Origin of the sequence: Niabella hirudinis (assembly GCF_051201075.1) — a bacterium.
In the GTDB taxonomy this organism is placed as follows: Bacteria; Bacteroidota; Bacteroidia; order Chitinophagales; family Chitinophagaceae; genus Niabella; species Niabella hirudinis.
Window position 1 is genome coordinate 288,357 of the sequence record NZ_JBPEHJ010000002.1, and the last position, 447,540, is coordinate 735,896.

Here is a 447,540-nt window from a genome sequence, read left to right on the forward strand (position 1 = left end):
ACCAGGAAAATAAACCAATGATAGCGAACCCCGCAGCATACAGTAAAATATAAAACACGGTGGGCTTGGTAAAGGGCTTAAAACTCCCTCTTATTTTTGAAACGATCAGCCCCATGATCACAGACATGCTGATAAAGCTGATCCCCAGGTAGGGCAGCGCCGATTTTAAAGATGGCGAAAACCAGTTTTCCATTTATTTCTGTTGTTCCTTAATTAAAAAACCGTTTACATAACCGATGAATACCCCAGGATTACTTCGCTGCCGGCATCAAAAGACATGCCCTCTGTTTGATGCTCAACGAGGATCTCTATCTCTATATCCGCTTCCACCGGTGCAAAATAATCATTGAAGGTCCGGATGAGGATGTCCTTATCCTTATTATTAATAAAATCACTCACTTTGCCGTTTTGCAACGGGCCGATCTTATATTGCAGCACGGGGTAATCTTCCATAAACTCCGATCCGCAAACCATATAATCACCCAGGGGCTGTGCTCCCAAACCTGCGCCACTGCCCAATCCCCCGGCATCATCTACCCGGATCACCCCGGCTTCTTTCCGGACGATCTGTACCGGCTCATTCAAAAGCGCCTTCAGACAGGATTCCATCACAGGCAGGTCACCGCTGATCTGGTGTGCATAGGGCAATAACAGCAAAAATGAAGCCGCTTCATGCTGCTTAAGCGATGAAGGCAGATCCCAAAAATCAAGAAAATATTTTGTCAGTATCTTACTTTTCAAAACATCCAGCAAATTAACCTCTTCCCGCTCCAGCATCAACTGCTGGTAAAAAAACTCGTTCTCAAAAGGCTGAAAGAATTTGCGGGTTTCATTTTCCCTGGCAAGGTTTTTCTTGTACCGGTCAATCATCTCGGCCACACCGGCACGCTCGCGAAATTCGCTGGTTTCGGGCTGATGAAACAAAGCTTCAGGCAGCATATCATAAAAGCCGGGCCGCGACAATCCTATTTCCACAAAAGTCCGGTACCAGTTATCTTCTATTACAGCTGTGTGATAAATATCCTTTACAAAGTCCCTGTAAAAGTATCCGTTGTTATGTGTTACATAGCCTTGCAGAGGGAAACCGTTATCCAGTGCATGATTCAACAGCACTTCCGCTTTTACATCGGCATCGCGCTCCTGCATCCATTTGGACAAATAATATATTTTTTCTTCTTTTTTCATTTGTCAGATACCGCCTTAATGAATACACGATAAGGAATAAATGCCATGGAACGTTCGGCCAACTCCAGCGCCAGTTCTTTTTCCCACTGCACGACTTCTCCTTTTTCCTGGGCCTCTATGAATGCCTTGCGTTTTATGGTAATCGTGACATCAATCGTTTTCATAAAGCCCTTGGTCGTCTCTGCAGAAATCATAAACCCTTTGTCTACATTTACCGCCTCCACCGCCGCTCCCAGGAATAGCCGGCAATACAACGCCATATCATTGCGGCTCATAATGCGATCCTTGGACAGGAGCGCATATTTATATGCCACCACGGCATCTGCCTGGTTTAACCGGTTCCTGCCGCTTTGCGTATTGGTGAGCAAAAACACGGAGGAGTGATTGACCGACCCGGTCTTGTAAGGTTGCATGCGGGTACCCGGCCGCAGGCCGTTGGCCGCATAGCCATTGGTGCTCCAGTACTGGATGTATAAAAACCTGGAGCTGGTTTGCCTGGGATTGCGCACCATCAGGTACGGTGTATATGCAGACTGGTTGGAAGTTGTATCTCCTACCAGCTGTTCAATTTTTGCGATGGATTGTTGCAGGCTTTTGATCTCCTGCGAAATGAGGTCTTTGCCCAGTTTTGAAAAAGCGGCGCTTTCATCCCTGAGCAACTGCACCAGGTTTTCCACCACAACAGTGGCATCGCGTTCATCAAAACGGCCGGCGCCTCCGTTGCGCAAAAGGACATTAATCTTCTGATGCTCTTCTTCGGTGTTCTGACGGATGTGCAAAAAACGGCCGCTTTCATCGGTGATCTCCGCCAGATCGTAAAACTGATCGGCATCTGTAAGCAGGGGAATTACATTGATCATTTCCTGGATGCGGTAGGTGATCTCATGCAGCCTCCGGTTCACCACAGGAAAACAGTTGGCAAATACGCTTACATCTTCCAGCATGGAGCTGGTAATATTTTCGGGGAAGATGATCCGGATCCAGCAGAGCGGTTCACGCACCGCCTGGAGTGTTTTGCCGGCAAATACTTCGTTCAATTCGGCCGGGATCCCTTTTTCCGCGACAGTGTACTGCTGCATTGCGGGATCTTTAATACTGATAAAGGCTTCTTCATACAGTTCGTTCACCAATTTAATATAGCGGGATGTGGCACTGGCCTCCTGCCGGATCAGCTGCGCGGCATACCAGTCGGGGTTGGTGTTGGCGGCTACATTATAACCCCGCTGCGTATGAATGGGGTGTTGCCCGTTCACCGCCCAGCCGGCACTTTTCAGCTGGTTGTAAAATACGTTTTTATTAACCTCGCTCCGGTATTGGAAATAAAACTGCGTATGGTTCAGATCCAGCTGCTGCTGATCCAGGGCAATCCAGAGCGTAGACGCCGGCAGCCATTGCTGCTCTTCAGCCAGCCCGATCAGCTCCTTGGTAACTCCTCCGGGGTACCGGTAGAGTTTATTTCCGGTAGCAGCGTACCGCACACGCGACTTATTAATGATAAAATTATCGGTGGGTGTAAAAAAGATATCGGTGCTTTTGGGAGCCTCTTCACTGCTGTTCGGGGTACTCCGGGTAATGAAGAATTGTTCTTTCACAGACAGGGTGGCACGCTCCTCAATACTGTTGGCGTTCAGAATAGCGGAGGCCAGCCTGGGGCCGGTTAATACATCCGGCGCCAGCAGTTGCACAATCCGGTCCATTACCCGGTTGCGCGAGTGATAGATCTCATTGGAGAGCCGCTCCAGTTCCGCAGCGTTCACCGATAAGAGCAATCCTACCAGCGGATCAAAATTTGATGCCTCCTCCGTTTCGGGATAGCCCCAGATTTTCGCTGCATTTTGCAGCATCCTGTTTCGGATATGTTCCCTGCTTTCGTTCATCTGTTCGGTTTAATTATATGCCAGCGGGCTGATGAAGAATCCGTCCCGGTAGGTTATCGGTTCATTGGTTGCCGTAATGACCGCTGTAATGGTAAACGCTAACTTTCTTTTCATACCCGGATCCCTGACGCCGAAAGGTGTTTCTTCCTGCTGCACCTGCATTTCGATCCGGACCTTCTCGATCCTCTTTTCGAACCGGGCAATGGTGGTACCCAGCGAAAGCAATATTTTTTCCTTCTGCTTGTTCCGGTACGATACGTTGTCAAAATCCTCCTCCCACAACCTGTTCCCAAACTGTTCATCACTCAGCAGCTCGCCAAAGGCAGTTGTCAGCATCAGGTGCAAATGATGCGCAATAGACTCCTTGAGTGCGCATTTTTTCATTTCCTTTTTGCCCACAATCTTCCCCAGTTCCAGGGGTAATTGATAATACTGGTGTAACATGCCCGACATCAGATGGATGGTAGTGACTTGTGATTTAGATATTGCGATTTGCCAGGCTCAAAAGATATTTTCTTGATAGGTAAACACGCGGCAGAGCTTCCTCTTCCTGAAGCAAATATGATTTTTTTTTTTATACTTTCCCAGTTTTGTCCAAGGTTTTTAAAAAATCACCGGTTCCGGTAATCCCTTCAGTCAAACTGAAACAAATAAGTTCTATTCATTATAAGACTGTAGCTCATCCGCTCTTATCCAACCGGAAAGCTTATAATCTGGGTTCGCTATGCTTTGAAACACAGCATAGTAGAAGCTCCTGTATTTTTTAGACACCTGGATCTTATTCCCCTTTGTGAGGTATTCATTGGTGCGCACCTGGTTCTGCGGATCTTTGTAAAAGTAAGCCCTGTCTGCAGCTACAATAAATTCTCCGGTAATGTCGTTTACCGTACCCTCCGGAACTGCGGCTACCTTCTCTTTTGACGAACCGGCAGCGATCCAAATCACCGAAGCGGCGATCACCAGCAGGCAAAGGGCCATCAGCGGCGTCCGGTAACTTTTTTTTACAGGATCTTGCGGCGCCATTAGTTTACAGGCCTTCTCCGCTTTAAGATAATCCTGTTTTGCTACAATATAAGCAGGCAGTTCTTCCCGGATCAGGACCAGGGCGGAGGCATGGGTATCTTCTTCGGGGTTTTCGGGGGCAGGATCTGCTGCGGACGCCTCTCCCTGTGTTGCTGCCTCCGCGGGTTCCCCCGCAGCAGTTTCGGCTGTTGCCGGCTCCCGAAAACTTCTTTTTGCCGCCTGCCGGTGCTCGTCATAAACCTGGTCATATTCCGCGCGCAGCTGCGGGTTGCTCAACACTTCAAAAGCTTCAATAATTTTTTTTGACCAATCCTCAAAATATACATCCCCTACATTTTTATCGGGATGAAATTTCAGGATCAGTTTCCGGTATGCCGTCTTGATCTGTTCGTCTGTTGCCGAGCGCGGCACACCCAGCATTTCATAAAAATTTTTTAATGTTCCTGCCATATCAGTTGTCTTTCCAGCCCTGTACTTTGTTATCAGAAATCTGCACTTCCATATTGTTTTTCCCCGTTCCACTGTTTTCATGAGGATAGATCCAGATGGCCTCCGGTTCGCCATCGCCCGCCTGTTCCATTATTGCCGCAGGATGCCCCCAGGCCATTAATAACAGTTCAGCAGGCATGCCCACCGTTATTTCCCCTTCCCGGATCTCCATGATATACTTTTTACCGATCTGTTTACCGATGATATCAAAAAGACGATGCTCGAGCCCCTCATATACGGTCCGGACCTGAGCCAGATTTACACGGGCCTGTTCTGTTGCAGCTTTTTGATCTGCGGCTTTATGCGGCCGGTTCAGTAAAAGAAAAACAAGTGTTCCTGCGGCAAGGGCGATCAGGATGATAGGCAAAAGGAGCATAGGGCTTGCAGATGATTACAGATTAACATTGTGTTGATTCAAAGATAAAGGCAATGGGCGAAAAAAAAATTTTTATTTTGTCAAAATATTTAGTATTTTGCACTAAAATAATTAGCCATGTCAATTGCCAATAAAAATCTGAAGTACCTGAGAAAGCTCAGGGGGTTGACGCAGGATGAGTTTGCCGGCAAACTCAACATCAAACGATCCCTGCTGGGCGCTTATGAAGAGGGACGGGCAGAGCCCAGGCTGGAAGTATTGGAGGTAGTCTGTGATCTTTTCAAATTAACACTGGATGATCTTTTACGAAAGGATCTGAGTGAACACACCGATAATTACCTGGCCCGGCGGCGCGCCCTGAAGATGTCCGATACTTCGGCCCGGATTCCATTTGTGCCTGTAAAAGCCGCAGCAGGTTACCTGAATGGCTATGCCGACCATGAGTTTATTGATGAGCTGAACACTTTTACCCTTCCAATGGTATCGGGTGGTAATTACCGGGCTTTTGAAATTGCCGGGGATTCGATGCTACCTACGCCAAGCGGTTCCATCATTGTAGGTGAAAAAGTAGAAGCGCTGGATCATGTAAGGAACAACACCGCCTGCATCGTAGTATCCAAAAACGATGGCATCGTTTATAAACGCATCCAGCGGAATGGAAAAACCAGGAACAAACTGATGCTGTTAAGCGATAACCCAACCTTCCAGCCTTACTCCATAAGCTCTGAAGATGTATTGGAAATGTGGGAGGCCCAGTTTATCATTTCTAAAACCAATACCATGCAAAGCTGGAATGTGGGTCAGCTGGTCAATATTGTTGCCGACCTGCAGCAGGAGGTTGCCGGTATGAAAAAGAAGATGAACTAAAAACCGCTAAAACTCTAATACTCATCCCGCCGCAGTTTTTTGCGGCCAGACTTAAGCTCGCCTTTTCGTTTTTTGTTGTCAATCCGCCGGGCTACCGCGGCCTTTGATATTTTTGTAGCAATACGTGCTTTCTTTTTGCGAAGCGCAACCGTAATCAGCTCATTGATCTTTTGAACGGCAGCTGCTTTGTTCTCCAGTTGTGTCCGGTGCTCCTGTGATTTTACCTGAAGGTAACCCTCCGACTGAATCCGGTTGGCCAGCTTAGCCAACACCATCTCCTTCTGGTCTTCAGAAAGCAGCACAGAACTTTGAACATGAAACGATGCGATCACCGCCGTTTCCACCTTATTTACATTTTGTCCGCCTTTTCCCCCACTCCTGGTTGCCTGGAATAACAGCTCTTTTGAAACGTCCATTTTCTTTATCTTATCGCTGATAAAACTACTGTATAATTATAAATTAGCCCGGATTCATCTTTTGTATTCCTATTTTTGAAGGAAGAACCAGGAATATGAAAGTTGTGATTCAAAGAGTATTGGAAGCACGCGTACGCATTGATGGCACTATTTTTTCAGCAATTGAAAAGGGATTGCTGGTGCTGCTGGGTATTGAGGATGCAGATACTGCCGATGACATTAGCTGGCTGAGTTCAAAAATTACCCAACTGAGGATCTTTGATGATGAAGAAGGGGTAATGAACCAGTCTGTAAAAGATGTGAAGGGTGCGCTACTGCTGGTAAGCCAGTTTACCCTGCACGCATCCACAAAAAAGGGCAATCGCCCATCCTATATCAGGGCCAGCAAGCCCGATATAGCCATCCCCCTTTACGAAAAAATGATCCGGCAACTGGAAAGCGATCTTGGAACAACCATTAAAACCGGTGTTTTTGGAGCCGACATGAAGGTGCAGCTTATTAACGATGGGCCGGTTACCATTATCATTGACTCAAAAAATAAAGAATAGGATCAATATGACAATAGATGAAGCACAACGCACCGTGGATCACTGGATCCAAACCGTAGGTGTCCGCTATTTCAGCGAGCTTACCAATATGGCCATTCTTACAGAAGAACTGGGAGAACTTTCGCGCCATATAGCCCGGATCTACGGCGACCAGTCGTACCGGAAAGCAGCGGACGAAAAAAATGCCCGGGAACTGATGACCGATGAAATGGCTGATGTATTATGGGTACTGATCTGCCTGGCCAACCAGACCGGCACCGATCTGACAAAAGCGCTGGAAAAAAATTTTGAAAAAAAGAATATCAGAGATGCCGACAGACATTTGAACAACAAAAAATTGTAGCGAATGGCGTTAAAATCGACCTGGACCATTATCAGGCAAACCCTTGAAGAAACCTTTACCAACCGTGTTTTTAAATTAAGCGCGGCCCTGGCTTATTACACAATCTTTTCTCTTCCAGGGCTGCTGATCGTAATCATCTGGATCGGCGATAGTTTTTTTGCCGATGCCTTGTTAAGCCATAGTGCCCATGCCGATGTAAAGAACAGCCTGCACATCCAGATCGAAGGTTTTATCGGGAAACCCTATGCAGACCAGATATGGCAAACCATTGATAACGCCGCACGCTTCCCGAACAAAACCTTTGCAAAAGTAATCGGGATCCTTACCCTGGTATTTGGAGCTACGGGGGTCTTCGCAGAAATTCAGGACTCCATTAATATGATCTGGCGTTTAAAAGCCCGCCCAAAAAAAGGAAAGGGATGGTTAAAATTATTATTAGACCGTTTGATGTCCTTTTCTGTTGTGGTAACGCTGGGCTTTCTTCTACTGGTATCCCTGATGATTAACGGGCTGATGGAGCTGCTTACCAGCCAGCTTACACGCATTATCCCCGATTCACAGCGGGTAGTGGCTTATATCTCCAACCTGGCCATCACGTTTTTGATCACCTCTGTTCTATTCGGTATGATCTTTAAAGTATTGCCGGATGCAAAAATAAAATGGCGGGCGGTAAGAGCCGGCGCTTTTGTAACCACGCTTCTTTTCATGGCGGGTAAGTTTCTGATCAGTTACTATCTGGGGCATAATAAAATGACATCAGCATACGGTGCGGCCGGCTCTGTAATTGTTATTCTGCTGTGGGTATACTACTCTGCTATTATACTTTATATTGGCGCGGTATTTACCCGGGTTTATGCCATCCACAACGGCATGAACATCTACCCCAGTCAATATGCCGTTTGGGTAGAGCACGTGGAGGTTGAAAATAAAGACTCCATCCAAAACCTGCACCAGGATCCTGTTGTAGCAAAATCAGCAGAAGAGCACCGGCTGGAGAACGTCTACACCGGTGAACATACGCACCGGAAAGAAGAATAGTTGAGGTTTGAGATTTGAGCCCAAAATCCCGAAGACCGTCAAATGAGAACGCGTGGAAATTTGAAAATGAAGATCCGGCAGCTGCCCATGCTCCTCCCCCGGATCAGGATCCTTTTTCTATTTCCTGAAACGGGAGAAGTTGATTTGAACAACTATCGCATTCAGCCTTTAAACCAACCGCACAACCATTAAAACTCATTGTACAACCGGTCACCAGGTATGAAAACATTTTAATCGAACTTGAAACATCAAAACCTGGAACTTCTCTTAATACCGGCCGTAGCGGCCCTGAAACAAGCCCACATTAACACCGGCGCGTATTACCGGTAATATCCGTACCCGTTCGTCAGCGGTATTGGGATATACAACATCCACATAAGGACTATTGCGATTCTTCAATACATCTGCCAAAATAGACAGGTAGAAAAAGGTAGTGCCTCCCTTAATTCTTCCAGTAGAGTAGCCTCCTCCCAGCAAAAGAGAGGGGGCATTGGCTGAAAACGAGCCTGGGGCATACATATTGCTCTCCGGTTTGGGAGTATACTTTTGGTTCGTAAAGTTCTGTTCAAACTGCGCCTGCAAAAATAAAAAAGGAATCGGATAGGCCCGGACAAATGCACCTGGCCCCCAAACGTGTTGGCGGTACTTATCATTGGGTTCATAGTAATCTCTTGTGCCATTGAATACATAGTTCAGCACCACGCCCCCGTCAAAATAATCGTTAATTTTATATCCCAGTACCGGGCTTACCCCCAGCACGCTCCCACCGGAATAAAAAGAAGCCGTTACACCACCTCCTGTAAAAAGATTTTCTTTCTTAAATCCCTTTTCTTCGGGCTGATCTTCATTGGCATTCCGCACTTTAACCGGTTCGTCCTGCGCCCGGGAGGCGATGATTAGCAGGAGCGCCGAGGCGATGCAAAATATTTTTTTCATCTGTCTGTTTTTTTGATTTTTATTGGTCAGATGGAATTCGACATAAAAATTATCATCGTTTTGGGTATCAATTACTCAATAATTTTTATGGTTTATTTCATGCGTTTTTTTTAATGTTTTTTGGCGCGGGTAGCCCATTATGCCTGCGCATCAAAGATTTTTCCGGCGTTTAAAATATTATTGGGATCAAATGCTTTTTTAATGTCGCGCATCAGCTGGATCTGGCGTTCTTCAAATACAATATCCATATAGGATTTCTGAATCAGTCCGATACCATGTTCGCCGCTGATGGTTCCGCCCAGGCTTTTTACCAGTTGAAATAGTTCCCGCAATGCCGCATTCATTTCCGGATCATTAAAACTGTTTTTATTGCCTTCTTTTTTTATGCGTACATGCAGGTTGCCATCACCGGCGTGTCCATAGCAAACCGCATGAAAATGATGCTTCTGTCCCAGTTCCTTTACACCTTTGATCAGCTTTGGAAGCTCCGCGCGTGGCACCACCGTATCTTCCTCAATGGTGTACCCCGATGATTTAACGGCTTCAGCAGTCCTCCGGCGCAGTTTCCACAACTCATCTTTTTGCTGGGCATCATCTGCAAAGAAAAGCTCACCAGCCTCATATTGCTCCAGCAACACGGCAATCTGTTCCATTTCCTGCATCAAGACATCCTGGTTATTTCCGTCTACTTCTACAATAAGGTGGGCAGCTATTTCGTCATTCACCGGCACGGCATAGCTGTCTACCATCCGGCTTACAATCTTCAGGGCGTCTATCTCCACCAATTCCAGTGCGCTGGGGTTAAATCCGGCCCTGAAAATAGCACTTACAGCTTCACTTGCTTTTTCAAGAGAGGCAAAAGGAGCCAGCATCAGTAGGTCATACTTAGGCAGGGGGATCAGTTTCAACACAATTTTTGTAACCACCGCCAGTGTTCCCTCACTGCCCACCAGCAATTGTGTGAAGTTGTAACCGGTCACGTTTTTCAACACATTAGCACCGGTCCATATTATTTCCCCGGTGGGCAGCACGGCCTCCAGGTTGAGCACATAATCTTTTACCACTCCATATTTCACAGCTTTGGGGCCGCCGCTGTTCTCTGCAATATTGCCACCAATAAAACAGGTTCCGCGACTACTGGGGTCCGGGGGGTAAAACAGCCCTTTTTCTTTTACCGCATTTTGCAGCACTTCCGTGATCACTCCCGGTTCTGTGGTTACCTGCAGGTTCCGTTCATCAATGTCCAGGATCCTGTTCAAACGCTCTGTTGAAAGTACCACGCCTCCTAAATGAGCCAGGGCGCCACCACTCAACCCTGTGCCGCCACCCCGCGGGGTAACAGGGATCAGGTCCCGGTTGCAGATCTTAAACAATTCCGAAACTTCTGCTGTGCTTCCGGGCTTTACCACTACTTCCGGCACAAAATGAAGGGTTTCGGTTTCATCATGCGCATAAAATTCCAGTGATTCTGTATCTACAATTACGTGGGCGGCTCCAACGATCTGCTTAAACGCCTCAATATGCTCCGCCGTGATCTTTTTGTCTGCCATTATTCTTTTTTACAAACAGTCTATAAATTTAGGAGGCGTAAAATTCGGGGAAATTTGGGAAAGGAAAAAATGATATAGCGCTCAACTGTTAGTGACGGATTACACTAACGATTGATAGCTTTAAGAAATCTTGCTCCACGCCGTTTTTCCTTTCTGTGAACGCAGAAATGCTCTTAGGACCTCATGTTCTGGCAATGAGAGGTCGGGATCTTCCTTCAAAAGCTGCTCACACTGTTGTTTTGCGGCTTCCACCATTGCCCGGTCGTTGACGATGTCCACCAATTTAAAGCTCAGGGCACCGCTTTGCCGGGTGCCTTCGATTTCTCCCGGTCCCCGCAGCTCCAGGTCTTTTTCGGCAATAACAAAGCCGTTGCTGGTTGCGGTCATGATCTTCATCCGTTCCCGGGCCTCATTTCCCAGTTTTTTACCGGTAAGCAGAATACAGTAGCTTTTTTCAGCGCCTCTGCCAACCCGGCCCCGCAGCTGGTGCAACTGCGATAACCCGAATTTTTCTGAGCTTTCGATCAGCATTACCGAAGCATTGGGCACATTCACCCCCACCTCAATCACGGTGGTTGACACCATGATCTGGGTGTTGTGCGTTACAAACCTTCGCATATTTTCGTCTTTCTGATGGGCCGGCATTTTTCCATGCACCATACTGATCCAGTACTGCGGTTCGGGAAAATAGGTCTTTATCTCGTCATAACCCTGCATCAGGTTTTCGTAATCCAGTTTTTCGCTTTCTTCAATCAGGGGAAAAATGATGTAGATCTGCCGACCCAGGGCGATCTCTGCCTTCAGAAAATCCATTACCACGCTGCGGTCATTTTCATACCGGTGCACTGTCTGTATCGGCTTCCGCCCGGGCGGCAATTCATCAATGACGCTGTAATCCAGGTCGCCATAGGCCGTCATGGCCAGCGTACGGGGAATGGGAGTAGCGGTCATCACCAGCACATGTGGCGGAATGGGTGCCTTATCCCAGAGCCTTGCCCGCTGGGCCACGCCAAAGCGGTGCTGTTCATCGATAATCACCAGGCCCAGGTTATGAAATTGCACCGGATCTTCGATCACGGCGTGGGTGCCCACAAGGATATGAATTTCCCCGGCTGCAAGCCGCTCCAATAGCAGCCGGCGTTCTTTTGCCCTGGTGGTACCGGTTAAAATGGCTACCTCCACTGGCAGGGGTTCCAGTAATTCGCTGATGCCCTGAAAATGCTGACGCGCCAGGATCTCTGTAGGGGCCATCAGCACTGCCTGGTACCCATTGTCCACCGCCAGCAGCATGTTGAGCAGGGCCACGATGGTTTTACCACTGCCTACATCACCCTGCAGCAGGCGGTTCATTTGTTTACCCCGGCCGGTATCGATGCGGATCTCCTTTAGCACCCGCTTTTGCGCATTTGTTAGCTCAAAAGGCAGACACTCTTTATAAAACCGATTAAACAGGTCGCCCACTTTTTCAAATAGCACTCCCTTTGAAAACCGGTGTCGTTCCCATCGCAGTAAATTCATCCGGAGCTGGGCAAAGAAGATCTCCTCAAATTTCAGCCGGCGCACCGCTGCTTCATACAAGGCTGTAGTCTGAGGGAAATGGATGTTCCGGAACGCCTCAAACCGGGGCATCAGCCGCAGGGCCTCCCGCATTTTCAAAGGCAGGTTTTCCGGAAGGTCCCGCTCCGTAAGATGTACGATAAGTGCCGCTGTCAGTTTCCCGATCTGCCGTCCACCCAGGTTTTTTGCCTTGAGCTTTTCGGTGGAGGGATATACAGGCTCCAGGTAATCTTTTCCCTTTAGCTTTTCCGGATCCCAGGTTTCCATTTCCGGATGCACGATCTGCGGCTTCCCCATAAAAAAGGAAACTTTTCCGTACACCAGGTAGGGCTGGCCGGGCTGAATCACCTTTTGGATGAGACTGATACTTTGAAACCATACCAGTTCCAAAACCCCGGTTTTATCCCTTATCTGGGCTGTAAGACGCCTCCCCCGCCGTTCGCCGATCAACTCAAAGGGTGACAGGATACCTGCTACCTGTACATATTCTTCCCCGGGAGTAATGCTATCAATGGGTGTCACTTTGGTTTTATCCACATGGCGGAACGGATAATGCTGCAACAGGTCGCCGAAGGTGAAAATACCCAGCTCCTTTTGCAGCAGCTCTGCCCGTTGTGGCCCTACTCCTTTGAGATAACCGATCGGGTTGGACAATATGTTGTGATTACCTGAAATAAGACTGCTTTTGACAAAAATAAAAAATATTAAATTCGCTACCAGACCCGATAAGAAAAACAATCATGAACACATTAGATATCTATATTGAAAAGGGAAGAAAAGAAGGCATTGAAAAAGGCAAAGAGCAGGTAGTAAACAACCTGCTGGCAACAGGGAAGTTTTCTGTTTCTGAAATTGCTGCCTTTACCGGAGTTTCCGAAGCCTTTGTAAAAAAGCAATTGCTACCTTCCAAATAGAACGCCTTCAACCACTGCGGTTACCAACGCTTTATTACCGGAGGAATTTTCCGATCAATGGCAGTCGCTGAAATTCTTTTTTTTCAACCCTGAGTATAAACAGGGTGTACAGAAGCAGTAATACAGTAGCCGATCCATAATTAAACCAGGAGCCGGAAATTTTGCTTACCATCCCCCGGTGTATAAAAGACAAAATCACCGCTATAATGATATAGGCACATAGTTTTTTCCATGCATAGGGAACCCTGTATTCTTTCTGTCCCCATATATAGGAAACCACCATCATGGTACCATAAGCCAGGAAGGTGGCCCAGGCACAAGCTATATAACTGTAACGCGGAATAAATACATAGTTGATCACCAGTGTAACCAGGGCCCCGATAAGAGTAATATAAGCCCCGGCAATGGTTTTGTTTCCCAGCTTATACCATATACTGAGATTATAATAAATTCCCACGAACATATTGGCCAATAGCAGGATGGGCACCACTTTTAATCCTACCCACATTTTGGGATTGCGGATAAAATGTTTCCAGATATCAAGATAAAGCATCACCGCAAGGAACATGAGGCAAAGCGTGATCACAAAAAATTTCATCACTCTTGCATAGATCCGGGTAGCATTTTCAGATGAAGATTGTTTAAAGAAAAAGGGTTCCGCCCCCATCCTGAATCCCTGTACCGCCAGTGTGATCAGGATCGACAATTTATAGCAGGCCGAATAAATTCCCACCTGGGCTTTGGCCGCCTGCTCGGTGGCTGCCGGCGCCCACCAACCCAGCATAATACGGTCAAAAGTTTCATTGACCATACCGGCAAACCCAGCCAGGATCAGCGGCATTCCATAAAGCAGCATTTTCCTCCACAACTCTTTACTGATATGCAGCTTAAACCCAAGAAATTCTTTTGAGAGCAATAATAAAGTAATAATGCTTTGTAAAAGATTGGCCACAAAGACATACCCAACAGCCCAATCTTTATTGTAGAAGGTTTTGAGCCAGTGGTGCGGATCTTTTTCCAGAATACCAGGCACAACACCCAGCAATACATAAACCGAAATAAAGTTTACCAGGATGCCCAATATCTTAATGGAAGCAAACTTTTTAGGCCGGCCATCTAATCTCAGTTTAGAAAAGGGGATCGTACTCAATGCATCGAAGCCGATGATCAGCGCCGAAATGGTAATATACTCCGGATGGTGCTCTACCTTAAGAAGCGATGCAATCGGGTATCGAAAGAGAATGAGTACAACCGAGAAAAAAACCGTAGTAAGAATGAGTGACAGACTGGAGGTATTGTATACATCCTTTCGATTATCCTGTTGCGCAAAACGGAAGAAGGCCGTCTCCATACCATAGGTAAATATGATATTCATAAACGGGATGAAGGAGTACACCATACTCATTTCTCCATAGTCTGCTATGGTTAGCAAACCGGTAAGCAATGGAGTGAGCAGGTAATTGATCAATTTTGCTACTATAGAACTACCTCCGTACCAAAGTGTTTGTCCTGCCAGTTGTTTAATGCCGCTCAATGGATCTTTGTATTAGTCAACAAATGTACTGCTCTTCTGCTATACTTCGTCCACGATAAATTTGTGCCCCATTAGTGAGTGGGGGAAGCTTTTTATAGCCAATTGATCAGTACCATCCTTAATATAAATGGTAGTATCTCCCGTTTTTCCCGAAAGATGAGGTCGGCTATTTCCTAATCGATGTATTTTCCTATAACAGGCAGCCTCCGGAATTCTTTCCGCTCTACTTTCAGGATAAAAACAGTAAACAGGGTTAACAATACGGTTGCCGTTCCCAGGTTAAACCAGTGATTATCCCACAGGCAAACCATGCCCCTGTGCGCTGCGTATAACACGATTACAATAATAAGATATGCCAGTAGCTTTTTGCGTGCATAAGGCACCGGGTAATATTTTTGCCCCAGCATATAACTGATGATCATCATTGACAAATAACAGGCAAATGTGGCAATGGCAGCACCCAGGTAATGATATTTTGGAATAAGCCATACATTCAAAACAATGGTTATAACAGCCCCGATAATAGTGATGCCTGCTCCTGTCATATTCCTGTTTGTTAATTTGTACCAGATACTGAGGTTATAATAAATTCCGAGAAAGATATTCCCTAACGCCAGTACGGGTACTACATTCAGCCCCTGTGCCCAGCTTTCGCGGTGAATAGCCTTAAAGAACCAGCTCACCACATCAATGTAAAGGCTGATCGTCAAAAACATAAAACAACAGGCGACTACAAAAAATTTCATGATCCTGGCATAGGTCCTTTGCGCATTTTCGCCTTTTGACTGGTTAAAGAAAAACGGCTCAGCGGCCATGCGGAATGCCTGGATCATAATAGTGATCATGACCGCCAGCCGGAAGATATTACCAAAAATACCCAGCTCATGTTTTGCCTGTGCCGGCGGCAGATCTACCACATGCTGGTAAATGAGGCGGCTCATCATATCATTTACCATGCCGCCCATCCCCACAATGATCAGTGGCAATGCATACTTCATTACCTCCCGCCACAACTTTTTATCAAAATGGAAGCGGATCCGGAGAAATTCTTTTTGCAGCACCAGAAACGTAACAATACTGCCCGCCAGGTTTCCGATGAGGTAATACCCAATGCCGATTTTTTTATTATAAATGGCATTCAGTACACTGTGTGGATGACTATGGAGGTATTGGGGAATGACTGCCAGGAAAAGAATGACGATCACCATCATGGTAAACACTCCCGAAATACAGGCAAATGCATAACGTCGCGGCCTGTTTTCCTGTCGCAGTTTTGCAAAAGCAAGCGTAGCAATGGCATCAAAGAAAATAATGGCCGCCATGTAGTTGACAAACCAGGGGCTTTCCTCCAGGCTTGCCCACACCACTATTTTATGCTTAAAGGTAAACAGGAGTCCCGTAAATAAAACCGTGGAGACCAGCAGCGAAATGGAGAGGGTATTGTACAGCTTCTTTCGATCCACCGTCTGTGAGAACCGGAAATAAGCCGTCTCCAGCCCATAGGTGAACAACACGTTTAAAAAAGGAATGATGGCGTAGATCTGGGTCAGGTCTGCAGTGGAGGCCGGCTGGGCAAAAATTAAAGGGAGTGCCAGATTCATGAGGTAGCCCAGGAATCTTTTCACTATAGTAGGAACACCATACCATAACGTTTGCCCTGCCAGTTGTTTAATGCCGCTCAATGGATCTTCGTATTCGTTAATAAATATGTTGTTCTGCTGCTTAAAGGTATTACCGGGTAAAATTTGGGGTTGGAATGACATCTTTTTACCTTCGCAGCACATCATTCTATAAAAATACAAATTAACATGAAAAAGTTTTCGTTGATTTTGGCTTTGCTTACCCTGACCGGCGCTGCTTCTTTTGCACAAAAAGCTTATGAAGGAAGGATCCGTTATAAAAAAATAGAACAACCTGCGCTTGCAGTGGAATACAGCTACCCCCTGAATGTGGTGGAAAATGCATTAAAGGCCAAAATGGCGGATCTTCGTCTGAAATACAGTGCCAGTAAGGGTTTTATTTCCTATAACAATAGCGTAATCCCTTCAGTCACTCCCTCCGTCCTGGACTATACCTTTAAAACTGTACAATCCGGAACAACCGGAAAAGAGAAAACCATTCTTTATATGATTATGGAGGGCGGCAACAATATTGCCGGCGATGCGGTGGTACTGGCAGCCAACGGCAAGTCCTTCCTGGAAAGCCTGGCACCAATGGTAAAGAAAAGCAATACCGTTTTTCAAATAAAAAAACAGGAAGACCTTCTAATTACGGAAGAAGAAAAACTAAAATCGCTGAAAGATGCATACGAAAAGCTTGACGAAAAAATGAAACTGAACCTGGAAGAACAACGGAAACAATCCCGGATCATTGCTTCTCAGAAAAGCATCCTGGATGATCTTAAAGGGAATTAGCCAGGGTTACCGTACTCTTTTAAATGCGCCGTTGGAATACTCCAGAAAGTACAGCTTTTTGTTTTCGTAATAATCAATCTTGCTGGTCTTGCTTACCGGCTGAATGTCATAATCATAAAACATCCGGTACTCCTTGCTGGCCAGGGCCGCGGCAAGATCATTACCATATTGATTTAACAGACGGCCAAAATGATAGGTAAGATCGTAGGCACGGAAAACCAGGTCCGAAGGCCGGGCATACATCTTTGAATTGTAGTAACTGATAATATTCCGGCTGGTTATATCCAGTTTGGAGCTGTAAAACGGCGTACTATAGACCAGGTCCAGCCCCTTATACTTCGAAAAATTCAGATTATCCCAGGTGGGCATTCCCATTACGGTGATCTGCGGATAGGTTTTACTGAGCCTGGAAAGCTGGTCGAGCAATTTATCGGCAAAGCTATTATCCAGTGACCCGATTACAAACAATGAAGACCGGTCTTTGAAAAGATTGGCTGCTATCTGCGCCGCGGACAACGAGTCCTTTACCTCTGTAAACTTAATATGCATGGCCGTACTCCGGTCCACTTTGTTCAACGTTTCAAAAACAGACCGGAGATAGGTTTCCGAGCTTCCCTTGCGGGTAAGATAAATGACCTGTTGACCGGGATAATTCTTTTTCAGGTAAGCATAGATCTGCTCGCCCTGCGTGGGTAGTGTGGAATTGACGACTACAAAATACGGGTTGTTCCGCACATTGCCGTCATTAGGCACAATGGCATTAATGAGCACCATTTTTCTGGAAGCTGCCAGTTTCGACAGGCGGTCCAGCTCATTGATCGCACAATTGGCGATGATCCACTCCACACCATCGGAGGCGGCTTTATTAAACTGGCTTTCAAGCGTCATTTTTGCCGACTTCGAGTCATAGATATAAATGTCCAGGGGGATGTTCAGCTTAGTAAGCGAGTCGATTGCCATTGCCGCGCCATGATAAAATTCCAGGCCGGGAATGGAGGCCTTTGGAAAAGACTTGTCGCTATAGTTATATGAGCCATCTGCACCAAAAGCATCGTCCAGGTATAACGGTGTAAAAATGGCCATTTTATGGCGCCCGCCGGCGGTTACCTGTGCCATTGCAACGATATCACAAACCGCCAGGAGTACAAATAATGCTATTTTCTTCATAGTTACAAGAATATTAAATCAGTAATCCCGGATCGCTTTCTGTAAAGAATTCCTAATCCGCAAAACCGGTATATCCTTAGCAAATATTATTCCCATTCGATGGTGGCCGGCGGTTTACTGCTAATATCGTAAACCACCCGGTTGATTCCCCTTACATTATTGCAGATTTCGTTGGAAACGTTTGCCAGGAAATCATAAGGGAGATGCGCCCAATCTGCCGTCATACCATCTACGCTGGTTACTGCCCGCAGGGCTACGGTGTACTCGTAGGTACGCTCATCGCCCATTACGCCAACGCTCTTTACCGGTAACAAGATTGTTCCGGCCTGCCAAACCGTTGCATAGAGGCCATTTTCTTTCAATGCATTGATGTAGATCGCATCTGCTTCCTGCAGCAATGTAACTTTCTCCTCCGTTACCTCACCCAGTATCCGGATAGCCAGCCCGGGTCCGGGGAAGGGGTGCCGGTCGATCAGCGCTGCCGGTATACCCATTTCCCGGCCTACCTTCCTTACCTCATCTTTAAAAAGAAAACGCAGGGGTTCTACCAGCGAAAGGTGCATTTTTTCCGGAAGTCCACCCACATTATGATGCGATTTGATGGTTACCGATGGACCATGTACCGAAACACTCTCAATTACATCCGGATAAATGGTACCCTGACCCAGGAAATCGATATCGGTCAGCTGGTTGGCCTCATCCTGAAATACTTCTATAAAAAGGCGGCCAATGATCTTCCGTTTTGTTTCGGGATCGGGATTATTCTTTAATTCTTTATAAAAAAGGGCCTTCGCATCTACTCCTTTTATATTCAGACCCAAATGTTTATAGGTTTCCAGCACCTGTTCAAATTCATTTTTCCGGAGTACGCCATTATCTACAAAAATGCCATACAGCCGGTCGCCAATAGCCTTATGAATGAGCGTGGCCGCCACGGTGCTGTCAACCCCACCACTCAGCGCCATGATCACCTTACGATCCCCGATCTGCTCCCGCAGGGCGTTTACCGTATCGGTTACAAAATGAGCAGGCGTCCAATCCTGGCTGCAGCCACAGATATCTGTAAGAAAATTCTTTAATATTTTTTTGCCTTCAACGCTGTGGTATACTTCGGGGTGAAACTGCAATCCGTAAAGCGGATATTGTTCTCCTGAATATTTAAATGCAGCTACCGGGATACTTTCGGTAGTGGCCAGTACCTCAAAATCGGCCGGAAGCTCCAGGATACTGTCGCCATGGCTCATCCATACCTGGCTTTTGGGCTCTACGGCCTTCAACAACGGCTCGCTGGCCTGCCGGGCTTGCATTTGCGCCCGTCCATACTCCCGTTTACTGCTCTTCTCCACCCGGCCGCCAAAGAGCTTGGTCGAAAGCTGCGCACCATAGCAAATACCCAGAACCGGCACCTGGCCCAGGAGGCTTTTTACGCTGATAACCGGCGCATTTTCATCATTTACCGAAAAGGGCGATCCGGAAAGGATAATTCCTTTTAAATTGCCATCAAATTCGAATGATTTGGAATAAGGGATTATTTCACAATAAACATTGGCTTCCCGTACGCTGCGCGCGATCAATTGGGTATACTGGGAACCAAAATCGAGTATTAAGATTTTTTCGGTCATGATGCGCGAAGGTAGTAAAATTGCAAATCACATAGGTGGTGAATCCGGAGAACCTTTGGTTAATTTGCCGGCACTTTTGTTTAATCATTTATTTTTATAACATGAAGCAGGATCCGGCCGCTTTTGTTTCGGGAGACATCAATCATCAACAACTTAAAAACCATACAGATGAAAAAAATATTTTTTATAGCATTGGCGGCCATTATACTTGTGGGATCCTGTAATATTATTGATCAACAACGTGTTAAAGGAAACGGAAAGATCGTGAGCAAGACCTATAACCTGAAGGATTTCAGCAGTATTGATATTGGTAATGCCTCAGCCGTTTTTCTGAAGCAGGATTCCGTCTTCGGCGTCAAGATTGAAACCGATGAAAACCTTTTCCAATATATTATTGCGGCTGTTGAGGAGGGCGAACTGGATATTGACGAAAAAAACGATTATGACCTGAGGCCCAGCAGCGACATAAAGATCTATATTTCTATGCCGGTAGTAAAAAAGGTCGCCATTTCCGGGGCATCCACGTTAAAAGGCGATAACAAGATTACACAGGATGAATCCTTTGCCCTGGATATCAGCGGCGCCTCCAACGGTACACTCCAGGTAAAAGCACCCACTGTACAAATGGATATAAGCGGCGCCTCTACCCTGAATATTTCCGGAGAAACCCGCGACATCCGGGGCGAAGCCAGTGGCGCCAGCACCATCCGCGGGTATGAACTGAAGGCGGAAACAACCAATATCGAAGCAAGCGGCGCCAGTACCGCCAATGTCTTTGCCAGTGTGCAGCTTACTGCCAATGCCAGCGGCGCCTCCAGTATTAAATACATGGGTAATCCCAAAGTGAGTTCTTCCGCCAATGGGGCGGGCAGTGTAAGCAAGGCGGACTAAAAACTGTTTAATGTTCCAGGTTGGATCCATCTCCCTGCTCAATATGGGCATTCCCATTTGCTCACATTTCCACATTGACGATTTTTCATATTAATGTGGAAATATGCTAATTTGAAAATGGAATTTTCGTTTGTTAACGGTGTCATCGTACCTTAGAAGGTTCATCAGACATCAGACATCAGACTATGAACAACCATTATTTCCGGCTGTAATTCGGAGCCTCTTTGGTTACATCCACATCATGCGGATGACTTTCATTCATACCCGCGTTGGTGATCTTTACAAATTGCGCGTTCTGAAGGTCTTTGATACTCCTGGCACCACAATAGCCCATACCTGCACGCAATCCGCCGGTATACTGATAGATCACTTCTTTTAAAGTTCCCTTATAAGCCACCCGGCCTTCAATACCCTCCGGTACAAATTTCTTTACATCATCCTCCGGATCCTGGAAGTAGCGATCGCTGCTACCTTTGGCCATGGCACCCAGCGAGCCCATTCCCCGGTATGCTTTAAACTTACGCCCCTCAAAAATGATGGTCTCGCCCGGGCTTTCTTCCGTACCTGCAAAAATGCTGCCCATCATGGCACAATCTGCACCTGCTGCCAGCGCCTTTACCAGGTCACCCGTATACCGGATACCGCCATCTGCAATGATCGGAATTCCTTTCTTTTTCAGCCCGGAAGCCGCTTCCATAATAGCCGTCAGCTGCGGCATACCCGCACCTGCCACAATACGCGTAGTGCAGATAGATCCCGGTCCGATACCTACTTTTACTGCATCGGCTCCTGCTTCTGCCATTGCCAGGGCGCCCGCAGCAGTGCCTATATTCCCCGCAATAATATTCAGTTTCTTAAAATTCTTCTTTACGTTTTTCAATGCGGTCAGCACTCCTTTTGTGTGTCCGTGCGCACTGTCCAGTACCACCACATCCACTCCTACCTGCTGCAGGGCATCGATCCGCTCTGCCACATCACCCGTAATGCCAACACCGGCACCCACCAGTAAGCGTCCAAAGGAATCTTTAATAGCGTTGGGAAACGAGGTTACCTGTAAGATATCACGGTAGGTGATCAGGCCGATCAGCTTACCCTGGCGATCTACTACCGGCAGTTTTTCTACCTTATGCTGGCGCAGAATGGTTTTTGCTTTTTTAAGATCGGTTCCTTCCGGGGCTGTGATCAGGTTGGTGCTGGTCATTACCTCGCTCACCTTACGGCTGGGGTTATCTTCAAAACGCAGATCGCGGTTGGTTAAAATTCCTTTCAGCTTTTTATTTTTATCAATCACGGGGATACCGCCTATTTTATTTTCAGCCATCAACTGCAGCGCATCGCCGATGGTGGCATCTTCCAGCAGGGTGATGGGGTCCAGGATCAGGCCACTCTCACTCCGCTTTACCTTGCGCACCTGCTCCGCCTGTTTTTCGATACTCATGTTCTTATGCAGGATGCCCAAACCTCCCTCGCGGGCAATAGCCGTAGCCAGGGCCGCCTCAGTAACCGTATCCATGGCTGCGGACAAAATAGGGACGTTTAAAGAAATATCTTTGGTGAGCTTGGTACGGATGTCCACCTCACGCGGTAATACCTGACTAAATGCGGGTACCAGTAATACATCATCAAATGTTAAGCCTTCAACGGCGATTTTGGGATTATTTGCAGAAGCTGCAGAAGATTTTCTTGTTGCCATGTGCAAAGGTAAGGAAAAATGGAAATATGATGTACGGTTTCATTATCGGATCATCGTAATTTTGCAATTTCATGACGCAAGAAGCCGCTGTAAGGCATACCGGTTGTCCATCTATTTGCCGGCTCCCTGCCCCTCCCGGGGGCCAATGTATCTTTATGTGCAATCGTTTGCGTAATTGCGATAGGTTGAAAACAGGTCAAACGCATAAACAGCGCTCTCGTTCCTCTTTTTAGCCCTACTTTTGCAAACAAATTTTAATTCAGTACGGAATCATGCTTAAAATCAATCATACGAAGAAGCCCGCGCCTACCGTCCTTTTTATTTTTGGCGGAAGCGGAGATCTGAATCAACGTAAACTGACCCCGGCCTTATATAATCTCTGGATGGACGGACTGATGCCTGAAAAATTCTCCATCATTGGTACCGGACGTACCGATTATTCCAATGAAAAGTTCAGGAATCACCTGCTGGAAGGTATCAATGAATTCTCAAGGAGGAAAAGCGATGGCAACGGAAGCTGGGAAAAATTTTCGCAGCAGGTATCTTATCTGCGGATGGATGTGGACCAGCCGAAAGACTATGCTGCCATGGCAAAGATCATCAGCGATTGCGAAGCCGAATGGGGCGTGGAAGCCCATGTGCTCTTTTACCTTGCAGTAGCCCCGCAACTGGTACCGGAAATTACCACCAACTTAAATAAGCTGGAAAAAGCAAAGGATAAAAACAAGGCACGCATTGTTATTGAAAAGCCTTTTGGTCATGACCTGAAAAGTGCGAAAGAACTGAACTGCCTGCTGACCGAAATGTTTGATGAAAGCCAGATCTACCGGATCGATCACTATCTGGGAAAAGAAACGGTACAAAACATCCTGGCATTGCGTTTTGCCAATGCCTTGTTTGAACCCATCTGGAACCGGAACTATATTGACCATGTGCAGATCACGGCGGCCGAAACCGTGGGTGTAGAAGACCGCGGTGGTTACTATGAGCGTTCCGGCGCCCTGCGCGATATGGTGCAGAACCATATCCTGCAGCTGATATGCATGGTGGCGATGGAAGCACCGGTATCCTTTGAAGCAGATGAGATCCGCAATAAGAAATCGGATGTATTGAACGCCATCCGGAAGATCAAAAAAGAGGAAGTACAGCAATACGCCGTGCGGGGTCAATATTCCCAGGGATGGGTGCAGGGAAAACAGGAAAAAGCTTACCGCGAGGAAAAAGGCGTTGCCCCCAACTCTTCTGTAGAAACATTTGCGGCCGTAAAATTTTATATCGATAACTGGCGCTGGCAGGACGTTCCTTTTTATGTGCGTACTGGAAAATTCCTGAAAGAAAAAACCACGCTCATTACTATACAGTTCAAAGAAGCGCCCAAATATGCGTTTCCACCGGAGGCTTCAGAAACCTGGCGCTCCAACCGGCTCACCATCAGCATTCAGCCGGAGATGGACATCCGCCTGCGGTTCCAGGCCAAACGCCCGGGCCAAACCATGTCGCTCAACCCCGTAAACATGGTGTTCAGCTACAGCGACAATTATGACGCCCCCCAGCCGGAAGCTTATGAAACCTTATTGCTGGATGCAATGATGGGCAACCCCACCCAGTTTATGCGGGGCGACCAGGTAGAAATTGCCTGGGAGGTAATAGCACCCATCCAGGAAACCTGGGAAAACCGTCCGCCGGTCGATTTTCCCAACTATGCACCAGGCACCTGGGGACCGGAAGATGCCGAAGCTCTGATCGCCCGCGAAGGCCGCAACTGGATCACGCTTCCTCCAAAAAGAAAAGAAGGATAAAACAATCCCATGCACTGCATAAACAGGCCCCGGAAATCGTTTCCGGGGCCTGTTCCGTAATATCCCGACCGGGGTTGCTACTGCATTTAACTTTTCCTTTTCAAAGATTCGTTGCAGGTTTGTGGTATACTGAGCAACGGATTTTGTCCCCCGATTTATCCGGACGAGGTACAATACCGGAATGACGTAACAAAGGACCTGACAATTACGAATTACAATAATGAAAACATTTATACTGACTGTTATTGCCACCCTAACCCTTACCAGCGCCTTTGCAGTCCGGGTAAAAGGCCTTATTACCGATGAAAACGGGGCACCGCTTCCCTATGCTACTATCACCATCAAAGGCTCCTCAAACGGAACCACGGCCAATAGTAAAGGCATTTATACCATTGATATAAACCCCGGCACTTATAGCTTCATATTTGAATACGTAGGGTATATGGCACTTGAAAAAACGGTTACTGTTACCGGTAAAGACCAGGCATTGGATATCAAGCTCTATACAAATGATCATCTTATGAAAGAAGTAGTGATCCAAAGCAAGGGGGAGGATCCTGCCTACAGAATCATCCGCGAAGCCATCAAAAAGAAATCCTATTACGAACACCAGAATGATTCCCTGTCGGTAACCATTTATCTCAAAGGGATCATCCGTACCCTGAATATTCCCAAAAAGGTACTGGGACAAAAAGTAGACCGCGATGCCAATGACGGGCTGGACACGGCAGGCAAGGGTGTGCTGATGCTTTCGGAATCCACGGTACAACTGGACGAAGTAAGACCCCGTCAATCAAAAATAACCGTGCTATCCAGCTATGAACGGGGAAGTAATATGGGGTTGAATTTTTCAAAGGTCACTTCCTTTTATACCAACAATGTAGCAGTTTTTGATATTGGCAGCAACTCACGCGGATATATTTCTCCCATTGCAGACGGTGCCCTGAATTTTTACCGCTACCAGCTGCTGAATAGTTATACAAGGGACGGCATTACGGTAAAGACCATCCGCGTTACACCCAAAAGAAAGCAGGAACCCCTGTTCGCCGGCACTATTGAGATAGCCGACTCCTCCTGGCGCATTTACAGCCTGGACCTGATGCTTACCAAAGATTACCAGCTTGAGCTCATTGACACCCTCCGTATTAAACAACTGCACGGACCGGTTACACCCGGTGTATGGAAAACAAAAAACCAGATCATGTCTATTTCCTTTAACCAGTTTGGTTTCCGGGGCATTGGCAGCTTTGTAAATGTATACAGCAACTACAACCTGCACCCCGGCTATACCGCCGGTTATTTCAACAATATCGTCATGAAATATGATACCGGTTATTATAAAAGGGATTCCAATTTCTGGAAGGAAGCCCGGCCCGTTACACTGGAAGAAGACGAAAAAAAATACTACGCATTCCGCGACAGTATCAATGCCCTCAACAGGAGCCGTCCCCCCTCCTATTATGATTCATTAAGACGCCATCAGAAGATCAAACTGTCGAATATCCTGTGGAGTAACCAGCAATACCGCTGGTATTCAAAAAGCCATACGCTTACCTATAACCTGAGAGGTCTGCTAAAGGGACTGGAGTACAATACCGTGGAGGGCGTAGCATTGAAGACGAACCAGACATTTAACTATATGCCGGTAAAAGGCAAATACGGATACGACCTGCTATGGAATATGCGCTATGGTTTCGAAAATCATCATTTCAATAGTTATGGTACATTTACCATACGGCCCCGGACACTGCCTTACCGCAAACGCTATCTAAGTTTATCGGGTGGTAAAAGAGTTTCACAATTTAACCCGGACGAGCCGATTGATGCCCTTACCAATACGTTTTATACGCTGTTCTTCAAAAGCAATTTTATGAAATTGTATGAGAACCGGTTCGGCAGCATCCGTTACAACAACCGCTTTGAAAACGGGCTCGCCATTAATGCAGGAGTATTATATGAAGACCGCATTCCGCTGCAAAACACCGCTGACTATTCCTTTTTCAGCCGGAACAAATCCTTTACCTCCAATCATCCGGAAGCACTGGCGCAGATCCCCTTTAACCCCCACCAGGCGCTTATTGGAAGCCTTACCCTTAGCTGGCAGCCCGGGCAAAAATATGTCCAGTACCCCAACTATAAAGCATCTATTGGTTCGGACAAACCGGTATTTTCCCTTAATTATACTGCCGGCATTCCAAAGCTCCTGGGCAGTGACGTTAACTATCACAAATGGGCGGTGGATATGACACATGATAAGAATTTCCGGCTCGCCGGTTTGTTTAAATACCGCCTGGGGGCCGGTGGTTTTATCAGCGCCAAAGAGTATTCCATTCCGGATATGAAGCATTTCAACGGCAACCAGACTTTTTACAACATCAAATACCTCAACAGCTTTCAGCTGGCGCCCTATTATGCATACAGCAATACCGCCCGTTTTTACGCCAAGGGAAATATTGAGCACCATTTTAATGGTTTGCTGACTAATAAGATCCCACTGTTCAACCAGCTCAAATGGAATCTTGTTGCAGGCAGCAATGCATTTTATGTAAACAATAACCAATACTATACAGAGATTTTTGCAGGTATTGAGAACATCTTCAAACTATTCCGGGTGGATGTGATCGCCGGTTATCAGCCATTGCTGAAAACAACTTATGGGGTGCGGGTTGGGCTGGGCGGATTGCTGGGAAGCGCGTTCCGATTTGAAAAATAAAGAGGACTGCCCGATAATTTGTGCCCTTGCTTCCGGGGAGTTCAAACGGTTTGTTACAGCAGTTGATACCTTTTCCCCGGCAGGGCCTGAATCACCTGCTGCATTTCGAGGTTCAGTACCGCCACGGCCACGCGGCTGCTGCTGAGCCCGGAGCGCAGGTGAATTTCATCGATATCTGCCGGTCCCCTGCCCTGCAGCAATTCCACCACAATCTTTTCTTCGGATGATAATTCAATAAAAAGCTCCCTCGGTTTCTTTTTTACAGTCTGCTTTGGAGGCGCCCAGCCCATGGCATCCAGCAGTTGCTTCCCGTCTGTAATAAGCTGCGCCCGATTGGTCCGGATCAGGTGATTGCAGCCGTTGCTCTTCTTATCTATTGTTCTGCCCGGAAACGCAAATACATCTTTATAATACCCGTTGGCCAGTTCGGCGGTGATCATGCTGCCCCCCTTAACCTCGGTTTCAACAACCAGGGTGGCATCGCTCATACCGGCCACGATCCGGTTGCGACTGGGAAAATGATGGCGATCCGGCTGGGTACCGGTCACAAATTCCGTCAGCAGCCCGCCCTGGCTGATCATTTCTTTTGCCATTGCAAAATGATCAGCCGGGTAAATTTTATCCAATCCATGCGCCAGCACACCCACAGTAAGCAACCCGGTTTTTAGCGAACGCTTATGCACCAGCGAATCGATTCCATAGGCCAGGCCGCTCACCACCAGCGCACCGCTGCCCTGCAGATCATCAAGCAGCTTTTCGCAAACCAATCTTCCATATTCCGTATGCGACCGCGAGCCTACAACGGCAATAATCCGCGACTGGTTCAGATCAGCATTGCCCTTATAATACAAAAGCACCGGAGCGTCATAACAATTCAGCAGGCGTTGAGGATAACCGGCATCGGTAAGAAAAAGCGGTATCACACGATGCTCCTCGATAAATGCCATTTCCGCCTCCGCCCGTGCAAAATCCTTAAACCGCCGGATACTGTCTGCACGCAGCTTTCCGACCCCGTCAATCCGTTCCAGGAGCGTTTTCTTTTCTGTAAAAATTTCTTCGGGCGATAAATGCTGTAACAGCAGCCGCGCTATAACCGGGCCAATATGCGGCACCAATGTCAGCGCTATGCGATACATGAGCGGGTGTTCCATGAGGTCATCTTTGTGTTAAAGATACAAAGATTTTTGTATTACTTCTACTGCCATTGAAACACTGAGGCTCTGAATTTTTATCTGAACAGGGAAGATCTTCAATACCAATGGGGTCAAACATCCAGTGTTTCTCAGTGCCTCAGCGGCCATGGTCTACAGCTTCCAGGTGCACCTTTGGCCGGTATACTTCCATCAATGTTTCCGTATGGGCCGGCTGCTCAAATCCATATTGCCGGTAAAGACCATGAGCATCCAGGGTGTTCAGCATCAGCCGCCGCAGGTGCTTTGTCCAGGGTTGCTCCATTAATGCCAACAGCAGCGCTTTTGAAATGCCTTTACCACGATAAGGAGGCAGTACAAAAAAATCGGCCAGCCAGCCAAAAGTGGTATAATCTGTGATCACTCTTCCAAAAGCAACCTGACCATCGTCAATAAACGCGCCGATACAGAATGAGTGCTTTACAGAATTTGCTACCAATTCAAAACCAATCCCCCTGGCCCAGTAAGATTCGTTACTCAAAAAATGATGGATCATCACTACATCCATCTGTGCGCTTCCCGTGCGGATAATCAATTCATTCATTTTAATTATTTTTTGCAAAAGAAGCTAAAATACAAAAACGGACACTGTTTAATTTTGCCTTACAAATCAAAGCGCGGAAGTGCGCCTGCCATAGACCAGGTGTGCCGCCAGCGCCAGCAGGGTAAAGACAAACCCAACTGCCACTGCGCCGTTCCACTGCGCATGCTTCCAAGCTTGCGCGGCCAGCCAGGTACCGGCAGAACCGCCTATAAAGTAGTTAAACATATAAACCGTATTCAGCCGGTTATTGGCCCCAAGGTTCAGGGCAAAAAAGGAAGACTGATTCATAATGTGCATCGACTGTAGCCCCAGGTCCAGCAGGATCACCCCGATGATCAGCCCGGCATAGGTATAGCCTCCAAAATAAAACAGGCACCAGCTCAGGCCCAGCATTGTAATGGCCGACAATACAATATTGAAGGGCGCGATCTTTTTAGCCACTCGCCCCACCAGGGCAGCGGCCAATGCCCCTACTGCCCCAATGATACCAAAGGAACCCGCAACCGCTGCACCGGCGTGAAAGGGCGCATCTTCCAGGTGAAAGACCAGCGTGGTCCAGAATACGCTGAACCCTGCAAAACCCATCGCACCCCTGAAGGCCGCCAAACGCAGCACCGGCTGGGTTTTGGTAAGATGCAGCAACGATCGCATCAGCGACCCATAGCTTCCCTTAAAGGAGGGATGCACTTCGGGTAATTTCCATGCGATCAACCCGGCCAATAATACCATACATCCGGTAGCAATATAATACATCACCTTCCAGCCCCAGATATCCCCTACAAAGCCACTCACTACCCGCGACAATAAGATGCCCAGCAACAGCCCGCTCATCACCATCCCGATAGCGGCACTTTGTTTTTCTTTTGTAGCCAGCTCAGCCGCCATGGGTACAAACAACTGGGGAAGTACAGAAGTAAAGCCCACCATAAAGCTGGCCAGGAACAGCCATCCAACCGTAGGAGCCACCGTGGTGCCCACCAATGAAAGAATGATCAGTCCAAAATCGACCAGGATCAGCCGCTTCCGCCGCACCATATCTCCCAGGGGCACTATCAGCAATAACCCCAGTGCAAAACCCACCTGGGTCAGCATGGCAATATTACTGATCCGGCCCCCACTTACACCAAAGTCACGGGCCATCAGCCCCAGCAGGGGCTGGTTGTAATAGTTATTACCAACCACCACTCCTGTGGCAATCGTCATCAGCCAAAGGGTACCGCGGTTGAGCGGCGGCCGCGCCGGAGCCTTATGCTGTTCTTGTGGTATCTTTTTAATTACCGGCGTTCTTACAGGCGCCGTCATCGTTTCTGACCGGATCATACGCTTCTTTATCAGGAGGTAAATGTGCAGCACAGGCATGCTTGTTGCATTGCGCCCGTATGCGCTTGTTGAAAATTATACTTCGTCATTGCTCAATATATGCCGGGATCCCGGCATAAAGAGAGAAGCCCCGGAGGGCCTCATCCTTTATTGAACAGTATATAAAAACATGGTTAAGGAGCTACCACTTATTTTTTTGTGTTCCGCTGCGTTGCTGCGTTTTCAAGCACGACAGCAATTTCTGCATACCCTCTCGACCGGGCATGCTGCAGCGCCGTAACCCCATCATTATCGGGTATGGTAACATTACACCCGGCGTTTACCAGCGTTTGTACCACTTCCACATATTTTTTGCTGCCATTGCCCAGCACCACAGCCTCCATCAGGGCTGTCCAGCCCAGCCGGTTTATATGGTCAATGGGGTAACCTTTGGTATTGGAAAGGATCTTCACTACCACCAGGTGTCCCCGCTCGCAGGCGGGTATCAGGGCACTTCCATTATACCGATTAAACACATCAAACCGGGCTCCATGCTCCAGGAACAAGGATACCAGCTCTGCAAACCCTGATGCACCGGCATATAAAAAAGGGCTATCTTTTATCTGGTCCTGCTGGTTTACATCGGCGCCGTTGGCTACCAGTAATTTTGCCATCTCCAGGTTATTGGCCTGCGTTGCAATCAGCAGCAGCGACCGCTTGCTTTTATCTGCCGTATTAACATTGGCCCCGCTTTTCAGTGCTGCGCTCACCACAGCCAATTGATTCTTTTCTACAGCTTCTATAATATTAACAGGCGGGGCATTCATATCAGGACTGTTTGTTTTTGCCTGGCAGGAGTTCAGGAAAAAAACAGCGCATACCAGGAGTAAATAATGCATAAAATTCAGGATTTAGAAAATACAATAGTTCCCCTGTGGATCAGCGATCGTACCGGGGATATACGCGACACCGCTTCGGCGGAACAGCTGGCATCCATCAACACCAGGTCTGCTTTATCGCCGGCCTTGGGCCATTGCCGGTTGCCTTTATCATCCAGCGGCAGTACATTGTGTGTGGCCAGTTTCAGGATCCGCGACAGATCAAACTCCGTCCGGTATCCATAGAGCTGCGCTGCAAGATTGGTCTTTTGTAAAACACTTCCGGACCCAAATGTGTTCCAGTGGTCAATAATACAGTCATTACCCGCGCGTACATCAACCCCGTATTTATACAGGGTAGGAATGGGCATAACAGTACCACCAAACGGAATGGTAGACATCACTCCCATTCTGGCATTGCCCATCTTTTCTGCAACTTCTTCCAGCTTTTTCCGGTCGATATGTGCCAGCGCAAAACAGTGGCTGATAAATGTTTTCCCCTTCAACGCCGGATTCTCATTTACTTTATCGATCAGGTATTCGATCGTTTTTAAACCGGATTCACCGCTCTCATGCAGGTGTATATCGATCCCCTTCTGATGATCCAGCGCCAGCTGCACCACAAAGTCCATACTCTTTTCTATACTGCCGTCAATGGAAGCAGGATCCAGCCCCCCGATATAGTCCACCCCCATCTGGGCCGCATCTTTCATCAACCCGGTGGAGTCCGTATAGTAAAGACCATGTTGCGGAAATGCCACCAGCTCGGCCTCAAAAGAATCCTTTTTATTTTCCAGCGCTTTTTGCAGGTGCTTTAAAGAATCCAGTTTTGAAGTGGGCTCAATATTTACATGACTTCTTGCAATGTTGCTGCCGTTCGACTGAAGCAACTCGATCAGCTTTTCTGCTTTGTAGGTTGAGTTTTTGAGCAGCTCAGGAATGATCTGTTGTTCCAGGGCAATCATACCCTTTACGCCCCCCTGCCGTTTACCGGTTGCCACCCATTTATCGCCATAATAGGTCTTATCCAGATGAATGTGCATTTCCTTAAATGCCGGCAACGCCAGCAGGCCCTTGGCATCCACGCCCTTTGCAGAAGGGTTGTTTGGCAGTACGGCCCCGATCTTCCCATCACGGATCTCGATGGTAAACAACTCCGTTTTTGTTGCCACAACATCTCCTTCCTTGTCGTACTCAAAACCCGTTTCCAGCCGCACATTCTTTAAGGTTAATGTTTTACCGGGCACGGGTGCCGTACGGTTGTCTGCCGCAGCTGCCGGGCCCGCTGTAGCCAGCAAACCGCTGCCTGCCGCTAAAAGAACAGAAGAATTTTTGATGAAATCTTTCCGGGAAATGGATCTGGGAAGCATATATCTTAATTTTTTACAAAGTTAGTATACACCCCCTGCCGGCCGATGGAGGATTTATGCTATAACTTGTAAAATTTATAACTGGCCCCTGAACTCCCTCGGAGAAAGCCCCGTTTTATCCTTAAAAAAATTGGAAAAATAAGAGAGATCACTAAATCCCAGTTCATACGCAATTTCTTTGACCGACTTCTCAGAAACCTGCATCAGCCGTTTTGCTTCCAGTATAACACGGCTTTGGATAAGGAAGGTCGCCGGCACATGAAAATGCCGTTTACAAAGGATATTCAGGTAATTGGGTGTTATATGAAGCTGCTCCGCATAAAACGTTACCAACTTCTGTTCCCTGAAATGCAGATCTATCAATGCATGATACCGGAACAGCACCGGTTTGGTGCGGTATACTTCCAGGTCTGCGAACTTCTGCTCCGCTTCCCGGCTTGCCAGCTGCGCTATCAGCCGGGCACGGAGATGGACCGTTTCCCAGTGAACGGGTTGCTGCTTCAGCTCCTCTTCTACTGAGCGAAACTCATACAACAGCTTTTGAAATACCTTCTCCGGCAGCTCAATAACCGGATGGTGCTGGTACAGCACAAATGAAAAGCGCAAGGAGTCTGCAAAGGTTTCAAATACCCGCCTGCTGATCATCAATTGATAACCCGCCGTGGCCTTTCCCAGCTTCCAGCTATGTACCTGGTCCGGAAACAACAGGTGTAGCTGGTGGTTTCCAACCCTATAGTCAACAAAATCGATGGAATGCGTTCCGTTTCCTTTTTCAAATAAAAGAAACAAAAAGAAATCATGCTTATGTGGCTTCTCAATAGACCGCTCGCCATGCAGCTCGTGGTACAGCAAACTATCCTCCGACTGTTGCTTGTCGTTAAAAGCACTGATACCGAAGATCGGGAAAGGGTCTTTTGTACTCACGGCAGAAAGTTACAACATTTCGGGAAGGGCGGGCTCACACCGGTCACCGTTCTTTTCGCTTGCCCGCAAATTTCCGGTAGGCCGTTTCAAGCAATTCCATAAACGCCGGCAGTGCCGGTTGCTGGTTGCCCGGATCAAAAGCCAGCACGGTTTCTGTAGTTACAGACAATTGCGGCAGGGTTACAAAATCCAGTCCGGAAAAACGGAACAGCCGGCGGGCCGATTGCGGAACCAGGGCCACCCCAATGCCGCTGGCCACCAACTCCAGGATGGACGGCATATTGTTACATTCATGGATCACCTGGGGCTCAAACCCCAGCTGATGACAACAATGAATAAACTGCTGATGATAATCCGGGGCATACTCCTTGTTAAAAGATACAAACGACTGAACTGCCAGCCGGGTAAGCGGAATCTTCTCCTTCGCCGGCTTTGCCAGACAAAAAGTTTCAGTAAGCAGCCGCCGCCGCTCCAGCTGCGGCGATAAGACCGGTGCCCGCACAATACCCAGGTCAAGCGTTCCGTTTTCCAGCGCCGCCAGCTGCCGCCGGGTGGCCGCCTCATAAAGATTTACCCGCAGGAAAGGGTACTGCTCCTTTACTGTTTTTAATACTGCAGCAAGCGCGCTACGAGGCGTGGAGCTGATATAGCCCAGCCGGAAAGTGCCCGCCACCGAATCATGAATCTGCTTGGTTTTTATTTTGGCCTTTTCCAGTTGCTGCAAGAGTGCCAAACTTTCCGACAGGAAATAGCGCCCGGCTTCGGTAAGGTATACCCGTTTATTATTCCGTTCAAAAAGCAAAACGCCCAGTTCCGTTTCCAGCTCCCTGATCTGCCGGCTTAGCGGGGGCTGCGAAATAAACAGTTTTTCCGCAGCTCTTCCAAAATGCAGTTCCTGCGCCAGGGTTCTGAAATAATTAAGATGCCGGATTTCCATGATACTTACAAAGTATTGATCAATGATAAAAATAGTATTTTTTAAGTATGGATAGGTAGTTTACTTTTGGATCACAAAAGAAACTATGGAACAAAAATCAACCTTAAAAGAAATTGAGGAACGCTTCGACAAAGATGTGCAGCGTTTTTCGAACCTGGAAACCGGGCAGCAAACCACCCTGGATGCGTCCTTTAATATGGAATTGATCACTGATGGCATTGCTGCAACGGCGCCGGGACTGAAAAAAATACTGGACATCGGCTGCGGTGCCGGTAATTACCCGGTTAAACTCTTATCAAAAACAACTACCAATCCCGATGTCACCCTGGTAGATCTCAGCAAGCCCATGCTGGACAAGGCCGCCGAACGCGTACAGCCACTCACAACCGGAAAGGTGACCACTATCAGAGGTGACTTCCGTACCGCAGCCCTTGAAGAAAATAGCTATTGTGTCATTATTGCTACGGCAGTGCTTCATCATTTGCGGAACGATGCCGACTGGGAGGCTGCATTCGCAAAATTCTTCAGCCTTTTAAAACCGGGAGGCAGCATCTGGATCTTTGACCTGGTAGCCCAGGATCACCCCGCCATACAACAGCTACTTTTTAACCAGCACTACGGACGTTACCTCACGAACCTGAAGGATGAAGCCTACAGGGACCAGGTATTTGCGTATATTGAAAAAGAAGATAGCCCCAGGAGCGTTCTTTACCAGGCCAATCTGCTACATAAAGTGGGCTTTAAAACGGTGGAGCTCCTGCATAAGAATCTTTGCTTTGCTTCATTTGCAGCTTTTAAATAGCGGCTATTGCGGATAGCGGACAACAAGCCATTCAATACTTTTCAGGCAGCCAGGGTAGACATCCGGAACAAAATGTTATCTGCCGGAACAGTTGGCCATCTTAAAAATCTTATCGAAATTTGCCGGGCAGGAAAGATCATCCTGTTTTTTGCAGATGCTTCGTAATGATGCTGTAACATAACACCGGGAGTACTGCAGAAATCGATTCATAAACAAAAGAATAATGGCAGGCCTGATCAATCATCTGAATGCGATACGCAATTTCTTCGATACCGGGGCAACCCGTTCCGCTGATTTCCGGAAAAAGCAATTGCAGCTGTTAAAGGAAAGCATCCGGAAACATGAAGAAGCATTGAGCAATGCCTTATTCACCGACCTGCACAAAAGCAAAGAGGAGGTCTGGATCACCGAAACGGGCATGGTCCTATCGGAGATCAACGCCTGTATAAAATCACTGGATGAGTGGATGGCACCACAGCCGGTACCGACCAATTTTGTGAATATCCCCGGCAAAAGCTACCTGCTGCCCGAGCCCCTGGGTGTGGTGCTCATCATTGCACCCTGGAATTACCCGTTCCAGCTATTGTTTATGCCCCTGGTGGGCGCCATTGCCGCCGGAAACTGCGTGGTACTAAAGCCCAGCGAACTGACACCGGCCACCGAAAAAATAATGGGGCAGATAATCGCCGAAACCTTTGCCCCTAACTACGTCTTATACGCACCAGGCGAAGGCGCTGCATTGATCCCGGAGCTAATGGACACTTTCCGATACGATCATGTCTTTTACACCGGCAGTACAGCCGTAGGAAAGATCATCTATCAAAAGGCTGCAGCGCAGCTTGCCCCGGTTACGCTTGAGCTGGGCGGAAAAAGCCCCTGCATCGTAACGGCAAATGCAGCCCTAACAGTTGCTGCCAAACGAATCACCAGTATTAAGTTTTCCAATGCAGGACAAATGTGCATTACCCCCGATTACCTGCTGGTGCACCACTCCGTTAAGGAAGCCCTGGTGCGGCAACTGAAAGCCACCCTGCTGAAGTTTTACGGAGAGCATCCCATAACAAGCTATGACTACGGACGTATTGTTAATAATAAACATTTTAACCGCCTGCGCAACTTAATGGAAGGGCAAACGATTCTTCACGGGGGCGAACACAATGAAGAAGAGCTGTTTATTGCGCCCACGCTCATCGATACGCCCTCCACAGAAGCTCCCATTATGAAAGAAGAGATATTTGGCCCTTTGCTTCCCATAATAGGTTATGAAAATGATGCAGAAGCCCTGGCGTGGATCCGGCAAAACGAGAATCCCCTGGCCCTTTATGTTTTTACCAGTAATAAAAGAGAGGCCAATCAGTGGCTGCAGCAGGTACCCTTTGGCGGAGGTTGTGTAAATACCACTGCCATGCACTACCTCAACAAAAATCTGCCTTTCGGCGGAAGGGGAAACAGCGGAATCGGGCGATATCATGGCCGGTTTTCCTTTGAAACGTTCAGCCATACAAAGGGCGTTTTAAAAGCCCGAACCTGGCCCGATATACCGCTTGCCTACCCTACGCTAAAAGGCAAATTAAAAACATTGAAAAGGCTGTTGGGTTAACCCTGTCGGCTTTGAAACTTAGCCTAACTCTTCGACAACTTCCGCTTCGGGCGCATTCTTCTTCACAGATGCGATCCCGTTTTCGCGGGCCGCTTCTGATTCATACAATTCGCTCTTACCAATGACCTGCCCGTTGCCTGCCTTTAAATTAAAAAAAGGCTTTTCGTTAGAAGATGTTTTCCGGTCGTAATTGCTATCATCCGGGGCGTTTTTCTTTACGGATTCAATACCATTATCACAGGCTGCTCTTGTGGTATAGCCTTCACTGGTAAGAATTACCTGGCCATTGCCAGCTTTCAGGTTAAATTGGAATTCGCCATTGGTTCTTTTGGAAACTACAAATTTTCCCATTGTTGATTTTCTTTTAAAGGTAACAAAATAGATTACAGGATTAAAATTAAGAAACCCTGTTCAGAAACGTACCATTACAGATCTACAATAAACCGGGTTATAACCCCAGCACTGCTTTTAATTTTCCATATCCGTTGCGGCTTACATTAATCTTTGTTCCGTTCTTTAAAATTGCCACATGCCCGTCTTTTTCATAAGGATCAATACGTGTAATTTCCTGTATGTTTACAATAAAGGACCGGTGGCTTCTTACAAACAGGTCCTGCGGCAAAAAATTCTCAAAAAAACTCATTGTTTTATTTTTCAAAAAATAGCCCTCCCTGGTAAACACTTTTACAAAATCATCGGCCGCCTCAAGATAGAGCACTTCCTGCACCGGGATGATTTTGATTTTACTTCCGTTCTTTACCACGATCCGGTTATTGGAGTTGGGCAGCTGTACATCGTTCAGCAGTTCCTGAGTATTTGTTGCATTGGGTTGATGCCGGGACAAAAATTTATTCACTGCTTTATCAAAACGTTCCTGATCAAAAGGCTTCAGCAAATAATCTACAGCATGGGCTTCAAATGCCTTGATGGCATATTCATCAAAAGCGGTCGCAAAAATCACCGAGGGAGGTTCCTCAATCAGTTCCAGCATTTCAAAACCGCTGATCTTGGGCATCTGGATATCCAGGAAGATCAGGTCGGGTTTATGTTCCTGGATCGCCTTCATTCCTTCAAATCCGTCTCCGCATTCAGCCACCAGCTCCAGTTGCGGAAATTTTTGAAGATACTCCTTCACCATGCTTCTTGCCAGAAACTCGTCATCGATAATTATTACTTTATTCATGCCCGTTGCGGTATTTTAACGATTGTATAATAAATATTGTCTTTTGTTTCTGTTGATAAGAGATCATTTCTTCCATACAAAAGATACAGTCTTCTTTTTATAGAGCTTAAGCCGAAGCCGGTGCCTGTTTTTGGCATAGAGGTATCCGGATCAAAAGGATTCGTTACCCTGATACACAATTCGTTCTGCTCGCGGGTACTCTCAATGGTGATCAGCGTTTCGCCAATAGTATCATAAAGTCCGAATTTGATCGCGTTTTCCACAACGGGCTGTAGCAACAACGTAGGTAACAACAGTTCCTTTGTTTCTTCAGCAATTGCAATGGAGGTCATCAACCGGTTGCCAAAACGCACTTTTTCAATTTCCAAATATAAGTTCAAATAATTGATCTCTTCGGTTAAGGAAATCATTTGGGATTCTTCTTTTTTAAGGGTACCCCTCAAAAAATCGGATAACTGTTGCACCATTTTACGCGCCTGCTGAGGGTTTAACCCGATGAGGGCGTTGATTGAGTTCAGGCTGTTAAACAAAAAATGAGGCTGCAGTTGCTGACGCAGTTTAAACAATTCTGCTTCGCGGGAGAGGCGGTCTGCATCCATGCGCCGCTGCTCTACTCTTTGCCGTTCCACCCAGTTGTACCATAAAATAGCAGCGATCGTCAAAATGGTCAGCACCAGGAAGGCCACCACCGCCCGGATCACCAGCGACCGGTTCAGAAACGAAAGGTAGGCTTCGGAGTCATCCAGGAATATTTTAAGAAAGGTATTTGAGATAAACAACCAGAGGCCGGTCATGATCAGGCAGGAAGCAATAACACTACTGTACTGATAACTGGATGGCAGGTAATATTTCGTGATATTGAGCATCAGCAACCCGGCCAGCAGCAACAGGAAATTGCTCACCAGGCTGTCTGTGATCACGATATAAAGCGGCAATTCAAAATAATTTCGTAAAAAAAAAGCCTGCACGTTCACCAGCACCACCCAGCCGATGATCAGGGAAATAAGAAATCTTTTTGCTGTTAACGGAGATGCAGACACTTGGAGGTTTCAGGTTTGAGTCCCAACAATCCCGATGGTTATCAGGATCGGGATGAGATTTGAGATTTAGATTTTAGTTCCGATAGTTATCGGAATGAGATGCCAGAACGAAGTATTTAGTCAAAACAGCTACCGCCCTATCCCGCTTCCTATTCACCAGCAACTTTTCACTACCCACTTTTCACCATTTTCTTTTCACTATTTTCTTTTCACTATTGCCCATTCACTTAAAAGCTCTTAATATCAATGCCCCCTAAAATTACAGTACCTTTCAATACCAGCGTTTTTGAAGTATCCACATTTCCCAAAGATACCCTCTTATCCTTCACTTCGCCCAATATAGCCACCGCTTCAGAAACCACATTCCAATGCGAGGGGATCAGCAGCGTAGCCCCGCCAAAAATAGCCGTCACCTCCAAAACGGCGGTCCCGCTGATATCCGCCTGCAACAGATCGATCTCGCTGCCGCCAAACACGTTCACCATATCCCCGCCGCGAAAATTCTTCGACAGTACTTTTTTCTTGGTACCGCCAAAAATAGAAGTGGCGTCAATCTTATCTTCATTGCTGATATTGCCTCGGTAGGTCTTCTTTCCGCCAGGTTCGCCTGTATTGGGATCCTGGGTAACAAATTCATAAGATTTTTTCGGGCGCAGGATAAAAAACAAGCCTGCCCCAATGAGGGCAATGGGAAAAATGAACTTACGCAGCCTGTTAAAAAGGAAAAACTCATTTACCAGGAGCAGCGATCCGATCATTATCAGGATCAGCCAGGCCGGCCCCCGAAAGTTGGTGCGAAAACCAATAAATACTCCCAGTACGATCAGGAACATTTGCCAGGAAAGCATAAAATCGGGAAAAACAAAGCCCATCCTCTTAAGCAGGTATACCAGCCCTATCAACACTAAAAACAACCCCACCCATATATGCCCCTGCGCGTTTCGTTCTTTAAAATACGGGGGCTGGGTACCGCCGGTCTTTTGATCGGTATTGCCGGCTTTCTCTGATTTATTATAGAATTCGGTATTGTACGGATTATTTTCACTCATCACTCACTATTTTTTGTAAAAATACCCCCCTAAGATAGGCCTTACAACAGATTTTTCGCCTGTAAACGCCAGGAATCGGTAAATAGACGGATTGTTGCGGCGAATGACGGCCCTATTTTCCCGGATATCCGGTTCGCCGGTCAAAATCACTTAACAGCAGCTACAAACTCAAATTTTTGTCCGTCAAACAGCCCTTTGTCACTTAGTTTCAGGGCAGGGATCACCAGCAGCGCCATAAAGGACAGCGTCATAAAAGGTGCATTCAGCGTGGCGCCCATCTCCTTTACCATCTGGTCTACAGCCGTGTAGGCAGCTGCTACCTGGTATCCGTCGGCATTGCTCATCAAACCAGCCACCGGCAGCGGCACAATCGCTTCCCGCTCCCCATCAACCGCTGCAACCCCGCCTTTTTCAGCAATCACAAGATTGACGGCCCTGCACAGGCTTTCATCATCTACCCCTACTGCAATAATATTATGACTGTCGTGCGCAACCGATGATGCCATAGCGCCGCGCTTTAAACCAAAATTCCTGACAAATGACACCGCTGGTACTGCTTTCCGGTAGCGGTTCACCACAGCTATTTTTAACAGATCCCGGTCAGGGTCACTCACAAAACAATCCTCCTTCAAAAGCGGAGCCAAAAGCAAGCGATTGGTTATCAACTGACCATCCAGGGCTTCGATAACCGGTACTTCCCCTCCTCCCCTGGCAGGCACCCTGAAATCGGATGACAGGACCGGCGGGCATTCAAAATGATTAATAACCGGTGCCCTGGAAGTGTTAATAAGGCTTTTACCGTTAAGAGCCACCAGCATTCCATTAATATAGGTCCTAACCGGCTTGAAATGCTGCAGGTCTTCCACCAATACCAGATCCGCGGGATCGCCCTCTCTCAGCAACCCTACATCCAGTTTATAATGCAATACCGGGTTGATACAGGCAGCCTGGAGTATATGAAACAGATCAATACCCTTTGCCACTGCCCGGGCGCAGAGTTCATTGATATGGCCGGATTCCAGGCTGTCGGGGTGTTTATCGTCGCTGCAGAACATGATCGCATCGGGATGGGTTTCTAAAAGACCGATCAATGCATCAAAATTACGGGCAGCGCTTCCTTCACGGATGAGTATCTTCATTCCCGCGTTTAGTTTATCCAGCGCTTCCTCTTCTGTAAAACATTCATGATCCGTACCCGGGAGGCCGGCTACAGGATCCGCAATCGCATCTGCATACTGCTGTGCCGCTGCGCCCCGCAAACCGGGCGCGTGCCCGTCAACCGGTTTCCCTGCCCGGTGGGCGGCTCTTATTTTTTCCATTACCTCCGTATCTCCGGCCAGTACACCCGGAAAATTCATCATTTCACTCAGGTACCGGATCTCGGGGTATTGCAGCAACCTGCTCACCTCCTGCACTCCCAGCCGGGCGCCAGCCGTTTCAAAGCCGGTGGCCGGTACGCAGCTGGGCGCCCCGAAATTAAATTTGAACGGCACCGTGTTCCCATTGTCGATCATATACTGCACACCCTCCATGCCGCAGACATTGGCGATCTCATGCGGATCGCTTACCGTGGCCACCGTACCGTGTACTACCGCCAGCCTGGCAAACTCGGATGGCACCAGCATACTGCTTTCTATATGCACATGGCTATCTATAAATCCCGGTACGATATAGGGTTCACCGACTACTTCATGATCCTCAAGGATCACTGTTTTTTTTATGCGCCCTTCATCCAGCTCTATCATCGCAAAGCAGATTCTCCGTTGGGCGATCATTACCAGATTTCCTTTTAGCTGCTTCATCCCTCTATAATGTTTCAGTAAATGTAAAAAATTGTTCCAGAATAAAATAATGGTTCCCGGTATCGTATAAGACCGGCAGCACAACTAATTTTGTATTAAATTATCTTCACATGGCAGGAGACGGACAGATCTTTCAGACGGAAAGCAAGGCAAGATGGACAACGTTCAAATGGCTGAGCCGGTTGTTGGTCTTCCTGGCCATTGCCATTATTCCATTGGGCATTTTTTCCATAAGCCGGGTAGATAATCTTTTACTGCCGGGCCTGGCCCCTACTGACACCAACCGGGCAATTCATCCGGTAATTCCCAAAAGTCTGAGTAAAAAAGAGCAAAAAAAATACAAGGGTATGCAGGCCTTTATCAATGCCCGTGCGCAGAACAACGCTTTTATCGCGCTCGAAAAGAAAAGGCCCTCCAACGCTAATATAAGAGCGGCCTTCTTTGTAGACTGGGATCCCCAGTCACTCTCCTCTCTCAAATCCAATATCGACAAACTGAACATGGTACTTCCCGAATGGTTTCTGATTGACCCGGAAGCAGATACCCTCCGGCTCAATATTGATGATGAAGCCCTGCAGGTAATGCGAAAAGCAAAAGTTTCCATTATACCAATGCTGAGCAACGTCCAGGGAGGAGATTTTGACGGCAACCTGCTGCACCGGGTGCTCAGCAATCCCCAAAAAAGAGACCGGCTTTTGCAAGATGTACTCCGGGCTATCGAAAAATATAAACTAAACGGCATCAACCTTGATTTTGAAGAGCTGAAACAAGCAACCCTGCCCTATATGCAGCAGTTCCAGGAGGCCCTGTACCAAAAACTCCACAGCAAGGGGTTGCTGGTTACGCAGGATATCCTTCCCAATGACGACAACTACAATATTGCCGAAGTTGCCCGGCTCAACGACTATATCTTCCTGATGGCATACGATCAGTATTACAATACCAGTATACCCGGGCCCATAAGCGAGCAGCGATGGATCGAAAAAGTGCTGGACGATGCAGCCAAGGGGGTTCCATCAGAGAAGATCATCTTATGCATGGCCACCTATGGATACGACTGGCCGGAGAACAGGGCGGCCCAAACGGTCACCTATGCCCAGGCCATATCCCTGGCTAAGGAGTACAACACGGAGATCATTTTTGACAACAACACCTACAATTGTCATTTTACTTATACCGATTACAATAAGGTAAAACACCAGGTATGGTTTAACGATGCGGCCAGTAACTTTAATACGATGCGGTTTGCAGATGACTATGGGGTAAGCGGCGTAGCCATCTGGCGGCTGGGCGCGGAAGATCAGCGGCTGTGGACCTTTTATAAACGGAACCTGACCACTGATGCCATGAAAGCCCAGGCGCGATTATTCCAGCGTCTTGAGAACATCCCTGTTTCCTTTGAAAAACCGGACTATGTAGGCGAAGGTGAAGTGCTGGATGTGATCTCAGAGCCTCAGAACGGCCGTATGAAAATTACGGCAGATACGATCAATGACTTTCTCATACAGGAAGAAAAATACATAGAGCTGCCCACCAAATATGTGATCCGCAGGTTTGGACAGGTGGATCCTGGAAAACAGGTGCTGCTCACTTTTGATGATGGCCCCGACCCTGAATACACGCCTCAAATCATAAAAATATTAAAACAGGAAAAGGTGCCGGCCGCCTTCTTTGTAGTGGGAATCAACATTCAAAATCACCTGCCCGCATTTGAGCAGGTTTACAAAGCAGGTTTTGAGATCGGCAACCATACGTTTACGCACCCCAATATTGCCAGCGTAAGCAACAGGAGGGCACAAACGGAAATTGATGCCACCCGCCTGCTCATTGAAGCAGTTACCGGCCGCAGCACCATCATGTTCCGCCCCCCTTTCAATGCTGATGCCGAACCTACATTACAGGTAGAACTGCAACCCGTAGCCCTGAGCAAAAAACTAAAATACTATGCAGTTGGCGAAAGCATTGATCCCGAGGACTGGGATGTTGACAGTTCACACGTAAATGCAGACAGTATCTACAACCGCATTGTGCGTCAATACGAGGCTATGCCGTATAAAGACCGGGGGATTATTTTACTGCACGATGCGGGAGGGAACCGCCAGGGTACGGTTGACGCGCTACCCCGCATTATAAAATACTTTAAGGACCGCAACATCCAGTTCATTACCGTAGCTCAATTACTTCACCTTACCAGGGACCAGGTAATGCCGCCCGTAAAAAACCAGATCCTCCGGGCCGACAGCTTTGCCACCAAACTGATCTTTTGGGTATCGCAGTTCCTCACTACCGCATTCTGGCTGGCTATTTTCCTGGGGCTGGGGCGTGTAACCTTTACGGGCATACTGGCCATTCTCAATTACAAACGCCAGAAAAAACAACAGATCCCATCCTCCATGTCATTTAAAGAACAGGTAAGCATCATTGTACCCGCGTATAATGAAGAGCTCAATTCTGTCCGCACCGTAGAGAGCCTCCTTAAGCAGGACTATCCACACCTTGAGGTCATCTTTGTCGACGATGGCTCCAAAGACCAAACCTTTAAAAATATCAGCGAAGCCTTTGCCGGTCATCCCAGAGTAGCCATACTTACCAAGCCCAACGGGGGCAAGGCTTCGGCACTCAACTATGGCATTGCCCAATCCAATGCAGACTACCTCGTATGTATTGATGCGGATACACAATTAAAAAAAGATGCTGTAAGTCAGCTTATGCGTTATTTCATTGACGAATCGGTAGGTGCCGTAGCGGGCAATGTGCAGGTAGGCAATATCAACAATGTGCTAACCCGCTGGCAATCGATCGAATACATTACCGCGCAGAATTTTGACCGACGGGCCTTTGACTATATCAACGGTATTACGGTGGTTCCCGGAGCCATCGGAGCTTTCCGCAAAAAAGCCATCACTGATGCCGGGGGGTTTACAACCGATTCCCTGGCAGAGGATTGCGATCTCACCATCCGCATTCTTCGCAAAGGTTATGTTATCCGCAATTGTAACGATGCCATTGCTATTACCGAAGCACCGGAAACCATACGGCAATTCCTGAAACAACGGTTCCGCTGGAGTTACGGGGTCATGCAAAGCTTCTGGAAAAACAAGGATGCCTGCTTTAAGGTGCGCTATAAAGGATTGGGTATGGTCTCGCTTCCCAATATACTTTTATTCCAGATCATCCTCCCTGTAATCGCGCCGATCGCTGACCTGCTGTTTTTCTTTTCCATCTACTACAACCGGCCAACGGAACAGCATACCAGCTGGGCCGATCTTAACCGGATCCTTCTTTATTATGGAATATTCCTGGTTGTAGACGTGCTCGTAGCCTTCTTTGCTTTCAGCATCGAAAAGAAAAAAAATTACTGGCAGCTTTTATGGCTCATTCCCCAGCGTTTTGTTTACCGGCAAATCATGTATATAGTGCTGTTCCGATCACTCCGCCGGGCCATAAAAGGAGAAGGCCAGGGTTGGGGCAATCTAAAACGTACCGGCAATGTTGTGTTAAAGGACCATTAACTTTTAGTTTGCCGTTGTTTCATCCAGGCCAAACAAAGCAGGGTATAGGGTTAGCATATAATAAGATGCTCGCAGCATACACAACAGCGACTCATAATCAAAAAGAAGATTTTTGCGGGGTATATTAAAAGACTCACCACTGCCCAGCGCACAATCCAGAACATACCAAAGGTAAATACGGGCCTTGTTCTCCGGATATTTCAAGCTAAACGCGGGAATGCAGGGGATGGCATCTTTCTTCTCTGCCAGGTACTTATAAGTTACGCTCCTGGAGACCCCCGTCATTTTTTTCTTTTTCATCTTACTCCATTCACCCAGAACACAATGAAGGGCATCCATCAGCAAATGAAAGTGGGCCGCAAACCGTAATAAATACCGCCTGTCATTTTCCTCGCTAAAAGCACTGTATTCCGAACAAACGGTACAATACACCCATTCGCCCCAGGTGGCCTGCAGATCTTCAAGCGCCGAACTATCCAATACACGCGTCAGGCAGTAAAAGGGATCTGATTTAACCAGGTGCAGAAAATGATAACTGGGTTTGAAATCATCCTCATTAAAATCTCCGGTAACAGATGGGGCATAGCCAAATCTTGGAATATCAATTGGCTCGGGCTCGCAAACGATAAGCGAAATCTCGTTATTTTTGTTGTTCATAAGTTGGTTATTTTTATTATTAGCACCCCAAAGATACAAACACCTTTATGGAAAACAAATATAAATGAACAAAAATTCAACTTTTTTTGAACGGTTAGAGATCTTTTGTAAAAAAGAAGGGTTCAATTCGATCAACGATTTTGCCATTAACGGGCTGAAATACAAATCATCACAAAAGCTCAACCGGCTAAGGAATGGCGCAGGAAGGCCTTCGCTGGAAATCATTGAAGACATTAAAAGCAGGTTTGAAAATATTGATCTGAACTGGCTAATTGCCAACCAAAGGGAAAAACAAGTGCCGGGAGTTGACAATATGCCGGAAAATTCCGAATCCTGTAAGGAATGCAAATGGCGGGATAAAATCATTGCTTCCCAGGAGCAAACAATCATGGCGCTACATGAAAAAGCAAACGCTTTACAATTGGCTATGGAGATCCTGGGCAGGAAAACTGCCGAAAAATAATCCTGATCCGCATCATCAAATGCAATCCGCCCCGCTTTAGATAGCCTGTATTAGCGATTGTTTTCCCTCTGCATATTCATTAAATTTATAACAGCTTAAATTCTAATTATATGCCTAAATATTTAATCGAACGGGAAATCCCGGGAGCAGGAAGTCTTTCTCCTGACCAGCTGCAAAATATTTCTCAAACCTCTTGTAATGTATTACGGGAGCTGGGGCCGGAGATTCAGTGGGTACAAAGCTATGTAACTGGCAATAAAATCTATTGCGTATATATTGCTCCAAATGAAGAGCGGGTCAGAGAGCATGCAGAGCTGGGTGGCTTCCCCGCCAATGCTATTAATGAGATCGCCACAATCATTGATCCCATTACTGCGGAGTAGCCCGCTGATCGGGAAATAACAATAGGAGCAATAAAACCTGCCTCAATCTATCATCAGGTCCGGACGGCGTTCCTTTGTACGCTGGAGCGCCTGTTCATAGCGCCATTCTTCAATTTTTGCATGATTGCCGCTCATAAGTACATCCGGCACAAGCATTCCCTCAAAATCTACCGGACGGGTGTACACAGGAGGCGCCAGCAGGTTGTCCTGGAACGAGTCAGTAAGAGCCGATGTTTCATCGCTCAGCACTCCCGGTAGCAGACGTCCGATAGAATCCACCAGAACGGCGGCGGCCAGCTCCCCTCCACTTAGTACGTAGTCACCAATAGAAATTTCAATGGTCACATATTTTTGCCGGATACGTTCGTCAATGCCTTTATAATGACCGCAGATGATCAGCAGGTTTTCTTTTAAAGAAAGCGTATTGGCCATACGCTGGTTCAGTGTTTTTCCATCCGGTGTCACATAGATGATCGCATCAAATTTCCGGTTGGCAGAAAGCTCCGTTATAGCAGCTGCCAGCGGCTCGCACATCATTACCATACCCGCTCCTCCGCCGTACTGGTAATCATCTATCTGGCCGTATTCATTTACCGCCCATTTACGCAGCGGATGCACCGCAACCTGTAACAAACCTTTATCCCGCGCACGTTTCATGATACTATGTTCAAAAGGGCTGGTCAGTAATTCGGGTAAAACAGAAATAATATCGATATGCATAAACGAGATTTGAGAGATGAGAATCGAAACAGCTAGATAGCCATACATAATGTCCAAAGTCCAAAACATTTTTCAGCTGGAACATCATGCAGTATTAAACCACTGCAAACGACCCTCAACTATGATAAACCTTAAATTCAAACAAAAGAGCTAATAATAGCTACCAGCCTTTAACAGCTGCAAATTACCGATTAAAAATCCAAAAAACTTCAATCTTCTTTCAACGCATTCAGCACCTGCTTCAGCTGCTTTACATAACGACCATAAAACCGATCGATCCAAATAACGGTAAACGAAACAATCAGGATGGTTACCACTACTACCAGCAACAGAGCGAAGTAAGGATTTTCAAATACAACCGGGTGCTTATTTCGGGTCTTTAGTTCCGAATAGAGCAGCAATCCTCCCGTAAAGTAAGCAAAGGGCATGATCAGGAACGAAAAGGATTTATACCGCTCCATATTCAGCCTCAGATTATAATACAATTCCAATAGACTATCCTTCGTGCTGGCGCCATATTGCTGCACCTCGTTGTAGAACTGATAAAAATGGTACATGTAGTAGGCAGTTGCCATTACCAGCAGGGCATAGGCCATATAGTAAATGGGAAATAGCGAAGGAAGCAGCTTCAATTGAAAAGGGAAAACCCCGATCAGGGCAATCGCTATAAGCTGCGCCACTAATTCTTTTTTCATATTCTTTTTCAACTGGTTCAGCGGGTGCTGTGCGGCTTTCAATTGTTCAACCGATGCAGGAAACTTTACATCATCTGCTCCGTCCTCATTCCATTGCGTTTTTAGTTCGTCAAAATTCATAACCCTGGTTTTTTATAATGGTTTGTAATTTTTCTTTAGTCCGGGCTAGCCGTACCCTGGCATTTCCTTCACTGATCCCCAGTTGTTGCCCGATCTCCTTATGGGATAAACCTTCCATAAAGTAAAAGATAACCGCTTTTTCTACCTGGTTCAGCTCCTGCGCCGCCTTGTAGAAGGCATTCAGCTGCGTTTCCTTATGCGAAGGTGGCCCTTCATCAGCACCATCGGGAATACCGGTATATGTCATCCGTTTTTTATAGGTCTGGTCCTTCCTCAAAAAAGTGATCGCTGTGTTAATGGCCACCCGGTACATCCAGGTAGAGAACCGGCTCTCTCCTTTAAAACCCGGATACGACTTCCAAAGCTGTATAATGATCTCCTGGTGCAGGTCTTGACGGTCCTCCGGCTGGTCTATATACATACGGGCCACCTTGTGCAGTATGCCTGCATGCTGTTGAATGCTGGCCAGGAAAAAAGCTTCTGATTGCGACACGTCTTTGTTCTGGTTTATTGATGGTAAAATAGGAAAATGGTTTACTGGATTAGTCACCGATAAAGCCCATTCGTTACACCGTTTTGAAAAATTATTTTTAAACCGGAATCAAATGGTTCATTACCCCCGTTCCAATACCGATTTTACCTGGTATCCCTGCTTGCGAAGCAACGTCAGCACGCGCCTGCCGCTCCCCAAAGGTGGCCCGCGCCAATGGCAAATACCGTGCAATCCCTTTGCATGATCTCCGGCAATGGCTTCGGTTTGCTGCTTTTTTTATTAGGCCATTATACTCACACATAAAATATTGGCTGCTGCTAAAAAGGGGTGTTATTTTCATCCTATCACCACTTTTATACCGTAGGTAAGCAAAGAGGGCAATTCGTTATAGTTTTTTCAGATTTTCTTTAATAACCTCATTTAATAAAAATACAGGCCTTCAAATGCGAACAGCCCACGGCAGAATGCCGGCACACTATCCGTCATCTCCTTCCATAAAATCATCCAGGTCCCTGCGCTCCTTTTTGGTGGGGCGCCCAATCTTGCTGAGTCTTTTTCCGCTAAAAAAGGAGGCCGCCTGTATCTTAGCCTTCTCCAACTCTTCAGGTGGGGTAAGATCGGTATAAAATTTTATAGCCTCCTCATATTTAACCCGGGTATGCAGCAAACCGGTAACGCGGATTACCCATTTACGGCCTTCGGTACGTACATCATAAACATCACCCAGATGCACGTTCTTCCCCGGTTTTGCCGGTTCCTCCTGGTATTTCACTTTGTTATCATTACAGGCGTCCGTAGCCAGTCTTCTTGTTTTAAAAAGCCGGATGGACCAGAGGTATTTATCTAAACGTAGTTTTTCTTTTTCCATTTTTTAAAGCCACGAATGCACGAATGACTTAAACTGATTCGTGCATTCGTGGCCATTTAGCTTATTTCCCGAAATACTGATGAAAATAAGGGATGGTTTCTATGCCCTTGTAGTAGTTTTCGATATTGTATTTTTCGTTGGGACTGTGCAGGCCATCATTATCCAGTCCAAAGCCCATGAAGATGATCTTGATGCCCAGTTCGTTTTCCAGTACAGAGCAAATAGGAATGCTGCCGCCGCCTTTTACCGGGATGGGTGTTTTACCAAAAGTGGTTTCCAGCGCTTTGGAAGCAGCCTGGTAGCCCTTACTGTCGATGGGGGTGCCGTAAGGTTCCCCGCCATGATGTTCAAAGGCAGTTATATCCACGCAGGAAGGAGCGATCTTCTTGAAATGATTCAACAATAATTCAGTGATCCTGGCACTGGACTGGTTGGGCACCAGTCTTGCGGAAATCTTTGCCGTGGCTTTTGCGGGCAATACCGTTTTGGCGCCTTCCCCGGTGTAACCACCCCAGATCCCGTTCAACTCCAGCGTTGGGCGGATACCGGTACGCTCATAGGTAGAAAACCCCTGCTCGCCATACAACTCTTTAATACCGATCTCGGCTTTATATTCCTGCTCATTAAAAGGTGCTTTATTGATCAGCTCCCGCTCACCGGCCGATACTTCCAGCACATCATCATAAAAACCGGGGATAGTAATATGATTGTTTTCATCATGACAGCTGGCGATCATTTTCGACAGGATCACGATCGGGTTGGCTACGGCACCGCCGTAAGTGCCACTGTGCAGGTCTCTGGCAGCAGCTGTTACTTCCACTTCAATATAACTCAGTCCGCGTACACCTGTATCCAGTGAGGGATTTTCCATGCTCAGCAGCGAGCTGTCGCTGATCAGGATTACATCAGCTTTCAATAGTTCTTTATGCGCCGCTACAAAGGCACCCAGGTTAGGAGATCCTACTTCTTCTTCGCCTTCAATGATGAATTTGATATTGGTGGTCATGGTATCGGTTTTTACCAGGGTCTCCAGTGCCTTTACGTGCATATAAAACTGCCCTTTATCATCGGCACTGCCGCGTGCAAATACTTTACCATCCTTGATCGTCGGCTCAAAAGGAGGCGTATTCCACAACTCCAATGGTTCCACCGGCTGTACATCATAGTGCCCGTACACCAGCACGGTAGGCTTTGCGGGGTCAATGATCTTTTCGCCATACACCGCCGGGTGGCCACCTGTTTCCATTACTTCCGCCTTATCACAGCCGGATGCCAGCAGGGCCGCCTTTACCGACTCTGCACATCGCTTCATATCCTCTTTGTTCTCACTTTTGGCACTGATGGAGGGAATGCGTAAAAGATCCATCATCTCATTGAGAAAACGCTCTTTATGCTCCTCCTGGTATTTTTTCCATACTTCAGACATAGTACAATTTTTTATCCTGCGAAGGTACGGAATTGAGCGGTTTGCTTTAAAAACAGGGCCAGATCGGGTGCAGGCCCGGATCCGCCCCTCAGGGGAGCAACGGGATATTCGGCGAGCAAACCTTTTCAAACCCGGCGAAGCTTGTCCTGCAAGTATGCAATGAATATGATTATGTCGTCTGGAAAAACAGGAAGCAGCGCTGTACCCTGGGAGCCGCATCAGTGGTCTTTCCGCTTAGCCTTCCGGTACTCAATAATGGGTGGGTAAGGACCGTATTTATGCTGAGCTGCGGAAAAAGTATCGGCAAATGGCCCCCTGTCATAGTCAATGTCCTTTTCTTCATAATTTGGGTATTGAAACTCATTAACATCCGGACGCTGATGAATAGCGTCATTATTAATAAATGCAGCAATATCCAGGGCTTGTGTATGTGTAAGTACAGGCTTTAAATGAGTAGCCGAATCAAAGGGCATATTGGCTACCAGCCACTGTGCCATCTTAATAATACGGTGCATACTTGATCCAGGCTGATACGATTGATTTCCCCACAGGGGCGGGTAAGTATAGGTAACATTATCAGGCGTCATTACCCCTTCTCCGTTCTGGCCATGACATCTTGCACAATGGGATTCGTACAGAAGGGCTCCCGCAGCCGATGAAGCCGCGGTATCCGGCAAATCGATCTGCAGCGGTTTCACTCCGGGTGTACTCTTTGTTACCCCCGAGGAATCGCTGATCCACTTCAGGTAAGCCATAAATCCGATCATTTCCTTTCCGTCCAGGGGCAGGGGCCTTCCCAGATGCGGATGCATAATACAATTATTGATGCGTTCGGCAAGCGACAGCACTTTTCCCTCCCGGGGCCTGTATTCCGGGTAGCTCTGAAAACTGGTCTGCAGGTTAAAAGAGTAGGGCTTCGTTCCTCCATCCTGATGACAATTGGAGCAGTTCATTTTATTATTTGTATAGTGGCCATTTACGCCCTCCGGGCCGATCAGGTAGGCGGTGCGCATCATCAGGTCTCTGCCATACCGAACCGCTTCACCGTATTTCCCCGATGGTATCCGCGATGTATCGAGATGAAACAGGTTAGCCGTGCTTTCCACAATGGGTTGTTGGTCCGTTTTTTTTGTTTTGTTCTCATTACAGGAAATAATATGGATACCTGCAGCCACTAACAGGCAGCTACTCAATAACAAATAAAATTTCTTCATACTTACTTTTTTTTGAATATTACAACGGAAGGCGGTCTATAAATTCCGCACGGTAGGGAACAAAGCCCGTTCTTATTCTCCATAAAATTTTCCCGGAAGGCCCCAGCAGCGATACTGAACTGGCCTGGGCGCTGCACACCAAAACACTGGAGTCATCTACCCAATAGGCGCTCCCCATTCTTTCGCTATAAAGGTACCCGGGCAGTTCGATCGATTCGTTCAGATAGGCCTTGTGGCCAGGCTCATCCAATTGGTACACTAAAACCCTCGACCGTTGGCGGTGGGTTCCGTTCTCAAACAATGTTAGCCGGTTCCCCGGAGCCTTATATGCAGCATGGGCCTCATGGAACATACCTCCCCGGGGAAAGGCATAGTCTCCTCCACGTCCTAATGTCCATATCCGCTTACCGGTTTTGGCATCAATTTTCCATATCTGGCCCGACAGGTAGAACGACAGCAGATAATTCCCATCGGTATCAACGCTCAAACTATTGGCATGAAGCCAGTCGGCCTTGTCCTTCAGGATTTGCGGATCGGTCAACGGATCTAGTACGTCAAATACGGTCCAATGCCAAATCTTGTTGCCTTTATCATCCAGTATCAGTATCCCATCGCCTGTTACCGTATCGGCTTTGGTGCCGCCCGCGCGGCTCAGATCAAACACCTTCTTTTCAAGGGTGAGCGTAACCATCTGGCCCAGGTCGTTATAAAATATTTCATGATGGATCGTCTTATCAAAACCTTTTTCTCCTTTCTTTAAATGAAATACTGTATCCCCTGCCAGGGAGATCTCCAAAATCTCATTACCATAGCTGGTGGGATAAGAAAGCGGGGCCGCAATGGATAAAACAGTGGCTTTTTTTGTAAAATGCGCCACTTTAAACCCTGCATCTTTTATGGTATGATACCATACAATTTTCCCTTTTGCATCAACTATGTACATCTGTCCGGGAAGGTCGCGCCGGGCAATCAGCGTGTAGCCATTCAAAAAACGCCCTGGCAATGTATCCTGCATCTCAGAGGGCATTACCATTTCCTGGGTCGCCATTGGTATTTGTTTTGTCACAAAGGTTCTTACAGCGCTGATGCTGTTTTCAGCTTTTCCGCTTCGGGCTACAACCTCGTATTGATAGGCAGTAGCAGGCTTTAGCAACAATAAAGAGAGGGTGTGTTCTTTTTTTCCGGGAGAAACCTTCGTAACAAAAATTTTTCCGGGGGCAGCGCTCTCCCAATACCGTACAAAGATGTCGGCTTTCTGATCGCAGACAATATGGATCTTTTGCATCAGTACATTAACTGCAGAAGCGCCTTCGTTTACTGCTATCAGTTTAACCCCGCCATCCGGTCCGCAACCGGAAAGCAACAAAAAGAAAAAAGACACTACAGGCGTTGCCTGTAGTATCTTAAAAACACGATATATCATTATTTCCATAAGGGGTTTTGAGTCATCTTCTTATTGGTTTGCAGTTCTCCTGCCGGTATCGGAAAAATATAGTTCCGCGCTTGTATTTTATCCGCTCCTTGTTTCAGATTGGCAGCCATATACGTTTTCAGCGCATCGGCTGCAGGGTACCATCTCTTCAAATCGTTCCACCGGTTTTGTTCAAAATACAGTTCCAGCAATTTCTGATGCTGGAGCTCTGCCATGAGGCCGCTATTACCCGGAAAATCGGCTACTGTTTTGGAAAGCAGCCCGGCCCTTACCCTTATCCGGTTAATATCTGCCATTGCCTGCTCCGGGTGATTGTTCATAAGGGCGGCTTCCGCATGAAGCAGCAACACTTCGGCAAAGCGCATTACCTCAACATTCGCTGTAGACGGCGTTGCTGCCCAATAGTTGTCGGCACTGGCTTCCGGCCGTAACGCATTCGTGAATTTTTTATTCAGGAACTTACCTTCCGGAAAATTCTTATACAGGGGCTCAAACCGGTCAATACTGGTCCAGGCAGCCGTCCACAAAGCATCAAATGTCATGTTATTATACCAGGTTTTATCAACTTCTCCAAAATCAGAATACTTCCACATAAATGTAGCATACATCCGCTTGTCAAACTTGGTATCGGCACCGTTGGGCCGGGGCTCTTTTTTAAATTCTTTCACCGCAAACTGGGAAGGAATGTATTTAAACCATCCGCCGCTCCCATTGCTTCCGGTAAGCTGCGGACGGTAATTATACATAGCGTTTCCACCGCTTTCCTCATTCCAGGGACTGTACTGGCTATTAATCGGTCCATAAACCCATTCCAGAACGGACTCTCTGTTAAACTCATTTTTATCCGTGAAGTTATCTTCAAAATTATCAATAAGGTCGTAGCCGGAACCCGGCGCAACTAATTTAGCCAAAGTGGTTTCCGCATTTGCATAGTCTTTAATGTACAGGAATGTTTTTCCAAGAAAGGCAATAGCAGCTCCCTGTGTGGCCCGGCCTTTATCACCAGTAGGCCTTGTGGGTGGCAGATCAGCTGAGGATTCGGAAAAATCCTTTATTACCTGCTGGTAAACCGCGGCCACCGGCGCGCTCTCTATATTTGCATCATCAGAAGATACAGCCACGGTTAGCTTAAGCGGCACATCACCAAAATTGGACGCCAGTATAAAATAAGCGAGTCCCCTAAGAAATTTTGCTTCTGCTACATAGCTTTTGGTAAGTGCTGCATCCAGGTTGGCCTTGTCTGTATTTTCAATTACCAGGTTTGCACGGTATATGCAGCTATACAGCTTGGCAAATATGTCCTGCGTATCTCCGTTCGTTGCATCGTTGGTAAAATAGGCCATTTGCATTGTTGAGGGCTCCCCCCCGGGGATAGTAAGCACATCATCGCCAAGGGCATTGACATCCTGGTACCCTCTGAAGGCTCCCCAGTAACCGCTCAGTGGCAACCGCATAGGACTGTAAACCGAGGCAATAGCCGCCTTTACATCCGCTTCCGTTTTCCAAAACTTGGTTTCTGTAAGCTGGTTAGGGTTCGTTGTTTCTAAAAAGCTTTGTTTACATCCTATCGCAACGGCCACAGCAATCACCATTGCAATAAAAGATAGCTTGAAGATCTTATTCATTATTTGCGATTTAATGTTGTTAATGATTAAAAAGACACGGTAATACCTCCCATAATTGCCCTCTGGATCGGGAAGCCGCCCCAGTCATTACCCCTGCTCAGCGGATCACCGCCATTACCAAGATCGGGGTTAAAGCCACTGTATTTTGTAATGGTCAGCAGGTTTTCTCCCGAAACAAATATCCTGGCATGATCCATCCCCAGCCTGCTTTTAACAAGCATTGCAGGAAGCTGATAGCCCAGCTCCAAACGTTTTAAACGAATGTAGCTGCCATTCTCCAGCCATCTGTCACTATTATTTCGAGCATTCCGGTTGGGGTCTGATAAAACAAACCGGGGAAAATTGGAACTGCTGTTGGAGGAGCTCCAGGCATTCAAAGCATCACTGGAGAAATTGGTATACTCATTCATCTTCTCCATCCAGTACCGGGGACCGTTATATATTTTGTTGCCAAATACGCCCTGGAATAAAATATTGATGTCAAAACTTTTCCAGGAACCGTTTGCTGTAAAACCGGTTTCAAAAGTGGGTATAGGCGACCCCACATATTGCTGGTCATTGTTATCAATGATGCCATCGTGATTGTAGTCCTCAAATTTCAGATCACCGGGCGCCGCATTGGGCTGTATCATTTGTCCGCCCGGGCCCTTATAGGCATCGATTTCCTGCTGTGTTTTAAATGTGCCTAAATTTTTGATCAGGAAAAAACTGCCCAAAGGATAGTTCACAATACCTCTTTGCAGATCTCCAAACTGCTGGTTGCCGCTGCCAATGGTCACTGCCACCATCTTATTTTTCATTGCGGCCATGTTCCAGCCTATGTTGTAAGACCAGTCCTTTTTCTTATCGCCGTAATTGATGCTTAACTCAACGCCGCTATTATCGATATTACCGGCATTCTGGGGTGGTCTTGCATTGATCCCCGTACTGAAAGGGATGGGTACGCTTAACAATACCCCCTGCGATTGTTTCTTAAACCAGTCAAAAACAATATTCAGTTTATTATTAAACAGGTTGGCATCAAAACCGATATTGGTGGTTTTTGATTTTTCCCAGGTAAGATTTTTGGGTGATTGCGCTCCATTGGGTATACTGCCGATCACCATACCGCCATCGGTAAGAAAGTTGTAATTGGTACCAATGAGCGCCTGGGTTGAATACAGGCCGATACGGTCGTTTCCAAGCGTACCGATACCACCACGGATCTTAAAATAATCAATAACACTTGTAAGTCCGGAGGCTTTAAAGAATGCTTCATTGCTTATATCCCATGCAGCCGAAGCACCATAGAACGTTCCCTTATTATATGCAGGATCAAATATGGAGGAAGCATCCTGGCGTAGTGAGCCATAAACAGAGTAGCGGTTATCATAAGAATAAGTAAGTCGGCCAAATGTTGAATTCCGGGTACTGCTATTTGTAGAGCCATTGGGCTTATCCCAGGAAGTGGCCGCAGATACGCCATAAAAACCTACGGACGGATAGTAGTAACTAATCCCGAATCCGTTTGAGGTATCTTTTTGAGCAGAATAGCCTGCCATTGCGGAAAAATTATGCACTCCGATTGTTTTCTCATAGCTCAAAATATTTTCTACCAGCCATTGGCTGTTCAATCCTGTGCCACTGCTGGCTTGCGGCTTCGCAATGGTGGTTGTACCATCAACATAAGGATTTAAATAGTTGTTTGAAAAGCTGCGATTGGTGCTGTACCCCACATTCATCCGGTATTTGAGTTGGTCTATCAACCTAACCTCAGCAAAAGCATCTAAGATAATATTGGCATTATTGCCGTAATTACGGTTTGCATCGATCTCTGCCACAATATTGCCCAAATTCTTCAAAGCCGCAGGACGCATACCCCATCCACCATTTGGATTGGAAGGGTCGTACACCGGTACGGTGGGCGAAGCAACCAGTGAAGTAATGATGGTACTGTGGGGCTGGCCTCCAAGTCCGCCAATATAATTCCTTCCACCCGTTTTATTGTAGATAAAGGTTTCACCCACTTTTACCCGGCCCTTTTCGTACAAAGATTTTACCCGAAAATTAGCATTTTCGTAATCGGAACGGATAATAGCGCCATTTTGTTTGAGATAGCTGCCAGACAAGCTGTAGGTGAAGGTTTCTGATCCTCCCGTCACATCAATATTGGCTTTATAGTTGGGGGCTGCACGGAAAATTTCATCCTGCCAGTTGGTATTTACACCATTGCCAGATGGATAAGCCCCGCCATTGTCGTTGAACATTTTAACAAGCTGGTCGCTGTTTAATACGGATATTCTCTTAGGAATGCTGTTGGAACCATACACCCCGTTAAAGGTTATTTTGGGAGGGGCATTTTTTCTTCCTGATTTGGTGGTTACGATGATAACACCACCGGCGGCCCTCGATCCGTAAATATTTGCAGCAGATGCATCTTTTAAGATGTCGATGCTCTTGATATCTGCAGGATTCAGTCCGTCAAGACTACCAAAAGGAATACCATCTATTACTACCAGCGGGCTATTATTACCCAGCGTTCCGGAGCCTCTTATGGTAATGGACAGGCCTGATCCGGGAGCCCCGCCACTCGATTCTACCGATACACCCGGTATGCGCCCCTGTATGGCTGATGTTACATTATTAGACGCATCGGCGCTTAGTTCATTCATCTTTACGGAGGCCACGGCGCCGGATACTTCTTTTCTTTTTTGCGTACCATAGCCAATCACCACCACTTCTTCCCCTTTGATCTCAGCTAATTTCAAACTGATCCTGAGCGTTCCGGATTTTGACACCCTTACTTCCGTTGTTTCGTAGCCAATATAAGAGATCTCCAGCACACCGCCGGTATTGGGCACCTGCAATTTAAAATCCCCATCTGCATCGGTCATCGTGCCATCTTCCGTACCCTTTAACTTTACAGAGGCGCCATTCAAAGGTTTCCCATTCTCACCCGTTACCGTGCCTCTTATATCAATGGAGGCCGCCGCTACGTCTTCCATAACGGGAGCCGGTATTGAACGAGGTTTTACAACCACGGTTTTTTCTACGATGGAATACGTGAGCGGCTGATCCTGGAAACAACTGTTCAGCACCTGCACCAACGGTGCATTTGCCACTCGTATATCCACTTTTTTTGCCCGCCTGATCAGTTTACCTTCATACCAGAAATCATACCCGGTCTGTTTCTTGATCTCCTTAAACAGTTTTTCCAAAGAGATATTCCTCCCGGATATCGACACCGTTTGCGAAAACCCCTTAGCCCCCACCTGCAGACAGGCAGTGAGCAGAATAATTGCTGTCAATTTCATAATCAACATCGCCTGTCTCGCCGGCAGGCAGGTTTTGGTAAATCCCCTCAGGGACGTAACAAAGAGTGTTCCTAAATACATAACTTTGCTTTGTTTGGGTTAAAAATGGCAATTCTCCAAAATTGTATTCACAGGGTTAACCCTTACTTCATACCGTTCCGGCCTCGACCCCGGAGCGGTTTCTGTTAGTGGCCAACCGTTGTTTCTTTATATGTTCATTTAACAAGTCTTCAAAAAGTCAGGGCATAACCGTTAGTGTCTGCCCACGTATTTCAAAACGAATATTGCTCTGTTCCAGTATTTTCAGCACACTGGAAAGGGGCTTATTCTTTGAAATATCTGCCGTAAAATACCGTTCAGGTATATCACCTTCATATTTTACATCCACATCATACCATCGCGCCAGCTGGTGCATGATAGTTTTGAGATCTGTATCCCTGAATACAAAATGCCCCTCCTTCCAGGCCACAACCCCGGCAACATCAACATTAGAAGCCACATTCATCTTGCCGGCACTATTAACCTGCGCCTGCTGCCCCGGCCTGATCACTATACTGCCGGCCGCCTGCTTTACCTTTACGCTCCCTTCCAGCAACGTTGTATTTACCAGCGGTTCATCGCCGTATGCGTTAACGTTAAAATGTGTACCCAGCACTTCTACTTCCATACCTTTTTTTCCGGACGCGGGAAGCAACGAAACCTTAAACGGATGCGCCGGATCCCTGGCTACCTCAAAATACACTTCCCCGGTTATAGCAACGCCCCGTTCATTGCCGGCAAAAGATGCCGGATAACGGATAGAGGATAATGCATTAAGCCACACTTTACTTCCATCCGGTAAAACCAGCTTGTATTGGCCGCCCCGGGGTGTACTCATTGTATTATACAGAAGCTCATTCTCTTTACCTCCAGCCTTTTTATAAACAATCTGCCCATTAGTCAGTTTGATCACTTCCACGCTTCCCTGCTGGGCCAGCTTCCCGTTTGCAGTGCTATCCAATACGATCTGCGAACCATCCGCCAAGGTCAACACGGCACGGTCGCCGCCCGGCTGTATATCCTTTTGCTGTTGTTGTACGGGCGCTGCCTTTGCAAGCTCCGGCTTAGCGGCTTCACGCCGGTTCAGCCACAGGTATAAAGCAATACCCAGGATGCCGATGAAGACAGCAGCGGCACGCCACCAATGCCATTTCATACCAGAAGGAACGGGCCGTATCGCGTTCCATACCCGCTCCCAATCAACAGCGGTATCCGGCGCCTTTCCGTCCGTTTCGCTACGCAGGTCTTCAATAAGTGCGTACAATGCAGCATCATTGGTATCTTGCCTTAATAACGACAGCATTTCTTCAATTTCCTCCCCCGCTATTGCATTATTGGCAAAACTTTTTAATAAATGCCGCAGCCGTTGTTGATCTGATTCCATAAATCGTTCATTTAAGTTCCCGACCGGGCTTCTTAAAGAGCCTCCTATATATATAGAGTATTGTTACGGGAAAAATGATGAGTCGGGCGAAAAAAAATTTCAACATTGCCCGTAAACCTGCGAGTTCCTCAGTGAATGAAAATACAACCGGCTATCACATAAGCAATAACAGCCCTCTCTCTCAGGAAATTTCTCATAAATTCAGTAGCCTTTGCCAGATGGCTTCGCACTGTATGCGGGGAAATATGAAGCTGGAGAGCAATTTCATCATTGCTCAGCCCCTGTTGCTGGCTAAGTCTGTAAACATTTTTCTGCTGAGGAGGCAGCTGATCCAGCGCCTTTTCTATCAGTCGCAGGCTTTCGTTGGAATCAACCGTTTGCTCTGTCGTATTTGTGCCCGGCACCCTGTATTGCAGCTGCGCTGCTGCAATGATCCGGCGCTGGTTAGCTTCTTTTTTAAGATATGCTGCCGTTTTATTCAGCAACACCCGGTACAGGTAGGCGGCCGGGTCCTCCACTTTTGCCAGATGCTTCCGGCTGATCCATAAACTCAGAAAAACATCCTGTGTAATTTCTTCAGCAATATCCTGCAGTTTGGTAAGCCTTAACGCCACTTTGAACAACTGAAACTTATGCAGATCAAAATAGGTTTTAAATGCCTGTTCATTGCCGGCACCGATCTGTTGGAACAGCACTCTATCACTATTTGGTTCTTTATTCATCAATAACCTCATCTGTCAGGCAATCAAAATTTACTCAAAATGCTGATAATGAACACATAGCAAAAAGACCAACCTCATATCACAAAAGCAATTTTTGGAATTAAAACACAGGATACAGTTGCAAGAACTGCTCCATCATGCGTAAAACTGACGAAAATACCCCGCCTCAACAACAACAAAATTGATAATATCTGATGCTATTTTTGCCCATCGATGAAAAATGCCGGTTTGCAGGAGGTCGTCCGCCGCAGCTTTTCCTCCAAACCCAACAAATAAACAGGGACCCGGTTTGGAGCTATCATGCTCAAAACACGTAAATATACTTAGCTATAAAGAACGGGTATGTGCAAAAAAATGCTCTGCCTCCGGGTAATCTCTTAGCCGGCCGACAAAGCACTATTATCTTCGACAATTAAAATTTTCATGCCTGCAAAATCAAGCAGGAGTTCCGAGCTCTTAGCTGACGGCCGCGAGCTACTTCTTCTTCGTGGCAACGATCATTGCCCTGAAATATCCAACAGATTCTGCAATTCCCATAAATGGATTATCCATATTGCGCTCATGCTCCAGACTTACCACTCCACTATAGCCCACTTTACGCAGCATTTTTACAAAGGCAGGAAAGTTGATGATTCCCCGGCCCACTTCTACTGAATAACCCTGCTTGGTTGGCCCTGTAACGTCTTTCAGGTGGATGTCAAATACTCTTGTATGATATTTTTTCAGATCGGCTACCGCGTCTTTTCCATTACGGGTATCATGTCCAATATCCAGGCACATCCCGATGCGCGGATCCAGGTTCTTAACATGGTTCCAAACATCTTCTGCGTCAGGGTACACCTTGGTATCCGGTCCGTGCAGATGAATGGCATATTTCATGTCATATTCCTTCACCTTTTTATCAACATAAGGGAGCAGGTCATAATTGGGTACCCCCACAATCAGTTTTACACCCACCCTTTTGGCATATTCAAAAGCACGGTCAATTTCGGCCTCAGATTTCATATAAATAGGACCTACGCCATAACCGGTTACCCCTTTTGCTTTCAGTTTTTGATGAAAAGCAGCAATCTGTTCATCGGTACTGTTCAATGGAAGGTGAAAATCCTTGATGCAGAAATAATGTACATCGGCCCGCTGCAGGGTTTGCAGGGCCGTATCCAATCCAAACCGGGCAAAGGTATAACCGGCCATGCCCAGTTTAAATTTTTCATGCGTATCGGCAGGCGGCTGCGGATCAGGACGTTTTGGGCCTCCCTGGGCCATCGTTACTACACTTAACTCAACTACCAGCAGTAGGAGCAAACAGATTCGTTTCATATTCAGATTCAACTTATGTTTAATACACTGTACAAGTGGCCCTAAAAATATTAAATGTTTAGCTGTCCGGACAAAAGTCAGCCGATATTTTTAATACAACGTTTTCGTTTGGAGCAGACTTTTTGTGGGAGCTACACTTTTTGCTACCCTCCGGGGTTGTTCTTCCAACTGCTTCGGGCTATCATTTTTCACCATTCTCCGTCTCTTGTGCGCCGTTGGGCGAAGCTTAACTTCAATCAACCGGGCTATCCGGGTTTGGCCCGGTTCTTGAAAATGTTATTCTACAAATATAAATTATGACCAATTTGTCAACCATATTCGGAGCATTCCTGTTCCTCTACGGCATTGGGATATTTGCAGCTATCCGGTTTAAAAAATAATGCCAGATTCTTTGTACCTTCGAATTATGGCTATTTTAAAATTCAGGGTATATTTTGAAGAAGATGACAGTGTCTACAGAGATATTGCTGTGTTGCATACCCAAACTTTTTTTGACCTGCACGAAACAATCCTTAAGGCATTTGATTTTGATAATAAACACCAGGCAACTTTTTTCCGGAGCAATGATCAGTGGCAGAAAGGCCGTGAAATAACGCTGGATCAATACCCCGACAAAATTTATAAAGTAACGCCCTTGCTGATGCGTACCACAACAATCGGCTCGGAAATAAAAAATACCAACCAGCGTTTTGCCTACAGCTATGATTTTCAGAAGCATTGGGATTTTTTGATCGAATTGATCAATGTATCAAAGGAGGGAAACGCTCTTGCAGAATATCCCAGGATTACCCGCACAGAAGGAATCAGTCCCAAACAATACGGAACCAAGGGCTTGCTGGGTGAGAAATTTGCTGATATTGAGGAGAAATATGATCTTACCCGATCTGCCGAAGGCTTTGGTGAAAAAAGCGAAGATGGCGAAGACGTAGGTGTTGATGAAGGTGAAGGTGGGGAAGATTATAACGATGGACTGGAAGATTAGCCGATGCCTGTTAAGATTGGGGACCGATAAAACATACCCGGTAATCCGGAAAATATAGCATTGACCATCCCCTGCTTCCTTTTCACCATTCCCTATTCACTATTGCCCATTCACAAATGTTGCCTCATAAAAACGTACTTATTGTTATTGCCGGCCCCACAGCCGTAGGCAAAACAGCCATCGCTATTGAAACCGCGAAGGCACTGGGGACGGTGATCCTTTCGGCAGACAGCCGCCAGTGTTTTAAAGAATTATCCATTGGTGTAGCCCGCCCTTCTGCAGCAGAACTGGCCACTGCACCCCATTATTTCATCGCTTCCCACAGCATTCATGATGAAATGAATGCCGCTCTTTATGAAACCTACGCCTTACAGCTGCTGAAAGAACTGTTTCAGCGTTACCCTGTCATTGTGCTTACCGGAGGTACCGGCCTTTATATAAAAGCGCTTCTCGAAGGTCTTGATCCCATTCCGGCGGTGCCTGAAATGATCCGGCAGAAAATAGCCCATGAGTACCAGGCAAACGGGATCGGCTGGCTGGAAACAGAGCTGGCAGAGAAGGACCCGCTCTTTGCCGCCAGGGGTGAAATGCGCAACCCGCAGCGGATGATGCGTGCCCTGGAAGTTGCAACCGCCACGGGCAAATCCATACTCGGATTTCAATCAAAAATCAGTGCAGAACGCCCCTTTGATACAATACGTATCGGACTCGAACTACCACGGCCCCGGCTGTATGAGCGCATTAACCAACGGGTAGATGCGATGATGAATGCAGGACTGGAAGCAGAAGTCAGCAACCTGCTGCCGTTGCGTCATCTGAATGCCTTACAAACAGTCGGCTACCAGGAACTCTTCCGGTATTTTGATAACACCCTTACCAGGGAAGCAGCCGTAGCCCTCATTCAACAGCATACGCGGCACTACGCCAAAAGGCAGCTGACCTGGTTTAAAAAACAACCTGGCTTTCACTGGTTTGACGCCACCGCTTACCCTACTATATTACCGTTTATAAAATCCCGGCTGGAACAACCCGCAAAATAACATCTCATTTTCAAACTTTTAAGAGGGTGGTTGTTAGTATCCCTTTTACCAGAAAATAAGAATTAAAGATTTTTTAATACCCGTTTGTTCGTATTTTACCGAACCAACCATATCTTTGCAGTTCGATTTTATATTACTATGATTATATCAGATGACAAAAAAGACCTGTACAATGACATGGTAACCTTTTATTCAAACTTATATGGGTTGCCACCGCTGAGTGCAAAAATTTATGTTTATATGATGTTTGATGTAAATCATGAGGGCTTTGTTTTTGATGAACTTCTGAACCGGTTCAATGTAAGTAAAAGCTCACTCTCTACCAGCTTACAAATGTTGCTCCAGCATAAATTTATTGAGTATATCACCCCCATTGATTCACGCAAGCGCAATTACCGGATCAATCCGAAGTTTATGGAGATACGGGTGGGGAGCGCCCTCGACAAACTTTTGTCCGAACGGGAGCTCATGCAACGCATGATACGGTGTAATAAACAGCTCAAAAAACCCAATGATGTTGTTATTAAAGCCGTTGGGCAATATGTTTCCATCTTAGATTCACATATCAAAACATTTGAAGACACACTTAAAAAAATAAAAACCATACATCAATAACCCGAAATCAGAACATATATGAATACAAAGATCAGTATTGTAACAGGCCCCCTCATCTTAATGCTTTTGGCCGCCTGCGGAGGAAAGAAGCAGGCCCCCAACCCCAATGCCGCCAAACCTTACCCGGTAATTGCCGTGCCGGTGAAGACGGTAACTGGTTACAGCGCCTACCCGGCAAGTATCCAGGGCCGCAATAACAATGATGTACGGGCAAAAATATCAGGATACATCAAAGCCGTACTTGTGGATGAAGGACAGGTGGTGCGCAAAGGGCAGGTGCTGTTCCGCCTGGAGACCAATACGCTTTCGCAAACCGCCGATGCAGCCAGGAGTGGTGTGGGTGCAGCAGATGCCAGCATCAGCGCAGCGGAAGCCAACGTAAACGCAGCGCAGGTAGAGGTGAGCAAACTGGCTCCGCTGGTGGAAAAGAACATTATCAGCAATGTTCAGCTTGAAACGGCAAAAGCCAACCTGCGCTCGGCACAAAGTCAGCTCCAGCAGGCCAAAGCCAATCGCGGCCAGGCGCAGGCCAACTACCGGAGTGCGGCTGCCAACGTGGAATACTCCATTATCCGCAGCCCTATTGACGGCATTGTAGGCAAGCTTCCCCTGCGGGTAGGCAGCCTGGTAGGGCCAACTGATCCCACGCCGCTTACCACCGTTTCGGATGTAAGTGAAATCTATGCTTACTTTTCGATGAATGAAAAAGAGTATCTGAACTTCCTGGAAAAAACACCCGGTCTTACGGTTGCGGAAAAACTCAACAATATTCCACCCGTTTCCCTGGAGCTGGCAAATGGCTCTGAATACGGGCAAAAAGGTAAGGTTAAAGCCGTTACCGGCCAGATTGATCCAGGTACCGGTACCATCTTATTCCGGGTATCGTTCCCTAACCAGGGAAGACTGCTGGCCAACGGAAACAGCGGCACCATTAAAATTCCAAAAACATATACCGATGTACTGGCCGTTCCCGAGGCAGCTACTTTTGAACAGCAGGGCATCATTTACGTATATAAGTTGAGCAAAGACACCGTAAACTCCGTTGGAGTAGGCGTTCTGGACCGCATCAATAATATGGCGCTGCTGGGTGGCGGCGTTAATAAAGGCGACACCATTATTGCTGCTGGTGTAGGCGGATTGAGGAATGGTGCAGCGGTAGTTCCGCGCCCCGCAGATTTTGACAGTATTACTAACGCCATTAAACCTGTTTTTTAAACCATGATTAAAACATTCATCAACCGACCGATCCTGTCTACGGTTATTTCTGTAATACTCGTATTACTGGGAATCCTGGGGATAATTTCCCTTCCCGTAACACAGTATCCTGATATTGCCCCGCCTACGGTAAACATAAGGGCAACCTATACAGGCGCTAATGCCGAAACCGTACAAAAAAGTGTAATCATCCCCATTGAAGAACAGGTAAACGGAGTAGAGGGAATGGATTATATCACTTCCACCGCAGGTAACGATGGGAGTGCCACCATTAACGTATTCTTCAAGCAGGGTATTAATCCGGATATTGCGGCCGTAAACGTGCAAAACCGGGTGGCTCGCGCTACGCCATTACTGCCGGCCGAGGTAACCCGCGCGGGTGTTGTAACGCAAAAACAGCAAACCAGCGCCCTGATGTTCCTCACCTTCTATACCACCAATAAGGAGCTTAATGACGTGTTCCTGCAGAACTATCTCGATATTAATGTAATCCCCGGTATTAAACGGATCTATGGCGTGGGCGATGCTACCGTATTTGGTGGAAAGTCGTATTCCATGCGCATTTGGCTGGATCCTCAAAAGCTGGCATCATACGGGGTGCAGCCCAGCGATGTAACGGCCGCCATCAATAGCCAGAGCCTTGAAGCTGCCGCCGGTTCCGTTGGCCAAAACAGTGGCAGCGCTTTTGAATACGTAATCAAATACAAGGGAAAATTCAATGAGCAAAGCCAGTACGAAGACATCATCATCAAATCATTGGGGCAGGGAGCATTTCTCCGCCTGAAAGATATTGCCACCATAAAACTGGACGCCCTTTCCTATGCTGGTGTGGGCGAAAGTTCCGGGAAGCCGGGTATCAGCATGGGCATTTTTCAAACGCCCGGATCCAATGCCCAGCAGATCATTGTCGATATCAAAAAGTACCTGGAAGAAACGGCAAAGACCCTGCCGCAGGGCATCAATTATGTGATCAACTATGACACCAATGAATTCCTTGAAGCCTCTATCGAAAAAGTGATTCATACATTGATAGAAGCTTTTATCCTGGTGTTCATCGTGGTATACATTTTCCTCCAGGATTTCCGTTCCACCCTCATTCCGGCCATCGCGGTTCCGGTGTCTATTGTTGGTACGTTCTTCTTTCTTAACCTGATGGGATTTTCGCTCAACCTCCTTACCCTGTTTGCCCTGGTGCTGGCAATCGGTATCGTGGTCGATGATGCCATCGTAGTGGTAGAAGCCGTCCATGCCAAAATGGACCATGGAGAGCGGGATCCCAAAAAGGCAACCATGGATGCGATGCACGAAATAACAGGGGCCATCATTTCCATTACGCTGGTAATGGCGGCGGTGTTCATTCCCGTTACGTTTATCAGCGGGCCTACCGGCGTGTTTTATAAACAATTCGGAATTACACTGATCGTAGCCATCCTCATCTCCGCGGTAAATGCCCTTTCACTCAGCCCGGCGCTCTGCGCCCTCATTCTGCGCCCGCATCCCGAAGATCACGAACATAAAAAACAAAATTTTCTTCAGCGCTTTTTTTCGGGTTTCAATGTAGCCTTTACGACTATGACCAAGCGTTACGGAAAAGCATTCACTTTTCTGATCCGTCATAAATGGGTTACACTCATTATCCTTGTAGCTTCCATGGGGCTGATCTTTTTCATCAGCAAAAAGACGCCAACCGGCTTTGTGCCTGCAGAAGACCGCGGTATCATTTTTGCCAATGTGGAACTACCGCCCAGCGCTACCATGGATCGTACCTACCAGGCCATGAAAGAGCTTACCGCCAAGGCCTCAAAAATACCCGGTGTACAGGGGGTTACTTTTAGCACGGGCCGAAGCCTGATTTCCGGTTCGGGAAGCAACTACGGTCTGGCATTTGTGAAACTGGCGCCGTTTAGCGACCGCAACGCAACAGACGGGCAAAGCGTGGATGACATCACCAAGAAGTTGTTTGGTATTGGCGCTTCCATACCGGACTCAAGAATGATCTTCTTTAGTCCGCCGAGTGTTCCCGGTTTCGGTAACAGCGCCGGCTTCCAGCTTTCGCTGCTCAATAAAGGCGGCCAGTCCATCGCCCAACTCGATGGCACCGCTCAGCGCTTTATCGGCGAACTGATGAAACGACCCGAAATTCAGTTTGCACAAACATCCTTTAACACAAAATACCCCCAGTATGAAATGGTGATCAATGTACCCAAGGCAAGCGAAGCCGGGGTATCAGTGAGCAGCCTTTTATCCACCATGCAGGGATACATCGGGGGCGTTTATGCTGCAGACTTTACCAAGTATGGTAAGCAATACCGCGTAATGGTACAAGCCCTGCCCGAAGCAAGAACCGATGCCAACAGTCTGAACTCCTTCTTTATTAAAACAGGGAACGGAGAAATGGCGCCCGTTTCGCAGTTTGTGACCCTCGAGCGCGTTTACGGACCGCAATCGGTTACCCGTTTCAACCTGTTCTCCTCCGCCGACCTTACCGGTGCCACCAATCCTGGTTACAGTACGGGTGATGCCATTAAAGCAGTACAGGAAGTGGCACAAACAACCCTGTCCACCAGCTATGGTATCGATTACTCTGGTTTGACAAGGGAAGAGATCAATGCAGGTTCGCAAACACTCATCATCTTTGCATTGAGCCTGATATTCGTCTATTTTATTCTTAGCGCACAATACGAAAGCTATATCATTCCCCTTTCGGTGGTTATTTCCCTGCCAATGGGGGTAATGGGCGCCTACCTGGGGCAATGGTTATTTGGACTGGAAAATAATATTTATTTCCAGATCGCACTGATCATGCTGGTAGGACTCCTTGCCAAAAATGCGATCCTTATTGTGGAGTTTGCTGTACAACGCCGCCATAAAGGCGAAAGCATTCCGATGGCAGCCATCAATGCGGCTAAAGCCCGTTTGCGGCCGATCCTGATGACCTCCTTTGCCTTTATAGCAGGTATGATGCCGCTGGTATATGCAACGGGTATCGGGGCTATCGGAAACCGATCCATTGCTACGGGTGCAGCCTCGGGGCTCCTGATCGGTACGATCCTCGGATTACTGGTGATTCCCGTACTCTTCGTGATCTTCCAGTGGCTCCAGGAAAAAATAAGCCCGATAAAGATCAATAAGGCAGAAAAACTATCCGAATAACCGTCTAAAAACAGATATGAAATCAAGAATTGATAAAACAATATACAGCGTCTTACCGGGATCACTGCTGGCAATGATCCTGCTCACAGGATGCTTTGCAGCAAAGCCTTACCAACGGCCCAAAGACCTGGTAGATGACCGCTACTACCGTACGGACCAGCTCCCTGCAGACAGTGCCAGTATGGCCAACGTTTCCTGGAAGGAGTTGTTTACAGATGACAAGCTCACCGGCTACATTCATAAAGCGTTGGAGCAAAACCTCGACATTCGCACCGCCATCCAGCAAATGGCCGCTGCAGAGGCTTATATGAAACAGGGTAAAGCCAATTTTTTCCCAACGCTTTCAGCAGGCCCCTCCGTTGCGTATCAAACCAACTCTCTAAACACGCCGCTGGGGAAGCTTTCCGGTGAAGACCGGCTCCATGTGGTCCAGTATGGCATTAGCGGAAATGCATCCTGGGAGGCCGATATCTGGGGAAAAATAAAAAGCAATAAAGACGCCGCCGTTGCTAATTTCCTGAAATCGCAGGCCGCACATCAGGCCGTAAAATCGGATCTGATCGCCGCCATTGCGGATACTTATTATCAGCTGATGTCGCTGGATGAACAGAAGAAGATCACCGAAGAAACGATCCGCTATCGTGAGCAGAACCTCGAAACAACAAGAGCGCTCAAAAATGCAGGCAGTCTTACACAGGTCGCAGTAAAACAAAGCGAAGCACTGTTATTAAATTCAAGAGGCATTCTTGTAAGCCTTGATAACAGCATCAAGCTGATGGAAAATTATTTTTGCATGCTGCTCAGCATTCCGCCTCAGCCCATCGGGCGAAATACGCTGGATCAGCAGCAGATCAATACCGCACTCGCCATTGGTGTTCCGGTTCAGTTGCTCACCAACCGGCCCGATGTAAAAGCAGCAGAGTTTGGATACATGAATGCCTTTCACCTTACCAATGCTGCAAAAGCGGGCTTTTATCCCTCTTTAACCCTTAGCGCGAGTGGTGGATTGCAGAGTGTGGATTTTGACCGGCTCTTCAGCGTCAGCTCCCTTTTTGCCACAGCAACGGGATCGCTGCTGCAACCATTGCTGAACAAGCGTCAGATCCGCACGCAATATGAGGTATCACAGGCCAGCCAGCAGATTGCCTACAACAGCTATAAAAAAACCATCTTAAACGCCGCAAAAGACGTTTCCGATGCGTTGTTTAGTTACGATGCGCAGCAAAAGCTGATCGGCTTCAAAAAGCAGGAGTTTGGGGAATATGATTCAGCAGCACAATACGCGCAAGAGTTAGTAAACAATGGCATGGGCAATTACCTGGATGTAATCACGGCTATGACTAATAAATTGCAGGCAGAACTCAATTATGTAGATGCCAAATATGGCAAACTCAGTGCCATTATCCAGTTATATAAAGCATTGGGTGGCGGCTGGAAATAAGCAGCAAACAACCAGATAATGGAAACGGGCAGCCCTGATGCTGCCCGTTTCTATTATAATATAACATGGAGGAGCTTTGCCCCTTTACCATAAAACTCTTTTGAAAACCACCCCCTTATTCAACCTGATCCATCGACCGGGAATTCGTCAACCCATGCTGATTTGTAGAAAGATAGTTATAGTCTTCAAGCAACTTGTCGAGGAATTGATACGGCTCCATGTCGGTTTCTATTTTCAGGTAGGATTTTACCCGGTCCGCGGCAGTCCTTAACCCTTCATATTTATAGGTTTTACGGGCATTATCCAGCAGATTTTTAATAATATTCAGGTCCCTGTCGGAGATCTGCATCACCTGCGGAAAAACCGGGACATAATCGCTCCTTACTTCCCGGAAGATCGTATCCGACAGGTCTTCATACCGGTTAGTCCGGATCAGGATAGTATGCGCCAGCAGATCCCCGATGCGCTGTGCCCTTTTCGAGGATGCTACCAACACAATATCGGTAACCAGGAAACCCAGGCCCAGGATAAACATAAAAAGAGTTTGCAGATTGGTGCCGCCGCCCATACTCAACAGTAATATCAGAAGAATCACGATCCAAAGATCCGAAACGCGCAGCAGCCAGCGTATCAGGAACTGGCTCACGCTGGCCTTTCCCCCGTTATGGCTCACCACACGCAGGTGCATAATCTTTTTGCCTACGCTTTGCCCATTGGTCGTTATTTCCATGATGATATGATACAAAAAGACAGGGGCAATCATCAGCAACTGTGCGGCCCACAAATTATGGCGTCCGTCCTCATCCCAGCTAAATGCATCACTAAACAACCTGGCCCCCAGCCAGCTGACGCTGATCAGGTAACAGACCTCTACAGCCATATCAATGAGCAGGGAAGCCATACGCCTTCCAAAGCTGGGCACTTCAAAAGCCACATCAATATTAAATGAAGTAGGTATACTGATTACAGGCATCAGGCATCTGTTTTACAGGGCAAAATACGGCTAAAATCGCAATCCGGAGCACGATATTTAGCCATCAGTATTGAAGTTTTTAAATAAAAATTGTATTTTGGCCAAAAATCAATTTGCTTGAGAGAAGCACTTTTCATTAAGAAAAACAAAGACCGCTGGCTGAAAAACCAACAGGAGCCCTCCACATCCCCGGATGAAATGGCCCGTTCCTTTACACAGTTAGTGGATGACCTCGCCTATGCTAAAACCTTTTATCCCACCGGCAAAACTACGGCATACCTCAATAAACAGGCATCAGATATGTACCTCAGCATTTATCAGAACCGGAAAGAAGATTCGGGCCGGCTGGCCTATTTCTGGAAGTATGAGCTGCCGCTGGTCATCAGGAAGCATCACAAAACCGTTTTATTTGCTCTTATCCTGTTTATTACATTTTTCCTACTGGCCTTTTTCATTGCAGCCAGAGACCATGAGATCGCGAATAATTTTTTTGGCGATAACTATGTACAAAAAACGATGGACAATATTGCAGAAGGCAACCCCTTTGGCATTTATGAAACCGGCAACCCGGTGTTGAGTTGGCTGGGGATCATGATCAATAATATACGGGTAGCCTTCCTGTTCTTCGTTTCCGGGATTTTTTGCGGTATCCCTACCATGTATAAATTGGCGGAAACGGGTGCAATGGTAGGTGTTTTTGATCAGCTTTTTGCTTCAAAGGGTTTTGGCCTTCAATTCTGGATGGTCGTTTTCGTACACGGCACGCTCGAGATAACCGCCATCATCCTGGCAGGGGCCGCCGGCTTTATTTTGGGAAAAAGTTTCCTGTTTCCTGGTACAAGAAAACGTATGGAAGCATTTAGGGACGGTGCCAGGGATGGTGTAAAAATTATGATCGGTATTTTACCGGCCTTTATTATTGCCGCTTTTTTTGAAGGGCTTTTTACCAGGCTGTACAACAATATGTCCTGGTTTACCACACTGCTGACTACCGCGTCCGTACTCTTTGTGATCTGGTACTTTATTATTTATCCCATTCAGCTGGCCCGGAAGGACCGTAGCATTATAAAGGAGGGCGCAACGGATCATGCATAGCCGGTTACGTTCTATATTGCGGCTCCGCTGCAGCATTTGTCTGCTGCTGATCACCATTACCGGTTTTGGACAGGTTGCCGACTCCATTGCGGTACCGGCGTCAGACACATCAATCATTTATGATGAAGTCGTAGAGACACCGGAAAGAACCACCCGCTCTTTTAGCCCTGTTGAGAGTTTTGAACAGGAGCGCATAACAGTTCGTACGCTACCTGACAGTTTCGTAAACCGTCTCCGGAAAGACGGCGACTTCAGCTATGTAAAAAAAGGACTTAAGCATGCATCCGAAACAACACCGGCATCCACCGATGGCCAAAGCAGATCCTTTCGCCTGTTATCCGGTTTACTATCTGCACTCCCCTATATTGCCATCGCTGTTTTCATAATCCTGCTGGTATGGTACCTCACAAGCAACAATTTTATCCTGCTCAAAACAAAAAGCAAGTCAATAGCGCCTGCTTCCGCAACGGAAGAACGTCAGGATATTTTTTCCATCGATTATGCTACATCTATCCGTCAGGCACTACAACAAAAAAACTACCGGCTGGCCATCCGCCTTCAATACCTGGAGTTGTTAAAAAAATTGTCCGAAAAAGAACTCATCCACTTTGTACCCGACAAAACAAATTTCGAGTACCTGTCACAAATGCGTTCCTGCTATTACTATGACGATTTTTTTGCTGCAACACGCCATTATGAGTACAGTTGGTACGGGTTATTTGATATTTCAGAAAATGCGTACCAGAAAATAAACAGCACCTTCCAGCAACTCAAGCAAAAATTATAACGGTCATTTTGAAAAAATACCTTCCATATCTCCTGGGGCTGTTGCTGATTATCCTGCTGGTGTTTTTCTTCCTGAAAAATGAGGATAACAGCGGTTCAAAAAAAGTAAGCACTTTTGTTTCGCTCAAAAAAGAAGACAAAAACCCCTATGGCACCTATGTGGCTTATAACGGGTTAAAGCGTTTTTTTTCCAATGCCCGGTTTCTGACAAATACCCGGAGTATAGCAGACGATACCCTGTTATCGCAGTACAACGATGGCCAGCTCTTTATCAGCATTGCGCCCCAGGCAACCTTTTATGAGTATGAACTGGCAGAGCTGATGGACTTCATCAACAAGGGCAATAATGTATTTATCAGCTGTCTTAAGCCGGGCAAAGAACTGGAGCGCTTTATTAATGTAAGAGCCGGCATTCCACCGCTGCAGTCCTATCCCTTTGCGGACTACGGTCCGGATACCATGCAACTGGAACTGGATTCCCTTCCCTTACCCAAAGCCTATAACACCAGCTATCCCGGCGTAGCGCTTGAAGGTTATTTTGTAAGTACCGACCGGAGTACCACCCGCATCCTGGGCCGGGGAAGCGAAGGGCGGGCTAACTTTATCCAGCTCAAAAAAGGCAAAGGCTCCCTGTTTATCCATCTTTCTCCTTTAAGTTTCAGCAACTATTTTTTGCTTTACCGGGACAATATGGCATATTTTAACCAGGTATTTTCATTAATACCCGCCGGAACCCGCACGATCATTTGGGATGAGCATTACCGCAAAAGACGATCCGATAATAATGAAAGTAACGGTTGGTTCAGGGCTATCATGGGGCAAAAGGCCTTCCGCAGCGGCATCCTGCTGGCGCTCCTGTTGTTGCTGATTTTCACCTTACTCGAAATGCGGCGGCGTCAGCGTTATATTCCCCACATCGCTCCGCCCCAAAACGACACCCTCGATTTTGTAAAAACAATGGGACTGCTCTATTATGAAAAAAAAGACAATGCTAATCTTGCCCATAAAATGAGCGCTTATTTTATGGAACATCTGCGGAGCAAGTACCATATCTTTTCAAAAGAGCTGAACGAAGCATTTATCAAAGAAGTAAGTGATAAAAGCGGGGCAGATACCGGTCTGGTATCCGCAATTGTTTACCAGGTAAAAAAAGTTCAGAACGAGGGCGTCATCGCTGATACCGATCTGATTTTTTTACAGACAAATATTGAAAAATTTTATAACAGCATTTAAAAACAAGATACATGGAAGAATCCATTTTTGAGAATCGCGTCAACCTCAGCGAGCTGAATGAGGCGGTAATGAAGATCACCGGTGAAATAAAAAAGATCATTATTGGCCAGGATGAAATGGTCCGGCTGATCATTACGGCATTATTGGCCGACGGTCATGTACTGATACAGGGTGTGCCCGGAGTTGCCAAAACACTTACGGCAAAATTGGTGGCACGCGCTGTAAATGCCGTTTTTTCACGCATCCAGTTTACCCCGGACTTAATGCCATCCGATGTGATTGGCACTCCCGTATTCAACCCCGCAGACGCCCGTTTTGAGTTTAAGAAGGGGCCGGTATTCGGAAATATTATCCTGGTGGATGAAATCAACCGTGCTCCGGCCAAAACGCAGGCCGCTTTATTGGAGGTAATGGAAGAGCGGCAGATTTCTGTAGATGGCAAAACGTATACCATGGATGCGCCCTTTATGGTAATCGCCACTCAAAACCCCATTGAACAGGAAGGAACCTATCGGTTGCCGGAGGCCCAACTCGACCGCTTTCTTTTTAAAATCGAAGTTCCATACCCAACGGAAGAGGAAGAACTCCGGATCCTCAGCCGGTTTCACCAGCTTGGCAATCAGCCGGCACTTGATTTGATCCGGCAGACATTAACGGCAACGCAGATCAACCAGCTCCGGCAACAGGTAAAGGAAATTATCATTGAAGAAAAATTGCTGGGCTTCATTGCAAAGCTTATTCATCAAACCCGGAACCATAAAGCCGTTTATCTGGGCGCTTCACCCCGGGCCTCCCTTTCCATCATGAACGCAGCCAAGGCCATGGCCGCTATATCCGGAAGAGATTTTGTTACACCGGATGATATACTAATGGTGGCAGCGCCGGTGCTGCGACATCGGATCATCCTGTCTCCCGAAAAAGAAATGGAGGGTATTACGGAGAACGAAGTCATCAAACAGATCATCAACGGGCTGGAAATTCCAAGGTAATATGCTGAAGGCTTAACACTGAAAGCGCTGGCCTCATATCTCGAATCCCAAATATCACTGTATCCTTGCAATCCTTTTATCTCAATAAAATCGTTTATTATATCGGCGGCGCCATCGCCCTGCTGTTTATTACCAGTTATTTTCACCCCGTGCTCTATGCCCTGGCCGCACTCCTACTTGCGCTCCTGGTCATAACCATACTGGCTGATGCGATGCTGGTTTACCTGAAAAAAACCGGAATCGTTGCCACGCGAACGTTACCCGACCGTTTGAGCATCGGTGATGATAACAGGATTATCCTCCACCTGTTTAACAACTACTCCTACCCGGTGAACTTTTCGGTAATAGACGAGCTTCCGGCACAGTTCCAGGAACGAAACTGGATCAGGAAAGCATCCCTGGCCGGAAACCAGGGTACCGACATACCATACACGGTAAAACCGCTTACCCGGGGGGAGTATATATTCTACGATATCCATGTATTGGTAACCGCACCATTGGGTTTTGTGATAAGAAAATATACCATCCCTGCACAAAAAACTACCCGGGTATATCCCTCCTATGTCCAAATGCGCCGTTTCCAATTGCTGGCTATCAGCAACCGGCTGCAAGACGCAGGGGTGAAACGATCGCCCCGGCTGGGCCATAGCATGGAGTTTGAGCATATCAAAGAATATGTACGGGGCGATGACTACCGTACCATCAACTGGAAAGCTACGGGTCGCAAGGGCAGTCTCATGGTTAACAACTATACTGATGAACGCAGCCAACAGGTATACTGCATCATCAACAAGGGCCGCGTTATGAAAATGCCCTTTGAAGGCATGACCCTGCTGGACTATGCCATTAACGCCTCGCTGGTGCTGTCCAATATCTCCCTTGTAAAACAGGATAAGGCCGGCCTGATCACCTTTGCTGAAAACCAGGATAGCTTTGTTCCCGCAGACAAACGTCCCGGACAAATGAGCCGGGTCATGGAAACCCTTTACAAACAGGAGACCCGCTTCCTGGAGGCCGACTATGAAAAACTGTATACGGTGGTCCGGAATAAGATCAACAACCGCAGCCTTTTGGTGCTGTTCACCAATTTTGAATCGATGGAAAGCCTGCAGCGGGAGATGCCTGCCCTCAAAAAAATGGCCCACTATCACCTGTTACTCGTAGTGCTCTTTGAAAATACAGCCATCAGAGGGTTAACGGAATCCTCCGCTACCAACCTCGAAGAAGTATATATAAAGACCATTGCTGAAAAATTCGCCTTTGAAAAACGACAGATGATTAAAGAACTGCAGCAAAACGGTATCCTTGGCATTCTAAGTACACCCCAACAGCTTACTGTTAATACGATCAATAAGTACCTTGAGTTGAAGAACCGGGCGCGGATCTAAAAAAATACCAAAAAAAGCCACACAAAAGGAATCGCCACCAGCAGGGAATCAAACCGGTCCATAAATCCCCCATGCCCCGGCATAATGCTGCCGCTATCCTTTACTCCTGCCATGCGTTTGAGCTTGGACTCCAGCAGGTCGCCAGCCGTACCCGTAATGGCTGCAATCAGCGAAATTCCAAGCAGTGGCTGCCATTGAAACCAGTACTGCAATATTAAAGTAATAGCCGCTACACAAAGCAGCATACCGCCAATAGTGCCCTCCATCGTCTTTTTGGGCGATATTTTGGAAAACGGCGTTTTCCCGATCATGGACCCCACAAGGTAGGCACAGGTGTCATTGATCCAGATGGCCATGATCAGCAAAATGGGAATAAAAAACCCCGAAACCGCCTGCTCAGCCCCATCCTTCATAATAGCTATATCAGCAGTATAACGTAGCCGGAGCAATAGTGCCCAGCTCAGGGAAATATAGACCAAACCTGCTGCTGCAGCCCCCAACGCTTTTAAATGGATGCGTTGTTGAAAAATTCCAGCTGTCAGAAGCACCAACCCGGCAAGCAGAAAGGGCAAAGAGAAACTGGAAGCCAGGTTATAGCCAGACACTTGCAGCGTTCCGCAGCAAAACAGCAGTAAATGATAACCGGTTAAGCAAAACCCCAGTTTCAAATAGGAATGCAAGTTGGTCCTGAAAATTTTTTCAACCAGTTTCAGGTACTCCCACCAGCAGCCAAAATGGATAATGCTCACCAACAGCAGGAAACTCCATTCATTATAAAGCAGCCCGGCCATCATGACCGCCACAAAGATGAGGGCCGTAAAAGCCCTTGTCCAGAAGGTTTTCCAATTAAATGCCATCAGCCACCTTTGTTTGTTGTATTTTCTTTTGCATTTGCATAAAAAGAAGCACCACCAGGGGAATAGCAATAAGTCCCAGGTAGCTGCCGCTCTTGTCCGTCATTGCTTCTGCCATCGATTTGCCCGATTGTACCTGTGCGTACATAACAATAACTGCCAGGGCATTGTTAATAAAATGCACCAGGATGTTCAACCAGATATTGCCCGACAATTGGTAAATCAGGCCCAGGATAATACCCAGGGCCAGCCGGGAAAGAAACCCATAACCTGACAGATGGATCACGCTAAAAATCAGGCTAACCACTACTACGGACAGCCACAGGTTACGATTGCCCCGGTACATAAAATTTTGCAGGCCGCCCCTGAAAAACGTTTCCTCACAAACGGCCGGTATCAGCCCCAGCACTACAATGGAAAGCAGCAGATCGGGTATAGTTTTAAAGTTGACCAACCCGGCAGCCTGCTCCGCATAAGCATTCTCCCATTGGTCAAACCGCAGTTTAACAGAGGCCGGCAATGGCAACTGGTAGCTCAAGTACCCAAGGCCGGAGCTTATCCCCAGGCCGCACAGGATAATAGCAATAGCAAATAATATCTGCCAGCCCGCTGCTTTTTGGTCAAAGCCCACCAAACTCAGTGGTTTTCGACTTAACATTGAAGCAGTTACGATAGTAGGTAATAAAAAACCAAAAACGGCCTGAAGCGTCTGCAGCACCTGCATTTCCCTTAAATAAGCCGGGTTGCCAATGGCCAGGTTCAGCTCAGCAAGCCCCTTCCCGGTCATGAGGTTCCAGGCTACGCCTCCGATAGCTCCGGCCAGGAACATACCCCCAACCCCAAAAGCGATCAGCATAAAAAAACCAGCAGTATAGGATATGTCTTTCTTATAGAGATCCGTCATAATATCATCAAAAAAATAAATCGTACCTTTGCGGGCTCAAAAATAGTTGATTTCCGCAAGCTGAACGCGTAAAGCTCCGGCTAATAGCTGATAACAGAAATAATGGTAAACATTGGTAACATAACGCTCCCTGATTTTCCGCTTTTACTGGCTCCCATGGAGGATGTAAGCGACCCCCCTTTTCGCGCCGTATGCAAGGACAACGGTGCCGACCTCATGTACACCGAATTTATCAGCAGCGAAGGATTGATCCGTGATGCCATCAAAAGCCGCAGGAAGCTTGATATTTTTGACTATGAACGCCCCATCGGCATCCAGATCTTCGGGGGCGATGAAGATAGCCTGGCCATGGCCGCCAAAATTGTGGACGTGACCCAACCGGACCTGCTCGACATTAATTTTGGTTGCCCGGTTAAAAAAGTGGCACTGAAAGGCGCCGGGGCCGGCGTACTCAAAGATATCGACCTGATGGTACGGCTTACCGATGCAGTGGTTAAATCCACCTCTCTGCCAGTAACGGTAAAAACCCGCCTGGGTTGGGATGATAGCATGCTCAATATTGAGGAAGTAGCCGAACGCCTGCAGGATGTTGGTATTAAAGCCCTGGCTATCCATGGCCGCACCCGCTGCCAGATGTACAAAGGCGAAGCCGATTGGACCCTGATCGGGAAAGTAAAAAACAATCCCCGCATTCATATCCCCATTTTTGGTAACGGCGATATTGACAGTCCGCAAAAAGCACTGGAATACAAGAACCGCTATGGTGTAGACGGTATCATGATCGGCCGGGCCGCCATTGGTTACCCCTGGATCTTCCGCGAAATAAAACATTTTGTACAAACAGGAAGCGTACTGGCGCCTCCTACGGTAGCAGAACGGGTAAATGTAGTACGCAAACATTTACAAAAAAGTGTAGAATGGAAGGGCCCCATCGTTGGTATCAACGAAATGCGCCGTCATTACGCCAATTACCTGAAGGGATTGCCCAATATTAAAGAATACCGGAGCAAGCTGGTACGGCTTACGGAAGAATCCGCCATTCGTGAAGTACTGGATGAAATTATTGAAAAATATTCCGCCCTCGAAATCGAAGCCACCCCCATTGAACTGATCAACTACCACGAAAAATGCCCGGTGAATTAAAAGGGGTATCTTTACAGCAACCATAGTGCTTTTAATGGACTCCGAAAATAAAGCAGAAGAGCCCTTTGTTCCTTATGGAGCCATCACCTCCCTGGATCAGCTTGATACGTCACAACGGTATTCCTATGCCGATTATTTCCGATGGAAATTCCAGGAAAGAGTGGAGCTTCTAAGGGGCTGGATCCATAAAATGAGCCCGGCACCGGGTATGAAGCACCAGTCAATATCCTTAACGCTCACTCTTCAAATCGGGAACTACTTTAAAGGAAAAACCTGTAAAGTTTTCACAGCACCTTTTGATGTGCGCCTGCCAGACACTAAGAATCGGAAGCGGGATGAACTCGTTTTTACCGTAGTACAGCCCGATATCTGTATCATCTGCGATGCTGAAAAAATCGATGACCGGGGTTGCATAGGCGCTCCAGACCTTGTAATAGAGATCCTTTCTCCGGGCAACACGCAAAAAGAGATGGGGATAAAATTTGATCTTTATGAGGAAAGCGGTGTAAAAGAATACTGGCTCGTAGAACCGCAGGATAAAGTGGTTCTTGTTTACCTCTTAAAAGAAGGGAAGTATGTTGGCCTTAAACCTTTTACGGAAGACAACGAAATAAGCTCCGCTCTATTCCCTGATCTGAAATTCAAAGTGAGCGACATATTCGAATAAAGTATGCGTCGATTTTGCTCTGTATAAATCCGGATTGGCTGTTTCCGCACATCATTGGCTCATCTTCTTTACTTTTACCGTTCTATGGATACTACAATTTATAAAGAACGGGCAGAGCGGTTTTCTAAAAATGCAGGCCTATTGCAGCAAAAGCTGGGGTGGCTCAGTTTTTCCCGGCTTTTGTTCTTTGCCGTTTTCATCTACCTCCTTTACCGCGCTACCCAAACCGGGGCTGCCGCTACCATTGCAACTGCTGTATTCTTTTTTATCGCGTTTATAATAGTTGTAAAATGGTATGATCGCCTGCTGCAAAAAACAGCCTACTATAAAGCCCTGGCAAAATACAATACGGATGAAATAGCGTTCCTCAATACCAATCAATCGCCCTATCCAAACGGAAAGGGTTATGAAGATCCGCATCATCCTTACTCCTATGACCTGGACCTGTTTGGCGAAGGCGGGCTTTATGCACACCTGAACCGTTGCAGTACTTCTTTTGGGCGTGAAGAACTGGCCCGCCTGCTGCTAAACCCCGATACAGCAACCATCATTCAGCGGCAGGAAGCAATAAAAGAACTAGCCGCCATGAACGATTTTCGACAGCAGCTGTACGCCAGCGGCAGCCTGCAGGAAAACAGGGAGAAAGAGTTGAACCAGCTCATGACCTGGGTAAGCTCTTCCAAGACCGGAATCAGCAAACCTTTGTACCTGTTCCTGATGCTGTTTCCATTGGTCACGATTGGCAGTTTGCTATATTACATGTTTATTTCAGACAGCAATGAAGCGTTCCGGATCATTTATCTCAGTTTTGTATTGAACCTTTTTATTGCCTTCTCATTCGGAAAAAAAATTGCGGCTCAGCTAACGGTCTCTACCTCCGTAAATAAAATACTGGTTGCGTATAAAGACCAGCTGCAGCGGATCGAAGATCAGTCATTTAATACGCCCCTCCTGCGGACTTATCAGCAGCAATTGAAGCAGGATGTACCGGCCGCATCCCGGCAATTGCATCAACTGGCATCGTTGTTTGAGTATCTGGAATCCATTGTAAACCTGGTTGTAAGTATCCTGCTGAACGGGTTATTGCTGTTTCATGTACACATCCTTTACCGGCTGGGTATATGGAAAAAAAAGCACGGAGCACATATTGCCGGTTGGCTTGAGGTGATCGGGCAGTTCGAAGCATTGAGCAGCCTGGGCAATTTTTCGTTCAACAACCCCGGCAACTGTTTCCCTGAAATAAGTGCAAAGCCCACCCTGTCAGCTACAGACCTCGGTCACCCCCTCATCCGCCCCGGAAAAAGGATCTGCAATGACGTAAGCTTCCAGCAGCAGAAATTTGTTATCCTTACCGGCTCCAACATGAGCGGCAAGAGCACTTTTTTGCGCACCGTGGGTATGAATCTTGTGCTGGCCCGTTCCGGCGCCCCGGTAACTGCATCCCGTTTCGTGTTTTTCCCGTTTGATGTATATGTAAGCATGCGGATTACGGATTCCCTCCAGGAAAGTGAATCATTCTTCTATGCAGAATTAAAACGCCTTCAGACCATTGTACAACACCTCCAAAAAGGGAACAACACTTTTGTGATCCTGGATGAGATCCTCCGGGGTACCAACAGTAATGATAAGCGAAACGGAACGATTGGCTTAATCCAAAAAATGGTGGGCTTTGATACATTCGGCATCATTGCCACGCATGATGTGGTAGTGGCGGATCTGATACAGGATTACCCGGATTATATTTCAAATAAGGCCTTTGAATCCGAGATCGTCAATGATGAACTGATCTTTGATTATAAATTAAAGGACGGCGTTTGCACCAAGCTCAGCGCATCCTACCTGATGAAAAAACTGGGGGTCATCGATCAGTAGCTGCTGCAGTCTATAGTAATCAAGCTTCGCATCAATATGCCATCCGCGCCGCCATTTTTAAACAGTAGTTCCAATTCAACAATATATTGAATACAAAGCTTTTGCATTTTCACTTTTTCGATAAACAAAATAAATTTATTGTAAATCAATAAATTTATTTTGAAATATGATAAACAGAAGATAGTTTTGCTTAAACTTCTGGCGATGAAAAAAATGACGACCGATGCTATAATCAATATCTTATTAGTAGTTATAATCAGCTCCGCAGCATTGTATATGCTCGTTCCCGCCGGACTCATCAGCCATACCGCTGGAAAATCTGCAATATCAGATACTGCAATATCGGAGCGTTCCAATAGGGTTCCCGTTCAGGCGACACCAACAAGTTGCGACCGGTGTCGGCAGCAACAAGACAGTCTTGACCGTGCTGCTGAATTAAGAAACGGTAAGTTCCACAGAGACATGGGAACTCCTTTTGGTCAGGCAGTCAGGGGATCCTTTTACACCGATGCAGAGATCATCGGTTCCAGGGGATATGAAAACATCAACAAAGATGAGGATCATTTTTTTGCGCTTCCCTATTGGGACCTGGCCGATGCAGATAGCAGGCATGGCACAGTGATGTACTACGTTAGCAACAAACAGGCATACGTCAATGCATTCGATTATTCGCAAAACAAGCAGGGCACCCGGAAAAGCAGGGAAGTCTCATTCAAATATGACCCAAAACATAAACAGATACTCATTCCGGTTAACGGGTCTCAGTACAAAGCAATCAGGATTTCATTTATCATTTTTGCTGTAATATATATATCCCTGACCTACCTGTTTGTAATTGAAGGTGTCATAAAGTTTCTTTTATCGGTTGCAAGGGGCGTGGTCTTCACAGAAAAAAACATTCGCAGACTAAAAATGATGGCATTCGTTTCCTTCTTCGTGCCGCTTTCTTTCCTGGCACTTAATTATTTCTACAAATTCATTTTCCATAACTATTTTAATGAATACGTAGTATTTAAGACAGAATTATTTTACGACCAGATCAAATATTTTGGAATTCCGCTCATTTGCTTTTTGCTATACAAGGCGTTTAACAAGGGCTATAAACTGCAGCGGGAAAATGATCTTACGGTATAACATCAACAAACTAAAATTGCTAAAAATGAAGTTACAATCAGCTATTAAGATTTTAAGGATCATCGTCCATATCAGCTTTTATCTGCTATCACTGTTTATTGTCCTTTATATTATCATGTCCGTTATGAAACTATCCGGAGTCAATATTAATAAAGAGATCAACCCCTCAAATGCGATAGCAGTGCGTTCGTTCAATTCATCGGTAGCGAGCAAGGAAATCATCAACCAACAACAAACAGGCAGCTATCGACAAGCGAGCAGCTATCTTTTTCAGCCCAACCCTAACACTCCCGCAGGCTACTATCTCATTTTCACCAGGGTCCTGTTTTTTTTAATCAGCCTTTCCGTACTCTGGCTGCTGTTGCGCGTCCTGGATACGATCAACAATACCAGCCCCTTTCATGCAAAAATCACCCGTTATCTCCGGTTTCTTGCATTTCTATATATAGGCAGTGATCTGCTTGGCCTTATTGATTATTTTGTAATGCGCACGTTTCTCAATCAGGAATTTCCGGCTATGCGTTTCCGGCCCGAAATAGATTTTGGCGATGATCTCATCACCGGTCTGATCATCTTTGTGATCGCCTTTGTATACGCCCGTGGTGTACAGTTGAAGGAAGAACAGCAATTGACTATTTAGCATTGATACCCACCGTTTTATCATCAACAATACAATCGCATAATAATGCCGATAATTATCAATTTAGACGTCATGATGGCACGGCGCAAAATGTCCCTCAATGAATTGAGTGAAAAAGTAGGCATCACCCTGTCGAATCTTTCAATATTGAAAAACGGAAAGGCCAAAGCCATCCGTATCGAAACCCTGGAGGCCATTTGCAAGGCGCTGGATTGCCAGCCGGGCGACATTCTTGAATATGCAAAAGAAGCAAGCTGAAAAAAAACTGAATTTACTGTAACTTTTTTAAACCTTATACGACCTATAAGATAGCTTAAATTAAATTGACCGTCAAATGCTTAAAAAATACCTGGGATCTGTACTGCTGACCCTTTTCCTTATGAATGGCGCCTATGGCCAAAAGACCACCATCACCGGCATTGTAATGGACAGTAGTGCTAATGTACGGCTTAGCAACGCTTCTATTGTATTGCTCCAGGCCAAAGACTCCTTTATTGTGGCCGACACCAGGGCCGATAAGGAGGGCCGCTTCAGTTTTCAGAACATGAACGACACTGCCCAATATGTATTATTCTTTAGTTATCCCAAATACGCCAATTATGCACACCGGGTTTCGATGCAAAATGCAAAGAACAACCTGTTTAGCATGGACCGGGTCAACATGATCCTTAAGGAAAAACTGCTCCAGGAAGTACTGGTAAAATCCAGGGCCAGTGCTATAAAAATAAAGGGAGACACTACCGAATATACGGCAGACAGCTTTAAGGTGCAGCCCAATGCTACTGTTGAAGATCTTTTAAAACAATTACCGGGGCTACAGGTAGACCAATACGGTAATATCACTGCCCAGGGGCAGAAAGTAAAGAAAGTACTGGTAGACGGTGAGGAATTTTTTGGAGATGACCCCACGCTCGTTACCCGGAACCTGAGGGCCGATATGATCGACAAAGTGCAGGTATACGATAAAAAATCAGACGCCGCCGCCTTTACCGGTATCGATGACGGCATCAAGGACAAAACCATTAACCTGAAAATAAAAGAAGATAAGAACCACGGTATTTTCGGCAAGATAGAGGCGGGCGGAGGTACAGACCAGCATTATAATGTACAGGGAATGGTAAACGCCTTCAAAGGCAAAAGAAAAATGTCCGTTTACGGGACCACCAGTGATATTGGCCGCGTTGGCCTGGGTTCTGCAGACAAGCAAAAGCTCGGTGACGATGACAGAAGCAGTAGCAACTATGATGGCAAGGGCCTTCCCAGGGCCTTATCCGGGGGGGCACACTATGATAAAAAATGGAACCAGGATAAAGAGTCGGTTAACGGAAACTATAAATACAATTTTATGAATGTGGAAGGCGATGAGTCCACCATTTCACAAAACAACCTCCCCTCCGGCTTCATCCGGAGCGAATCCAACAGCCATTTCCAGAGCAGCAATGAAAACCACCGGGCTAATGCCAAATACATTCATAAATTTGATACCACCTCCACCGTTACCGTTTATGCAGACGGTTACACAGGCGATTCAAAAAATGCATCGTCCGCATCATCAGAAAGCAGACGGGCAGACAATAGCCGCATCAATGCTACAGAAAGTGCTGCCAATAGCGATTACAACATAAAATCATCCAATATCAACCTCTCCTGGGAAAAGAAGTTAAAAAAATATGGACGAACCCTTTCCTTTTACTTCAACAATAGTTTTAGTGATGACCAGGCCGATGGCTTTAGCCGCTCCGAAACCCGGTTTTACAATACCAGCAATGTTCAGGATAGCAGTGGGGGGTTGAATCTGCACCGCCAGATGAACAACAGCTGGCGCGGCAACAATCTGACGATCAATTACACAGAACCGCTGTCCCCAAAACTGTCACTCCTGTTTAACTATAAACTCGGAAATAACGAAAGTGACGAAGACAGAAGGTCGTACAACCTGGCAACCGGAGCGGGGCAAACAAAGGTGGACTCACTATTCAGCACAAAATTAAATTCGATAGAATGGAGCAATCAGGCCGGTGCGGGCATAAACTACACACATCGTAAGCTTATCATTAAGGCAAATAATAATATTCGTTTTACCAATTTAGACATTGATAACTTTTATCAGCCCGTAGCACTAAAACGAAACTTTGTAAACTGGAACCCAACGGCCAGCCTGCGTTACAACCCCAACCAGCTGAAAGGCTATTATTTTGAATATACCGGAAACAATACCAACCCTGACAAAACGCAACTGCTTCCTTATCGCTACAACAACAGCCAGCTGGTCACCTATTTGCCAAATACGGATCTAAACAGCAGTTTTACCCATTCCATTAATTCCAATTATTACCAGTTAAAAAACATGGGGCAAACTTATATGGGCGCCAATGTAAATGCCGGCATCACCAGCCGTCCCATCATTATTGCCTCGGTACTCGATCTATCATCGGGCGCCTATACCTATCAATATGAAAATTTAACCGAAAAAAATAACCGCAGCTATTCTGCCAATATTTATTATGGCCGGCAGATCAAAGGGTGGAACTTCAATTGGGGCCTCACTACCAACGGAGGCACCATGTACAGCAAAATGAACAGTGCCTTAAACAAACTCAACTATTCCACCTATTCGCTTTCCTTATACTCAGGGAAAGAAAAGACAAAAAAATATGGAGTAGGTTTATATGCAACTGGTGGCTACACCCTCAACAGGTCATCCCTTCAGCCTGAGATCAGGAACAACTATTTCTCTTACAACCTGTATCCATCGGCTGCTGTTTATTTTCTCAAAAAGCTGGAGCTTCATACAGACGGGAACTATTTCTGGCAACAAAAGACCCAGACCTTCGGCCAAAACTTTAACCGGTTTATCTGGAACGCCTGGCTTGGGTACAATATGCTAAAAAATGATCAGCTCACCATTAAAGTTTCCTGTAACGACATTTTAAATCAAAACAATGGATACTCCAGAACTGCGAACAATACCCTGTTTACGGAAAACAGGTATACTACCATCCGTCGTTTCTTTATGATCGGCGCTACCTGGAGCTTCACCAAATTCAATAACCTAAAGCAATAAAAGATGAAAAAAATATTCCTGCTGGTTACAATAGCATGTTGCGCTGTAACCATTTATGCACAGCACGCTGCGTTTATGGAAAGTGGCAAAATCACTTTTGAGCGTAAGGTAAACACATTTGCTACAATGAAAATTTTCCTGGAGGAAACCAAACAGGTACCCGAAGATCAGTTAGCCGGTTTTATGCAAAAATACCGGCAGAACTCACCCCAGTTCTGGACAGACAGTTTTCAGCTATGGTTTGACAAGGATCATAGCCTGTATGAACCGGTTAATAAGAACATTGGGTTCTCTCAAACATTCCAGATCCCTGCAGCTTATAAAAATACGGTGTACAGCAATTTTCAATCGGGCGAGTCTGTTTCAGAAAAGGTCATTTTTGATAAAAACTTCCTTATCAAAGATTCCATAAAAAAGATCCGGTGGAAGTTAACCGATGAAACCCGGGAAATAGCGGGGTACCAGTGCCACCGGGCCAATGCGTTATTTTTTGATTCTATTTATGTGGTGGCGTTTTATACAGATGAGCTTCTTATGAAAGGGGGGCCCGAAGCGTATAATGGATTGCCCGGTATGATCCTGGGCATAGCAATTCCCCATCAGCATATCTCTATTTTCGCCACCAGCGTTACTGGTTTTGATACAAGTTTTGATAAATGGAAACTTCCCCAACCAGGAAAAAACACGGTCGTTAATAACAAGGAATTTAATGCCACCTCCTCCAAGCTGCTTAAAGGTTTTGGGCTTACCTCGCCCTGGGTGCAGTTTTTTATGGATATGTAGCCCGCTGCCCGGTACTATTTAAACAGATCCGGCATCCACACGGGAAGGCTGGCAACCTGTTTCTTTGCATCATCAGAAACCGGTATTTTCAATTTGTCAAAGTAACTGCTTAAATTTTTTCCGATAGCTTTTGACAACAAAACGAAATACGCATTTCTTCTTTCATTGTTATCTGCAGCCCGTTTAAAGCTTATATTGATGCCCTTGTATTTTTCTTCATAGATCTTTCTGGCGGATCGGTTCATCTGTTTTATGGCATCCCAGCCATAGGCATCAATAATGGGATAAAACAAGGTATAAAGCTGCAGGAACGGATCATTCCTCCATCTTGAATAATCGGGATTGTGAATATAATTCCTTATCAGTTTACGAATACTGTCTCTTGTGGCACCTTCCCGGGACTGATAGATGTCTTTTCCTAGCACCGTTCTGTAAGCGTAAAGTGTATACAAATTCACGGTCACTTCTCCCAGCTCATCAAAATCGATCCCGAAGAACTGGTGCCGGTGGCCGATTTCATGAAAATGCCCCCAAGACCCGGAATCCCGCAGATAGCGTTCATTCAAAAGCATGGAGAGACTTCCGTCGTTGGGCGCTACAATTTTTGATGCAGTTGTATACATATACCCGTACGCCACGTTGTTGTCAATGATAATCCGCTCCGGATGCCGGCGCTCCCTCGGAATCTGCGCCAGGTCGGCATTAGCATCCATGACCGCATCCCAGAATCGCATTAGCTTTTCCGGGTCTTCAAGATTCCGAATGCTGTCTGAGGGAACAGTGAGGATGATCTTATTACTTGCCAGCTCCGTCCAAGGCGCTTCATAATTTTTTACCCGCGTCATCCATTCCTTATTGGAGGTCTTTCCCAATTGAAAATAAGGAGCATGCACCGCTCCTGTAACGGTTGCTTTAAAGGAATTGGCGCTGTCTGTTGCCGGTATATTAAAATACAGCAGCCCTCCGTACAGCGAGTGAATACGCACTGTATCCCTATCCAGATTGAAGCTTTTAACCAGGTCAAACGGGTTCCGTAAATAGGTTTCCGCATTGGTAACATCATCTTCATGTATCCCGATCCGGGCTTCGATATGCCGTGATGTATCCCCCGGCCGGTCCAGCACCACTGTAACAAGATCTCCCGGTGCCACATACAATCCTGTACTGTGCCATCGTTTAAAACTGGTATCGGGCTCCGGCAATCCGCTCCACCGGTTGGAGTAGACTATTTCAATGCGCTCTGTAACCCGGGGCACATGGTTGGGAACAATCCCCGGGAACTCCTTGTTATTCGCAGATCTGTGGTGCGGATCCAACCCGGCCTTGCGTTCATCATCTGCCACCCGTAGAAAAAGGCGAAAAACATCGGGCCAATAGGCTGTATATAACGGCTGTTTCAAGCCAGGAAAACCGATACTATCGAACTCATGGCCCGAAACGGATTGTACCAGGTCCTTCCGGATTGTGGCACTTGAATCGCGCCAGCAGTAAATAAGTTTCAGTATGTTCAGTGGTATCCTGCCGGTTCCTTTATCGTAAAACAAGGGGATGTACTGATAATTGCGGATATTCGGAAGGATCTTCTGCAGTTTCAGGTAATCCGGTATCGGGCCGGTATACAGGGTATCTTCGGGAGCGCCTGAAACAATATCCCCAAAATGAAACAGGCCCGCCCTTGTCAGTAACCGGTTGCCGGGAATGCTGTCCAAATGATAACCACTTTTTTTAAGGGCCTCCCATGCCGAGGAAAGATAAACCAGGGTACCCCCATTCTTTACAAAATCACTGATCTTTTCCAGACCGCCCGGGGTCTCCGGCATATCGTTTAAGAACAAGGTTCTCGCTCCGGAAGGAATGCGGTTTCCCGTTATATGCCGGATGATCAAATGCTGCTGCCCGGCAATCCGGTTTAATTCTTCCCGTTTTTCTCCGCTAAAGCCAATGGCTATGCTCCGGCCAGGCGCCCAATGAAATACATTCTTCCAGAATTGATGAACATCCGGCCGGGTTACAACCGTTTTACTAAGAAAATGGGCATTACCAATAACCAGTATCTTTCCCTTTCCCAGTCTGCCGGTGATGATCACCGGCGCGTATAGGGGAGGATCTGTGCCTTGAGCTATATTTCCTGAAGCAACCACCTGGGCATCATATCCTATCGGGTAAGTTACAATTGCGGGAACAGTATCTGCGTACAAATAAAATGTACCGACATCCTTTAATAGGGCTGCCTTATCCGTCAGTTCCTGGGAGCTGCTGCTTTTTACAAAGACCAGCAGTAACAGCAGCAGCCACAGGTTCATTAAACAATTAATCTTACCGTTTTTCATGCCATGAATTTAGCAAAAATCCTGCAGGTCCTATATAAACTCATCCCCGGCATCAGGGCGGTAATACATTCCGCCAAAACGGATTTGCTCCGGGAGTCCTTTTGAGCCGTCAACCGCTTTCCTGACCGCAGCACTCTATGCCACCTGGCAAAGCATTCGCCGCTTCAGCAGTACTGCTTTTTAGTTGAAACGGCGTTTACAGCAGGATTTATATAAAATAAATAACCATGAAAATTTAAAATACAATTTTAGATTTTCATGGTTATATTTGTGATATGATTCAAAGAAAACTGGGGGGAGAAATCAGAAGATTGCTCAAACAGTTTCCTGCTGTAGCCATCTTAGGACCCCGGCAGGTAGGCAAAACCACACTAGCCAAACTGATTGCCCGGCATACCGGTAAGGAATGCATCTACCTGGATATAGAAAAACCTTCTGACCAATTAAAGTTGAGCGATGCAGAAACCTATCTCCGGTTCCATAACAAAAAACTGGTAGTGCTGGATGAAATTCAGTACCTGCCGGCACTCTTTAGCATCCTGCGGCCGCTTATCGATGAAAAACGAAAAGCCGGTCGTTACCTGCTCACCGGATCTGCCTCTCCAGCCTTAATTAAGGGTGTATCAGAATCGCTGGCCGGCCGCATTGCCTATACGGAATTACCACCCATCGGGTTTTCGGAACTGCCTGCCAGCATCTCCTTGCAGCGTCATTGGTTCCGGGGCGGCTTTCCGGGTGCTTTAACGGCCAAAACCGAGGTCCAATCCCGCAGCTGGCTGGATCACTTTATAAAAAGCTATATAGAACGCGACCTGAATCAATTTTTTCATGTTACGCTAAGTACAACGCTGGTACGTAATTTTTGGCAAATGCTGGCATACAATAACGGGGGGATATTGAATGCGGAAAGCTTTGCCCGTGCATTGGGGGTAACCAATCCCACGATCAATCGCTATCTTGATTACCTGGAAGGTGCTTATCTTGTAAGAAAATTGCAGCCCTGGTTCGCCAACGTAAATAAACGGCTGGTAAAATCTCCCAAAGTGTATATCCGTGACAGCGGGCTCCTGCACCGGCTGGCACAAATCAATACCATGGATGAACTCAGAGGGAATCTATTGATTGGCACTTCCTGGGAAGGATATGTTATTGAACAAATCATACAACTGCTTCCGCCAGCTCTTACCCCGTTTTTTTATCGTACACATAATGGGGCCGAGCTGGATCTGCTACTGGTGAAAAAAAACAAGCCACACGCAGCTATCGAAATCAAAGTAAGTGCCAGCGCACAGCCCTCACGCGGTTTTTATGAAAGCATTGATACACTAAACCCCGCAAAAAGTTTTATTATTGCGCCTTATGGAGAGGCCTATCCTGGCAAGGAGAACAGCATTCACTGCGGTTTAAAACATTTCCTGGAGCAGGAATTACCCAAAATATAAACCATGAAAATTTAAAATCATATTTTAAATTTTCATGGTTGTAATATTTTCTAATTTACGTCAAAATTCTCCGTATCCCTCGTCTCTACTGCATTACATAAACTCATACCCAATATCTCTTCGATAGTACATACCATCAAAATGCACCTGATCAAGAATGGATTTTGACCGGCTAACGGCTTCCGTAACCGTGGCGCCAAATGCTGTTGCACAAAGCACCCGTCCGCCGCTGGTTACCACCTGCCCATCTACCTCCCTTGTTCCCGCCTGAAACAGGATGGCATCGCTCAATGGTTGCTCCAGTCCGGTTATTTTAAATCCTTTATCATAGTCGCCCGGATAGCCCCCGCTCACCGCCATTACGGTTACCGCGGTACGCGGATCTTCCTCGATCGTAATTTCGGCCAGCCGGTGTTCCGCAGCTGCTTTACATACGGCGGCAATATCATTTTTCAACCGGGGCATCACTACTTCAGTTTCGGGATCGCCCATGCGGCAATTGTATTCGATCACAAAAGGGTCATCGCCAACTTTGATCAATCCTATAAATACAAAACCGGTATAATCGATCTTTTCTTCCGCCAGTCCATCAATGGTAGGTTTAATGACCCGGTCCGTTACTTTTTGCATAAAAGCCATATCCGCAAAAGGCACCGGGCTTACCGCCCCCATACCGCCCGTATTCAAACCGGAATCTTTCTCACCAATACGTTTATAATCTTTTGCCTGCGGCAGCATTACGTATTCCTTTCCGTCCGTAACCAAAAACACACTCATTTCTATCCCTGATAAAAATTCCTCCACCACCACTTTACGGCTGGCCTCACCAAATTTTGCCTCCTGGATCATCGCTTCAAACTCCGCCACGGCTTGCTCATTGGTCTGACAGATCACCACTCCTTTGCCCGCCGCCAATCCATCGGCTTTTAAAACCACCGGCAATGCATGCACCTGCAGGTACCGGACGCCTTCTTCAAAATTTGCTTCGGTAAACTCTCTATAAGCAGCCGTGGGAATCTGGTGCCGTTCCATAAATGCCTTTGCAAAAGCCTTGCTGCCTTCCAGCTGCGCGCCAAACTGCGATGGTCCGATCAGCGGTATGGTTTTCAGTGCTTCATCCTCCAGGAAAAAATCCCGGATCCCTTTCACCAGGGGTTCTTCCGGACCTACCACCACCATTTCAATATCTTTTTCCCGGCAAAATATACCAATCTCCGCAAAATCATTGATCCCCAGGTTCACATTGGTTCCCAGCACCGCCGTTCCCGGATTTCCCGGAGCAATAAACAATTCATGATTGCCCCGCTGCTGCATATTCCAGGCTAAAGCATGTTCCCGCCCGCCGCTTCCTAAGACCAGTATTTTCATTTTTTTGCTTTTGATCAATATTAAGGACGGCAAGATAGCTATAAAATGAAAAAAAAAGGTGATTCCGGATTTTTCTGTACTTTGGCCGGTAATTTTTAAATAGAATATATGACTCAAGTACCTGCCAAAGCAAAACATCACCGCTCGCTGTTTGTGTTGTTTATTACCGAAATGTGGGAACGTTTCGGATACTATTTGATGGTTGGAATTTTGTTCCTTTATCTTACCGATAATAAAACAGGTGGAAAGGGATTTGATAATAAAACAGGCGCCGATATTGTGGGTACCTTTATTGCTTTGGTGTATTTGACCCCCTTTATAGGAGGTCTGCTGGCCGACCGGTATCTTGGTTACATCCGGTCTATTTTTTTAGGGGGCATCCTGCTGGCAGCCGGCTATATCGGGCTGGCAATACCCGGCGATACGGCCATGTTTGTTTCACTGGGGCTGATCTGTATCGGCAACGGCTTCTTTAAACCCAATATTTCCACGATCCTTGGTAATATTTATAACCGGGAGGAACTGAAGCCTTTAAAGGATAATGCGTACAATATTTTCTATATGGGCGTGAACATCGGCGCCCTTTTCTGCAATTTTGCGGCGGCTTATTTACGCAATACTTATGGCTGGGGTTATGCTTTTGCAGCCGCAGGGGTAGGATTGATACTGGGATTGATCTGGCTGGCCACACAATTAAAGCATGTAAGAGAGGGCGATATCAAAAAACCCCTGCAAAAAGAAGACATGCCCATGTCCAGGATCATGCTTTATGTATTTTTACCCGCAATCATAGCAGCGATCATTGGCTGGATCATTCCCGGGAACCTGTTTGGTTCTGATACCAACGATGCCTTTATGTTTGCCTGTGTGCCCGTAATCCTCTTTTATATAAATATCTGGCGCAAAGCAGCAGGATCCGATAAGCGGTCGATCGGGGCTTTGCTGTTTATCTTTGCCATCTCCATTATTTTCTGGACCATCTATAATCAGAACTCCACCGGTCTTACCATCTGGGCACAAACCTATACCGACCGTAAAGTAAGCGGCGCTACAGAACAAATCGCCGGAAAACTGGGTTTTCTTGAAAAGGTAACGGATAGCCTGCGCCAAACAGATAAAGTGGATGCCCGTTTAATTCCAGTAACGGATACCAGTTCGGCGATCCAGGCCGTAAAAGGCAAGGACCTGTTACTCGCCAACGGCAACCTGGTAGATTCTGCCACAAGGATCGTACAGATGCAGGGACCGGATCCCTATTATAATAATGTACCCCCGTCCGAATGGCCACAGGGTAAAACCGAACACCTTGCCAATACCGAATTGTTCCAATCGATCAACCCGTTCTTTATTGTGGTGCTGACTCCAATATTGGTTGGATTACTGGTGTGGCTCCGCAAGCGGCGTAAGGAGCCCGGCACTTCGGCAAAATTTGGCCTGGCCCTGTTCATTTCAGGGCTTTCGGCCCTGGCCATGGTATTTGCGGTAATGTCTGTACCCTCGGTTTACACCCATAAAACGGCAGCCTACTGGCTATTTATTACCTATTTTGTATTTACTATCAGTGAGATCTTATTGAGCCCCATCGGCCTGTCCTTTGTATCCAAACTCTCTCCTCCCCGGCTTACCGCGCTGATGATGGGCGGCTGGTTCCTTTCAACCTCGCTGGGCGGAAAAGTGGCCGGTGTAATGGCCAGCCAGTGGGATCATTTTTCTGATAAGAAGATTTTCTTCCTGATCATCGCAGTTGCTGCCTTCATCGGTGGTATCTGGATTTTTGCCCGGATCAAATCATTAAATGCGATCGTAAAAGAACGGACGGGTTCCGTCTGACCCGCCATTGAATACCCCGTCTTGAAGACACGCAGTCCTTTGCTGCGTGTTTTTTTCATTTTATAAACGATCATTTGTTATCTTTCGCCCCTGAAACAAATTGGTCATGTGGAAAAGACATCCCCGGGCGTTGCCTTTTTTATTTTTTAGTGAGATGTGGGAGCGCTTTGGCTTCTATCTGTTATTGGGTATTTTTACGTTTTATCTGAAAGACGCCGCTGGTGGCTTTGGCATGGATGAAAAAGAATCCGCCTCCCTTTATGGTACCTTTATTGCGCTGATCTATTTTACCCCTTTTCTGGGAGGATTACTGGCCGACCGTAAAATGGGTTACGGCAATGCCATCATCATTGGCGGACTGCTGATGGGTGTGGGCTATTGCCTGATGAGCGTACGCTCCGTACCCATGTTGTACCTGGCCATGACATTGATCATTATCGGCAACGGGTTCTTCAAACCAAATATCTCCACCCTGCTGGGCAATGTATATTCCACCCCCCAATACCAGGATAAAAAGGATGAAGGATACAATATTTTTTATATGGGGATCAATATCGGCGCCTTTATCTGTAATTTTTTCGGGGCTGCATTGTATACCACCATCGGATGGGGCGCCGCCTTTATTGCCGCCGGTGTGGGCATGTTCCTCGGCGTGATCATCTTCGTGACCGGCAGGCGGCACTATAAAGCATTCGATACCCGGAAGCCCCTGAAAGAAGGCGATATGTCTATGACCAGAATATTCGGACTGGTGGTGCTGCCTGCCCTGGTTTTTGGAGCGATCGGTTACCTGATAAAGGGCGCCGATGGGGCTATTTTTGACAGCAGCAGCACGGATGCATTCATCTTTGCCTGCTTCCCTGTTGCTGTCTTCTTTGTTGCTCTCCTGCTCCGGAGCCCGAAAGAAGAACGGCGTCCGATGGCGGCGCTGCTTTCGATCTTTGCTGTAGTCGTCTTATTCTGGGCCATCTTCAAACAGAATGGTTCTGCACTCAATACCTGGGCCAGCCGGTATACAGAGCGGCATGTGGAAGGCACCCAGGGCAAAATCCTGAGTTCGTTGAAGCTTACCGAAACCATACCCTATAAAAAGGATTCGGTTACCCTGCTCGACAATCAGTTCCGAAAAATAAAAGAGAACGGGAAGGATGTAAAAGGACTGGATTATCCGGCTTATTTTAAAAACATGAATATGGCGGAAACCCCGCTTGAAGAGGGCGACCAGGTGAAGGCCTGGGCCCCTTCCCTCTCACAGTCCATCAACCCATTCTGGGTCATCGTACTTACCCCCTTGCTGGTAGCCTTTTTTACCTGGCTTCGCCGGAAAGGAAAAGAGCCCTCCACCCCTTCCAAAATAGCGCTGGGCCTGTTGGTTTCGGCCATCTCGGTATTGGTAATGATCTTTGCCGTAAAAGCCGGCAACAATGGCGCCGAAAAAGTAAGCATCTGGTGGCTGGTGGGTAGCTATGGTATCATTACGATCGGAGAACTGTTTTTGAGCCCGATGGGATTGTCGCTGGTATCTAAATTAAGCCCGGTGCGTATAACTTCTCTCATGATGGGCGGATGGTTTCTGGCCATCTCCATCGGCAATAAGCTCAGCGGTATTCTTTCCAGCAAATGGGATGAGTATACCAATAAAGAAAGCTATTTTTGGTTGAATTTCGTATTGCTTTTTGGTGCGGCATTGTTCCTCTTCGCCATTTTAAAATGGCTGAACCGCGTGATGAAGGAAAAAGGGGTGGTATAAAAACAAACACCGCTGCAAAAGCAACAGGAACAGATCCGCAATCATTTTTTTAAGTATATCTATGCAAGAAACAAAATCTTCATTTAAGCCCTTTGTGCCGGATGACACGCGCATGGCGGAGTTTACACTAAAGTCGGTGCTCACAGGCGCTGCCTTCGGAATCATTTTTGGTGCGGCCACCGTTTACCTGGCATTAAAGGCCGGGCTTACCGTATCGGCCTCCATTCCCATTGCGGTCATTGCCATCACGCTGGGGCGTAAATTTTTAAAGACCACTATCCTCGAAAACAACATCATACAAACCACCGGCTCTGCTGGTGAAAGTATTGCTGCGGGAGTCGTGTTTACCCTCCCCGGCTTTCTGTTTTTGAGCGATGGAAGCGGAGCCCATTTTTTTAACTATATGACGATCCTTACCCTGGCCATTATAGGTGGCATACTGGGTACGCTGATGATGATCCCGCTCCGGAAGTCGCTGATCGTAAACGAACATAAAACCCTGCCCTACCCCGAAGGCACGGCCTGCGCCGATGTATTGAAGGCCGGTGAAAAAGGGGGCAATTTTGCAAAGACCGCTTTCTGGGGGCTCGGCTTTGCCTTTGTGTATGCGGTATTACAAAAGATCATTCATGTAATTGCGGAAACGCCTACGTTTGTAACCAAACAGACTAATAAATTTTTCCCATCTGCCAAAGTCAGCGGGGAAATTACCCCGGAGTACCTGGGTGTCGGTTATATCATCGGCCCCCGGATTGCAGGGGTGCTGGTGGCAGGAGGCGTGCTGGCCTGGCTGGTGCTCATCCCATTGTTATCTTCCGTGGTAGCCCCCGACCTTATTGCAAGCCAGCTGGTAAAGCTGGGGTACCTGGCCGATATCGGCACAGCGGGTGGCAAGGGCGGATGGGACCCCGTGGCCAAAACTTTTGAAGATTTTTCATCGGCCATTTACTATGCGTATATCCGGCAAATTGGCGCCGGTGCAGTGGCAGCCGGGGGATTTATCACACTCATCAAAACCATTCCAACGATTATTTCCTCTTTTAAAGGAAGCCTTGGATCTATAAAAGGCGGCGCCGCCGCTGTAACTTCAGTTAAAAGAACCGAACGCGACCTGAGCATGAAAGTGGTTGCTTTGGGAAGCCTTGGACTCGTAATCCTGATAGCCCTCCTGCCCCAGATACCCGGTAATACCATTCTGCAAAAACTGCTGATCGGTATCCTGGTGGTGATCTTCGGCGCCTTTTTTGTAACGGTGTCATCCCGTATTGTGGGCCTTATCGGATCTTCAAATAACCCTATCAGCGGTATGACCATCGCCACCCTGATGGGTACCTGCCTCATCTTTATTGCCGTAGGCTGGAGCGGAAAAGCCTATGAACCCATGGCCCTGGTAGTAGGCGGACTGATCTGTATTGCCGCCGCCAATGCCGGTGCTACATCACAGGATCTGAAGACCGGCTATATTGTGGGTGCCACACCCAAATACCAGCAGCTGGCTTTGTTTGTGGGAGTGATCGTGTCTTCGATCGTCATTGGTCTTACCGTGAACTTCCTCGACAAACCAACTGCAGATATGGTAGCAAAGGGTGTAACGCAACATGCGATCGGTTCTGAGTACTATCCTGCTCCACAGGGTACGCTGATGGCCACACTGGCGAGAGGGATTCTTTCCTTTAACCTCGACTGGCAATTTGTATTGGTAGGGGTGTTTATTTCCATTGTACTGGAGCTTTGCGGTGTAAAATCACTAAGCTTTGCCGTAGGAGCCTACCTGCCGTTATCTACCACATTGCCCATTTTCATCGGCGGATTGATCCGCGGGGCCGTGGATAGGAAAGCCGGGAAAGCAGCAAATCCCGAAGAAGAGGAATTAGGACGCGGCAATCTTTTTGCTACCGGCCTTGTAGCCGGTGGTGCGGTGGCCGGGGTGGTCATCGCCATTCTTTCCGGCTTTGATGGACCCGCTGCCGCCTTAAAAGCGGTAAATGCAGAACATGGACTCAGCTCCGCACTCGGAGACGGCGGTTATTATATATTGGGCACACTGGCCTTTGCCACCATGGCCTTTGTACTGTACCGGGTAGGTCTTTCAAAAAACAAAGAATAAACGGACCTTATTTCACGCAAAGTGCCATGACGCAACGGTTTATTTAAACACATCATTCTCGTATAACAACGCAAAAGGTCACGTCCCGTTTAAAATGGGCGGGGCCTTTTTTAATTGCCTTTATTTCTGCTGACATATAGCTGTCACGACCCGGTATTTTCTTTGTATCACTAAAACATGAATCATGGAGAAACCGGATCTTACAAAGCAATACCGGCACTATTACACCGCAAAGCCGGAACCCGCGCTGGTAACCATCGAAGCCGCGCAGTTCCTGTCCATTACCGGCAAGGGCGATCCATCCGGCGGGCAATTTAAAAAACATATTGAAGCCTTGTACAGCACTGCATATACGCTCAAGTTTGCCGGCAAGGCCCGCAACCGGGATTTTGTAGTTTCAAAACTGGAAGGGCTCTGGTGGTTTAACGAAAGCCGGTTCCCGGTGCAATCGGCGGCGGAAGCATCACAGCTCGTGCCCCGGAGTGAATGGGAGTACCGGCTCCTGATCCGGCTACCCGACTTTATCACCAAAAAGGACGTACAGGAAAGCCAGACTGCGGTGCTTTTAAAAAAACAGCTCTTCGATGTTCAGTTTGTCGAACTATTCAATATGGAGGAAGGTCTTTGTGTGCAGCTGCTGCACAAGGGGCCTTTTGCCGCAGAACCGGAATCGCTGGAGAAGATCAGCGCTTTTTTGAATGAGCGAAATCTCTCCCGGAACGGGGTGCATCATGAGATCTATTTATCCGATTTTAGAAAAACAAAACCGGAAAAACTGAAAACGATCTTAAGAGAGCCGGTAAAATAAAAAAACGGGAACTGAAATACAGTCCCCGCCTTAAAATTGTTCTACTCAACAGAAAAAATACTACATAAACGCATCGCTCTCTCTGTATGCCGCAATCAGCCGCTCTTCGCCTGCCTTTCCCGGTTGCGAAACACCATGCTCCATTCCCAAAATGCCTTTATATCCTTTTTTATTAAGCCATTTAAATACATTCTTATAATTGATCTCGCCTGTTGTGGGCTCCTGCCTTCCAGGATTATCGCCAATCTGGATATAAGCAATCTCACTCCAGGTAAGCTCCATATTTTTAATAAGATTCCCTTCATTCTTCTGCATGTGGTAAATATCATACAGGATCTTACAGGAAGGGCTGTTTACGCCCCGGCAGATTTCATAAGTTTGGGCCGAAGTGCGCAGGAACAGGTCCGGCGAATCGCTGAGTGGTTCCAGCACCATTACGATCCCGTGGGGCTCAAAGATCTCCGCTCCCCTTCGCAATGCATCAATTACATTACCGGTTTGCACTTCTACGGGAAGGTTACGCTGAAAATCGCCCGGAACAACGGTTACCCATTTGGCATTGCACCGTTTGGCAATTTCCACCGATTTCCGGCAGCCATCCAGAAAAATATCAAGATGTTCTTTTTTATTTGCAGCCAGGGTGTTGGCACCGTTGCCTCCTTTCGGCACAACAAAAACGCCCATCCGCATATTCAGCTTGGCAAGCGTTTCCCCGATCTTTGATTGCATTTCGGGGGTTCTTCCGGGCATACCATTGTCTTCAATAGAACGGAATCCCTTGTCATACATATATTTTATCTGATCGATAAAATCCCTTCCAGCGCTATCGGCAAACATGCCATCATGCGGCGCATAGTCCATATTAAAGGTCTTGTCGGCCTTTAGCTCTTTTACAGGTTGTCCCCATAAGCCCGTACCCAGGCCAAGCGCGCTCATCGTTAATACATTGTTTTTGACGAAATTTCTTCGATTCATTGTGGCAATTTTTTTCGAACTAAAAATAGGAAACTTTCCCATTTATAAAAATAATTTGGTAATTATTTTCATTTTGTGATATTTTGAGCCCTTTTAATTGTCAAATTGAAAATTTACCTAACTTCGGAACGATGAAAAAATTGATTATAGGAGTATTGCTCTGCTCAGGGGCCGGTATAGTGATGGCTCAGGAAAAAAAAGATGGCGGCTTTCAAAAATATGAACAGGAAATCCCCGGCTCTGCAGTAAAATTCACCATGGTACCCATTCCTGCCGGGTCTTTTAAAATGGGAAGCAACTCGGGGGATGCTGATGAAAAACCCCAGGTTACCGTAAAGTTGGATGCTTTTTATATGGGTTCTCATGAGGTAACTTTTGATGAGTATGCCCTTTTTCAAAACGATGAAAGCCTGGGACAGAATGTAGATGCAGATGCTGTTACAAGGCCAACTCCACCTTATATTGACCTTACTTTAGGCATGGGCAAAGAAGGCGGTTTTCCGGCCAACAGTATGCAGCAGCGGGCCGCTGTTATGTACTGCAAATGGCTTTATTCAAAAACAGGCGTGTTTTACCGCCTGCCTACCGAAGCCGAATGGGAATACGCAGCGCGCGCGGGTTCTGCTACCCCTTATTTCTTCGGTTCCGATGCAAAACAGCTGGACGCCTACGCCTGGTATGCAAAAAACAGCGAAGACAAATATTACAAGGTTGGACTGAAAAAACCCAATCCATGGGGTTTGTATGACATTTACGGAAACGTGGCCGAATGGGTACTGGACCAATACCAGGCCGATTATTATAAAACCCTGGGCAAGGCAGCCTCCAACCCGGCCCGGCTGCCCCAATCCCGGAACCCGCGCATCGTAAGAGGTGGCAACTATAAGGACGATGCCGCTTCCCTGCGCAGTACCAACCGTACCGAATCCGATCCGATATGGAACCGCCGCGACCCGCAGATTCCAAAAAGCAAATGGTGGAATGCGGACGCGCCCTTTGTGGGCTTCAGGATCGTACGCCCGGTGAAACAGCCCAGTGCCGAAGAAATTGAAAAGTTTTTCTCAACGTATATTTTATAATTTATAGCGATTAAATACCATATCATGAATCACAAAACAACAAGAAGAGAATTTGTAAAAAACGGTTCTCTCATAGCCGGGGGCCTGCTTGCAGCTCCGGCAATGGGCAATGTTAACTTTTTTTCCGGTGCTAAAGGAGAGATCAAAATTGCCCTGATTGGCTGTGGTGGCCGGGGTACCGGCGCCGTAACACAAGCCTTGTCTACCAAACAGAATGTAAAACTGGTGGCTATGGCAGATGCCTTTAAGGACCGCCTGGATGGATGCTATAAAACAATCACTTCCGAAGACATGGCCTCGCTAAAAGGTAAGATTGACGTACCTGAAGCCAATAAGTTTACCGGATTTGATGCTTATAAAAAGGCGATGGCCCTGGCAGACGTGGTGATCCTGACCACACCTCCGGGATTCCGCCCTATTCATTTTGAAGAAGCGGTAAAACAAAACAAACACATCTTTACGGAAAAGCCCATGGCAACCGACCCTGCCGGCATTAAAAAAGTACTGGATGCTGCAGAAATCGCCAAACAAAAAAAGCTGAACGTAGTGGTGGGTCTGCAACGCCGCTACCAGGATTCTTACCGGGCGCTGTTTGATCGGAAAGACATGATCGGCGAAATCATTTCCGGACAGGTTTGGTGGAACAACTCGGGCGTGTGGGTAAAACAAAGAGAGCCCCAGCAAACAGAAATGGAATACCAGATGCGTAACTGGTACTACTTCAACTGGCTCTGCGGAGACCATATCAATGAGCAGCACATCCACAATATAGATGTAATGAACTGGTTTAAGAATGCCTACCCGGTTAAAGCACAGGGCATGGGTGGCCGCCAGGTACGTACCGGTAAACAATACGGGGAGATCTATGATCACCACTATGTAGAATTTCACTATGCAGATGGTTCTATCCTCAACAGCCAGTGCCGCCATATCCCCGGAACGATGAGCAAGGTAGATGAACTGCTGGTAGGTACAAAGGGATCTATTTACTGTGACCAGGCCGCGATCAAAGATCGCTCCGGCAAAGTACTGTACGCCTTCGACAAAAAGAATGAGCGGAACCCTTATCAAACCGAGCACGATGAGCTATTTGCCGCCATTGCCAAAGGGGAGCATAAGTTTAACAATGCTGAATATGGCGCCAGAAGTACCCTTACGGCAATTATTGGCCGTATGGCTACCTATAGCGGCCAGGTGATCGAATGGGATAAAGCACTGAATTCCGGTATCGACATCATGCCTAAAGAATACTCCTTCAATGCCACACCGCCTGTGGTTCCGGATGCTGATGGCTTTTATCCCATTGCAATGCCCGGAAAGACAAAATACTTTTAGTTGTTGCGAAAGAGAAGTGAATGCTCTCTGTAGCAATTAAAAAAGGAATTCAATAAAAATGGGCCGCTATTTCAGATTACTCAATTGTAAACCCTCCTTCAGATATCAAATGTGAAGAAGGAAAGCCTGTATTGGCAGGCGGACCCTGGGGGGATTTAATTTAGCGCCACAATAGTAAGGCCCGGGCTGTTCGCCCGGGCTTTTCATTAAATAGTGCCGGCATTTGCCGCCAGGAAGTCATTAATAGCATCACCTAATTCTTTTAGCGGGTCTTCGGGTGGTTTTACAAAATCCCTGGTATTAAGCGTATAGGCCCAATCAATACCATCACCCCTCGAAACGGCCAGGGTAGACGCCCCGGGCGTGCCTCCCGATCTGGCGGAATTAGCCATGCGCCCGCCGGTACCCCAAACCGCCCGTTGATGGATAAACTGCACCATTGCACGAGCCGATGATGCCAATCCGCAGGAGGCTGCTGCCACTTCTTTAATCATGCCATCACCACCATATACATTTGGTACCAGTACCGCGGTATTGATCACCAGGGCGCTTTCTCCCAGTCCCCAGCTTTCGGTAGCCACCTCATCGGCTGGCCGGGGATTGGCCATTGTTTTCCAGATCTTCACTTCAGAAACGCCGATCTTATCCAATACCTGCTGTTTCAGATACTGGAAATAGTCCTTTCCTGTAACCTTCTCAATGATTAATGATAACAGCACATATCCATAATTGGAGTAGTTATCCCTGGCTCCGGGATCATCTATCAAATCCCGTTTTTTATACATATACTTTGCCAGGTCGTGTTTGGTAACAGGCACCGCCAGTCCCTGCTCTTTTGCAATAAAACGCATAGAGTATGTAGCATCAAAATCTTTTGCGTCAAAGCCGCCCTTATGATCCAGCAGGTGCTGAATGGTGATATCATCACTGCGTGTGTCTTTAGGATTGCTGAAGCCCAGTTTTGCATACGCCACGTCACCGGGCGCCAAGTCCTTGCTATCAAAAAGCGCCTGTATGGCCGCACAAAGAAACATTTTACTGCAGCTGGCCAGCAGGAAGCGGTCCGATGGCTGAGCTGTTTTATAGTTAGCCTCCGCCCAGGTAAAAGCCCTGTTGTATTTAACATTTCCGTTCTTTCCCAAGCAAAGCTGCGCATACCGGATGGCATGTTTTTGCATAAAGGTTTTCATCACCTGGTCCAGGGCTTTTGTGGCTGTTGTTTGGGTACCGGTAACCGCCCATTTCCGACTCTGTGGAACATCGCTTTCGGCAAAGACGCAGGCATATCTTGTGCCGCTACCGGTTCCGCCGCCATCCACGTAAATGGGCATCAGGCCCTCCTTTGTGTATTTGTCAAACGCCGCCTGATAAGCATCTGCCGTAAGGCCATGCTTTGCCACCCAGCGGCCCACAATACTATCGGTAAATACCGGACAATAAACAGCGTCCTCGGAAAGCGCCACTATTTCGGGTTTATAATAGGGCAATTCTGTATTTGCATTGAACATGCCCTGGTAATTGGCCGCCGGCACATTGGGATACACCAGCCATTTAATAAAAGAGGGGTTGGGGATCCATACTCCCGCGTACCTTCTTCCGGAGCCGGAACCATAAACCGTAACGGATTTAAGACGCAGATTATTTTTCCGCGCCTGTTTATTTTCATTATTAAAAGTAGCCTCATCAATATGATGACGGGCCACCCATGCAGGATAGTTGTGTTTTTCAAAAACGGCGGCGAAAACAGCATTGGACCCGCTGCCGGTTGCCGTTATCAAAGCAGGCACAAACCCCTTCCCGGACCAGGTATCAAAAAATGATTGATACTGTGCCGCACTGATACCATGGGTAGCTACATACTCCGGACCGGGCCGTTTCACCCATACTGCGGCGTAACGGGGATCACCCGCCCCTCCGTAAACACTGAGTGCGATCATGCGATAGCCCTGTTTGGAAAGATGGTTAAAATGTTGCTGGTGCTGACCGGCGTTGACGCCGTGATAGGCGGAGAATGGGGTAGCCATAACAAACTGATTAAAGATGAGTCTTGATAGTATAACGATTACTCCAAGCGAAGCAACCGCTTGTCAATACGAAAATAAACGATGAAAGCCACCGTATCAATAGCCAATTTGAGCGAAAAAAACCGCCCCCGGAAACGGAGGCGGTCGCTTATATGCAATGCGCTTTTTTTTAAATAGCTGCGTTATAATGCGCTTCAACTTTTGCCCAGTTCACTACGTTCCAGAATGCTTTCAGATAATCCGGACGTTTGTTCTGATATTTCAGGTAGTAAGCATGCTCCCAAACATCCACACCGAGGATGGGCGTACCTTTTACGTCGGCAACATCCATCAGGGGATTATCCTGGTTAGGCGTGGAAGTTACTTCCAGTTTGCCGTCTTTTACGATCAGCCAGGCCCAGCCGCTTCCGAAGCGGGTAGCACCAGCGGTGTTGATCTTTTCTTTCAGTCCATCCAGGGAACCAAAGGTTTCATTGATCGCGTCTGCCAGTTTCCCCGAAGGTGCGCCACCATCCGCGCTCAGGATCTCCCAGAAGAAAGAGTGGTTCCAGTGACCGCCGCCGTTATTGCGTACAGCAGGAGATATTGCGCCTGCGTTTTTCACCAGTTCTTCCAGCGATTTATCTGCATGTTCGGTACCATCAATTGCCTTATTTAAGTTGTCCACATAAGCCTGGTGATGCTTGTCGTGGTGAATTTCCATTGTTTGTTTGTCAATGTGCGGTTCCAGCGCATCGGACGCATAAGGAAGGGCCGGTAGTGTAAATGCCATGATTCTTTATTTTTTTTATTGAGTAAATAATAATAACTAATTGTCCAAAGTTAAACCATTATCACCGGGCGGCAAAGTTCCATCAGAAAAGCAGCCTCTGGTGGCCACAAAGGCACAGCGACTCGAAGATGCATGAAGGCCTGGGAATGCTCGTCCATGCTTCCAGCAATTAAACCCGATTTACGTACCGCCGTATGTCATTTATTCTTGTGATCTTTCGTGCCATTGAGGTCAAAAAAAAACACTTCCAGGTTGTTCTAAAAATCTGCGGCTTTCTGCGAATTATCTCAACTTTATGCATTTTTGGCTATAAAATAACGTATATTTAACAAACTGTCAGTTTTTAAATTAAAACCAATTTGCATGAAGAGATCGATCGCATTGCGCATAGTGGCGTTATTTTTACTGCTTTGCCCGCTCCTCCTTTGGGCGCAACAACGGCAGATCCGGGGCTCGGTTAAAAACGAATCCGGAGAACCCGTTCCCGGGGCTACAATTCTGCAAACAGGCACCCGGAATGCTACCGCATCAACTGATGATGGAAGCTTCTCGCTGCAAATAATCGGGAATAACGCTGAACTGGAAATTTCTGCGGTTACCTATGCCCCGCAGAAGGTGGCCATTGGCAATAACACCGTCATTGTCATCACCCTGCTCCCAAATGACAAAGCCACAATGGACGAAGTAGTGGTTACGGCATTAGGGGTTACCCGCGCACAACGATCGCTCGGATATTCCACACAACAGCTGGAAGGCAAAAATCTTACAACAGCAAAAGAATCAAACCTGATCGCCTCGCTGGCGGGAAAAGTTGCCGGTGCACAGATCGTTGGTTCTTCCGCTGCAAACCTGGGCGGCACCCAAAAAATCAAACTAAGGGGTGTAAATTCATTGAACGGTACCGGATCTCCTTTACTGGTGGTGGACGGAACGCCCATCTCAAATATCAATTTCAGTTCGGATAACTCAAACGGCATCGATCTTGGTAATATTGGCCAGGATATTAACGCCGAAGACGTAGAGAATGTAAGTGTATTAAAAGGCCCGGCAGCATCTGCGCTCTATGGTCTTCGTGGTCAGTACGGGGTTATTATGATCACTACAAAAAAAGGGGGCCGCTCTAAAAAAGCAACGGTTAGTCTAAACTCCGCTTATACCGTTGATAAAGTGAGCAACTTTCTGCCACTGCAAAACATTTATGGAGTTGGTAACAATCAAACATTTCTAAAGCTGCCCAGTGGAGAACTTTATGTGAATGGCAACGACGAAAGCTGGGGACCAAAAATGGATGGTACCCCTGTAAGAATGTACTATAGCTTTTACAAGCAGGACCCGGAATATGGAAAGGCAACACCTTTTCTTCCGCAGCCCGATAACATTAAAGATTTTTTTGTAACAGGGCATAATATCAATAACACCATATCGGTTTCAGGCGGTGGCGACCGGAGCACCTATAAGCTGAGTTATAACAACAATTATGTAAAAGGCACTTATCCAAATACGTTCTTAAAACGCAACAATCTTAGCTTGAACGCTGCGTTGAATGTCACTGACAAACTAACTGTTGGTACAAATGTCAATTATGCCAACAACCTGGCGCGGCGACCGGTTCAGGGTTACCAGGGATCATTTACCGGGGCAACCCAATGGTTTCAGCGAAACATCGATATTCATCGTCTTAAAAACTACAAGTATGCCGACGGAACCATTTTGAACTGGAACGTAAACCCAAATACAACGGCGGGTGTTATCACCAACAATCGTCCAAGCGACTGGAACAACCCTTATTTTGATGCTTACGAAAACCTTAATTCCGATTCGAGAGACCGCTTGTTTGGAGATGTGAACGTAAAATACCAGGTCACACCCGAACTGCGGCTAAGCGGCTTTGTAAGGGGTGATATTTTTGCCCAAAAACTCTCACAGCGTACTGCAGTGGGCGGCCGGCTGGATCCCGGTTACAGCGAAGGCAAATATCAGAACAGAGAAATCAACTATGAATTGCTGGCAGAGTACGCCAAAAAATGGGAAGACTTTTCGTTAAATGTAAACCTGGGGGGCAACCTGTTCAATGCTCAGTATTCTTACTTGTCTGGCTATACGGTGGGTGGCTTATCAAGTCCCGGCTGGTACAGCCTGGAAGCATCTGTAAACAGACCATCGATAACGCAGCGTTTACGAGAAAAGAGTGTACGCAGTGTGTATGGAATGGTCTCTGCCGGTTATAAAGATTTTCTGTTCATAGATGGAACATTAAGGAACGACATTTCATCTGCGCTTCCCAAAAACAATAATTCTTACACCTACCCATCGGTATCCGGTAGTTTTGTTTTTAGTGAGCTATTAAAATCCCGCATCCTGTCTTTTGGGAAACTGAGGGCGAGCTATGCCAGCGCTGGTTCTGATCTTGACCCCTATCAGATTCTTGATATTTATACCGCAGGCTCTATTTATGCCACCCCTTCAACAACGATCAATACGATGCGGCTCCCGTTTACGCTTAGAAATGAGGATATCAAGCCTGCCTATGCCAATTCTTTTGAATTAGGTACAGAGCTCCGGTTTTTAAGGAACCGCATCGGGCTGGATGTAACCTACTATGAGCAGGTCAATAAGAACCAGATCCTGCCCCTGCAAATTTCAGCGGCTACCGGCTTCACCAACGCAATCATCAATGCGGGGCGCATTTCCAACAAGGGCGTTGAGGTATCTTTAAAGGGTACGCCGGTTCAATCAGAAAACTTCCAGTGGAACACCTCTTTGAATTTTGCCAAAAACAAAGGCATGGTTGACGAACTGTATCCGGGGGTAAACGCCTATCAACTGGATGCAAACACCTATTCCAGTCAAACCATTTATCTGTATTCAAATGTCAAACAACCATTTGGAACCTTAACCGGGCCCGGTTATAAAAAAGACGCAGCCACCGGCAAAATATTACTGGATGACAACAATATGCCTGTACAGGAACTCAACAAGAACTTTGGATCTGTAGTGCCCAATTTCACAGGCGGCTTTTTGAACAGCTTCCAGTTTAAACAATTTGATCTAAATGGAATGATCGACTTCCAGTCTGGTGGAAAATTCTTTAGCTGGTCGCAAATGCTCGCCGTAAAATCAGGGCAGGCCGCCATTACCGCCGCAATGAATGATAAAGGGAAGAACGTAAGAGATCCATTGGCAGATGGAGGTGGATACAAAATAGACGGAATATCGCAAAAAACAGGCGAAGCTGTTACCGCATATGTAGATGCGAGAACTTATTTCAGAAATAATATCGGCACACGCATCTACGACGAATGGCTCTATGATGCATCCTATATAAAATTAAGAGAAGTAAGTTTAGGCTACAACTTCAGCAAAAAAATACTGGGGAAAACACCGGTAAAGGCATTGCGTCTGGCTCTAATTGCACGGAATCCTTTAATGATCTGGCAAAAAGCTCCTAAAGGCCTGGACCCTTCCGAGCTTTCGTCGGGCAGTGCTTCTATTAGCTGGATCGAAAAAGGAGAACTGCAAACCGTACGTTCCTATGGTATTAACTTAAATATTACATTCTAAGGATATAATCTGATCATTATGATAAAGTTTATAAAACTTTCAACAATACTGGTACTCCTGACTGCTGCCGGATGTACAAAGTTTGACGACAAATATTATGTGGATCCCAATAATCCCTCAAAAGCATCCGGAACCCAGCTTATTGCCAACGCCCAGTTGTTTTTGCCAAGCATGAGCTCCAATGCCTATGGACCACTGTACCCGCAATATCTTTCCCTGACCACCTTTACGGACAATAGCCGGTATATGACTACCAGTTTTAATTTTGCAGACTGGTATACCGGCCCCCTGATGGACCTTCAAACAGCGCTTACCAATCCATTGGATGCTAATGAAGGACCGGTGGAAAACCAGGTAGCCGTTGCCAGCGTACTAAAAGCGTATTTCATGTGGTTCCTCACAGACCGCTGGGGCGATCTGCCTTACAGCGATGCTTTTCAGCGACTCAACAAAATAGCTCCAAAATATGATAAGCAGCAGGCTATTTATGACTCCATGTTTAACCTGCTGACCACCGCCAACGCTGCCTTTATTTTAACCAACGGTGCCATAAAGAACGATATTATCTATAACGGGGATATGGGCAAATGGAAACGGTTCGGAAATACCATTCATATGCTGATGGCATTGCGCCTCTCGAAGATTGATCCGGAGAAAGGGAAGGCGGAATTTGCAAAGGCACTTGCCGGCGGAATTATGACTGCGAATACGGATAATTTATTTTTTCCGCATTTGGCAGATCAGTCGATGGAAAATTATTGGTATAATTCCTTTACCCGGCTGGGCCGGGAATGGTATGCGCTCAGCAAGCCGTTGGTAGATTATATGCAGCCCCTGAATGATCCCCGGCTTCCGGTATTTGGTAATAAAAATAAAGATGGTAATTATGTAGGTCTTGAATTTGGGAAGGCAGTTCCCAACGCCAATGACATCCCCGGCATCTCCCTGTTGGGCTCTGGTTTGCGCCAGCAAAACTCACCGGTATACCTGACCACTTACGCACAGGCTCTATTTGCAAAAGCAGAGGCCGCTAAACTTGGATGGATACCAGGCGGTGATGCGGAGGCAAAAACCAATTATGAGGAAGCCATCCGACAGTCTATTATTATGTGGACCGGAAGCGCTACGGGCTTTGATGTGTTTATGTTGAACCCTTCCATTATTTACAACCCTGCAAATGCGATCCGGCAGATCGCCTACCAGCGCTGGGTGCACCTGTTTTTAAACGGATACGAAGCCTGGGCAGAATGGCGCCGGACCGACTTTCCAATATTAACGGCCCCTGCAGGAGCCAATGATGGAAAAATTCCCCGCCGCGAAGGGTACCCTACTGTTGAAGCCCAGATCAATAAAACAAACTATGATGCAGCCGTGGCCGCATTTCCTTACGGTGGTTCCGATGGATTAAATGCAAGAGTTTGGTGGGATAAACCATAGAGCAAGAAGATTTGCCCAGGGCTGTTCCAGGCAACTTTATGGGTAGGGGTAAGCGGGACTTGGAAGCATGGGTGTTACGGCTATTTTTTGAAATAGAACAACTACGGTTGCCCCGGTCGACCAGGGCAATAAAAGCAGCCAAACACTGGGGATTGCTCAACGTTGCACCAGTCGCCCAGGTCCCCCGAAAACAACCAGCTGCCCTATATTAAAGTGCTGTCCCGCTTCCAGCGGGACAGGCAGCAAGACCGCTGCCATCCCGATTGCCATCGCATGCGCGTCAAGTTAACTTTTGCCCTGGGAGCTGCAGCGCAGCGCTGATCCTGTTAGTAAACGACAATACGGGTAATAAAGGTGCAGCGCACCGGTAATCATTGCGGTTTGTACAAGCGGTGCACAGGAAATTACCGCCGCGCTGCGGCTACGGGAGGTTTTGGGCGCTCATCGTTATAAGGGTCAACGGCGCGCTGCGCCTGTTTGCCATTAAAAGATGCGATCTTTTGGCGTGAAAGGCTTACCCGTACTACATTTCATGGCAATATGATCTGTTCTTAACTTGACGCGCATCCCGACTACCATCGGAACTACAGCCGGGACAATAAACAGCCCCCTACCGCTTTCCCTTAAAAAAAGCCTTCATCAAAGCGGCACATTCTTCTTCCAGCACACCGGTAACGATCTCCGTTTTGGGATGAAACGGCGAAGTTTCCGGCTTTACCCGGCTAAAGCCGTTCTTGATATCCGATGCCCCCCATACCACCCGGCGGAGCTTGCTCCAATAGAGCGCTCCGGCACACATCACACAGGGCTCTACTGTGACATACAAAGTAGCATCCGGTAAATATTTGGCATTCAAAAAACTGAACGCCGATGTTAATGCGATCATTTCCGCATGCGCCGTGGGATCATTCAGTTTTTCGGTCATATTATAGCCCCGGGCAATAATCCGGTCGCCCTGAACCACCACGGCTCCGATGGGGATCTCGTCTTCCTCAAAGGCCCGCTGCGCCTCTTTCAGCGCCTGCTGCATAAAATATTCATCCGTCATTGATCTGCTTTGAAGCGATAAAATTAAAAATAAGAAACGAGAATGCGGGAATCCCCACTCCAAAGCGTTGATTTTTTCCTACCTTGTATTTTTAAATATAGAATAGCGGACCCGTAACCGGAAAACAGCGGCTGGGGCGATAAATAAACACAAGATGGCATTTCCCAAACAGAAACTGGAAGAAAAATTTAAGGAAGTATATCAGCAGCTTAATGACCAGCAGCGCATCGCCGTAAACACGTTGGAAGGCCCGGTGATGGTAATTGCCGGCCCCGGGACCGGTAAAACGCAGATCCTGGCGGCCCGCATTGGAAAGATCCTGCTGGATACGGACGCCCTGCCGGAAAATATTCTTTGCCTTACCTATACCGATGCGGGTGTGGTGGCCATGCGCAAGCGCCTGCAGCAGTTCATTGGGGCCGATGCCTATAAAGTAAATATCTATACCTTTCATGCTTTTTGTAATGATGTGATCCAGGATAATCTTTCGCTTTTTGAAAAAAATTCGCTGGACCCCATCTCCGAATTGGAACGGATCGAATATTTTAAAAAACTGATCGATGCTTTTCCTAAAAGTCACCCGCTAAAGCGTTACCGGGGCGATGTGTATTTTGATGCACCCCACCTGCAACAATTGTTTTCAGCCATGAAACGCGAGGGCTGGACCGCCTCCTTTATCAATGAGAAAATTGATGCCTACATCCAGGATCTTCCCAACAGGGATGAATACATCACCAAGCGGGCCACCAAGGATTTTAAGAAAGGCGATCTGCGTACCGATAAAATTGCGGAGGCTACGGAAAAAATCGAAAAAGTGCGCGCTGCGGTGAATGAGTTTGATGCCTTTCAGCAATTACTGAATGAAAAGCGGCGCTATGATTTTGATGATATGATCAATTGGGTGATCCGCGCTTTTGAAGAAAATGAATCGCTGCTGCGGAACTACCAGGAGCGCTTTCAATATATTTTGGTGGATGAATTCCAGGATACCAGCGGTACCCAAAACCGGATCGTACAGCTGCTGATCAACTACTGGGAGCAGCCCAATGTATTTGTGGTAGGTGATGATGACCAGAGTATTTACCGTTTCCAGGGCGCCAATGTGCAAAATATGCTGGACTTTGCCCAGCAATACCAGGAGGCATTGAAAACGATCGTACTTACCAACAACTACCGGAGCATTCAGCCCATACTGGACGTTTCCAAATCGGTGATCACCAAAAACAATGAACGCCTGGTAAATCAGCTGCCCGGCCTCAGCAAGGAGCTGGCAGCGGCCAACAATAGCATCAACCACCTGACCACTCCACCCGTGCTCACCGAATACAATAGCGAAAAAGAAGAGATGGCTGGTATTTGTATGGAAGTGGAGCAACTGATCCGGAATGGTACGGCACCGGGCCGAATTGCCGTTATCTATAAGGAAAATAAATATGGAGAAGAGCTTTCCAACTACTTCCGGTTAATGCAGGTACCGGTGTTCAGCAAGCGCCCCATCAACCTGCTGCAGGATCCGTTCATCAAGAAAACGATCACCATTCTTCGTTACCTGAGTGCTGAGCACGATATTCCCTATGGCGGTGATGAACTGTTGTTTGAATTATTGCACTATGATTTTTATAAAATCCCTGCCATTGAGATCGCGAAGCTCAATGTAGAAGTTAATCGCCGGCAATTCAAAGGGGAGGCCACCTCGTTGCGTCAGCTACTTTCCGAAAAAGCCAACACCCCACCCAAAGATCTTTTTGATACCGGCATCCATCCGCAACTAAAACAGTTCAGCAGTACCTATGAACAATTGATTGCGGATGTTTCCAATCTTACCCTGCAACAGCTGGTGGAAAGCGTGATCCGCAATGCCGGTGTATTGGCCTATATAATGCAACATGCGGAAAAAATAGAACTGATGCAGTTCCTGTCGGCATTCTTTGATTTTGTAAAAGAAGAGAACAGCCGCAACCCGGCCTTTAACCTGGACGGGCTGATCAGCATTATTGACCTGATGGAAAAAGAAGGGGTACCGCTTTCCATGACGCGCACCATCGGGAACGATAAGGGCGTAAACCTGCTAACAGCGCATGGGAGCAAGGGCCTGGAATTTGAGTACGTGTTCCTTGCAGGCACCAATGCTTCTTATTGGGAAAAAAAGAAAAGCTTCCCTACTATTTTCAAACTCCCGGATACCCTTTTTAGTTCCCAGCCGGATGGCGATTCAACCGAGGAACTGCGGCGCGTATTTTATGTAGCGCTTACAAGGGCCGAACAGTACCTGCATATTTCCTGGTCTAAACGCAACAATGCCGGCAAGGAACTGGAGCCCTCCATGTTCATTGCCGAAATACAGGAACAGCATGACCTTCAAACACTATTCCGTTCCATCCCTGAAGAAGACATGACCCGCTTCCGCCTCCTGCAGTTCACCGCACAGGCACCTACCATTGAGCAACGTGAGGACGATTTTATTACACCGCTGGTAGATAAGTTTGTAATGAATGTAACGGCGCTTAACAGTTATCTCGATTGCCCCCTGCGGTTTTACTACCAGAACCTGATCCGGATACCCTCCGGTAAAAATGAGAATACGGAGTTCGGAAGTGCCATCCACTTTGCGCTGGAACGCTTTTTCCGGAAGATGCGGGAAAACGCGGCCAATGCTTTCCCCCCGGTACAATCGCTCTATGAAGATTTTAAATGGTATATGCAGCGGCACCGGCAGAACTTTACCCGCGAATCCTTCAAACGGCGCATGGAACAGGGCGGCATTATTTTACCGGAATATTACAACAACTATATTGATGCCTGGAATAAGGTAGTGGTGGTGGAGTTAAATATCAAGAACGTGGTGGTGGACGGTGTTCCGTTGAAAGGGAAACTGGACAAGCTGGAATTTAACGGCAAAGATGTGAATGTGGTGGATTATAAAACCGGGAATGTTAAATACGCCAAACCCAAACTGCTACCCCCTTCTGAAAAAGATCCCAATGGCGGTGATTACTGGCGCCAGGCGGTTTTTTATAAATTACTGGTGGACCATTATGATGCCAAAAGCTGGACGGTAGCCAGTACCGAGTTTGATTTTATTGAACCGGACGAGAAGAAAAACTTTGTCAAACAAAAAGTGGTGATCCTTCCGGAGCATCTGGAAATTGTGCGCCTGCAGGTGCGGGAAACCTGGCAGCATATCCAGAACCATGAGTTTTATAAAGGCTGCGGGAAAGAAGATTGTCACTGGTGCAATTTTGTGAAGGACAATCAGCTGTATACAGATCTGGAAGCGATAGAGGAAAACGAAGCATAATGAGTCAGGGGCCACGAAGACGGGAAGGCACGAAGATGCACCAAGAACGAATAGCTTACCCCGTTGCGATTCCTGGAGCCTTTGTGGCGTATTTATTTCACGCAGTGACGCAGAGGAGCAACGACGCAGCGGCCGTTTTATTTCGCCTTTGCTACGAAGGAATAATCAACAGAACCCTTTGTGTTTCTTTGTGCCATAGTGTCTCCGTGGCCTTTTATTGCGGATAAAACCGGATCTGTTCAAAGGTATAATCCCCGCTTGTCTTCAGCCGGTCAACCAGCTGCTTCAGTGCGCTTTCCTCCCATTTTGTCTGGAACATTTCGTCATGGATCAGCAGCACAATATTTTCCTTTGTAAAAGAGTTCCCGGCTTTACAGCGCTGTTCAATTTCATCAAACATCGCATCCACGGTTTGTACCGGCCGGCCATCCGGATGGTGCTGCCACTCCAGGTCCCACCCGATCACGCTATAGCCTTGCGCGGCCAGACCGTCCGCAGTTGAGGCACCGCTGATCCCATCATCGCGTTTCTTCCCGTTCAGCCGCCACATATTCCTTCCCGGCAACCGCACTATTTTATAATGCAGTTTCAGCAGTTGCTGATTTCTCAGGATATCCGCAATGGCCGTCTGCGGGTTGCTGTAAAATTTTCCGTAGTGATTGTTGGCGTGGGAATAGCTGTGGTTATACTCATCAATATATGGGTTCTCCTCATAGTATTTGAAATAGGTATCCATCCGGCGGTTGGCTTCCACGTGCGCGCCTACCAGAAAAACGCTGATCTTGATCTTTTCGGCAAGGATCACGCTATCGATGTTCTCGCTGCCATTCAGGGGACCATCGTCAAAAGTCAGATAGACCGTACATTTTTTTTCTCCGGCCCGTTGTGGCTGTGAGGTCCCGGACAAACAGGCACTTAGTCCAACCAGGAAGCCAACAAAAATAAGTTTTGATAAAGCGTTCATAAGAAGGGATTGTTTGTATCTTAAAACTACTAAATAAAAAGAATACGCATTGTTTAAGAAAAAAATCCTTGCCACAGAAGGAAACACGGAGGACCTGGGGCTTTTTTAAATAAAAGCAAGGCTATCGCTGCAGCATTAAAAGAGTTTGTGTTTCTGCGTTTCAGTGGCCATATCAGGATCGCTCAAATAACAACCCGGCCTATTTAAAGAAAACCTATTTTTACACCCTAAATCCATACGCTTATGACCGATATTTTTTCTGCCGAAGGCGCTCAGTCCATCATCAGCCGCATCGAACAATTAACACCCGAAAGCCAACCGCTATGGGGTAAAATGAGCGTGGACCAGATGCTGGCACATCTTGCCGTCATGTATGAACTGGTTTATACCGACAAGCATCCCAAACCCAAAGGCTTTTTAAAATGGGTGATGAAAACCTTTATTAAAAAAGCGGTTGTAGACGAAACGCCCTATAAAAAGAACACCAAAACGGCGCCCTTTTTTAAGATCACCAACCACCGCGATTTTGAAAAAGAAAAACAACGGCTGACCGGTTATATCCGCCAAACACAGGAACTGGGCGGAGCACATTTTGACGGTAAGGAATCCCATTCCTTTGGACCGCTTACCCAAACAGAATGGAACAATCTATTCTCCAAGCACCTGGACCATCATTTAAGGCAGTTTGGGGTATAGTACGGCAAAAAGCAGCACCCATGTATTTTTTCCCCTTCCGGAGTACTTGCAAAAAAGCGCGGAAATAAGTGTAATTTAGTAGCAGCGAACAATTCGCATTAAACCTCCTGCAAATGCTGCGACTATTTCTTGTGCTGATGCTGATACCCATGGCGGGCAGCGCTCAAACGGAATCTCCTGGTAATGCGTATAACAAATCCCTGGCAGACAGCCTGGGTGCCGATGAATACGGCATGCGGATGTACCAGTTTGTAATTTTAAAAACAGGCGATAGCACGATCACCGACAAGGAAAAAGTGGCGACCCTTTTTAAGGGCCACATGGAAAATATTGGCAAACTGGTAGCTGCAAAGCAATTGATCATTGCCGGCCCGTTTGCTAAAAATCCGCAGCAATACCGCGGGTTGTACATCTTTACCACCAAAACACAAGAAGCGGCAGAAGCCTTGCTGGCGACCGACCCGGCTGTAAAATCGGGGCTGCTCAAGGCGGAGATCTACGGCTGGTATGGGTCGGCAGCACTGCCCCTGTATCTGCCCTTTCATCAACAGATCGAAAAAAGCAAACATTAAAAATGGATACCGGGGAAGCAAGGGAACTGATCAAAGACCTGCCGCTGCCTTTAGGCAAGCCGCTCAGCTGGGCGGACCTTGGTTGTGGCAGCGGTACGTTTACTCATGCCTTGTATAGCCTGCTTCCTCCGCAAAGCACCATATACGCGTTTGACAAAGACAGACAAATATTCCATGAGCCGGGTGTCCGTTTTATGCAACTCGACTTTGAAACGCAGGCATTGCCCGTATCGCTGCTTTCCGGCATCCTCATGGCCAATTCATTACACTATATAAAAGATCCCGGGAAGTTGATCACAAGGCTCCGGCAACACCTGGAGCAGCAGGGCAGCCTGGTGCTCGTGGAGTACGATACCCGCACGGCAAACAGGTGGGTGCCATTTCCTGTACCTTTGCAAAAGGCCGAACAACTGGCCATCCGGTGCGGTTTCAGAAATTTTCACTTGTTGGGAACCCGGCCCTCCGTATATCACGGAGGCGGCATGTATGCGGTCGCTTTCACGCTTTAAACAATCCATTTTTCCTAACGATAAAAAATCAAACCATGCGTATTCTTAAAAAGATCCTGCTGGCAATTGTAGCGCTCGTTTTGCTGGTATTACTGGTAGCCGCCTTTGTAGACGGCAAAATCAAATTTGAACGATCCGTAACGATCAACGCCCCGGTAGACAAGGTCTGGCCCCATATAAACAGTCTGGCCGCCATGAATAGCTGGAGCCCCTTTGTAAGCAAAGACCCCGATATGAAAAAAACAAGCGAAGGTACCGATGGCACGCCCGGCGCCCGGTTTTGCTGGGAGAGTCAGAAAAAAGACGTTGGGAAAGGCTGCCAGACCATTAAATCTGTAAGTGCTCCGTCGCTGATCGAAACGGATCTTAAATTTTACACCCCTTACGAAAGCGAGGCCCAGGCCTTTGTAAAGCTGGAGGCTGCCGGCACCGGCACCAGGGCCACCTGGGGTTTTAACAGCGAAATGCCTTACCCGTTCCGGATCATGAAACTATTTATGAACATGGAAAAAATGATGGACCCTGATTTTACAACCGGCCTGCAGCAGCTGAAAAAGCTGGCAGAACAATAACCGCCCGTGCGTTCATCACCTTTTTGCAGTGATCCATTTTTAATACAAAAAATAAAACATTATGGCACACATCAATCCTTACATTACGTTCAACGGCAATTGCGAAGAAGCGTTTAACTTCTACAAATCCATCTTTGGTGGCGAATTCGGCTTCGTTGGCCGTTTTAAAGACATGCCGCCACAAGAAGGACCTACAATGTCCGAGGCAGACGGCAATAAGATCATGCACATCTCGCTGCCCATTGGCTATACCGCCTTAATGGGCAGCGATACCGGTGGTGAGTGGGCCTCCGGCCATACGGTGGGCAACAATATCACCATTTCTTTGAACCCGGATTCTGAGGAAGAGGCAGACCGGATCTACTCCGCACTTTCAGCAGGTGGCAACGCAACCATGCCGATGGCCGATACGTTCTGGGGCGATTACTTTGGCATGTGTACCGACCGGTTTTCCATCAACTGGATGATCAGTTTTCATAAAAATCCCCAGTAAGCTATAACAGATCCCTGTTTGCTAAGGGTATCTGCACTGCCCGTCCGAACGGTTTGTCCGGGCGGGCAGCTTTCCTTGTTAGCAACATTGGCTTGACCCCATGGCAGCTATCGGGAGTGACGAAGCGACACAGGCCGGGAGGCCTGCGCCAGTAATACTTTTGATACAACCTCATTACAAAGTCCCTAATCGTCATCATCCTCATCTGCCTTTTTAATGGTTTTCAGGAATGCCGCCCGCACAGGTGTAGGCGGTTTTGCATGTTCGCCCCTTACGGCTTTCCACACCATTTCGTTCATAATGGCATCCGGTACCCGGTCAATATCGGAGAAATCCAATCCTCTGGACAGGGCGGCCAGTTTGCTTTTCGCCGGGTTGACATCATTCAGATCCACCTGTGCGGGCAGGGCCGTAAAGGAGGCATTATCGGGTGTTTTGCTAAAACAGCGCCACATGGGGACCGCCGCCGCATCATACTGGGTCATGGGAGGCAGACCAAGTATCAGTTCCATCGTACGCAGCATGGAGGACGTAGAATACATGGTATGATCTACATAGCCTCTTTTTACAAAGCCACCGGCCACATAAGCGGTGGAACGGTGCGCATCCACATGATCCGGGCCATTTTGGGCATCATCCTCCAGAATAAAGACCACGCTTTGCTCCCATACGGGGCTTTTACTAAGATGCTCCACCAGCATGCCAACGGCCAGATCATTGTCGGCAACATTTGCAAATGGAGTGGCTTTGCCCGGAGCTGTTCCCTGCGTATGATCATTGGGTAAGCGAATGGTGGACAACCGGGGCAAGGCATTGTGTTGCAGCAGCGAATCAAATTCCCGGGCCCAGGCACGTACACGTGTGGTATCCCGCACCTCAAAGGCCTTTGGAGAAAAGCTGGTAGAGATATGATCTTTTAAAACCGGAATATTGGGTGCATTGGTTCCCGACACAAATTCTCCATAGGTACGGTAACTAACCTTATGCCGGGCTGCCTGGTCCCAGATATAGATCTTGTTAAAACGGACATCGGCAACAGCGCCCTTTCCCCGTTTGCCATAGCTGGTAGGCCAGTTTTTTTCCATGTAATCCGTAGCATAAGCGCCCATGCTCCAGTTATGCCCGTCGGCACTTACTTCTCCATCTACATAAAAGTTATCCAGCAATACAAATTGCTCGGCAAGCGCATGCTGGTTGGGTGTTACACGCCTTCCAAATAAAAGCAGGCTGGTATCCCCGTTTCCACCGGGAAGGTCCCCCAACACCTGGTCATAGGTCCGGTTTTCCTTAATAACATAAAAGACATACTTGATGGGAGATGGGTCGCCCACTTTGCGGGGAATGGGGTTGCCGGCTTCGCCTTCCACATCCAGTTCCCGCTGATTATTGTGGGGGGTGTTTTGGTAAACCGCCTGCGAGTAAACAGCGCGTTCTTTTTCCGTTGGAACCGGGATAATGCTCAGCGTGCCCATCAACAGTCCGCCTCCGATATATTGTACGGTTTTGGGCCTTGCCGTATCTCCCTCGTGCAAAACAACTGCCTCTTTTTTGCTCACCGGATTGGGACCACGGGGATTGGGAAGCGAAGAAAATCCTTTGGCATTGGCCACATACAGTTTATCATTCACCAGCCTAACCGAACTGGGATACCAGCCGGTGGGAATAAAGCCCAGCGAGCTGCTATGACCGGGGTCGCTTACATTAAATACAGCAATACAATTATTGTCGGCGTTAGCAATATAAAGGGTCTTACCATCCTTGCTCAGCGCGACCGAATTACTGGTGGTACCGCTCAGTTTTGTGGGATATACGGCGGTATTCAATGTTTCGATGACTTCCTTTTTTTTCAGGTCGATCACAGAAACCGTGTTATCATTGGCATTGGCCACATAAAGGTAGCGCCCATTCTTTGACAGGCAGCCATCATTCGGGTTATCGCCCACGGCAATCGGTTCTTTAAACTGATTGGCCCTGGTATCATAGATGGCCACTTTATCACCTCCCCAAAGGGTTATGTAAAGGCTGGCCCGGTCGGGAGATAAAAGACAGGTATAGGCCGCAGTCCCGAGATCTTCTTTCCGCAGGATCTTTTTGGTCTTCAGATCAACCACATAAAGCCGGTTATCGAGCTTTGTTACTACGTACAAAATCTCCCTGGCATCATCCAGGGCAATACCAGTAGGTGATATAGTGCCCTTGCTGGTCTTGCTGTTCCAGGCAGCGCCCAGGCGGATGGTATCACTTGTTACCAGTTTGTTCCTGATAATGGAATAACGGAGTATAAGGTTATCATCGCCACCCGATGCGTACAGGTATTTTTCATTGGAGCTGAATACCAGTCCACCCCAGGACCGGTTAATAACCACTTTATCCAACTCCCGGTCATTTTTTGCATCCAGCAACTGGATGGTTTGGGTGCTTTGGCCATTATTGGTAACGGCGGCATATCGTCCGCTGCGGCTTACTGCAATATTTAAGGGAAGATCGCCCAGGGGAAGACTTTTACCAACAGGGGTCAGCGACCAGCCATTCGGCAGCCGCACCCGGTTGTGTTCAATGGTTGAAAGATCCTGAGCCAACGTAATATATCCCGTTGTTAAAAGGCCGATGGCAAGTAAAAAACGTTTCATTATTGAAGATGTCTGGGTGGATGTAAAAGATAAAATAAGCAATGCCAAAGCTAACAGAAAAAGAAATGGCGGGATATTATTAATTTGTAAATGAGGAACGGGTGATCCCGCCCCCTGGCGATGCGTGGTCCATCGCCGCCGAAGCCACTATTTTTTATATTTTTGAGCAATGCATTCAACAAGTCTCCTATGCGGTTATTAAAGTGGTCTCTTTTTTTTGTCCTGATCCTTTTGGCCACAGGCTGTGTCAATCCGCCGGAACAGCAGCCAGCTGCCCGCGGAAATGTTGCCGACCGGCTGGAAGCGTTGTGCCGGCTCATCACCGGCAAGCCCGCCGATAAAAACAAGGTCATCCTGGCATTTACCACCATTGATCCCGGTTTTCTATGGAAAGGCACTTCCATTCCGGATGCCAGCCATCCGGGATTTTACCCGGATAGTGTATATACGGTACTAACGGCCATTTTTAACCCGGATGGAACGCCCATAACCAAGCGGACCCTGGGCACCTGGCACCGGAACGGACAGCTTTATTATGAGCTCTCGTTCAACATGGAAAGCAGGTATCATACGGATGCCGGCGGGCAACCGGTATTTGAAAATCCCCGGGACAGTCTGCAGCTCTCCCATGCCCTGCTGGCCAACCATTTTGGAGCAGCCCATCCCGTTTTTCCGGAAGGTCTGCAACCAAAAGAATCCCACTATGATTACTACACGTACATCAACCCCCAAACCCGGGACACGGCCTTTATCAGAACCCGCTCTTTTATGAGCCCCGCATCGGGCTACAATATTATTTATAACCTTTCCATCAACAGCAGCGCCCTAAACCCGGAGCCGGCAATAAGATAAACCCCATTTTTTGCTTATTCTCCGGACAGTTTAATGACAAAAGCCCGGAGCATTTTACCCTGAGCGGGACTTGCTATATTTGTGTTGAACAAAAGCAGGCCCTTGCTGGTTATTAAAAATCTAAGCACCTAAAAAATGGAGATCAAAGAACAATTGATGATACACGATTACCTGCTCATTACCATCGGCGTGGTATTGGGCGTAATGTTGCTGGTCATACTTGGCCAGCGGTTAAAGGTAGCCTACCCTATCTTTTTGGTCATTGCCGGACTGCTCATCAGTCTAACCCCCGGTATGCCGGTATTGCAGATCAACCCGGATATCGTGTTCCTCATCTTCCTGCCGCCCATTCTTTTTGAAGCGGCCTGGTTCACTTCCTGGAAGGATTTCTGGAAATGGCGGCGGCCGATCTTCCTGCTGGCCTTTGGGTTGGTGTTCCTAACCGCGCTGGTGGTAGCCCTGGCATCTTCCGCATTGATCCCGGGCATCACGCTGGCCCTTGGTTTTTTGCTGGGCGGTATCAATTCGCCACCCGATGCCGTTGCCGCCACTTCGGTGTTAAAACATATGAAGATCCCCAAACGCGATATCACTATTCTGGAAGGCGAAAGCCTGGTAAACGATGCCTCCAGTTTGATCGTATTTAAGTTTGCCCTGGCAGCCGTGATGACCGGGCAGTTTGTACTACATCATGCGCTGAAAGACCTGCTGATCATGGCTACGATGGGTACCCTGGTAGGACTGGCCATTGGCTTTCTTTTTGCCTGGCTGCTCAACCGGATCCGGTCCAATTCCAATATCGATACTGTGCTCACCCTTGTGGTGCCCTATGTCATCTATATCGTGGCCGAACGCTTCCATTTTTCGGGCGTGCTGGCGGTAGTAGCGGGCGGGTTGATGATGTCGTACCACTCCCATTGTTTCCTCAGTCATACAACCCGTATACAGGCCGCGAATGTCTGGAGCACGCTCATCTTCCTGATCAACGCCTTTATTTTTGTCCTGATCGGTTTGGAAATGCCGCTTGTAGTACAGGGGATGAAGAACTACTCCATTGCCGATGGCATTAAATATGCGGTGATCCTTGGAGGTATCATTGTGGCCACCCGCATCGTTTGGTGTTACCTCATCGCCTTTGCGCCCCGCTGGTTTTCAAAAAAGATCCGCGAGACGGAACCCAACCCCGGCTGGCGGGCGCCCCTGCTCATGAGCTTTGCCGCCATGCGCGGCGTGGTATCGCTGGCATCGGCCCTGGCCATTCCCCTGTTGTTGCCTTCGGGTGAAGCCTTTCCGCACCGGGATATCATGCTGTTTGTAACCTTCGTGATCATTGTGCTTACGCTGGTAGGTCAGGGTCTGCTCCTGCCCCTGGTGATCAAATGGCTGAAGATCAAAGAAGCGGATGAGGTGCTGCCCCGGGAAAAACAGGAAGCCCTCATACAGGCCAGTCTGAAACACGCGGCCCTTACCGCTATGAATGGCAATTACCAAAACCAGATCGCGCAGAACTCCCTGGTGAACCACCAGAAAATAAAACTGGAAACTGATCTTGAATTATTATCGACCAAATTACAATGCATCGCCACTTCTGCGCACCATGCGGAGGCAGCCTCTGTAAATAAAGACATTGCGCGGGACCTGATCCGGGTACAGCGGCACGAGCTGCTGCGCCTGCGGCACGAGCAACAGTTTGACGATGCCGTGATCCGCAACCAGGAAATGCAGCTGGATCTTGAAGAAGCCAAGATCACGGGGTTTGAGCATTAAGAAGTAGGCACATCGTCTTTTCGAGCCTGCCGAGAAAACTTTCCGGGATCATGCTCAACAGCTAAATTCTCAAAACCGCTCTTCCTGGATAACTCCGTAAGGGCCTCTCCGCTTCGGTCGGGGCGATGATAATTTTTCGCTCGGGCGATTATAGTTAGATCTTGAAGAAGCCAGGATCACCGGGTTTAAGCATTAATCCCAGGTTATATTTTGAACTGTAAAAACCACTCCATATAACCGGGCAGACAGGTGCCCATATAATAGGGCAGGTTCAGCAGCAGGTAAGGCTTTTTGTTGGGCGTTACGGCCTTTTCTATTTTTAATTCGCCACCATACATCCGGATGGCATAGGGTTGATCTGCCATTTCGATAAACTGATGCAGCGACCGTAATGTTCCCTGTGCTCCCGATTTTACTTCTATAGGTATGGCCTTATTACCAACGGCATATAAAAGATCCACCTCAGCATTGGCCTGTGCTTTGTCCCGCACCCAAAAAATGGGCAAGCGTGCCGATATACTTTGGGTCGATAACAATTCCTGCGCTATCAGGTGCGGGATAACGGCTCCTTTATAAGCCTTGCTTAAATCATCCAACGCCAGCATATCTGCCTGTATACCCAACGTATAATTGACAATACCGGTATCCAAAAATTGCAAGCGGGGCGACTTCTTTTTATTCACCCGCAGTGGTGGTTGCAGATCCGTTGTAGGATATACCAGCCGCATAATCTTCGCGTCATCCAGTGTCCGAAACGCCTCACCTACTTCCCGCGACCGGTAATTGGAATTGCCAAAGCCCTGAAATTTTATCCGTTCATCAAGCGTATAAGGTGCACTATCCATCAGGTGTTTAATGATCTTTCGTTCCGTATCATTTGTGGTGTATTTTTCTACATCGTTTTTATAGGTCTCCCAAATGCTGGCGTAGATCCTTGTCAGATCCGTTAAACTATTTTGCCGGATATCCGTTTTCACAACCTCCGGCATCCCACCAATAATAGCATACCGGTGAAAGGCATCCATCAATAATCCATGCGCAGCGGGTTTCAAAGGAATCTGCTGTAATTGCTCCAGTAATGCCTGCTTTCCAGTAACAGACAGGTATTCTCTAAAGTTCAGTGGGTATAGGTATAAATATTCAACACGACCAACAGGAAAACTGGAAACTTCCTTCATTGCAAATTCCAGCAATGAACCGGCACTGATCACATGCAACCCGGCAATCTCCTCATGAAAGTAACGCAATAGCCGGATGGCCTCCGGGCACTCCTGTATTTCATCAATAAAAAGCAAGGTGTTGCTTAAATGGGATGAAGGAATACCATGAGCCAGCAGCAGCGCCTCCGTTATGATTTGCACATCGGTAAACTGAACAAAATAACGCCGGTCGCGCTCTTTTTCCAGGTTCAACCATATAAAATGATCATAACTTTTTCCAAATTGCCGGATCAGGGTCGTTTTGCCCACCTGCCGGGCACCTCTCACAATTAATGGTTTGCGGTCCTGGCGGTTTCGCCAATCATTTAAAGAATCGATTGCTTCCCGGTAAAACGGCATGATTTACAATAATTTAAAATATAAACCTTAAAATTGTAACAAAATATACCCAAATTTAGATAAATAATGTAATAAAGTATACCATAATAAGAATTAATACTGTAGTATAAGATATCCAACACGGGTTGCCGCTTGAGAACATAGTTTGGGTTCTATTCCAAACGTACAACCGGGCCCTCCTCCATGCCCCGGTCATTTGTAATCACCAGTTTGTTGGCTTCTACTAAAACCTGTATGGTATCACCCGGCAAAAAGCCGCTATCCTTTAACCATTTGCCCATCAGCCGTATTTCCGGAAAACGGGATAGGGTACTGTTCAGGTACCCTTCGTGGTAGATCAGGATCTTTTCATACACTTTTAACCGGCGAACCGGACTGTCTTTCATGGTTGCAATAATGGCCATAATCGTAGTTTTACAGGGTTAAGAAACGGGGACTGGTTTCGTTTGTCCATCGGACTGTTTGGCGGCATGTTGTTTTGCAAATCCGCCATCGCCGTCCCTTATCCATATCAAATGTGCCGCTTCCAGCAGTTTTAATAAACCGGTACGGGTGCGCAGCACGGATCGTTCGCCGTCCAGGTTGCAGGGGCTCAGCGCGGCTTCCACCAGTTGCTCCCACTCGTTGATCCATTCGCTGAGCGGGCGTTTGCTGAACAGCTTTTTAAATACATTGTAGGGATTGCAGTACTCTTTAAACGATACATTCCGCGGAAAATCGCCCCAGTGGTTCAGTTTGCCCATGCCGGAGCAATACTGCCACGGGTACAGCAGATCCTGCTTTGTAGCCTCCACCATATCCTTGCTGGCAGCATCCTGCAGCGCATGTGCCGCCAGCAGTGCGGATCGTACCACTTTCATATCCACCAATACATCGCCGGGTGCACGCCGGCTGTAGGTTTTGTCGGCCAATGCATAGTCTGTAATTTTTGTTATAACCCGGCGCAGCGCTTCGATATCCATATAAGAAAAAATTTCAGAAAATACCTTCAGGGGGTCCGTAATGCCTTCCCTGCCCCAGCCCGTCATAAAAAAAGGATCGTTGTTTTCCATCTTTTTTGTTTTAGTGTTTTGGAATCATATAACACCACAAAGTACCTGCGCCGCAAGCCGGTAAGCAACATAGAACCGGTGTAAAATACCGGCTACTCCTTGTTTTTTACCTCCGTATTTTACGTACCTTTAAAAAGCGATGCAATTCATTATTAACGCTTAAATTTGAACCTATGACAAATACAGAGGCTATGGAGAAAAAAATACATCAGGGAAGGAACATCAAACGCTTTCGTGAAATGCTGGGTATAAAACAGGATGCTCTGGCTTTTGAACTGGGAGATGACTGGAACCAGCAAAAAATTTCTTTATTGGAACAGAAAGAAACGATTGATGCGCCCCTGCTTCAGCAGATTTCTGCGGCGTTGAAAATACCGGTGGAAGCGATACAGAATTTTGATGAAGAAGCTGCTATTGCATATATTAATACATTCAATGATAGTAGTTCAAATCATGGAGCAATAGGCAACAATTACAACTGCACACTTACTTTCAATCCGCTTGATAAAATGATTGAACTATACGAGCGCATGTTGCAGCAACAAAAGGAAATGATTGAGAAATTGGAACGGTTGATTGAAAAGAAATGATTTTTTAGGGCGTTCCCTTCGGGCCGGACTTTCCGCTATATCTTTTGTTCCGTTGCACTCCACAAAAGGATGCCGCTGCAACGGCGACGCCCTCAGCGAGACCATTAAAAACATAAAAGAGAAACGAGCTAATCCCTAACGCGGGAGAATTCATATAAAAAATCTTGGCAAGTGCCGTCATAGACATGATAAGTAAACAAATCGAAAATTAAAATGGACAGAATCACGGAAAGCCTTGTAGCTGAACTTTTGGCTAATTTGGAAATCGCATCACAAGATGAAGCAAAGGATTTTGAAAAACTCGCAAATTATACCATTGCTTCAAATGAGTATAACAAAACATTTGATGTTGAAGCAATTACTGTTGGAGACGGGAACGATACTGGATTAGATGGTATTGCAATAATTGTAAATGGACAATTGGTCGACAGTACTGATGAAATAGATGATTTGCTTGATAAAAATAATTTTTTAGAAATTGAGTTTATTCTTGTCCAATCAAAAACATCATCCAGTTTTGACGGTAGTGATATAAATACATTTCTTTTTGGGGTTCAAGATTTTTTTTCTCTTAAACCGAAGCTGGTGAGAAATGATGATATTAAGCGGTTCGCAGAAATCTCTAATTACTTATTTAAAAAAGCTCCAAAATTCAGGGAGAATCCAACATTAAAATTGTTTTATGTTACGACAGGTAAATGGACAAACGATACAAATGTAAGGGCAGTAATTGACAGCGGTGTTAGTTCACTTGAACAAACAAACTTGTTTGAAAAGATAATTCTTACGCCTTTCGGAGCCCGAGAATTGGCCACTGCATACCGAAAGACAAAAGAATCAGTGTCAACAACAATTACATTTAACAATAGAATAACCATTCCCAAAATCAATGGAGTATCGCAAGCCTATATCGGATTAATTCCTTTTGCAGAATTTCTAAAAATCGTCTCATCTGATGATGATATTCTGTTAAATGTTTTTGAGGATAATGTCAGGGATTTCCAAGGTGACAACAACGATGTAAATGGTGGAATTGCCTCAACTTTAAATAGTGAAGACTCGGAAATATTCAGTGTTCTTAACAATGGTGTCACAATTGTTGCGAGCTCAATATCTCCCACAGGAGACCAATTTACAATTACGGATTACCAAATTGTAAATGGTTGTCAGACAAGCAATGTACTTTATAATAATAGGGCAAGTTCAACTATTAGCAAAGTAAATGTTCCTATCAAATTAATTGCAACTACAGATGACGATGTGAAAACTCGTATAACTTTAGCAACAAATAACCAAACACCAATTAAAAAAGAGCAATTAGCGGCGTTAACACAATTTCAACGCAGTTTAGAGCAATATTATAATTCTTACACTGGCGATTCCAAAATTTATTATGAAAGGCGTTCTAAGCAATTTAATTCCGATGGTAGTGTCCTTAAATCTCGTATAATTACAGTACCTTATCAAATCAAATCATTTGTCGCCATGTTTTTAGATGAGCCACATAATGTTACCAGTTATTTTGGTTCAATAGTTAAACGCTTAAATGAAGGAAAAGGAGTGATTTTCGGGAATGACCATGTATTTTCCCCCTATTATACCAGCGCATACTGTTATTATAAGTTAGAAACACTTTTTAGAAAAGGCAGCATTGATTCTTCTTACAAAAAGGTAAGATTTCATATACTAATGTTATTTAGAATTATAAATTCCAAAACTCCACTTCCGGCATTTAATAGTAAGAAAATGGATAAATATTGTGAGCCGTTAATAACAATTTTAAATGACGAAAACAAAACTTTAAAATCTTTCCAAAAGTGTATCGAAATCATAGAAAAATCGGGCTTTGATAAATCTGATAAAGCAAACTTAAAGGTTTTGTCAAAAACGAAAGTTCTAATAGACTATGTCATTAAGTAATAGTTATTCTTTTTTGTGCGTGTTATTACTCCTTTTAAATAGCTTTTCACCAACGATGAATTTTGAATAGAATAAGTACGCCGAAGCGATACGAATTACTAAATGGTCTGCCTGCTTATGGGCCGATGTATACTTCAATTTCAGAAGGCGAAGAACCTTTTTACTCAGAAGGCGTGGCTGTTCGATTTCATAAAGAAGACGGCTCTAACTGGGTGGCCAACTTTGCACCGGGTTGGACGGAATTAACAAACATCGCAATGCTGGATAATACTCCCTACCCTTTGATCATTGCAAAAGGGGCCTGTTATATAATGAACCCGGAGGAGACCAAGCCAGCCGCTGTATTTGGGGCTGATTATACGGAACTTTACCCAGCCAATAAAGGGCGTTATGTTCTTGTTGGCTGTATCCATTTAACCATTATAGAACCGGATGGCAGCTATTGGCACACCGAAAGAATATCCTGGGATGGGGTAAAAGTGTTTACTGTTAAAAATAACATCGTAACAGGCGAAGCATTCGACCCCACCTACGAGGATGACCACTGGAGCCCTTTTTCGTACGATATTGATACTAAAACATTAAATGGAGGAAGCTACCATGCATTATGAACCAGAAAAATATTTGTGGACGGATGCTGATTTTGAACAAATGGGCTGGCACGACAATACCATCCATCAAATAAACTTAGCAAATGACCTGGAGCTGGACATTGACTATATTTTCAAATGGAACGAGCCGGATGTTAAGGGGTTGCCCTTTACCTTTTGGATATCGCCCGCTACGCTGGTTTTTAACGATGTAAAAAATCTGGGCTTCAATTTTTCTTTCGGATTTGAAGATATTGAAATTGAAGATATAGAGCGCGAGCAAGGGGATCGAACTTATCACTGGACGATCATAACCCGGCAAGGGAGTATTGAGTTTAACGCAGATGGCTACCAGCAGTTTATATGCCAACCTCCCTTTTTTAAATTTGGGCAGGTCATTTTGTATCAGGAACGCAATGGATATTCTCTTGAACGAACAACCAGCCAGCTAAATCCAATCAGAAACCGGGAAGATATAGTGCAAAAAAGAGAAAAAGAGCGGGAGGACTATGAAACCGCCAAAAAGCGACACCTGAAAAGGCAAGAGCTTGCAAGCCTTATTGAAGCAAGGGAAAATGGCAAATTGGATACGAAAGAATTTCTTTTGAAGAAAAAAGAAATTAAGGATCAGCTCTACTCTTATGACTTCTTCTTGAAGGGTACTATTTTTGAAAAATGGTAGATGTTTACACCTGCACAGGAATCAATGTCTATAAATACTGCAGTCTGCCGTGCTTTTCACTTAAGCTGGCGGCCATAGTCCACATGGATCCTAAACCCGGCAGCCGGATATCAAAATAGCCCGGGTTAAGTAACTTTTATACACAGACCAGGAGGCCTGCGCAAGATATGACCAGCTATTCCTCCTCCTCTCTCACACCCGTATATGCCTCCCTTGCCAGCTGCTGCCAGGCATTGGAAAGGGAGATCCGGTATTGGAGGAGGGCCTGCTTTTCCGGGCAACAATGGGCCATTTCGTTGAGCGCTTCCATTTCCATATTTTCCAGCAGACCTTCCGGGTGGGTAGCCCGCTCCGTTTTTTGCATCAGGGTTTGGATCACCGTTAGCCGTTGCAACAGCTTATTGTACCGCTCCTGCAGCTGCTCCAGCTCCCGGCCCAGGCGCAGGGCTGTATGATTGGCCCGCCGCTGGTGCTTTTTCAGTAATGCATCCACTTTGTCCCGGACGGCCTTTTGCGGTGGAATACGAAGCTCCTTTTTATGCAGGGATGCCTGCTGCAATAGTAATTGCAGTTCCGACAATTTATGGGAGGCTTCGGCGGGCAGCTGACGCAATTCTCTTTCATAAAGTGCCAACAGGGGTTGGGATACGCCGATGAGCATGGATAGCTGGCGTTGGGTTAATTGCAGTTCTTTTCTAAGGGCTTTCATAAAACAGTTATTTAGCTGCTTCAAGTTAGCATTTTGTAATCAGATTGAAAAATTTGGCTGAGTTGATTACAAATTTGTAATCAGGTTAGTTGTAATCAAACCATCCGATTACAAAATTTTTGATTACAACAAGCGCTCCGGGTCTCAGCAATGTTATTGGCTTGCTTCCATAAATTTCGTTCATTCACTCCCTTTCCTCTGAATTTTAGAGCTACCCTTCTCCAATTTTTTAATACTATCCGCTACCGGCAGGTTTTCCGGCATTGTTCCTCCTAAATCCTGTATGGTTTTCCGCACTTTTTTACCTACTTCCAAATGTGTTTGGTTGGCTTTTTGTTTTCCCTTAACGTCTTCACGTTTCAGCTTCTCCTCGGTTTGTGTAGCCCGGAAAAGGTTTGCGGCCAGTTCGGTACTACCCATGTGATCCAGGATCTGCTGGCTTTTTTTAAGTCGTTTCTTTTGGTGTATGTCTTTAGCATCTAAACCACCATATAAGCCCATATAGCCATGGTTCTGGAAAATGGCGTAATCCACCGGCGCAACCACTCCCGCATTTTTTGCCGCCGCCGCAAGCTGCATATTGTGCTTGGTCATTTCATTACGCAGGAATAATCGCTTTTCCGACTCGGTATTCAAACGATTATAGGCATCCATTTGATGAATTTCCTGCAAGCGGGTTTGCACCGCAAAATAGGTTTGTCCCAGGGCCACCACTTCCTTTGAGGGGTCGGCATTTTGTACGATCAGGTAGCAGGCATAGCGTGAGAGTTTGACGCCATCATCAAAACTCCGTTCTGCGCCGGAGCCTATTTTGACCATCTCGTGAAAATCCACGAAATGGTTTTCTGTCGGCTGCCCGCTATTTTTGCAGGCTTCTTTCGCTTTCTTAATTACGGGCTTAAAGTTTCGGTACTCTGCATATTCCAGCACTTTAGATATTTCGCGGGCACTCCAGAACTCATTACCGGCCTCATCTGTGTGCTTAATCTGTTCAAAAACCGTATTTTCTTTTGGTGTTAATTTCATCATTCTTTGTTTTAGGTTGCTTAGCGTAATGCTATTTATTGTTGCATCTAATTTACATAAAAAGCATTGAAATGATACCGGAAATTGCAATTCCTTTTTCAGCCATTTTGATTCCGGGGGTATTGGTAGCAAGCTCACGCTTCGACAGGCTCAGCGTGACATGTGGCTGAGTTTTCTAACGGTGTTTGGAAAACCGACGACCTTACGATATTGATAATGAACAGTATATCGTTCCGCCTAAGGCAACAAATTACTTACCAAAAATTCAGTAAATTTGTGATCATGGATACCGCAACAATAAAAGCACAATTACACAACTATCTGGAGATAGCAGATGATAAAAAACTTAAAGCCATTTATGTGATGGTAGAGGATGAGATTAAGGAATCCATAACAGAATACAATGAAGGTTTTAAGTTGGAGCTGGATAGCAGGCTGCAACACTATTTAACTGGTGGAGAAATGGTGACACCCGATGAAATGAGTACGCGGCTGAAAGCAGCTAAAAAGCGGAAAAGCTAACTGAATGCCCTATAAATATATTTTTGATCCTGTTGCTGCCAGGAATATGAAAACGCCTTTGCCTGGTATGATGAAAGAAGCTCCAAAACAGCAGATAACTTTGTACTTGCTGTAGAACGCACCATTGAGTTAATATGTGTCCATCCTGATCGCTACCGCAATACCTACAACAATTTCAGAGAAATTTCTTTAAGCAAATACCCATTTAGCATGGTGTACTATTTTGATTCGGTTAAAAAAGTGGTAGTCGTTATTTCTATTTATCACCACAAAAGGGATCCACAATGGAAATTTACCAAGCCTAAATAGTAGTAGTAAGCGCTAACTACTGTTGTTTCTATATTCAATACCGCAAGCATCACGCTTCGACAGGCTCAGCGTGACATTCAGGGAAACCAACCCGGATAAAGAAACGGGAAGCCCGCGTGAGGGATGGAAGCGGATACCCCGCTGAAGTCCTGTGCGGTGGGGCTGCGGCGGAGTATGAGCGAATTATTCGCCATCCTTTTTATTGTTTTTTAATGGCGCTCATGAGGGCTTCGCCGTTGCCCGGCCCCGGCCGCGCAGCCAGACCTGGTAGCGATGGGAGGCCGGGGACACGCCCAAAAAAACAATCCCGATCAACCGGAACCAAACCACCATTCCGCCCGACCGGGCATTTGCCGGATTCGTGTTAACTTTATAAAAAAAATGGAACCGCAAACCGTAATACATGAAGAAACCTATAATGCGCCGGTTGAAAAAGTTTGGCTGGCGCTTACCGATAAGGACCAGATAAAAAGCTGGTATTTCAACATTCCCGATTTACGGCACGAAGTAGGCAGCAGCTTTGAGTTTTATGAAAGCGAGAAAAAGGAATTTCTGCACCGGTGCACTATTACGGAGATCGTTCCCCTGCAAAAGTTTCAGCATACCTGGACGCACCCGGAGCAAAGCAAGGGTACTACCCTGCTTACCTGGGAGCTGTTTGCGGAAGGGGACCAGACCCGCGTATTGCTCACCCATACCGGCATTGAGCAACTGGCAGATGGCGGTGCCGCCTTTGCAAAGGAAAACTACGAACAGGGCTGGAATGAAATTATGGGCAGGTCGCTTCGCGGTTTTCTGGAGCAATGATCCGGGTGGTAGCAGCCATAGCGGGTACTTTGCTAACGGCCCGTTCCTGCTGATAGCGCCGGATAAACAGTACACAAAGCCCCAGACCGGCAAAGGCCATTACTGCACCCACCAGCGAGGGATACTGGTATCCGAACCCATGCTTTAGTGGGATACCGCCAAAATAGGCGCCTAATGAATTGGCTACGTTAAAAGCCGCCTGCATAATGGCCGCCGCCATCATCTCCGATTTTTTTGCAGAGCGCAGCATGAGCACATTTACCGGTGTACCCACGGCCATGGACAGGGCCCCGCATATAAAGGTAAGCGCCAGGGATACGGGCTGGTTGCCGGAGAAAAAGAATACGGCGATGAGCGCGGCCACCATCAACGAAAAAAGGATCGCTGCCGCCTTAATAGGTTTCATCTGGTCCGCCATATAACCGCCTACCAGGTTGCCCACCACCATGCCCCCGCCGGCCAGCACCATGATATAGGAAATGGAGCTTTCGCTAAAACCAGAGACCTGAGTCATGAGCGGGGCAATATAACTGAACCAGGCAAATAATCCGCCAAAACCGATACCGGTAATGGCAATGATGAGCCAGGATTTTTTTGTCTTAAAAAATTGCAATTCCTGGCGTAGCCCGGTCGTTTTCATGCTGGGCATGGCCGGCAACCACAGGTGCAGGAATAAGATGGTGAGCGCACCGATAACGGATACCATTCCAAAGGCCAGTCGCCAGTTAAACTGGTGCCCGATAAAGGTAACCAGGGGTACCATGGCCAGGTTGGCCACAGTAAGTCCCGTAAACATCATGGCAATGGCCCTTGCCTGTTTGCCCTCCTGCGCCAGCCGCGAAGCCACGATGGCCCCCACTCCAAAGAACGCACCATGGGGTAAGCCGGAAAAGAACCGGGCAAAGAACAGACTGTAAAAACCGGGCATTAAGGCCGACAGTCCGTTAAACAGGGTAAACAGGACCATCAGGCCGATCAGGATCCGCTTAGGTGGGTATTTGGCGGACAACGCCACCAGCAAGGGCGCCCCGATGACCACACCCAGCGCATAGGCGGAGATGAGGTACCCGGCCACCGGTATATTAACACCCAGCGACTGTGCCACATCCGGCAGCAGCCCCATGATCACAAATTCTGTTGTTCCGATACCCAGGCCGCCAAGGGCCAGGGGAAATAATTTTTTATTCATTGCTTCTAAGAAAGGTCTTTATTAATAAAATGTGTATCTAGTACGCATTATCGTTCGTCAAACACAACTCGCTATATGCAAGGTAGTTTCAATAACCGGCTTTATGGTTACAAAATACCGCTGGCACCATGATACCCAACTATTATTTTGGGCGGCGAGTGGTGTTAAAGGCATTAGAAAATGGCTCATTAATAATTTATTTACAATCGATTAAGCAGTTGGCGACATTATGAAATGGTAAAGGGGCTGTTATTGCCAATACGGATAAAACAGCGGGCAAAAGTAACATTATGGGGGCACATTTAACAAGTATTTGGGGGCCCGGTATTTGTATTGAGGGGACGGGAAGACATGTGCGCAGAATTTTTACCAGGGGCCTAATACAAAATAACTCCTCTGTGTTTCTTTGCCTCAGTGGCCTGTGACTCAGTGGCCTCAAAACTTTTTTCTTCCAGAACTGTTCTTCTATACTGAGCTAGGGATAAAAAGTGAATCAATTGATTATAAAAAGCTCACTGTTTATCCCGGGCGAAGTATACTTGCCTGTTCCCCGGAAATGCCCGGCCAACAGTAAAACCGGATATATGAGCCGTTTACAAAACATCAGGTATTCTATCCTGGACCTGGCTACCGTTTGCCAGGACGATACCTTACAACAATCCTTTGAACGCAGTCTGGAAAGTGCCCGGCATGCTGAACAGCTGGGCTATACCCGGTACTGGTTTTCTGAACACCATAATATGGAAAGCGTGGCCAGCGCTGCTACCTCCATCCTCATTGGCTATGTAGCCGGCGGTACCCAAACCATCCGTGTAGGATCCGGCGGTATTATGCTGCCCAATCACTCACCGCTGATCATTGCCGAGCAATTTGGCACCCTTGGCATCCTGTACCCCAACCGGATTGATCTGGGGCTGGGAAGGGCACCCGGCACCGATGCGCTTACGGCCATGACCATTCGCCAGGCACCGGTAAATATTCCCTATGATTTTAAAAGCAATATCGAAGCCCTGCAACAATATTTCAGTAAAGAAAACAGTCATGCCAAGGTGAGAGCCCTTCCCGGTGAGGGTGTGGACATTCCGTTATGGGTGCTGGGGTCCAGTACCGACAGTGCTTACCTGGCTGCGGAGATGGGTCTGCCCTATGCCTTTGCCGCGCATTTTGCTCCGGCGCAGCTGATGCAGGCGATGGAGATCTATCATAGTCGCTTTAAACCCTCGGCGGTACTTGACAAGCCTTACGCGATGGCCTGCGTGAACGTGATTGTGGCCGATAGCACTGCCGAAGCAGCCGCGCTCTCCACCTCGCTTTACCGCATGTTCCTGGGTATTTTTACCAATAGCCGATCTCCGCTGCAACCGCCCATTTCGCATGAGGAACTGGAAAAGCTCTGGACTCCCGAGCAGAAATACGGGGTGATGCATATGTTGTCCAATGCGTTTTTTGGAAGTAAGGAAAAAGTAAAGGAAGAGTTGACCGATTTTATTGAGCAAACCGGGATACAGGAGCTGATGGTTATTTCGCAGGTGTTTGATCAGAAAAAGAAACTGCGGTCTTATTCCTTGCTGAAGGATATTTTTACAGAGGGGTGATATTTTCTTAAAAGGTGACGGAGAGACTAGGGGGGCACCGGAATATAGAAGTGTTGACTAGCTTTCAAAAAAGGAAGCTCCTGCACTGCAGACCGTTTGCTTTTTACATTTTACATGCATTATTTTAAATTCCTTGGGCTAACTTACAGTTATGAACTGGAGTTGGCTTCTTGTGGCGGAAGTATTGTATGTGATCCTGGTGATCCTGGTTTGCATGCGGGTGATCTATGATACGCGCAGCTCCACCAAAACACTGGCCTACCTGCTGCTGATCATCTTTCTACCGGTGATCGGTATGTTCACCTATTTTTCCTTTGGGATCAATTACCGGCGCAGAAAACTCTATAGCAAAAAATTACTGATGAACGAGGCGATGGAAGCATCGCTCAACGACCGGATACAGACCCGCTCCATCGAAGCATACACCCAGGGAAAAGCAGCGGTAAGCAATAATGATCGGCTCTTTCAATACCTGTTGCGGGAGGGCAGTCCGTTAACCGGACAGAACCATGTGGAACTGCTATTAAATGGCGAACAAAAGTTTCCCCGGGTGCTGGAACAATTGCGTGCGGCCACCCATCACATCCACATAGAATATTATATTTACGAGAACGATGAAACGGGGAATGCGATTGCCGATCTGCTGATTGAAAAAGTACAACAGGGTGTGCAAGTCCGCTTTATTTATGACGATTTTGGCAGTCACTCCATCCGGAGAAAACTGATCAAACGCCTGCGCAGCGCGGGTGTGAAGGCCTTTCCTTTTCACAAGATCATTTTTATTGCCCTGGCCAACCGGCTCAATTACCGCAACCACCGGAAGATCATCATTATTGACGGACATACCGCATTTGTAGGCGGCATCAATGTAAGCAATAAGTATGTGAACGATCCGGCCTTTAATAATAAACTCTATTGGCGGGATACCCACCTGATGATCCAGGGCCCCGGTGTGTATTACCTGCAATACCTGTTCCTGGCCGACTGGAATTTTTGCGCCGGCGACCGGCTTACGGTGAATGAACAGTTTTTTCCGCCCGTGCATACCCTCCTGCAGAAGGAAAACAAGCTGGTACAAACCGCGGTGAGTGGTCCGGATTCCGATAATCCCACCATCCTTTATGCCATCCTCCGGGCTATTGGTCTGGCTAAAAAAGAATTGCTGATCACCACTCCCTATTTCATCCCGGGTGAAAGCATTATGGAAGCCCTGATCGTAGCCGCCTACAGTGGTATAAGGATCCGGATCCTGGTACCGGGCATCTCTGATTCATTACTTGTAAATACTGCCGCTAATTCCTATTATGCCGCGTTGCTGAAAGCAGGTGTAGAGGTCTATCGGTACAGAAAGGGATTTGTGCATGCCAAGACCCTGGTATCGGACCGCAACCTGGTCATGGTGGGCACCGCCAATATGGATCATCGTAGTTTTGACCTGAACTTTGAAGTGAATGCGCTCGTATATGATACTGCTATTGCGGAGCAGCTGGCACAGGCCTTTGAAAATGACCTGCTGGATGCGGAACAGATCGACGCTGAAAAATGGCTGAGCCGGCCATTGTACATTCAGCTGTTTGAAAAAACCTGCCGGCTGTTGTCACCGCTGTTATAGACAATTAAATTTTCACCCAGTGAAAAGTTGCAGCACAGCGCCTATATGAAGGGCCGGCTGTTTAAGTTGGACTTCCTGGATTTTTTCTTTTTCCACTTTTCTCCCGGTCCATCGCATGCGCGTCAGGTTAATTTTTGCCCTGGGAGCTGCAGCGCAGCGCTGATCCTGTTAGTAAACGACAATACGAGCGATAAAGGTGCAGCGCACCGGTAATCATTGCGGTCTGTACAAGCCCCGAGCACAAAATTACCGCCGCGCTGCGGCTACGGGATGTTTTGGGCGTTCATCGTTATAAGGGTCAACGGCGCGCTGCGCCTGTTTGCCATTAAAAGATGCGATCTTTATGGCGTGAAAGGCTTACCCGTACTACATTTCATGGCAACATGATCTGTTCTCAACTTGATGCGCATGCGATGGATCGGGAATGAAAAGTGGAGCAACCGACCGAAGGGAGCTCATAAGGTCCATTAAAAAAATAATAAATCAGCGAATAAAAATCTTGTCCGCCACAAGGCGAATTCCGCCCGATGAAATTTCGGTATTTTTCGAACATTTACGGGCAATGCGGAACCGATAAAATCTGCGTTGCAGGCCTGGTTATGACAGCCTTTCGCACAACCTCATTTTTGAAACTATCTTATCGGCGTCACAACCGCCATTCCACTTGATTTTATCTTTCGCTGTGCGGCGGACGCCCTGCGAGTATGTAATCGCTTCGTTAGCATGTTCAAAATTATTGCTGCGGCAAACAGTGAAGCCTGTTTTGGATGAAGCCAATTCAAAAACAGATGCTTTCCGTTAATGACTTCGAGACAAGATTGATAGCAGATCAGGGCTCTAACCGCTTTTTCAATTTCCGCAATCGCAATGAAAGCACGATCTGAACCATGCCCAGCATAAGTTTGACCATTTTTCCTTTGTGCCGGGCAATGGATAAAAAAATGATCAATTTTCCATTATACTGAGCAAAGACGAAGTATAATTGTACCTTTCTTTTCCAAACCACTGATCAACGATGAAACATTGTCTTTTTATCATGCTCCTTACGGGGCTATTGCTGGGGAACGCAACGGCACAGGATTCCGTTGAAAACAACCTCTTAAAACTGATGCAGCAATACCAGGCCATTGGCTTATCTGTTGCTGTTGTAAAAGATAACAAGATCATTTATAATAAATCATTCGGATACAAGAACAGGGACGATAAAACCATTATCCAGAACACCGATATCTTCCGCATTGCTTCTATTTCCAAGTCCTTTACCGCCACTTCGCTGTTGCAACTGGTGGAAGCCGGCAAGCTGAGTCTGGATGATGCGGTAACCAAACTCGTTGGCTTTAAGGTTAACAATCCTAAATACCCGGATGTGCCGATCACCCTCAGAATGATCCTCTCCCACACATCCAGCATCAACGATAAAAACGGGTATTTTACCCTGGATGCCATCAACCCCGATAAAAATCCCAACTGGGCACAATGCTATAATGATTACAAACCCGGGGAAGGCTACCAGTACTGCAATCTGAATTTTAACCTGGCCGGCAGCATTCTTGAAAAATTTTCCGGGGAGCAGTTTGACCAATATGTAAAAAATCATATTTTAAACCCGCTGCGCTTATATGGTGGCTACAATGTAGATTCGCTGGACCGCAACCGCCTGGTGCCGCTTTATGAATACAACGATTCTTCCAAAACCTTTGCGGTTTCACCGGGTGCTTATGCTTCCCCAAAGGCCAGGCTGGCCAACTATACCAGGGGATACAGTACGCCCCTGTTTTCCCCCACCGGCGGCATGAAGATCTCCGCCCTGGACCTGGCCCGGTATATGATGATGCATATGAACTATGGCACCTCCAATAATGTACGGATCATCAGTGAAGCGAGCAGCAGGACCATGCAGACCAAACTGTCCGACAAGGAGAACTATGGCCTTGCACTTTGGTCTACCGAAAATTTAATTGACGGCGAAAAAATGGTGGGCCATACCGGCGATGCCTATGGCCTGTACAGCAGTATGTTTTTTCAACCGGAAAAAAAGTTCGGGTTTGTGGTGATTACCAATGGCTGCCTGCCACAATATAAGAAATCAGTGGTGGCATTGTTGTATGATGTTATTAATGAGCTTTATAATGGGATGATGAAATAATTGTTGGTGCTTGCCTGGGGGACGGGGGATTGGGGACATGGGGCATATGCTTTCACTGACGGCCATACATTTAAAAGCAAACGGGTTAACAAGAGAGCAACGTTTTTCCGTTAACCGCCCCTGTTAACCCATCAACTTATTGACCTGTTAACTTATAATTATCCCTTCAGCAGATCTACATACTCCTGGGTATCATAATTATCCATGCCTTCCATTTTCTTGATCAGCTCTCCTTTTTCATTAAAAATAAAAGTGGAGGGAATGGCCTGTACATTAAAGAGGAGCGGCAGGTTTTCCGCAGGGAAAAATACAGGCATATTTAGGCCCTGTTTCTTTTTAAATGCCGCAGCATCTTCCATCTGATCATCTACCGACAGTAATACAAAGGCCACTTTTTCTTTATCTGTTTTTTTATACAGGTTCTGGATTGATGGCATTTCCGCGCGACAGGGCGGGCACCAGGAGGCCCAGATATTCACCACCACTTTTTTCCCTTTCAGGGATTCCAGGGTTACCGGCTTGCCCTGCTCGTCTGACATTTTAAATGCCGGCATCATCGCTACCGCGGGTGCTGCCGCTACGGTATCTGTTGCTGCAGGTGCCGTGCTATCAGCCGCATCCTGCTTTCCTTCATTTTTGCAGGCTGTAAGGGTAACTATGCCCAACCCGATCATCAGTATAATAGTATTCAGTTTCATTCACTGTTTTTTGATTGTTAAATTAAAATCCATTATTTCTTGAGGTGAGAAGATTCTGAAACAGGTTCAGAATGACAATACGCTGTTAAGCGGCTTCTGAGATAGTCTCTTACTATTTTATATCACAGCAGCGCTATTCCGCGGAGGTGCATCAATGCATTCGGGGAACGGATCTGCCGGAAAGCGGGTTTTTGCCAGCGGGTAGTTTTTCTTCAGGATCAATGCGGGCAGCTCGGGCGCATACTCTACCTCAACCGGTTCAATTGCGATACCCGCAACACCACAGGATACCGGGGCCTCCATATCTCCGGCCGGAACCTGGTGCTTACCGGCTGCCGCGTTCACCTGGTACATCAGCCGCTTGCAGGCGGGTCTTAACATAGGCATGCTGAACAACAGGATCCCTCCCGCCAGCAAACTATATACAATGATATGGTACCGTATTTTCAAGCGAGGCAAATTTAAAGAAATGAATGTAAATCATCAGATCGCGGCTTCGGGATGTTGCCGGTAGTCGTGCAATTTGGATAATTCCACGATGGTTCCCCTTCCTTCCGGGGATTCATGGTACACCGGAACAAATTTTGCTCCATTCACCAGCTCTCCATAGGTATAGCTGGTACGCGCAATTACCGTGTTGGAAAAATCTTCGTCAAAGGCTTTCAGATAGACCATCATTTCAAAATCGGCCTGTTCCAGCTCCGCCATGGTCATATTGTACACCGGGCTTTCCTCGTTGATAGGATGCACCACCGTCCAGGATATATGCAGCGAATTAATGGTATTAAACTGCAGGGGCAGGGAAAAATACCGGTAACTATCCTGGCCGTTCTCACTGACCAGCATGCTTACGGTAACCTGTATGGACACTTCACTGAGGGTGGCGTTTTTTATGGGCGCCATGCGGAACATAATGGCCTTCCCCGTCCGGAACGGGGCAATAATGGCGTGTTTGCTAAACCGGATATAGGCCCGGGGTTTTACAAAGCGGCCGTACAACAAGCCGGTAATGATGGCCAGGGTCAAAATGCCCACCAGCGCTTCAATAGAAGCAATGGTGTTGGTAATAAACCCGATGGGACTGATGCGGCCATATCCTACCGTGGTCAATGTTTGCGAAGAAAAGAAATAGGCTTCTTCAAAGGTTTCAAGCGGCGTTCCCCGCACCAACCCCTGCAGATGCGGAATGCAGAACAGGTAATACACAATGGCGAACAGGAGGTTGATGGTTGTGTAAAATCCAATGATGAGCAGACCGAATTTCCAGCTGCTGAGGTTGATCAGGAAATTGTAAATACTGTATTTATCAAATACCGATCCCGATCGGTTGATCACGTTGACACTTCCATCCTTATTGATAAAACGGGCGTATTTCGCCGTTACTGCGGTATTCAGCCCGGTATTGTCTACCGTTTTCCCCTGTGCCCGTTTTCTTCCCATTGCCATAGGGTGAAATTATTGAAATAAATCTGATTATCGGGGGCACAAGATTTTTTGTGTTTTTTTTCAACGCCTATCCGACCAGGCATCGGGGCAGGTAAAGAGTGCAGCGAATTTACGATTAACCGGCCCTCATTGCGTTCCTCGCGGATACTTTGCGTGCATTGCGGTCCATTTTAAACCGCAGAGAGCGCCAGGAATACGCTAAGAACACAAAGAGATTTAGAATAATCCGGCGCTCATTGCTGCCTTCGCGGACACCTTACAATCATTGCTGTTGAAACCTAACCGAAAAAGCGGAGGGCCCGTCAGCATCTCATATAAAAAATAGATTACTAAAAATTCTTTACCAGTCCAACCCCATACGACCCGCCGGAAACAGCGGGATAAAAATACGTGGTACTTCCCTGCCTCTCTTTTTTCTGTCCGATATGCAATTTATTGTAACAGAGATAGGCCAGGTTGGTGGAGGCAATACCAAGCCCTGCGCCCGCCACCACATCACCCAGCCAGTGCCGGTTGTTATACATCCGGAGCACACCGGTTGCCGTTGCCACCAGGTAGCCCCCGATGCCATACCAGGGCGATACATCCTTGTATTCTCTCCGGAGAAACTCCGCCGATGCAAATGCCGTTGACGTATGCCCCGAAGGAAAAGACAAACGGTTGCTGCCATCCGGACGCTCCACATTGGTTATATGTTTTAACGGTGTTACTAATGCCGTATTAATACCCAGCGACATGGCATACAGGATGGCTTCATGCCCCAGCGTATTTTTTCCTTTTATCCCCAGCCCCCGCAGCGCAAATACCGCCAGCCCGGGTGTGTATGCCAACACATTGTCGACACGTGTTCCAAAAGTGGGATGATCTTCCACAATTTCATTCTTTGTTGTCTGGTTCAATCCTTTGAACAGGTTCGTACCATCTGCAAGTCCGCCCAATGCGATCAGCGTAGCCGGTGCAATAAATTGTTTTAACCGGACCGGGCTACCTGAGGCTGGCAGCTCCCGGAGCCGTACCTGAGCGGAATCAACAGCCAACGCAGTAGAATCCTGCTGGGCCAATAATGAAAACGACGAACCAAAACAAAGGAGCAGGAATGTGATTTTTTTCATCCGTAAATTTTTATGCCCGCCCGGCTGAATGCCGTTCGGACGGGGTTTTAATGGTCAGCTGTAGTCTTTGATGCTGATCCGGATAATTATCGGGATCATTCTCTTGTGTGATAAAAATGGAAACCTTTATCATGTCGGTTTCTTTTTTACAATTTGAGACGAAGCGACAGATTCACCACTCTTCCATCGATAGGTGCCCATAGCGGGTTAAATTGAGGATCGGTTACAGAGCCTGTATATAAGGCTTCCACCTTGCTTTGCTTATAGTTCAGCAGGTTTTCACAATTCAATACCACGGTTACATGATCTCCCAGGTGCTTTTGAATCATTGCCGCCATAAACATGTAATGGGGGGTATTGGAGCCGTCCAGCCGTTTCTGACTTCCATTATATGAGCCCTCGAGTCCGGCCATTAAGCCCGCTGTTTCAAAATCACGGGCCAGCACAAACGACATTCTATTCCGGGGCGTCAGCGGCATAAATTGCTGCTGTGGCAGATAGTTCCTGGTTACCACGGTATAGGTATATCCGGCATACAGTTCCCATGCATCCAGTGTTGCCTTCACATAGGTATCAAAACCGCGACTAAGCACCGTTTTATTCCCATTCTGGTAGAAGAGGGCTCCATCCGGATGAATGGTTCCGTAAATCGGATCTTTGATCTGTGTAAGGAAGAAGGCCTGGTTAATAAACAGGCTGTTTCCACCCTCCCAGTCCAGCTTGTAATTTACTTCTGCATTATATCCTATCGATTTTTCAGGGGTGATATTGGCCGGCAGGGCCGCAATTTTATCCGGGGTATAATCCATATACCAGGGCGTAAACGGATTGGGCACTTTATAGCCCCAGCCTACCCCCAGGCGGGTAGCCCAATGCTCATTAAACCGGTTGAAAAAGGCCAGCCTTGGTAAAAAGAAGTTGCCATATTTCTGATGATAGTCATCCCTGAGGCCCAGTTCCAATGTAGCCTGATCTTTTATGGTCCAGGTATTTTGTGCAAAGGCCCCGATGGTATTATTGTTCAGCGAAGCGATCGGGATAAACCGATTCTGATGCGTTGCCTTAAACTGGTCGCCGGTTACGTTTACCCCACCTACAAAACTGTTCTTATTTCCGTAGGGGATGAGTGTAGATAGTTCACTGTAGTAACTCAGCTGATTGCCCTTATAGTTCAATTGGGCGTCTGCAAAATTATTGGTGTAGTCACTTACCGTATTTTTAAAATACAGGCTTTTACCACTGTCGAAATGGTGCTCCACTACCAGTTCGCCGGAATGACGCGTCGTATTGTTTTGCTCAAAATACTGGTGCACGGCATCGGAGTTTCCTTTTAACACCTGCATATCCCCGCCTTTGGTGTTATTAACGTTCCCGTTATAACCAAGAATAATGGTGGTATTCCTGGGATAGAAAAACAAACGCGGATGTATATTATAACTATTCAGTTTGGGAACATCAGAAAAACCATCTTTGTTTACATCCACGGGGTTCTGATGGATATACCCTCCAAAAAGTGTATATCCAAATCCTTTATACCGTTTCGACAAATAGGCATTGGCATCAGTCTCCTTCAGGGTGGTCTGGTTCAGCGTAATGCTTCCTTCCTGCGCCGCCGTTGGCCGTTTTGAAATAATGTTGACCAATCCGCCAATGGCGCCACCACCATATAAGGTAGAGGCCGATCCCTTCACCAGTTCGATCTGTTGCAGATCCAGAGGCGGAATGGTAAGGATGCCAAACCCTCCACTAAAACCATCGTACAAGGGCATTCCATCCCGCAGGATCTGGGTGTAGCGCCCATCCAGCCCCTGAATGCGCACATTGGAATTACCCGATGTGGCGCTGGTTTGCTGGATCTGTACGCCACTGACATCACCCAATATACTGGCGATATTGGCAGGCCGGATACCGTTTTCTTCATTCATCTCTTCCTTCCCCAATACTTCCACTTTTATGGGCGCGTTTTCAATGGATTGGTTATTCCGGGTAGTAGCCACTACCACCACTTCGTCCATTTCCCTGGCAAGCCCTTTCATTTTTATGACCAACATTGTATCCTGCGTAATATGGATCGTCAATTGCTCTTTTTCATAACCAACGGCAGAAAAAGAAAAATGAAGCACCCCTGACGGAACTGACAGGGCCGCAACACCACTGGTATCTGCAATGGCCGTTGCCTTTCCGTCCTCAGAAACGGTAACACCCGGGACCGCCTTTTCCGAAACCGGGTTTTGAAACTGAAACCGCAGTTTTGACTGGGCATGAATATTCAAACTACAAAAAACTCCTATCAACAAAACAAAAATTCGGTACATCGTATGCGTTCGTTTTTATTATGCGTCTAGCGGCTAATCTTTTTGCGCACGTAAAAAAGCTCCTTTCTCATCAAACAAATAATCCGTCTTCTTTATTTCAGCTTCATAGGATACAGTACCGTCAGCCTTTGTTATTTTAGCAGTTTCGGTTACGGCACCTAATTTTTTTCGTGCGATATAGTCCTTTGCAGCTCTGGGAAATGCATCCCCCGATATGGCGGTTTCAGTTTCTATCAGCTTACCGCCCTTGTTGTATACTGCACTTGTTTTTACACCCTTGTTGGTAAAAGAGGCTTCATAATTACCATCTTCGTTCTCCCATTTGGCCTTTGTGCCGGGGTACTGGTGCTCAAAAGCCGTTTTTACAGCCACGGGCACCGTTTTCGATTGGGCGAACCCGGCAAAGCTGATACCTGTCAACAGGCCAGCCAGTAAGATCTTTGTTTTCATTTTCAACATTTTTTAGAGTAGGATAAAAATCGGACGGTATAAAATTGGGGGCTGATTCTGTAGAAAAATGGAATTTCGAACTCCCGTCCCGGTCCTTAACAAAAAAATAGTGCCCGGTTAGGGAAATGAGACCGAAAAAGAATGTTGCTGCTCCAGGAACCGGTATTGTAGCTTGTAGCCGTACAATTCGCAGATCTGTTTACAGATCTCCAATCCCAGTCCCACACTTCTTGAATCGGTTGACTGTTTTTGAAACCGCTGAAAGATCTGCGTTGCGTTCAGCGCCGAACCCGAAGCCGTATTGCTTACCGTAAACGTATGCTGTGACAGGGATAGCCGGATCCTGCCTCCTGAAGCGGTATGCCGGAAGGCATTTGAAAAAAGATTACTGATCAGGATATCGATCAATGCACCGTTGGCTTCTATCCGGGAGGTTTCCAGCGAGCCGGTCTCCAGCTGGATCTGTTTCTCAACGATCATGTCTGTAAATTGGTCGGCGGTATGCATTACAACCGTCTTAACATCGATGGATTCTGTTTCCGGAAACTGGTTGTTCTCTATTTTCGTTAGCAGCAACAACGTACGATTCAGTTTCTGAAGTTTCCGCACGCTTAGAGTCAATTCTTCTATAAGCCCTGCCTGTTCTCCGTTTACGGGTGTTTGCAACAGCAAATCCAGCTTGCTTTGAATGATGGCCAGGGGCGTCTGCGTTTCATGCGCCGCATTTTCCGTAAATTCCTTTTGTGCCTTGTACAGATGGGCATTCCGTAATAACAGCGCGTCCAGCGAGCGGTTCAGTTCCCCAAATTCCTGAATGGCTGTCGGTTCAAACTGAGGGGTTTGATGTTTGTCGACCCGGTAACCCGCCAGCTTGCGCAAGGTATCCTGGAAAGGTTTCAAAATATTGCGGGAAAGATTCCGGTTAATAAGGAACAGGCCTGCCAGCAGGAAAAGAATAAAAACAAATTGCAGCAGGGAAATACTTTTTACAAGATCGGCATCCTCCAGCATGGATTTCTGAATCTGCAGCGCATAATACTTCCCGTTTACCCGGATCACCGATTCCAGTACCCGGTGTTTTACCATTTCGTGATCCTCCGGTATAAAAATATCTTTACTGTAAAACGTATCCCGGACCGTCTTATTACCGGTGGGGGTAATGACTACGCTATTATTGTAGGAGGTAAAATCTTCCGGCGGACCGGTCTCCAGCTTCTGCAGGATCCAGGTTTTCTGGTATCCCAGCGATTCATCCAGGTTATACATCATGATGCGTTGTACCAGTACATAGAACAACGGTACCGATAAAATGGCCAGTAGAATCGTATAAAGGCTGTACCGGGTGGATATATAATGGATCAGCTTCAAAGCACTTCAAATTTATACCCCATTCCATAAACCGACTTCAGGTAATCATCTGCGCCTGCTGCCGCCAGTTTCTTCTTGAGGTTTTTGATATGCGCATAGATAAAGTCAAAGTTTTCGAACAGATCGGCATCCGGGCCGGAGAGATGTTCGGCTATCGCGGTCTTGGATAGCACGCGGTTTTTGTTAACGATAAAATAGATGAGCAGATCAAATTCTTTCTTTGTAAGATCCACAACATTTTGATGCACCCTTACCATACGGGAAGCCGTATCTATATTAATTTCGTTCAACTCCAGCTCATTGCTGCCCTCAAACTTCCGGCGACGGATCACGGAAGCCACACGCGCACTTAGCTCGGGCAGATAAAAAGGCTTGGCCAGGTAATCATCCGCGCCCAGTTGCAAGCCGGTTATTTTATCGTCCAGCGCGTCCTTGGCAGAAACCACAATGATCCCATCCATACGCTTATCCCGTTTCAGGGTCCGGAGCAGGTCGAGCCCGTTTCCATCGGGTAGCATGATATCCAGCAGGATGCAATCATAGTCAAATACCTCTGTTTTTGCCAGGGCATCCGCCGCTGTTGCCGCTACCGCACAGGTATAGCCTTCCTGCTTCAGGTAGGTAACGATACTTTTGCTCAGTGCAGGCTCGTCTTCAACAATCAGGATATTCATTCCTGCAAAGTTGGATCATAATACTGAAGGGAAACTGAATTTTTCAGCACTAAAAATGAACATCAATGATACTGTTCAGCGGAATCAGGACACCTCCTTTTAATGAAATATGATTTTCCGTGAGCGACCATACGGTTGTTTCTACAGACTGGGGGCCCTCGGTGGTATTAAATGTAACGGTCGTTTTGCTCTTAAATTCATTACCCAGTCGCACGGCATAACCAAGACGCTCTTTCCAATGAATACTGCGGTCTTCCTCTGCATGGATAATATGATACTGCTCTATCGCCTCTTTGGGAATCAACTTTTCAAACATAGGATATCATTTAATCATTTCTACTCAAATTTACTGGTATTTGTTGTTTTAACTTTAAAATTTTCTGCAAAAAGAGAGCGCCTGATCAACAAAAATCCGGCAAACGGAACAGAAAAATAGTTGAAGAGCTTTCATAGGACAAACCTGGCGATGGATGGACCAATACCCGATGACTCCCGGTTCCCTGAAGGCCAGAACGCTTTCCGACAACACAAAAGCACCGGTACTACTTCTTCTTTCTCATCTTCGCCATTTCCGAGGCTGCCAACAGATAGGCGCCCACACCATAAGGCGCCGTCATATCTTCTGTAAGCTGCAAGGGTGCATGGCCCACCGGCTGCACATAACCCAGCTTCCCCGACCGGTCTACATATTTTTGTAGGGATTTCCAGCCCTTCAGTGCCGCTGATTTATGAATACTTTCTGTCAGCAATCCTTTGTTAACGCCATAGGCAAGACCAAATACAAAAAAGCCTCCGGCGCTGTTCTCCGGCTGTGTAAAGGTTTCGGGATCCAGCAAGCTACTGTGCCAGGCGCCCTGCCGGTCCTGTGCCTGGATCACTGAGGCTGTCATTTCACGGAACAGGCGGAGATACCAGGCATAGCTTTCATGGGAAGGGGGAACCGATTCCAACATAAGGGCAAGCCCCGCATATACCCACCCGTTTCCCCGCGCCCAGAAAACCTTCTCTCCTTTATGATCGCGCTCGTTTATTAAACGAAGATCCCTGAAGAACAATTGCTTCTCTTTATCGTATAACGCATCCGCAGTTACCTTAAATTCCGAAAAACAAAAATCCAGGTAAACCGGGTTTCCTGTTAACTGGTAGACCCGCGCGTACACCGGTGGCGCCATAAACAATGCATCACACCAGCCCCAGCGGTTGCGGTAGTATTTTCCTTTTTCTGTAAGCAAGGGCTGTTTGTCGGGATTGGCAATAACCGAATCCACTCTTTTGATCACCTTGCGAATCATCTCCGGATCTTTATACCGGTCATAAAGCCGGAAATAGGTTTGTCCGATACACAGGTCATCGGCATCATAAAGCCGGCCCAGCATGCCCCATTGCAGGTCCTTACCTGTTTGCAAAAGAAAATCATACTGGGATTGAGAACTTGTCTGTGCCGCCCATTCAACCATTCCCCGGTACATGGCAGCCTGTACCCATCCGGCCTGGGGCGCCAGCGTATCTGAATAATGCTGTATTTGCCAGGAGGCCACCCGGTTTACCTTTCTTTTATCGGAAGCGCTGAAATAAGCTGTTTTACAGGAAACAGCCATCATAGCCATTGCCAAAAGCGCGAATACTAATCTTTGCATAAAAATCATTTTATCGTTTTCCAATCCTTCAAAGGGCGGATTTTTTCATTTTTGGTTTGTGCACCTTCCGGAATTAAATAAACGGTATACGCTACCGACTGTCCTGGCTGCAGCACTGATGTAAACCCTACCATGATGGTATTGCCGTTATCTTCATCAAATGAAAACTCCGGTTTCGTGCTCCAGGTATTCATAGTGATGCCTTCTCCCACTACTTTCATCCGCATTTTTTCACCATTCATTTCCAGTTCGGCTTCATTCCTTCCCGTTAGTTTTACACTTGCAGGCGTAAGCATGGCCCAGCGTATATCTGTAAATTTTTCCGCGTTAACGATCTCATCCCGGATAACTACATAGTTATTATCTACAATGGCAACGCCCCTGTTACGCCTTGCCACATGCGGGCTGTCTATAGCACTTAGGTTTGATATGGCGTACATGAAATTCGTACGCTCGCCCTGCTCATCCATCTCCGCTTTGGCTGTAACATTTTGCCGGTCCCCGTCAAAGGTGATAATATTATGGGTCTTTGTACCAATGCGCAGCGCGTCCCAGCGCCGGGAGTACTGGCTGCGGTCACCAAGATGAAAGCCGTATTTCTCCAGTGAATAATAAGGTTGGCCCCCCAGATCTGTTACCCATCGATTTTTTCCGCGGTACATAACAAAGCTGCCAATATCCATATGCGAATGATTGGTAACACAGCGGCCGCCTTTCATTGCTAAAAAAATTTCATCATCTCCCCCCCAATGGTTTCTCATAATGGCAATGGGAGTAGTACCCCTTCCTATATACTGCCTCTTTTCCGGCTTCTTCACTCCCGAAAACGGGTTTGCCGGGGCCCATAGCAACGCAGAAGGAAGATAGCGTACATCAAAAAGTTCCGCATCCGTCATACCCATTTTACGGGCATTGTTCAGTCGCTCCGCTTCTGTCCAAAGTATACCCGGATCACCGGTCCGGTTTGCGAACCAAAGCATCGGGTAAGACAGGGATTGGTCTGCAAAGCAATCGGCGTATGCGAAACAACCGGAATTCTGCGTTGACATTTGCAAAATATATTCGGGTGTTTTCATAAAGCCCTTATTGTTCATCAACCCAAAAGAGGATCCATATAATTTCTCTAATGCATCTATCAATGTAATATTATAGGTAGTTCCGTACCGCCAGTAAGAGTACCCTTCGGGATAATTCCCATCAGGCAAATACTCTTCCAATGCTACATCGCGCACCAATTTTATAGACCTGCCGATTATTTTCTTGGCCAGTTCCGGATCGCTTTCATATATGGTAATGGCGCCCAAAGCCATTCCTGTATTGCAAACGGAATTCCAGTTGTTCTTTTTTTTCAGCCAGCTGTAATGCGATTTATCAGTAGCCTTTTCAGGTAAGGATTCATACAACCCTTTTCGTATGATTGCTTTTCGAAGCCGCTCTTTTGTGCCATTGTCAAGGTAACTGTACAGCCAGTCATAACCAATGGAAACGGCGGTCACCATTTCCGCCACATCTAAAAAATGAGTGGGGTTCCAGCTTTTAAAGGCTGCAACGTTGAGCAGTTCTTTCTTTGCGCGGGCTGCGTACCGGTCGTCACCGGTCATACGCCAGGAATAGGACAAATAATAAATATAGGTAAGCGCTTTTCTTGAAACCTTTAATAACTGGCTCCCGATCAATTCGTATGCCACTACCGGTTCGTTTAAAATTGAGTCAGCCGTCCTGATGATGTAATGATGCATGGAAGCAAGAAATGCATCCCCGGCAATCTTTTCCCTGATCTGCTTTTCTTCGCCCTTCAGTAATAATAAACGCGGATGATCTTTTTTTACAGTAAAATCCGGTTGCTTCTGGGCCTGCAACTGCAATCCTATTACAAGGAAGCAAATGGTTTGTAATATCGTTCGAAATCGTATAGACCTGGTTGTCATTAAAATCATTTCCGGAATTTAAAATCATAATAATCGGCAAGGAACCGGACAGCGAACGTAGTTCCGATATCCCTGTTGGTGATCCACATTTTTGTTTTCTTCATCCTGGTCCGGGTTTCGAGCACCGCGCCACGCAGGTTGGGATCGGGATGATCCTGTGCAAAGCGATTATCGATCAGCCAGCGGGCAGATCGCTCAATCGCAGGATTAAATTCGGCATAACCTTCCTTCGATAGCCCGATCCACACAATGCCTGCCAGCGCAACGGAGGAGCCGGTTACAGAGCCTTTATCGGGTGCTCTCTTGTCCAGGTAGTTTTCATAAAATATGGTCCCGTTGGATAACTGCGCTTTCTGAAATACCCGGGCCGTTTTTGCCGCAGCCTCAAGGTATTTCCGGTCCCGGGTGAGTTTAAATACTTCTATTAATGACTCCGCATACCATAATGCAAACCTGGGATGGAAATAATTATCAGCAACAGAATTAGGCATAAACTGCATCCACACACCTTCCGGGCCCTGCAGTTGTACCAGGCTATTGCAAAGGCTTATAAAAGCCTCTTTAAATTTTTTGTCGCCCGAAAATTTGTATGCGTCTTTAAAAAGCGCCCCTTCCGTATTGGGCCTGGATACATCAAACAGTTTTTGCGCACCCGAATCTTTTGATTTCCAAAACGGACTGTATTCTTTTAAAACCTCCCCGGTTTTTGCATCTACATTATCATAGCAGACACCTTGTGTAAGATCGCACATATTCGCAAGCATCCAGCCGGCCGCCTTTGTGGCTACCAGCGCATATTTAGGATCTCCTGTAACTCTCGACAATTCATAAATGCCGGGCGTACCATCGGAAACGGTGGAGAAAACAATAACATCATCGCCGATAAAATCACCGTGAACGGCATTGACCATTCCCCTGAGCTTAGGGCGATCTTTTATCTCTAACCCTATCCAGTATTCACCGCTTTTTTTTGCAGCATCCAGGTAGGCTTTGTTTCCTGTTTGCTTATAGGCGGCCAAGAGCGCATAAATCGCCTGTCCGGTGTGCCAGGGCACTTCATAGGGATACCATTTCGCTTCTAAAATATTATAGTCACATTTTGATTTGCCTTCGCTATCCAGGAGTACATTGGCCACATACGCGGCCGTTTCATTCATCGCTTTTTTTACTTCTTCTGGTTTTACCTGGGCTGATGCCCGGATAAACAACATAAAAAAAAGCACCGGATAGACTGAATATTTTATTTTAACCATGGTCTGTTTTCCTAATATGAATGTCATTCAATGAAGTTGTTTACACTTTTGGGGTCGATGGCATCTTCTACCTGTGCCGAATGATCGTTCAGACGAGAATTTGCGCCATTTTCTTCGCAGATCTTCTAAGAAAGTTAATCTACGGAAACGTTTAAAAAACCGGAATAAATAAAAAATTGCAACCGGTTCGAAAATCAATCTTTTCAACCGATTGCAATTATCGAAACACTGATGTTCGTTTTACTTTATTTGCGTCACTAAAACCGGAAATTCAAGCCTGTTCTAACAAATGCATCCGTATACTCCAATTGATTTACACGGTTTTTATTTCCCATGTAAGTAAAGGCCGGCGCATTGTTGATATTTGTTACTTCCGCATAGTAAGTGAGCCGTTTTGTGATACGGTAAGATCCGTTAAGATCAATCTGCCAGCGGCTGTCTACCCAAAGATCCTGGTCTGTGTCTGCACCCAGCGCATAGATAAACTTACCATTATAATTGGCCGAAGCCTGTAATGTAAGCTTGCGGGAGGAATAGCTCAACGCAATATTACCGGTATGATCCGCCTGGCCGGGGAGCCTGATAGCACCTCTGTCGTTTTCTGTAATTGCTTTAGAGTGTGTATAGGTATAATTTCCTGTAAAAAGCAGATTTTTCAGGAAGCCGGGCAGGAAACTCAGACTTGAGTTCAATGTAAATTCCAGCCCATACACTTTAGCTGCTTGTCCATTGCGCGGCTGCGATATTACGAATGCGTCATCCGGGTTGTAATAAGGATTCGACACATCCGTTAATGTGCCCTGGCTCAGGTATTGAAATTTATCAATATGCTTATAAAAGAAACCACCCGACAGAATACCCACATTTTTCATATAATGTTCTGCCAAAAGATCAAGATTATTTGAATACGCGGCCTTCAGCTCCGGGTTCCCCAGTTCTATTCTCCTCATTTCCGTATTCACTGTCATTGAGGGAACCAGTTTCGGCAGGTTTGGTCTCGAATATCCTGTTGTCCAGGCTGCGCGCAGGATCAGGTTTTTGGCCATATCATATTTAAACTGAAGGTTGGGCAACACCATCAGGTAACTGAGCGACGAATCTGCCGGTGTTTTACTGTATGCATCATACACATAGGTATCCGGTGTGGCTCCGGGCTTTTGTCCGCCGTTTACGTTCGGATCAGCTGACTTGTCGTAGCGGAAAATTCTATTGGCTTTGTAACTAACCGACGTGTTCTCAAAACGCACTCCCATAAGCGTCATCAATTTATTGAACTGTATCCTGTTCATTAAATATCCGGCAACAACATTTTCGCTTGCCGTGTAATATTGCTCATCGCCCTGAAGCGTCCTTGTATACTCATCCGAAACAAAGCGGTCCGGCCTGGCTTTAATAAACTGCTCAATAACTTTTACATCGGCAGAGGGTCCAAAGTTCAAATTGCCATTCAGGAACTCAGCCGATTGATTGGCCTTATGCAGAAAGTTAGCAAGCCTTGTATCGCCATAATCCGGACTGTTACGATCTGTAATCGTTGCAATCCTCAATTGAGATGTGGGCCAGGGCCGGGAGCGGTTGTTGTCCATCAATTTTGCTTTTGCACCAAATGAAAATACAGAAGCATACTTATTGTTTATGAAATAATTTTTGGAAACATTAAACCGTCCGGTTGTATTGGAACCATTCTGAATATTGATCTGGGTGAGTGCATCCGTAAACTGATAACGTCCGGGATCATCCATGGCCCCGCCGGATGCAGGAGTATACAGGTTTGCAGAAGTTAAATAGCTGCTGTTAATATCCGGTATCACTGCTACCGGCGTCATATTAGGAATACGGATGGGCTTGCCTGATCCATTATCCGTTCCTGCAATGTCCTTATTATTGGCGCGCCAATCCGGCGCACTAAAGTTATACTGCGCATTTTTACCGGAGCTGTGGCTCTGGGAATAAAACACCCCCCCATCAATTTGCCAGGTGCCTATTTTGGTTTCACCATCCAGGCTTATATTAAAATTATCGATCTTAACAACCTGGTTGGAGGTTTGCGCGATGTTTTGAAAACGATCTGTAGCAAGACTATCTCCTCCCAACTGTATAAAGTTGCCTCTGTAGCGAAACCTGTTTCTATACCGGGTATCTGTGTCCACACGCTTATTGTACATCCCGCTTAACACAAATCTTGTATTCACATTTGGGGCATAATCCAGCGCAAGTGTTCCACCCATGCGTTGGCGGGTGCCTTCCTGGTACCGGTAACGAAAATCAGTGGGTACCCAGGTATTTTTGCGACTGTCGATTACCGCGCCGGTTTTATCCACGATGTTTTTCTGTGCCCAGGCTTCTGCTTCAATCCGATCGTATCCATTATTATTATTGTAGTAACTTGCATTAGCTGCAATACCAAAAACGCCCTCTTTATTCCTTTCGCTGGCACCAAACCGCTGTGCAAATCCGGCTTTAGCCGAATAAGGCATGTGTTTCCTTAACATATTATACCCTGTTCCCAGATCCAGCGTATACTTTGGTTTTAAAGAACGGGCAATTCCTGTGCGCATGTTGATGACACCCGCGATCGCATCCCCGTCATTTGAAGGAAGCAGGGTCTTCTGTACTTCCATGGAAGAAAGAACGTCTGAAGGAATAACATCTAAAGACATGTTGCGCGCGCCGTTTTCACCGCCCACGCCCATCAGCTGCTCGCCATTTACGTTAATGTTCACAAAGTTTGCCGGCGTACCTCTTAGCTGAATCTCCGAGCCTTCACCTCTGACACGGGTGATCGTTACCCCGCTCAATCGTTGCAGGGCCTCAGCAACGTTCAGATCCGGGAAACGCCCGATCTGATCCGCCGATACCACCTGCATCAGGTTATCTGCATTTTTTTGCTGGTTCAATGCCCTGGCCTGACCATCTATCGCGGCGGAAACCACTACGGTTCCCAGGCTCTTTGCAAGTTCGGTCAGCTTAATGTCCTGCGTTGCGGTTTTACCTTTCTGAACGATTACCGAAATGGTTACCGGCGCATACCCCAGGTATTCAACCGTAATGTTTTTCTTACCCTCCGGTATTCCCTGTAAGGTGTAAAAACCGTTCAGGTCGGATGACGCACCCAGCGTAGATCCTTTAAGGGTAACCGATGCCCCGGGTAGCGTATTACCGTTCTGGTCGATAATGCGGCCACTCAAATTTCCGGATCCCTGGGCGTACCCCGGCAGCACTCCCATGAAAACCGCCAGTATGAACAATATGACAGGCTTTACGTTTTTTCTCATTGTTTGCGTTTTAAAAATTACTGAATTGTTGTTCTTGAATTGTTATTTTTTTGATTCTTTCTTTATGATCCTGTCCGTCCAGATCCGCTGCCAGCACAGGTTTGGCCATCGTAATGATGCCAGGTGCCGGAACCTTTGAAACATATTGCCGGGGCTGGTCATTGCTGATAGCCACTTCCCGGGTCCCGTTCAGGGAAACTGTTTTATCAGGCTGTCCATAAATAACCGGCGCACCATTGATCATTACCTCATTAAAAGAAACACCCTGTGCATGTTTTACCCGGTAAGGCTGCGCTACCCTGGCAATTTTTATGTTCTTCAGTACTACATCCGAAACAGGCATCGCTTCAAAACCAGTAATATCAATGGCATAATCACCCGCGGCAACAGCCGAAACATTCTCAATCACAAAGTCACGGAACCGGGTGGGATAGTGTTGTTTGCTTTCGGATTTGTAATCCGGCTCAAATTTTATAACCGAGGACCTTACCGAATCGGCTACCACATTGCGCACGCGGATCTGTTCAATAAACCCGCCCCGGTCAAGATTGGATTTAAAGTACACGGCATTGGATGCTTCTTTCACTTTTATGTTCTCCACAAATACGTTGCGCACCCCGCCAGAGATCTCACTGCCGATGCATACGGCATTGGTCTCGGTTTCAAAACTGCAGTTGCGGATGATCACATTTTCGGTAGGCTTGTTTACCCGCCACCCGTCATTATCTCTTCCCGATTTAATGGCAATACCATCATCGCCGGTAACAAAACGGCAGTTTTCAATGAGCACATTTGTAGAAGATTCGGGGTCGCAGCCGTCGCTGTTCAGGTTCCTGCTTTCCACAGTCACGCCCCTCACGGTTACATTGTTACAATAAATGGGGTGGATCACCCAAAAAGTGGCATTGATCAGCTTAATGTCCTCGATGAGTATATTCCTGCAATCAACCAGCTCCACAAAAGCCGGGCGTAAATGGTGGTCTTTACCAAAAACTCTTTTGGCAACAGGCACACCTGTTCTTCCCATTTCCCGCAATTGTTGCTGATCTTTTTTCTGAAGCGGCTTCCAGGTGGCAATGTTGGCTGTTCCCATCCCATTCAGCAATCCTTTTCCCGTAATGGCAATATTCACTGCGCTACGGGCGTATATCAGCGGGGAATAGTTATACAGCTCGGTGCCCTCCCAGCGGGTAAATACCACCGGCAGATAGTCTTCGGCCACACTGCTGAAGATCAGTTCGGCGCCTTCGCTCACATGCAGGTTTACATTGCTTTTAAGTACAATGGGACCCTTTATAAAAAATTTTCCGGCTGGGATCAGCACCCGCCCACCGCCCTGCTGGTTGCAGCGGGCAATGGCTTTGCTGATGGCAGGCCGCGCATCTGCAATACCTCCCGGGCGGGCGCCAAACGCAAGAATATTATAGTCCTTCTTTTGAAACCGGGGAGCTTTGATCGCCTTTTCAATTTCCTGCATCAGCGCCCAGTTGTCCTGTGCTATGCCGTTAAAAAAACAGGCACAAAAAATACCGGTCCATATCAACTTTATCTTCGATAACATCTTCATTTTACTTCTTTACAAATTTTACAAATGTGCTTGGTGTATAACCAATCCGTGTTGCAATTGCCGTAAGCACATCGCCTTTTTTTAAGAGAACCGGCTTAGAGTAGAGCAGCCAATGGTTTTCGTGTAACCCCCTGCCATTTACCTGGTAGGCAATAGAGCTCCCGGCGGTAGCTCCGTTTATTTTAACGGTACCGTCGGCAAGTACGGAAAATTCAGGCTGTTTTGTTATTGGCTGCTCTCCTCCCGGCCATAATTGTTCCCTTAATTCAGCTTCACTAAGTCCCAGGTAGGGATTGAGTTCTTTATCCAGCTGACCGAGCTTTTTCCGCAACCGGTCAATATGAGACCGGTAGCCGGGATCTGCGATCAGGTTATGCATTTCATGCGGATCCTTGTCCACATCGTAAAATTCTTCTACAGCCCTCGGCCTGTCGAACCACCGGCGTACTGCCGGCTCCAGCTGATGTTGCTGGTACAGGGTTTTCATGTGCTGCATCATCGGCATCTGCAGCCGGGAAAGGATCTCCATATATCCGGGCTTTTCCGGCAAATAGTTGTGTACAAAACGATAGTGTTTATCCCGCACACAGGTTTGCCGTTCCACGATTTCATCGAGCCGGTCGCGGGCGCCATATACGCAGTCCCTTTCCGGTCCATTGTACGTTCCCAAAAAGGGAATCCCCTGCATATAAGCCGGCGGCTTTATACCTGCAAGTGAAAGAATGGTTGCCGGTATGTCCACAAACATGGCCATCCGGTCGCTTACCGTACTTGCATAGCGGCCATCCGGGAAACGGATCATAAATGGCACCAATGCTCCGCTTTCATATAGTTCTCTTTTCTGCCGGGGAAGTGGTCCGCCGTTATCAGAGTACCAGATGATGATCGTATTGTCTAAAAGCCCCGCGTCCTTTACCTCATCAATATATTGCTTTACCAACTTATCCATTGCATGGATGTTGCTGTACACCACTGCCCAATCCCGGCGCGTTACAGAATCATCCGGATGATAGGGAGGCGGTACGATCTTCGCAGGGTCGATCGCCAACGGCTCATTGGCTCTTTTCCATACCTGCGATTCGTGCGTAATTTCCATATTAAAGATGGCGAAGAACGGCATTCCACCGGGCCGGTTTTTCCAATGCGCTTTCTTGCCGTTTTCGTCCCAGGCCGTTACAGGCACTTTAAACTGGTAATCCATCTTGGCATTATTGGTACAATAGTACCCGGCAGCTCTCAGGTATTCCGTATAACACTTAACCCCGGCCTGTGGCACTGCTTCGTAGGGAGGCACCAGACCCTCCGTTAGCGGCTTTGTGTTGGAGGTACGCATATAGTTTGCACCAAAAAATGTTGGAAAAAGACCGGTGATCAGCGCTGCCCGCGAGGGGGCACATACCCCTATGGAGGTATACATACGGGTATAGCGGATACCCTCCGCAGCCAGGCGGTCCAGGTTCGGTGTTTGTGCATACGGATCTCCATAACAGCCGATATAGGGTCCGATATCTTCCGTTACCAAACAGAGGATATTGGGCTGTTTGCCCTGCTTTTGGGCAAACGCCGCCCCTGACCAGAAGAGGAGCACCATTGCGGTCAGAAAATATCCCATCCTGTTTTTGTAACCGGTCATTTTTTTGCTTTTACAATAGAAACACGGGCTTTCCAGCCTTTAAATAACTGATCCATCCGGGTAACTATCCCGGGATGTACCGCTGCCAGATCTTTTGTTTCAGAAGGATCCGCCTGCATATCGAATAAGGACCAGGGCTGGTCCAGCCCTTCTCTTACCAGTTTCCATTTTCCATCCCTTGCCGCCTGGCCCGTCCGCCACTCCCAAAACAAGGGCTGTTTACGTGCTGCCGTCTTACCCTGGATAACCGGCAAAAAAGACGTGCCTTCATAAGGAAGTATGGGTTTACCCTTGTATGCTTTTGGGTAAGGTGCTGCTGCCAGATCTACAAAAGTGGCCATCACATCGATCAGGTGCCCGGTAAAGTCGGCGATCCGGCCCGGGGCTTTCAGTCCGTTTTTCCAGGATACGATCATTGGGGCAGCCGTTCCGCCTTCATAGCTATAGTTCTTAAAATAGCGGAAGGGCGTATTGCCTATATTGGCCCAGTCTTCTCCCAGCGAGGTCCAGTTGGTAAGGGTTCCTATAGGGCCATAGCTATCATCCAGGGTCACCACTTCTGCGGAAGCCCCGTTATCAGAAAGAAAAATGATCAGGGTATTCTCATATTTTCCCTGTTCCTTCAGCTTGCTCAGTACCCTGCCGATATTCTGATCCATACGGTCGATCATCGCCGCATATACCTCCATTTTCCGGGCCTCAGTATCCCGTTCGGCAACACTCAGCGACTTCCAGGGCCGGTAGGTAGCGTTGGATAAACGATACCGGCTATCGATCAGCCCCGTTTGCTGCTGCTTTTTAAACCGGGCATTGCGGATGGCCTCATAACCTTTATCATATTTTCCCTTATATTTTGCAATATCTTCCGGCCAGGCCATTAACGGATCATGCGGCGCATTGTACGCCAGGTAAAGAAAGAAGGGCGCCTCGTCATTTTTATATTCATCCAGCCATTTCAGGGCATAGTTGGTGAAATAATCGGTCGTGTAAAAGTCTTTTTCCCCCGGTGTATACGGATGGTATTCCTTGTCCTCGATGCACCAGTAACGTACTTTTTTATGTGCCGGTTTTCCTTCCCCCGGGCGTTGTAAGCCCGGATTAAAATAATTAGAGGCGCCGTCTCTAAGCCCGTAATAATGATCAAACCCTCTTGTTTTGGGGTTCTCCGCCCCGTGATGTTTGCCGGACCAAAGAGTAATATACCCGGCCGATTTCAGGTATTCGCCCAAGGTGATACCATTTACCAGCGGACCGTCAAACTTCTTTGCATACCCATTCTGCTGGGCATATAAACCCGTTAATAAGGTAGCCCGCGATGGATGGCATTTGGACGTATTGTGAAACTGGCGAAAACGGATCCCCTCGGCCGCAAGTAAGTCCAGGTTGGGCGTTTTTACCTCGCTGCCATAGCAGCCGATATCGGACCATCCCAGGTCATCCGCACATATCAGCAGGATATTGGGCTTGCCTTTTCCTTTACCGGCATCCTGCCGCTCCGGGGGTATTCCCGAGCAAAGCAATAACATAAAGGAACCCGAAAGGAGCACCAGGTTTAGTCTTTTCATTTATTTTCTGTTTTAAGTGGTCAGAAATTCAGCCGGCCGGAAGGCGCCGTATCCGCAACTGCTATTTGTTCCCTGTTTCCTTCGGAAAATTGCGCATCTTACCTTCAAGCCGGGGGTAGGTTTCCCATATCTCCGGATTATTGCCGATCCGGGTATCCTTTGTGGCTACAAGCTTATTCTTTAGCAATTGTTGCATCGTTGCCAAGGCTTTTGCATACGTTTTGTCTTCGGCCATATTGTGCAAACAGCTCACATCTTTACTCAGGTCATACAATTCATATTCCGGGCGCTTACCAACCGACCGCTCCAGATAAGCAGCCATTTCAGGGTCGTTCCGGTGATTGACCAGGTACTGTTTTGAAGGAGCATCATCGATATCATAATAAGCCGTCTTTAAACCGCCGCCTTTAGTAAGTTCCTCCGGGTCACCAGCCGGCCATCTTTCCGGATGAAAATTGTGCACCAGCAGCAGATTTTTCCACCGGACGCTGCGCATGGGATATCCCATATTATCATAGCGGGAAAAAGAATGCCGCTCCCGTCCCGCATACACAGCGGTAGCGGTGTAGGCTTTGGCATTGTCCGTAAGCAGGGGCAACAAGCTTTGCCCGCTTAGCGCATCCCGGGCCTTTAGCCCCACCGCTGCAAGAATGGTCGGAGCAATATCGATTGAGCTCACCAGCGTTTTAACCACCTGGTTGGATTTCAATTTGCTGCCCCAGCAAATAGCAAGGGGCACATGAATACCTGCATCCGTACAATTGGCTTTGGCATAGGGAAAGGACATTCCATTGTCTGCCATAACGATGATGATGGTATTGTCCAGTTCACCAATCCGCTCCAGTTCATTCATACATTTTGTCAGATGCGCATCAAACCAGGAAATTTCTGTAGCGTAATCGAGCAGGTCACTCTTTATCGTATCCTTGTCCGGCAAAAAAGCGGGAACTTCTGCCTGCCCCATCGTATAACCCTGCTTTATCCAGGCCTGGTTTTCAAAAGGACGGTGCGGCTCATGGGTGCCTATCCAGAAATAAAAGGGCTGCCCCGGTTTCCGCTCCTGCAGAAATTGCTTAAAATTTGCGGCATAGTCAATCTTCGATATCCCGGTATAGGGTGGTTCAAGTACCTGGCGATTGTACTCAGGCCCCGCAGGATTGTATTTGCGGCCGGAAATCTCCCAGTTACCCGGTCCCCAGCCCTTACCCGTATAGCCGATATGATAGCCTGCATTTTTCAGGATATCCGGAAAACACTGGTACTTTGATGAAAAAGAACTGGCATGTGAGCCGGCTTCTTCAACCTGCCAGGGATACAACCCCGTAAGAATGCTGGCCCGCGAAGGACTGCAACCCGGCGATGTTACATAGGCATTGGTGAACAAGGCTCCCTTACCGGCAACCCGGTCAAACCCCGGAGTCTTTACCATTTTGCTGCCATAGGCGGATGCATGCGGATAAGACTGGTCATCTGCGATCACAAAAAGGATATTTGGCTGCTTCATTGCCTTTTGAGCATCAGATGGACTCCCGTGCAAAGCAGCAATCAGAACAAGCAAATATGTTGACTTCAATAACAAGCAATTTCAGTTAATGATAGTAGCTAATGTAGCGCTTTTCACCAATAGAAATCCTTATTTAAAGTACAATATCTACGCAATCGTTGCCGAAAACGATTTCGCAAACGAATAATATAAATTACTGAAAATCAACATATAACAAACAGGCTTATCTGCTACTGAAAGACGGCCCACCCCTCTTCCGCTATTTTTACAGCCGGGCAGGAGCGGGTACCGGACAGCGGGTCTTTGAACAGCGATCCGGGTATGGTTATTCTACCCGGAGATTGAGCGGTTTTGTGACCTTGCGATAGCAGAAAGCGTTGTCATTCCAACATTGGTGTTGCAACGCAAACAGAGCACTCAGTATGAAAGCAGCGCCTTTTGGGTGCGTTCAGCCCCGTAAATATTCATTCGTACAAAAAGCTACGGATAGGTATTTAAAAGTGTTTGTAAAAAGGCATTACTGTCCGCAGCAGTTTTAAGTTGTTGATCTCTGTAAAAGGCTTCCTCCCAATGACCGTACATATTATTGGGTAATACAATGAATTTTTTTCCGAATAACTCTTTATGCTGTTCGGTCCATGCTGCCCGGCTGTTCATGGCTTTATTATCAAACAGCGATGAAAAGTCGCCGAGGTTATCGCCCAGCAACATCATGATATCATAATCCTTCAGCACGATCTGGCGGCGGGCCTCCTTATCGGAGGTAGTGCTCATCAGCAGCAGGTGGCTGGTATCTGCATTGGGGAAATTATACTTTTTCAGGTTTTCAACCGTTTGCTGCTGATCTCCCCCGATACGGTTGGTAATATAAAACACCGTGATCCCTTTTGAAGCGGCATATTGGAAAAATGAGGGTGCGCCCGGCACTGAATCACAGGCCACCTGCTTTGTCCAGCTGATCCAGGATGAATCCGTGTAGCCCGCATGTTTCATGGCCAGGTGAATATAGTAAGGGCTGTTGTCCAGCACGGTTTCATCAACATCTGTAACAATGGCTCCTGGCCGCCCGGAAGGTTGTTGCAGCATCCCGTCGAGGCTCAGCCTTGCACTATTGTAAGCCTGGTACGACAAAGCCCGGTATTCTGCGGCACGCTGTTGCCACAGGGCTCCCCAGGCGGGGGCCTCCGGCATTAATGACAGGTGTTCCCGTGTCGGTTCCCGCCGGTTTCCCTGTTTACAGGAGCATAAGAAAACAACTCCGATAATAAAAAAAAACTGCTTCATAATTTATTGTTCAAATGCTTTTTCCGCTTTAAACCCTTTAACCTGTCCCCCCGGGAAAGGCTATAACAGACAGCACATCAATACGGCAAACTATTTATTAAATTAATTGAACATTCATTTAATAAAAAAATTAACAATCTGTTAATGAAACAGGCGTCTTCCCGAATGGCTTGTGAAAACAAAATCATTGCCGGCACCATCCGCTATTGGTGCCAATCATTGCCCCTGGGCTGGTTCATTATTAACACTGACGCAACGGATCAAAAAAAAGGCGGCCCGTTTTCAGGCCACCTTTCCCATAAAAATACAAATAGCATTATCCAAGATCAAACCGGTCCAGGTTCATCACTTTGTTCCATGCAGCTACAAAGTCGTTCACAAACTTTTCCCCGGCATCGGCACTTCCGTAAACTTCAGCAATGGCTCTCAGTTCCGCATTGGAACCCAACACGAGGTCGGCCCGGGTTGCTGTCCATTTGGTGGCACCGGTACTCCGGTCGTACCCTTCAAATAGCTCGCGGTCTTCGGAAGCCGCTTTCCATGCGGTGCGCATATCGAGCAGGTTTACAAAAAAATCGTTGGTCAGTTGCCCCGGGCGCTCTGTAAGTACACCATGGCGGGAGCCATCAACGTTGGTTTCCAGCACCCGCAAGCCTCCCAGCAGCACGGTCAGTTCCGGCGCTGTAAGGGTGAGCAGTTGTGCCTTGTCGACCAGCAACGCCTCTGTAGGAACGGGTATCTTTGTTTTGCGATAGTTCCGGAAACCATCAGCCAAAGGTTCCAGGAAAGCGACGGAATCCACATCTGTCTGTTCCTGCGAGGCATCCATACGTCCCGGTGTTACCGGCACAGTAACACGGTGCCCGGCACCCCCGGCTGCCTTCTCAATGCCTGCGGCACCGGCCAGCACGATCAGGTCGGCCAGCGATATTTTTTTACCTCCTGTTTGCGCCGCATTAAATTCCTGCTGAATGCCTTCGAGCACATTCAGCACTTTTTGCAATTGTAAAGGGTTATTTACCTGCCAGTATTTTTGCGGGGCCAGGCGAATCCGGGCGCCATTGGCGCCCCCACGCTTATCCCCTCCGCGGAAGGTGGCCGCAGAGGCCCAGGCCGTGGATACCAGCTCGCCGATGCTCAGACCCGACTGCTGTATTTTTGCCTTCAGGGCGGCAGCATCTGCCTCATCGATCAATGCATGATCTACCGCGGGGATGGGATCTTCCCACGAAAATTCCTCCTGGGGAATTTCCGCTCCCAAATAACGGCTGCGGGGTCCCATATCGCGGTGTGTCAGTTTAAACCAGGACCGGGCAAACGCATCGGCAAAGGCATCCGGGTTTTCCAGAAAGTGTTTTGAAATTTTTCCGTACTCGGGGTCAAACCGGAGTGAAAGATCGGTGGTAAGCATGGTGGGCTTATGCTTTTTAGCCGGGTCAAAGGCATCGGGCGTAATGGCTTCTGCACCCTTTGCTACCCATTGGTGCGCGCCCGCGGGGCTTTTGGTAAGCTCCCATTCAAAACCGAATAGTGTTTCAAAAAAATTATTGTCCCATTTTGTAGGCGTCTGTGTCCAGGTCACTTCCAGTCCGCTGGCGATGGTATCTGCGCCCACTCCGGTACCAAAACTGTTGCTCCAGCCCAGGCCCTGGGCCTCTATGCCGGCTGCTTCCGGTTCTTTGCCTACATGTGTGGCCGATGCGGCGCCATGTGTTTTACCAAAAGTATGGCCCCCGGCAATCAGGGCTACCGTTTCCTCATCATTCATGGCCATGCGGCCAAAAGTATCCCGGATGTCTTTTGCCGCAGCAATGGGATCCGGATTACCGTCCGGTCCTTCCGGGTTTACATAGATCAACCCCATTTGTACAGCAGCCAGTGGTTTTTCAAGATTGCGGGAGTGGATATCACCATCGGCCTCCTCATCCGTTACCAGCACACCGCCGCTCTTTTCAACGCCTTCTGCACCGTGCGCATAGCGGATATCGCCACCCAGCCAGGTGTTTTCTGAACCCCAGTATACATCTTCGGCCGCTTCCCATGCGTCTTCACGGCCACCTGCAAAACCCAGGGTTTTGAAGCCCATCGACTCCAGTGCCACATTACCGGCAAGGATCAGCAGATCGGCCCAGGATAGCTTTTTGCCATATTTCTGTTTGATGGGCCAGAGCAAGCGCCGGGCTTTATCGAGGCTTACGTTGTCCGGCCAACTATTCAACGGTGCAAAACGTTGTTGTCCTGAACCTGCTCCACCCCTGCCATCACCCACACGATAGGTGCCGGCACTGTGCCAGGCCATGCGGATAAATAACCCTCCGTAATGGCCAAAATCTGCCGGCCACCAGTCCTGCGAATCGGTCATAAGGGTATGCAGGTCCTGCTTTACAGCATCCAGATCCAGGGTCTTAAATGCTTCGGCATAGTTAAATCCTTTGTCCATCGGGTTGGATAAAGCAGAATGTTGCCGCAGGATGTTCAACTTGAGCTGGTTGGGCCACCAGTCGCGGTTTTTGGTTCCGCCACCGCCTACACTTTGTTTAATAGAGCCATTGTGAAACGGGCATTTGCTGATGTCGTTTGAATCTTTCCCCATTTTATAAGTTTTTATGATTATTGACAGAGTCCTCTTACCAGAATCGTTCTCCTGTAAAAGAGAAACAAACATATCGAGATTTATTGCATAAACAAAATCAATTAAATTTATGATTCAATAGATTAAATTGATTACTCTAAAAGAAGATTGCGGCAGCAGCAGTACCTTCTGCTTCCGCTAACCGGATGGTATACCTGCGGCAGCCGGAAGCCCGATGCCTCCTGTCAGCCCCAAAGCTGTATAAGCGATTCCAGCTCTTCTTCCGGAGACTGGCGGGGCATGGAGGTGCCTGCGCGGCGGTACCAGTAATCCGCATTCCACTGATCCCCTTCCACCCGGTGCAGCCAGGCATGCAGCCGGTCAAAATCCCGCTCACCTTCATGATCCTGCGCTACCTGGTGTGCCGCCTCCCAATTTCCTTTTGCTGCCTGCCAAAGCCCGGATTGAAGGGGGCTCAGGCCCTCGGGCGGCCGGGTCGCTTCGAGTGATGCTTTAAATATTTGATATGCCATTTTAATCCATTTTTGTTTCAAAAATACCTGTTTGCCTTAACTTTAGGATTTTACCCCGGGTAAACAAATTCAATTACAACAGATCAAAACGCATTAAAAAATGACAAAGTCTCCGTTTATCTTTTACTTTTTGCCTGCTTTGCTGCTGCTGAGTTCCTGTGCCACTAAAACGATGACCGGCACCGGAAATGCAGATATTGTTGTATGCGGAGACGATAAAGTATTGCTGCTTAACAGCCGGCAATCCGCAACCACGCCCGCTGTTAGCTGGCGCTGGAAGGTAAGCGATGCGCAGGAACTTCCCCCCGCCTACCAGAAATGGATGGTTCCCCTGGATGATTGCAAGCCGGTGATGAACCGCTCCAAACTCTTGCTGACCTCATCGGGGGGCGGTATGGTGCTGCTGGATATTAAAACCAAAAAACCTGTTTTTTATGCCCGGGTTCCCATGGCACATTCTGCCGAAATACTGCCCGGCAACCGGGTGGTGGTAGCGCTTTCCACGCATACCCAGGGAAACAGCATTGAATTGTATGACCTTAATAAACCGGAACAAAGATTGTTCCGGGATTCTTTATACTCCGGCCATGGTGTGGTATGGAGCTCAAAGCACCAGCGGCTGTTTGCATTGGGGTTTGATGAGCTCCGGGCTTATTCCTTACAAAACTGGAACAGTACCGCACCCCGTTTGCGGCTTGAACAAAAGTGGAAATTGCCATCCGAAGGCGGGCACGATCTTTCGGCAATGGATCCTGAAACCCTGATCGTGACTACGCATCACAATGTTTTTACCTTTTCCATTCCAAAAGCGATCTTCGGTATTTTTGAACCGCTGGAGGGAAGACAGAATATTAAATCGGCCAATTACAGCCCCAAAACAAAACAGCTCCTGTTTACCCAGGCCGAGGAAAGCTGGTGGACCTATCATATCTATATGCGCAACCCGGACAGGACCATTACGATCCCGGATATAAAACTCTATAAGGTCCGCTTCTTCTGATTATGTCCCGCAGATCACGTAAATTAAACGCGCCTTGCGGTTAAGATTCAAACGCAACGAACGCAAGGAATACGCAAGGAGCGCTATGTAGGGCCATCAGCCGCCTCTTTATTTTCCAGACTCCTGCATTAATAATAAGCTCTCCAAAACTGGTGCACCTGCGAATGCAATTACTTCAAAAAACTTTGCTGACCTTTGCGCACCTTGCGGTTAAAACCCCACTCCAAAAGAAGTCTGTAAATATGCCATGCACCCTAAACGATCCCTTGCAGGATCTTTCTATATTTCAGCTATATCATACTCCGGGCAGGCCCCTTTTTTTGTTGCAATAAATGAACCCAGCCGGCAGGCAAAATCCAGTGCAGCTTCCGGGCTGCTTCCTTTGTGCAATTGCGATAGAAACCCCGCCAGGAAGGCATCTCCGCTGCCAACGGTATCTACTACTTCCACTTTGAAGCCCGGATGCTCATAAAAACGCCCATCTGCATAATAAGCCGCACCCTCTGCCCCTCTTGTAATTATTATATCCCGGATGGAGAACCGTTTCCCAAGCGCCTCCGCCTGCTCCCGCGCCCCACCGGTAAAGGTATACCAGCCGCTGAGCAGCTGCAGCTCATTTTCATTCAGCTTCAGCACCGATGCCTCATTCAGTAGCGCTTCGATCACTTCCTGCGTAAAATGCGGCGGCCGCAGGTTGATATCCATTATTTTCTTTTTGGCACGGGATAACAGGCTAAACAGGGTTTTGCGCGAATGTTCGCTGCGGGAGGCAAGACTCCCGAAGATGAATAGTTCTGCAGCAGTCACTTTTTCCGCAGCTATGTCATTATCATCAATAAAATCCCAGGCCACTGGAAAAACAATATCATATTGCATTTCATAGTTTGCTCCCGGTGTGGCCAGCACTTTTCCGGTAGGATAAGCGGGATCGGTTTGCACCAGTGCGGTACTTACGCGATGCCCTTCCAGGAAACGGACCAGCCGCTCACCATCGGCATCGTTTCCTTTTTTCGACAATACCGCCGCTGCAATCCCGGACTGGTTCAGGTGATACGCCACATTCATGGGTGCGCCGCCGGGCTGTGCTCCGCCAGGCAGTACATCCCAAAGAATTTCACCAAAACAAATTGCTGTATAGGATTGCTCCGTCATAAGAATAAGAAGCTGTTTAAGTTTTCATTATTAAAATTCCGTATAACAGACATTCAGGCCTTCAAAAACCATTAAGAAGTTAAGATTCATTAAGAATTGCGGTTGCTAAACTATTCTTAATGCCTTAATGGTTTTTAATTATTCTATTTTTAAACAGTTTCTAAAAGATCTTTGTTTCCGTTAAGATACACAAAGTTCATACCACCCGGTACCTGCCCTTAATACAGGGCCAGGTTGGAGATCAGCGGTGCGGCTTTGGAGCCGGTAATGCGCAGCCGGATCTTTGAGGTAACCACCGGATCAATCTTTAAAATACGTTTGTACCCGATGGTGGTACCCGCGGCCACCTCTTTCCAGCTGCCGCCTACCTGCGCTTCAACCGCAAAGCTGCTTACGCGCTGCCCCAATGCAATATATTCCTGCAACAGCACATAGCTGATCTTTTTTGCTACGGGCAATTGCAATTCAGCATCGGCCGTAGTTACTTCATCATCTGTTGCCCAGTACGTGTCCTTCTTGCCATCAGTGGTCTTGGCACCGTTATAAGTTGCCGCGTTTCCACGGATATTGCTGACTATTACTGTTGCATTTTTTGCGAGGTTGTGGCTCAGCCGCTCATCCAGCAGTTTTTTAAATCCTTTTAATGCGGCCACATCGGTGGGATGAAAAACCCCGTTGCGATCGGGAGGAATATTCAGCAGCAGGTTGGAGCCTCTTCCTACGGAAGTCAGGTAAATGTTAAACAGCTGCTCCGGAGTTTTTACCTTGGCATCTTCGGATGCATGATAAAACCAGCCCGGGCGGATGGAGACATCCACTTCTGCCGGTATCCATTTGGTACCATCGGCCGATCCGGTGTTCAGCAACCCGGTGATCCCTGCTTTACCTGCATACAACGTATCGGGTGTAATACTGTTCCAGTTCGTTTTTCCGGCCACACCACTCTCATTACCTACCCAGCGTATATCCGGTCCGGCATCGCTAAAAAACAGTACATTGGGTTGTATGGCACGCACCATCTTTAAAGTAGTGGGCCAATCATAATAAGAAGCGCCGTTAATTTTTCTTTTCTCCTTTGTTCCCCCGTAATAGCCATCGCCTCCATTGGCTCCATCAAACCACATTTCGAAGATGGGTCCATAATTGGTAAACAGTTCTTTCAGCTGGTTGCGGTAATAGGTAATATAGGAGGGCGTTCCATAGTCGGCGCGGTTCCGGTCCCAGGGTGAAAGGTACACTCCAAATTTGAGCCCCGCCTTTCGTGCCGCATCGCTGGCCTCCTTCACCACATCGTCTTTTCCGTTCTTCCAGGGGCTGTTTTTTACAGAATGGTCGGTGTACTTACTGGGCCAGAGCGTAAACCCATCATGATGTTTGGTGGTAAGGATCATGGCCTTAAAACCGGTCTGTTTGAGCACTGAAGCCCACTGATTGGCATCTACTTTTGAAGGATTAAAAATCCGGGGATCCTCATCGCCAAAGCCCCATTCCTTATCCGTAAATGTATTGGTGGTAAAATGAATGAAGGCATAGGTTTCTAACTGGTGCCAGGCCAGTTGCCGGGCAGAAGGCACGGGATATACCGGGGCCGGGGGCGCAACCTTTTGGGCCATGCCATATAAAGAAAGTCCGACACAAAGGAAAGAACTGAATACAATCTTCTTCATATACTGTTTTTAATCTTTTACAAAAGAGAAGGCGAATGCCGGGGCATCCTTCATGGCTTTTAGTTTGGCAGGCAGCAGTAATGTTACTTTGCCGTCTTTCACCGTCCATTTTATTTTTTCGCCGGTGGCTACCGACCGGATCACCGATCCTTTACGGGGCAGATTGCCCTCCCACTCAACAACTGCGGGCGTCCGGGCATCTTTGATCAGCGTGATCGCATAATTTGTTTTGCCGTCTTTTGAGCGGGTGAACCAGGTATTGCCGCTGTTATAAAGTTCGGTTGTACGGGTATCATATATGGCAGCTCCATTCATCTTCAGCCATTTTCCGATCTCATTGAGGCGGGAAACGGCTTCCGCTGTTAAAGTGCCGTCCGGCTGTGGTCCCACACCCAGCAGCAGGCTGCCGCCTTTGGCAACAATCTCTACCAGCGTGTGAATTACCTGTGCCGCCGGCTTTAACCGGTCGCCTTTCACATAGCCCCAGGCTCCGCCCAGGGTCATGCAGCTTTCCCAGGGGTTGTCGATCTTATGATCCGGCACGCGCTGCTCCGGTGTCTGATAATTTTCATACGGACCGTGTACCGTTCGGTCTACCATCAGGATACCAGGCTGTGCTTCCCGGGCCATAGCGGCAATTTTTGGCATATCAATATCCTGTCCCGATTCGGGGATGCGGGCGCCCCAGGCCCGCACTTCATCGGTGATGGTTTCTATGGGCCGTACCCAGCCTCCGTCCAGCCAAAGAATATCCATCCGGCCGTAGTTGTGCATCAATTCGCTGATCTGGTTATAGGTAAAGTCCTTATACTTTTGCCAGCGCCAGGGAAACTTTTTAATATCGTAGTTTACGTTCCGGTCCGGCGTTGCATACATGGGCCACCAGTAATTTTCATTATGCCAGTCGGGCTTGGAGAAATAGGCGCCTATCATAAAGCCCTGCTTGCGGAAGGCATCGAATACATATTTTGCCACGTCCGCCTTCGGGTTGTTTTTGAAGGGTCCATTTGAGATTTTAAAATCCGATTGTTTGGTATCAAACATATTAAACCCATCATGATGTTTGGTCGTAAACACCAGGTACCGCATACCGGCCGCCTTTGCAGCGCCGGCCCACTGATCCGGATCAAACCGCACCGGGTTAAAGTCTTTTTTTAATCCCCAGTACCATTGTTTATACACGGGATAGGGAATGGTACTGTCGCGCCCGATCCAGTCTTCCGAGCAAATAGACCAGGATTCCACGATGCCGGGCACTGCATATAATCCCCAGTGAATGATCATCCCAAACTTCTGATCCTGCCACTGATCCAGTTTTTGCTTTACCAGCGGATCTGCCGGCCATTCATAGAGGGTAGATTGTTGATGGATCCCCTGCTCCTGTCCATTGGCCGTAGCCAGCAGGCACAAGGCCCCTACCAGCCCTGCAACTTTCTTTATTCGTTTCCACATAACAGCAATATGTATTTAGTTCATAATAAAAATGATGACCCGGCCAGCCACTCTCCGAGCTGCGTCCGGTCCGCTTCCGCCAGTTCAAGGCGCAGCGCCCCTGCATTTTCTTCCGCCTGCTTTGCATTGCGCGCGCCCGCCAGCGCCGCAGCAACAGCGGGCTGATGCGCTGTCCAGGCCAGCACCAGTTGTGCAATGGAAGCCTGGTATCCCGCAGCCATTTCTGTTAAGCGGGTTGTAAGCCTGGCCACTTTATCCATATCAAACTGTTTAAAATAATTGCTCCGGTGGTCATCTGCTGCAAACTGCGATGCCGCATTGTATTTCCCCGTCAGCAATCCCCGCTCCATCGGACTGTAAGCGATTACCGAAAGGCCGTTTGCCAGGGCATAGGGTACTACATCTTTTTCGATATTCCGTTTCAGCATACTGTAAGGGACCTGGTCGGATGCAAGTTTTACGGTTTGCTCCGCTTCGGCCAGCTGAGCACCGTTATAATTGCATACACCAATAGCCCTTACCTTGCCTTCATCCAGCATTTTTTGCATAGCTTCCATGGTTTCGCTGATAGGCGTGGTGCTATCGGGCCAATGCAGCTGTATGAGGTCTATATAATCCGTCTGCAGGCGTTTTAAGCTGGCTTCTACTTCTTTAATGGCATTCCCGTAGCCGCCGTATTTATACACCTTTCTTGTAATGCCCGAAGGATCATTGCGCTCAAAAGCATAGTCGCCTTTTGCCTGGTCCCAAACCATTCCGAATTTTGTAAGGATCTGGAGCTTGCTGCGATCGTATCCCCGGATCGCTTTTCCTACCAGTTCTTCGCTGTATCCCATTCCGTAAATGGGAGCGGTATCAATGGACGTAATGCCATTGTCGATTGAGGTTTTAATAGCCCCTATTGAATCCGCCTCTTCATTACCGCCCCACATGGCGCCGCCAATAGCCCAGGCGCCAAGGGTAATGGGTGTTATTGAAACATCGGTAGTACCGATCCTATTTTTCATACTCTTTTTTATTCTTGTTATTAATGACCGGAAACCGGCCGGGTGAAGGTACAATCATTCTCACAAAAATTCCGGTTAAACAACGGGAAGGACGCACCCGTCTGAAATAACCCATAGAAAATGTGATCTGAAACAGTATCTTCGTTGCGTCAAATAATCACCTTCACTCAAAAAGAATATTCATGCCAAAGTATAAGAGGATTTTGCTGAAGCTCTCCGGAGAATCGTTAATGGGAGATAAAAATTTTGGGATGGACTCCGATGTCATTTCGCAGTATGCTCATGAAATCAAATCCATAACAGACCTGGGAGTAGAGGTTGCATTGGTCATTGGCGGGGGAAATATTTACAGGGGCATGAACGAGGCTGAAACCGGTATTGAGCGGGCGCATGGCGATTATATGGGTATGCTGGCCACCGTAATCAATGGGATGGCGTTGCAGGCCGGCCTGGAAAAAACAGGCCTGTTTACCCGTCTGCAAAGCGCTATTAAAATGGAGCAGATCGCAGAGCCCTATATCCGCCGCCGGGCAATCCGCCACCTGGAAAAAGGACGGGTGGTAATTTTTGGAGCAGGTACCGGGAACCCTTATTTTACCACAGATACGGCCGGCTCACTGAGGGCAATTGAGATCAATGCGGATGTGATCCTGAAAGGCACCCGCGTGGATGGTGTTTATACAGCAGACCCCGAGAAGGACCCCACTGCTACAAAATATGACGAGGTTTCCTACCAGGAATGTCTTACAAAAAATCTCCGGATTATGGATATGACTGCTTTCACGCTTTGTATGGAGAATAACCTGCCCATTATTGTATTTGATATGAACCAGCCGGGAAATCTTAAAAGGCTGGTGGAGGGCGAAAAGATTGGCACACTGATCCGCTAAGGAATCTGCTCTTGATCATTTAATTAAAAACAGCAACGGCTTCTTATATCATGAACCAGGAAATTGCCGGCATCCGGATCAACTATTCAAAAAAAAGTCTTTTGGAGGCCGATGTGGCTGCAGATCCGATCATCCAGTTTAACCGTTGGTGGCAGGAGGCCATAGAGAGCCAGATTTTGGAAGTCAACGCCATGACCCTGGCCACGGCCGATGCCAACGGCATACCAGATGCGCGGATTGTTTTATTAAAAGGCGTTTCCGAAAAAGGCTTTGTTTTTTTTACCAACTATGAAAGCCGGAAGGGGAAGGAGCTGCAGGCAAACGCCCATGCCTGCCTGGTCTTTTTCTGGAAGGAACTCGAACGTCAGGTACGGATCATGGGGCCTGTTGCCCGGGTATCAGAGGCTGAGAGCGATGCCTATTTTTATTCCCGACCCGCCGGCAGTCAGATTGGCGCTATGGCCTCGCCTCAAAGCACTGTAATCCCCAACCGGGAGTTCCTGGATCAGCAAACCAAAAGCATCACTGACAGTATTGCCGGCGGCCAGGATATCGTAAGGCCCACCCATTGGGGCGGCTACCAGGTTGCCCCTGTTTCCGTAGAGTTCTGGCAGGGAAGACCCAGCCGGCTGCACGACCGTTTGCGGTACACTTTGCAGGAAGACCTGCTTTGGAAAATTGAACGGCTGGCACCGTAGCGTTTTATCCGAAGGCCTGGCGCTTTCAAATAAAACCTGTTCAGGTTGGTGCTGAACGCTGAAGGCCGAATGCTGAATGCTGAACGCTGGAGCTAAGAAACCGCAAGGTTTTCAACGCAAATTCCCGCCTTTATAACAAGCCCGACCTGTGCATCGCTCCCCGTAACAGGGTTTTTGGTATGGTACGGAAAAAGAAAAAGCCCAAACGAATCGTTTGAGCATACACCATTTGTTCACAGCCTATAAGTCATAGCTCATAGCAATCCTATGATCCATGACCTATAAACCATCAACCTGCTTAAGCCTCCTCTTTTTTCTTTGCAGGGGCTTTGGCCGTTTTAGGGTTGGCCGGACGGCTTTTACCAAATGAGCCTTTAAAGCGCTTTCCTTTTGCTGTTTTTTTATCTCCTCTACCCATAGTTTTAAATTTTTGCAAATGTACGGTTTCTTGTCATTTTACCTCCAAAATACCCTTATGAAATTTGTGCAATAAAAATGAGGCTGTATCAAAACCTTTCATTAAAGGACTCTTGAAATACAGCCTCATCTATTTCTTTTTAGCAAGCGGTCAGATCTTAGAGGCAAGCTCTTTACCAGCTTTGAAGCGGGCAACTTTTTTTGCTTTGATTTTGATCACAGCGCCCGTTTGCGGGTTGCGGCCGTTACGCGCAGCTCTTTTGGTAACTGAAAATGTTCCAAAGCCAACCAGCGTAACTTTATCACCTTTCTTCAATGTTTTTGTTACTGCTTCAACAAAAGAATCTAAAACCGTGTTTGCCTGTGTTTTTGTGATACCGGCGTCTCCGGATATCTTGTCGATCAATTCTGCTTTGTTCATAATAAATTATTTAATGAGTGTTTTTTATAACAACCCAAAATTAGAGGGTTTTTAATGACCCCGGCAAAAAACTTTTAAAAATTACCGCTTATTGAAACGCCGGGAAACCCGCGCCGGATAAGCCTTACAGCAGAAAAGCACAACACAGTTGTCAGGTGCAAAGCCCACCAATCCGTTCAAATCCTTTACAGGCAAGCGTTTCAGAGCCTCGTCGTCTGAAATCCGCATGGAATAAGGGTTTTAGGGAATATACAAATTATATCAGACATTCCGGCTACCCCTTAAAATGTTATACACATTCAATTCACAACCTGTAAAACCGACTCAAAGCTATAACAATCCGTGCCCCAGGTCGTTTTCATCTGTGCATTCAGCGTTGCATAATGGGAGGCGGCAAACTGCTCGTAATCCGCAGCGGACCGGGCATAGAATTGAACGGCATAGGTAGGGTCGCCATCCTCATCGCGGTTCATTAATTTCAGCACCATGGCATCATAAAAACATCCCGTAGCCAGAAAGGAGGGTATATACACTTCCTGCATCCAGTTCAGCCATTGATCGTGCACTTCCCGGGCCACTTTTGTGGTCACATTCCATATATAAGCCGGTTTCATCAGCGTTTTAGTTTTAAGTATACAGGACAATGATCGCTATGTTTTACGTCCGGATAGATTTCTGCATCTGCAACTTTCTTTTTCAATGCGTCGCTCACCGTTATATAGTCGATCCGCCATCCTTTGTTGTTCAGCCGCACAGAGGGAAAGCGCTGGCTCCACCAACTATAGCGATGGGGCTCATCGGGGTGCACCATCCGGAATGTATCATTGAACCCGTTCTTCAGGAATTTAGTCATCCACTCCCGTTCTTCCGGAAGAAAACCTGAGGATTTTTTGTTTCCCTTGGGATCGTGGATATCAATCGCCTCATGGGCAATATTATAATCGCCGCAAAGCACCAACTCGGGTTGGGTTTTCCGCAGTTCCTCCAGGTAGCTATAAAACTCATCCAGCCACATGTATTTGAAGGACTGCCGCAGGTCGCCACTGGTGCCGCTTGGAAAATAGGCATTGATCAGCCTTATAGTACCAAAATCCAATTGCAGCACCCTTCCTTCTTCATCGCTGGTATGATGCCCCGTGCCGCAGATAACCTGATCGGGTTTGATCTTTGTAAATACGGCCACGCCACTGTAGCCTTTTTTCTGGGCCGAGAACCAGTAATCTTCATAACCAAGCTCCTGTAGCTGCCGGGTATCCACATCCTCCCGGAGCGCCTTTGTTTCCTGGATACAGATCACATCGGCGGGGTCGGTCTTCAGCCAATCCAGAAAACCTTTTTTGATGGCAGCCCGGATGCCATTAACATTATAACTGATAATACGCATAGAGTACGGTTGATTAAAGAAAACAAAAATAAAAGGATTTCGTTATTAAAAAATTATATATGGATTATATTCGTATCCCTGATATAACAGCGTATGAACCTAAAAGAAAAGAGCAGGAAGGCGGGGCGTATCATTCCCGCAAAGGAGCATGTATATTTAGACGGGCCTAAAAGCAGGACCTATGAACTGGGATTTGCGTTTCATGTGTTGTGGCAATTTCTGAAAGGATTCCGGACCTTGCACTTTGTAGGCCCCTGCATCACCGTTTTTGGGTCGGCCCGCTTTAGGGAGGACCATATTTACTATCAAAAGGCGGAGGAATTTGGAAAAAGAATAGCGGAGCTGGGATTTACCACGATGACGGGCGGCGGCCCGGGCATTATGGAAGCCGCCAACAGGGGCGCCTTTGAAAACGGCGGCGAGTCTGTTGGCTGCAATATTAAGCTGCCCTTTGAGCAACATTACAACAAATATCTTACGGCATCGGTAACTTTTGAACACTTCTTTGTGCGCAAGGTATTGCTGGTAAAATACAGTTACGCATTTATCATTATGCCCGGAGGATTTGGCACCATGGATGAATTTTTCGAAACCATAACCCTGATCCAGACCAAAACCATTACGCAGTTTCCGATTGTGCTGTTTGGGAAGGAATTTTATAAAGAACTGATGCTGGCTATCGAAAGCATGGCCGCCAAAGGCACCATTTCAAAAGAGGATATGGACCTGGTATTGCTGACAGATGATGTGGACGAGGCTATGAACCACATCAGCCAATACATTACCACCAACTACAAAATAAAGAAACGCTGGCGCATTCCGTGGTTATTTGAGAAACGGTAAAGTTCGATATCTTTACCTAAATAAATTTTAATTTCTATGCGGATCCTTTTTGTTGTTCTGTTGTCGGTGATTTCTTTTTTCTCCCATGCCCAGGAAAAATTTCCGCGAAAATGGGTGCAGCTGTTCAACGGGAAAGATCTTACCGGCTGGACACCCAAGATCACCGGCTATGCTTATGGCGATAATTTTGGCAATACCTTCCGCGTGGTTGACAAAAAACTAACGGTCAATTATGACCATTATAAAACTTTTAACGACCGTTTTGGGCACCTGTTCTATAAAACCCCTTACTCCTATTACCTGTTTGCGGTTGAGTACCGTTTTGTGGGCAAACAGAATACCGGCGCTCCGGGATGGGCTTATAAAAACAGCGGTGTTATGATCCACTGCCAGCCACCCGCTACCATGGGCAAAGACCAGGATTTCCCCATCTCCATTGAGGTACAATTGCTGGGCGGCGATGCCACAGGAGAGCGGAGCACCTGCAATCTGTGCACACCGGGTACCAATGTGGAAATGGATGGCAAACTGGTAACACAGCATTGTATTAACTCTACCTCAAAAACCTTCCGCAACGAGGAATGGGTACGGGCCGAGATCCTGGTGCTGGGCGATTCGGTGATCAAGCACATCGCCAACGGAGATACCGTGCTGGTTTACCAGAAACCGCAGATCGGAGGCGGCAACGTGTCGCATTTTGACCCTACGGTGAAAAAAGACGGGGAGCTTCTGAAATCCGGCTATATATCCCTGCAGAGTGAAGGCCATCCCATAGAATTCAGAAAGGTTGAGATTATTGATCTGAGCCCTTATTATGAAAAAAAACCGGCAAACACAAAGAGCAAATCGCGCAAAAAATGAGCCGTTTTAAATTTGCCCACGCCAGCAAGCAATCATCCTGATACGTGGATCCTTTATATGGCCCCTGTGCTTCCTTGCTTTCCTTTCCTGCAGCCGCAAGGTTAGCGAAACGGGCAGCGCCTCCTACTATGCCGATAGCTTCAACGGGCGACAAACAGCCAGTGGCGCTATTTTTCGCCAGCATAAAAAAACCGCAGCGCATCCCTCCCTGCCCTTTGGTACAAAAGTGCGGGTAACCAACCTGAAAAATGGCCGGAAAGTAAAAGTACATATCAACGACCGGGGGCCGTTCGTTCAGGGGCGGATCATTGACCTCAGCAAAAAATCGGCAAAAAAGATCGGAATGCTAAAAGACGGGGTTATACCAGTAACCATCACTTATAAAAAAAAGTAGTCGCCGGTCTTGCAAAACCGGCGACCCGGGTTTAGAGGGCTAAGAGTAGCCACATCCTGAGCCGGAAGCAGGGTAGCTTACCGGCATCTATTTGATTATCATTTAATTCTTTGAAGGCCTATCTTTTCCATCGTTTGGTAAAAATAGCGTATATCTGCTAATCCGTTCAAATTTCCCAAATAGCGGGGTGCTTCTGATACCAGATAAATCTTTTTCCAAATTCCGGCCTTCAGGAATTGCGGCGTGCCTGACAATTAGTAAACTCCGGACCTATAACAATTTATTCATTTAAAAAGCCCTCAATTCAGACAAAAAATCATCAAACCAATCTTTTTAATCCATTTTTTTTTCGATTTTCTTTTCTTAATTAAAATTTTAAAATAAGTTTAGTTATTTTCGGTGGTATAACGAAACAAACTGATCATGGAATCAAGAACGATTGTTGCACAGGAGCGGCCGCTTCTGTTTTCTGAAAGCAGGAAACAATATCTCTTTAAGGTGCGGTTACTAAAGTACTTATATGAGGTAAATGCGGCTTCTGTTGGGGAGATTTGTAAGGCGCTTTCTATAAGTACACCAACAACGCTTAAACTGCTGGGCGAGCTGACTAAAGAACAGTGGATCGAAAAGCGGGGTTTTGGAAAGTCGATGGGAGGCCGGAAACCTGATCTCTTTGGCCTCAAACCAGGGGCGCTGTATACTCTTTGTATCGATATTGAGCTGTTTACCGTAAAAATGGTCGTTATGGATAATGTGCACGTTGAAAGCACATCTATTGTGACCAGCCAGCACACCTTGTCGAAAGACCGGCAGGAAATTGACCAGATCCATCAGCTGGCCGTTGCCTTACTGGATCAGTCGGGCATTGACAGAAGCCGCCTTATCGGCGTCAGCATTGGTATGCCGGGACTGGTAGATTCGTTCCGGGGGGAGAACTATAGTTATTTTACAAGCGATGTGCCCGGGAAAACACTGCAGCATTCTTTTGAGGAAAAATTCGGGCTGCCGGTGGTACTTCAGAACGATGTAAAGGGAACTGCAGTGGCCGAACTGCGGCACGGGCAGGCGCTTGGTAAAAAGAATGCCCTGGTATTGCTGATGGATTGGGGGGTTGGCCTGGGCATTATTATGGACGGGAAAGTGCGGCAGGGCGCATCGGGTTTTTCGGGGGAAATGGGCCACATGCCTTTTATTGATAATGGAGATCTCTGCTACTGCGGCAAACATGGCTGCCTGGAAACAGTTGCCTCCGGCCTGGCGCTGGCCAAAATGGCAAAGGAAGGTATCCTCTCAGGCAAAAATTCCATTCTGGCAGAGCTCTCCGAAAAAGAAATCGACAATATTGAGGCGGAAGTGGTCATCCGGGCGGCCAACCGGGGCGATCAGTATGCCATAAAACTACTGTCCAATATCGGCACCAATATGGGCAAGGGCATTTCGACCCTCATCCAGCTGTTTAACCCGGAACTGATCGTGCTGGGGGGCAAGATCGCTGAAGCCCGGCAATACATTACGCTGCCCATGCAGCAGGCTATCAATACTTATTGCATGACACAGATCCGCGAAAAAGCCTCTATCGTTTCTTCGGAACTGGGCAAGAACGGGCGATTGCTGGGCTACGCCACAGCGTCCTTTGATCACTATTTTGACTGTCTGCTGAATGAACTGGAAGGATAACCATATTACTCCAGCACCGGCCGCAACCAGCGCCGCAGGTCCTCTTCCGGCATTTCCTTACGTTGTACATAATCCAGGAACTGGTCTTCCTGAATTTTCCCCACGCCAAAGTACTTACTTTCCGGGTGGCTGAAATACCAGCCGCAAACCGATGAGGCAGGGTACATGGCCAATGCTTCTGTAAGATGGATGCCCGTAGATGCCTCGCCGCCCAGCAGCCGGAACAGCTTCCGTTTTTCCGTATGATCGGGACAGGCCGGGTAGCCGGGGGCGGGGCGGATGCCCAGGTATTTTTCCTGAATCAACTCTTCATTTGAAAGCTGCTCATCCCGGATATACCCCCATAGTTCCTTCCGCACTTTCTCGTGCAGCAGTTCCGCAAATGCCTCTGCAAACCGGTCTGAAAGCGCCTGCAGGTTAATCTTGCTGTAATCATCGTTTTGGGCGATGAACCGCTCTATATGCGGTTCTATACCATGTATAGTTACAGAGAAAGCGCCTATGAAATCAGAAGGGGCTTTAGCGGCATCTTCTCCAATCTCACTGCTGTCTGGGGATGGGCATATAAAATCAGCCAGGCTTAAATTGGGTTGCCCTGCCGCTTTTTTTATCTGCTGGCGCAGGAATTGAAGGGGAATGATATCTTCATCACTCTTGTGCACCAGTACTGTATCATCTGCTGTTTTATGCGCCGGCCAGAACCCCGCCGTGCCCTGAGCCGTAAGCCACTGCTCTGCAATGATCTGGTCCAGCATTTTATTAGCATCTGCGTACAATTTTGAAGCCTCTTTTCCAACTATGGGATCTTCCAGTATCTGCGGAAATTTACCATGCAGCTCCCATGAAATAAAGAAAGGCTGCCAGTCGATATACTTTCTTATTTCTGAAAGATCGTAGTTATTAAACGTACGCACACCGGTATAAGACGGGGTTACCGGCTTAAAACCGGTCCAATCGATTGCCCCCTTATTTTCCTGTGCCGCTTTAAATGGCAGGAATTCTTTTACCTTTTTTTTGCTGGCAAAATCCGCCGCCAGTTTGGTGTATTCGGCCCGGATGCCTTCCAGGAACTGTGGTTTCTGTTCCGGGTTTAACAGGGAGCCGGCCACCGTAACACTGCGGGATGCATCCAATACATGCACTACACCCTTATCAAACTGGGGGGCTATTTTTACGGCGGTATGCATCCGCGATGTGGTAGCGCCTCCGATGAGCAAGGGCTGTGGCATATTGCGACGCTGCATTTCATGCGCCACATTTACCATCTCATCCAGTGAGGGCGTAATCAATCCGCTCACCCCAATGATATCCACTTTTTCTTTTTCGGCCGTATCCAGCAGTTTATCGGTAGGCACCATCACCCCCATATCAATAATCTTGTATCCGTTACAGGCCAGTACCACGCCTACAATGTTTTTTCCAATATCATGCACATCGCCTTTTACAGTAGCCAGCAGGATGGTTGGTGCCGTATCTTCATCAAGATCGGGGTTGGCCAGTTTTTCTTCTTCGATAAAGGGCGTCAGCCAGGCTACGCTCTTTTTCATTACCCGGGCGCTTTTCACCACCTGGGGCAAAAACATTTTTCCGGCTCCAAACAGATCGCCCACTACATCCATACCCGCCATCAAAGGGCCTTCGATCACTTCCAGCGGCCGCGGATATTTTAACCGTGCTTCCTCCGTATCGGTATCAATATAATCCGTAATACCGTTTACCAGCGCATGTTTCAGGCGTTCTTCCACATCCGTATTTCTCCAGGCAAGGTCTTTTTTCTCCGTCTTGCCCGAAGCCCTCACCGTTTCTGCAAAGGCTAGCAGCTTTTCGGTAGCCTCGTTATTTTCATTATTCCGGTTCAGGATCACATCTTCGCATAGCTGGCGCAATTGGGGCTCTATTTCATCATAAACCACCAGCTGTCCCGCGTTTACAATGCCCATATTCATACCCGCCTTTATAGCGTAATATAAAAATACAGCATGCATGGCCTCGCGTACCGGCTCATTGCCCCGGAAGGAAAAGGATAGATTGCTAACACCGCCGCTGATACTTACTGCCGGCATCAGCTGCTTGATCTCCTTTATGGCCTCAATAAAATCGACCCCGTAGTTGTTGTGTTCTTCCAGCCCCGTGGCGATGGCAAAAATATTGGGATCAAAAATGATGTCCTGCGGCGGAATACCCACTGTTTCGGTAAGAATCTTATACGCACGGTGGCAAATGTTCACCTTCCGCTCTCTGGTATCCGCCTGCCCCTGCTCGTCAAAAGCCATTACCACCACGGCTGCGCCAAAACTCTTACAGATGATGGCCTGCTCAATAAACTTTTCTTCCCCTTCCTTCATGGAAATGGAGTTCACAATACATTTTCCCTGTACGCATTTAAGTCCGGCCTGTATGATCTCGAATTTTGAAGAATCGATCATCACCGGCACTTTAGCAATATCCGGTTCACTTTGCACCAGGTTAATAAAGGTGGTCATGGCCTGTACGCCATCCAGCAGGGCATCGTCCATATTGATATCGATGACCTGGGCGCCATTCTCTACCTGCTGCCGGGCCACACTCAGCGCTTCTTCATATTTGTTCTCCCGGATCAGGCGTGCAAATTTTTTGGATCCGGTGACATTGGTACGCTCTCCAACATTTATAAAGTTAGACTCCGGCCGCACCACCAGTGGCTCCAGTCCGGATAAACTTAAATAAGAATGAACTTTTGTAGTTGCTGCCATAAATACGCTCCTGGTTATTATTTTATATTTTTCTGCATTCTACTCAATAATTTCAGCTACCGGTAACGCCCTCGGCTCCAATCCCTTTACCGCTTTTGCTATGGCGGCAATATGCGCCGGCGTAGTGCCACAGCATCCGCCCACAATATTTACATAGCCTTCTTTTGCCCAATCTTCAAGAAACGCCGCTGTTTGTTCGGGCGTTTCATCATACTCGCCCATTGCATTGGGCAAGCCTGCATTGGGGTAGGCCGATACAAAGCAATCCGCCAGATGCGACAGTTCGCTTACATGCGGGCGCATTTCCTTTGCACCCAGGGCACAGTTGAGACCAATGCTCAATGGATTGGCATGGGCCATCGAGATGTAAAAAGCTTCGAGGGTTTGCCCGCTGAGGGTTCTTCCCGAGGCATCGGTAATAGTACCGCTGATCATAACCGGCGCACCCTCCCGTCCGTTGTTAAACCGCACCGCCGCCTCCGGGTGCTCCCTGAAAAATTTCTTGGCGGCAAAGATGGCTGCTTTGGCATTGAGCGTATCAAAAATAGTTTCGATCAGTAACACATCCACTCCTCCATCCACCAGCCCGCGGATCTGCTCCACATAAGCTGCGACCACCTCATCAAAAGTAACGGCCCGGTAACCGGGATTATTCACATCCGGTGATAAAGACAGCGTTTTGTTGAGCGGGCCAATGGCGCCTGCAATAAATTTAGGGCCCGTTCCCGGATGGGCGCCAACAAATGCATCAATAGCGGCACGTGCGCATTTTACGGATGCCACGTTCAATTCATACGCCAGAGACTGCATATCATAGTCTGCCTGGGCAATGGAAGTAGAGCTGAAGGTATTGGTTTCGATAATATCGGAACCCGCCTCCAGGTACTCGGTATGAATGGCTTTAATCACATCCGGGCGGGTAATACTGAGCAGGTCATTATTTCCTTTTACATCCTGGTGCCAGTCCTTAAAACGTTCTCCACGGTAGTCCGCTTCCGTTAACCGGTAACGCTGAATCATGGTACCCATGGCTCCATCCAGTACCAGTATCCGTTGCTGCAACAGCTCCTTTATTTTGTTCATGCTACAAAATTTTAATGCGTGTAATTGTATACTTCGGCTTTGCTCAGCATACAAGGACCTGTAACTAAAATAAACGTGGGAAATCTTTGGTGGGAATTCTAACGTTTATTAGTTCAGATTTTTAAACAGGCTGAACAATAAACAAATCCGCCTGCGGATGCAAAGGTAGGTCTTTTTAGCTATCAGTCAGCAATCAGCTTTAAGTCCTCAGCTATCAGAGAAGCAGGAGGACATCAAAACGTGAATGGTCAATAGTCAATGGAGCCTGAAACCGGCCTTCGGTAGGCTCATGCAATTGAACGCCAGGTGTTAAAGATCAAACAAAGCCATGGAATCCGCTCAAAGTAAAGCCTTCCGCAGTTACCCCGGTTCCGGCGCGAACCTGGAACCTGAAACCTGAAACTTGAAACCTACCCCCTACCGGCTCATATATTTCTCTACCGGCAACCGGTTCTGCAAACTGCGGCCCAGTGTAAGTTCGTCTGCATATTCCAGCTCGCCGCCAAAAGCGATCCCTCTTGCTATAGTGGTAACCCGTACCTGTTTGTCTTCCAGTTTTTTCTGAATATAGTAGATGGTGGTGTCTCCCTGGATGGTAGGATTAAGGGCAAAGATCAGTTCTTCCGTTTTTTCGTGCTCTACCCGGTGCAGGAGGGAGCCGATGTTCAGCTGATCGGGGCCAACGCCATCCAGCGGCGAAATAACCCCGCCCAGCACATGATAAGTACCATTGTACTGCTGGGTACTTTCGATCGCTATCACATCCCGGATGGTTTCCACCACGCAAATCGTATGCTGCTGCCGGTTGGAGTTGGCGCAAACTGCACAGAAGTCACCATCTGCTACATTAAAACAGCGTTTGCAGAAGCAGATCTCCCGGCGCATACGGTCGATGGTTTCACTAAACCGGCTAACCACACCCGGCTCCTGCCGCAACAGGTGCAAAACCAACCTTAAGGCGGTTTTTTTACCAATGCCCGGAAGCTTTGCAAACTCATTTACTGCCGATTCCAATAAGCCAGAAGAAAACTGCATCCTGCAAAGATACACAACTTGTTATTTGCGCCGCAGCGCCGGGAGCTGTCAAAAAACATCCCGCCCAAAGCGGATGGCGGATCGCCTGCGGATCAATTCCCCGGCCTGATCCATCAGAATTGGTACATATTAACAATCACTAAGCATGCCGGTAGCGTCATTTTCGGCAAAAGCAATTATGTTTGCAATTCATATATGCAAATAAAGCGCCTGATTGGTATATTTTTCGCAGCGGCAACCGCAATCCTGCTTATTTATGCGGGCAGCGGATGCGCTAATATTATTGCCCCCAGTGGCGGTCCAAGGGATTCCCTGCCACCGCAGATCGTGCGGGCAGATCCTCCAAACGAGACCAAACATTTTAATCAGAAAAAGATCACTTTTTACTTTAATGAGTATGTGGATCTGAATGACGTATACCAGAACCTGGTGGTATCGCCCCTGCCCAAAATACCTCCGCAGGTAGACCGTAAATTAAAAACGGTTACGGTGAAATGGAAAGACAGCCTGAAGGAAAATACTACCTATGTGCTCAATTTCACCAATGTGATTAAAGATATCACAGAGGGCAATAAAGCCAGGGATATGCTTTATGTGGTAAGTACCGGCGATTATTTTGATTCACTTCAGCTGAGCGGGAACGTAAAAATGGCCAAAACGGTAAAGCCCGACTCTACGTTAACCGTAATGCTGCACTCCAACCTGGAAGACAGCTCCATCTTTAAACAGAACCCCGATTATATAGCGCGGCTCGACAGTAGCGGCAATTTCCTGTTCCGTTACCTGCGTCCCGGCACTTATCGCCTTTATGCTATCAAAAGCGAGGGTGGCTCCTATATGTATACCAGCAAACAGCAGGTATTTGCCTTCGCCGACTCGCCCATTGTGGTAACCCAGGTACCTCCCCCGCCCGTGCGGCTCTATGCTTACGTGGAGGAGGAGAAAGACCAGCAACCCGGCGGCAATGCCGAAGAGCCCGAGCTGGATAAAAAGGAAAAACGCCTGAAGTTCCAGGACAACCTGCAGACAGGCAAACAAGACCTGCTGTCTCCATTCCGGCTTACCTTTCCAAGCGCTCTAAAAAACTATTTTCCCGAAAAAATGGTACTGACGACAGACAGTACTTATACACCCGCCACCGGGTATAAATTTACGCTTGACAGCACCCGGAGAATCATTACAATGAACATGGCCTGGAAAGAGGGTACGCGCTATAACCTGGTTTTGCCCAGGGATTTCGCTTCCGACAGCCTGGACCGTGGATTACTAAGACCCGATACCATAGTGTTTACGGCCAGGGAACGCAAAGAATACGGACAGGCGCGGATCACATTCAATAATCTTGATACTTCAGAACACCCGGTGCTGCTGGTTTCACAAGGCGGCGCTATTAGAAATGCATTTCCACTCAAAAGCAAAGTGCTGGATATTGACTTGTATCTTCCGGGAGAATACGACCTGCAGATTCTTTTTGACCGCAATGGCAACAACCAGTGGGATCCGGGGGATTTTATAAAACACCGGCAGCCGGAGTTTATTGTGCCGCTCGACCGGAAGCTTACCTTCAAGCCCAACTGGACACTGGAACCGGAGATCAATTTAAAGCCATCACCGTAACAATTAGTTTCACGTTTAAGGTTTAACGTTCAAAGTTAGACCCTGTTTTTACTCTTGATGTACTTAGGGCCTGCTGATTAACTCGAATACCCAGGCTTTTTCCTTCCACTTTTCTCCCGATTGATCGGGAATGAAAAGTGGAGCAACCGATCGAAGGGATAAGGTCCATTAAAAAAATAATAAATCAGCGAATAAAATCTTGTCGCCACTTCTTTAGCAGGATCGGGGTTATCGCTGTAACAAACGGTGAAGGTTGTGTCGATTAGAGCATAGAAATGCTAAAGCTGAGTACAGTGATCTGCGTAGAAATTGGCGCCATCTGAGGGAGCAACTTAAAGCATTCTGTGCTTCTGTGCTTCAGTGGCAAACATAGTAAACTCTGAGATCCTGAAACAAGAATAGATCCCGGGTCAAGCCCGGGATGACATCTTCAGAGCGACATCATGCTGTAAAGCGACTTTTGAGACAGCATTTTCTGTGGAAATCTGTAGAATAGGTGAGCAATACATTAAACGTTTGTGTCCTAAAGGAAACGGTATTGATTGACTATTCACATTCCCACATTCCCAAATCACCCACTATCCCGGCATCCGGGAGATGTATTTTTCGATTTCCTTGATCTGGCTTACGATCTGCGGGGTGGTGGGCTTACAGGCTTTGGCCTTACGGAAAAAGTCTTTGGCCGCCCGGAATTCTCTTTTGTTCATCATAATACTGCACATCTGCAGGTAAGCGGCCGCTTCATTTTCCTTATCGGGCAGGCCTTTGCGAATGGCCTGGCGGATATAGCTCTCTCCCTGGCGGGTATTCCCCTTTTGCATAGCCAGCATTCCCATCTGCAATAGACTGGCGCCCTCTGCTTCCTTCATGGGCATACCCAGGTCCAGTCCTTTTTTCATCATGGTTTCGGCACCATCAAAATCCTGTTTGCTCATAGCGATATTACCCTTCAGTGTATAATATACAGAGCGGATGGGCTTATATAAGAGATTGGGGAATTTAACGGAGTTCAATACCTTTTCTGCACCATCCAGATCGCCGTTTTCCATATATTCCTGGATGAGCCGGAGGGGGCCAAAGAAAAAATGGCTGAACAAAAGAACCACTCCCACCAGGTACAGGGGAAAGGCGGGCCAAAAACTGCCGGAATAGTTCACGTATACACCGGCAATAATTAAAATAATGCTGATGGGTAACCGGTACTTTATTAAAAAATTATACGCTTTCATATTGATTCGATTTTCTGGGCTGCAAAGATAAGGGTTGCCACCCACCGCAAAAAAGCTACTTTTGCAATATGACAATGCGTGATGATTTGCAGGTGCGCTGGTGGAACCTGGAAGCAAAACTGGTGGAGCGGTTTGGAAAAAAACCGGATATGGAAACCCTTTTGTTCCTGGTGGGCATCCAGGAATTTGGACAGATAAAGCCAAAATTTTCGAAGGAACAAAAGCAGGAGCTAATGCACGTGGCCGTTTGCAGCCTGTTGACTCCCAGCGGCTATTACGCTTATGAGGGCCGGGATAATGAGGGTTGGCCACATTTTAAACAATTAAAACAAATGCCCGTTATGAACCCCATAGAGCAGGAAAACTTCCTGAAGGACCATGTACTGCTCTATTTTGAAGAGCACGGGTTCTGATCCGGAGCGATGTTTAGATTTGATTCCAAATAAAAAGTGCGTCAAGTTAAGAAAGATGTTCCATGCACTGCAGGCGTATCGTGTTTATGTACCATGCGCGTTGAAATATCGGCTCCCTGCCGCGTAAACACAGGGCATCCCGTAGCCGCAGCGCGGCGGTAATTTCGTACACCGGGCTTGTACAACCCGCAATAATTACCGGTGCGCTGCACCTTTATTACCCGTATTATCGCTTACCTATAGGATCAGCGCTGCGCTGCAGTTTCCAGGGGCAAAAATCAATTTGAAGCGCTTGCGCAAGGCGGAACGGAGCCCAACCCGGGATATTTGATGAATTACGATAAACACAGCGGGGCTGTATCAAAAGTCTCTATTTTGTCATGCCGCCCGATGGCGATCGGGATTGTTTCGGCAGCTAAAGATGATTGTTAGTCAATAGATGCTGAAACAAGAATAGATCCCGGGTCAAGCCCGGGATGACATCTTCAAGACGGCATCATGCTGTAAAGCGACTTTTGAGACAGTCCCTTAAAGTTTTTTTAATGTATACCTATACTGCCCCGAGCTACTGGTTTTTTTTGCGATGAGTGTGATCCGGTAAATTTTATTTCCCCAAACGCCCGACAAACGCCGGTCATCCAGGTTAATAGTGTCCACCACCCGGTCAAAAAGCCGTTCTTCGTACTGCAATTCTGTACGGAGGCTTCCCTGGGTAATGATTATTTTTCCCGGCGCCGGTGTAGTTACCCCGCCCTGGCAAAGAAAATGGATGCGATTTTTTTCTTTGGCTTCCTTTATTGTAAACTGGTCCCGGATCTCCAGCCCGCCTGCTTTTAACCGGTATAGGCGTTTCCATGTTTTTACTCCTGCCGCCGCGGGATAGGCCCCCGCCAGATCGAGCGAAAAGGTCTTTGTTTCCTCATCAAAATGAGCCTGCCGGGCTTTATAAGCGGCCCCGTTCTTTTGATTGTACCCATTAATGCCCGGCACATTATGATAGGCGCTCTGCATCGTCCAGATGGAGTAGCGTTCGGGGCCAAATGTTTGCCGCGTATACGTGCCCACCCCGGCATCAATCATTATGGGCGTATTATCAATATACAGATTAAAGGACCCCACATCGTTATGGTTATGGCTTTCGTTGTTATGGCCGCCCTTGGCCGCAAAAAACATCCCGTCCGCCTTCATAAAACAAACTTCGGTCTGCGGGTACCAGGTAAAGGCCGGCACCTTATGTACCGGTTCGTTTTGAGCGATGGCCTCATCAAAGCGGAGCGTTTGCAACAGCCGGTAGATATCCCTGCCTTCGGAAGGCGCCGGCCGTTCTTTACTTTCGCTTTGAAGCAATGCCGCCAGCTGCATCAGCTCCATACTGTTTACGGCTTTGCCATACCGGTAAATCAACGGGGCATCAGGGTGGAGTTTTGCGGAAGCATCTGCAAAATTTACCACCCAGCCATTGCCTACATAGGCACGGGAAATATAGGTCCCCATATTTTTAATGATGGGCTCATTAAACAGGGAGATCTTCCCCCCGGTCATATCATAGAGCAACTGAAGATAATCATACAGCTTTCCTGCGGCATGTCCCCAGTAGGAAGGCCCTTCCTCACAGGCGCCATCCTCGTTGGTATAGTTAATAAACTGGTCTACCGAGGTCATGGTGCGGTAAACGGCCCGGGCCAGCTTTTCCGGATCCTCTTCAATAAGCGCATAGGTTTGCAGCACGTTTGAGTTGCACCAGGGGTTCCAGTTATTGACCAGGTCGCCGGGTTTGTACCGCAACGCCATCCACCAAAAGTCGTCCCGCTGTATATACGGCGCTATGATGCGGTTTTCCAGTTCCTTTTTTAACCGCATTTCAAGCAAGGGGTTCATCTTTTTAAGTTCATGATGAAAATAGTAGTAAATCCAGGCAAACAGGGAGCCGGTATCGCCCGCCACCAGGTCAATGATCTGTTCGCGGTGATCGGGAAAAAATATTTTGCTGGATTGCAGGCTCAGGTGGGCCGAAAGCGACCAGGTGGTCATTTCACAGGCCGCAAAAACACCGTTGGCCAGCTGATCCATGTACCGCCCTTTTCCTTCCGCCAATTCCGCTATAAATAGATTAACAATCGCTGTAAGGTTTTCATTAAGGGGGTTTTCCATAATTACCCGGGAGCCCGTTCGCGTGTACTCCAGGTAGTCGGTTGCTTTAATCACCTTCCATTGATAGCCCAGGGCGGCATTCCCCCGTTCAATAAAAGTATTTTTATAGCGCCCCGTCAGCCGGTCCCAACCGGCGCGGTCGGTATACACCGGGTAGGGGATCCATTTTTGGGCCGGCAACAGCGCCGCCCGGATGGCTTGAACCGTTCCCTGCTTTTGCAGCAGATCTCTTTTTACATAAGCAAAAGACGCCGTTGGCAACAGCGCCATCAATAATATTGTTACCGCCAGCTTTTTTTGAAGCCGCTTTAATCCTTCTTTCATTTGTAAATTTTTGACAAACGCAATTGCTTTGCGAAAGATAACAAAAAAGCGGACCCATCCGGATCCGCCTGTTAAAAAAGTTTTGAAGCGTTATAGACCGCCAAAGCTAAGACCGATCGTATACGGTTTGATCTCGGGTCCCACACCATCTTTCAGCAACTTGGTAAACTGGTAGGTGCCAAACAAGGTAAAATGCCCTACCCCCACGCGGGCGGTACCAACAATCCGGGTTGTATTAAAATATCTTTTGGTAGATTCTTTCAGCAGGTAATCGCCGCCGGACTGGATTACTTTGGTTCTGGTAGATGCTTTGATCATGGTGCCCGCTTTGAAACCGATAGCTACTTTAAAACTCTTATCGCTATGCTCGGGATCGGAAACAAAACGCAGTTCCACGGGAACTTCCAGGTAAGCGGTTGACAATTTGGTTTTTTTGACATCAAAACGGGAGGTATCATTAAACGGCAGTTTTGCGCCGGTTGCCCTCACGTTTACAAAGTTCAGATTTTTATCCAGCATCATGTGATCCGAGCCAATACCCAATCCCAGGGCTGCACTTAATTTCTGGTTACTTTTAAAAGGGAAGTCCAGCATAAAATAGGCGTTGATACTCCGGGGCAGGTTGCCTGTTTTAACGCTGTCGGGCAGGTTGGTCCAATTCGTATATCCCAACTGCAATAAAAAATGATCATTTGCCCGTTTTGAAAGATCATATTTTTTCTTTTTGGGTTTAGGAGGATTTACCGCCATTGCAGCCGCTGCAGCGGCGGTTGTATCAACCTGAGCGTATAGCGCCCCACCCAACAAAAAGCAGGCAACCAGGGATAGAACTATTTTCTTCATAAATATTTTAAGTTGGCGCAAATATATTTGTCTTTGGGTTAAAATTAGGTTAATAACCGGGGCTTATTTGAAAAACGATAAATTTTTCCGTAGGAAATCGGGCATTTCTGTTGGTGGAATAACTATTTTCTTTAATTTCGCCCTCCCCCGGGGCGCCCCTATGGTTCCCGGCTGCTCTTAAAATAGTTGCTGTTAACAGCATTGGTCCTATAGCTCAGTTGGTTAGAGCACCTGACTCATAATCAGGTGGTCCCTGGTTCGAGCCCAGGTGGGACCACTAGCCAAAGGCTCATATAATTGAACATTAATCAGTTGTGTGAGCCTTTTTTATTGGGGTAAACAGGGGACAACAGTTGGTAGCTTCCCTGTTTATTATGGACCAAGTGAAAAACTATTCGTTTTAGAGATTATAGGGTGTGCGTTGTTGTTTGACATTGCCATTGCATACCATCAGGATTTACTCCCACAGAATGTTATTCGTTTTGAGCTGACAATACCTATCCCCAATCCATATAACATTGCTATTTCTTATCCTACTCAATCCACAATTAATTTATATTGCATATATAAAAAAACAACTGCGTATGATGGAAAAAATCATTCTTATCCTGCTTGTGTCGGGTTTGTTTTATGCCAATACCCATGCCCAAACCAAAAGCGGGGGTTATGACGAAAATATAAAAGGAAAAGAGGCCTTCGCCAAAAAGGATTATACAGCGGCCAAAAACCTGTTTGAACAGGGTGCTGCTAAGGGCGACAGCAGTGCGCTGGTGAACATTGGGTATTTATATCAAAATGGATTGGGTGTTGCTAAAAATGCTACGATGGCTTTAAGCTGGTATAAAAAAGCAGCGGCCAAGGGTCATCCGGTTGCATATCATAATATGGCATCGCTTTATTTGAATAGCACCGAAGTGAAACCGGATACAGCCATCGCCGTTGATTTTTTTAAAACAGCCGCCGAAAAAGGATATGTACCAGCGGCAACTGTATTAGCAAGGTTATATGAATCTGGCCGGGGTGTTAAGCAGGATTATACCGAAGCCCTCCGGTGGTATAAAATGACCGGAAGCGATTATGAAACACGGGCAAAAAAACGCATAACACTTGCGCTGGCAGCCAAAGCCTCGGGCAAGCAACTGGTATTTTCATCTGTACACAATTTTAAAGGAGCGTTTTTGCCAGGGTATGATAAAATCGTATTAAACGCCGCGTATGATTTTGATAATATTTATGATAAGCTGCAATACACCTCGGTTGATTACCGGATCATTGACCTGAAAACCATGCGGTTTGATCCCATAAGCCCCACTTATTCATGGAATGATGATGCGATACTTAACACCAAAAGCAATGGCTCTTATGAGGATATGGTGCACATGGCCGCCTATGAACCGGGTACGGCGCCTGCCCCTGACTCGATGCGTGCTACAAGCCTCGACATACTTAAAAGCGTGATGACGAAGATGGGCAATCAGGATTATATCACCGATGGCCGGTTTGTTTCAAGGCTTAAAGATGGCAGCCTGATATATGCAGTGGTAGCCAATAAAATCGGTAAAATGAATTCTGATATAGAGTTATACAGACAGCCCGATGCTACAAGCCCGGTTTTAGAGAAATATTTTGTGATGAAGGGGGATTTCGGAGCCCATGTAGAATATGGCCAAGGCGACAAAAATGGAACGTTTAGGCCGCCCTGGTTTAGTATAGCAATAAGCGAAGATGGTAAAAGAGCCATGTGCAGGCATTGGGGCATTGGTGAAAAATTTCCGGTATATGATATACCGTCAAAGAAAAAAATAGGTGTCGTAGATTTTCGTACCCTTTCCGGGGGAGATGAGTTGCTTAAATTTACTCCGGACGGTGATACGCTTATTGTCTGCCGGCCTGATCTCATGCTGTGTACAAAAGTAGCTATTCGTACCGGAATGAGATCAGATATACATATACCTATTAAAGACCTGGATGAGAACAGCGAAGAATACGGGTTCAATGACTATGAACAATTTGCCAACGTAAAACGCACCCGATACCCTTTTGTAATGGACTTTACGCCGGATTGCAAGCAATTTCTGGTAGCTACCACCAACAAAGTGGCCATCATATCAATGGATGGCAGTCCGGCGAAATTTATATCCACACCTGGTATTAATTTACAGTATGTGGTTGCGCAAAGAGTATATACCGAAGAAGTCTATAGAAAGTTTTCGGCCACCCGAACAGCACTATTTAATAAAGTAGAAGAAGCCTCTTACCGCAGACAACAGGCAGAACGCACGGAACGTGAACAACAGTATGCACAGGTTAAAGAAGCCAGTTTTTTAGCAGAACAAGAGCGAATGGCCGATTATCGCAAAACGCATCCGAATAGCCGGCCCGGTTTGACCCGGCAAGATATGGATAACATCATAAAAACGAATTCACCGTCTAAAGCCGAACAACAAGAAGCAGAACGCCACAGCAAAGCAATGGACGATATTTACCGCAGCATAGAACGCGAACAGAAAAAGTTTGCTGAAAAATGGAAAGAATAGGTATTGGTCGTCTGTTTAATAATAATTGAAAATCTTATTCACCGGTTTCACGATCCACCAGTACCACCTTACTATACTCTTTGGTGCCATCTTTATTGACCGCTGCAATACGCAGGTACAGTTTTTCCAAAGAAAGGTTTATAGCATCGGGCGTAGCTTTGGTACATCCGTATATCATGAATCCCAGCAAGAGAGCCGCTACTATAGCTCCGCCTCTTCTTCTTTTAAACGACATTCCAAAAAGCAACAGCGAAGCGCAGCCCATACCCAGCAAGGCCGCTGCATCATTGAGGCTAATGGAATGATGATAGTTTAATGAGCCCGCAGCGGCGCCATCTCTTGCCTTCGATTGCATGGAAGACACCGTTACAAAATCCTTTCCATCCGCCGAAAGCTGCACCTCAAAATGATCACTGTTAGTTTCCGAAACGGTCCCCCAGTCAATATTCAGCCGGTCGGTGGCGGCCGTGGCTTTTATGGCGCCAAAAACAACGGGCAAACTTAAATCACCATACGATATCCGGAAATTATCGATCGCAAATTCTTCCGTGGTGGCACCGTTGGAAGAACCTTTAAACATGAGGTCCAGCTTGGTACCGGTGCCGGGGATGCCTTTTGCAAATTCCGTCATTACATAGTCGCTCAGCGGTGTACCATCGCCGATGGAATCTCCGGTGGTTTCGGGTGCCATTTTAAAGCCCGTGTTTCCCATCAGGCGCACGAGATCCTTCCAGGGTCCGCCATCGATCCGATAGGATACGACCATATAATCCGTAATAGCCAGATTGGTAGGTCCATCCCAAACCTGACCCACATTATTACATCCAAAAAGCCCCCTGAAGCTCAGGGCCGTTTTGCCCGCAATATCAATATTGCTCCAGGTAATGGTTTGGGCGGGGCTTTGCCCGAAATTGGTTCCTGTTGCGGCTGCGTCAATATCTTCGCCCGCCCAAATCTTTGCTCCCTCCATATTGGAATAAGTAGCGGCGTTTTGGAGGCTTAAAACAGAAGGCGCCGCCCTGCAAAAGTACCGGGTGTATGGAGCCGATGCAGGAAAATAATTTTCGACAGAAGGTGTACGCGCTCCGGAACTGGGGGCCCCGGCATCTTCAAATGTATCGCTCCATAAAACTGTTTGTGAAAAAGCGGTAGTGGCAAAAAATAACAAAACAAGGGCAAGGCAAGACTTACAAAACGTCATAGCTTTGGTTTAGAGGGGGTGAATAATGGGTCGAAGTTACGGAATGATTGAATAGGCGGTCAAAAATGTTTTCCATTAAATGATCTTTAATGAAAGGAGGTTCCGGCAACAGCTTATTAGCGGAGAACGAATCGCTCCCCCGGAAGCGTACCTTATAAGTAACATCCTCACCAGATAGGAGACCTGGGCGAGAGGATGCCCCGGATACACTGATTGTGCCTGCGGCACTGTCTCTGAGATATTTTTGGTCACTAATAAATACCCCAAAAAAAAATCTGCACATCTGCGGCTTTAAGGAAACCGTGTTGATTCCCTATTCGCCATTCCCTATTGACCTATTCACTCCACCCTCACTTCTGATTCACCACCGTTTCAATCACCAGGTATTCACTTTCGTCATTGCATACGATCGCTGCGGTATCTGTATCCCAGATCCCCAGGGCATCCCGCTGTGGAACATCTACACCGTTTATGGTAACAGATCCTGAGATCACGAATACAAAAAGACATTTATTCTCCGGATTAAAAGAATATGTAGTCGTATTCCCCTTTTCAAAATAACCCAGGCTCAGTTTCGCATTCTGGTTGATCCAGCAATGCCCCTGGCCTTCTTCATACGATACAATAGTTACCAATTGATTCTTCCTTGCTGCTTTTGGAAAACTGCGGTACTGATAACGGGGCGTAATGTTCTGTTGTTTAGGGTAGATCCAGATCTGCAAAAAATTCACTTCCCCTTCCCCGATATTGTACTCCTCATGACGTAAACCACTGCCGGCGCTCATGATCTGCACGCCCCCCTCTTCAAATTCGGTATCATAACCCAGGGTATCTTTATGATTCATCTTTCCTTTGAGCAAGATGGAAACAATCTCCATATTTACATGGGGGTGAATGCCAAAACCCCTACCCGGCGCCAGGTAGTCATCATTAAACGTAAATAACGTTCCAAATGCACTTTTTACCGGGTTATAATAATTGCTGAAGCTGAAAACAAAATTGCTCTTCAGCCAGCCGGCGTCTTTGACGCCTCTTTCAGAAGCTTTAAAATGTTGTACCTGCATATTTTTTATTTTTAGATTTCCATTTAATGCAACAGAAATATTGATTCGATAGCAGAGCGAAAAAGAGCTGCAGATCTTTGCCACCTATGGTCCCCGTATTTAAACCGCCCCCTCTCTAATCATACAAAGTAACAAAAACAGCCTTTATTGCCACTTAATCTACTTCAAGCGATTCCCTGTTTATACGGGGTAATTTTGTGTTTCAATAAAAAAGATCATGGAAAATAAAGTTTTAGGATTGCATCACATTACCGCGATAGCAGACAATGCCAAACGGAATCACGCATTTTATACCAATACCCTGGGGTTGAGGCTCGTAAAGAAAACGGTAAACTTTGACGACCCCGGTACCTACCATTTTTATTACGGCAATGAAAGCGGTGCGCCCGGCACCATCCTCACCTTCTTTCCCTGGGAGGGCATTGGCAAAGGTTATGCCGGAGCAGGGATGGCCACCCATATCGGCTATTCTGTACCCGAAGGGAGCTTTGATTTTTGGAAAAAGCGTTTTGATGAAACTAATATCGCATATAAAGAGGCGGAAATATTCGGAGAACAACAGCTGGCCTTCACAGACCCGGACGGACTGCAGCTTTCACTAATCATTCCATCCGTTTCAGATAACCGTGTTTCCTGGGCCACCAGAGAGGTTTCCGCAGATGTGGCCACCAAAGGATTTCACAATGCAACCCTCACCCTGCAGCAGGCAGATCCTACGGCAAAAGTGCTGACCGACCTGCTGGGCTACCGGCAAACAGCTCAGGAAGGCAACCGTTACCGGTTTGTAAATGAGAATATTGATACCGCTAACTATATCGATATTATTGAAGATGCGGCAGCTGGCTATGGGCGCAACGCCGCCGGTACCAACCACCATATTGCCTTCAGAGTAAAGGATGATACCGTGCAAATGGAGTTAAGAGAAAAAATTGCAGCCGCCGGGTTGAATATCACCGCTAAAATAGACCGGGATTATTTCTATTCACTTTATTTCCGGGAACCCGGTGGTGTATTATTTGAGATCGCTACTGACAACCCCGGCTTTACAAGGGATGAATCGCTGGAGGAATTGGGTACTGCGTTAAAACTGCCCAAACAATATGAACCGGCCCGTACAAAAATTGAAGCGGTTCTTCCAAAATTATAAAACAATACAACAAATACATGCACACACTAAATATTGTAACCGACGGCATCGAACTGAGCAAAGCCTCCCGCGCACTAATCCTGTTGCACGGCAGGGGTAGCAATGCCCGGGATATAATGTCCCTTGCCGGTCATCTTAACATAGCCGATGCTGCCCTGCTGGCACCACAGGCCACCAATCATACATGGTACCCATATTCCTTTATGGCCCCGGTAAAAGACAATGAGCCCTGGCTCTCTTCGGCTATTGACATTGTTAAACAAACCGCAGATAAGGCACTAAAAGCAGGCATTGCAGAAGAGCATATTTACTTTCTTGGTTTTTCGCAAGGCGCTTGCCTCACCCTTGAGTACATAGCACGTCACGCACAGCGCTATGGCGGTGCGGTGGCTTTTACCGGCGGACTGATCGGCGATCAGCTTTATACTCAAAACTACAACGGCGATTTCCGGCAAACTCCGGTCTTCATTGGCAGCAGCGATCCGGATTTTCATGTGCCGGTAGAACGGGTGCATGCTACTACGCAGTTGTTAACGCAAATGAATGCGGATGTCACGGAAAAGATATATCCCGATATGGGTCATACCATCAGTGCAGATGAGATCACCCTGGCTAACCGGCTGGTTTTTGACCAGCAACAATAATGCCTCCCCGGGTTTCCCAAATGATTTGCGAGGACACAAACTATTTGGGAAACCCCGGCTCATTGTAACTCCCGCTGCTATGGTGCTGTAAAATGAAAATTAAACCGGCCCTGGGGCGCTGTATCCCCGTTAATGATAAAATCCGTTATCACTCCTTCCTGCTGCATATTGTCACTCCATTTAAAACCGAGATCTGTTTTTGCGGGTATGCCCAGCAATGATCTCGGTATTTTCAGTTCCATTTTACTACCGGCAACTGCATATTCCAGCTCGCCTGTTTTTTGCCAGTACCAGCCCCCGGCCGACTTTTCAAGGATCGCCTTCTGTTCCGGGTTCACCCGGTTTACAACAAAATCATAGCCCTCCCACCCGGTATTCTTATCATTATCACTATCAATAAAAAGACGCATCCACCCGGGGTCCGTTTGGGGTGTAAGGGCAGCTGCGGTTTCTACATAAAAATAAAAGTACTCGCTGTCTCTTGCAACCCTGGCCAGAACAATATCATTACGCCCGGTATTGTTCCGGTAATACAGGCTGCCCCAGCCCGGGCTGTTCCTATGTCCTGTATTGCCTTTATAACTGTGGAATGCCGGGGTTACATTCCTCCACTCCTCAAAATTCCCGTCAATCCGGATGGAACGGGGTGCCGAGGCGGGTTCTGGTGCTGGCAGCCCTTTAAACCGGCGGATGTTGGTCACCATCTGGTAATAGTAGTTATCGCCATGTCCGCCCTTCATGGGCTCTATATCGCGGCTTCCCTCCTGGTTGCATTCATCCGGAAAAGCGTTGGTTTGCTGCTGCCATACTTTATAACGGCCGGCAATCCATTCGTTCCAGCCGGTGATAAAAATAAATTCCGGATCCAACTCCAGTGCCCGTTCCCATTGCTCCTGGAAATTGTACCCATAATTCACCGCACCCGGTGTTGTTATCTGCCCCTTTGCATTTGTATAACTCCGGCCAAAAGCGCCGGGAGCATTCATAGCCGTCAATCCTCTTTCCTGGCTCCAGTTTTGTGCCACACCTACCGTTACCTGTTCAAACCCGCCCTTTTTGTTCTTTACAAACCCGTGCTGGGGATATATTTCCAGCCAGCCCCAGTGATCCGGCCGCTCGGGCCCCTTATTATACACCGGCTGCCCGGGGCGGAAGGTGAAAAAACGTTTCATAGCTTCACGCTGTGCGGGATCATTTTGCCGGCCGGCGATATCATCCGCAAACTCCGGCAATCCCATGATCAGCGGCTTTCCTTTCCAGGTAAACCAAAGGTCCTTATAAAGCCCGGGCTGGTACAGGTCGTGGTAGAGCTCCCGCAGGATCTCCTTACCTCCATCGCTGACCCAGAACGGGAGCATAAAGGCGATGCGGGGCGTTGGAACCCCGTCTTTCCTGGCTTTGGTAAATACCTCGCAGAGTTTCATATAAGACTCTTTCCAGGTTATGTTTCCATTGGTACAGTCAAAAATAATCACATCCACACCCGCGTCTGCCAGCATCTCTGCATGTTTACGCAATACCCATGCATCGGTATCCAGGTAATAGCCCAGCAAAGGCTCGCCCCAGAACCAGGGGCTGTTGCGTTTGGGCCAGATGGGGTGGTCATAATCATCGATAGCCTTTGGATCCCGGGCCAGGTATTCCGTTACATTAAATGGAGGATTATCCGCTCCCTGCCGGGTATGCCAGGTCCAGTAAAACAATCCCACAAATTTATCCTTTCGGGAAGCACCCGTGGCCTCATAGCCCGGAACCCGCCGCCCCAGCGCATCGGTAGCCGTCAGCAGGGAATGGTAAGCCGTAAATTTTTGAGCAGGAGTCAAAAGCGGCAGCAGCAAAAGGCAACCTGCCAGACGAAGAAAACGATGTATTACCAAAAAGAATTTCACCGATAAAAGTTATTATTAAATATATCGCATCGATTATTTTGCGGCATTTGCCGGCGGCGGGGGAAAAATGCGCTTCAACACATCAAGGTATCCCAGCTTATGTAAGGTATCGGGCTCGAGGTAGCTGCCCTCCGACCATTCATTCCAGGCATTGATAGTCACTATTTTCGGCTGTCCGGGATGCGCATCCAGGTAGGCCTTCGCTTTTTCGAGGTATTTTGCAAATTTTTCGGGAGCCGGGTTGGTAATATAGCCTGCCTTGAAGGGATACCGGGGATTGGGATCCCAACCGATGGTTACGTTGGGAAGATAAGGGATCGAAAAATCGCGATCAAAGCCGCTCCACATCGCTGAAGACGCATCGGCCCATTTTTCATAGTCGCCCGAAGGCTGCTGCAGATGCGCCCAGCAATAATTAGTAATACTTTTGAAACCAAAATAGGCAAGCACTTTATCCTGCGTTTGTATCTTATCACCCGGCACACCGCTGATGGACGCCGGCAGGGCCGACCATAAAATGCCCTGAAGATGCAGCCCCGGGAATCCTGCCGCCTTTGTTTTTCGCCTGAAATCATCAAGGGCTGCCTTCGTTGCTACCGGTCCGCCCAGTCCGTTGATAAGGGTCTGTAATTCATAAATACAAAATACCGGTTCTCCATTGATCTTGTAATAAGACGGGTTTTTAAAATAAAGGCTGATCAACCGGCCGGTGATCTTATCAAACTCCGCCCGGTTAACCCCACCTTTCCAGATCACCGAGTCTTTGCGCGGATTGCGGGCGTCCCAATAGCTGGTGGCATCATGGTTAGCCCACATCAGGTAAAACTTCATCCTTCCCTTATTGGTCTTCAAAAACCCGTTGTTAATACAGCTTTCAAGGAATGGCTGCCCTTCATACCAGTACCAATCGAATATGAACGTATTTACGCCATGGGCCACTGCCGTTTTTATTTTCCGGTCCATTACCCGCGGATCGGCTTCGTTTTCATACCCCCACAACGGCACTTTGGGCTGCATATGTCCCTCCTCTTTGGGCTTAGCCCTATAGATAATTTCCCATTCCCCTTTTTTATCCGGAAAAAGAAAGCCGCTCCTGGGCTCATAATGATAGGCCGGCCAGTAAAAAGCCGCCACATCATAGTGCTGCGCTGCCGTGCCGCCCGGGGCCACTATCCAGGCGAGGCTGCACAGTATTAAACAACGGATGCCCTTTTTTACCTTCATTTGCGTGGCTATTTTATGCAATCGTTTACGTAAACGAAAATCAGAAAAGTTTTTTAAACAACCGTCCTGCACCTTCCTGATACGTGGAAAATTCAGTATCCCTTCATTTTAAAAAGCCACCCGCATCATTTTTCCGTACCGCCTGCGGTAAAACACAGAATTAATATTATATTTAAGGTAAAGAACGTGTTTAAACTTATGTTACGATATGTATTTCCCGCAGATAAGCACTGGTTTTTTCTTTGATTTTCTGCAGAAAAAAATCTGCAAGGATCAGCGATGAACATGAATCCGTGAAAATTACCGGGAACATTACATTTATCATCAACCATTTTTTGGCAATGAAAAATATGCTGCACCTTTCCCTGCTTTTGCTGCTATTCCATGGCAATAGCCAGGCACAATCAGCACCGGACTTCAAAGAGCTTTTGGACAGTGCGCTGTTGCGGGACGCTGACCTGAGCATGCAGTTAACCAAAAACAAGATCACGGAGCTTGAACAGCAGAAACTTAAAGATGTTTTTCTACCCACTTTAGAAGCCAGCGGTATGGCCGGCTATATGAATGCCACGGCGCACTTAATTTCCCCGGAAATCAATCTGCAGCCCTTCCTGAATATTCCTGAAGGCCAATACAATAACAACCTGAATGTTTCCGGCTTTTCGGGCCTTGCAAAAGCCGATGCAAAAATGCTTCTATACTCCGGAGGCAAGGTAAAATACCTGGGTAAGGCACTGGCGGAAAAACAGCTTTCTGAAAAAGCACTGCTCGAAAAATCGCAGGACGAAGTCGTTGCTATTATATCCAGGGCCTACGATCAGCTGGCATTGGTACACCAGTCAAAAAAAGTGTTGGACGAAAGTAAAAGAAGACTGGACGCTAATAAGAAAACGGCGGATAAGGCGCTGGGCTATGGCCTGATCACCCCCTATGATCATAAAAAGATTGAACTGGCCCAGGCCACACTGGATACAAAATTAGCCGGGTACGAAGGCAAAAAAGAGCTGCTGCTTACACAACTTGAAGTATTGACCGGCATTGCCAAAGAACGGCTGCGGCAAATTGAACCGGTTCTGGCGCCCATTACAACCGCAGCGCCGCAAAAAACCATTGAGGAGCGCGCCGAGATCCGGGCACTGGAGCATGGCATCAAAGCCAGCGATTTTAAAGTAAAAGCAGCAACAACCTGGTGGATCCCCAAGGTGCAGCTAATGGCCTCAGCCTATTACCTGGGGCTTTATGGCAGCCGATGGAAAACCTCCGAAAATATCATTCCGCCCATCCCCGCCATTGGCTACCCGGGTCGCAAACTAGATTGGCATCCAGCCAGCCTGAATGTATTTCCCATACTGAGGGCCGGGCTGGGATTTCAATGGTCGATCTTTGATGGCAGGGAGGGCAAACACGCTACCGAACTGGAGCTTATAAACCGGGAGTTGTTGCAGCGCCAGAAATACGATGCGCTGCGGAAGCTTACGTTGAACAAGGCCAACAACCAGTCGGGCTACAACATCGCCAATGCACAAATCGGTTTGAAGAAAAAACAAAAGGAGCTGGCCCAAAATGCATTGGTACAGGCGGAAAAAGAGTTCCGGTATGGGATGAGCAAATCCACCCAATTGATTGAAGCCGAAAATGACCTGGAAGCAGCCGAGCTGGAATATCAAAACGCCTTGTTTAACCAGCGCAGGGCAGCGATAGAGCTGATGCGGTCGACCCAGGAACTGGATATAAAAAAACTATATTAAATGAACATTAAGCACTACCTGGTATGGGTCGGTCTGTTGATACTGACCAGCTGCGGCCATAAAAAAGACAAACCCGCGGCCGTTGAAGGGAAGGTCAAAAAGGACGTTATTTCCTTTGCGCCGAAGGTTACCGGGCGGATCCTCAAGATCTATGTGGCCGAGGGACAAACCGTAAAAAAAGGCGATACACTGGCACTGCTGGATGTTCCGGAAGTGTCTGCAAAAATCGCTCAGGCACAGGGAGCGGTCAATGCTGCCACGGCCCAGGAGCAAATGGCGCGAAAAGGAGCCACCGCCGATCAGATAAAACAGTTACAGGCTAAATACAGGGGGTTGCAGGAGCAGTACGCTTTTGCCCGGAAATCCTTCGACAGGGCCACCCTTATGTACAACGATAGCCTGATGGCGCCCCAGGCCTATGACGAGGTATACGCCAAACTACAAGGTGCCAAAGCGCAGTACGATGCCGTTGTTGCCGAAATGGACGATGTAAAAAAAGGCACACGTATGGAGAAGGTAGCAATGACCGCCGGGCAGGCATCACAGGCCAAAGGCGTCCTGCAGGAAGCAAACGTGGCCTATTCAGAACGCTATGTGATTGCCACCAACGATATGGAAATAGAAACCATCAGCCTCAACACCGGGGAACTGGCCACGGCTGGCTATGCGCTGTTTAACGGGTATATACCAGGCACTACCTGGTTCCGGTTCACCATTCCGGAAAGCCGCATCAATGCATATAAAAAGGAACAACCGGTAAATGTAGAAGTGATCTATAACAAGGAAGTGCTTGGAGGGTCCATCGTTTACATTAAACAGCTTACACGATATGCCGATATTACAACGGCCTACCCCGACTACCAACTGCAGGATGCCGTTTACGAAATAAAGGTAAGGCCTGCAGAAACTGCAAAGGCCGGGCAGATATTGGTAAATGCAAATGTGCTTTTGAAATAATTTTTATGAAAGAATTTCTGCGCCTGCTGAAACGAGAGTTCAAACTGTTTGTCAGCAATGCTACCCTGCGGAGCGTATTTTTCCTGGCCCCTGTTTTTTATGCTGCCTTACTGGGGTTTGTTTATAAAAGCGGGAAAGTGGAAAACACGCCGGTTATTGTTATTGACAGAGACAATACCCCCCTTTCGGGCCAGCTGGTGGAAATGCTGGCTGATAACAAAAGCATCAAAGTGCTTCGCTTTGTTCAGGAGTCCGGAAATATAAAAGACGAGGTAATCAAACACGATGCTGCAGCCGTGGTAATGATCCCCGCAAAATTTGAAGCCGCCATGCTTCAGAAAAAATACCCCGAGATCAATGTATATGTGAATACGGGGAATATGATGACCGCCAATTTTGCTACCAAGGCGCTGCAGCTGACCATTGGTACATTTTCTGCCGGTGCAGCCATTAAAGGGCTTCAGAAAATGGGGATGAACCCCGGCCGCGCCGCCACACAATATGAGCCTTTTAAAACCAACTACATCACCCTCTTTAATACCACCAGCAACTATCTTATTTTTATGTGGCCGGCTATGTTGGCCGTAGTACTGCAGCAGGTGATTTTGCTGGCTATGGCCGTAAGCTTTGCTGCAGAATTTCAGCGGGGCTCTTTTAAGAAGGAATATACAGCCATGCGGCGCTGGGCTTTCCCTACAATGCTGATCAAGGTTATTCCCATCTGGAGCTTCTCCATTCTTATCGTATGCATCTATTATATCATGCACATGATCTTCCGGGTACCGCTTCCGGAGCGTATTTTCAACTTTATACTACTCTCCGCTGTTTTTGTGAGCTCGGCCTCGTTTCTGGGTGTTTTCATCAGTATCCTGATCCCCGATGCATTAAAAGCAACACAGATATTGATGGTGCTGGCATCGCCGGCATTCATCATCAGCGGATTTACCTGGCCCATGAGCGCCATGCCCGGCTTTGTACAGTTCATTGCCAACATCATTCCGCTTACCCCGTTTTTACAGGCCTTCAAAATCCTGCTGATCCAAAAAGGCTCCGCAGCGCTTATTACACCCTACATGAATCACCTCGTCTTGCTGATGGTGGTGTACGCCCTATTGGGATGGATAGCGTTGAAGATAAAGCTCTGGTTGCTATTTAAACCCTCAAAACCCGTTGCAGCAACAGCCGGCGCCTAACGGCGCCCACACGTAAAAATATTCTTCAATAACAGTAGCCGGCTGCGGTTAATTTACTCTTATAGATTCCAGGATATTCTGCGACATAGAAAGCCCCATTAAAGGCATGATCAGTGCGGTCATAATCGTTGCTATAATAAAATAAACAGCAATGGTTACCAGCAGGGAAACAATAAAATAAGTCATCTGCTTATCCTCCGGTGTCTTCTTCATTTTGGGCAACCCGATGTATAAAAGATACAAACCATACAACCCAAAAAGTCCTCCAATAGCAGCAATAGCAGGCAATATAGCCAGGAGCCCACCTACCCATGCAGGCGTATAAGCATAGGCAACCAATTGAACAGAACGGCCCAGATTTTTTTCGGAACCAAAACTGGGCGCCAATGCATCAATCACAAACGCGCTTATAAAAACGCCCAATATAGCTCCAGCCAGTGTGCTGATGGCCTGAAAAAGGCCCCAGTTAACGCCCTTCATCCGGAACAGGCCTGCATCAATACCAATAAAGGCATAGCCGATAAACGCTGCAGCAGCTGCAAGGCCAGCCAGCGGCAGTACATAGCCGGTGATCACTTTTGCATTATCGGGCTGTTCGCCGTCAATAACATCCCATTCTGTTTTGGGGGAAAGAATCATACTTTTTGCGCGGTTGATGACATTCATAATAGAAGTGTTTTAGTTCCTGAAGTTGAAAAATTAAAGTTATGGAGTCTTGATTACTTTATCATTAGCAAACCGGTCGCCAAATCAGGCGATACGCCACATCCCCGCCATCGCATTACAAATTTAATGAGCCCCCCGTTCTTTTGCAATTTGTTTTCCCGGAAGTGTACAACTTTTTTACAGCGGCGTTTGCGGAACCGTTCCAAATGAAACCGTGTCCTTTATGGCGATCATTGCCTGCTTCCGAACTTAACTTAGTTTAAGTGCAGATCCCCCGGGGCGTTGTAACTTTATACCCAAGGAGAAAATACAGATGAAAACAGAAATTTTAGGTATACACATCAATGAACGTGCAAGGCGCTTGCTGGAAGCGCAAAAAAACAGCCGCTTGACTGAAGTAGCTACCGCCGAAGCAGCCGTTGAAAAATTCCAGCTGATTGATTTCGACGTAGTGTTGGCGCCCGAAAACTACCTGGACGGCAGCGCTGAAGCCATGCTGAAAAAATTACTTTCACTAAAAGATCACGACAGCATGTGGGTCACTTACGAAGAAGGCCGGGAGGAAATGCTGGAAAAAGAGATCGTTGATTTTATGACGGAGCAGGAAGCGGCCCCCCGCGGTTCTTTTTCCGTAACCGATGATGGATTAAGGCCTCTGGGGCCTCAAATAGAACTTTTATAAAAAAAGGAGCAACAAAGATCATGAAAAAAATAATCGAAAAAATAACACCCCGGCCCGCGCAGCCCCATATGGTTGGCGATGGCTTCAGGGTATATGGCTTTATCCCAGCCGCCGTGGACCGCCGGAGTATGAGTCCCTTTCTGGTACTGGATTTTAACCCCGAGTATGATTTTGGTCCATCGGAAATTCCACGAGGTGTAGGCGCGCACCCGCATAAAGGATTTGAAACCGTAACTATTGCCTACAAAGGCCGCGTACAGCATGCAGACAGCAGTGGCGGTGGGGGCATTATCGGCGAGGGCGATGTACAATGGATGACGGCCGGCTCGGGCATCCTCCACAAAGAATTTCACGAAGAAAACTTTTCAAAAACCGGGGGTGCGTTTGAAATGGTGCAGCTTTGGGTAAACCTGCCCGCAAAGGATAAAAATGTGCCTCCCCACTACCAGGCCATCAGCAAAGGGCAAATGGGAAAATATACCATCCCCAACGAGGGCGGCGAAGTAAACATCATTGCCGGGAGCTTTAACGGCGTAGATGGTCCTGCAGTCACCTACAGCCCCGTGCACCTCTCCAATATCCGGTTAAAAGCAGGAGCGGCGGTAACCACCAGCTTTCCGGCAACTTACAATACTGCCCTGCTCATCATCAGGGGGCATGTGGAAGTAAATGGGCAGGCTGCCGGAGAGCACAGCTTTGTTCATTTTAAAAATGAGGGAGAGGAGCTCCTCATCAAAGCCGCCGATGACGCCATTGTATTGGTTTTGAGCGGAGCGCCTATTGATGAGCCCATTGCCGCATACGGTCCCTTTGTAATGAATACACAAGCGGAGATCTACGAAGCCATGGAAGATTTCCAGGCTGGTAAATTTGGCCGGTTAGACTAATCTCTACTTCGCAGGGGATGAATGTAAAACCCGCCCGTACCGGATCGGGCGGGCACCAAATGAAGCCTGTAAAATGAAAGGTGAATAACCTCAGAAGTTTTCATCTATTTTTATAAAAAAAAATCATCATGTCGAATATTGGAATGATCATTGAAGAGCGGGCCGCTGATATTGGCAACTTCCTGGTTGGCCGCCTGCTGCCCTTCCGGCAGAAACGGATGGTGGGCCCTTTTATTTTTATCGACCATATGGGGCCCGCTGATCTCAGGGATCACCAAAACCTGGATGTGCCCCCACACCCGCACATCGGCCTTTCGACCCTTACCTATCTTTTTGAAGGCGCCATCATGCATCGCGATAGTATGGGGTCGGAGGTGGAAATTACTCCCGGAGCCGTGAACTGGATGACCGCCGGAAAAGGCGTAACACATTCCGAACGAACACCCGAACGCCTCCGCACAACAGATAAAAAACTGCATGGACTGCAAATATGGGTAGCCCTGCCAAAGGAACTGGAACAGAGCGATCCGTCTTTTACACATGTAGCAGCGGACGATATACCTCAATGGCAACAGGATGGGGCCGAAATAAAGCTGATTTCCGGAACGGCATTTGGAAAAACATCCCCCGTGCCCGTACACAGCCCGCAGTATTTTATAAAGATCATTACCCCAAAAGGACAAAAGCTCAATATTGGCAAGGACCTCTACGGTGAAAGCGGATTATACATCCTGGAAGGCAATGTGATCAGTGATGGCAACACCTATGGTCCCAGGCAGATCCTCATTGCAAAAGACAGTACGCTTTGCTCCTTTGAGACCACCGACAATACAACGGTTTTCATTTTCGGTGGGGAGTCCTTCCCCGAAGAGCGGTTTATTTACTGGAACTTTGTAAGCTCGGATAAGGCCACTATCGAAGTAGCCAAACAGGATTGGCAGGGTCAACGCTTTCCTCCCGTGCCCGGTGAAACGGAATTTGTACCGCTGCCGGAACAAGCCGGTAATGTAAAACTGAAATAAGCAGATTTCTTTGTTATAGCCTGGTCAAATTCTAACAGACAAAAGATGTATGATGAACTATAAAACCATTAAGTTAAGAATCATTAAGCAATATGCCAACTTAACCGTTCTTAGTGCCTGGTGGTTTAAGAAAAATAAAATTTAAAACAAACCCGAAAACCGATCAAAAATAATTTAATTATGAAACCCGAATATACAACGCTCCCACTTGTAAAAAATGATCCGGAAAAACAGTACCAACTCACTATCGACGGACATACAGCCTTCATCCGATTTAATGAAACCCCGCACCATATCAGCCTGGTACATACGGAAGTGCCGCCCGAACTGGAAGGCAAAGGTGCCGGTACCGCAATTGTAGAAAAAACCCTGGAAACCATTGAGCAAAGCGGTAAGACCCTGGTCCCGCTCTGTCCCTTTGTGTTTGCCTATATTAAACGGCACCCGGACTGGAAGCGTATTGTAGACCCTGGGTTTAAAGGATTTGGCGAGTGAGCGGCCAGCTATCAGCTCTTAACATTCAGCGTTCAGCGTTTAGCAGTTCCAGCACTGGTACATCCATGCTGTTTATACTCTTACCAACCACATCAACGGCTCAAACGAATACAAGGCAGGTTTACGCCCCGCTGCCTCCTGCTGCAAATAAAGCAGCCCCTCATCGAGCAATTTTTTAATAAATTTTGAGGCCAGAGTTTCTGAAACACGCAGTTTCATATCTTCATACAACCGGCTTATTTGTTCCGCAATTTCCAGGTTTTGCGTAGCCTGTTCCTTCACTGCTGTTAAGAAAAAGGCACACCATTGCTCCCAGTTTCCTGTTTTAGATACATCCCGCATCCTGCTGATGTATGCTTCCTTATGTTCTTCCAGGTACCCACTTATATAAAAATGCGGGGCACTGATCATTTGCTGCTGCCAAAGGAACAGCGTTATCAGCATCCTTCCTATTCTTCCGTTCCCATCTTTAAAAGGATGCAGCGCTTCAAACTCCAGATGCATTAATGCTGTTCTTATCAGAACCGGATGCCTGTCGCTTTTCAAATAAGCAAACAGCCGCTCCATGCCGTCCTGTAATTTTTCAGGACCAACCGGAACATAAAAGATCTGCCGTCCGGCCTTATCTCCAATAAAATTTTGTTCCGTTTTGTATGCTCCGGGCGATTTTGAAGCGCCTCTTCCAAAACTTAATAATTGCTGATGAATCTGCTTGATCAGACTGTCTGATATTTCATATCCTGCTTCCATGCCCTTTTGCGCTTTACGCAGGGAACGCTGATAAAAAAGGGTTTCAATAACGTCAGAACGGACATCCGTGTTGTATGCGTCTTCATTGTCTTCTTTTACATTGGCCTCAAATTCCATAATCTCATCAATGGTGCTGATAGTACCCTCCATACGGGAAAACGATACAGTCTCCTGGTTCCGGAGTGGGGCCAGCAGTATTTCACTGTTATGAAGGTTTTTTAACATTTGATCAAAGCGGGCAAGCGCCTGTTCTGGCAAACAGCTTGTCCGCCAAAAAATAATAAAAATGGCGGACAAACTGTTTTAAGGGGTCTTTTTGGCGGACAAAAATGGTTGTTCGTCAAAAAATAACAAAAATGGCGGACAACTAATTTTAAGGGGTCTTTTTAGCGGATAAAAATGGTTGTTCGTCAAAAAATAGAAAAAGTGGCGTACAAGAAAGAAACCAGCCGTTCCAAACGGGGCTTCGTTTCGGGTCAAAGCAACAAGGAAATAATCAATTGGTGGCATTTAGCATTGAGCGCACAGTTTGCCGCCTCCTATCCCGGCATCTTAAACTTACCCATCCCGGGCATCATGCGGCCAAAGGCGCCCATTTTATTCATGTTTTTCATCATATCGCGCATCTGCTCAAACTGCTTCATAAAGGCATTCACCTCTGCAATATCTTTTCCGCTGCCCAGGGCAATCCGTTTGCGGCGGCTGCCGTTGATGAGATCCGGGTTGCTGCGCTCGTCCGGGGTCATGGAATCGATCATTGCTTCGATCCCCTTAAAGCTTTCATCACTGATATCCAGGTCCTTGATCTTTGCACCAACGCCAGGAATCATACCCAGGAGGTCCTTCATATTTCCCATCTTTTTGATCTGATCCAGCTGCATCTTAAAGTCGGCAAAGTCAAACTTATTTTTCCGGATCTTGCTTTCCAGTTTCTTCGCCTGCTCTTCATCAAATTGTTGCTGGGCGCGTTCCACCAGGGTCGTAATATCCCCCATACCCAGGATACGCTGTGCCATCCGCTCGGGGTAAAACACATCCAGCGCATCCATTTTTTCACCATTGCTTACAAACTTGATCGGTTTGTTTACGGTATACTTAATAGACAGGGCCGCACCACCCCGGGTATCGCCATCCAGTTTCGTAAGCACCACTCCGCTAAAGTCAAGCCGGTCATTAAACGCCTTGGCCGTATTTACGGCATCCTGCCCGGTCATACTATCTACAACAAACAGGATCTCCTGCGGAGCAACAGCATTTTTTATATTGGACACCTCTGTCATCATGGCCTCATCCACCGCCAGGCGGCCGGCCGTATCGATAATGATGACATTTTTATTTTTTGATTTTGCCTGGGCAACTGCAGTTTGCGCAATGGCTACCGCATCTTTATTTTCGGGCTCCATATATACTTCCACCCCAATCTGCTCACCCAGTACCCTTAACTGCTCCATCGCCGCCGGCCGGTAAATATCGGCAGCCACCAGCATGGGCGACAGGCCCTTTTTGGTTTTAAGGTAGCTGGCCAGCTTGCCGCTGAAAGTGGTTTTACCGCTACCCTGCAGCCCTGCAATCAAAATAACCGCCGGGTTGCCTTTGGCATTAAAAACAGCTTCCTCCCCACCCATCAGTCCGGTAAGCTCATCCTTAACAATCTTTACCATCAGCTGGCCGGGGCTGACGGCATTCAGTACCTTCTCGCCCATGGCCTTATCCCGGATTTTATCCGTAAAGTCCTTGGCAATTTTATAGTTTACATCCGCATCAACCAGCGCACGGCGGATCTCCTTTACCGTAGCGGCAACGTTCAATTCCGTAATGCGGGCCTGGCCTTTGAGGTTTTTAAATGCAGACTCTAATTTATCCTGTAGACTATTAAACATATCTTCCGAAAATTATAAACTGAAAAATGCCCGCAAAGATACTGTTTTAAGGGGCAAAAACCTCAGAAAGACCCCGCGGGGCCTTTTGCCGTACAAAAAACAGTCTTTCACCCGGCAAAACACCACTACGGGCGCCCGGAATCAAAAAAAATTTTGAAAGTATGATAATTTTTATATTATTGTAGCTAATTGAATTCATAAACACACCCCGAGAGATGAGTAAACAGCTATATACCCTGGAGTATCCCGTGCGTTGTTCTCCTACAATTTTGTTCGAATTTTTAGCCACTTCCAATGGGTTGGGTGAGTGGTTTGCTGAAAGCGTGGACGAGCGGAACGGACATTTTTACTTTGGCTGGAACGGGTCGCACGAAGAGGCTGAGGTGGTTGACCAGGAAGAAGAGCGGTTCATCCGTTTCCATTGGGCCGGCGCTCCAAAGAACGAGTACTTTGAATTTCGTATTGATAAATCAGAAATCACGAACCAGACCATCCTGGTAATTACCGACTTTGCGGAGAAAAGAGATCTTAAGGATCAAAGCCAGCTTTGGGACTACCAGGTAAAAGAATTATTTCACCGGCTGGGAAATTAAACCATAGAACAGCGCTTCCTGAAAGCCGATCACAGGACCAATTCCATTAATTCCCGGAACTTATTTCTCCAGAACTCCGGCGCTCCTTCCAGTTGACCCACCGGATTAGCATAGGCCAGTTTTATAAAATGGCTGTTGCGGAGCAGATCCTGAATGGGCGGATTTCCCGGCTCCTGCAAAGAAATATAGCCGGCGCCGGACACATCGTGTTCCCACTCATCGCCACTGCAGCATAGGTAAATGGTTTCGTTCTTAAGGGGCTCCAACCGGCTGGTGAGCCGATCTGCAAACCGGTCCTTCCATTCACCCGACAAATGCAGGGTAACACTGATCTGTTTTCCCCACCAGAACATGCTCCGGATGGCAAAAATATGGCCCTGCCTGAAATGGCGTGGGTAATCAAGCACCAGGTAGGGAAGCCCTTTATAATTTTCGCCCCTTGAGATCTTTCCGTTGTTCGCAAATAACAAATCCGGCAGCCGGCTGGTATTTTCCCGTGCAAAATCAAGCTGCCAGCAACTCAGCGCTTCCAGGGCTGTTTTTATTTTCTGTAAAACCGCATTCTTTGTTAAAATGATTTCAGAATCAGCAACAATGGACCACTCCTCTGGAGAAAGGCTTAATTTTGTTTCTTCCATTATGTATACGTTATTTGCAAATTAAATGAATTGTGGTTGAACGACAATAGACCCTGCATACACCTTGCTGCACACTATTGCCAACACAGAAAAAACCACGAACCAGAAACAGGAAACAGTTGAAAAAGTTAGATAAACTGATCATCAAAGCATTTATTGGCCCATTTGTGGCCACTTTTTTCATTACCCTTTTTGTATTGGTAATGCAGTTTTTCTGGCTTTGGATCGATGATTTTGTGGGAAAAGGGCTCGATGCTTTTACTATTTTACGGTTTATCTGGTACCAGAGCGCTGTTTTGATCCCGTTGGCATTACCCCTGGCCGTACTGTTGTCCTCTCTGATGACCTTTGGAAACCTGGGCGAAAGTTTTGAGCTGGTAGCCATTAAATCTTCGGGCATTTCACTGCTGCGGTTTATGCGTCCCCTGGTAGGGGTAACGCTCCTCATCAGTTTCTGCGCCTTTCTTTTCGCAAACTACGTTATTCCCGTAGCGCAGCTGAAATCGCGGACTATGCTGGCCGACATTGTGCTGGCCAAACCCGCATTTGACATTAAAGAAGGCGTATTTTATGACAAACTGGATCGTTTTGCCATCAAAATAGGTAAAAAAGAAAAAGATGACAGTACGATCCGGGACCTGATCGTTTTTGAAAACAATTACGGCTCCCTCCAGGATAATTTTATTATTGCAAAAAACGGGGTCATGAAGCCCTCCCCCGACAAGCGGTTCCTTGATTTCGTATTCCGGGATGGATGGCGCTACCAGGAACGGGGCAACCGAACCGATTCTGCAACAGAATACGTCCGCCTCGGTTTTAAGGAATATAAAATGCAGCTGGACATCAGTGCCTTTAATTTTAAAGCCTCCAACGACAGTACCAACCGTAATAATGAGCGGGTATTAAGCATGCGGCAACTTGATAAAGCCCTGGATTCTATGACCAAATATACCGGCATGGAAGTAGAACGCTATCAAACCAGCCTGCGCAATAACTTCAGCCTGCTGCTTTACAAAGACAGTGTAACAAAAGGCATTACCATCCCCGACTCCATACTTAACTTTAAAAAAAATAAAGACGCATTTTTAGGATTGGATACCATTACAGGCAGGGCAAAAGCCACGCTCCTGCCGGTGAAGGCCGACTCCGTTTCAAAGAAAAAAGACACGCTTACAACAAAGAAAAAATTGCCCGTAGCCATAAAGAAGCCGGGAAAAAAACGACGGAAAACCAGGCAACCGCTATTTGCCATTGACACCATTCTGAAAAAAATAGGCGATGTAAAACCCGATACCTCAAAAAAACGGGCTTCGGGTATCGCAGCTGCTAAAATGGATACGGCTAAAAAAACAGCCGGCGACAGTGCCGCCATTCGCAAAGATTCAGCAAAAAAAGACACGGTTAAAAAACAGCTGAAACCGGTTAAAAAGAATGCCAACCTGTTTACCGCCTTCCTGCCGGATAGTGCGCAGACCAATATTGCAGAACGGGCGCTGAACGCCATTTCTGTAGTAAAGGACAATGCCAGCATGAACCTCACCAGCATACAGGAGCAGGAGAAGAATATCCGCCGGTATAAGATCGAATGGCATAAAAAAATAGTGCTGGCCCTGGCCTGTTTCCTGATGTTCATGATTGGCGCTCCGCTGGGCTCAATCATCCGGAAGGGAGGTTTGGGTACCCCCATGATCTTTGCCATTGCCTTCTTCCTGGTGTTCTACTTCTCCTCTAATACGGGAGAAAAGATGGCTAAGGAAGGCAGCCTGACGCCTTTTTCCGGTATGTGGCTATCTACCTTTGTGCTGACCCCCATCGGCGCCTTCCTCACCTATAAGGCCATGCACGACTCCAACCTCTTCAACAAAGAATTTTATCACCGTTTAAAACGCAGGGTACAGAAATATATCGAGGCAAAAAGAATGCGGAAAGGCGGAAAACGGAAAACAGTATAACCCTATATAAAATGGCCACAAAAGGGTCCCGGCAAAATATAAAAATCCAGAAATGGGTAGCAGTTGTATCCTTGCTGTTGCTGATTGTAAAATTTATAGCCTATTTTTTTACCCATTCCGTTGCCATCCTGACGGATGCGCTGGAAAGCATTGCAAACGTAGTAGCCGGCTTCATCGGGCTTTACAGTCTGTACCTGGCGGCACAGCCCAGGGATGCCAACCACCCTTACGGACATGGGAAAGCCGAGTTTTTATCCGCAGCCATCGAAGGCACCCTGATCGGGGTCGCCGGGCTGGTGGTCCTTTACAAAGCGATCGACCAGCTGATCCACCCCATGGTACTGGCACAGCTCGATCTTGGTATGTTGCTGATCGGGGCTACAGCAGTGGTCAACTATGCCCTGGGAAGTATTTGCGTTGCCGCCGGAAAAAAAAACCGTTCCATTGCATTGGAAGTAAGCGGGCGGCACCTGCGCACCGATACTTATTCCACCATCGCCGTCATTGCGGGGTTGGCACTTGTTTTCTTTACAAAAATCCACTGGATCGACGCTGTTGTGGCCATCCTGCTGACCTTTTTGCTCCTGCGTACTTCCTACAGCATCCTGAGACGCTCCATTGCCGGCATTATGGATGAGGCAGATGAGCAGTTGCTGCTGGAAATGATTGCCTATATCAATAAAAACCGCCGGGAAAACTGGATAGACCTGCACAATTTCAGGGTAATCAAATACGGAAGCGTACTTCATATCGATTGCCATCTTACTGTGCCCTGGTACCTCAATGTTACAGAAGCACACCAGGAGGTGGACCAGCTGGCGGCGCTCATCCGCGACCAGTACGGTCAGTCTGTCGAATTTTTTATTCATTCAGACGGATGCAAGCCTTTTCAATGTGCGCTCTGCTCCAAGGCCCATTGCTCCGTAAGACAATCTCCCTTCGAAAAAACGATTCCCTGGACACTGGACAACGTACTCCAGAATCAGCGGCACCGGCTACATAAAGGCAGCTGAACAAAAAAGCCCTGTCAACTTTTTAACCTGTTAACATTGTTTCTTAACTTTATAATCGAACATTTGTTATTACTATATGCTCACAAAAAAATCGCAATACGCCTTTAAAGCGCTGGGGTATCTGGCAGACCGTCAAAAAGACGGGCCCGTGCTTATATCCGAGATCTCAAAAAAGAAACGGATTCCCCTAAAGTTCCTGGAAAACATCCTGCTGGAGCTCCGGAAAGCCGGTATCCTCGAAAGCAAAAAAGGAAAAGGCGGCGGTTATTTTTTTAAACAAAACCCTGCCGATGTAAAAATGGCCACGGTGATACGGCTGATCGATGGGCCCATATCTATGCTGCCCTGTGTAAGTCTGTACTTTTATGAACGCTGCAAGAACTGCGATGAAAAGCGCTGCGGCCTGCACGATGTAATGAAGCAGGTCCGGGATGTGACCCTGCATGTATTGGAAAGCCGGACGCTGGCCGATCTGAAGGATTGAGATATTACTACGCTACACGCTATTGTTGTTACTACCGGGTCCGGACAATCCCGAAACTTATTTATACGAACCCTGAAAATCCTGCGGTCAGGTAACAAATAATGACCGCGCCTCAGGTATTTTTGGCAGAAGGCTACCTGGTTTAGTATCAGCATCTACCACCATTTTTTAATTTTTCACGATTTTTTAATCCACATTCAAAAATTTTACCGTACCTTGCAAACCTCACTATTAGTCTACCTGATTAGTAGGTTTATTAAAAGAGCTATTTTGTCATTAAAAACTGTTTAAAATTATGTCATTAAGATTAGGCGACATTGCCCCGGATTTTACGGCGCAATCTACTGAAGGAGAAATCAAATTTCATGAGTTTCTGGGTGATTCCTGGGGAGTACTGTTTTCGCACCCGGCTGATTATACCCCTGTTTGCACTACCGAGCTGGGAAAAACTGCCTTGTTAAAAGGTGAATTTGAAAAACGCGGCGTAAAGGCATTGGCTGTAAGCGTAGATCCGCTGGACTCGCACCTGGGCTGGAGAAACGATATCAATGAAACCAATAATTGCACGGTGGATTTCCCCATCCTGGCAGATCCCGAAAAGAATATCGCTACGCTTTATGATATGATCCACCCCAATGCTTCAGAAAAGGCAACCGTGCGTTCCCTGTTCATCATCGGGCCCGATAAAAAAATAAAGCTGATCATTACTTATCCTGCTTCTACCGGAAGAAACTTCCAGGAAGTATTGCGGGTGATCGACTCATTGCAACTGACGGCGAACCACAGCGTGGCAACTCCGGCAGACTGGAAAGCCGGTGAAGATGTAATCGTAGTACCTTCTATCAGCACTGAAGATGCCATTAAAAAATTCCCCAAAGGCGTAAAAGAGGTAAAACCCTATCTGCGGTACACACCTCAACCGAATATTTAATCCCGGTTCATAGCAAATGGTTCATAGTTCATGGAGTGTCCATGAACTATGATCTATGAGCCATCAACTATAACACTTGTTTACAGAAGAACAAATACAGGCAATAGAAAAGGCTTCACTGGCAGAAGCGCTGAAGCTGGTTACGGATCAGTTTCCAGAAGCAACCGTGCTTTCCTCCTCTCTTGGACAGGAAGACCAGGTGTTAACGGAAGCCATCGCGGTTAACAAACTACCGGTAAAGATCTTTACCCTCGACACCGGACGGCTGTTTTACGAACATTACGACCTGCTGGAAAAAACCAATGCGCGTTATAAAATAAACATAGCCGTTTACTTTCCCGAAGATTCGGATGTAGAAGCCTATGTAAAAGCAAAAGGAGCAAACGGGTTTTATGAATCCGTTGAAAACCGCAAGGAATGCTGTTTTATCCGGAAGGTAAAACCGTTGAACCGTGCTCTGGAAGGCGCAAAAGTGTGGATCACGGGGCTTAGAAGCGAGCAGTCGGATAACCGGAAAGACATGAAAATGATCGAATGGGATGAAGACCGTGGTCTTTATAAATTCAATCCGCTGATCCGGTGGAGTTACAATGAAGTACTGAACTACATTAAAGAAAAAAACATTCCATACAACCCGCTGCATGATAAAGGATTTGTCAGCATTGGCTGCGCCCCTTGTACCCGGGCTATTGAGCCGGGTGAAGATCCAAGGGCCGGCAGATGGTGGTGGGAGGCTTCGCACAAAGAGTGCGGATTGCATGTACACCAGTAAAGGGATTCCCCGATAAATGCATCCTTGAAAAAACCACTTTGATTGTTAAAAAAATCCGCACAGGCGGATCTGTATAAAAAGAACGTATGGGTGAGTACACATTAGATTACCTTGAGCAGCTTGAGGCTGAAAGTATTTATATTTTCAGGGAGGTTGCTGCACAATTTGAAAAACCGGCCCTGCTTTTCAGCGGCGGTAAAGATTCCATAACGCTGGTACAGCTGGCAAAAAAAGCATTTGCTCCCGGCAAAATTCCTTTTCCGCTGGTACATGTCGATACCGGCCATAACTTTCCTGAGGCACTGGCTTACCGCGATGCCCTGGCAAAAGAACTGGGCGCCGAACTGATTGTACGCAAGGTGGAAGATACCATTAAACAAAAGCATCTTACCGAACCAAAGGGCAAATTTGCCAGCCGCAACTGGCTGCAGATCCATACCCTGCTGGATACGATTGAAGAATTTAAGTTTGACGCCTGCATCGGCGGCGCCCGGCGTGATGAAGAAAAGGCAAGAGCAAAAGAGCGCATCTTTTCCGTAAGAGATGAGTTTGGCCAGTGGGAGCCCAAGCTGCAGCGCCCCGAATTGTGGAACATCTATAACGGCCGCATCCACAAAGGCGAAAATGTGCGGGTGTTCCCCATCAGCAACTGGACGGAGCTGGATGTATGGAGCTATATCAAAAAAGAAGAAATCGCCCTGCCTTCCATTTATTTTGCCCACGATCGGGAAGTGATTGAGCATGAAGGACAGCTGATCGCCGTTTCTGACTACATCACAATTGATGAAACAGATGTGATTTCCACAAAAAAAGTACGTTATCGCACGGTGGGCGATATGACCTGTACAGCGGCCGTAGAATCCAGTGCCAGAACGCTGGACGAGGTGGTAAACGAAATTATGGCCACCCGGATCTCCGAAAGAGGCGAAACCCGCATCGATGATAAAGTAACGGAAGCCGCTATGGAAGACCGGAAGAAGGGTGGATATTTTTAGGCCCATCCCTACCTTCCCAAAGGGAAGGAGGCAAAACGCCTGTCAGTTGAAATAATCTATATTAAATAATATTTTAAATAATCCCTCCCCATTGGGGAGGTTAGGAGGGGCCAAAATGGATATACTACGTTTCATAACCGCAGGCAGTGTAGACGATGGCAAAAGCACATTGATAGGCCGGCTGTTGTATGATAGCAAAAGCATTCTGGTGGATCAGCTGGAAGCACTGGAAAAGCAATCAAAAAACAAAAATGCCGATGGCATTGACCTGGCATTGCTTACGGACGGCCTCCGGGCAGAGCGGGAGCAGGGGATCACTATTGATGTAGCCTATCGCTATTTCTCCACCCCAAAAAGGAAATTCATCATTGCGGATGCTCCGGGTCACGTACAGTACACCCGCAACATGATCACCGGGGCTTCCAACTCCAGCCTGATCATCATCCTTATTGATGCGCGGGCCGGGGTGATTGAACAAACCCGCCGGCATTCTATTATTGCCTCGCTGTTAAAAATACCACATGTTGTAGTAGCTATCAACAAAATGGACCTGGTCGGTTTTTCGGAAGAGCGGTTTAACGAAATAAAGGCAGACTATGAGAAAGTAGCTGCACAACTGAACATAAAAGACATAACCTATGTTCCGATTTCGGCGCTCCTGGGCGACAATATTGTTGATGCCTCCGAAAATATGCCCTGGTATGCCGGCCAGCCCCTGCTGGAGTTCCTGGAAGCCGTTGAGGTTGCTTCCGATATTAATCATAAAGATCCGCGGTTTCAGGTGCAATATGTGATCCGGCCACAAACAACAGAGCTGCACGACTACCGCGGCTATGCCGGCCAGATCATCAGCGGTGTTTACAAAACGGGCGACAAAATAAAGATTCTTCCCGCAGGCATTGATTCTACTATTATAAAGATTGAAGTAGGCGGTAGAGAAGTAAATGAAGCATTTGCTCCACAGGCTGCCGTATTGCACATAGCAGATGATATCGACATCAGCCGGGGCGATACCTTTGCCCGTATAGATAACCTTCCCAAAGTAGCCAATGAAATAGACGTGGTACTTTGCTGGCTCGACAATAAACCGCTCATCCAGGGTAATAAATATTTTCTCCAGCATAAGGGGCGCCTGCTCAAAACCATTGTGCGGAGCGTAGCATACAAAGTAGATGTAAACACCCTGGAACGCATTCCTGCTGAAGATGGCGTTAAACTGAATGAAGTGGTGCATGCCACCATCAAGACCGCAGCGCCGCTGGTATACGACCATTTTGATACATTGAGCGACTACGGTAATGCCATCCTTGTAGATGAGACCAGCAACAGCACGGTAGCTGCTGTTTTACTGAATTGATCCAAACGGCGCCCGGCCGGCAATCCCCGCGCGCCGTTATTTTTTAACCAATAAGTCTATACTTTAAGTAGATTATAAAAAACAACAGATGCTCCTTCAACACACATCATCTGTAAAAAAACAGCCTCATAACGGCAGCGGCAAAGTAATCCTTGCCGGTGCGGGGCCCGGCGACCCCGACCTGATTACAGTAAAGGCGGCTGATGCGTTGCGGAATGCAGACGTGGTGCTTGCAGACCGCCTGGTCAGCGATGTGATCCTGCATCGTTATGTTTCGCCCGCGGCGGAGATTGTATACGTAGGAAAAGAATGCAGTAAAAAACGATCAGTGCCGCAGCGCACCATTAATGAGCTGCTGGTACACTATGCACTACAGGGCAAATTGGTAGTACGGCTTAAGGGAGGCGATGTTTCCATCTTTTCCAACATTCTGGATGAGCTTCAAACCCTTACCCAATACGCCATCTCTTACGAAATCATTCCCGGCGTAACTGCGGCACTGGGCGCAGCCGCCTTTGCCGGAATGCCGTTAACAGCACGGGGATATGCAACGGCAGTCCGCTTTCTTACCTATTATAAATCGGACGTAGTTACGGATGCCTACTGGAAAGAGTTGGCGGCAACAGAAGATACCCTGGTATTTTATATGTCGTCCGGCACCCTGGAGCAGGTGGTGCAAAAATTAACGGAGCACCACATTGCAGCAGAAAAACAACTGGCGGTTATCGAACAGGCCACTACCTGTTTTCAGCAGGTGCATACCTGCAGCCTCTACGATTATGCCACGGCACTAAAAGGCAGGCCGTTGGCCTCGCCCAGCCTGGTAATTGTGGGCCGTGTTGTAGCGCTGCACCAGCAGTTTCGCTGGCTGGAAAACAGCCAGAGCCGGCAATTGTATTTTAACCCCGTAACCGAAGAAATGATCAACGTTCATCAACAAAATAATTTAAAACATGCTATCTGACGCAAAATTAGGAGCCATCAAAAGCCTTACACCCACGCTCTCGCGGGATGAATTACTTTGGGCCAGCGGCTATTTCGCCGGCCTTGCACAGGGAATTGCAGGTGGCCAGGAAGCAGCAACCGCAGTACCCGCAGCGGTAAAAAAGATATCCCTGGTTTATGGTACCGAAACGGGAAATGCCAAGAAGCTGGCCACGCAATTAGCCGGCGTTGCCAAGAAAAAAGGCATTTCCGTAAAGCTTGCAGGGCTGGATCAATACCGTTTTGCCGACCTTCCCAAAGAAGAGTACTTTTTTGTGGTAATCAGTACACAGGGTGAAGGCGAGCCACCCATACTGGCCAAAAAATTCTACGACCATATCCATGAAAACCAGCTCAACCTCGGCAAGCTCAAATTTGGAGTACTGGCTCTGGGCGACAGCTCTTACCCCGAATTTTGCAAAACGGGTGAAGATGTGGATGCCCGCCTGGAAGCACTGGGCGCCCACCGTGTGCTGCCGCTGAAAAAATGCGATGTAGAGTACGAGGAAGATGCACTGCACTGGTTCGACAATGTGGCAGCAGCCCTGCAGTCAACAGCAGCCAGCCCCATTGTTTCGCCTGCAGCCGCCCCTAAAACATCCGGCAAGAAGTACTACATGGGTAAAGTGATCACCAATATTAACCTCAATGACCGTGGCTCCAATAAGCGAACCTATCATATCGAGATCACAACGGATGAGTCTATCGATTACCAGCCGGGGGATGCCCTGGGAATTGTACCCTCCAACAAACAGAATATGATCACCCGCATCATTGGCATCACCGGTATTGACCCCGAAAAGGAAATCCAGACGGAAAGGGTGAAAGCAACGGTAAGGGATCTGCTGAGCCAGCACCTGAACATTTGCTACCTGCTGAAATCGACCGTTAAAAAATTTGCAGAGCTCACCCAGCAACAGATCCCCGACACCCGGATGAGCCTGTACGACCTGCTGCGCATTTACCCGGTAAAAGATGCCGCACAGTTTGAAGAAGTAATTAAGATCCTAACCCCTCAATCGCCACGGCTATATTCCATTTCCTCCTCGCCCAATGCGCATGGAGAAAATGAAATCCACATAACCGTATCCAAAAACCAGTTTACCGTTGAAGATGAAGAACGCTACGGTGTGTGCAGCGAATTCCTCTCCGACCTGGATGAGGGACACGAAATTGAGTTCTTTATTCAAAAAGCCAAACACTTCAAACTTCCGGAAGAGGATAAAGATATAATCATGATTGGGCCCGGTACCGGTGTAGCGCCTTTTCGCTCCTTTCTTGCTGAGCGGGATGCCAGCGGCGCCAGCGGCAAAAACTGGTTATTCTTTGGCGAACAACATTTCGTAACCGATTTTTTATACCAGACCGAAATTCAAAACTACCTGGAAACCGGTGTATTGAACAACCTGGACCTGGCCTTCTCCCGCGATACCGATCAGAAGATCTATGTACAGCATCGTGTTAAAGAAAAAGGAACCGAGTTGCTGGACTGGCTCAACAATGGCGCATACCTGTACATTTGCGGTGCCAAAGATCCTATGTGTAAAGACGTAGAGGACACTTTTGTAGAGATCTTCAAAGCAAAAGGAAAATCGGAAGAAGAGGCCCGGAACTACCTGGTGCAGCTGGAAGAAGAAGGACGATATTCAAAAGACGTATATTAGTTAATAGCAGATGGTTCATGGTTCATAGCAGAACCTGAAACTTTAAACCTGAAACAAAAAATGAGCGAGAAAAATAATTTATCAGGAACAGAGAAAATAAAGATGGCCAGCCAGGGGTTGCGGGGCACTTTAAAGGAAAGTCTTTTAGATGCGCATACCGGCGCCATAAGAGAAAGTGACCAGTCGCTGGTGAAATTTCATGGCATGTATATGCAGGACGACCGGGACCGCCGCGAGGAGCGAAGCCGCAAAAAACTGGAGCCGCTTTACGCTTTTATGATCCGGCTGAGGCTACCCGGAGGATTTATGACACCGGAGCAATGGATCGGACTGCATCATATTGCAGGCAACTATTCCACAGGCACCATCAAGATTACCACAAGGCAAACCATCCAGCTGCACGGTATTTTAAAATCACATACCAAGCCTACCATCAGTGCATTCAATACCATGCACCTGGATTCTATTGCTGCCTGTGGCGATGTAAACCGGAATGTAACCTGCGCATCGCATCCGAAAGAGTCGCCGCTGCACGAAGAAATCTACCAGTTTGCACGGGAGATCAGTGCCCATAACCTTCCGAAAACCCGTGGTTATTATGAAGTATGGATGGACGCAGAAAAACTGGTCGAAACCACAGAAGAAGATCCCTTGTACCAGGATCGTTACCTGCCGCGCAAGTTCAAGATCGGCATCGCCATTCCACCCAACAATGATGTAGATGTGTTTATCAACGACCTTGGACTTATTGCCATTATAGAAGACGGCGAACTGAAGGGCTATAACATGGCGGCAGGCGGTGGCCTGGGCTCCACACATGGTAATGCAGCTACCTATGCCCGCCTGGGAAGCATGCTGGGCTATGTGCCCAAAGAACAGGCTTTAAAAGCCATTTACGAAGTTATAACCGTGCAGCGCGACTTTGGTAACCGCAGCGACCGCAAACAGGCCCGTCTGAAATATACGATTGATAAAATGGGGGTCGACAATTACAGGGTGGAGGTAGAAAAACGTTGTGGATTTAAACTGGAACCGGCACGCCCCTATGCGTTCACCAGCCGGAAAGATGCTTACGGATGGTCGCAAAATCACGAAGGGAACTGGTACTACACCCTGTTTATAGAAAACGGCCGCGTGCTGGACGAAAATAACTACCCCTTGAAAAGTGGCCTGCTAAAAGTGGCAGAGACGGGTAAGGCCAATTTCCGGTTCACCTGTAACCAGAACCTGATCCTGAGCGATATCCCCGATGAAGATAAAGCAACGATTGAGCAGATCCTGCAGGAGCACCAGATCATCAAAAGTACCGATAGTGCCAGCCCTATGCGCAGAAACTCCATGGCCTGTGTAGCCCTGAACACCTGCGGGCTGGCCATGGCCGAGGCGCAGCGTTACCTGCCTACCCTCATCGGCAAAATAGAACCCTTGCTGCAAAAGCACCAGCTGCAGGATGAAGATATTATTGTACGTATGACGGGCTGTCCCAACGGCTGCGGCCGCTCCCCCAATGCGGAGATCGGCTTTGTAGGCACATCCCTTGGGAAATACAACCTGCACATCGGAGGCGATCGTCTGGGAGCCCGGCTCAATACAAAATACAAAGACAGCCTGGATGAAGCCGGTATTTTAGAAACACTGGACAGCCTCTTCGATGTTTACGTAAACGAGCGCAACGCCGGTGAAACCTTTGGCGATTTTTCACAGCGCAAATGGATCAATGATAGCCACTGAGGCACAGAAGAAGCGGATCGTTACCGCTACAGATCCTACTAAAAAATACGGCTAAAGCAGCAGCAGCTTTTAAATTGTATTACAAAAAATGAGATTCAGTGTTTAGGTGGCCAATTTAAACAAACATCATGAACGAAAAAGATTTCTTAAGTCTCCTGCAAAGACATAATAAAAAGCACGCAGGCAATCTCCCTGATAAAGCATTAAGCCACCAGTTTGTCGATGATCTTTTCGGATTCCTCTTCGTTCCCAAAACCGGCGTAAATCAAAAAGAGAGCGATCTTGAAAAGGGTTGGTATTCGCTGAAAAGTCATTTAACCACCCTGATCTATGATGTGGTCAACGACGGGGCAGGAGCACAAAGTCTTTCCGATCAGTTCTTCAACGGGTTGCCGGAGGTATATGAAACACTTCAAAAAGATGCTTCCTTTTTTCTGGTCAACGATCCTGCTGCTTTAAGCAAGGAAGAAGTGCTGCATGCCTATCCTGGTTTTTATGCCATAGCGGTATATCGCGTTTCAAATACTTTATGGAAGCTGGGCATTCGCGTGTTGCCCCGTATCTTTACGGAGTATGCGCACAGCAAAACCGGCATTGATATACACCCGGGTGCAACCATCGGAGCTTCCTTTTTTATCGATCATGGCACCGGTGTGGTCATTGGCGAAACCGCTGTTGTTGGTGAAAAGGTAAAGATATACCAGGGTGTTACCATCGGTGCCCTTAATTCGGCGCGGGTAAAGAAAGACAAAAAAAGACATCCGACCGTGGAAGACAACGTAATCCTCTACTCCGGCGCCACCATACTCGGAGGCGATACAGTGATCGGCAAAGACAGTGTAATAGGAGGTAATGCCTGGGTTACTTTTAGCGTACCTCCATCATCACTGGTTTATCACAAAAGCGAGGTAGTAGAAAAAGAACATTTTTCCCACAAAAAATCCGTGACCGCGATTCTGAAAAAATAATACTGCATGACGGAACAGCCATCCGCTTCCTCAAACGGAACACAGGAGACTACTGACAATACACTCTTCCCGGTTTTTATAAAACTGGAGGAATTAAGACTGCTGATCATTGGCGGCGGAAAGATTGCCCTGGAAAAGCTCGGAGCCGTGTTGGCCAATTCACCTGCCACCAGTATACAATTGGTGGCAAAGGAAATTATTCCTGAGGTCAAGTTACTGGCAGCCGGTCATGTTAATCTCCAGCTCCATGAAAGACCTTACAACATCGATGACATCCGGCAGGCCAGTCTGGTCATTGCAGCCGTTAATGATCCTGACACCGCCCTGCAGATAAAGAAAGATGCCACAGCCGCGGAAAAACTGGTGAACATTGCAGATAAACCCGCTCTTTGCGACTTTTACCTCGGCTCCGTAGTAAAAAAAGGGCATTTAAAAATTGCGATCTCCACCAATGGCAAGTCGCCCACCATCGCTAAGCGCCTCCGGGAAACATTTACGGCCGCCATACCCGATGAAATGAACGATCTGCTCGGCAATATGCAGCAGATCCGCAACCAGCTTTCAGGTAATTTTGATCATAAAGTTAAAGTGCTCAACCATATCACAAAAGGGCTTGCCGCCGATGGCGTTAACAGCGATGCTGCATTTAATATTGACAATCCACCGGAAAACGAAGTGGTGGACAGTTCGGCGCTGGTTGCCACTGCCACCCGGCGCAGTACGCCCTACCTTGTTGGCATCGGGCTGTTCCTGGTACTGGCGCTGGCTGTTTATACCCTGTATATTTTTGGTGTCAACGATTCTATCCTGCACTTTTTAAATAAGGACAATCATTTATTCTACTGGATGATGCTGGTGGGTTTTTTAGCCGAAATCGTAGCAGGGTCCATGGGTATGGGTTACGGGGTAATCTGCACCACCATTCTGCTCATGCTGAATGTGGCGCCGCCCATTGTAAGCGCCAGCATCCATTCGGCAGAATCCTTTACAACCGCCGCCGGCAGTATCAGCCATTTTAAGCTGGGAAACGTAAACAAAAAGCTTACAAAAGCGCTGGCCATACCAGCGGTTATCGGGGCCGTCATCGGGGCACTGTCGTTATCCTACCTGGGTGAAAAAGATGCAAAGCTGATGAAACCCTTTATTGCGGCTTATACGCTATACCTGGGTGTGCGGATCCTGATGAATACATTTAACCGGAAAAAAGGCAAACCTGCACCTAAGAAAAACAAACAGAAAAAAACCAATATCACCGCACTGGGACTGGCCGGGGGATTTATTGACTCCTTTGGGGGCGGCGGCTGGGGGCCCCTTGTAACAGGCACGTTCATCAAAAACGGAAGAACGCCCCGCTATGTGATCGGCAGTTCCACTGTTGCCAAATTTATCCTTACCCTTACCAGTGCCATCACCTTTGTGTTTACCCTGGGCATTCAGCACTGGAACATTGTAGCGGGCTTACTTATTGGAGGTATTATTACAGCACCGTTCTCTGCCATGCTTACCGCAAAACTTCCCACCAAAAAAATGTTTGCCATTGTAGGGGTATTGGTGATCACCATGAGCCTGATCACGATTTACAGAGCCGTTTTTTTGTGACTTTAGCGGACCGGGGCATTGTCTGACCCTGCGGATTTCACGGCATCTTCCATAGATAAATGTTTCACTTTAAAACAACATCATTACCTTTGTAAGGTGAACAGAGAAAACACCGAACCATTATTTTTTACAAGAATTATTTTGAAATATTCTTTGTAAAACAACGTGATAAAGTAAAAGCAAAAATTGTTTGGACTTTTGATCTGATTGAAGAAATTGAAAAAGTTCCGGAGACCTATCTCAAGCACATTGAGAATTCGGAAGGGCTTTTTGAAATCCGTGTTCAGTTAGCCAGTGACATCTTTCGCATATTCTGTTTTTTCGATGAAGGAAAATTAGTTGTGCTGGCAAACGGGTTTCAGAAAAAAACGCAAAAGATCCCCATTGGAGAAATTGAAAAAGCGCGAAAAATCAAAAGAGAGTATGAAAACGAAAAACAACAACACAATAACACTCAGCCAATTTAAAGATAAACACTATGGCAAGCGGGGAGCGGAAATGCGCGAAAAATTGGAAGCAGGATATGAAACCTTCAAAATTGGAGCACTACTTCATGAAGCCCGGGTGGCCAAAGGTTTGACTCAGGATGCGCTTGCAGAAAGGGCCGGCACCACCAAATCATATATCTCAAAGATTGAAAACGATGTAAAAGAAGTACGCATTTCCACACTACAAAAAATAGTGGAGATTGGACTGGGCGGCCGGCTGCAATTATCCATTAAGCTCTGACAGCATACGGAACCCGGCATGTTTCTAAACAGCTTTGGGAAAGCCCCATTTATTTCCGGGCAAGCCCGGACAGAACTATTTATCCTACAATTTTAATAGACTAATAAGATTCCCTATATTTGCAGCCATGTAAATGATGAGGGAGGCAACGAAGCGGTGGAACCTGCATGTAAAATTTCTATTTTTTTCATCCTTTAGTCTACTAAAACAATAGACAAAAAATGACGGAGCAACAAACCCTTACCGGCAAAGCCACAGCAGCAACAGGTGATCCTATGTCCGCGGCCGTTGCCCGGCCTTTGCAGCCACAGCTGCTGATACTCGGTGGTGGCAAAACGGCATTGAACCAGCTGAAACAAATGTTGCAAAAGGGCCTTCAGCCGGGGATCCGGCTGATAAGCCCGGAACCGCTTCCTGCGATCAGGGATATAGCAGACGAAAACGGGCTGCAGTTGCTGAAGCGGAATTATACCATGGAGGATTTAAAAAACGCCGACCTGATTATTGCAGCAGCAGACGACCCCGATGTGGCCGGCCGGATCACCGCCGATCTTCACCGGGCCGGGAAGCGGACAATCATCGCAGGCAAACCGGAACTTCAATTGCTCTATGCAGACGCGCTTTCAAAAGAAGCAGATAACCGCGCTCTTTCAGTTGCGCTTACCACTCGCGGGCAGCCATCCATACACCTCCCATCCGGCAGTAATACCGAAAATGCATTGCGAGGGGAGATCACTTATAAGAAGATCGCATCCCGCGCACTGCTGGTGTTTGCCCTAATGCTGACCGGGCATTTCCTGTTCTCCTACCTTCCGTATGATGCCATCAAAGAAGGAGCCCGGCAGCTTTACCAAAGTTTTGATCAATCGTTCCTGGTGATGCTCCTGGCGGGCTTTTTGGCGCAGCTTGTAGACGGTGCCCTGGGCATGGGATATGGCGTTACCAGCGCCACCATTTTACTATCCGCCGGTGTAAATCCAGCCGCCATCAGCAGCAGTATCCATACTGCTGAAATGTTTGCCAGCGGGGTCTCCGGCTACAGCCATTACCGCTTTGGCAACGTCAATAAAAAACTCTTCAGAACCCTGCTGGTCCCCGGTGTTGCCGGCGCCATACTGGGCGCCATTCTGCTGGTATACCTCGGCGAAAAATACGGTTCGCTGATACGTCCCTTGCTCGCCTGCTACACCCTCTTCCTTGGAATCAAGATCCTGGCCAATGCCTTCCGCAGTCAGGTGCGGAAGAAAAAATACAAACACTACCGGCTACTGGCAGGAACCGGTGGATTTTTTGATTCATTCGGCGGCGGCGGATGGGGACCCATTGTTACCACTACCCTAATTACAAAAGGACGCAGCCCCAGGTATGTCATCGGCTCGGTAAGCCTTACTGAATTTTTTGTAACACTTTCCAGCGCATTCACCTTTTTTATCCTGCTGGGCCTAAGCCATTGGCAAACTATATTAGGACTAATCATTGGCGGATTGATTGCCGCCCCCATTGCCGCAAAACTCACCGGTAAATTACCGCGTAAAACAGCCTTCCTCCTGCTGGGGATACTGGTGATACTCTGGAGTATAAAAATACTGGCCGGGGCATTCCGGTAATTATCATCCCGAAAAAATTATTGCCCTGCTTTTTTAGCAGACTATAAATTACCACCATCCTTTCATCTTTAATTTTCATTATGCGCACCGCAGGATTCCATCAACAACAAATAATCAACAACCCTCTCAGGATGCCATCCCGATGTTGTTAAACGATCAACCTTTCTATTTTTTTAATTACTTAGTCTACTTATTTAGTAGACAATAAACTTTGCATTTTAAAATCAAACAGATCATGATTTATCTTAAGTTCAATCAGCTGCTTATTGGCGCCCTGCTTTTTATCGGCTCCGGCCTGCCTTTTGCATTAAAAGCACAGGAGCACAATATGCTCCAGATAACCGGCAGCATCTCAGACGACCAGAAAAACGGGCCGCTGGCAGGCGCCAGTATCCAGATCCCCAACACCGGCGAAGGTACAACCACTGATCAGCAGGGACAGTTTAGCTTGCGTACCCGGGCCAGGATCCCCTTTACCCTCCTCATTACATCTGTTGGTTATGAGCCCCGGAAAGTGGAAGTAAAAGGTACGGGGTCCAGCCTCACTATTGCATTGGCTACCCGCACGGTATTGGGAAATGAGGTAGTGGTAACGGCTTCCAGGGTCGCCGAAAGTATTTTGAAATCGCCGGTAGCCATTGAAAAGCTGGATATCCGTGCCATCAAGGAGTCGGCCGCCCCCGGCTTCTATGATGCATTGGAAAATGTAAAAGGAGTACAGATGACCACATCCAGCCTGACCTTCAAAGTACCCAATACCCGGGGATTCAATATTCCTAACAATTTTCGTTTTATGCAGCTGGTAGACGGGGTCGATATGCAGGCGGCCACACTGGGCGTTCCCCTCGGAAATGCCATTGGACCCACCGAACTGGATATCCAAAGTGTAGAAATCACGCCCGGCGCAGCCTCTGCCCTTTATGGGATGAATGCCATCAACGGGATGGCCAACCTTATCACAAAAAACCCTTTTACCAGCCAGGGCCTGAGCTTTTACCAGAAAATCGGCGTAAACCATGTTGATGGAAAAGATCATGCTCCGGCCCTGCTTACAGAAACAGCGCTCCGGTATGCCAGGGCCTTCAATGATCGCTTTGCCTTTAAACTAAACATCGATTATATGCAGGGGACAGACTGGCGCTCCAATACCCGGCTGGATCAAAATTCCAATAACCTGAAAAGCGCCAACCCCGGTTTTCCGGCGCTTAACGGAACAGCTAACGCCGCCTTTGACGGCTGGAACAAATATGGCGATGACGCGCTGGCCGGAAGCAACCTGGTATCCATCGGCGGATTGACCATTGATGGAAAAGCCAGTCAGACCTTGCGCGTGGCCCGGACGGGTTATTGGGAAACCGGCCTTGTAAGTCCCCGGGTAAAAAACATAAAATTTGATGGCTCGCTGCATTATAAACCAACCGCCAACTCAGAAATTGCTTATACCTACCGGGCAGGCTCCATGGACGGTGTTTTTCAGCGCGGCAATAAGATCCGCCTGCAGGGTGTAATTGTACATAACCATGCATTGCAGTTCAAAAACAAAAACTTTTCCTGGTTGTCTTACCTGTCCGTCGAAAATACCGGCAACTCCTACAACGTAAAACCCCTTGCAGACAATATGGACCTTTACAGCGGGGGCGCCACCGATACAAAAACCGTTGCCAGCTGGGGCACTAAATATAAAAATGCCTTAAACGCATACGGAACGGAGCACGGAGGGTTGAGCAGCGCCAACCTGGCGGAAGCCACTGCCTATGCCCGCCAGCAGGCAGATGCCGGCCGTGCCCTGCCGGGTACCGCGCGGTTTGATTCCATTAAAAATGTGATCACCTCCATCAATAACTGGGATATAAAATCCGGGAGTATCCCCGATGCACCCGTAACGGGTGGTGCCGCCCTGGTGCAAAAAAGCAAATTGTACCACACCGAAGCACAATGGGACCTGTCTCCAAAAGTAAAGGTAGTGAACCTCCTGGTGGGCGCCGATGCCCGCATTTATGCAGTGGTGCCGGATGGTAACAACTTTGTTGATTTTAGCAGACCGCTGGATGAACGCAATAACCCGCTGCCCGATGGCAGCTTTGGAAAAAATGTGCTGTATAAAAAATTCGGAGGTTTTGCACAGGCCACCAAAACCCTGTTTGACGAACGACTGAAACTATTTGGCTCCCTGCGCTATGATTACAACCCGGAATTTACGCCAAAGATGACGCCAAGGGTTGCCGCCGTATATACCGCTAATGAGCAACATAATTTCCGTGTTACTTACCAGCAGGGATACCGATTTCCTGCTTTATTTGAAGCTCTTTCATTTGTCAACAACGGGCGCGTAAAACGCGTAGGGAGTCTTTCCTATATCAACGATGGGCTGGGCTATCTGGATAACAGTTATACACAACAATCCGTTGTCAACTTCAACGCCGCTGCAAGCGCGCAGGGTAATACCGATGCTGCAGCACTGGCCAGCCGCGATCTGCTCATCCCCGCCCGTTTGCCAAAGGCCAGGCCCGAAAAGATCAATTCCCTGGAGATCGGCTATAAAAGCATCCTGTTTGATAACAAAGTTGTGATCGACATCGATGCCTACAGCAATGTCTATGACGGATTTTTGGGCCAGGTGCAGGTATTTGTGCCCAAAGGCGAAACCATTGGCTCTGATGCCGCCGTACTGGCCATGCTCGACAGGAACCGCGATGCCACCAGCGCCACAGCTACAACCGCCACCAGCAAAGGGCAGGATCGCTACCGCGTTTATACCAATGCCAAAAACAAATATACCAACTATGGTTCCTCGCTGGGCATCACCTATAATTTTTACCAAAATTTCCTGGTAAAAACCAACGTTGCTTATAATAAGATGAAGACCAATAAAACCAACGACATCTTTGTTACCGGCTTCAACACGCCCAACTGGACCAGTAATATCACATTTGGCAACCGGGAGATCTTCAAAAATTTTGGTTTTAATGTTACCTGGCGCTGGCAAAACGCATTCCTGTGGGAAAGCCCGTTGGTAACCGGCACCATCAGCGCCTACCATACTGTGGATGCCCAGGTAAACCTGCGCCTGCCGGCCCTCAAAACAACCATCAAGGCCGGAGCCAGCGACCTCCTCAATCACCGCTACCTGCAATATGCAGGGGGCCCAACCATTGGAGGACTTTATTACCTTACCCTAACACTTGATAATATCCTGCAATAATTTACTGTTCAATACAGAGCAATCAAAAATGCCCTGCTGTTTTCACAGCGGGGTTTCTTTTATTTTTCTACAACACCATTAAACCCCCGTGATAATTGCCGGTCTAAGATGCGTATTTTTGACAATTATCGCTATTGACACAATCAACAATGAAGAAACTAATGTTTGTTTGCTGGGCCATCTGGCTTTGTACGAATGTTTGCGCCCAGGCAAAAACATTGTATATCGACCCCAGTAAAACCATCGGCGCCCCTGCTTCCCGGATTTTTGACGAAGTAAAATTTATCCCACTGGAGACTACAAAAAAAAGTACGTTTGGCGCCATCCGGCAGTTAGTGGCAACCGACTCGCTTTTTATCGTTCTTGACGGAGATACCGATGCCCTCTATTTTTTTGACCGGAGGGGAAAATTTCTGCATAAATACCGGATCCGGCGGTACCGCATCCGCGATATCCAGCTGGACCGGACAAAAAATGCCCTGCTGATTTTCAGCATCAACAAAAACTTCAATATTCCTTCTGTTAAAGTGCAGGAATACCTGGAGCCGGACGCGCAAAAAGACGTGTCGCGGTATGCAAAAGCCACATGGTACTACCTGGACAACGTAGCCGCAGCCAAAACCGAGGATCTGAAAGACTTTCGTTATGCATTTACCAACCCGGTGCGCTTTGACAAAAATAAATTTGCTGCCAGCTTTATAAAGGCCAAAAGAACGGCCAGGGATACCCTCGACTACCAGTTAAAGATCCTCGATCAGTCATCGGTGCTTCAAACTTATTTCCCTTATAATAAGAAAACCGAGTCCGTTTACTATTATTCAGGCGCCGCCCAGTGCAGCATCATGCCTACGCAAAACGATTCTGTATTGTTTGTAACCCGCCCCTTTCAATACGAAATTTATACCCTTACCCCATCGGCCATCGCAGAAACCTATAAGCTGATGCTCCCCATGGACAATGCTGTTCCCGCCTCTTTTTTCAACACGGGTTTTTCCAGCCGCGGCGAAATGGATACTTATAAAATGGAGCATCCTTCCTTTGCCCATCAGATCGAAAATGTGATTCGATTTAAGAACCTGATGTTCTTTGATCTGAACCTGTTTAAGGGATACAACCGGTATCTTTATGACAATAAAACCAATCTCATTTACGATTACAACAAGGTAACATCCGACAGCAGCAGCTACTATTTGCCCGTTTCCGGGGTTATAAAAAGCTTTGATGAAGAACATATTTATCTTTCTATGTCGGCAAAGAGCATGTTTAATTCAAAAAAATCGTCTGAATACAGAAACCCGCAATATGATGAAGTGCTTACGCGCTTTTTTGCCACGCGGAAAGAAACTGATAATCCCGTATTGATCCAATTAAAACCAAAAGAAGACTTAACGACAAAATGAAGCAACGTTTACTGACCCTTTTGCTGCTCCTGCCCATTTTGTCATTTGCCCAAACCAGTGGCAGTGTTAAGGGGCTTGTATCGGACTCCATACATGATTATGGCCTGCAATCCGCCACGGTTACGATTTATAAAAAAGCAGATTCTGCACTGGTCAACTACCAGGTAACCAATAACCAGGGCGAGTTTAGTATCGGTGAGCTTCCGGTTCGCACGCCGCTCCTGCTATCTATAACCTACTCCGGTTACAATGATTTTTCAAAAGAGCTTTACCTCGATTCTTTAAAGAAGGATTTCGATTTCAAAAAGATCCTGCTGTCAAGAGATACATCGCGCCAGATGGAGGAAGTGGTGGTAAAAGCGGTGGTTCCCGTACGTATGAACGGCGACACCCTCGAAATAAATCCTGATGCCTTTAAGCTGGACTCCTCCGCCGTAGTGGAAGACATGCTCCTCCGCGTGCCCGGTGTTACCATGTGGAGCGATGGCTCCATTACCGTTAATGGTAAAAAGATCAGCAACGTTTTTGTGGACGGCAAGCCTTTTTTTGGCGGCAACCCGGAGATTGCCACACAGAACCTGCCCAAAACGGCCATCGAAAAAATACAGGTATACCAGGAAAAGGATTACAGCAAACAGGACCTTACCAATACCGAAATGGACTCCACCTTTACCATGAACATCAAAATGAAACCCGAAAAAAGGAAAGGATTCTTTGGTAAAGTGGGCGCGGGGTTAGGAACCGATGATCATTATGAAGGCGACCTTACCATGCAGGGCTATAATAAAAAGACAAAACTGGCTATTGCAGGAAATCTGAATAATACCAATAAAACCATTCAAAATGTGCGGGAAGCCATCCAGAACAATACCTTCCGCTCCTATAACCGCCGTAATTTTGGCGCGCCCAATGCCAATGCCGCCGGCCTCAATACCGTGCACTACTTCGGCGCCTACCTGCAGCATAATTTTGACGAAAGCACCAACTCCCGTTTTACCAATTCGGTTGAAGGTGAATATAATTTAAGAGATTCCAAAAACGATCAGTTTACCAACAGCACAACATTTAGAAACCTTCCCGGGTACACCATTACGAGTATCAGCGAGCGCCGCAATACCGGAAGCTCGCTCAATCAATCAATAGATGGCGGTTATGAAAACCGGAAGCGGGCCACTTCTTTTTCTACAAAAGCCAACTACACCTGGAACAATGCCCAGTCGGCATCAGAAGGCAATACCACCGCCTACCAGAACGATACCTTATTGGCCAGTACCCGCCACAACCGCAATATTTCGTCCTCAACCTCCAGCAGTTTTAACTTTAACGGCTATTTCAACAACAACGACTATGATGAGGGCATCAATAGAAAAAGTTTTTCTACCAATTTTTCGGTAACCTCCAACACCAGCCAGAGCAATCGAAGTGAAACCAGTGAGTTTGAGTCTTTTGTCGATACCATTTATGCCCAAAATACCGACCGGAAATACCATAACGAAAACTCCAACTTTAGCGCCAATCTCGGCTTGAATTATAACGGTCTGCGGTCGCTCCTGTTTGGTTCCTACAATTTCTGGAACATCAATATTGGCCTGCGCAATAATCTCCGGTATAACAAATCAGACCTCAACGCCAACGTGCTGGATCTGGATTCCCTTACCGATACCTACCAGGTCAACGAAGGGCTTACCAATATCAACTCGGTTGTCAACATCGATGACCGGTCGGGCATCAGCTTTTTCAAAACCGTTAGCAAAACGCTTTCGGACCGGTACTATAAAAGCATTTCCTTCCGTACCGATCTGCAAAACCAGTTTCTATACCAGCGCAATACTTCTTCGCTCAGCTACAGGAACCTGGAGCGTACCTTCCACTTTTTTACGCCCTCATCATCGGTCTATTACAATTATAACCGGTTCAATAAATATAACCTGAACATAGGTCTCTCGCAAAACAGCTCCGCTTCTGCACCCACTATTGACCAGTTGTACCCGATCATTGATGAAATCAACAAGTATAATGTGGTAGTAGGAAATCCGGATCTGAAATCCCCTCTTGGCAACAATTTTGGTTTCAATGCCAATTACAATACCCAGCGGTTTAATGAAAAAACCACCTACACCGTTGGCCTGAACCTGGGATATAATACCTTAAAAAATGGTATTACAGACAGCAGTTTTTTTGGAAAAAACGGTACGCGCAAATCCTATTTGCTGAATCTTGACGGCCGGCGTTCTTTTAACGGCGACTTTAACGCCAGCGCATCCTTCCGTATCAACAATAAAAGCATGCTGCAGGTACGGTACAATGGAGGCGCCGGGGGATCGCGCGCGCCCCAATATATCACCACCGAACAAAAGGACGGCTCACTCCAAACCCAATTCATTTATAACCAAACCCGGAACCAGAATCACTCGCTTCATGTATTCTACAGTCTTACGGATATATTTAATGTGTCTCTTGGTCAAAGTGTCAACACCAATAACAGCCGGCAGATTGGCATTAACAAAGCGGCGCTTAAAGCAAAGACTTTTGGCACCAATGCCCGCTTTACCCTCCTGGTGCCCAAAAATTTCACACTAAGCTCCAATGTGAACTACCTTAATAATATCTCAGCACAAAATCAGGCTAATGAAGCCACCATCTGGAATGCTTATGCAACCTGGCGTTTTATGCGGATGAAACAGGCCGAGGTAAAACTATCCATATTTGACATTCTCCGGCAGAACCGGAATATTTCTAACTTTGCCAATGATAATAATACGGGTACAACCATCACCAATGGCATCCAGCAGTTTTATATGGTTACCCTCTCCTATTTCCCCCGGCGTTTTGGTGGTCGTACCGGCAGATCGGGCCGCTCCGGATCATCCCGGTCGGAAACACGCCAGCAACGCCCGCAGCAACAGTACCGTCAGCAAGGCAATATGCAGCGCGGCGGCGGTGGTGGTGGGCGAAGATAGATTCCAAATCTTCTGAAAAAGTTAACAGTTATCCTTTTAAATTTGGGAAACTAAATTAAAACGATTGAAACACTGTTTATTATCACTACTGCTCAGTTGCTTATGCCTGATCACCAAAGCACAACCGGGTAAAATATTTCTGAATCCCAAGTCACCGGCTACCGAAAGCCAATCGCGCTTTGTGGATAGTTTCCGGTTTGTAGCATTAGAGCCGCAGGAAGGAGTTACCATCAGCAACTGGGACAATATAACCCTCACCAAAAACTACCTGGCCATTGTCCAGTACTCCAGCAAACAACTGCTTTTATATACCTATGAGGGCCGGTTTATAAAAAAGATCAGCTATAAAAAACTGGGTGAGGGGTTTTACCCAGGGTACGATAAACAAAACGAAACTTTTCGTTTTTATGGGTCCAACAGAAATTATTCGCTTACAACCAAAGACGAAATCAAAATTGAGCTGAATTATAACGATCGCCGCAACCAGAAATACTATAAGAAATATATCATCGACCTGAAGGACCCGAACTTTGAAATAAAAAAAAGCAGCCCCACCGAATACGAGGTCAATAATATCTATTACCTGAATGACGGCTACTACCTGCGCTCAAAAGCTACCGCCAGCAAATTGTATAAAGACAGTGTGGGGTATGAGATAAAATTATATAAAGATCATAAGCTGGTAAAACAGTACTTTCCCTACAACCAGGTAAAAGAGCCCCGGTTTCTGTATAGTGTGGGGTATGTTGCAACATCTGAATCGCCCGATCCTAAAACGAAGTTTATCACAAGGCCCTTTTGTGATACCATTTATAAAATAACCGGCGATAGCTTATACCCCGCTTACCAGGTGGTGATGCCCCTGGAAAATGCCTTGCCTGCCAGTTTTTTTACCAAGCCTTTTAAAAACAAGGCCGAATGGGATAATTTTCGCCAAAACAATAACTGGATGTTTCAACAAGTGTATCAATTCCTGGAAACACCCGCTTATTTTTTCTTTTCCGTAGGATTTCTTTATAATGGGGGGCCTTACATCTACGACAGAAAAAAGCAAATTGCCTACCAGGCTTTAAAAATAAAAGCCGACAGTACCACTTTTAATTTAAATATCTTGTCCGGTTACAATTTTGATTTTAAGGACGGATATTTTTACAAGGTACTAACACCGGAGAGCATCCGCGAATCCTATAAACCGGTGGCGGGCAAACAGGCGCCAGCCGCCATTGAAGCCATTGTTAATAAAAAATCAAACGCAGCCCTACTCGCTATTTTCAACGTGAAAAACTAACGCATGAGATCCATCATTTTTGCTATTTTCCTGCTGCTTGCCAGTACCGTTTCCTACAGCCAAACAGGCAAGCTCACCGGACTGGTAACGGATTCTGTCAGCAATACGCCGCTGGAATCCGCCACAGTCACTATTTTCCGGAAGGACTCCGGTATGGTAACCTATAAGCTCACCGATAAAAACGGGAACTATTTATTGGAAAATCTGCCCACAACCGACTCGCTGCTGCTCGACATCAGCTATGTGGGATACCGTGCCCACCGGCAAACACTGCGCATCACGCGTTCAAAAACCGATACCGTAAACGCCGCTTTGTCTATCGGCTTTGATGAAAAAGATAATGTGACCGTAAATGCCGTGATCCCGGTAAAAATGGAAGGCGACACCCTCGTCATTAACCCGGCTGCATTTAAAATGAAACCTGATGCCGTTGCTGAAGAACTATTGACCCAGGTGCCCGGCGTGGTGGTTTGGTCCGATGGGTCCATTACGGTGAACGGCAGGCCGGTAAAGAACCTGCTGGTAGATGGTAAACAATTTATGGGCTCCTCCGACCCCAAAATAGCCACCCAAAACCTGCCCAAGACGGCCATTGATAAAATACAGCTATACCAGGAATACGATCGGTCAAAGATCGGGCAGCAGAAAACGGCGCAGGACTCGGTGCTTACCATGAACATCAAACTAAAAGAGGAAAGTAAAAAAGGCTATTTTGGTAAGGTAACCGCCGGTTATGGCACCGATGACAGATACGAAGGAAACATCTCCTACCAGGTATACGATAAAAAAAGAAGCCTGGGTATTGGAGGCGGCATTAACAATATCAATAAAAATATCGAAAACCTGCAGGAGCTGTTCCAGAACAATACCTACCGGACCTATAATCCCAACCTGGACAATGTGGGGCAATTTGGCGCCAGCGGGCTTAACCGCAACCATTCCATTGGCGCCGTGTATACCCAGGACTTCAATAAGGTTTTAAATTCAAGACAAAACAACCGTATTACCGTCAACTATAACAAATCGGGAACAGACGCCTATATCACAGAGCTGAATTTGCAAAACCGTACTACCGCAGATAACCCGCAGTTTGAGCGAAATGAAGGGGTACAAAACAATTGGGGAAGCAAACATGTATTTGGAGCCGACTATTCCAAAACAAGCAGCTACAATGACAATCTTCACCTGAACGGAAATGTGGAGCTAAACCAGAACCGGGGCAATAGCAACCGTTTTACGGAGGTGAGCGATACCTCCGGCCGGCTGCTGAGCACCAATGAGGCAAATACCGTTTCCCGGGGCCGGTCAGATGCGGAACGGCTTAACTTCAGCTATGCTAAATCCGACTGGCAGGAGCCGCTGAAAAATTTTAATATCCGGTTAGATGGCAGCAATAATAATTCAACATCCGAAAGAGATGTAACCAGCCGTTTTAATTCCTTTACCGATACGGGGAAAGATACCACCTACAACCGTCATTATAAAAACGATAATAACAGCATCAACCTATCGGGTAACTTTGATTATAATGGGTTCAAACGGTTGGTGCTGGGGCGCTTCAACTTTTTTGGTATTGACCTGAATCTTTCGCAGGGATTCAACTACATTAAGCAAACAAACCGGGCCTATGTGTCGGATTTTGACAGCACAAGCCGGCAGCTCGTTACCAACTCCCGGCTTACCAATTCCAACACCAAAGAACTGCTGAGCTACTCTCCCCGCCTAAACCTCAGCAAAAGCTTTTTTAAATGGAGTGAGCGAATGAATCGTTCGGTCAATTTTAATGTACAACTGATTGACGATCTGAAATCCGAACGCAACCAATCTTCCATCGCCGAGCGCAACCTTAACCGGTCCTTCCAGTTTTTAAGGTATGAAGGAAATATCGGTTATAACTATTCAAAAAACAATCAATTCCGGACCTATTCAAACCTCTCGTACAGGAAGAACTTCAGCTATCCCTCCATTGATCAGCTGTATACGATTACGGATGACATCAACGCCTATTCGATACGGTATGGAAATCCCGGCCTCAGAAACGCCACTACCCACTCGCTGGGCCTTAACGCCAACTTCAATACTGAAAAGCAAAACGCCCTTTATTCTATCAATGGCGGGCTTTATGGCAGCTACCAGCAAACACTGGATCCCGTAGCGGACAGCGTGATTAATGACAAAAAATCCGGAAAGCGGTTTTATTATATTATAAATGTGGATAAAAGCGCTGATGCTAACCTGAGTTATAATTTCAATATCTCCCGCAAGCTGGGCAAAAGCGCCCTGCAGCTGCGGTACAACGGTTACCAGAACTATTCGGCCTCGCCCAACTATATCGATGGCCTGTATACCAATAGCAGTAACAATTCCATCAGCAATAATTTTAACCTACAATTTTCGCTGCGCACCCTGCTGGTACTCAACATCGGCGAGTCGTTTCAAACCAACCGGTCAACCCAAACCGCCAACGGACTTTCTTCCTTTAAAAACAACGGCAATACCACAAAATTTGGCGCCACGTTCAATCTTCCAAAGAGCATCACCCTCAGTAGCACGTTTAACGTTACCAATAACACAGGGTTGAATAAAACGATGCATTTGTGGAATGCCTTTGCCAGCTACCGGTTTATGAAGCAGCAGGCCGAGCTGAAGTTTTCGGCGATGGATATGCTGAAGGAATACCAAAACATCAGCAACAATGTAAATATTGATGGCACGTCCACACGCATCACCAATAGTCTGCAGCAGTACTTCCTGATTAGTTTTTCCTATTACCCGCGTAAGTTTGGAAAGACCGCCTTAAAACAAAGGACAAGGGAGCAGGTTTGGTAACCATTGCAAATAAGAAACTATCTCTATATTTGCCCCATTATTATATTCGGTGATGGTCTGCTTATTCAGAACGGCTTTTCTTATTTTTTTTATCGTCTTTTCGCTCCCGGTTTTTTCGCAAACCCGGCGTCAGTTTACCATTCTTTCCGAAAACGATGGCTATATTTCTGTAAACAATGATGGCTACTATACCAATGGCCTCCAGGTTGCTTATCAGTGGAGGCGCAGCCCGGTGGACACCCTGCATCGCGAAAAAGTGAATATGTTCCAGCTGGGTCAGCTCATTTATACGGCTCAGTTTGCAGGTGAAGCGGGGCTCGACCGGCCGATTACCGGCTACCTCTACGGCGATTTTCATCAGAAAATATTCAGCCGCCGGAACCACCTGCTCAAATGGGGTATTGGCATGGGATTGATTGGGCCGCCTGCACTGGGCAAACAGGTACAGGAACGGGTGCACCAGGTAATGCAGATCTACAAGCCCAAAAACTGGGACAAGCAACTCCGGGCCGGCTGGGGTCTGGTGGCCGATGTGGCCTGGTCGCCCCAGGTAGGAAAGCATGCCTCACTCTTCGACTTCAAGCCCCTGCTGGCCGCTACCGCCGGCAATATCTTTACCCATGCTACGGTGGGATCCGCCCTGTTATTCGGCCGGCACAATCCCAATAATACGACCGTGTTCTGGAACAATCATGCCGGAAGCTCTAAAAAAGACCGGGAATACTTTGTTTATGCCTTCCCCACCGTATCGCTCAAAGCCTATGATGCTACGGTACAGGGGAGTATGTTTAAGCAAGAGCAGGAACCTGTTGAAGGCCGGCTGAATCCTGTTTTTTTTCAGAGCCGCATGGGAGCTATGTATTCGGGTAATAAAATTTCGCTGGGTGCCGCAGCTGTTTATGAAAGCCGGCAATCGCTTACCCAACGCTCCGCACAGTGGTATGGCAGTTTACAGGTAGGGTTTATGTGGTAGGCAACGAAATATAAAATGTAAAATATCCAATATTAAATGTAAAAGTATTGAGCCGTTTCATACGAAACGAATATGGAGCACATCTACCACTTCTACATTCAATATTTTTCATTCATTATTCTTCATTCCCCCTGATCGCCTCGCCTTTTTTCATCTTCTCCAGGATCTGCGGCCAGGAGGCGGCAAACCTTGCCTTTTCTTTTTTGCTTTCTTCTATTGCAAGGGTTTCATAATGGATGGCCTCATCTTTCTTACCGGATAAATAAAGCAGCTGTGCATATACATGCTGGTTTACAACACCCGGCGCCAGGGCTACGCTTTTACCCGCCCAGGCAAGGGCATTGCTGCGGTATCTGCCGGTAGAATCATTCCGGAAAAAAAAATCAGCCGCATCGGACAGCTGACGTGCATACACGCCTGGAGACACTGTTTTTACCGCCTTTGCCGTTGACATTTTTTGCAGGGTTTCAGGAAGTTCTTCCTCTGCAGATTTAGCCGATGTATCCTTTGCTGTTTCGGTTAATACAAACCGAAGGTATTCGTCAAAAAAGGGCGCTGCCACATCAAGGTACCGGGGTATATTTTTGGTACGCCGGTAGTAGGACATCATCACCGTCCTTTGTGCGTATAAACTTCCGGCTACATCATTATAGGTAGCTGCAAAATTCCGGGCAATGCGTTCGGCAAATGCTTCGTCTCCTGTTTCGGCGGCTATTTTTAACGACTTACTCATAATCCGGCTGTTAATTTCAATGCGTTCATTAACCGGTATCCCAAACCATGCATCCTTATATAGCTGGCTGCGCACGAGGATGTCAAAAGCCCTGGATTCATAGGTTGGCGCCTGTTTTGCTAAAAACCGGAGCACAGGAATCGTATTTATAGAATCTTTGGGAATGAGGCCCATATATTCCGTCAGCAACAGGCGGGTATCCTGCTCCAGCCTGGTTTTAGCAGTAATCAGCTGCTCCAGGTCTTTTATATTTTTAAGCCCCTGCCTGAAGTAGCTCTTTTCCTTTTCCCGTAATACGGCAATGCTCTTTTGCCGCTCCAGCGCCTCGTTAATAATTACATCTGCCGTTACCGGCGCCCCATAGGGTACGGCGTACACAAGATCATTCTCCTGATCTATAAACAGGATTCCCAGGGGCATTTCCAAATTAAACAACCGGCGCAGATGTTCCCGGTCTTCGCCTGCCGCCGCTACCTGTACAGGTATAAATTGCCGGGCTATCCGTTCCTTTATCTGCGCTGATCCCAGGTGTTTGTGCAGGGCTTCATTGCAGCTTTCGCAATCAACTGACGGGTATAATACACAAATCAGCTTATCTTCCCGGGCAGCCCTGTTCAGCGCGGTCTTATAGGATATATTTAAAAACGGGGATTGCCCATGAAGCGCCATTGTAAAAAAAGCCAATGCTACCAGCAGTACCGCAGATTTCATTCGTAAACGTTTGTTTTATTATCGGCGCAGCTGCACAAAATTTACCGGTTGCCTTCTGTATGCCTTCACATTCCGGTTATGTGCGTCCGTGGCGGGGTTCCATTTTGGAGAGGCCTTAATGATATCCAATGCAATTTTGTCAAATGCCGGGTGAAACGGAACGCTGGTAAACGCCTCTTCAACCTGGCCCTCTTCATTTATGATAAAGTCCACCACCACTATGGCCCTATCAGAGTTTTCTATCTTATAATCGCGAGGCATTATGAGGCGGGATATAAGATAGTTTTGCCAGGCGCCCTTATCACCGGGAAAAGAAGCATCTCTGGCCGTATTGCTGGTATCGCTGAGGGGCGTTCCCTCCCTGGAAAAATATTGCCGCTTTACCAATGCCCCATTGTTATAATCTTCTACCGAACTCTTTGTGCCGTTTTGACGATAATAGATCCAGGTTCCGTCTTGTTTTGCCCCGGCGCCTAGCTTACCCGTGGAAGAAATTTTTCCATCCGCGAAGCGGGAAAGACGGGCACCGCTTCCATCCGGGTTTATTACAAGCGAATCGATCAGCTGCCCGGCGCTGTTCCACTTCAGCGATGTACCAATAACCCGGTCAGCCTTAAACACCGATGAGTCGGTCAGTTGCTGGTTCCGGGAAAACCCTAACCACAATCCTTCCTTTTTGTTATTCAAATACCTGCCGGTACCCTGAACATCACCATCGGGATGAAAAAAGGTAAAATATCCGTTTTTGATCTTGCAGTCTTCATCAGCATAGAGCCCCTTCATCTGTAGCTTTTTCTCGCTGATATAGTAATCTTTCCGGTTCCAGCCGGAATCGGCTTTTTGAATTAAACTGTAGTAGCGGGCATTTGCCGGGGGGCATTCTTTCCATTGATAGTCAAAAAATTTTTCAATCCTTTGGGCATTGGAAACCGAGGCAGTCATCAGTGCAAGCAGCAGGAATAGTATGGATTTCATAAATCGGGGATTATATACAGACCCAATTTACCGGTTTTTTGTGAAACATCGAGCATAAAAATGGCCCCAACCTGAAACTTGAAACTTGAAACTGTTACTCCTGTTTTGCCAGCTTCTCCGAATTCTCGGCAAACTGCAGCTGATCAATAAATTCCTGAATCTCTCCGTTCATAAAAGCATCCAGGTTGTAGGAGGTCAGGTTAATCCGGTGGTCCGTAACCCTTCCCTGCGGATAGTTGTAGGTTCTTATTTTTGCGCTGCGGTCGCCGGAGCTTACAAGGCTTTTGCGATGGCGGGAGATTTCCTCCTCCTGTTTACGCACCTGCTCTTCATATAGTTTGGTACGCAGCATCTGCATAGCTTTTTCACGGTTGCCCAGCTGGGTACGCTCCGTTTGGCAGATCACCACGGTGCCTGTTGGAAGGTGGGTCAGCATTACCTTGGTTTCCACCTTGTTTACGTTTTGCCCGCCGGCCCCGCCACTTCGGGCCGTTTCCATTTTTACTTCGCTTTCCCGCAGTTCAAAATCGATCTCTTCTGCCTCGGGCATCACCGCCACGGTAGCGGCAGAGGTATGCACCCGCCCCTGTGTTTCCGTATCCGGAACACGTTGTACGCGATGCACGCCGCTTTCAAACTTCATGGTGCCATAAACATCATCTCCCGTTACCTCCAGTTGTACCTCCTTATAGCCGCCCACGGTTCCTTCACTTTCACTAAGCACGGCGGTTTTAAATCCATGCCGCTCACAATATTTTATATACATCCGCAACAGGTCGCCCGCAAAAAGGCTGGCTTCATCGCCCCCGGTGCCGGCACGTATTTCCATGATCACATCCTTGCCATCCTGCGGGTCTTTGGGAATCAGCAGCTGGCGTATATGCGCCTCCATCTGTTCTTTACGCTCCTCCAGCCCGGCCACCTCTTCTTTTGCCAGCTCCCGCAATTCCTCGTCATCGCCATTCAGCGCCTCTCTATTAAAATCCAGGTCATCCAGCAGGCTTTTATAGGCATTATAGGCTATAACAATCTTCTCCAGGCTCCGGTATTCTTTACTGGTTGCCGCAAATTTTTTATTGTTCCCTACAATCTCCGGGTTGGTTAGCGCTATACCCAGCTGGTCGTATTTTGCCTTTATGGCTTCCAGTTTATCTAACATCAAAAATTTTATTTTGGATCAACAGGGCGCAAAGGTACACAATTTGACTCCGATAATCATCGGGAGAAAATGTGGAAATTTGAATAGCCAATGGTCAATAGGGTGCATCAATGTCACTTCCTTAAGCCTTGAAACGAAGTCGTGACAGGAAAAAAACTAAAGAAACGGTATTGCATGGTGAACAGGAAATACCCGCCCGGCAGAACAGACGGCGGTCAATTGAGTATGAAACCAATCGAACGTTCTGCATTCAGCATTCAGCGTTAAGCATTCAGCCTATCTTTGAAGCATGTACAGAAAAATAAAGCCCGAACAGTTATTTGACGGTTACCGTTTGCACAGGGAAAAAGTACTGGTGCTGACCAGCAATGGCACCGTAGTGGATGTAGTGGATGCCGCCAGCGCGGGTGACGATGCAGAGCCCCTGGAGGGCATCCTGAGCCCTGGCTTTATCAATTGCCACTGCCACCTGGAACTAAGCCATTTGAAAGGGGTAATAGAGGAGCACACAGGGTTGCTAAAATTTGTAAACCAAATCGTTAGCAAAAGATATACTCATCCCGAACTAATCGCGCCCGCCATTGAAAAAGCCGAGACCGAAATGATAAAAAACGGTATCGTGGCGGTTGGCGACATCTGTAATACCACGGATACCCTTTTTCAAAAAGAAAAAGGGCAACTCTATTACCACAATTTTGTAGAGGTGATCGGTTTTGAACCGGCACAGGCGCAACAGCATTTTGATGCCTACAAAACCGTTTATGACGGTTATTGCCAAAAATTTGATGCCCGGCAGGTGTCCCTTACACCTCATGCGCCTTATTCGGTGGCAACACCGCTCTGGCATCTATTGGATGGCTTTGAGGGCAACCATCTTTTAAGCATCCACAACCAGGAAACACCAGAGGAAACCGAATGGTTTTTAACCGGCACCGGTGGCTTTAAAGCCCTGTACGAGCGTTTGCAGCTACAGCAGGCTCCCATTGTACCACAGGGAAAAACCAGCATCCAGACTTATGGCGCCTATCTTACCCGGAGACGACAGCTGCTTTTTATTCACAATGTATTTACCACGGCGGAGGATCTGCTGTATACGCAAAACCGCTTCCCGGATGCCTGCTGGTGGTGCCTTTGCCCTAATGCCAACTATTATATCAGCAACCGCATGCCCGATATACCGATGCTGATGGAGCAAAAAGCCAATTTGGTGCTGGGCACCGATAGCCTGGCCTCTAACTATGGACTAAGTATCTGGGATGAGATCCGCCGGATCCGGGAATACTACCCGCAGATTCCGGTGGAGGAACTGCTATCCTGGGCAACGATCAACGGGGCAATAGCGTTGCAGATCAGCGACCGCTACGGCAGCTTTGAAAAAGGGAAACAGCCCGGGTTGGTCCAGATCGTAAATAATACAGCCGCCCGGTTTTATTAGTACTTACTATCAGGCATTTTTTATCGAATCCTTTATACGGTATTTTGCTTTACTTTCAGCGGGCTTACGATTATTCAGCAATGTCTGTTTAGCTCATAATTGCCCGCAGCACCGGCAGGGTGCGCAGTTTTCCAAACTCCGGCAGGTGCAGGGAGTAATAAATCTCCATAAGATCCAGCACGCGGTTCCGTTTGAGCGAAGAGATCTGTAAGCGTTGCAATTCAACGGGCTGCCTTGTTTGCAGCAGTTCTATAATCAGCAGGGCGGCTTCCGTGTCGGCATAATGATAATGGTCGGGGGGCGTGTCTCTGAATTCACCGCTCTGCAGATCCAGCAAAAGATGGGGAGCGTCCATCATCTTTGCAGGAGGTACCCCTGGCGAAAAACCCAGGATGCTGCACAGGTGAACGGCAAAAAAAACAGGAAAATTAGCGGTAACCGTAGCACCGGCTTCATCCAGCGCCAGCAAGCCATCCTCCAGGAAACCAAAAAGGTCGTCATTGGCCTCCGGCTGCCGGAGCGTTTTATGCAATAGCTCGATCATGAACAGCGCCACCCCGTTTTTGAGTACATTACTAAAAAGCTGCTGATAGATAACAGCAAATTTGAATTCCCGGATCCGGTTTAGTGTTCTTAATTCGTTATGATACACCACCATATCCAAAAGCGCGGCCGGCTGAAAAAATACCGCCTTATTACCACTCTTTTTACCCCCGGATCTAACGCCATTTACCAGGTAGGACTGCAGGCCCAGCTTATCTGTATATACGGTAACGATCAGGCTCGTTTCGCCGTATTTTGACGTTTTAAGAACAACCCCCCTTACTTTATGTAGAATATCTGCCAAATTTTTTGCTTAAGCGCAAGGTAGGTTTTTTGTAAATAATGGCCATTTACCGCTCAATGGTTAGTTTTGCAGCTCTATTTTTAAAGTATATCTAAATTTATGTGGAAACAGTCCGGCAGTTTTATTCTTAAATACCGATTCATTTTTTTGATTTTGCTGGCCCTTGTAACGGCCGTTTCGGGATTCTGGGCCAGTAAAGTGGGATTGAGCTATGAGTTTTCCAAAGCGATCCCTACCAACCACCCGGTCAATATCGCTTACCAGGAATTTAAGAAAAAATATGGCGAAGATGGCAACCTGCTGGTGGCAGGCATCCGGACAGAGCAATTGTTTTCAGAAAAAGTCTTCGCCTCCTACCTCCGGCTCCAGGCTGGTTTAAAAAAAATTCCGGGTGTGGAGGATGTCATCAGCGTGCCAACCGCCATTAACCTGGTTAAAGACGCAGCAACCGAAAAACTGGCTGTAAAAAAAATATTTCCTGAGGGTACTTTAAGCCAGGCACAGATTGATACCGGTGCTGCCCTTTTCAAAAAGCTTCCCTTTTACCAGGGTTTGCTATACAATCCTCAAACCCATGCTTACCTGATGGGGCTGCGGATGAACAAACAAGTGATCAACTCTGCAAAAAGGGACGCCGCTATTGCAGCGGTAAAAGCGCAAACGGCTCTTTTTTCGGAAGCCACGGGTATCGATGTTAAGCTAAGCGGGTTACCCTATATCCGAACGGTACTGGCAGCGCGTATTGCCCACGAAATGCAATATTTTCTGGTGGCGTCCATTGTACTCTCGGCCATCATTCTCCTGCTTTTCTTCCGCTCCTTCAGCGCTATGCTGCTTTCACTTTCTGTAGTACTCATTGGGGTATTGTTCAGTTTGGGCACCATGCATCTGCTGGGCTACAGCATTACACTGCTTACAGCATTGATTCCCCCGCTTATTGTGGTAATCGGAATCCCCAACTGTATTTATTTTCTGAATAAATTCCATACCAGCTGGAATGAGCTTACAGAGGGGCTTACCGATGCGGAAGTACAGGCCGGTAAAGCAGCACTGAAAAAGAAAGCGATTGAAAACATGGTGGGCAAAATGGGCATTGTGACCCTGTTCTGTAATCTGGCTGCGGCCGTGGGCTTTGCGGTATTTGCCCTTACAAAAAGTGAGATCCTGCAGGAATTTGGCGTTGTTGCAGGCGCCAACATCATGCTGCTTTTCTTTATTTCGCTTGTGCTGATCCCTGCGGTGCTCAGCTTACTGCCGGCGCCAAAAGCCAAACACACCCGCTATTTGTTTAATCCCCGCGTTAACCGCTGGCTAAGCCGGCTGGAGCGCTGGTCCATCAACCATCGCAAGCTGGTGTATATTGTAACGCTCCTGGTAATCGGTATTACTACCATTGGCATCTTCCGGCTAAAGAGCGATGCGCACATGGTGGATGATGTGCCGCACAATGATAAAATTTATACCGATCTTAAATTCTTTGAAAATAATTTCAAAGGAGTAATGCCATTGGAGATTCTTGTAGATACAAAGAAAAAAATGGGCGTTACCCGCAACTTTAATAACCTGGCCCGGATCGATTCCCTGGTGCAATACCTGGCTTCAAAACCTGAAATTGCCCGTCCGCTAAGCATTACGGAAGGACTAAAATTTGCCAAACAGGCATTTTATGAGGGCGATCCTTCCAACTATTCCATGCCCTCGGAGTTTGAACTGCCGGGGCTGGCGCAATACCTGAATATGGGCCGGGATTCCGGTGGTACATCCGGTTCCTCTTTTAGCCGGTTGCTTTCCAGTTTTATGGACAGCGCCCGCCAGGAGGCCCGCATCAGCGTAAATATGGCGGATGTGGGATCGCACCGGTTGCCGGATCTCATGAACGACATCCGTACGCGCATCAACCAGCTTTTCCCCGAAAAGGATTATACAGTAAAACTTACCGGTACGTCCATTACCTTCCTTGAAGGGGGCCGGTTTATCATCAATGGATTAAAGGAAAGCATTTTTTGGGCGTTCCTGCTCATTGCGCTTTGCATGCTGTACCTGTTTAAATCGCTGCGCATCCTGCTTTGCTCACTGATCCCTAATATTATTCCGCTGGTGATCACCGCCGGCGTTATGGGCTGGGCAGGTGTGCCCTTAAAGCCCAGCACAGTTCTCATTTTTAGCGTGGCACTGGGAATCGCTATTGACATCACCATCCGGTTTCTTGTTAACTATAAACAGGAGTTGCCGCTGTACCAGCACAACATATCGGCCACCGTGGCGCAAACCATTCATAGCACAGGCATCAGTATTTTATATACCTCGATCGTGCTTATTGCCGGTTTTATTATTTTCTGTTTCAGCAATTTTGGCGGCACCCAGGCCCTGGGCTGGCTTACCTCCCTTACGCTGATCACGGCCACGTTTACAAATCTGATCTTATTGCCGGCGCTGCTGATCAGCTTTTCAAAGAAAAAAGAAAATAGAGCGGGATGATGCCCCACGAATTATGTACGCCGGAAGACCCTTCTGTGTCAGTCTTGTAATCAGGAATTTTGTAATCAGATGGGTTGATTACAATTGGGTTGATTACAGATCTGTAATCAACCCAGCCGGACTTTTCAGCCTGATTACAAATTTTTAAGGCTGCCGATTTCATTGTCGTAGTAAGCCGCCAGGCCTAAAGCCGCAGCCAAAATAAATTCCGGCCAGTTATCCCCCGCGTTGCTATAGCATCATTTTTCCCAGGCATACCGCTTCAGCGCCGGGCCGGGCAACCTGGGAGCCATTTGCAAGCTCCCCCCACACACACACTGGTCTCCGTTTCTTTAAAAAAAATACATGTTAAACCTGACAATAAAAAAGAGGCGGTCCTTTTGAAGACCGCCTCTTTTTTTATCTTTTATGCAGTAATGCTTATTTCGCTGCAGGTTTTGCTGCGGGCTTCGCTGCAGGTTTTGCTGCGCCGCCGGCAGCCGGAGCACCGGCAGGCTTAATACCCAGCTTTTCAGCAATAGCCATTGTAAGATCATCAGCAGGAGGCATTACAAGGAACGCGCCGGGCTGCAACACATACGTATAGCCTTTTTCTTTTGCTACGGCATTCAAAGCATCCTGTGCTTTTTTAACCAGGGGGCCAAACAATTCGGCCTGCTTAGCCTGGTTGCGCTGGGTTGCATATTCCTGCCAGCCCTGGAGTGTACGTTGTAAAGTACCTACTTCTTTTTCCAAAGTGGCTTTTACGGAAGGCGAAGTAGCTTTTTTCATAGCACTGTCCTTATCTACAAACTCTTTGTACAATTGTTCGTATTCCCCACCAATAGAATCCTGCTGAAATTTTTGCAGCTCCTGTTGTTTGCCCTGAAATTCGGGTAAGTTAGCAATAAGCGCATCCAGGTCGGCTGTCCCGATTTTTTGTGCAGAAACCGCAGAACCGGAAGCGATGATCATACCAAGCGCCAGCGCAAGAAATTTTATACGTTTCATTTAAATTTTTTTGTTTGCCCGTTCGCCATAGCAGCGTTAGGACAGGTTTTTTAAGTTTATTTTTATGATTGATTTTGTTTCAGAAATGCTGACGTTCTTTTTACTTTACCGAAAGTAATTTCAATACATCATCACTCTTGTCCAATTTCGGGTCGGCAAATATAATGGATTTCCCCTCACTTTTATCCAAAACCAGGTCGTAGCCTCTTTCGATCACAAGTTTTTGAACCGCACGGTTCACCTTTTCCTGCAGGGGCGCCATCAGCTCCTGGCGTTTCTTAAATAAATCGCCCTCAAAACCAAAGCGTTGCTTTTGTATATCCCGCAGCTCCCGTTCTTTTTTAAAGAGATCATCTTCCTTTTTTCTCCGGGCTTCGGCGCTTAGCATGGTTTGCTGCGAGTCATAATCGTCATACGCTTTATCAAGCGCTTCCTGCTTCAGGTCAATTTCTTTTTGCCAGGTAGCTGCCGTATTATTGATGGTGCCCTGTACTTGTTTATACTCTGGCATTCTATCAAATATATAGCGGGTGTCGATGATGACATATTTTTGGGCCATTGCCGCAGATGCTGAGAACAAAAGCCCCATTGCCAGTACCACTAATTGTTTCATCTGTTTATGTTTTTGTAATTGGTAGATGCAAAATGTGATCAAAAGGTTTACTCCGGTTCAAATCCAAGCATAAAGGTGAATTTGCCGGCATTCTTCAGACCCTGGCCGGGCACCAGCCGGTCGATACCAATACCATAGTCGAACCCGAGCAGTCCAAACATCGGCAGGTAAAAACGCATGCCTAAACCTACGCTGCGGCGCAATTTAAAAGGATTATATTCCTTATAATCGTGCCAGCCATTAGCTGCTTCAAAAAAGGCGAGGCCATAAATGGTGCTTCCGGGGTTGGTTACCAGCGGGTAACGCAGTTCTGCCTGGTATTTGTTAAAAATAATAAACATGTTGCGGGTATCACCACCGCTTCCGTTATCCGGGTTTACGGTAGGATCCGAGCTGTTATAGATCGGGTAACCCCGCTGGGCAATGATATCAAAACCAGTTAAAGAATAGGTATTGCTCATGCCGGCATCACCCAACTGGAAGCGCTCAAAGGGAGAGTAGTTCAGGTTTTTATTATACCGGCCCATAAAACCGTACTTAGCCGCAAGCTTCAGCACAAATTGCCGGTTCTTGTCTTCACCCTTGGGGCGGCCCAGCGGTACATACCATTGTGCGCCAAAACGCCATTTATGGTATTCCACGTTTTTATACTGAGCCGAGTCTGCCATCACCAGGGAAGATTTGAAGGCCGAGTAAGGCGGTGTGGCCTGCACGCTGGCAGTAAGTTCACTACCGCTCCGGGGGAATATCGGATCCGATACCGAGGAACGGCTGAGGCTCAGCTTAAAGCTCAGGTTGTTTGATACCCCGTCATTAAAAGGAAGCCCATACTGATACCCCATCTTTTTTACCTTATACCGGGTGTAGGCAACCGTATAACCGATGGTGAAATAGTCATCCGGCCATTTCAATACTTTACCCAGTCCCACACTGATCCCGTTAACGGTAAGGGAAGTATCTTTTGAGAACCGGTATCCGCCACTGCGGTAAGGGTCATAGAAAGACGCGTTATACTTGGTATTGTTGTAACCCAGTGTTAATGAGGTCCGTTTCTTTCCGCCCAGCCAGGGTTCGGTAAAGGAGAAGTTATAGGACCGGTACACCCGGCCATTTGATTGTACACGAAGGCTCAGTTTTTGCCCATCGCCCACCGGCAACGGATCCCAGGCTTCTTTTCTCCAGATGTTTTTAATGGAGAAGTTATTAAAGGTTACCCCCAATGTTCCGGTAAGACCGATACCGCCGCCCCATCCGGCCGAAAGCTCCAGCTGATCGGAGGATTTCTCTTTCAGCTTCCAGTTAATATCTACCGTACCATCGGCCTGGTTAGGTACCGGCTGCGGGTTAATGGATTCCTGCTCAAAGTAGTTGAGGGTGTTTAGTTCGCGGATGGAACGCATCAGGTCTGTACGGCTAAACAGTTCGCCCGGCACGGTTCGCAGTTCTCTGCGGATTACATGGTCCTTGGTGCGCTCATTGCCCATGATTATCACGTTCTTGATCCGTGCAATAGGCCCTTCCTGGATCCGGATCTCATGATCGATGGTATCATTGTAAATACGGGTTTCTACCGGCGTTACATTAAAAAACAGGTACCCCTCATCATTATACAGTGTGGTAATATCGTAAACATCCTGGCTCGGCTCCAGTCCTAATTTTTTATTCAATATGCTGGCGTCATATACATCGCCTTTGTTGATGCCCAGTATCCCGTTCAGCAGGGTATCCGAAAATTTGGAGTTTCCCTTCCAGGTTACACCTCCAAAATAATATTTATGCCCCTCATTTACTTTAAGATCCACATACATACGGTTGTTCTGGATCACCTGGGTGTCGGCAATGATCTGCGCATCGCGGTAACCCCTTGCGTTAAAGTATTTGAGTACCTTGTCTTTATCCTCTGCGTATTTTTTATTATTAAATTTTGAGGAGCTAAAGAATTTAAACCGGAAATAAGGATCCAGCACCTTCAGTGTTTTTGTTCCGGTAAGAAAGCCCCATTCGTCCATATATTCGTTAAAGCTGTAAACCTGCCGCGGGCCATAAGGGCTTACATATTTTGAAGAATACAGCGACATACGGGTTCGCTCCTTGGTGCCCTTCATCTGTTTTTTCAGCTTAGTGGCATCCACGCTCTCATTGCCAAAAAAGTTCACCTCGTCAATTTTTACTTTCTTGCCCTTATTGATTTTGATGGTAAGAAATGTGGAATTGGGGTAAACGGGGTCTTTGGACTCGTCAAGGTTCGTTACCACATCATAATAGCCCTTATCTTCAAAATAGGTTTTTACTACCTGGTATATATTCTGGCGAATCCCTTCTGAGAGAATGCGTTGTTTTACAAGCCCTATCTTCTTAGACAGTTCTTCAATTTCGGTTTTTTTAACCCCTTCAAATTTATAATTTCCCAGTCGGGGGCGTTCGGTAACCGCAATTTCAATGCTCACCTTTTCATTATCTACATGCGTCACATACACTTTTACATCGGCAAAAAGTTTCTGTTGCCAGAGGTTTTGGATTGCTCTCGAAAAAATGTCGGAACCGGGATACACAAACTGCTGCCCTTTTTGGAGGCCCGAAACGGATAACACGATAGAAGAGTCGAGATTGGCGGCTCCTTTTACTTTCAGATCCGCAATCACATACTCACGGGGTGCCGTAGATGCCAGAAATTCATGCAACCTGGGGTCAACAGAAGTAACCGGCGTGGTGTCTACCTGTGCAGAGGTATGATGTACCGCAAAAGTAAATATGGATAAAATACAAACTTTGTATATAAAAAAACGCATATAAGGGTTAATGTATTACGGTAATCAATTTTATTTTGCAAAGCAGGAAGCCCTTAGTTTCCCAAATCTGCTATCTGTTGCCAGCCCGGTACCCACGCACTTCATTCCTAATTGCGGCGGCAAATTAAGGGTAAAATTTGGAAACTGTATGTTAAAAAGAACCAGTATTTGCCCTTTTTGAGCGTTTTAGCAAACAAATAGGAAAGTATCATGTTAATTGGGCCGATGTTTTACCAAACCGTCTTTCCCTGTTTTGGTAATCGATAATGGCTTCATACAGGTTGTTCTTACGGAAATCGGGCCAGCGTACGTCCGTAAAATAAAGCTCCGCATAAGCCAGCTGGTACAATAAAAAATTGCTGATCCGGTATTCCCCTCCGGTACGGATCATAAGCTCAGGGTCCGGAAAATCGCTGGTGCAAAGGTGTTGCCTGAATACATCCTGGGTAATAGCTTCAACAGCCAACTGCCCGTTTTGCACATTGCGGGCGATCTGCTGCACCGCATTCAGCAGTTCCCAGCGGCCGCTATAGCTGAGGGCCATGATGAGGTTGAGCCCGGTATTGCCGGCCGTCATTTCCAGGGCTTCGCTGAGCTCCCTACGGGCATTTTCCGGCAACATCCGCATATCCCCGATTACGTGCAGCCGGATTTTATTCTTGTGCAGGACTTCTGCTTCCTTGCGTATAGTGGACACGAGCAATTCCATTAAGCCAACCACTTCATACTCAGGCCGGTCCCAGTTCTCTGTACTAAATGCGTATAGTGTAAGATATCCGATTCCCAGTCCGGCTGCAGCTTCCACAATGTCCCGCACACTTTCCACCCCGTGATAATGACCAAAAAGACGGTCCTGACCCTGCTCCTGCGCCCATCGCCCATTGCCATCCATGATAATGGCAATATGACGCGGCAGGCGGTCCTTATCTATTTTGTCTGTTAAATCTGACATAGAAGCTGCAAAGTAACGAAGAATTGTTCATAAGTATATGGTTCATAGTTCATGGCAGTTTCCATGAACTATGAACCATCAGCTATCAACTATATAAGATTATTTGCTGCCAGATATTCGGCCACCTGTACGGCGTTCGTAGCGGCTCCTTTGCGCAAATTGTCGCTTACCACCCAAAGGTTGAGGGTATTGGGCTGCGACTCATCCCTGCGGATCCGTCCTACAAAAACCTCGTCTTTTTCATGCGCATCCATCGGCATCGGGTAGTGCAGGTTGGCCAGGTCATCGGCTACCACCACGCCCGGCGCCGTTTCCAGCAGATGCCGCACTTCGGCCAGATCAAAGTCTTTTTCAAATTCAATGTTCACCGCTTCGCTGTGGCCGCCCATTACCGGAATACGAACGGTAGTTGCCGTTACCCGGATGGAATCGTCTCTCATGATTTTTTTGGTTTCATTCACCATTTTCATTTCTTCCTTGGTGTAGCCATTGTCAAGAAACACATCAATCTGGGGAATCACATTCAGGTCGATCGGGTATTTGTAGGCCATTTCATAACCTTCGCCACTACCGGCTACTTCTTTCTGGCGCTCTCCCCGAAGCTGGCTTACGGCCTTAACGCCGGTTCCGGTAACGCTTTGGTAAGTAGAAACCACAATACGCTGCGCATTGTAGGCCTTATGCAGCGGCGCCAGGGCCACTACCATCTGTATGGTGGAGCAGTTGGGATTGGCAATGATCTTATCGTTGCTGGTGAGCACATCCGCATTGATTTCGGGTACTACCAATGGTACTTTGGGGTCCATGCGCCAGGCCGATGAATTGTCGACCACCGTAATGCCGGCTGCGGCAAATTTTGGCGCCCATTCTGTAGAAGTGCTGCCACCTGCAGAAAACAGCGCCACATTAGGCTTTGCGGCAATAGCCGCTTCCATGTCTACTACTTTATATTTAGTGCCTTTAAACTCCACTTCCTTACCTACGCTCTTTGCGGACGCAACGGGGATCAGTTCCGATACGGGAAAATTTCTTTCGGCCAAGACCTGTAACATTTTGGTGCCCACCAAACCAGTGGCGCCTACAACGGCTACTCTCATTGTTGTTTTTACTGTTTATCGTTTAAAAAAAAACCTTCCGCTTGTACGGAAGGTCTGTTAAAAATTTATGTTTAGTACACAAAACTACAAACCCTCCGTCCGGGACTGCTTCTTGGTAGTTTTTGTATGTTTCATTGTCATCATTGGAACGCAAAGGTATAAGGGAAATATATAACTTTCAAAAATAATTTTTACCGGGTCTTTACAGGGATTACCGGCTTTTTACCAAAAAAAGGCGCTTTATTGGTCAGCAGCCACATAATGGTAAACGTGGGGATGATATCGGTACCCGGCAAGAGCTCTTCTATAAAATTAAAGACCCCGCCAAACATTCCCCTGGTACCACCAAAGGCCCTGGCCAGTATAATGGCCGAAACCGGCGCCCAGATAACGTCTGCAAATTCACCCACACCGGGAATGGTAAACGATAAACACCCGATGATATCCATCAGAATACAAAACAGGAGCGAAGGCGATTTTTTTATAGTTGTCATCTTTTTTGTTTTATACTTAGATAACAAATCGCGTGCAGAAGTTGGATCTGCCCCTGCTGTTCACCGATTTTTCAGGAGGATTGACCGGAGCCCGTGCCCGGCTAAACCTGCAAGGTCTTAAGGCCTCAGAGGTCGGTTTCAAAGCTTGTCAGCTCCCTGAATAGCTGGATGCGGTTACTGAGCTCTTCAGTTGTCAGCTCTTTGAGGCGGGTGTTGCCAAATTTCTCCACACAAAAACTGGCCATTGCAGAGCCAGCAATGATGGCTTTCTTCATATTATTGAAGCTGATATCGCCGGTTTTGGCCAGGTAACCGATAAATCCGCCGGCAAAAGTGTCGCCCGCACCGGTAGGATCAAAAACCTCCTCCAGGGGAAATGCGGGGGCATAGAACACTTTTTCCTCATGAAACAGCAGGGCTCCGTTTTCTCCTTTTTTGATGATCAGGTATTTTGGGCCCATTTCCCGGATCTTTTTTGCTGCCTTTACCAGGGAATACTGATGGGTAAGCTCCCGCGCTTCTGAGTCGTTCACCATTAAAAGGTCCACATGCTTTAATACGTTTTCAAGATCAGGCATGGCCGTTTCCATCCAGAAATTCATTGTATCCAGAACAATCAGTTTGGGTTTTTGCTTCAGCTGATCAATCACACTCATCTGCAGTTTAGGCATCAGGTTGCCCAGCATTAAAAATTCGGCGCCCTGGTAACTGTCCGGAACTTTGGGATCGAAGTCTTCCAGCACATTCAGATCCGTTACCAATGTGTCCCGGGTGTTCATATCTTCATGATAAAGGCCTTTCCAGAAGAACGATTTCTTGTTGGCTACTTTTGCAACGCCTTCCAGCTCTACGCCCCTGGCTGCCAGGGATTCCAGTTCTTCCTCCGGAAAATCATACCCGATGATCGAAATCTGCTGCACCGGCTTTACAAAATAGCTGGCTGCATAAGCCGCATAGGTAGCTGAGCCGCCCACAATCTTATTGGCTTTTCCAAAAGGGGTTTCTATTGCATCAAAGGCCATTGTGCCTACGGTAATAACGGACATGAATTCTGTTTTTAATTAAAAATACGGCCGCAAAGGTACCTGATTTGGCCCAGGTTTGTAAGTGAAGCCCCGGGGTTTTTTCCAAAATTACTTGGTGGTATTTTGGATAAAAAGCATAGTTTTGGAACATGGCCACCACAACACGTAAACGATCTTCAAAAAAGGAAGAAATTCTGAAAACAGCTGCGCGTATGTTCCGGGAAAAAGGATATGCCGGTACGTCTATGCGTGACCTTGCCGAAAAAATAGGCATTGAGGCTGCCAGTCTTTACAACCATATTCATTCCAAGAGCGAAATCCTGGAGGAAATTATCTTTTCGATTTCCCGCGATTGTCGTGAGCAGCTGGACAATATGGACCCTACCGGCACCGCCCTGCAAAAAATTGAATCCCTGATCCGTTTTCATACCAAAATGATGATTGATCATTTTGAATCGTATTCCGTAATGGTAAGCGAGTGGATGCACCTTGATGAGGAAAAACTGGGGGAATTTGTAAGCGAACGCCGGCGCTATGTGAAAAAGATCGAATCCATTGTACAGCAAGGTGTTGATAACAAGGAATTTAAGCCCGTGCTGCCCTATGTTGCTGTTTTAAACATCCTGTCTTCTGTACGCGGCCTGGAGTTTTGGCAAAAAAGCGCAAAAACGCACAGCGCGGAAATTATAGAAGAAAATATGGTGCAGCATCTGATTGGAGGGCTGAAGCTCTGACCACAGTCTCCGGAGCCTGTAATTTGCCTTAATGCTGCTCTTTGATCCAGTCTGCAATCCGGTTCCAGGTAGCTATAGAAAAACCGGGTGGTTTCCCGCTTTTTGCATAGTGCAGCCACGGGTTTCGGATTACTTTTTCCGTTGCTTTCTGATACCCATGATTGAGGCTGTCAATAACCCACATCGTTACCTGCTTATTACCTCCTGATGCCATCAGATTTTTAATCCCATCCAGGTTTGTCCGGCAATCCAGGTTTTCGTCAAACTTTCCGCAAAGCGCCAGCACAGGGCAATTAATTTTTTTATAGTACAGCTCCGGCCGGAAACGGATATACGCATATTTATGCCTGTTTATCCAGCCCCGCCCCATCACTTTATTAAACTGCCCGATAGTCTGATTTCTTCCTAACAGGTCGGGGCTTTGTTTTATCAAACCTTCATTAAACGCCCCTATTTCATTCCTGGCCACATCTATAGTTACCGCATTACTGATTATTTCAATATACTTTTTTGATACCTGCAGCAACGTGTCCCTGGCCCCCGTGGACAGCCCGCCGGCAAGCGCAGCGGTTGATTGTTCTACCTGGTAGTTCGTTAGCGCGCGGCCGCTAATCCCGATGGCAGACAACAGCACGATAAAATCAACCTGCTTGCCCTGAGATGCTGCTATAGCTACGGAAGCGCCGCCTTCACTATGCCCGGCCAACCCGATAACCGCATTTTTAAACCGGGCATCGCCCCTCAGGGCGCTAAGCGCCGCGTCCAGGTCATCGGCCTGGTCAAACATATCCGTTTCTTCGGGCCCGATTGCCGTATCCGTATATGCCCGGTTATCAAACCGCAGCGAGGCGATACCGCGTTTTCCCAATGTTTCTGCCAGGCTTTTAAACAGGCCGCCATAATCTCCTGAGAGCGGTAATGGAGGAGTTGCCAGTATGACAATCCTTCCTTTTGAAGAAAATTTTTCGGGTATCACCAGGGTTCCCTTTAGTTCCATCTTTGCGGCATGCGACTGAAATGAAAATACCTGCTCATGAAACAGGGAGTCTTCTATACCACCCGCCTTTGAGGCAACGGCAAACATCAGCATCGCTACCAGTGTATAAAATGGTTTCATGAGTTTCTTTTGTTGTTCTTAGAAGCTGTTTTAAAATGATTTCTTCACAAGAAAACACGGTCCTTTGGGGTATAAAATAAGCCTGTGATTCATTTCAAATAACACTTAGCCGGGCACTCATCTTAAAAAAAGCAGTTTCGGCACTTTTTAAAACCGCATTAACGGCAATGTTATTTTCACCGGCTTCCTTATAGTCGATCACAGCGGTCAATTCCGGTGTTTTCTGCGGATCTACCATCGATAAAAACTTACATTGTGCCGCATTGTTCAGAAACAGCTTTTTACCGGTGGCTTCTTCTGCAAGTTCCTTTGCGATCTGCATCATACACACACCCGGCAATACCGGCTGACCCGGGAAGTGACCTTCAAAAATTTGATGCTGTACATTCAGCCCTATAGTGGCAGACACCGCGCCCGAGTGATTCTCTAAGGAGATGATGGTATACAGGTCATTCTTCAGCATGGTCGTATATTCTTTTTAAATCAATGGTAAAATTAAAGTTTGTATGCCGGATCCGCATAAATTCAGGCGCGCCGTCTATGAGTGCGCCCCGCGTAGCTTCCACAACCTTCCTGCGGGTATTGCCCCGTTCCATGCGGATAAGCTGTACACACCGGGGATCTGTAATATAATAGTATACATCTGCTCCATCGGAAAATGCGTAATAGTGCTCCTCCCCTTTTTTGAAAACCGATCCACGATCTTCTGCGTTCACCCTGCGCATCAGCAACAGTTCAAAATCCTTTCGCAGCGTTTTGCGTACTGCCTCTTTATCCATTTTTGAAATAATGGAATGCACAACAAAACCATTATGAGCAGAAAATTCAAAGTCAAAAAAAGCAAACCCTGCCTCATTGGTAAATACAATACGTGTGGAGCTGTCCGGCATCTGTTTGATGAGTAAAAGCCCGCTCAGATGGTTCCCGGCCACATCCACCGATGCATGGTATAGTGCCCGCCGGATATGGGGTTTGAATGCAGCAATACAGGCAGCTTCTCCTTCCGCGCGCTGTAATTTTTTATACACCGCGGGGGCGCAGCTGCCCAATAAAAGCAGGATACTAACGAATTGTAAAAAGCGCATCCGCGAGGTTGGTATTTAATTGCTGACCGGAATAAGTGATGGTGGTTTGGTCGCCTTTGTTATCCACCATCTGTACCTGGCTCACCAGGAAATCAGTTTTCTGCAGGATCACTTTTACCGATCTGAAAAGGGTCTTCATTTCCCTGGTTACCGGCGTCATATCTGCCTGATAACTGTTGCTGTTCTCCAGCAGTTTTACAGAAAAATTGGGATTATCAAAAACAGTTCCCCTGGCACAATCCATCATCAGCTGGTTGGCCTGTTGGAACATTTTGCTGGAACCGGTAGACATCCGGTTTGTCTTCTGGCCGTCCTTAATGCTTACTTTAGTACCGTTGATCACCATCAGGTATTGATAAGGTGTGGTGTATTCCATACGCAGCAGGTTATTTTTCCTGAAATAGAATTTGCCTTTTGAGGTTACTTTTTCAGAGAGCATGCTCAGGTTTTTGACCTGTATAAAGTCACTGGCGATGCTGTTTATTTTCTGTGCAGCGGCTGCAAACCGGGCTTTAACGGCCGGGGCATTGCTCACTGGTTTGTATTGCGCCCAGGCGGGGCCGCTTATACCGGCCAGTAAAAAGATAAAAATTAGTTTACCCATAGGGTTGCAAATTTATTAATTTATCAAGGGGCACAATCGTATATCCCCGGTCTTTAACATATTTTAAAAAATCCCGAAGTATATGTACCGTTGCATGGCTGGTATCATGAAATAAAAAAACCGCACCGGGCTTCAGTCCCTTTTTTACCTTTTCCAGCAGCCTTTCTTCATCCCTGATCATTGTATCGAGCGACCGCACATTCCAGCCAATCGTGTTATACCCCATTGCCCGGACGGCTTTCCGTACATTGGGATTGGTAACACCATAGGGTGGACGAAACCATTTCATTTGTCGTCCCGTTATATGATGCACCAGGTCCTGCATTTGTTGCAACTCGGCCCTCATTCTTTTGGAACCATGCATATCAAACCAGAAATCATGGTAATAAGAGTGGCTTCCAACAATATGTCCTTCGGCAAGGACCTGCCTTAGCAGGGCCTCATGTTCCGCGACCCGGTAGCCGATACAAAAAAAAGCAGCCGGCACCTGCTGTTCCTTCAGAATGGCCAACACCTCCGGTGTATATTTTTCGATGGGACCATCATCAAAACTGATGGCGATCTGTTTTTGATCTGCCCGCCCCCTACAAACCACCGGCATGTAAAAATTGGATCCAATATAAAAGCTGCCATAAAAAAGGAAGAGCGAATACGCAACAGGCAGCACAAAATAGCCATACCAGGGCCAGTTGTGCTGTACCTGTAAATAGATATACAATCCCAGCAAAACGAAAAAAACGATTGTTGTATTTCTAAAATTTAGCATGCAGACAATAAATATACCGTTGGATAGTGCAGCTTGTAATTATTGTAGACCAATACCCTCTTTGGTGCATCACCCCTGATATGTCCTGGTACTTTGCCAGCGTTTAATATCATTGAAGACAGCCAGAGTGCAAAAGCCGAAGCGGTAGGGTATTCCCCGCAAAATTGTTTATAGCTAATAGTTGGAGTCCCTGCAAAAAGTGATTGTTGCAGCTCCAGGTAGTGGCCATCAAAACGAATATCGCCGTTCTGCCCCGTAATGAGCAGGTCGACAGAATCAATGGATACTCCGTAATTTTTTAAAAAGCCGGCAACCAGCTCCCCCGCTGGCATAGCTGGCCTATACCAGGTTTGCATGGCATCCAGCCGGGCAATACATTTCCCGCTTTTTTCCCTTGCCAACAGGAAAAATGCAGCGCCCTCGCCGGCCATCGTACCCTCCGTCCTGCTGTCGGTCAGTGTTTCCGTATTGCCCTCCTTTTTGTAATGACCAAACCGGTTTAAGATAATATGGCTTTTTTCAATGATCTCATCCACTCCGCCAACAAGCACGGTGCCGGCTTCATTTTCATCCATGAGCCCGATGGCATCCATCATGGCCGCTTCAAAAGACGACCCGCGATGCACATAGGTATTGTTATAGTGATGGCATTTCAGCAGCAGTGCGATCTGTGCGCCCACCGTATTATGGGTCGACTGGATAAAGGCTGTAGGAGACAGCAATGCTTCATTAAATTCTACCATGCGGGTCAAAAACTGATCCGTATCTGCCAGGCAACCATAGGCGGTACCTGTAATAATGGCATCGGGCATGGTCTCTCCCGCTTCCTGCAGGCATTCCATCGCAGCGGCCACGCCCATTTTTATGATACGGCTCATCCGCCGGATCAGTTTGGAATCGATGTATTTTGAATAATCCGGTTCCTTGCAAACCAACCGGTCGCCAAGGTATTGTGCAGGATGCTCCAGCAACTCCTCAAATGCTCCCTGCGGCGATATCGCCCCGGCCGCCCGTATATACACCGGCGCCATCCGGTTTTGCGGAACCTTTACAGCTTCATCTGTATTTTTATTTTCTGACATTCAGTTATTTTAAAAAGCGAGCTGCAGCTCTAAAGATCAAAACTAATGTATTTCATGAAGAATCAGCAGGATGTTGATCGCAGCAGTAGGGCACATCCGGGCTTTAAAGTTCTCCTGTTTTTTATATCTTCGTTTTTACCGGGATGGGAAAAGGATGTTTTTCTTCCGGTCGTTTGCTGTATACCCAGGCTCAGATCTAAAACAATTGCCCAGTCTTTTATGAAACGTTGCAAAATAAAAAGTATTGCCATCCTGTTACTGGCTGCCCTCACCGGCCCGAATGCTTCAATGGCACAAAAAGCGGTCAATTATGAGGAATCAAAAGTAACGGCATTTGAGCTGCCCGCATTGCTCGTTTCAAAAAACGGCACACCCATCAAAACGGCACAGCAGTGGGAAAAGATCCGGCGCCCGGAGCTGCTGGAAATCTTTGCCGCACAGGAGTACGGGCGCACACCAAATGAAAAGATCGCCGTCCGCTACGAAGTATTAACAGAAAACCGCAATGCCCTTTCCGGAAAAGCTACCAGCCGCCAGATCCGGTTCATATTTTCAAATAACGGAAAACAAACCGAGGCCATTCTTCTTTTATACCTTCCCAACAATGCCCGGGGTAAAGTACCCGTTTTTGTAGGTTATAATTTCAAAGGAAATCATAGTATTAGCTATGACACATCCATTATTTATTCTTCCAATTTTATGCGTGTAAAAGAACCGGGAAACCCCGATTGGGCCAGGGGCTGCCAGATGAGCCGCTGGCCGCTCGATTTTATTATCGGAAAGGGATATGCCCTGGCCACCATGTGCTATCATGACATTTATCCTGATGTGCCGGGGTATAAAAAATTTGGTATTCCTTCCCTTTTTTCGGGTTATGATTCGCTATCCGCCAAACCGGACGAGTGGCAGGCCATCGGGGCATGGGCATGGGGATCCAGCCGAATTGCAGACTACCTGGAAACCGTTAAGGAAATTGATTCAAAAAAGATTGCGATCATGGGCCACTCCCGCCAGGGAAAGGCAGCTCTATGGGCAGGCGCACAGGACAAACGGTTTGGAGTCGTTATCTCCAATTGTTCGGGAGCCGGAGGAGCCGCCCTTTCAAAAAGAGATTATGGCGAAACGGTTGAACAGGTTACAAAAATTAAGCCCGCCTGGTTTTGCGCTGCATTTAATCAATACCGCAATAATGAGCAGGCGCTTAATTTTGACCAGCACGGGCTGATAGCCCTGATGGCGCCCCGAGCAGTATATGTGGCCAGCGCGCAGGAAGATCGCTGGGCCGATCCAAAAGGAGAATATCTTTCTGCATTTTATGCGTCGCCGGTATATGGGCTTTACGGACGTAGGGGCCTTACCAGTATGGAACAACCGGCAATAGAACAACCCGTCATGAACGATGTGGGATACCACATCCGCAAGGGTATTCATGATGTTACACTTTTTGACTGGGAAGCGTTTATCCGGTTTGCCAATAAGCATTTTAGCCTAACAAATGGTTCGTGAGGACACAAACCATTGCCCTGGCTCCATTTATCATCAAACCTTACTGAACACCAACGAACTGCAGTTGCCTCCAAACCCAAATGAGTTGGATAGTACGTGGTTGATCGTCCTTTTTTCCAATACGGTTGTTACTGCAAAGGGCAGTTCTTTTATGGGCGTTTGCAGTCGCAGGCTGGGATATACCAGGCCCTCCCGCATGGCCAGCACCGCATATACCGCTTCTATAGCGCCGCTGGCACCCAGTGTATGACCCGTGTAGGACTTCGTTGAACTCATGGAGGGGTAGTGCCCTTCAAATAAAGAGGCAATGGCCCGGCCCTCGGAGCTGTCGTTATTGCTGGTACCGGTTCCATGCACATTTATATAATCGATATCCCCGGGGCTTAAACCGGCTTTTTTTAAAGCGCCTTTCATTGCCAGCAGGTTCCCCTTACCTTCGGGAGAAGAGGCAGTTTGATGGTGTGCATCATTGGCATTCGCCCAGCCGGTTAGTGCGTGGGCCGGCTTTTTGGCAAGCGTGGCCGCCACCTTTTCAGAAATCAATACCAGGTAGCCTGCCCCCTCACCCAGGTTAAGCCCGCGGCGGTTTTCGTCAAAAGGCTGACAATACTCCTGGTCCAGGATCATCAGGGTATTAAAACCATTTAAGGTAAACCTTGTTAGGGCATCCGTGCCACCGGCTACTGCCACATCCAGCAGCCCCTGCCGGATCATACGCGCTCCCAGGAAGATGCTGTTGGCGGAAGATGAGCAGGCCGTGCTGATGGTGGTTACAAAATCTTTTACTCCCAGCGCATCTGCTACCAGTTCTGTAACGGCTCCGCATTCGTGATTCACCACCATTTTCAGATCGCCGGTTGTGGTATCCTGCAAAAAGGATGGGAAAAAATCTTCGGTCTTATCCATCCCCCCAACTGAATTAGCCGAAATAAAACCCGTGCGCCATGCAGAAAGTTGAATGCCTGCATCCGCAATCGCCTCCCTGGCGGCAATGGCACTTAATAGCGCGGTGCGACTGGTTGCGGCCGGCAGCCCTGCCATGCCCGCCAGCACCTCATTTGATAACCTGACCTCTGCAACCGGAAGCGTATCTTTATGAACCGACCGCAACCGCTGCATGGCCTGCATCCCCGCTCTCCCGGAAATCAGTGCATCCAGATTCTCCGCAACGCTATTCCCGATTGCCGAGATAATGCCCAGACCTCCTATATAAACGGTTTGTTCTTTTGACATTGGTTGTTGGATATTAGATAGTAAAAAGTTTATAGTGAGATGTTATTTGTCTCTTCGTCATTAACTTCTTACTAAAAACTTCTTACAAAAAAACTTCTCACTTCCCTTCATGTTCCAGTATATAATCCGCCATCGTGTCTATAGAACGAAATATATCCTGCCCTTCCTCTGCATTTTTTAATTTGATATTATACTCCTGCTGCAATAATACGATCAACTCCAGCGCGTCAATAGAATCAAGGCCCAGCCCTTCTACAAACAGAGGATCATGATCCCCGATATCCTCAGGCTTCTTATCGTCTAACTTTAACTGTTTAATGATCTGTTCTTTTAAACGGTGTACCAGTTCTTGCTTATTTTCCATAATCTTTATTATAAATACTACGCATCATTTCTGCTGTAAAAACACTACTGGCTGAAGCAGAAGCCTGCTCTACCAGAAACAGGCAACCATCCGGCTGCTCGTCCAATACATCAATCCAGCCGCAGATGCAGGCTTTTAAAAAACCACGCTGCATCAGATCCGCTACATACCAATATATCCAATCCGCATCAAAAGCATCGGAAACAAAAAAGGCATTTTCTCCTTTGAACTGATACCGGATGCTGATTTCGCCAATGACAATATTGGGCAATGTATATACAAACAGCGCAGGGCTTGGATAGGCTTTTGAAGCTTCCAGGTATTGCGCATCTGCCTCAATACTGGCATTCCTGTTACTCAGCACCATGCCCTGCTCCTCCGGCAGGTAACGGGGTGAACCCGGGCGCCCCCTCAACAGTATATCCGCCGCTATTGTACCCGTTTTACTCAACAGGTCCATCTTATAAAAGCGGGGATAATCGATCCCCAGACGCTCATAAACCGCCTGTAAAAACGCGGCGCCCTTTTCCGGGGCCTCAAAAACAACAGCCCCGTCTTTTACAAGGACCCCGTTGCGCAAAATCACCGCCGATGTTATATAAATACCGTCCTGCTTCAAACCTGCTACTGCTCTTTCCCTTTAAATCCGTTGTTAATGTATTCGATACTATCCCGCAGACGAATGGTTTTAGCCAGCTTGTGCAGTGCCGTATCATGTTCCCTTACATAAGGATTGTCGGTATCCCAAACATAACCGGCCAATACCGAGCAGATCATTTTCTTAATGTCCGGATTCTGATCCTTTGCAAAGAAAATGGTGTGCAGGGTAGTGTCATACCAGCCCATTACATAACTTCTGAAGGTGTTTACCCCCTGCATCATTACCCCGGTATAATCTTTATCCCAGTCAACGGATTCTCCTTTCAGATGACGCACCACCAGTTTACCGGCAATCTGGCTTGATACTGTGGCCAGGGTTACGCCCGAAGAGAATACGGGGTCCAGAAATTCCGTTACGTTGCCGGTGAGTACAAAGCCCTTTCCGTAAAACTTTTCGGTGGTGCTGGACCAGGATTGCAGCACCTTTGGTTCCCACAAAAATTCTACTCCTTTCATCCGCTCCGCGATATAGGGTTCATCGGCCATAATAGCCCGCAGCTGCTCTTCCGGCGTACCGGTATAATTGTCAAAAAAGGCAGGATCTCCTACAAATCCAACGGATGTAACCCCGGTAGCAAATGGAATTACCCAAACCCAAACATCCGGTTTATGTACAATTACCGTGATGCGATCCGGTTCATCGTCCATCTGGCGGTTCACATCTTTGGTATGCACAAACAGAGCTTTACGCGGCGCCAGGTTTGAGGGTTTATCAAGTCCGAAAAGGCGGGGAATAACACGTCCGTAGCCGCTTCCGTCAATAATAAATTTTGCGGCTATTTCTTTTTCATTACCATTTGCATCCACAACTGTAGTAACCGATGATCCATCTTCCTCAAACCGGATGGCAGTAACTGTTGTTTCATAGTCAACAGGCACTCCCTGGGCTTCCAATCCATCTGCCAGGGCCTTGTCAAAATCGGCCCGGGTCACCTGGTAAGCATGGTTCCAGCCATCGGTAAACTGGTCGGAGAAGGAATAATCGCAGATGACACCATTACGCACAAACTTGGCTCCGGTCTTCCGCTGAAAACCCATTTTTAACACACTGTCCAGCAAACCGGCTTCTTCCAGCGCTTCCATACAACGCGGAAGCAGGCTTTCGCCAATAACGAAGCGGGGAAATTTCATTTTCTCCACCACTTTTACTTTATACCCTGCCTTATTTACAATGGCTCCGGCCACCGTTCCAGCTGGTCCGGCGCCAATTACCAATACATCCGTTTGTTCCCTTTGCATATTTCAAATCTGATTTAAAGTTGCTGCTTAAATGATGGTTTATACTTCGTCTTTGCTCTGTACAACCTCAAAGTTAGCCCTTCTTTTTGCATTTCAGCAAGGTATGGCTAAGGCCGATTCCATCGATCTGCTCCACAATTTCAAATCCTGCTTTTTCAACGCATTTTTTAAAAACCCGGGAGTCATACATCTGGCTGTTGCCGTTGGCGATGGCTGTAAAATAGATCGATAATTGCTGAATGCAAAACGCCGAGGTTTCAAACCGCTGGTTATCCCAGAAGGCCTCCAGTATATAAATACTCCCATCTGCATTCAGTGCGGCGCCGCAACGCTTCATAATGGACACAATTTCGTCTTCGGAAAAACAATCCAGAAACTGGCTCATCCAAACCGCATCGTATCCTGCGGGAAATACCACAGATTCATCCAGCACATTTGCCGGATAAAAATCAACCCGGTCTGCCAATCCCAACTCGTCAATATTCTTTTTAGCCATGGCGGCCTGGCCCGGCAGATCCACGATCGTGATCTTCACCGCCTCATCAAAGCGGGTAGAGGCCAGGGCCCATTTACCGGTATTGCCGCCAATCTCCAGCAATTTTTTGATATGATTTTCGGGCTTATAAATATGTTTTAATACAGGCGGAAAGGCAATGTCGGAAAAGAAATGATCGTACTCGAACCAGCTTTTTTGCTGTTGGGGCGTAAGCTGCGACAGCCCTTCGTATACCGTGGACCAGTTGCCAAGTTCCGGCAACCCCGCAGGCTTACCGGTTTCTACAGCCTCCTGTAAATGAAACATGGCCTTATAACAGATATCCTGTACAAAATTCATATTCACCGTGGTAAGGGGGTCGTGCAGGATAAAATAACCGGTTTTGGTCAGGGCAAATTTTTCATCCTCCGTATATTTTACCAGGTGCATGCCCAGGCCGGCTTCCAGCAGTACACGCACTGCGTATTCAGAAAGGTTTACTTTTTCACAAATATCCATTAATGCAATTCCTCCGCTGCGGGCATCTTCTATTACTTTTAGTATCTGCTTGTCTCTTAACACACGCGCCACCTGAAACACGATGGGGCCGTGCGCAATGATCTGCGCCATGTGTTTCCCTTCCATTGCCGAATAATGTTCTCCTTTGTAGAAATCGATCATCAGTAAATTTTAAAAGTTTTAATGTTTATAGCTCCTTTTTGACAGTTTTTTGTTTCAAGATCTTCAAACCGCTGCCGGCAGCATCCGTAACCTTACACTTTACTAACCACCACTGCCGCATTGCATCCGCCAAAGCCGGAGGCCGTTTTCAGAAAAGTATGCACCGGTTTTTTCATTAACGCGCTGCAAACCCGGATGGGCTCCGCGGTTCCGGGCGTTTCAAATCCCTTTGTTGGGATGATCGTGTTGCTGAGCAATGATTCGATGCTGATAACGGTTTCTAACAGCCCTGCAGCTCCCAAAGTATGTCCGTAATAACCTTTGAGGCTATTTACCGGAACATCCTGCAGCCCGGCCAGGTTAATGGCACGGCTTTCCATATCATCATTATAAATAGTGGCGGTTCCGTGTGCTGAAATAAAATCAATATCCGCCGCAGCGGTTCCGGCCTCTTTCATAGCGCGGTCGATAGCCATAAATAATTCCGCGCCTGTACGGGACGGGCCGGAGATATGATTGGCATCATTGCTTACACTTCCACCGCCTACTGCAATTTTTTCATTGTTCGGGGAGGGGCTTGCAGATAAAACAACAGCTGCCGCAGCTTCTCCCAGATTGATGCCATTGCGATCGGCGTCAAAAGGTTTGCAAAGCACATCACTTACCGCATGAAACGCCTGAAACCCCGACAGGATAAATCGCGTAATCAGATCGGCGCCGGCTACAACAACGGTCCGGTACCGGCCTGTATCAATCAGTCTTTTAGCGGTTATTATAGCCAGGGTACCGGAAATACAGGCATGTGAAACGATAATGGGCTTATGAACAAAGCCAAAATACGCTGCAAGCTTTTGAGCAGCAACAGTGAGCCCCAGTTCCTTTTTCAGTTCAGCCGTAAGCGGCTGTTGCTCCAGCCGGTCAATATTCCCTTTTGTGGAGGATAGGATCAGCGCAACATCCGGGTCGGAGGTGCACACATCAGCCTGTTTCACCGCATCTGCAATAGACACTTTTAAAACCCATTCGAAAGGAGTAAATGAACCCCTGTCATCAAAAAAAGCCGGATCCAGCAAAGAGGCGCAAAAGGGCACTTCGCTTTTTGAAATATCCCGGTGTGTTTGTACGGCTGTTTGCCCGGCATACAGCGCATCAAAATTTGCTTTTGCTGTATTCCCCAGGGGAGAAACGATATTCCGGGATAAAACGAATACCTTCTTCATGCCCTTTTACTTCACAAATTTTTGTTTCCATTTCTCGAAGAACGGAGGGTTGTTCAACAAAAGGGTCTGAGCGTCCTTATCCAGGAACACCTGTGTGGTTCTGCCGGTGGCAACCAGTGACCGGTCGGATGCTTTATATAAATTAAACCGGAAGTTGATTTTGGCCGCATCACAGGGCTCGTAAATGGTTTCTACAATTACGCTATCGCCGAATTTCAGCGATTTTTTATAGTTGCATTCTGCGTGAACGATGGGTACCACCACATTTTCCTTAAAAAAATCAAGGTACCCAATGCCGTATCTTTTTCCAAAAGCCTCCCGGCCGTCCTCAAAATAACGGATATAATGACCGTGCCAGACAATGCCCAGCGGGTCCGCCTCATTAAAACGGATCAACACTTCAGTTGTATCTTTGAGTTCTTTCATTATTTCGATTTCCACACAGCGTACTTCCTGTTTTTGACCTGGTCAATCACTTTTTTAAACCCGGTAGCCCAGTAATTCCTGAAGCTAAAACCCATGCCCACAGAGCCTTCCACACGCTCCGTTACCAGTATTTTTTTGGAGGAGATATCAAACAGGGTTACCCAAACAGACAACTCTTTTTTAGGTTTATTCATTCCATCTACCACAAACAAGAGACCCGTACCTTTTTTGTCACCAGTGTTAAACCCTTTTACCAGGGCAGTAATATCACTTTCCTTTAAAAGATTGTAATCTTCCGAACTTGAGGAAAGCAATGTTTCAGGGTCTACCTTCTGGTTTCTTTTAGAAACAAAGCTCAGGTCACTGTTCATTTCGTCCTTCCGGAACGCACCGGCGATGTCGTATTTTTTGGACTCATTCACCATCAGATCATTAATACCATCAAACTGGCGGGCTACAATATCATCGGCCTTTGCAGCGGCATCTCCGATCAGCTTTGCCTTTGTAAAGTCAATGCCAAAATAATAGATCGGGGTTTCCTTGTTGGTCAATACCTCATTAAGGGTTTGAGCCTGGCTGTGCAGGCCAATCATTGCTGTAAATGCAAAAAGGAGCAACAATATTTTGGTGGAGATCTTTTTCATAATCTGTTTTTGTTTTTTTTGTTGAAAGATTTTATCCGGCAACAAATATGCGCATTTCGCAGGAAGCAATCACATCGCCATTTATAGCGATGCTTCCCTCTATAATAGTTGCATTAAATACCTGGTTTTTAATCAAAATTGTGGTGTCCAGCACTTCTCCTGTTGCCGGCAGGCGATTTATTTTTAATTGCTGTACGGCCCCGATAAAACCAACCGGCACCGGCTTTTGCTCCAGTTTGCAGCGATAACCCATGCGCGCCGCAGCGGTTTGCGCAATATTTTCGATCAGTCCGGGTTCTTTTAAAAACCCGTCCTCTACCAGTATATTGTCTTCTGTTACCGTAAACCGTGTGGCTGCTCCGCTATCATCCGAACGCTCCAGCGTTTGCACCATTACGAAGGGTGGTCGTTGCGGAATATAAGGCAAAATGTCCCTGGTTATACTCATTGTTTGATAAACAGTTGGCATTTATCGCTTAAGGCCAACGCGCTAAAATTACAGAAAACTTTGGTTTGGTGCCGGAGTTTTTCAGATCTCCGGGCTGCATTTCAGGAGCGCTGTTCATCCCAAAAAGGATAATAATTATACCATTGCGCCGGGTAATCCTGCACTTTTTGGGTCATTTGCTGCACAAAATCGGCCAGAACCCACTCCGGGCCGGCTTTTTGGGGATGATTGCGATACTCCATCCCCGGAGTGGCAAAAAAATGATAGTGCGTGGAGGATTCTTTCAATGCAAAAACAAAGGAAACCGGTACGGGCAATTTGGCGGCAATGGTAAACGGACCTGCTGGAAATAGTGCCGGATGTCCCAGAAAATCGGCCATCAGGGTCTTATTTCCGCTAAGGAACCGGTCGGAGTGCATGCAAACCAGCTCATTATTGTTTAGTGCTTCCATGATTTCATAAATATGCGATATATTATCCCTTATTATAATAATGTGGGCATTGCGCTCGCCTGTTACTCCATCAAGATACTCCTTTATCTGCTGGTGTTCGCCATCATACATAACAATGTTGATCTTTGTTTGCAGCCGCTTTAACAAGTGCCCCGCTATTTCCCAGTTACCGATATGGGCGCTCAGCAGCAGGCCTCCTTTTCCTGCGGCCACCATTTCCCGAAGGTGCTCCTCTCCGTCAAAATTGAAGGTAAACCGGTTGCGGATGCCGCTCATCATTACAATCCGGTCTATCAATGCCTGTCCAAACCAATAATAATCCTGGTAACGCAGCCGTATGGCTTTCCATCCTGAATAATGCAATCGCTGGCGAAGGTAGTACCTGATGGCCCGGTTGGCCCGGGTACTGAACAAAAAATAATACAGGGCCACAAACCGCAACAGGAAATAAGCAGGCGCCGTGCCACCGGCTCTCAGAAGCGCTATAAAAATGCTATAGCCCAGTTTGTTTCCTTTGGAGCTTCCATCCCAGTTTGCCATTTTCCCTTCTAAATAATCATTTTTAATTACATGCTTTTGAACTCCTGGTTAAGTTTTTAATTTCCTGTATAGAAGCATCAGTGGACTTGCCTCCGTCTGTACCAACACGCCAGCCCGAAAGATTCATTCTGGCGGGGCCGGGCGAAAGAATTGATTCATGCGCGGGTGTGGCAACAAAACCACCTATGCCGCCTCTTTTTTCCGGATTTGTGCGTGTATGTAATTATAAAAATCACTAAAGGTAACCAGCGGCAGAAAGTCGCCGGGCTGTACTTTGAAATGAAAATTGCTTTCGAGGGCCACCACCAGGTCAATATAGTCGAGACTATCCAGATCCAGCACCTCTTTCAGGCTGGCGCCGGGTTTTATCAGACCTGCATCGGCTTCAAATTCATCTACCAAAAACGCATTGGTCGTTTCTATTATTTTCTCCATGCTTAGCATTAGCGCAAATTACCACTTTTTTACAACGAGGGTCGAGTTGGTTCCTCCAAACCCAAACGAATTGGACAAAAATACATCTATATTTTTATTCGTTGTATTTTTTACAATATTTAAGGCCGCTGTATCGGCATCCGGGTGCTCAAAATTAATATTAGGCGCCATAAATCCATGCTCCATCATAAGGCTGCAGTACACGATTTCACTGGCGCCGGCCATCCAGCATTCATGGCCTGTCATTGACTTTGTGGAGCTTACGGGTGTATTACAATCCCCGAATACTTCCGCGATGGCCTTTGCTTCGCTGGCATCCCCTGCCGGCGTACTGGTAGCATGCGCATTAATATAATCGATCGCTCCCGGCTCCAGGCCCGCATCATTCAGCGCCATCCGCAAGGATTTGACGGGCCCTGCTACCGTGGGGTTGGAGATATGTTCCCCATTTGACGAGAAACCATAACCGATCACTTCTCCCAGAATGGTGGCGTTCCGTTTTTGTGCCGACTCCAGGCTCTCCAGGATCACCGTTGCTGCCCCGCCGCTTGGGATCAGCCCATCGCGGTCTTTATCAAAAGGGCGGGAGGCTCTTTGCGGGGCATCTTCTTTTACCGAAAAAGCACCCAGGGCATCAAAAGTCCCCATCGACAAATGGTTAATCTCCTGGGCGCCACCTGCTATAATGCAATCCTGCAATCCCATTTTTATCAGGATATAAGCCAACCCGATAGAATGGGAGCCACTGGCACAGGCCGCACTTACGGTTAAATTGATCCCCTTCAGTTTAAAAATGGTGGCCAGGTTCATCGTAACCGTGGAGTTCAGCGTTTGAAATACGGCTGCCGAGCCCACCAGCATGGTATCTTTTTTTTCGCGGATCAGGTCGGTGGATTCAATTACCGCTTTAGCGGAGCTGTCATTTCCATACAGAATGCCCGGCTCCAGCCGTGCCAGGTCTTCCTCGGAAAGACCGGCTTCCTGGAGGGCTTCAATCGTAGCCATATAGGCATACTCACCCTCTTCGGGGAGCATGATCCGGGAGCGCCGGTCCAGCAACCCTTTTAAAGAGGGCCGTTCTACAAAACCGGTAAGGGCCGAGCGGTAGCCAAATTCCTTGCGGACCGGGTCAAATATGATTCCCGATCTTCCCTGGTACAAGGATTCTTTTACCTCCCCGAGATTTTTTCCAATACAGGAATAAATTCCACGACCGGTGATCACAACTCTGTTCATTGGTGCAAATTTAGCGGGAAAACCCATTCGTCTTTGTCACTAAAAAAGGCCACATCCCAAAGGATTGGCCTTCCCAGACAATCTGTTATAAGGTCATGAATTATTTTACAGTGAAACCCGCCTCATGGTCGCCCCATAAAAGAGCTACCCGGCCATTATTGCCGATGGTATAGGTTAATGCCTCAGAGAACTTTGCAGGTTTTTTGCTTTTTACGGTTACCCGAAGCGCATCATCCGCCTCGTTATACTCCGTGCCCCACTGATCCCATTTTTTGCTGAAGATAAAGGTCCAGCTTCCATCATTGGTCAGCACGTGTAAACCATATTTACCGGCGGGCAGGGATTTTCCTTCAACGGCAACATCCTTACTGATTTCAAAAAGCGTTGTTTTATTGGCTCCCGCGCGCCATACGGTGCCATCTTTGGGCTCAACATCCTTGCCAATGGTACGACCTTTTACTGAGGGCTGACTATAATTTATGGAAATAGTTACACCGGATTTAACGGTTTTTGAAACAGCAGCCGGGGGACTTGCCGGCTTTTTCTTTTCGCCATTTTGGGCAAATACACCCGTTACCAAACAGGCCCCTGCCAGAAGAAATAATAATTTTTTCATATACTCCATTTTAAAAATTGTACAAAATATTTGCCGGCCGCATTACGCTTACGACTATTGCCTTCAATAAAAAAACAGCAGCCTTGCTGTATATAAAGATATATAAAAAATCAGGAGTAAAAATAAATGTTGTGATATAAGGCTGCAACTGTTCAAATATCATATTTTGTTAATACTTTCGCGTCAGCCCGGGAACATTTAGCCCAATGTTCCGGCCCTTTAATAAACATTTTTAAACTCTAAACCATGATGATCAGAGAATCATTTAAACTCACTATGGGTTTGTGTATCGGCCTGTGCCTTTACAGTTGTCAAAAAAGCAGTTCCCTATCCGAAGCAATGCAGCCGGCCGCCCTTTCTGCCTCCAAAGCTCAACAATCTCACCTGCAACCAGGGCAAACCGATGCGTATGTTCCGGGGCAGCTGCTGATAAAATTCAAAGACGGGGCTTCGGCCAAAGCAAAAGCAAACATCCTTACCAAACTAAAAGGCAAATACAAAAACAAAATCAATTCCAGTGCCATTCCCGGGTTTGAGGACGAGGGTGCGATCGACCTGGTTGAAACATCAGCAGAACTGCTTTCGGCAATCGATAATGTTAAAAATGAGCCGGATATTGATTTCGTTGAACCCAACTATATCTATCATACTACAGAAGTTGCCAATGATCCCTATTTTACCAACGCACAGTGGAACATGCAGTCCGGCGGGTACGGATGCCAGGCCAGTACCGCATGGACCAACCATAAAACAGGAGGTTCTGATGTATATATTGGTGTTGTTGACCAGGGATATATGTACCAGCATGATGACCTGAAAAATAACGCTGGCGTTAATCCTGGTGAAATTCCCGGCAACGGCATTGATGACGATCACAACGGGTATATCGATGACGTTTACGGCTGGAACTTTTACAATAATGATGCGGAGATTTATAAGGGTTCCGACTCCCATGGCACCCATGTGGCCGGCATTATTGGCGCCGAAGGCGGTAATGGCATTGGCGTGGCCGGTGTTGTGTGGAATGTAAAGCTGTTGGGAACAAAATTTATTGAAGGCCGTACCGGCAATACTTTTTCGGCGGTGCAGGCTATCGACTATTTAATTGCATTAAAAGTAAAACAGAAGCTGAACATCGTAGCGCTTTGCTGTTCCTGGGGAGGAACGGATAAATCCAAAAATCTGGAAGCGGCTATAAAAAGAGCGGGCAAGGCCGGAATCCTGATTATTGCCGCCGCAGGCAATAGCGCCGCCAATAACGATAAAACAGCTATGTACCCGGCAAGTTATAAATTGAACAACATCATCTCTGTTGCCTCCATTAACCAGGCGGGGGGACTTTCCTCTTTTTCCAACTACGGCGCTAAAACAGTGGATATTGGCGCTCCCGGGGAATCGATTGTTTCTACCTACCTCAATAACACTTATGGGGGTATGAGCGGTACTTCCATGGCAGCGCCGCACGTAGCAGGCGCAGCCGCATTGTATGCATCCACACACCCGGGCGCCAGCGCAACTCAAATCAAAAACGCGATCCTTTCCGCAGCCATTCCCACAGCTTCGCTCAAGGGCAAATGCGTTACCGGCGGCAGACTGGATATCAGCGGGTTTTAAACAAATCTTCCATTTATTATATGAGGCTGTATTAAAGTTATCTTTGATACAGCCTTTGTTTTTCCTGCTCAAATAATATATGAGCCTGCAGGAAAATGTACCGCTAGTTGTATATATTTGAAATAGTCAAATACGTTCAATATGAAAACCATTCTTGCTGCTTTGATAATGCTGGTGTCGCTTCCCCTAAATGGCCAAAACAAACGGTACGCTTATTATCTTGACGTTACCTTGTCTCCCACGCAAAAGCAAAATGCTTTTATCTATGGAAAAGGAGTAAAACAGGACTCCGCGGTGTGGGTCGATTTTCATTTAGTGCTCAATGATCAAAAACTGTTTTCCGCCGCATATACCGACTCATCCCTGCAAGTGTTACATGGGAAAAGTATCGACTATTACCCAAATGGTAATATACAACAGATGAAGTCCTATGTATTCAATGTACAGGAAGGCCTTACTCAGAAATGGGATAGTATGGGCCGGCAAACTGACTCCATCATTTATAAAAAGGGCGCAGTTGCCGTTAAAAAAACATTCCGGTATTCTAAAGGCAACATCATCCTTAACGAAATCATTACAGACAGCGTTCTTAATACCATGCAGGATATCAGATACGACACAACCGGCCATAAGCTACGGGCATTTGTTTTTTCCGGCAATACGGGTATTGAGAAGATCTACCGGGCCGATGGCTCGGTAACCAATGGCGACAGCCTTTATACCCGTGAGGATAAAGAGGCTGCCTTTCCGGGCGGGCCAAAGGCCTGGAGGGCTTACCTGACCCGTGCTCTTGATGCTAAAGTACCCATAAAAAATGGTGCACCAGAAGGAAGGTACCAGGTTATGGTTAAATTTATCGTTGACAAAGATGGGCGACTGCTGGATATAAAGGCAATATCCAGCAATGGATACGGGATGGAGAATGAGGCAGTTGGGGTAATCCGGGGTTCGGGGAAATGGACTCCCGCCCAAAAATATGGCCGCTCTATTAAAGCCTACAAAATGCAGCCCATCACATTTGCCATTACCGCAAACAATAAATAACTATTTAAGCCCGTCCAACTCCTTCTTTACAAATTCCATGAGCCCTTTGATATGATCCGGAGACAGATCGAATCTTAGCCCTGCTGCCTCAAAAAGCCGGGGCAGCGGTTCGGTGCCACCCAGGCTAAGCGCCTGTACATAATGATCCAGCGCTTCCTCTTTATTGATTTTATATTGCTGCCAGAGGCCAATGGCCCCCAACTGGGCAATACCGTATTCGATATAATAAAACGGCACTTCATATAAATGCAGCTGGCGCTGCCAGCTAAAATTCCGGTAATCCTCAAGCCCGCCGGTATCCAGCGTTGGGGGGGTGAAGGAAGCCAGGATCCGTTGCCAGGCCGCCTGCCGCTCCTGCCGCGTATGGGTTGGGTGTTCATAAATCCAATGTTGAAACTGGTCAATTGTGGCAATCCATGGAAAGATCGTCAATACCCGCTCCAGTTGCTGTTCATGCGCCCGTTTTAATTCTTCCGGTGTTTTAAAAAATCCGGTCCAATGCTCCATGCTAAACAGTTCCATACTCATGCTGGCTACTTCGGCAATCTCCGTTGGATATTCTTTAAAGGCCGACAATGGCAGCGGGTGGGTTAAAAAGGAATGAATGGCATGGCCGCCCTCATGCACCATCGTTGTTACATCATCCATCGTACCTGCGGCATTCATAAATATAAAGGGGGCGCCCGTTTCTGCCAGCGGGCAGTTATATCCGCCGGGGGCCTTACCCTTACGGCTTTCCAGGTCAAGCCTTCCCATTTCGTTCATCCTGCGCAAACAGTCTCCAAAGAAGGGATTCAATGCATTAAAACATTGTATGGCTTTTTCAACCAACTCACTCCCGGTACTAAAGGGCCGCAATGGTTCGGTTCCTTCCGGTTCTGCATCGATATCCCAGGGGCGCAGCTGCTCCAGCCCCAGCTTTTCTTTTTTTTGCCGGTAGATCTGATCCACCAGCGGCAGCACATGCTCCTTTACAGCCTCGTGAAACTGAAAACAGTTTTCCTTGCTGTAATCAAAACGGCCCAGTTCGGCAAATCGATAATCCCGGTAATTTTCAAATCCGGCATTGATGGCCACCTGGTGCCGCTTCTTGAGCAGTGTATCAAAAAGGTCGTCCAGCGCCTCCTTGTCCTGTAGCCGGCGCTCCCCAATTTTCCGGTATACGCTTTCGCGCAGGGCCCGGTCCGGGTTTTCAAGAAATTTGGCCGCCTGCTGCAGGGTGTATTCCCGGTCATTTACCGTAACCGTCATTTTGCCCGCAATGGCGCCAAATTGCTGCGCCTCTACTGCCAGCTCCGATTGCAGGAGGATATTTTCTTCGCGAAACAATTCAATATTTTTCTTCACATTCCGCAGATAGGTAAAATACCCGGGGCCAGTGAGTTCGGCCGAAAGCGGGTTACCGATCAATTTCCGGTTCAGCTGATCGGCATAGGGCTGCATTTTAGGCTGAATTTCCGTCATAAAAAACGTAAAGGATTCGGCCAGTGCGGTATCCGTTGTATCCCGCGTCATATTGATCTGGCGCCAGCAGGCTTCTTCGCTTACCACCGCCTCCAGTTCACTCGTATCCTTCAGCCACTGATCCAGCTCCTCCCGGTTGGTAAGTGCCCGTTCTGCAAGATCCTTAAAATAAGGCTCCAGGGTATTCCAGTCCGTTATCTTAAAATTTTCCGCCAAAAAGCTCCGTTTTAACGGTTGAATATTTGCATCTAATTTCATGTTCATTATTTTTTTGATGTTTTACAGCGGGGGCTAACGGATAAAACGCTCCCGGGAACGGGGAACAGCAATATACTTTATAAAAAGCAAACCATCCCAAACAATACGCCCCCGCAATAGCGGGGGCCATATCAATAACAATATAATCCGGTGATTAATCTTCCTTCTTTTTGGCAGCTTTTTTTGCCGCGGCTTTCTTGGCCGGCGCCTTCTCTTTTTTGCTGGTTTCGCCTTCTTCGGCTGTTACCGCTTTTTCTTCCTTATCCTTTGCTGCAGGCTTCTTTTTAGCCGGTGCCGCTTCTGTTTCTTCCGCCACTTCCGGAGCTGCAGTTTCTTCTTCTTCTTCTGCCTGGGTTAATTTAACTTCAATATTATTTTTCTGCAGCTGATCGAACCACTTAACGATTTTCTTCATATCAGAAACATATACCCGGTCAAAATCCATATCGGCATATACCTTCTCAAAATAGGCCTTCACCGCTTTATCATCTTTTGCATCCGGCAGGGGCGTAGCATCCGCCTTCATGATATTGAATACATCTGCCAGGTTTACATTATCCCTTACTGTATAGATCTCAATGCTTTCCAGGTGGGAAAACTGATGAATGCGGGAAGACGCAAATTTGGTTGTTTTATCATTCAGGGAGCGCACAATGGCTCCGTCATTTTTACTGCTGATCAGCTCAAATAAGCCCGATAATCCACTAACAGCAACTAACTTATTATACTCCATGGTCATTTTTTAAAAGCCGCAAGATAAATGACTTTTTCTAAGAATCTGTTTAAAAATAGAATTTTCTTGATCCGGCTCCCGCCAGCGGCAAAACCGGCAGCTAATTATCAATCTTTTGAGTAGCAAACAAAAATACAAACCGAAAGTTTAAACCTTTTTCATCGTCCAATGAACTTTATCCCATATTTATGAAGCATATTGTACTATTGTTCGTTTTTGTGATGACCGGAATCGTTGTAAACAGCCAATCCATAAAGGGCACTTTAATGGACCCGGTGGAAGGCACCATTGTAAATGGCGCTACTGTGCAGTTGAAAAACGCTGCCGATGCCACTGTAAAAGCATCCACCGTTTCCGATAAAGAAGGAAAATTCAGCTTTGGCAATCTCAGCCTGGGCGCTTATATTTTATCAGCCACCTCCATTGGTTTTGAAAACCTGGACACCACCATCACGCTTTCGGATACCCTTCGGGATGTTGACCTGGGGGATGTATACATTCCCAAAAAAACCACCACCCTGCAGGGAGTAGTGATTGTTGCTACCGCTCCTGCCGTATCCCAAAAAGGAGACACTACCCAATTTAGCGCCAGCCAGTATAAGACCAACCCGGATGCCACCGTAGAGGATCTTATCAAAAAAATGCCGGGCATTACTGTAGACCGCAGCGGAAGCGTAACTGCCCAGGGAGAAGCCGTAAAAAAGGTAACGGTAGACGGAAAAGACTTTTTTGGTGATGATGCCACAATGGCGATCCGGAACCTCCCTTCTGAGGTGGTAGACAAAATACAGGTTTTTGACCGCATGAGCGACCAGGCGCAGTTAACCGGCTTTGATGACGGAAATTCCCAGAAATCGATCAACATTGTTACCAAATCCGGCATCCGGAACGGCCAATTCGGGCGTATTTTTGCGGGCTATGGCACAGACAGCCGTTATACCGCGGGCGGTAATACCAGCCTTTTTAACGGCAGCCGGCGGATCTCCCTGGTAGGAAACTTTAATAATATCAACCAGCAAAATTTTGCGCAGCAGGATCTGCTGGGTGTTACCTCAAGCGGCGGGCGCGGTGGCGGAAGAGGCGGCGGTGGGGGTGGTTACCGTGGCGGCGGTGGCGATTTTATGGTAGGCCTTACCCCCGGTATCAGCAAAACCAACGCTTTTGGCGTGAACTATGGTGATAAATGGGGAAAGAAAGTGGATGTAGCAGCCAGCTATTTCTTCAACAACCAGTACTCTACCAATGAGTCCGAAACCAATACGCAATACCTTACCAACTCCAGGTTTGTCAACAGCAAGAATTTCAATACAGCAAATAATAATAACCATCGCTTTAATATGCGTCTGGAATACAAGATTGATTCCAATAACTCCATCTATTTCATCCCCAGCCTGAGTTTCCAGAATAATAGCTCCAATGCACAATCGGAAACACATACCTACCTCTTGCCAGATGGAGGAAGCATTGACTCATTAAATAATGCGAACGGGCATTCCAGCAACAACCGGAACGGGTTCAACATCAACAACAACCTGATGTACCGCCACTCTTTTGCCAAACAGGGCAGAACCTTCTCTATCGGTTTGCAGACCTCACATAGCAAAAACGATGGCTCCGCTTTCAATTATAATATGTTGAACTATTATAACTCCGGAACGCGCCTGGACTCGCTGGTAAACCAGTATCGCAATAACAATACAAACGGGAACCAGTACCGGAGCCGTGCTACTTATACGGAACCCGTAGGCCAGCAGGGAATGTTCCAGTTTGAATATAGCTACCAGGTACAAAAAAACAAGGCAGACCAGGAAACTTTTGATTACGATGGAAACGGGTACAATGATTTTAACCAGCTGCAATCCAACAAATTTGACAACACCATTAAAACCCATACCGGTGAAGTGGATTATAGGCTTGGGAAAAGCAGGGATAACCAGTTTTCTGTAGGGCTCGATTTTGAGAACACCCTGTTGCAAAGTACCCGGGTATATCCGACTACTTCTACCGTAAATCAGACCTTTAATACGGTATTACCCAACCTGAGATGGATGAAGAAAATTGGACGGTATAGTAATTTCCGCATTTTTTACCGCATGCGCAATGACTTCCCCAGCATTAACCAGCTGCAGGACGTTGTAGACGCCAGCAATGCGTTGAGTATCAGCAGCGGTAATCCCGAACTAAAGCAAACCACCACCAACTGGGGCTCTGCAAGGTATTCTTATACAAATACCCGCAACAGCCAAAGCTTTTTTCTGAATATATTTGGCCAGCTGTCCAATAACTATATTACTACAGCTACCTATTTTCCAATGCAGGACTCCGTAATTAACGGAGTTGAGATCAAGAAAGGCGCTCAGTTCAGCAAACCTGTCAATATGAACGGGTATAAAAACCTCAATACTTTCCTAACCTATAGTCTGCCGCTGAAACCAATAAAATCAAACCTGAACATCAATACCGGGTATACCTACCAGGAGGCGCCCGGCATGATCGACTACCAAAGCACCCGCACGACCAACCAAGGTATCTCTGCCGGCCTGGTACTGGGCAGCAATGTTAGTGAATATGTGGATTTCAGCTTATCCTACAATGCCCAGTTCAACAATACTACCAGCACCGACCAGCGCACTACAGCCAACCGCTATGTAACCCAAACGGGAGGTTTTTTTGCGAACCTGCTTTCAAAAAATGGATGGTTCCTTCAAAATGACCTTTCTTACCAGAACTATTCCGGTTTGACGGCCGGCATGAATCAATCTTTCTGGCTGTGGAATGCAGGCATCGGCAAAAAATTCCTGAAAAAGCAGGCGGGAGAACTGAAGCTTTCCGTTTTTGACCTGCTAAACCAGAATCAGAGCATTTCGAGGACCGTAAATGCCAACTATATTACCGATGCCCGTAACATGGTATTGCGCCAGTACTTTATGCTCACCTTTACGTATAGCCTGCGCAATTTTGGAAAAGGAAGAACATCTACCCGTGAAGAAGGCGGTGAGCGCAGACGCGAATGGCAGGGAGGCCCTCCGGGTATGATGCACGGTGGCGGCCGCCCCGGCGGACCAATGTTTTAGCCGGTACTATTTATTTTTTTTGTAATATCGCTGAATTAACCGGTATTACATTGCTGAAAGAAGAAATACTTGTACAGGAATTAAGGCAGGGCAATGAAGCCGCGTTTAAAGAAGTGGTGGACAGCTACCAGAATATGGTTTACAACACCTGCCTGGCAATTGTAAAGAGTGAAGCCGATGCGGAGGATATTGCACAGGAAGTATTTGTACAGGTATTTCAATCGATCCACGCTTTTAAAGGGGAATCCAAATTGTCTACCTGGATCTACCGGATAGCCACCACCAAATCGCTGGACTTTGAACGGAAAAAGAAGCGGAAAAAGCGGTTTGGTTTTGTACGTAGCATTTTTGGAGACGACAGCCAGGTTGTGATAAACCCGCCGGACTTTCAGCATCCGGGCGTAGTATTGGACAAAAAGGAAAATGCTTCGATTCTGTTTAAAGCGATCGACCAACTACCTGAGAATCAGCGTATCGCATTTATTCTGAATAAAGTGGAGGGCCTTAGCTATCAGGAAGTAAGTGAAGTGTTGCAAACCTCGGTATCTTCTGTTGAATCCTTGCTACACCGGGCAAAGAACAACCTGAGAAAGATCCTCGAAAAGGATTACAAACCCCGGGAGTAAAAGAAAAGTTTAAAAAAGACGTCAAATACTATTTAATCAGATATATTTAGGGTATAGTAGGCATCATCAAACATGTTAAATCCGTTTATTGATGAAAGAACAAAATCATATAGAAGCCATCCTTAACAGCCTTGATGGTATAAAAGGAGCCGAAGCAAGGCCTTTTATGTACACAAGGGTACGGGCACGCCTGAATGAGGAATCCAATTTCTGGACAAGGACCAGCAGCATCATTGCAAAGCCGGTGGTAGCTATCTGTTGCCTGTTGTCGGTTGTTACGGTGAACGTGTATCTTATTATAGATGCAAACAGCAAGCAAAAGACCGAGACGGTATTCACAGCAGGAACAGAATCGGATATTCTGCAAAATGAAAATTTTATCCTGGCGTCCAATACCAGCTATGATTTTAACAAATAACAGGAATGAACAATTCGGCACGTAACAGAACCCTTATTTTTATCATCGCACTGCTGCTGATCACCAATCTGGCATTGCTGGCATATACCTTCTTTTTTTCAAAAAAGCCGCACCCCGAGAGGGAACGCGAAGGGTTTACTGCAGCCCTGAAAAATGAAGTGGGATTTACGGATAACCAGATCGAACAATTTAAACAACTCAAACAAAAACAATGGGCCGGCGCCAAAGCGGATATGGAACAGATCCGGAAGATAAAGCAACACCTTTTTGATCTGACCAGGCAACCCGTTGTTGCGGACAGCACGGTAGAAGCCCTCGCAGATTCTATCGCCATCCTGCAAAAACAGGCAGAAATAAAATCGTTTCATCATTTCAAAGCCACCCGCGCCATCTGCACCCCTGAGCAGCAACCAAAATATGACTCCCTCATGACCAAGATCATCCGGCAGGGCAGAAACGGGCGCCCCATTCCCCCCGGGAGCTCCAAATAAATAAAAATCACCCCCCCTTGCAACTTTCTTACCTGCAAAATACCTCTTGTAGTATATAAATGGTATCAAATAGTATAATTTTGTAACATGAGAAACAGTTTTATCCTCGTTTTAGGCCTGCTTTTGGCATTGAACACCACCCTTCATGCCCAAAAAGAAGGAGTTGCGGATAAGGTGAATACAGTCCTGGCAAAATTTGACACAACCATTAAACCAGACAAGGCAAAAAGGAGCAGTATTGAAACCATTTTTACGGATTTCTATGCGGCGCAGGATAAGCTTCGTAACAATATACAGGGTTCATCCACATTGGCGCAGGGACTGCAGCAGGACTACCAGAGCGTTCGGAAACAAAACGACCGCCTTTTTACAGAGCGGGACAGCCAGCTTAAGAAAGCGCTAAGCGCAGAAGAATATAAGAAGTGGAAAGAAGATATTGAGCCCTCCATCCGGAAAAGCGGAAAGAAATAACCTTCATTTTAATTTACGGTAAACAGGCGCAGGATATCTGTTCCTATAATGGCATCATGATCCTGCACAATGGCCACCTGCCCTCCATCACTGGCCCAAACCACGGAGTGGATTTCCTTCTTTGCAAGCGGTAACTGCGTTTTTGAAAAATCACTGATTCTTACCACGAAAGCTTCCTGTTTATTATTCGTATAAAATAGAAACCGCCCATCCGGGCTCAGCCAGGCTTTTACAAATTCAAAATCAACCGGCTTCTTTGCTATCAGCTTCCCGGCCTGATAATAAGCGAGAAAGCTGGTATCTTCCGTCATCAGGTGGTTGTCGTCCAAATAAACCAGCTGGTTCCGGGGAAGCAGCGCAAACTTGAAATCCAGGTTACTGAAATGGCGAATGCCAAACTGGTGCAGCGTATCATTACCCCGCATCAGTAAATGGGCGTACTCATTGGCAAGTCCCGGTGCCGAATCCTGCGGGCTATATACCGTAAAAGCATATTGATTGCCTGAGCCGTATACCTCCCCCATCAGGTCATACAGCCGGTGCTGGATCCTTGCACCCCGCAATAATTCTGTTTTTTTGGTAACCAGGTTGTATCTGCTAAAGGAGATGCCTGCAGCATAGGGTCCGTTTACTGCATCCCCCGTTTTGTAGATGATCCGGGCGGAATCAGTAAATACCGGCTCCATTAAAAAGCCGCGGGGAGCCGCCACAACCACCGTTGTTTTTTTTGATTGTAAATCAAAGATGCGGATATCATTTCCTCCAAGCGATCCGGCTACGATTCTTGCGTTGCCCAGGGGTTTTTCCTGGTGTGCATAGACAACCCGGTTGCTATTGGGCGAAAATCTGGGACTCCAGCCATAGTCCAGCAGCATCTGGCGGCGATTGGCCATGTTATAATACACGATAACCGGATCCAGCCGCCGGCGGGTATCGCCCCCGGCCGGAAGCAGGTTCTCCACGCCTTTTTCTGCTGCAATTGTTTTATCCTGTAAGCCGCTTGTATCACGGAGCCGTTTTACAAAAACCAGCCGATCTCCATCATTATTAATGGAAACTCCCTGGATAATAGTTCCTTTCTCAAACCACTCCAGCCGGTTTTGAACCTTTGGTGTTTGTGCTGACATACTCCCTGAAAAAAGGACCAGGAAAAACGCTGTAATCAATTTTATCAATGCTGAATTCTTTTAATTGCAATCGTATAACCTTATCAACTATATGACGCTCTCAAAACTGTTTTGTTGCTCCACGCCCCATTATTTAACTTTTTTTAGCATATCAGGGTATAAAAAACAATTGCATTCCGCCCGTTGCACAACGAAAAATAATCCCAGGGAAAAACAAACCCTATGTATAATGATTTTTTCTTACACCCGAGGAGAGTACCGGAATGCTAATACCCCAACAACTTTTTTATAGTATGCACCACCCCCTCTTCGTTATTATCAAATTCTGTAACATAGGCCGCCGCGGCAATAATCCCCGGGTGTGCGTTCTTCATGGCATAGCTGTATTTTGCTGCTTCCATCATCTCCAGGTCGTTCATATAGTCTCCAAACACCAGGGTTTGGTCGTATCCAATCCCTAACTGCTCCTGTAACAGTTTGATAGCAATGCCCTTATTGGCATTAAGGGCCGTAAAATCGAGCCAGCGCTCACCGGCAACCGCAACTTTGTATGTGGCTTCAAACTGTCTGAAATGCGGATAACTGTTGGTTTCCGCATTGACCAGGTCGCAGAGGGAGACTTTTAAAATAGGAGCTGTAACCTTTGTAAGGTCCGGAACAATCTGGTAATGCTGATAGTACTGCAATGCCTGCTGTAACAGGGTTTCATCATTATCTTCCATATAGGCCCTGTCTTTTCCACAAAGCACCGGATATACCTTATTCAGTTCCCGGGCCTTTTGCACCAGAGTGGTAACAGCCTCCGGGTCCAGCATTTTCACCAGTAATTCTTCCCCCCTGTAGGTTACAAAACTTCCGTTGTCCGATAAAAAATAAGTACGATCTTTTATGGGTGCAAACAGCGCCAGCAGGTTATGATGCGGCCGGCCGCTGGCAATACCCAACACTATGTTTTGCTGTACCAGTTGTTTTTCGAGATCCCAGAACTCCTGAGGCAGTTCTTTTTTGTCATTTAATAGAGATCCGTCCAGGTCTGTAACAATAAGCTTAATCATAAAGTGTCGCAAAGGTAGGTACCCCGCGGGAATGTGAGAATTTGAGAATTTGAAGATTTGAAAATGCGGAAATGTGGAAATGAGAGCGGGGGATTGACGAAGTCTTCGGTTTTTTGTTTGACGTTTGATGTTTTTTGTTTGACGTTTCAGGTTTCAGTTAAAGTTCCAGGTTTCAAGTTTCGGGTTGGATCGGGGTTTATACTCCATGAACTATTGACCATTGACTATCGACCATTGACTATTAACTATTCAATGCCGTTTCCTTAGCGCGCGGATCTCCAATTATATGGCTCACTTCCGATGCATCGCATTGGCATCAAGATAGAAAAAATGTTCCAGTGGCATATAGGCGCAGCGCGCCGTTAAACCTTATAATAATGAGCGCCCAAAACCTCACATAGCCGCAGCGCGGCGGTAATTTCGTCACCAGGCTTATACAAACTGCAATAATTACCGGTGCGCTGCACCTTTATTACCCGTATTGTTGCTTACTAACAGGATCAGCGCTGCGCTGCAGCTCCCCGGGGGGCAAAATTAACTTGATGCGCATGATGCCCCAAAACCCTTCCCCGTTTTACGTCTTCGGGGCTCAACATCTGGCTTAAGTAAACGACATTGATTGACCATTGCCCATTGATTCTAACCGGATATTCATACTAATTTGAAGATTTGAAAATGTGTAAATGTGTAAATGAGAGCCGGGGGATTGACGAAGTCTTCGTTTTTTAATTTGAGGTTTGAGGTTCAGTATTAACCGGGGTCTTTGTAGGTTTCAAGTTTCAGGTTGGATCCTGCTTTATACTCCATGAACTATTGACCATCGACCATCGACTATCGACCATTGATACTAACCGGCTCTTTCGTACCTTAGAAGGTTCACATCAGACATCAGACATCAGACATCAGACATCAGACATCAGACATCAGACATCAGACGTAGGAACGGATCCCAACCTGAAACCTGGAACGCTCCCTTCCCCCACTTCTACATTTTAAATTGGATATTCAACATTTGATATTCCTCCTCCGGGGAGGCCTTACCAGATCCGGATCCTGTCTTCCGGTTTTTTGTACAGCTTATCACCTTCTTTTACATCAAATGCTTTATACCAGGCATCCATATTCACCAGCGGGCCAATGGTGCGGTAAGGCCCGGGGGAATGCGGGTCCGTTAAAATGAACTGAGCGGCGGTTTCGGGAAGAATATTTCCTCTCCATACCTGCGCCCAGGCGAGGAAGAAGCGTTGGTCGGACGTAAAGCCATCTATCTTTTTATTTGATTGTCCTTGTTGGGTCATCTTAAACGCTTCGTAAGCCACGTTCATTCCACCCAGGTCGCCTATATTTTCGCCCAGGGTCAGTTTCCCATTTACATGAATAGTGTCCAGCACGGTATAGCCGTCAAACTGGCTTGCAAGCGCTGCGGCCTTCGCATCAAATTTTTTCCGGTCTTCATCTGTCCACCAGTTCCTCAGCGTACCATCTGCATCATATTTGCTTCCATTATCATCAAAGCCATGCGACATTTCATGCCCGATTACCGCACCAATCCCTCCATAATTTACGGCGTCATCTGCATTGGGGTCAAAGAAGGGAAACTGCAAGATACCGGCGGGAAAAACGATCTCATTAAGCGTAGCGCTATAATACGCATTTACCGTTGGCGGCGTCATGCCCCAGCGGTCCCTGTCTACCGGTTTTCCAAGGCGGCCGATCATAAAATGATAGCCCCAGTTATTTACACTTCTTATGTTCTGAAAAAAATTGCTACGATCGATAGTCAATCCCTCATAATTTTCCCATTTATCGGGGTAAGCAATCTTAGGCCGGAAGGCCGCCAGCTTTGCCAGCGCTTTTTCCTTAGTAGCGGCACTCATCCAATCCAGCCCTTTGATCCGGATCGCAAAGGCTTTGCGGAGATTGGCCACCAGTTCTTCCATTCTTGCTTTGGCCGCGGGTTTAAAATATTCCTTTACGTATAACTGTCCCAGCAGTTCTCCTATATTACCATCTGTTAACGAGGACATCCGCTGCCAGCGTGGTGTTTGGATCTTTTGTCCGGTGAGCGCTTGCGTAAAAGCGAAGTTCGCATTTACAAAAGCAGTGCTCAGATAGGGCGCTGCACCTTTCAGGATATTCCATTGCAGGTAAACCTTCCAGTCGTTAAGCGGAACCGTTTTTAAAAGGCCGGCAGCCTTTGTAAAAAATGCCGGGTTATTCACCAGCACACTGTCCTGGCCTTTTACGCCCAGTTCCGGCAAGGTCGTTTTCCAGTCAAGACCGGGGGTCGTTCCGGAAAGATCACCCAGCAAGAATTTATTATAGGTTTTATAGGCATCGCGCATTTCCACCCGGCTCAGCTGCGCTTCGGCCAGTTGTTTTTCAATATTAAAAATGGTTGCGGCATTTGCCGATGCCCGTTGAGAGGATGTTCCCGTCAGCTCAAACAACCTGGAAACATATTTTGCAAAAGCCGCGCGTATCTGCACCGACCGCTGATCGTCTTTTAAATAATTGTCCCTGTCTGGCAGCGATGTTCCTCCCTGGCTTAACTGGGGGATCATCACTTCCACATTCTTACGGTCCTGTCCCACGTAGAATCCATACAATGGTGATGCGATACCGTTGCTGCGGAGCTGGTTGATTTTTTGCAGCAATTCCGGCAATGTTTTTATTACGGTTATGGAAGCCAGGTCTTTTTTTATGGGATTATAGCCGAGCTTTTCAATGGCGGCACTATCCATACCTGCCGCATAAAAATCCCCTACCCGTTTTTCAACAGAACCTGCCGGGGCGCTTTTGTCGGCCCGGGCTTTCTCCAGGATCGATTTTACGGCGTTGATATTAAAATCGCGCAGTACATTAAAACTTCCCCAACGGGTTTCCTTAGCCGGCACCGGGTTATTTTTTACCCAGGTGCCGCTGGCATATTCGTAAAAATCGTTCCCGGGTTTTACTGAAGGGTCCATATTTGCAGGATCTATAAATAGCTGCTTCTGTGCCTGCAGCGGCTGGCCGGCCCATAAAAAACAGGCGCTGACGCCTGCAACCCCTATTTTTAAAATTTGATTCATTATGCAGATAAATTAGGGTGTGAAAATAAATATTTTTCAATTAGCAACGCTTGTCTGTTTTAAATTTTCAAAACAACCGCTGTTTCCCCCGGATAGAAACAGGAGCATCATTTATTCCGGTCATCAACAAGATCTCCGGGATGAGGGCTCTATTTGTTTTACAGAGCCGGCGTGTTTACCAAATCCGGATCCGGTTTCCCGGCTTCTTATACAATTTCTCCCCCGGCTTTACATCAAATGCCTGGTACCAGGCATCCGTATTCACCAGTGGGCCAATGGTCCGGTATCGGCCCGGCGGATGTTGGTTTGTAAGGATCATTTGTGCCAGGTTCATATCGTCAATATATTCCTTCCAGAGCTGTGCCCAGGAAAGAAAGAAACGCTGGTCCGGGGTAAGTCCGCCAATTTTCCGGTCCCATCTGCCTTCCCGCGTCATTTTAAAGGCATCATAAGCCACATTCAGGCCGCCCAGGTCTGCAATATTTTCTCCCAAAGTCAATCTCCCGTTTACATGAATGCTGTCCAGCACGGTATAGCCATCAAACTGCTTTACCAGCATCGCTGCTTTTGCATCAAATCGTTTCCGGTCCTCGGGGGTCCACCAGTTCCGGAGCGTGCCATCTGCATCAAACCGGCTGCCGTTATCATCAAATGCATGCGCCATTTCATGTCCTATCAGCGTACCGATTGCACCGTAGTTCACCGCGTCATCTGCATGGGGATCAAAGAAGGGGGGCTGAAGGATGCCTGCCGGAATAACCATTTCATTCCGCACCGGGTTGTAATAAGCATTCACTGCTGACGGCGTTGTTTCCCAGCGCTCCCGGTCTGCCGGTTTTCCCAACCCGCTGATCATGAAATGATATTGCCAGCTGCGCACATTTTGTATGTTTTTAAAAAATGTGCCCCGGCCTATTTCCAGCCCCTGGTAGTTTTCCCATTTATCCGGGTGGCCAATTTTGAGGCGGATGGCCGCCAGCTTGGACAATGCTTTTTGTTTGGTAGCTGTCCCCATCCAGTTCAGCCCCTTTATCCTTATTTCAAATGCTTTTCTCAGGTTGGCTACCATTTCTTCCACCCTGACTTTTGTTGCCGGCTCAAAATATTCCTTTACATACAACTGCCCCAGCAGCTCTCCGATGCTGCCATCGGTTAATGCGGAAAGCCACTCCCCGCGCGGTGTACCCAGCCTTTTATCAGGTGTCGTAAAAGCCAGATTTGCCCTTGTAAAAGGAGCACTCAAATATGGGGCTGCTTCTTTCAGAATGTTCCATTTCAAATACAGTTTCCAACTATCAAGCGGAATCGTTTTTAACAGCCCGGCTATTGCAGTAAAAAATGCGGGGCTGCTTACCAGCACACTATCCTGTTCTTTTACTTCCAGTTCTGCAAGGATTGTTCTCCAGTTCAGCCCCGGCGTGATCCCGGAAAGATCGTCCAGGTAAAATTTATTATACGTTTTAGTGATATCCCGCATTTCTACGGGGTCCGGCTGGGCTGCCGCCAGTTGTTTTTCTATATTAAAAATAATTGCCGCATGGGCGGGTGCCTCTCTGGAAGAAGCGCGCGTTAAATCCAGCAGTGTGGAAATGTATTTTAAATATCTTTTGCGGAGCTCAACGGAGTGCGCATCATCCTTTAAATAATTGTTCTTATGCGCCAATGTGGTGCCACCCTGTTCCAGGTAGGAGATGGTAACTGTTGTACTTTTGGGGTCCGGAACCACAAAAAAACCATAAAGAGGGTAAGCGATACCGTTGATACGGAGCGCATTCATTTTTTTGACCAGTTCCGGTAAGGTCTTTATGGCATCAACCGCTGCCAGCTCGTTCTTTATGGGTACAGACCCCAGTTTTTCAATCGTCACTGTGTCCATCCCTGCTGCATAAAAATCGCCCACCCGTTTTTCTACCGAACCGGCCGGTGTTTTTTTGTTGGCACTGGCTTTCTCCAGTATTGATTTTAAGGCTTTCGCATTAAAACCCTGCAGAAGTAAAAAACTATTTCCATACTGGTCTTTGGGCCAGGGGTTGTTTTGAACCTGAATACCGAAGGCATAGTTATAAAAATCATTGCCCGGCTTCAGGGAAGCCTCTTTTGTTGCCAGGGTAGCAGCAGGTTGCTTTTTCCGGGTCAGCAAAATCGCAGTTGCAAATAAAAGGCCTGCTCCAGCCGCCCATATTCCCGTTTTTATAAAGCGGTTCATTTTGTGTACCAGGTTTTTATAAAGATAAATAATTTCCCATCGGGGATCCCTCCCTGTTTTAAGTGTGCATTTCATGGTGCATAACCCGTTCAAAACCGGGATCATGGGTGAACAACTACCTTTTTTAGTGCATAAATTTGTTCATAATAGCTGCAAAACAATAGGAATAAAAATTTGGAAACGGCCGTTTGCAGATCGTATCTTCAAATTGCATTTGATGAGAACAATTAATTTATTAGGCGGTTTTGTTAAATGCACCAACAGATTCTTTGACATCCTGGTTTTAGCAGCACAGCCATTCACCAGCTACAATGCAGGTGTGCGGCGGGTCCTGATACCGGGAAATCAGAAATCGTCTTCGCTTAATACAGCATGGACGGGGGCCCTTATCAAAGGTTAAACAGCGGAAGTACCGAAAGGCATGGAGGCGTTTGGCCCGAGGTAAGCGCAAAAGCCCGCCCGGAATTTTAAGCAAAAAAGCATCGGGTTAGTAAGTGACAAATCAGGAAACTGGTTTTGAAACAAAACGCGATGCTTTTTTTATGTCCCAACCCGCCGGTATTGCCCGTTTTCTACTCACTGGATCAACAGAGCGTTTGAGATACATTTCCTTGTTACCAGACCTGAAACTTGAAACATTAAACCTGAAACCGCTATTCTTTATCCGCCAATTCGCTGATCAGCTCAGCCACCAGTGCCGACCAGCCGGTTTGATGACTGGCACCCAGTCCGCGGCCGGAATCTCCATTAAAGTATTCATAAAACAGGATCAGGTCCTGATTTTCGGGAAGATTGAAAAACCAGTTGTACTCCCCATATATAGGACGGTTGCCATCCTTGTCTTTTTGAAACAGGCTGATCACCCGCCGGGACAATTCCGTTGAAATATGGAACAGGTTCATCTTATTGCCGGACCCTGTAGGATATTCCATCAGGAACGAATCATGATAAAACTTGCCCAGCCTTCTTATGGATTGGATGATGATAAAATTGATCGGGATCCACACCGGTCCGCGCCAGTTGGAGTTACCGCCAAACATATCGGATGTGGAATCACCCGGGTCATACTGGATAGAATGCACTTCCCCGTTAATGGTAACCGAGTAGGGATGGGCCTCATGATACTTCGACAATGCCCGGATGCCGCCTTCGGATAAAAATTCACTTTCATCCAGCAAGCGCGTCAACAGGGCCTTTAGCCGGTCGCGCTGCACCAGCGACATCAGCATTTCTTCACCATCGCCTTTTTCTTCATTGGGCCAGAAGAGATCGTTTTTCAGCCGGTAATTTTTAAACCAGCTAAACCGTTTCTTAAAGTCGGGCAGCTTTTCAAAAACGTCCCGGGTCATGATGTTCACCGCATACAGGGAGGTTAAGCCCACAATAGAGCGAATCTTCAGCGGCTGGGGCGGCGCATCCCGCATACACAATACATCATAAAAGAACTGGTCTTCCTCGTTCCACAATACATGATCATTTAATGCTTCTGCTATTAAAACAAAGTGCTCAAAGAACTTGGTCACCATATCTTCAAAAGAAGGATCCACCACCGCTATCTCCAACGCAATATCCATCATATTGAGGGCATAGATCCCCATCCAGCTGGTACCATCCGCCTGCTCCAGCTGAATCTCCCCTTTATCATGATAGCTGCGATTAAACACCCCGATATTATCCAGCCCCAAAAAGCCGCCTTCAAAAATATTATCGCCCTTCAGGTCTTTCCGGTTGATCCACCAGGTAAAATTGATAGTTAGTTTATTAAATACTTTTTTGAGGAAATCGATATCCCCCTTTCCCTTCATCTTTTTTTCAATTTCATAGATCTCCATCGCCGCCCATGCCTGCACGGGCGGGTTTACATCACTAAAATTCCATTCGTAGGAAGGCAGCTGTCCATCCGGCTTTGTAAACCACTCCCGCATCAGCAGCAGTAACTGGTTTTTTGCAAATACCGGGTCTACCACCGCCATGGAAATACACTGGAACGACTGATCCCAGGCTGCATACCAGGGATACTCCCATTTATCGGGCATAGAAATAATGTCCTGGTTTTTGAGGTGCGTCCAGTCACTGTTCCTTCCGGTTAGCCGCGAGGGAACGATGGGGGTAATACCATCCGATACGCTGAGCCACCGCTCCACATCATAATGATAATACTGCTTACTCCAAAGCAAACCGGCAAGGGCCTGGCGCTGCACTTTTGCCATGCCGGGGTTTACACCCCTTGGAAAAATGGCCTTATAGAACGCATCCGCCTCCGCCCGCCGTTTATCAAACAGCTGCATAAACCCATCATCAAAGGGATGCGCCGTTGATTGGTTGGTAAGCCGGCAATAAAGGGAAATGGTCTCACCGGCATTGACGGTGCGCTTAAACACGGGTGCAAAGCGGGTGCCGTGTTTCCGGCTGCGCAGCTTCTCTGTATTTTTGCCTTCAATAATCGCATCCTGGAACGCATCTTTTACAAAGATCCCGTTGTTATTGGGCAGGCCAAAAAGTTTTTCAAAATTTGTTTCATTATCTGTAAACAGCGCATCATCTGCCCCCTGAAAATAGAAATAATAATTGCCGATGCGGTTGTGCTGTGCCAGAACGGTCTGATCATCAACGAAGGAAATATCCGGAACGGCGGTATTGGATCCGTTGGACCATCTGTTATAAAACCAGAGCAGGGGCAGCACGGTTATAGGAGCGGCCTTGTTGTAGCGGTTGGTTATATTGATCCGAATAGCGATGTCGGTACTGTGCTCCTTGGCATAGGTAACCTGTACATCAAAATACTGCCGGTCGTTAAAGGCGCCGGTATCCAATATTTCGTATTCGGTTTCATTCTTCCCGCGGCCGCGATTTTCTTCCCGCAATTGCTCGTAAGGAAATGCCTGCTGGGGATATTTATACAGGTATTCCATGTAATAGTGCGTAGGCAGGTTGTCCAGGTAAAAATAGAGTTCTTTTACATCCTCTCCATGGTTGCCTTCATTATTGCCCAACCCAAATAAACGCTCTTTCAGAATATGGTCCTGCCCGTTCCACAGGGAGATGGCAAAACAAAGATTTTGAAAATAGTCCGATATGCCGGCCAGGCCATCTTCGCCCCAGAGATAGGCCCTGCTGTTGGCATGGTCAAAAGGAAAATAATTCCAGGTATCTCCATTCTGGCTATAGTCTTCCCTTACCGTTCCCCACTGGCGCTCGCTCACATAGGGCCCCCATTGCTCCAATGGGATGGCTTTTTTGGCATTTGCCGCAAGGCGTTTATGTTCTTCCGTCATGAGTGTTCAAATTAAATAAAAGCCCCCATATCCCTAAATATGGAGGCTGCAAAAATATCTTTTTTAAAATAAAAGCCTTTACCCGCTGTTTAGTAATACTTATAAACGTTGTAAAGCACTTTTTTGTCGTAATCCGTCAACATGGGGGTGCTGTCGTTTTGTATAAAATGCAGTTTAAATGCCTGGATGGCATCGGCGGGAATTGCCGTATTATATCCAATCACTCTTAATGCCAGCAACGCATTAAAATCGGCGGGCGGCTCCGAGAGATTGGCGGAATCATACCAATAGCCAAAACCTGCATCTGCCAGGCGTTTCCAGGGAAAATATTTACTGGGGTCGTTTTTGCGTACGGGCGCAATATCGGAATGCGCAATAAAGTTGGCCTGCGGGATACCGAATTTATCTTTCAGGTAATCCAGCAATTTCAGCAGGGCGCTGATCTGTGCATCCGGAAATGGCTCTTTACCATTATTATCGATCTCAATACCGATGCTGCAGGAGTTCATATCGGTAACAGCGCCCCATTTGCTTTTACCGGCGTGCCAGGCCCTGAAATATTCATTGAGCATCTGGTAGGTAATACCATCCTTTCCTACTACAAAATGCGCACTTACCCCGGTACGGGTAACGGAGAACGTGAACAGGGTTTGCTCTGCGTTGTCCTGAGCTGTATGATGCAGGATGACAAAATTGGGTTTGCGGTTATCAAAATTTACAGTAGTGTACCACCGGGAGTTAATGGCCGGGTTTTGCGGGTTGGGCACCACGGCCATTTGCTTAAACAGGTTTTCTGTTGTTTTATAATAGGCCGATTTTGCAGAAGTCTGTTGAATACTGTCTGTAATATACCGGTAATAAGCCGGGGAGCGATAACCTGCGGCTTTTGCATCAGCTGCCGTTACGGTAGCCGCTTCCTCCTTACGCCTTTCTACTGCCGTGTTTACTTTCCGGGTATCCTCTTCTTTTGTTTCTTTTCTTCGGGTGATCTGTTCGGGCCTGGAAAAAGTGGTTTGGCCGGAGCCCCGGTCGTTATTTTGCGTCGGTTGCCGGTTAGCGGGCGTTGATGTCCTGGACAACACATTCCTTCGGGCGGGTTGTGAAGTGCCGCAGGCGTACAGCAACACCATCAACAATGCCATTCTAAATAATGCTTTGCTGCTCAACATTTCTGATCGTTTCATTCAATGAATCTAAAAAATAAGGCCGTTTCCTTAGTGAAAGTAACGAAAATCCTCGTAAAATGGCCGATACCGCCCAAAATTGTGCATTCGAACAATTTATTTTATGATTTTGTTAATGCAGTATTACCTTTAGAAAAAAAATTTATGGCTGCAAGATTTGGTATGATCGGATTGGGAACAATGGGTCGGAACCTGGTATTAAACATTGCGGATCATGGGTTTGAAGTTTGCGGTTACGACCGTGATGAGCACCAGCGTAAAATCACCGAAGAGGCTGGAAAAGACAAACCCGTTTCCACCGCCGCTTCTTCCGCAGAGCTGGTGGCAAAACTGGAAACGCCCCGTATCATTATGCTGCTGGTGCCGGCCGGCAAAATTGTAGATGCCGTGATTGGCGAACTGGTGCCGCAATTGCAAAAGGGCGATATCCTGATCGATGGTGGCAATTCCCATTTTGTTGACACCGAAAGAAGGTACCAGGAACTGCAAAACTCCGGGATCCATTTCATCGGGATGGGCGTTTCCGGCGGTGAGGATGGGGCCCGCTTTGGGCCCAGCATGATGCCGGGAGGAAACAAAGAAAGCTATGAACTGGTAAAAGATATTCTTGAATCCATTGCCGCGAAAGCAGAAGGCGAACCCTGTGTTGCCTATATGGGGCATACCGCTGCGGGGCACTATGTAAAAATGGTGCACAACGGTATTGAATATGCCGTAATGCAGATGATCAGCGAGGTATATGGGTTGCTGAAGAACGAAGGCATGACCAATGCACAGTTTGCCGGCCTGTTTGAGGAATGGAACCAGGGCGAACTGCAATCCTTCCTTATCGAGATCACTGCTTCTATTTTTAAAGAGAAAGATCCCGGAACCGGCAAAGACCTGATCGATCTGATCCTGGATAAAGCCAAACAAAAAGGAACGGGTTTATGGACCTCCGAAAGCTCGCTGGAGCTTAATGTGCCCCTGCCCACCATCGACATTGCCGTTTCCATGCGCTACCTGTCGGCACTTAAAGACGAACGCAGGGCTTTTTCGAAGCTCTACGATCACCAGAATCAAAAAACCGGTACCGGCCTGGATGCACTTAAAAATACCTGCCGGGATGCGCTCCATTTTTCGTTTATGCTGGCCTATGCCCAGGGGTTAGAGCTGCTGCAGGTAGCATCGGCCCATTACAACTACGAAATCGATATTAAAACGGTGGTAAAAGTATGGCGGGGGGGGTGTATCATCCGCTCGGTATTACTGAAGGATCTGTTCAACGCCTATGAAAAGGAACCCAACCTGTCCAACATTATCGGTTCCATACAATTTTCCGGCGTATTGAAAGAAAAGCGCAGGGCGATGGTGCAATTCCTCAAAACAGCCATGGACGCGGGTGTAGCCGCGTCATCCATCTCTTCTATATTGAACTATTTTGATGCCTATACAACGGAGCGTTTGCCCGCCAACCTGATACAGGCACAACGTGACCTGTTTGGCGCACATACGTATGAGCGTATTGACAAGCCGGGAAGCTTTCATACGGACTGGCCGTATACACCGGCAGAGGCGCAATAATTTTCGCCACGAAGGCGCTAAGACGCAAAGAAACACGAAGATTTCTAAAGTCGTAAATCCCTTTGTGACTCCTTGTGGCATTCACTTCTTTTCTTAACTTTATGCTCATTAACGAACCTAAAAAACATCAAAATGAGCAACAGTTTTTATGCCTATCGGGAAGCATTGGCCAAACAAATAGTAGATATTGCCTATACCATTCATTATGAACTGGGACCTGGTTTATTGGAATCCGTTTACCAAACATGTTTTTGTTACGAACTTTCCAAAAGAAACATACGATTCATCCAACAAAGGAAAGTTCCCATAAAATATGATGATTTAGAATTCCCCGAAGGACTAAGATTAGATATCCTCATCAACGACCTCATCATTGTAGAGTTAAAAGCACAGGAAAACTATCATCCTGTATGAGAAGCGCAATTATTGAGTTATCTTAAACTTTCCGATAAGAGCCACGGGTTTATTATCAATTTCTCCGTACCGCTGATCAAAAACGGGATAAAGAGAATGATTCTTTAATCGTTTCGCTACGGAGGCGCTAAAACACTAAGAAACACGAAGGTTCCTAATGCCATATAACTCCTTTGTGCATCTTTGTGCCTTGGGGTCTTCGTGGCACTATTGCATCTTTTACACATTCCTTTGCGTACCTTAGTGGCTTCGTGACTTTGTGGCACAAAAAATAAACCGTTTATATGAGCTTTAAACAAACACCCGCCAATATTGTGATTTTCGGCGGTTTTGGAGACCTTTCCTGGAGAAAACTGATCCCTGCTTTTTACAACCTGTTTATCCATGGCTATATGCCGGAAGCGTTTGCGATCTATGCCGTACATTACCAGGGTATGCCCGAAGATTCTTTTGAAAAGCATATGCTGGAGGGCGTAAATAATTTTTCCAGGAGCGGGAAGGCCAAACCCGAGCAATGGGATCAATTTATCAGGAAACTCTATTTTTTCCAGGGCGATTTTACACTGGATGATACCTATACCCGCCTCAAAACCATTTTAAATAAGAATGATAAGGACTGGAAGAAACGCGCCACCCGTCTGTTTTATTATTCTGTGGCACCGATGTTCATTGATCCTATTTCCAAATCCATATCTAAATACAAACTGGCGCCACAACCCAATAAGGACCGCATTGTAGTGGAAAAACCCTTTGGTACCGACCTGGTATCTGCAAAGGCTTTAAACAAACTGCTCAAAAATAATTTTGAAGAGAAGCAGATCTACCGTATCGATCATTACCTGGGCAAGGAAGTGGTGCAGAACCTGCTGGCCTTCCGTTTTGCCAACTATATTTTTGAACCGCTATGGAACCGGAACTTTATTGAAAATGTACAGATCAGCGTAACCGAACAGGTAAGCGTGGGTACGCGCGGCAGCTATTATGATAAAAGCGGCGCCCTGCGCGATATGATCCAGAACCACCTGATGCAGCTGCTTTCCGTGGTAGGTATGGATTGTCCGAAAGGCAATAATGCAGAATCCATTCGCAATGAAAAAGTAAAAGTGCTTAAAAATGTACGTCCTTTTACAGCCGCTACGGTGGCTTCAGATGTGGTGCGGGCACAATATACGGCCGGTGAAGTGGATGGACAGCACCAGCAGGGCTATCTCCAGGAAACCAGTATTACCAAGGGTTCCACAACGGAAACTTATGCAGCGGCCAAACTTTATATCGACAATGACCGCTGGAAAGGCGTTCCCTTTTACCTGCGCACAGGTAAGTGTTTGCAAAAACAATCCTCCCTGATCGTGATCACTTTCAAAGATTCGCCCTTTAAAATATTCAAAGATGACGTGACGCCCAACCAGCTCATCATCAGCATACAACCGGAACAAGAGATCACCCTGTTGTTTGAAGGGAAAGTGCCAGGGCCTGTAATGAAACTAAAGCCCGTTGAAATGGACTTCACTTACTACGAATCGTTTACCGAGCAGCCGCCCGAAGCCTATGAAACCCTGTTGCTGGATGCACTGGAAGGTGATGCCACCCAGTTTATGCGCGCCGACCAGGTGGAAACTGCCTGGAGCATTGTAATGCCCATTTTACAGGAATGGGAAAAGAACGGAAAAGTTGGGCTGGAAAAATACCCCGCCGGAAGCTGGGGCCCCAAAAAAGCAGAACAACTGATCAAAAAAGATGGCTTCCAATGGGTACTGATGCCGCCGCCAAATGGCAGAGACCGCTATATTTGCAAAGAACGCAGAAAAGAAATTAAATCATGAGCAACCCGATTCAACTTATTTGGAAAGACAAAGAAGCATTAAGCATTGCAGCTGCTTATCATTTTGTGAGCGCCGCGGCAAAAAGCATTGCAGCCAGCGGCCGCTTTACCGTAGCCTTCTCTGGTGGCAGCACGCCCAAAAGATTGTTTGAAATACTGGCTACGCCTGCCTTCAGCAATAATATTGATTGGAAAAAAGTATTTATTTTTTGGAGCGATGAACGTTTTGTACCGCATACCAGCGATGAAAGCAACTATAAGATGAGCAGGACCGCATTGCTGGATCATATTAAAATTCCCCGGAAAAATATTTTTGCCACGCCTACCAAGGGAGCACCTGCGGCCTGTGCCGCAGACTATGAAATCAGTGTGAAAGCTGTGCTTGGCAGAAGTGCGCAGTTCGATCTGACCCTGTTGGGCATGGGAGATGACGGGCATACCGCTTCCCTGTTTCCCGGCACCACCATCTTAACCGAAACAAAGCGACTGGTAAAAGAAGTATGGGTAGACAGCAAGCAAACCTGGCGCATCAGCTTTACCTATACCCTTATCAATAAAAGCAAGGAAGTGGTGCTGCTGGTGGGCGATGCTAATAAATACCCTATACTGAAAAAGATTTTTGCGAAGAACGCCAAACATCTTTACCCGGTACAGGGTGTAGCGCCGCAGAAAGGGCAAACCATCTGGATGCTGGATGAAGCCGCAGTTACAGGAAAATAAGCCCGGTTAAAATTCATTTTCAAGTTTCAGTCAACAAATACCCGATAATGCGCCGAACCATCCCTTTTTCACTGATAGTATTGCTGGCGTTTTTATTACCGGCGATATCATTGCATGCCCAAAACACGGGTGAGCAAAAAGCCACCGGGACCGAACCCGTATATTACAGCCCCGGCGGCACCTACAGTGATTGGTATTTCCCGGCCGCTGAAGGTTATACAAGTCTGGAATGGACCTTTATACCTGTTGCGGATCCACCGCCAAGTCTGGCCAAAGAAGGGCTATTGCATTACTATGCCTATAATTTCTCCCTTGTTAATGCATCCGGCGGTATTGGCAGCGGCTATGCAGGTTTTCAGACCAATGGTATTTTTAAAAACTCGTTCCAGGGTAAGGTGATCAATTTTTCCATTTGGGGCTCCAATGGCGGAACATCCAAAGGCCTGGTAAATGCCGCCAACGATGAAAGCGGCGGTTACCAGATCATGTACAAATACAACTGGGTACCCGGGCAACAATACCGGTTTGAGCTGAAACAAGGCCCCGGTGGGGAAGATGCTCTTGGAAAATGGTGGGGGCTATGGGTAACCAATACAACCACCGGAGTTAAAGATTTTATTGGAGAGCAGCGCGTGCCATCAGCGATCAATGGCAAAAAAACAGTGCTGTGGAATGCCCACACTTCCATGTTTGGTGAAGATCTGCATTGGTGGCGGTCTTTAAATGGTCGTACAAAATACAAAGAACAAACCCGGTTTCAACCATCGGCAATGGCCGCCATAAATATAACTGCCAATAATGGCCAGGTTAAACCGGTTAAGTTCACCAGTTTTATTAACTCGGGAAAACCCGTAACCGGTAGTAATGGTTTTAAGTCCGTAAATTCCACCGTGTCCATTTACCAGGACTCAGCGTTTAATGTACAACACAACCTGGGGTACTGGACCAGTCCTGCGCCAAATTTCCTGAAAAAACAGGAACATTGATCCTTGCCTGTTATACCAATAGCGCCCGTCAGATGATGCAGGCCTGTAAAGCGTATTCATAATCAGCTGCCGGACTAAAATCCAAACCAGCTACCTCTTTCAATACCCACATACCAGCCATCCTCCCGCTCCTCCACGGGGTAGGTTTTTAAAAAGTATCCTTCGCCGGTGGTGTTGCGCCCCGTTTCCAGATTGAACTTGTAGCGGTGTACCGGGCAAACAATATCACCCTGCACATTTACATAGCCCCCCGCTAACGGAGCAGCCGCATGCGGACATTTGGCGGCACAAACAAAAAGTCTTTCATTAAACCGCGCAATGCACAAATGCCTGCCTCCGATCTTTATTTCTGCCAGGTTTTCGTCGTTAAAATTCAATTCATTCGGGTGCACGGCAAGCAGGTGCCATTCCAGTTCTTTGCTCATGGCACTAAATTAAACTTAATAAAACATTGTCTTATATGGGTACCGTACCTGGTACAGATCCTTTACCCTATTCAGGATAGAGGTCCGCAACCCTTCCACATTCCGTCTTTCGGTGGCGGCTACAAATACGGCATTGTTTCCTGTTTCATGGTTCCATCGATCATAAAGATCCTGCAGGATCTCTTTTTTGGTGTCTTCGCCCAACCATTCATCAAAGGTTTGCTGCTCATACAGATCCATTTTGTTAAAAACCGTGATCATGGGTTTATCAAATGCTTTCAGCTCCTGCAGGGTTTTATTTACTACGGCCATCTGGTCTTCGTACTGCGGATGGGAAATATCGATCACGTGGATCAGTATATCAGCCTCACGCACTTCATCCAGGGTGCTTTTAAAACTTTCAATAAGATGGTGCGGCAGCTTGCGGATAAACCCAACCGTATCGCTTAACAAAAACGGGGTATTTTCAAAAACCACCTTACTGGTAGTAGTATCCAGGGTAGCGAACAATTTATTCTCAGCAAACACATCGCGTTTGCTCAGCAGGTTCATAATGGTGCTCTTTCCCACATTGGTGTATCCTACTAATGCAACGCGGATGAACTCCCCGCGGTTCTTACGCTGGGTGGCCGATTGCTTGTCAATCTCTTTTAAACGGTTCCGTAGCAGCGAAATTTTTTCACGTACGATCCGGCGGTCGGTTTCGATCTCTGTTTCTCCCGGTCCACGGGTACCAATACCCCCACCCAGGCGTTCCAGGTGCTTCCACATCCCGCGCAGGCGGGGCAAAATATACTGGTACTGCGCCAGTTCCACCTGGGCCTTGGCTTCGGCCGTCTTGGCCCTGCGAGCGAAAATATCCAGGATCAGGTCCGACCGGTCGATGGTTTTTACGCCAATAGCGGTTGTAATATTATTGATCTGGGCTCCGGAAAGTTCGTCATCAAAAATGACCAGGTTCACCTCGTTGGCTATTGCATACTGGCGTATTTCCTCCAACTTGCCTTTTCCCACAAACGTGCGGGAATCCGGGTGCTGCAGTTTTTGGATAAATCTTTTCTTTGTCTCCGCGCCGGCAGTTTCGGCCAGGAACGCCAACTCATCCAGGTATTCCACCACCTGCTGCTCGGTTTGGTCCTTGGTCACTACCCCAACAATCACTGCCGTTTCTGTTCCCTGTATGATGTTCTTTTTATCAAGCATGAATGGGCAAAGTTAATACAAAGACCCGTAAGGTTTTGAAAAAGGAAACAGGGAGTAGTAAATAGCAAGTAGGAATCTTTTCTGGTTGGCACTGGCCGCTTTGGGCCAACATTCAAGTTATAATTATTTTACAGCTATCTGAAAAACCATTCATTATTGGCTATTGCCTATTCACTGGCAATTCCTACTCGCCACTCAATGTCATTTCCTTAGCACTTGGACGTCCAATATATTGTTCACTCCCGATAGCCATCACATACGCCTCAAGTTAGCGTGCAAACTGTACCCGCCGCATAGCGGCAGATGAATATTGTAAGAGCGGGTTTCAACCCGCCTCGCCATCCAGACGAAGGGTTGAGAGCCGTCAGCTCGAAACATCTGCCGTGCCTATGGCACTCACATCAGCCTTTTCGCTGCTAACATCGCGCTAAAGCACGACGTTCTAAAATCCATCCGGGGCTATGCCCCTCAAAACCTTTAATAGCGCAGATTTGCTGGCATGCTTACATCCCCTTAACCTGACGCCAATGCGATGCATCAGCGCAGCGCCGCAGCTCTCCGGGGCAAAATCAACTTGACGCGCATGATGTGCCAAACCCAATTCTCTTCCCGGTTTTACGTCTTAGGGGCTCAACATCTGGCTTAAGGAAACGGCATTGACTCGCCACTCCCCATTCCCTACTTGCCACTGACTATTTATTACCGCTGACTGGCAATAAGCAGGTTCAGATCGGTATAGCGAAGATCAAACCGCTGACTTAAATAAAAATTGGTAAGGTAGCCTTTAAACAGGTAGATGCCGTTGCGCAGGTGGAGCTGGTGCCATACCAGCCGCTCAATGCCGCCTTCATCACCGGCTTCCACCAAAAGAGGCGCCAGCACATTGCTGATAGCCTGGGAGGCCGTACGGGCAAACCCGGAGGGAATATTGGGCACACAATAATGAATGACCCCGTATTTAATAAAGATCGGGCTTTCATGAGAAGTTACTTCGGAAGTTTCAAAACAGCCGCCCCGGTCGATGGTAGCATCAATGATCACCGATCCCTGCCGCATACCGCTTACCATCTCCTCGGTAACCACCAGGGGCGTGCGCCCCGATTCGTTGGTCAGCGCCCCAACCGCTACCTCACAGGTTTTTAATTGCTTGGCCAGCAGCTTGGGCTCCAGCACAGAGGTCCATAACCGGTGACCGATGGCATTCTCCAGCCTTTTTAAACGGGAAATATTACTGTCAAACAACTTAACCGATGCTCCTAGTGCCAATGCCGCCCGGGCTGCATACTCGCCTACAATACCTGCCCCGATGATCACCACTTTGGTTGGGGCAATGCCCGTGATGCCTCCCAGCAGCACGCCTTTTCCATGATTGGCCGAGCCCAGGTATTGCGCAGCAATCAGCATCACGGCGCTGCCTGCAATTTCACTCATACTGCGCACAATAGGGTAGGAATCACTGTCGTCCTTCAGGTTTTCAAATGACAATGCGGTCACTTTTTTCTGCATCATAGCGTGCAGTACTTCCCGGCGCAGTACGGAAAGATGCAGCGGCGAAATAATAATTTGGTTGTGTTGCAGCAACGGAAGGTCTTCTTCTACCACCGGTGCACTTTTTAAAAGAATGGGCGCCTTAAAAACATCTTCCCTTGAGTATACGATTTTAGCCCCAGCCTCGCTGTATTCTGCATCCCTGAAATGCGCTGCATCGCCGGCATTATGTTCTACCATAACCGAGTGCCCGTTATTGACCAGCACAGCTACTGCGTCCGGTGTAAGCGACACCCGGTTTTCCTGAAAGGCGATTTCCTTGGGAATCCCGATGGTCATGCCTCCTCCTTTTACACGAATGTCCAGGGTTTCCTCCTGCGTTTCGTAGCTAAAGGAAGTGCTCACAATGGTTTTTATCTTACTCATACTTATTTTTTAAGTATTTCTATTTCCCGCCGATCATCGTCTATAACGGTAAGCGATACATAAAGGGTGCCCTCCGGAAAGAGATCCGGAGCCTTCTCCGGCCACTCTACAAAACAATAGTGGCCGCTGTACAAGCAGTCTTCCACTCCTGTCCGCACCGCTTCCTCCTCATCCTGCAGCCGGTACAGGTCAATATGATAAACCGAGGCCGGCTTTTCCCCGTCCGGAATCCGATATTCGTTGATAATCGAAAAAGTAGGGCTGCTGACCACATCTTCTACCTGTAAAATCTGGCAAATAGTGTAGACTAACGTTGTTTTTCCCGCACCCATCTGCCCATAAAAAGCAATGATCTTTTTATCATCCAGCTGCTGCAGCAACCATCCGGCAATCGGTACAATATCGTTTAATGAAAACACTTTTTTCATCCGGCAAAGATATATCCGCTAAAGGGTAAATGAAACAGAAGCCTTGTAAAAGTTAAAAAGTTGCCGGCTTACACCGGCAACTGATACCTATAACTAACAAAACTAAGATCCTTTGTTATTTCTGGCCCGATTGTCCGGGTGCACTACCAGAGTCGCCGGCACGGTTCTTTTCTTCATCAAGGCCCGTTTTGCGCTGGCGCGCCGCTTTAATCTGAGCACTGCCAAAGCGATACGTAAAGTTTATTTTAAACTGGCGGCTTTCCCAGTTGGCGCCTACACGGGTAAACTGTTCTGCATAATCGCTGGTACCGCGAAAGCGCATGGTTTTGAAAATATCGCTCACGGAAGCCTTAAGCGTTCCCTTTCCCTGCAACACCGCTTTTTGCAGACCCGCATCCACAAATCCCATGGCTTTTCCTTTAAACGCGCCCTGCCAGATGAATGGAGAAATGTAGAGCGTGCTTAGTTCCGCCGTCCAGGTTCTGGCAAATTTCAATGTGCTCTGTGTAAACAGGTTGGCCGAAAATGCATCCGTATTAATCACCCGGCTTCCTCCTCCAAAGTCAGCTTTAAACTTGGAATAATTGGAGCTAAGGTTGGTAAACAAACTGTACGCTTTATAGCTGAAGGGATAGCTGATATTTAAGCTGATTACATCCTGCGATGCCAGGTTCTTCGTGGTTTGGAAGGACTTAGATCCTTCGGTTACATCCACGATCTGCGCAAACAGATCTTTAATATGGCTGTAATTTAACGTAGTATTCAATTTATACTTATAAGTATGGGTAATACCAAAACTATTGGTGTACTGAGGTGTCAGCTGCGTGTTTCCCTTTTGATAGGTATAATCATTCAGCGCAAATTCAAAGGGGTTCAATAAACTGTAGTTAGGCCGGTCGATGCGCCTGCTGTAGGTAAAATTCCACTGGTTCATCGGGTTCTTATTGATGGTGAAAGCGGCGCTGGGAAACAGATCCGTATAGTTTCTTTTCAGCGTTGAGTCATATTGTTTATACGCATTGGCGCCGGCATCCCATACCAGCCCGGTAGAACGGCCTTGCGAATTGGTATTCTCCAGGCGCAAACCTACCTGTACCAGAAAACCCTTGTATTGCCGGTTATAATTGAAATACCCGGCATTGATGTTTTCTTTATAATCAAACTTGTTACTGTTATTCAGATCCGGCTGTTCCGAAGGACCGTTATTATTATACCGCTGAAAATCGTTATTGGTATTTACCCATCCCAGTTTAAAGCCATATCCCAGGGTTCCTTTAAGAAACCGTTGCTGGTAGTCGGTTTTAACAGAGTAGATATCAATACCGGTGGGCGTATACATGCGGTACAGGTTTTTATTTAAAATGGTGGATCCATCCGCCGCATAATAGACATTTGAAACCCGCTGGTTGTTCTTGTTATTAAAACGGGCATAATCAAGGTCGATATTCAACTCATGGCCTGAAGTATCTGCATACTTGTAGTTTGCATTCAGATTGTAATTATCCCGGTTACCCTTTGTAATGGTATTGGCTTGCAGGATCCGGTCTACGATGCCGGTGTTTTTGGGAGTGATCGGCATAGGCCCATCGCTGTTAAAGCCATCGTCATTTAAGGTAGCATTGCCCATTACCCCAACGGTACTTTTACTGTTAATATAATAATCTACCCCTGCCTTCATATTATGACTTTTACGATCGATGATCATGTTGGTACGCTGATCAAACAAGGTATCTGCCACATCCCTGTTTAATGTAAGAATATTGTTGTTTAAGCCCTGGCTGTAATTATAACTACCGTAGGCGTTGAATTTTTTGCCCCGGTGGTTCAGCGATAGTCCTCCGTTGTATTTGCCAAATATGCCCACATTATACCCCGCAGTAAGCGTTCCGTTGGTGCCGATCGTTTTATCTTTTTTAAGCCGGATATTAATGATGCCGGCATTACCGGCAGCCTCATATTTGGCGGAAGGGTTGGTGATCAGTTCAATGCTTTCAATATTGCTTGAAGGGATCGAACGCAGGTAGTTTCCGAGCTCGGATCCCTTCAGCGGACTGGGCTTTCCATCAATATAAACCTCTACCCCGTTTTTACCCGCCATGCTGATATTATCGTCCTTATCAACCATTACTCCCGGCGACCTTCTTAACAGATCGATACCATCATTTCCGGTAGCATTAATTGTGCCCTCCACATTGATGATCATTTTATCCGCTTTTACTTCAACCAGGGGCTTTTTCGTTGTAACCACAACCCCTGCCAATTGTGTGCTGGCTTTTTCCAGGGTCAGATCATCCAGATTCACATCAGCTCCGCTGTAATCAAAAGCTGCTGAATAAACGGGACGATACCCCACATTGCTGGCCATTACCAGGTACTTTCCGTTGGCCGCCTCGTTAAACTGGTAGCCTCCCCCGGCCTTTGTAGCATTCAATTTTACAATAGAAGAATCCCTGGCGTTTAATAAGGATACCGTTGCTTTCTCCACAGGTTTGCCGGCTTCATCCTTTACCTTTCCGGTAATTGTTTGCGCCTGAGTGGTGGTTTGAGTGGCCCAAAACAAAGCCACTGCAAAAAGTAGTTTCATAAAAGTGTATTATTGTCGTTTTTTGAAGCAGCAAACTTATGCCTTAAAACAAGCGGTGGAAAAGGTTGCCGTTTAACGGTAAAAAATCTCCTGCGAACGGTGGTTTTTTCGGGGTAAGTCAATTCCCTCCGCCGCCTTTCACCCGGCTTTCTTCATCACCGGCGCCACCGGTGCGGCGGCGGGCAGGTTTGATATTGCCCTTTCCAAACTTGTAAGTGAACGAAATATTAAACTGGCGATTGTCCCGGCGGCGGTCGTTTGCCACACTCAGATCCACATCTGCATAACGGGAGTAGCCGCTGAAGTTACTGGTACGAAAAAGATCTCTTACTCCAATCTTGAGCGATGCCTGTTTGTTCAACAGCTGTTTCGTCAATGCAATATTGAGTGCGCCCATCGCACGTGCGATCAATAAACCCTCAGACGGGCTGGAGCTATACCAGCCGCTTAGCTCGGCCGTCCAGGTTTGGGCAAACGAAAAACTGCTGGTGAGGTTGGCATCCAGGTTGTTTACGTTCAAAGCTACCGGCAGGTTTTTGGAGCCATCGGTATACAGGCCCCTATATTGATTGTTGAATACGCCGCTGTAGAGGCTCAGGTTCCACCATTTCAGCATCTGTTTGTTTGCGGAAACCGAAAAGCCCCATTGCCGCCTTTTGCTAAAGTTTTCGGTAGTCTGAAAGGCCGTTTTCTTTTCGGTGTTTTGTTTTATGAGCTGCGTTATGATATTATTAGTTTGAGTGTGACTAACCGTCAAGGTTAAATAGCGATTAAAGGTTTGGCTCAGCTCCACTCTGTTGGAAAACTCCGGTTGCAGGTAGGGGTTTCCCTGTCCATAGGTCAGTGAATCGAGAAAAAAAACAAAGGGGTTCAGATCATCGTAATCGGGCCTCCTTATCCGGCGGCTATAGGCTACGCTTAACTGATTTTTATCATTAAAGCTGTATACGGCGCCAACATTGGGAAACAGGCTGGTGTAATTTCTCGTAAAACTACTGTCGATGGTTACCTGCTTGCCCCTGGCATTGGTATGCTCCACCCGTAAACCTCCGGTAAATTCCCATTTTTTTAACGATGCCGTCATGATGGTATAAGCCGCATTGATATTTTCCCTGTAAATAAAATGATTGGTGCGCTGCCCATCCTGGTACCAACCCGTGCCGGTATCGCGCCGGTACAACACATCGTTATCCGTATTTACAAAACTGCTTTTAATCCCCGTTTCCAGTTTCAGTTTTTTATTAAACGGATGTACATAATCCATTTTACCGCTGTATATATTGATCATTGATGGAAAATCGCCATTTAACAACACCGTGTTCCCGCGTTGGCTGTTATCGGGGTTATACACTTTAGTAGTTAAGGAATTGGCGCCCCGGTTTTCATAATATCCGCGGTCAATATCCATCGAAAATTCGCGCCCGGCAGAATCAAAACTATGTTTGTAATTCAGGTTGACATTCACATTCCCCGATTTACTGGAATTAAGCACATCCGAAAGAAAGATGGTATTGACAGCATCATTAGCGTCCCGGAGATCGGAGGCGCTTTGCTGCCAGTTTTTCCAGGGATTGATATTACCGGTAATCACAATGCCGGCTACATCTTTTGATGTAAAGTTGTAATCAATACCCAATTTTCCGTTCTGCCATTGATTTTTATTGTGGCGATCCGTAGTCTGGTTCGATAACCCGTTGAAGACGCCATCTTTATAAAAGTTGCGGCGGATGCTTAAAGCGCCCAGTCCTTCCCATATGCCGCCGTTATAACTTCCAAATACATTGATCTTTTTGCTGCGGTAATTAAAATTGGCGCCGCCATTATATTTGGGATAAAATCCCTGGGCATAACTAAGATTCAGGTTCCCGTTCATCCCCTTTACGGTTCCCTTTTTGGTTTTAATATTAATAACTCCTGCTCCGCCCGAAGCATCATACCTGGCGGGCGGGTTCGTCATGATCTCTATCTGATCCAGCGCGCTGGCCTGGATACTTTTTAAAAAAGCGGCCAGTTGGGTGCCGCCCAGGTAGGTTTGCTTACCATCTATTAATATTAATACGCCTCCTTTGCCTTTAAGACTCACGTTTCCATCCGCATCTACAGATACCCCGGGCGATTTCTCCAGGATCTCCAAAACATTCAGTCCGGCGTTGGTAGGAGAAGCATCCACATTCACCACGGTTTTTCCCGCCTTCACCTCAAAAGGCGGTCTTTTTGAGGTAACCATGACGCCAGCCAGCTGCGTATTCCTTTTTTCCAAAATGATGGGAGCAAGAGCCCTATCTTTCCCGTCAAAATTGATTGGTGCTGAGTAATTTTTTGTATATCCAACATTGGTTGCCATTACCAGGTAGGTTCCTGAACGTAATTTTTCAAAGTGGTACTTCCCCGTATTATCTGCGGACCTTGTCCTCTGAACCGAGGAATCCTGTGGGTTCAAAAGTGAAACAGACGCCTTGTATAATGGATTGCCATCGGCCCCTGTTACTTTTCCGGAAATACTTTGCGCCTGTGCAAGCGCAGTCCAAAAAAACAACCCGATCAAAAAAGTCTTTTTCATATTTGAATATATTGTGTAGGCACAAAGCTAAAATTCCGCTATCCCAATGCCTACCTGTTACCGGCAAATGGGGCAAAACACCCGTTAATTGTGACAAAACGTCCTTTTAGCAGGAGGATGAACTGTGCTTCAGAGCGCCTTCCGAATCCATCAAATCGCAGGACAAATAAAAATGTTACAGCTATTGGAGGGATTTATAAAAAATCAGCACCTTAGTAAAAATTATTTCCTTAAAAATGGAATATTGATTTCCTTTACTCATATTTGTACTCAAAAATATTGTTATGAGTTATCCAGAAAGCCTCCGTTATACCAAAGATCATGAATGGATCAGCCTTGATGGCGATGTGGCCACTATCGGCATTACAGATTTCGCACAAAGAGAGCTGGGCGATATCGTTTATGTTGAGGTTGAAACCATTGGAACCGCATTGAAGGCCGGTGACGTTTTTGGTACTGTGGAAGCGGTTAAAACAGTTTCCGACCTGTTTCTGCCTGTTGATGGTGAAGTGACGGAACTGAATGAAGCACTTGCAAATTCACCAGAGCTGGTGAATACTGACCCCTATGGCGAAGGCTGGATGATCAAAATGAAAGTGGCCAACCCTGCAGATGTTGCCGCCCTGCTGGAGGCTGCAGCTTACCAGGCACTCGTTGGTTAAGAATGCCGGCCTTTCGCAAACCAAATCGATTAAACATTATTCGCCTTATAGCCATTCACTAACCGGTGAATGGCTTTTATTTTTATTGCTAAATACACGTTCTTGAAAACAGGATTGCTTTTCATAACCGCCCTTGCTTATTTTATTCTGACCATCGTATTGCTCACGTTGCCGGGGTCCGCTTTTCCCAAGGAAGACATTTTTGATCAGATCTACTTTGATAAATGGGTGCATATTGGCCTGTTTTCTCTCCTCGTATTGCTTTGGAATTTATGGTTTGCAAAAAAAATGCAGCTCCAAAACAAACCTACCCGCATATTTATTATAGTGAGCCTCCTGGCTCTCGGATATGGAATTATTATGGAATTTGTCCAAAAATGGTATATCCCCAACCGTTCATTTGATTTAGGCGATATTATCGCCGATGGAGTTGGCGCAGTAATAGGTTTACTGGCAAGCCATTATCTATATAAAAAAATAGACCCCTGTGGAAACAGGGGTCGCAACCAAAACTAACTGCTTATGAGAAAATTGACTATCTTTTTTAAAACTTAATGATTGTTCTTTCTATTAAAACGCAATATTCTTGCCAATATTACACATCGGTTGTTAAAAGAATGCAAAACCGATTTTATTAAAATGTACTATTAAAGAACTATGCTTCTTTATAGAAAGCAGAAACTATGCCAAAACGATAATACCCGGTACTATTTAAAAAACCCCGAAATCAAACCGGCTAAACCACCCGACTGTTGTGATTGCTGATGCTGCTGTGCGCTTTGCGTAACCTGGCTAATAATATCACCGATATTTACACTGCCGGCGGCGCCCTGTCCTCCGGAAACCTGGTTTAACAGGCCTTGAAAATCAAACCCTCCTGCGGCTGTATTGCTCCCGCCTCCTGTTAAACTACCGATCAGGTTGTTAAGGTTAAAACCGCTGTCCTGTGGCTCATTGCTTGCCGTTTTGGATACCATGCTGTTGATCACATTCGGGATGATATTGTTGGCAATACTATTGGCCGTGGCCGGGTTTAGGTTCATATTGGAAACCAGCCGGTTTGCCAGGTGGCCGATCATCATACTCACAATAGGATTACTGAGGATACCACCACTATTCCCCTGGTTCTGGCCGCCGGTAAACAGGGAAAGAATACTTTGCAAACCGCCCCCGCTCGCCATATTCTGAAAGCCATTGGTAATAGTACTGGCCGCTTCGGCCATTACCTGGTTATTGTACTCGTTGGGTACTCCGGGATTGTCGACCACGGACTGTTGCCCGTATTGCTTTACAAGGTTCAGGATCTGATCTAACATTTTGTTTTGTTTTTGGTGTAAAAAATTTATTACAAAATAAGATCAATACCTGAAAATCAGGAATTTTTCTTTTCATTCCGCCACCAGCGGACGCCCAAAAAAATCATGAGCCCCAGCGGCAGAAAGGCCAGGTAAAGAATACCGGTATTAAATCCCTTTGCCGGCCCATCGCCCAACTGCTGCGTGGTTTTTGTACAAATGGAACACTGGGCAAATGTTTGTACCGCCTGAACAAGACCCAGGATAAAAACAACTGCAAACAGCACACTCTTTTTCATTCTGCAAAATTACTTTATTGTTTCCGTTATTTAATACGCATTGTGCAGAAATTAACTGATTTTCCCTGCCGGATGCGCGTTATTTAAACACTCCCCAACGGGAATTGTTGTTGCCGGCTGCTATATCCCCGAAACTGCTTCGGGGGGCCGCCCTCCCGGTTAAAACCTTCCCCTGAAAAATAAATCAGGTTTCCGGGAATAAAAAAATATAACTATATTTATAGTTCAATGATGCTTATGGAAACAGAGGAAGGCGGGTTAGGGAAATGCAGGTACGGCTTATTAAATGGACAAGGGTATATCCCGTGATTTTCTTCAGCTAACCAGGTCTGCAAGGCAGCGACAGGAGCTCTTACTTTTTGATTTAAAATTCCGTGCCGGAGACTTTAAATTCCGAAGCGCATATAAACCTAAAACAACATATATGAAATCAAAATTTTTGCTTACGTTCCTGCTGGTTCTGGGTCCTTTTTTTGTATGGTCCCAATATGCAAACCTCCGGTTTACACCAGCCCAGCCCAAACCGGGCGATATCATCCAATTTGAATATGACCCTTCCGGTACGCCGCTGGAAAACGCTGCAACCATTACACCTGCCATTTTCCTTTACGACGGAAACATCCGGGCAGCGGAAGTAACGGCTTCAAAAACAAACGGCAAATGGACCGGAAACATCCCCACCAACGACACGGCGAAGGCTTTACTGATTGCTTTTAAACAGGATAACAATATGGATAATAATAAGGAGCAAGGATACTCTTTATTATTAATGCAGGACAATAAACCTGTAAAAAATGCGGCTATTGGCCTGGCCTCCTTAAATAATTTTGGCAGTTCTATGCTGGATATGAACATAAAACCGGAAACAAACCTGGCACTCTATAGCCGGGAGTTTGAAATTTATCCGGAACTTAAGACCCTGTATGCCGTCCAGTACGCCTATCTTTTAATGAGGGCGGATAAAGAAAACGGAAAGAAAAAAACGGAAGAACTGATCGAAACGGTACAGCAAAAGGCCGATAAAACAGAAGCTGATTACATAACCCTGCAAAACCTCTACGCCGCTTTGAAAGACAACCATCAGGTAGCGCAAATAAAAAACAAGATCAGGGAACTCTATCCCAAAGGAACCACGGCTAAAAGTGACCTGACTTATGCCTTGTATGAGGAACAGGATCCTGAAAAACAGATCCGCATGCTGGATACGCTGCAAAAAAACTTTCCGGCGATGAATGCCGCTGATAAAAAAGCCTATGCCAGTCTGCGCAAGAGACTGTATGGCCAGGCAGCCTTCAATGCCGGCGTGGCCGGGAAATGGGCCAGCTTTAATAAATACATCCTCAAAACGGAGAGCAACACCGCACTGGCGCTTGCGTACAATGAAGCCGCCTGGGAGCTGTCCGGAAAGGGGCTGAAGCAAAAAGGTGATAGCTTAAAGTTTGCAAAAACACTGTCGACCAAAGCCCTGGCCAGCATAAAAAAGGAACTTGCAGCGCCCGTTAACAAACCAGATTACCAAACAAAGGCCGATTATCTCCAAGGCCTGGAATACACCCTTGGAAATTACATGGATACGTACGCGCTCATTCTCTGGAAGCTTAATGAGCGCTCCGCAGCCTACCAGGCGCAGGAAGAGGCCGTACAGAAAACCGGAAAAAGAAACACAGACATCATCGAGCGCTACCTGACATTTAAAGCCGGTATAAAAGGAAAAAATGCCGTAAAACAGGAACTCGAAGAGCTGATAAAAGAAGGGACGGGAACAGCAACATTGAAGGAGCTCCTGAAAAGCAGCTATGTTTCAGAAAACAAGTCTGAAAAAGGATATGCTGCTTACCTGGAAAACCTCCTGGCCGTTTACCGGGTTAAATTAAAAGAAACACTCCGGAAGCAGATGATCAATGAACCCGCTCCAAGATTTGCCTTACAAGATCTTGATGGAAAAGAAGTATCACTCGAAGCATTAAAAGGCAAGATCATTGTGGCCGACTTCTGGGCCACCTGGTGCGGCCCCTGCCGGGCATCTTTTCCCGGGATGCAGATAGCCCAAAACCAGCTCAAAGACGATCCTGATGTGGCATTTCTGTTTGTGAATACACGGGAAGGAGTAAAACCTGAAGAAATAGCCCCCAAGGTGGGCAATTTTATAAAAAAATACGAATACAGTTTTCATGTGCTGCTGGATGCAGACAGCAAGGTGGCTGAAAGTTTTGCGGTCAACGGCATCCCCGCCAAGTTCCTGATCGATGGAAACGGTAACGTTCGCTTTAAAGTAATCGGCTTCAATGGCGATACCGATAACCTGGTGGAAGAGATGAAAGCAATGATCGAAGTCATGCGGAACCGACCCGTGAAATAACAGCTACCCGGTAACAAAGGCTTCATAATTATTCCGGTCTATGGTGTGAAAGGCCGCATCCAGGCAGGCTTCTGAGAAGGCTGCCGGCAGCCTTGCAGCGGCTGTATTCCATTTCATTTCCTATGCAGTAATGCTTCCCGCGTTTTCTTCAATAAGATCAAAAACACAGAAACTGACGGAATTTATATAAATACAGTTACTAAACTGACGGAATTTATATTTTTAGGCATAAAAATACGCTCCCGATTAGCCGGAAGCGTATAAGAAATTAATTTATAATTATTTAGACAGCTTCTGCCGCCATTCTCTTTGCGATCTTGTTCCGCTCAATTTCATCCAGTACTACTTTACGCATCCGGATAAAGTTGGGGGTAACCTCAATACATTCATCCTGCTGGATATACTCCATACATTCCTCCAGGGTCATCAGGGTCTTAGGTGCAATGCGGGTAGCATCATCGCTACCGCTGGCACGGTGGTTGGTCAGTTTCTTTTCTTCCGTAGCATTTACTATCAGGTCGCCCGGTTTAATGTTTTCTGCAAGCACCTGTCCGGCATATACTTCCTCACCCGGATCTACAAAGAAAGTACCCCGGTCCTGCAATTTATCAATCGAGTATCCGGTTGTTCTGCCCTGGTTTTTAGAAATCAGAACGCCGTTATTTCTTCCGGGAATCAGTCCTTTCCAGGGTTGGTAGGACGAGAAGCGGTGTGCCATTACGGCCTCACCCGTTGTAGCGGTCAGCATCTGCGTACGCAGCCCGATCAATCCGCGGGAGGGAATTTCAAATTCCAGGTGCTGCATTTCGCCCTTGGTTTCCATTACCAGCATTTCTCCTTTCCGGCGGGTAACCAGGTCAATCACTTTGCTTGCAAACTCTTCAGGAACATCCACCACCAGGGTTTCAAAAGGTTCGTGTTTTTTACCATCGATCTCCTTGGTAATTACTTGCGGCTGTCCTACGGTTAACTCATATCCCTCCCGGCGCATGGTTTCAATCAATACACCCAGGTGCAGGATACCCCGGCCGTAAACCAGGAATGCCTCCCCTCCTTCGCTTTCTTCTACACGCAGAGCCAGGTTTTTTTCAGTTTCTTTTTCCAGGCGATCACGCAGGTGACGGCTGGTAACAAACTTACCATCCTTACCATAAAACGGCGAGTTGTTAATACCAAACAACATGTTCATGGTAGGCTCATCCACGCTGATACGGGGCAGCGCTTCAGGGTTCTCTGCATCCGCAATGGTATCACCGATATTAAAATCTTCAATACCCACAACAGCACAAAGATCACCCGCCTGCACTTCGGCTACTTTCTTCTTACCCATGCCTTCAAATACATAAAGCTCTTTTACACGGGTTTTTCTTACACCACCCTCTTGCATCAGGGCTATCTGCTGGCCTTCTTTAATGACACCGCGACCAACTTTACCCACCGCAATCCGGCCCAGGAAGGAAGAATAATCCAGTGAAGTGATCTGCATCTGCAGCGCGCCTTCTTCTGTTTTGGGGGTTGGCACATACTTTAGGATACCATCCAGCAAGGGATTGATATTATCGATCTGTGTCAAGGAATCATTGAACCAGCCGTTCTTTCCGGAACCGTAGAAGGTGGGAAAATCCAGCTGCTCTTCGGTAGCATCCAGGTTAAAAAACAAATCAAATACGGCATCATGCACTTCATCCGGACGGCAATTCGGTTTATCTACCTTATTAATAACCACAATTGGTTTTAATCCCAGGGCCAGTGCTTTCTGTAGCACAAACCGGGTTTGCGGCATCGGCCCTTCAAAGGCATCTACCAGCAAAATAACCCCGTCCGCCATTTTCAAAACACGCTCTACCTCTCCTCCAAAATCGGCGTGACCAGGTGTATCAATTACGTTAATTTTTGTATCCTTGTAAGTAACGGCTGCATTTTTACTAAAAATGGTAATACCCCGCTCTCTTTCCAGATCGTTGTTATCCATGATCAGTTCACCGGTGGCCTGGTTCTCACGGAAGACAGAAGTAGCGTGTAAAATTTTATCTACTAATGTGGTTTTTCCGTGGTCTACGTGCGCGATGATTGCGATGTTTCTTAAATTCATTTTTAAAATTTGGAGGCGCAAAGGTACGATAATTATGAAAGGCAGCCTAAATTTTAGGTCCCTGAACTAAAAATCATCAAAAGATAATACACCTGGCCTACCCCCTTGTTTGGAGTTACAGGAAGCATTTGACTGATAACAAACAGATTATGTATTTTTTACAAACCGCCCGATTTCCTGACTTATTTTTTTCTTCTCCACTGCCGGTTTTTTGCCTAATTCCCCCTTCTTCATGATGTCATCATTGACAAATCCGTATTTTTCTAAATTACTTAGTCCCCCGGAAAAAATTATTTAGCGCTAAATAATTTATCTTGCTGCTTACAAGCATTTGTTTTATGAATCGGACAATTATTGCCGGAATTGGCAGCTATGTGCCTGATAATGTGGTCACCAACGAAGAGCTGACACAGTTTATGGATACCAGCGACAAGTGGATACAGGAGCGCACCGGCATAAAGGAACGGCGCTATGTACGCCGTTTTGAACAAACCACGGCGACCATTGGTGCCGAAGCCGCTAAAATAGCCATAGAAAGGGCGGGGATTACAGCGGGGGATATTGACTTTGTGATCTTTGCCACATTAAGCCCGGATTACTTTTTCCCCGGCTGTGGCGTACTGGTGCAGCGCATACTGGGACTTAAAGATGTTGGAGCACTGGATGTAAGAAACCAATGCAGCGGCTTTTTATACGGGTTGAGTATTGCCGACCAGTTTATCAAAACCGGGATGTATAAAAACATCCTCCTGATAGGGGCAGAAGTGCACTCTTATGCAATGGACTTTTCAACAAGGGGGCGCAACGTATCAGTTATCTTCGGCGATGGAGCGGGGGCAGTGATCCTGCAACCATCACCCGATCAGGAACGCGGCATTTTGAGCACCCACCTGCACAGCGATGGCGCAGATGCTGAAGTGCTGAGCATGCCCAACCCGGGGTTTCATGCAGGAGCCCACCGCCCCGAATGGCGCCCGCCCATTCCTCCGCAAAAATATGGGGGCATTTTTATTACTCAGGATCTTTTAGACAAGGAAGATTTTTATCCCTATATGGATGGACAGGCCGTTTTTAAAAAAGCGGTGGTTAAACTGCCGGAGGTGGTACAAGAGGCACTCAATGCGAATGATTATCAACCCCGGGATCTGGCGCTGTTGATCCCTCACCAGGCCAACCTGCGCATTTCCCAGTTTGTACAACAGGCGCTCAAGCTAAACGATGACCAGGTCTTTAACAATATTCAAAAATATGGAAACACCACCGCCGCATCGGTTCCCTTAGCTTTGTGCGAAGCCTGGGAAAAAGGCCTGGTAAAAGAAGGAGACCTGGTATGCCTGGCAGCTTTTGGCAGCGGGTTCACCTGGGGAAGCGCCCTATTAAAATGGTAAATCATCAGATGAAAAGAAAAATATGCTATATCATTAACCCGATATCGGGAACGAAATCAAAAGAGGCCGTTTCCCATCTTATTGCTAAAGAAACATTAAGAGCCGGTATCCCTTTTTCGTTTTTCCCTTCCGTTGCCAATGGTGATTATTCCTATTTATACGACACCATTACCGGTGAAAAGTATACAGATATCGTTATAGTGGGCGGAGATGGCACGGTAAACCAGGTGGTAGACAGCCTGAAGCACCTGCCGGTACAGTTCGGGATCATTCCCTCCGGATCGGGAAATGGCCTCGCATTTGGGGCCGGCATTCCCAAAACACCGCATAAAGCGCTGGAAATCGTTTTCAGAAACCGAAGTATACCGGTTGACGGATTTCGCATTAACGGAAAATTTGCCTGCATGCTATGCGGTTTGGGCTTTGATGCAAAAGTGGCTCATGACTTTGCCAACCAGCCCCAGCGCGGGCTGATGACTTATGTAAACCAGGTTTTTAAAAACTTTTTTGGTGCGCGGCCCTACTCCTTCAAAATAAAGCTGGGAGAAAAGCGGTTTGAAACCGAGGCCTATTTTATCAGTATCGCCAACAGCAACCAGTTTGGCAACCACTTTACCATTGCACCCAAGGCCAGCCTTAATGATGGTTTGCTGGATGTGGTTATTGTTACCGAACAATCCAAAATGGCCATGCTTTACAATACGCTGATACAAGTAGGCGGTATGAATAAAGTACGGTCTGTTGAAGAGGTCCGGAAAAAACGCGGCATTATCTATTTTCAAACCGAATCTATCCGCATCAGCAACTGGAGCGAAGCCCCTATGCATATTGACGGGGAACCGGTGGATACCGAAAAGAAGCTGAATATAGAAATTGAAAAAAATTGCTTTAAGTTGCTGGCACAATGACACAACGAGCTAAATATGACGTTCCGACACTACAGCTTACCTACCAGGAGGAGCTGCTGGAAGCCGGTTGCGATGAGGCCGGCAGGGGTTGCTATGCAGGTCCGGTATTTGCCGCAGCGGTCATCCTTCCCAACAATTTTTATCATCCATTGCTAAACGACAGCAAATTGCTGAAGGCAGCTGTTCGCGCGGAATTACGTAGCTATATTGAAGCAAATGCGATTGCTTTTGCTGTAGCACAGGTAGGGGTGGAGGAAATCGACTCCACCAATATCCTGAAGGCATCCCAAAAAGCCATGCACCTGGCCCTCGACGCCCTTAACCCCGCGGCAGCCTTCATCGCCGTTGATGGCAATTATTTTGTTCCCTATAACCAGGTGCCTCATGCCTGTATTGTTAAAGGTGATAGCAAATATGCGCATATAGCGGCGGCAAGCATATTGGCCAAAACTTACCGGGATGCCTATATGCAACGAATTCATGAAGAATTTCCTCATTACCATTGGATCTCCAACAAGGGCTATGGCACTTTAAAGCACCGGATAGCCATCGAAGAAAACGGAATCTGCAAACATCACCGGAAAAGTTTTAATATTTTGCCGGAGTCTTTGTTATCAGTAAATAACTGAATGGCATTGATTTTGAATATAGCCTAAGAAGTTGTTTAAAAATACAAATCCACAGATATGAAAAAATGGCTCCTTTTAGTAATGGTAGCAGTATTTGCCATCTTTACTTCGTCTGCGCAACCGCGACCGCCAAGACCTCCGCATCCGCCGGGGCTTCATGCACCACATCATTACAAACCCAAAAAGCAGCATCATAAAAAATACGATAAAAAACGGCACGCCCATTACCGGCCTGTAAGGCACCGGCGCCCGCAACACCCGCCCCGGCCACCACTGCCGCCCAGACCACCGCTGCCTCCGCATCCATAAAAATAAAATATACCCTGAATCAGGTATAGAGGAGGCACCGGTTTTTCAATAAATTTGATGGCGTTTTTTGAGCATTTACTATTTAAATGAAACATATATATGAAAAAATCTTTTTTTCTTTTACTGTTGGGTATGGGCCTCCTGAGCGCTTCCTATGCGCAGAGTTCTAAACCAGACGATAAAAAAACAGAGACCAAATCGGATACAAAAAAATCGAAGAAAGCTGAAAAAGAAACTCCGGAGGAGCGCCACGAACGGCAGAAAGACTTCTGGAAAAAAGTAGGCACTGATCAGCGGGATTTCTGGAAAGGCGAACACGAACGCCATGTAAAAAACAAAGAAGAAAAGGAAGGAAAGAGCGATAAAAAAGAGACCGCGTCCAGGGAATCAAAAGATTCAAATGCAGACGCTAAAGAAACCAAGGTAGAAAAGGAAGACCGTCGCCCGCAGCATCCACCCAAGCCGCCCAACCCCTTTAAAAAGAAGAAAAAAGATAAGGAAGAAAAAACAGAAAATACCGAATCGGGTTCCTGATATTCCTGACTATTATAATATACGTTGCAGCACGGCCACAATCCGTGCTTTTTTAATTTCGCCGGTCAAGCCCCCATATCAGTTTTGTTTGCAGCGTATGCAGGAAATTGTTCTCGCTGAGGCGAACCAGCGCAATCGTAAACGATTCTTTTTTTACGGCCAGCGAAACGTTTTTTGTCACAATTTCCCTGCGGGAATCCAGTGCACAGATGATATCATCCGATCGGCTTTCAATGTCAAAGGAAATGATACTGTTATCGTTTACCACCAGAGAGCGCATATTGAGGTGATGCGGGGCAACCGGCGTAATAACAAAATTCCCCGAGTCCGGAAAAACGATGGGGCCGCCGCAACTTAAAGAATAGCCGGTTGAGCCTGTAGGTGTTGCCACTACAAGACCATCTGCCCAATATACATTCAGAAATTCGCCATTGATGTAGGTATGAATCTTCAGCATGGACGCCGTATCTCTTTTGTGAATGGCAAATTCATTCAAGCCAAAAGGCTTATCTCCGAATAAGGAAATGTCTGCATCCAGGTGCACCAGGGTTCGCTGCTCGGTTACATAAGTCCGCAGTGCCAGCGACTTTATCGCAAGGCGCAGATTATCGCGGCCAATACTGGATAAAAATCCCAGCCGGCCAAAGTTAATCCCCATAATGGCAATGGGCCTGTCCATAACCAGAGCCACCGTATCCAGCAAGGTACCATCGCCGCCCAGGCTTACTATACATTCTATATCCCTGGAAAGATCGGCTGTTTGCTCAAAAACCCGGGTAAGGTCATCCAGACCTATATCGTCTTTTATTTCCTCAAAAAAGGGACGAAACACAGTATAACCCAGGCCATAGGCCTCCAGTTCCTGAAAAAACGTTTTTACATCTTCGAGCTGTAGCTGATCAATACCCCTACTGTAAACGGCAATTGTCATCCGGAAACTTTTATGGTTTTAATGGCCGAATGTAGCCTTGATGATTAAAGTTTTCATTTTAAAACACATCCTCCTTCTTCTGTAAATATATACCGTTTTCACCTAAGTGGTTATAAGAGAATTCTATTTTCAGGGTAACGTTGTTAATCGTAAAAATATCAAACCCTATACCGCCGCCAAGCAAGAGTCTGTTGGGCAACCGGTTGCCCGGCCCGGGATGCGGGTTGTACACGTAGCCCGCATTCCCAAATATTTTGCTGTAAATTTTGAGTGGTACGGCATCTGGGAACTTGCTTCTGAGAACAGGAGGCGAAAAACTGAAGTTTGTAAGCCTTGTTGCCAGTGAGCCACTGACAAAACCTCCGGCCACGCCGTCCGTTACATAATACTCGTAGCCCCGTAAAAACATGTCGCCATAGCCCAGCAGTTGCTGGTTATAATAAGGCTGTTTAAACGGCACTTTTAGTGTACCGCTGGCGCCCAGGCTATAATAGGAGAGCTTGCCCAACCGCCAGTAGCCCACCGCTTTTGCGGTTAACTGCCAAAGGTTCATAGCATTGTTGAACCCTTGTTTGGATACTAAGACTTCTGCGGCATGCCCCTGGGTGGGATAGGGTATAAAATCTACATTTTCATAGCGCATCCGGTAAAACAATTCGCCATACCTTATCTGTTCGCCGCTGTGATTGATTACGTCAGGATTGAGGCGAAACACCGTATCGCCCAGCCGGAGCGAGTGAAAGCCCACCCCAAAGTAATGCCTGGTGTAAATCTTTTTCCGGTAAGAAAATTCAAGCCTGCTGTCAAAAAAATTCTTCAAAAAGTTGGTATCTTTTATAAACTGTTGTTTGTCGCCAATGGTATTATACAGCACTTCATGGTTCTTGCCCAGATCTACCTTTATATTAATCCCCCATTTTAATTGTTTGTCAATATAGGGCCGCAGGTAGCTAAAGCTCAGTTGTCGTGTATACCCCGTAATAAAATAAAAACGCAGCTTATCATTGGCGCCGGTTACATTGTCCCATAGCAGTTTTGCGCCATAATCGATCCTGGCAGTACTGGCGCCTTTTTCAAACAGCCATTGGTTCAGGTTCCGGTCTACCGGCTTAAAATAAGGGAGCGGCAGCAGGTACAATTTCTCCGTTACCCTTATTTTAATATCCACATAGGGTGGGTCAAACAACAGTATTGATACATTTCCTTTTTGAAACAGGTTCAGGTTCAGGATCCTTGTTTTGGCCAGCTCGAACAACTCCGGAATTTTCTCCAGGTGGATGGAGTCTCCTTTTTTGAAGGGCAGTTCCCGCAGCAGGATCGTATCCTGTGTTTTTCTATTCCCTTCAAATACAATATCCCGGATAACGAATGCCCGGGTCATTGAATGCGGCAGGCTGTCGATCCTGGGATCATTTTGTGTAACGGGCGAAGCTTTGTTAACTTCCCTGACGGTGACGGTTGTATCCACCTGGGCAAACAGGTCTGTATAGCACCCCAATAAAAGAAGGATGAGAAGCGTAAATCTATTTCTCAGAGGTAAAATTTTCACATCTAAAGATAATTACGGTTGCAATACTATATATTAAGGTAGTTCATAAGGTTTTCGTAATTTTCTTTAAGTTCATTGGTGTATAATTCTTCCCCAAAATAATAGCGCACATTATAATCATAACGCTGAAAACTGGCTACAATATCCGACACTTCCGGTTTATTAATCCGGATCGTAATTTCGAGTGCATTACGTTCTCTGACGGGCCGGGTATTCAATTGAGTGATACGGGCATCGTTTGCCTCCACTATTTTTGTGATCTCAGAAAAAGAATATTGATTTGAATCAATTTCGAAAACAATCAGCGCCCCGGGATCCTGGAGCTGGAGAAAGTCCGCCACATATTCGGAAAGCGTGCCGGACTCAATGGCGCCCACAAAATTGTTTTCTTTATCAACAACCGGCACCACCGTTAAATGATGTGCGCTGGCTAAAGCAAATGCTTTTAAAAAATGCTCGTCCTCTTTTACAGAGTAGCTGTTTAAGGGCTGCGGCATTTCCCCTATAGAAAGCCCGTCATCTACGTCTAACAAGGCATTTTCATTAACCAGGCCTGCCAGTTTTCCTTCGTTGGTAACGGCAAGATCCGTCACATGATGCTCCTGCATCAGGCTTAGTACCTGATAAACCCGGTCCGACAATTTTAATTGTGGCAATGCTTCAAATGATAGATCCTTAACTAACATGATACTGCCTGTCTTTACACCTAAGACAGCCTTCAGGAGACTTTTGTTGCAACGGCTCCCAGTCTTTGTAAAAAATTAAGTAAAATTTTATTAAACTCTGCCGGAACCTCCATCATGGGAGCATGTCCGCACTGATCAATAAAATGAAGCTCGCTGTTTGGCAGCAGTTTTTTAAACTCATCTGCCACAAAAGGCGGGGTAATATTGTCATTCTTACCCCATATCAAAAGGGCGGGAATGGTTATCCGGCTTAACTCTTCGCCAAGATTATTACGGATTGCACTCTTGGCCAATGCAATAATTTTGATCACTTTTAACCGGTTATTGGTGATGTCAAACACCTCATCTACCAGCTCTTCGGTTGCCATTGCCGGGTTATAGAACGTATATTCCGTTTTCTTCCGGATGTACTCCCGGTTTCCTCTTTTGGGATAACTGTCGCCCATACCGTTTTCGAAGAGGCCCGAGCTCCCGGTAAGGATCAGCGATTTTACCACCTGTGGTTCGTTCCTTAAAAGATATACAAGCCCTACATGGCCTCCCAGTGAGTTGCCCAGCAGGTGTACATTATCATACCCCCTGGTTTCAATAAATTTATTCACATACTTAGCCAAGCCGCTCACACTGGTATTCAGGATATCCATTTCGAGCAGCGGCAGCATGGGCACAACTACTTTAACATGATTCTTAAAATAATTGATCAGATCACTAAAATTGCTTAAAGCTCCAAACAAGCCATGCAACAGCACCAGCGTTTGTCCCTCGCCTTCCTCAATGTATCTAAACTTATCGTGCTGTTTTATTTCGTATTCCATTCCGTAGTAATAGCAATATGGCTGCTAATATATTGATTTTAATAATGAATCAAAATGTTAATTTATATAAAAGTATTAAATTTTATAAAAAGAATATTCTGAAAACAATAGTTAAATTATTAATTTTTTAATTAAAAAACTGTTCCAGCTGCTCAAACAGGTTCCTAAAGCCCGGAATCAGGAAACCCGTAGCCTGTATTACCCGTTTTCCAAACTGCTCTATAAAACCAAAAGTAGCAGACCCGGTGACGGTTGACTCCGGTAACAAACGTAGCTGATTCAGGTAAAACAGCAAAACTGCATAAACCGCAATATAGAGCATCGCAAACAGGAAGATTCCTCCAAACCGGTTTACCCACCCCAGCATCATCTTTTCTACAGAAAATTGAAGAAGCCGGGCCACCCAGTTTACCAGCAGTACCACCCCCAGCAGGACCACTGCAAAGGCTACAACCGGAAGCCATTTGTCGGATAGTTTTACGATGGTGCCCATTTTACCAGCTACAACAGCGGATAACTTCATAGCTGCAGCCAGGCCAATAACAAGCGCCAGGTATGAAAAAAGGCCTACGATCAATCCTTTCCGGTAACCTTTAAAAACAGCCGCGCATAAAAGAACTGCAAAGACAATGTCAATAATCATCCATTGCTCTTTATTGAGCCAGCAATTCCTTTACCAGGGCGGCAATGGTCTTCCCGTCTGCCTTTCCGGCCAGCTCCTTTGAAGCCAGGCCCATTACTTTACCCATATCAGCCGGGCCGGAAGCCCCTGTTTGTGCAATAAAACCAGCTATAATGGGTTTTATTTCCTCCTCGCTCAGTTGCGCCGGAAGATACTTGTCCAGTACCTCAATTTCTTCCTTTTCCTTTTGTGCCAGGTCAGGGCGATTTTGTTTTTCAAAGATCTCCAGCGCATCTTTCCGCTGCTTCACCAGCTTTTGCACCAGCTTTATTTCATCATCTGCCGACAGGCTGTCTTTGGCGCCTTCCGCCGTTTTGGCCAGTAAAATAGCGGCTTTAATGGCTCTTAAACTGCGCAATGCCACTTCCTGCCTGGCCAGCATTGCTTTTTTTATATCGTCATTAATGGTTTGTTCCAGTGACATGGTATGGGGGTTTGAGATTTGAGATCCGGTTTTAACATTTCGTGTTGGGCGCTAAGCATTCTGCATCCAGCATTACGTTGCTTTTTGCTGCTCCAGTTGTTTTTCCTGGAATTTCTTATAAAATTCCTGAGCAAACTCCTTCATCTCCGCTACCTGGTCGTGATACTGAGTGGCACGCCCGTAAGTATCCGCCATGGTCATAAGCGACTGGTAAAAAAAATCGGCCATTTCATCTACCATCATCTCTTTGGTCCAGAGATCAATCCGCAGCGCGGCCCGTTCTGCTCCGTCCCATAAGGAAAGCAACACCGCCTTGGCCCTTTTTTCCTTTTCCGCAGTGCTGGCCGTTGCATTCCAGCTTATTTCGGACGGCACTTTGTCGTCATCCAGTTCAACATTTATTGTAATCGCTGATTTCATCCTTCTGTTATTTTAAGCTAAGAACCGCAAATGTAAGCATTCACCATCAGGCCTGCAACAACCGTTTCTTCAGAAGGCTTAAACCGGCATCGGGGCTCAGCTTCAGGGGGTGCTGCTCATACCGTTGTATAAATTGCAGGCGTAACCCCTCATTTTTGTAAAGCTCCATCATCCGCTGAGCGAGGGATGCTTCCTGTGCTGCCTCAAATAAAAAAACATCCGGGTGCAACGGTTCCCTTCCTGTAATTGCTGCTACCACGGGAACCTGGCAGGTTAATGCTTCGGCGGCGGCAGCAGGAAACGCATCCTCCTGCGCAAAAGTAATGGCGGCATAGGCGGCCCCCAATGCCATTGCATAGTCCGGCGCTCCGGAGCTCTCAAAAAGTATCACGTCTTCCCGGTATTTGTAGGTATCCAGCACATCAAAAACAGTGCTGAATGCGCGCCCGGGATGGCGCCCTCTTTGTGTAAGCAGCAGCTTCCAGCCGGATTGCTGCATTTTTTTGAACTGCGAGAAAGCTTTGAGCAGCGTAAGCAATTGCTTGCGGCTCCATTGCGTGTCCGCGCAAATAAAGAATTCCCGCCCGGCAGTAACCCGGTTTTTAAAATCAAGCTGTGCCAGCGCCTCCGGGGGTTTGAGCCCCGGCAGCAGCAATCCTTCTACTACCAGTACCTTTTCCGGATCCAGACCTGTATTTTCAACCAACATGCTTTTAAGAAGCCCTGAGCTAACTACGATGCCGGCCAGCTTTTGCAGGGCCGGTAGCTGTTTTGATGTATAGCCGGCTGCGTTTTGCAACAACAGGAATTGTGGTATGGGAAACCGGAGTGTATCTTTTATATCCGTTAAAATGAGGGCGCGGATCTTATTTTTTCTTAATAACCGGGGCAGCACCCGGCTTTTTTCAAGGGAGCGGCCGAGAAACCCTTCCCTTCTTTTTGAAAGAAGAGCAATCCGGACACCCGGATCAACCGTTACGGGAACAGGCCCCTTGCTCCTTGAAAAAACAAGGAGGCCCCCACCCGACCATTCGGATTGTAAAACATTTACTATCAGTGTATTAAATGGATCCAAAAACGGATCATCTTCTGAATTGCTGCTATAAACTGCGATTGACACCTGGTACCCCGATTAATAGAAATTTATGTTTAGTCCCTGTTTAATTTTTATTTATCTTTGTATTTAGCTGCAAAGGTATAATGTATCCTGATATTGAACTTACATACATTTGAGCGATCCCAAACATTTTTATGGAATATAATACAACAAGGAACCATCTGACTATACGGGAGTATGGTCGTAATGTGCAAAAAATGGTGGAGTATATCCTAACCATTGAAGACCCCGAACAAAGGAAGAAAAATGCCCACGCCGTTATTGAACTAATGGGCATCCTGAACCCCTCGTTGAAAAACGTAGAGGACTATAAACATAAATTGTGGGACCATCTTTTCCAGATTTCTGATTTTAAGCTGGATGTGGATGCCCCCTACCCCGCACCTACCCCTGAAGAACTGAGTGCCAAACCAACACCCATTCCCTACCCCACCCGCAGTTCAAAACTGGCGCACCTGGGATCAAATCTTGAAGGCCTGATTGAAAAGGCGCTGGAGGAAACGGATGCCGACAAAAAACAGGGCTTTGCCAACAGTATTGCCTACTACATGAAACTGGCGTACAGCAACTGGCATAAAGAAATTGTGCATGATGATGCCATCCAGAGCGAGTTGAGCGATATTACAAACGGGCAGCTGACGTTCACCAATACACCGAGCGTTAAGGCGTTTCGTCCCGACAACGGGCGTGATCGTGATAAAGGCAACTTTAGTAAACGCAACAAGTTCCAGCAACGCAACGGGAACAACGGAAACGGGAGCGGCAACCGCCGCAACGGGAACGGGAACGGCAATTTTAAGAAAAAACGGTTTATTTAAAGTATTTACACCTGATAAGCGCCCGGTTTTATCCGGGCTTTTTTATGCTAAGGCTTTTAACAGAATCTTTTGCCGCTTTGCTTTCAAAACAATTATATTCGTTGGACTATCTCTTGATCTAAAAAAACATTCAACATGAAAAAACTATTGCTGCTTATGGCAATGGGTGCCGCCATAACTGCTGGCGCCCAAAATGACCTGGTAAAAGCAACTATTCCTTCTTCCGGGCTGCTTTTAAAAGATCCACCATCAAAAAGCGTATTCCAGTCACAAAGTCCTGCCTATTTCAGACGGGAAAAAACCGCTGAACAATGGCAGAAATTAAGAAGGGCCGGTATTGTCTTAACCAGCGGGGGCATTGCCTGTGTTGCAGGAGGTATTGCTTTAATTGCCGCGGGGGAGGATCAAAGTAATAACGGATACAATTATTATACAGACGACACGCCGGGCGAAGCAAAAATTATTGTAGGTGCAATGGGTATTGCTGGAGGTATTATGGCACTGGGAGGAGGTATTACCATGTGGGCCATTGGCAACAACCGGCTGAAAAAATATTCAAAAAGGGTTTCATTTGACGCGGGCGGCCGTTCGGCAACGCTGGCTTATAAGTTTTAATAAACACGGCCTGCTTCATTTTGCTCATTGCAACTAAAATTCAGTTGCAATTTAGTTTTTTTTTACTGTACCAAATATAACCAAAGAGGCCCGGCTACTCTTGAAGCCGGGCCTCTTTTTGCAAATATTTCGTTATGCTGAGCGGGAATGAATGGATTGCTATAAAAAACGCATTAATTTGTCCCAGGCGAAGTATATTTATTTCATCGACAGCAAAAAGCCGATGGTAAAGTTGGCATCCCAGTCAAATACGAAGGTATCACAATTGGTAGCGTCTTTGATCGCTTTGTAGATGTTGACACCGCTCTTTGTTTTTACCTTATCCGATTTATACGTACCAGGATCATTCAGCACCGTGTACCGCTCCTCGCCATTCCGGATTTCCTTAGCCAGCTCAAAGGGAACCCCTCCCAGAATAAAACATACTTCGCGTTTATCAGAAGGAATCTTTGAGGCCGCCGCTTTTACCTGGCTGTAAACCGCATCGTCTTTCATATCCTTTTCATAATATTTGGCACCGGGGGTTTCTACCGCCTGTACATTGTCGCCGGCATTTACCCAGGATATCTTTGTATTTCCTGAGCCAATATCCGTTACAAATGAGTTATCCCGGTAAGCTTTGGGCAACACCGACTTTAATGCCAGTTTTCCCTCCTGATCTGGTGTTACCAGGTTTACCACATACCCCATCTTCTTTAGCTCAGATGCGATGATGGCCGTTTTGGGTTCTTTCTGCGCTCCGGAGCTGATGACGAAATGTACATTTTTGGAACGTACGCCTTTATCAAACATATTGCCGATATACTTCTTCAGGCCCGCCCGGATATCCTCCGTAGTAGCCATCCCCTCATAGGCAAAGGACTGACCAAAGTCTTTAGACACGATCTCCCAGCGTTTTTCCGCGTCCACGTTTATGATGAACGAGTTAAAGCCGGAAGCGCCTACTTCCACCACGCCTTTCAGCTCGCCGTTTACAGGCTTTTCCGGCTCATAATTAAAGGTTCTGCCGGAAGCCGCTGCTTTTGTTTCAGAAGGTTTTGCACCCTCATCATTACCGCCATTGGCCGCCGTTGCTGTAGTTTCGGTCTTTACATCGTCATGGCTGTTAAATACCCCGCTTTTATACCCCCAGTAACCGATCAGGAAAATGGGAACGGCAATAATAAAAGCTTTAATAGGCCAGCGCAGGCGCGACCAGGTTGATCTTTGTTCCATAGTATATGTATCTGTTTTGTTGTTTGATTAATCGAGCAATGAAAAACCTTTGTCTACTTTTTCTTCCGGTTTCAGTTCATAGCCGGCATTGGCCACTTCCGTTACATTCAGCACTTTCAGATTGCGCTCATCCACTTTTTTTATAAAGGCCTCCAGTTCGCTTTGGGAGGGGGTGCCGCCCACGGTAACATTATTGTTCTGATCCAGGAAGTCGAGGTTGGAGCGGATGGAGGCAATGTTCTGGCTAATGGCCCCGGTAGCCGCATTCATGGCTTCCTGAAAGGCCCATCCGTCTTTTATGTTAAACACATCGGCAAGTCCTTCGGTGGCACTTTTCATCTTTTGTGTGGCTTCTAATTTCTTGGCGATGATGGAAATGCTGCTGTTGAGCGTGCTCACATAAATACGCGCGGCGCTTTCATTATCTTTTAATACCTCCAGCACCTTGCTAAACTGGTTGGCATACTGTGCATAACTCCGGGCATTTTGTTCTTCGGCCTCTCCTTCCTTCCCCAACAGGAAGGCCTTGGTCCGGGTTTCTTTTGCATCACGGGTCAGTTCATTTGCTTTTTCATTATTGCCGCCTGTTGCCGTCTGTTTTGCCCTTTCCTCCAGGTCGGCCGCTTCGGTTGTAAACCGTCTTGCATACTGGTATTTTTCTTCTGCCGTTTTTTGCGCATTTTCACCGCTGGTGATCATATCAATACGTACACCATCCACATTAGCGATCTTATTTTTTACCCGCTTCAACGTGTCTTTTGCATCCCGCTCCAGCAACTGCAGGGTTTCAATAGGATTCTTACGGATGATCTCTTTCTCTCCCTTAAACAGCAGTACGGTTCCCAGGCGATGCAGCAGGGAAACGATCTTTGGCGCCAGCAGCAACAGGGTAATCAGCAGGATGCCAAAAACAACCAGCCATACACTCTTCCGGGCATACGCAACCAGTACATCCAGGTACTTAAAAAATGCAAATGCACCGCCAATGACCAGGGCCCAGAAAAATACGGCGGAGATCGTCTTTTTTCCTTCGGGTGTTATTACCTGTGCCGGCAAATGATCGCCTAATACCTGAAAGATGGGCAGCTGACTTTTGATTTCTGCCGGGATATTGATAATCTGTGATTTTTCTGACATGTTCCGATTTTAATTTATGTTTTGTTCAATAATGGAAATGGCCTGTTGAATATCATGGACCACTTCATTTACTGCTGATCGCCCAAGGGATATTTTTTGATCGATATCTTTGAGCTGACCGTCATATTTTCCATCCAGCGCTTTATAGGATTGTTGTTTTTCCGATAATTTGCGCTGCAATTCTTTGATCTTTGTTTCCAATTCGCCTATTTCCCTTTCGAGCAGTTGTTTCTCCTTTACCAGGTTGTCCTGAACCGTTTGCTTCTGGTTTTGTTTTTGTGCTACATCCTGGTCGATAACTCCCTGTATTTTTGCGGCATAATTTCTTGCGCTGCTCAGCAGCCGCTCTTTGGTAAGCGACTTATCAACATATTTTAGTGAAGTAAAAGCTGCCCTGATAGAGCCCGCATCAATGGTACCCATATCCGCAGCGGCGTTCCACACTTCAAAAAAGTCGATCCCCTCTTCATTTAACTTTTCCAGCAACTCCAGTACCCGCGCCTTCATTTCTTTCAGATCGCTGCCCGGCGCAGCGCCCGCTTCAGCAGGGCGTGCATAAACGGTAACCGGTTTTACCGGAACAGACGGAGGGGGGGCCGGCTCCCCGGGTTCCTCATGTACAGTTTCATCGTCTTCAAAAATCAGTCTTTTAATATTCCGGAGAATACCGGAACTGTTTTTTCCAGGCTTTATATCCATATTCAATAAAATCTAAAGCTAAAATACAAAAACTACGCAGAAAAAGCGGTATCCTGGCGGCGAGTGGAGGGCGATTGCCGGTAAATGAAAGAAATGAGCGAGCGAAGGCCTGAAGAAAATATGGAACTGCGCCGATTTTTATCAGCTGGCCAATGGCATTATCTGTGTAAACCTGCAATCTTCAGCAAAGCTGAACAACCCGCTGCTTTACAATCCCGCCACCAAACATTATATTTGGCTGGCCGGTGTAGGAAGCGATAAAAAAATAAACTACCTCCCTCTTTTTGAAGACCGGGTGTATGGCGCTTATAATAACTTTTTATATACGGTTGTTTCCGCCAAACTCCTGTTTCAAAATATGCTGGTCACCGGCGCAAAACCCTCGCAACAGGAGCATCCGGCCCTTTACAACCTGTTTACAACAGGGTCGGTAATGAGCAACCCGGTCATTGTTGCGCTGAAACCAAAAAAAGACCAGCAATAAATAATGCTGTTTGGACAAACAATATATATATTTCTCCCCCATTTATCGGGGGATGAATTGGTGACTTTTACACATCGGGGGAATGTTCAGTTTTTTATCCCTTGACCAGTATAGCACAACGGCAGTATAGGCTTTAGCTACCGGAGAAAGAACTATCCCTAATTAAAAAAGCACCCCGGATGGGGTGCTTTTTTCAGACCAATAAGGTCTGAAAGAGCTTATTGCTTATCCTAACGCTACTCTTTTGAACTCGGTAACTTTTACATCACCGCTCTCCTTCAGGTAGTCGGCAACCGATTTTCCGGCGTCTTTTACAAAAGCCTGGGCGGTTAAGGTTTGTTCTTTAAAGAAAGCGCCTAATTTACCTTCGGCAATTTTGGCCAGCATTTCTTCCGGCTTTCCGGCCATCTTTGGATCTTCTTTCATAATATCGATGATCACTGCCTTCTCACGCGCCACCACATCTGCGGGAACGCTGGAGGCATCTACCGCCACCGGGCTTAATGCAGCCACCTGCATGGCGATATCCTTGCCCACTTCTTCCGCTTCTTTATCCAGGCCCACCAGCACACCAATACGGTAAGCTCCGTGAATATAAGAGGCTACATAAGGTGCATTGATTCTTTCGAACTTGGTGATACCAATTTTTTCACCGATGGACGCCAGCTTATCATTTACCAGGTCGGCAATTTTTGCACCGCCAATTTCAACTGCATTCAGTTCGTCTGCGCTTTGAACATCGTTTGCAATAGCGGCATCTGCAATGCTTTTTACAAATGCTACAAAATCTTCATTTTTGGATACAAAATCCGTTTCGCAGCTTACACATACCACAATCCCGGATTTATTATCGGCAGTGGTTTGTGCTACTACAACACCTTCTTTTGCTTCGCGATCGCTTCTTTTGGCGGCCACTTTTTGTCCCTGCTTGCGCAGCCAGTCAATAGCAGCTTCAAAATCGCCGTTTGTTTCTGTTAATGCTTTACGGCAATCCATCATGCCGGCGCCTGTTGCCTGGCGCAGCTTATTAATATCCTGTGCGGTTATAGTCATTTTTTTTGTTTAAAGTTTGATGCCTGCCTGCGGCAGACAGGCTTAAGGTTTTCGGTTTAGCGTATCCAATCTTAAACCCGGCCTGTTTATGAAATGATATCTTTAATACCCCGGCTCAACCATTTCTTACGGGGTCGGGTAAAACTGATTAAGGTTCAAGATCCAAAATCTGATTTTTAAGACATCGGCCTTAACTTCAAACCTCGAACCTCAAACCTTAAACGTCTATTATCTTCTGGGGGCTCCGCCTCTTGAACCACCACCGCCTCCGGTAGTTGTTCTGCGACGCTGACCCTGGCCGGCGCCTGCTGCCGTACCGGTTCCTCCGGCACTGCGTCCGCGGCCTCCGCGGCCCGCTTCTGCTTCTGCTTCAGCCTGTATTTTTGCTGCTTGTTTTTCTTTTTCGTCTGCAAAGTTATCTTCAACATCCTCATCTTTTGCAGCCTGTCTTTCGCTCAAACCTTCTGCAATGGCTGCAGTGATATAGTTTACAACAATTGCAATGGATTTGGTAGCATCATCGTTGGCAGGGATGGCGAAGTCTACTTTATTAGGATCTCCGTTTGTATCCACCACACCAAAAGTGCCGATGCCCAGGCGTTTTGCTTCCGCAAGCGCAATGTGCTCATGACCGATATCAACAATGAACAAAGCAGCAGGAACACGACCCAGCTGGGCAATTCCTCCCAATACTTTTTCCATTTTGTCTTTATCGCGGCTCAATGTCAGGCGCTCTTTTTTCGTAATACTGTCGAAAGAACCGTCACTCAGCATTTTTTCAATGCTCTGCATTTTCTTAACCGATTTGCGTACGGTATTGAAGTTGGTAAGCATACCACCCAGCCAACGCTCGGTAACATAGGGCATACTTACTCTTTGTGCGCACTCCGTAACAATATCTTTCGCTTGTTTCTTGGTGCCTACAAAAAGGATTTTTTTGCCGCTACGCGCAATTTGTTTCATTGCAGCTGCAGTTTCCTGCAGGCATTCTACCGTTTTATTTAAGTCGATGATGTGAATGCCTTTTTTCTCAGCAAAAATGTACGGCAACATTTTAGGATTCCATTTCTTTTTTAAGTGTCCGAAATGTACCCCTGCTTCCAGAAGCTGCTGTTGTAAGGATGTATTATTATTTTCCATCTAACTAATTTGAAAATGTGATAATTTGATAATTTGAAGATACAAGGATTAACGCTTGCTGAACTGGTAGCTCTTTCTTGCTTTTTTGTGACCAAATTTCTTACGCTCAACAGAACGCGGATCTCTCCTTAACAGCCCCGCTGCTTTTAATGCCGGACGAAATTCCGCATTTACCGCTACCAATGCACGGGAAATACCCAGCATAGCCGCTTCGGCCTGTCCTTTTACGCCACCGCCGGTTGCGGTGATCTTTACATCAAACTTATCAGCTGCCTCAACAGCTTTCAGCGGGCGCTCTACCTGGTTTTGCAGGTAAACCAGGGAAAAATAGTTTTTATAATCTTTATCGTTAACAGTAATGGCACCGGTACCCTTGGATAAGAAGACACGGGTAATGGCTTCTTTACGGCGTCCTACGGCATTTTTTTGCTTTTCCATTTATTTATAATTTCTTATTTGGAATTTAGGATTTGAAATTTAGAACTTCAGCTCTTTTGGCTGTTGTGCAGTATGCGGATGAACACCTCCTGCATACACAAATAATTTTTTATACATTTTGCGTCCCAGACGATTTTTAGGAAGCATCCCTTTTACCGCTCTTTCGATAATTACTTCGGGACGGCGCTTTTGCAGCTCAGCGGCACCTTCTTCTTTACGTCCACCGGGGTACCCGCTGTAAGTGTCATAAACCTTTTGATCCATTTTGCTACCGGAAAGCTTTACTTTTTCGCAGTTGATTACAATAATGTAGTCGCCGGTATCTACGTGAGGGGTATAAATGGCTTTGTTTTTACCGCGCAGAATAGCTGCAATGCGGGAACACATACGTCCTACAGTTTGATTAGTACCATCTACAACGTACCAGTTACGCTGCACGGTAGCCTCGTTCGCATGTTTCGTGGTGAAATGTTGTTTACTCATTTTAATATTTATATTTTTTAGTGAATCCGGGCTATCCCCCGGCCCTTCCCCGATTGCTATCGGATTTTAAGGGAGTGCAAAAGTAGATGAGTATTCTCTAAAAAACAACGAAAAACAGGGGTATTTTTTATAACACCTCTGCAACGAATTGATTTTCAGTAAAATTTTTGCTTTCTATTTTTATCCGGCGATCCCAAAAACATCACCGGCGGCCTTTTTTATAACCGGAAGGTGAGTAACAGCCCGGATCTGATACCTGCCCAGGGCCCGCTGAGGCCGATTTTTCCGCCATTGGCATCAACATAAATGGTTTCTTTGGTCAGCGGTATATCCACTTTTTTCAATTGGGTCCGCAGCTCTTCCTGGTCATCCGGAGAAAGCGTGGGGCTCGATTTTCCGGAAATGTCCCCGCTGGCGCCGCCAATGCCGGGGCCGGCGATCCAAAAATCCAGTCCCAGCGTTTTTCCCAACTGCCATTGGGCGCCCATCAGCAGCCCGCCAGTATGTGCCGTAACTTTTCCGGAGGCGTCAATGTCGTAATGCTCCCCGTTTTCATCAAATGAGAACCGGCCTTCTTTTATGGTATATTGGGCAAACCGGTAATAGGGGGCCAGGTAAAAGCCCCGTCCGTAACCTTTGCGGCCCGGGTAAAAACGCAGCTCGGGTGTAATGGCATAGTTGGAAAACTTTAGTTTGTCGATGGCCTCGTTGACAAAATCGATATCCTCATCCACAATTTTCTTCCTAATCTCCTGTCTGAAGGGAAGAGTGGAGGCGGGCATGATCCTTGCGCCAAGGGCCAGCGACAGGCGTTTGGTCAGCACCTGCTCATATTGAACCGAATAGTTTTTGAGCACCGGGGAAATAAGGTTCAGCTTTATAATGGAACGTTTGGATTGCAGACCGTCTGCGGAGACCAGGTTTTGCGATAAAGTCAGCTGGTAAAGAAATACAAGCAGGAGGGTTGAGAAAAATTTCATAAATAGTAGTTTCCTGCTAAATTAAACAAAAAATAAGATGGCGCCCCGGGCAAACGAAGCAGGTCATCTTAGAAGTTCATTAGAACCAAAACCCGGCTATTTTACGCTACAAAAAAATGGATTATGCCCTTTCAGCGCTATGGGGAACCATAAAACATTGATTCCTTCTCCCTAAAAGCACGGTATGCCGGTGCTTTTTTCAGCCGTACCAACTTACCCGGTAACGGTTACCAGAAACTCCTCTACTGCCAGCGGATCCTCCGCCATTTCCCAAACCCGCTTCTGCACCAGCCGCACACGGGAGGTGCCGGGCTTCAGTCCTTTAATAATAACCTCCGTTTTAACAGCCCCCCCAATCCCCTTTTTTTTAACGGTATCCGGCGTTGCGGATGAGCGAAACGTTATCGCCGCTACGGATTCATTGTTGTGCTCTACCACCCAGCTATACCCTGCGCCACCCAAACTATCCAGTTTAAAGGAATGCAATGCTCCCGTTTTCAGGTTGATCGTTTTCATTAATAGCAAAATTAAAAAAAGGACCGATTCGTGAGGACACGAACCAGGGCGGAAGCAACCAGCAAAATGTAAAATATTGAATATCCAATGTAAAACCCGCCTCAACAGTTATTACGGCAGGTGCAGAAATGAGCCCCCGCTATACTTTGTCCCGTATAAACTCATGCACGCTTATGTTTCGTCTTTGCTCAGTATAAGGACAAATCGATCACTTTTTATCGCTTGCGCCATATATAACCAACGAGCTCTCTTTCATAAACGACTACTCCTTTTTCATTTTACATGCTTTATTCAAAGAGGCTGTATTCAAAAGTCTCTATTTTGTCATGCCGTCCCGATGGCGATCGGGATTGTTTCGGCATCTAAAGATGATTGTTAGTCAATAGATGCTGAAACAAGAATAGATCCCGGGTCAAGCCCGGGATGAAATCTTCAGAACGACATCACGCTGTAAAGCGACTTATGAGACAGCCACTCTACATGAATACCGGCCGGTCCGTTACCAAACATACAGTTCATACACCTTATTGTCTGCTTCGGTTCTTACGTTTACAATGCTGTTTTTATCGCGCCCATGTGCGCCAATCATTAAAAGCGCCAGGAAAGCCTGGGTATTGGTTTCCTTTATTTTCTTCCATCCCAGGCCGGTAATATTAAGAAAGGCATTATTATTTTCGGCCTTGCCCCAGGTTTGCACAATACGGGTATTATTGTTCCAGGCGGTGAGGCCGGCTTCTTCCTGCATGGGTATCAGTACCGGTTCGTTGGCCGCTTTGGCTTTTTTTACGGTTGATACGGTTTGGGCCAGCGGTGCGCTAAACTGTTTTCCGGATTTTTTTGTTGCGGCTTTTTTTGCCGCGGTTTTCTTTGTTGCCATGATTATGCCAGATTAAATAGTTGAATAATAAAATTGCTGTTTAGTTATAAATTTCATCTACCAGGCCGTTTGTTAAATGAATACTTACGGCCGTGCCCCGGTTCTTGGCGGAGATGCACTGGGTAAGCAGGTTCAAATGAATGTTATCACTTGCATTTGAGATCTTCCTCCAGCCAAAGTCCTGTATATAGGCCCAGGCATTGTTGGGGGCATCGTTTGACCAGAGGCCGATTATTTTTTTGGCGCCGGTCCAGTAGGTTTCCACAATGCTGTTAACGCCCTGCATGGAGGAGTCAATCCCACACTGACCATAGCCGATCCTGAAGAAACCGCCATCGCCCCAGCCCGGCCCCCAGCTGTTTTTGCAGATCCAGCATTGCAGGATATCATCATAGCCGACTACAGACACACAGTGGCCGCCTTCTACATGATTATTGGCCCTGCGGTAAACACCCGAGCGATAACTGAAAAAGTCGGTATAAACGGTAAAGCAAGCCACCAGTGGTCCGCGGGTACTTAACCAGTCCTTCATGGCAGCGGGGTTGGTAAGATTGGTATAACCCGAAATCTTTAAGGCCCTGTTGGCGGCGTCACCGCAGGTATTGCAAGGCTGGTTAACCGGGGTGTAAGGAAAGCAGGCTTCATCCACCAGTCCTTTATCTCTAAAGGCCTTGAGCGCATTCTCCGGCCACCACCCGTTTTGGCAATTCCGGCCTTCACTGCGGGCATAGCAGTAAAAAAGCTGCGCCTCGGAAAAATCGATCGTCAGCGCGGGCGCGCCCCGCTGTATCCGGAATGCGGTTTCGGCAGTAGCAATTACGCCAAAGGCAACACAGGATCCGCAGGGGTTCTGGTTTTTGATCGATGTTACATAGTTACCCCCATTGGCATTCCTCCAATCAAATGACGTGGGATAGCCATAGGCCTTGGGCTTACGGATCCCTTTTCCGGCCGCGCTCAGCTTAAAAGCCCGGAACGATCGCAATGCCGCTTCTTCCCGCGCAGCCAGTGATTTTTCATGTGGACCCGGAACAAAGCCCAGTAAATATTGCCGGTCTTCCTCTGCAAGCGCCGTATACTCATTACTGGCGGCCTCCCAACCCAGGTTTTCCCGGGCAATGGACAATTGTATGTCCCTTACATTAATCTTTGACATGTGTTTAATTTTCTTTATTAAAAAATTGGATTTGAATGATGTTCCTGTCCGCCGGTACCTGCGGGCATAGCATCTCCCGGCAGCGATTCAAACAGTATCAACCACTGCAGTAACTTTATCCGTATACTTCGCTCCGATAACCCGGGGAAGCCTTTATAGCCAATTGATTCGTCCCTTGCTCAGTATAAGCACGGTTAGCTATTCAACATCGCGGACGGTCCAGAAATCCTGGCAAAATGTCGGGTTGGAAATATAGGCATAAGGCATCCAGAAATACCCGCCGATCCCCCACTTTTTACTCCATGAGTTGCGTACCAGCACCATCTGCTTTTCATCGCTGTAGCCTACCGCCAGCACGGCATGTCCACCCACCAATGATTCTTTCGCAATATCTGGCAGAGGCATGATACCTGTTTCTGCAACTTTCCGGGTCATAAAACTTTCATACACGCTAAAACCAAATGAAAAAGGATATCCTTCGGCCAGACAGCCTTTAATAGAGGTAAGATTCACAGGTACCCTCCAGTAAGAAAGTACCTGATTTTTTAAAGCAGCCTTATAGCAGGCCGCGGGCGGCTTTTGGGCAAAGGCGGCTTCTTTATAAGGCCAATCCTTTTCGGGGCAGATGCCTTGTTTGTTCAACGACTTAATACCATCCCGGAGAAAAGCACCGCTATCGGATTGCACCGTGTTCATGAGCACCCGCTCGTTGTAATACAGGAAGAGCCGGGACGGACGAAACGTTTTTTTGCGCAATTTTTTCTTTCCAAATTCAAAAGCGGCACCCAATGCATTGGCAGTACAACTACCCAGCGCACCCTGGTCGTATACGGGCGGGCAGGTTTTTCGCAGATCCGTTTTTGCCGGCAACTTCTGCATCACTTTGAGCGGAGCAGCGTACATAAAATCCCTGGCATCGGGAAGATCGGGTATCCATCCAAGATATCGGTTCTGCAGTTGAGAAGAAGGCTTTGCCATTACTTTTATTTTTTAGGTGTGGGCATCTTTTAACAATACAATATTACACTGCTGTGAAAGGGATGTCAATACCTGAATTGAGCGAAAGGACTATTACGCAAAACCGGTAGTATTTTTACGGTACCGGAGATACCAATGCACCAGAAGGGGAAATGCGCTATTTTTATTGCTCAAAAAACGATACAACGATGGCGATACCTGAAACAATTATGAATGAATTAGCGCAACCCTATGCACTTACAGAAGAGCAAACCGGCTTTTATGAAACCAACCGTTTTATCAAACTGAAGCAGGTACTATCTCCCGGAGCGGTGGCTTATTTCAGCAAGGCTATTTCGGAACAGGTAGCCAAAATGAATACGGTAACAACAACGCTGGACGAGCGCGACACCTATGGCAAGGCCTTCCTGCAATTGTTTAACCTGTGGCGCGAAAGCGATGAAGTACGCGCCCTCATCTTCAGCAAACGTCTGGGTAAAATTGCAGCCGACCTGATGCGGGTGGAAGGGGTACGGATGTACCACGACCAGGCATTGTTTAAAGAAGGCGGCGGCGGCATCACCCCCTGGCATGCCGACCAGTACTACTGGCCGCTGGAAACCGACAAAACCATTACCGCCTGGATACCCTTACAGGAAACGCCGTTGGAGATGGGGCCGCTCGAATTCAGCGCCGGCAGCCACCAGATTGTTGAAGGGCGTGAACTGGCCATTGGCGATGAAAGTGAAAACCTGATCCAACAGCGCCTGCGCGTAACGGATTTTAAACACGTTATTGAGGCCTTTGACCTGGGAGAGATCAGCTTCCATTCAGGTTGGGTATTTCACCGCGCGGGCGCCAACACTACCAGCGATATGCGTCGTGTGATGACGATCATTTATATGGACCGCGACATGCGGTTAAAAGCTCCCGAAAATAAAAACCAGCAAAACGACTGGGATACCTGGTGCCCCGGTGCACAGATTGGCGCCATCATTGATTCGCCCATTAATCCGGTGTTGTACGAGCCCGGTTGATCAGCGCAATTTTGACAGGAATAAAGCAAACAGGCATTCATATTAATGGGCAACCGGGAACGATTACGACAAACCAGCCAGCGCAATAGCCGGGCCTACCGGATATACTTTTTATTAAACTTGTAAAGCTTACCGGGGCGGTGCGGTACATCTTCCTCCATTTCATTGAGGTCTACCAGCCAGTTTTTCAACGTAATTTTTTTACGGAAGTTGCGGCGGTCGAGCGGTGTATTCAAAATAGATTCATACAACTCCTGCAGCGATCGTAGTGAAAACTTTTCATTGAGCAGGTTATGCACCACAGGGTGCTCTTCTATCTGCCCGCGCAAATGCTGCAGGCAGGTAGTCAGGATCTCCTTATGATCAAAAGCGAGCCTGTAAGCGCCATTTACCGGGTGCCAGCGCAGGTCATTATTATTAATCTTCAGCTTGTGATTATTGATATTGACCAGCGAGTAATAGGCCGCAGAAACCACCCTCCCGGATGGGTGCCGCTCTACGGCTCCAAAGGTATGCACCTGCTGCAGGAATACATCATCCAGATCCGTACGCTCCTTCAGCACCCGGTACGATGCTTCGTCCAGGTCCTCATCCGGTTTCACCAGGTCGCCCAGCAAGGAATACATCCCGGCAAACTCCTTTAAATCCGATTTGATCAGAAGCACTTTTAATGCTTTGTCTTCATAGCCGAAAATGACACAGTCCACCGATACAGCAATCCGGAAATACTCCAGGTGACTGCTTTTCTCCAGCGCGGCCGTTTTCAGATTTGAATTTTTGCTCATTGTTTTCGTGATGGCAGCAAAAGTACAATTTGCCACATAAAAATGCGGCGATTTTCAACTGCCAGCTCACTCAGAACATTAACGACCGATTGTTTGCTTAATCACAATAAAAAGTTAAAGAACCTACGACAATGTCGTAACAAAGAAAACCGGGGTATCTTTCGCAAAACTTTTTATGAGACGTTTTTTGATCGCTGCCTTGATACTCCTGGTTCACTTTACGGCCCCTGCACAGGACCAGTCCTTATATATAGTACCCGAAGGTGCACTGGGCATAAAGGCCTCCAACCTTTTTTCGGATATCCGGCTGATTCCCCTCGAAACCAATAAAACCAGCTATTTCAACAATATGGCCGATTTTTTGGTAACCCCGGACCGGCTGATCTTTATGGACAACGAATCCAACTCCATCCTCATATTTAATAAGGAAGGAAAATTTTTACATAAATACAGGAAGAAAAAATATAAACTGGGGGGCTTGCAATACAACTACGCCAAAAATGCCGTGTTTTTTACAAGCTCCAATAAAAACTATACCATCCCGCTTCCCAAGGCCCAGCAAATGACCGAACACCCCGGCGACAGGGATTTTTCGAAATACAAAAACATGGAGCTCCTGTACCTGGGTGCCGGTAAAAATTACGGTATTGAAAAACTCCCGGTACCTTATTATGCCCTAAACTCCCTGTACTATATGAATGGCCGGTACCTGTTACAAAACAACCGCTATAACAAATACCTCAAGGACACGGTGGCCTACCATTTAAGTATTATGGATGGCAATAAGAAAACAGCTGCTTATTTCCCGTTTCTGAATGTCCCCAAACTTCCGCCCGATTTTGACGACATCCGGGTCAATATTGACCGGACCTCAAACGACAGTACCGTCTATATCAAAAAAGATTATGATAATACCATCTATAAACTGGTGAATGACTCGCTGACACCGGCTTACCGGTTTGTTTTTCCGGCGGCCAACACGATGCCGGCCACTTTTTTTACCACGGCTTTTAAAAACAATATCGACTTCACCAATTATAAATCAAAATACACCAAGGCAGCCCGATCGTTTTTTAACATCATTGACCTGCCTTCTGTTTTGTTCTTTGGCATGAACGATAATTCCTGGGGAAGCAAGCGTTATGTGTTTAACAAAAAGTCGTCATCGTTGTACGATCTTTCCAAAACCACCTCCGACAGCAGTACCTACTTTCTTCCATCGGGCATGTTTTCCAAAATCAGTAATTACGACAACGATTATGTATACACTTTCGTTTCGCCTGCCGATCTGCTGAAGGAAAAAACAGCGATCCTTGCAAAGTACAACAATACGCCTCCCCCCCTGTTAAAACAGTTATTGGATAGCATTGAAAAATTCAGTAACCCCGTTATCATTCAATTAAAAGTTAATCCTGCTGCAAAATGAGACGCCTTATTCTTGTAACCCTGATCCTGATCCCCTCCCTGGTTTTTGCTCAAAAAAGAACCGGTGCCGTAAAAGGTGTCTTGTATGATTCGATTAATGATTATGCACTGCAGTCCGCATCCGTTACCGTTTTTAAGCAGGCCGACTCCAGTATTGTGGAATTCCAGCTCACCAATACACAGGGTGAATTTGACATCAAAAACATCCCGGCCAAAACAGCGCTTTACTGTATTATTTCCTACACCGGGTATCGTCCGTTTGTAAAAAATTTTCAGCTGGATACCGTTACCATGGTCACCAACCTTGGTAAACTATTTATGACACGCCCGGATAAGGACGAGATGGAGGAAGTAGTTGTTAAAGCCGTACAGCCCCTGCGTATGAATGGCGACACGCTTGAGATTAATCCCGATGCCTTTAAACTGGATTCCAATGCCGTTGTGGAAGACATGCTGTTACGGGTACCGGGGCTTACCGTATGGGGCGATGGCACCATTACCATGAATGGCCGCAAACTGGAAAAAGTATACGTGGACGGAAAACCGTTTTTTGGCGGCGCCACCCAAACTGCAACGCAAAACCTTCCTAAAAACGCCATTGAAAAGATCCAGCTTTACCAGGAAAAAGACGTTTCAAAGCTGACCAATACAGAGGAAAAAACGGATTCGCTTTACTCGATGAACATCAAACTGAAAGCCGACAAGAAAAAAGGCATGTTTGGTAAAATAGGCGCCGGCTATGGAACAGACGATCATTATACCGGCGATGGCGTGATCCAGGTTTACGACAAAAAGAACCAGGCCGGCATTGCCATCGGCATCAATAATATCAATAAAGAAGAAGGAACAGGTGAGAATGCCTTTATGGATAATACTTTTAAATCCAATTTCCGGATCTTCTATGGTGGGCGGGGCAATGCTAACGATGGCATTACGCGGAGGACCTATGGAAATCTCAAATGGCAGCACAGTTTTTCCGAATCGGACAACTCCCAGTTTTACAACCGCCTCACCACCGACTATGGCTTCCTTAATACCCGGAGGAACGTTACTTCTAACGGCAACAGGGAAGAAATCATCAACAACAACCGGCAAACATCGATCAGCAAGAATACCAGCATCAACGACAATACCAGCAATACGGTAAAGTTTCAATATGAAAATCGAAAAAAATTCGGAAACTTTGTCAACTTCAACGCCAACTATACCAATCAACACAGCAATAGCAGCTCCAATGCATCCACAAATATAACCCTCAACGACAGTATCAACACCAGCCGTACCAACAGCAGCAGCTACTCCAGCTCCAACAGCAATAGCTTCAATATGTTTGGCTGGCTGCGCTCTAACGATTTTGAGCTGCGCGATGATCCGCGAAAAAATTATTCAGTCAACTTTGGTGCCAACTACAACGAAAACCTTAGCAACCGTGCCACCGTAAACACCCTTGAGTCATTTGTTGATAGTATTTATACCAACACCATTGACCGTAAATACAATAACTACAGCAAAAACTATAATGCCTATGCCGATCTCAACTATGATGGGTTCCGGCAGCTCCTGTTTGGCATCTATAATTTTTTCAACATCAATATGTCCCTGGTCAACGGCATCAACCTCTCCAGGAGTGAGCAAAATGCAATGGTTGTTGACCGGGATGCACCCGATGCTCCGTACCGGATCAACAACTATCTAACCAACACCAATACGCTGAGCAGTTTTTCATATAATCCGGCGCTTAATTTCAATAAATCCTTCAACAAATCCGTTTGGGGCAAATACTACTACTGGTTAAGCTTTGGCGTCAACCTCCGCTACCAGTTCCAGACCCAGAAAAACGAATCCAGCATTTTGAACCGGAATATCGACCGGTCGTTCAATGCGTTTACACCCGGATTAAATGCCAACTTCAACTATCAAAAGGAAAACGCATTGCGGATCTATTCCTACTTATGGGCCAATACGAGCAACCAGCTACCCTCTATTGACCAGTTATATCCCATCATTGACAGCACGGAACGTTATAACGTTATAGTGGGCAACCCGCTGCTGAAAGCATCCAAAACCAAATATCTCAACTATAGTTTTGACATCAGCCGGGCCAAACCCAACAGCAAGAGCAATTACGGGGCAAGACTGGGCATCAATTTCAACAATATCAGCAGCGCCATCGGGGACAGCCTGGTGTACAATAGGGATTCCTCCGGAAAAAGCACCCGCTACCTCCTCAATGTGGCTTATCAGCGAAGCCTGGGGGCTAATCTGAATCTTAATTTCTCCCACAATATCGATAAGAAAAACACGATCAGTTTTACATATATCCCCTCACTGAACTCCTACATTCGCCCGGGTTATATTGATGGACGGCAATCCACATCCCGCAATCTTAGCTTGTCCAACAACTTCAACGTTCTCTATAACCTCATCGATAAGTTTAATATCAGCGTTGGCGAGATTATTGCCACCAACCGCAATCATCAGTCCAATAGTGACAGACAGGCGGCGGCCATCCGGAGCTATACTACCACCAGCAACGTCAATTACTTCATTAACAAAAACCTTACGCTGAACACATCGGTAAATTATCAGACCAACAACTCGGCTCAGCAGGATGCCAGGGCGTTTACCATCTGGAATGCCAATGCGATTTATCGCTTTATGCAGCAAAAAGCCGAGCTAAAGCTATCAGCCTTTGACCTGTTAAAACAAAACAAGAACATCGACAACAATTTAGGATACAACTATGCATCCACTACTGTTTCCAATGGCCTGCAGCAATATTTTATGATCACTTTTTCCTACTACCCAAGAAAATTCGGGGGCGGCAGCGGCAGGCGTCCGCCAGCGCCCCGAGGTCCAATGATGATCATGGTGCAGTAAGTATTTAAACGCAAAGGGCGCAATGAATACGCAAAGTTCGCAGGGAGGAAGACTATCGGCAAATAACCTTAGCGAACCTTGCGGTTAAACAGCATCCTTTGCGGTTAACTTTTTAAATCCGAAATTGCGCCTATGTATACAAAGGAAGAAATACTGGCGCTGCAGGAACAAACCCGTTCTTTTTTAAAAGAAGGAAAACATTTGCCGGCAACCCCGGAAGAACTGGAAACCCTGCGAAATGTTTTACGTTTTCATGAACACCGCTACTATGTACAGGATGATCCGCTCCTGGCCGATACGGAGTATGACCTCCTGTATAAAATGCTGGAGGCCGTTGAAAAAGACCAGCCGGACTGGGTTACAAAAGATTCGCCCACGCAACGGGTAGGCAAAAGCCTGAACGGCAGTTTTGTAACCGTACAGCACCTCGTACCCATGCTGTCGCTGGACAACTCCTATAACAGCGATGATCTGAAGGACTTTGACCGCAAAGTGCTGCAATTGTCCAAAAAGGATCATGTCACTTATTGTGTAGAACCTAAATTTGATGGCGGAAGTATTTCACTGATCTATGAAAATGACCTGCTGGCAAGAGGCGCCACCCGGGGCAATGGTGTAGAAGGCGATGAAATCACCACGAATGTGCGCCAGATCCGGAGCGTACCGCTTTCTGCAGCATTCAGCAAATACGGGATCCAGCAGATCGAAATACGCGGTGAAGTGCTGATCAACAAAAGCAATTTTAAAAAATACAATGACGAGCTCATAGAAAAGGGACTAGCACCCCTGGCCAACCCCCGAAATGCGGCATCAGGTACCCTCCGCATCAAGGACCCCGCAGAAGTGCGGCGCCGCAACCTGGAGGCCTTTGTATACCATATCAGCGACTATACCTTGCTACCCGAACATGCGCTTCCCGAAGCGCTGCAAACCCATGAGGGATCATTGAAACTATTATGGGAACTGGGTTTCCGAAGCCCCGTAAAGGAATTGAAAACCTTTGACCGGATCGAAAAAGTGGTTGACTACTGTCTTGAATTCGAAGCCCAGAGAGACCAGCTTCCCTATGAGATTGATGGAATGGTGATCAAAGTAAATGCCATCGATGTACAGGAGCAATTGGGTATGACCTCCCACCACCCCCGCTGGGCCATTGCCTTTAAATTCAAAGCCCGGCAGGCCACCAGCAAACTGCTGGAAGTAAAGTTTCAGGTGGGCCGCACAGGCTCCATTACACCGGTAGCCAAAATTGAGCCCGTTTTTATCGGGGGCGTTACTGTAAGCTCCATATCGCTTTTCAATGAAGATGTGATCAAAGAAAAGAACCTGATGATCGGCGATACCGTATTGGTAGAACGTGCCGGTGATGTGATTCCCTATATTGTAAAATCGCTGGAAGAACTGCGGACTGGTGCAGAAACCCCCATCCTGTTTCCGAAAGACTGCCCTGTCTGTAGCAGCCCGCTGTTTAAAGAGGAAGGAGAAGCCGTTTGGCGCTGTATCAATATCGAATGCGCCGCACAGGTGGTGGAGCGTATGATCCATTTTGTGAGCAAGGATGCATTGGATATCCGCGGCTTTGGGGAGGCCAATGTCCGCAAGTTTTATGAACTCGGCTGGCTGAAAGACATTCCGGGTATTTATAAACTGGACTTTGAAAAACTGGGCACACTGGAAGGATTTGGAAAAAAATCCATTGACAACCTGCAGCAGGCCATCGAAAAAAGCAAGGAACACCCCCTGCACCGCATCCTCTTTGGATTGGGCATCCGCTTTGTGGGTGAAACCACCGCCAAAGTGCTGGCCAATAAGGTAGGCCACCTGCTGGAGCTGCAAAGTTTTTCGCAGGAGGAGCTGCAGGGCCTGGAGGACATTGGTCCCAAAGTAGCCGGCAGTATTGTACACTTCTTTAGTACCGCCTCCAATATCGAAATGATCAAAGAACTGGAGGCCCTGGGCGTGCAACTGACCAATACCCACAAACAACTGGCTGCCGCAGGCGCCCTTGAAGGGCAAACTTTTTTATTTACCGGCACCCTTCCTACGCTAAAACGCAGTGAAGCCGAAGCAATGGCCGAAGCCCAGGGCGGAAAGATCCTCGGCGGGGTGAGCGCTAAACTGAACTACCTGGTAGTTGGGGAGGATGCAGGCAGCAAACTGGAAAAGGCAAAAAAGATCAACACCATAAAGATCATTTCTGAAGCAGAATTTTTAAAGATGGTGGAGTAAGCTACAGCCGCCACAAAGACCCTAAGGCTCTAAGAAACACAAAGAGTCTGGCTTTCTTCGTGCGTCCTGGTGTCTTTGAGCCTTCGTGCTCCTCTGCGTCATTGCGTGAAATAAACTACAGCGAGCCGCTCTGTGCCTTTCAGTGTTTCGGTGGCAAAAATCAAGCGTAAAAAAACTTCAGTGCCTCAGTGGCATCAAAAAATAAATTTGGTGGATTCCCTCTCACCATTTTATATTTGCAGTGTACTATTTAATTAATACACTAAAACAGTAGTATGATTGCTTTAAAAGAGATTTCGTTTACTTACAAAAAAGCCAGCGTCCTCAAAGGAGTTACGGAGGTTTTTAACCGGGGGCAAATCTATGGCCTGCTGGGCGATAATGGAGTTGGAAAAACCACCTTGCTCAAACTCATGAGCGGACTCCTGTTTCCCGCAGCGGGTACCATAACCATACAGGGAGCAGCTCCTCAATGCCGGCGCCCTTCTTTTCTCCGGTCCGTTTTCTTTGTTCCGGACAATACTTTTTTCCCCGGCATCAGCATTCCCCAATATGTGGAAGGATATGCGCCCTTTTATCCGCAGTTCAGCAAAAAACAATTCATCCGTTGTCTTACGGCCTTTAATATCGGGTACGACAATGATATTGAAGCCCTGAGTTTCGGGCAAAAGAAAAAACTGCTCCTGAGCTTTGCCCTGGCGGCCAATACGCCCTACCTCTTCCTGGATGAGCCCACCAATGGGCTGGATATCCCGTCAAAAGCCGCATTTAAAGAGCTCCTTTCGGGCTATATTGATGATACAAAACTGGTCATCATCAGCACCCACCAAATAAACGATGTGAATAACTTGCTGGACCATGTTTCCATCCTCCATAACGGGCAGTTTGTTTTTTCGCAATCCGTGGAAGCCATCTCGCAACAACTTTTATTTGGCAATGAAACCGCTGCAGATGCAGAGATCCTCTTTGCGGAAGACACGTTCCGGGGACGGACAACGCTTACGGGCAACAACAGCGGATACCCTTCCGGCGTGGATCTTGAAATGCTGTATAAAGCCGTAATGGCCAATGAAGAAAAGATCAACCAGCTTTTTGCTCACCCCGAAAATAGCGTTATATGAACGAAACATTCAGCACCCACCGCTTTCTTCTGCTATTAAAGAAAGAGTGGATGGAAAATAAACGGCAATACCTGCTCAGTGTTACGGCCCTGTTCCTGCTGCTCAACATTATCCTGCTGTTGCAGATCTACCAGAGAGGCAACCGGAATTACAGCCCCGAGAATTTTTTACTTATTGGTCTTACCATGTTCTGTTTTCTGGGAACGGGGTATGCAATTACAACTTTTCAAAAATACCGGGCCGGGGAAAGCGCTGTTTTCCTGTTGGGTATTCCCGCATCCGCGGCCGAAAAACTATGCCTAGAACTGGTGAAAAATGTGGTGGTGTTTAATCTCACCTTCATCCTCCTGTTTAAAGCCACGGACGCGCTCTATACCTGGATAGCCACCGGTCATGTCTTGCCCATTGGCTATGTTTCTTCTGATATACACTACGAGGAAAGACAATTAGGGATCTTTGCCATTTGTTTAGCCATACAGGGATTTTTTATCTATTGTTCGCTTCACTTCAAAAAATATGCTTACCTGACCGGCATCGTCATTGCAGCTATTATCTTTTGGATGCTGGTAAAATATGCAAACTCCATCAGTACCTTTTTCAACATCGATGCCTGGACCTTCTCCAATCCGGATTTTAAACGAACGTACATTTCAACGACCAGCGAGAGCAATCCGTATATAGAGAACAGTTTCCTGATAAACCTGCTGAGGGCATTCTATATGTTTGGCTGGGGCCCCCTGTTTTACTGGGCTGCTTATTATAAACTAAAAGAAACGCAGGTTAAATAACAACAATGGACTTTAACAGTAACCAGCCGATATACCTGCAGATCGCAGACCTTATCTGCGAAAAGATCCTGCTTGCTGTATGGCAGCCGGAGGAAAAGATCCCCAGTGTAAGGGAACTGGCCGTGCAACTATCGGTAAACCCCAACACCGTGGCCCGCAGCTATGATTTTTTAAGAAATCAGGAGATCATCACCGACAAAAGAGGGGTGGGCTATTTCATAAGCGCCAATGGAATGCAGCAGGCCAAACTATACCGGAGAAACCTGTTTATTGAACAGGAACTGCCGCTTTTGGCCAGAACGCTGCATATACTGGATATTACCCCCGAAGAACTGGATAAATTACTGATCAAATACAAACGAAAAATGCAATATGAAAAATAGTACAAAAGTCCTCCTGCTGATCCTGGTCCTGCTGTTTACCCTACCCGTATTATTTTACAAGGTGGTGCTGGATAAAGTAAAGACCGACCGGCCAGACATTTATAAAACATTGACCAAAAACAGACATTAACGCACAAATGTTTGCGCTGTGCCTCCGCGTTAATAGCTATGTGAATAGATCATCCGCCGCGTCTTTGCGTGAAATATACCAGCCGCCACAAAGCCACCAAGGCGCTAAGCAACACAAAGGCAGACTACTTTTTCTTCGTGCATCTTCGTGCCTTCCTGCCTTCGTGGCCAACGCTGAAGCCCCCCGCGCCTTTGCGTGAAATAAACCGACCAGCCGCCACAAAGACACCAAGGCACTAAGCAACACAAAGGCAGACTGTCTTTTCTTCGTGTCACTTCCTGTCTCCCCGCCTCCGTGGCCACCGCTGAAATCCGCCGCGTCTTTGCGTGAAACACACCGACCAGCCGCCACAAAGACACCAAGGCACTAAGCAACACAAAGGCAGACTGCCTTTTCTTCGTGCATCTTCGTGCCTTCCTGCCTTCGTGGCCAACGCTGAAGCCCCCGCGTCTTTGCTCCCCCGCGCCCTTGCGTGAAATACACCGGGCCGCCACAAAGACACCAGGGCTTAAAGAAACACAAACACCTGCAGCTCCTCCTTCGTGCTACTTCGTGTCTTCCTGCCTTCGTGGCCAATACACAAAATGGCTTAATTTTACCGCTATGATCCAGCAAGCAACACTGAAGTTTTTAGAAGCGCTCAAATACAATAATAATAAGCCCTGGTTTGATGCGCACCGTAAAGAATATGAAAATGCCCGCGAAGATTTTGCTGGCTTTGTTGATAGCCTGATCGCCGCATTTGGCAAAACAGAACCGTCCATCCTGCACCTGAAGGCAAAAGATTGCATGTTCCGCATCAACCGGGATGTACGTTTTTCCAAAAACAAAGAACCCTACAAATCCAACTTTGGCGCTTATATAAATGCCGAAGGGAAAAAGTCGGTAAAGGCTGGGTATTATTTTCATCTGGAGCCGGGAGGGAGTTTTACCGGTGGTGGCCTCTGGCAGCCCATGCCCGTAGAACTCGCCCGGATACGGCAGGAAATCGATTATAACCTGCCGGAGTTTGAAAAGATTCTTGAAACAAAAAAATTTAAGGATACTTATGGTAAGCTTTCAGTGGAAGAGGGTCAGGTGCTTTCGAGGGTGCCCAAAGGCTACGAGCCGGATAATCCTGCAGCGGCCTACCTGAAATTGAAAAGCTATACCGCATTAACCGGTCTCCCGGATACGCAACTGATAGCTAAATCCTTGCTGCCCACCACTGTAAAAGCCTTCCAGGTGCTGCAACCGCTCATCGCCTTCATTAACCGCGGCGTTGGTGAATAACAAACGATTATTAGGAGCCCGGCTATCCGGGCGCACGTAAACACATGATACTGTAAAAAAAGCCGCGGGTTAACCTATATTAAGCAATCTTTAAATTTCAAAATCGTAACTTTGCATTTCCTTTTTGTATTGTTATGAGTGATCCCATAAAACATGAATGCGGCCTGGCTTTTATACGGCTCCGCAAGCCTTTTTCTCATTACCTAAAACAGCATGGAACCGTAATGTGGGGGCTGAACAAGCTTTACCTGCTGATGGAGAAACAGCACAACCGCGGACAGGACGGAGCCGGCATCGCCAGTATTAAATTAAATGTGGAAGCGGGTTATCCGTTTTTGCACCGGATGCGCAGTGCCGAACCACAGGCCATCTCCGGATTGTTTAAAAATATTGCCGATGAAGTGGATGAGCTCTGCCGTTACAATCCCGATGCCCTGAAGCATCCGGGTCTTATGAAGGGCCATATCAAGTTCCTGGGTGAGCTGCTGCTGGGGCACCTGCGCTACGGCACACAGGGAAAAAACAACGCCGATTTCTGTCACCCTTTTATTAAAAGAAACACGGTTCCGGGTCGTAACCTGGCTCTTGCCGGCAATTTCAACCTGGTAAATACGAATGAACTCTTTGAGAAACTAAATATCGTTCCGGGAACTTTTCAAAAACAAAGCGACCTGGCCGCCATGATGGAGATTCTTCATCATTACCTCATTGAAGCCGACAAACAAAACCCGGGTAATGTAGATATCAAGAGCGTACTGCAGGAAGTGATCCCGATGTTTGACGGAGGATTTACCGTGGGCGGACTAACCGGCGAAGGCATTGGTTTTGTTTTCAGAGACCGGCATGGCATACGCCCCTGTTATTACTATATCGATGATGAAGTAATTGTGGCGGCCTCCGAACGTGCCGCCATCCGTACCACTTTTAACGTGGGTGAAAACGAAGTAAAGGAGCTGATGCCGGGTAATGCCCTTATGGTAAAACCAAACGGGGAGTACGAAGTAACCGAAGTGATTACCCCCGGAGAACGCAAAGCCTGTAGTTTTGAACGCATTTATTTTTCAAGAGGCAGTGACGAAAAGATCTATAAAGAGCGAAAAGCCCTGGGCTTAAACCTGAGCGAGCAGGTGCTGAACGCCATTGATTTTGATTTAAAAAACACTATTTTCTCCTATATCCCCAACACAGCAGAAGTAGCCTTCTTTGGCCTGCACAAAGGCATGCAGCTTTACCTGAACAAAATAAAAACCGAACGCATCCTGAGCTGGGGAAAAGACTTTGATGAAGAGAAGCTGAGTGAAATGATTAACCGCCGTATCCGGACGGATAAAATCGCCATCAAAGACGTAAAAATGCGCACATTTATTACGGAAGACGCCAGCCGTAATGAAATGGTACAGCACGTTTATGACATCACCTATGGTACAGTGCGCCCCGGTATTGACACCATTGTGGTCATCGATGATTCGATCGTAAGAGGCACCACGTTAAAAGAAAGTATTATCAAAATGCTTTCCCGGCTACAGCCTAAAAAGATCATTGTGGTTTCCTCCTGCCCGCAGATCCGCTACCCGGACTGCTATGGTATTGATATGAGCAAAATGGGCGATTTTATTGCGTTCAATGCCGCCGTAAATGTTTTAAAGGACAAGGGCGAGGAGTCGCTTTTGGATGAGCTGCTGCAAAAATGCAGGGAGCTGAAAGAACAAAACCTGCTGCATACCGAAAACGTGGTAAAACAGCTATACAAATCCAGTACGGTAGATGAGATTACCAACAAGATTGCAGAAATGATTACTCCTGCCGGTATCAACATCCCTGTACAGGTGATCTTCCAAAGCATCGAAGACCTGCATAAAGCCTGCCCGAACAACCTGGGCGATTGGTATTTTACCGGCGACTATCCCACAGAAGGCGGCAATCGCGTGGTAAACCAGGCATTCATGAATTACATGGAAGGAAAGAACGAACGCGGCTATTAAACTTGAAAGCCGGTACCTGAAATTTGCATTTATTTACTTAAACTTGTAATGAATTTTAAATTTCACAGGTGCATGAAAACATTGATCATCATTCGCCACGCCAAGGCGGAACAGGGTTTTGGAAAAGACATTGAGCGAAAATTGACCGACAGAGGCGAACGCAATGCAGCAAAAATGGCCGGCCGGCTTAAAGAAAAAGGATACCGGATCGATAAAATTTTTTCCAGCAACTCCGAGCGCACCATGCAGACAACCCGCATTTTTGCGGATGTGTTGGGCATTCCCGGTAACCATATTCGTTATTTTGAAAGCCTGTACCTGGCAGATGTACTGGGCATTACAGAAACCATCGAATGGCTAAAAGAAAATGAAAATATCCAAACGCTGGCCATCATCGGCCATAACCCCGGCGTCACCAATTTTGTAAATGATCTTACCCATGCGGGCATTGATAGCCTGCCCACCTGTGGTGTAGCCGTCATGGAAGTAGGCATGGACGACTGGAGTCATTTTGAAATGGCAAAAAAACAACTGGTGGAAACCTTTTCGCCGAAAGATTAACCCTTTCTCATTTTCGCGGATCAGCACCCATTTAAAAAGCCGGTGACGGCCTGCTCCAGGGCCGTTCCCCTATCGTGGCCGGGCAATATATAGTTGGCAAGGCCCGCTTCTTTGAGCAATGCCTCCAGGTTAAACGCTTCCTGAACGCAGACCACAGCATGTTGCCGGCCACTGTGCAGTTTCCCAAGGTATTCCTGCTCCGTTTGACCGGGCGTAGGTACCAATATCGATCTTGCGCCTATAGCTGCCAGGTCCATTACCGAGCTGTAACCGCTCCTGCATACGATATATGCAGCATCACACATCAGCCGGTTAAGCGCTTGCGCCGGAAGATGATCATAAACAAGCGCAGCACCCGCAGCAGGGAGTGCCGCTCCCCCCCCGTTTGGCAACCCTCTTACCAATACGGCGGCGCCTTTAAAGGACGCTAATTGCTCACATACCATTTTTTCAAAAATCGAACGTTGAGGCTCCGGGCCAGATAACAGGATCAATACTATTTCCTTTGTACCGGTACCGGGCAGCTGCAGCATCCGGGATAACGGACCAAGATACGTACAGGGCATCGCAGGCATGGCAGCCGGGTGCGAGAGAGCGCCGGCAAGACCGGGTGCATCCGGGTAATCCGGGATCCAACATTGGGAAAAACGTCCCATCCAACGGTAATTGATCCGTTGGGAAAGCGTTTCCATGATACTTCCCAGCGGGTTTTTTATACGTAACTGGTGCGTTATAAAAACGGTTGGAACACCGGCATGATGCAGCCCAAACCGGTTATCACTGATGACACCATCAATGCCATATTGTGATACCATATTGTCCAGCCACTGATGCTCGCTCCGGATGGCGCTTAAAATAGATGGCATCTGTTGAAGCATGTTTATCATAAACCGGCTTCTTTTTGCTGAATACCGCACATTATAACCCCTGAGGTGCAGAAAAGCAATTTGAGGGAACTCCTTTTCCAGCAACCGAAGTTGCACCCCGTTACCGGCTGCCGTAACGCGGGCCCCCTGTTTTAATAGTTCATAAATTATTGGTATGCACCTTGTTGTATGGCCCAATCCCCAGTCAAGCGGCGCTACTAATATGTGCTTTTTATAATGCTCCGGGGCCATGAATTTCCGCTTCTTTATCAATCCCCGCAATACAAAAATATTTTGCGCCGGATTGGAAAAAATCTTATTTTTATAAATGTGAATGTCACATTTTTTTTGAAGATGACAAAATGAACGATTATAGCCGCGATATTATTTTTCTCCTGAAGGAGGAGGAATGTACCCCTGAATATATCGACCAGGAAGTGCAGTTTGTCCATAAGGTAGTGGCTTATGCGGATACGGATGAAAATTTTTGTATCGCTCATGAGCTGGTTAGCCGCAGCTATATCACCAATAAAAAACGAAAGATCCTCCGGGCCATCAACAGAACCCATTTAAAAGCCTTTCACTTTTTGATCAATAAGAATTAACTGTTCTTCGGGACTGTTACTGTTCTTCAAGACTTAAAGTCTCGAGGAGCGAATTACAATGAATATTACAACCGGCATTGTATTGGTAAGCACTCCATTAATGGACGACCCTCGTTTTATGAAGGCCGTACTGCTTATAACCGAATACAATGAAAAAGGAGCTATGGGCTTTATGCTGAATAAGCCGTTCTTCGATACTTTAAGTCTCAAGGAACGAACCTTGAACGAGCTGGTAGAGTTCCGGCATTGTGCCCCATTTAAATTATATGAAGGCGGGCCGGTGGATCAGGAGCATCTCTTTTTTATACACCGCCGCCCGGATCTTATAGAAGACGGCGTACCGGTAGCGACCGCTGTTTACACCGGTGGAAACTTTAAACAGGCGTTGATGCATATCAACGGGGATCTCCGGCCCGATAAAGACCTGAAATTATTTATTGGTTATTGCGGATGGGATACCGGTGAACTTGAAGCAGAGATCAGTGAAGGGGCCTGGAAGATCATTCCCGGCTCCACGGGTCTTCTTTTTAGCCCAACAGAAGGACTCTGGGAGGCACTGTATACTAAAAATGTGCAGGCGCAATAATGAAGGCCTTTAACATTCAGGGGTGAATGAATCAGACGTGAATATTGAATTTGGAAGGAAGTGTTCGCTGCAAGATTGAAATCTTCTTTACTTCTATATTTTAAATTTCTACATCTTGATCTCTTCTTCTTCGCTGTTAAAAAACCGGTATTCTACCAGCTGGTAGGTACTGTTCTGCTCCAGCTTTATCTTTTGTCCAAATTTTTTATTCCACTTTGCAAGCCTGCTGTTAAACCAGAAGCCCTTGGTAAGGTAGGCGTAAACGATGGGGTTCACCACCAGCTTCAGATCTTTATGCTTATGGGTAATCAGATAATTCAGATTTTTTTCGATCTCGTCTTCAAGGATCAGGGAGGAAGCTATTTTTCCGGTACCGTTGCAGGTGGGGCAGGTTTCCTGGGTATTAATATTGACCTCCGGCCGCATCCGCTGCCGGGTAATCTGCATCAAACCAAATTTTGAAATAGGTAATACCGAATGCCTTGCCCGGTCCGCCTTCATAAACTCCTCCATCTTTTCATAGAGGGTCCGTTTATTATCGGCCTGTTTCATGTCGATAAAATCCACCACGATAATGCCGCCAATATCACGCAGCCGCAGTTGCCGCGATATTTCCTCGGCAGCTTCCAGGTTGGTGGCCAGGGCGTTTTGCTCCTGGTTATTGCTCACATTTTTGTAGCCGCTGTTTACGTCAATTACGTGCAGGGCCTCGGTATGTTCAATGATCAGGTAGGCGCCGCTGTTCAGGTTCACCGTTTTTCCAAAAGAAGCTTTTACCTGTTTGGTAATGCCAAATGAATCAAAGATGCCCCCGGGGCTTTGGTAAAGCGACACGATTTCCGCCTTCTCCGGCGCTATCTTCTGGATGTATTGCTTGGTTTCTGCGAAGATGCTTTTGGAGTTCACGATAATACGGTTAAAGTCTGCATTTAGCAGGTCCCGTAAAATACTGTTGGTTTTATTTTGCTCGCTGAGGATTTTGGCAGGCGCTACAGCTCCTTTCAGGTTCTGCTCAATGGTTTTCCAGGAGGTTACCAGGTTGGTCAGGTCCTCATACAGTTCCGCCGTATTTTTACCCTCAGCTGCTGTACGAACGATTACCCCAAAGTTTTTGGGCTTTACTGCTTCTACAATTTTCTGCAGGCGCTTGCGCTCTTCCGAGGAATGAATCTTTTTGGAAACCGCTACAATATTGTTGAAGGGGGTAATAACAATATACCGCCCGGGCAGTGAAAGTTCACAACTCAAACGGGGGCCCTTGGCTGCAATAGGCTCTTTCAGGATCTGCACAAGGATATGTGGCTTTCCGCTCAGCACTTCTGTGATCTTGCCGGTCTTAATAATCTCCGGCTCAATCTCAAATTTTGAAAAATCCATTGCCTGTTCGCCACCCTGGTTCATCGCCAGCTGTGTAAATTTAAGCAGCGATTTTACGTAAGGGCTCAGGTCTGTATAATGCAGGAATGCATCCTTCTCATATCCCAGGTCAATGAATGCAGCGTTTAAGCCGGGCATTAGTTTTTTTACCTTACCCAGGTAAAGATCGCCCACGGCAAAACGGGAATCCGTTTTTTCACTATGCAGCTCTACCAGTTTATTATCCTCAAGTAGGGCTATATCCACCCCGGCAGGAGTGGCATTAATAATAAGGTCTTTATTCATGAGAAACCACCATGAGTACTCATCTTGAAGTATTATAAAGAAACGGTTAGCAGAATAATGAAGGGCAAAATATTATTTATGGCAGCAAACAGGATGGGGTATGCTCACATCATTATTTCAAAACCGACCAATAACAAAGAAATAACAGGTAATTTCTATTAGCAACAGAATACTACCTGTTATTTTCAAATGTCTTAAAAGAAAAACGTATCCTACTTTCTTTTTTTATGACGATTCTTTCTCAGTCTTTTTTTACGTTTGTGTGTCGCAATTTTATGACGTTTTCTTTTTTTACCACAAGGCATACTCAATAAATTTTTTAAAATGAACTTTTGTTAAATATTTTTACTTTTTCAATGCTTCAATCCGCTTCTCCAGCTCTGTTCTGATATCCGCTCTTTGTACCAGCTTTACAGCTTTTGAGTACCACTGTACCGCCTGGTCTTTATCACCATCCTTTTCGTATATGTCTCCAAGCATTAAGATCGCCTGGATATTCTGAGGCTGCAGTTTCAGGACCGTTTCCAATCGCTCCTGCGCTTTCTGTTTCTGACCACTCATAAGGGAAGCCGTGGCCAGGGTCATCTGCGCATAAATATTGGTACTGTCTTTTTCTACAACAGCTCTGATTTTTCCTATTCCTTCCATCGGGGTGCCTATGCCCCCGTAAAGATACGTGGCCCCCAAACCCACCTGGGCCGAATCATTGGCCGGATTTACAGACAATGTCTTCTCAAACAAATCTTTTGCCTGCTCTGCCATCCAATGACGCGTTGACTCATTTTCTACCTGGGTCAGCTGGCTTAAAAAGATTTGGGCTGCAAAGTTGAGACTTTTTTCGGAATTTTCCAACCTGGCGGATTCCGCAGTAAACCAGGCATAGGGAATAAAGGATTTTGCAGTGTCTTTCCAGAAATGCGCCAACTGGTGGTATACTTCCAGTTTTTGCTTCTTTACATCCCCGCGGGTGATGCTTTGCTCCAGCAGATCGAGCCGCAATACCTGGTTGGCAGGAAGTTCTTTTTTTGATGTTGCCAGGACTGTATCAATGGAGAAACCGCCGGCGGCCCCTTCGTGATCATGATCTGCTGCCTTTGTTTCAGCAACAGGTTTAGAACCGGCCTTAGGTACGGTACGTCCAAAGGCCAGCAATAGCACTACTGCCACTGCTGCTACAACGATTGTTATTACCTGAGGTTTCTTCAACTGTCCTTAATTGGACGGCAAAGGTAACTGCAATCCGCTACAAAACGAAGTTTTTTTCAGTAATTCTAATCATCAGCATCTTCCCCGGGGCCATTGTCTGGTTTGGGCTCAACGAGTTTTTTTACCTCGGCAGTAAATTCCTTCGCAGGCTTAAACGCAGGAATGTAGTGCTCGGGGATGTGCACCGCCACATTCTTTTTGATATTCCGGCCGATCTTAGCAGCTCTCTTTTTTGTAATAAAACTGCCAAATCCCCTGATGTAGATATTCTCGCCCGAAGAAAGGGTGTCCTTAACTTCTTTGAACATCGTTTCCAAAGTAACAAGCACATCAACCTTTGGAATACCGGTTTTGTCTGAGATCTTATTGACTAAGTCTGCTTTTCGCATAATTCCTGATATTAAGATAGTTTAATGATTACTGTTACATAAAGTTACTGCAATAAATGTGCAAAACTTTAATAAATAGTTTACAATCAATTATTAATCCAAATTTTATAAAATTGAAAAATTTTATGGTAATTTACTAAATTTAATTGACAACAGCCACTATTTAATACATAAAAAATTGATCCATAATCTTTTTTCACGTTATTTAACGGAATGGAACCGAACTGGAAACAAAAGAAAAATGCCCTGGAAGGGAGTAAAAGACCCCTACAAGATCTGGTTGAGTGAAATTATATTGCAACAAACACGTGTAGATCAAGGACTAAAATATTATGAAAATTTTATTCATAATTTCCCGACGGTTCATGACCTGGCACAGGCCGATGAAAAAAAAGTATTTAAACTCTGGGAGGGTCTGGGCTATTATTCCCGGTGTAAAAACCTGATAATCACGGCCCGGAAAATCAGCGAAGAACACAATGGCCGCTTTCCGGACAGCTATGAGGCCATCCTGCAATTAAAAGGTATTGGCCCTTATACCGCAGCTGCCATTGCCTCCTTTGCCTTTAACCTGCCTCACGCAGTTATTGATGGCAATGTATTTCGTGTACTGGCGAGGGTTTTTGGTATCCGGGAACCCATTGATACCACCGTGGGAAAAAAAATAATTACCAGGCTGGCAGAGCAGCTGCTTGATAAGCAGGCTCCCGGCACCTATAACCAGGCCATTATGGACTTTGGCGCCACCGTTTGTATGCCCGCAAACCCCAACTGCAGACAATGCCCTTTCCAAAACCACTGTATTGCTTACAAAGAAGATCTGGTGACACTATTGCCGGTAAAAACAAAAAAGACCGCCGTACGTGCCCGTTACTTTTATTTTTTTCTACCGGTATACCGGGCCACCGTACCGGTAAGGGAACGGCTGGGCAAAGACATCTGGCAGCACTTGTATGAGTTTCCATTGATCGAAAAAACCACCCAAACGCCGCCCGGGGAAATCATGCAGGAAGCCGTCCGGAAAGGCTGGATCAAAAAAGACACTAAAACGGCAATAAGCCCGGTGTATACACAAAAGCTGAGCCATCAGCTTATACAATCCGTTTTTATTTCTTACCAGCTTAGGGAAAAGAGCGGCTGTTTTGAAGGCTACGGCTGGGAAAAAACAAGGGCGCTGAAAACACTGCCTTTTCCCCGTACCATTACGCAGCATCTCGACAATTTCTGAAATCCCCTGCTTAATTTTTTTTATCCGGTCAAAAAAATTAATTTTAGTTGGATTTTATCGGGAATACAGGGAATAAGTTGTAATTGCTGATACCGGTTTTTCAGCAATGCAGTGGCAGCTGTAAACAAAAAATAAGGAAAAATTTATATTATGAGAGGCGTTAATAGAGTTATGCTGATTGGAAATTTAGGAAAAGACCCGGACGTTCAGGTATTGGAGGGCAATATTGCCGTGGCAAAATTTCCGCTGGCTACCACAGAAACCTTTAAAGACCGCACCGGAAAACTAATCTCCCAAACCGAATGGCACACCGTTGTATTGTGGCGCGGACTTGCGGAGCTGGCGCAGAAGTTTCTGCGAAAGGCAAGCCTGGTTTATATTGAAGGACGGCTGCGCACCCGCAGTTGGGAAGACAAGGATGGAACCAAAAAGTATGTAACGGAAGTGGTAGGAGAAAACCTGATCATGCTTGACAAAAAAACGGAAGGGGTACCTTCGCCCGATGAGCACTCCGGCGGCACCAGTACTGAAGGATTTGATATACACTCCTTCTAAAATATTAAACCCGAACTTTGAGAACCCTATTTGTTTTTTCAGATGTAATACAGGGACAGTTGCCTGTTGGCATACAGAATGCAACATTATTGGTAGCCGCACTGGTAGTGCTGGTCATCATCTCCTTTTCTATTGCAGGTTCACAGGCTGCCATCTTTTCACTGGATGAAAAGGATATTGATGTATTAAAGACCAAACAGCAGCCCTCCGCAAAAAGGATCCTTAATTTGCTGGAGGAGCCCAAGGAAGTATTTACTTCCATGCTCATTGCAAAAACACTGGTGAACATCTGTACGATCGTTCTGGCCAATTATCTTATCAACTACTACGTACCGGCTGAATACCTGGATACCGTCTTGGGCATCTTCCTGAAGTTTGCCGTTATAGCCTTTGCCATTCTTTTTCTTGTTGAAATTTTCCCAAGGGTTTGGGCCACCCAGAACAACCTGCGTTTTGCATTTGAGTGGCCGGTGCTGATCATGATCGTTGAAGCTATTTATCTTTTGCTGAGGAGGATCAGCCGGTGGACGGTGGCCCTTGCCGATAGTTTTGGCCGCACAGTTGGAGCTAATAAAGTGGAGGAAACCAATATCCAGCAAATTGATGAAACCATCGATATCCAGACGGACGAAGTAACCCCGGAAGAAAAAAATATTATGAAGGGGATTGTGAAGTTTGGAAAAATATCGGTTAAAAAAGTTATGCGCAACCGGCTTTATGTAAGCGGTATAAAATACGATACTCCTTTTGAGGAACTGATCCGGCAGGTTGGAGAACTGCACTATTCCAGGCTGCCTGTGTACAAAAGCAGTCTGGATGAAATTGCCGGTGTTTTAAACATAAAGGACCTGGTGCCCTATCTGGATGACGGCACTCCCATTAAAGACTGGCATACCCGGATCCGGGCGCCTTACTTTGTGCCGGAGACCAAGCTGATTGAGGACCTGCTGCTGGATTTTCAGAAAAGGCGTATTCATTTTGCAGTAGTAGTAGACGAGTTTGGGGGAACCAGCGGTATTGTTACAATGGAAGACATCATCGAAGAAGTAGTAGGCGAAGTAAAGGATGAGTTTGACGATGAAGATCTGCTGATCAACAAGATTGATGATAACAATTATATTTTTGAGGGGCGCACCATGCTGCACGATATGTGCAAAGCGCTAAAACTACCCATCGAAACCTTTGATGAGGTACGGGGCGATAGCGAATCCCTTGGAGGGCTGATCAATGAACTATCGGGAGAGCTTACCCGTGCCGGTGATGTGGTGCAGACCGGCGACTTTGAATTTACAGTAATGGAAACGGAAAAAAACCGGGTCAAGACCGCAAAAGTGACTATTAACCGGGATATTGGCAGCAAGTAAAATCGTCCATAAAAACAGTGGGGGTGGTTATTTTCCGGCCCGATATGAACCATGGGAACACAAATTTACCGAAGCATAGAATCTTTTAATGGAATCCGCGAAAAAAAACCGGCTGTGTCCGTAAAATAATTGCTGCACCCGGCCGGGGCGCTTAATTTTGCAAAAAAACTGAAGTGATCGTTATTGATAATAAACTCATCAGCGATGATGTGATTGAGAAGCAATTTGTATGCGACCTGTCCAAATGCAAGGGTGGCTGCTGCGAAGACGGCGATGCCGGCGCTCCGCTTGAAGAAGACGAACTGAAGCAGGTAAACCAATACTATGAAGTGGTGAAGCCTTACCTTCCGGAAGCCGCTATTGCTGAGATTGAAAAAAAAGGCAAGTACGTTTATGATGATGAGTTTGGCTGGGTAACGCCTACCCTTCCCAGCGACAATGAGATTTGCGTATATGCCTTCCGCGAGGCGGGCGGACTGATCAAATGTGCCTTTGAACAGGCCTATAACGAAGGAAAGATCCCCTGGAAAAAACCGATTAGCTGTCACCTGTATCCCATCATCGCCTATAGAGGAAAACACGGCGATTATGAGCGGTTAAATTACGAGCCGCGCAAAAAAATGTGCAGCCCCGCATGCAAGCTGGGCAAATCATTGCAGGTGCCCGTATATAAATTCCTGAAAGAGCCCATCACCCGCAAATACGGACAGGAATTTTATGAAGTACTGGACCAGATCGCCACAAAAAATGATGATCCCACAGCAGAATAAGTCACAAGTATGTTGAACGAAGATGCTTTACATATACAAAACCTGGGGTATGCCTATAAGCGCGTGGCACAGCCGGTGATCCGGCAGCTGGGCCTGGTGGTAAAGGAAGGCAGCCGGTTTGGCTTGTTTGGCCCCAACGGCGCGGGCAAAACCACCCTCATGAGTTTAATGACCGGTCTGCTCCCTTATGCACAGGGCTCTATACAGCTGTTTGGAAAAGAAATAAAAAATAACGGCCGCTTTGTTAAAAATACGATCGGGTTTGTGCCCCAGGATTTTTCTTTTTATGAAGAGCTTACACCCGCAGAAAACCTGGAGTTCTTTGGCGCCTGGTATGGGCTTAACAGCCGGCAGATTGGCGAAGCCACAACAACCCTGCTAAAAGTAATGGGGCTACATCATGTAGCCGATAAGCCCCTTAAAGAGTTCTCGGGCGGAATGAAACGAAGAGTCAATCTTGCCATTGGGGTTATGAACAATCCCCGCGTGTTGTTCCTGGATGAACCCACCGTGGGTGTGGATGTACAATCGCGCAATGCCATCATCGGTTATCTTAAAGAAATCAACCGGAACGGAACCACTCTTATTTATACCTCGCATCAGTTAAAAGAAGCGGAAGACCTCTGTACCGAAGTAGCCCTCATCGATGGGGGCTCTATCATCAGTCAGGGCACACTGGATGAACTGAAGCAGCAGCATGGACAGGACGGACTGGAAGGGTTGTTCCTTCAGCTTACAGGAAGAGCATACAGAGATTAAGCCTCAACAGCGTGTCCTTCATGTCTTCGGCCTGCCGTTTTGTTTCACTGTCCGTTAACCATGAACACGCCTTTCAAACAGCATGATAGTAACGGGAAAGTTCGGCACGGCTCATTATTTAATGGCTGGAATGCTTTTTTTGGCATAGTTATTTATGTACCTTTATATCAGGACCCGAATTTTAAACCTAAAAGTCAACATATTATGAATAAGCTCATTACAGGTTTTGCCCTTGGCCTCATTGTTGGTGTTTTATACGCCCCGGATAAAGGAACGGCTACCCGAAGGCGTATTGCCGATAAAGGAAACGATCTTAAAGATCAGTTTGCTGATTTTATCGATAGTGTTGCCAATCGCTTTGAGGACCATACCGATGATTTGGAAGAATATGTGCATGAAGAAGCACAGAATCTGAAGGCCGAAAACGTCTAATCGCAAATAGCTTTTGAAGGGAGGCTGTCTTGAAAAAGAGCGGCCTCTTTTATTTTAAAGCCATTGGCCACAAAGTCACTAAGGCTCTAAGACGCACGAAGAAAACGGATGCACAACATTTTTTGTAATCCTTTTTTAACGCAAAGGACGCAACGAATCCGCAATGCCCGCAACGGCAGGCTACTGTTAAATAGCTTTGCGAGCCTCGCGTATTCCTGGCGAACCTTGCGGTTTAAGCCATTCCAAAAGAAGTTTGTAAGAATGTTATACCCCAAGAAAACTCGTACCAATTCTTAATTCGTCCTTTGTGTTTCTTTGAGTCTTTGCGCCTTCGTGGCGATGAGTCTTCCTTAAATAAAATCCATCATACTATACCGGGCTTTCAGGATCCGGGAAGAGTCCGCTGACAGCCATTTTTCAAGTATGGTGGCATAAACACTCTTGAAATCAACATTGTATTTCAGGTCGCCCTGGTTCAGATCTTCAAGATCAGGCATAGCATTTAAGATCCCCTTTCGTTTTAACCCGCCGCTGATCAGGAACATGTTATTGGCCGTACCATGGTCTGTTCCATTGCTGGCGTTCTGCGCCACGCGTCTTCCAAATTCCGAAAAGGTGAACAACAGTACGTCTTCCATCCGGCCATTCTTTTTCAAGTCATCTGTAAAAGACTTAATGGCTTCACTCATTTGGGTGAACAGCCTTCCCTGCTGTGCATCCTGACCTACGTGCGTATCAAAACTCCCCAGCGAAATATAATAGACCTTTGTGTTGATATCAGAAAAAATAAGCGATGCAATCGTTTTTAGCCCGCTGCCCAAATCAGTATTGGGGTAGCTGCCTGATGAGGGATGCAGCCGGCTTTGCTTAAAGATATAATCGGCGGAAGACAAGGTCTCTGACAGGGTCTTATACAGGTAATCGACCGGTTTTTCATCATGATGGTCATCGCCGTAATTTTTATTGATATCCCGGAAATATTTTTCATTGGAAGTACCAAAAAGGCGGCGCGGATCTTTTACCGCCAGCGCATTATTCTGCTCCCCTTTTAGTGCCAGGCTCAATACGTCATCCACTTCAAGGGCCTGTGTAGGTTTATCACAGCCATGGCATTGTGCATCCAGGTAACGGCCAATCCAGCCATTGTTCCAGTACTCGCTGCTTTGGCTGGCAGAATGCCAGATATCCATGCTCCTGAAATGTGAACGATCGGGGTTAGGGTATCCTACATTGTTCAGGATGGCCATATTACCCTCGTCATACAAAGCTTTTAATGCAGACAGGGAAGGGTGCAACGCCACTTCATCTGTAAGTGAAAGGGCCTTGTTCTTCTGTACGCCCAAACCCGGTCGCAGTTTGTAATAAATATCATTGCGCACCGGTATTACAGTATTTAAACCATCATTGCCACCGCTCAATTGCAGCACCACCACTACTTTGTTACCGGCGGGCACCGCGGCGTTACTTTCCAACGCCTTTAAAAACTTGGGCATCATCAATGACGCTGTAGCCAGGGAACCCAACTGTATGAACTCTTTCCGTTTGATGAATAAACCGGGACTTGCCGTTTTTTTATTGAAGAAGGATGCGCTCTTTTTGTTCATAACATTCAATTTAACACAGTTGATATTCGGGTGTACTCATTAACTGGATGGTTACCGACCTGATGTAGGCATCCCGGTTGTCACTGTCGATATATTTTGTTGCCACAGTATCTACACGGGCAGCATTTACCTGGAAGAGGTAGTTTGAAATCGTAGAAAAAATAGCTTCCCTTTTTACTTTTTCAAACTTGTCTACATACTGAGGCCAGTCGATCTTTGCATTGATCAATCCCGCACCGGCCACCGGCTTTGCGGGCTTTGCCTTTTGTTTTGCCGGGATATTGGCCATTCCATCGGTCTTTTGTCCCATCATGACATCATCGTCCTGCTTAGGCTTTACATTCATCTGGTCCTTATCATTAAATAATTGCGGAATCCGCAGCCGCATCATCAGCGTACTGCTATCGATCCAGGATCTGCCACCAGGCCATCCGGCTACATTGGGCGGGTACAGCAGCTGTTGCCCCAGAATGCGCTGCAGGTTCATGAGCGCGTTGTCATTATCCAGCCGCATTGGCACCATGCGCTGGATGCCGGCCAGTAATTCTATCGGCGATTTGATGCGGGCGCCGATATGCTTTTCGTCATAAAACCAGTCGGACGTAAAAATCCGTTCCATCAGTTTGCCAATATCATAATCCTTATAAAAAGCTTCCGAAAGCGCTTGTACCCGATCTTTATCAACCTCATCGTTCACAAAAAAGCGGTAGATTTTTTCAGTAATAAAAGTAGCGGTATGCCGCTTTTCCAGGATAATATCGAGGATATCATTTCCATCGAAATTGCCTTTTTTGCCCAGGAAATTCTTAACACCGTCATCGTGCTGTCTTTTATTGAAAACAAATGCTCCCCGGGGGTTGGCGGTCCAGCCGGTAAACGCCCGGGCGCCCTCCTTGATATCGTTTTCGGTATAATTTCCACGCCCCAGTGTAAAAAGCTCCATTACTTCCCGTGCAAAATTTTCATTGGGGTGACCTTTTTTATTTTGCTGGTTGTTCAGAAAATAAAGCATCGCCGCCGATTGCGATACTTCTTTCAGCAATACCCTGAAATCGCCCAATGCATTTTTCCGGAGGGTATGCAAGAAAAGCTGGTTGTAAAACAGGTTGCGGTTGCGGCAGGCAAAATGCCCATGCCAGAAATAAGCCATTTTTTCGCGCAGTTGTCCCGAACTGGCGATCATTTCCTTCAACCAATACAGGTTCAGATCCTTTACGGCTGCCTGTTGTTTCCTGTTCAGTATCCTGCGGTCATCCGCCGTCAGCCGCCCCCTTTTTCCGGGAGCCAGGTAGGATTCGTAAAGTTGCAGCAGATCATCGCTGGCGATATTGATATACCTGGGTTCCCCGGCCGATGCTTTTACCAGGGCCTTATAATATTCCTGCGGTGTATACTTTACCAGGTCCTGCAATTGTTCTACCGCCGGACCAAACCCCGCACGCCATAAAAGATGCTGATTTTTTATTTGACTGGAAGCCATCACAACCATTTTTACTATTGACCCCATACATTCTGAAAAGTTTAAATTACGTACCAAAAAGGTGCCGGGGGAATTTGAAAATGTGAAAATGTGAGAATTTGGAAATGGGGAAAATGGAATATCAGGTCTGAAAACCACCCTCGGCAAGCTCGGGCGGACGAACGTGAAACTTTATCCCGATCCTCTGGAAAACCTGGAACAATTATATCTTAGATTTGTAAAAAGGATCTTATGAGCTATCAGACGATTTTAACTTCCATTGAAGATGCGATCTTAACCATCGTCATTAACCGGCCGGATAAATTGAATGCGCTGAACCAGGTCGTGCTCGCAGAACTGGCGTTGATCATCGATGATTTTATTGCAGATCCGGCACTAAAGGCGGCGATCATTATGGGAAGCGGCGAAAAAGCCTTTATTGCCGGTGCCGACATTTCTGAATTCTCCGGGCTGGATACCGTTGCCGGTGTTGAACTTGCGCGGAAGGGGCAGCAACTGTTCAGCCGGATCGAACATGCACCCAAGCCCGTTGTTGCAGCGGTTAATGGCTTTGCTTTAGGCGGAGGTTGCGAACTGGCTATGGCCTGTCATTTTCGTGTAGCCAGTGAAAACGCCAAGTTCGGACAGCCGGAAGTAAACCTTGGCTTGCTGCCGGGATACGGCGGTACACAGCGACTGACGCGACTGATTGGTAAGGGAAGGGCCCTGGAACTATTATTAGCCGGAACCATGATCGACGCCGTTACGGCTTTTAATTACGGGTTGGTGAACCGTGTGGTACCCCAGGCTATGCTGCTCCCGGAAGTAAAATCGGTTCTTTCTGTTATTAACACAAAGGCCCCTCTCGCCATTGCCGCATGTATAGAAGCCGCCAATCTTGCAGATGCCCCGGGAAATGCCGGCTATGACAACGAAGCTGAAAACTTTGGCAAACTGATCGCTACCCATGATGCCCGGGAAGGGATTGCGGCATTTATGGAAAAGCGGAAAGCGGAATTCACCGGGAATTGAGTTATCAGCATTCAGCGATCGGTCAATTGTCGCCGGGACCGGAGATCCAACAACAAGTACTACAACGGTACCCAACCTGGAACTTTAACCCGATCCTCGGGAAAACCTGGAACGACTTTCAGCAATCAGTTTTCAGTTATCAGTCGATTACGTTCCGAATTCACGATCTGACATTAGGCACCGGGTAACAAACCGGAATCCAACCTGAAACCTTAAACCTGAAACTGGTTTTCCTCCTACAACTTCTCAAGGTATTTGCCCACATCAAATTTATTGGGTGCTTCCGGGTGATCGCTGAAGTATTGTGCACAGGATTCCAGCTGCTCTTTCAACCATTGCGTATAAGGTACGCGGTCTTTTCCATCCCATCCTGCATGAAAATAATCGCCGGTAAGAGAGCGGTAAAAAAGAAAGGGATCTTCTTTATCAAAGCTTCCGTAGCTATACCCTTGAATTTTGTAATAGGGCGATAATGCAGAAGGGCGGCCAACCATTTCAAACTGCAGCCGGGCCTGCTTGCCCTCCGCCTTCGCAGCAGCATTGGCATTCCGGATCTTTGACAGTACCTCCATCGCCCCCATCTCGTCCAGTATCTTTCGCTCCCCCGCTGTATATTTAAAGGGATAAGGAAGGAAGCCCCCATCCACAGGCAGATCCTTTTCTGTTTTCCGCTTTTTCATCAGCTGAACAGTTTTCCCCTCCCGGTTGATATAAAAGGTTTTTGCATTTGCTTTATACGCTATGGGCGGATGTTCAGGGTCCTTGCTGCGGTCCCAATAACAGCCATTGCAGGCCAATGCATACCCGTAGTTGAAGGGTGATACCCAGTCCCATTGCGGCCGGATGGCTACTTTTCCCTGCTCGTTTACAAATCCTACCTTTCCTTTCTGTACACAGCGGGCCAATCCTTCTTCAAAGTAATCGGGCCCGTTATCATAGGCCAGCGGCCGGTATAAAAAGGTTCCGCTACGATCGTACATACTTCCGAAGGAACCGGAGGCCCCGGTATAGTCATTAATAAAATCGCCAATAAAGATCAGGGAATCTGTGATGGGCTCGTTAAGATCCTGCGGCTCATAAACGGGATTGCCCAGGGGAGGAATGATTACCTTTCCCTTATCATCCTTCACCCCGATCAACGAATCTTTCGGATCCATAAAATAATAGCGCTGCCCCTGCGCCCGCAGCAACGCAGGAAGTGAAATGGCTATAAGGGTACAGGAACAAAACAGGATGCGCTTCATGCTTTTCTTTTTTTACACCGATTTTACATTTAAACCCGGACTGAAGGTAAATAAACTTTATTTACCAATACCTTTGCGGCAAGCGATGGGCAGACAACAAAGTCTGTTTGTAGTAGATTGTCATGCTGAACTTGTTTCAGAGTCTATTAACAGTCAGACTGCACTTTAGATGCTGAAACAAGTTCAGCATGACAGCAGAGACTTTTTGGCCAGCCCGTTGCAACTCAAACTTAAAAAATGAATATGGAGTACAGAATTGAAAAAGACACGATGGGCGAGGTGAAAGTGCCTGCAGACGCGCTCTACGGTGCACAAACACAACGCTCGATCGACAATTTTAAGATTGCCGCTGACATCAACCGGATGCCCAGGGAGATCATTAAGGCTTTTGCCTATCTGAAAAAAGCGGCTGCCATCACCAATACAAAAGCAAAAGTGCTTACCAAAAAAAAATCGGACCTGATCGGAAAGGTCTGCAATGAAATACTGGAAGGGAAATTAGACGATAGCTTTCCCCTGGTAGTGTGGCAAACCGGCAGTGGAACACAAAGCAATATGAATGTAAATGAAGTGATCGCCTACCGGGGGCACGTGATCAACGGCGGTCAGCTTACCGATAAAGAAAAAGTGCTGCATCCCAATGATGATGTCAATAAATCGCAAAGCAGCAATGATACTTTCCCCACAGCAATGCATATTGCGGCCTATAAGATCCTGATTGAAGTAACCATTCCCGGTATTGAAAAGTTAAGAGATACCCTGCAAAAAAAGAGCAAGCAATTTATGAAGGTGGTAAAGATCGGCCGTACCCACTTTATGGATGCCACACCTTTAACATTGGGTCAGGAACTAAGCGGGTATGTATCCCAACTGAATCATGGTCTGAAGGCCATAAAAAATACCCTTCCTCATTTATCCGAACTGGCTCTGGGCGGTACCGCCGTTGGAACCGGTATCAATACTCCTCCTGACTATGCAAAGAACGTGGCCGCAGAAATTGCAAAACTGACCAGGCTTCCCTTTAAAACGGCGGAAAATAAATTTGAGGCACTTGCTGCACACGATGCTATTGTGGAGGCCCATGGTGCGCTGAAAACCGTAGCGGTAAGCCTGATGAAGATTGCCAACGATATCCGTATGCTGTCCTCCGGTCCGCGCAGCGGCATTGGCGAGCTGTTTATTCCGGACAACGAACCCGGCTCTTCCATCATGCCCGGAAAGGTGAACCCTACACAATGTGAGGCGCTTACCATGATCGCTGCACAGGTAATGGGAAATGATGTAGCCATCAATATTGGCGGTGCCACCGGCCATTTTGAGCTGAATGTGTTTAAACCGGTAATGATCTATAATTTCCTCCATAGCGCCCGCCTGATCGGGGATGGCTGTGTATCCTTTAATGATAAATGTGCCGTGGGGTTAAAACCGATCGAGGAAAATATTAAAAAGCACCTGGATAATTCGCTGATGCTGGTAACGGCTCTTAATCCAAAGATCGGGTATTATAAAGCCGCGGAAATTGCTCAAAAGGCACATAAAGAAAATACCACACTGAAGGCAATGGCCGTTAAGCTGGGCTATCTTACCGACAAGGAATTTGACGAGTGGGTGATACCGGCCAAAATGGTGGGAAAAATTTAACGGAACCTGCCGTTGAGCAGTTTCTTGTAAGATACACCTCAACGGGAACCAGGCCTACCGCGATTTTTGCAAAGAGAAAACCGCCATAAGTGAAGGCGGTTTTCTCTTTATTGTTTGTATATTACTATCTTATAAGTTAGTCGTCTTTATTGCTTTCGAATAATTGAAGGTACCCTTCAAAAGCATACAATTTTCCTCTTTGCCCCCCGGTAATTTCTTTTATAATTTTTAGATCTACCAGCAGCTCAATCATTTTATAGGCAGTCCTCGGCTGTTTGTTAATTACAGCGCCCATCGTTTGTGCATTTAAGATCGGCTGCGAGTACATATAATTCACTACCTTATAGGCATCTCCGCTTCGTACACCCACATCCTTCAATTTTTGATCAATGGCCTTTTGTAATTGCAGGATACCATCAAATGTTGCAACTCCGCTTTTTGCCGTTTCGATGATGCCGGTAAGAAAAAATTTTAACCATTGATTGATGTCGTTATGCATACGTACCCGCATCAGGTTGTCATAATAAAGCATCCGGTTACGTTCAAAAAAATCAGAGAGATACAGGATTGGTTGTTTTAAAATGCCCTTGCTTACCAGGTAAAGCGTAATTAACAGGCGGCCAACCCTTCCATTTCCATCCAGGAAGGGGTGAATCGTTTCAAATTGGTAATGGATCAGGGCGATCTTCAGCAGATCAGGTAATGGATTCAATTCATCATTGGCAAACTTTTCCAGGTCACCCATCAATGCATCAATGGAGTGCTGTACCGGCGGCACAAAAACCGCATCATTAATGGTAGCGCCGCCGATCCAGTTTTGAGATCTTCTGTATTCTCCCGGTTGTTTATGGGTACCTCGTACGCCCTTCAACAACACCTTATGTGCTTGCCGTATGAGCCGGGAAGAAAACGGCAAGCTATGCAACAGCCCCACCGCCTCGTTCATGGCAGCGATATAATTTTGTACTTCTTCCCAATCGTCCCGCTTTTCATTGCCGATCTCCTCTTTGGGCAAAAAAGCCTCCTCAATATTGGTTTGAGTTCCCTCTATTTTAGAAGATTGTGTAGCTTCCTTGGCAATATGCATACGGATAAACAATTCTATATTCACGTATTCAGAATACATATCCAACCGGCCCAATTGCCGGTCTGCGCGGGACAGGAGCTGTAGCACCTGCATATCCGTTATTTCCCAGCTTCGATTGATGAAAACAGGCTGAAAACTTTTGTAATAACCCTGCTGTATATAGCTTCCTGCTTGAAATTGATCCATAAGTACAATGATGAAAAAATTATTGTACAAAAATACAATAAAAGTAAAATAACAAATGAGATTATTTTACTTTTTAGCAATAAAAGTAAAATAACAACTGGGATTATTTTACTTTTTGGAAGCTGTTTAAGTTTGATTGGTCAAATTTATGCAATAAGTCGCCCGCATTATTTTTTTAAACGCCTGCTTTTCTTTTCGTTCAGCAATTTGAAATAAGTAGCCTGAAACCGGCCGTTCACCACTTCGCCCTGAACCTCCGCCTTCCGCACCTTGTTGCAAAATCCATCTTTGGCGTGGGCATCTCCATGGTCATCAATAGAAGTGCCATCCACAAAATAGGATTTGCCATCGATCTTTATGGCCAGATCGCAGCTTTTCCCTTTCATTCCGAACTGGCATTCACCGCAGGCGGCCTCAACCACTTGTATTTTTTTTGATGGGTCCGGAGCTGTTAATTTAGACGCCCTCTGCCCCTGTGCTCCAAAAAACACCAGCGCAAGAAAAAAGGTAAAAATTGTAGTTCTCATTGGTACTGTATTATTCGGCAGACGATGCTTCACTTCCTGTATTATGAGCAACAGCATCACCGGCGGGGCTGGTCTGAGCCGTTCCGGCGACCTTCCTGTAGAATTTCTTTTGAAAAACGAGCAGCGCGATCACACCGGTAGAAATAGCCATATCCGCTATATTAAAAATGGGTGCAAAAAACTCAAAGGGTTGCCCCCCTACCCAGGGAAACCAGGAAGGGTAATGGGTTTTTACCATGGGAAAGTACAACATGTCCACCACACTTCCATGCAGGAAGGAAGCATATCCCTTGCCGCCCATTTTGGCTATGCCGTCATAGCCTATATAGTCGCCAAAAGCCGGATCAAAATGCAGGCCTTTATCAAAAATCATCCCATAGAACATACTGTCGATCAGGTTGCCCAGCGCACCGGCATAGATCAGGGCCACACAAATCATAAACCCCCGGGTATATTTTTCACGGGCAAACCGCACCAGCAGGAAGGATCCGAAGATGACGGCAGCCAGCCTGAAGAGGGTGAGGGTTACCTTTCCGGCCTCGTTGCCAAACTTCCAGCCCCAGGCCATCCCCGAGTTTTCGATAAAGTGCAGCCGCGCCCAGTTCATTCCAAAAATGCGGGTTACTTCTCCTATCGGATAGTGTGTTTTTATATAAATCTTGACCACCTGGTCTACCAATAAAACCAACAGTATGATCCCGATTGCTGTGCTTAATTTTCCTGCTTTCATGCGGAAGCAAATATACTTCGGTGAATTTAAAATAACCAATGTAAAATATCAAATGTAGCAGTAAAAGAGTATCCCGAAGGAAATTCAGCGCCACTGCTGCATTTTACATTCAATATTTTTAAAAATAAGCTGTTAGCCTAACCCCCAGTGCCACATAGTCCATATTATTGCGCATAAGCACCCTGCCGCTAAACTCCGGCCCCATATTAACAATCTTCTCATTAAAAGTATAGTTAAAAACCGGGTTCGAATAATGATAATCTGCATACCCGGTGGCCCCCAGCCGGCTGTTCAACTTATAGGTAAGCGCGCCACCCGTACTAACCCGGGAGGTATTGGAAGGCCTGTAAGCCGCCAGTTCCTGCTGGCCGCCCGGAGCATTCTGTATTTTTGATCTTACGGAAATAGTACCTCTCGATCCAAAAGAATAACCATAATGTGCTTTAAACATCATTTGCCAGCGATCAGCAATGTGCAGTGCATAATAGGGCCCTACGGAAATATTCCCGGCGCCGATCGACTGGGTCAGGAATTCAACATTGCGGTAAGCCGGGTCTTCTGCACCCGGTGTATAGAGCTGCGATGCGGTGATGGGAAAGCTTACAAATGAAAGATCGCCCCCAATACCCCAGTTCTTGTTCATAAACCAGGCGCCCTCCAGCCCGGCCTCAAAACCCAGCTTGGAGGATGCATTGATTTCCAGGTTTTTTACCAGGTTATGGGTAGCGTTGGCATATCCCCATTTGATAGCAAGGAACGAAGGGCTTGCGCCACCTCGTTTATACGGCAGGCTGTTCAGATTATCGCCTTTGTTTTTATAGATCCGGTCTATAAAAAAATAACCCAACTGGGTAGATAAGATACCGATGCCGGCACCGGCAAGAATATCCGGAAACCAGTGCCGGTTGTTCAACCCACGGGCAATGCCGGTGAATGTAGCGGTGCCGTATCCGGCAATACTGTATGAAGGATTTACCAGCCCGTATTCCTTGTGCATAAATGTAGCATTCGCAAACGCCATAGCCGTGTGACCAGAGGGAAACGAGTTTTTAGCTGTACCATCCGGGCGCTCTACTTTTGCGGTATATTTTATTCCATTTACCAGCACCCCCATTATGGCAACACTTGCCCCGTAGGAAAAGGCGCTGCGCAGCAGCTTGTTCCTTCCCTTAACCCCGGCAAACTTTAAACCAAAGGTGGTAGCAGCGGGAAGGTATTGCGCATAGTTATCGAAGGTATGCTTAAAACCGGGCAGGTAGCGGTTCCGCACTTCCCTGATGCTTTTCTTCTCACCCCAGGTAGCGGCAGAAGCGGCCAGGAACAGGGCCGGGGCAAAACCAATCTCCATGGCCTGTTTTTCAAAAAAAGGTTTCCGTTCCGGGCTCCGGAAAACACTGTCCAACATTTCCCGCTGCGCCTTTGCGGAAACTGCGCAATACAAACAGGCCAGGATCACAAAAACATGCTTTCCAAATAAGCTCATTCACATGGTTTTAAAGCAGGAGCAGCGGGATTTTGCCTTTTCATTCTTCGCATCCGGTTAGGGCAACACGCAATTTTCTGCTACGGCAATTGAAAGTTCCGGTCTTTTTAAGACCATTGCGAAAGTAGGGAAAATGATTTACCCTTCTCCATAATAAACCCGCGTTACTCTTTGCGAAATACCGGTCATGATCTCATAGGGAATCGTACCCGTCCACTCGGCCAGCTGCTGCACCGGTACGGGCGCACCAAAAACAATTACATCATCGCCCTCTTTTACACCCGGGATATGGGTAATATCAATCATCGTCATGTCCATACAAACAGTTCCTATTACCGGGGCCAGCTGACCATTTACCCACACTTTGCCTACGCCGTTGCCCAGCCGCCGCGAATAGCCATCGGCATAGCCGATCCGCAGGGTGGCGATGAGGGAATCCTTTTTGGCAATGCCTCTCCGGTTATAGCTCACCGTTTCGCCCTCCCGGATCTTTTTTACCTGGGAAACCGTTGTTTTTAAGGTGGCCACCGTCTGCAATGGTACCTCTGTATTACCGGATATGCCATACAGGCCGATGCCCAACCGCACCATATCCAATTGCAATTGGGGAAAACGCAATATGGCCGAGGTATTAGCTATATGTTTAATAAAGGAATATCCCAGCTCCGTTTCCAGCATACCGGCTGCTTCCATCAGAAGATCGAACTGCCGGAAGGTGAACGAATCCTCTACTTTGTCTTCGCTGGCGGCCAGGTGCGAGAAAACAGATTGCACCCGGAGCCATTCATTATCCTTTAAATACATGGCCAGGGCCGGCATATCGCTTACGGCAAATCCCGTCCGGTTCATGCCGGTTTCAACTTCAATATGAATGGGGTAATGTTTGAACCCGGAGTTCTTTACATGTTGTTCAAAAGCCCGGAGCAGTTCAAAACTAAAAAGATCCGGTTCCAGGTTATAATCGGTGAGCGCATCAAAGGCGCTGGCCTCGGTGTTTAATACCATCACCGGCATAGCGATGCCGGCTTTGCGGAGCTCCACGCCCTCATCGGCATAAGCCACCCCCAGATAATCTGCCTTATGAAGCTCCATTACACTGGCAATTTCTGCCGCACCGCTTCCATATCCAAAAGCTTTTACCATCGCCATGAGCTTCACGCCCGGCTTCAGTCGCTGTTGTATTGTTTTCAGGTTAAAGGCAACTGCATCAAGGTTAATTTCTAATACCGTTTCATGCACTTTCTGCTCCAGCAGGGTTACGATCCGCTCAAAGCCAAACCGCCGCGCCCCCTTTACCAATATATATTCATCATGGTATTGCGTGCTGTGAAATTTTTCAAGAAACTCCCTCGTGGATAAAAAAAAGGAACATTGCGGTAAGACATCCTGCGCCCCTAACCGTGAAAAAAAAGCCTGTATCCGCTCTCCAATTCCAATCAACCGGTTAACGCCATACCGCCGCAGCTGTTCCAGGATGGTATGATACAACTGCTGCGCATCACCGCTGCCTTCCGGGATATCCGAAAGTATGACTGTTTTTATTTTTCCCCGGGCCTGCTGCTGTAAAAATTCCAGTGCTACGGTTAAGGAGCCCAGGTCTGCACTGTAACTGTCATTGATCACAATACAATTGTTGATCCCCTGTTTGAACTCCATACGCATGTTTACCGGCTGCAATCCCTGCATACCGGCAATAATCAACGCGGGTTCTGTATGCAGCCAGCGCAGTACGGCTATGCAGGTGATGGCATTTTCGATGGATGCCTGGTCTGTAAACGGAATTGTTACTTCAAAGCGTGGCCCCTCCTTTTCCTTTATATAAAGAGCGGTGGAAGCTTCCTTTACCATTATACCCGTTACCTGAATGGCGTTATGCGCCTGTTTTCCCCAGGAAAAAAAAGTTGCGGGGTATGCGCGAACGCCCCGGGCAATCAGGGGGTGATCTCCATTGGCAATGATTACTTTTACGTGTTTGAACAGCTTTAGTTTCTCCGAAAGCTTTTCTGCCTCATTGCTGAATCCTTCACTATGCGCCGGGCCAATATTTGTTAGCACCCCAATGGTAGGCGCAATGATAGTTTCCAGCTTCTCCATTTCACCGGGCCGGCTAATCCCTGCTTCAAAAATGGCCAGGTTATTTTCTGCGCTCATCTGCCAAACGCTCAGCGGAACGCCCAGTTGAGAGTTATAGCTTTTGGGGCTTCTTACTATATTTTTATAGGGTTGCAACAGCTGGTACAGCCATTCCTTTACCACTGTTTTTCCATTGCTGCCGGTAATACCAATTACCGTTGCCGGGTGGCGGTGGCGGTGGGCCGTGGCTACCTGTTGCAGCGCCTGCAGCGTATCGCTTACGTGTAGAAAAACGGCATCGGGAAAGGCCGCTTCGTCAACCGGCTGGGCCACCACAAAATACCGCAATCCTTTTTTGTACAATTCCGGTATAAAAACATGCCCGTTGCGCTGCGGACCTTCCAGGGCAAAGAATAAGGATCTTGCGGGCGCCACCAGCTTCCGGCTGTCTGTAAGCAGCGTATCAACAATACCTGCGGGCGACCCTGCCGGCAGTTCCAGGCCCAGCAAGCCGGCAATTTCGTTTATGGAGTAGGGGTGGCCGGCCACAGTTATAAGTTTATGCTGCCGTCTTCTACCTCATCAGGAACGCCCTTTTTTTTCTTATAGATCGAAAAGAGGATACTTCCCACAATGCACAACACAATAATACCAAGCGAAATGCCTACCTGCTGCTGTTTGCTAAGCCATTGGTTGATCCAGTGCTCGCAAAGCATCTTAACGCCGATAAATACCAGCACGATGGCAATCCCCTGCTGGAGATAATCAAATTTATTTACAGCTCCTCTCAGCAGGAAGAACAGGGAGCGCAGACCCAGTACGGCAAAAATATTGGAGGTATAAATGATCATTGGATGCCTGGAGATGCCCATGACCGCCGGGATGGAATCCAACGCAAATACCAGATCGATGCCCGCCAGCATCAGCACCACCACAAAAAGCATGGTGTATTTCTTTTTCCCGTTTTCGATTACCGAAAACTTACCCCCCCCATCGTGTGGCACCAGCGGAATCACTTTTTTGATCCATTTGTAAATGGCATAATCATGGGGGTCCTTTTCTTGACCATCGCCCGAGGAAAACATTTTGATACCGGTATACAGCAGGAAGGCCCCAAAAATATACAGCACAAAATGAAAACGCTCTACCAGTGCCACGCCCACGGTTATAAATATAATACGGAACAGGATCGCCATTAAAATCCCCAGCAACAATACCCGCCCAAAATGTTTTTCTTTTACCGCAAACGATGAAAAAATAAGGATGAACACAAAGATATTGTCCACGCTCAGGCTCCACTCCATCAGGTAAGCGCTGATATACTCCAATGCAAGGATCTTACCATCTTCAAACCATACAAATGCAAAGAAGCACATGGACAGGCCTACCCAAAAAATGGTCTGGAACAGCGCCTGTTTAATCGTAACCACTTTGTTTTTTTTACTCATCAATCCCAGGTCGAAGATTAAAGCCAATACGATAACAATCCCGAAAACCAGGTAAGTGATCTGTTCTTGTGTCATTATTTGTATATTCTATTATTTGATTGTCGGAGGCGATTTAAACAGCAAAACTCTCTCCACAGGCGCAGGTCCTGGAGGCGTTGGGGTTATTGAAATAAAACCCTTTGCCATTCAACCCATCGGAAAATTCAAGGGTGGTATCTAAAAGGTAAAGCAGGCTCTTCATATCGGTAACCACTTTTATATCGTTATCTTCAAAAACCTGGTCCATTGGTTTTTGCTGGTTGTCAAAATCCAGCTTATAGCTGAGACCGGAGCAGCCTCCGCTTACTACGCTCACCCGTAAAAAATACGCATCCGCCGCCGCTTCTGTCTTTTTTTCGGCCAGGATCTCCCGGATGCGCGTTTTTGCGCTTTCGCTTACATAAATATTGCCGGGTATTGTATTTTTGATGGTTTCTGCCATTTTACCTGTTATTTAGAAGTAACGATAACAATATACCCGGCATAAATGTTCACGGCCGGGGTCACTTCTGCTATTACTTTGCAAAGATACTTTAGAAACAGGCTTTTGCCAAACCGGTAACAGGAGGCGTTTTGGGTGCGTAGCATTCTTACAAACCTCCCTGGAGTCAGGTTTCAACCGCAAGGTGCGCCAGGAATTCGCGAGGTTCGCAAGGATATTTAATAGTAACCCACCGTTGCGGGCATTGCATATTCGCCGCGTCCTTTGCGTTAAAAAAGGATTGTAAAAAATGTTATGCACCCAGCGTTTTAGCAGGATGTATCGTACTTTTGCACTTTATTTTGAAGTCTATGATATTACAGGATCTCTATAAAAAAGCAGCAGCGTTTGAATTTTTGAGTGCGGAAGAAGGCGTTTTTCTTTATCATCAGGCGCCTCTTTCGGACCTGATGCTGATTGCCGATGAGCTGCGGAAACAGCAGGTACCGCATGGAAAAGTTACCTGGCAAATCGATCGCAATGTAAATACCACCAATGTATGCATTGCCAACTGTAAGTTTTGTAATTTTTTCCGTATTCCCGGGCATCCGGAAGCTTATATTACGGATATGCCTACCTACCGGCAAAAAATTGAAGAAACGGTCAAATATGGCGGCGATCAACTGCTGTTGCAGGGCGGGCATCATCCCGAACTGGGTCTTCAGTTTTATGTGGATACATTCAGGGCCATAAAAGCCGAGTTTCCTGATATCCGTTTGCATGCCCTGGGGCCGCCCGAAGTGGCCCACATAACCAAGCTGGAAAAAAGCACCCATAAGGAAGTGTTGCAGGCGCTGAAGAATGCCGGCCTTGATTCGCTGCCCGGCGCGGGGGCCGAAATACTCATCGACCGGGTACGGCGTCTGATCAGTAAGGGGAAATGCGGGGCTCAGGAATGGCTCGATATTATGCACGAGGCACATAAGCTGGATATTACCACTTCGGCTACCATGATGTTTGGTCATGTAGAAACGATTGAAGAACGCTTTGAGCACCTGGTAAAAATACGGGAGGTCCAAAGCCGCAAACCCGAAGGCACTAACGGATTCCTGGCCTTTATTGCCTGGACCTTTCAGGATGTGGATACCCTGCTTACCCGGATACGGGGCGTGCACAACCTGACCACCGCAGATGAATATATTAAAATGGTAGCGCTAAGCCGCATCATGCTCCCCAATATCAAAAACATCCAGGCATCCTGGCTTACCGTGGGCAAACCCACCGCACAGGCATGCCTGCATGCGGGGGCCAATGATTTTGGCAGCATCATGATCGAAGAAAATGTTGTAAGTGCCGCCGGGGCTCCGCACCGGTTCACTTATAAATCAATTCAGGACGCTATCCGCGAAGCGGGTTTTGAACCACAGCTCCGCACACAGAAATACGAATGGCGCAAGATACCGGAGGCTATTGTGGAGCAGGTGGTTAATTATTAGACCTGCAAACCTGTGAGTTTTTGAACCGCCGGTTAAAAGCCTCACAGGTTCGCTAAAAACAAAATACTATGGACCAATCCTCTAAGAGCGTGATGATCGTTGGCGGGGGTTTCGCCGGCGTAGCCCTGGCTAAGAAGCTTAACAACCAGCCGGGGTTTGAGGTAACACTGGTAGACAGTAACAATTACAACTTCTTTCCCCCGCTGCTGTACCAGGTGGCCACCGGCTTCCTGGAACCCTCCAGCATCAGCTACCCCTTCCGGAAATTTTTAAGAGGTAAAAAAAACATCCGTTTCCGGATGGGTGCGCTAAAAAAAGTGCTTCCCGGTGAAAAGAAAATCGTCCTGTCAAACGGAACCCTGAACTATGATATACTGGTGCTGGCAACCGGCGCTACCACTAATTATTTCGGAATGGAGCAGGTGCAGCAGAACGCGATTCCCATGAAAACACTCAGTGATGCACTGGCCATGCGGAATACGCTTTTGAACCGGCTTGAAGAAGCATCCCGCACTACGGATCTCAATTATAAAAGAAAACTGGTCACTTTTGTTGTGGCTGGCGCCGGTCCTACCGGGGTCGAAATATCGGGCATGTTTGCCGAAATGCGCGCTACCATTATCCGGAAAGATTATCCGGACCTGATTGGGAAGAACCTGGGCGAAATATACCTGGTAGATGGCGGCGATGCCGTATTAAAACCAATGTCGCCCAACGCGCAACAGTACTCTCAAAAATCGCTGGAAGCGCTGGGTGTACACGTAAAGCTTAAAACAACGGTAAAGGATTTTATAAACGATACGGTGTATTTATCCGATGGCAGTACGATCGAAGCCCGCAACCTGATTTGGGCAGCGGGTGTTGCTGCCAAAACATTTGAAGGTATACCGGCAGATTGTTATGGGCGTGGCAAGCGCCTGATAGTAAACGCGTATAACAAAGTAGAAGGGCTGGAAGATGTATATGCGATCGGCGATACCTGCCTGCAAAACACGGATGCTGCATTTCCCAATGGCCATCCCCAGGTGGCGCAGGTAGCGCTTCAGCAAGGCACCAACCTGGCCAAAAACCTGCTGCATCCACAGCAATTAAAGCCCTTTACTTACGTAGACAAGGGGTCAATGGCCATCATCGGGCGTAACAAAGCCGTAGCCGACCTAACCAAACCCAAAATGCGTTTTGGCGGTTTCTTTGCGTGGATGATATGGCTGTTCATCCATGTAATGTCCCTACTTACTTTAAAGAACCGGCTTCGCACATTAACCAACTGGGTTATTGCCTATTTTAGCAAAGACCAATCCTTCCGGATGATCATCCGGCCGCAGGACCGGGAGGAAACTGTTTAAGGTTTGAGGTTTAAAGTTTCACGTTAGATCCGGTTTTATGCTTGATTTAAGACGCAGGATTTTAGATGCTGGATACCAGATGTCTATCGTCTAATATCAGCTATCGTCCAACGTCTATAGAATAGAGACCGGAAAAAAGACCACGGAGCAGGAACGACATCTTCATTTTCACATTTCCACAACCTGTCCCGCTCTGCGGGATTCTCAAATTTTCAAATTCAAAAAAATAATTCCGTATATTAAGGCATGATTGAAAGCAGGCTTTTACTGATCCTTACCATGCTCTTTGTGATTACCCTGCTCACGATGCTGGGTAATAAACTAAAGATCTCCTACCCGATATTTTTGGTGATTGCCGGCCTTGCCATCAGCATGATACCCGCCGCGCCCGACATAAAAATCGACCCCGATATTGTATTCCTGATCTTCCTGCCACCGGTTCTTTTTTCCGGAGCCATGCAAATGCCCTGGGCCGAATTCTGGAAACTCAAAAGACGTATTGCCATGCTGGGTTTCGGGTTGGTTTTCTTCACATCTACCATCATTGCATTGCTTTCAACGGCATTGATTCCGGGATTTACGCTGGCGCTGGGTTTTGTATTAGGCGGCATCATTTCGCCGCCGGATGCAGTAGCCGCCACCTCTGTATTAAAAGGATTAAAAGTGCCCCGCAATGTGGTAAACCTGCTGGAAGGAGAAAGCCTGGTCAATGATGCGTCCAGCCTGATCGTGTACCGCTTTGCATTGCTTGCGGTTGTCTCCGGCCAGTTTAGTGTCTGGACAGCCGCCAAAAGCTTTTTTATTGTTGCCGGAGCAGGCCTACTGATCGGCTTAGCCATTGCTTTCCTTATTTACCTGATTCTTCGTTTTTTTCCCACTACATCGGCTATAGATTCGGCCTTTACCCTGCTGTCGCCGTACGTGATGTACCTGGTGGCGGAACATTTCAATTGTTCGGGCGTTTTATCGGTCGTAGCTGGCGGTTTGTTCCTGAGCTACCACACACCCCGGATGCTGGGCTACCAGTCAAGGATCAGCCTGGCAGGAGTATGGGATACGCTTACGTTCTTACTCAACGGGTTCATCTTTATTCTTATTGGCCTTCAAATGCCTTTTATCGTTTCCAATTTTACAAAAAACACCGTTAAGGATGCACTGGGTTACGGACTCATCATCAGCTGCGCCGTGATCCTCATTCGCATTGTATGGGTATATACCTCCAATTATATACGGGTAGGGGTCAAACGCCGATGGGCGCCGGACACACCGGTACCCACCAATAAAGAAACTTTTTTGGTAGCCTGGTGCGGTATGCGCGGGGTTGTATCGCTGGCAGCGGCACTGGCGATCCCGTTTTATGTAAAAAACAATGTGGAGTTTCCTTACCGCTACCTCATCCTGTTCATCACTTTTGTAGTTATTATTGTTACGCTGGTGCTGCAGGGGCTTACCATATCGCCGTTAATACGATTGCTGAAGATCCGGGATGCCGCCGAGGATCAGCGGAATGCAGAAAACCAGCAGCTGAAACTACGGATGGCAGAGTTATCCCTGAAATATATTGATGTAAATTATAAAGACGAACTGGGCCAGAGCGAGCCTTTTTTACTAACCCGCAACCGGTACCGCCACATGATTGACGCCGCAAAACAAAAGCTGGGGCTGCAAACCAACGATGGCGATACCGTAGATGCTTCCATACCCAGGTTCCGGCAACTACTGCTGGAGCTGATTGATGTAAAACGCGATGAGTTGATGAAGTACCGGGTAAACGGGACCTTTAATGAAGAGCTTATTAAGGAAAAGGAATGGGAGCTGGACCTGGAAGAAGCCCGCCTGCGCAGCCGCGGGGGGTAAAACAGTTCCAGGTTTAACGTTCAAGGTTTCAGGTTCAATTTGAAAATATGAGAATGTGAGAATGTGGGAATATGGAAATAAGAGCCGGGTATTGACGATATTTTCATATCTTAATAGGTTTGTCGAAATCAGAAATCAGAAATCAGCCTGAATGCGATAATTTTGCAGGCATGGCAATACGCATTTTTATAACCGGCGGAACTTTTGACAAGGAATATAATATGCTGAATGGTGCGCTTTATTTTAAAGACACACATTTACATGAATTGCTGGAAGAAGGACGCAATACGGTTCCGGTGGAAATTCGTACCCTTATGATGGTAGACAGCCTGGAGATGACTGATGAAGACCGCGAACTGATCGCCTATCAATGCGAGCAGAGCGAAGAAACACAGATCGTGATCACCCATGGCACAGATACCATGTCGGTAACGGCGCAGTTGCTGGCAGAGCGGATAAAAAATAAAACCATCGTACTGACAGGCGCCATGATCCCTATCAAATTTGGCAGTTCCGATGGACTGTTTAACCTCGGCAACGCCCTTGCTTTTGTTCAGGCGCTGCCGCACGGCATTTATGTAGCTATGAATGGCCGGTATTTTAAAGCAGGTCATGTGCGTAAGAACCGGCAAACAGGGGTATTTGAGGAAATCGGATAAAGCCGGTTATTTATTCTACCTTCCGGAAACGGTATCCACACCCTTCCACGCAGGAAAGGCCCCACAATTCCAATGTGTCTTTGGATATACGAAGACTGAAAAAGGCGGTATCCTGCCTATTGGCAGGCACCAGGTATATAACCGTGGGGCGGAACCGGGCAGCGGTTCCTGCTGCTCCTTTTTTTGACACCTGTACATCGGGCCAAAACATCCAAAACAGCGGTTTATCTCCATCTATTTCATAAGAAGAAGAATCCCTAAACGTCAGCACCGCCCCGTTATCTATCTTTCCCCAGTCAACCGGTACCCCCGGTGATATCCTGGTTTCAGATAATTTCCAGGAGCCAACCGCTGCATCGATCTTGACACCAGGGTTGGTTGTATTACCAGCAGGCTTTGTATTGCTATCCTGGGGGAGGGTAACATCGTCCGGATTCACCGGATTTTTGTTTTCTTCACTTTTTGAGCAGGCAACAATGGCGATGCCTAGCATTAAGGCCAACAAAATTTTCCCATTTTTCATACATTAATTTTGGGTTCATATCAAAAGTACGCTTTTCCTGCAATATAAATCAGATCCGTATTATCCGCCTCAGGCATACAAACAGATCACCCCGTCCCTACTAAATCACTCCTTTTTTATTCTACAGTTAACGCCGTCCGCAACCGGATATCCGCTGATGAAGCGCCGATCATGATACTGAAATTCCCGGGCTCCACTACCCATTTCATCTGCTGATTCAGCAACTGCAATAATTCCGGGGTAATCAAAAAATCAAGTTCCTTTGTTTCTCCGGGCTTTAGCGGCACCCGCTGAAACCCCTTTAAGGCCAGCACCGGTTGCGCCAGTGATGCCAGATCATCGCGGATATACAGCTGCGGCACCTCGTCCCCCGCTACTGTCCCCGTATTTTTTACGGTAAACCGCACCCGCACCGAATCGGAAATGCCGATGGTCTTCCGTTCCAATCGAAGGTTGCCGTATTCAAATGTGGTGTAGCTCAACCCGAAGCCAAAGGGAAACAACGGGCGACCCGACAGGTTCTCATAATCATCACCGCGACCCGTGGGCTTATGATTGTACACCAATGGCAACTGGGCCTCATGCATAGGAAAGGTAACCGGTAAGCGCCCACCGGGATTATAGTCACCCAAGAGCACATCGGCTACGGCATGGCCCCCTTCCTCCCCTGGATACCATACCTGCAGCACTCCTTTTACAGCCGGCAGCCAGCTGCTCATGGTAATGGCACTTCCACCCACCAATACGACCACCACCGGCTTCCCCGTTTTTGCTACCCGCTGTATCAACTCCTCCTGCCTTCCGGGGAGCGATAACATGGCGCGGTCTCTGAATTCTCCCTCTTCGATGCCTGCGGCAATGACCACCGCATCTGCCTTTTCTGCAACAGCCACGGCTTCCCTGATCCTGGCTTCCCGGTCATCTGCCCCCTGCAAAACCAGCTGCAGTTTTCCGTTACCCACCGGCTCATAGTATTCCACCTTCAGCTTATATGTTTTTCCTTTTACAAAAGAAACCGGGACAAGCAAGGTTCTGAAAGACTCTTTTTTCCAGTTATCAATAACCAGGCGGTCATCAAGATACAAACGGAAACCATCATTGCCACTTAGCCCCACCTGGTAGCTGCCTGAAACATCCGGCCGTATCAGCCCTTCCCAGCGTACCGCGTAAAAATCCTGCTTTAACTTTGGCGAAGGGCGCGAAAGGGTCCAAAGTTTATTGATCTCCGCATCCACACCCCTATCCACGGGTTGCCCGGAGAAGTTGATCTGGTTAAAGACGCCAAATTGCAACCCCTGCTTTAAAGCAGTCCCTTCATAATGCCACAGGAAGTTCGCCGGAAGAGGCTTCCAGGCCACATCACTCCGGCCCGGCCCCGGCGCATAGGTGATGGCTGTAGCTGCCCCCGCTTTTTTCTTTAACCCTTCCAGCATAGATATCTTATGAATACCGGGGCCGCTGTATCCACCCAGCCGGGCTTCGGTGGCATCGGTGCCAATTACGGCAAGTGTGCGGACCTGCTTTGAAAGCGGAAGGATCTTGTTGTCATTTTTGAGCAGCACCATCGATTCCAGCGCAGCCTGTTTGGCTACCTGCCGGTGATCGAAATTCTGTGCCGCTTTCTTTTCATCCACATAGGGATGGTCAAACAATCCCAGTTCAAACTTCGCACGCAGCACCCTTGTCACGGCATCATCGATCCGGGCCTGGCTGATCTTCCCATCATAAAAATGCGGGTCAAACAATTTATAATGCTGGTAGTCCGTCTGGAAAATAACATCCAACCCGCCATTAATGGCCTGGGCGCCGGACTCCGGGTAGTCTTTGGCCGTATGATGCAATACCAATGTTCCACCGGTTGCCCCGGCGTCCGAGATCACAAAGCCTTTAAACCCCCATTGCTCTTTAAGTTTTGTATTCAGCAGCCAGCTGTTTGCGGTACAGGCTGTGCCGTCCAACGAATTATAGGCCGTCATTACCGACCGGCTGCCGCCCTTCTCAAAACAGGCTTTAAAAGGCAGCAAATGGGTTTCCTCCAGATAACGCTCTGTCCAGTGAATGGGGTAGCTGTCGCGCCCCCCATCGCCTACATTTGCCACAAAATGTTTGGGTGTGGTAATGATGTTCTTTTTTTCAAAAGAACTTACAAACACCACGCCCATTTGTGAAGTAAGAAACGGATCTTCGCCATAGGTTTCTTCTGTACGCCCCCAGCGCACATCCGAAGCCAGGTTTACCACTGGGGTCAGTATTTGCCGGATGCCCCGCTGCAGGGTTTCATCCGCAATGGCATTGGCTACCCGGCGCATCATCGTTGTATCAAAAGTAGCGGCCAGCCCGATAGCCTGGGGAAAGGAGGTAGCATCGCTGCGCACCAGTCCATGCAAGGCCTCATCAAAAAACAGCAGGGGGATCCCCAGCCGCGTTTGTTCCACAAAATATTTTTGAATGCTGTTGATCTTTTTTACAAAAGTCAATGCATTTACGGAGCCCTGGTTATAGCTCAGCATTTGCTGGGCCGCCTCTCCCGCACCCGTTGTGGCGGCGCTTACCTGGAAGCCAAATAATCCATTCTTATACTGGCCCGGCGCGGCCTTATCCAGGTCGCCGGGGATCATAAACAATTGCCAGAACTTTTCCTGCGGCGTCATGCGGGAAAGGAGATCCTGTACACGGGCTTCGATGGGGAGAGAAGGGTTGCGGTAGGGTTGGGCTTGATTTTTACAAACCGTCAAAACAAAAAGTCCAATGAAAATATATTTCATCCTCTGGTATTTTTAAACCATTAATAAAAAACCGCTACTTAAATAATAGCGGTTTGTGGTGCAAGATTTTTAGGGGGAGCGAAAAATATGCAGCTATTGTAAATAATTTTTGAAAAGATCTTCTTATGTAAAATTACATGGATTTTTTCTAATTCCCTCATATTGCACAACACCTACAGCCAGCGATCAAGGTCGGTTTTAATCGTATTCAAAAATAGCTCAGAGGCGGCGCGCAGGTGCAATCAGCATATCTGTGGTGGTATCCGATGAAACCATACCTTGCATTGATGATCGGGTTATATGTGGGCACTTTTTTCCAAGAATTCAGATAGCTTCAATATTTGAATTCCCTGATAATTTTCTAAAACCAACAAATCCTTATCGCCAGTAATTAAAACATCGGCCATACCATCGAGGGCCAATGAAAGCAAAAAATCGTCTTTTACATCCCTACAAACCGCAACTTTGCTTTTTACGCTGACAAGATCTATATATGGGTCAAAGGCCTCAAGCATTTTATTTAAAGCACCTTCTCTAAAATACTTCTTGAGTTTGGGTTTGTTTATGGTGGCTTCAATTTCCTCTATAAGTTCAATACTCAATAAGATTGTTACTGCGCCCGAAAACAATATTGAATCCAGCCGGCTCAGGCTTTTTGATATAATAAAGCTTATCCACAGATTTGTATCGATTATGATTCGTAGCGGTTTATTTTTTGGCATGTCTTGCCTCTCTGATGTCTTCAACAATCGCTGTTATCTCATCCAGATCCGGCGCCGATTGAGCCTTCCTGCGCATTTCTTTTAAATAGGACTTTAATTTAGTAGCCGGCTCACTACGGACCCGTATTAGATCAAGTTCCTGCATACCTTTTATTAGCTTTAATGCTTTTGGATTGAGTATTTCTATTCTTAATGCTTCCATTAGTCAAATTTAAGACAAAACAAGTGCTTAGAAAACAATTTTCTCCTATTGATCTCCCCTGTTTCGGGTTAGTAGTACCGATTGTTTTTTACTTTTTGCCAGAAATCATAAGGGCCGTTGCAACAATTTTTACCATTACAACGCCGCCGGACATTTTTGTTGCGGAATTCAACCGCAAGGGGGCGCAAGGATCCCGCAAAGTTCGCCATGCGGTCATTTTCCCCGGTAATCGTTTGCGCTTTAATTTCACCGTATCGCAAACAGGTACTACATGTAACCCAGGCTTTGTTTTTGAGCCGCAGGATTGGAAATATAGTACCGCTATTGATTATTACACGAATCAAAAAGGCTTGCTGGATCTTGTGATTTAATGGTTAAGTTAAGGAACGCTTCTGCACAGGTCGGGAGACCATAAGTGTTCGAAACCTTGCGTGCCTTAATTTCGCACTATGACTGTTGGTAAACTGATAGGATTGATCCCCGAAGATATATTTCAGGAGCTATCTGTTAAGACGGGTGTGGATACCCAGGTAAAGAAGCTTTCAGGGGAGTTGATTTTCAAACTGATCCTTTTTTCAATGCTAAACGCTGATCGGTCAAGTTTGCGGGTAATGGAGCAGTACCTGCATTCCGGTCAGTTTAAGCTGTTTACTGGCTATGGCATATTGGAAGGTAAGTACAACTCAATCAGAGATAGGATATGCACTATTGAGGCCACTTATTTTGAGCAGCTTTTTGAACGTCTTTTCCTGATTTACAATAAGGAGTTGGATGAGCAAAAGAGCCTCGCCAGGGCTGATAGCACAATGGTGGGTCTTTCAGCAAAGCTGTTCAAGGTAGGCATGGAATACAACGACAATGTTAACCGGTTTGTAAAATTCAGTATTAACCTGAAAGGCAGTCTGCCGTCTGCAATAAAGATTTATACAGACAAGAAATACGCCAGTGAGAATCTGGCGCTTTCAGAAGTGATTGAGTGCGACGACAGCCTACAGGGTAATATCGTGGTTTTTGACAGGGGGCTACAGGCCAGAGATAGTTTCGACAAATTCACGGACAGCGACAAGATGTTTGTAGCCAGACACAACTCCAATATAGTATGTGTAGATGTAACGGAGACAAAAGTGAGGCCAGCTCCCGCGGGCGCTAATGTAACCGTTATTAGCGATAAGCTGGGAAGACTTTTAAACAGAAGAGGTAAAAAGACCAAACATATTTACCGGGTTATAAGAGCGACCGTCAATAAGACAGGAGAAGATATCTGTTTTGTTACCTCAATCAGGAATGAAGATGCTTACGTGATCGCCGATCTATACAGGCTGCGTTGGGAGATAGAATTATTCTTCAAATTTATTAAGCAATATCTAAATGCCAGCCATTTGGTTTCCAGGGACCTGAATGGTATCAAGGTGATGATATATATGACAATGATCGTAGCAATGTTATTAATCGTCTACCGAAAGCGAAATGGGCTGAAGGGCTTCAAAATACCAAAGCTCCGCTTTGAGTTGGAACTGGATACCGAGATAATGAAAGAAATCGTAGTGCTATGTGGAGGCAATCCTGAAATGGCACCTCATATCTTCAAATCAGGATAACAGGTTTCGAACACTTATGGTCGGGAGACCTGCGCAAGAAAGGAAATGCAGTCAGTTGAAACGGTATTGAATGACTTTTGATGAAAACAGTACGCATCCAATCAGGGCAAGCAAGATTCTGTGTATAGAGTGACGCATATATAAAAAAATTGATCATAGACTCATCTCCTGTATCAAAGGAATTTAGAATAAATGGTTTTTACCAACGGCGTCATTAACATTGATTTTAAAATTATGGCGCTACGTTGCTTAAATGTATCATAAAATCATTATTGTTAAAATCTATTGCGCTGCTATTCACCGATGTACTTGGCGCAAGAATATCCCAATAATTACTATATCCTGAAGAGTTCCTGATATTAAGACTGCAATTTTGGCTTACGCTAACCATAGTACTTATTGTATAAATACCTGACAAAATATATGCTGTTTTTGATTTAGTGGACGAACTTAACGAATGCGTATATTTTAACATTCCATTTTGGTAAAATCCGATTGTTATTACGGGATATGCCGTTGGCCCTTTAAACATACTACTTAAACTGACATTAATAATTTGAGGATATAAATACTGAATAGCTATTTTATCATAGCTGCTAAACCCAACACCATTGGGGTTGCTCACACTCTGACTCCAGGGGTTTCCATTACCGGCATAAATCGAGTCCAAAATAAATGAATTCGGATCAGGATTCGTATTTGCAGAAGTAGCGAACCCGGGAGTGCCTGGAATTTGTTTCAGATAATAGAAGCCAAACGGCCAGGATTCTGTGAAACTTGAATTGGGAATTTGATTTGTATGAAAAAGGCCAATTGCATGCCCCAACTCATGCGTTGTTAAAAGTGTAGCATATGCAACACTGGGATAACCTGATTCATAAGACAGATTTAAATAAACATGCTCTCCTGGTTTACCATTGTTAGGGTACCAGGCCATCCCACCAGACCCATTTTTGCCAAGATCTACCAAATGCACTTTTATATCGCTATAATTTGCAGTGGACACTTCTCTCATTTTTATTGCCGAATTAGGGATCAGTGTGTTAAAATTGTTGATTGCAGCTCTGACTGCATCCGAATACCGATCGATAACGGTTTGCGAATGGTTATTCGTGTCAACACTTATAAAAATCTTGATGTCGCCCTGATAAGCCGCAGCTATAGGGCCTGTTATTGTTGTGCCGCTGTCGGGTGTCGCTACTACCTGGCGACTGGTTGCTGAAAGCAGACTTGTTTTGTTAAAAATCATGTCGCCTCCTACAATAACATAGTCTCCCGAGTCCCTAACGCTGGCAGGAGTTACCCCTAATCGTCTCGCTATGAGCTGGATTATATTAGCATCTGAACCACTGTATATTTTGCCCGAGTGTTCCTTATTACAAGAAGGAGCAAATACGTTTACGATAAACAGCAAAAGCAATAAGTTTTGATTGATTTTCATATTCAATTATTTATTGTTAACAATGCCTCTCAACGAGGAAAGATGTTTTTAGCCTTTCATCGGATACAATTCAGTTTTAGCATGGCGTGTTCATTAATAGAATTTTTTTGTATTATTAAAAAAATACATATACCAATATTACGACAATATCAACAAACCAAAAAATAAAAACAATATATCCTGCGGCTTAAAATTGCTTAATATCAGGCGGCTCAATCAGGTTCACCCCTGGTCGTTGATTTTTAAAGAAAAAGCCGGCTCATCACCGGCTTTAACATTGAATGATTTGTTCTGGAACTATATTAATATTTAAATCGACCGGACTCCTCTAATGAAGAAAGAAAATACTGCCAATTACCGATTAAGAAGAGGCTGCCTTAAAAATCAGAGACAGCCTCTCCTTCATTATTCATGATCATAATTATCCCAATAAGGGTTTACACTTCGCAAATTTTGAGGAACCCAAAATATAGGTGTGGTAAAATTATCTTCAGCCTTATGCAGTTCGTAGTTGTCAGGATTATTGGTACGCTCCGATACCGGGTACCGCAACTTTTCAGGCAAAGGCTTCATTACTTTTCCATCATAGGTCAACGGATCTAGTTTGGGATGCCGGGTACGGCGCAGTTCTGCCCACAATTCATATGGGTACATTAGATTTAAATGTATATACTTCTGCTGCATGATGATTTCCATTTTTTCATCGAGTGAGGCCTTACTATTATACTTTGTCGCCAAGGTAGTTGCATAAATGTCAATGATACTTGCTGCAGGTTTTGCCGGCCTTAAAACAGCAAAAGCGCCCGGAGAACCTGTTGTTGTGGGGCTTTTCTGGTTCACCATATACCAAAAATCTGTTGAGTGGCTTACCGCGTCTTTCAAATAGTCCGATGCTGATTTTGGCGTAGTCGCCAGATTTTTTAATGCCACCTCCGCCAACAACAGATCCACTTCTGCTCTCGACATCATATAGACCGGAAAATTTTCGTTCCGATAAAAAGTTGCAAGATTATACAAGCTGCGGTAGTTCTGTTTAAGATGCGCATTGATATCCCCCGTTACACCACCGGTATAATACCGTTGTCCGGCAGTGTAACCCGGAGTTTGTCCATCGGCATTCATACTGACACCTCTGTATACAAGTGTATCGGGATCGCTCGCACCAGTGCTATATTTAGATGTTGCTGTAGGCATAGCAATTACAGGAAGACGTGGGTCATCAATGCCGGGCTGATAGGTAGTATCCCCATAGTTCATCCGCTTCATAATAATATCGGTAACAAAAGTACCAGCCCAAGCTTCAGAGATACCTCGTATCCACTCGCCGCCATAATTGCTGCCTTGTGCGTAGGGCAATTGCCAAGTAAAATCGGCGGCGGGAAAATTATTTTTTGCGATAAGATCCTGTATTTGTGTTTTTGCAGTAGCTTCATCAACCCCCGACAATCTTACAGCGTATCTTAAACGAATGGCGTTAATATACTGAACCCATTTATTTATATCGCCTCCAAAAGCAATATCCTGCACACCAAATGTTGCTTTTGCATTAGAGGACATCTTATCATACTGCCCAACAAGCTGCTCGGAAATGGTTTTTAGTTCATCCAACACACTAACATAAATGGATTTGGGGTCATCATATTTGGGAAAAAAGATAGATTCCTTTCCTCTAAAGGCTTCGCTATACGGAACGCTATTATAAAAATCTACCGTCATAAGAGCGTTATAGTCCTTCATTACTGTGGTTAATGCATAATAGATCTGATTATCATCTAAATCCTGTCCGCTTAATGCACCAATAGAATTCTTCATCGAAGCCCAGGCATTCATACCCACATAAAAAGACCCAAAGCGATTGTTGTACAATTGCCCTTCGCTCCCAAAAGCATTTACGCCGGATAAATCATCAAAATCTGCAAACCAATCGTACACATCATTTCTGATATATCGCTGTGCAATTTGAGAATAGCCTGCAACACCCATAGCCCCTGAACCGGCAATTTCCCACCACCATTCTCCATAATCCTGCACATATAGCTTCCAGGTATACAATGTTTTTGAAAAATAACCTGCATAAGCGCTACCAACATCAGAATATACCTCAGGATTGTAAAATTCTTTTTCTAATGTTTTCTTACAGGATGAAATCATTATAGAAAATATAGAAATTGCTATCAATATTCTTTTCATAACATGATTGTTTTAAAATTAAAAGCTAACATTTACCCCAAAAATGTACGACCTTAAAGAGGGGTAGAATGAATTTTCTATAAACTGCCCGGCACCCAGAGCGGATTCCACATCAATGTTGGGCACAGTTTTATACAGATACCCCAGGTTTCTTACCGATGCAGTGAGCATTACTTTTTGCAGTTTCACTTTTTGAGAGATCTTAGCAGGAATGGTATAACCTATTGAAATTTCCCGAAACTTGATATAGTCATTCTTAAACAATCTGTCTGGGGGCCAAAAGCCGCCTGCATCGCTGATAAAGGTTTGATAGTAGGAAGGCGCTGCCTGGATAATGTCATTTTTAACATAGGTTGTGCTTCCGTCCTTCGTTTGTGCTTTTACACCATCTAAAATAATACCATCGTGATAAACAATGCCTCCTTTCGCTGCGGCTGGCGCTGCCTGGTCATGTTCCCACGCTACTTTTTTTCCGGTAGTATTGTCGATATAATAGGCCAGGCCGCCATTTGCTTCATCTCTGCCAAACAGCGATTCCTTGGTTACCCCAAGCCCAAGCAGGTAATTGTTGGTATACGAAAAAATGGTGCCCCCAAACTTGTAATCCAAACCAAAATGAAAATTAAAGCCTTTAAAGAAAAAATCGCTATATAACCCACCAAACATACGCGGGTTAACCGTCTTCCCCTTAATATCGGTACGTACCTCAGCAAGGTCATAGTTACCATCGGCATCTACTATTTTATTTCCATTAGGGTCTCGGAGATAATCATAACCTCTGATCTGACCGGTAGTTTGTCCCTCTACCTGCCATATTTCGAACCCACCAATACTGCCTACTGACTTTTGTTTGAGTCCGGGATAGAGTTTTACAACTTTTGATTTTTGATTGGCTGTAGTGAATGTAAGCTCCCAGCGATATTTGTCGGTTACTATGGGGGCCCCCTTTACAAAAAGTTCAAATCCCCAATTTTTTTGATTTCCAGTATTTATACTTGCTGTATTATAACCCGTAGCAGGTGTAATGGGTTGCGATACAATTTGGTTATAAGTATTATTGGTATAATAAGAAAAGTCTAACTCAATTCTGTTACCCGTAAACCACCTTGTATTAAAACCCATTTCAAATTCCCTTTTTCTAAAAGGCACTATTTCAGAAAGAAATAACGCGGTGTTAGGGGAAACCGTTATGGGGCCAGTAGGGTATGGTATCTGACCAACAGAAACCCGGTCATTGGCAAAATAACGATCTGTTAAAGCAGTTGAAGGACCACCGCCTACATCGGCCCAAGAAAAACGAAGCTTACCAAACTGTAGTTTCGGTATCGCAATATTTTCGCTAAAGTTCCAGGTGAGGGATGCCCCTGGGTAGAAATAGCTATTGTTGGGCGCTTTAAGAGTTGAGTTCCAGTCATTTCTTGCTTGTAGCTCCAGATAATATATGTTTTTATACGATAGCGTGGCCGAACCAAGCATACTATATAAAACATCTGAACCTCTTTGAGTACCTAAAACTTTTCCTCTATCACCTGCGCTGGCCCAGCCCCGGGTATCCGCATTGTATATAGAGTACCAGTCGGGATATATCAAACCTGCATCGCCGGTTGATGCGTAAACGTAACTATCTTCCCGCTTTTGATAAGCGCCGCCGGCAAATGCAAACAAATTAAAATCTGCGATGTCTTTCTCATATTTAATCAGGCCCTGATAGTTTTGAACGGTACTATTCGTTTTGTTCCAACTATATTTACCACCAATTCTTTTAGGTGCTAATCTTATAATTTTATTTTCGGTAATTAAATCTGTGTTCGTATAATCAACAGACGCCTGACCTATAAAAGAAACATGTTTTGAAAATTTCAATGTCGATTTTACAGAACTGATAATATGAAACTTCTTGTCCCAGTCTTGGTTGTCATTTTGCTCCCATAATATCCCGGCAACGGCATTGGGCCAATAGCCGGGTGAGCTGCCCTGTAAACCATAGGGCTCCAAATCTCTTCTAAACCCATCCGGGGTCCGATAAAAATCTTTCATCCAATTATAATCGTAATCCCGGTTAAGTCCTGTAGCGACAAATTGTTGAATATTTGGCCTCCGGTTTACGGTATTTACACTATACAGGTTGTTGATAAATTCAAACGATGCAAAATCAGATACATTAAAATTTCCATTAAAACTAAGGCTATGTTGCTTTTGGTTGAAACCGGGTAAAATGTCCTGGTAATTATTATGCGTGTAGGATGCCCTTACGCTTCCCATAGACCCGCCACCAGCAATGGCAACGTTGGTTCTGTTTGAAATTGCAGTTCTGAAGAAATCAATAAAATTATCGGGATAAGCCTGATAAGTACTCATGGTACTATCGTACAGCATCACAGGAGCACCGTCAAATTTTGGTCCAAAGCTAAGGCGGCTGAGCGGCAGCCTTCTTGTCCTATTTCCACCCAAAGTAGCATATTGCGTATCTAAAACACTTGCGCCGGAGCCATATTCATTTTGAAAATCGATAAACGAAAAAGGTTTATCAACAGTTACCTGGTGGGATGCCTGGATACCCAGCCCGCGCGTTTTTCTACCGCTTTTTGTGGTAATTAGGACAACACCGTTCAGTGCCTGGCTTCCATATAAAACAGAGGCCTTGGCCCCTTTCAGGATTTCGATTGATTCAATATCCTCCGAGTTCAAATCGTTAATTCCCGAGCCGCGATCAAACGTGTTTAACGGATCATAACTTCTATCCACCATGTCCGTTTGTCTGTCGTAAATGGGCACACCATCGACTACAAATAACGGACGCGTATTGGCATTGGACTCCAAACCACCAGCACCACGGATACGTACATTTACACCAGCCGCCGGTCCACCTGAACCTATGTTGATACCTACACCAGCGGCCTTACCATATAGTGCAAGAAATGGATTAGGAGTAGCGCCTGCCTGTAAAAGTTCCTCTCCTTTAATGGTAGATGTGGCATAACCTAATGATCTTTTTTCCCGTTTTATCCCCAGCGCCGTTACCACTACCTCATCTTCCGCTTTTCCGCCCGAACCCGTCAGGGAAATGTCAACAGCCCCGCTCCCGGTAACCTTTACTTCCTGGTTTACGAACCCGATGGAGGAAACTTCCAGAACCGGGTTGCTTGTACCTACCTCAATAGAATACTTTCCTTCCGTGTCCGTTGAAGTTCCGTTAGTAGTGCCTTTTACGGACACCGTAGCACCCGGTACCGGCTTGCCTTCCGCATCGGTTACAACACCAGTTATTGTACGCTTTGTCTGGGCCAACAGGCTGCCGCAACTCAAAAGAAGGGCAAAGAATATCAACAATACGTGTTTCTTCTGCATTTTTCGCTCATTTAATCATTAAAAATTTGTTTGGTTTATAGGCCAATCGTAAACACAACAGTTTGCTAAAAAAGTCTTAAAGCAATGTTAATACAAAATTAATGAACTTTTTAAAATAATTAATAAGTATTTAGCCATTTTTTTTTGAAAAAATCTTCGTACGCCTATAAAACGGTTCTATTTAAGGGACAAAAAGGGGATTCCCCTACCCGGCAATTGCAGAAAATACATAAAAAAAGTTGCAGGCGATCCGGAAAACATCGTACATAATTCTACTGCACTTTGTTACCGGATCGCCTGCAACACCATAAAATAATCGGCGGCGGATGGTTCCAGGGCGATTGGTCCTTTTACCAATCCGGCCCTAAAAACAGAAAAGATCGTTGTTAGTTTCCACCGCCAAAATCCGGCGCCGTTTTATCATACCAGATGCGCTGCGTATTCAACGTGGGCACATCCTGGGCATTGGGCGTAAAGCCCTGATCAGCCAATGCTGCATTCCAGTTTTTCCGGTTCACCTCCCCGGGATCGTTGGTCCACCAGCGGCGTGGAATGGTTTGTGTAAACGGCTCGCGGGCATAGTAGGCCGATGCTGTTTTAGGGTATCCCGTACGGCGTACGAACACAAAGGCTTCACAGGCATTCCTGTACAAATTCAAATACTCCTGGATGTAAATACGCTCCAGGTCATTTACCCCGTTAAACTTTACATTGCTACCCGTAAGGTAACTGTTAATTACCGTAGTACCATCGCCCGTAAATCCTGTGGCTGACTGTGCTGCTACTGCAATACTATTCATGGTATTGATAGAGGAAGCCACCCCTTTCTTATACCAGTCTTCGGCAGTGCCATTTGTATTAACACCGGCGCCATAACCTTTCTGTATAAACTCTGCCACCTGCAGGCAGGACTCCGCATTGGTTACCATCACATCCGTGTAATTCCCCGTTTGACCATTCATTTTGGGAGCAAAAAACTTCCGGTTAATAGGCGAAATCATAAAATACTTGGCGCTGCCAATTGTTACTGCATTGCTGATGTAGGCCGCCACTGTAGGATTGGTGGTCCAGTCTGCCGGAGCCCCCTGGAACTGGATCAGCGGGTCGTTGATATCCATAAATGCCGGCGGCGTTACACTATTGCTGGTAAACAAGGATTTACTCACCCCATTGCTCTCAAAATAAATGGGCAGACGGGGGTCATTCGCCTTCTTTAAAAACCCGATGATGGAAGTGCTGCCATAGCGCACACTCCTGTAATTGACATCATTGCCAAAAGGCGAGAAAGTGGGATTGGCGTAGGTTAACTGCGCGTTATCATTATCAATCGGCCCTATGGCATCCTGCATTACCTGCTTGAAAATATCCTTTGTTTTTGCCTGGTTCTGATTTTCAAGCCGGGCGGCGATCCGCAGCTTGAGTGTATTGGCCAGCTTTACCCAATTGGTCCAGTTGCCTTTATAAAAGATATCGGCGGTACCTGGATCTACCTGGTTTGCCAGACCGGTATTGGACAAAACACCAATGGACTTGTCCAGCTCGGATAACCAGGTATTAAACAATGCTTCCTGACTGTCATATACGGGGCTGTAATTGGCTTCATACCGGCCCTGCTCCGCTTCACTATAAGGAATGGAGCCGTTCATATCCGTTACTTTAATGCCATGCAGCACCTGGATGATATAGGTAATGGCAGCTATCTTCTGGTAGTTGTCTTTATCCGCCTTTGCGCTGATCTGCCTCCGGATCTCAAACAGGTTGGGCAGGATCTGGCTGTAGTAAACACCGTATCGTGCATTTACGTTGTTTGTAATTTCGTAGGGACTGGCGCTCACATGCTGGGTATACCGGAACAACTGCTCCATTCCTTCCCAGATCCATTCGCCTCCATTATAAGTGGCCAGCTTATCCTGTGAGTAGGAGAGCAGGTATTTTACATCCGGAGTGGTAACAATGGTTGGATCCGTATTCAGTTCACCAAAGTTTTTTGTACAGGAAACGCCTGTTAAAAGCATTATGCCTGCAATTATATATTTAGATTTGAGTTGCATCTGAATTGAATTAAAATTAGATGATAAAATTAAAATGCTGCCCTTATAGTAAATACAAAGGTTCTTACCATTGGCAAAAATCCTTCCTCGCCGGAATACGCCGTGTTATTGGAGTTATTCGACTCCGGGTTAAAATTGTACGGCAATGTATTATACAGGTACATCAGGTTGCGCCCTACGGCAGATACAGACAACCCGCGCAATTTCAACTTCTCATAGATCCGGGGCGATACATTATAGGACAGGGCTACCTGGCGCATGGAGATCCAGGAGTTTTTCAGGATCCAGTAATCAGATACACCGGTAGAGGAAGAACCATAGCGATAAAAAAACTGTGGTGTATGCGTGGGTTCTACATACCCTTTTTTATACGCCTCTTCAAAGGTCATTCCACCTACATTTACTTTCGATCCATCCGGCTGCGTGATCTCTTGCCCCGGGGCAAACACACCCTCCACAATCCGGCCATCATCATAGGTAATAAATTTACCATCCTTATAATCATCGTATTTGGTGGTCCAGGTAATACCTCCGCTTTGTGCATCCCTTCCATAAACGGAATTGGGGAAGACCCCGGTGTGGGTACCATAGCGATAGCTGAGGGCTACAAAGTCGCCTCCGATCTTTGCATCCAGCAATACATTCAGGCTAAAGTTTTTGTAGGTAAACGTGTTATCCCAGCCGCTTCTGAACTTGGCATTGATATCACCCACGTCCTGCCAGGTATTGCTGCGGGCCGGGAAAGCCGCTCTGGCATCGCCTCTCCAGGCCAGTATGGGTAGCCCGTTTCTTGGGTCATCGATTGGTTTTCCATTTCCATCTACCGCCTGAAATGCATTGGAGTGGATTTGTGTACGAAGGGTGCCATAGGACTTGCCTACTACCGCCCAGGTGCTTATTTCCCCTATATTGGCTTTGAGGTCATATTCGGTCCTGCCGGGATACAGGTCCACAATCTTATTGCGGTTAACCGAGTATGTTAGTGCTGTATTCCATGAGAAGTTTTTGCCTTTCACCGGCGTACCGTCTATTGAAACTTCGATACCCTTGTTTTGAATATTACCGGCGTTAATAAATATAGTGCTCACACCCGATTCAACCGGTGTGGTGATATCCAGCAACTGGTTCCGGGTATTATCCTGGTACAGGCTTACATCAAATCCTACACGGCTTTTAAGAAACCGCATTTCCAAACCCAGCTCTTTTGCAATTTTGCGCTGCGGCTGCAAATTGGGCTGTAGTACCGAGCTGCTGCTATATGTTGATAGCGGTACGGAACCTCCGCCAACCTTGCTATACCCGCTAAACGCAAACCCCGGGTTAATTTTAAACGGATCCGTATCGCCGCCTAAGGCCGCAATATTGGCCCTGAACTTTCCATAGCTGATCCAGTCCGGTTTGCTTTCTTTAAGCATTTCCGTAAATATCCACGCTAAACTAACCGCCGGATAATTATAAAAATTGTTCCCGGTTCCATTGGAGTAGGTAAGGGCACTGCTCCAGTCGCCCCGCCAGGTGGCCTGCAGAAAAAGCATATTCTTGTAGGCTATGTCGGCGCTTGCATACAATGAATTCAGTGTTTTACGGTTTCTGATACCGGCAGAAGTGGTAGGCTGATCCACGGAGTTTGCGATAAAATAATTGCCGGGGTAACTGAGGCCTCCGCTGGTTGAACTGCTTTCAAAGGTAGTTTTGTAATGTTGCGCTTCCCCGCCGATATACCCGTTAATCGAAAGATCCGGGTTGATTTCTTTATTCAGCAACAGCATCCATTTCTGCATATTACTCTCCTTGGTCTGAAAGCCAAGTGAGTAGCTTCCCCCTGTAAAACCAAGACCTTGTCCCAGCTCCTTGGTTTCATTGCGGGTATAGATATTGTTGATATTTCCATCTAATACCAGGCTGGCCCAGTCTGTCAGTTTTAAGGTAAAGGCCACGCGGCCTCTCAGCATCTGCTCTTTCTGGATGTAATTATTTTCAAAGAGAGAGAACCAGAACCGGGTCTCCGGTGCCAGGTTGGTTTCGCCCGCCGTGGCCGGATTGGGTACCCCGCCAAACTTACTGGTGTAGTGCTCTTTTTGCATCCAGTATCTTGTATCATAGTTGCGGGGCATCATCCAGCTATACAGCTTACCAAAATTATAGGAGGCAAAGGCATCCGTACCGCCCAGGCTGGGGGGATTATAACCCGTAAAATCCGAATAGGCGGCGCTTACATCCATATCCAAAAAGCTGGTAAACTTATGAGTAGCCCTCAGATCAAAGGCATTTTTGGAAAGGCGGTTATTGCTCACCACCCCTTCTGCCTGGTTGTGGTTAAAGGAAAAACGGAATGTAGATTTATCGGTACCCCCATCAATGGCCACATTGGTATTATTGCCGATGCCTTTTTGAAATACATCGAGGAAATTGTTGGGCTGGGGTAAATATTTGGTCATGGTGCCATCATAGTTGATAACGTCCTGCCCCTGCATGCGGGGACCCCAGTTTTCCAGTTCGCGGCCAATACCCCTGTCAATATAAGGTTTGCCGGTTGCGGGGTCGGTGGGAAATACTTTCGTTATCCACCATTCCGTTGGTTTATAATTCGGATCTCTTGTATCTGTGAAAAAGTTGCCCACAGTACCGCCGCCAAATTCATTCTGAAAATCCGGCCCGGCATAAGGATCGGATATGCTTAGGGAATGATTAAAGGAAATGCCCACTCCTTTACGTTGTTTTCCCTTTTTGGTGGTGATCAGGATCACCCCGTTCACGGCTCTGGAACCATACAATGCCGCGGCAGACGAGCCTTTCAGCACCGAAACACTTTCAAAATCCTCCATATTGAGGTTCTTCAGATCATTACCAAAGTCCCGGCCTCTACCGCCAAACTGGTCATTATCCATGATCACCCCATCAATCACAAATATGGGCTGGTTGTTGTTACCCAGCGTGGAGTTACCCCGGATAATGATCTTGGAATTGGCCATTAATCCGCCGGCGCCACCCATATCTATCTGCACCCCGGCCACGCGCCCCTGCAGTGCATTGATGGGGTTTACCTCGTTGGTTTTAGCCAGATCACTGCCTTTTATTTCGGTAACGGAATATCCGAGCTGACGTTTCTGCTTGGAAATACCCAGGGCCGTTACGACCACTTCCCCCTCCGACTTCATTAATGATTTGAGGGTAATGGCCACTTCGGCGGAGCTGCCGGGTTTTACTTCCGTGGTTTCGAACCCGGCGGCACTTACAACAAGCGTAGCAGCAGCTCCAACGGTGATGCTAAACCGCCCCTGTTCGTCTGCCGCCACTCCGTTTGTGGTCCCTTTTTCAATAACGGAAGCCCCGGCAACGGCGGCACCCGCATCATCGGTAACCGCTCCCGTAACCGTATGTCTTACCTGGGCCAACAGACTGCCGCAACTCAAAAGAAGGGCAAAGAATACGGACAATACATATTTCTTCTGCATTTTTCGCTTATTTTAATCGTTAAAAATCACTTGGCTTATCAGGCTTTACAACCGAACCGTTTGGTAAAATAATGTTAATACAAATTTAATAAAGTTTTTAAAATAATTAATAAGTGGGGGCATTATTTTTTTACAACTGCCGCAGTCCGGTTTTCTCTATCTCTTTTATAACGGAGGGTGCCATTAAAAAAGGGTTGGCGAACGGCCAACCCTGATATAATCATTTTTTTCCTGTGTTAAGGCATCCAGTATACCTTTCTTTTTAAAAGGAGCATGTAATTCTAAAGCATGAACCACGGCTTTTTTGATTTATCATCTGCCCCACCGGTAGCGGCACGCCAGTTTACGGCATTGCTTGACGCCTCTGCCTGAGGATAAATCAGCCTATTTAAGTTTAGCACTTCACTGGTTGAAGCAAGGGGCACAAAAGGAGTGCCGTAATTTGTACGGCGCTGCAACACCCAGGCATCATACGGCTGATGAAACATTGCGATCCAGGACTGTTTGTAAATTTGAGCAAGTGCGGTGGTTGCGCTACTACTATATGCAACGGCCGGATGAGCGAGCATCGTAGTTAGTTCACTAGTGGTGGGCGCGGCATCGGGTTTTCCTACTACCCAAATGGAAGATGCATTTGCCTCTTTATACCAAAACTTTACAGACTCTGTTATACCGGCTTCATAAAACTGTTTGGCTGTAGCTGCATTTGCAGTAACACCTCCGATTCCCCTGTTATAGATCTCAGCCTTTAAAAAACTAACCTCGCTTCCGGTAATCGTAAGATCAGGTATTGTTCTGCTGGCCACATAATAGTAGTTTAAGGGCGAATATAAATATGTACCCGGCACCTCCCAGGTTGTGGTTCGGGCCTCTGCATAGGGATCATTATTTTTTCCATCTACAACTCCGTTGGCCGTTTCGGCTTCAGTACCAACCGGTGGATTCTGAGGGTATGGTTTCCATTGCTTGGCTTTGTTTGGCTCAAAAAATATTTTAGTGCGCAGGTCAAATATTCCAGACCCATCGGTTGCCCTTGTGGCAGACATTGCGTCCCAAATTGTGGATCCCATTCTAATATAGGAATTTCCCCTGAAAGTACCTGATCGGTCAATTTGCAGTCCTGTTACTTTTGCCGGGTCTATTCCAATATATTCACTGGCATCTAATAATGGTTTTGCCAGTGCTTCCGCAATAATGGCATCTGCTGATGCCGTATTCTTATTACGCATAATAACTGCATAACGCAAGCGAACAGAGTTGGCAAACTTTGTCCATTGGGCTATGTCATTTTTAAGTAACACATCGGCTGCTCCTAATGACACCTGGTCTGCGCCAGTGGTAAAATTGTCAACGGCCCATTTCAACTCACCAAGTGCTGCCGGAAAAATATCCATCTGTTGGTCGTACACAGGGCGATAATACTGAGCTCCCAAATATGATTTGCCCGCCTCGGAATAAGGCATATCTCCATAGTAAGTAGTATTGGCGAGTGTTTTAAGCGCTATTATTGTTTTCAGCATTGCCTTAACATTGGTCAATTTAGAAGCATCGTCGCTTGCATCTATCAACTCTATTGCCTTATTATAATCTATCAAAGTGTTGTAGTAGTTGGACCAGGCTGCCGCGGCCTTGTCATCCAGCCTGTAACCAGATGCTGCATAAGATGCTGCTAATTGTGAGGCCTGATACAGATGCGACGTAAATAACGCCCTCCCGTTTTCACCCAGGCTCGAAGCTATACTTGTAAACAAGCCCTGTATTGTGGGAGCATATACTTTATTATCCCAGGGCTTATTAATATCTCCAAAATCTTTATTACAGGATATTAACATCGTGCTGCTAAACAGCAAAACCAGAAAGCTTTTTATCATGAGTTTCATTGTAGTAGAATTAAAAAAGTTAAAATTGAGCCTTAATACTAAAGCCAAAAGTCCGAATGCTTGGGAAACCTGACCATTGCAGACCCTGAGCATTTCCTGTTCCCATAATCGCTTCCGGGTTCAGATGATCGGGTAATGTCGTGTGGAAATAGAACAGGTTTCTACCAATCAAAGACAAGGAAAGCCCCTGAAATACTCCTGTTTTTGATGCAATAGCCGCCGGCAGGTTGTATGACAGCGCAACCTCCCTCATTTTTACCCATGTATTCTCAAATACCGAAAGGCTGCGGGGCCTGTTAAGATGTGTCCACCCTGTGTAAGACCCTGCATATTTGTAGATGGGGTTTACAACCCGGTCATTTATTTTTCCATCATCAACATTATAACCATCCATGATTACTCCCACATTAGCCGTTGTTCCATCGGGAAACGTGTAAGGAAGTCCCCCGCCGTCCCTCTCTTTCAATGTGGCCGGAGAAATACCACTCCCCATTGCTGTGGAATGATCGAAGGAGTAAATGTCGCCGCCTATTTTAAAGTCGACTAACCCGTATAAACTAAAATTTTTATATCTGAATGTATTTCCAACACCCCCTGTTAATTTTGGAGAAGCATTTCCTATTATCACAGGCTTTGTGGTCGCTTTGTAAAGGGTTCCTACCACGTTTCCAGAGGCATCTTTTACGTTTGTAATAAGCTTATTTCCTTTTTCATCCCTCAAAAAATCGGTACCATATATAGCGCCGTATTTCTCACCCGGGGATACTTTCATGAAAACACCCAGGTCTCCAAAAATATCTCCAATTCTTAATTCTTTAATACCATCGGCCAGTGAGACTACAAAATTGTCATTCTTTGCTCCGTTTAACGTAAGATTCCAGCCAAAATCGGCCGCTTTTATCACTGCAGCATTTAAAATAAAATCAAAGCCCCTGTTGCGTAATTCGCCGGAGTTGAAGGTTACCGTATTTACCCCGGAAGATGGAGCAACGTCTGCAGAAAGTATTTGATTCTTTGATAAAATATTATAGTAAGTAACATCAAGGTTAAGCCTGTCATTGAAGAAGCCAAGGCTGGTTCCAATTTCCGAAGACGCAGACGTTTGAAACCCGAGCTTAGCGGGTCTCAGTGTTCCGGGAAAGGAATAAGTTGTTTGTCCTCCAAATGAGCCTACGTCATAATTTGCTCCCAGCAGGTATGGATCGGAAGCATTGGCGCTTCTACCATAGCTAACTCTTAATTTACCGTAGGAGAAGGTCTTCGATTTCAGATTCAGAGCATCTGAAAATATAAAACTCACATCACCAGAGGGATAAAAAGTTGAGTTCTGATCGGGAGAAAGTGTGGAGTTCCAGTCATTTCTGCCAGTAAGGTTTAAATATATATAATCTTTGTAGCTAAGATTCAGAATACCCAGTACTCCCTGTGATTTTACCTCATATCGTCTTTCTCCTGTACCATATTTATTGGCATCTGCCCTATCGATATCCACAATGTTTCCCAAACTGTAAATACCCGGAACCTTAAAAGTACCATTGTTCCATCCGGTTAACCCAGATGATTTGTTAGAATAGGAATTAAACATTGCGGAGGCACTTGCATTAAAGCCGTCTATAAACAAATTGCTTTTCTGAGCAGTAACCATTACGTCCGTATTCATAAATTTATTCTTATCCAACTCTTTGGTGAAGCCGCCTCCGGTAACGCCGTTGATTCCGCTGGTCGTATTGTTAGTCGTTTCAAACCTTGAGGACATCAAATTAGCAGACGTTCTTACAAAAGCACTAAGCCAGGGGGTTATTTCAGCATTTAACTTTATGGTGCTTATAAGTTCATCTCTGTTAAGTCTTGAGTTCCTTTCGTTAAAATACCAAAACAAATCCCGGGAATATTCCTGTTGAGGATATGCGGAGCCAAAATCGATCTTGGCGCCATTGGCGGTTTTATAGTTATCAAACTCGAGCGGTTTATACTCTCTGGACATTCCATAAACTGAAAATTTAGACCAGGAATTATTGGTTCCGATTTCGGGCGTATTTAGCCTGTAATTCTGGTTATATGCAATGTTTACATCTGAGCTCAATACTTTGGATATTATAAAATGTGAACCCAAAGCAAAATTAGTATTGTTGTAATTTGTATTGGGTACAACGGCGTTTGCATCGGTCCTTGTAGCAGATAGTCGTATCGTTCCAATTTCGGATCCGGAGGAAAAAGACACATTATGCGTTGTTTCATTGCCCTGCCTGTAATACGCTTCCCGGTTATCTGGCTGGGGCGAATATGGTCTCAACTGACCATCCCACCACCGAACCATTTTCCCATCCAGTTTTGGCCCCCAGGAAGAACTGGCTCCAAACCAGCTAAATATATCTGCTGTATAAAAGCCGCCGGGGATGGAGCCATGATAGCCACCAATACCGGATCCGCCGGAAGCATAACTTGAGCCGCCATATAAAGTGGGCAGATAATATTCTCCGTTTTTTGTTTTTGGCAATTCAGGATTGGCCGACCATAATCCCGCGGCAAAACCACCTCCGTACTCATTTTGCACATCCTGAAACCGGAATACATTGGAATAATTTGTTGTGAAGTTATAATCAACTCCGATCCCCTTTCTTTTCAATCCCTTTTTACTTGTTATCAATAAAACGCCATTTGCACCCCGCGCTCCATACAAAGCTGCCGCATTGGGACCCTTTAGTACAGATACGCTTTCAACATTATCCATATTAAGATAACTTAAATAGTTACCCCAATCCCTGGTGCTCGATATGTCTGTACCCGTTGTTGCCGATTGTGCCAATGGAGTATTGTCCACAATGGCACCATCAACCACAATGAGGGGCTGATTATTTCCGGTCAGCGAGTTATTGCCCCTTATCACAATCCTGGAAGATGCATTACCGATCCCATTAGCGGTGGAAACATTTAAACCCGCTATTTTTCCTGCCAGTCCCTGTGCAAGATCTACGGGGCTGGCTATAGTGATGTCCGACCCTTTTATCTGCTGAACGGCATATCCCACAGATTTTTTATCCCGTTTAACGCCCAACGCCGTTACCACCACTTCATCCATTCCTCCCTGAAGGGTAGAAAGCTTCACAAGCAATTCCTCATTATTCCCAACCAATACCTGCTTGGTCACATACCCCACAGCGCTAAACTCTAATACTGAATTGCTTCCCTGCACCTGAACCGAAAATCTTCCGGTTTCATCTGTGGCACCACCAATACTTGTACCAACTATAGAATAGGTAGCATTGGGAACAGGATCTCCTCCTTCGTTTGTTACTGAGCCCTTAACAAGAATCTGTCTGGATTGGGCCCATGCTAATGGCATAAAACTGATTAGTAGCAAAAGCAGAAATAGCTTTTGCATCGTTTTTCTCATACTCATTTTTCTCATTTTTAATCGTTAAAATTATTGGTGTTCCGGTTGATTCTATAATCAAATAAGCGTTTTTTTGTGTTCCTTGTTTCTGGCACGTACCAGGTTCTCCAGCACCAGTGCGGCGGCGCCAATCAGCTCGGCGCGGCCTCCCATCTGGGAAACCTTTACAGCAGTATTTTCGGCCAAACGGAGGATACAATGTTCATTTACCGCCTGCAGCACCGGGGCCTGCCATATACGCCCGGCCTGCGCACCGCGACCGCTCAGCAGCACCAGCTCCGGATTAAATAAATGGATGAGCACGGCTACGCCCCGCCCAATATCGTACCCTGCCGCCGTAAGCAGCCGGATCACGTACTCGTCTCCCGACTGCGCTGCCTTTACAATGGCCTGCCAGTCCTTTTCGATGGCGCCTGTGCGGAAGTTCTTTTTCAGGAATGAAGTACTCCCCTTCCGTTTCAATCCCTGCTCCGCCTTTTCGATGATGACCTTTAAAGAAGTTTCGGTTTCAAGACAGCCCCTTTTTCCGCAGGAGCATATCTTATTATTATTAAAAAAGGGAATATGGCTAAACTCCCCTGCAAATCCGCTCTCACCCCGGTACAGCTGGTTATTAAGAATAAGGCCCAACCCCACACCCCAGCCCAGGTTCACCACCATGGCATTGCGGGCGCCGGCTGCAGCGCCAAAGCGATGCTCCGCCAGCGCAATGATGCTGGAGTCGTTATCAATATAAACAGGTATTTCCAAAGCGCTGCCCAGAAAAGCGGTAATACTGCTTTCATTGGGGAAAAACGAATAATTAATTCCCTGCGCCGCATCAATAAACCCCGGCATGCCAATACCCACTCCCAGCACTTTTTTCTTTGGGATCTTCGATTTCTTAATGGCCTGCTCAATGGCGTTCTTTAATTGTGTCAGCGCACCGGGATTATTGGCCAGCAGCAGTTCCTGCTGAACAATGGCCCCTACCGGCTTATTATGAAAATCAACAACGGCAATCCTGGTGAGCATCTGGTCCATCGCCACGGCAACCACATACATGGCATCCGGTTTAACCGAGTACAGGGCCGGCCGCCGGCCGCCATTGGAAGGCGCTAACCCGTTTTCCTCCACTACCCCTTCTTTGATCAGATTATTGATCATTTGAGTGGTTAATGGAATACTTTTACCAATACGGGAACTGAGCTCCGCACAGGACAGGGATCCGGCATAATAAAATTCCCTAAAAATCAGGTGTTTATATTGCAATCGCTTTTGCATCACAAAAATGTTATTTCAAATTTAACAAAGTTTTTAAAATAATTAATAAGTATAGCAAATTTTTTTTTAAGAAAGTACCGCCACCGGTTTATATAAGCCATAAAATTTCCGCATCTTTGCTGCCCTTTTTTAAAACCGGGGCCAAAAAAGGCTCCGGGGGATCCATAAATAACCCATTCGAATGAAACAGTCGCGTGATGCTGCTATTGGCTTTATCTTCATTACCATGACCATTGATGTCATCGGCTTCGGACTGATCATTCCGGTAATGCCCAGGCTGATTGCAGAGCTGAAACAGATCAGCATCAGCGAAGCCAGCGTTTATGGCGGTGATCTGCTGGCGCTTTATGCAATAATGCAATTCCTGTTTTCGCCTTTTATGGGCAACCTGAGCGACCGGTTTGGAAGACGCCCCGTGCTCCTGCTGTCCCTGCTGGGGTTTTGCTTCGATTATTTGGTCCTGGCCTTTGCCCATACCTATTCATTGCTGGTAGTGGGCCGCATTTTATCGGGCATCACCGGCGCCAGCTTTACAACCGCCACCGCCTATATTGCAGATATCAGCACCAATGAGAACCGGGCCAAGAATTTTGGGCTTATCGGTGCGGCTTTTGGTCTGGGCTTTGTTATCGGGCCGGCATTGGGCGGACTGTTATCGGTGTGGGGATTACGGGCTCCTTTTTTTGCAGCAGCGGGATTGTGCCTGCTGAATTTCCTTTATGGGTACTTTGTATTGCCGGAATCCTTAAAGCCCGAAAACCGGAGGCCTTTCAACTGGCTAAAGGCAAACCCCATCGGCTCCCTGCTCCTGTTTTTTAAATATCCCGGCATCCTGGGGCTGGTGCTTTGCTTTTTCTTTATCTTCCTTGGAGGACATGCCGTACAAAGTAACTGGAGTTATTTTACCATGGATCAGTTTAAATGGTCCGAAAAGGAAGTGGGTATCTCCCTGGCCATTGTTGGGGTGCTCGTGGGCGTTGTACAGGGTGTACTCATCCGCTATACCAGCCCCCGGCTGGGCAATGAAAAAAGCGCTTATACCGGCCTGTTCCTGTATGCATTTGGCATGATCCTGTTTGCTTTTGCCACCAGGAGCTGGATGATGTATGCCTTCCTGGTTCCCTATTGTATGGGCGGTATTGCCGGCCCGGCTCTGCAGGCACTGATCACCAACCAGGTTCCTGCAAATGAGCAGGGCGCTTTGCAGGGGGGCCTCAATTGTGTTATGAGCCTTACCTCTATCATTGGCCCACTGATGATGACCCGGACCTTCTATTTTTTCAGCCATGAGCAGGCTCCGGTTTATTTTCCAGGCGCGCCTTTTGTGCTGGGAGCTGCGCTAATGCTGGTAAGCGCGGTTATGGCCTACTATATGCTGCATGTAAAAAAGAAAACGGTCCTCACTTCATAATGGACCTGGGGTTCACGCAAATTCAATAATCGTTTTGGGATCTATTTTCAAAACATTATACAACCTTTTGGCCATCTGCATTGATACGCTTCTTTTTCCACTCATTATCTGGCTTAGCGTATTTTCCTTAACCTCCAATAATGCAGCTGTTTGCCGCTGGTTTAGCTCCTTTTTCTCCATTTGCCTTTCAATGCTAATAATCAACGGGTTTTTAACCTTGATATGTTTAAACTTCATGTGTAGGCTTTCGTAATCGGCAGCCATCCTCCCTACACGCGCCATTTCACGCGTGTATTTATTATCGGCATCTAATTCAGCCAAATATCCGTTTTTAGTAGCATAGCGTTCCACTTCATCCACGTAGGCCATTACCTTTTTGTAGGTTTCTAAATCAGTAATCTCTTTAAGATCTTCAAATTGCCTTTTCATAATTCAAATAGTTTGAATGTCCTTTATTTTATCATATTGGGCATGCGTGCCGCAAAATTTTATTCTCATGTATCCATTTACAAAAACAACCAATACCACAAACCTGTAACGGTTGCCTTTGATATTGAAAACATATCTTTGATTTCCTACATAATCGGCAGCCGGAAACAATTGCTTTATGTCGTTATGCCCGGTGAAATTATTGTCTTCTATGATGTCAACCCATTTGTTTACCGGGTTGATTGCATCCTTATGTTTTGAAACAAAGGCTTCCAATTTATCCTTGTTGGTGATTTTCATGCCCCAAAGATAGAGAAAACTTCACAAAACGCGAAGTCGACTTATTCTCCTTTCTTGCCCGCCTGTACCGGATCGGGCGGATTTTACAATCTTCATTCAATGTGGTTGACTTAGTGCACCGATGTCCAATATATTGCTCACTCCCTATGCATCGCATGCGCGTCAGGTTAAGAACAGATCATATTGCCATGAAATGTAGTATGGGTAAGCCTTTCATGCCAAAAAGATCGCATCTTTTAATGGCAAACAGGCGCAGCGCGCCGTTGACCCTTATAACGATGAGCACCCAAAACATCCCGTAGCCGCAGCGCGGCGGTAATTTCCTGTGCACGGCTTGTACAAACCGCAATAATTACCGGTGCGCGGCACCTTTATTACCCGTATGGTCGTTTACTAACAGGATCAGCGCTGCGCTGCAGCTCCCAGGGCAAAAATTAACCTGACGCGCATGCGAAACTTCGGGAACATTTCAAACCCAATACCCTTCCCTGCTTTATGTCTTCCCGGCCATTATTCTGCCTAAGAAGCCATTAACGCTGCTACACTTTTCTTTTCGCTGCCGATAAAGATGCGGCCTCCAATGATCACCACCGGACGCTTCAAAAAGGTATCGTGCTTGAGGATATAATCGCGGTAATCGTTTTCGGTCAGTTTTTTATCTTTTAACCCCAGCTCTTTATACAACAGCGCCCGGCGGCTGAAAAGCGCCTCATAGCTTCCCGCAAGCAGCTTCATTTCATCCAATTGCTTTGGGGTTATTTTTTCTGTGCGGATATCCTGCAGCTGAAACCCGTTTTGTTCACTGATTCCGGCTTCTTCCATTATTTTTTTACAGGTATCGCAGGTGGCGAGATAATATATTTTTTTCATTGCTGATTGATGATTTGCCGGCAGTCGGCTCCTAAAGTAGCAAAAACAGAAGTTTAAAATTGCAAATGTAAAATATCGAATGTAAAAGAAGTATTTGTTAATAAAGAGAACCTTTAAGTTGTTTGCCCGGCTTCCCTTCTACATTCTACATTTAATATTCTTCATTTTACATTTTTCACTGCTTATATCCCCCGGATTTAAAGATCTTTTCCGCCAGTTGATAATAGCTTAAGGCCTGGCGGTACAAGCTATCATTCACCGCCATTTTTGTTGCCGTTCCGGTACTAAAATCGGGGCGCTGCTGCTCCACTTTGCGCGGTGGCGTTTGCACCACCAGCTGGCTGTCCCTTAAATAGCCCAAACCGCTATAGGTACTGATGAAGGCCCGGTCCTTGCCCGGTGGCATCCGCAGCAGATCCTGCCCAAAAAATTTTGAACGGTAGCTTTTGTTCAGCAGCCCCAGGATGGTAGGCACCACATCCATCTGCGATACTATATGGTCCACTACCTGCGGCTGCAGATTGCCCGGGCTGTAAACAAACAGCGGAATGTGATACCCGGTAACCGGCAGATCCGTTTTGCCGGCCGCAGAAGCACAATGATCGGCAACGATTACAAATACGGTATTCGAAAACCAGGGTTTTGCAGCGGCCTGCTTCAGAAAACTGCCGATACAATAATCGGTGTATTTAACCGCCCCTTCCCGCTTCTGCAGTTTGGGAGAAATATCGATCCGCCCTTCCGGATAGGTGTAGGGCCGGTGATTGGACACGGTCATGATCTGTGCAAAAAAAGGCTTTCCGGTAGCTGCATTTTTATCAAACTGCTTTAGCGCCAGGGTAAACATATCCTCATCTGCCACACCCCAGATATTGGCATAGTGGATCTCCTCCGGCTTCAACGCAGAGCGATCGATCACTTCATAGCCGTTTGCGGAAAAATAAGGCCCCATATTGTCGAAGCTGCTGTAGCCGCCATACAAAAACTGGGTGGTATAGCCCCGTTCTCTCAAAACGGAACCAATGGTAAACAGACTGTCATTGTTTGGACGGCGCACAATACTTTGCCCGGGTATGGGCGGTATGGAAAGTGAAAGCACTTCCAGCCCGCGCACCGTGCGGGTTCCCGTGGCATAGCATTTATTGAAAAAAACAGATTGCCGGCTCAGACTGTCTAAAAAGGGCGTAATATTTTGGGTATTGCCAAATGTGCCCATAAAAGCAGCGCTGAAACTTTCAATACTGATGAGCACCACGTTCATCCGTTTTTCCGGGCCCGGATAGTTGACCATCCGTTCTATAGAGAAGGCATCATTGTTCAAAAAACTATCGGTTGGGGAACGCTCCAGCAGCTGTTTCCGCACTTCGGCAAGGGCTTCTTTATCCGGTATGGTTTTATAAAAACGGTAAAAATCCAGGTCGTTGTTCCAGAAGGCCGCGCCAAATTCGTATACCCCGTTGCCGGCCAGCTGGTTTACATAATCATTATCGCTGAAATTTTTGATCCGGTTGTTCACCAAAAAATATACCAATGCCGGAGCCGCCAGTAATGCCAGCGCCAATACCGATCGTTTGGCAAATGCGGGCCGCGCAAAAGCCCAGCCATTCAGGCGTTTCCGGATGAGCAGGAAGACCAATACCGTCACCAGCAGCACACCTGCAATGATCCAGCCGATGGGGTACGATTCCCGGATATTGCCCACCACCTCATTAGTGTATATGAGGTAGTCCACGGCAATGAAATTATAACGGGAACCAAACTCATCCCAAAAGAAATACTCGCTGACAATATTAAAAACAAATAAAAACAGGACAATAAAAAAGAACACTTTCATACCCCGGATCCTCCAGCGGTGGCGGTAGGCATCCGTTTTTGAAGCAAGCAGCAGGTAGATCCCAAAAAGCAACACCAGCAGTCCCGTAAACACCCAGGGCAGTTTTTTATCAAACTCTTTGGGAATGGGATTATGGATTACAGAAAGAACAATGCCAATAATAAAAAGCACGATCACCCCTTTTTTCCAGGGATTTTTGAAAAGAAGATCATTGGTAAACCAGGCAATGAGAATAAAGGGAATGGACACAAAGGACAGGAAACAGAGATCATAAAACAAACCGATAAAAAAGATCCCCGCTATATCCCCAAGCCCCAGCGACAGGTTATCCAAGGACACCAAAAGCAACACCAGGCGGGTAATAAAATTGATTATGATACCGCTGAGGTACAACATTAACAGCGGTTTGAATCGTTCCGCCAACAACGCTTTGTTATCACACATCCAACATTTATTTAAATGATAAATTTATTGTTCATTTCACCTGCAACAGATGATTACTCCTTTTGTTTCCCCGCCCGGGAGTAAATTCACGGGCATTCTGTAGCCGATTCATTCGTTCTTTGCTCCGTATCTATTGAATGGGCCACTCCTTAAGCCGTTCATCGATCTCCATTTCCTGCTCATCAATAACGATTACCTTCTTCATATCAGGATGCACGGGATCTATTATTATATTACACTCCTCTGGTATGATTGCGGAAGGCAATATATAAGCCAACCATGCCCTGCTTTCCAAAAGCGCTGTACCGAAGGCCTTTGATGGTATGGAAGCCGGCTTATCGCGCCAGTTTACAGGCAATTTTTCCAGGGGAACTCTGAAAATACAGTCATCCGGTACAAATAGTGTTCGTAATACCAGGTTTGTAGTTAAATAGTTGTTCCTGGTAGTATTGGCCAGCTGCTCCACCGTTGCCAGCGCCCTGCTTTCAGCCGTATAAATACACCGGGTATCTTTTTTGTTCCAACGGCCTCCGGTAATACCCGCACCAATTCCTTTCAGATTCTCATCAAGGTGTTTTTTCTTTACAATCCTGTAAACGTTCATCGTTATTGTTATACGGAGTAAGGAATTTTATCGGGGGAGAAGCATACGGAGCAAGGACGAAGTAAGCTAAGAATAAACGCCATATTCTATTCGGCCCAGCAGGTCCTTTACCTCATTAAAGCCATACGAGGTATCTAAGTGATCGATGGGTCTTCTATTCCCTAATGCAGCATTCTCTGTACGCATCCAGCTGTTAAACCCCTCTTTGTTTTCAAAAACATTGTACCCATAGGAGTATAATTCAGCGATTTGAAATAGTTTATCGCTTTCCTGAACATGATAAGTATAATCCACCGCTTTTTTTATAAGCGTTTGCTTGGTAACACCTACAATAAACGCCAGGATATTATAATCCAGACCCGTCTGATTTTTAAGATATAACAATTGGCGTTGTGATATCCCGTTTTTAATAATACGGATGGCCATTGCCCCGCCCATCTTGTACTCCGCCACCGATCTATTGCCCAAAAGGCTTTTATCCGGATAGTCTTTTCCATCGGAGGGGCCTTTTTTATCAAAAACCGCAGACTTGTCCATAGTTTTTATTTTACCTCCATCAAAGGTACAAAAATACACTTACAAAAGTAAATTTTCACCCTTCCTCTTTCTTTTAAACCAATACAGCCAAATATTGTTAATTTTGTGAATTAATAGCAGCATATCATGATAAAAACAGGTAATCCAGTGATCAGTATTTATACAGAAATGACACCCAACCCGGAAACAATGAAGTTTGTAGCCAACAAGCTATTGTACCCCGGAAAAAGCATCGATTTCCCGGATGTGGAAGCAGCCAAACCTTCCCCCCTGGCTATTGAATTGTTTGGGTTCCCTTTTATAAAGGCCGTTTTTATTGCCAGCAATTTTGTAACCCTTACCAAAACCGCTGATGCGGAATGGCAGGATGTAACGCCTTCTATCCGCCAGTTTTTAAAAGACTACCTGGAAGAAGGAAAAGTAGTGATCAATGAAGACGAGGTAGTTACGGTTAAAAAAGAGAGCAGCAACGAGGTTTCTGCGGATGATGATGATGTTGTAAAGCGCATTAAGGAGCTGCTGGAGAACTATGTAAAACCGGCGGTTGAAATGGACGGGGGAGCCATCCAGTTCCGGAGTTATAATGATGGAGTGGTAAACCTGATGATGCAGGGAAGCTGCAGTGGTTGTCCTTCTTCAATGATCACCCTAAAAGCAGGTATCGAAGGAATGATGAAACGCATGATCCCGGAAGTAAAGGAAGTAGTGGCTGAAGCCGAATAATCCATCAGAATTAATACATTTGTTAGCGTCACCCCCATCCGGTGGCGCTTTTTAATGCGTTTAATTGTTCTCATATCCCTGGTTACCGCTGTTTTATCAGGCAGCTGTGCGTATATGAATAACCCTTTGCGCCGGGAAACACACCGGCTTCAGCGCGGAAGGATTATTGATACCAGCTCTTTTGTGTATGATCTGCCTTATCCCAAAGGCGTTTCCCATACGCTGGTACAGGGATATTTTACCCAGTTTACCCATAAACGCAGGGCCGCACTGGATTTTAAAATGCCCATAGGATCGGTTGTATGTGCGGCAAGGGCGGGTATTGTGGTGCGGTTAAAGAAAGACGGCAGCCGGGGCGGTATCAAAAAGTCGAACCGGGTGCATGCCAATTATGTGGTTATTCAGCACGCAGATAGCTCCCGGGCAGGGTACTGGCACCTGCAGCACAATGGCGTTTTGGTACATGTAGGCGATTCCGTTACAAAAGGCCAGCCCATCGCGCGCAGCGGCAATACAGGTTATACCTATTTTCCCCACCTTCATTTTATTGTATGGACTTTTGACCGCAATAGCCGGTTTAAACAAATGCCCACCCGCTTTCGCACAAAAAAAGGACCAGGATACCTGCGCGCCATCCGCAAATACCGGAATCCGCCGGGCTGAGCATTGCCGCCCTGTTATTGATTCACAAATCCGTTAAAAATGCATATCAAAAAAGTGGTGATCATAGGCCCCGAAAGTACAGGTAAAAGCCATTTGTGCGCTGCCCTGGCGGCACATTACAGTACCCGCTGGTGCCCGGAATATGCACGCGATTACCTGTTAAAAAATGGAAAGAGATACGATTATGACGATCTTCTTACCATTGCCCGGGGGCAGCTGGCATTGGAAGATCAATACGCCCGGGGTCTGCAAACAAGCGGAGGAGGCCTCCTTTTTATTGACACCGATATGTATGTGATGGAGGTTTGGTGCGCATTCGTTTTTAATAAGTGCCACTCCTTTATCCTGGATGCGATTGCCACGCGCCGGTATGACCTGTACCTGCTCTGTAATACGGACCTGCCCTGGGTGCGGGACGAATTGAGGGAATATCCCAACCCCAGGACCCGGGATGAACTATTCCGGATCTATCGATCGCTGCTAATTGGTCAGCAAACACCCTGGGTGGAGATCCATGGACAGGGCCCGGATCGCTTACAGGCCGCCATTGAGGCCGTAGACCGGTTTTTGATTTCCTGATCTGAACACCCTTTTAACAAAAACCCCGCAGTTTCAACGCAAGGCTACAATGTGGTGGCTATTACAAGTGCATTTGGCAAACCGGCGGCGATCGCCTTTTTTTGTGCCCGCACCTGACAAATATCCGCGTTGGGGCTAAAAAACAGAAACAGGCCCTTGCTTTATCTTTTATTTTGCCGGTTCTGGCTAAAAAATCGGGCAATTCATCGAATAAATTTAAACCTGAATTTTATGCGCCCTACTTTTATGTCGGTTTAGAGGGCTTAAGAGTGGGCTACCAGATCTTTCCAGATCATCGTACCCCCTCTTATTTTTTTGCCTTTTTCCTGCTTTATGCCACTGAAGCACAGAAAAGGCAGCAGTCATCTGCCGGAAAAACCGCTGCGTCCTTGCTCCTTTGCGTCATTGCGTGAAATAAAAAAACATAGGAGGCTCTGAATATTAAGCATTAGCATCTCTGCAAATTATTACTGACAAAAACAGCAAAACAATTTTATCCAGTTTCTATAGTGAAGCCTACGTCACTGCAATACTGACTTTGGAATTTTCTAAATTAAAAGCAGGAGCCGTTGCAGGATTTAAAAAAAGTCTGTGTTTCTGCGTTTCAGTGGCAATAACACAGCATCTTTATGGCCTCAAAAAAAATCCCGCCGTATTATGGCAGGATCCTGAATTATATTCTATGGGCTGTTCTATTCCTCTATTTTTTCGTCTTCCAGTCTGGAAACCACTTCCGGCGATACTTTACGCAGGGGGTTGGCGTGTTGCTCTCCATACTCCGCACGCTGGCTGATGATGTCGGCACAGGTATAAACGGCCTGAAGGAAGGATCCGGCATCTGCCCGGCCCTTGCCGGCAATATCAAAAGCCACGCCATGATCCGGTGAGGTACGGACAATATCAAGCCCCGCTGTATAGTTAATACCTTCTCCCTGAGCCAGGGATTTAAAGGGGATCAGGCCCTGGTCATGATACATGGCCAGTACCGCATCAAACTTTTCATATTGTCCCCTGGCAAAAAAGGCATCGGCGCTATAGGGTCCAAAGGCAAGAATATTCCGGTTACGAGCCTGTTTAACAGCAGGAGCGATGATCGTTTGCTCCTCGTTCCCCACCAACCCTTCATCTCCTGCGTGAGGGTTAAGCCCCAGCACAGCAATCCGTGGTTTACTGATGCCAAAATCGCGCTGCAGGCTGCTGTTGATGATCATCAATTTGCTCAGGATGGCTTCTGCCGTAATATGCCCGGCCACCTCGCTAATAGGAATGTGTTCGGTTAACAGCGCTACCCGCATATTTTCGGCACACATCATCATAACCACGTCTTTGGCATTAAAGCTGGCTTTGAGATAAGGGGTATGACCGGTATAGGAAAACTGTTCCGACTGCACATTGGATTTATGAATGGGCGCCGTTACCAGCCCCTCTATCTTTTTTTCCTTCAGCGCCTCAATAGCCGTTTGCAGGGCAACCACAGCATAACGCCCGCCGGTCTCATTCAGGATCCCGGGTGTAATATTGACCTCTTCCTCCCAGCAGTTAAAAATAGTTACCTGTTTGGGATTGATCTTTTCAAATTCCCGGGTATGATAAAAACTAAAACTACTTTCGGGGAGGGTCTTCCGGTAAAAATTGACCGCTTTATTATTTGCGAAAATAACAGGTGTGCAGATATCCAGCAGACGGGTATCGGAGAATGTCTTCACAATCAGCTCAATTCCAATACCATTCAAATCTCCGGAAGTGATCCCGATTACCGGTTTTTGTTTATATGTCATAAAAACATTAACTAATTGATAAGCGGTGAATTTACGACAAAAAACCGTTATGCGGGACTTGAAGTCCCGCATAGCTATTGTTTATTTGCTCAGGAACATACTCCGGTCTTTATACAACTGGCGGAAATACGGGTCCTTCAGATCTTTGATAAAACGGATGGCTTCCCCGGTGCTTTTCATCTCAGGCCCCAGTTCTTTGTTTACCCCCGGAAATTTATTAAAGCTGAATACCGGCTCCTTAATCGCGTACCCGTCCAACTTTTTCTCGAATGTAAAATCGGTAAGCTTGTTGGCTCCAATCATTACCTTGGTGGCAATATTCAGGTAAGGGATCTGGTAAGCTTTTGCAATAAACGGAGTTGTACGGGACGCGCGGGGATTGGCTTCAATTACATACACGGTGCCGTCTTTAATGGCAAACTGTATGTTGATGAGTCCGCGGATATCCAATGCCCGGGCTATTTTTTCTGCGTAGTGTTCCATGGTGGTCACTTCCATCGGGGAAAGATTGAAGGCCGGTAATACCGCGTTACTATCACCGCTATGAATACCCGCCGGCTCAATATGCTCCATTACTCCCATTACATGAAAGTTTTCGCCATCATAGATCGCATCTACCTCTGCTTCCTGGCAGCGATCCAGGAAATGATCGATCAGGATCTTATTGCCGGGGATATGCTTCAGCAGGCTGATCACCGCTCTTTCTACCTCATCATCGTTCAGCACAATCCGCATCCTTTGGCCGCCCAACACATAAGAGGGGCGCACCAGTACCGGGTAACCCACGCGGTTGGCAATCTGCACGGCTTCATCAACCGTCCAGGCCGAACCATATTCAGGATAAGGAATCTTTAATTCTTTCAGCATATCGCTAAACCGGCCACGGTCTTCCGCAATATCCATATTATCAAAGCTGGTCCCCATAATGGCTACGCCCAGGTCCTTGATCTTTTCGGCCAGCTTCAGCGCTGTTTGTCCGCCCAGCTGCACAATTACGCCCGCAGGTTTTTCGTATTCGATCAGCTCCCGCACATGCTCCCAGTACACCGGCTCAAAATACAGCTTGTCGGCCATATCAAAATCGGTGCTTACGGTTTCCGGGTTACAGTTCATCATGATGGCCTCATAACCCGCTTCTTTAATGGCCAGCAGCCCGTGCACACAGCAGTAATCGAACTCGATACCCTGACCAATACGGTTAGGGCCGCTGCCCAGTACAATGATTTTTTTCTTATCAGAAACTTTGGATTCGTTGTGCACCAGGTTTCCGGCATTGAGCGAGGATTGAGCCGGCGCATCAAAAGTGGAATAGAAATACGGCGTTTTTGCCTCAAACTCGGCGCTGCAGGTATCTACCATTTTATATACCCGGTTGATGCCCAGTTCTTTTCTCTTTGCATAAACCGCTTCTTCTGTATTTCCGTGCCCCATGATCTCGGCGATCTGCGCATCACTAAAGCCGTTTACCTTGGCATCGCGCAGCAATTCCACCGGCAATGTTTCGAGGCTATATGCGGCAATTTTCTTTTCAAGTACACAAAGTTTCTGGATCTCGGAAAGGAACCAGCGATCGATGCCATTGGTAGCTTTTGAAATGGTTCCTACAGAAACACCAGCCATCAGGGCGTCTTTAATCCGGAAAATACGATCCCATTTCGGTGTTTTTATATATTCCAGCAATTCCTCCGCACGCATCAGGCTTTTACCATAATAACCCAGGCCAATGGCATTGTTCTCCAGGCTCTGGCAGGCTTTCTGCACCGCTTCATTAAAGCTGCGACCAATGGCCATTACCTCGCCCACGCTCTTCATCTGCAGGCCCAGGGTATCATTGGCTCCTTTAAATTTATCAAAATTCCAGCGGGGGATCTTTACAATTACATAGTCCAGCGCCGGCTCAAAATAAGCCGATGTGGTTTTGGTGATCTGGTTTTCCAGTTCATCCAGATTATAACCAATGGCCAGTTTGGCAGCTATTTTGGCGATGGGGTACCCGGTTGCTTTTGAAGCCAGAGCCGATGAGCGGCTCACCCGCGGATTAATTTCGATGGCAATAATTTCCTCGGTATCGGGGTTCATGGCAAACTGTACGTTACAGCCGCCGGCAAAGTTACCCAGGTCGCGCATCATCCGGACGGCGGTATTCCGCATCAGCTGCATCCCGGTATCGCTCAGCGTCATAGAGGGGGCCACGGTAATAGAGTCGCCGGTATGTACCCCCATGGGGTCAAAATTTTCCACGGTACAGATAATACAAACATTATTGGCCGAATCCCGCAGCAGCTCCAGTTCAAACTCCTTCCAGCCCAGCACCGCTTTTTCTACCAGCACTTCATGAATGGGTGATGCCTGCAGGCCCCGGTTCAGGGCTTCATCCAGCTCATCTTTATCGTGTACAAAGCCGCCACCCGTACCACCAAGGGTAAAGGAAGGACGGATCACCAAAGGGAAACCAATCTCCTGGGCAAATTCTTTTCCTTCCAGAAAGGAGTTGGCCGTTTTTGCTGTTGCAACCTGTATCCCCATTTCAATCATCCACTGGCGAAACAGTTCGCGGTCTTCAGCTTTATCTATCGCCTTGATATCCACACCAATAAGGCGCACATTATATTGCTTCCAGATCCCCAGTTCTTCTGCTTCCTTGCAAAGGTTCAATGCCGTTTGGCCGCCCATAGTAGGTAGTACGGCGTCAATTTCATTTTCCTGCAGGATCTGTTCAATGCTTTCGGTAGTTAGTGGTAACAGGTACACACGGTCCGCCATCATCGGATCGGTCATAATAGTGGCCGGGTTGCTGTTGACCAGGATTACCTTGATCCCTTCTTCCCGCAGGCTGCGGGCTGCCTGGGTGCCGGAGTAGTCAAATTCACAAGCCTGGCCGATCACAATGGGACCGGAACCGATAATAAGTACAGATTTTATGGAAGTATCTTTCGGCATCTTTTTGTTTTCTTTAAAAAAAATAAATTGCGCAAAAGTATGCCTAAAACAGGAAAAAGAAGGCTTTATGGCACAGTTATTTTCCAGCTTATTTTCATTTTATAAAAACGAACGATTGTAAAACGAATGTAATCCGTATCACCGGCTGGTAACTGTATGGATCAGCGCCTGCTCAGATAACAGGAAAGTCCGGTTTTTTAGGCGATCTTGCGACCTTTGGATAACGAAGACCAGGATGAAGCACCACTTATTAATTTAACAATATATCTGAACTGATCGTAGGTCACGCCCAATGATCCTACGTTGTTGTTGAAATAAGACGATGGACAATAAATATCCCGGCTTGCAAGCAATCTTTTATTATAAAATGGTAACAATAGCCAGCAACTATTTATGGATAAGATATGGATACCTTATGGATATTTAATACTTTTATATGAATAATTCAGATAAAATATGGATACTTTATGGATAAATTTATAACCAAACTGAACATAAGAAAAGAATACCCATAGCTGCATTCAATTACCCTTTTCCCTTTCCATCGCCATCCTTACCGCCCCGGCTGCATTTGCGATTTTTCCTGAGTTACACAATTCAGAAAGCAGTACTTTTTCATGGGTCCCCGGTTTGGTTACGGGCTCCGCAAGCGGCGTACCTGATTTTTTAATAATATCCACCACCTCGGCCGCTTTCAGCTTGGGAAAATAGGACCGCAGCAGCGCTGCAATGCCCGCCACTACCGGACTTGACAAACTGGTACCGCTGGACAGCTGTGTGCCATTTCCGGCAATGGCGCTGTTAATTTCAAGCCCCGGCGCAAACAGGTCTACCCGCTTTTTTCCATAGTTGCTAAAAGAAGCCACCAGCGCACCCAGGCTGGCATCCCCGCTGGCACCCACCTGAAGCATGTTGGGCAATAAGCGGTTTCCGATGGTATATGAACTGGGGTAATGATCATCCAGGTCTACATTGGTGGCATCGTTGCCCGCTCCATGTACCAGCACCACATCTTTTGAAAGTGCATAGGCAATGGCTTCATCCACCCAGCGTTTATCGGGCGATATATATTTTCCAAAGCTCATGTTGATCACTTTGGCGCCATGGTCAACAGCATATCTTATAGACAGAGCCACATCTTTATCAAATTCATCCTTGCCGAGGATCCCCCGGATCATCATGATCTGTACATTATCAGCAATACCATCGATGCCATTGCCGTTATGGCGTACAGCGCCAATCACACTGCTAACCCCCGTTCCATGATAGCCGCTAAACCCGGTAAGATTATGATTGCCGTAGTGGGTCTTTGTAATGTCGTAATCATCATCGCGGAGCAATTTCCCGCGGTAATCAACCGGCGCCGTTGTAAGTTTTATAAGGTTGTCTTCCTGTTCCTTTTTATAGTCGCCAAATCCTTTTAAAAAGCCGGCATTGCTGGTTTCCCCGCCAACCAGTATGGTTTTCCAGATGTGCACCAGCTCCCTGTTTTCAGCGTTAACCGTTACACTATCCAGATCGCTGCTGGTGAACACTTCTTTGCCCAGTATTTTTTTCAGAAGCTCGTTGGTGCGGCCGGCAATATCCCAGTTTGTACGCAGGTTATCAATGATCTTTGCAGCACTATTGCGGGAGCTGACCAGTTTTTGATACGCCCGCTTCCATTCCCGGTATTGCCACTGTTGGGTGGGCAACACCTTTGTACTATCCATCTCCTCAAACATTACTTTGAACCGGTGATAGGTACGCCAATCGTCACTAATGCTCACAGAAAGGTTTTCCCCATCCGGGGCGCCCAGGTAATTCCAGCCGTGATAATCATCAATAAGCCCGTTACCATCATCGTCCTTATGATTATTGGGAATTTCCGCCGGGTTCCTCCACAAAACGGGCTCCAGATCGGGCTGCAGGGTATCAATACCACTGTCGATAACCGCTACAATAACCGGTTTGCTTTTTCGCCCTTTTAAAAGAGCGTATGCCTCATTCAGGCTAATGCCGAGATAGCCGTCCTTCTTATAATCGAGGTAATGCCAGTTCGTTACTTTAGGCTTCGCCGGCTGTGCCAGCGCCTGGTTTAGCAAAAAGAACACCGCCATCGCGGGGATGAGTTTTTTCATCCGTAAATTTCTATGTTTTTAATGGTCGAATGTAACCTTTGATGGTTAAAATACACCATGAAAATAGCACAGAAAAACGAGTTTGCTTATTTTTTTGCTTCCGTAAATATGACTACCCTATGATCTGCCGGCTTAATGGTTTTGAGGTACGCAAAAATGGCCTTCAGATCGCCTTCGGTCATCCCTGCATACATACCCCAGGGCATAATGGTGTTGAATTCATTTTTGCCAACAGGATGCAGGCTTTCCGGCCGGCTGTACATTTTAAACCGGCTAACAAACATACTATCCGTCCAGGCGCCTATACCGGTTTTGACATCCGGCGTTATATTAGGTGTATGTAAAACCCCCGAAGGCATGGCAAATTCCCTTCCTCCGCTAAATGCTTTTTCAGGGATGATCTGCCCTTTTTCAACCGGTGTATGACACTCAATGCAGGCCGCTATGGTTACCAGGTATTCGCCTCGTTTCACCATATCCGTTGTATCGGGTCGCTGAACTGGCGCTGCTTTTTGCGGGATAGTATTGATGATAAAATTCATAGGAAAGTCGATCTTGCGCGCAGGCGGATCATTTTTTATGGGCGCCAGGGTACGCAGGTAAGCGATAATGCTCAGCACATCCTCCGGGTCCATTTTCCCGTAATTCAGATAGGGCATTACAGGAAACAACGCCTCCCCATCCCGGTTAACGCCTGTGGTGATCGTCCGGTAAATTTCACCATCCGTCCAGTTAGAAAGGTGTGCAGGGGTAATATTCCTTGAATAAAAGGTTCCGGGAAAACCCATTTCCGGTCCAAAGTATTCACCCCCCTTCCCAATGGTTTCCTGCAGCGGCGGAGCTGAAAACCGGGTCCAGTCTCTTGTTGAATGGCAATCCATACAAACAGCCACGTGATTGGCCAGGTAGCGCCCCCGCTCAATACGGGTAGGTAAAGGCGTAGCCTGCACATCGGGGGCCTTGCCCACTGCAGGTAATAAAAACTTAAGATACCCCAATACAACGATGACCAATACAATAATAGCAATGATCAGAAATTTCAGGAAACGTTTCATAAAGCAGTTTGTTTATATAGTGCATAAATATAATCTATTTTTAAAGAAGTTATCGCTTCTCGCTAAAAATTGGGATACAGAAGACACCAATTCTGCCTGTTTCCCTATTTTTGAATGGATGGCAAAGCGCTTTTTACTCCCCGCACTCCTGTTAACCGGTCTTTTTTCGTATGCGCAGTTATACAAAAAACCCGTTTACCCGCAAAATTACTTCCGGTGGCCTACCCTGCTGACCCCGGATATTGTTGCCAACATGGGCGAACTACGCCCCAATCACTGGCATATGGGGCTGGACGTGCGAACCAATCAGAGGGTGAATCAGCAGGTGGTGGCTGCTGCAGATGGATACATTGCCTTCGTAGGCATAGAACCCTTAAGCTGGGGCAGATGGATCATTATTAACCATCCCAACGGCCTTTCTACCCTTTATGGGCATCTGAATAATTTTAAACCCGACCTGGAGGCTTATGTAAAGAATTACCAGTACCAGGAAGAATCCTGGGAAACGCACCTGACCATTCCTCCCGGTAAGTTCCCGGTAAAAAAAGGAGATTTTATTTCATACAGCGGCACTACGGGCGGGTCACAGGGACCACATGTACACTGGGAAGTGATCGACACAAAATCCGGCAGACGGCTGAACCCCGACCTGTTTGGTACCCCCTTCAATGATGAATACCCTCCCACACTGGTGAAACTGGTTATGTACGACCGCAATAACAGTACCTATGGCCAGCACCCCGCCAGCGTCCCCGTTCACAAATCAGGATCGTCCTACACGGTGCCGGGAGGCATGCTCCGTACTTCGTTCAACAACCTGGGTTTTGCCATACAGGCTTATGACACCTGGAACAGGGCCGGCAACCGTGATGGCATTTACAGCGCCCGTTTATTTGTTGACGATGAAGAAATCTCCGGCTTCTATATCGACAGTATCGGCTACAACAGCACCCGTTATATGAATTGCCAGGTCGACTACAAAATGAAAGCCAATGGCGGAGCATGGGTTCAGCATATTTCCAAGCTGCCCGGCGACCGGGGCGGCGTCTATTACGATCTTGGATGGAATAAAAATACCATTCGGTTAACAGATACCGCCACACACCAGGTACAGATCCTGGTAAGCGACACCCGCGGCAATACCTCCACGCTGGCGTTTATGTTGAAAAACAATGGCGCGGCCGCTCCGGCTGTTCCACCTTATGAATGGCTGCCCAACCGGCTCAACCGCATTTTTAAATACGATTTTGAGGCCTACCTGCCCATGTTTGTTTTATACGATAAAATGAACCCGGGTTATGCCCGCCTGGCTTCCAGCGGGGGTAGCAGCATTTCCGCAAAACATAAGCTGGGGGAAACCGATATCCCGGCGCATAGCGATTTTGAAGTGCGCATAAAGCCCGACAGGCCCATCGCTTCTGAAAACCGCGACAGGATCGTGATCAAAAGAACTGCAACGGGCAGCTCCTACAAAAAAGCCACCTGGAACGGAGAATGGGTTACAGCCCTTTTCCGGGACTTTGGCACTTTTGAGGCATTTATCGACAATACCCCTCCGTTGCTCAATGCACCGGCTAATCTCAACCATGCCTCCCACATTTCCTTTACGCCCAAAGACAACTCCGGTATTGCCGACTTCCGTGCCGAAGTAGATGGCCGCTGGATCCGGTTTACCAACGACAAGGGAAAAACTTATCTCTATTATTTTGACGAAAAAGTACCGCCCGGAGAACATACGCTTACTGTAACCGTTACAGATATTGCAGGCAATAAAACCGAAAGAACCTGGAAATTTCAGCGGGGAGGAGCCGCAGCCGATAAACCGGTGCGGGAGCGGCCCAAAACCACGGTAAGGAAAACAAGTTCCGGTAAACATACGGTAACAAAAAAAACCAGTGCATCCCGGTCAAAACCAACCGGAAAGGCGTCTTCCGGAAAGGCTACAAAAAAGAAGAAAAAATAAAGTGCGGAATTTTTTGAGCGCACTGCGCATCAGCGGTAAAATCCGCAGCACAAACCGCCACGGCCCCTGGGAGATCGTTTAAACAACATTTAAACAATATTAAAACAATATTTGCCCTAAAAAAGACACAATAAATTGATTATCAATATATTATATTTTTACATTTAAACGACATTTTAAACAAAAGAACCAGGAGTTTTATGGCAACGCATTTAAAAGAAGGAGACAAAGCCCCGGCATTTACCGGTACCGACCAGGATGGAAAAAAGATAGCACTAAAGGATTTTAAAGGACAGAAAGTGGTCTTGTATTTTTATCCGGAGGATGATACGCCTACCTGCACCATACAGGCCTGTAACCTGCGCGACAACTATGCCCTGCTGAAAAAAGAGGGGCTGCAGGTAATTGGCATCAGCCCGGATGATGTGGCAAAGCATAAAAAATTCGAAAATAAATTCTCACTTCCTTTTCCCCTGATTGCAGACCCCCGGCACACCATCATCGAAAAATATGGGGTATGGGGCCAAAAGCAAATGTTTGGCAATAAATACATGGGGTTGCACCGTACCACTTTTGTGATTGATGAAAAAGGGATCATTCAGAAGATCTTCCTCAAACCCAAAAGCGCTCAACATGCTGAAGAGATCATTGACAAGCTGAAAAAATAAACGGGAGAGCCTGGGTTATGGCGTTAATTTGGTCCCTTCGTAAATTTCATGGATCGCGATAGTGATATCAACGGCTTTGATCAATAAGGTCTCGTTCTGCGTTTTATATTCTTCCAGTTCCCAGTGCCCGGAAGCGTTGACCCGAAACACTTCGATATTGATACTTTCCGAGTCGATCAGAATGTATTCTTTCAACGCGGGAATATCGCGGTACAGTTTGAATTTACTGCCCCGGTCATAGTTCCGGGTAGACCTTGACAGAATTTCAATTAGTGCCGTTGGCTGAATAATAGTGTCCTCATCTTCGGGAGACGAAATGATATCATTACAAATAATGGAAATATCAGGATACGTAAACAGGGTGTTTTCGGGAATATGAATCCGCATATCACTCCCAAAGGGTCTGAACGGTTTCCCTTGAAGCTGTATATACAACTGCCCCATTATATTTGAGAAAATAACATTGTGCCGGGCGCCTGCACCAGCCATTGAAAAAATTTCGCCGCGGTAATACTCATGTTTTTCCAGGGAAGATTTTTCTATCTTCAGGTATTCCGGAATGGTATAAAATGCTTTCTGGTAAGCGGGCGCCGGTTCGTTTACTACATGATCCATACCTGCAATTTACAACTTTTTATGGCCGGTTTCGGCCGTAGTTTGTACTTACTCCGGTACAATGCGCAGAGGCGCCGGGCCGGAACAGGGCAATGCTCACATCCATGCTGTATTTTTGCTCCTGGTTATGAACTATTTCCGCATAAAAGAAAATTCCTTTATTGCCCGGCTGGGAGCCCGAAAATTAAAATCGGGGAATGTGGCAATGGTTATTGGCCGTACCGTTCATTTATGGGGCGCCACCCGCTCCGCCTTCCTGGCAGACGAGCGCTGGGTGCGGCACGAACTGAAACATATTGAACAATACCAGCGCTACGGAATACTAAGGTTTTTGTTCAAATACCTGGCTCAATCGATAAAATATGGATACTATAACTGTCCGCTCGAAAAAGAAGCCAGGGCTGCAGAAAGTGATCCCGCAATTCTTGCGCGTTTTACCCCTGATCCACAAAACAACGGCATTGCTTAAAACCCCGCAAGCCGGTAATTGAGCCCCAGCGATAATTGCAGGGGCCTCCCCTTTTTATAACGGTCTTCGCCCGTTTGCTCTTTCTGATATACCGGGGTAAAATACCGTTGCGCACGCAGGTCGATACCCAGGTTACGCAGGATCCTGTAACGTACCGCCAGATCAGCGCCGGCCAAAAACTTACGGGCCTCTCCTTTATTGTCTCCAATCGTAATTACTGCGGGTACGGATCCCCCATTTTCATAAAAAGAAACACTACGTGTGTATTTTTTATGTACCAGGTAGCTAAGCACCGGGCCGGCCTGGGCTTCAAACCGTCCCCATTGCTTTGTTACATTTAAAAGCCGCGAATGCAGGTACAGCAACCGTAAATCGCTTATAACCGGCAGCGCCTGTTGCATCATGGGGCTATTGTCCCACGATTTATCGGGGTCCATATCATAGCTGAACGCCACCTGGTTGAGCCCCAACGATACGGAAACGGTCCAGTTATTCTTTAAACACCGGTCAACCGTGCCATCCACATAAAAACCAACTCCAGGCTTTGTGCTGGCATGAGAACTTCTTCCTGCTATAGAATTGCCGTTTTCTCCACCAAGTTCGGGGTCAAACAATGCTGTGCGTCTGGCCGTCATAATACTATTTTGAAACCCGGTTAAAAAACTGGCGTTCCCTCCTCCGTTTACAGAAAGGCGGTATTGCTGCGTAAACCCGGTATGCAGCTGTGTCATCATCAAAATAAGCAGTAGTAGTTTTTTCAAAAGAAAGTTATTTTATTGCAGATCAATTAATGTCCAACACCAAAAATATTATTTTTTTTCTTTAAAAACACCTCCTTTTTTATATCAGCATTTATTATACATGCACTCACTTTCCATCCAACCGCCAGCTTAATTCCCCGTACTCATACACCGGCCTGGGCGCTCCGTCCAAAAGCAATTTTCCATCGGCGCTTACCCGGGTTACTACGGCTTTAAAAACACGTCCTTCCTCATCCCGGAACATCATTTCTTCGCCGCGTTTAAACAAAAACCGGTTGTATTGCTCCAATACTATCGCTACGGATCGTTCGGGGTCGGCTTCAAACGCCTCCAGTCTTTTGAAAATCCGTTCCGCCAGCTCCCGGGCCAGTACCAAACAGTCATAGTTTTTTCCTGTTACCTGTTTCAGCGAAACCGCCTGCTTCAGCTCCTCCGGAAAACAGCCCTGGTTGATATTAATCCCGATCCCCGCTACCGCCCATTTCCATTTTTGTCCGCCCAGGATGTTTTCGATCAGCATCCCGACTGCCTTTCTGTCCTGAAAATAAATATCATTGGGCCATTTTATAAACCATGCACCGGGTGCCAGGCCGGCCAAAAATAACCGGGTTTCTACCGCAATCAGGGCGCTCAATGCGAATAAATGCGCCAGTTCCAGGCTTTTAGGCGCTATTACCAGGCTCAGATGTATGTTTTGTCCCGGGGCAGTAACCCATTTTTTGCCCCGCTGCCCCTTTCCGGCCAGCTGCTCATGTGCAAAAATGCTCATGCCGTGATATGCCAAACCTTCACGTATCCGGCTAAGGGCATAGTTATTGGTGCTGTCTACCTGAAGCAATTCAGTGACAGCAGGAAATTGGTAGGTATCTGCCTTTTTTTGCGTCAATATTTGCTATTTTTGAACAAAGTAAATAAGTTTAGGAGTTCTGTCCTTTTAAAGATGGCATTCCGTTTAAAAAAAATATAAATTCTTCTTTTTGGAACCATTAGCATCGCTAACAAAACGTAAAATTTCAGGTACAGCCAGGCTTACAAGAAATTCAAAAATTTTCAAGACGATCATTTCTGCCATTCAGGAAAAAAAAGGGGAACAGATTGTTTCACTGGATTTGAGGCAGATAACAGAAGCCGTATCTGATTTTTTTATAATATGCGAGGCTACCAACGGCCCTCAAATCAAATCAATAGCCGACAACATTGAGTACCGGGTCAAAGAAGCTACCGGTGAAAATGTATACCAGCGCGAAGGACTGCAAACACTGCAATGGGTTTTGATGGACTATGTAAATATTGTGGTCCACATTATGCTGCCCGAACAACGCAAATTCTACAACCTGGAGGAAATGTGGAGCGACAGCAGCGTAAAGGAACACAATGAATCATAGTTAAGGAAAAATAGTAATTTTTCTTTAAACATTTCAATAAAATTTGCCTTATAGTATCATAATTACAGAACATGTCTCAAAACAATTATAACAGACAAGAAAAACAGCGGAATAACCCGTTTTCTCCCAGACCTTCGGGAAACGGAGGCGGCAATGAACCCAAAAAAGTGAAGTTTGGCAGCTATTGGGCATTTATCATCATCCTGGCTATTATGCTGGGCCTGCAATTCCTGGATCCGTTTGGATCATCAAGTAAGGAGATCAGTATTGATGTTTTCCAATCAATGGTTCAGAAAGGCGATGTGCAAAAATATGCGATCGTAAATAACCGGAGTGTTGTAAGAGTCTGGATAAAAAAAGACAGTCTTTCCAAATATCAGGAGAACGGCAAGGGCAAGGGCGGCAATACCCTGCTGCCGGCCAATAACGACCCCAATATGTTTTTTGAAATTACCAGCGGGGATAAGTTTGTTGACCAGATGAAAGACTTTTACAAAGAGCATCCCCAGACGGTTCAACCTTCGAAAACCGTTACTAATGACAGCGATTTTATCGGCCGCTCGATCAGTTTTATACTTCCCTTTCTTTTGCTGATTGGCGTGTGGATCCTGATGATGCGTAAAATGGGCGGTGGTGCCGGCGGTGGCGCCGGGCCCGGCGGTATTTTTAATATTGGTAAATCCAAGGCTACTCTTTTTGACAAAGGCACCCGTGTAAACATCACTTTTGCAGATGTAGCCGGGCTTGATGAGGCCAAAGTGGAGGTAATGGAGATCGTAGACTTTTTAAGGAATCCTAAAAAATACACCAGCCTGGGTGGCAAAATCCCCAAGGGTGCATTGCTGGTAGGCCCTCCCGGAACCGGTAAAACCCTTTTGGCAAAAGCCATGGCGGGCGAAGCACAGGTTCCCTTTTTCAGCCTGAGCGGGTCCGATTTTGTAGAGATGTTTGTGGGCGTAGGCGCCAGCCGCGTGCGCGACCTGTTTAAGCAGGCCCGCGAAAAAGCTCCCTGTATCATTTTTATTGATGAGATTGATGCTATTGGCCGTGCCCGTGGCAAGAATGCGATGATGAGCAACGATGAGCGCGAAAGCACCCTGAACCAGATGCTGGTGGAAATGGATGGTTTTGGTACGGATACCGGTATTATTGTACTGGCCGCCACCAACCGGCCGGATGTACTGGACTCTGCACTGCTGCGCCCGGGGCGGTTTGACCGGCAGATTACTATCGACCAGCCGGACCTTGCCGGCCGGGAAGCCATTTTTAAAGTGCACCTAAAAGAAATAAAAACCTCCGAATCGCTCGACATTCATAAACTGGCGGAACAAACGCCGGGCTTTGCCGGGGCAGATATTGCCAATGTTTGTAATGAAGCAGCATTGATAGCTGCGCGTAAAAATAAGACCGGGGTAGATATGGCCGACTTCCAGGACGCTATTGACCGCGTGATCGGCGGACTGGAAAAGAAAAACAAAATCATTGCGCCTCATGAAAAAGAAGTGATCGCCTACCATGAAGCAGGCCATGCTGTAGCCGGGTGGTTCCTGGAGCATGCTTACCCCTTATTGAAAGTAACCATCGTTCCAAGGGGAACAGCCGCCCTGGGATATGCACAGTACACCCCCAAGGAGCAATACCTGTACCGCACGGAAGACCTGATTCACCGTATGTGTATGGCGCTGGGTGGCCGCGTAAGTGAGCAGATCTTCTTTGGCAAAATATCTACCGGCGCCGGAAGCGACCTGGAAAATGTAACCCAGATCGCCTATTCTATGGTAACGGTATATGGAATGAGTAAGAAAGTGGGAAATGTAAGCTTTTATAATCCGCACCAGGATACTTCCTTTACCAAGCCGTACAGTGAAGAGACCTCCAAGCTGATTGACGAAGAAGTGCGGGCCATCATTGCCGAATGCTATGATAAAACGGTAGCCCTTCTAACAGAAAAGAAAGAGCAGGTAGAAGTGATTGCGAAAGCACTGCTCGAAAAAGAGGTATTGTTCCAGGCAGATGTGGAAACCCTGATCGGCAAACGCCCCTTTGAGGAAAAAAAGCTGCTGGCTGATGAGCCGCCGGTTGTACCCATTGAGCCGGTGCCGGGAGGCGTTCCCCCCACCAACCCGAATCCGATGGCGAACTAAATTTACGCAAATACATTAAAAGCGTTGTTCTTTTACAGAGCAACGCTTTTTTATTGATAGGTGATCCGGAGCCGTAAATATTGTAGGCAGAATCCTGCATCTACGTTTTCTAAATGATTAAATTCGCACCGTGATCCGATCCGCAAAAGATACAATACTAAAAAAGATCCGGGAAGCGCTGAGCCAGCCAACTCCTATTCCCTTTCCAAAAAGTGAGGGGCAATCGCTGGTCTTTCAGCCGCTGCACCAGGAACTGGAAATTGAATTTGCAGAACGTTTTACTACGCTTCAGGGGCAATTTGCATTTTGTTTGAGCCGAAAAGAACTGGTAAGCCAGTTCAACGCCCTGCTCGCAAAAACGGGCTGGCAAAAAATCTATTGCCAGGAGCCGGAGCTGACCCTGCTTATTGGCCAGCAACCGGACATAAGCAACAACCCGGCTGATCTTGCCAGCTGCGATGTAGCCATCACCAGCTGCGAATACCTGGTAGCACGCACCGGAAGCATTGTTATGAGCGCTGCGCAATTGAGCGGCCGTAAAACCAGCGTTTACGCGCCGGTGCATGTTTGTATCGCCTATGCCAGTCAGCTCGTTTTTGACATAAAAGATGCGCTGGAGGGAATAAAGGAACGCTATGGTAATACCATTCCTTCTCTCATCACTTTTGCCACCGGGCCCAGTCGCACGGCAGACATTGAAAAAACCCTTGTGGTAGGCGTGCACGGACCCAAAGAAGTATTTGTTTTTTTAATTGATGATACCTCTGAATAGTACCCTTATATGCAAAGCAATTATCTTTTTGTGTATGGCTCTTTATTAAGCGGATTCAAAAGCCCCGCTTATGAATATATTGCCCGGTACTTTGAATTGCTGGGGCCTGCTACGGCCCCGGGTACTTTGTACGACCTGGGCGATTACCCGGCGGCCCTGCCGGACCAAAGCGGTCGCAGGATCATTGGTGAGCTCTATAAAATCGGAAATGATCACCAGTTATCCTATGCCATTGCACAGCTGGACGGGTACGAGGGATTAAGCCCCGAAGCCGGTGAAACAGCCGAATATAAACGGGAGCTGGTAACCGTCAGTTGCAATGAAGAACAGATACCCGCGTGGGTATACTGGTTTAACCGGGCCATTGAGGATAAACCAGTCATCGAATCGGGCGATGTATTACAGCACTTAAGAGATAAGCAGTAATTCAAACCAGCGCGGTTCTTTATTCTTCATTTCTAATTTTACATTCTACATTTTTAGGAGCTACCTTTGCTCAAATTCAAAATCCATTTTGCAAGCGGGTAAAAACATTTATTTTCTTTCTGATTTCCACCTGGGTGTTCCTACCTATGAAGCCAGCCTGGAGCGGGAAAAGTTGCTGGTCCGTTTCCTGGAGGAAATAAAAGAAAAGGCAGCTGAAGTTTTTATTGTAGGTGATATGTTCGACTTTTGGTATGAGTACCGCCATGTGGTGCCCAAAGGTTATGTACGTATTTTAGGAAAACTGGCCGAACTGGCCGATCGTGGTATCCGGCTTCATTTTTTTGTAGGCAATCACGATATGTGGATGAAGGATTATTTTCAGCAGGAGCTGAAAATGCCGGTTTACTTTGAACCTAAAGCTTTTGAATGGAACGGCAAAAATTTCCTGATTGGCCACGGAGATGGTTTGGGCCCGGGCGATCATGGCTATAAACGATTAAAAAAAGTATTCCGGAATCCCTTTTGTCAATGGCTATTCGGAATTTTGCCCCCAATGATCGGCATTGGTGCTGCCAATTATATGAGCCGCAAAAGCCGGGCAAAAACCGGAAGCAGCGAAGAGGTTTTCCTGGGTGCAGATCGGGAGTGGCTTATCACCTATTGCAGGGAACAGCTGCAAAAAAAGCATTTCGACTTTTTCATTTTCGGACACCGGCATTTACCGATCGATTTTCGCCTGACTCCTGCCAGTCGCTATATCAACCTGGGCGATTGGATCAGCTTTTTCACTTATGCCGTTTTTGACGGCAACGATGTACAGCTGCGCTCCTATTTAAATAAAGAAGAAAAAATCGTCCGGGGATGAGATTACCTGCCGCCATATTATTGCTCACAATGTTCCTGGTTAAAAACGGAAGCAGCCAGCCGGTAACCGAAAAACGCGGGGTCATACCGGGAAGTTTTATCAAACTGGCAGTCGATAATCTTGGAAGCATTTATTTGTTGAGCACCAATAACCAGCTGAAAAAGCTGGATGAAAAAGGCGACTCTGTTGCCGTATACAATAATGTTAAAAAACTGGGAACCGCATCCCTGCTGGATGTATCAAACCCCCTGAGGGTACTTTTGTATTATCAGGATTTTGCCACCCTTGTAATGCTGGACCGGCTGCTTACACCGGTTAACAGTATCGATCTGCGGCAACAGCAGATCTTCAATGCAGCAGCAACAGGCCTCTCCTACGATGGCAAAATCTGGCTGTATGACAATATGGAGAACGTATTAAAAAAAATCAACGATAACGGAAGCGTTCTGTTAAAAACGCCGGATTTTCGTCAGCTCTTTAATGAAACACCGGAGCCACAGCAGATTATCGACCGCAACAAACAGGTCTATATTTATGACACCGCCCGTGGTATTTATCTTTTTGATTATTACGGCGCCTACAAGGGGAAGATCGCTATTACCCACTGGCGCAATCTTCGCATTACCAGTAAATATATCTATGGCAACGATAAAGACCGGTTTTATCGTTATACCCTCCATTCGCTGAAGTTTGAAGAATGGCCCATCCCCGATGCACTCAAAAACAAGCAGCAATACCTTTTTGAAGACGGGCTTTTATATACACTGGATACAGATGGGGTTGCCATTTATTCCTGCCGGTTTTAGAAGCTGTTTAAATTTTTTATTTTTGTAACCATGAATGCATTCTTCGACCAGGTATATTTCAATAATTCTGTAAGGTCTTATGTTGCGGTAGGAACCACCATCCTCATTGTGGTGCTGTTTAAAAAATATATTGCACACTATCTTGCGCTCGCCATTTTTAAGGTTCTGAAGATCCGTTGGAAGAATATTGATTTTCCGGCCTTCCGTTCACTGGCAGCCAAACCCCTGGGGCTTTTTATTGCGGTATTAATTACGGTAACCGCCCTGGACAAGCTTAGGCTTCCTTCTGAACTGGAGTTCAGCCTTTACAAGGTCACCTTCCGGGACTTGCTGCGAATGACCGGTACCTTCATGATCATTTTTACCTTCTTCCAGTTTGTTATAAAAATGATCGATTTTGTAATGCTGATGGTCCAGGGTATTTATATGAAGGACCAGGCCCAACAGGGAACCCACCAGCTTATTTTCTTTTTTAAGGACCTGATCAAAGTGCTGGTAGCCCTTATTGGTTTACTTTTTATACTTAAATATACGTTTAGCTACGACATAAAAGGCCTGCTTACGGGTTTGAGCATTGTAGGCGCCGCAGTAGCCCTTGCTTTAAAGGAAAGCCTGGAAAACCTGATTGCCTCTTTTATCATTTTCTTCGACAGGCCCTTTGCCACGGGCGATGCAGTAAAGCTCAACGCTGTTTCGGGAGTGGTTGAAAAAATAGGCCTGCGAAGCACCCGTATCCGATCGGACGATAAATCCTATATCACCGTGCCCAATAAACAAATGGTAGACAGTGTACTGGATAACCAGTCGAGCCGGGTACAGCGCAGGGCCGAACTAAAACTGGAGGTTTCATCCTCCACCAGCGCCGGGGCCATCGAAAAACTGCTGAGCGGCATCCGCGAGATCCTGGGCGGGGAAGACATCCTTTCCTCTTCTGCCTTTGTAACCGGAATTACAGCCAATGCCATCCTTATCAATTGCGAATATATTACCGGGGCCAATGCGCGGGCGTACAACATCATCCGCGAACGCAATACGCTAAAGATACTTTCGCTGATGGAGCAGCTGCACATTGCCACGGCACAAAGCGTGAGTGATATCAAGATCATCCGGGATGAGGGTGAAGTCCCTGAGCCATTGAGGCACGATACCGGGCCCCGGTAAATCGTATACGCGTCAGGTTAAGAACAGATCATGTTGCCATGAAATGTAGTAGGGGTAAGCCTTTCACGCCAAAAAGATCGCATCTTTTAATGGCAAACAGGCGCGGCGCGCCGTTGACCCTTATAACGATGAGCGCCCAAAACCTCCCGTAGCCGCAGCGCGGCGGTAATTTCCTGGGCACCACTTGTACAAATCGCAATGATTACCGGTGCGCTGCACCTTTATTACCCGTATGGTCGTTTACTAACAGGATCAGCGCTGCGCTGCAGCTCCCAGGGCAAAAATTAACTTCACGCGCATGCGGAGTTTCGGGGTTGAAAAAGTGATTCGGTTCGCTGTAAAAGCCCCTTCTTTCACAAGAGATTCAGGAAATGTAAAATAATAAATATTCAATGTAAAATGCAGCACTAAGGCCCTTCAAAACCGACAAGCTTCTTTTCTTAAACGAATACTCCTTTTTCACTTGCCCAAATGAGGGCCCGGCGGGTTTTACATTTATACTTCGATAGTATCCGTATTGTAACCAGATTGAAATGTGAACAAAAATCTGCGCTTCTGTGTACTCAGTGGCAACGCTGCAGCAAACACGAAGAACAGCAGCTTATTTCACTTTCTTAATCAGATCAGCCAGCTCCATATCAAACCTGCCGGTTTGCCCATACTCTACCACGCGGCCCAGTTCTGTATCATGATGATACACAATGATGGTAGGCACCCGGGTTACATTCAGGCTTTCTGCAATTTTTGTTTTGTCTTTCTTGCTGCGGTCTACCGCCAGCAGCGATACCCGGCCTTTATCAAAACCAGCATCCTCCAGGATCTTATAAAAACGGGGAATTACGTAATGTGAATCGGGACACCAGGTACCCATGATTACCTTAAACCAGATTTGATTTTTATTTTTTTTTACTGTTTTTACAACCTCGGTGCGCGGCTCATAAATTCTTTCACCTTCCTCAAACCACTTAAAAGCCGTATCTGCTTTTAACAGGCTATCTGTAATATGCCCCCGGTACATTTTTTCCTGTCGCCCGTTATGGTCATCTACCATTACCTCGTACTGCTGCGCACGGCTGATCATTAAAGAGCAACAGAATCCTATAGCTAAAATTATTTTCTTCATGCACGCATCAATTCCATAACACAAATAAAATACATTACCGTTTTAAATAACCATTGAGAAGTTAAGATTCATTAAGCAATATGTTGACTTAACTATTCTTAATGCCTTAATGGTTTACAAAAAAAATTTAAACTTTACCGCTCCTGAACTTTAAACAACCTCCTCATTAAATACCGGCTTTAAGTTCCAGCAAAAAACTCCTGATCCGCTGAAGCGACTGCACCGCAGCAAATTTTTCGTCTGCTTTTTTGTTATTGCGCAAATATTCCCGGGCTCCTTCAATGGTAAATTTCCGGCGTCTCAGCAAGTCATAAATCAGAAAGAGATTCTTTACATCCTGCGGCCGAAAAAAACGATCGCCTTTGCCGTTCTTTTTTGGTTTCAGAATATCAAATTCCGATTCCCAGTAGCGGATGAGGGAGTGACTTTCTTTGAACATAGCGGTCACCTCTCCCATACTGTAGTAATGTTTTTTAAACAGGAGTTCTTCATCGGGCATTTCCACCGCATCGGCTGCAATACTATTTTCCTTTACAGATCTACGGCCACGGGTACCCGGCTGACGGCGTTCCGGCGCATCGGCCGTCTTTGCATCTTCCACATCCAGGTCATTACTACTATCCGCTTCTTCAGTTTCCGGTTCGGCATCCTGCAAAACAACGCCGGTTGCATTACCGGAAACAATATGCTGCGGGCTGGCGGCCCCGGTGGGCTCTTCAGCCGCAGGTTTGTTCGCTGCTAATGTTGCCGCTTCCCCTTCCACAACCTCCAGCTCAATTGTAGCCGGGGGCCTCAGAATATTCTTTTTGGGCTTTGGTAATGGCTCCACTTTCTCCACTTCATCCAGAAATGAAAAAGCGGCCTGGGGTTGTGCTGTCTTTGTCATGAGTGGTACAAATCTGGTAATAAACAAAGGTTAAAAGTAAACAATGAAATGTTAAGGCATCTCAAAAAATACCCGCTTCCGCAATTTAACCTTTAATACAGGGATATCCAAAGTATTTTACTTTTCATCTGTACTCTATCAAAAAAAGGGCCATCCTGCATCAGCAGCACAGCCCTTTGGGGTTTTTATAACTTAGCAGGTTTTTTGAATTTCCGGTAAAGCTCAGGGTATATATTTAGACACCAGGATGATCCGATGATTACTGCAGCGATAAACGGTATTACAAAGATGCGGCCCCGAGCAACTATTTCCTATGTGGCAAATACCCAATTTCAGGGGGCTTTTCCCTGTTCTCATTACCGTATTTTTACGGGTACCGGCAGGACCGGCAAATAATCGACAGCAATCGCATACGGCTGATTTTAAGCCTCTTAAAAACCGATCACAGAAATGTATACAAAGTAATTTTTTATCGTCAGCATTTGAATATAGATTTATGCTGCCATATTCAAACAATAACAACTAAAACCATTTTTATGAAACGATCCTCCTCTTTTTTGCTTTTCCTGGTGATGCTTGCCGGTCTCATTTACCTTTTTTTGGAAAACCGGAAGTTGCGGGAGGCGGGCAATAATGATACCCGCTTCTTTGTATCTGAGGGCAGCGTAAACCCCACAGACATAAACCTGAACTATGTGCACCTTGACAAAGCGCTGGAGATGACCAAAACCTTCCGGCTGTTTCAATACCAGTATATCACGGAAGGGCTCAACCGGTACCTGGGCAATAAGCCGGACAGTATACAAAAAGCATTCTGGGACTCGCGCCTGACCACGTTCTCATTGGATAGTATTAAAAAACTGGTATATACCATGGACGAACTGGTCCGGAACGGGAAGCTGATCAAACCGGACGGCAGTAAGGTAAGCAGCTCCGAGCTGGGCATTAAGATTTATGATGCGGCCTATCCCGGTCTTGACCCAAAGAATGTGGACTACAACAGTCTTAAGGGCCGGCATACCCTCATTCTGGTACCCGCTTACAAGGACGGCCAAACGGCAGCGTACCACGACTTTTTGCCCTCTGGCGAAGTTCCCGGTCGGGGAAAACAATTGCATTCCTTACTGGCGCCAACACAAACCCGGCGGGCCATAACCACCATGGGCTTTTTGCCACCCCTTCCTTCAGGTAATGTGGCTGTCGGTTTAAACCAGGGCGGAGCCTGCCCCCCTCCCGCACTTGAGGAAAATGTCCGTTAACCGATTATAAAAATGACTTCCTTCTATATCCTCATTATTTTAGAATGGGCCGGTTTTTTAGCCGGACTGTTCTTCCTGGGCAAAAAAAAGGAATACGGGGGATTGATTGTAGCATTTCTTGCAGCCGTTGTAATTGCCGAAACCGCGGTGTACTTTGCCCGTATTTTTATGCAGCGGGATGCATTGGTAGGTCTTACCAATATATGGTATAATTGCATGTTGCCCGTGCAATGCATTTGCCTGCTCGTGTTTTTTTGCAAAAAAACGGGTCTCGACTACTGGAAGCATGCCATAAAAGGGTTTATTGGTATTGTGTTGTTCATTACCCTGCTGCAGTTTTTTGTAAGCGATATAGACCGGTTTAACACCTTCAACTATACATTGGAGGCCATTTTTATTGCCGCATGCAGTCTTCATTATTTATTTGAGCTGATGAACAGCGAAAAAATAGAGGAGGTAACCCGGGACCCATTTATGTATGTATCCATCGGGTTGCTGTTATTTTACCTGGGCACCCTTCCTTTTAACATTACAAAAGTTTACTTATTTAGTACCTATCCCCGGCTGTTTTATATCTATTACTACCTGTTCTTTGCCTTTAATTATTTTTTATACGGCATTATAACTTTTGGATTCCTATGGGCGAAAAAGAAATAAATGTTTTTTTTCTGTCGGTGATATTGACGGTATTGCTGCTGGTGATGGCCGTATACTTTATCATTATCAGCATTCGCCGGCGCAATATCCTTTACAAAAGGGAGCGGGAGGCCAATGCTATCCTGCACAAACAGGAACTGCTGGAAACGCGGCAGGAGGTTCAGCAAAAACTGATGCAGAATATTGGCAGTGAGCTGCATGATACCATCGGGCAAAAACTGACCCTCGCCTATCTGCAAATGGAAAACACGCTGCTGTCTGATGACCCGGAGGATATAAAAAAAAGAATCGCCGCGCAGAATGTACTCATCCAGGAATCGTTAAATGAACTGCGCAGCATCAGTAAAATGCTCACCACGCAAAACTTTGCAGATTTCAACTTTGTGCATTACCTGGAAAAAGAAATGGCCCGGATCCATGAGAGCGGTCTTTGTCAAACCGTTTTTACCAGTTCCGCAGACAGCTTTGATTTTTTGAACGAGCACATCAACCTGTCCCTTGTGCGTATCTGCCAGGAATTTATACAGAACAGCTTAAAACACAGTGGTGGAACGGTTCTTGAAATCCATATTACCCTGACGGCAACTGCTTTAAATATATCCTGTGCCGATAATGGCAAGGGCATCAACCGGGACCAGGTTGCCGCCTACCGTATTGGCGGTGGCAGCGGGCTCAAGTCCATTGAACGGAGGATTCAAAGTATCGGCGCCTCCTTCCGGTGGGAATGCAGCAAGGGCACCCAACTCTACATTTCATTACCTTTAAACAAAATACCCCACCATGAGGCATAGTATTGTCATTGTTGATGACCACGTTCTTATTGCACAGGCCCTCTCAACCATGATTGGCTCTATTCCCAATTTTGACGTGCTCTACGTTTGCAGTAGCGGAAATGAAATGATTGAGCGCTTTGCCCATCCCAAAAACATCCCGGATGTAGTAATTCTGGATGTACAAATGCCGGTAATGGATGGATATGCCGTAGCAAAATGGTTAACAGAACAACATCCCGAAGTGATTATACTTGCCCTTAGCATGCAGGACGATGATGAAAAAATCATCAAAATGATTCGCTCCGGTGCAAAAGGATATTTGTTGAAAAGCATCCAGCAGAAGGAATTGGCCCATGCGCTTAATACCATCGTAAAGGAAGGCATTTTTTACGATGCCAAGGTAAGTAAAGCGCTGGCCAACGATTATATGCGCAAAGAGGTAACACAACAGGAACTAAGTGCCAAAGAGCGCGAGCTGATCCCCTGGCTGTGCTCTGATGCTACCTATAAAGAAATTGCCGCTTCGGTATTCCTGAGCGCCCGAACGGTGGAAAGTTATGCTACCAGCATTATGGAAAAACTGGAGGTGCGGAACCGGGTGGGACTGGTACTTACTGCTATAAAAAAAGGGTGGGTGTAAGGATCTTTGTTCCAGGTTTAAGGTTTAAAGTTCCACGTTGGATCCGTTTCATGTTTTATTCTCGATGGACTGTTCACTGTTTCTTGTTTGAAGTTTGAGGTCTGAGGTTTGATGTTCGGTATTAACCGGGTTCTTCGTATATTAGTAGGTTCATCAGAAATCAGAAATCAGAAATCAGAAATCAGAAATCAGAAATCAGAAATCAGAAATCAGAAATCAGAAATCAGAAATCAGAAATCAGAAATCA

General features: G+C 46.7%; 380 protein-coding genes, 1 tRNA gene and 2 pseudogenes (1 of these 383 cut by a window edge). 174 read left to right on the top strand and 209 right to left on the bottom strand.

The features are described from left to right. The 6 genes from GGU45_RS04665 to GGU45_RS04690 all read right to left on the bottom strand — a co-directional run. On the bottom strand, nt 1-193 hold the beginning of the coding sequence (locus GGU45_RS04665) for a TssN family type VI secretion system protein (RefSeq protein ID WP_435222456.1). 677 nt of this gene lie to the left of the window's left edge; only the first 193 of its 870 coding nucleotides appear in the window; it begins with the start codon at nt 191-193; its stop codon lies off the left edge, out of view. A gap of 32 nt (nt 194-225) precedes the next feature. Further along, nucleotides 226-1,185, bottom strand: coding sequence for a hypothetical protein (locus tag GGU45_RS04670; protein ID WP_435222457.1), 960 nt, complete (start codon nt 1,183-1,185; stop codon nt 226-228). Further along, entirely contained in the window at nt 1,182-3,062 is a 1,881-nt protein-coding gene (locus GGU45_RS04675; protein ID WP_435222459.1) for a hypothetical protein, read from the bottom strand. Before GGU45_RS04675 ends, GGU45_RS04670 begins: the two co-directional genes overlap by 4 nt. 9 nt (nt 3,063-3,071) lie before the next feature. Then, nucleotides 3,072-3,515 carry a GPW/gp25 family protein gene (locus GGU45_RS04680; protein WP_435222461.1) on the bottom strand — a complete coding sequence of 148 codons (444 nt, stop codon included), beginning with the start codon at nt 3,513-3,515 and terminating at the stop codon, nt 3,072-3,074. Nucleotides 3,516-3,719: 204 nt separating this feature from the next. Beyond that, on the bottom strand, nt 3,720-4,535 hold the full coding sequence (locus GGU45_RS04685) for a J domain-containing protein (protein ID WP_435222462.1): 816 nt from the start codon (nt 4,533-4,535) through the stop codon (nt 3,720-3,722). 1 nt (nt 4,536) lies between these two features. After that, nucleotides 4,537-4,950 carry a hypothetical protein gene (locus tag GGU45_RS04690; RefSeq protein ID WP_435222463.1) on the bottom strand — a complete coding sequence of 138 codons (414 nt, stop codon included), beginning with the start codon at nt 4,948-4,950 and terminating at the stop codon, nt 4,537-4,539. Nucleotides 4,951-5,067: 117 nt separating this feature from the next. Here GGU45_RS04690 and GGU45_RS04695 point away from each other — a divergent pair, with 117 nt between their 5' ends. After that, on the top strand, nt 5,068-5,817 hold the full coding sequence (locus GGU45_RS04695) for an XRE family transcriptional regulator (protein ID WP_435222465.1): 750 nt from the start codon (nt 5,068-5,070) through the stop codon (nt 5,815-5,817). Between the two features lie 14 nt (nt 5,818-5,831). Here the strand turns inward: GGU45_RS04695 and arfB are convergent, their stop codons facing one another. After that, a complete protein-coding gene (gene arfB, locus GGU45_RS04700) occupies nt 5,832-6,233 on the bottom strand; it encodes an alternative ribosome rescue aminoacyl-tRNA hydrolase ArfB (RefSeq protein ID WP_435222467.1) in 402 nt (133 codons plus the stop codon). 95 nt (nt 6,234-6,328) lie between these two features. Between arfB and dtd the strand changes: the two genes are divergently transcribed. The 3 genes from dtd to GGU45_RS04715 are packed head-to-tail and all read left to right on the top strand — an operon-like array spanning nt 6,329 to nt 8,162. Then, nucleotides 6,329-6,781 carry a D-aminoacyl-tRNA deacylase gene (gene dtd / locus GGU45_RS04705; RefSeq protein WP_435222468.1) on the top strand — a complete coding sequence of 151 codons (453 nt, stop codon included), beginning with the start codon at nt 6,329-6,331 and terminating at the stop codon, nt 6,779-6,781. Between the two features lie 7 nt (nt 6,782-6,788). Beyond that, complete coding sequence (locus GGU45_RS04710; RefSeq protein ID WP_435222470.1) at nt 6,789-7,124, top strand: nucleotide pyrophosphohydrolase; 336 nt, start codon at nt 6,789-6,791, stop codon at nt 7,122-7,124. 3 nt (nt 7,125-7,127) lie between these two features. Beyond that, nucleotides 7,128-8,162, top strand: a complete 1,035-nt coding sequence (locus GGU45_RS04715; protein ID WP_435222472.1) for a YihY/virulence factor BrkB family protein — start codon at nt 7,128-7,130, stop codon at nt 8,160-8,162. Nucleotides 8,163-8,429: 267 nt separating this feature from the next. Here GGU45_RS04715 and GGU45_RS04720 read toward each other — a convergent pair whose 3' ends face one another. The 3 genes from GGU45_RS04720 to recG form a co-directional block, all read right to left on the bottom strand. Beyond that, complete coding sequence (locus GGU45_RS04720) at nt 8,430-9,098, bottom strand: hypothetical protein (protein WP_435222474.1); 669 nt, start codon at nt 9,096-9,098, stop codon at nt 8,430-8,432. Nucleotides 9,099-9,235: 137 nt separating this feature from the next. Next, nucleotides 9,236-10,648, bottom strand: coding sequence for an FAD-binding oxidoreductase (locus tag GGU45_RS04725; protein ID WP_435222476.1), 1,413 nt, complete (start codon nt 10,646-10,648; stop codon nt 9,236-9,238). Between the two features lie 120 nt (nt 10,649-10,768). Further along, complete coding sequence (gene recG / locus GGU45_RS04730; protein ID WP_435222478.1) at nt 10,769-12,859, bottom strand: ATP-dependent DNA helicase RecG; 2,091 nt, start codon at nt 12,857-12,859, stop codon at nt 10,769-10,771. Nucleotides 12,860-12,945: 86 nt separating this feature from the next. Here recG and GGU45_RS04735 point away from each other — a divergent pair, with 86 nt between their 5' ends. After that, nucleotides 12,946-13,119: a hypothetical protein gene (locus GGU45_RS04735; protein WP_435222479.1), complete on the top strand. Its 174-nt coding sequence runs from the start codon at nt 12,946-12,948 to the stop codon at nt 13,117-13,119. 34 nt (nt 13,120-13,153) lie between these two features. Here GGU45_RS04735 and GGU45_RS04740 read toward each other — a convergent pair whose 3' ends face one another. After that, a complete protein-coding gene (locus tag GGU45_RS04740; RefSeq protein WP_435222481.1) occupies nt 13,154-14,653 on the bottom strand; it encodes a lipopolysaccharide biosynthesis protein in 1,500 nt (499 codons plus the stop codon). 173 nt (nt 14,654-14,826) lie between these two features. After that, nucleotides 14,827-16,416, bottom strand: coding sequence for a lipopolysaccharide biosynthesis protein (locus GGU45_RS04745; protein WP_435222483.1), 1,590 nt, complete (start codon nt 16,414-16,416; stop codon nt 14,827-14,829). 45 nt (nt 16,417-16,461) lie between these two features. On the opposite strand from GGU45_RS04745, the gene GGU45_RS04750 reads away from it, so the two are divergent. Next, complete coding sequence (locus tag GGU45_RS04750; protein WP_435222485.1) at nt 16,462-17,067, top strand: hypothetical protein; 606 nt, start codon at nt 16,462-16,464, stop codon at nt 17,065-17,067. A 6-nt stretch (nt 17,068-17,073) separates the two neighbouring features. On the opposite strand, the gene GGU45_RS04755 is transcribed toward GGU45_RS04750, so the two are convergent. After that, complete coding sequence (locus tag GGU45_RS04755; RefSeq protein WP_435222487.1) at nt 17,074-18,234, bottom strand: type 1 periplasmic-binding domain-containing protein; 1,161 nt, start codon at nt 18,232-18,234, stop codon at nt 17,074-17,076. Nucleotides 18,235-18,320: 86 nt separating this feature from the next. Beyond that, a complete protein-coding gene (gene guaA / locus GGU45_RS04760; RefSeq protein ID WP_435222489.1) occupies nt 18,321-19,856 on the bottom strand; it encodes a glutamine-hydrolyzing GMP synthase in 1,536 nt (511 codons plus the stop codon). Nucleotides 19,857-20,024: 168 nt separating this feature from the next. Here guaA and GGU45_RS04765 point away from each other — a divergent pair, with 168 nt between their 5' ends. Further along, nucleotides 20,025-20,747, top strand: a complete 723-nt coding sequence (locus GGU45_RS04765) for a head GIN domain-containing protein (protein WP_435222491.1) — start codon at nt 20,025-20,027, stop codon at nt 20,745-20,747. Nucleotides 20,748-20,943: 196 nt separating this feature from the next. On the opposite strand, the gene guaB is transcribed toward GGU45_RS04765, so the two are convergent. After that, entirely contained in the window at nt 20,944-22,440 is a 1,497-nt protein-coding gene (gene guaB, locus GGU45_RS04770) for an IMP dehydrogenase (RefSeq protein ID WP_435222492.1), read from the bottom strand. A gap of 272 nt (nt 22,441-22,712) precedes the next feature. Between guaB and zwf (GGU45_RS04775) the strand changes: the two genes are divergently transcribed. Both zwf (GGU45_RS04775) and GGU45_RS04780 read left to right on the top strand, forming a co-directional pair. Continuing rightward, nucleotides 22,713-24,239 (top strand): glucose-6-phosphate dehydrogenase, encoded by a 1,527-nt coding sequence (gene zwf / locus GGU45_RS04775; RefSeq protein WP_435222494.1) that lies wholly within the window; start codon nt 22,713-22,715, stop codon nt 24,237-24,239. A gap of 220 nt (nt 24,240-24,459) precedes the next feature. Continuing rightward, a complete protein-coding gene (locus GGU45_RS04780) occupies nt 24,460-26,952 on the top strand; it encodes a DUF5686 and carboxypeptidase regulatory-like domain-containing protein (protein ID WP_435222495.1) in 2,493 nt (830 codons plus the stop codon). A gap of 53 nt (nt 26,953-27,005) precedes the next feature. Here GGU45_RS04780 and dprA read toward each other — a convergent pair whose 3' ends face one another. From dprA to GGU45_RS04815, 7 genes are all read right to left on the bottom strand, one after another. Further along, a complete protein-coding gene (gene dprA / locus GGU45_RS04785) occupies nt 27,006-28,103 on the bottom strand; it encodes a DNA-processing protein DprA (protein WP_435222497.1) in 1,098 nt (365 codons plus the stop codon). Nucleotides 28,104-28,242: 139 nt separating this feature from the next. Further along, nucleotides 28,243-28,686 carry a GNAT family N-acetyltransferase gene (locus GGU45_RS04790; RefSeq protein ID WP_435222499.1) on the bottom strand — a complete coding sequence of 148 codons (444 nt, stop codon included), beginning with the start codon at nt 28,684-28,686 and terminating at the stop codon, nt 28,243-28,245. A 66-nt stretch (nt 28,687-28,752) separates the two neighbouring features. Then, nucleotides 28,753-30,006, bottom strand: a complete 1,254-nt coding sequence (locus tag GGU45_RS04795; protein ID WP_435222501.1) for an MFS transporter — start codon at nt 30,004-30,006, stop codon at nt 28,753-28,755. Nucleotides 30,007-30,194: 188 nt separating this feature from the next. Then, complete coding sequence (locus GGU45_RS04800) at nt 30,195-30,884, bottom strand: ankyrin repeat domain-containing protein (protein ID WP_435222503.1); 690 nt, start codon at nt 30,882-30,884, stop codon at nt 30,195-30,197. A 5-nt stretch (nt 30,885-30,889) separates the two neighbouring features. Next, nucleotides 30,890-32,233, bottom strand: coding sequence for an amidohydrolase (locus tag GGU45_RS04805; RefSeq protein WP_435222505.1), 1,344 nt, complete (start codon nt 32,231-32,233; stop codon nt 30,890-30,892). A 75-nt stretch (nt 32,234-32,308) separates the two neighbouring features. Next, the gene (locus GGU45_RS04810; protein WP_435222507.1) at nt 32,309-33,157 is read right to left on the bottom strand and encodes a helix-turn-helix domain-containing protein; all 849 of its coding nucleotides are present in this window, start codon (nt 33,155-33,157) and stop codon (nt 32,309-32,311) included. A gap of 43 nt (nt 33,158-33,200) precedes the next feature. Further along, nucleotides 33,201-34,094, bottom strand: a complete 894-nt coding sequence (locus tag GGU45_RS04815; protein ID WP_435222509.1) for a LysR family transcriptional regulator — start codon at nt 34,092-34,094, stop codon at nt 33,201-33,203. Between the two features lie 85 nt (nt 34,095-34,179). On the opposite strand from GGU45_RS04815, the gene GGU45_RS04820 reads away from it, so the two are divergent. Both GGU45_RS04820 and GGU45_RS04825 read left to right on the top strand, forming a co-directional pair. Further along, nucleotides 34,180-34,896, top strand: coding sequence for a class I SAM-dependent methyltransferase (locus tag GGU45_RS04820; RefSeq protein WP_435222511.1), 717 nt, complete (start codon nt 34,180-34,182; stop codon nt 34,894-34,896). Nucleotides 34,897-35,119: 223 nt separating this feature from the next. After that, nucleotides 35,120-36,496 (top strand): aldehyde dehydrogenase, encoded by a 1,377-nt coding sequence (locus GGU45_RS04825; RefSeq protein ID WP_435222513.1) that lies wholly within the window; start codon nt 35,120-35,122, stop codon nt 36,494-36,496. A gap of 18 nt (nt 36,497-36,514) precedes the next feature. Here GGU45_RS04825 and GGU45_RS04830 read toward each other — a convergent pair whose 3' ends face one another. From GGU45_RS04830 to ade, 5 genes are all read right to left on the bottom strand, one after another. Next, the gene (locus tag GGU45_RS04830) at nt 36,515-36,847 is read right to left on the bottom strand and encodes a YegP family protein (protein ID WP_435222514.1); all 333 of its coding nucleotides are present in this window, start codon (nt 36,845-36,847) and stop codon (nt 36,515-36,517) included. Nucleotides 36,848-36,944: 97 nt separating this feature from the next. Beyond that, complete coding sequence (locus tag GGU45_RS04835; protein ID WP_435222516.1) at nt 36,945-37,679, bottom strand: LytR/AlgR family response regulator transcription factor; 735 nt, start codon at nt 37,677-37,679, stop codon at nt 36,945-36,947. Further along, a complete protein-coding gene (locus GGU45_RS04840) occupies nt 37,676-38,719 on the bottom strand; it encodes a sensor histidine kinase (RefSeq protein WP_435222518.1) in 1,044 nt (347 codons plus the stop codon). Before GGU45_RS04840 ends, GGU45_RS04835 begins: the two co-directional genes overlap by 4 nt. Nucleotides 38,720-38,946: 227 nt before the next feature. Beyond that, entirely contained in the window at nt 38,947-39,768 is an 822-nt protein-coding gene (locus GGU45_RS04845; protein ID WP_435222520.1) for a LiaF transmembrane domain-containing protein, read from the bottom strand. A 146-nt stretch (nt 39,769-39,914) separates the two neighbouring features. Continuing rightward, nucleotides 39,915-41,570 carry an adenine deaminase gene (ade, locus tag GGU45_RS04850; protein ID WP_435222522.1) on the bottom strand — a complete coding sequence of 552 codons (1,656 nt, stop codon included), beginning with the start codon at nt 41,568-41,570 and terminating at the stop codon, nt 39,915-39,917. A gap of 110 nt (nt 41,571-41,680) precedes the next feature. Here ade and GGU45_RS04855 point away from each other — a divergent pair, with 110 nt between their 5' ends. Then, the gene (locus GGU45_RS04855; RefSeq protein WP_435222524.1) at nt 41,681-45,082 is read left to right on the top strand and encodes a trifunctional glycoside hydrolase family 18/polysaccharide deacetylase/glycosyltransferase family 2 protein; all 3,402 of its coding nucleotides are present in this window, start codon (nt 41,681-41,683) and stop codon (nt 45,080-45,082) included. A gap of 3 nt (nt 45,083-45,085) precedes the next feature. Here GGU45_RS04855 and GGU45_RS04860 read toward each other — a convergent pair whose 3' ends face one another. Beyond that, nucleotides 45,086-45,739: a hypothetical protein gene (locus GGU45_RS04860; RefSeq protein WP_435222526.1), complete on the bottom strand. Its 654-nt coding sequence runs from the start codon at nt 45,737-45,739 to the stop codon at nt 45,086-45,088. A 64-nt stretch (nt 45,740-45,803) separates the two neighbouring features. Here GGU45_RS04860 and GGU45_RS04865 point away from each other — a divergent pair, with 64 nt between their 5' ends. After that, entirely contained in the window at nt 45,804-46,202 is a 399-nt protein-coding gene (locus GGU45_RS04865; protein ID WP_435222528.1) for a hypothetical protein, read from the top strand. Between the two features lie 110 nt (nt 46,203-46,312). After that, nucleotides 46,313-46,585, top strand: coding sequence for a DUF4242 domain-containing protein (locus GGU45_RS04870; RefSeq protein WP_435222530.1), 273 nt, complete (start codon nt 46,313-46,315; stop codon nt 46,583-46,585). Nucleotides 46,586-46,627: 42 nt separating this feature from the next. On the opposite strand, the gene trmD is transcribed toward GGU45_RS04870, so the two are convergent. The 12 genes from trmD to GGU45_RS04930 form a co-directional block, all read right to left on the bottom strand. Further along, a complete protein-coding gene (gene trmD, locus GGU45_RS04875) occupies nt 46,628-47,305 on the bottom strand; it encodes a tRNA (guanosine(37)-N1)-methyltransferase TrmD (RefSeq protein WP_435222532.1) in 678 nt (225 codons plus the stop codon). Nucleotides 47,306-47,514: 209 nt separating this feature from the next. Further along, entirely contained in the window at nt 47,515-48,120 is a 606-nt protein-coding gene (locus tag GGU45_RS04880) for a hypothetical protein (protein ID WP_435222533.1), read from the bottom strand. After that, nucleotides 48,110-48,613 carry an RNA polymerase sigma factor gene (locus tag GGU45_RS04885; RefSeq protein ID WP_435222535.1) on the bottom strand — a complete coding sequence of 168 codons (504 nt, stop codon included), beginning with the start codon at nt 48,611-48,613 and terminating at the stop codon, nt 48,110-48,112. The genes GGU45_RS04880 and GGU45_RS04885 overlap by 11 nt, the downstream gene beginning before the upstream one ends. A 475-nt stretch (nt 48,614-49,088) precedes the next feature. Then, a complete protein-coding gene (locus GGU45_RS04890) occupies nt 49,089-49,481 on the bottom strand; it encodes an RNA-binding S4 domain-containing protein (RefSeq protein ID WP_435222537.1) in 393 nt (130 codons plus the stop codon). A gap of 61 nt (nt 49,482-49,542) precedes the next feature. Then, a complete protein-coding gene (locus GGU45_RS04895) occupies nt 49,543-50,907 on the bottom strand; it encodes a dipeptidase (RefSeq protein ID WP_435222539.1) in 1,365 nt (454 codons plus the stop codon). 218 nt (nt 50,908-51,125) lie between these two features. Then, a complete protein-coding gene (locus GGU45_RS04900) occupies nt 51,126-52,121 on the bottom strand; it encodes a c-type cytochrome (RefSeq protein WP_435222541.1) in 996 nt (331 codons plus the stop codon). Between the two features lie 19 nt (nt 52,122-52,140). Continuing rightward, a complete protein-coding gene (locus tag GGU45_RS04905; protein WP_435222543.1) occupies nt 52,141-53,553 on the bottom strand; it encodes an aryl-sulfate sulfotransferase in 1,413 nt (470 codons plus the stop codon). Further along, nucleotides 53,544-55,178 (bottom strand): RagB/SusD family nutrient uptake outer membrane protein, encoded by a 1,635-nt coding sequence (locus tag GGU45_RS04910; RefSeq protein WP_435222545.1) that lies wholly within the window; start codon nt 55,176-55,178, stop codon nt 53,544-53,546. The genes GGU45_RS04905 and GGU45_RS04910 overlap by 10 nt, the downstream gene beginning before the upstream one ends. Nucleotides 55,179-55,204: 26 nt before the next feature. Beyond that, nucleotides 55,205-58,471 (bottom strand): TonB-dependent receptor, encoded by a 3,267-nt coding sequence (locus GGU45_RS04915; RefSeq protein WP_435222547.1) that lies wholly within the window; start codon nt 58,469-58,471, stop codon nt 55,205-55,207. A 238-nt stretch (nt 58,472-58,709) separates the two neighbouring features. Then, nucleotides 58,710-59,894, bottom strand: a complete 1,185-nt coding sequence (locus GGU45_RS04920) for a FecR family protein (protein WP_435222549.1) — start codon at nt 59,892-59,894, stop codon at nt 58,710-58,712. A gap of 128 nt (nt 59,895-60,022) precedes the next feature. Next, the gene (locus GGU45_RS04925; protein ID WP_435222551.1) at nt 60,023-60,616 is read right to left on the bottom strand and encodes an RNA polymerase sigma factor; all 594 of its coding nucleotides are present in this window, start codon (nt 60,614-60,616) and stop codon (nt 60,023-60,025) included. A gap of 474 nt (nt 60,617-61,090) precedes the next feature. Next, complete coding sequence (locus tag GGU45_RS04930) at nt 61,091-61,936, bottom strand: sugar phosphate isomerase/epimerase family protein (RefSeq protein ID WP_435222553.1); 846 nt, start codon at nt 61,934-61,936, stop codon at nt 61,091-61,093. A 406-nt stretch (nt 61,937-62,342) separates the two neighbouring features. Between GGU45_RS04930 and GGU45_RS04935 the strand changes: the two genes are divergently transcribed. From GGU45_RS04935 to GGU45_RS04960, 6 genes are all read left to right on the top strand, one after another. After that, a complete protein-coding gene (locus GGU45_RS04935; protein WP_435222555.1) occupies nt 62,343-62,918 on the top strand; it encodes an IS1096 element passenger TnpR family protein in 576 nt (191 codons plus the stop codon). 116 nt (nt 62,919-63,034) lie between these two features. After that, on the top strand, nt 63,035-63,958 hold the full coding sequence (miaA, locus tag GGU45_RS04940; protein ID WP_435222557.1) for a tRNA (adenosine(37)-N6)-dimethylallyltransferase MiaA: 924 nt from the start codon (nt 63,035-63,037) through the stop codon (nt 63,956-63,958). Between the two features lie 138 nt (nt 63,959-64,096). Then, nucleotides 64,097-64,573 (top strand): ArsR family transcriptional regulator, encoded by a 477-nt coding sequence (locus GGU45_RS04945; RefSeq protein WP_435222559.1) that lies wholly within the window; start codon nt 64,097-64,099, stop codon nt 64,571-64,573. A gap of 18 nt (nt 64,574-64,591) precedes the next feature. Continuing rightward, nucleotides 64,592-65,788: an efflux RND transporter periplasmic adaptor subunit gene (locus GGU45_RS04950; protein WP_435222562.1), complete on the top strand. Its 1,197-nt coding sequence runs from the start codon at nt 64,592-64,594 to the stop codon at nt 65,786-65,788. A gap of 3 nt (nt 65,789-65,791) precedes the next feature. After that, nucleotides 65,792-68,941, top strand: coding sequence for an efflux RND transporter permease subunit (locus tag GGU45_RS04955; protein ID WP_435222564.1), 3,150 nt, complete (start codon nt 65,792-65,794; stop codon nt 68,939-68,941). 16 nt (nt 68,942-68,957) lie between these two features. Then, nucleotides 68,958-70,382 (top strand): efflux transporter outer membrane subunit, encoded by a 1,425-nt coding sequence (locus GGU45_RS04960; protein WP_435222566.1) that lies wholly within the window; start codon nt 68,958-68,960, stop codon nt 70,380-70,382. A gap of 115 nt (nt 70,383-70,497) precedes the next feature. Here the strand turns inward: GGU45_RS04960 and GGU45_RS04965 are convergent, their stop codons facing one another. Next, complete coding sequence (locus GGU45_RS04965) at nt 70,498-71,355, bottom strand: RDD family protein (protein ID WP_435222568.1); 858 nt, start codon at nt 71,353-71,355, stop codon at nt 70,498-70,500. Between the two features lie 117 nt (nt 71,356-71,472). On the opposite strand from GGU45_RS04965, the gene GGU45_RS04970 reads away from it, so the two are divergent. The 5 genes from GGU45_RS04970 (at nt 71,473) to GGU45_RS04990 (ending at nt 76,846) form a co-directional block, all read left to right on the top strand. Then, complete coding sequence (locus GGU45_RS04970; RefSeq protein WP_435222570.1) at nt 71,473-72,450, top strand: stage II sporulation protein M; 978 nt, start codon at nt 71,473-71,475, stop codon at nt 72,448-72,450. Further along, nucleotides 72,443-73,237, top strand: coding sequence for a hypothetical protein (locus GGU45_RS04975; protein ID WP_435222572.1), 795 nt, complete (start codon nt 72,443-72,445; stop codon nt 73,235-73,237). Before GGU45_RS04970 ends, GGU45_RS04975 begins: the two co-directional genes overlap by 8 nt. Nucleotides 73,238-73,245: 8 nt before the next feature. Beyond that, entirely contained in the window at nt 73,246-74,469 is a 1,224-nt protein-coding gene (locus GGU45_RS04980) for a DUF4350 domain-containing protein (RefSeq protein WP_435222574.1), read from the top strand. Between the two features lie 11 nt (nt 74,470-74,480). Beyond that, nucleotides 74,481-75,458: an AAA family ATPase gene (locus GGU45_RS04985; protein WP_435222576.1), complete on the top strand. Its 978-nt coding sequence runs from the start codon at nt 74,481-74,483 to the stop codon at nt 75,456-75,458. Nucleotides 75,459-75,523: 65 nt separating this feature from the next. Continuing rightward, entirely contained in the window at nt 75,524-76,846 is a 1,323-nt protein-coding gene (locus GGU45_RS04990) for a DUF58 domain-containing protein (RefSeq protein WP_435222578.1), read from the top strand. Here the strand turns inward: GGU45_RS04990 and GGU45_RS04995 are convergent. Together GGU45_RS04995 and GGU45_RS05000 are read right to left on the bottom strand one after the other, a co-directional pair. Continuing rightward, nucleotides 76,843-77,703, bottom strand: coding sequence for a phosphatidate cytidylyltransferase (locus GGU45_RS04995; protein ID WP_435222580.1), 861 nt, complete (start codon nt 77,701-77,703; stop codon nt 76,843-76,845). The genes GGU45_RS04990 and GGU45_RS04995 overlap by 4 nt on opposite strands. Then, nucleotides 77,693-78,604 (bottom strand): CPBP family glutamic-type intramembrane protease, encoded by a 912-nt coding sequence (locus GGU45_RS05000; RefSeq protein ID WP_435222581.1) that lies wholly within the window; start codon nt 78,602-78,604, stop codon nt 77,693-77,695. The genes GGU45_RS04995 and GGU45_RS05000 overlap by 11 nt, the downstream gene beginning before the upstream one ends. Before the next feature lie 102 nt (nt 78,605-78,706). On the opposite strand from GGU45_RS05000, the gene dusB reads away from it, so the two are divergent. The 8 genes from dusB to GGU45_RS05040 all read left to right on the top strand — a co-directional run bounded on the left by dusB (nt 78,707) and on the right by GGU45_RS05040 (nt 87,907). Beyond that, complete coding sequence (gene dusB / locus GGU45_RS05005; RefSeq protein WP_435222583.1) at nt 78,707-79,747, top strand: tRNA dihydrouridine synthase DusB; 1,041 nt, start codon at nt 78,707-78,709, stop codon at nt 79,745-79,747. Nucleotides 79,748-79,781: 34 nt separating this feature from the next. Continuing rightward, on the top strand, nt 79,782-80,414 hold the full coding sequence (locus GGU45_RS05010) for a Uma2 family endonuclease (RefSeq protein ID WP_435222585.1): 633 nt from the start codon (nt 79,782-79,784) through the stop codon (nt 80,412-80,414). Nucleotides 80,415-80,498: 84 nt separating this feature from the next. After that, nucleotides 80,499-82,286: a MutS-related protein gene (locus GGU45_RS05015; RefSeq protein WP_435222587.1), complete on the top strand. Its 1,788-nt coding sequence runs from the start codon at nt 80,499-80,501 to the stop codon at nt 82,284-82,286. 159 nt (nt 82,287-82,445) lie between these two features. Next, a complete protein-coding gene (locus GGU45_RS05020; RefSeq protein WP_435222588.1) occupies nt 82,446-83,420 on the top strand; it encodes a DUF2975 domain-containing protein in 975 nt (324 codons plus the stop codon). 25 nt (nt 83,421-83,445) lie between these two features. Then, on the top strand, nt 83,446-84,060 hold the full coding sequence (locus GGU45_RS05025) for a DUF2975 domain-containing protein (RefSeq protein WP_435222590.1): 615 nt from the start codon (nt 83,446-83,448) through the stop codon (nt 84,058-84,060). A gap of 72 nt (nt 84,061-84,132) precedes the next feature. Then, entirely contained in the window at nt 84,133-84,318 is a 186-nt protein-coding gene (locus tag GGU45_RS05030; RefSeq protein ID WP_435222591.1) for a helix-turn-helix domain-containing protein, read from the top strand. Between the two features lie 76 nt (nt 84,319-84,394). Continuing rightward, a complete protein-coding gene (locus tag GGU45_RS05035) occupies nt 84,395-87,124 on the top strand; it encodes an outer membrane beta-barrel protein (RefSeq protein ID WP_435222592.1) in 2,730 nt (909 codons plus the stop codon). Between the two features lie 3 nt (nt 87,125-87,127). Then, complete coding sequence (locus tag GGU45_RS05040) at nt 87,128-87,907, top strand: GLPGLI family protein (protein ID WP_435222594.1); 780 nt, start codon at nt 87,128-87,130, stop codon at nt 87,905-87,907. Nucleotides 87,908-87,921: 14 nt separating this feature from the next. On the opposite strand, the gene GGU45_RS05045 is transcribed toward GGU45_RS05040, so the two are convergent. Then, nucleotides 87,922-90,237, bottom strand: coding sequence for a M60 family metallopeptidase (locus GGU45_RS05045; RefSeq protein WP_435222596.1), 2,316 nt, complete (start codon nt 90,235-90,237; stop codon nt 87,922-87,924). Nucleotides 90,238-90,512: 275 nt separating this feature from the next. Here GGU45_RS05045 and GGU45_RS05050 point away from each other — a divergent pair, with 275 nt between their 5' ends. Continuing rightward, nucleotides 90,513-91,679 carry an ATP-binding protein gene (locus GGU45_RS05050; RefSeq protein WP_435222597.1) on the top strand — a complete coding sequence of 389 codons (1,167 nt, stop codon included), beginning with the start codon at nt 90,513-90,515 and terminating at the stop codon, nt 91,677-91,679. A gap of 93 nt (nt 91,680-91,772) precedes the next feature. On the opposite strand, the gene purD is transcribed toward GGU45_RS05050, so the two are convergent. Next, nucleotides 91,773-93,047 carry a phosphoribosylamine--glycine ligase gene (gene purD / locus GGU45_RS05055; RefSeq protein ID WP_435222599.1) on the bottom strand — a complete coding sequence of 425 codons (1,275 nt, stop codon included), beginning with the start codon at nt 93,045-93,047 and terminating at the stop codon, nt 91,773-91,775. A gap of 108 nt (nt 93,048-93,155) precedes the next feature. On the opposite strand from purD, the gene GGU45_RS05060 reads away from it, so the two are divergent. The 4 genes from GGU45_RS05060 (at nt 93,156) to GGU45_RS05075 (ending at nt 99,542) form a co-directional block, all read left to right on the top strand. Then, nucleotides 93,156-94,877, top strand: a complete 1,722-nt coding sequence (locus GGU45_RS05060) for a peptide MFS transporter (protein WP_435222600.1) — start codon at nt 93,156-93,158, stop codon at nt 94,875-94,877. Between the two features lie 106 nt (nt 94,878-94,983). Continuing rightward, a complete protein-coding gene (locus GGU45_RS05065) occupies nt 94,984-96,627 on the top strand; it encodes a peptide MFS transporter (protein ID WP_435222602.1) in 1,644 nt (547 codons plus the stop codon). Between the two features lie 61 nt (nt 96,628-96,688). Beyond that, entirely contained in the window at nt 96,689-98,734 is a 2,046-nt protein-coding gene (locus tag GGU45_RS05070) for an OPT family oligopeptide transporter (protein ID WP_435222604.1), read from the top strand. Nucleotides 98,735-98,918: 184 nt separating this feature from the next. Then, on the top strand, nt 98,919-99,542 hold the full coding sequence (locus GGU45_RS05075; RefSeq protein ID WP_435222606.1) for a GyrI-like domain-containing protein: 624 nt from the start codon (nt 98,919-98,921) through the stop codon (nt 99,540-99,542). Between the two features lie 60 nt (nt 99,543-99,602). Here GGU45_RS05075 and GGU45_RS05080 read toward each other — a convergent pair whose 3' ends face one another. Further along, nucleotides 99,603-100,517, bottom strand: a complete 915-nt coding sequence (locus tag GGU45_RS05080) for a hydroxypyruvate isomerase family protein (RefSeq protein ID WP_435222607.1) — start codon at nt 100,515-100,517, stop codon at nt 99,603-99,605. A gap of 131 nt (nt 100,518-100,648) precedes the next feature. On the opposite strand from GGU45_RS05080, the gene GGU45_RS05085 reads away from it, so the two are divergent. Together GGU45_RS05085 and GGU45_RS05090 are read left to right on the top strand one after the other, a co-directional pair. Then, entirely contained in the window at nt 100,649-101,596 is a 948-nt protein-coding gene (locus tag GGU45_RS05085) for a formylglycine-generating enzyme family protein (protein ID WP_435222609.1), read from the top strand. A 24-nt stretch (nt 101,597-101,620) separates the two neighbouring features. Continuing rightward, entirely contained in the window at nt 101,621-102,931 is a 1,311-nt protein-coding gene (locus tag GGU45_RS05090; protein WP_435222610.1) for a Gfo/Idh/MocA family protein, read from the top strand. Nucleotides 102,932-103,137: 206 nt separating this feature from the next. Here the strand turns inward: GGU45_RS05090 and GGU45_RS05095 are convergent, their stop codons facing one another. Further along, a complete protein-coding gene (locus GGU45_RS05095) occupies nt 103,138-104,955 on the bottom strand; it encodes a serine hydrolase (protein ID WP_435222611.1) in 1,818 nt (605 codons plus the stop codon). A gap of 169 nt (nt 104,956-105,124) precedes the next feature. Continuing rightward, complete coding sequence (locus GGU45_RS05100) at nt 105,125-105,727, bottom strand: superoxide dismutase (protein WP_435222613.1); 603 nt, start codon at nt 105,725-105,727, stop codon at nt 105,125-105,127. A 363-nt stretch (nt 105,728-106,090) separates the two neighbouring features. Here GGU45_RS05100 and GGU45_RS05105 point away from each other — a divergent pair, with 363 nt between their 5' ends. Next, entirely contained in the window at nt 106,091-109,288 is a 3,198-nt protein-coding gene (locus GGU45_RS05105; RefSeq protein ID WP_435222614.1) for a SusC/RagA family TonB-linked outer membrane protein, read from the top strand. An 18-nt stretch (nt 109,289-109,306) separates the two neighbouring features. Continuing rightward, on the top strand, nt 109,307-110,725 hold the full coding sequence (locus tag GGU45_RS05110; protein WP_435222616.1) for a SusD/RagB family nutrient-binding outer membrane lipoprotein: 1,419 nt from the start codon (nt 109,307-109,309) through the stop codon (nt 110,723-110,725). Between the two features lie 610 nt (nt 110,726-111,335). Here GGU45_RS05110 and GGU45_RS05115 read toward each other — a convergent pair. Continuing rightward, nucleotides 111,336-111,773, bottom strand: coding sequence for a nucleoside deaminase (locus GGU45_RS05115; protein ID WP_435222618.1), 438 nt, complete (start codon nt 111,771-111,773; stop codon nt 111,336-111,338). A 154-nt stretch (nt 111,774-111,927) separates the two neighbouring features. Between GGU45_RS05115 and GGU45_RS05120 the strand changes: the two genes are divergently transcribed. Next, nucleotides 111,928-115,071, top strand: coding sequence for an ATP-dependent helicase (locus tag GGU45_RS05120; RefSeq protein WP_435222619.1), 3,144 nt, complete (start codon nt 111,928-111,930; stop codon nt 115,069-115,071). A gap of 214 nt (nt 115,072-115,285) precedes the next feature. On the opposite strand, the gene GGU45_RS05125 is transcribed toward GGU45_RS05120, so the two are convergent. Then, nucleotides 115,286-116,035 (bottom strand): polysaccharide deacetylase family protein, encoded by a 750-nt coding sequence (locus tag GGU45_RS05125; protein WP_435222621.1) that lies wholly within the window; start codon nt 116,033-116,035, stop codon nt 115,286-115,288. 243 nt (nt 116,036-116,278) lie between these two features. Here GGU45_RS05125 and GGU45_RS05130 point away from each other — a divergent pair, with 243 nt between their 5' ends. The 5 genes from GGU45_RS05130 (at nt 116,279) to GGU45_RS05150 (ending at nt 118,877) form a co-directional block, all read left to right on the top strand. Further along, entirely contained in the window at nt 116,279-116,731 is a 453-nt protein-coding gene (locus tag GGU45_RS05130) for a DUF1569 domain-containing protein (RefSeq protein WP_435222623.1), read from the top strand. 113 nt (nt 116,732-116,844) lie between these two features. Then, on the top strand, nt 116,845-117,303 hold the full coding sequence (locus tag GGU45_RS05135) for a YciI family protein (protein WP_435222625.1): 459 nt from the start codon (nt 116,845-116,847) through the stop codon (nt 117,301-117,303). Between the two features lie 2 nt (nt 117,304-117,305). Continuing rightward, a complete protein-coding gene (locus tag GGU45_RS05140) occupies nt 117,306-117,812 on the top strand; it encodes a class I SAM-dependent methyltransferase (protein ID WP_435222626.1) in 507 nt (168 codons plus the stop codon). 35 nt (nt 117,813-117,847) lie between these two features. After that, nucleotides 117,848-118,384, top strand: coding sequence for an SRPBCC family protein (locus tag GGU45_RS05145; RefSeq protein WP_435222628.1), 537 nt, complete (start codon nt 117,848-117,850; stop codon nt 118,382-118,384). A gap of 61 nt (nt 118,385-118,445) precedes the next feature. Continuing rightward, nucleotides 118,446-118,877: a VOC family protein gene (locus tag GGU45_RS05150; RefSeq protein WP_435222630.1), complete on the top strand. Its 432-nt coding sequence runs from the start codon at nt 118,446-118,448 to the stop codon at nt 118,875-118,877. A gap of 185 nt (nt 118,878-119,062) precedes the next feature. Here the strand turns inward: GGU45_RS05150 and GGU45_RS05155 are convergent, their stop codons facing one another. Continuing rightward, nucleotides 119,063-121,507 carry a bifunctional YncE family protein/alkaline phosphatase family protein gene (locus GGU45_RS05155; RefSeq protein ID WP_435222631.1) on the bottom strand — a complete coding sequence of 815 codons (2,445 nt, stop codon included), beginning with the start codon at nt 121,505-121,507 and terminating at the stop codon, nt 119,063-119,065. A 189-nt stretch (nt 121,508-121,696) separates the two neighbouring features. Between GGU45_RS05155 and GGU45_RS05160 the strand changes: the two genes are divergently transcribed. Next, nucleotides 121,697-122,359, top strand: a complete 663-nt coding sequence (locus GGU45_RS05160; RefSeq protein ID WP_435222632.1) for a hypothetical protein — start codon at nt 121,697-121,699, stop codon at nt 122,357-122,359. Nucleotides 122,360-122,494: 135 nt separating this feature from the next. After that, nucleotides 122,495-124,126, top strand: coding sequence for a Na+/H+ antiporter (locus tag GGU45_RS05165; protein WP_435222634.1), 1,632 nt, complete (start codon nt 122,495-122,497; stop codon nt 124,124-124,126). Between the two features lie 203 nt (nt 124,127-124,329). Here GGU45_RS05165 and GGU45_RS05170 read toward each other — a convergent pair whose 3' ends face one another. The 3 genes from GGU45_RS05170 to GGU45_RS05180 form a co-directional block, all read right to left on the bottom strand. Continuing rightward, nucleotides 124,330-125,685 carry an ATP-binding protein gene (locus tag GGU45_RS05170; protein WP_435222636.1) on the bottom strand — a complete coding sequence of 452 codons (1,356 nt, stop codon included), beginning with the start codon at nt 125,683-125,685 and terminating at the stop codon, nt 124,330-124,332. A 152-nt stretch (nt 125,686-125,837) separates the two neighbouring features. Then, the gene (locus GGU45_RS05175; RefSeq protein ID WP_435222638.1) at nt 125,838-126,089 is read right to left on the bottom strand and encodes a SymE family type I addiction module toxin; all 252 of its coding nucleotides are present in this window, start codon (nt 126,087-126,089) and stop codon (nt 125,838-125,840) included. An 18-nt stretch (nt 126,090-126,107) separates the two neighbouring features. Continuing rightward, complete coding sequence (locus GGU45_RS05180; protein WP_435222639.1) at nt 126,108-126,737, bottom strand: hypothetical protein; 630 nt, start codon at nt 126,735-126,737, stop codon at nt 126,108-126,110. A gap of 173 nt (nt 126,738-126,910) precedes the next feature. Between GGU45_RS05180 and GGU45_RS05185 the strand changes: the two genes are divergently transcribed. The 4 genes from GGU45_RS05185 to GGU45_RS05200 all read left to right on the top strand — a co-directional run bounded on the left by GGU45_RS05185 (nt 126,911) and on the right by GGU45_RS05200 (nt 130,519). Beyond that, nucleotides 126,911-127,327 (top strand): helix-turn-helix transcriptional regulator, encoded by a 417-nt coding sequence (locus tag GGU45_RS05185; protein WP_435222641.1) that lies wholly within the window; start codon nt 126,911-126,913, stop codon nt 127,325-127,327. A gap of 213 nt (nt 127,328-127,540) precedes the next feature. Further along, nucleotides 127,541-129,247 (top strand): AIPR family protein, encoded by a 1,707-nt coding sequence (locus tag GGU45_RS05190; RefSeq protein ID WP_435222642.1) that lies wholly within the window; start codon nt 127,541-127,543, stop codon nt 129,245-129,247. A gap of 173 nt (nt 129,248-129,420) precedes the next feature. Further along, the gene (locus GGU45_RS05195; RefSeq protein WP_435222644.1) at nt 129,421-129,858 is read left to right on the top strand and encodes a hypothetical protein; all 438 of its coding nucleotides are present in this window, start codon (nt 129,421-129,423) and stop codon (nt 129,856-129,858) included. Beyond that, complete coding sequence (locus tag GGU45_RS05200) at nt 129,848-130,519, top strand: hypothetical protein (protein WP_435222645.1); 672 nt, start codon at nt 129,848-129,850, stop codon at nt 130,517-130,519. Before GGU45_RS05195 ends, GGU45_RS05200 begins: the two co-directional genes overlap by 11 nt. Nucleotides 130,520-130,694: 175 nt before the next feature. Here GGU45_RS05200 and GGU45_RS05205 read toward each other — a convergent pair whose 3' ends face one another. After that, entirely contained in the window at nt 130,695-131,228 is a 534-nt protein-coding gene (locus GGU45_RS05205) for a helix-turn-helix domain-containing protein (RefSeq protein ID WP_435222647.1), read from the bottom strand. Nucleotides 131,229-131,408: 180 nt separating this feature from the next. After that, nucleotides 131,409-132,257, bottom strand: coding sequence for a DNA damage-inducible protein D (gene dinD, locus GGU45_RS05210; RefSeq protein WP_435222649.1), 849 nt, complete (start codon nt 132,255-132,257; stop codon nt 131,409-131,411). A 279-nt stretch (nt 132,258-132,536) separates the two neighbouring features. Here dinD and GGU45_RS05215 point away from each other — a divergent pair, with 279 nt between their 5' ends. The 3 genes and pseudogenes from GGU45_RS05215 (at nt 132,537) to GGU45_RS05225 (ending at nt 133,892) form a co-directional block, all read left to right on the top strand. Continuing rightward, a complete protein-coding gene (locus tag GGU45_RS05215) occupies nt 132,537-132,776 on the top strand; it encodes a hypothetical protein (RefSeq protein ID WP_435222651.1) in 240 nt (79 codons plus the stop codon). Nucleotides 132,777-132,833: 57 nt separating this feature from the next. Continuing rightward, nucleotides 132,834-133,085 (top strand): annotated as a pseudogene (locus GGU45_RS05220) (type II toxin-antitoxin system RelE/ParE family toxin); the annotation flags it as partial. A 381-nt stretch (nt 133,086-133,466) separates the two neighbouring features. Next, nucleotides 133,467-133,892: an SRPBCC family protein gene (locus GGU45_RS05225; RefSeq protein WP_435222653.1), complete on the top strand. Its 426-nt coding sequence runs from the start codon at nt 133,467-133,469 to the stop codon at nt 133,890-133,892. On the opposite strand, the gene GGU45_RS05230 is transcribed toward GGU45_RS05225, so the two are convergent. Further along, nucleotides 133,855-135,081: an MFS transporter gene (locus tag GGU45_RS05230; protein WP_435222654.1), complete on the bottom strand. Its 1,227-nt coding sequence runs from the start codon at nt 135,079-135,081 to the stop codon at nt 133,855-133,857. The two genes, GGU45_RS05225 and GGU45_RS05230, sit on opposite strands and share 38 nt — an antisense overlap. Nucleotides 135,082-135,665: 584 nt before the next feature. Between GGU45_RS05230 and GGU45_RS05235 the strand changes: the two genes are divergently transcribed. From GGU45_RS05235 to GGU45_RS05245, 3 genes are all read left to right on the top strand, one after another. Further along, nucleotides 135,666-136,676, top strand: coding sequence for an LLM class flavin-dependent oxidoreductase (locus tag GGU45_RS05235; protein WP_435222656.1), 1,011 nt, complete (start codon nt 135,666-135,668; stop codon nt 136,674-136,676). Between the two features lie 151 nt (nt 136,677-136,827). Beyond that, nucleotides 136,828-138,288 (top strand): cardiolipin synthase, encoded by a 1,461-nt coding sequence (gene cls, locus GGU45_RS05240; protein ID WP_435222657.1) that lies wholly within the window; start codon nt 136,828-136,830, stop codon nt 138,286-138,288. Between the two features lie 1,015 nt (nt 138,289-139,303). Next, nucleotides 139,304-140,434, top strand: coding sequence for a serine hydrolase domain-containing protein (locus GGU45_RS05245; protein WP_435222658.1), 1,131 nt, complete (start codon nt 139,304-139,306; stop codon nt 140,432-140,434). A 158-nt stretch (nt 140,435-140,592) separates the two neighbouring features. On the opposite strand, the gene GGU45_RS05250 is transcribed toward GGU45_RS05245, so the two are convergent. From GGU45_RS05250 to GGU45_RS05345, 20 genes are all read right to left on the bottom strand, one after another. After that, on the bottom strand, nt 140,593-141,132 hold the full coding sequence (locus GGU45_RS05250; RefSeq protein WP_435222660.1) for a TlpA disulfide reductase family protein: 540 nt from the start codon (nt 141,130-141,132) through the stop codon (nt 140,593-140,595). A gap of 117 nt (nt 141,133-141,249) precedes the next feature. After that, nucleotides 141,250-141,582, bottom strand: a complete 333-nt coding sequence (locus GGU45_RS05255) for a hypothetical protein (RefSeq protein WP_435222662.1) — start codon at nt 141,580-141,582, stop codon at nt 141,250-141,252. 33 nt (nt 141,583-141,615) lie between these two features. Then, nucleotides 141,616-142,578 carry an ion channel gene (locus GGU45_RS05260; RefSeq protein ID WP_435222664.1) on the bottom strand — a complete coding sequence of 321 codons (963 nt, stop codon included), beginning with the start codon at nt 142,576-142,578 and terminating at the stop codon, nt 141,616-141,618. Nucleotides 142,579-142,907: 329 nt separating this feature from the next. Next, on the bottom strand, nt 142,908-143,690 hold the full coding sequence (locus GGU45_RS05265) for a phosphatase PAP2 family protein (protein WP_435222666.1): 783 nt from the start codon (nt 143,688-143,690) through the stop codon (nt 142,908-142,910). A 146-nt stretch (nt 143,691-143,836) separates the two neighbouring features. Beyond that, a complete protein-coding gene (locus GGU45_RS05270; protein WP_435222668.1) occupies nt 143,837-146,005 on the bottom strand; it encodes a TonB-dependent receptor in 2,169 nt (722 codons plus the stop codon). A gap of 33 nt (nt 146,006-146,038) precedes the next feature. Then, complete coding sequence (locus GGU45_RS05275; RefSeq protein ID WP_435222669.1) at nt 146,039-146,455, bottom strand: PepSY-like domain-containing protein; 417 nt, start codon at nt 146,453-146,455, stop codon at nt 146,039-146,041. A gap of 117 nt (nt 146,456-146,572) precedes the next feature. Further along, entirely contained in the window at nt 146,573-147,823 is a 1,251-nt protein-coding gene (locus GGU45_RS05280; RefSeq protein ID WP_435222671.1) for a sensor histidine kinase, read from the bottom strand. Continuing rightward, nucleotides 147,820-148,497 (bottom strand): response regulator transcription factor, encoded by a 678-nt coding sequence (locus tag GGU45_RS05285; RefSeq protein ID WP_435222673.1) that lies wholly within the window; start codon nt 148,495-148,497, stop codon nt 147,820-147,822. Before GGU45_RS05285 ends, GGU45_RS05280 begins: the two co-directional genes overlap by 4 nt. 49 nt (nt 148,498-148,546) lie before the next feature. Next, a complete protein-coding gene (locus GGU45_RS05290; RefSeq protein WP_435222675.1) occupies nt 148,547-148,813 on the bottom strand; it encodes a hypothetical protein in 267 nt (88 codons plus the stop codon). Between the two features lie 226 nt (nt 148,814-149,039). Then, a complete protein-coding gene (locus GGU45_RS05295; protein ID WP_435222677.1) occupies nt 149,040-150,134 on the bottom strand; it encodes a glycoside hydrolase family 88/105 protein in 1,095 nt (364 codons plus the stop codon). Nucleotides 150,135-150,139: 5 nt separating this feature from the next. Continuing rightward, complete coding sequence (locus tag GGU45_RS05300) at nt 150,140-152,071, bottom strand: heparinase II/III domain-containing protein (protein ID WP_435222679.1); 1,932 nt, start codon at nt 152,069-152,071, stop codon at nt 150,140-150,142. Beyond that, nucleotides 152,068-153,342: a hypothetical protein gene (locus GGU45_RS05305; RefSeq protein ID WP_435222681.1), complete on the bottom strand. Its 1,275-nt coding sequence runs from the start codon at nt 153,340-153,342 to the stop codon at nt 152,068-152,070. Before GGU45_RS05305 ends, GGU45_RS05300 begins: the two co-directional genes overlap by 4 nt. Nucleotides 153,343-153,572: 230 nt before the next feature. Next, entirely contained in the window at nt 153,573-156,590 is a 3,018-nt protein-coding gene (locus GGU45_RS05310) for a TonB-dependent receptor (protein WP_435222683.1), read from the bottom strand. A 10-nt stretch (nt 156,591-156,600) separates the two neighbouring features. After that, the gene (locus GGU45_RS05315; protein WP_435222685.1) at nt 156,601-158,157 is read right to left on the bottom strand and encodes a glycoside hydrolase family 28 protein; all 1,557 of its coding nucleotides are present in this window, start codon (nt 158,155-158,157) and stop codon (nt 156,601-156,603) included. A gap of 1 nt (nt 158,158) precedes the next feature. Next, nucleotides 158,159-159,790 carry a sulfatase family protein gene (locus tag GGU45_RS05320; RefSeq protein ID WP_435222686.1) on the bottom strand — a complete coding sequence of 544 codons (1,632 nt, stop codon included), beginning with the start codon at nt 159,788-159,790 and terminating at the stop codon, nt 158,159-158,161. After that, nucleotides 159,787-161,355 (bottom strand): arylsulfatase, encoded by a 1,569-nt coding sequence (locus GGU45_RS05325; RefSeq protein ID WP_435222688.1) that lies wholly within the window; start codon nt 161,353-161,355, stop codon nt 159,787-159,789. Before GGU45_RS05325 ends, GGU45_RS05320 begins: the two co-directional genes overlap by 4 nt. Before the next feature lie 61 nt (nt 161,356-161,416). Continuing rightward, the gene (locus GGU45_RS05330; RefSeq protein ID WP_435222690.1) at nt 161,417-162,859 is read right to left on the bottom strand and encodes a sulfatase family protein; all 1,443 of its coding nucleotides are present in this window, start codon (nt 162,857-162,859) and stop codon (nt 161,417-161,419) included. A 480-nt stretch (nt 162,860-163,339) separates the two neighbouring features. Continuing rightward, on the bottom strand, nt 163,340-164,143 hold the full coding sequence (locus tag GGU45_RS05335; protein WP_435222692.1) for a 5'-nucleotidase, lipoprotein e(P4) family: 804 nt from the start codon (nt 164,141-164,143) through the stop codon (nt 163,340-163,342). Nucleotides 164,144-164,459: 316 nt separating this feature from the next. Next, nucleotides 164,460-166,736, bottom strand: a complete 2,277-nt coding sequence (katG, locus tag GGU45_RS05340) for a catalase/peroxidase HPI (protein ID WP_435222694.1) — start codon at nt 166,734-166,736, stop codon at nt 164,460-164,462. 224 nt (nt 166,737-166,960) lie between these two features. Then, a complete protein-coding gene (locus GGU45_RS05345) occupies nt 166,961-167,248 on the bottom strand; it encodes a hypothetical protein (RefSeq protein WP_435222696.1) in 288 nt (95 codons plus the stop codon). Nucleotides 167,249-167,348: 100 nt separating this feature from the next. Here GGU45_RS05345 and GGU45_RS05350 point away from each other — a divergent pair, with 100 nt between their 5' ends. Next, nucleotides 167,349-168,248 (top strand): DUF6528 family protein, encoded by a 900-nt coding sequence (locus tag GGU45_RS05350; protein WP_435222698.1) that lies wholly within the window; start codon nt 167,349-167,351, stop codon nt 168,246-168,248. Nucleotides 168,249-168,527: 279 nt separating this feature from the next. On the opposite strand, the gene GGU45_RS05355 is transcribed toward GGU45_RS05350, so the two are convergent. The 4 genes from GGU45_RS05355 to GGU45_RS05370 form a co-directional block, all read right to left on the bottom strand. Further along, on the bottom strand, nt 168,528-169,400 hold the full coding sequence (locus tag GGU45_RS05355; protein ID WP_435222700.1) for a carbohydrate kinase family protein: 873 nt from the start codon (nt 169,398-169,400) through the stop codon (nt 168,528-168,530). 218 nt (nt 169,401-169,618) lie between these two features. After that, nucleotides 169,619-171,067, bottom strand: a complete 1,449-nt coding sequence (locus GGU45_RS05360) for an alpha-L-fucosidase (protein ID WP_435222702.1) — start codon at nt 171,065-171,067, stop codon at nt 169,619-169,621. A 9-nt stretch (nt 171,068-171,076) separates the two neighbouring features. Next, complete coding sequence (locus GGU45_RS05365; RefSeq protein WP_435222704.1) at nt 171,077-172,519, bottom strand: alpha-L-fucosidase; 1,443 nt, start codon at nt 172,517-172,519, stop codon at nt 171,077-171,079. 20 nt (nt 172,520-172,539) lie between these two features. Further along, nucleotides 172,540-173,526, bottom strand: coding sequence for an aldo/keto reductase (locus GGU45_RS05370; protein WP_435222706.1), 987 nt, complete (start codon nt 173,524-173,526; stop codon nt 172,540-172,542). A gap of 182 nt (nt 173,527-173,708) precedes the next feature. Here GGU45_RS05370 and pyrH point away from each other — a divergent pair, with 182 nt between their 5' ends. Then, nucleotides 173,709-174,416 (top strand): UMP kinase, encoded by a 708-nt coding sequence (gene pyrH, locus GGU45_RS05375; protein WP_435222708.1) that lies wholly within the window; start codon nt 173,709-173,711, stop codon nt 174,414-174,416. Between the two features lie 50 nt (nt 174,417-174,466). Then, nucleotides 174,467-175,114 carry a pyridoxamine 5'-phosphate oxidase gene (gene pdxH / locus GGU45_RS05380; protein ID WP_435222710.1) on the top strand — a complete coding sequence of 216 codons (648 nt, stop codon included), beginning with the start codon at nt 174,467-174,469 and terminating at the stop codon, nt 175,112-175,114. A gap of 298 nt (nt 175,115-175,412) precedes the next feature. Here pdxH and GGU45_RS05385 read toward each other — a convergent pair whose 3' ends face one another. The 4 genes from GGU45_RS05385 to GGU45_RS05400 all read right to left on the bottom strand — a co-directional run bounded on the left by GGU45_RS05385 (nt 175,413) and on the right by GGU45_RS05400 (nt 177,336). Next, nucleotides 175,413-175,550: a 30S ribosomal protein THX gene (locus GGU45_RS05385; protein ID WP_435222711.1), complete on the bottom strand. Its 138-nt coding sequence runs from the start codon at nt 175,548-175,550 to the stop codon at nt 175,413-175,415. Between the two features lie 132 nt (nt 175,551-175,682). Then, entirely contained in the window at nt 175,683-175,952 is a 270-nt protein-coding gene (locus GGU45_RS05390) for an HU family DNA-binding protein (protein ID WP_435222713.1), read from the bottom strand. A gap of 299 nt (nt 175,953-176,251) precedes the next feature. Further along, nucleotides 176,252-176,566, bottom strand: coding sequence for a DUF4286 family protein (locus tag GGU45_RS05395; RefSeq protein ID WP_435222715.1), 315 nt, complete (start codon nt 176,564-176,566; stop codon nt 176,252-176,254). Continuing rightward, a complete protein-coding gene (locus GGU45_RS05400; RefSeq protein WP_435222716.1) occupies nt 176,566-177,336 on the bottom strand; it encodes an exodeoxyribonuclease III in 771 nt (256 codons plus the stop codon). The genes GGU45_RS05395 and GGU45_RS05400 overlap by 1 nt, the downstream gene beginning before the upstream one ends. A gap of 93 nt (nt 177,337-177,429) precedes the next feature. Between GGU45_RS05400 and GGU45_RS05405 the strand changes: the two genes are divergently transcribed. From GGU45_RS05405 to GGU45_RS05420, 4 genes are all read left to right on the top strand, one after another. Continuing rightward, the gene (locus GGU45_RS05405; protein ID WP_435222718.1) at nt 177,430-178,179 is read left to right on the top strand and encodes an LOG family protein; all 750 of its coding nucleotides are present in this window, start codon (nt 177,430-177,432) and stop codon (nt 178,177-178,179) included. Nucleotides 178,180-178,215: 36 nt separating this feature from the next. After that, nucleotides 178,216-179,040, top strand: coding sequence for a 3-keto-disaccharide hydrolase (locus GGU45_RS05410; protein WP_435222719.1), 825 nt, complete (start codon nt 178,216-178,218; stop codon nt 179,038-179,040). Nucleotides 179,041-179,104: 64 nt separating this feature from the next. Beyond that, the gene (locus tag GGU45_RS05415; RefSeq protein ID WP_435223124.1) at nt 179,105-179,434 is read left to right on the top strand and encodes a septal ring lytic transglycosylase RlpA family protein; all 330 of its coding nucleotides are present in this window, start codon (nt 179,105-179,107) and stop codon (nt 179,432-179,434) included. A 423-nt stretch (nt 179,435-179,857) separates the two neighbouring features. After that, on the top strand, nt 179,858-181,111 hold the full coding sequence (locus GGU45_RS05420; protein WP_435222720.1) for an ROK family protein: 1,254 nt from the start codon (nt 179,858-179,860) through the stop codon (nt 181,109-181,111). Between the two features lie 5 nt (nt 181,112-181,116). On the opposite strand, the gene metH is transcribed toward GGU45_RS05420, so the two are convergent. From metH to recR, 3 genes are all read right to left on the bottom strand, one after another. Then, nucleotides 181,117-183,843, bottom strand: coding sequence for a methionine synthase (gene metH, locus GGU45_RS05425; RefSeq protein ID WP_435222722.1), 2,727 nt, complete (start codon nt 183,841-183,843; stop codon nt 181,117-181,119). A 39-nt stretch (nt 183,844-183,882) separates the two neighbouring features. After that, nucleotides 183,883-184,926 (bottom strand): homocysteine S-methyltransferase family protein, encoded by a 1,044-nt coding sequence (locus tag GGU45_RS05430; RefSeq protein WP_435222724.1) that lies wholly within the window; start codon nt 184,924-184,926, stop codon nt 183,883-183,885. A 417-nt stretch (nt 184,927-185,343) separates the two neighbouring features. After that, nucleotides 185,344-185,961, bottom strand: coding sequence for a recombination mediator RecR (gene recR / locus GGU45_RS05435; RefSeq protein WP_435222726.1), 618 nt, complete (start codon nt 185,959-185,961; stop codon nt 185,344-185,346). A gap of 195 nt (nt 185,962-186,156) precedes the next feature. Between recR and GGU45_RS05440 the strand changes: the two genes are divergently transcribed. Then, nucleotides 186,157-187,578, top strand: a complete 1,422-nt coding sequence (locus GGU45_RS05440) for an Ig-like domain-containing domain (RefSeq protein WP_435222728.1) — start codon at nt 186,157-186,159, stop codon at nt 187,576-187,578. Nucleotides 187,579-188,156: 578 nt separating this feature from the next. On the opposite strand, the gene GGU45_RS05445 is transcribed toward GGU45_RS05440, so the two are convergent. Further along, nucleotides 188,157-188,807, bottom strand: coding sequence for a tetratricopeptide repeat protein (locus tag GGU45_RS05445; protein WP_435222730.1), 651 nt, complete (start codon nt 188,805-188,807; stop codon nt 188,157-188,159). Nucleotides 188,808-188,875: 68 nt separating this feature from the next. Between GGU45_RS05445 and GGU45_RS05450 the strand changes: the two genes are divergently transcribed. Further along, a complete protein-coding gene (locus GGU45_RS05450) occupies nt 188,876-189,220 on the top strand; it encodes a hypothetical protein (protein WP_435222732.1) in 345 nt (114 codons plus the stop codon). Between the two features lie 528 nt (nt 189,221-189,748). On the opposite strand, the gene GGU45_RS05455 is transcribed toward GGU45_RS05450, so the two are convergent. Together GGU45_RS05455 and GGU45_RS05460 are read right to left on the bottom strand one after the other, a co-directional pair. Beyond that, entirely contained in the window at nt 189,749-191,695 is a 1,947-nt protein-coding gene (locus GGU45_RS05455; RefSeq protein WP_435222733.1) for a heparinase II/III domain-containing protein, read from the bottom strand. 90 nt (nt 191,696-191,785) lie between these two features. Beyond that, nucleotides 191,786-192,538 (bottom strand): outer membrane beta-barrel protein, encoded by a 753-nt coding sequence (locus GGU45_RS05460; protein ID WP_435222735.1) that lies wholly within the window; start codon nt 192,536-192,538, stop codon nt 191,786-191,788. 203 nt (nt 192,539-192,741) lie between these two features. Between GGU45_RS05460 and GGU45_RS05465 the strand changes: the two genes are divergently transcribed. Both GGU45_RS05465 and GGU45_RS05470 read left to right on the top strand, forming a co-directional pair. Then, nucleotides 192,742-192,815, top strand: a tRNA-Ile gene (locus tag GGU45_RS05465). A 307-nt stretch (nt 192,816-193,122) separates the two neighbouring features. Then, nucleotides 193,123-195,075, top strand: a complete 1,953-nt coding sequence (locus GGU45_RS05470; RefSeq protein ID WP_435222737.1) for a tetratricopeptide repeat protein — start codon at nt 193,123-193,125, stop codon at nt 195,073-195,075. Between the two features lie 34 nt (nt 195,076-195,109). Here the strand turns inward: GGU45_RS05470 and GGU45_RS05475 are convergent, their stop codons facing one another. Together GGU45_RS05475 and GGU45_RS05480 are read right to left on the bottom strand one after the other, a co-directional pair. Continuing rightward, nucleotides 195,110-196,276, bottom strand: a complete 1,167-nt coding sequence (locus GGU45_RS05475) for a hypothetical protein (protein WP_435222739.1) — start codon at nt 196,274-196,276, stop codon at nt 195,110-195,112. Nucleotides 196,277-196,626: 350 nt separating this feature from the next. Beyond that, nucleotides 196,627-197,340, bottom strand: a complete 714-nt coding sequence (locus GGU45_RS05480) for a pirin family protein (protein ID WP_435222740.1) — start codon at nt 197,338-197,340, stop codon at nt 196,627-196,629. Between the two features lie 217 nt (nt 197,341-197,557). On the opposite strand from GGU45_RS05480, the gene GGU45_RS05485 reads away from it, so the two are divergent. Continuing rightward, on the top strand, nt 197,558-198,487 hold the full coding sequence (locus GGU45_RS05485) for a ring-cleaving dioxygenase (RefSeq protein ID WP_435222742.1): 930 nt from the start codon (nt 197,558-197,560) through the stop codon (nt 198,485-198,487). 17 nt (nt 198,488-198,504) lie between these two features. After that, the gene (locus tag GGU45_RS05490) at nt 198,505-199,131 is read left to right on the top strand and encodes an alpha/beta hydrolase (protein ID WP_435222743.1); all 627 of its coding nucleotides are present in this window, start codon (nt 198,505-198,507) and stop codon (nt 199,129-199,131) included. Nucleotides 199,132-199,208: 77 nt separating this feature from the next. Here GGU45_RS05490 and GGU45_RS05495 read toward each other — a convergent pair whose 3' ends face one another. Further along, nucleotides 199,209-201,020, bottom strand: coding sequence for a glycoside hydrolase family 71/99 protein (locus tag GGU45_RS05495; protein ID WP_435222745.1), 1,812 nt, complete (start codon nt 201,018-201,020; stop codon nt 199,209-199,211). Nucleotides 201,021-201,053: 33 nt separating this feature from the next. Continuing rightward, nucleotides 201,054-202,244, bottom strand: a complete 1,191-nt coding sequence (locus tag GGU45_RS05500; protein WP_435222747.1) for a glycosyltransferase WbsX family protein — start codon at nt 202,242-202,244, stop codon at nt 201,054-201,056. Nucleotides 202,245-202,585: 341 nt separating this feature from the next. Between GGU45_RS05500 and GGU45_RS05505 the strand changes: the two genes are divergently transcribed. The 3 genes from GGU45_RS05505 to GGU45_RS05515 are packed head-to-tail and all read left to right on the top strand — an operon-like array spanning nt 202,586 to nt 206,142. Further along, a complete protein-coding gene (locus tag GGU45_RS05505; protein ID WP_435222748.1) occupies nt 202,586-203,992 on the top strand; it encodes a TolC family protein in 1,407 nt (468 codons plus the stop codon). Next, nucleotides 203,993-204,949, top strand: a complete 957-nt coding sequence (locus GGU45_RS05510; protein WP_435222750.1) for an HlyD family secretion protein — start codon at nt 203,993-203,995, stop codon at nt 204,947-204,949. It begins immediately after the preceding gene. A 5-nt stretch (nt 204,950-204,954) separates the two neighbouring features. Continuing rightward, on the top strand, nt 204,955-206,142 hold the full coding sequence (locus GGU45_RS05515) for an ABC transporter permease (protein WP_435222752.1): 1,188 nt from the start codon (nt 204,955-204,957) through the stop codon (nt 206,140-206,142). A gap of 48 nt (nt 206,143-206,190) precedes the next feature. Here the strand turns inward: GGU45_RS05515 and GGU45_RS05520 are convergent, their stop codons facing one another. Continuing rightward, entirely contained in the window at nt 206,191-206,808 is a 618-nt protein-coding gene (locus GGU45_RS05520; protein WP_435222754.1) for a Yip1 family protein, read from the bottom strand. A 313-nt stretch (nt 206,809-207,121) separates the two neighbouring features. Between GGU45_RS05520 and GGU45_RS05525 the strand changes: the two genes are divergently transcribed. From GGU45_RS05525 to GGU45_RS05540, 4 genes are all read left to right on the top strand, one after another. After that, nucleotides 207,122-207,490 (top strand): hypothetical protein, encoded by a 369-nt coding sequence (locus tag GGU45_RS05525; protein ID WP_435222756.1) that lies wholly within the window; start codon nt 207,122-207,124, stop codon nt 207,488-207,490. A gap of 20 nt (nt 207,491-207,510) precedes the next feature. Further along, complete coding sequence (locus tag GGU45_RS05530) at nt 207,511-208,377, top strand: pirin family protein (protein WP_435222758.1); 867 nt, start codon at nt 207,511-207,513, stop codon at nt 208,375-208,377. A gap of 128 nt (nt 208,378-208,505) precedes the next feature. Next, nucleotides 208,506-209,399 (top strand): pirin family protein, encoded by an 894-nt coding sequence (locus GGU45_RS05535; RefSeq protein ID WP_435222760.1) that lies wholly within the window; start codon nt 208,506-208,508, stop codon nt 209,397-209,399. Nucleotides 209,400-209,579: 180 nt separating this feature from the next. Beyond that, complete coding sequence (locus tag GGU45_RS05540; protein WP_435222762.1) at nt 209,580-209,894, top strand: GNAT family N-acetyltransferase; 315 nt, start codon at nt 209,580-209,582, stop codon at nt 209,892-209,894. Between the two features lie 72 nt (nt 209,895-209,966). On the opposite strand, the gene GGU45_RS05545 is transcribed toward GGU45_RS05540, so the two are convergent. Next, nucleotides 209,967-210,941 (bottom strand): Fic family protein, encoded by a 975-nt coding sequence (locus GGU45_RS05545; RefSeq protein ID WP_435222764.1) that lies wholly within the window; start codon nt 210,939-210,941, stop codon nt 209,967-209,969. A gap of 242 nt (nt 210,942-211,183) precedes the next feature. Then, nucleotides 211,184-212,524 carry a signal recognition particle protein gene (ffh, locus tag GGU45_RS05550; protein ID WP_435222766.1) on the bottom strand — a complete coding sequence of 447 codons (1,341 nt, stop codon included), beginning with the start codon at nt 212,522-212,524 and terminating at the stop codon, nt 211,184-211,186. Nucleotides 212,525-212,739: 215 nt separating this feature from the next. Between ffh and GGU45_RS05555 the strand changes: the two genes are divergently transcribed. Beyond that, on the top strand, nt 212,740-213,117 hold the full coding sequence (locus GGU45_RS05555; protein WP_435222768.1) for an START-like domain-containing protein: 378 nt from the start codon (nt 212,740-212,742) through the stop codon (nt 213,115-213,117). Nucleotides 213,118-213,146: 29 nt separating this feature from the next. Here GGU45_RS05555 and GGU45_RS05560 read toward each other — a convergent pair whose 3' ends face one another. Next, nucleotides 213,147-213,755: a hypothetical protein gene (locus GGU45_RS05560; protein ID WP_435222770.1), complete on the bottom strand. Its 609-nt coding sequence runs from the start codon at nt 213,753-213,755 to the stop codon at nt 213,147-213,149. Between the two features lie 119 nt (nt 213,756-213,874). Here GGU45_RS05560 and GGU45_RS05565 point away from each other — a divergent pair, with 119 nt between their 5' ends. From GGU45_RS05565 to GGU45_RS05665, 21 genes are all read left to right on the top strand, one after another. After that, nucleotides 213,875-215,707, top strand: coding sequence for an LptF/LptG family permease (locus tag GGU45_RS05565; RefSeq protein ID WP_435222772.1), 1,833 nt, complete (start codon nt 213,875-213,877; stop codon nt 215,705-215,707). Between the two features lie 11 nt (nt 215,708-215,718). After that, nucleotides 215,719-216,720: a cation diffusion facilitator family transporter gene (locus tag GGU45_RS05570; protein ID WP_435222774.1), complete on the top strand. Its 1,002-nt coding sequence runs from the start codon at nt 215,719-215,721 to the stop codon at nt 216,718-216,720. A gap of 76 nt (nt 216,721-216,796) precedes the next feature. Further along, nucleotides 216,797-217,204, top strand: coding sequence for an RrF2 family transcriptional regulator (locus GGU45_RS05575; RefSeq protein WP_435222775.1), 408 nt, complete (start codon nt 216,797-216,799; stop codon nt 217,202-217,204). 295 nt (nt 217,205-217,499) lie between these two features. Next, the gene (locus GGU45_RS05580) at nt 217,500-218,135 is read left to right on the top strand and encodes a peroxiredoxin (protein ID WP_435222776.1); all 636 of its coding nucleotides are present in this window, start codon (nt 217,500-217,502) and stop codon (nt 218,133-218,135) included. A gap of 76 nt (nt 218,136-218,211) precedes the next feature. Continuing rightward, nucleotides 218,212-218,907: a phosphoadenylyl-sulfate reductase gene (locus tag GGU45_RS05585; protein ID WP_435222777.1), complete on the top strand. Its 696-nt coding sequence runs from the start codon at nt 218,212-218,214 to the stop codon at nt 218,905-218,907. An 86-nt stretch (nt 218,908-218,993) separates the two neighbouring features. Then, on the top strand, nt 218,994-219,902 hold the full coding sequence (gene cysD, locus GGU45_RS05590; RefSeq protein WP_435222778.1) for a sulfate adenylyltransferase subunit CysD: 909 nt from the start codon (nt 218,994-218,996) through the stop codon (nt 219,900-219,902). 115 nt (nt 219,903-220,017) lie between these two features. After that, nucleotides 220,018-221,259, top strand: a complete 1,242-nt coding sequence (locus GGU45_RS05595; RefSeq protein WP_435222779.1) for a sulfate adenylyltransferase subunit 1 — start codon at nt 220,018-220,020, stop codon at nt 221,257-221,259. An 88-nt stretch (nt 221,260-221,347) separates the two neighbouring features. Continuing rightward, nucleotides 221,348-222,223, top strand: coding sequence for a uroporphyrinogen-III C-methyltransferase (cobA, locus tag GGU45_RS05600; protein ID WP_435222780.1), 876 nt, complete (start codon nt 221,348-221,350; stop codon nt 222,221-222,223). Then, complete coding sequence (locus GGU45_RS05605; RefSeq protein WP_435222782.1) at nt 222,213-223,907, top strand: diflavin oxidoreductase; 1,695 nt, start codon at nt 222,213-222,215, stop codon at nt 223,905-223,907. Before cobA ends, GGU45_RS05605 begins: the two co-directional genes overlap by 11 nt. Before the next feature lie 60 nt (nt 223,908-223,967). Next, on the top strand, nt 223,968-225,638 hold the full coding sequence (gene cysI / locus GGU45_RS05610) for an assimilatory sulfite reductase (NADPH) hemoprotein subunit (RefSeq protein WP_435222784.1): 1,671 nt from the start codon (nt 223,968-223,970) through the stop codon (nt 225,636-225,638). 128 nt (nt 225,639-225,766) lie between these two features. Beyond that, the gene (gene epsC, locus GGU45_RS05615) at nt 225,767-226,606 is read left to right on the top strand and encodes a serine O-acetyltransferase EpsC (protein ID WP_435222785.1); all 840 of its coding nucleotides are present in this window, start codon (nt 225,767-225,769) and stop codon (nt 226,604-226,606) included. Nucleotides 226,607-226,612: 6 nt separating this feature from the next. Further along, nucleotides 226,613-228,205 (top strand): TSUP family transporter, encoded by a 1,593-nt coding sequence (locus GGU45_RS05620; protein WP_435222787.1) that lies wholly within the window; start codon nt 226,613-226,615, stop codon nt 228,203-228,205. 146 nt (nt 228,206-228,351) lie between these two features. Next, nucleotides 228,352-228,672, top strand: coding sequence for a type II toxin-antitoxin system RelE/ParE family toxin (locus tag GGU45_RS05625; RefSeq protein ID WP_435223127.1), 321 nt, complete (start codon nt 228,352-228,354; stop codon nt 228,670-228,672). Further along, nucleotides 228,629-228,934, top strand: coding sequence for a helix-turn-helix domain-containing protein (locus GGU45_RS05630; RefSeq protein ID WP_435222789.1), 306 nt, complete (start codon nt 228,629-228,631; stop codon nt 228,932-228,934). The genes GGU45_RS05625 and GGU45_RS05630 overlap by 44 nt, the downstream gene beginning before the upstream one ends. 221 nt (nt 228,935-229,155) lie before the next feature. Continuing rightward, entirely contained in the window at nt 229,156-230,541 is a 1,386-nt protein-coding gene (locus GGU45_RS05635; RefSeq protein WP_435222790.1) for a TSUP family transporter, read from the top strand. A gap of 235 nt (nt 230,542-230,776) precedes the next feature. Then, the gene (locus tag GGU45_RS05640; protein ID WP_435222792.1) at nt 230,777-233,743 is read left to right on the top strand and encodes a TonB-dependent receptor; all 2,967 of its coding nucleotides are present in this window, start codon (nt 230,777-230,779) and stop codon (nt 233,741-233,743) included. A 149-nt stretch (nt 233,744-233,892) separates the two neighbouring features. Then, the gene (locus GGU45_RS05645) at nt 233,893-235,143 is read left to right on the top strand and encodes a 6-bladed beta-propeller (RefSeq protein WP_435222794.1); all 1,251 of its coding nucleotides are present in this window, start codon (nt 233,893-233,895) and stop codon (nt 235,141-235,143) included. Then, entirely contained in the window at nt 235,140-238,103 is a 2,964-nt protein-coding gene (locus GGU45_RS05650; protein WP_435222795.1) for an outer membrane beta-barrel protein, read from the top strand. The genes GGU45_RS05645 and GGU45_RS05650 overlap by 4 nt, the downstream gene beginning before the upstream one ends. A gap of 64 nt (nt 238,104-238,167) precedes the next feature. After that, a complete protein-coding gene (locus tag GGU45_RS05655) occupies nt 238,168-239,391 on the top strand; it encodes a hypothetical protein (RefSeq protein WP_435222796.1) in 1,224 nt (407 codons plus the stop codon). A 3-nt stretch (nt 239,392-239,394) separates the two neighbouring features. Continuing rightward, nucleotides 239,395-242,220 (top strand): TonB-dependent receptor, encoded by a 2,826-nt coding sequence (locus GGU45_RS05660; RefSeq protein WP_435222798.1) that lies wholly within the window; start codon nt 239,395-239,397, stop codon nt 242,218-242,220. 52 nt (nt 242,221-242,272) lie between these two features. After that, nucleotides 242,273-243,193 carry a lipid A-modifier LpxR family protein gene (locus GGU45_RS05665; protein ID WP_435222800.1) on the top strand — a complete coding sequence of 307 codons (921 nt, stop codon included), beginning with the start codon at nt 242,273-242,275 and terminating at the stop codon, nt 243,191-243,193. Between the two features lie 115 nt (nt 243,194-243,308). Here GGU45_RS05665 and GGU45_RS05670 read toward each other — a convergent pair whose 3' ends face one another. The 3 genes from GGU45_RS05670 to prfA all read right to left on the bottom strand — a co-directional run bounded on the left by GGU45_RS05670 (nt 243,309) and on the right by prfA (nt 246,771). Next, a complete protein-coding gene (locus GGU45_RS05670; RefSeq protein ID WP_435222801.1) occupies nt 243,309-244,637 on the bottom strand; it encodes a hypothetical protein in 1,329 nt (442 codons plus the stop codon). Between the two features lie 18 nt (nt 244,638-244,655). After that, on the bottom strand, nt 244,656-245,612 hold the full coding sequence (locus GGU45_RS05675) for a hypothetical protein (protein ID WP_435222803.1): 957 nt from the start codon (nt 245,610-245,612) through the stop codon (nt 244,656-244,658). Between the two features lie 94 nt (nt 245,613-245,706). Beyond that, on the bottom strand, nt 245,707-246,771 hold the full coding sequence (gene prfA, locus GGU45_RS05680; RefSeq protein WP_435222804.1) for a peptide chain release factor 1: 1,065 nt from the start codon (nt 246,769-246,771) through the stop codon (nt 245,707-245,709). Between the two features lie 289 nt (nt 246,772-247,060). On the opposite strand from prfA, the gene GGU45_RS05685 reads away from it, so the two are divergent. Continuing rightward, nucleotides 247,061-248,206 (top strand): amidohydrolase family protein, encoded by a 1,146-nt coding sequence (locus GGU45_RS05685; protein ID WP_435222806.1) that lies wholly within the window; start codon nt 247,061-247,063, stop codon nt 248,204-248,206. A gap of 88 nt (nt 248,207-248,294) precedes the next feature. Here GGU45_RS05685 and recO read toward each other — a convergent pair whose 3' ends face one another. Continuing rightward, nucleotides 248,295-249,053, bottom strand: a complete 759-nt coding sequence (gene recO / locus GGU45_RS05690) for a DNA repair protein RecO (protein WP_435222808.1) — start codon at nt 249,051-249,053, stop codon at nt 248,295-248,297. Nucleotides 249,054-249,152: 99 nt separating this feature from the next. Here recO and GGU45_RS05695 point away from each other — a divergent pair, with 99 nt between their 5' ends. Further along, complete coding sequence (locus tag GGU45_RS05695) at nt 249,153-251,531, top strand: efflux RND transporter permease subunit (RefSeq protein WP_435222810.1); 2,379 nt, start codon at nt 249,153-249,155, stop codon at nt 251,529-251,531. 420 nt (nt 251,532-251,951) lie between these two features. Here the strand turns inward: GGU45_RS05695 and GGU45_RS05700 are convergent, their stop codons facing one another. From GGU45_RS05700 to GGU45_RS05730, 7 genes are all read right to left on the bottom strand, one after another. Continuing rightward, on the bottom strand, nt 251,952-252,521 hold the full coding sequence (locus GGU45_RS05700) for an OmpH/Skp family outer membrane protein (RefSeq protein WP_435222812.1): 570 nt from the start codon (nt 252,519-252,521) through the stop codon (nt 251,952-251,954). Nucleotides 252,522-252,621: 100 nt separating this feature from the next. Beyond that, on the bottom strand, nt 252,622-253,134 hold the full coding sequence (locus tag GGU45_RS05705) for an OmpH/Skp family outer membrane protein (RefSeq protein ID WP_435222813.1): 513 nt from the start codon (nt 253,132-253,134) through the stop codon (nt 252,622-252,624). A gap of 47 nt (nt 253,135-253,181) precedes the next feature. Continuing rightward, a complete protein-coding gene (locus GGU45_RS05710) occupies nt 253,182-255,923 on the bottom strand; it encodes a BamA/OMP85 family outer membrane protein (RefSeq protein ID WP_435222814.1) in 2,742 nt (913 codons plus the stop codon). Between the two features lie 208 nt (nt 255,924-256,131). Then, the gene (uppS, locus tag GGU45_RS05715; RefSeq protein WP_435222816.1) at nt 256,132-256,875 is read right to left on the bottom strand and encodes an undecaprenyl pyrophosphate synthase; all 744 of its coding nucleotides are present in this window, start codon (nt 256,873-256,875) and stop codon (nt 256,132-256,134) included. Between the two features lie 89 nt (nt 256,876-256,964). Beyond that, nucleotides 256,965-257,972 carry an aspartate-semialdehyde dehydrogenase gene (locus tag GGU45_RS05720; protein ID WP_435222818.1) on the bottom strand — a complete coding sequence of 336 codons (1,008 nt, stop codon included), beginning with the start codon at nt 257,970-257,972 and terminating at the stop codon, nt 256,965-256,967. A gap of 191 nt (nt 257,973-258,163) precedes the next feature. Next, complete coding sequence (locus GGU45_RS05725; RefSeq protein WP_435222820.1) at nt 258,164-258,466, bottom strand: hypothetical protein; 303 nt, start codon at nt 258,464-258,466, stop codon at nt 258,164-258,166. A gap of 125 nt (nt 258,467-258,591) precedes the next feature. Further along, on the bottom strand, nt 258,592-259,512 hold the full coding sequence (locus GGU45_RS05730; RefSeq protein WP_435222821.1) for a PfkB family carbohydrate kinase: 921 nt from the start codon (nt 259,510-259,512) through the stop codon (nt 258,592-258,594). Between the two features lie 128 nt (nt 259,513-259,640). Between GGU45_RS05730 and GGU45_RS05735 the strand changes: the two genes are divergently transcribed. Then, nucleotides 259,641-260,225, top strand: a complete 585-nt coding sequence (locus tag GGU45_RS05735) for a TetR/AcrR family transcriptional regulator (RefSeq protein ID WP_435222822.1) — start codon at nt 259,641-259,643, stop codon at nt 260,223-260,225. A 28-nt stretch (nt 260,226-260,253) separates the two neighbouring features. Here GGU45_RS05735 and GGU45_RS05740 read toward each other — a convergent pair whose 3' ends face one another. The 6 genes from GGU45_RS05740 to GGU45_RS05765 all read right to left on the bottom strand — a co-directional run bounded on the left by GGU45_RS05740 (nt 260,254) and on the right by GGU45_RS05765 (nt 264,879). Next, complete coding sequence (locus tag GGU45_RS05740; RefSeq protein ID WP_435222823.1) at nt 260,254-261,342, bottom strand: alpha/beta hydrolase family protein; 1,089 nt, start codon at nt 261,340-261,342, stop codon at nt 260,254-260,256. 94 nt (nt 261,343-261,436) lie between these two features. Continuing rightward, the gene (locus tag GGU45_RS05745; RefSeq protein WP_435222824.1) at nt 261,437-261,805 is read right to left on the bottom strand and encodes an ApeI family dehydratase; all 369 of its coding nucleotides are present in this window, start codon (nt 261,803-261,805) and stop codon (nt 261,437-261,439) included. Continuing rightward, nucleotides 261,792-262,427 (bottom strand): flexirubin biosynthesis protein LolB2, encoded by a 636-nt coding sequence (gene lolB2, locus GGU45_RS05750; RefSeq protein ID WP_435222825.1) that lies wholly within the window; start codon nt 262,425-262,427, stop codon nt 261,792-261,794. The genes GGU45_RS05745 and lolB2 overlap by 14 nt, the downstream gene beginning before the upstream one ends. Further along, nucleotides 262,405-263,031 carry a flexirubin biosynthesis/transport protein LolA2 gene (gene lolA2 / locus GGU45_RS05755; RefSeq protein ID WP_435222827.1) on the bottom strand — a complete coding sequence of 209 codons (627 nt, stop codon included), beginning with the start codon at nt 263,029-263,031 and terminating at the stop codon, nt 262,405-262,407. The genes lolB2 and lolA2 overlap by 23 nt, the downstream gene beginning before the upstream one ends. Further along, nucleotides 263,024-263,797 (bottom strand): polysaccharide deacetylase family protein, encoded by a 774-nt coding sequence (locus GGU45_RS05760; RefSeq protein ID WP_435222828.1) that lies wholly within the window; start codon nt 263,795-263,797, stop codon nt 263,024-263,026. Before GGU45_RS05760 ends, lolA2 begins: the two co-directional genes overlap by 8 nt. Beyond that, nucleotides 263,791-264,879, bottom strand: coding sequence for a beta-ketoacyl synthase N-terminal-like domain-containing protein (locus GGU45_RS05765; RefSeq protein WP_435222830.1), 1,089 nt, complete (start codon nt 264,877-264,879; stop codon nt 263,791-263,793). The genes GGU45_RS05760 and GGU45_RS05765 overlap by 7 nt, the downstream gene beginning before the upstream one ends. A 219-nt stretch (nt 264,880-265,098) precedes the next feature. Here GGU45_RS05765 and GGU45_RS05770 point away from each other — a divergent pair, with 219 nt between their 5' ends. Then, nucleotides 265,099-266,385, top strand: coding sequence for a glucuronyl esterase domain-containing protein (locus tag GGU45_RS05770; RefSeq protein ID WP_435222832.1), 1,287 nt, complete (start codon nt 265,099-265,101; stop codon nt 266,383-266,385). A gap of 33 nt (nt 266,386-266,418) precedes the next feature. Here GGU45_RS05770 and GGU45_RS05775 read toward each other — a convergent pair whose 3' ends face one another. The 13 genes from GGU45_RS05775 to GGU45_RS05835 form a co-directional block, all read right to left on the bottom strand. Then, nucleotides 266,419-267,618: a beta-ketoacyl-[acyl-carrier-protein] synthase family protein gene (locus GGU45_RS05775; RefSeq protein ID WP_435222834.1), complete on the bottom strand. Its 1,200-nt coding sequence runs from the start codon at nt 267,616-267,618 to the stop codon at nt 266,419-266,421. 97 nt (nt 267,619-267,715) lie between these two features. After that, the gene (locus tag GGU45_RS05780; RefSeq protein ID WP_435222836.1) at nt 267,716-267,982 is read right to left on the bottom strand and encodes a phosphopantetheine-binding protein; all 267 of its coding nucleotides are present in this window, start codon (nt 267,980-267,982) and stop codon (nt 267,716-267,718) included. After that, nucleotides 267,972-268,601: a hypothetical protein gene (locus GGU45_RS05785; protein WP_435222838.1), complete on the bottom strand. Its 630-nt coding sequence runs from the start codon at nt 268,599-268,601 to the stop codon at nt 267,972-267,974. The genes GGU45_RS05780 and GGU45_RS05785 overlap by 11 nt, the downstream gene beginning before the upstream one ends. Before the next feature lie 5 nt (nt 268,602-268,606). Next, nucleotides 268,607-269,881 carry an NAD(P)/FAD-dependent oxidoreductase gene (locus GGU45_RS05790; protein WP_435222840.1) on the bottom strand — a complete coding sequence of 425 codons (1,275 nt, stop codon included), beginning with the start codon at nt 269,879-269,881 and terminating at the stop codon, nt 268,607-268,609. 73 nt (nt 269,882-269,954) lie between these two features. Continuing rightward, nucleotides 269,955-271,037 (bottom strand): SAM-dependent methyltransferase, encoded by a 1,083-nt coding sequence (locus GGU45_RS05795; RefSeq protein ID WP_435222842.1) that lies wholly within the window; start codon nt 271,035-271,037, stop codon nt 269,955-269,957. A gap of 92 nt (nt 271,038-271,129) precedes the next feature. Beyond that, complete coding sequence (locus GGU45_RS05800; protein ID WP_435222843.1) at nt 271,130-272,257, bottom strand: beta-ketoacyl synthase N-terminal-like domain-containing protein; 1,128 nt, start codon at nt 272,255-272,257, stop codon at nt 271,130-271,132. A gap of 6 nt (nt 272,258-272,263) precedes the next feature. Continuing rightward, nucleotides 272,264-272,683: an acyl-CoA thioesterase gene (locus tag GGU45_RS05805; RefSeq protein WP_435222845.1), complete on the bottom strand. Its 420-nt coding sequence runs from the start codon at nt 272,681-272,683 to the stop codon at nt 272,264-272,266. Then, nucleotides 272,683-273,327 carry a hypothetical protein gene (locus GGU45_RS05810; RefSeq protein ID WP_435222846.1) on the bottom strand — a complete coding sequence of 215 codons (645 nt, stop codon included), beginning with the start codon at nt 273,325-273,327 and terminating at the stop codon, nt 272,683-272,685. Before GGU45_RS05810 ends, GGU45_RS05805 begins: the two co-directional genes overlap by 1 nt. Before the next feature lie 31 nt (nt 273,328-273,358). Beyond that, the gene (locus GGU45_RS05815) at nt 273,359-273,775 is read right to left on the bottom strand and encodes a hotdog family protein (RefSeq protein ID WP_435222847.1); all 417 of its coding nucleotides are present in this window, start codon (nt 273,773-273,775) and stop codon (nt 273,359-273,361) included. A 101-nt stretch (nt 273,776-273,876) separates the two neighbouring features. After that, complete coding sequence (locus GGU45_RS05820; protein ID WP_435222848.1) at nt 273,877-274,767, bottom strand: lysophospholipid acyltransferase family protein; 891 nt, start codon at nt 274,765-274,767, stop codon at nt 273,877-273,879. A gap of 183 nt (nt 274,768-274,950) precedes the next feature. Continuing rightward, the gene (locus tag GGU45_RS05825; protein ID WP_435222849.1) at nt 274,951-275,202 is read right to left on the bottom strand and encodes a phosphopantetheine-binding protein; all 252 of its coding nucleotides are present in this window, start codon (nt 275,200-275,202) and stop codon (nt 274,951-274,953) included. A gap of 18 nt (nt 275,203-275,220) precedes the next feature. Continuing rightward, complete coding sequence (locus tag GGU45_RS05830) at nt 275,221-276,438, bottom strand: beta-ketoacyl-[acyl-carrier-protein] synthase family protein (RefSeq protein WP_435222850.1); 1,218 nt, start codon at nt 276,436-276,438, stop codon at nt 275,221-275,223. A 100-nt stretch (nt 276,439-276,538) separates the two neighbouring features. Next, nucleotides 276,539-277,054 carry a DUF2911 domain-containing protein gene (locus GGU45_RS05835; RefSeq protein ID WP_435222852.1) on the bottom strand — a complete coding sequence of 172 codons (516 nt, stop codon included), beginning with the start codon at nt 277,052-277,054 and terminating at the stop codon, nt 276,539-276,541. A 246-nt stretch (nt 277,055-277,300) separates the two neighbouring features. Here GGU45_RS05835 and GGU45_RS05840 point away from each other — a divergent pair, with 246 nt between their 5' ends. Together GGU45_RS05840 and GGU45_RS05845 are read left to right on the top strand one after the other, a co-directional pair. Next, nucleotides 277,301-278,668, top strand: a complete 1,368-nt coding sequence (locus tag GGU45_RS05840) for a S8 family peptidase (protein ID WP_435222854.1) — start codon at nt 277,301-277,303, stop codon at nt 278,666-278,668. Nucleotides 278,669-278,809: 141 nt separating this feature from the next. Continuing rightward, on the top strand, nt 278,810-279,712 hold the full coding sequence (locus GGU45_RS05845) for an energy transducer TonB (protein ID WP_435222856.1): 903 nt from the start codon (nt 278,810-278,812) through the stop codon (nt 279,710-279,712). On the opposite strand, the gene GGU45_RS05850 is transcribed toward GGU45_RS05845, so the two are convergent. Both GGU45_RS05850 and GGU45_RS05855 read right to left on the bottom strand, forming a co-directional pair. Next, the gene (locus GGU45_RS05850; RefSeq protein WP_435222857.1) at nt 279,713-281,434 is read right to left on the bottom strand and encodes a M3 family oligoendopeptidase; all 1,722 of its coding nucleotides are present in this window, start codon (nt 281,432-281,434) and stop codon (nt 279,713-279,715) included. 154 nt (nt 281,435-281,588) lie between these two features. Next, on the bottom strand, nt 281,589-282,167 hold the full coding sequence (locus GGU45_RS05855) for a DUF5606 family protein (RefSeq protein WP_435222858.1): 579 nt from the start codon (nt 282,165-282,167) through the stop codon (nt 281,589-281,591). Between the two features lie 188 nt (nt 282,168-282,355). On the opposite strand from GGU45_RS05855, the gene GGU45_RS05860 reads away from it, so the two are divergent. From GGU45_RS05860 to GGU45_RS05880, 5 genes are all read left to right on the top strand, one after another. After that, entirely contained in the window at nt 282,356-285,241 is a 2,886-nt protein-coding gene (locus GGU45_RS05860) for an outer membrane beta-barrel protein (protein ID WP_435222860.1), read from the top strand. A gap of 50 nt (nt 285,242-285,291) precedes the next feature. Then, nucleotides 285,292-285,867 carry an RNA polymerase sigma factor gene (locus tag GGU45_RS05865; protein WP_435222862.1) on the top strand — a complete coding sequence of 192 codons (576 nt, stop codon included), beginning with the start codon at nt 285,292-285,294 and terminating at the stop codon, nt 285,865-285,867. A 91-nt stretch (nt 285,868-285,958) separates the two neighbouring features. Beyond that, entirely contained in the window at nt 285,959-286,285 is a 327-nt protein-coding gene (locus tag GGU45_RS05870) for a hypothetical protein (protein WP_435222864.1), read from the top strand. 5 nt (nt 286,286-286,290) lie between these two features. Further along, entirely contained in the window at nt 286,291-286,776 is a 486-nt protein-coding gene (locus GGU45_RS05875; protein ID WP_435222866.1) for a Spy/CpxP family protein refolding chaperone, read from the top strand. Between the two features lie 87 nt (nt 286,777-286,863). After that, on the top strand, nt 286,864-287,247 hold the full coding sequence (locus tag GGU45_RS05880) for a hypothetical protein (RefSeq protein WP_435222868.1): 384 nt from the start codon (nt 286,864-286,866) through the stop codon (nt 287,245-287,247). 8 nt (nt 287,248-287,255) lie between these two features. Here the strand turns inward: GGU45_RS05880 and GGU45_RS05885 are convergent, their stop codons facing one another. The 4 genes from GGU45_RS05885 to GGU45_RS05900 form a co-directional block, all read right to left on the bottom strand. Further along, nucleotides 287,256-288,374: a TolB-like translocation protein gene (locus GGU45_RS05885; protein ID WP_435222870.1), complete on the bottom strand. Its 1,119-nt coding sequence runs from the start codon at nt 288,372-288,374 to the stop codon at nt 287,256-287,258. A 266-nt stretch (nt 288,375-288,640) separates the two neighbouring features. Next, on the bottom strand, nt 288,641-289,429 hold the full coding sequence (locus GGU45_RS05890; protein ID WP_435222872.1) for an HAD family hydrolase: 789 nt from the start codon (nt 289,427-289,429) through the stop codon (nt 288,641-288,643). A gap of 1,037 nt (nt 289,430-290,466) precedes the next feature. Continuing rightward, nucleotides 290,467-292,503 carry a M13 family metallopeptidase gene (locus GGU45_RS05895; protein ID WP_435222874.1) on the bottom strand — a complete coding sequence of 679 codons (2,037 nt, stop codon included), beginning with the start codon at nt 292,501-292,503 and terminating at the stop codon, nt 290,467-290,469. Nucleotides 292,504-292,678: 175 nt separating this feature from the next. After that, nucleotides 292,679-294,709, bottom strand: a complete 2,031-nt coding sequence (locus GGU45_RS05900; protein WP_435222876.1) for a M13 family metallopeptidase — start codon at nt 294,707-294,709, stop codon at nt 292,679-292,681. A 103-nt stretch (nt 294,710-294,812) separates the two neighbouring features. Between GGU45_RS05900 and GGU45_RS05905 the strand changes: the two genes are divergently transcribed. Continuing rightward, complete coding sequence (locus tag GGU45_RS05905; RefSeq protein WP_435222878.1) at nt 294,813-295,109, top strand: hypothetical protein; 297 nt, start codon at nt 294,813-294,815, stop codon at nt 295,107-295,109. A gap of 253 nt (nt 295,110-295,362) precedes the next feature. On the opposite strand, the gene GGU45_RS05910 is transcribed toward GGU45_RS05905, so the two are convergent. Together GGU45_RS05910 and GGU45_RS05915 are read right to left on the bottom strand one after the other, a co-directional pair. After that, the gene (locus GGU45_RS05910) at nt 295,363-297,984 is read right to left on the bottom strand and encodes an MGH1-like glycoside hydrolase domain-containing protein (protein ID WP_435222880.1); all 2,622 of its coding nucleotides are present in this window, start codon (nt 297,982-297,984) and stop codon (nt 295,363-295,365) included. Between the two features lie 89 nt (nt 297,985-298,073). Further along, nucleotides 298,074-299,168, bottom strand: coding sequence for an N-acetylmuramoyl-L-alanine amidase (locus GGU45_RS05915; RefSeq protein WP_435222882.1), 1,095 nt, complete (start codon nt 299,166-299,168; stop codon nt 298,074-298,076). Nucleotides 299,169-299,312: 144 nt separating this feature from the next. Between GGU45_RS05915 and gnd the strand changes: the two genes are divergently transcribed. From gnd to GGU45_RS05940, 5 genes and pseudogenes are all read left to right on the top strand, one after another. Next, nucleotides 299,313-300,731, top strand: coding sequence for an NADP-dependent phosphogluconate dehydrogenase (gene gnd, locus GGU45_RS05920; protein ID WP_435222884.1), 1,419 nt, complete (start codon nt 299,313-299,315; stop codon nt 300,729-300,731). 132 nt (nt 300,732-300,863) lie between these two features. Continuing rightward, nucleotides 300,864-301,253 (top strand): annotated as a pseudogene (locus tag GGU45_RS05925) (GxxExxY protein). 176 nt (nt 301,254-301,429) lie between these two features. Next, nucleotides 301,430-302,968: a glucose-6-phosphate dehydrogenase gene (gene zwf, locus GGU45_RS05930; protein ID WP_435222886.1), complete on the top strand. Its 1,539-nt coding sequence runs from the start codon at nt 301,430-301,432 to the stop codon at nt 302,966-302,968. Next, complete coding sequence (gene pgl, locus GGU45_RS05935; RefSeq protein ID WP_435222888.1) at nt 302,965-303,687, top strand: 6-phosphogluconolactonase; 723 nt, start codon at nt 302,965-302,967, stop codon at nt 303,685-303,687. The genes zwf (GGU45_RS05930) and pgl overlap by 4 nt, the downstream gene beginning before the upstream one ends. Before the next feature lie 47 nt (nt 303,688-303,734). After that, nucleotides 303,735-304,673 (top strand): hypothetical protein, encoded by a 939-nt coding sequence (locus GGU45_RS05940; protein WP_435222890.1) that lies wholly within the window; start codon nt 303,735-303,737, stop codon nt 304,671-304,673. Nucleotides 304,674-304,747: 74 nt separating this feature from the next. Here the strand turns inward: GGU45_RS05940 and GGU45_RS05945 are convergent, their stop codons facing one another. From GGU45_RS05945 to GGU45_RS05970, 6 genes are all read right to left on the bottom strand, one after another. Further along, on the bottom strand, nt 304,748-305,098 hold the full coding sequence (locus GGU45_RS05945) for a Rieske (2Fe-2S) protein (protein WP_435222892.1): 351 nt from the start codon (nt 305,096-305,098) through the stop codon (nt 304,748-304,750). A 15-nt stretch (nt 305,099-305,113) separates the two neighbouring features. Further along, nucleotides 305,114-306,301 carry a GTPase HflX gene (gene hflX, locus GGU45_RS05950; protein WP_435222894.1) on the bottom strand — a complete coding sequence of 396 codons (1,188 nt, stop codon included), beginning with the start codon at nt 306,299-306,301 and terminating at the stop codon, nt 305,114-305,116. Nucleotides 306,302-307,000: 699 nt separating this feature from the next. After that, nucleotides 307,001-308,215, bottom strand: a complete 1,215-nt coding sequence (locus GGU45_RS05955; protein ID WP_435222896.1) for an alanine dehydrogenase — start codon at nt 308,213-308,215, stop codon at nt 307,001-307,003. Between the two features lie 2 nt (nt 308,216-308,217). Beyond that, nucleotides 308,218-308,643, bottom strand: a complete 426-nt coding sequence (gene tsaE, locus GGU45_RS05960) for a tRNA (adenosine(37)-N6)-threonylcarbamoyltransferase complex ATPase subunit type 1 TsaE (RefSeq protein ID WP_435222898.1) — start codon at nt 308,641-308,643, stop codon at nt 308,218-308,220. 115 nt (nt 308,644-308,758) lie between these two features. Further along, on the bottom strand, nt 308,759-311,227 hold the full coding sequence (locus GGU45_RS05965; RefSeq protein WP_435222900.1) for an outer membrane beta-barrel protein: 2,469 nt from the start codon (nt 311,225-311,227) through the stop codon (nt 308,759-308,761). A 118-nt stretch (nt 311,228-311,345) separates the two neighbouring features. After that, the gene (locus GGU45_RS05970; RefSeq protein WP_435222902.1) at nt 311,346-313,787 is read right to left on the bottom strand and encodes a TonB-dependent receptor domain-containing protein; all 2,442 of its coding nucleotides are present in this window, start codon (nt 313,785-313,787) and stop codon (nt 311,346-311,348) included. Between the two features lie 284 nt (nt 313,788-314,071). On the opposite strand from GGU45_RS05970, the gene gcvH reads away from it, so the two are divergent. Beyond that, on the top strand, nt 314,072-314,449 hold the full coding sequence (gcvH, locus tag GGU45_RS05975; protein WP_435222904.1) for a glycine cleavage system protein GcvH: 378 nt from the start codon (nt 314,072-314,074) through the stop codon (nt 314,447-314,449). 102 nt (nt 314,450-314,551) lie between these two features. Then, on the top strand, nt 314,552-314,965 hold the full coding sequence (locus GGU45_RS05980) for a VanZ family protein (RefSeq protein ID WP_435222906.1): 414 nt from the start codon (nt 314,552-314,554) through the stop codon (nt 314,963-314,965). Nucleotides 314,966-315,156: 191 nt separating this feature from the next. On the opposite strand, the gene GGU45_RS05985 is transcribed toward GGU45_RS05980, so the two are convergent. Both GGU45_RS05985 and GGU45_RS05990 read right to left on the bottom strand, forming a co-directional pair. After that, complete coding sequence (locus GGU45_RS05985) at nt 315,157-315,765, bottom strand: hypothetical protein (protein ID WP_435222908.1); 609 nt, start codon at nt 315,763-315,765, stop codon at nt 315,157-315,159. Nucleotides 315,766-315,821: 56 nt separating this feature from the next. Further along, nucleotides 315,822-316,043 carry a hypothetical protein gene (locus tag GGU45_RS05990; protein WP_435222910.1) on the bottom strand — a complete coding sequence of 74 codons (222 nt, stop codon included), beginning with the start codon at nt 316,041-316,043 and terminating at the stop codon, nt 315,822-315,824. Nucleotides 316,044-316,467: 424 nt separating this feature from the next. Here GGU45_RS05990 and GGU45_RS05995 point away from each other — a divergent pair, with 424 nt between their 5' ends. Then, on the top strand, nt 316,468-318,402 hold the full coding sequence (locus tag GGU45_RS05995; RefSeq protein WP_435222912.1) for a TlpA family protein disulfide reductase: 1,935 nt from the start codon (nt 316,468-316,470) through the stop codon (nt 318,400-318,402). A gap of 283 nt (nt 318,403-318,685) precedes the next feature. Here the strand turns inward: GGU45_RS05995 and typA are convergent, their stop codons facing one another. Further along, a complete protein-coding gene (gene typA / locus GGU45_RS06000) occupies nt 318,686-320,494 on the bottom strand; it encodes a translational GTPase TypA (RefSeq protein ID WP_435222914.1) in 1,809 nt (602 codons plus the stop codon). 338 nt (nt 320,495-320,832) lie between these two features. Between typA and GGU45_RS06005 the strand changes: the two genes are divergently transcribed. The 3 genes from GGU45_RS06005 to rnhB are packed head-to-tail and all read left to right on the top strand — an operon-like array spanning nt 320,833 to nt 323,419. Further along, a complete protein-coding gene (locus GGU45_RS06005) occupies nt 320,833-321,882 on the top strand; it encodes a 3-oxoacyl-ACP synthase III family protein (RefSeq protein WP_435222916.1) in 1,050 nt (349 codons plus the stop codon). Between the two features lie 8 nt (nt 321,883-321,890). Next, the gene (locus tag GGU45_RS06010; protein WP_435222918.1) at nt 321,891-322,790 is read left to right on the top strand and encodes a diacylglycerol/lipid kinase family protein; all 900 of its coding nucleotides are present in this window, start codon (nt 321,891-321,893) and stop codon (nt 322,788-322,790) included. Further along, nucleotides 322,787-323,419, top strand: coding sequence for a ribonuclease HII (rnhB, locus tag GGU45_RS06015; protein ID WP_435222920.1), 633 nt, complete (start codon nt 322,787-322,789; stop codon nt 323,417-323,419). The genes GGU45_RS06010 and rnhB overlap by 4 nt, the downstream gene beginning before the upstream one ends. A 103-nt stretch (nt 323,420-323,522) precedes the next feature. Here the strand turns inward: rnhB and GGU45_RS06020 are convergent, their stop codons facing one another. Then, nucleotides 323,523-323,726, bottom strand: coding sequence for a hypothetical protein (locus GGU45_RS06020; protein ID WP_435222922.1), 204 nt, complete (start codon nt 323,724-323,726; stop codon nt 323,523-323,525). A gap of 101 nt (nt 323,727-323,827) precedes the next feature. Here GGU45_RS06020 and GGU45_RS06025 point away from each other — a divergent pair, with 101 nt between their 5' ends. Beyond that, on the top strand, nt 323,828-324,262 hold the full coding sequence (locus GGU45_RS06025) for a hypothetical protein (protein WP_435222924.1): 435 nt from the start codon (nt 323,828-323,830) through the stop codon (nt 324,260-324,262). Nucleotides 324,263-324,314: 52 nt separating this feature from the next. On the opposite strand, the gene GGU45_RS06030 is transcribed toward GGU45_RS06025, so the two are convergent. The 8 genes from GGU45_RS06030 to GGU45_RS06065 all read right to left on the bottom strand — a co-directional run bounded on the left by GGU45_RS06030 (nt 324,315) and on the right by GGU45_RS06065 (nt 330,889). Then, nucleotides 324,315-325,193, bottom strand: a complete 879-nt coding sequence (locus GGU45_RS06030) for an NAD kinase (protein WP_435222926.1) — start codon at nt 325,191-325,193, stop codon at nt 324,315-324,317. Nucleotides 325,194-325,251: 58 nt separating this feature from the next. Beyond that, nucleotides 325,252-326,742 carry a POTRA domain-containing protein gene (locus GGU45_RS06035; protein WP_435222928.1) on the bottom strand — a complete coding sequence of 497 codons (1,491 nt, stop codon included), beginning with the start codon at nt 326,740-326,742 and terminating at the stop codon, nt 325,252-325,254. A 26-nt stretch (nt 326,743-326,768) separates the two neighbouring features. Beyond that, nucleotides 326,769-327,428: a CBS domain-containing protein gene (locus tag GGU45_RS06040; protein WP_435222929.1), complete on the bottom strand. Its 660-nt coding sequence runs from the start codon at nt 327,426-327,428 to the stop codon at nt 326,769-326,771. Between the two features lie 32 nt (nt 327,429-327,460). Further along, complete coding sequence (locus GGU45_RS06045; RefSeq protein WP_435222931.1) at nt 327,461-328,243, bottom strand: alpha/beta fold hydrolase; 783 nt, start codon at nt 328,241-328,243, stop codon at nt 327,461-327,463. Nucleotides 328,244-328,370: 127 nt separating this feature from the next. Then, the gene (locus GGU45_RS06050; RefSeq protein ID WP_435222933.1) at nt 328,371-328,886 is read right to left on the bottom strand and encodes a CvpA family protein; all 516 of its coding nucleotides are present in this window, start codon (nt 328,884-328,886) and stop codon (nt 328,371-328,373) included. 10 nt (nt 328,887-328,896) lie between these two features. Next, nucleotides 328,897-329,349 carry a GatB/YqeY domain-containing protein gene (locus tag GGU45_RS06055; protein ID WP_435222935.1) on the bottom strand — a complete coding sequence of 151 codons (453 nt, stop codon included), beginning with the start codon at nt 329,347-329,349 and terminating at the stop codon, nt 328,897-328,899. Nucleotides 329,350-329,421: 72 nt separating this feature from the next. Next, a complete protein-coding gene (gene gldC / locus GGU45_RS06060; RefSeq protein ID WP_435222937.1) occupies nt 329,422-329,769 on the bottom strand; it encodes a gliding motility protein GldC in 348 nt (115 codons plus the stop codon). Between the two features lie 46 nt (nt 329,770-329,815). Beyond that, nucleotides 329,816-330,889: a glycosyltransferase gene (locus GGU45_RS06065; protein ID WP_435222939.1), complete on the bottom strand. Its 1,074-nt coding sequence runs from the start codon at nt 330,887-330,889 to the stop codon at nt 329,816-329,818. Between the two features lie 131 nt (nt 330,890-331,020). Between GGU45_RS06065 and GGU45_RS06070 the strand changes: the two genes are divergently transcribed. Both GGU45_RS06070 and GGU45_RS06075 read left to right on the top strand, forming a co-directional pair. Continuing rightward, nucleotides 331,021-331,704: a DUF4290 domain-containing protein gene (locus GGU45_RS06070; protein ID WP_435222941.1), complete on the top strand. Its 684-nt coding sequence runs from the start codon at nt 331,021-331,023 to the stop codon at nt 331,702-331,704. A gap of 135 nt (nt 331,705-331,839) precedes the next feature. Next, nucleotides 331,840-332,319 carry a hypothetical protein gene (locus GGU45_RS06075; RefSeq protein ID WP_435222943.1) on the top strand — a complete coding sequence of 160 codons (480 nt, stop codon included), beginning with the start codon at nt 331,840-331,842 and terminating at the stop codon, nt 332,317-332,319. 198 nt (nt 332,320-332,517) lie between these two features. Here GGU45_RS06075 and GGU45_RS06080 read toward each other — a convergent pair whose 3' ends face one another. From GGU45_RS06080 to GGU45_RS06090, 3 genes are read right to left on the bottom strand one after another with little or no spacing between them, the layout of a single operon-like run. After that, the gene (locus tag GGU45_RS06080; RefSeq protein WP_435222944.1) at nt 332,518-333,534 is read right to left on the bottom strand and encodes a hypothetical protein; all 1,017 of its coding nucleotides are present in this window, start codon (nt 333,532-333,534) and stop codon (nt 332,518-332,520) included. Nucleotides 333,535-333,561: 27 nt separating this feature from the next. Further along, a complete protein-coding gene (locus GGU45_RS06085; RefSeq protein ID WP_435222945.1) occupies nt 333,562-334,671 on the bottom strand; it encodes a hypothetical protein in 1,110 nt (369 codons plus the stop codon). A 9-nt stretch (nt 334,672-334,680) separates the two neighbouring features. After that, nucleotides 334,681-335,370, bottom strand: a complete 690-nt coding sequence (locus GGU45_RS06090; protein ID WP_435222947.1) for a hypothetical protein — start codon at nt 335,368-335,370, stop codon at nt 334,681-334,683. A 358-nt stretch (nt 335,371-335,728) separates the two neighbouring features. Here GGU45_RS06090 and GGU45_RS06095 point away from each other — a divergent pair, with 358 nt between their 5' ends. Continuing rightward, nucleotides 335,729-335,854, top strand: a complete 126-nt coding sequence (locus GGU45_RS06095; protein WP_435222949.1) for a hypothetical protein — start codon at nt 335,729-335,731, stop codon at nt 335,852-335,854. Nucleotides 335,855-336,079: 225 nt separating this feature from the next. Here GGU45_RS06095 and tsf read toward each other — a convergent pair whose 3' ends face one another. The 9 genes from tsf to GGU45_RS06140 form a co-directional block, all read right to left on the bottom strand. Next, entirely contained in the window at nt 336,080-336,907 is an 828-nt protein-coding gene (gene tsf / locus GGU45_RS06100; protein WP_435222951.1) for a translation elongation factor Ts, read from the bottom strand. Nucleotides 336,908-337,135: 228 nt separating this feature from the next. Then, the gene (gene rpsB, locus GGU45_RS06105; protein ID WP_435222953.1) at nt 337,136-338,047 is read right to left on the bottom strand and encodes a 30S ribosomal protein S2; all 912 of its coding nucleotides are present in this window, start codon (nt 338,045-338,047) and stop codon (nt 337,136-337,138) included. A 48-nt stretch (nt 338,048-338,095) separates the two neighbouring features. After that, complete coding sequence (gene rpsI, locus GGU45_RS06110; RefSeq protein ID WP_435222954.1) at nt 338,096-338,485, bottom strand: 30S ribosomal protein S9; 390 nt, start codon at nt 338,483-338,485, stop codon at nt 338,096-338,098. A 39-nt stretch (nt 338,486-338,524) separates the two neighbouring features. After that, nucleotides 338,525-338,968, bottom strand: a complete 444-nt coding sequence (gene rplM, locus GGU45_RS06115) for a 50S ribosomal protein L13 (RefSeq protein WP_435222956.1) — start codon at nt 338,966-338,968, stop codon at nt 338,525-338,527. A 218-nt stretch (nt 338,969-339,186) separates the two neighbouring features. Next, complete coding sequence (locus tag GGU45_RS06120; protein WP_435222958.1) at nt 339,187-339,948, bottom strand: DUF3575 domain-containing protein; 762 nt, start codon at nt 339,946-339,948, stop codon at nt 339,187-339,189. A gap of 213 nt (nt 339,949-340,161) precedes the next feature. Beyond that, the gene (locus tag GGU45_RS06125) at nt 340,162-340,464 is read right to left on the bottom strand and encodes a protease inhibitor I42 family protein (protein WP_435222960.1); all 303 of its coding nucleotides are present in this window, start codon (nt 340,462-340,464) and stop codon (nt 340,162-340,164) included. Nucleotides 340,465-340,963: 499 nt separating this feature from the next. Continuing rightward, nucleotides 340,964-341,341, bottom strand: a complete 378-nt coding sequence (locus tag GGU45_RS06130) for a hypothetical protein (protein ID WP_435222962.1) — start codon at nt 341,339-341,341, stop codon at nt 340,964-340,966. A 40-nt stretch (nt 341,342-341,381) separates the two neighbouring features. After that, nucleotides 341,382-342,497, bottom strand: coding sequence for a C1 family peptidase (locus tag GGU45_RS06135; protein ID WP_435222964.1), 1,116 nt, complete (start codon nt 342,495-342,497; stop codon nt 341,382-341,384). Between the two features lie 198 nt (nt 342,498-342,695). Further along, the gene (locus GGU45_RS06140) at nt 342,696-343,475 is read right to left on the bottom strand and encodes a C1 family peptidase (RefSeq protein ID WP_435222965.1); all 780 of its coding nucleotides are present in this window, start codon (nt 343,473-343,475) and stop codon (nt 342,696-342,698) included. A 188-nt stretch (nt 343,476-343,663) separates the two neighbouring features. Between GGU45_RS06140 and GGU45_RS06145 the strand changes: the two genes are divergently transcribed. Further along, entirely contained in the window at nt 343,664-344,491 is an 828-nt protein-coding gene (locus tag GGU45_RS06145) for a phytanoyl-CoA dioxygenase family protein (RefSeq protein ID WP_435222967.1), read from the top strand. Between the two features lie 95 nt (nt 344,492-344,586). Here the strand turns inward: GGU45_RS06145 and GGU45_RS06150 are convergent, their stop codons facing one another. Beyond that, nucleotides 344,587-345,276, bottom strand: coding sequence for an NUDIX hydrolase (locus tag GGU45_RS06150; RefSeq protein WP_435222969.1), 690 nt, complete (start codon nt 345,274-345,276; stop codon nt 344,587-344,589). Nucleotides 345,277-345,451: 175 nt separating this feature from the next. Here GGU45_RS06150 and GGU45_RS06155 point away from each other — a divergent pair, with 175 nt between their 5' ends. The 10 genes from GGU45_RS06155 to GGU45_RS06200 all read left to right on the top strand — a co-directional run bounded on the left by GGU45_RS06155 (nt 345,452) and on the right by GGU45_RS06200 (nt 358,047). Further along, nucleotides 345,452-346,702 carry a DUF4934 domain-containing protein gene (locus GGU45_RS06155; RefSeq protein ID WP_435222971.1) on the top strand — a complete coding sequence of 417 codons (1,251 nt, stop codon included), beginning with the start codon at nt 345,452-345,454 and terminating at the stop codon, nt 346,700-346,702. Further along, nucleotides 346,699-349,581, top strand: a complete 2,883-nt coding sequence (locus GGU45_RS06160) for an outer membrane beta-barrel protein (RefSeq protein WP_435222973.1) — start codon at nt 346,699-346,701, stop codon at nt 349,579-349,581. Before GGU45_RS06155 ends, GGU45_RS06160 begins: the two co-directional genes overlap by 4 nt. A 132-nt stretch (nt 349,582-349,713) precedes the next feature. Then, entirely contained in the window at nt 349,714-351,810 is a 2,097-nt protein-coding gene (ligA, locus tag GGU45_RS06165; protein ID WP_435222975.1) for an NAD-dependent DNA ligase LigA, read from the top strand. 275 nt (nt 351,811-352,085) lie between these two features. After that, on the top strand, nt 352,086-352,931 hold the full coding sequence (locus GGU45_RS06170) for an ABC transporter ATP-binding protein (RefSeq protein WP_435222977.1): 846 nt from the start codon (nt 352,086-352,088) through the stop codon (nt 352,929-352,931). Continuing rightward, nucleotides 352,928-353,719, top strand: coding sequence for a hypothetical protein (locus GGU45_RS06175; RefSeq protein ID WP_435222979.1), 792 nt, complete (start codon nt 352,928-352,930; stop codon nt 353,717-353,719). The genes GGU45_RS06170 and GGU45_RS06175 overlap by 4 nt, the downstream gene beginning before the upstream one ends. A 5-nt stretch (nt 353,720-353,724) precedes the next feature. Further along, the gene (locus tag GGU45_RS06180; protein ID WP_435222981.1) at nt 353,725-354,102 is read left to right on the top strand and encodes a GntR family transcriptional regulator; all 378 of its coding nucleotides are present in this window, start codon (nt 353,725-353,727) and stop codon (nt 354,100-354,102) included. Beyond that, on the top strand, nt 354,092-354,232 hold the full coding sequence (locus tag GGU45_RS06185; protein ID WP_435222984.1) for a hypothetical protein: 141 nt from the start codon (nt 354,092-354,094) through the stop codon (nt 354,230-354,232). The genes GGU45_RS06180 and GGU45_RS06185 overlap by 11 nt, the downstream gene beginning before the upstream one ends. Before the next feature lie 603 nt (nt 354,233-354,835). Next, nucleotides 354,836-355,504: a DUF2461 domain-containing protein gene (locus GGU45_RS06190; protein ID WP_435222985.1), complete on the top strand. Its 669-nt coding sequence runs from the start codon at nt 354,836-354,838 to the stop codon at nt 355,502-355,504. Nucleotides 355,505-355,638: 134 nt separating this feature from the next. Further along, nucleotides 355,639-357,486, top strand: a complete 1,848-nt coding sequence (locus GGU45_RS06195; RefSeq protein WP_435222987.1) for an amidophosphoribosyltransferase — start codon at nt 355,639-355,641, stop codon at nt 357,484-357,486. Between the two features lie 72 nt (nt 357,487-357,558). Then, the gene (locus GGU45_RS06200; RefSeq protein WP_435222989.1) at nt 357,559-358,047 is read left to right on the top strand and encodes a SixA phosphatase family protein; all 489 of its coding nucleotides are present in this window, start codon (nt 357,559-357,561) and stop codon (nt 358,045-358,047) included. 20 nt (nt 358,048-358,067) lie between these two features. On the opposite strand, the gene GGU45_RS06205 is transcribed toward GGU45_RS06200, so the two are convergent. Continuing rightward, nucleotides 358,068-358,913, bottom strand: a complete 846-nt coding sequence (locus GGU45_RS06205; RefSeq protein ID WP_435222991.1) for a glycosyltransferase — start codon at nt 358,911-358,913, stop codon at nt 358,068-358,070. 362 nt (nt 358,914-359,275) lie between these two features. Between GGU45_RS06205 and GGU45_RS06210 the strand changes: the two genes are divergently transcribed. Both GGU45_RS06210 and GGU45_RS06215 read left to right on the top strand, forming a co-directional pair. Continuing rightward, entirely contained in the window at nt 359,276-359,518 is a 243-nt protein-coding gene (locus GGU45_RS06210) for a hypothetical protein (RefSeq protein ID WP_435222993.1), read from the top strand. A 58-nt stretch (nt 359,519-359,576) separates the two neighbouring features. Beyond that, complete coding sequence (locus tag GGU45_RS06215) at nt 359,577-360,104, top strand: YqgE/AlgH family protein (RefSeq protein ID WP_435222995.1); 528 nt, start codon at nt 359,577-359,579, stop codon at nt 360,102-360,104. Nucleotides 360,105-360,212: 108 nt separating this feature from the next. Here GGU45_RS06215 and GGU45_RS06220 read toward each other — a convergent pair whose 3' ends face one another. The 3 genes from GGU45_RS06220 to GGU45_RS06230 form a co-directional block, all read right to left on the bottom strand. Then, nucleotides 360,213-361,766, bottom strand: coding sequence for an Rne/Rng family ribonuclease (locus GGU45_RS06220; protein ID WP_435222997.1), 1,554 nt, complete (start codon nt 361,764-361,766; stop codon nt 360,213-360,215). A gap of 345 nt (nt 361,767-362,111) precedes the next feature. Continuing rightward, complete coding sequence (locus tag GGU45_RS06225; protein ID WP_435222999.1) at nt 362,112-362,972, bottom strand: tetratricopeptide repeat protein; 861 nt, start codon at nt 362,970-362,972, stop codon at nt 362,112-362,114. 65 nt (nt 362,973-363,037) lie between these two features. Further along, nucleotides 363,038-363,361: an HU family DNA-binding protein gene (locus GGU45_RS06230; protein ID WP_435223001.1), complete on the bottom strand. Its 324-nt coding sequence runs from the start codon at nt 363,359-363,361 to the stop codon at nt 363,038-363,040. Nucleotides 363,362-363,539: 178 nt separating this feature from the next. Here GGU45_RS06230 and mutY point away from each other — a divergent pair, with 178 nt between their 5' ends. The 6 genes from mutY (at nt 363,540) to GGU45_RS06260 (ending at nt 368,469) form a co-directional block, all read left to right on the top strand. Next, entirely contained in the window at nt 363,540-364,589 is a 1,050-nt protein-coding gene (mutY, locus tag GGU45_RS06235; protein WP_435223003.1) for an A/G-specific adenine glycosylase, read from the top strand. A 150-nt stretch (nt 364,590-364,739) separates the two neighbouring features. Next, nucleotides 364,740-365,144 carry a single-stranded DNA-binding protein gene (locus tag GGU45_RS06240; protein WP_435223005.1) on the top strand — a complete coding sequence of 135 codons (405 nt, stop codon included), beginning with the start codon at nt 364,740-364,742 and terminating at the stop codon, nt 365,142-365,144. A 17-nt stretch (nt 365,145-365,161) separates the two neighbouring features. Beyond that, a complete protein-coding gene (gldE, locus tag GGU45_RS06245; RefSeq protein ID WP_435223006.1) occupies nt 365,162-366,508 on the top strand; it encodes a gliding motility-associated protein GldE in 1,347 nt (448 codons plus the stop codon). A 173-nt stretch (nt 366,509-366,681) separates the two neighbouring features. Further along, complete coding sequence (locus GGU45_RS06250; RefSeq protein WP_435223008.1) at nt 366,682-367,278, top strand: DUF3109 family protein; 597 nt, start codon at nt 366,682-366,684, stop codon at nt 367,276-367,278. Nucleotides 367,279-367,287: 9 nt separating this feature from the next. Then, on the top strand, nt 367,288-368,037 hold the full coding sequence (locus GGU45_RS06255) for an ABC transporter ATP-binding protein (protein ID WP_435223010.1): 750 nt from the start codon (nt 367,288-367,290) through the stop codon (nt 368,035-368,037). Nucleotides 368,038-368,241: 204 nt separating this feature from the next. Further along, complete coding sequence (locus tag GGU45_RS06260) at nt 368,242-368,469, top strand: YtxH domain-containing protein (protein ID WP_435223012.1); 228 nt, start codon at nt 368,242-368,244, stop codon at nt 368,467-368,469. 350 nt (nt 368,470-368,819) lie between these two features. Here the strand turns inward: GGU45_RS06260 and GGU45_RS06265 are convergent, their stop codons facing one another. Continuing rightward, complete coding sequence (locus GGU45_RS06265) at nt 368,820-370,073, bottom strand: DUF1501 domain-containing protein (RefSeq protein WP_435223014.1); 1,254 nt, start codon at nt 370,071-370,073, stop codon at nt 368,820-368,822. A gap of 10 nt (nt 370,074-370,083) precedes the next feature. After that, nucleotides 370,084-371,553 (bottom strand): DUF1800 domain-containing protein, encoded by a 1,470-nt coding sequence (locus tag GGU45_RS06270; RefSeq protein WP_435223015.1) that lies wholly within the window; start codon nt 371,551-371,553, stop codon nt 370,084-370,086. Nucleotides 371,554-371,784: 231 nt separating this feature from the next. Between GGU45_RS06270 and GGU45_RS06275 the strand changes: the two genes are divergently transcribed. Beyond that, the gene (locus tag GGU45_RS06275; RefSeq protein ID WP_435223017.1) at nt 371,785-372,564 is read left to right on the top strand and encodes an enoyl-CoA hydratase/isomerase family protein; all 780 of its coding nucleotides are present in this window, start codon (nt 371,785-371,787) and stop codon (nt 372,562-372,564) included. Nucleotides 372,565-372,800: 236 nt separating this feature from the next. On the opposite strand, the gene GGU45_RS06280 is transcribed toward GGU45_RS06275, so the two are convergent. After that, the gene (locus GGU45_RS06280; RefSeq protein WP_435223019.1) at nt 372,801-373,808 is read right to left on the bottom strand and encodes a WG repeat-containing protein; all 1,008 of its coding nucleotides are present in this window, start codon (nt 373,806-373,808) and stop codon (nt 372,801-372,803) included. 243 nt (nt 373,809-374,051) lie between these two features. On the opposite strand from GGU45_RS06280, the gene fumC reads away from it, so the two are divergent. Further along, entirely contained in the window at nt 374,052-375,449 is a 1,398-nt protein-coding gene (gene fumC / locus GGU45_RS06285) for a class II fumarate hydratase (protein WP_435223020.1), read from the top strand. A 136-nt stretch (nt 375,450-375,585) separates the two neighbouring features. Here fumC and GGU45_RS06290 read toward each other — a convergent pair whose 3' ends face one another. The 7 genes from GGU45_RS06290 to GGU45_RS06320 all read right to left on the bottom strand — a co-directional run bounded on the left by GGU45_RS06290 (nt 375,586) and on the right by GGU45_RS06320 (nt 383,464). Continuing rightward, on the bottom strand, nt 375,586-376,722 hold the full coding sequence (locus GGU45_RS06290; protein WP_435223022.1) for a Fic family protein: 1,137 nt from the start codon (nt 376,720-376,722) through the stop codon (nt 375,586-375,588). Between the two features lie 167 nt (nt 376,723-376,889). Beyond that, entirely contained in the window at nt 376,890-377,249 is a 360-nt protein-coding gene (locus GGU45_RS06295; RefSeq protein WP_435223024.1) for a DUF6370 family protein, read from the bottom strand. 10 nt (nt 377,250-377,259) lie between these two features. After that, the gene (locus GGU45_RS06300; RefSeq protein WP_435223026.1) at nt 377,260-377,979 is read right to left on the bottom strand and encodes a lipoprotein signal peptidase; all 720 of its coding nucleotides are present in this window, start codon (nt 377,977-377,979) and stop codon (nt 377,260-377,262) included. 118 nt (nt 377,980-378,097) lie between these two features. After that, nucleotides 378,098-379,462: a phosphatase PAP2 family protein gene (locus GGU45_RS06305; RefSeq protein ID WP_435223028.1), complete on the bottom strand. Its 1,365-nt coding sequence runs from the start codon at nt 379,460-379,462 to the stop codon at nt 378,098-378,100. A 138-nt stretch (nt 379,463-379,600) separates the two neighbouring features. Beyond that, nucleotides 379,601-382,084: a bifunctional UDP-N-acetylmuramoyl-tripeptide:D-alanyl-D-alanine ligase/alanine racemase gene (locus tag GGU45_RS06310; protein ID WP_435223030.1), complete on the bottom strand. Its 2,484-nt coding sequence runs from the start codon at nt 382,082-382,084 to the stop codon at nt 379,601-379,603. 2 nt (nt 382,085-382,086) lie between these two features. Then, entirely contained in the window at nt 382,087-383,058 is a 972-nt protein-coding gene (locus GGU45_RS06315; protein WP_435223032.1) for a TerC/Alx family metal homeostasis membrane protein, read from the bottom strand. 37 nt (nt 383,059-383,095) lie between these two features. Further along, entirely contained in the window at nt 383,096-383,464 is a 369-nt protein-coding gene (locus GGU45_RS06320) for a HesB/IscA family protein (protein WP_435223033.1), read from the bottom strand. Nucleotides 383,465-383,814: 350 nt separating this feature from the next. Here GGU45_RS06320 and mqnC point away from each other — a divergent pair, with 350 nt between their 5' ends. The 4 genes from mqnC (at nt 383,815) to GGU45_RS06340 (ending at nt 388,801) form a co-directional block, all read left to right on the top strand. Beyond that, entirely contained in the window at nt 383,815-384,939 is a 1,125-nt protein-coding gene (mqnC, locus tag GGU45_RS06325) for a cyclic dehypoxanthinyl futalosine synthase (protein WP_435223035.1), read from the top strand. A 68-nt stretch (nt 384,940-385,007) separates the two neighbouring features. Beyond that, nucleotides 385,008-386,285 (top strand): NAD(P)/FAD-dependent oxidoreductase, encoded by a 1,278-nt coding sequence (locus GGU45_RS06330; protein ID WP_435223037.1) that lies wholly within the window; start codon nt 385,008-385,010, stop codon nt 386,283-386,285. A gap of 246 nt (nt 386,286-386,531) precedes the next feature. Continuing rightward, nucleotides 386,532-388,142 carry a Na+/H+ antiporter gene (locus tag GGU45_RS06335; RefSeq protein WP_435223038.1) on the top strand — a complete coding sequence of 537 codons (1,611 nt, stop codon included), beginning with the start codon at nt 386,532-386,534 and terminating at the stop codon, nt 388,140-388,142. Nucleotides 388,143-388,312: 170 nt separating this feature from the next. Next, nucleotides 388,313-388,801 (top strand): asparaginase domain-containing protein, encoded by a 489-nt coding sequence (locus GGU45_RS06340; protein ID WP_435223040.1) that lies wholly within the window; start codon nt 388,313-388,315, stop codon nt 388,799-388,801. A 10-nt stretch (nt 388,802-388,811) separates the two neighbouring features. Here the strand turns inward: GGU45_RS06340 and GGU45_RS06345 are convergent, their stop codons facing one another. The 4 genes from GGU45_RS06345 to GGU45_RS06360 form a co-directional block, all read right to left on the bottom strand. Continuing rightward, nucleotides 388,812-389,324, bottom strand: coding sequence for a hypothetical protein (locus GGU45_RS06345; RefSeq protein WP_435223041.1), 513 nt, complete (start codon nt 389,322-389,324; stop codon nt 388,812-388,814). A gap of 116 nt (nt 389,325-389,440) precedes the next feature. Then, nucleotides 389,441-392,089 (bottom strand): glycoside hydrolase family 3 C-terminal domain-containing protein, encoded by a 2,649-nt coding sequence (locus GGU45_RS06350; protein ID WP_435223043.1) that lies wholly within the window; start codon nt 392,087-392,089, stop codon nt 389,441-389,443. A gap of 296 nt (nt 392,090-392,385) precedes the next feature. Next, entirely contained in the window at nt 392,386-392,811 is a 426-nt protein-coding gene (locus GGU45_RS06355) for a putative toxin-antitoxin system toxin component, PIN family (RefSeq protein ID WP_435223129.1), read from the bottom strand. Continuing rightward, complete coding sequence (locus GGU45_RS06360; RefSeq protein WP_435223044.1) at nt 392,798-393,013, bottom strand: hypothetical protein; 216 nt, start codon at nt 393,011-393,013, stop codon at nt 392,798-392,800. Before GGU45_RS06360 ends, GGU45_RS06355 begins: the two co-directional genes overlap by 14 nt. 23 nt (nt 393,014-393,036) lie before the next feature. Here GGU45_RS06360 and GGU45_RS06365 point away from each other — a divergent pair, with 23 nt between their 5' ends. Next, on the top strand, nt 393,037-393,384 hold the full coding sequence (locus GGU45_RS06365; RefSeq protein WP_435223045.1) for a hypothetical protein: 348 nt from the start codon (nt 393,037-393,039) through the stop codon (nt 393,382-393,384). Between the two features lie 78 nt (nt 393,385-393,462). Next, a complete protein-coding gene (locus GGU45_RS06370; RefSeq protein WP_435223046.1) occupies nt 393,463-394,611 on the top strand; it encodes an IS4 family transposase in 1,149 nt (382 codons plus the stop codon). 232 nt (nt 394,612-394,843) lie between these two features. Here GGU45_RS06370 and GGU45_RS06375 read toward each other — a convergent pair whose 3' ends face one another. The 8 genes from GGU45_RS06375 to GGU45_RS06410 all read right to left on the bottom strand — a co-directional run bounded on the left by GGU45_RS06375 (nt 394,844) and on the right by GGU45_RS06410 (nt 413,633). Next, the gene (locus GGU45_RS06375) at nt 394,844-396,052 is read right to left on the bottom strand and encodes a M57 family metalloprotease (RefSeq protein WP_435223048.1); all 1,209 of its coding nucleotides are present in this window, start codon (nt 396,050-396,052) and stop codon (nt 394,844-394,846) included. Between the two features lie 405 nt (nt 396,053-396,457). Further along, the gene (locus GGU45_RS06380; protein WP_435223049.1) at nt 396,458-398,242 is read right to left on the bottom strand and encodes a SusD/RagB family nutrient-binding outer membrane lipoprotein; all 1,785 of its coding nucleotides are present in this window, start codon (nt 398,240-398,242) and stop codon (nt 396,458-396,460) included. An 18-nt stretch (nt 398,243-398,260) separates the two neighbouring features. Continuing rightward, complete coding sequence (locus tag GGU45_RS06385) at nt 398,261-401,590, bottom strand: SusC/RagA family TonB-linked outer membrane protein (protein WP_435223051.1); 3,330 nt, start codon at nt 401,588-401,590, stop codon at nt 398,261-398,263. Between the two features lie 386 nt (nt 401,591-401,976). Beyond that, nucleotides 401,977-403,641: a SusD/RagB family nutrient-binding outer membrane lipoprotein gene (locus GGU45_RS06390; RefSeq protein ID WP_435223053.1), complete on the bottom strand. Its 1,665-nt coding sequence runs from the start codon at nt 403,639-403,641 to the stop codon at nt 401,977-401,979. A 29-nt stretch (nt 403,642-403,670) separates the two neighbouring features. Then, nucleotides 403,671-407,096: a SusC/RagA family TonB-linked outer membrane protein gene (locus GGU45_RS06395; RefSeq protein WP_435223055.1), complete on the bottom strand. Its 3,426-nt coding sequence runs from the start codon at nt 407,094-407,096 to the stop codon at nt 403,671-403,673. A gap of 281 nt (nt 407,097-407,377) precedes the next feature. Then, on the bottom strand, nt 407,378-408,976 hold the full coding sequence (locus tag GGU45_RS06400) for a SusD/RagB family nutrient-binding outer membrane lipoprotein (RefSeq protein ID WP_435223057.1): 1,599 nt from the start codon (nt 408,974-408,976) through the stop codon (nt 407,378-407,380). Nucleotides 408,977-408,995: 19 nt separating this feature from the next. Beyond that, complete coding sequence (locus GGU45_RS06405; RefSeq protein ID WP_435223059.1) at nt 408,996-412,376, bottom strand: SusC/RagA family TonB-linked outer membrane protein; 3,381 nt, start codon at nt 412,374-412,376, stop codon at nt 408,996-408,998. 51 nt (nt 412,377-412,427) lie between these two features. Further along, nucleotides 412,428-413,633 (bottom strand): ROK family protein, encoded by a 1,206-nt coding sequence (locus GGU45_RS06410; protein WP_435223061.1) that lies wholly within the window; start codon nt 413,631-413,633, stop codon nt 412,428-412,430. A gap of 181 nt (nt 413,634-413,814) precedes the next feature. On the opposite strand from GGU45_RS06410, the gene GGU45_RS06415 reads away from it, so the two are divergent. Beyond that, nucleotides 413,815-415,044, top strand: a complete 1,230-nt coding sequence (locus GGU45_RS06415; RefSeq protein WP_435223062.1) for a TCR/Tet family MFS transporter — start codon at nt 413,815-413,817, stop codon at nt 415,042-415,044. 12 nt (nt 415,045-415,056) lie between these two features. Here GGU45_RS06415 and GGU45_RS06420 read toward each other — a convergent pair whose 3' ends face one another. From GGU45_RS06420 to GGU45_RS06445, 6 genes are all read right to left on the bottom strand, one after another. Then, a complete protein-coding gene (locus GGU45_RS06420) occupies nt 415,057-415,473 on the bottom strand; it encodes a helix-turn-helix domain-containing protein (RefSeq protein ID WP_435223064.1) in 417 nt (138 codons plus the stop codon). Nucleotides 415,474-415,476: 3 nt separating this feature from the next. Beyond that, nucleotides 415,477-415,773 carry a type II toxin-antitoxin system HigB family toxin gene (locus GGU45_RS06425; RefSeq protein ID WP_435223065.1) on the bottom strand — a complete coding sequence of 99 codons (297 nt, stop codon included), beginning with the start codon at nt 415,771-415,773 and terminating at the stop codon, nt 415,477-415,479. Nucleotides 415,774-416,292: 519 nt separating this feature from the next. Continuing rightward, the gene (locus GGU45_RS06430; protein WP_435223067.1) at nt 416,293-416,643 is read right to left on the bottom strand and encodes an arsenate reductase family protein; all 351 of its coding nucleotides are present in this window, start codon (nt 416,641-416,643) and stop codon (nt 416,293-416,295) included. Between the two features lie 175 nt (nt 416,644-416,818). Then, the gene (locus GGU45_RS06435) at nt 416,819-418,921 is read right to left on the bottom strand and encodes an LTA synthase family protein (RefSeq protein ID WP_435223069.1); all 2,103 of its coding nucleotides are present in this window, start codon (nt 418,919-418,921) and stop codon (nt 416,819-416,821) included. A 130-nt stretch (nt 418,922-419,051) separates the two neighbouring features. Beyond that, complete coding sequence (locus GGU45_RS06440; RefSeq protein ID WP_435223071.1) at nt 419,052-419,525, bottom strand: RES family NAD+ phosphorylase; 474 nt, start codon at nt 419,523-419,525, stop codon at nt 419,052-419,054. Between the two features lie 66 nt (nt 419,526-419,591). Beyond that, nucleotides 419,592-420,062, bottom strand: coding sequence for an Xre family toxin-antitoxin system antitoxin (locus GGU45_RS06445; RefSeq protein WP_435223072.1), 471 nt, complete (start codon nt 420,060-420,062; stop codon nt 419,592-419,594). Between the two features lie 126 nt (nt 420,063-420,188). On the opposite strand from GGU45_RS06445, the gene GGU45_RS06450 reads away from it, so the two are divergent. From GGU45_RS06450 to GGU45_RS06460, 3 genes are all read left to right on the top strand, one after another. Then, nucleotides 420,189-420,785, top strand: a complete 597-nt coding sequence (locus GGU45_RS06450; protein WP_435223074.1) for a NifU family protein — start codon at nt 420,189-420,191, stop codon at nt 420,783-420,785. Nucleotides 420,786-420,899: 114 nt separating this feature from the next. Further along, on the top strand, nt 420,900-421,448 hold the full coding sequence (locus GGU45_RS06455; protein WP_435223076.1) for a M23 family metallopeptidase: 549 nt from the start codon (nt 420,900-420,902) through the stop codon (nt 421,446-421,448). A 39-nt stretch (nt 421,449-421,487) separates the two neighbouring features. Further along, entirely contained in the window at nt 421,488-422,027 is a 540-nt protein-coding gene (locus tag GGU45_RS06460; protein ID WP_435223077.1) for an AAA family ATPase, read from the top strand. A 692-nt stretch (nt 422,028-422,719) separates the two neighbouring features. On the opposite strand, the gene pdxA is transcribed toward GGU45_RS06460, so the two are convergent. The 4 genes from pdxA to GGU45_RS06480 all read right to left on the bottom strand — a co-directional run bounded on the left by pdxA (nt 422,720) and on the right by GGU45_RS06480 (nt 429,920). Continuing rightward, nucleotides 422,720-423,805: a 4-hydroxythreonine-4-phosphate dehydrogenase PdxA gene (pdxA, locus tag GGU45_RS06465; protein ID WP_435223078.1), complete on the bottom strand. Its 1,086-nt coding sequence runs from the start codon at nt 423,803-423,805 to the stop codon at nt 422,720-422,722. An 81-nt stretch (nt 423,806-423,886) separates the two neighbouring features. After that, nucleotides 423,887-426,745, bottom strand: coding sequence for a carbamoyl-phosphate synthase large subunit (gene carB / locus GGU45_RS06470; protein ID WP_435223079.1), 2,859 nt, complete (start codon nt 426,743-426,745; stop codon nt 423,887-423,889). Between the two features lie 521 nt (nt 426,746-427,266). Then, the gene (locus GGU45_RS06475) at nt 427,267-428,865 is read right to left on the bottom strand and encodes a S8 family serine peptidase (protein ID WP_435223080.1); all 1,599 of its coding nucleotides are present in this window, start codon (nt 428,863-428,865) and stop codon (nt 427,267-427,269) included. A gap of 86 nt (nt 428,866-428,951) precedes the next feature. Continuing rightward, nucleotides 428,952-429,920 (bottom strand): c-type cytochrome, encoded by a 969-nt coding sequence (locus GGU45_RS06480; RefSeq protein WP_435223081.1) that lies wholly within the window; start codon nt 429,918-429,920, stop codon nt 428,952-428,954. 118 nt (nt 429,921-430,038) lie between these two features. Between GGU45_RS06480 and GGU45_RS06485 the strand changes: the two genes are divergently transcribed. Next, entirely contained in the window at nt 430,039-431,883 is a 1,845-nt protein-coding gene (locus tag GGU45_RS06485) for a M23 family metallopeptidase (RefSeq protein ID WP_435223083.1), read from the top strand. A gap of 200 nt (nt 431,884-432,083) precedes the next feature. Next, nucleotides 432,084-432,551, top strand: a complete 468-nt coding sequence (gene bcp / locus GGU45_RS06490; RefSeq protein WP_435223085.1) for a thioredoxin-dependent thiol peroxidase — start codon at nt 432,084-432,086, stop codon at nt 432,549-432,551. Between the two features lie 15 nt (nt 432,552-432,566). On the opposite strand, the gene GGU45_RS06495 is transcribed toward bcp, so the two are convergent. Continuing rightward, the gene (locus GGU45_RS06495) at nt 432,567-433,166 is read right to left on the bottom strand and encodes a Uma2 family endonuclease (RefSeq protein WP_435223087.1); all 600 of its coding nucleotides are present in this window, start codon (nt 433,164-433,166) and stop codon (nt 432,567-432,569) included. Between the two features lie 61 nt (nt 433,167-433,227). Here GGU45_RS06495 and GGU45_RS06500 point away from each other — a divergent pair, with 61 nt between their 5' ends. Next, the gene (locus GGU45_RS06500; RefSeq protein WP_435223088.1) at nt 433,228-433,635 is read left to right on the top strand and encodes a DUF4157 domain-containing protein; all 408 of its coding nucleotides are present in this window, start codon (nt 433,228-433,230) and stop codon (nt 433,633-433,635) included. On the opposite strand, the gene GGU45_RS06505 is transcribed toward GGU45_RS06500, so the two are convergent. Further along, nucleotides 433,632-434,396, bottom strand: a complete 765-nt coding sequence (locus tag GGU45_RS06505) for a hypothetical protein (RefSeq protein WP_435223090.1) — start codon at nt 434,394-434,396, stop codon at nt 433,632-433,634. The genes GGU45_RS06500 and GGU45_RS06505 overlap by 4 nt on opposite strands. 106 nt (nt 434,397-434,502) lie before the next feature. Continuing rightward, the gene (locus GGU45_RS06510; protein ID WP_435223092.1) at nt 434,503-435,282 is read right to left on the bottom strand and encodes a biotin--[acetyl-CoA-carboxylase] ligase; all 780 of its coding nucleotides are present in this window, start codon (nt 435,280-435,282) and stop codon (nt 434,503-434,505) included. A 91-nt stretch (nt 435,283-435,373) separates the two neighbouring features. Between GGU45_RS06510 and rsfS the strand changes: the two genes are divergently transcribed. The 7 genes from rsfS (at nt 435,374) to GGU45_RS06545 (ending at nt 441,955) form a co-directional block, all read left to right on the top strand. Then, entirely contained in the window at nt 435,374-435,781 is a 408-nt protein-coding gene (gene rsfS, locus GGU45_RS06515) for a ribosome silencing factor (protein ID WP_435223093.1), read from the top strand. Nucleotides 435,782-435,852: 71 nt separating this feature from the next. Continuing rightward, nucleotides 435,853-437,925, top strand: a complete 2,073-nt coding sequence (gene ftsH, locus GGU45_RS06520) for an ATP-dependent zinc metalloprotease FtsH (RefSeq protein ID WP_435223095.1) — start codon at nt 435,853-435,855, stop codon at nt 437,923-437,925. A gap of 130 nt (nt 437,926-438,055) precedes the next feature. After that, a complete protein-coding gene (locus GGU45_RS06525; RefSeq protein ID WP_435223097.1) occupies nt 438,056-438,697 on the top strand; it encodes a LutC/YkgG family protein in 642 nt (213 codons plus the stop codon). Nucleotides 438,698-438,706: 9 nt separating this feature from the next. After that, nucleotides 438,707-439,123, top strand: a complete 417-nt coding sequence (locus tag GGU45_RS06530) for a gamma-glutamylcyclotransferase family protein (protein ID WP_435223099.1) — start codon at nt 438,707-438,709, stop codon at nt 439,121-439,123. Nucleotides 439,124-439,211: 88 nt separating this feature from the next. After that, a complete protein-coding gene (locus GGU45_RS06535) occupies nt 439,212-439,988 on the top strand; it encodes a UDP-2,3-diacylglucosamine diphosphatase (protein ID WP_435223101.1) in 777 nt (258 codons plus the stop codon). After that, complete coding sequence (locus tag GGU45_RS06540; protein WP_435223103.1) at nt 439,985-440,794, top strand: hypothetical protein; 810 nt, start codon at nt 439,985-439,987, stop codon at nt 440,792-440,794. The genes GGU45_RS06535 and GGU45_RS06540 overlap by 4 nt, the downstream gene beginning before the upstream one ends. A 30-nt stretch (nt 440,795-440,824) precedes the next feature. Continuing rightward, complete coding sequence (locus GGU45_RS06545; protein WP_435223105.1) at nt 440,825-441,955, top strand: mechanosensitive ion channel family protein; 1,131 nt, start codon at nt 440,825-440,827, stop codon at nt 441,953-441,955. A gap of 601 nt (nt 441,956-442,556) precedes the next feature. Here GGU45_RS06545 and GGU45_RS06550 read toward each other — a convergent pair. Both GGU45_RS06550 and GGU45_RS06555 read right to left on the bottom strand, forming a co-directional pair. Beyond that, nucleotides 442,557-443,078: a thioredoxin family protein gene (locus tag GGU45_RS06550; RefSeq protein ID WP_435223107.1), complete on the bottom strand. Its 522-nt coding sequence runs from the start codon at nt 443,076-443,078 to the stop codon at nt 442,557-442,559. A gap of 166 nt (nt 443,079-443,244) precedes the next feature. Further along, complete coding sequence (locus tag GGU45_RS06555; protein ID WP_435223109.1) at nt 443,245-443,964, bottom strand: MerR family transcriptional regulator; 720 nt, start codon at nt 443,962-443,964, stop codon at nt 443,245-443,247. Between the two features lie 536 nt (nt 443,965-444,500). On the opposite strand from GGU45_RS06555, the gene GGU45_RS06560 reads away from it, so the two are divergent. Genes GGU45_RS06560 through GGU45_RS06575 form a run of 4 tightly spaced genes read left to right on the top strand, consistent with a single transcriptional unit; the run spans nt 444,501 to nt 447,293 of the window. After that, complete coding sequence (locus GGU45_RS06560) at nt 444,501-445,223, top strand: hypothetical protein (protein ID WP_435223111.1); 723 nt, start codon at nt 444,501-444,503, stop codon at nt 445,221-445,223. A gap of 12 nt (nt 445,224-445,235) precedes the next feature. Then, nucleotides 445,236-445,880, top strand: coding sequence for a hypothetical protein (locus tag GGU45_RS06565; RefSeq protein ID WP_435223112.1), 645 nt, complete (start codon nt 445,236-445,238; stop codon nt 445,878-445,880). Then, a complete protein-coding gene (locus tag GGU45_RS06570; RefSeq protein WP_435223114.1) occupies nt 445,862-446,671 on the top strand; it encodes a sensor histidine kinase in 810 nt (269 codons plus the stop codon). The genes GGU45_RS06565 and GGU45_RS06570 overlap by 19 nt, the downstream gene beginning before the upstream one ends. Further along, entirely contained in the window at nt 446,661-447,293 is a 633-nt protein-coding gene (locus GGU45_RS06575; protein WP_435223116.1) for a response regulator transcription factor, read from the top strand. The genes GGU45_RS06570 and GGU45_RS06575 overlap by 11 nt, the downstream gene beginning before the upstream one ends. Nucleotides 447,294-447,540 lie beyond the last annotated feature (247 nt).

Bases quoted from the DNA above. Each gene is read 5' to 3' on its own strand.
- GGU45_RS05035 (WP_435222592.1), top strand. From the start codon at position 84,395: ATGCTTAAAAAATACCTGGGATCTGTACTGCTGACCCTTTTCCTTATG.
- GGU45_RS05175 (WP_435222638.1), bottom strand. From the start codon at position 126,089: ATGGCCATTATTGCAACCATGAAAGACAGTCCGGTTCGCCGGTTAAAA.
- GGU45_RS05305 (WP_435222681.1), bottom strand. From the start codon at position 153,342: ATGACATTCATATTAGGAAAACAGACCATGGTTAAAATAAAATATTCA.
- GGU45_RS06265 (WP_435223014.1), bottom strand. From the start codon at position 370,073: ATGAACAAAAAGAGCGCATCCTTCTTCAATAAAAAAACGGCAAGTCCC.
- GGU45_RS05090 (WP_435222610.1), top strand. From the start codon at position 101,621: ATGAATCACAAAACAACAAGAAGAGAATTTGTAAAAAACGGTTCTCTC.
- GGU45_RS04790 (WP_435222499.1), bottom strand. From the start codon at position 28,686: ATGAATGAATTGATTATCCGCACGGGAAGCGCACAGATGGATGTAGTG.
- GGU45_RS05885 (WP_435222870.1), bottom strand. From the start codon at position 288,374: ATGTCAGCACAAACACCAAAGGTTCAAAACCGGCTGGAGTGGTTTGAG.
- katG (WP_435222694.1), bottom strand. From the start codon at position 166,736: ATGGGGAAAGATTCAAACGACATCAGCAAATGCCCGTTTCACAATGGC.
- GGU45_RS06040 (WP_435222929.1), bottom strand. From the start codon at position 327,428: ATGTTAGTTAAGGATCTATCATTTGAAGCATTGCCACAATTAAAATTG.
- GGU45_RS06180 (WP_435222981.1), top strand. From the start codon at position 353,725: ATGGACTTTAACAGTAACCAGCCGATATACCTGCAGATCGCAGACCTT.
- GGU45_RS05345 (WP_435222696.1), bottom strand. From the start codon at position 167,248: ATGGCATATCAAATATTTAAAGCATCACTCGAAGCGACCCGGCCGCCC.
- GGU45_RS05350 (WP_435222698.1), top strand. From the start codon at position 167,349: ATGACAAAGTCTCCGTTTATCTTTTACTTTTTGCCTGCTTTGCTGCTG.
- GGU45_RS05010 (WP_435222585.1), top strand. From the start codon at position 79,782: ATGGACTCCGAAAATAAAGCAGAAGAGCCCTTTGTTCCTTATGGAGCC.
- GGU45_RS06260 (WP_435223012.1), top strand. From the start codon at position 368,242: ATGAATAAGCTCATTACAGGTTTTGCCCTTGGCCTCATTGTTGGTGTT.
- cysD (WP_435222778.1), top strand. From the start codon at position 218,994: ATGGGTGAGTACACATTAGATTACCTTGAGCAGCTTGAGGCTGAAAGT.
- GGU45_RS05645 (WP_435222794.1), top strand. From the start codon at position 233,893: ATGAAGAAACTAATGTTTGTTTGCTGGGCCATCTGGCTTTGTACGAAT.
- recR (WP_435222726.1), bottom strand. From the start codon at position 185,961: ATGCAGTTTTCTTCTGGCTTATTGGAATCGGCAGTAAATGAGTTTGCA.
- zwf (WP_435222886.1), top strand. From the start codon at position 301,430: ATGAGCTTTAAACAAACACCCGCCAATATTGTGATTTTCGGCGGTTTT.
- GGU45_RS05150 (WP_435222630.1), top strand. From the start codon at position 118,446: ATGGCACACATCAATCCTTACATTACGTTCAACGGCAATTGCGAAGAA.
- GGU45_RS06385 (WP_435223051.1), bottom strand. From the start codon at position 401,590: ATGCAGAAGAAACACGTATTGTTGATATTCTTTGCCCTTCTTTTGAGT.
- GGU45_RS05290 (WP_435222675.1), bottom strand. From the start codon at position 148,813: ATGTTTGAAAAGTTGATTCCCAAAGAGGCGATAGAGCAGTATCATATT.
- GGU45_RS05695 (WP_435222810.1), top strand. From the start codon at position 249,153: ATGTGGAAACAGTCCGGCAGTTTTATTCTTAAATACCGATTCATTTTT.
- GGU45_RS04745 (WP_435222483.1), bottom strand. From the start codon at position 16,416: ATGTCATTCCAACCCCAAATTTTACCCGGTAATACCTTTAAGCAGCAG.
- GGU45_RS05855 (WP_435222858.1), bottom strand. From the start codon at position 282,167: ATGGAGTATAATAAGTTAGTTGCTGTTAGTGGATTATCGGGCTTATTT.
- GGU45_RS05735 (WP_435222822.1), top strand. From the start codon at position 259,641: ATGGCCACCACAACACGTAAACGATCTTCAAAAAAGGAAGAAATTCTG.
- GGU45_RS04895 (WP_435222539.1), bottom strand. From the start codon at position 50,907: ATGTCTGAAGTATGGAAAAAATACCAGGAGGAGCATAAAGAGCGTTTT.
- GGU45_RS05850 (WP_435222857.1), bottom strand. From the start codon at position 281,434: ATGAAATTAGATGCAAATATTCAACCGTTAAAACGGAGCTTTTTGGCG.
- GGU45_RS06335 (WP_435223038.1), top strand. From the start codon at position 386,532: ATGATTGAAAGCAGGCTTTTACTGATCCTTACCATGCTCTTTGTGATT.
- GGU45_RS06255 (WP_435223010.1), top strand. From the start codon at position 367,288: ATGTTGAACGAAGATGCTTTACATATACAAAACCTGGGGTATGCCTAT.
- GGU45_RS06020 (WP_435222922.1), bottom strand. From the start codon at position 323,726: ATGGATGCGGAGGCAGCGGTGGTCTGGGCGGCAGTGGTGGCCGGGGCG.
- GGU45_RS06135 (WP_435222964.1), bottom strand. From the start codon at position 342,497: ATGTCAAAGATTAATGTAAGGGACATACAATTGTCCATTGCCCGGGAA.
- pdxH (WP_435222710.1), top strand. From the start codon at position 174,467: ATGAACCAGGAAATTGCCGGCATCCGGATCAACTATTCAAAAAAAAGT.
- GGU45_RS06565 (WP_435223112.1), top strand. From the start codon at position 445,236: ATGACTTCCTTCTATATCCTCATTATTTTAGAATGGGCCGGTTTTTTA.
- uppS (WP_435222816.1), bottom strand. From the start codon at position 256,875: ATGTCAGATTTAACAGACAAAATAGATAAGGACCGCCTGCCGCGTCAT.
- GGU45_RS06210 (WP_435222993.1), top strand. From the start codon at position 359,276: ATGAACGATTATAGCCGCGATATTATTTTTCTCCTGAAGGAGGAGGAA.
- GGU45_RS05845 (WP_435222856.1), top strand. From the start codon at position 278,810: ATGAAAACCATTCTTGCTGCTTTGATAATGCTGGTGTCGCTTCCCCTA.
- GGU45_RS04805 (WP_435222505.1), bottom strand. From the start codon at position 32,233: ATGCTTCCCAGATCCATTTCCCGGAAAGATTTCATCAAAAATTCTTCT.
- lolA2 (WP_435222827.1), bottom strand. From the start codon at position 263,031: ATGGGTAAACTAATTTTTATCTTTTTACTGGCCGGTATAAGCGGCCCC.
- GGU45_RS05675 (WP_435222803.1), bottom strand. From the start codon at position 245,612: ATGAAATCCATACTATTCCTGCTGCTTGCACTGATGACTGCCTCGGTT.
- GGU45_RS04870 (WP_435222530.1), top strand. From the start codon at position 46,313: ATGCCTAAATATTTAATCGAACGGGAAATCCCGGGAGCAGGAAGTCTT.
- GGU45_RS05860 (WP_435222860.1), top strand. From the start codon at position 282,356: ATGAAGCATATTGTACTATTGTTCGTTTTTGTGATGACCGGAATCGTT.
- GGU45_RS06195 (WP_435222987.1), top strand. From the start codon at position 355,639: ATGAGTGATCCCATAAAACATGAATGCGGCCTGGCTTTTATACGGCTC.
- GGU45_RS06455 (WP_435223076.1), top strand. From the start codon at position 420,900: ATGAATAACCCTTTGCGCCGGGAAACACACCGGCTTCAGCGCGGAAGG.
- GGU45_RS05040 (WP_435222594.1), top strand. From the start codon at position 87,128: ATGAAAAAAATATTCCTGCTGGTTACAATAGCATGTTGCGCTGTAACC.
- GGU45_RS05485 (WP_435222742.1), top strand. From the start codon at position 197,558: ATGGAAAATAAAGTTTTAGGATTGCATCACATTACCGCGATAGCAGAC.
- GGU45_RS05235 (WP_435222656.1), top strand. From the start codon at position 135,666: ATGAGCCGTTTACAAAACATCAGGTATTCTATCCTGGACCTGGCTACC.
- GGU45_RS05420 (WP_435222720.1), top strand. From the start codon at position 179,858: ATGGAATCAAGAACGATTGTTGCACAGGAGCGGCCGCTTCTGTTTTCT.
- GGU45_RS05640 (WP_435222792.1), top strand. From the start codon at position 230,777: ATGATTTATCTTAAGTTCAATCAGCTGCTTATTGGCGCCCTGCTTTTT.
- GGU45_RS06090 (WP_435222947.1), bottom strand. From the start codon at position 335,370: ATGGATATAAAGCCTGGAAAAAACAGTTCCGGTATTCTCCGGAATATT.
- GGU45_RS06190 (WP_435222985.1), top strand. From the start codon at position 354,836: ATGATCCAGCAAGCAACACTGAAGTTTTTAGAAGCGCTCAAATACAAT.
- hflX (WP_435222894.1), bottom strand. From the start codon at position 306,301: ATGCTTGATAAAAAGAACATCATACAGGGAACAGAAACGGCAGTGATT.
- GGU45_RS06400 (WP_435223057.1), bottom strand. From the start codon at position 408,976: ATGAAACTCATGATAAAAAGCTTTCTGGTTTTGCTGTTTAGCAGCACG.
- GGU45_RS06095 (WP_435222949.1), top strand. From the start codon at position 335,729: ATGCTGGTCACCGGCGCAAAACCCTCGCAACAGGAGCATCCGGCCCTT.
- GGU45_RS04855 (WP_435222524.1), top strand. From the start codon at position 41,681: ATGGCAGGAGACGGACAGATCTTTCAGACGGAAAGCAAGGCAAGATGG.
- GGU45_RS06070 (WP_435222941.1), top strand. From the start codon at position 331,021: ATGGAATATAATACAACAAGGAACCATCTGACTATACGGGAGTATGGT.
- GGU45_RS05130 (WP_435222623.1), top strand. From the start codon at position 116,279: ATGACCGATATTTTTTCTGCCGAAGGCGCTCAGTCCATCATCAGCCGC.
- cls (WP_435222657.1), top strand. From the start codon at position 136,828: ATGAACTGGAGTTGGCTTCTTGTGGCGGAAGTATTGTATGTGATCCTG.
- GGU45_RS05725 (WP_435222820.1), bottom strand. From the start codon at position 258,466: ATGACAACTATAAAAAAATCGCCTTCGCTCCTGTTTTGTATTCTGATG.
- GGU45_RS05155 (WP_435222631.1), bottom strand. From the start codon at position 121,507: ATGAAACGTTTTTTACTTGCCATCGGCCTTTTAACAACGGGATATATT.
- GGU45_RS06355 (WP_435223129.1), bottom strand. From the start codon at position 392,811: ATGCCAAAAAATAAACCGCTACGAATCATAATCGATACAAATCTGTGG.
- GGU45_RS06205 (WP_435222991.1), bottom strand. From the start codon at position 358,913: ATGCCATCTATTTTAAGCGCCATCCGGAGCGAGCATCAGTGGCTGGAC.
- GGU45_RS04685 (WP_435222462.1), bottom strand. From the start codon at position 4,535: ATGGCAGGAACATTAAAAAATTTTTATGAAATGCTGGGTGTGCCGCGC.
- GGU45_RS05440 (WP_435222728.1), top strand. From the start codon at position 186,157: ATGCAAATAAAGCGCCTGATTGGTATATTTTTCGCAGCGGCAACCGCA.
- GGU45_RS05835 (WP_435222852.1), bottom strand. From the start codon at position 277,054: ATGAAAAAATTATTATTTCTTCTGGCAGGGGCCTGTTTGGTAACGGGT.
- GGU45_RS05120 (WP_435222619.1), top strand. From the start codon at position 111,928: ATGGCATTTCCCAAACAGAAACTGGAAGAAAAATTTAAGGAAGTATAT.
- GGU45_RS04710 (WP_435222470.1), top strand. From the start codon at position 6,789: ATGACAATAGATGAAGCACAACGCACCGTGGATCACTGGATCCAAACC.
- GGU45_RS06425 (WP_435223065.1), bottom strand. From the start codon at position 415,773: ATGAAAATCACCAACAAGGATAAATTGGAAGCCTTTGTTTCAAAACAT.
- GGU45_RS05525 (WP_435222756.1), top strand. From the start codon at position 207,122: ATGAAAACAGAAATTTTAGGTATACACATCAATGAACGTGCAAGGCGC.
- GGU45_RS06445 (WP_435223072.1), bottom strand. From the start codon at position 420,062: ATGGACAAGTCTGCGGTTTTTGATAAAAAAGGCCCCTCCGATGGAAAA.
- GGU45_RS04960 (WP_435222566.1), top strand. From the start codon at position 68,958: ATGAAATCAAGAATTGATAAAACAATATACAGCGTCTTACCGGGATCA.
- GGU45_RS06290 (WP_435223022.1), bottom strand. From the start codon at position 376,722: ATGGATCAATTTCAAGCAGGAAGCTATATACAGCAGGGTTATTACAAA.
- epsC (WP_435222785.1), top strand. From the start codon at position 225,767: ATGAACGAAAAAGATTTCTTAAGTCTCCTGCAAAGACATAATAAAAAG.
- GGU45_RS06540 (WP_435223103.1), top strand. From the start codon at position 439,985: ATGAGATTACCTGCCGCCATATTATTGCTCACAATGTTCCTGGTTAAA.
- GGU45_RS05580 (WP_435222776.1), top strand. From the start codon at position 217,500: ATGTCATTAAGATTAGGCGACATTGCCCCGGATTTTACGGCGCAATCT.
- GGU45_RS05145 (WP_435222628.1), top strand. From the start codon at position 117,848: ATGCGTATTCTTAAAAAGATCCTGCTGGCAATTGTAGCGCTCGTTTTG.
- GGU45_RS04690 (WP_435222463.1), bottom strand. From the start codon at position 4,950: ATGCTCCTTTTGCCTATCATCCTGATCGCCCTTGCCGCAGGAACACTT.
- GGU45_RS05780 (WP_435222836.1), bottom strand. From the start codon at position 267,982: ATGGAAAATAAGCAAGAACTGGTACACCGTTTAAAAGAACAGATCATT.
- GGU45_RS06430 (WP_435223067.1), bottom strand. From the start codon at position 416,643: ATGAAAAAAATATATTATCTCGCCACCTGCGATACCTGTAAAAAAATA.
- GGU45_RS05990 (WP_435222910.1), bottom strand. From the start codon at position 316,043: ATGAAAAAGAGTGTGCTGTTTGCAGTTGTTTTTATCCTGGGTCTTGTT.
- GGU45_RS06555 (WP_435223109.1), bottom strand. From the start codon at position 443,964: ATGACAAAGACAGCACAACCCCAGGCCGCTTTTTCATTTCTGGATGAA.
- GGU45_RS05905 (WP_435222878.1), top strand. From the start codon at position 294,813: ATGGGTGAACAACTACCTTTTTTAGTGCATAAATTTGTTCATAATAGC.
- GGU45_RS06545 (WP_435223105.1), top strand. From the start codon at position 440,825: ATGAATGCATTCTTCGACCAGGTATATTTCAATAATTCTGTAAGGTCT.
- GGU45_RS06560 (WP_435223111.1), top strand. From the start codon at position 444,501: ATGAAACGATCCTCCTCTTTTTTGCTTTTCCTGGTGATGCTTGCCGGT.
- GGU45_RS05365 (WP_435222704.1), bottom strand. From the start codon at position 172,519: ATGTGGAAACGAATAAAGAAAGTTGCAGGGCTGGTAGGGGCCTTGTGC.
- GGU45_RS04995 (WP_435222580.1), bottom strand. From the start codon at position 77,703: ATGGCATTTAATTGGAAAACCTTCTGGACAAGGGCTTTTACGGCCCTC.
- GGU45_RS05805 (WP_435222845.1), bottom strand. From the start codon at position 272,683: ATGAAAGAACTCAAAGATACAACTGAAGTGTTGATCCGTTTTAATGAG.
- GGU45_RS05075 (WP_435222606.1), top strand. From the start codon at position 98,919: ATGGAGAAACCGGATCTTACAAAGCAATACCGGCACTATTACACCGCA.
- GGU45_RS06360 (WP_435223044.1), bottom strand. From the start codon at position 393,013: ATGGAAGCATTAAGAATAGAAATACTCAATCCAAAAGCATTAAAGCTA.
- GGU45_RS06395 (WP_435223055.1), bottom strand. From the start codon at position 407,096: ATGCAGAAGAAATATGTATTGTCCGTATTCTTTGCCCTTCTTTTGAGT.
- GGU45_RS05765 (WP_435222830.1), bottom strand. From the start codon at position 264,879: ATGTCAGAAAATAAAAATACAGATGAAGCTGTAAAGGTTCCGCAAAAC.
- GGU45_RS04905 (WP_435222543.1), bottom strand. From the start codon at position 53,553: ATGGAAATAATGATATATCGTGTTTTTAAGATACTACAGGCAACGCCT.
- GGU45_RS04910 (WP_435222545.1), bottom strand. From the start codon at position 55,178: ATGAATAAGATCTTCAAGCTATCTTTTATTGCAATGGTGATTGCTGTG.
- GGU45_RS05760 (WP_435222828.1), bottom strand. From the start codon at position 263,797: ATGCTAAATTTTAGAAATACAACAATCGTTTTTTTCGTTTTGCTGGGA.
- rnhB (WP_435222920.1), top strand. From the start codon at position 322,787: ATGACACAACGAGCTAAATATGACGTTCCGACACTACAGCTTACCTAC.
- GGU45_RS06120 (WP_435222958.1), bottom strand. From the start codon at position 339,948: ATGAAATTTTTCTCAACCCTCCTGCTTGTATTTCTTTACCAGCTGACT.
- GGU45_RS05085 (WP_435222609.1), top strand. From the start codon at position 100,649: ATGAAAAAATTGATTATAGGAGTATTGCTCTGCTCAGGGGCCGGTATA.
- GGU45_RS06575 (WP_435223116.1), top strand. From the start codon at position 446,661: ATGAGGCATAGTATTGTCATTGTTGATGACCACGTTCTTATTGCACAG.
- GGU45_RS06370 (WP_435223046.1), top strand. From the start codon at position 393,463: ATGACTGTTGGTAAACTGATAGGATTGATCCCCGAAGATATATTTCAG.
- GGU45_RS05670 (WP_435222801.1), bottom strand. From the start codon at position 244,637: ATGAAATCTGCGGTACTGCTGGTAGCATTGGCTTTTTTTACAATGGCG.
- GGU45_RS04975 (WP_435222572.1), top strand. From the start codon at position 72,443: ATGCATAGCCGGTTACGTTCTATATTGCGGCTCCGCTGCAGCATTTGT.
- gcvH (WP_435222904.1), top strand. From the start codon at position 314,072: ATGAGTTATCCAGAAAGCCTCCGTTATACCAAAGATCATGAATGGATC.
- GGU45_RS05360 (WP_435222702.1), bottom strand. From the start codon at position 171,067: ATGAAGAAGATTGTATTCAGTTCTTTCCTTTGTGTCGGACTTTCTTTA.
- GGU45_RS05560 (WP_435222770.1), bottom strand. From the start codon at position 213,755: ATGGAAGAAACAAAATTAAGCCTTTCTCCAGAGGAGTGGTCCATTGTT.
- GGU45_RS05910 (WP_435222880.1), bottom strand. From the start codon at position 297,984: ATGACGGAAGAACATAAACGCCTTGCGGCAAATGCCAAAAAAGCCATC.
- GGU45_RS05895 (WP_435222874.1), bottom strand. From the start codon at position 292,503: ATGAATCAAATTTTAAAAATAGGGGTTGCAGGCGTCAGCGCCTGTTTT.
- GGU45_RS05315 (WP_435222685.1), bottom strand. From the start codon at position 158,157: ATGAAGATGTTATCGAAGATAAAGTTGATATGGACCGGTATTTTTTGT.
- GGU45_RS05515 (WP_435222752.1), top strand. From the start codon at position 204,955: ATGAAAGAATTTCTGCGCCTGCTGAAACGAGAGTTCAAACTGTTTGTC.
- GGU45_RS05060 (WP_435222600.1), top strand. From the start codon at position 93,156: ATGACTCAAGTACCTGCCAAAGCAAAACATCACCGCTCGCTGTTTGTG.
- GGU45_RS05740 (WP_435222823.1), bottom strand. From the start codon at position 261,342: ATGAAACCATTTTATACACTGGTAGCGATGCTGATGTTTGCCGTTGCC.
- GGU45_RS05205 (WP_435222647.1), bottom strand. From the start codon at position 131,228: ATGAAAGCCCTTAGAAAAGAACTGCAATTAACCCAACGCCAGCTATCC.
- GGU45_RS05570 (WP_435222774.1), top strand. From the start codon at position 215,719: ATGGCCACAAAAGGGTCCCGGCAAAATATAAAAATCCAGAAATGGGTA.
- GGU45_RS05405 (WP_435222718.1), top strand. From the start codon at position 177,430: ATGAACCTAAAAGAAAAGAGCAGGAAGGCGGGGCGTATCATTCCCGCA.
- GGU45_RS05135 (WP_435222625.1), top strand. From the start codon at position 116,845: ATGCTGCGACTATTTCTTGTGCTGATGCTGATACCCATGGCGGGCAGC.
- GGU45_RS06315 (WP_435223032.1), bottom strand. From the start codon at position 383,058: ATGACACAAGAACAGATCACTTACCTGGTTTTCGGGATTGTTATCGTA.
- GGU45_RS05065 (WP_435222602.1), top strand. From the start codon at position 94,984: ATGTGGAAAAGACATCCCCGGGCGTTGCCTTTTTTATTTTTTAGTGAG.
- GGU45_RS05510 (WP_435222750.1), top strand. From the start codon at position 203,993: ATGAACATTAAGCACTACCTGGTATGGGTCGGTCTGTTGATACTGACC.
- GGU45_RS06480 (WP_435223081.1), bottom strand. From the start codon at position 429,920: ATGAAACGTTTCCTGAAATTTCTGATCATTGCTATTATTGTATTGGTC.
- GGU45_RS06010 (WP_435222918.1), top strand. From the start codon at position 321,891: ATGAAAAGAAAAATATGCTATATCATTAACCCGATATCGGGAACGAAA.
- GGU45_RS05250 (WP_435222660.1), bottom strand. From the start codon at position 141,132: ATGAAACTGAATACTATTATACTGATGATCGGGTTGGGCATAGTTACC.
- GGU45_RS04985 (WP_435222576.1), top strand. From the start codon at position 74,481: ATGGAAGAATCCATTTTTGAGAATCGCGTCAACCTCAGCGAGCTGAAT.
- GGU45_RS05475 (WP_435222739.1), bottom strand. From the start codon at position 196,276: ATGACGTTTTGTAAGTCTTGCCTTGCCCTTGTTTTGTTATTTTTTGCC.
- GGU45_RS05660 (WP_435222798.1), top strand. From the start codon at position 239,395: ATGAGATCCATCATTTTTGCTATTTTCCTGCTGCTTGCCAGTACCGTT.
- GGU45_RS06145 (WP_435222967.1), top strand. From the start codon at position 343,664: ATGGCGATACCTGAAACAATTATGAATGAATTAGCGCAACCCTATGCA.
- typA (WP_435222914.1), bottom strand. From the start codon at position 320,494: ATGAATTTAAGAAACATCGCAATCATCGCGCACGTAGACCACGGAAAA.
- GGU45_RS06340 (WP_435223040.1), top strand. From the start codon at position 388,313: ATGGCAATACGCATTTTTATAACCGGCGGAACTTTTGACAAGGAATAT.
- GGU45_RS06005 (WP_435222916.1), top strand. From the start codon at position 320,833: ATGAATCGGACAATTATTGCCGGAATTGGCAGCTATGTGCCTGATAAT.
- GGU45_RS04715 (WP_435222472.1), top strand. From the start codon at position 7,128: ATGGCGTTAAAATCGACCTGGACCATTATCAGGCAAACCCTTGAAGAA.
- GGU45_RS06350 (WP_435223043.1), bottom strand. From the start codon at position 392,089: ATGAAATATATTTTCATTGGACTTTTTGTTTTGACGGTTTGTAAAAAT.
- GGU45_RS06435 (WP_435223069.1), bottom strand. From the start codon at position 418,921: ATGTGTGATAACAAAGCGTTGTTGGCGGAACGATTCAAACCGCTGTTA.
- GGU45_RS06450 (WP_435223074.1), top strand. From the start codon at position 420,189: ATGATAAAAACAGGTAATCCAGTGATCAGTATTTATACAGAAATGACA.
- GGU45_RS06495 (WP_435223087.1), bottom strand. From the start codon at position 433,166: ATGGATCATGTAGTAAACGAACCGGCGCCCGCTTACCAGAAAGCATTT.
- GGU45_RS05170 (WP_435222636.1), bottom strand. From the start codon at position 125,685: ATGCCGTTTTACCGGGAAGCAATCGATTCTTTAAATGATTGGCGAAAC.
- GGU45_RS06150 (WP_435222969.1), bottom strand. From the start codon at position 345,276: ATGAGCAAAAATTCAAATCTGAAAACGGCCGCGCTGGAGAAAAGCAGT.
- GGU45_RS05800 (WP_435222843.1), bottom strand. From the start codon at position 272,257: ATGAAGAAGGTATTCGTTTTATCCCGGAATATCGTTTCTCCCCTGGGG.
- GGU45_RS06475 (WP_435223080.1), bottom strand. From the start codon at position 428,865: ATGAAAAAACTCATCCCCGCGATGGCGGTGTTCTTTTTGCTAAACCAG.
- GGU45_RS05330 (WP_435222690.1), bottom strand. From the start codon at position 162,859: ATGAAGCAGCCAAATATCCTTTTTGTGATCGCAGATGACCAGTCTTAT.
- GGU45_RS05815 (WP_435222847.1), bottom strand. From the start codon at position 273,775: ATGAGTATAACCAGGGACATTTTGCCTTATATTCCGCAACGACCACCC.
- GGU45_RS05030 (WP_435222591.1), top strand. From the start codon at position 84,133: ATGATGGCACGGCGCAAAATGTCCCTCAATGAATTGAGTGAAAAAGTA.
- GGU45_RS05320 (WP_435222686.1), bottom strand. From the start codon at position 159,790: ATGACCGGTTACAAAAACAGGATGGGATATTTTCTGACCGCAATGGTG.
- GGU45_RS05685 (WP_435222806.1), top strand. From the start codon at position 247,061: ATGTACAGAAAAATAAAGCCCGAACAGTTATTTGACGGTTACCGTTTG.
- GGU45_RS06500 (WP_435223088.1), top strand. From the start codon at position 433,228: ATGCGCAGAGGCGCCGGGCCGGAACAGGGCAATGCTCACATCCATGCT.
- arfB (WP_435222467.1), bottom strand. From the start codon at position 6,233: ATGGACGTTTCAAAAGAGCTGTTATTCCAGGCAACCAGGAGTGGGGGA.
- GGU45_RS05985 (WP_435222908.1), bottom strand. From the start codon at position 315,765: ATGTTAGATCAGATCCTGAACCTTGTAAAGCAATACGGGCAACAGTCC.
- GGU45_RS05665 (WP_435222800.1), top strand. From the start codon at position 242,273: ATGGTCTGCTTATTCAGAACGGCTTTTCTTATTTTTTTTATCGTCTTT.
- GGU45_RS06295 (WP_435223024.1), bottom strand. From the start codon at position 377,249: ATGAGAACTACAATTTTTACCTTTTTTCTTGCGCTGGTGTTTTTTGGA.
- GGU45_RS05300 (WP_435222679.1), bottom strand. From the start codon at position 152,071: ATGATTTTAATGACAACCAGGTCTATACGATTTCGAACGATATTACAA.
- GGU45_RS05795 (WP_435222842.1), bottom strand. From the start codon at position 271,037: ATGATCGATTTCTACAAAGGAGAACATTATTCGGCAATGGAAGGGAAA.
- GGU45_RS06440 (WP_435223071.1), bottom strand. From the start codon at position 419,525: ATGAACGTTTACAGGATTGTAAAGAAAAAACACCTTGATGAGAATCTG.
- pyrH (WP_435222708.1), top strand. From the start codon at position 173,709: ATGCCAAAGTATAAGAGGATTTTGCTGAAGCTCTCCGGAGAATCGTTA.
- GGU45_RS05015 (WP_435222587.1), top strand. From the start codon at position 80,499: ATGGATACTACAATTTATAAAGAACGGGCAGAGCGGTTTTCTAAAAAT.
- GGU45_RS04765 (WP_435222491.1), top strand. From the start codon at position 20,025: ATGAAAAAAATATTTTTTATAGCATTGGCGGCCATTATACTTGTGGGA.
- GGU45_RS06570 (WP_435223114.1), top strand. From the start codon at position 445,862: ATGGGCGAAAAAGAAATAAATGTTTTTTTTCTGTCGGTGATATTGACG.
- dusB (WP_435222583.1), top strand. From the start codon at position 78,707: ATGGTAAACATTGGTAACATAACGCTCCCTGATTTTCCGCTTTTACTG.
- GGU45_RS04735 (WP_435222479.1), top strand. From the start codon at position 12,946: ATGAACACATTAGATATCTATATTGAAAAGGGAAGAAAAGAAGGCATT.
- GGU45_RS05190 (WP_435222642.1), top strand. From the start codon at position 127,541: ATGGACAGAATCACGGAAAGCCTTGTAGCTGAACTTTTGGCTAATTTG.
- GGU45_RS06410 (WP_435223061.1), bottom strand. From the start codon at position 413,633: ATGCAAAAGCGATTGCAATATAAACACCTGATTTTTAGGGAATTTTAT.
- GGU45_RS05620 (WP_435222787.1), top strand. From the start codon at position 226,613: ATGACGGAACAGCCATCCGCTTCCTCAAACGGAACACAGGAGACTACT.
- GGU45_RS04930 (WP_435222553.1), bottom strand. From the start codon at position 61,936: ATGAAACGAATCTGTTTGCTCCTACTGCTGGTAGTTGAGTTAAGTGTA.
- GGU45_RS04865 (WP_435222528.1), top strand. From the start codon at position 45,804: ATGAACAAAAATTCAACTTTTTTTGAACGGTTAGAGATCTTTTGTAAA.
- GGU45_RS04780 (WP_435222495.1), top strand. From the start codon at position 24,460: ATGAAAACATTTATACTGACTGTTATTGCCACCCTAACCCTTACCAGC.
- GGU45_RS04835 (WP_435222516.1), bottom strand. From the start codon at position 37,679: ATGAATAAAGTAATAATTATCGATGACGAGTTTCTGGCAAGAAGCATG.
- GGU45_RS04925 (WP_435222551.1), bottom strand. From the start codon at position 60,616: ATGAATAAAGAACCAAATAGTGATAGAGTGCTGTTCCAACAGATCGGT.
- GGU45_RS06375 (WP_435223048.1), bottom strand. From the start codon at position 396,052: ATGAAAATCAATCAAAACTTATTGCTTTTGCTGTTTATCGTAAACGTA.
- lolB2 (WP_435222825.1), bottom strand. From the start codon at position 262,427: ATGCGCTTTTTACAATTCGTTAGTATCCTGCTTTTATTGGGCAGCTGC.
- GGU45_RS06140 (WP_435222965.1), bottom strand. From the start codon at position 343,475: ATGGCAAAGCCTTCTTCTCAACTGCAGAACCGATATCTTGGATGGATA.
- GGU45_RS05395 (WP_435222715.1), bottom strand. From the start codon at position 176,566: ATGAAACCGGCTTATATATGGAATGTGACCACAAAAGTGGCCCGGGAA.
- GGU45_RS06240 (WP_435223005.1), top strand. From the start codon at position 364,740: ATGAGAGGCGTTAATAGAGTTATGCTGATTGGAAATTTAGGAAAAGAC.
- metH (WP_435222722.1), bottom strand. From the start codon at position 183,843: ATGGCAGCAACTACAAAAGTTCATTCTTATTTAAGTTTATCCGGACTG.
- GGU45_RS06050 (WP_435222933.1), bottom strand. From the start codon at position 328,886: ATGATTATTGACATTGTCTTTGCAGTTCTTTTATGCGCGGCTGTTTTT.
- GGU45_RS05730 (WP_435222821.1), bottom strand. From the start codon at position 259,512: ATGTCCGTTATTACCGTAGGCACAATGGCCTTTGATGCAATAGAAACC.
- cysI (WP_435222784.1), top strand. From the start codon at position 223,968: ATGAGCGAGAAAAATAATTTATCAGGAACAGAGAAAATAAAGATGGCC.
- GGU45_RS06280 (WP_435223019.1), bottom strand. From the start codon at position 373,808: ATGAAGCGCATCCTGTTTTGTTCCTGTACCCTTATAGCCATTTCACTT.
- GGU45_RS05270 (WP_435222668.1), bottom strand. From the start codon at position 146,005: ATGTACCGAATTTTTGTTTTGTTGATAGGAGTTTTTTGTAGTTTGAAT.
- GGU45_RS05470 (WP_435222737.1), top strand. From the start codon at position 193,123: ATGATGGAAAAAATCATTCTTATCCTGCTTGTGTCGGGTTTGTTTTAT.
- GGU45_RS06530 (WP_435223099.1), top strand. From the start codon at position 438,707: ATGCAAAGCAATTATCTTTTTGTGTATGGCTCTTTATTAAGCGGATTC.
- GGU45_RS06155 (WP_435222971.1), top strand. From the start codon at position 345,452: ATGAGACGTTTTTTGATCGCTGCCTTGATACTCCTGGTTCACTTTACG.
- GGU45_RS06080 (WP_435222944.1), bottom strand. From the start codon at position 333,534: ATGGAACAAAGATCAACCTGGTCGCGCCTGCGCTGGCCTATTAAAGCT.
- GGU45_RS06270 (WP_435223015.1), bottom strand. From the start codon at position 371,553: ATGGCTTCCAGTCAAATAAAAAATCAGCATCTTTTATGGCGTGCGGGG.
- GGU45_RS05025 (WP_435222590.1), top strand. From the start codon at position 83,446: ATGAAGTTACAATCAGCTATTAAGATTTTAAGGATCATCGTCCATATC.
- GGU45_RS05915 (WP_435222882.1), bottom strand. From the start codon at position 299,168: ATGAAACGATCAGAAATGTTGAGCAGCAAAGCATTATTTAGAATGGCA.
- tsaE (WP_435222898.1), bottom strand. From the start codon at position 308,643: ATGAAAAAAGTGTTTTCATTAAACGATATTGTACCGATTGCCGGATGG.
- GGU45_RS05125 (WP_435222621.1), bottom strand. From the start codon at position 116,035: ATGAACGCTTTATCAAAACTTATTTTTGTTGGCTTCCTGGTTGGACTA.
- GGU45_RS05635 (WP_435222790.1), top strand. From the start codon at position 229,156: ATGACGGAGCAACAAACCCTTACCGGCAAAGCCACAGCAGCAACAGGT.
- GGU45_RS05900 (WP_435222876.1), bottom strand. From the start codon at position 294,709: ATGAACCGCTTTATAAAAACGGGAATATGGGCGGCTGGAGCAGGCCTT.
- GGU45_RS05335 (WP_435222692.1), bottom strand. From the start codon at position 164,143: ATGAAGCAGTTTTTTTTTATTATCGGAGTTGTTTTCTTATGCTCCTGT.
- GGU45_RS06320 (WP_435223033.1), bottom strand. From the start codon at position 383,464: ATGGCAGAAACCATCAAAAATACAATACCCGGCAATATTTATGTAAGC.
- GGU45_RS06175 (WP_435222979.1), top strand. From the start codon at position 352,928: ATGAACGAAACATTCAGCACCCACCGCTTTCTTCTGCTATTAAAGAAA.
- GGU45_RS05965 (WP_435222900.1), bottom strand. From the start codon at position 311,227: ATGAAACTACTTTTTGCAGTGGCTTTGTTTTGGGCCACTCAAACCACC.
- GGU45_RS06230 (WP_435223001.1), bottom strand. From the start codon at position 363,361: ATGCGAAAAGCAGACTTAGTCAATAAGATCTCAGACAAAACCGGTATT.
- GGU45_RS05745 (WP_435222824.1), bottom strand. From the start codon at position 261,805: ATGCTGAAGAATGACCTGTATACCATCATCTCCTTAGAGAATCACTCG.
- GGU45_RS06275 (WP_435223017.1), top strand. From the start codon at position 371,785: ATGAGCTATCAGACGATTTTAACTTCCATTGAAGATGCGATCTTAACC.
- GGU45_RS05700 (WP_435222812.1), bottom strand. From the start codon at position 252,521: ATGAAACGTATAAAATTTCTTGCGCTGGCGCTTGGTATGATCATCGCT.
- ftsH (WP_435223095.1), top strand. From the start codon at position 435,853: ATGTCTCAAAACAATTATAACAGACAAGAAAAACAGCGGAATAACCCG.
- GGU45_RS05185 (WP_435222641.1), top strand. From the start codon at position 126,911: ATGACAAATACAGAGGCTATGGAGAAAAAAATACATCAGGGAAGGAAC.
- GGU45_RS05490 (WP_435222743.1), top strand. From the start codon at position 198,505: ATGCACACACTAAATATTGTAACCGACGGCATCGAACTGAGCAAAGCC.
- GGU45_RS06485 (WP_435223083.1), top strand. From the start codon at position 430,039: ATGGCAAAGCGCTTTTTACTCCCCGCACTCCTGTTAACCGGTCTTTTT.
- GGU45_RS05870 (WP_435222864.1), top strand. From the start codon at position 285,959: ATGAAAGAACAAAATCATATAGAAGCCATCCTTAACAGCCTTGATGGT.
- GGU45_RS05705 (WP_435222813.1), bottom strand. From the start codon at position 253,134: ATGAAACAATTAGTGGTACTGGCAATGGGGCTTTTGTTCTCAGCATCT.
- bcp (WP_435223085.1), top strand. From the start codon at position 432,084: ATGGCAACGCATTTAAAAGAAGGAGACAAAGCCCCGGCATTTACCGGT.
- GGU45_RS06380 (WP_435223049.1), bottom strand. From the start codon at position 398,242: ATGAAAAGAATATTGATAGCAATTTCTATATTTTCTATAATGATTTCA.
- GGU45_RS06460 (WP_435223077.1), top strand. From the start codon at position 421,488: ATGCATATCAAAAAAGTGGTGATCATAGGCCCCGAAAGTACAGGTAAA.
- GGU45_RS05445 (WP_435222730.1), bottom strand. From the start codon at position 188,807: ATGAAAGCGTATAATTTTTTAATAAAGTACCGGTTACCCATCAGCATT.
- dinD (WP_435222649.1), bottom strand. From the start codon at position 132,257: ATGATGAAATTAACACCAAAAGAAAATACGGTTTTTGAACAGATTAAG.
- GGU45_RS05410 (WP_435222719.1), top strand. From the start codon at position 178,216: ATGCGGATCCTTTTTGTTGTTCTGTTGTCGGTGATTTCTTTTTTCTCC.
- GGU45_RS05215 (WP_435222651.1), top strand. From the start codon at position 132,537: ATGGATACCGCAACAATAAAAGCACAATTACACAACTATCTGGAGATA.
- GGU45_RS04720 (WP_435222474.1), bottom strand. From the start codon at position 9,098: ATGAAAAAAATATTTTGCATCGCCTCGGCGCTCCTGCTAATCATCGCC.
- GGU45_RS05245 (WP_435222658.1), top strand. From the start codon at position 139,304: ATGAAACATTGTCTTTTTATCATGCTCCTTACGGGGCTATTGCTGGGG.
- GGU45_RS04915 (WP_435222547.1), bottom strand. From the start codon at position 58,471: ATGAAATTGACAGCAATTATTCTGCTCACTGCCTGTCTGCAGGTGGGG.
- GGU45_RS05540 (WP_435222762.1), top strand. From the start codon at position 209,580: ATGAAACCCGAATATACAACGCTCCCACTTGTAAAAAATGATCCGGAA.
- GGU45_RS05165 (WP_435222634.1), top strand. From the start codon at position 122,495: ATGGAGATCAAAGAACAATTGATGATACACGATTACCTGCTCATTACC.
- GGU45_RS05995 (WP_435222912.1), top strand. From the start codon at position 316,468: ATGAAATCAAAATTTTTGCTTACGTTCCTGCTGGTTCTGGGTCCTTTT.
- GGU45_RS05450 (WP_435222732.1), top strand. From the start codon at position 188,876: ATGACAATGCGTGATGATTTGCAGGTGCGCTGGTGGAACCTGGAAGCA.
- cobA (WP_435222780.1), top strand. From the start codon at position 221,348: ATGCTCCTTCAACACACATCATCTGTAAAAAAACAGCCTCATAACGGC.
- GGU45_RS06085 (WP_435222945.1), bottom strand. From the start codon at position 334,671: ATGTCAGAAAAATCACAGATTATCAATATCCCGGCAGAAATCAAAAGT.
- GGU45_RS05595 (WP_435222779.1), top strand. From the start codon at position 220,018: ATGGATATACTACGTTTCATAACCGCAGGCAGTGTAGACGATGGCAAA.
- GGU45_RS04750 (WP_435222485.1), top strand. From the start codon at position 16,462: ATGAAAAAGTTTTCGTTGATTTTGGCTTTGCTTACCCTGACCGGCGCT.
- GGU45_RS04800 (WP_435222503.1), bottom strand. From the start codon at position 30,884: ATGCATTATTTACTCCTGGTATGCGCTGTTTTTTTCCTGAACTCCTGC.
- GGU45_RS05160 (WP_435222632.1), top strand. From the start codon at position 121,697: ATGCGGTTATTAAAGTGGTCTCTTTTTTTTGTCCTGATCCTTTTGGCC.
- GGU45_RS04695 (WP_435222465.1), top strand. From the start codon at position 5,068: ATGTCAATTGCCAATAAAAATCTGAAGTACCTGAGAAAGCTCAGGGGG.
- GGU45_RS05630 (WP_435222789.1), top strand. From the start codon at position 228,629: ATGAAAACGAAAAACAACAACACAATAACACTCAGCCAATTTAAAGAT.
- GGU45_RS06390 (WP_435223053.1), bottom strand. From the start codon at position 403,641: ATGCAACTCAAATCTAAATATATAATTGCAGGCATAATGCTTTTAACA.
- GGU45_RS05890 (WP_435222872.1), bottom strand. From the start codon at position 289,429: ATGATTAAGCTTATTGTTACAGACCTGGACGGATCTCTATTAAATGAC.
- GGU45_RS04830 (WP_435222514.1), bottom strand. From the start codon at position 36,847: ATGGGAAAATTTGTAGTTTCCAAAAGAACCAATGGCGAATTCCAATTT.
- GGU45_RS04675 (WP_435222459.1), bottom strand. From the start codon at position 3,062: ATGAACGAAAGCAGGGAACATATCCGAAACAGGATGCTGCAAAATGCA.
- GGU45_RS06305 (WP_435223028.1), bottom strand. From the start codon at position 379,462: ATGAGCTTATTTGGAAAGCATGTTTTTGTGATCCTGGCCTGTTTGTAT.
- GGU45_RS04935 (WP_435222555.1), top strand. From the start codon at position 62,343: ATGGCTATTTTAAAATTCAGGGTATATTTTGAAGAAGATGACAGTGTC.
- GGU45_RS05875 (WP_435222866.1), top strand. From the start codon at position 286,291: ATGAACAATTCGGCACGTAACAGAACCCTTATTTTTATCATCGCACTG.
- GGU45_RS05530 (WP_435222758.1), top strand. From the start codon at position 207,511: ATGAAAAAAATAATCGAAAAAATAACACCCCGGCCCGCGCAGCCCCAT.
- GGU45_RS05790 (WP_435222840.1), bottom strand. From the start codon at position 269,881: ATGCAAAGGGAACAAACGGATGTATTGGTAATTGGCGCCGGACCAGCT.
- GGU45_RS05710 (WP_435222814.1), bottom strand. From the start codon at position 255,923: ATGCGTTTTTTTATATACAAAGTTTGTATTTTATCCATATTTACTTTT.
- GGU45_RS06130 (WP_435222962.1), bottom strand. From the start codon at position 341,341: ATGGCAACAAAGAAAACCGCGGCAAAAAAAGCCGCAACAAAAAAATCC.
- carB (WP_435223079.1), bottom strand. From the start codon at position 426,745: ATGCCGAAAGATACTTCCATAAAATCTGTACTTATTATCGGTTCCGGT.
- GGU45_RS05505 (WP_435222748.1), top strand. From the start codon at position 202,586: ATGAAAAATATGCTGCACCTTTCCCTGCTTTTGCTGCTATTCCATGGC.
- GGU45_RS04950 (WP_435222562.1), top strand. From the start codon at position 64,592: ATGAATACAAAGATCAGTATTGTAACAGGCCCCCTCATCTTAATGCTT.
- GGU45_RS04820 (WP_435222511.1), top strand. From the start codon at position 34,180: ATGGAACAAAAATCAACCTTAAAAGAAATTGAGGAACGCTTCGACAAA.
- GGU45_RS04955 (WP_435222564.1), top strand. From the start codon at position 65,792: ATGATTAAAACATTCATCAACCGACCGATCCTGTCTACGGTTATTTCT.
- GGU45_RS05430 (WP_435222724.1), bottom strand. From the start codon at position 184,926: ATGAACAAAATAAAGGAGCTGTTGCAGCAACGGATACTGGTACTGGAT.
- GGU45_RS05370 (WP_435222706.1), bottom strand. From the start codon at position 173,526: ATGAAAAATAGGATCGGTACTACCGATGTTTCAATAACACCCATTACC.
- GGU45_RS05825 (WP_435222849.1), bottom strand. From the start codon at position 275,202: ATGGAGAAAATAATAGAAACGACCAATGCGTTTTTGGTAGATGAATTT.
- GGU45_RS06300 (WP_435223026.1), bottom strand. From the start codon at position 377,979: ATGAAAGCAGGAAAATTAAGCACAGCAATCGGGATCATACTGTTGGTT.
- GGU45_RS05400 (WP_435222716.1), bottom strand. From the start codon at position 177,336: ATGCGTATTATCAGTTATAATGTTAATGGCATCCGGGCTGCCATCAAA.
- GGU45_RS05310 (WP_435222683.1), bottom strand. From the start codon at position 156,590: ATGAGAAAAAACGTAAAGCCTGTCATATTGTTCATACTGGCGGTTTTC.
- GGU45_RS06200 (WP_435222989.1), top strand. From the start codon at position 357,559: ATGAAAACATTGATCATCATTCGCCACGCCAAGGCGGAACAGGGTTTT.
- ade (WP_435222522.1), bottom strand. From the start codon at position 41,570: ATGAAGCAGCTAAAAGGAAATCTGGTAATGATCGCCCAACGGAGAATC.
- rpsI (WP_435222954.1), bottom strand. From the start codon at position 338,485: ATGGAAAAGCAAAAAAATGCCGTAGGACGCCGTAAAGAAGCCATTACC.
- miaA (WP_435222557.1), top strand. From the start codon at position 63,035: ATGTTGCCTCATAAAAACGTACTTATTGTTATTGCCGGCCCCACAGCC.
- GGU45_RS05605 (WP_435222782.1), top strand. From the start codon at position 222,213: ATGCTATCTGACGCAAAATTAGGAGCCATCAAAAGCCTTACACCCACG.
- rpsB (WP_435222953.1), bottom strand. From the start codon at position 338,047: ATGGAAAATAATAATACATCCTTACAACAGCAGCTTCTGGAAGCAGGG.
- GGU45_RS06215 (WP_435222995.1), top strand. From the start codon at position 359,577: ATGAATATTACAACCGGCATTGTATTGGTAAGCACTCCATTAATGGAC.
- GGU45_RS06185 (WP_435222984.1), top strand. From the start codon at position 354,092: ATGAAAAATAGTACAAAAGTCCTCCTGCTGATCCTGGTCCTGCTGTTT.
- GGU45_RS05945 (WP_435222892.1), bottom strand. From the start codon at position 305,098: ATGAGCAAAGAACTGGAATGGCACCTGCTTGCCGTGCACCCGAATGAA.
- GGU45_RS05520 (WP_435222754.1), bottom strand. From the start codon at position 206,808: ATGAATGTCATCAACCGCGCAAAAAGTATGATTCTTTCCCCCAAAACA.
- GGU45_RS06420 (WP_435223064.1), bottom strand. From the start codon at position 415,473: ATGAAAAGGCAATTTGAAGATCTTAAAGAGATTACTGATTTAGAAACC.
- GGU45_RS06405 (WP_435223059.1), bottom strand. From the start codon at position 412,376: ATGAGTATGAGAAAAACGATGCAAAAGCTATTTCTGCTTTTGCTACTA.
- guaA (WP_435222489.1), bottom strand. From the start codon at position 19,856: ATGACCGAAAAAATCTTAATACTCGATTTTGGTTCCCAGTATACCCAA.
- GGU45_RS04880 (WP_435222533.1), bottom strand. From the start codon at position 48,120: ATGAATTTTGACGAACTAAAAACGCAATGGAATGAGGACGGAGCAGAT.
- GGU45_RS05810 (WP_435222846.1), bottom strand. From the start codon at position 273,327: ATGAAAAAGATCTCCACCAAAATATTGTTGCTCCTTTTTGCATTTACA.
- gldC (WP_435222937.1), bottom strand. From the start codon at position 329,769: ATGAAATCAGCGATTACAATAAATGTTGAACTGGATGACGACAAAGTG.
- GGU45_RS05325 (WP_435222688.1), bottom strand. From the start codon at position 161,355: ATGAAAAGACTAAACCTGGTGCTCCTTTCGGGTTCCTTTATGTTATTG.
- GGU45_RS05555 (WP_435222768.1), top strand. From the start codon at position 212,740: ATGAGTAAACAGCTATATACCCTGGAGTATCCCGTGCGTTGTTCTCCT.
- GGU45_RS04795 (WP_435222501.1), bottom strand. From the start codon at position 30,006: ATGATCCGGTCAGAAACGATGACGGCGCCTGTAAGAACGCCGGTAATT.
- fumC (WP_435223020.1), top strand. From the start codon at position 374,052: ATGGAGTACAGAATTGAAAAAGACACGATGGGCGAGGTGAAAGTGCCT.
- ligA (WP_435222975.1), top strand. From the start codon at position 349,714: ATGTATACAAAGGAAGAAATACTGGCGCTGCAGGAACAAACCCGTTCT.
- GGU45_RS06045 (WP_435222931.1), bottom strand. From the start codon at position 328,243: ATGGAATACGAAATAAAACAGCACGATAAGTTTAGATACATTGAGGAA.
- GGU45_RS05720 (WP_435222818.1), bottom strand. From the start codon at position 257,972: ATGAGAGTAGCCGTTGTAGGCGCCACTGGTTTGGTGGGCACCAAAATG.
- purD (WP_435222599.1), bottom strand. From the start codon at position 93,047: ATGAAAATACTGGTCTTAGGAAGCGGCGGGCGGGAACATGCTTTAGCC.
- GGU45_RS05840 (WP_435222854.1), top strand. From the start codon at position 277,301: ATGATGATCAGAGAATCATTTAAACTCACTATGGGTTTGTGTATCGGC.
- guaB (WP_435222492.1), bottom strand. From the start codon at position 22,440: ATGGCAACAAGAAAATCTTCTGCAGCTTCTGCAAATAATCCCAAAATC.
- GGU45_RS05390 (WP_435222713.1), bottom strand. From the start codon at position 175,952: ATGAACAAAGCAGAATTGATCGACAAGATATCCGGAGACGCCGGTATC.
- GGU45_RS04890 (WP_435222537.1), bottom strand. From the start codon at position 49,481: ATGGAAAAAGAAAAACTACGTTTAGATAAATACCTCTGGTCCATCCGG.
- GGU45_RS05230 (WP_435222654.1), bottom strand. From the start codon at position 135,081: ATGAATAAAAAATTATTTCCCCTGGCCCTTGGCGGCCTGGGTATCGGA.
- GGU45_RS06030 (WP_435222926.1), bottom strand. From the start codon at position 325,193: ATGACAATTGCCGTTTACAGTAGGGGTATTGATCAGCTACAGCTCGAA.
- prfA (WP_435222804.1), bottom strand. From the start codon at position 246,771: ATGTTAGATAAACTGGAAGCCATAAAGGCAAAATACGACCAGCTGGGT.
- GGU45_RS04945 (WP_435222559.1), top strand. From the start codon at position 64,097: ATGATTATATCAGATGACAAAAAAGACCTGTACAATGACATGGTAACC.
- GGU45_RS04680 (WP_435222461.1), bottom strand. From the start codon at position 3,515: ATGTCGGGCATGTTACACCAGTATTATCAATTACCCCTGGAACTGGGG.
- zwf (WP_435222494.1), top strand. From the start codon at position 22,713: ATGCTTAAAATCAATCATACGAAGAAGCCCGCGCCTACCGTCCTTTTT.
- GGU45_RS06220 (WP_435222997.1), bottom strand. From the start codon at position 361,766: ATGAATAAAGACCTTATTATTAATGCCACTCCTGCCGGGGTGGATATA.
- gnd (WP_435222884.1), top strand. From the start codon at position 299,313: ATGGCTGCAAGATTTGGTATGATCGGATTGGGAACAATGGGTCGGAAC.
- GGU45_RS05295 (WP_435222677.1), bottom strand. From the start codon at position 150,134: ATGCAAAGATTAGTATTCGCGCTTTTGGCAATGGCTATGATGGCTGTT.
- GGU45_RS05050 (WP_435222597.1), top strand. From the start codon at position 90,513: ATGATTCAAAGAAAACTGGGGGGAGAAATCAGAAGATTGCTCAAACAG.
- GGU45_RS05770 (WP_435222832.1), top strand. From the start codon at position 265,099: ATGAAACGTTGCAAAATAAAAAGTATTGCCATCCTGTTACTGGCTGCC.
- GGU45_RS05180 (WP_435222639.1), bottom strand. From the start codon at position 126,737: ATGGAAAACAACGATCCTTTTTTTATGACGGGCTGGGGCAGGGAAGGC.
- GGU45_RS05820 (WP_435222848.1), bottom strand. From the start codon at position 274,767: ATGGCAAACTGGGATGGAAGCTCCAAAGGAAACAAACTGGGCTATAGC.
- GGU45_RS04815 (WP_435222509.1), bottom strand. From the start codon at position 34,094: ATGGAAATCCGGCATCTTAATTATTTCAGAACCCTGGCGCAGGAACTG.
- GGU45_RS04920 (WP_435222549.1), bottom strand. From the start codon at position 59,894: ATGGAATCAGATCAACAACGGCTGCGGCATTTATTAAAAAGTTTTGCC.
- GGU45_RS06125 (WP_435222960.1), bottom strand. From the start codon at position 340,464: ATGAAAACGATCAACCTGAAAACGGGAGCATTGCATTCCTTTAAACTG.
- GGU45_RS05260 (WP_435222664.1), bottom strand. From the start codon at position 142,578: ATGGCAATGGGAAGAAAACGGGCACAGGGGAAAACGGTAGACAATACC.
- trmD (WP_435222532.1), bottom strand. From the start codon at position 47,305: ATGCATATCGATATTATTTCTGTTTTACCCGAATTACTGACCAGCCCT.
- GGU45_RS05535 (WP_435222760.1), top strand. From the start codon at position 208,506: ATGTCGAATATTGGAATGATCATTGAAGAGCGGGCCGCTGATATTGGC.
- GGU45_RS05480 (WP_435222740.1), bottom strand. From the start codon at position 197,340: ATGCAGGTACAACATTTTAAAGCTTCTGAAAGAGGCGTCAAAGACGCC.
- GGU45_RS05940 (WP_435222890.1), top strand. From the start codon at position 303,735: ATGCGCCGAACCATCCCTTTTTCACTGATAGTATTGCTGGCGTTTTTA.
- GGU45_RS06025 (WP_435222924.1), top strand. From the start codon at position 323,828: ATGAAAAAATCTTTTTTTCTTTTACTGTTGGGTATGGGCCTCCTGAGC.
- GGU45_RS05070 (WP_435222604.1), top strand. From the start codon at position 96,689: ATGCAAGAAACAAAATCTTCATTTAAGCCCTTTGTGCCGGATGACACG.
- GGU45_RS04670 (WP_435222457.1), bottom strand. From the start codon at position 1,185: ATGAAAAAAGAAGAAAAAATATATTATTTGTCCAAATGGATGCAGGAG.
- GGU45_RS04860 (WP_435222526.1), bottom strand. From the start codon at position 45,739: ATGAACAACAAAAATAACGAGATTTCGCTTATCGTTTGCGAGCCCGAG.
- GGU45_RS05100 (WP_435222613.1), bottom strand. From the start codon at position 105,727: ATGGCATTTACACTACCGGCCCTTCCTTATGCGTCCGATGCGCTGGAA.
- tsf (WP_435222951.1), bottom strand. From the start codon at position 336,907: ATGACTATAACCGCACAGGATATTAATAAGCTGCGCCAGGCAACAGGC.
- GGU45_RS04965 (WP_435222568.1), bottom strand. From the start codon at position 71,355: ATGCCTGTAATCAGTATACCTACTTCATTTAATATTGATGTGGCTTTT.
- GGU45_RS05000 (WP_435222581.1), bottom strand. From the start codon at position 78,604: ATGACGGATCTCTATAAGAAAGACATATCCTATACTGCTGGTTTTTTT.
- GGU45_RS05355 (WP_435222700.1), bottom strand. From the start codon at position 169,400: ATGACGGAGCAATCCTATACAGCAATTTGTTTTGGTGAAATTCTTTGG.
- GGU45_RS05500 (WP_435222747.1), bottom strand. From the start codon at position 202,244: ATGAAGGTAAAAAAGGGCATCCGTTGTTTAATACTGTGCAGCCTCGCC.
- GGU45_RS05265 (WP_435222666.1), bottom strand. From the start codon at position 143,690: ATGAAAAAAATCACATTCCTGCTCCTTTGTTTTGGTTCGTCGTTTTCA.
- mqnC (WP_435223035.1), top strand. From the start codon at position 383,815: ATGATATTACAGGATCTCTATAAAAAAGCAGCAGCGTTTGAATTTTTG.
- GGU45_RS05650 (WP_435222795.1), top strand. From the start codon at position 235,140: ATGAAGCAACGTTTACTGACCCTTTTGCTGCTCCTGCCCATTTTGTCA.
- GGU45_RS05775 (WP_435222834.1), bottom strand. From the start codon at position 267,618: ATGTCAAAAGAACAAACCGTTTATATAGGAGGTCTGGGCATTATCTCG.
- GGU45_RS06170 (WP_435222977.1), top strand. From the start codon at position 352,086: ATGATTGCTTTAAAAGAGATTTCGTTTACTTACAAAAAAGCCAGCGTC.
- GGU45_RS04725 (WP_435222476.1), bottom strand. From the start codon at position 10,648: ATGGCAGACAAAAAGATCACGGCGGAGCATATTGAGGCGTTTAAGCAG.
- GGU45_RS05225 (WP_435222653.1), top strand. From the start codon at position 133,467: ATGGAACCGCAAACCGTAATACATGAAGAAACCTATAATGCGCCGGTT.
- pgl (WP_435222888.1), top strand. From the start codon at position 302,965: ATGAGCAACCCGATTCAACTTATTTGGAAAGACAAAGAAGCATTAAGC.
- GGU45_RS05455 (WP_435222733.1), bottom strand. From the start codon at position 191,695: ATGAAAGAAGGATTAAAGCGGCTTCAAAAAAAGCTGGCGGTAACAATA.
- GGU45_RS04755 (WP_435222487.1), bottom strand. From the start codon at position 18,234: ATGAAGAAAATAGCATTATTTGTACTCCTGGCGGTTTGTGATATCGTT.
- GGU45_RS04825 (WP_435222513.1), top strand. From the start codon at position 35,120: ATGGCAGGCCTGATCAATCATCTGAATGCGATACGCAATTTCTTCGAT.
- GGU45_RS04900 (WP_435222541.1), bottom strand. From the start codon at position 52,121: ATGAAGAAATTTTATTTGTTATTGAGTAGCTGCCTGTTAGTGGCTGCA.
- GGU45_RS06550 (WP_435223107.1), bottom strand. From the start codon at position 443,078: ATGAAGAAAATAATTTTAGCTATAGGATTCTGTTGCTCTTTAATGATC.
- GGU45_RS06415 (WP_435223062.1), top strand. From the start codon at position 413,815: ATGAAACAGTCGCGTGATGCTGCTATTGGCTTTATCTTCATTACCATG.
- GGU45_RS05105 (WP_435222614.1), top strand. From the start codon at position 106,091: ATGAAGAGATCGATCGCATTGCGCATAGTGGCGTTATTTTTACTGCTT.
- GGU45_RS05955 (WP_435222896.1), bottom strand. From the start codon at position 308,215: ATGAGTAAGATAAAAACCATTGTGAGCACTTCCTTTAGCTACGAAACG.
- dtd (WP_435222468.1), top strand. From the start codon at position 6,329: ATGAAAGTTGTGATTCAAAGAGTATTGGAAGCACGCGTACGCATTGAT.
- GGU45_RS05460 (WP_435222735.1), bottom strand. From the start codon at position 192,538: ATGAAGAAAATAGTTCTATCCCTGGTTGCCTGCTTTTTGTTGGGTGGG.
- GGU45_RS05275 (WP_435222669.1), bottom strand. From the start codon at position 146,455: ATGAAAACAAAGATCTTACTGGCTGGCCTGTTGACAGGTATCAGCTTT.
- GGU45_RS05285 (WP_435222673.1), bottom strand. From the start codon at position 148,497: ATGAATATCCTGATTGTTGAAGACGAGCCTGCACTGAGCAAAAGTATC.
- GGU45_RS05575 (WP_435222775.1), top strand. From the start codon at position 216,797: ATGCTCACAAAAAAATCGCAATACGCCTTTAAAGCGCTGGGGTATCTG.
- GGU45_RS06160 (WP_435222973.1), top strand. From the start codon at position 346,699: ATGAGACGCCTTATTCTTGTAACCCTGATCCTGATCCCCTCCCTGGTT.
- GGU45_RS06330 (WP_435223037.1), top strand. From the start codon at position 385,008: ATGGACCAATCCTCTAAGAGCGTGATGATCGTTGGCGGGGGTTTCGCC.
- GGU45_RS05140 (WP_435222626.1), top strand. From the start codon at position 117,306: ATGGATACCGGGGAAGCAAGGGAACTGATCAAAGACCTGCCGCTGCCT.
- GGU45_RS05970 (WP_435222902.1), bottom strand. From the start codon at position 313,787: ATGAAAAAGACTTTTTTGATCGGGTTGTTTTTTTGGACTGCGCTTGCA.
- GGU45_RS05200 (WP_435222645.1), top strand. From the start codon at position 129,848: ATGCATTATGAACCAGAAAAATATTTGTGGACGGATGCTGATTTTGAA.
- GGU45_RS06055 (WP_435222935.1), bottom strand. From the start codon at position 329,349: ATGTCACTGGAACAAACCATTAATGACGATATAAAAAAAGCAATGCTG.
- GGU45_RS05115 (WP_435222618.1), bottom strand. From the start codon at position 111,773: ATGACGGATGAATATTTTATGCAGCAGGCGCTGAAAGAGGCGCAGCGG.
- GGU45_RS05045 (WP_435222596.1), bottom strand. From the start codon at position 90,237: ATGAAAAACGGTAAGATTAATTGTTTAATGAACCTGTGGCTGCTGCTG.
- GGU45_RS05830 (WP_435222850.1), bottom strand. From the start codon at position 276,438: ATGAACAGAGTTGTGATCACCGGTCGTGGAATTTATTCCTGTATTGGA.
- dprA (WP_435222497.1), bottom strand. From the start codon at position 28,103: ATGGAACACCCGCTCATGTATCGCATAGCGCTGACATTGGTGCCGCAT.
- GGU45_RS05880 (WP_435222868.1), top strand. From the start codon at position 286,864: ATGAGAAACAGTTTTATCCTCGTTTTAGGCCTGCTTTTGGCATTGAAC.
- GGU45_RS05095 (WP_435222611.1), bottom strand. From the start codon at position 104,955: ATGGCTACCCCATTCTCCGCCTATCACGGCGTCAACGCCGGTCAGCAC.
- GGU45_RS04845 (WP_435222520.1), bottom strand. From the start codon at position 39,768: ATGAGTGAAAATAATCCGTACAATACCGAATTCTATAATAAATCAGAG.
- GGU45_RS06345 (WP_435223041.1), bottom strand. From the start codon at position 389,324: ATGAAAAATGGGAAAATTTTGTTGGCCTTAATGCTAGGCATCGCCATT.
- rplM (WP_435222956.1), bottom strand. From the start codon at position 338,968: ATGAGTAAACAACATTTCACCACGAAACATGCGAACGAGGCTACCGTG.
- GGU45_RS06075 (WP_435222943.1), top strand. From the start codon at position 331,840: ATGAAAAAACTATTGCTGCTTATGGCAATGGGTGCCGCCATAACTGCT.
- GGU45_RS05110 (WP_435222616.1), top strand. From the start codon at position 109,307: ATGATAAAGTTTATAAAACTTTCAACAATACTGGTACTCCTGACTGCT.
- pdxA (WP_435223078.1), bottom strand. From the start codon at position 423,805: ATGACATATAAACAAAAACCGGTAATCGGGATCACTTCCGGAGATTTG.
- ffh (WP_435222766.1), bottom strand. From the start codon at position 212,524: ATGTTTAATAGTCTACAGGATAAATTAGAGTCTGCATTTAAAAACCTC.
- GGU45_RS05080 (WP_435222607.1), bottom strand. From the start codon at position 100,517: ATGAATCGAAGAAATTTCGTCAAAAACAATGTATTAACGATGAGCGCG.